At 70.9% G+C, this 461373-nt stretch carries 376 protein-coding genes, 1 tRNA gene, 11 pseudogenes and 1 riboswitch (2 of these 389 cut by a window edge); of the genes and pseudogenes, 200 read left to right on the forward strand and 188 right to left on the reverse strand.

Annotated features, from left to right (window positions below; genetic code table 11):
• The 7 genes from WMF45_RS05270 to WMF45_RS05300 form a co-directional block, all read left to right on the forward strand.
• Positions 1 to 834, forward strand: partial view of a sensor histidine kinase gene (locus WMF45_RS05270; protein ID WP_437715865.1) — the 3' end only. 1767 nt of this gene lie to the left of the window's left edge; only the last 834 of its 2601 coding nucleotides appear in the window; its start codon lies off the left edge, out of view; it ends in the stop codon at positions 832 to 834.
• A 118-nt stretch (positions 835 to 952) separates the two neighbouring features.
• Complete coding sequence (locus WMF45_RS05275; protein WP_437715866.1) at positions 953 to 2704, forward strand: protein kinase domain-containing protein; 1752 nt, start codon at positions 953 to 955, stop codon at positions 2702 to 2704.
• 474 nt (positions 2705 to 3178) lie between these two features.
• Positions 3179 to 5629 (forward strand): sodium-translocating pyrophosphatase, encoded by a 2451-nt coding sequence (locus tag WMF45_RS05280; RefSeq protein WP_437715867.1) that lies wholly within the window; start codon positions 3179 to 3181, stop codon positions 5627 to 5629.
• A gap of 153 nt (positions 5630 to 5782) precedes the next feature.
• Positions 5783 to 5986, forward strand: a complete 204-nt coding sequence (locus WMF45_RS05285) for a hypothetical protein (protein WP_437297996.1) — start codon at positions 5783 to 5785, stop codon at positions 5984 to 5986.
• Between the two features lie 223 nt (positions 5987 to 6209).
• Positions 6210 to 8696 (forward strand): alkaline phosphatase PhoX, encoded by a 2487-nt coding sequence (locus WMF45_RS05290; RefSeq protein ID WP_437715868.1) that lies wholly within the window; start codon positions 6210 to 6212, stop codon positions 8694 to 8696.
• An 8-nt stretch (positions 8697 to 8704) separates the two neighbouring features.
• Positions 8705 to 10357: a hypothetical protein gene (locus WMF45_RS05295; RefSeq protein WP_437715869.1), complete on the forward strand. Its 1653-nt coding sequence runs from the start codon at positions 8705 to 8707 to the stop codon at positions 10355 to 10357.
• A 380-nt stretch (positions 10358 to 10737) separates the two neighbouring features.
• Positions 10738 to 12123, forward strand: a complete 1386-nt coding sequence (locus tag WMF45_RS05300) for an MATE family efflux transporter (RefSeq protein WP_437715870.1) — start codon at positions 10738 to 10740, stop codon at positions 12121 to 12123.
• 84 nt (positions 12124 to 12207) lie between these two features.
• On the opposite strand, the gene panD is transcribed toward WMF45_RS05300, so the two are convergent.
• From panD to WMF45_RS05365, 13 genes are all read right to left on the reverse strand, one after another.
• Positions 12208 to 12597, reverse strand: a complete 390-nt coding sequence (gene panD, locus WMF45_RS05305; RefSeq protein ID WP_437297999.1) for an aspartate 1-decarboxylase — start codon at positions 12595 to 12597, stop codon at positions 12208 to 12210.
• 133 nt (positions 12598 to 12730) lie between these two features.
• Complete coding sequence (locus tag WMF45_RS05310) at positions 12731 to 13867, reverse strand: hypothetical protein (RefSeq protein WP_437715871.1); 1137 nt, start codon at positions 13865 to 13867, stop codon at positions 12731 to 12733.
• Positions 13867 to 14043 carry a hypothetical protein gene (locus WMF45_RS05315; protein WP_437715872.1) on the reverse strand — a complete coding sequence of 59 codons (177 nt, stop codon included), beginning with the start codon at positions 14041 to 14043 and terminating at the stop codon, positions 13867 to 13869. The genes WMF45_RS05310 and WMF45_RS05315 overlap by 1 nt, the downstream gene beginning before the upstream one ends.
• 202 nt (positions 14044 to 14245) lie before the next feature.
• The gene (locus WMF45_RS05320) at positions 14246 to 15346 is read right to left on the reverse strand and encodes a metallophosphoesterase (protein WP_437715873.1); all 1101 of its coding nucleotides are present in this window, start codon (positions 15344 to 15346) and stop codon (positions 14246 to 14248) included.
• Between the two features lie 82 nt (positions 15347 to 15428).
• Positions 15429 to 15974: a DUF1232 domain-containing protein gene (locus tag WMF45_RS05325; protein WP_437715874.1), complete on the reverse strand. Its 546-nt coding sequence runs from the start codon at positions 15972 to 15974 to the stop codon at positions 15429 to 15431.
• 216 nt (positions 15975 to 16190) lie between these two features.
• Positions 16191 to 17033, reverse strand: coding sequence for a hypothetical protein (locus WMF45_RS05330; protein ID WP_437715875.1), 843 nt, complete (start codon positions 17031 to 17033; stop codon positions 16191 to 16193).
• Positions 16993 to 18072: a dipeptidase gene (locus tag WMF45_RS05335; protein WP_437715876.1), complete on the reverse strand. Its 1080-nt coding sequence runs from the start codon at positions 18070 to 18072 to the stop codon at positions 16993 to 16995. The genes WMF45_RS05330 and WMF45_RS05335 overlap by 41 nt, the downstream gene beginning before the upstream one ends.
• Before the next feature lie 4 nt (positions 18073 to 18076).
• Positions 18077 to 19414, reverse strand: a complete 1338-nt coding sequence (locus tag WMF45_RS05340; RefSeq protein ID WP_437715877.1) for a protein kinase domain-containing protein — start codon at positions 19412 to 19414, stop codon at positions 18077 to 18079.
• A 106-nt stretch (positions 19415 to 19520) separates the two neighbouring features.
• A complete protein-coding gene (locus WMF45_RS05345) occupies positions 19521 to 22100 on the reverse strand; it encodes a transglycosylase SLT domain-containing protein (RefSeq protein WP_437715878.1) in 2580 nt (859 codons plus the stop codon).
• 140 nt (positions 22101 to 22240) lie between these two features.
• Entirely contained in the window at positions 22241 to 22642 is a 402-nt protein-coding gene (locus WMF45_RS05350) for a c-type cytochrome (RefSeq protein WP_437715879.1), read from the reverse strand.
• Positions 22643 to 23056: 414 nt separating this feature from the next.
• Entirely contained in the window at positions 23057 to 24463 is a 1407-nt protein-coding gene (locus WMF45_RS05355) for a sensor histidine kinase (protein ID WP_437715880.1), read from the reverse strand.
• Between the two features lie 451 nt (positions 24464 to 24914).
• Complete coding sequence (locus WMF45_RS05360; protein WP_437549809.1) at positions 24915 to 25379, reverse strand: SRPBCC family protein; 465 nt, start codon at positions 25377 to 25379, stop codon at positions 24915 to 24917.
• 182 nt (positions 25380 to 25561) lie between these two features.
• Positions 25562 to 26878 (reverse strand): SprT-like domain-containing protein, encoded by a 1317-nt coding sequence (locus tag WMF45_RS05365; protein ID WP_437715881.1) that lies wholly within the window; start codon positions 26876 to 26878, stop codon positions 25562 to 25564.
• A 153-nt stretch (positions 26879 to 27031) separates the two neighbouring features.
• Here WMF45_RS05365 and WMF45_RS05370 point away from each other — a divergent pair, with 153 nt between their 5' ends.
• Together WMF45_RS05370 and WMF45_RS05375 are read left to right on the forward strand one after the other, a co-directional pair.
• The gene (locus tag WMF45_RS05370) at positions 27032 to 29080 is read left to right on the forward strand and encodes a sulfatase-like hydrolase/transferase (RefSeq protein ID WP_437715882.1); all 2049 of its coding nucleotides are present in this window, start codon (positions 27032 to 27034) and stop codon (positions 29078 to 29080) included.
• Positions 29081 to 29085: 5 nt separating this feature from the next.
• Positions 29086 to 31104 (forward strand): sulfatase-like hydrolase/transferase, encoded by a 2019-nt coding sequence (locus WMF45_RS05375; protein WP_437715883.1) that lies wholly within the window; start codon positions 29086 to 29088, stop codon positions 31102 to 31104.
• A 14-nt stretch (positions 31105 to 31118) separates the two neighbouring features.
• Here the strand turns inward: WMF45_RS05375 and WMF45_RS05380 are convergent, their stop codons facing one another.
• From WMF45_RS05380 to WMF45_RS05390, 3 genes are all read right to left on the reverse strand, one after another.
• Entirely contained in the window at positions 31119 to 31688 is a 570-nt protein-coding gene (locus WMF45_RS05380; RefSeq protein ID WP_437715884.1) for a hypothetical protein, read from the reverse strand.
• Entirely contained in the window at positions 31685 to 32923 is a 1239-nt protein-coding gene (locus WMF45_RS05385; RefSeq protein ID WP_437715885.1) for an AAA family ATPase, read from the reverse strand. The genes WMF45_RS05380 and WMF45_RS05385 overlap by 4 nt, the downstream gene beginning before the upstream one ends.
• Before the next feature lie 160 nt (positions 32924 to 33083).
• Positions 33084 to 33554: a substrate-binding domain-containing protein gene (locus WMF45_RS05390; protein ID WP_437719490.1), complete on the reverse strand. Its 471-nt coding sequence runs from the start codon at positions 33552 to 33554 to the stop codon at positions 33084 to 33086.
• 583 nt (positions 33555 to 34137) lie between these two features.
• On the opposite strand from WMF45_RS05390, the gene WMF45_RS05395 reads away from it, so the two are divergent.
• Complete coding sequence (locus tag WMF45_RS05395) at positions 34138 to 34695, forward strand: Uma2 family endonuclease (RefSeq protein WP_437719491.1); 558 nt, start codon at positions 34138 to 34140, stop codon at positions 34693 to 34695.
• A 39-nt stretch (positions 34696 to 34734) separates the two neighbouring features.
• On the opposite strand, the gene WMF45_RS05400 is transcribed toward WMF45_RS05395, so the two are convergent.
• On the reverse strand, positions 34735 to 35247 hold the full coding sequence (locus WMF45_RS05400; protein ID WP_437715886.1) for a DUF1993 domain-containing protein: 513 nt from the start codon (positions 35245 to 35247) through the stop codon (positions 34735 to 34737).
• Positions 35248 to 35483: 236 nt separating this feature from the next.
• The gene (locus WMF45_RS05405) at positions 35484 to 38561 is read right to left on the reverse strand and encodes a PEP/pyruvate-binding domain-containing protein (protein ID WP_437715887.1); all 3078 of its coding nucleotides are present in this window, start codon (positions 38559 to 38561) and stop codon (positions 35484 to 35486) included.
• Positions 38562 to 38680: 119 nt separating this feature from the next.
• On the opposite strand from WMF45_RS05405, the gene WMF45_RS05410 reads away from it, so the two are divergent.
• The 5 genes from WMF45_RS05410 (at position 38681) to WMF45_RS05430 (ending at position 45902) form a co-directional block, all read left to right on the forward strand.
• Positions 38681 to 39742 carry a YegS/Rv2252/BmrU family lipid kinase gene (locus WMF45_RS05410; RefSeq protein WP_437715888.1) on the forward strand — a complete coding sequence of 354 codons (1062 nt, stop codon included), beginning with the start codon at positions 38681 to 38683 and terminating at the stop codon, positions 39740 to 39742.
• 196 nt (positions 39743 to 39938) lie between these two features.
• Positions 39939 to 40577, forward strand: coding sequence for a hypothetical protein (locus tag WMF45_RS05415; RefSeq protein ID WP_437715889.1), 639 nt, complete (start codon positions 39939 to 39941; stop codon positions 40575 to 40577).
• A gap of 162 nt (positions 40578 to 40739) precedes the next feature.
• Positions 40740 to 41873 (forward strand): formimidoylglutamate deiminase, encoded by a 1134-nt coding sequence (locus WMF45_RS05420; RefSeq protein ID WP_437715890.1) that lies wholly within the window; start codon positions 40740 to 40742, stop codon positions 41871 to 41873.
• A 193-nt stretch (positions 41874 to 42066) separates the two neighbouring features.
• Positions 42067 to 43797 (forward strand): tetratricopeptide repeat protein, encoded by a 1731-nt coding sequence (locus WMF45_RS05425; protein ID WP_437715891.1) that lies wholly within the window; start codon positions 42067 to 42069, stop codon positions 43795 to 43797.
• Positions 43798 to 43943: 146 nt separating this feature from the next.
• A complete protein-coding gene (locus WMF45_RS05430) occupies positions 43944 to 45902 on the forward strand; it encodes a sensor histidine kinase (RefSeq protein ID WP_437715892.1) in 1959 nt (652 codons plus the stop codon).
• Between the two features lie 24 nt (positions 45903 to 45926).
• On the opposite strand, the gene WMF45_RS05435 is transcribed toward WMF45_RS05430, so the two are convergent.
• From WMF45_RS05435 to WMF45_RS05450, 4 genes are all read right to left on the reverse strand, one after another.
• The gene (locus WMF45_RS05435) at positions 45927 to 46757 is read right to left on the reverse strand and encodes a hypothetical protein (RefSeq protein WP_437715893.1); all 831 of its coding nucleotides are present in this window, start codon (positions 46755 to 46757) and stop codon (positions 45927 to 45929) included.
• Positions 46754 to 48307, reverse strand: coding sequence for a DUF5924 family protein (locus tag WMF45_RS05440; protein ID WP_437715894.1), 1554 nt, complete (start codon positions 48305 to 48307; stop codon positions 46754 to 46756). The genes WMF45_RS05435 and WMF45_RS05440 overlap by 4 nt, the downstream gene beginning before the upstream one ends.
• The gene (locus WMF45_RS05445; protein WP_437715895.1) at positions 48279 to 48458 is read right to left on the reverse strand and encodes a hypothetical protein; all 180 of its coding nucleotides are present in this window, start codon (positions 48456 to 48458) and stop codon (positions 48279 to 48281) included. Before WMF45_RS05445 ends, WMF45_RS05440 begins: the two co-directional genes overlap by 29 nt.
• Before the next feature lie 182 nt (positions 48459 to 48640).
• A complete protein-coding gene (locus WMF45_RS05450) occupies positions 48641 to 49639 on the reverse strand; it encodes a glycoside hydrolase family 11 protein (protein WP_437715896.1) in 999 nt (332 codons plus the stop codon).
• A 582-nt stretch (positions 49640 to 50221) separates the two neighbouring features.
• Here WMF45_RS05450 and WMF45_RS05455 point away from each other — a divergent pair.
• Positions 50222 to 51856 carry a glycoside hydrolase family 30 protein gene (locus WMF45_RS05455; protein WP_437715897.1) on the forward strand — a complete coding sequence of 545 codons (1635 nt, stop codon included), beginning with the start codon at positions 50222 to 50224 and terminating at the stop codon, positions 51854 to 51856.
• A 111-nt stretch (positions 51857 to 51967) separates the two neighbouring features.
• On the opposite strand, the gene WMF45_RS05460 is transcribed toward WMF45_RS05455, so the two are convergent.
• From WMF45_RS05460 to WMF45_RS05510, 11 genes are all read right to left on the reverse strand, one after another.
• A complete protein-coding gene (locus tag WMF45_RS05460) occupies positions 51968 to 53167 on the reverse strand; it encodes an alpha/beta hydrolase (RefSeq protein WP_437715898.1) in 1200 nt (399 codons plus the stop codon).
• A gap of 155 nt (positions 53168 to 53322) precedes the next feature.
• The gene (locus WMF45_RS05465) at positions 53323 to 54570 is read right to left on the reverse strand and encodes an aldose epimerase family protein (RefSeq protein ID WP_437715899.1); all 1248 of its coding nucleotides are present in this window, start codon (positions 54568 to 54570) and stop codon (positions 53323 to 53325) included.
• Positions 54571 to 55035: 465 nt separating this feature from the next.
• The gene (locus WMF45_RS05470) at positions 55036 to 55167 is read right to left on the reverse strand and encodes a hypothetical protein (RefSeq protein WP_437715900.1); all 132 of its coding nucleotides are present in this window, start codon (positions 55165 to 55167) and stop codon (positions 55036 to 55038) included.
• A gap of 17 nt (positions 55168 to 55184) precedes the next feature.
• Positions 55185 to 56888: a DNRLRE domain-containing protein gene (locus WMF45_RS05475; protein WP_437715901.1), complete on the reverse strand. Its 1704-nt coding sequence runs from the start codon at positions 56886 to 56888 to the stop codon at positions 55185 to 55187.
• A gap of 74 nt (positions 56889 to 56962) precedes the next feature.
• A complete protein-coding gene (locus WMF45_RS05480) occupies positions 56963 to 57601 on the reverse strand; it encodes a hypothetical protein (RefSeq protein ID WP_437715902.1) in 639 nt (212 codons plus the stop codon).
• A gap of 210 nt (positions 57602 to 57811) precedes the next feature.
• Positions 57812 to 58567, reverse strand: coding sequence for a sterol desaturase family protein (locus WMF45_RS05485; protein WP_437715903.1), 756 nt, complete (start codon positions 58565 to 58567; stop codon positions 57812 to 57814).
• Entirely contained in the window at positions 58564 to 59130 is a 567-nt protein-coding gene (locus WMF45_RS05490) for a sterol desaturase family protein (RefSeq protein WP_437715904.1), read from the reverse strand. The genes WMF45_RS05485 and WMF45_RS05490 overlap by 4 nt, the downstream gene beginning before the upstream one ends.
• Positions 59131 to 59142: 12 nt before the next feature.
• A complete protein-coding gene (locus tag WMF45_RS05495; protein WP_437715905.1) occupies positions 59143 to 59739 on the reverse strand; it encodes a hypothetical protein in 597 nt (198 codons plus the stop codon).
• A 159-nt stretch (positions 59740 to 59898) separates the two neighbouring features.
• The gene (locus WMF45_RS05500) at positions 59899 to 61428 is read right to left on the reverse strand and encodes a hypothetical protein (RefSeq protein ID WP_437715906.1); all 1530 of its coding nucleotides are present in this window, start codon (positions 61426 to 61428) and stop codon (positions 59899 to 59901) included.
• A 37-nt stretch (positions 61429 to 61465) separates the two neighbouring features.
• On the reverse strand, positions 61466 to 63085 hold the full coding sequence (locus WMF45_RS05505; protein WP_437715907.1) for a hypothetical protein: 1620 nt from the start codon (positions 63083 to 63085) through the stop codon (positions 61466 to 61468).
• 14 nt (positions 63086 to 63099) lie between these two features.
• Positions 63100 to 64212 carry a hypothetical protein gene (locus tag WMF45_RS05510; RefSeq protein WP_437715908.1) on the reverse strand — a complete coding sequence of 371 codons (1113 nt, stop codon included), beginning with the start codon at positions 64210 to 64212 and terminating at the stop codon, positions 63100 to 63102.
• Positions 64213 to 64438: 226 nt separating this feature from the next.
• Here WMF45_RS05510 and WMF45_RS05515 point away from each other — a divergent pair, with 226 nt between their 5' ends.
• Positions 64439 to 65527, forward strand: a complete 1089-nt coding sequence (locus tag WMF45_RS05515; RefSeq protein WP_437715909.1) for an RNA polymerase sigma factor — start codon at positions 64439 to 64441, stop codon at positions 65525 to 65527.
• A gap of 613 nt (positions 65528 to 66140) precedes the next feature.
• On the opposite strand, the gene WMF45_RS05520 is transcribed toward WMF45_RS05515, so the two are convergent.
• Positions 66141 to 66269, reverse strand: a complete 129-nt coding sequence (locus WMF45_RS05520) for a hypothetical protein (RefSeq protein ID WP_437715910.1) — start codon at positions 66267 to 66269, stop codon at positions 66141 to 66143.
• Positions 66270 to 66550: 281 nt separating this feature from the next.
• Between WMF45_RS05520 and WMF45_RS05525 the strand changes: the two genes are divergently transcribed.
• Positions 66551 to 67183, forward strand: a complete 633-nt coding sequence (locus WMF45_RS05525; RefSeq protein ID WP_437715911.1) for an RNA polymerase sigma factor — start codon at positions 66551 to 66553, stop codon at positions 67181 to 67183.
• A 180-nt stretch (positions 67184 to 67363) separates the two neighbouring features.
• On the opposite strand, the gene WMF45_RS05530 is transcribed toward WMF45_RS05525, so the two are convergent.
• Together WMF45_RS05530 and WMF45_RS05535 are read right to left on the reverse strand one after the other, a co-directional pair.
• Complete coding sequence (locus WMF45_RS05530; protein WP_437715912.1) at positions 67364 to 68278, reverse strand: hypothetical protein; 915 nt, start codon at positions 68276 to 68278, stop codon at positions 67364 to 67366.
• Positions 68251 to 69228: a ferritin-like domain-containing protein gene (locus WMF45_RS05535; protein WP_437715913.1), complete on the reverse strand. Its 978-nt coding sequence runs from the start codon at positions 69226 to 69228 to the stop codon at positions 68251 to 68253. Before WMF45_RS05535 ends, WMF45_RS05530 begins: the two co-directional genes overlap by 28 nt.
• A gap of 510 nt (positions 69229 to 69738) precedes the next feature.
• Between WMF45_RS05535 and WMF45_RS05540 the strand changes: the two genes are divergently transcribed.
• On the forward strand, positions 69739 to 70098 hold the full coding sequence (locus tag WMF45_RS05540) for a DUF2325 domain-containing protein (RefSeq protein WP_437715914.1): 360 nt from the start codon (positions 69739 to 69741) through the stop codon (positions 70096 to 70098).
• Positions 70099 to 70160: 62 nt separating this feature from the next.
• On the opposite strand, the gene WMF45_RS05545 is transcribed toward WMF45_RS05540, so the two are convergent.
• From WMF45_RS05545 to WMF45_RS05580, 8 genes are all read right to left on the reverse strand, one after another.
• Entirely contained in the window at positions 70161 to 72329 is a 2169-nt protein-coding gene (locus WMF45_RS05545; RefSeq protein WP_437715915.1) for a caspase family protein, read from the reverse strand.
• 59 nt (positions 72330 to 72388) lie between these two features.
• Complete coding sequence (locus WMF45_RS05550) at positions 72389 to 73171, reverse strand: M12 family metallopeptidase (protein WP_437715916.1); 783 nt, start codon at positions 73169 to 73171, stop codon at positions 72389 to 72391.
• A gap of 183 nt (positions 73172 to 73354) precedes the next feature.
• Positions 73355 to 76870, reverse strand: a complete 3516-nt coding sequence (locus tag WMF45_RS05555; RefSeq protein ID WP_437715917.1) for a caspase family protein — start codon at positions 76868 to 76870, stop codon at positions 73355 to 73357.
• 356 nt (positions 76871 to 77226) lie between these two features.
• Positions 77227 to 77445, reverse strand: a complete 219-nt coding sequence (locus tag WMF45_RS05560; protein ID WP_012233609.1) for a hypothetical protein — start codon at positions 77443 to 77445, stop codon at positions 77227 to 77229.
• Between the two features lie 36 nt (positions 77446 to 77481).
• On the reverse strand, positions 77482 to 78096 hold the full coding sequence (locus WMF45_RS05565) for a PH domain-containing protein (RefSeq protein WP_437715918.1): 615 nt from the start codon (positions 78094 to 78096) through the stop codon (positions 77482 to 77484).
• Positions 78097 to 78182: 86 nt separating this feature from the next.
• Positions 78183 to 78446: a GIY-YIG nuclease family protein gene (locus WMF45_RS05570; RefSeq protein ID WP_437715919.1), complete on the reverse strand. Its 264-nt coding sequence runs from the start codon at positions 78444 to 78446 to the stop codon at positions 78183 to 78185.
• Positions 78443 to 80830 (reverse strand): tetratricopeptide repeat protein, encoded by a 2388-nt coding sequence (locus tag WMF45_RS05575; protein WP_437715920.1) that lies wholly within the window; start codon positions 80828 to 80830, stop codon positions 78443 to 78445. The genes WMF45_RS05570 and WMF45_RS05575 overlap by 4 nt, the downstream gene beginning before the upstream one ends.
• Before the next feature lie 11 nt (positions 80831 to 80841).
• Entirely contained in the window at positions 80842 to 81690 is an 849-nt protein-coding gene (locus WMF45_RS05580; RefSeq protein WP_437715921.1) for an SDR family oxidoreductase, read from the reverse strand.
• A gap of 386 nt (positions 81691 to 82076) precedes the next feature.
• Between WMF45_RS05580 and WMF45_RS05585 the strand changes: the two genes are divergently transcribed.
• From WMF45_RS05585 to WMF45_RS05595, 3 genes and pseudogenes are all read left to right on the forward strand, one after another.
• The gene (locus WMF45_RS05585; RefSeq protein ID WP_437719492.1) at positions 82077 to 82271 is read left to right on the forward strand and encodes a hypothetical protein; all 195 of its coding nucleotides are present in this window, start codon (positions 82077 to 82079) and stop codon (positions 82269 to 82271) included.
• Positions 82229 to 83482, forward strand: a pseudogene (locus tag WMF45_RS05590) (WD40 repeat domain-containing protein); the annotation flags it as partial. The gene WMF45_RS05585 and the pseudogene WMF45_RS05590, both read left to right, overlap by 43 nt.
• Before the next feature lie 439 nt (positions 83483 to 83921).
• The gene (locus tag WMF45_RS05595; RefSeq protein ID WP_437715922.1) at positions 83922 to 89474 is read left to right on the forward strand and encodes an AAA family ATPase; all 5553 of its coding nucleotides are present in this window, start codon (positions 83922 to 83924) and stop codon (positions 89472 to 89474) included.
• 365 nt (positions 89475 to 89839) lie between these two features.
• On the opposite strand, the pseudogene WMF45_RS05600 reads toward WMF45_RS05595, so the two are convergent.
• Positions 89840 to 90046 (reverse strand): annotated as a pseudogene (locus tag WMF45_RS05600) (dihydrofolate reductase family protein); the annotation flags it as partial.
• Positions 90047 to 90257: 211 nt separating this feature from the next.
• Here WMF45_RS05600 and WMF45_RS05605 point away from each other — a divergent pair.
• On the forward strand, positions 90258 to 90617 hold the full coding sequence (locus tag WMF45_RS05605; protein WP_437719493.1) for an ArsR/SmtB family transcription factor: 360 nt from the start codon (positions 90258 to 90260) through the stop codon (positions 90615 to 90617).
• A gap of 65 nt (positions 90618 to 90682) precedes the next feature.
• Positions 90683 to 91192: an SRPBCC domain-containing protein gene (locus WMF45_RS05610; RefSeq protein ID WP_437715923.1), complete on the forward strand. Its 510-nt coding sequence runs from the start codon at positions 90683 to 90685 to the stop codon at positions 91190 to 91192.
• A 331-nt stretch (positions 91193 to 91523) separates the two neighbouring features.
• Here the strand turns inward: WMF45_RS05610 and WMF45_RS05615 are convergent, their stop codons facing one another.
• Positions 91524 to 92483 carry a TetR/AcrR family transcriptional regulator C-terminal domain-containing protein gene (locus WMF45_RS05615; protein WP_437715924.1) on the reverse strand — a complete coding sequence of 320 codons (960 nt, stop codon included), beginning with the start codon at positions 92481 to 92483 and terminating at the stop codon, positions 91524 to 91526.
• A gap of 205 nt (positions 92484 to 92688) precedes the next feature.
• On the opposite strand from WMF45_RS05615, the gene WMF45_RS05620 reads away from it, so the two are divergent.
• Positions 92689 to 93870 carry an FAD-dependent monooxygenase gene (locus tag WMF45_RS05620; protein ID WP_437715925.1) on the forward strand — a complete coding sequence of 394 codons (1182 nt, stop codon included), beginning with the start codon at positions 92689 to 92691 and terminating at the stop codon, positions 93868 to 93870.
• A gap of 143 nt (positions 93871 to 94013) precedes the next feature.
• A pseudogene (locus tag WMF45_RS05625) lies at positions 94014 to 94112 on the forward strand (TetR family transcriptional regulator); the annotation flags it as partial.
• Between the two features lie 3 nt (positions 94113 to 94115).
• On the opposite strand, the gene WMF45_RS05630 reads toward WMF45_RS05625, so the two are convergent.
• The 3 genes from WMF45_RS05630 to WMF45_RS05640 form a co-directional block, all read right to left on the reverse strand.
• Complete coding sequence (locus WMF45_RS05630; RefSeq protein ID WP_437715926.1) at positions 94116 to 94448, reverse strand: hypothetical protein; 333 nt, start codon at positions 94446 to 94448, stop codon at positions 94116 to 94118.
• A gap of 133 nt (positions 94449 to 94581) precedes the next feature.
• Positions 94582 to 95436, reverse strand: a complete 855-nt coding sequence (locus WMF45_RS05635) for a hypothetical protein (RefSeq protein ID WP_437715927.1) — start codon at positions 95434 to 95436, stop codon at positions 94582 to 94584.
• A gap of 169 nt (positions 95437 to 95605) precedes the next feature.
• The gene (locus WMF45_RS05640) at positions 95606 to 96613 is read right to left on the reverse strand and encodes a hypothetical protein (protein ID WP_437715928.1); all 1008 of its coding nucleotides are present in this window, start codon (positions 96611 to 96613) and stop codon (positions 95606 to 95608) included.
• A gap of 47 nt (positions 96614 to 96660) precedes the next feature.
• Between WMF45_RS05640 and WMF45_RS05645 the strand changes: the two genes are divergently transcribed.
• Positions 96661 to 97236, forward strand: a complete 576-nt coding sequence (locus tag WMF45_RS05645; protein ID WP_437715929.1) for an exonuclease domain-containing protein — start codon at positions 96661 to 96663, stop codon at positions 97234 to 97236.
• A gap of 157 nt (positions 97237 to 97393) precedes the next feature.
• On the opposite strand, the gene WMF45_RS05650 is transcribed toward WMF45_RS05645, so the two are convergent.
• Both WMF45_RS05650 and WMF45_RS05655 read right to left on the reverse strand, forming a co-directional pair.
• A complete protein-coding gene (locus WMF45_RS05650; protein WP_437715930.1) occupies positions 97394 to 97852 on the reverse strand; it encodes a hypothetical protein in 459 nt (152 codons plus the stop codon).
• A gap of 107 nt (positions 97853 to 97959) precedes the next feature.
• Entirely contained in the window at positions 97960 to 98097 is a 138-nt protein-coding gene (locus WMF45_RS05655) for a hypothetical protein (protein ID WP_437715931.1), read from the reverse strand.
• Between the two features lie 837 nt (positions 98098 to 98934).
• Between WMF45_RS05655 and WMF45_RS05660 the strand changes: the two genes are divergently transcribed.
• From WMF45_RS05660 to WMF45_RS05675, 4 genes are all read left to right on the forward strand, one after another.
• Positions 98935 to 101196 (forward strand): SdrD B-like domain-containing protein, encoded by a 2262-nt coding sequence (locus tag WMF45_RS05660; RefSeq protein WP_437715932.1) that lies wholly within the window; start codon positions 98935 to 98937, stop codon positions 101194 to 101196.
• 415 nt (positions 101197 to 101611) lie between these two features.
• A complete protein-coding gene (locus tag WMF45_RS05665) occupies positions 101612 to 101815 on the forward strand; it encodes a hypothetical protein (RefSeq protein ID WP_437715933.1) in 204 nt (67 codons plus the stop codon).
• Positions 101816 to 101871: 56 nt separating this feature from the next.
• Complete coding sequence (locus WMF45_RS05670) at positions 101872 to 102846, forward strand: IS701 family transposase (RefSeq protein WP_437719494.1); 975 nt, start codon at positions 101872 to 101874, stop codon at positions 102844 to 102846.
• Between the two features lie 1061 nt (positions 102847 to 103907).
• Positions 103908 to 104147 (forward strand): hypothetical protein, encoded by a 240-nt coding sequence (locus WMF45_RS05675; protein ID WP_437715934.1) that lies wholly within the window; start codon positions 103908 to 103910, stop codon positions 104145 to 104147.
• A 131-nt stretch (positions 104148 to 104278) separates the two neighbouring features.
• Here the strand turns inward: WMF45_RS05675 and WMF45_RS05680 are convergent, their stop codons facing one another.
• The gene (locus WMF45_RS05680; protein WP_437715935.1) at positions 104279 to 104401 is read right to left on the reverse strand and encodes a hypothetical protein; all 123 of its coding nucleotides are present in this window, start codon (positions 104399 to 104401) and stop codon (positions 104279 to 104281) included.
• Positions 104402 to 104450: 49 nt separating this feature from the next.
• Between WMF45_RS05680 and WMF45_RS05685 the strand changes: the two genes are divergently transcribed.
• The 4 genes from WMF45_RS05685 to tnpB (WMF45_RS05700) all read left to right on the forward strand — a co-directional run bounded on the left by WMF45_RS05685 (position 104451) and on the right by tnpB (WMF45_RS05700) (position 107873).
• On the forward strand, positions 104451 to 105902 hold the full coding sequence (locus tag WMF45_RS05685; RefSeq protein ID WP_437715936.1) for a hypothetical protein: 1452 nt from the start codon (positions 104451 to 104453) through the stop codon (positions 105900 to 105902).
• Between the two features lie 54 nt (positions 105903 to 105956).
• Positions 105957 to 106865 carry a hypothetical protein gene (locus WMF45_RS05690; RefSeq protein WP_437715937.1) on the forward strand — a complete coding sequence of 303 codons (909 nt, stop codon included), beginning with the start codon at positions 105957 to 105959 and terminating at the stop codon, positions 106863 to 106865.
• 493 nt (positions 106866 to 107358) lie between these two features.
• Positions 107359 to 107700 carry an IS66 family insertion sequence element accessory protein TnpA gene (gene tnpA / locus WMF45_RS05695; protein ID WP_437709629.1) on the forward strand — a complete coding sequence of 114 codons (342 nt, stop codon included), beginning with the start codon at positions 107359 to 107361 and terminating at the stop codon, positions 107698 to 107700.
• Positions 107697 to 107873 carry an IS66 family insertion sequence element accessory protein TnpB gene (tnpB, locus tag WMF45_RS05700; protein WP_437715938.1) on the forward strand — a complete coding sequence of 59 codons (177 nt, stop codon included), beginning with the start codon at positions 107697 to 107699 and terminating at the stop codon, positions 107871 to 107873. The genes tnpA (WMF45_RS05695) and tnpB (WMF45_RS05700) overlap by 4 nt, the downstream gene beginning before the upstream one ends.
• Before the next feature lie 459 nt (positions 107874 to 108332).
• On the opposite strand, the gene tnpC (WMF45_RS05705) is transcribed toward tnpB (WMF45_RS05700), so the two are convergent.
• From tnpC (WMF45_RS05705) to WMF45_RS05715, 3 genes are all read right to left on the reverse strand, one after another.
• Positions 108333 to 110375, reverse strand: coding sequence for an IS66 family transposase (gene tnpC / locus WMF45_RS05705; protein WP_437709634.1), 2043 nt, complete (start codon positions 110373 to 110375; stop codon positions 108333 to 108335).
• Between the two features lie 256 nt (positions 110376 to 110631).
• Entirely contained in the window at positions 110632 to 110976 is a 345-nt protein-coding gene (gene tnpB, locus WMF45_RS05710; RefSeq protein ID WP_165373740.1) for an IS66 family insertion sequence element accessory protein TnpB, read from the reverse strand.
• Complete coding sequence (locus WMF45_RS05715; protein WP_129572567.1) at positions 110973 to 111386, reverse strand: helix-turn-helix domain-containing protein; 414 nt, start codon at positions 111384 to 111386, stop codon at positions 110973 to 110975. Before WMF45_RS05715 ends, tnpB (WMF45_RS05710) begins: the two co-directional genes overlap by 4 nt.
• 107 nt (positions 111387 to 111493) lie before the next feature.
• Between WMF45_RS05715 and tnpB (WMF45_RS05720) the strand changes: the two are divergent.
• The 3 genes and pseudogenes from tnpB (WMF45_RS05720) to WMF45_RS05730 form a co-directional block, all read left to right on the forward strand.
• Positions 111494 to 111751 (forward strand): annotated as a pseudogene (gene tnpB / locus WMF45_RS05720) (IS66 family insertion sequence element accessory protein TnpB); the annotation flags it as partial.
• Between the two features lie 42 nt (positions 111752 to 111793).
• Positions 111794 to 113476 carry an IS66 family transposase gene (tnpC, locus tag WMF45_RS05725; protein WP_437709625.1) on the forward strand — a complete coding sequence of 561 codons (1683 nt, stop codon included), beginning with the start codon at positions 111794 to 111796 and terminating at the stop codon, positions 113474 to 113476.
• Between the two features lie 337 nt (positions 113477 to 113813).
• A complete protein-coding gene (locus tag WMF45_RS05730) occupies positions 113814 to 114428 on the forward strand; it encodes an IS66 family transposase (protein WP_437715939.1) in 615 nt (204 codons plus the stop codon).
• A 309-nt stretch (positions 114429 to 114737) separates the two neighbouring features.
• On the opposite strand, the gene WMF45_RS05735 is transcribed toward WMF45_RS05730, so the two are convergent.
• Positions 114738 to 114953 (reverse strand): hypothetical protein, encoded by a 216-nt coding sequence (locus WMF45_RS05735; protein WP_437715940.1) that lies wholly within the window; start codon positions 114951 to 114953, stop codon positions 114738 to 114740.
• Between the two features lie 78 nt (positions 114954 to 115031).
• On the opposite strand from WMF45_RS05735, the gene WMF45_RS05740 reads away from it, so the two are divergent.
• Positions 115032 to 115247 (forward strand): hypothetical protein, encoded by a 216-nt coding sequence (locus WMF45_RS05740; protein ID WP_437715941.1) that lies wholly within the window; start codon positions 115032 to 115034, stop codon positions 115245 to 115247.
• 514 nt (positions 115248 to 115761) lie between these two features.
• Here the strand turns inward: WMF45_RS05740 and tnpC (WMF45_RS05745) are convergent.
• From tnpC (WMF45_RS05745) to WMF45_RS05770, 6 genes are all read right to left on the reverse strand, one after another.
• Entirely contained in the window at positions 115762 to 117804 is a 2043-nt protein-coding gene (tnpC, locus tag WMF45_RS05745; protein ID WP_437715942.1) for an IS66 family transposase, read from the reverse strand.
• Between the two features lie 255 nt (positions 117805 to 118059).
• Positions 118060 to 118404 (reverse strand): IS66 family insertion sequence element accessory protein TnpB, encoded by a 345-nt coding sequence (gene tnpB / locus WMF45_RS05750; protein ID WP_437715943.1) that lies wholly within the window; start codon positions 118402 to 118404, stop codon positions 118060 to 118062.
• Positions 118401 to 118853, reverse strand: a complete 453-nt coding sequence (locus WMF45_RS05755) for a helix-turn-helix domain-containing protein (RefSeq protein WP_437715944.1) — start codon at positions 118851 to 118853, stop codon at positions 118401 to 118403. The genes tnpB (WMF45_RS05750) and WMF45_RS05755 overlap by 4 nt, the downstream gene beginning before the upstream one ends.
• 321 nt (positions 118854 to 119174) lie before the next feature.
• Positions 119175 to 119921, reverse strand: a complete 747-nt coding sequence (locus tag WMF45_RS05760) for an outer membrane lipoprotein-sorting protein (protein ID WP_437715945.1) — start codon at positions 119919 to 119921, stop codon at positions 119175 to 119177.
• Between the two features lie 145 nt (positions 119922 to 120066).
• On the reverse strand, positions 120067 to 120453 hold the full coding sequence (locus tag WMF45_RS05765) for a hypothetical protein (RefSeq protein WP_437715946.1): 387 nt from the start codon (positions 120451 to 120453) through the stop codon (positions 120067 to 120069).
• A 333-nt stretch (positions 120454 to 120786) separates the two neighbouring features.
• Positions 120787 to 121596 (reverse strand): SDR family NAD(P)-dependent oxidoreductase, encoded by an 810-nt coding sequence (locus WMF45_RS05770; protein WP_437715947.1) that lies wholly within the window; start codon positions 121594 to 121596, stop codon positions 120787 to 120789.
• 352 nt (positions 121597 to 121948) lie between these two features.
• On the opposite strand from WMF45_RS05770, the gene WMF45_RS05775 reads away from it, so the two are divergent.
• Positions 121949 to 122425: a hypothetical protein gene (locus tag WMF45_RS05775; RefSeq protein WP_437715948.1), complete on the forward strand. Its 477-nt coding sequence runs from the start codon at positions 121949 to 121951 to the stop codon at positions 122423 to 122425.
• A 132-nt stretch (positions 122426 to 122557) separates the two neighbouring features.
• Here the strand turns inward: WMF45_RS05775 and WMF45_RS05780 are convergent, their stop codons facing one another.
• A complete protein-coding gene (locus WMF45_RS05780; protein WP_437715949.1) occupies positions 122558 to 122875 on the reverse strand; it encodes a DUF1330 domain-containing protein in 318 nt (105 codons plus the stop codon).
• Entirely contained in the window at positions 122865 to 123596 is a 732-nt protein-coding gene (locus WMF45_RS05785; RefSeq protein WP_437715950.1) for an SDR family NAD(P)-dependent oxidoreductase, read from the reverse strand. Before WMF45_RS05785 ends, WMF45_RS05780 begins: the two co-directional genes overlap by 11 nt.
• Before the next feature lie 109 nt (positions 123597 to 123705).
• On the opposite strand from WMF45_RS05785, the gene WMF45_RS05790 reads away from it, so the two are divergent.
• On the forward strand, positions 123706 to 124641 hold the full coding sequence (locus tag WMF45_RS05790) for a LysR family transcriptional regulator (RefSeq protein WP_437715951.1): 936 nt from the start codon (positions 123706 to 123708) through the stop codon (positions 124639 to 124641).
• Positions 124642 to 124914: 273 nt separating this feature from the next.
• Here WMF45_RS05790 and WMF45_RS05795 read toward each other — a convergent pair whose 3' ends face one another.
• Positions 124915 to 125823, reverse strand: coding sequence for a LysR family transcriptional regulator (locus tag WMF45_RS05795; RefSeq protein ID WP_437715952.1), 909 nt, complete (start codon positions 125821 to 125823; stop codon positions 124915 to 124917).
• 168 nt (positions 125824 to 125991) lie between these two features.
• Between WMF45_RS05795 and WMF45_RS05800 the strand changes: the two genes are divergently transcribed.
• The 14 genes and pseudogenes from WMF45_RS05800 (at position 125992) to WMF45_RS05865 (ending at position 139940) form a co-directional block, all read left to right on the forward strand.
• Complete coding sequence (locus WMF45_RS05800; protein ID WP_437719495.1) at positions 125992 to 126825, forward strand: inositol monophosphatase family protein; 834 nt, start codon at positions 125992 to 125994, stop codon at positions 126823 to 126825.
• Positions 126826 to 126853: 28 nt separating this feature from the next.
• Positions 126854 to 127492: an NADPH-dependent F420 reductase gene (locus WMF45_RS05805; protein WP_437715953.1), complete on the forward strand. Its 639-nt coding sequence runs from the start codon at positions 126854 to 126856 to the stop codon at positions 127490 to 127492.
• A gap of 137 nt (positions 127493 to 127629) precedes the next feature.
• Positions 127630 to 128247, forward strand: a pseudogene (locus WMF45_RS05810) (DUF1552 domain-containing protein); the annotation flags it as partial.
• Positions 128248 to 128826: 579 nt separating this feature from the next.
• Entirely contained in the window at positions 128827 to 130068 is a 1242-nt protein-coding gene (locus WMF45_RS05815; RefSeq protein WP_437715954.1) for a Na+/H+ antiporter NhaA, read from the forward strand.
• Positions 130065 to 130832, forward strand: coding sequence for a hypothetical protein (locus tag WMF45_RS05820; RefSeq protein ID WP_437715955.1), 768 nt, complete (start codon positions 130065 to 130067; stop codon positions 130830 to 130832). Before WMF45_RS05815 ends, WMF45_RS05820 begins: the two co-directional genes overlap by 4 nt.
• Positions 130829 to 131635, forward strand: a complete 807-nt coding sequence (locus tag WMF45_RS05825) for a hypothetical protein (RefSeq protein ID WP_437715956.1) — start codon at positions 130829 to 130831, stop codon at positions 131633 to 131635. Before WMF45_RS05820 ends, WMF45_RS05825 begins: the two co-directional genes overlap by 4 nt.
• A gap of 699 nt (positions 131636 to 132334) precedes the next feature.
• Positions 132335 to 132556 carry a hypothetical protein gene (locus WMF45_RS05830; protein WP_437715957.1) on the forward strand — a complete coding sequence of 74 codons (222 nt, stop codon included), beginning with the start codon at positions 132335 to 132337 and terminating at the stop codon, positions 132554 to 132556.
• Between the two features lie 305 nt (positions 132557 to 132861).
• The gene (locus WMF45_RS05835) at positions 132862 to 133353 is read left to right on the forward strand and encodes a hypothetical protein (RefSeq protein WP_437715958.1); all 492 of its coding nucleotides are present in this window, start codon (positions 132862 to 132864) and stop codon (positions 133351 to 133353) included.
• A gap of 1827 nt (positions 133354 to 135180) precedes the next feature.
• Complete coding sequence (gene tnpA, locus WMF45_RS05840; RefSeq protein WP_437709629.1) at positions 135181 to 135522, forward strand: IS66 family insertion sequence element accessory protein TnpA; 342 nt, start codon at positions 135181 to 135183, stop codon at positions 135520 to 135522.
• Complete coding sequence (gene tnpB / locus WMF45_RS05845) at positions 135519 to 135890, forward strand: IS66 family insertion sequence element accessory protein TnpB (protein ID WP_437709627.1); 372 nt, start codon at positions 135519 to 135521, stop codon at positions 135888 to 135890. Before tnpA (WMF45_RS05840) ends, tnpB (WMF45_RS05845) begins: the two co-directional genes overlap by 4 nt.
• Before the next feature lie 42 nt (positions 135891 to 135932).
• Positions 135933 to 137615, forward strand: a complete 1683-nt coding sequence (gene tnpC / locus WMF45_RS05850; protein WP_437709625.1) for an IS66 family transposase — start codon at positions 135933 to 135935, stop codon at positions 137613 to 137615.
• A gap of 479 nt (positions 137616 to 138094) precedes the next feature.
• Positions 138095 to 138634, forward strand: a complete 540-nt coding sequence (locus tag WMF45_RS05855) for a hypothetical protein (protein WP_437715959.1) — start codon at positions 138095 to 138097, stop codon at positions 138632 to 138634.
• Complete coding sequence (locus WMF45_RS05860; RefSeq protein ID WP_437715960.1) at positions 138631 to 139404, forward strand: hypothetical protein; 774 nt, start codon at positions 138631 to 138633, stop codon at positions 139402 to 139404. Before WMF45_RS05855 ends, WMF45_RS05860 begins: the two co-directional genes overlap by 4 nt.
• A complete protein-coding gene (locus WMF45_RS05865) occupies positions 139401 to 139940 on the forward strand; it encodes a hypothetical protein (protein ID WP_437715961.1) in 540 nt (179 codons plus the stop codon). The genes WMF45_RS05860 and WMF45_RS05865 overlap by 4 nt, the downstream gene beginning before the upstream one ends.
• Here WMF45_RS05865 and WMF45_RS05870 read toward each other — a convergent pair.
• Positions 139895 to 143272: a hypothetical protein gene (locus tag WMF45_RS05870; protein ID WP_437715962.1), complete on the reverse strand. Its 3378-nt coding sequence runs from the start codon at positions 143270 to 143272 to the stop codon at positions 139895 to 139897. The genes WMF45_RS05865 and WMF45_RS05870 overlap by 46 nt on opposite strands.
• Before the next feature lie 264 nt (positions 143273 to 143536).
• Positions 143537 to 145981: an alpha-glucuronidase family glycosyl hydrolase gene (locus WMF45_RS05875; RefSeq protein WP_437715963.1), complete on the reverse strand. Its 2445-nt coding sequence runs from the start codon at positions 145979 to 145981 to the stop codon at positions 143537 to 143539.
• A 479-nt stretch (positions 145982 to 146460) separates the two neighbouring features.
• Between WMF45_RS05875 and WMF45_RS05880 the strand changes: the two genes are divergently transcribed.
• Together WMF45_RS05880 and WMF45_RS05885 are read left to right on the forward strand one after the other, a co-directional pair.
• Positions 146461 to 147426: a class I SAM-dependent methyltransferase gene (locus WMF45_RS05880; protein WP_437715964.1), complete on the forward strand. Its 966-nt coding sequence runs from the start codon at positions 146461 to 146463 to the stop codon at positions 147424 to 147426.
• 526 nt (positions 147427 to 147952) lie between these two features.
• A pseudogene (locus WMF45_RS05885) lies at positions 147953 to 148177 on the forward strand (cellulose binding domain-containing protein); the annotation flags it as partial.
• On the opposite strand, the gene WMF45_RS05890 reads toward WMF45_RS05885, so the two are convergent.
• Positions 148165 to 148557, reverse strand: coding sequence for a hypothetical protein (locus WMF45_RS05890; protein WP_437719694.1), 393 nt, complete (start codon positions 148555 to 148557; stop codon positions 148165 to 148167). The pseudogene WMF45_RS05885 and the gene WMF45_RS05890 overlap by 13 nt on opposite strands.
• Positions 148558 to 148579: 22 nt before the next feature.
• Between WMF45_RS05890 and WMF45_RS05895 the strand changes: the two genes are divergently transcribed.
• Together WMF45_RS05895 and WMF45_RS05900 are read left to right on the forward strand one after the other, a co-directional pair.
• Positions 148580 to 149638 (forward strand): glucuronyl esterase domain-containing protein, encoded by a 1059-nt coding sequence (locus tag WMF45_RS05895; RefSeq protein ID WP_437719496.1) that lies wholly within the window; start codon positions 148580 to 148582, stop codon positions 149636 to 149638.
• 82 nt (positions 149639 to 149720) lie between these two features.
• Positions 149721 to 152378 (forward strand): hypothetical protein, encoded by a 2658-nt coding sequence (locus WMF45_RS05900; RefSeq protein ID WP_437715965.1) that lies wholly within the window; start codon positions 149721 to 149723, stop codon positions 152376 to 152378.
• A gap of 207 nt (positions 152379 to 152585) precedes the next feature.
• On the opposite strand, the gene WMF45_RS05905 is transcribed toward WMF45_RS05900, so the two are convergent.
• On the reverse strand, positions 152586 to 152903 hold the full coding sequence (locus tag WMF45_RS05905) for a hypothetical protein (protein WP_437715966.1): 318 nt from the start codon (positions 152901 to 152903) through the stop codon (positions 152586 to 152588).
• Positions 152904 to 153438: 535 nt separating this feature from the next.
• On the opposite strand from WMF45_RS05905, the gene WMF45_RS05910 reads away from it, so the two are divergent.
• From WMF45_RS05910 to WMF45_RS05935, 6 genes are all read left to right on the forward strand, one after another.
• A complete protein-coding gene (locus tag WMF45_RS05910) occupies positions 153439 to 155691 on the forward strand; it encodes a heparinase II/III domain-containing protein (protein WP_437715967.1) in 2253 nt (750 codons plus the stop codon).
• Position 155692: 1 nt separating this feature from the next.
• Complete coding sequence (locus WMF45_RS05915; RefSeq protein ID WP_437715968.1) at positions 155693 to 156919, forward strand: glycoside hydrolase family 88/105 protein; 1227 nt, start codon at positions 155693 to 155695, stop codon at positions 156917 to 156919.
• A 236-nt stretch (positions 156920 to 157155) separates the two neighbouring features.
• On the forward strand, positions 157156 to 157950 hold the full coding sequence (locus tag WMF45_RS05920) for an ABC transporter ATP-binding protein (RefSeq protein WP_437715969.1): 795 nt from the start codon (positions 157156 to 157158) through the stop codon (positions 157948 to 157950).
• Positions 157947 to 159068, forward strand: coding sequence for an efflux RND transporter periplasmic adaptor subunit (locus tag WMF45_RS05925; RefSeq protein ID WP_437715970.1), 1122 nt, complete (start codon positions 157947 to 157949; stop codon positions 159066 to 159068). Before WMF45_RS05920 ends, WMF45_RS05925 begins: the two co-directional genes overlap by 4 nt.
• Positions 159065 to 160291, forward strand: a complete 1227-nt coding sequence (locus WMF45_RS05930) for an ABC transporter permease (protein ID WP_437715971.1) — start codon at positions 159065 to 159067, stop codon at positions 160289 to 160291. The genes WMF45_RS05925 and WMF45_RS05930 overlap by 4 nt, the downstream gene beginning before the upstream one ends.
• On the forward strand, positions 160288 to 161535 hold the full coding sequence (locus WMF45_RS05935) for an ABC transporter permease (protein ID WP_437715972.1): 1248 nt from the start codon (positions 160288 to 160290) through the stop codon (positions 161533 to 161535). Before WMF45_RS05930 ends, WMF45_RS05935 begins: the two co-directional genes overlap by 4 nt.
• A 58-nt stretch (positions 161536 to 161593) precedes the next feature.
• Here WMF45_RS05935 and WMF45_RS05940 read toward each other — a convergent pair whose 3' ends face one another.
• Positions 161594 to 162202: an RICIN domain-containing protein gene (locus WMF45_RS05940; protein ID WP_437715973.1), complete on the reverse strand. Its 609-nt coding sequence runs from the start codon at positions 162200 to 162202 to the stop codon at positions 161594 to 161596.
• Positions 162203 to 162549: 347 nt separating this feature from the next.
• Here WMF45_RS05940 and WMF45_RS05945 point away from each other — a divergent pair.
• Positions 162550 to 162648 (forward strand): annotated as a pseudogene (locus WMF45_RS05945) (FtsX-like permease family protein); the annotation flags it as partial.
• Positions 162649 to 162683: 35 nt separating this feature from the next.
• On the opposite strand, the gene WMF45_RS05950 reads toward WMF45_RS05945, so the two are convergent.
• Positions 162684 to 163079, reverse strand: a complete 396-nt coding sequence (locus WMF45_RS05950) for a PAS domain-containing protein (protein ID WP_437715974.1) — start codon at positions 163077 to 163079, stop codon at positions 162684 to 162686.
• A gap of 448 nt (positions 163080 to 163527) precedes the next feature.
• Here WMF45_RS05950 and WMF45_RS05955 point away from each other — a divergent pair, with 448 nt between their 5' ends.
• Positions 163528 to 165360 (forward strand): phosphoenolpyruvate carboxykinase (GTP), encoded by a 1833-nt coding sequence (locus tag WMF45_RS05955; RefSeq protein WP_437715975.1) that lies wholly within the window; start codon positions 163528 to 163530, stop codon positions 165358 to 165360.
• A gap of 9 nt (positions 165361 to 165369) precedes the next feature.
• Positions 165370 to 166989, forward strand: coding sequence for an aspartate:alanine exchanger family transporter (locus WMF45_RS05960; protein ID WP_437715976.1), 1620 nt, complete (start codon positions 165370 to 165372; stop codon positions 166987 to 166989).
• A 166-nt stretch (positions 166990 to 167155) separates the two neighbouring features.
• Here WMF45_RS05960 and WMF45_RS05965 read toward each other — a convergent pair whose 3' ends face one another.
• Positions 167156 to 168442 (reverse strand): MFS transporter, encoded by a 1287-nt coding sequence (locus WMF45_RS05965; RefSeq protein WP_437719497.1) that lies wholly within the window; start codon positions 168440 to 168442, stop codon positions 167156 to 167158.
• Positions 168443 to 168757: 315 nt separating this feature from the next.
• On the reverse strand, positions 168758 to 169228 hold the full coding sequence (locus tag WMF45_RS05970; protein ID WP_437715977.1) for an N-acetyltransferase family protein: 471 nt from the start codon (positions 169226 to 169228) through the stop codon (positions 168758 to 168760).
• A gap of 65 nt (positions 169229 to 169293) precedes the next feature.
• Here WMF45_RS05970 and WMF45_RS05975 point away from each other — a divergent pair, with 65 nt between their 5' ends.
• Together WMF45_RS05975 and WMF45_RS05980 are read left to right on the forward strand one after the other, a co-directional pair.
• Positions 169294 to 169980, forward strand: coding sequence for a YqiA/YcfP family alpha/beta fold hydrolase (locus tag WMF45_RS05975; RefSeq protein ID WP_437715978.1), 687 nt, complete (start codon positions 169294 to 169296; stop codon positions 169978 to 169980).
• Positions 169981 to 170207: 227 nt separating this feature from the next.
• Positions 170208 to 171002: an alpha/beta fold hydrolase gene (locus WMF45_RS05980; protein ID WP_437715979.1), complete on the forward strand. Its 795-nt coding sequence runs from the start codon at positions 170208 to 170210 to the stop codon at positions 171000 to 171002.
• A gap of 25 nt (positions 171003 to 171027) precedes the next feature.
• On the opposite strand, the gene WMF45_RS05985 is transcribed toward WMF45_RS05980, so the two are convergent.
• A complete protein-coding gene (locus tag WMF45_RS05985) occupies positions 171028 to 172827 on the reverse strand; it encodes a serine/threonine protein kinase (RefSeq protein ID WP_437715980.1) in 1800 nt (599 codons plus the stop codon).
• A 315-nt stretch (positions 172828 to 173142) separates the two neighbouring features.
• Between WMF45_RS05985 and WMF45_RS05990 the strand changes: the two genes are divergently transcribed.
• The gene (locus tag WMF45_RS05990; protein ID WP_437715981.1) at positions 173143 to 173826 is read left to right on the forward strand and encodes a type IV pili methyl-accepting chemotaxis transducer N-terminal domain-containing protein; all 684 of its coding nucleotides are present in this window, start codon (positions 173143 to 173145) and stop codon (positions 173824 to 173826) included.
• A gap of 75 nt (positions 173827 to 173901) precedes the next feature.
• Here WMF45_RS05990 and WMF45_RS05995 read toward each other — a convergent pair whose 3' ends face one another.
• Entirely contained in the window at positions 173902 to 175461 is a 1560-nt protein-coding gene (locus tag WMF45_RS05995) for a hypothetical protein (protein WP_437715982.1), read from the reverse strand.
• A gap of 23 nt (positions 175462 to 175484) precedes the next feature.
• Complete coding sequence (locus WMF45_RS06000) at positions 175485 to 177248, reverse strand: hypothetical protein (RefSeq protein WP_437715983.1); 1764 nt, start codon at positions 177246 to 177248, stop codon at positions 175485 to 175487.
• Between the two features lie 238 nt (positions 177249 to 177486).
• On the opposite strand from WMF45_RS06000, the gene WMF45_RS06005 reads away from it, so the two are divergent.
• Entirely contained in the window at positions 177487 to 178020 is a 534-nt protein-coding gene (locus tag WMF45_RS06005) for a hypothetical protein (RefSeq protein WP_437715984.1), read from the forward strand.
• 77 nt (positions 178021 to 178097) lie between these two features.
• Here the strand turns inward: WMF45_RS06005 and WMF45_RS06010 are convergent, their stop codons facing one another.
• Positions 178098 to 178739: a hypothetical protein gene (locus WMF45_RS06010; protein WP_437715985.1), complete on the reverse strand. Its 642-nt coding sequence runs from the start codon at positions 178737 to 178739 to the stop codon at positions 178098 to 178100.
• A gap of 176 nt (positions 178740 to 178915) precedes the next feature.
• Here WMF45_RS06010 and WMF45_RS06015 point away from each other — a divergent pair, with 176 nt between their 5' ends.
• Both WMF45_RS06015 and WMF45_RS06020 read left to right on the forward strand, forming a co-directional pair.
• Positions 178916 to 180376, forward strand: a complete 1461-nt coding sequence (locus WMF45_RS06015) for a protein kinase domain-containing protein (protein WP_437715986.1) — start codon at positions 178916 to 178918, stop codon at positions 180374 to 180376.
• Positions 180373 to 181566: a PEGA domain-containing protein gene (locus WMF45_RS06020; protein WP_437715987.1), complete on the forward strand. Its 1194-nt coding sequence runs from the start codon at positions 180373 to 180375 to the stop codon at positions 181564 to 181566. The genes WMF45_RS06015 and WMF45_RS06020 overlap by 4 nt, the downstream gene beginning before the upstream one ends.
• A 78-nt stretch (positions 181567 to 181644) precedes the next feature.
• Here the strand turns inward: WMF45_RS06020 and WMF45_RS06025 are convergent, their stop codons facing one another.
• Together WMF45_RS06025 and WMF45_RS06030 are read right to left on the reverse strand one after the other, a co-directional pair.
• Positions 181645 to 183027 (reverse strand): DUF1552 domain-containing protein, encoded by a 1383-nt coding sequence (locus WMF45_RS06025; protein WP_437715988.1) that lies wholly within the window; start codon positions 183025 to 183027, stop codon positions 181645 to 181647.
• On the reverse strand, positions 183027 to 184760 hold the full coding sequence (locus WMF45_RS06030) for a DUF1592 domain-containing protein (RefSeq protein WP_437715989.1): 1734 nt from the start codon (positions 184758 to 184760) through the stop codon (positions 183027 to 183029). Before WMF45_RS06030 ends, WMF45_RS06025 begins: the two co-directional genes overlap by 1 nt.
• 278 nt (positions 184761 to 185038) lie before the next feature.
• On the opposite strand from WMF45_RS06030, the gene WMF45_RS06035 reads away from it, so the two are divergent.
• From WMF45_RS06035 to WMF45_RS06045, 3 genes are all read left to right on the forward strand, one after another.
• Positions 185039 to 185974, forward strand: a complete 936-nt coding sequence (locus WMF45_RS06035; protein WP_437715990.1) for a hypothetical protein — start codon at positions 185039 to 185041, stop codon at positions 185972 to 185974.
• A 28-nt stretch (positions 185975 to 186002) separates the two neighbouring features.
• A complete protein-coding gene (locus WMF45_RS06040) occupies positions 186003 to 187994 on the forward strand; it encodes an SBBP repeat-containing protein (protein WP_437715991.1) in 1992 nt (663 codons plus the stop codon).
• Positions 187995 to 188279: 285 nt separating this feature from the next.
• Positions 188280 to 189596, forward strand: a complete 1317-nt coding sequence (locus tag WMF45_RS06045; RefSeq protein ID WP_437715992.1) for a glycosyltransferase family 4 protein — start codon at positions 188280 to 188282, stop codon at positions 189594 to 189596.
• Positions 189597 to 189624: 28 nt separating this feature from the next.
• On the opposite strand, the gene WMF45_RS06050 is transcribed toward WMF45_RS06045, so the two are convergent.
• Complete coding sequence (locus tag WMF45_RS06050; protein WP_437715993.1) at positions 189625 to 191211, reverse strand: serine/threonine-protein kinase; 1587 nt, start codon at positions 191209 to 191211, stop codon at positions 189625 to 189627.
• Between the two features lie 319 nt (positions 191212 to 191530).
• Here WMF45_RS06050 and WMF45_RS06055 point away from each other — a divergent pair, with 319 nt between their 5' ends.
• From WMF45_RS06055 to WMF45_RS06090, 8 genes are all read left to right on the forward strand, one after another.
• Positions 191531 to 191680 (forward strand): hypothetical protein, encoded by a 150-nt coding sequence (locus WMF45_RS06055; RefSeq protein ID WP_437715994.1) that lies wholly within the window; start codon positions 191531 to 191533, stop codon positions 191678 to 191680.
• 6 nt (positions 191681 to 191686) lie between these two features.
• Positions 191687 to 192682: a glycosyltransferase family protein gene (locus WMF45_RS06060; RefSeq protein ID WP_437715995.1), complete on the forward strand. Its 996-nt coding sequence runs from the start codon at positions 191687 to 191689 to the stop codon at positions 192680 to 192682.
• 259 nt (positions 192683 to 192941) lie between these two features.
• Positions 192942 to 194531, forward strand: a complete 1590-nt coding sequence (locus tag WMF45_RS06065) for a glycosyltransferase family 4 protein (RefSeq protein ID WP_437715996.1) — start codon at positions 192942 to 192944, stop codon at positions 194529 to 194531.
• Positions 194532 to 194607: 76 nt separating this feature from the next.
• Positions 194608 to 197244 carry an MMPL family transporter gene (locus WMF45_RS06070; RefSeq protein ID WP_437715997.1) on the forward strand — a complete coding sequence of 879 codons (2637 nt, stop codon included), beginning with the start codon at positions 194608 to 194610 and terminating at the stop codon, positions 197242 to 197244.
• Complete coding sequence (locus WMF45_RS06075; RefSeq protein WP_437715998.1) at positions 197241 to 198419, forward strand: glycosyltransferase family 4 protein; 1179 nt, start codon at positions 197241 to 197243, stop codon at positions 198417 to 198419. The genes WMF45_RS06070 and WMF45_RS06075 overlap by 4 nt, the downstream gene beginning before the upstream one ends.
• Positions 198420 to 198456: 37 nt before the next feature.
• Positions 198457 to 199773 (forward strand): glycosyltransferase, encoded by a 1317-nt coding sequence (locus WMF45_RS06080; protein ID WP_437715999.1) that lies wholly within the window; start codon positions 198457 to 198459, stop codon positions 199771 to 199773.
• A 232-nt stretch (positions 199774 to 200005) separates the two neighbouring features.
• Entirely contained in the window at positions 200006 to 201454 is a 1449-nt protein-coding gene (locus WMF45_RS06085) for a GuaB1 family IMP dehydrogenase-related protein (protein WP_437716000.1), read from the forward strand.
• 132 nt (positions 201455 to 201586) lie between these two features.
• Positions 201587 to 202225 carry a lysophospholipid acyltransferase family protein gene (locus WMF45_RS06090; RefSeq protein WP_437716001.1) on the forward strand — a complete coding sequence of 213 codons (639 nt, stop codon included), beginning with the start codon at positions 201587 to 201589 and terminating at the stop codon, positions 202223 to 202225.
• Positions 202226 to 202276: 51 nt separating this feature from the next.
• Here the strand turns inward: WMF45_RS06090 and WMF45_RS06095 are convergent, their stop codons facing one another.
• The gene (locus tag WMF45_RS06095; RefSeq protein ID WP_437716002.1) at positions 202277 to 202744 is read right to left on the reverse strand and encodes a hypothetical protein; all 468 of its coding nucleotides are present in this window, start codon (positions 202742 to 202744) and stop codon (positions 202277 to 202279) included.
• Between the two features lie 307 nt (positions 202745 to 203051).
• On the opposite strand from WMF45_RS06095, the gene WMF45_RS06100 reads away from it, so the two are divergent.
• From WMF45_RS06100 to WMF45_RS06135, 8 genes are all read left to right on the forward strand, one after another.
• Positions 203052 to 203486 carry a hypothetical protein gene (locus WMF45_RS06100; protein WP_437716003.1) on the forward strand — a complete coding sequence of 145 codons (435 nt, stop codon included), beginning with the start codon at positions 203052 to 203054 and terminating at the stop codon, positions 203484 to 203486.
• Between the two features lie 263 nt (positions 203487 to 203749).
• Positions 203750 to 204979, forward strand: a complete 1230-nt coding sequence (locus WMF45_RS06105) for a glycosyltransferase family 4 protein (protein ID WP_437716004.1) — start codon at positions 203750 to 203752, stop codon at positions 204977 to 204979.
• 99 nt (positions 204980 to 205078) lie between these two features.
• Complete coding sequence (locus WMF45_RS06110; RefSeq protein WP_437716005.1) at positions 205079 to 206107, forward strand: NAD-dependent epimerase/dehydratase family protein; 1029 nt, start codon at positions 205079 to 205081, stop codon at positions 206105 to 206107.
• Positions 206108 to 206111: 4 nt separating this feature from the next.
• Positions 206112 to 207221 carry a glycosyltransferase family 4 protein gene (locus tag WMF45_RS06115; RefSeq protein WP_437716006.1) on the forward strand — a complete coding sequence of 370 codons (1110 nt, stop codon included), beginning with the start codon at positions 206112 to 206114 and terminating at the stop codon, positions 207219 to 207221.
• Between the two features lie 146 nt (positions 207222 to 207367).
• Positions 207368 to 209470, forward strand: coding sequence for a DUF4215 domain-containing protein (locus WMF45_RS06120; protein WP_437716007.1), 2103 nt, complete (start codon positions 207368 to 207370; stop codon positions 209468 to 209470).
• 167 nt (positions 209471 to 209637) lie between these two features.
• Entirely contained in the window at positions 209638 to 210390 is a 753-nt protein-coding gene (locus WMF45_RS06125; RefSeq protein WP_437716008.1) for a ribonuclease HI, read from the forward strand.
• Between the two features lie 73 nt (positions 210391 to 210463).
• The gene (locus WMF45_RS06130) at positions 210464 to 211480 is read left to right on the forward strand and encodes a peptidylprolyl isomerase (protein ID WP_437716009.1); all 1017 of its coding nucleotides are present in this window, start codon (positions 210464 to 210466) and stop codon (positions 211478 to 211480) included.
• A complete protein-coding gene (locus WMF45_RS06135; protein WP_437716010.1) occupies positions 211432 to 211947 on the forward strand; it encodes a YkgJ family cysteine cluster protein in 516 nt (171 codons plus the stop codon). Before WMF45_RS06130 ends, WMF45_RS06135 begins: the two co-directional genes overlap by 49 nt.
• A 48-nt stretch (positions 211948 to 211995) precedes the next feature.
• On the opposite strand, the gene WMF45_RS06140 is transcribed toward WMF45_RS06135, so the two are convergent.
• Positions 211996 to 213489, reverse strand: a complete 1494-nt coding sequence (locus WMF45_RS06140) for a serine/threonine protein kinase (RefSeq protein WP_437716011.1) — start codon at positions 213487 to 213489, stop codon at positions 211996 to 211998.
• Positions 213490 to 215121, reverse strand: coding sequence for a 2,3-bisphosphoglycerate-independent phosphoglycerate mutase (gene gpmI / locus WMF45_RS06145; protein WP_437716012.1), 1632 nt, complete (start codon positions 215119 to 215121; stop codon positions 213490 to 213492).
• Positions 215122 to 215223: 102 nt separating this feature from the next.
• Between gpmI and WMF45_RS06150 the strand changes: the two genes are divergently transcribed.
• The 5 genes from WMF45_RS06150 to WMF45_RS06170 all read left to right on the forward strand — a co-directional run bounded on the left by WMF45_RS06150 (position 215224) and on the right by WMF45_RS06170 (position 218407).
• The gene (locus WMF45_RS06150; RefSeq protein ID WP_437716013.1) at positions 215224 to 215790 is read left to right on the forward strand and encodes a Uma2 family endonuclease; all 567 of its coding nucleotides are present in this window, start codon (positions 215224 to 215226) and stop codon (positions 215788 to 215790) included.
• 215 nt (positions 215791 to 216005) lie between these two features.
• Positions 216006 to 216323 (forward strand): hypothetical protein, encoded by a 318-nt coding sequence (locus WMF45_RS06155; protein WP_437716014.1) that lies wholly within the window; start codon positions 216006 to 216008, stop codon positions 216321 to 216323.
• Between the two features lie 46 nt (positions 216324 to 216369).
• On the forward strand, positions 216370 to 216918 hold the full coding sequence (locus tag WMF45_RS06160) for a hypothetical protein (protein WP_437716015.1): 549 nt from the start codon (positions 216370 to 216372) through the stop codon (positions 216916 to 216918).
• Positions 216915 to 217877, forward strand: coding sequence for an HTTM domain-containing protein (locus WMF45_RS06165; RefSeq protein ID WP_437716016.1), 963 nt, complete (start codon positions 216915 to 216917; stop codon positions 217875 to 217877). Before WMF45_RS06160 ends, WMF45_RS06165 begins: the two co-directional genes overlap by 4 nt.
• 59 nt (positions 217878 to 217936) lie before the next feature.
• Positions 217937 to 218407 carry an NUDIX domain-containing protein gene (locus tag WMF45_RS06170; protein ID WP_437716017.1) on the forward strand — a complete coding sequence of 157 codons (471 nt, stop codon included), beginning with the start codon at positions 217937 to 217939 and terminating at the stop codon, positions 218405 to 218407.
• Positions 218408 to 218459: 52 nt separating this feature from the next.
• Here WMF45_RS06170 and WMF45_RS06175 read toward each other — a convergent pair whose 3' ends face one another.
• A complete protein-coding gene (locus tag WMF45_RS06175) occupies positions 218460 to 218933 on the reverse strand; it encodes an N-acetyltransferase family protein (protein WP_437716018.1) in 474 nt (157 codons plus the stop codon).
• A gap of 302 nt (positions 218934 to 219235) precedes the next feature.
• Here WMF45_RS06175 and WMF45_RS06180 point away from each other — a divergent pair, with 302 nt between their 5' ends.
• Positions 219236 to 220411, forward strand: coding sequence for a hypothetical protein (locus tag WMF45_RS06180; protein WP_437716019.1), 1176 nt, complete (start codon positions 219236 to 219238; stop codon positions 220409 to 220411).
• 130 nt (positions 220412 to 220541) lie between these two features.
• Here WMF45_RS06180 and mdh read toward each other — a convergent pair whose 3' ends face one another.
• Positions 220542 to 221483 carry a malate dehydrogenase gene (gene mdh, locus WMF45_RS06185; RefSeq protein ID WP_437716020.1) on the reverse strand — a complete coding sequence of 314 codons (942 nt, stop codon included), beginning with the start codon at positions 221481 to 221483 and terminating at the stop codon, positions 220542 to 220544.
• Positions 221484 to 221611: 128 nt separating this feature from the next.
• Between mdh and WMF45_RS06190 the strand changes: the two genes are divergently transcribed.
• The gene (locus WMF45_RS06190; RefSeq protein ID WP_437716021.1) at positions 221612 to 222574 is read left to right on the forward strand and encodes a phosphoribosylaminoimidazolesuccinocarboxamide synthase; all 963 of its coding nucleotides are present in this window, start codon (positions 221612 to 221614) and stop codon (positions 222572 to 222574) included.
• A 112-nt stretch (positions 222575 to 222686) separates the two neighbouring features.
• Here WMF45_RS06190 and WMF45_RS06195 read toward each other — a convergent pair whose 3' ends face one another.
• Both WMF45_RS06195 and WMF45_RS06200 read right to left on the reverse strand, forming a co-directional pair.
• Positions 222687 to 223610, reverse strand: a complete 924-nt coding sequence (locus tag WMF45_RS06195) for a hypothetical protein (protein WP_437716022.1) — start codon at positions 223608 to 223610, stop codon at positions 222687 to 222689.
• A gap of 140 nt (positions 223611 to 223750) precedes the next feature.
• On the reverse strand, positions 223751 to 224665 hold the full coding sequence (locus WMF45_RS06200) for a hypothetical protein (RefSeq protein WP_437716023.1): 915 nt from the start codon (positions 224663 to 224665) through the stop codon (positions 223751 to 223753).
• Positions 224666 to 224973: 308 nt separating this feature from the next.
• Here WMF45_RS06200 and WMF45_RS06205 point away from each other — a divergent pair, with 308 nt between their 5' ends.
• Positions 224974 to 226074 (forward strand): hypothetical protein, encoded by a 1101-nt coding sequence (locus WMF45_RS06205; RefSeq protein ID WP_437716024.1) that lies wholly within the window; start codon positions 224974 to 224976, stop codon positions 226072 to 226074.
• A 151-nt stretch (positions 226075 to 226225) separates the two neighbouring features.
• Positions 226226 to 228895 (forward strand): HEAT repeat domain-containing protein, encoded by a 2670-nt coding sequence (locus tag WMF45_RS06210; RefSeq protein WP_437716025.1) that lies wholly within the window; start codon positions 226226 to 226228, stop codon positions 228893 to 228895.
• 603 nt (positions 228896 to 229498) lie between these two features.
• On the opposite strand, the gene WMF45_RS06215 is transcribed toward WMF45_RS06210, so the two are convergent.
• Together WMF45_RS06215 and WMF45_RS06220 are read right to left on the reverse strand one after the other, a co-directional pair.
• Positions 229499 to 230131, reverse strand: coding sequence for a hypothetical protein (locus tag WMF45_RS06215; RefSeq protein ID WP_437716026.1), 633 nt, complete (start codon positions 230129 to 230131; stop codon positions 229499 to 229501).
• The gene (locus WMF45_RS06220; RefSeq protein ID WP_437716027.1) at positions 230131 to 231207 is read right to left on the reverse strand and encodes an AAA family ATPase; all 1077 of its coding nucleotides are present in this window, start codon (positions 231205 to 231207) and stop codon (positions 230131 to 230133) included. The genes WMF45_RS06215 and WMF45_RS06220 overlap by 1 nt, the downstream gene beginning before the upstream one ends.
• Before the next feature lie 79 nt (positions 231208 to 231286).
• On the opposite strand from WMF45_RS06220, the gene WMF45_RS06225 reads away from it, so the two are divergent.
• On the forward strand, positions 231287 to 231748 hold the full coding sequence (locus WMF45_RS06225) for a hypothetical protein (RefSeq protein WP_437716028.1): 462 nt from the start codon (positions 231287 to 231289) through the stop codon (positions 231746 to 231748).
• Here WMF45_RS06225 and boxB read toward each other — a convergent pair.
• Both boxB and boxC read right to left on the reverse strand, forming a co-directional pair.
• A complete protein-coding gene (gene boxB, locus WMF45_RS06230; RefSeq protein ID WP_437716029.1) occupies positions 231745 to 233187 on the reverse strand; it encodes a benzoyl-CoA 2,3-epoxidase subunit BoxB in 1443 nt (480 codons plus the stop codon). The genes WMF45_RS06225 and boxB overlap by 4 nt on opposite strands.
• A complete protein-coding gene (boxC, locus tag WMF45_RS06235; RefSeq protein WP_437716030.1) occupies positions 233184 to 234935 on the reverse strand; it encodes a 2,3-epoxybenzoyl-CoA dihydrolase in 1752 nt (583 codons plus the stop codon). The genes boxB and boxC overlap by 4 nt, the downstream gene beginning before the upstream one ends.
• Positions 234936 to 235024: 89 nt before the next feature.
• On the opposite strand from boxC, the gene WMF45_RS06240 reads away from it, so the two are divergent.
• Complete coding sequence (locus WMF45_RS06240; RefSeq protein ID WP_437716031.1) at positions 235025 to 235924, forward strand: shikimate kinase; 900 nt, start codon at positions 235025 to 235027, stop codon at positions 235922 to 235924.
• Between the two features lie 32 nt (positions 235925 to 235956).
• A complete protein-coding gene (locus tag WMF45_RS06245; protein WP_437719498.1) occupies positions 235957 to 237669 on the forward strand; it encodes a glycogen synthase in 1713 nt (570 codons plus the stop codon).
• Positions 237670 to 237760: 91 nt separating this feature from the next.
• On the opposite strand, the gene WMF45_RS06250 is transcribed toward WMF45_RS06245, so the two are convergent.
• On the reverse strand, positions 237761 to 239008 hold the full coding sequence (locus WMF45_RS06250; protein ID WP_437716032.1) for a DUF3829 domain-containing protein: 1248 nt from the start codon (positions 239006 to 239008) through the stop codon (positions 237761 to 237763).
• 223 nt (positions 239009 to 239231) lie between these two features.
• Here WMF45_RS06250 and WMF45_RS06255 point away from each other — a divergent pair, with 223 nt between their 5' ends.
• The 3 genes from WMF45_RS06255 to recN all read left to right on the forward strand — a co-directional run bounded on the left by WMF45_RS06255 (position 239232) and on the right by recN (position 244431).
• Positions 239232 to 240050: a hypothetical protein gene (locus WMF45_RS06255; RefSeq protein WP_437716033.1), complete on the forward strand. Its 819-nt coding sequence runs from the start codon at positions 239232 to 239234 to the stop codon at positions 240048 to 240050.
• Between the two features lie 387 nt (positions 240051 to 240437).
• A complete protein-coding gene (locus tag WMF45_RS06260; RefSeq protein ID WP_437716034.1) occupies positions 240438 to 242699 on the forward strand; it encodes a hypothetical protein in 2262 nt (753 codons plus the stop codon).
• A gap of 34 nt (positions 242700 to 242733) precedes the next feature.
• Positions 242734 to 244431 (forward strand): DNA repair protein RecN, encoded by a 1698-nt coding sequence (gene recN, locus WMF45_RS06265; RefSeq protein WP_437716035.1) that lies wholly within the window; start codon positions 242734 to 242736, stop codon positions 244429 to 244431.
• A 33-nt stretch (positions 244432 to 244464) separates the two neighbouring features.
• Here recN and WMF45_RS06270 read toward each other — a convergent pair whose 3' ends face one another.
• The 3 genes from WMF45_RS06270 to WMF45_RS06280 all read right to left on the reverse strand — a co-directional run bounded on the left by WMF45_RS06270 (position 244465) and on the right by WMF45_RS06280 (position 247578).
• Positions 244465 to 245997, reverse strand: coding sequence for an FAD-dependent thymidylate synthase (locus WMF45_RS06270; RefSeq protein ID WP_437716036.1), 1533 nt, complete (start codon positions 245995 to 245997; stop codon positions 244465 to 244467).
• Positions 245998 to 246196: 199 nt separating this feature from the next.
• Positions 246197 to 247015: a type I methionyl aminopeptidase gene (map, locus tag WMF45_RS06275; RefSeq protein ID WP_012233703.1), complete on the reverse strand. Its 819-nt coding sequence runs from the start codon at positions 247013 to 247015 to the stop codon at positions 246197 to 246199.
• Positions 247012 to 247578, reverse strand: coding sequence for a cobalamin ABC transporter substrate-binding protein (locus WMF45_RS06280; protein WP_437716037.1), 567 nt, complete (start codon positions 247576 to 247578; stop codon positions 247012 to 247014). The genes map and WMF45_RS06280 overlap by 4 nt, the downstream gene beginning before the upstream one ends.
• A gap of 318 nt (positions 247579 to 247896) precedes the next feature.
• Between WMF45_RS06280 and WMF45_RS06285 the strand changes: the two genes are divergently transcribed.
• The gene (locus WMF45_RS06285; RefSeq protein WP_437716038.1) at positions 247897 to 248751 is read left to right on the forward strand and encodes a hypothetical protein; all 855 of its coding nucleotides are present in this window, start codon (positions 247897 to 247899) and stop codon (positions 248749 to 248751) included.
• A 210-nt stretch (positions 248752 to 248961) separates the two neighbouring features.
• On the opposite strand, the gene WMF45_RS06290 is transcribed toward WMF45_RS06285, so the two are convergent.
• The 10 genes from WMF45_RS06290 to WMF45_RS06335 all read right to left on the reverse strand — a co-directional run bounded on the left by WMF45_RS06290 (position 248962) and on the right by WMF45_RS06335 (position 256252).
• The gene (locus WMF45_RS06290) at positions 248962 to 249225 is read right to left on the reverse strand and encodes a NifU family protein (RefSeq protein ID WP_012233706.1); all 264 of its coding nucleotides are present in this window, start codon (positions 249223 to 249225) and stop codon (positions 248962 to 248964) included.
• A 137-nt stretch (positions 249226 to 249362) separates the two neighbouring features.
• Positions 249363 to 250244, reverse strand: a complete 882-nt coding sequence (locus WMF45_RS06295; RefSeq protein ID WP_437716039.1) for a hypothetical protein — start codon at positions 250242 to 250244, stop codon at positions 249363 to 249365.
• A gap of 53 nt (positions 250245 to 250297) precedes the next feature.
• A complete protein-coding gene (locus WMF45_RS06300; protein ID WP_437716040.1) occupies positions 250298 to 251581 on the reverse strand; it encodes a hypothetical protein in 1284 nt (427 codons plus the stop codon).
• The gene (locus tag WMF45_RS06305; RefSeq protein WP_437716041.1) at positions 251578 to 252399 is read right to left on the reverse strand and encodes a hypothetical protein; all 822 of its coding nucleotides are present in this window, start codon (positions 252397 to 252399) and stop codon (positions 251578 to 251580) included. Before WMF45_RS06305 ends, WMF45_RS06300 begins: the two co-directional genes overlap by 4 nt.
• A gap of 91 nt (positions 252400 to 252490) precedes the next feature.
• The gene (locus WMF45_RS06310) at positions 252491 to 252973 is read right to left on the reverse strand and encodes a serine/threonine protein kinase (protein WP_437716042.1); all 483 of its coding nucleotides are present in this window, start codon (positions 252971 to 252973) and stop codon (positions 252491 to 252493) included.
• A 14-nt stretch (positions 252974 to 252987) separates the two neighbouring features.
• A complete protein-coding gene (locus WMF45_RS06315; RefSeq protein WP_437716043.1) occupies positions 252988 to 253911 on the reverse strand; it encodes a DUF4349 domain-containing protein in 924 nt (307 codons plus the stop codon).
• A gap of 84 nt (positions 253912 to 253995) precedes the next feature.
• On the reverse strand, positions 253996 to 254547 hold the full coding sequence (locus tag WMF45_RS06320) for a CDP-alcohol phosphatidyltransferase family protein (RefSeq protein WP_437716044.1): 552 nt from the start codon (positions 254545 to 254547) through the stop codon (positions 253996 to 253998).
• A gap of 157 nt (positions 254548 to 254704) precedes the next feature.
• Entirely contained in the window at positions 254705 to 255139 is a 435-nt protein-coding gene (locus WMF45_RS06325; protein ID WP_437716045.1) for a universal stress protein, read from the reverse strand.
• 299 nt (positions 255140 to 255438) lie between these two features.
• On the reverse strand, positions 255439 to 255888 hold the full coding sequence (locus tag WMF45_RS06330; RefSeq protein WP_437716046.1) for a hypothetical protein: 450 nt from the start codon (positions 255886 to 255888) through the stop codon (positions 255439 to 255441).
• A gap of 7 nt (positions 255889 to 255895) precedes the next feature.
• Positions 255896 to 256252 (reverse strand): DUF4398 domain-containing protein, encoded by a 357-nt coding sequence (locus WMF45_RS06335; protein WP_437716047.1) that lies wholly within the window; start codon positions 256250 to 256252, stop codon positions 255896 to 255898.
• 559 nt (positions 256253 to 256811) lie between these two features.
• Here WMF45_RS06335 and WMF45_RS06340 point away from each other — a divergent pair.
• The 7 genes from WMF45_RS06340 (at position 256812) to WMF45_RS06370 (ending at position 263981) form a co-directional block, all read left to right on the forward strand.
• Complete coding sequence (locus WMF45_RS06340) at positions 256812 to 257117, forward strand: hypothetical protein (RefSeq protein WP_437716048.1); 306 nt, start codon at positions 256812 to 256814, stop codon at positions 257115 to 257117.
• 37 nt (positions 257118 to 257154) lie between these two features.
• Positions 257155 to 257391: a hypothetical protein gene (locus WMF45_RS06345; RefSeq protein WP_437716049.1), complete on the forward strand. Its 237-nt coding sequence runs from the start codon at positions 257155 to 257157 to the stop codon at positions 257389 to 257391.
• Positions 257388 to 257705, forward strand: coding sequence for a type II toxin-antitoxin system RelE/ParE family toxin (locus tag WMF45_RS06350; protein ID WP_437716050.1), 318 nt, complete (start codon positions 257388 to 257390; stop codon positions 257703 to 257705). The genes WMF45_RS06345 and WMF45_RS06350 overlap by 4 nt, the downstream gene beginning before the upstream one ends.
• 249 nt (positions 257706 to 257954) lie before the next feature.
• Positions 257955 to 259757 (forward strand): serine/threonine-protein kinase, encoded by a 1803-nt coding sequence (locus WMF45_RS06355; RefSeq protein WP_437716051.1) that lies wholly within the window; start codon positions 257955 to 257957, stop codon positions 259755 to 259757.
• A gap of 111 nt (positions 259758 to 259868) precedes the next feature.
• Positions 259869 to 260861 (forward strand): DUF362 domain-containing protein, encoded by a 993-nt coding sequence (locus WMF45_RS06360; RefSeq protein WP_437716052.1) that lies wholly within the window; start codon positions 259869 to 259871, stop codon positions 260859 to 260861.
• A gap of 5 nt (positions 260862 to 260866) precedes the next feature.
• Positions 260867 to 262783: a 4Fe-4S binding protein gene (locus tag WMF45_RS06365; RefSeq protein WP_437716053.1), complete on the forward strand. Its 1917-nt coding sequence runs from the start codon at positions 260867 to 260869 to the stop codon at positions 262781 to 262783.
• Positions 262784 to 262832: 49 nt separating this feature from the next.
• Complete coding sequence (locus WMF45_RS06370) at positions 262833 to 263981, forward strand: hypothetical protein (protein ID WP_437716054.1); 1149 nt, start codon at positions 262833 to 262835, stop codon at positions 263979 to 263981.
• 55 nt (positions 263982 to 264036) lie between these two features.
• On the opposite strand, the gene WMF45_RS06375 is transcribed toward WMF45_RS06370, so the two are convergent.
• Entirely contained in the window at positions 264037 to 265674 is a 1638-nt protein-coding gene (locus WMF45_RS06375) for an ABC transporter permease (RefSeq protein WP_437716055.1), read from the reverse strand.
• 215 nt (positions 265675 to 265889) lie between these two features.
• On the opposite strand from WMF45_RS06375, the gene WMF45_RS06380 reads away from it, so the two are divergent.
• The 4 genes from WMF45_RS06380 (at position 265890) to WMF45_RS06395 (ending at position 271346) form a co-directional block, all read left to right on the forward strand.
• Positions 265890 to 267788 carry a protein kinase domain-containing protein gene (locus tag WMF45_RS06380; RefSeq protein WP_437716056.1) on the forward strand — a complete coding sequence of 633 codons (1899 nt, stop codon included), beginning with the start codon at positions 265890 to 265892 and terminating at the stop codon, positions 267786 to 267788.
• 52 nt (positions 267789 to 267840) lie between these two features.
• Positions 267841 to 269223, forward strand: coding sequence for a CCA tRNA nucleotidyltransferase (locus WMF45_RS06385; protein WP_437550139.1), 1383 nt, complete (start codon positions 267841 to 267843; stop codon positions 269221 to 269223).
• A 358-nt stretch (positions 269224 to 269581) separates the two neighbouring features.
• A complete protein-coding gene (locus tag WMF45_RS06390) occupies positions 269582 to 270967 on the forward strand; it encodes a hypothetical protein (protein ID WP_437716057.1) in 1386 nt (461 codons plus the stop codon).
• Between the two features lie 130 nt (positions 270968 to 271097).
• The gene (locus WMF45_RS06395) at positions 271098 to 271346 is read left to right on the forward strand and encodes a hypothetical protein (protein ID WP_044964103.1); all 249 of its coding nucleotides are present in this window, start codon (positions 271098 to 271100) and stop codon (positions 271344 to 271346) included.
• On the opposite strand, the gene WMF45_RS06400 is transcribed toward WMF45_RS06395, so the two are convergent.
• The 5 genes from WMF45_RS06400 to WMF45_RS06420 form a co-directional block, all read right to left on the reverse strand.
• Positions 271337 to 272614, reverse strand: coding sequence for a guanine deaminase (locus WMF45_RS06400; protein ID WP_437716058.1), 1278 nt, complete (start codon positions 272612 to 272614; stop codon positions 271337 to 271339). The genes WMF45_RS06395 and WMF45_RS06400 overlap by 10 nt on opposite strands.
• Complete coding sequence (locus tag WMF45_RS06405) at positions 272611 to 273219, reverse strand: SH3 domain-containing protein (protein ID WP_437716059.1); 609 nt, start codon at positions 273217 to 273219, stop codon at positions 272611 to 272613. Before WMF45_RS06405 ends, WMF45_RS06400 begins: the two co-directional genes overlap by 4 nt.
• Positions 273220 to 273319: 100 nt before the next feature.
• Positions 273320 to 274411 (reverse strand): formylglycine-generating enzyme family protein, encoded by a 1092-nt coding sequence (locus WMF45_RS06410; RefSeq protein WP_437716060.1) that lies wholly within the window; start codon positions 274409 to 274411, stop codon positions 273320 to 273322.
• 18 nt (positions 274412 to 274429) lie between these two features.
• Positions 274430 to 276913: a sulfatase-like hydrolase/transferase gene (locus tag WMF45_RS06415; protein WP_437716061.1), complete on the reverse strand. Its 2484-nt coding sequence runs from the start codon at positions 276911 to 276913 to the stop codon at positions 274430 to 274432.
• Positions 276914 to 277102: 189 nt separating this feature from the next.
• Positions 277103 to 278311 carry an FAD-dependent monooxygenase gene (locus WMF45_RS06420; protein ID WP_437716062.1) on the reverse strand — a complete coding sequence of 403 codons (1209 nt, stop codon included), beginning with the start codon at positions 278309 to 278311 and terminating at the stop codon, positions 277103 to 277105.
• Between the two features lie 369 nt (positions 278312 to 278680).
• On the opposite strand from WMF45_RS06420, the gene WMF45_RS06425 reads away from it, so the two are divergent.
• The 7 genes from WMF45_RS06425 (at position 278681) to trpA (ending at position 286712) form a co-directional block, all read left to right on the forward strand.
• Positions 278681 to 280708 (forward strand): redoxin domain-containing protein, encoded by a 2028-nt coding sequence (locus WMF45_RS06425; RefSeq protein WP_437716063.1) that lies wholly within the window; start codon positions 278681 to 278683, stop codon positions 280706 to 280708.
• On the forward strand, positions 280705 to 281607 hold the full coding sequence (locus tag WMF45_RS06430) for a hypothetical protein (RefSeq protein WP_437716064.1): 903 nt from the start codon (positions 280705 to 280707) through the stop codon (positions 281605 to 281607). Before WMF45_RS06425 ends, WMF45_RS06430 begins: the two co-directional genes overlap by 4 nt.
• A 3-nt stretch (positions 281608 to 281610) precedes the next feature.
• Complete coding sequence (locus WMF45_RS06435; RefSeq protein ID WP_437716065.1) at positions 281611 to 281763, forward strand: hypothetical protein; 153 nt, start codon at positions 281611 to 281613, stop codon at positions 281761 to 281763.
• 357 nt (positions 281764 to 282120) lie between these two features.
• A complete protein-coding gene (trpD, locus tag WMF45_RS06440; protein WP_437719499.1) occupies positions 282121 to 283164 on the forward strand; it encodes an anthranilate phosphoribosyltransferase in 1044 nt (347 codons plus the stop codon).
• Complete coding sequence (gene trpCF / locus WMF45_RS06445; protein ID WP_437716066.1) at positions 283157 to 284641, forward strand: bifunctional indole-3-glycerol-phosphate synthase TrpC/phosphoribosylanthranilate isomerase TrpF; 1485 nt, start codon at positions 283157 to 283159, stop codon at positions 284639 to 284641. The genes trpD and trpCF overlap by 8 nt, the downstream gene beginning before the upstream one ends.
• Positions 284642 to 284697: 56 nt before the next feature.
• Positions 284698 to 285891, forward strand: a complete 1194-nt coding sequence (gene trpB / locus WMF45_RS06450; RefSeq protein ID WP_044964109.1) for a tryptophan synthase subunit beta — start codon at positions 284698 to 284700, stop codon at positions 285889 to 285891.
• Positions 285888 to 286712: a tryptophan synthase subunit alpha gene (gene trpA, locus WMF45_RS06455; RefSeq protein WP_437716067.1), complete on the forward strand. Its 825-nt coding sequence runs from the start codon at positions 285888 to 285890 to the stop codon at positions 286710 to 286712. The genes trpB and trpA overlap by 4 nt, the downstream gene beginning before the upstream one ends.
• Positions 286713 to 286934: 222 nt before the next feature.
• Here trpA and WMF45_RS06460 read toward each other — a convergent pair whose 3' ends face one another.
• Positions 286935 to 287999, reverse strand: coding sequence for a hypothetical protein (locus tag WMF45_RS06460; RefSeq protein WP_437716068.1), 1065 nt, complete (start codon positions 287997 to 287999; stop codon positions 286935 to 286937).
• A gap of 66 nt (positions 288000 to 288065) precedes the next feature.
• Positions 288066 to 291575 (reverse strand): POTRA domain-containing protein, encoded by a 3510-nt coding sequence (locus tag WMF45_RS06465; RefSeq protein WP_437716069.1) that lies wholly within the window; start codon positions 291573 to 291575, stop codon positions 288066 to 288068.
• A 182-nt stretch (positions 291576 to 291757) separates the two neighbouring features.
• Here WMF45_RS06465 and WMF45_RS06470 point away from each other — a divergent pair, with 182 nt between their 5' ends.
• Positions 291758 to 292561, forward strand: a complete 804-nt coding sequence (locus WMF45_RS06470; protein WP_437550174.1) for a phosphate/phosphite/phosphonate ABC transporter substrate-binding protein — start codon at positions 291758 to 291760, stop codon at positions 292559 to 292561.
• Positions 292562 to 292618: 57 nt separating this feature from the next.
• On the opposite strand, the gene WMF45_RS06475 is transcribed toward WMF45_RS06470, so the two are convergent.
• From WMF45_RS06475 to WMF45_RS06485, 3 genes are all read right to left on the reverse strand, one after another.
• Positions 292619 to 297106 (reverse strand): translocation/assembly module TamB domain-containing protein, encoded by a 4488-nt coding sequence (locus WMF45_RS06475; protein ID WP_437716070.1) that lies wholly within the window; start codon positions 297104 to 297106, stop codon positions 292619 to 292621.
• Between the two features lie 154 nt (positions 297107 to 297260).
• Positions 297261 to 298934 (reverse strand): energy-dependent translational throttle protein EttA, encoded by a 1674-nt coding sequence (gene ettA, locus WMF45_RS06480; RefSeq protein ID WP_437716071.1) that lies wholly within the window; start codon positions 298932 to 298934, stop codon positions 297261 to 297263.
• A gap of 333 nt (positions 298935 to 299267) precedes the next feature.
• Entirely contained in the window at positions 299268 to 300896 is a 1629-nt protein-coding gene (locus WMF45_RS06485; RefSeq protein WP_437716072.1) for a lipopolysaccharide biosynthesis protein, read from the reverse strand.
• A 191-nt stretch (positions 300897 to 301087) separates the two neighbouring features.
• Between WMF45_RS06485 and WMF45_RS06490 the strand changes: the two genes are divergently transcribed.
• From WMF45_RS06490 to WMF45_RS06505, 4 genes are all read left to right on the forward strand, one after another.
• Positions 301088 to 301163, forward strand: a tRNA-Asn gene (locus tag WMF45_RS06490).
• 149 nt (positions 301164 to 301312) lie between these two features.
• Positions 301313 to 302521, forward strand: coding sequence for an efflux RND transporter periplasmic adaptor subunit (locus WMF45_RS06495; RefSeq protein WP_437716073.1), 1209 nt, complete (start codon positions 301313 to 301315; stop codon positions 302519 to 302521).
• Position 302522: 1 nt separating this feature from the next.
• Positions 302523 to 303743 carry an ABC transporter permease gene (locus WMF45_RS06500; protein ID WP_437716074.1) on the forward strand — a complete coding sequence of 407 codons (1221 nt, stop codon included), beginning with the start codon at positions 302523 to 302525 and terminating at the stop codon, positions 303741 to 303743.
• Positions 303736 to 304422 (forward strand): ABC transporter ATP-binding protein, encoded by a 687-nt coding sequence (locus tag WMF45_RS06505; RefSeq protein ID WP_437716075.1) that lies wholly within the window; start codon positions 303736 to 303738, stop codon positions 304420 to 304422. Before WMF45_RS06500 ends, WMF45_RS06505 begins: the two co-directional genes overlap by 8 nt.
• A 39-nt stretch (positions 304423 to 304461) precedes the next feature.
• Here WMF45_RS06505 and WMF45_RS06510 read toward each other — a convergent pair whose 3' ends face one another.
• Positions 304462 to 305085 carry a DUF1016 N-terminal domain-containing protein gene (locus WMF45_RS06510; protein ID WP_437716076.1) on the reverse strand — a complete coding sequence of 208 codons (624 nt, stop codon included), beginning with the start codon at positions 305083 to 305085 and terminating at the stop codon, positions 304462 to 304464.
• A gap of 395 nt (positions 305086 to 305480) precedes the next feature.
• On the opposite strand from WMF45_RS06510, the gene WMF45_RS06515 reads away from it, so the two are divergent.
• The 4 genes from WMF45_RS06515 to WMF45_RS06530 all read left to right on the forward strand — a co-directional run bounded on the left by WMF45_RS06515 (position 305481) and on the right by WMF45_RS06530 (position 308303).
• Complete coding sequence (locus WMF45_RS06515; RefSeq protein ID WP_437716077.1) at positions 305481 to 305915, forward strand: YciI family protein; 435 nt, start codon at positions 305481 to 305483, stop codon at positions 305913 to 305915.
• A gap of 395 nt (positions 305916 to 306310) precedes the next feature.
• The gene (locus WMF45_RS06520) at positions 306311 to 307207 is read left to right on the forward strand and encodes a hypothetical protein (RefSeq protein WP_437716078.1); all 897 of its coding nucleotides are present in this window, start codon (positions 306311 to 306313) and stop codon (positions 307205 to 307207) included.
• 204 nt (positions 307208 to 307411) lie between these two features.
• Positions 307412 to 307576: a hypothetical protein gene (locus tag WMF45_RS06525; RefSeq protein WP_437719500.1), complete on the forward strand. Its 165-nt coding sequence runs from the start codon at positions 307412 to 307414 to the stop codon at positions 307574 to 307576.
• Between the two features lie 232 nt (positions 307577 to 307808).
• Positions 307809 to 308303: an SRPBCC family protein gene (locus tag WMF45_RS06530; RefSeq protein ID WP_437716079.1), complete on the forward strand. Its 495-nt coding sequence runs from the start codon at positions 307809 to 307811 to the stop codon at positions 308301 to 308303.
• A gap of 148 nt (positions 308304 to 308451) precedes the next feature.
• On the opposite strand, the gene WMF45_RS06535 is transcribed toward WMF45_RS06530, so the two are convergent.
• From WMF45_RS06535 to WMF45_RS06555, 5 genes are all read right to left on the reverse strand, one after another.
• Complete coding sequence (locus WMF45_RS06535) at positions 308452 to 309576, reverse strand: hypothetical protein (protein ID WP_437716080.1); 1125 nt, start codon at positions 309574 to 309576, stop codon at positions 308452 to 308454.
• Positions 309577 to 309733: 157 nt separating this feature from the next.
• Positions 309734 to 310900, reverse strand: a complete 1167-nt coding sequence (locus WMF45_RS06540; protein WP_437716081.1) for a hypothetical protein — start codon at positions 310898 to 310900, stop codon at positions 309734 to 309736.
• Positions 310897 to 312342 (reverse strand): RNA polymerase sigma factor, encoded by a 1446-nt coding sequence (locus WMF45_RS06545; protein ID WP_437716082.1) that lies wholly within the window; start codon positions 312340 to 312342, stop codon positions 310897 to 310899. Before WMF45_RS06545 ends, WMF45_RS06540 begins: the two co-directional genes overlap by 4 nt.
• Before the next feature lie 275 nt (positions 312343 to 312617).
• Positions 312618 to 313598, reverse strand: coding sequence for an SWIM zinc finger family protein (locus tag WMF45_RS06550; RefSeq protein WP_437716083.1), 981 nt, complete (start codon positions 313596 to 313598; stop codon positions 312618 to 312620).
• On the reverse strand, positions 313595 to 316600 hold the full coding sequence (locus tag WMF45_RS06555; protein WP_437716084.1) for a DEAD/DEAH box helicase: 3006 nt from the start codon (positions 316598 to 316600) through the stop codon (positions 313595 to 313597). The genes WMF45_RS06550 and WMF45_RS06555 overlap by 4 nt, the downstream gene beginning before the upstream one ends.
• Positions 316601 to 316895: 295 nt before the next feature.
• Here WMF45_RS06555 and WMF45_RS06560 point away from each other — a divergent pair, with 295 nt between their 5' ends.
• A complete protein-coding gene (locus WMF45_RS06560; RefSeq protein ID WP_437719501.1) occupies positions 316896 to 317960 on the forward strand; it encodes an NAD(P)-dependent alcohol dehydrogenase in 1065 nt (354 codons plus the stop codon).
• A gap of 178 nt (positions 317961 to 318138) precedes the next feature.
• On the opposite strand, the gene WMF45_RS06565 is transcribed toward WMF45_RS06560, so the two are convergent.
• A complete protein-coding gene (locus WMF45_RS06565; protein WP_437716085.1) occupies positions 318139 to 319098 on the reverse strand; it encodes a LysR family transcriptional regulator in 960 nt (319 codons plus the stop codon).
• A 149-nt stretch (positions 319099 to 319247) separates the two neighbouring features.
• Here WMF45_RS06565 and WMF45_RS06570 point away from each other — a divergent pair, with 149 nt between their 5' ends.
• The 5 genes from WMF45_RS06570 (at position 319248) to WMF45_RS06590 (ending at position 324730) form a co-directional block, all read left to right on the forward strand.
• Complete coding sequence (locus WMF45_RS06570) at positions 319248 to 319787, forward strand: hypothetical protein (protein ID WP_437716086.1); 540 nt, start codon at positions 319248 to 319250, stop codon at positions 319785 to 319787.
• Entirely contained in the window at positions 319784 to 321190 is a 1407-nt protein-coding gene (locus WMF45_RS06575; protein ID WP_437716087.1) for an MFS transporter, read from the forward strand. Before WMF45_RS06570 ends, WMF45_RS06575 begins: the two co-directional genes overlap by 4 nt.
• 147 nt (positions 321191 to 321337) lie before the next feature.
• Positions 321338 to 321679 carry a hypothetical protein gene (locus WMF45_RS06580; protein ID WP_437716088.1) on the forward strand — a complete coding sequence of 114 codons (342 nt, stop codon included), beginning with the start codon at positions 321338 to 321340 and terminating at the stop codon, positions 321677 to 321679.
• The gene (locus WMF45_RS06585) at positions 321676 to 322251 is read left to right on the forward strand and encodes a GNAT family N-acetyltransferase (protein ID WP_437716089.1); all 576 of its coding nucleotides are present in this window, start codon (positions 321676 to 321678) and stop codon (positions 322249 to 322251) included. The genes WMF45_RS06580 and WMF45_RS06585 overlap by 4 nt, the downstream gene beginning before the upstream one ends.
• 16 nt (positions 322252 to 322267) lie before the next feature.
• Positions 322268 to 324730 (forward strand): hypothetical protein, encoded by a 2463-nt coding sequence (locus WMF45_RS06590; RefSeq protein WP_437716090.1) that lies wholly within the window; start codon positions 322268 to 322270, stop codon positions 324728 to 324730.
• A 56-nt stretch (positions 324731 to 324786) separates the two neighbouring features.
• On the opposite strand, the gene WMF45_RS06595 is transcribed toward WMF45_RS06590, so the two are convergent.
• From WMF45_RS06595 to WMF45_RS06620, 6 genes and pseudogenes are all read right to left on the reverse strand, one after another.
• Positions 324787 to 325401, reverse strand: a complete 615-nt coding sequence (locus WMF45_RS06595) for a DNA-3-methyladenine glycosylase I (protein WP_437716091.1) — start codon at positions 325399 to 325401, stop codon at positions 324787 to 324789.
• On the reverse strand, positions 325398 to 325694 hold the full coding sequence (locus tag WMF45_RS06600) for a YciI family protein (RefSeq protein ID WP_437716092.1): 297 nt from the start codon (positions 325692 to 325694) through the stop codon (positions 325398 to 325400). Before WMF45_RS06600 ends, WMF45_RS06595 begins: the two co-directional genes overlap by 4 nt.
• Positions 325695 to 325822: 128 nt before the next feature.
• A pseudogene (locus WMF45_RS06605) lies at positions 325823 to 326377 on the reverse strand (TetR/AcrR family transcriptional regulator); the annotation flags it as partial.
• A gap of 220 nt (positions 326378 to 326597) precedes the next feature.
• Positions 326598 to 327266 (reverse strand): glutathione S-transferase family protein, encoded by a 669-nt coding sequence (locus WMF45_RS06610; RefSeq protein ID WP_437716093.1) that lies wholly within the window; start codon positions 327264 to 327266, stop codon positions 326598 to 326600.
• 122 nt (positions 327267 to 327388) lie between these two features.
• A complete protein-coding gene (locus WMF45_RS06615; RefSeq protein WP_437716094.1) occupies positions 327389 to 327898 on the reverse strand; it encodes an SRPBCC family protein in 510 nt (169 codons plus the stop codon).
• Positions 327899 to 327908: 10 nt separating this feature from the next.
• Positions 327909 to 328238: an ArsR/SmtB family transcription factor gene (locus tag WMF45_RS06620; RefSeq protein WP_437719502.1), complete on the reverse strand. Its 330-nt coding sequence runs from the start codon at positions 328236 to 328238 to the stop codon at positions 327909 to 327911.
• A 108-nt stretch (positions 328239 to 328346) separates the two neighbouring features.
• On the opposite strand from WMF45_RS06620, the gene WMF45_RS06625 reads away from it, so the two are divergent.
• The 3 genes from WMF45_RS06625 (at position 328347) to WMF45_RS06635 (ending at position 329792) form a co-directional block, all read left to right on the forward strand.
• The gene (locus WMF45_RS06625; RefSeq protein ID WP_437716095.1) at positions 328347 to 328865 is read left to right on the forward strand and encodes an SRPBCC family protein; all 519 of its coding nucleotides are present in this window, start codon (positions 328347 to 328349) and stop codon (positions 328863 to 328865) included.
• Positions 328849 to 329208 (forward strand): ArsR/SmtB family transcription factor, encoded by a 360-nt coding sequence (locus WMF45_RS06630; RefSeq protein ID WP_437716096.1) that lies wholly within the window; start codon positions 328849 to 328851, stop codon positions 329206 to 329208. The genes WMF45_RS06625 and WMF45_RS06630 overlap by 17 nt, the downstream gene beginning before the upstream one ends.
• Positions 329209 to 329300: 92 nt before the next feature.
• On the forward strand, positions 329301 to 329792 hold the full coding sequence (locus WMF45_RS06635) for a Fur family transcriptional regulator (RefSeq protein ID WP_437716097.1): 492 nt from the start codon (positions 329301 to 329303) through the stop codon (positions 329790 to 329792).
• A gap of 311 nt (positions 329793 to 330103) precedes the next feature.
• Here the strand turns inward: WMF45_RS06635 and WMF45_RS06640 are convergent, their stop codons facing one another.
• From WMF45_RS06640 to WMF45_RS06660, 5 genes are all read right to left on the reverse strand, one after another.
• Positions 330104 to 330334, reverse strand: coding sequence for a hypothetical protein (locus tag WMF45_RS06640; protein ID WP_437716098.1), 231 nt, complete (start codon positions 330332 to 330334; stop codon positions 330104 to 330106).
• 136 nt (positions 330335 to 330470) lie between these two features.
• Positions 330471 to 331247 carry an ABC transporter ATP-binding protein gene (locus WMF45_RS06645; protein ID WP_437716099.1) on the reverse strand — a complete coding sequence of 259 codons (777 nt, stop codon included), beginning with the start codon at positions 331245 to 331247 and terminating at the stop codon, positions 330471 to 330473.
• Entirely contained in the window at positions 331247 to 332062 is an 816-nt protein-coding gene (locus WMF45_RS06650; protein ID WP_437716100.1) for an ABC transporter permease, read from the reverse strand. Before WMF45_RS06650 ends, WMF45_RS06645 begins: the two co-directional genes overlap by 1 nt.
• Complete coding sequence (gene modA / locus WMF45_RS06655; protein ID WP_437716101.1) at positions 332059 to 332889, reverse strand: molybdate ABC transporter substrate-binding protein; 831 nt, start codon at positions 332887 to 332889, stop codon at positions 332059 to 332061. The genes WMF45_RS06650 and modA overlap by 4 nt, the downstream gene beginning before the upstream one ends.
• A gap of 62 nt (positions 332890 to 332951) precedes the next feature.
• Positions 332952 to 334058 (reverse strand): substrate-binding domain-containing protein, encoded by a 1107-nt coding sequence (locus WMF45_RS06660; protein WP_437716102.1) that lies wholly within the window; start codon positions 334056 to 334058, stop codon positions 332952 to 332954.
• Between the two features lie 295 nt (positions 334059 to 334353).
• Between WMF45_RS06660 and WMF45_RS06665 the strand changes: the two genes are divergently transcribed.
• Positions 334354 to 335754, forward strand: a complete 1401-nt coding sequence (locus tag WMF45_RS06665; protein WP_437716103.1) for a sensor histidine kinase — start codon at positions 334354 to 334356, stop codon at positions 335752 to 335754.
• A gap of 51 nt (positions 335755 to 335805) precedes the next feature.
• Here the strand turns inward: WMF45_RS06665 and WMF45_RS06670 are convergent, their stop codons facing one another.
• Both WMF45_RS06670 and WMF45_RS06675 read right to left on the reverse strand, forming a co-directional pair.
• Positions 335806 to 336348, reverse strand: coding sequence for a GNAT family N-acetyltransferase (locus tag WMF45_RS06670; RefSeq protein ID WP_437716104.1), 543 nt, complete (start codon positions 336346 to 336348; stop codon positions 335806 to 335808).
• Positions 336345 to 337628: a hypothetical protein gene (locus tag WMF45_RS06675; protein ID WP_437716105.1), complete on the reverse strand. Its 1284-nt coding sequence runs from the start codon at positions 337626 to 337628 to the stop codon at positions 336345 to 336347. Before WMF45_RS06675 ends, WMF45_RS06670 begins: the two co-directional genes overlap by 4 nt.
• A gap of 68 nt (positions 337629 to 337696) precedes the next feature.
• On the opposite strand from WMF45_RS06675, the gene WMF45_RS06680 reads away from it, so the two are divergent.
• Together WMF45_RS06680 and WMF45_RS06685 are read left to right on the forward strand one after the other, a co-directional pair.
• Positions 337697 to 339262: a PLP-dependent aminotransferase family protein gene (locus WMF45_RS06680; protein WP_437716106.1), complete on the forward strand. Its 1566-nt coding sequence runs from the start codon at positions 337697 to 337699 to the stop codon at positions 339260 to 339262.
• A gap of 318 nt (positions 339263 to 339580) precedes the next feature.
• Positions 339581 to 340114 carry a hypothetical protein gene (locus tag WMF45_RS06685; protein ID WP_437716107.1) on the forward strand — a complete coding sequence of 178 codons (534 nt, stop codon included), beginning with the start codon at positions 339581 to 339583 and terminating at the stop codon, positions 340112 to 340114.
• A gap of 88 nt (positions 340115 to 340202) precedes the next feature.
• Here WMF45_RS06685 and WMF45_RS06690 read toward each other — a convergent pair whose 3' ends face one another.
• Positions 340203 to 340949, reverse strand: coding sequence for an SDR family oxidoreductase (locus WMF45_RS06690; protein WP_437716108.1), 747 nt, complete (start codon positions 340947 to 340949; stop codon positions 340203 to 340205).
• A 337-nt stretch (positions 340950 to 341286) separates the two neighbouring features.
• Between WMF45_RS06690 and WMF45_RS06695 the strand changes: the two genes are divergently transcribed.
• On the forward strand, positions 341287 to 341997 hold the full coding sequence (locus WMF45_RS06695) for a DUF3943 domain-containing protein (protein ID WP_437716109.1): 711 nt from the start codon (positions 341287 to 341289) through the stop codon (positions 341995 to 341997).
• Between the two features lie 50 nt (positions 341998 to 342047).
• On the opposite strand, the gene WMF45_RS06700 is transcribed toward WMF45_RS06695, so the two are convergent.
• The 3 genes from WMF45_RS06700 to WMF45_RS06710 form a co-directional block, all read right to left on the reverse strand.
• Positions 342048 to 342458 (reverse strand): hypothetical protein, encoded by a 411-nt coding sequence (locus WMF45_RS06700; RefSeq protein WP_437716110.1) that lies wholly within the window; start codon positions 342456 to 342458, stop codon positions 342048 to 342050.
• Between the two features lie 497 nt (positions 342459 to 342955).
• The gene (locus WMF45_RS06705; protein WP_437716111.1) at positions 342956 to 343522 is read right to left on the reverse strand and encodes a hypothetical protein; all 567 of its coding nucleotides are present in this window, start codon (positions 343520 to 343522) and stop codon (positions 342956 to 342958) included.
• A gap of 421 nt (positions 343523 to 343943) precedes the next feature.
• On the reverse strand, positions 343944 to 344738 hold the full coding sequence (locus WMF45_RS06710; protein WP_437716112.1) for a hypothetical protein: 795 nt from the start codon (positions 344736 to 344738) through the stop codon (positions 343944 to 343946).
• 256 nt (positions 344739 to 344994) lie between these two features.
• Here WMF45_RS06710 and WMF45_RS06715 point away from each other — a divergent pair, with 256 nt between their 5' ends.
• From WMF45_RS06715 to WMF45_RS06740, 6 genes are all read left to right on the forward strand, one after another.
• Positions 344995 to 345519 carry a hypothetical protein gene (locus WMF45_RS06715; RefSeq protein WP_437716113.1) on the forward strand — a complete coding sequence of 175 codons (525 nt, stop codon included), beginning with the start codon at positions 344995 to 344997 and terminating at the stop codon, positions 345517 to 345519.
• Between the two features lie 69 nt (positions 345520 to 345588).
• Entirely contained in the window at positions 345589 to 347298 is a 1710-nt protein-coding gene (locus WMF45_RS06720; RefSeq protein WP_437716114.1) for a WD40/YVTN/BNR-like repeat-containing protein, read from the forward strand.
• Between the two features lie 99 nt (positions 347299 to 347397).
• Positions 347398 to 349530 (forward strand): molybdopterin oxidoreductase family protein, encoded by a 2133-nt coding sequence (locus WMF45_RS06725; RefSeq protein WP_437716115.1) that lies wholly within the window; start codon positions 347398 to 347400, stop codon positions 349528 to 349530.
• Positions 349530 to 350981 (forward strand): FAD-dependent oxidoreductase, encoded by a 1452-nt coding sequence (locus WMF45_RS06730; protein ID WP_437716116.1) that lies wholly within the window; start codon positions 349530 to 349532, stop codon positions 350979 to 350981. The genes WMF45_RS06725 and WMF45_RS06730 overlap by 1 nt, the downstream gene beginning before the upstream one ends.
• A gap of 83 nt (positions 350982 to 351064) precedes the next feature.
• Positions 351065 to 351607: a YkgJ family cysteine cluster protein gene (locus tag WMF45_RS06735; RefSeq protein ID WP_437716117.1), complete on the forward strand. Its 543-nt coding sequence runs from the start codon at positions 351065 to 351067 to the stop codon at positions 351605 to 351607.
• 317 nt (positions 351608 to 351924) lie between these two features.
• Positions 351925 to 352581: a hypothetical protein gene (locus WMF45_RS06740; protein WP_437716118.1), complete on the forward strand. Its 657-nt coding sequence runs from the start codon at positions 351925 to 351927 to the stop codon at positions 352579 to 352581.
• 44 nt (positions 352582 to 352625) lie between these two features.
• On the opposite strand, the gene WMF45_RS06745 is transcribed toward WMF45_RS06740, so the two are convergent.
• From WMF45_RS06745 to WMF45_RS06760, 4 genes are all read right to left on the reverse strand, one after another.
• Complete coding sequence (locus tag WMF45_RS06745) at positions 352626 to 353210, reverse strand: hypothetical protein (RefSeq protein ID WP_437716119.1); 585 nt, start codon at positions 353208 to 353210, stop codon at positions 352626 to 352628.
• 356 nt (positions 353211 to 353566) lie between these two features.
• Positions 353567 to 353941 (reverse strand): hypothetical protein, encoded by a 375-nt coding sequence (locus WMF45_RS06750; protein ID WP_437716120.1) that lies wholly within the window; start codon positions 353939 to 353941, stop codon positions 353567 to 353569.
• Positions 353938 to 355110, reverse strand: coding sequence for a hypothetical protein (locus WMF45_RS06755; RefSeq protein WP_437716121.1), 1173 nt, complete (start codon positions 355108 to 355110; stop codon positions 353938 to 353940). The genes WMF45_RS06750 and WMF45_RS06755 overlap by 4 nt, the downstream gene beginning before the upstream one ends.
• A gap of 14 nt (positions 355111 to 355124) precedes the next feature.
• Positions 355125 to 355556, reverse strand: coding sequence for a hypothetical protein (locus WMF45_RS06760; RefSeq protein WP_437716122.1), 432 nt, complete (start codon positions 355554 to 355556; stop codon positions 355125 to 355127).
• A gap of 224 nt (positions 355557 to 355780) precedes the next feature.
• Here WMF45_RS06760 and WMF45_RS06765 point away from each other — a divergent pair, with 224 nt between their 5' ends.
• Positions 355781 to 357076: an MATE family efflux transporter gene (locus tag WMF45_RS06765; RefSeq protein ID WP_437716123.1), complete on the forward strand. Its 1296-nt coding sequence runs from the start codon at positions 355781 to 355783 to the stop codon at positions 357074 to 357076.
• A 43-nt stretch (positions 357077 to 357119) separates the two neighbouring features.
• Here the strand turns inward: WMF45_RS06765 and WMF45_RS06770 are convergent, their stop codons facing one another.
• Positions 357120 to 357944, reverse strand: a complete 825-nt coding sequence (locus WMF45_RS06770; RefSeq protein ID WP_437716124.1) for an SDR family NAD(P)-dependent oxidoreductase — start codon at positions 357942 to 357944, stop codon at positions 357120 to 357122.
• A 66-nt stretch (positions 357945 to 358010) separates the two neighbouring features.
• On the opposite strand from WMF45_RS06770, the gene WMF45_RS06775 reads away from it, so the two are divergent.
• On the forward strand, positions 358011 to 358916 hold the full coding sequence (locus WMF45_RS06775; RefSeq protein WP_437550278.1) for a LysR family transcriptional regulator: 906 nt from the start codon (positions 358011 to 358013) through the stop codon (positions 358914 to 358916).
• 264 nt (positions 358917 to 359180) lie between these two features.
• Here the strand turns inward: WMF45_RS06775 and WMF45_RS06780 are convergent, their stop codons facing one another.
• Positions 359181 to 361130: a hypothetical protein gene (locus tag WMF45_RS06780; RefSeq protein ID WP_437716125.1), complete on the reverse strand. Its 1950-nt coding sequence runs from the start codon at positions 361128 to 361130 to the stop codon at positions 359181 to 359183.
• A 301-nt stretch (positions 361131 to 361431) separates the two neighbouring features.
• Between WMF45_RS06780 and WMF45_RS06785 the strand changes: the two genes are divergently transcribed.
• From WMF45_RS06785 to WMF45_RS06800, 4 genes are all read left to right on the forward strand, one after another.
• A complete protein-coding gene (locus WMF45_RS06785) occupies positions 361432 to 361782 on the forward strand; it encodes a polyhydroxyalkanoic acid system family protein (protein WP_437716126.1) in 351 nt (116 codons plus the stop codon).
• Positions 361783 to 361794: 12 nt separating this feature from the next.
• Positions 361795 to 363132, forward strand: coding sequence for a DNA topoisomerase IB (locus WMF45_RS06790; RefSeq protein WP_437716127.1), 1338 nt, complete (start codon positions 361795 to 361797; stop codon positions 363130 to 363132).
• A gap of 258 nt (positions 363133 to 363390) precedes the next feature.
• A complete protein-coding gene (locus WMF45_RS06795; RefSeq protein WP_437716128.1) occupies positions 363391 to 363897 on the forward strand; it encodes a hypothetical protein in 507 nt (168 codons plus the stop codon).
• A 307-nt stretch (positions 363898 to 364204) separates the two neighbouring features.
• Complete coding sequence (locus tag WMF45_RS06800) at positions 364205 to 364684, forward strand: DUF2383 domain-containing protein (RefSeq protein ID WP_437550287.1); 480 nt, start codon at positions 364205 to 364207, stop codon at positions 364682 to 364684.
• A 137-nt stretch (positions 364685 to 364821) separates the two neighbouring features.
• Here WMF45_RS06800 and WMF45_RS06805 read toward each other — a convergent pair whose 3' ends face one another.
• From WMF45_RS06805 to WMF45_RS06825, 5 genes are all read right to left on the reverse strand, one after another.
• Positions 364822 to 365988, reverse strand: coding sequence for an acyl-CoA dehydrogenase (locus tag WMF45_RS06805; RefSeq protein ID WP_437716129.1), 1167 nt, complete (start codon positions 365986 to 365988; stop codon positions 364822 to 364824).
• A 251-nt stretch (positions 365989 to 366239) separates the two neighbouring features.
• Positions 366240 to 367382 carry a class I SAM-dependent methyltransferase gene (locus WMF45_RS06810; RefSeq protein WP_437719503.1) on the reverse strand — a complete coding sequence of 381 codons (1143 nt, stop codon included), beginning with the start codon at positions 367380 to 367382 and terminating at the stop codon, positions 366240 to 366242.
• Between the two features lie 43 nt (positions 367383 to 367425).
• Positions 367426 to 367626 (reverse strand): hypothetical protein, encoded by a 201-nt coding sequence (locus tag WMF45_RS06815; RefSeq protein WP_437716130.1) that lies wholly within the window; start codon positions 367624 to 367626, stop codon positions 367426 to 367428.
• A 27-nt stretch (positions 367627 to 367653) separates the two neighbouring features.
• Complete coding sequence (locus tag WMF45_RS06820) at positions 367654 to 368832, reverse strand: iron-containing alcohol dehydrogenase (protein ID WP_437716131.1); 1179 nt, start codon at positions 368830 to 368832, stop codon at positions 367654 to 367656.
• A 1-nt stretch (position 368833) separates the two neighbouring features.
• A complete protein-coding gene (locus WMF45_RS06825; RefSeq protein WP_437298262.1) occupies positions 368834 to 369151 on the reverse strand; it encodes a putative quinol monooxygenase in 318 nt (105 codons plus the stop codon).
• A gap of 292 nt (positions 369152 to 369443) precedes the next feature.
• On the opposite strand from WMF45_RS06825, the gene WMF45_RS06830 reads away from it, so the two are divergent.
• The 4 genes from WMF45_RS06830 (at position 369444) to WMF45_RS06845 (ending at position 373983) form a co-directional block, all read left to right on the forward strand.
• Positions 369444 to 370628: a hypothetical protein gene (locus WMF45_RS06830; RefSeq protein WP_437716132.1), complete on the forward strand. Its 1185-nt coding sequence runs from the start codon at positions 369444 to 369446 to the stop codon at positions 370626 to 370628.
• Entirely contained in the window at positions 370625 to 371302 is a 678-nt protein-coding gene (locus WMF45_RS06835) for a hypothetical protein (protein ID WP_437716133.1), read from the forward strand. The genes WMF45_RS06830 and WMF45_RS06835 overlap by 4 nt, the downstream gene beginning before the upstream one ends.
• Before the next feature lie 132 nt (positions 371303 to 371434).
• Positions 371435 to 373369 carry an ATP-binding protein gene (locus tag WMF45_RS06840; protein ID WP_437716134.1) on the forward strand — a complete coding sequence of 645 codons (1935 nt, stop codon included), beginning with the start codon at positions 371435 to 371437 and terminating at the stop codon, positions 373367 to 373369.
• A 230-nt stretch (positions 373370 to 373599) separates the two neighbouring features.
• Positions 373600 to 373983 (forward strand): response regulator, encoded by a 384-nt coding sequence (locus WMF45_RS06845; protein WP_437716135.1) that lies wholly within the window; start codon positions 373600 to 373602, stop codon positions 373981 to 373983.
• 13 nt (positions 373984 to 373996) lie between these two features.
• Here the strand turns inward: WMF45_RS06845 and WMF45_RS06850 are convergent, their stop codons facing one another.
• The 3 genes from WMF45_RS06850 to WMF45_RS06860 all read right to left on the reverse strand — a co-directional run bounded on the left by WMF45_RS06850 (position 373997) and on the right by WMF45_RS06860 (position 378661).
• On the reverse strand, positions 373997 to 375649 hold the full coding sequence (locus WMF45_RS06850; RefSeq protein ID WP_437719504.1) for a glycerol-3-phosphate dehydrogenase/oxidase: 1653 nt from the start codon (positions 375647 to 375649) through the stop codon (positions 373997 to 373999).
• A gap of 96 nt (positions 375650 to 375745) precedes the next feature.
• Positions 375746 to 377725, reverse strand: coding sequence for an ABC transporter ATP-binding protein (locus WMF45_RS06855; RefSeq protein ID WP_437716136.1), 1980 nt, complete (start codon positions 377723 to 377725; stop codon positions 375746 to 375748).
• 321 nt (positions 377726 to 378046) lie between these two features.
• Positions 378047 to 378661 (reverse strand): NAD(P)H-dependent oxidoreductase, encoded by a 615-nt coding sequence (locus WMF45_RS06860; RefSeq protein WP_437716137.1) that lies wholly within the window; start codon positions 378659 to 378661, stop codon positions 378047 to 378049.
• A gap of 194 nt (positions 378662 to 378855) precedes the next feature.
• Here WMF45_RS06860 and WMF45_RS06865 point away from each other — a divergent pair, with 194 nt between their 5' ends.
• The 4 genes from WMF45_RS06865 (at position 378856) to WMF45_RS06880 (ending at position 383914) form a co-directional block, all read left to right on the forward strand.
• Positions 378856 to 379359, forward strand: a complete 504-nt coding sequence (locus WMF45_RS06865; protein ID WP_437716138.1) for a response regulator — start codon at positions 378856 to 378858, stop codon at positions 379357 to 379359.
• A gap of 179 nt (positions 379360 to 379538) precedes the next feature.
• Positions 379539 to 381116: an alkaline phosphatase D family protein gene (locus tag WMF45_RS06870; RefSeq protein ID WP_437716139.1), complete on the forward strand. Its 1578-nt coding sequence runs from the start codon at positions 379539 to 379541 to the stop codon at positions 381114 to 381116.
• Positions 381117 to 381202: 86 nt separating this feature from the next.
• Complete coding sequence (locus tag WMF45_RS06875) at positions 381203 to 382624, forward strand: multicopper oxidase family protein (protein WP_437716140.1); 1422 nt, start codon at positions 381203 to 381205, stop codon at positions 382622 to 382624.
• A 222-nt stretch (positions 382625 to 382846) separates the two neighbouring features.
• Positions 382847 to 383914 carry a hypothetical protein gene (locus tag WMF45_RS06880; RefSeq protein ID WP_437716141.1) on the forward strand — a complete coding sequence of 356 codons (1068 nt, stop codon included), beginning with the start codon at positions 382847 to 382849 and terminating at the stop codon, positions 383912 to 383914.
• Positions 383915 to 383924: 10 nt separating this feature from the next.
• Here the strand turns inward: WMF45_RS06880 and WMF45_RS06885 are convergent, their stop codons facing one another.
• From WMF45_RS06885 to WMF45_RS06905, 5 genes are all read right to left on the reverse strand, one after another.
• The gene (locus tag WMF45_RS06885; RefSeq protein WP_437716142.1) at positions 383925 to 384410 is read right to left on the reverse strand and encodes a hypothetical protein; all 486 of its coding nucleotides are present in this window, start codon (positions 384408 to 384410) and stop codon (positions 383925 to 383927) included.
• Position 384411: 1 nt separating this feature from the next.
• The gene (locus WMF45_RS06890) at positions 384412 to 385590 is read right to left on the reverse strand and encodes a hypothetical protein (protein ID WP_437716143.1); all 1179 of its coding nucleotides are present in this window, start codon (positions 385588 to 385590) and stop codon (positions 384412 to 384414) included.
• A gap of 362 nt (positions 385591 to 385952) precedes the next feature.
• Positions 385953 to 386204 carry a hypothetical protein gene (locus WMF45_RS06895; protein ID WP_437716144.1) on the reverse strand — a complete coding sequence of 84 codons (252 nt, stop codon included), beginning with the start codon at positions 386202 to 386204 and terminating at the stop codon, positions 385953 to 385955.
• Between the two features lie 998 nt (positions 386205 to 387202).
• Positions 387203 to 388462: a hypothetical protein gene (locus tag WMF45_RS06900; RefSeq protein ID WP_437716145.1), complete on the reverse strand. Its 1260-nt coding sequence runs from the start codon at positions 388460 to 388462 to the stop codon at positions 387203 to 387205.
• Between the two features lie 96 nt (positions 388463 to 388558).
• A complete protein-coding gene (locus WMF45_RS06905) occupies positions 388559 to 390334 on the reverse strand; it encodes a hypothetical protein (RefSeq protein ID WP_437716146.1) in 1776 nt (591 codons plus the stop codon).
• 327 nt (positions 390335 to 390661) lie between these two features.
• Between WMF45_RS06905 and WMF45_RS06910 the strand changes: the two genes are divergently transcribed.
• From WMF45_RS06910 to WMF45_RS06920, 3 genes are all read left to right on the forward strand, one after another.
• Positions 390662 to 392155, forward strand: a complete 1494-nt coding sequence (locus WMF45_RS06910) for a hypothetical protein (RefSeq protein WP_437716147.1) — start codon at positions 390662 to 390664, stop codon at positions 392153 to 392155.
• 487 nt (positions 392156 to 392642) lie between these two features.
• Positions 392643 to 394652 carry a sensor histidine kinase gene (locus tag WMF45_RS06915; RefSeq protein ID WP_437716148.1) on the forward strand — a complete coding sequence of 670 codons (2010 nt, stop codon included), beginning with the start codon at positions 392643 to 392645 and terminating at the stop codon, positions 394650 to 394652.
• Positions 394636 to 395013 carry a response regulator gene (locus WMF45_RS06920; protein WP_437716149.1) on the forward strand — a complete coding sequence of 126 codons (378 nt, stop codon included), beginning with the start codon at positions 394636 to 394638 and terminating at the stop codon, positions 395011 to 395013. The genes WMF45_RS06915 and WMF45_RS06920 overlap by 17 nt, the downstream gene beginning before the upstream one ends.
• A 53-nt stretch (positions 395014 to 395066) precedes the next feature.
• Here WMF45_RS06920 and WMF45_RS06925 read toward each other — a convergent pair.
• A pseudogene (locus WMF45_RS06925) lies at positions 395067 to 395588 on the reverse strand (glutathione S-transferase family protein); the annotation flags it as partial.
• Positions 395589 to 395659: 71 nt separating this feature from the next.
• Positions 395660 to 396667 carry an aldo/keto reductase gene (locus tag WMF45_RS06930; protein WP_437716150.1) on the reverse strand — a complete coding sequence of 336 codons (1008 nt, stop codon included), beginning with the start codon at positions 396665 to 396667 and terminating at the stop codon, positions 395660 to 395662.
• A 57-nt stretch (positions 396668 to 396724) separates the two neighbouring features.
• Here WMF45_RS06930 and WMF45_RS06935 point away from each other — a divergent pair, with 57 nt between their 5' ends.
• Together WMF45_RS06935 and WMF45_RS06940 are read left to right on the forward strand one after the other, a co-directional pair.
• The gene (locus WMF45_RS06935; protein WP_437716151.1) at positions 396725 to 397636 is read left to right on the forward strand and encodes a LysR family transcriptional regulator; all 912 of its coding nucleotides are present in this window, start codon (positions 396725 to 396727) and stop codon (positions 397634 to 397636) included.
• 222 nt (positions 397637 to 397858) lie between these two features.
• A complete protein-coding gene (locus tag WMF45_RS06940) occupies positions 397859 to 398626 on the forward strand; it encodes a TIGR02996 domain-containing protein (protein WP_437716152.1) in 768 nt (255 codons plus the stop codon).
• Positions 398627 to 398690: 64 nt separating this feature from the next.
• On the opposite strand, the gene WMF45_RS06945 is transcribed toward WMF45_RS06940, so the two are convergent.
• From WMF45_RS06945 to WMF45_RS06975, 7 genes are all read right to left on the reverse strand, one after another.
• A complete protein-coding gene (locus WMF45_RS06945) occupies positions 398691 to 400490 on the reverse strand; it encodes a hypothetical protein (protein WP_437716153.1) in 1800 nt (599 codons plus the stop codon).
• 2 nt (positions 400491 to 400492) lie between these two features.
• Positions 400493 to 401272, reverse strand: coding sequence for a hypothetical protein (locus tag WMF45_RS06950; protein ID WP_437716154.1), 780 nt, complete (start codon positions 401270 to 401272; stop codon positions 400493 to 400495).
• A 73-nt stretch (positions 401273 to 401345) separates the two neighbouring features.
• A complete protein-coding gene (locus tag WMF45_RS06955; protein ID WP_437716155.1) occupies positions 401346 to 401993 on the reverse strand; it encodes a peptidoglycan-binding domain-containing protein in 648 nt (215 codons plus the stop codon).
• 107 nt (positions 401994 to 402100) lie between these two features.
• A complete protein-coding gene (locus WMF45_RS06960) occupies positions 402101 to 402835 on the reverse strand; it encodes a hypothetical protein (protein ID WP_437716156.1) in 735 nt (244 codons plus the stop codon).
• Between the two features lie 3 nt (positions 402836 to 402838).
• Positions 402839 to 404164 carry a PAAR-like domain-containing protein gene (locus tag WMF45_RS06965; RefSeq protein WP_437716157.1) on the reverse strand — a complete coding sequence of 442 codons (1326 nt, stop codon included), beginning with the start codon at positions 404162 to 404164 and terminating at the stop codon, positions 402839 to 402841.
• The gene (locus tag WMF45_RS06970) at positions 404161 to 405258 is read right to left on the reverse strand and encodes a 3-oxoacyl-ACP synthase (protein WP_437719505.1); all 1098 of its coding nucleotides are present in this window, start codon (positions 405256 to 405258) and stop codon (positions 404161 to 404163) included. The genes WMF45_RS06965 and WMF45_RS06970 overlap by 4 nt, the downstream gene beginning before the upstream one ends.
• The gene (locus WMF45_RS06975) at positions 405255 to 406277 is read right to left on the reverse strand and encodes a DUF2169 family type VI secretion system accessory protein (RefSeq protein ID WP_437716158.1); all 1023 of its coding nucleotides are present in this window, start codon (positions 406275 to 406277) and stop codon (positions 405255 to 405257) included. Before WMF45_RS06975 ends, WMF45_RS06970 begins: the two co-directional genes overlap by 4 nt.
• A gap of 139 nt (positions 406278 to 406416) precedes the next feature.
• On the opposite strand from WMF45_RS06975, the gene WMF45_RS06980 reads away from it, so the two are divergent.
• From WMF45_RS06980 to WMF45_RS06995, 4 genes are all read left to right on the forward strand, one after another.
• Entirely contained in the window at positions 406417 to 408579 is a 2163-nt protein-coding gene (locus WMF45_RS06980) for a type VI secretion system Vgr family protein (RefSeq protein ID WP_437716159.1), read from the forward strand.
• Between the two features lie 91 nt (positions 408580 to 408670).
• A complete protein-coding gene (locus WMF45_RS06985) occupies positions 408671 to 409918 on the forward strand; it encodes a TIGR02270 family protein (RefSeq protein ID WP_437716160.1) in 1248 nt (415 codons plus the stop codon).
• A 78-nt stretch (positions 409919 to 409996) separates the two neighbouring features.
• Entirely contained in the window at positions 409997 to 411376 is a 1380-nt protein-coding gene (locus WMF45_RS06990) for a DUF2169 domain-containing protein (protein WP_437716161.1), read from the forward strand.
• Positions 411377 to 411475: 99 nt separating this feature from the next.
• Complete coding sequence (locus tag WMF45_RS06995) at positions 411476 to 412039, forward strand: hypothetical protein (RefSeq protein ID WP_437716162.1); 564 nt, start codon at positions 411476 to 411478, stop codon at positions 412037 to 412039.
• Positions 412040 to 412088: 49 nt separating this feature from the next.
• Here the strand turns inward: WMF45_RS06995 and WMF45_RS07000 are convergent, their stop codons facing one another.
• A complete protein-coding gene (locus tag WMF45_RS07000; protein ID WP_437716163.1) occupies positions 412089 to 413033 on the reverse strand; it encodes a serine/threonine-protein kinase in 945 nt (314 codons plus the stop codon).
• Positions 413034 to 413174: 141 nt separating this feature from the next.
• The gene (locus WMF45_RS07005) at positions 413175 to 415016 is read right to left on the reverse strand and encodes a vWA domain-containing protein (RefSeq protein ID WP_437716164.1); all 1842 of its coding nucleotides are present in this window, start codon (positions 415014 to 415016) and stop codon (positions 413175 to 413177) included.
• 304 nt (positions 415017 to 415320) lie between these two features.
• Between WMF45_RS07005 and WMF45_RS07010 the strand changes: the two genes are divergently transcribed.
• Positions 415321 to 416355 (forward strand): lipoyl protein ligase domain-containing protein, encoded by a 1035-nt coding sequence (locus tag WMF45_RS07010; RefSeq protein ID WP_437716165.1) that lies wholly within the window; start codon positions 415321 to 415323, stop codon positions 416353 to 416355.
• Positions 416356 to 416370: 15 nt separating this feature from the next.
• On the opposite strand, the gene WMF45_RS07015 is transcribed toward WMF45_RS07010, so the two are convergent.
• A complete protein-coding gene (locus WMF45_RS07015) occupies positions 416371 to 417834 on the reverse strand; it encodes an aminotransferase class V-fold PLP-dependent enzyme (RefSeq protein ID WP_437716166.1) in 1464 nt (487 codons plus the stop codon).
• A gap of 36 nt (positions 417835 to 417870) precedes the next feature.
• Positions 417871 to 417985: riboswitch (SAM riboswitch) on the reverse strand.
• A gap of 788 nt (positions 417986 to 418773) precedes the next feature.
• Here WMF45_RS07015 and WMF45_RS07020 point away from each other — a divergent pair.
• The 6 genes from WMF45_RS07020 to WMF45_RS07045 are packed head-to-tail and all read left to right on the forward strand — an operon-like array spanning position 418774 to position 424706.
• Positions 418774 to 419142 (forward strand): response regulator, encoded by a 369-nt coding sequence (locus tag WMF45_RS07020; protein WP_437716167.1) that lies wholly within the window; start codon positions 418774 to 418776, stop codon positions 419140 to 419142.
• Entirely contained in the window at positions 419132 to 419755 is a 624-nt protein-coding gene (locus WMF45_RS07025) for a chemotaxis protein CheD (RefSeq protein WP_437716168.1), read from the forward strand. Before WMF45_RS07020 ends, WMF45_RS07025 begins: the two co-directional genes overlap by 11 nt.
• 5 nt (positions 419756 to 419760) lie before the next feature.
• Positions 419761 to 421449 (forward strand): chemotaxis protein CheA, encoded by a 1689-nt coding sequence (locus tag WMF45_RS07030; RefSeq protein WP_437716169.1) that lies wholly within the window; start codon positions 419761 to 419763, stop codon positions 421447 to 421449.
• A gap of 55 nt (positions 421450 to 421504) precedes the next feature.
• The gene (locus WMF45_RS07035; protein ID WP_437716170.1) at positions 421505 to 422059 is read left to right on the forward strand and encodes a chemotaxis protein CheW; all 555 of its coding nucleotides are present in this window, start codon (positions 421505 to 421507) and stop codon (positions 422057 to 422059) included.
• Entirely contained in the window at positions 422056 to 423051 is a 996-nt protein-coding gene (locus tag WMF45_RS07040; RefSeq protein ID WP_437716171.1) for a CheR family methyltransferase, read from the forward strand. Before WMF45_RS07035 ends, WMF45_RS07040 begins: the two co-directional genes overlap by 4 nt.
• The gene (locus WMF45_RS07045) at positions 423030 to 424706 is read left to right on the forward strand and encodes a methyl-accepting chemotaxis protein (protein WP_437716172.1); all 1677 of its coding nucleotides are present in this window, start codon (positions 423030 to 423032) and stop codon (positions 424704 to 424706) included. The genes WMF45_RS07040 and WMF45_RS07045 overlap by 22 nt, the downstream gene beginning before the upstream one ends.
• A 115-nt stretch (positions 424707 to 424821) precedes the next feature.
• Here the strand turns inward: WMF45_RS07045 and WMF45_RS07050 are convergent, their stop codons facing one another.
• Positions 424822 to 425883 (reverse strand): endonuclease/exonuclease/phosphatase family protein, encoded by a 1062-nt coding sequence (locus WMF45_RS07050; RefSeq protein WP_437716173.1) that lies wholly within the window; start codon positions 425881 to 425883, stop codon positions 424822 to 424824.
• A gap of 257 nt (positions 425884 to 426140) precedes the next feature.
• On the opposite strand from WMF45_RS07050, the pseudogene WMF45_RS07055 reads away from it, so the two are divergent.
• Positions 426141 to 426815: pseudogene (locus WMF45_RS07055) on the forward strand (FAD-dependent monooxygenase); the annotation flags it as partial.
• 150 nt (positions 426816 to 426965) lie between these two features.
• Here the strand turns inward: WMF45_RS07055 and WMF45_RS07060 are convergent.
• The 4 genes from WMF45_RS07060 to WMF45_RS07075 form a co-directional block, all read right to left on the reverse strand.
• Positions 426966 to 427535, reverse strand: coding sequence for a hypothetical protein (locus tag WMF45_RS07060; RefSeq protein WP_437716174.1), 570 nt, complete (start codon positions 427533 to 427535; stop codon positions 426966 to 426968).
• 21 nt (positions 427536 to 427556) lie between these two features.
• The gene (locus WMF45_RS07065; RefSeq protein WP_437716175.1) at positions 427557 to 427802 is read right to left on the reverse strand and encodes a hypothetical protein; all 246 of its coding nucleotides are present in this window, start codon (positions 427800 to 427802) and stop codon (positions 427557 to 427559) included.
• Entirely contained in the window at positions 427799 to 429580 is a 1782-nt protein-coding gene (locus WMF45_RS07070; RefSeq protein ID WP_437716176.1) for a hypothetical protein, read from the reverse strand. Before WMF45_RS07070 ends, WMF45_RS07065 begins: the two co-directional genes overlap by 4 nt.
• Positions 429581 to 429941: 361 nt before the next feature.
• A complete protein-coding gene (locus tag WMF45_RS07075) occupies positions 429942 to 430568 on the reverse strand; it encodes a TetR/AcrR family transcriptional regulator (protein WP_437716177.1) in 627 nt (208 codons plus the stop codon).
• Positions 430569 to 430636: 68 nt separating this feature from the next.
• Here WMF45_RS07075 and WMF45_RS07080 point away from each other — a divergent pair, with 68 nt between their 5' ends.
• The 8 genes from WMF45_RS07080 (at position 430637) to WMF45_RS07115 (ending at position 438332) form a co-directional block, all read left to right on the forward strand.
• Entirely contained in the window at positions 430637 to 432073 is a 1437-nt protein-coding gene (locus WMF45_RS07080; protein WP_437716178.1) for an FAD-dependent monooxygenase, read from the forward strand.
• A gap of 497 nt (positions 432074 to 432570) precedes the next feature.
• Positions 432571 to 432846 carry a hypothetical protein gene (locus tag WMF45_RS07085; RefSeq protein ID WP_437716179.1) on the forward strand — a complete coding sequence of 92 codons (276 nt, stop codon included), beginning with the start codon at positions 432571 to 432573 and terminating at the stop codon, positions 432844 to 432846.
• 241 nt (positions 432847 to 433087) lie between these two features.
• Positions 433088 to 434353 (forward strand): MFS transporter, encoded by a 1266-nt coding sequence (locus tag WMF45_RS07090; protein ID WP_437716180.1) that lies wholly within the window; start codon positions 433088 to 433090, stop codon positions 434351 to 434353.
• Entirely contained in the window at positions 434334 to 434855 is a 522-nt protein-coding gene (locus tag WMF45_RS07095; protein ID WP_437716181.1) for a GNAT family N-acetyltransferase, read from the forward strand. Before WMF45_RS07090 ends, WMF45_RS07095 begins: the two co-directional genes overlap by 20 nt.
• Positions 434827 to 435936 (forward strand): TOMM precursor leader peptide-binding protein, encoded by a 1110-nt coding sequence (locus tag WMF45_RS07100; RefSeq protein ID WP_437716182.1) that lies wholly within the window; start codon positions 434827 to 434829, stop codon positions 435934 to 435936. The genes WMF45_RS07095 and WMF45_RS07100 overlap by 29 nt, the downstream gene beginning before the upstream one ends.
• Positions 435933 to 437039: a hypothetical protein gene (locus WMF45_RS07105; RefSeq protein ID WP_437716183.1), complete on the forward strand. Its 1107-nt coding sequence runs from the start codon at positions 435933 to 435935 to the stop codon at positions 437037 to 437039. Before WMF45_RS07100 ends, WMF45_RS07105 begins: the two co-directional genes overlap by 4 nt.
• Positions 437029 to 437466 carry a hypothetical protein gene (locus WMF45_RS07110; protein ID WP_437716184.1) on the forward strand — a complete coding sequence of 146 codons (438 nt, stop codon included), beginning with the start codon at positions 437029 to 437031 and terminating at the stop codon, positions 437464 to 437466. Before WMF45_RS07105 ends, WMF45_RS07110 begins: the two co-directional genes overlap by 11 nt.
• Entirely contained in the window at positions 437439 to 438332 is an 894-nt protein-coding gene (locus WMF45_RS07115; protein ID WP_437716185.1) for a hypothetical protein, read from the forward strand. The genes WMF45_RS07110 and WMF45_RS07115 overlap by 28 nt, the downstream gene beginning before the upstream one ends.
• Before the next feature lie 178 nt (positions 438333 to 438510).
• On the opposite strand, the gene WMF45_RS07120 is transcribed toward WMF45_RS07115, so the two are convergent.
• From WMF45_RS07120 to WMF45_RS07130, 3 genes are all read right to left on the reverse strand, one after another.
• The gene (locus WMF45_RS07120) at positions 438511 to 439167 is read right to left on the reverse strand and encodes a DUF3455 domain-containing protein (RefSeq protein ID WP_437716186.1); all 657 of its coding nucleotides are present in this window, start codon (positions 439165 to 439167) and stop codon (positions 438511 to 438513) included.
• Between the two features lie 844 nt (positions 439168 to 440011).
• Complete coding sequence (locus tag WMF45_RS07125) at positions 440012 to 440683, reverse strand: bifunctional 4-hydroxy-2-oxoglutarate aldolase/2-dehydro-3-deoxy-phosphogluconate aldolase (RefSeq protein WP_437716187.1); 672 nt, start codon at positions 440681 to 440683, stop codon at positions 440012 to 440014.
• Positions 440680 to 441768 carry a PfkB family carbohydrate kinase gene (locus WMF45_RS07130; RefSeq protein WP_437716188.1) on the reverse strand — a complete coding sequence of 363 codons (1089 nt, stop codon included), beginning with the start codon at positions 441766 to 441768 and terminating at the stop codon, positions 440680 to 440682. Before WMF45_RS07130 ends, WMF45_RS07125 begins: the two co-directional genes overlap by 4 nt.
• A 783-nt stretch (positions 441769 to 442551) precedes the next feature.
• Here WMF45_RS07130 and WMF45_RS07135 point away from each other — a divergent pair.
• From WMF45_RS07135 to WMF45_RS07150, 4 genes are all read left to right on the forward strand, one after another.
• The gene (locus WMF45_RS07135) at positions 442552 to 443583 is read left to right on the forward strand and encodes an amidohydrolase family protein (protein WP_437716189.1); all 1032 of its coding nucleotides are present in this window, start codon (positions 442552 to 442554) and stop codon (positions 443581 to 443583) included.
• 195 nt (positions 443584 to 443778) lie between these two features.
• On the forward strand, positions 443779 to 444792 hold the full coding sequence (locus tag WMF45_RS07140) for a zinc-binding alcohol dehydrogenase family protein (RefSeq protein ID WP_437716190.1): 1014 nt from the start codon (positions 443779 to 443781) through the stop codon (positions 444790 to 444792).
• 52 nt (positions 444793 to 444844) lie between these two features.
• A complete protein-coding gene (locus WMF45_RS07145) occupies positions 444845 to 445975 on the forward strand; it encodes a mannitol dehydrogenase family protein (RefSeq protein WP_437716191.1) in 1131 nt (376 codons plus the stop codon).
• A gap of 31 nt (positions 445976 to 446006) precedes the next feature.
• Positions 446007 to 447320, forward strand: a complete 1314-nt coding sequence (locus WMF45_RS07150; protein ID WP_437716192.1) for an MFS transporter — start codon at positions 446007 to 446009, stop codon at positions 447318 to 447320.
• A 96-nt stretch (positions 447321 to 447416) separates the two neighbouring features.
• On the opposite strand, the gene WMF45_RS07155 is transcribed toward WMF45_RS07150, so the two are convergent.
• From WMF45_RS07155 to WMF45_RS07165, 3 genes are read right to left on the reverse strand one after another with little or no spacing between them, the layout of a single operon-like run.
• Complete coding sequence (locus WMF45_RS07155; protein ID WP_437716193.1) at positions 447417 to 448904, reverse strand: UxaA family hydrolase; 1488 nt, start codon at positions 448902 to 448904, stop codon at positions 447417 to 447419.
• Complete coding sequence (locus tag WMF45_RS07160; RefSeq protein WP_437716194.1) at positions 448901 to 451216, reverse strand: family 43 glycosylhydrolase; 2316 nt, start codon at positions 451214 to 451216, stop codon at positions 448901 to 448903. The genes WMF45_RS07155 and WMF45_RS07160 overlap by 4 nt, the downstream gene beginning before the upstream one ends.
• A 42-nt stretch (positions 451217 to 451258) precedes the next feature.
• Complete coding sequence (locus WMF45_RS07165) at positions 451259 to 452776, reverse strand: hypothetical protein (RefSeq protein ID WP_437716195.1); 1518 nt, start codon at positions 452774 to 452776, stop codon at positions 451259 to 451261.
• 747 nt (positions 452777 to 453523) lie between these two features.
• Here WMF45_RS07165 and WMF45_RS07170 point away from each other — a divergent pair.
• Positions 453524 to 454858, forward strand: a complete 1335-nt coding sequence (locus tag WMF45_RS07170) for an extracellular catalytic domain type 1 short-chain-length polyhydroxyalkanoate depolymerase (protein ID WP_437716196.1) — start codon at positions 453524 to 453526, stop codon at positions 454856 to 454858.
• A 111-nt stretch (positions 454859 to 454969) separates the two neighbouring features.
• On the opposite strand, the pseudogene WMF45_RS07175 reads toward WMF45_RS07170, so the two are convergent.
• Positions 454970 to 457111: pseudogene (locus tag WMF45_RS07175) on the reverse strand (right-handed parallel beta-helix repeat-containing protein); the annotation flags it as partial.
• Between the two features lie 696 nt (positions 457112 to 457807).
• Here WMF45_RS07175 and WMF45_RS07180 point away from each other — a divergent pair.
• Positions 457808 to 457963 (forward strand): hypothetical protein, encoded by a 156-nt coding sequence (locus WMF45_RS07180; protein WP_437716197.1) that lies wholly within the window; start codon positions 457808 to 457810, stop codon positions 457961 to 457963.
• A gap of 197 nt (positions 457964 to 458160) precedes the next feature.
• On the opposite strand, the gene WMF45_RS07185 is transcribed toward WMF45_RS07180, so the two are convergent.
• From WMF45_RS07185 to WMF45_RS07205, 5 genes are all read right to left on the reverse strand, one after another.
• On the reverse strand, positions 458161 to 458580 hold the full coding sequence (locus WMF45_RS07185) for a hypothetical protein (RefSeq protein WP_437716198.1): 420 nt from the start codon (positions 458578 to 458580) through the stop codon (positions 458161 to 458163).
• A 195-nt stretch (positions 458581 to 458775) separates the two neighbouring features.
• The gene (locus tag WMF45_RS07190) at positions 458776 to 459207 is read right to left on the reverse strand and encodes a GNAT family N-acetyltransferase (RefSeq protein WP_437716199.1); all 432 of its coding nucleotides are present in this window, start codon (positions 459205 to 459207) and stop codon (positions 458776 to 458778) included.
• 313 nt (positions 459208 to 459520) lie between these two features.
• Positions 459521 to 460153: a glutathione S-transferase family protein gene (locus WMF45_RS07195; RefSeq protein WP_437716200.1), complete on the reverse strand. Its 633-nt coding sequence runs from the start codon at positions 460151 to 460153 to the stop codon at positions 459521 to 459523.
• On the reverse strand, positions 460150 to 460533 hold the full coding sequence (locus WMF45_RS07200) for a hypothetical protein (protein WP_437716201.1): 384 nt from the start codon (positions 460531 to 460533) through the stop codon (positions 460150 to 460152). The genes WMF45_RS07195 and WMF45_RS07200 overlap by 4 nt, the downstream gene beginning before the upstream one ends.
• A gap of 468 nt (positions 460534 to 461001) precedes the next feature.
• Positions 461002 to 461373, reverse strand: the end of a protein-coding gene (locus WMF45_RS07205; protein WP_437716202.1) for a hypothetical protein. Its footprint extends 579 nt past the window's final position; only the last 372 of its 951 coding nucleotides appear in the window; its start codon lies beyond the right edge, outside the window — the gene reads right to left on this strand; its stop codon occupies positions 461002 to 461004.

Here is a 461373-nt window from a genome sequence, read left to right on the forward strand (position 1 = left end):
ACCAACCTGAAGAGCTTCTCGCGCGTCTCGGGCGAGCCGCTGCCCGCCGATCTGCACGCGGGGCTCGAGGAGACGCTGCTCCTGCTCGGCCCGCGGCTCCGGCAGGGGCGCATCGAGGTGATCCGGCGCTACGGCGAGCTGCCGCCCGTCACCTGCCGGGGCGGCGAGATCAACCAGGTGTTCATGAACCTCCTCGTCAACGCCATCCAGGCGCTCGAGGCGCCGCCGGCGCCCGCCGCGCCGGCAGAGGAGGGGACCTCCGGCGGCGGCGCGGCGCCGCGCGCGCCCGGCGAGCCGGTGATCTGCATCGAGACCTGGGTCGACGACGACATGGCGGCCGTCGCGATCTCGGACAGCGGGCCCGGCGTTCCGCCGGATCTCGCCCAGCGCATCTTCGATCCGTTCTTCACAACGAAGCCGCGAGGGCAGGGGACCGGCCTCGGGCTGTCGATCTCGACCGAGATCGTCCGGCGGCACGGCGGCACGCTCGCCCTCGCGCCAGAACCGGAACCAGAAGGAGAAGACGGGGACGGCGGCCGCGGCGGACACCCGTGCCGCGGAGCGCCGGCCTCGGTCCACGGCGCGCGCTTCGTCTGTCGCCTGCCCCTCGATCCTCGCCCGGCGAGCGCCCGTCCGCAAGGCGATACCCCTCCTCCCGCGCGGCCGCCCGCGGAGGCGAGCCCGCCCGAACGGCCGTCCGCGGAGGCGAGCCCGCCCGCGCGGCTTGGCTTGGCTTGGCTCGACGAGACGAGCGCGTCATCGGCGCCGGTCTCCCACCCCACCTCCACACGGAGCTCGCACGATATTCATCGCAACCCGACCGCGGGCCCGTAGACCAGCTGTTTCAAACCGGATACGTTCAGCGAGCGATCCGACTCACCGCACAGCGCAATAGGGCCCTGAGAGACGAGAACGGCTCTTCTGGGGAGCGCTGAGGAGAAACGAAGGCACCATGGAGCGCGCGATTCAGCGACCGGCAGGTCCCAAGGCTTCGAGCACCGATCCGTTGATCGGGAAGGTCGTGGCCGGCAGGTACCGGCTCGAGGCACGGCTTGGCGAAGGCGGCATGGGCGTCGTTTATCGCGCTCGCCACGTGCTGATCGACCGGGTCGTCGCCCTGAAGCTCATCCGGCCCGATCTCCGCGGAGAGACCCATCTCCGCGCGTGGATGCTGCGCGAGGCGCGCGCCGCAAACCGCGTTGATCATGCCCACATCATCGATATCCACGACATCGGCGAGACCGAGGAGGGCGAGCTCTATCTCGTCATGGAGTACCTCGTCGGCACGCCGCTCTCGGCGGAGCTCGCGCGCGGCCCGATGCCGATCGCGCGCTCGGTGGACATCCTCGAGCAGATGTGCGCGGCTCTCGCGCGCGCCCACGACCTCGGCGTCGTGCACCGCGATCTGAAGAGCGACAACATCCTGCTCACCCACCGCGGCGGCCGGAAGGATTTCGTCAAGATCCTCGACTTCGGCCTCGCCGCCATCGCGCGCGACCCGCGCCTCGCCCCGAAGGGCGCGGTCTTCGGGACGCCCGAGTACATGTCGCCCGAGCAGGCGCGCGGCGAGGAGGCGACGGCGCAGTCCGACCTCTACGCGCTCGGCGTGCTCTTCTTCGAGATGCTGACCGGGCAGCTCCCCTTCCGCGCGAACGACCGCGACACGCTCCTCGAGATGCAGCGGACCCACGCGCCGCCGCGGCCCCGCTCGATCCGCCCCGACGCGCACGCGCAGGGCGAGGCGATCGTGCTGCGCCTGCTCGAGAAGGACATCCGCAAGCGCTACCGCGACGCCCACCACCTCCAGGAGGAGCTGAAGGCGCTCCAGCGCGGGCTCCCGGCCCACGCGTGGGAGGTCGAGGGGAGCGACGGCGTGCCGGTGCCGCCGCCGCCGCCGCCGCCGCAGAGCGCGGGCGTCATCGAGTGGGCGAGCCGGGCGGCCCTGTTCTCGCGCATGGTCTCCCGCGCCTATCCGTCCGGGCAGGTTCCGCAGGAGGTCCAGAACGGCCTTGCGCAGGCCTGGGACCTCGCCGCGCGTGCCAACAAGCTCGAGGGCGAGGTCGCGAGCCTCACCCGCAAGCTCGAGGCGCTCGAGCGCCGCGGCCGCGCGCTGCGCGCCGAGATCGGCCGCAAGGTCGAGGAGCTCGCGCACGAGGAGTCGCGCGTGATGCGCGAGGCGATGGCCGACGGCGAGGACGTCGAGAAGGTCCGCGTCGAGCTCGCCGCCGCCGAGAAGCTCGCGCTGTCCGCCCGCCAGCTGGCGGACGGGGCGGTCCGCCAGGGCAACCACGATCCGCTCGTCTACGAGCGCGCGGGCGCGGCCGGCGCGACCGCGCAGGCGAAGCGCGAGCAGCTCGGGCGTTACGAGCACAAGAAGAACACGCGCGAGGCGAACGCGCGCGACCTGCGCCGCCAGATCGACGAGCTCCGCGCCCAGCTCGCCCGCTACGCCGAGGCCCTGGAGGAGGACCTGGCGCAGGGGCGCGAGCGCGTCGCGGCGCGCACGCGCGAGGGGCTCGCCTACGAGAAGTCGTTCAGCGAGGCCTCCAACCTGCTGCTGAGCCACCTCCGCAACAAGCCGGAGTGTCGGGATCTCGTGGCGGAGCTCCTCACGTCCCACGCCAGCCCTGGCGCGGACTCGGGCTCGGATCAGCGGCTCTCCGGCTCGGATCGGCGGCTGAACACCGCGACCGAGCGCAACTGAACACGGACGAGGACAGCTGAACACGATCGAGCGCAGCTGAAAGCGTCCGGGCGCAGCTGAATACGGCCGGACGCGACAGCGTGTGACAGCGTTCGGTCGTGCGCGCTTCTTTCTTTCACCATCGTACGTAATCTCCCTAAGTTATCTCCTGACGTCGCGCCGCTGACAGGCCCTCTCGTCGGGGGCGCGCATCGCGCCCTCTCGACGGCGTCTCGGGTGCATGGTAGCTAGCGCGCGCCTCGGGGGTCCGGTCACGGTGGAGGCATGCCTGGCAGCACTGGGCACTCCGTCACCCTCCGGTCGTCGAGGGACGAGGCTGTGCTGAAGCGTCGGCGTTAGAGCAAGAGCCCCTCCGGCAGCGCGCCGGTCCCCTTCCCCTTTACGCAGGCGGCCAACCCCTCGGAACCACGAAGCAGCAGGCGGCGATGGCGCCGTCCTCCCTGCCTCGGTTTTTGCGATGGAGGCACACCGTCCATGAACGTTCTCCGGTCCCAAAAGGCCTGGCTCGCACCGATGCTGGCCGGGCTCGCCGCGCTTGCCCTGCTGCTCAGCGGCGGGCTCGCCAGCGCCAGTGAATCCGATCTCGTCCTTCCCGACCTAAGCACCCAGTCCTTCGGTGGCATCGACGGCCGCACGCTCCTCATGGCCGGCATCGGCGTCTGCGCGCTCGGGTTCGTGTTCGGGCTCGTCACCTTCTCGCAGCTGAACAAGCTGCCGGTCCACCGCGCGATGCGGGAGATCTCGGAGCTCATCTACGAGACCTGCAAGACGTACCTGGTCACGCAGTTCAAGTTCATCCTGGTCCTCGAGATCCTGATCGGCGCGGTCATGGTTCTCTACTTCGGCGTGCTGCGTCACATGGAGGCCACGAAGGTCGTGGTCATCCTGCTGGCCAGCCTGGTCGGCATCGCCGGCAGCTGCGGCGTTGCCTGGTTCGGCATGCGCATCAACACGTTCGCGAACTCACGCGCCGCGTTCGCGAGCCTCAAGGGCAAGCCGTTCCCGACGTACGCGATCCCGCTCAAGGCCGGGATGAGCATCGGCGCCGTCCTCATCAGCACCGAGCTCATGCTCATGCTGATGATCCTGCTCTTCATCCCTGCCGACTACGCCGGCCCGTGCTTCATCGGCTTCGCCATCGGCGAGTCGCTCGGCGCCTCCGCGCTCCGCATCGCGGGCGGCATCTTCACGAAGATCGCCGACATCGGCTCGGACCTCATGAAGATCGTCTTCAACATCAAGGAAGACGACGCGCGCAACCCGGGCGTCATCGCCGACTGCACCGGCGACAACGCCGGCGACTCGGTCGGCCCGAGCGCCGACGGCTTCGAGACCTACGGCGTGACCGGCGTCGCGCTCATCTCGTTCATCCTCCTCGCCGTCCCCGACACGGCCGTCCAGGTCCAGCTGCTCGTCTGGATCTTCGTGATGCGCATCGTGATGGTCCTCGCGAGCATCGGCTCGTACCTCCTCAACGAGGCGATCGCGAAGGCGTCCTACGCCGACGCCGACAAGATGAACTTCGAGGCCCCCCTGACGCGCCTCGTCTGGCTGACTTCGATCGTGTCGGTCGCGCTCACCTACGCCGTGTCGGCGTTCATGATCCCGAACCTCGGGGGCGACACGACGCTCTGGTGGAAGCTCTCGTCGATCATCACCTGCGGCACCCTGGCGGGCGCCATCATCCCGGAGATGATCAAGATCTTCACCTCGACCGAGTCGGGCCACGTCCGCGAGGTCGTGACCGCGTCGCGCGAGGGCGGCGCCTCGCTGAACGTGCTCGCGGGCCTGACGGCCGGCAACTTCAGCGCGTACTGGATGGGCCTCGTCCTGGTCGTGCTGATGGGCATCTCGTACTACTTCTCCTCCCTGGGCCTCGGGCAGCTCATGATCGCCGAGAGCGTCTTCGCCTTCGGCCTCGTGGCGTTCGGCTTCCTCGGCATGGGCCCGGTGACCATCGCGGTCGACTCCTACGGCCCGGTGACCGACAACGCGCAGTCGGTCTACGAGCTCTCGCTCATCGAGAACGTCCCGAACGTCGAGGCCGAGCTGAAGAAGGACTTCGGCTTCACCCCGAACTTCGACAAGGCGAAGCACTACCTCGAGGAGAACGACGGCGCGGGCAACACCTTCAAGGCGACGGCCAAGCCGGTGCTCATCGGGACGGCGGTCGTCGGCGCGACGACGCTCATCTTCTCGATCATCGTCGTGCTCACGAACAAGCTGACGACGAACGTGGACAAGCTCTCGCTGCTCCACCCGCCGTTCCTGCTCGGCCTCGTGACGGGCGGCGCGATCATCTACTGGTTCACCGGCGCGTCGACCCAGGCGGTCTCGACAGGCGCCTACCGCGCTGTCGAGTTCATCAAGGCGAACATCCGCCTCGAGGGCGTGGAGAAGGCCTCGATCACCGACAGCAAGAAGGTGGTCGAGATCTGCACGCAGTACGCGCAGCGGGGGATGTTCAACATCTTCCTCGGCGTCTTCTTCTCGACGCTCGCCTTCGCCTGCCTCGAGCCGTTCTTCTTCATCGGCTACCTCATCAGCATCGCGCTCTTCGGGCTCTATCAGGCGATCTTCATGGCGAACGCCGGCGGCGCCTGGGACAACGCGAAGAAGCTCGTCGAGGTGGAGCTGAAGGAGAAGGGCACGCCGCTTCACGCGGCGACGGTCGTCGGCGACACCGTGGGCGACCCCTTCAAGGACACCTCGTCCGTCGCGATGAACCCCATCATCAAGTTCACGACGCTGTTCGGCCTCCTCGCGGTCGAGCTGGCGATCGAGATCGACCGCGGGACGAGCCTCGTTCTCGCGGGCATCTTCTTCGTGCTCTCGACGGTGTTCGTGTACCGCTCCTTCTACGGGATGCGGATCAAGTCGGACGAGAAGGCGACCGCCGCTGCCGGCGCCCGCGCCACGGCCTGAGCCGGGCGTCTCCTCTCGCGCTCGGCGCTCCCCGCGCCCTTTCGCTCCCCTCTCGCACGCGCTGACCTCCCCCGCCGCCCGACGCCGCTCCGCGGCCTTCGGCGCGCAGGGGAGGGCCTTGCGCCCAGCGCGCCCGCACTATAGGGAGCCTTCATGCGAGCGCTCTGCCCCACCTGCGGCCTCCATCACGAGGTAGTCCGGGTCCTCGAAGACGGACACGGCGAGCAGCGCAAGGACGTCTATCAGGTAGAGCCGCTCCTCGGCTGCGAGCGCACCTGGATCTCGGACAGGGAGCTGCTGGAGGCGCGCGCGCGCTTCGGTCAAGACGTCGTCGTGCCCGACGAGGACGACGAGTAGCGCGGCGACGACGGCCGCGCGGTCATGACGAGCAACGCAGCTCCGCTGTTCCTCTGAGGGATCTTCGCCGTGGCCCCGTTGCATGGCCGCCGGTCGGGCGGTGCTCCTGACACGCCCGATCGAGGGTCAGGGGATCTCTGACAACAACTCGTCGCGTGAGGGGCATTGGGGCGCCACCGTCGCCAGGCATCGTCTGCGGCCATTACCCGGCGGAGACGAGGACATGATGACGAGGCGGACCCTGAGGACGGCGTTGCTCCTGGTGCTCGCAGGCGGTCTTGCCGCGATCGGGAGCGGTTGCGGCGAGGATGGCGCGAAGGGCGCGCCCGGGGCGCCCGGTGAACAGGGCGCACCGGGCAAGGACGGCGCGAACGGTGAGCAGGGGGAGCCTGGGGCGCCCGGTGAGCCTGGGGCGCCCGGTGAGCCTGGGGCGCCTGGTGAGCCTGGGGCGCCCGGAGCGCCTGGTGAGCCTGGGGCGCCCGGTGAGCCCGGGGCGCCCGGCGAGCCTGGGGCGCCCGGTGAGCCCGGAGCGCCCGGTGAGCCCGGGGCGCCTGGTGAGCCCGGGGCGCCTGGTGAACCTGGAGCGCCAGGGGAGCCCGGTGAGCCCGGCGAGGACGCGCCGGTGTGGAGCAGCGCCGCGAACCTCGCGCACTACGTGAGAGAGCGCGTCGCGCTGTTCGCCACAGGCAACTTGCCCGAGGGCGAGCAGTTCCCGCTCCGCGCGGCCGCGACCGATACCATCCGGGCGCTCGCCGGCGTGCGCTCCGACATCGTGGTGACCTGGCTCGATCCGCTGACCTTCAGCACCGCGCCGGAAGCGCCCCGCTTCGGCGCCAACAACGATTACACCGCGTTCTTCGGCGAAGGGTGGGCCGCCACCGCGGGCGACGCGCCGCAGTGGAACGGCTCCGCCAACGCCGGGTGGCTCTGGGTCAACCACGAGTACGTCTCCGGGCGGAGCCCGACGGTCAGCTCCGCGCCGACCGGGCAGCACCTCACGCTGGCCCGGCACCTGCGCAAGCTCGGCGTCCTCACGAATGATGTCGAGTCGAACGTCTGGTCGCAGGCGGACGTCGACACCTATATCCGCTGGGAAAAGAAGGAGGTCGGCGGCTCCTGGCTCCGGACCGTGCAGGACCCGGCGACGGGCGCATGGTCGGTCGACCGGAGCGCGACCGCCGTCCGCTACGACGCGACGAGCAAGACGCTGAGCCGCCTCGCGGGGCACGAGCTCTCGAGTCCGGGCCACGACGACACGACAGGCGCGGCGCTCGCGGGCGGGCTCGTGGCCGGCATCATGGGCGACTGCGCCGGCGGGCAGACGCCGTGGGGCACGGTGATCACCGCCGAGGAGAACGTGCAGGACTACTACGGTGATCTCGAGGCGAGCTGGTCGGGCGATCAGAGGTTCCTCACCGGCCGGGGCTTCGACCCGGGCGCGCCGGTGAGCCCGGTCTTCGAGGCGAGCACCAGCGCGGAGTTCGGGCGCATCTCCGATCCGAACGGCCGTCAGCCGCGCGACCATTACGGTTATCTCACCGAGATCGACCCGGGGCAGCCCGCGGGCGAGTACGACGGCAAGACGCAGCCGGGCACGGGCCACAAGAAGTTCGGCTTCATGGGCCGCGCCCGCTGGGAGGCCGCGACGTTCGCTGTCGACGACGCCTGGAGGCTCGTGCCCGGCCGGCCGATCGTCGTCTACGGGACCGACGATCGCCGCGGCGGCCGCATCTACAAGTACGTGACCAGCGGCGCGTACACGGCCGGGATGACGCGGGCGGCGATCCGCGCGCTGCTCGATGAGGGCAAGCTCTACGCGGCGCACATGGCCGGGCTCGACAACACGACTGGCAACACCCTTGTCGCGACCCACGCGGCCCCGACCGAGGCGGCCCCGGGCACGGGGCAGTGGATCGAGCTCTCCGTCGACAGCGCCGCCATCGCGCCGAACGCGGCCGCGCTCGGCGACCCGGCCAGGACCGTCGGCGACGCGCTGCGCGACGTGAGCTGGAACCGGATCGGCGGCTTCCAGACGGATTACGACGTCTGGCGCGCGCTGTTCACCGTGAGCAACAAGGTCGGGATCATGGAGCTGAACCGGCCCGAGGACATCGAGTGGAACCCGCGCGACCCGAGCGGCACGCCGCGCCTCTACGTGGCGTTCACCAACCACACGGGGCAGACGTCGCTCGATCAGGACGGCGCGGTCTTCGATCCGGCGACCCACCCCACCCAGTCCCCGAAGCGCGCGGACGCCGTGGGCTCGATCTTCGCTCTGGAGGAGTCCGACCCCGCGAACCCGGGCGCGTCGACCGAGTTCCTGTACTTCGAGGTCTGGCACGGCGCGAAGGGGAAGGGCGACTTCGACGCCTCCTGCCCGGACAACCTGCTCCTCGACCGCGATGGCGGCGTGTGGTTCGGCACCGACGGCAACTTCGGCGTGGCCTCGCACGCGGACGCCTTCTACTACCTCGATCTCGACCCCGCCCACCGCGCGGGCCAGCCGGGCGTGACCCAGCCGAGCTTCGGCAAGGCGTTCCGCGTCGTGGGGCTGCCGAGCGACGCGGAGGCGACAGGCCCGTCCTTCACGCCCGACATGGGCACGATCTTCATGTCGGTGCAGCACCCCGGCGAGAACGCCTACAGCACCTGGCCGAAGGGCGACGCCTCCCTGTCGAGCGTGATCGCGGTCACCTTCCTGCCCGAGTGATCCCCGCGATGCCCGCCCGCCGTGCGCGCCTGCTGTCCGCGCCCCTGGCCTTCGCGGCGGTGTCCGCCGTCCTCGCCGCGGGCGCGCGCTGCGGCGGGGGCGGCTACGACCCGCTCGCCACCGCGGCCGCGCGCGCCGGGCGCGCGGGCAACCCCGAGGCGTCGATCCCGCCGATGTGTTACGCGACGACGGCCAGCGGCGCGAACGGCTGCTGGACGTGCCACACGATCGGGATCGGCCCGAACACGCTCGCCGATCACGAGCTCCAGCGCGAGACCAGCTTCTCGGACGCGGCCCGGAAGAACCCCTGGACGAACCTGCTCGAGGACCTCTCGGCCGCCGCCGCCCGGACGAGCGACGCGGAGATCCTCGAGTACATCCGGGAGGACAACTACGCGCCGCTGCGCGAGGCGCTCGCCGCGCGCCGGGATTACCCGGGCTACGTGCCGGATCTCGACCTCGGCGCCGGGCTCGACGAGGAGGGCTTCGCGCGCGACGGGAGCGGCTTCCGCGCGGTCCGCTACAAGCCGTTCCCCGGCAGCTTCTGGCCCACGAACGGCAGCGCCGGCGACGTCTTCCTCCGGCTGCCGGCCGCGTTCCGCGAGGACGCCTCGGGCGCGCCGTCGCGCGAGGTGTACAAGCTGAACCTCGCGCTGCTCGAGGCGGCGATCGCGTCGCCGTCGCCCCTGCCGAGGGAGGGCGCGGCCGGGCCCGCCGGCGCGGCCGCCGGGCGGGAGGTGGAGCCGGTGAGCGAGCTCCTCGCCGGCTTCGATCTCGACGGCGACGGCGCGCTCGAGCCCGCTGTGACGCGCGTCGTCCGCCTGCCCGCGCGGTACGCCGGCGGGGCGGCCGGCGTCCCGGTGCGGGCGTGGCTCTACCCGCGCGGGGCGGAGCTGCTGCACTCGGTGCGGTACCTCGACCCGGAACGCCCGGCGCTGCTCGCCGCGCGGATGAAGGAGCTGCGCTACGCGCGCAAGGTCGACGAGCCGGACGACTGGGCGATCGCGCGCGCGTACGAGCGCGAGGCGGAAGAGAAGGCGGAGGGGCAGCCGCCGTTCCACCCGGGCGGGCCCGAGGTCGGCCTGCGCAACGCGTTCGGCTGGCAGATCCAGGCGTTCATCGAGGACGAGCAGGGCCGGCTGCGGCTGCAGACCGCGGAGGAGCACCGGGCGTGCATGGGCTGCCACGGCGCGGTGGGGGTCACGGTGGACCACACCTTCTCGCTGGCGCGCAAGGTGCCCGGCGCGGCCGGCTGGCGGCACCAGGACCTGCGCGGCATGCCCGACGTGCCGCAGGCCGGCCACGCGGAGCCGGAGGTGCTGACCTACCTGCGCCGCGCGCGCGGGGCCGACGACTACCGCGGGAACGCGGAGATGCTCGCCCGCTTCTTCCCGGGCGGCGCGCTCGACGAGGCCGAGGTGCGGCGCGGCGCGCCAGGCGGCGACCGCGATCTCGCGTACCTCGTCGCGCCGTCGCGCGAGCGGGCCCTGCTGCTCGACAAGGCCTACCGGGCCCTGGTCCGGATGCAGCGCTTCGAGGCGGGGCGGGATGTGACGCTCGGGCCCGCGACGGGGATCCTGCGCGTCGTGGAGGGCGAGTCGACGGGCCTCGGCGAGGCGCAGCGCGTGTACCTCGACGGGCGGGCGCACCTCGCCTGGTGACGGCTGGGGCGCGGGCGCGACGAGGGCGGGGCGACGCGCGGGGGGAAGAAGAAAAAACGCAAAGACGCAAAGACGCAAAGTCGCAAAAAAGAGAGAGAATTGATTGAGCGCTGCTGGGCGCAGAGCGATGGCCGAAGCACGGAAATGGGCTGTCGTCCAAGCCCACGCCCGGAGCTGAGAGAGGTCCTATCTCTCTCCCTTGCGTCTTTGCGCCTTTGCGCCTTTGCGTTTTCTTCTCGTTCTTCTCCTCTCGAGCCGGCTCGTTCGATTTCTCGATAAGCTTTCGTAACTGTTGATCTTTTAGATCTTTACCCCACCTCCGGCGAGCGCGCCCACCCCGGCGCGCTATGGTGGCGCCCCTTCGTCGAGCCGGTGAACCCTTGAACCTTGCTTCCGCCCCTCTCGCCGCGGACAGCGCGCGGTCCGAGCTGCGCGCCCTCGCGCGCCTCGCGCTGCCGATCGCGGTGGCGCAGGCGGGGCTCGTCGCGATGGCGCTCGTCGACGTCGCGATCGTGGGGCGTGTCTCGGTGAACGAGCTCGCCTCCTGCGCGATGGGGAGGACGATCGTCCACACGAGCAACGCGCTCGGGATGGGCGTCTCGGCCGCGGTCGATCCGCTCGCGTCGCAGGCGATCGGCGCCGGTCGCCCGGGGCTGGCGTGGGCGGCGCTGCGCGCGACCCTGCGCGCGAGCCTGCTCGTCAGCGTCGTCGCGTTCGGGGCCGCGCTCGCGGCGACCTTCGCGCTCGCGCCCATGGGCGTCGATCCGGCGCTCGTCCCCGGCGTGCGCCGGTACATCCTCGGCCACGCGCTGTGGATCTTCCTCTGGCCGGTGTTCCTCGCCGGGAAGAACTTCCTCCAGGCCCACGGCGCGACGCGGCCCGCGCTCGTCGCCGTCGTCGCGGCGAACGCGGTCAACGTCGTGGCCTGCAACCTGATGGTCCGCGGCGACGAGGCGCTGCGCTGGGTGGGCCTGCCGCCGCTCGGCCTGCCGCAGCTCGGCGCGCTCGGCGCGGGGCTCGCCGCGAGCCTCGCCAGCGCGGTGCTGTCGTCGATCGTGCTCTTCGCGGCGGGGCGACGGCGCGGGGCGCCCCGCGAGGAGGAGGGCGCGGTGCCGGTGGCGGTGATCTACCGGCTCGGCGTGCCGATAGGGCTGCAGCTCCTCGCCGAGGTCGGCGTGTTCGGGATGACGGCGCTGCTCGCCGGGCGGCTCGGCGCGACCGTGGTCTCGGCGCACCAGATCGCCATCGGGCTCGCGTCCTTCACGTTCATGGGCGCCATCGGCGTCGGCGGCGCCACAGCCGTCCGCGTGGGGCACGCGGTCGGCGCGGGCCGGTCGCCGCTGCGCCCCGGCGTGCTCGGCCTCCTGCTCGGCGCCGGCCTCATGTGCGTGAGCGCCTCGATGTACGCCGCGTTCCCTCGCGCCCTCATCGGCGCGTTCACCCCGGACGCCGACGTCCTCGCCATCGGCGTCCCGCTGCTCCGCATCGCCGCGCTCTTCCAGCTGTTCGACGGCGTCCAGGCGGTCGCCGCCGGCGCGCTGCGCGGGGCAGGCGACGTGCGGTTCCCCTTCTGGGCCAACCTCGGGGCCCACTGGGCCTTCGGCTTGCCGCTGTCGATCGGGCTCGCCTTCGGGCTCGGGCTGGGCGTCCGCGGGCTCTGGTTCGGGCTCACCGCGGGGCTCATCGCCGTCGCGGCGGGGCTCTCGGCGCGCTTCGTCCGGCTGGCCCGCGCGCCGCTCCCGCGGGCGCTGCCGCACGCCGGGTGACGCGCGCGCTCCGCCGGTTCGCCGGGCGCGCGGCGCGGGCGCGTCTCGGGCGAGGCGCGAGGCGCCCGGCTGGCCCGCGCGCGCTCAGTTGGGCGCGAGCGGGCCCGGCGTCTCGGGCGGCTGGTCGGCGAGCGGCCGGTTGCGCCCGTCGACGCGGAGCACGCGCGGCGTGTGCCGCCGCGCCTCGGCGTCGTCCATGTCCGCGAACGTCGCGATGATCACGAGGTCGCCGGGCTGATTGAGGTGCGCCGCCGCGCCGTTGATGCACACGACGCCCGAGCCGCGCGCCCCCGCGAGCGCATACGTGGTCAGCCGGGAGCCGCGCGTCACGTTCCAGATGTCGACCGCCTCGTACGGCAAGATGTCGGCGGCCTCCAGGAGGTCGGCGTCGATCGTGACGCTGCCCTCGTAGTGCAGATCCGCGTGGGTCACGGTCGCGCGGTGGATCTTGCTCTTGAACATCCGTCGGTTCATGCGTGATGCCCTCTGCCCTTCCCGGCCAGGGACGGCGGCGCGCGCCGGGTCGAGCGCGCCCCGCAGGCCCGCGGGCGAGGCGGGCCTCCCTCGCCGGGGGAAGGACGGGCTACCTCATGCGTGCAGGCGGCGGTCAGTCAAGGAACAATCGCTGCCGCAGGAGCCGGCCGCCCGCCAGGTGGATGGCGTCCTCGTCGGGCAGCGGGTCGTCCGGGCCCGGCATCGCGTCGGGGTGGCCGACCACCAGGACGACCTCGCAAAGACCCACCGCGACGTCCCGGAACAGCGCCTCGCGCGTGCCCGAGATGCTCGCGCCGCCGACGCCATCCAGCGCCAGCTCCACGGACCACGGGCGCGCGCTCCCGCCTTGCACCAGGAACGCCCTTACCGCGACCGGCGCTGGCACGCGCGTGCCGGGCGAGAGCGCGATCGTGAGCCTTTCGCCCCTGCCGACGTGGCGCGGGGCGCCTGGGCCGCGATCTCCCTGCTGTGCGCCGTCGCCGAGGGTCGTCGTCGCGAGCGTGTAGTCGGGGAGCGGGGCGGCGCCCGGCGCGAACGGCGCGGGCCGCAGCGCGAGCAGCGACACGAGCGCCGCCGACACGACCCAGCCGACCACGCCCACGGCTGCCCGGGCCCGCGCCGCCGGCGTCGTCCGCCGCGCGCTCCGCCGCTCGACGACCAGCTCGGGGTGAGGCAGGCCCTTGCGCGGCGGCCTGGCGAGCGCGTCCGCGCCGTCCTGCGCGCGCTGGGCAGGCTGCCCGGGCGCCGCGCTCGAGCGCGCATCACGCGGCGGCTCCGATGTCCCGGGCGGCACCGATTCGCCGTCGATCGCGCGACAGACCGGCGCGTCCGTGGTGGACGGCGCGCTCGTCCCGCTGAGCGAGTCGGCGTCCGCGCCGAGCGGCGCGGCATCGGCGACGTCGCTCGCCTCCTCCGCGTCGCAGTCCCACTCCTCGGGGCACCGGAAGCGGATCCCCGACTTCCGATCGACCGCTGGACGCGCCAGCGGAGACGGCGCGGGCGCACCGCCGCGCGGCTCCCGGAGCTGGGCGAGGAGCTGGTCGGAGAGCCGGGCGCGGGTCTCGTCGTCGAGGGGCGGCCGGACTTCGCGCTCCTCCCGCTCGGGGCTCGAGCGCGCCGCGGCGTCTCCCGGAGCGTTTTGCGCGTCCTCCGGGCGCGTCTCTTCGGCGAGCCTGCGCCAGCGCGGATCGGTCGTCGGATCCCGCTGTGCGATGCGCGTCAGGGCGCGCAGCAGCTCGTCGTCGTCCATCAGCCGCTCCCCGCGTCGAGCCACGCGGTACAGCGCTCGACCTGCCGGCACCGGCTCGGAAGCGCGGGCGCAGCACAGGGGACCGGAAGGGGGGGGCGCCGCTCGCCGAGCGTCAGGGTAGGCACCCCGTCGCTCAGATTCGCCTCGTGGATCAGCGCGAGCGGTCGCTCGGGCATCTGATTCCCTTCCCCTGGGGATCGAAGAACCCCAGTTTGCTATTCACGTTACCCGGTCTTCGCGGCGCGCGTCAATGCGCTGGTGGCCGCGCCCAGGGGCTTCTCGCGCTGGCGCGTGTCAGCGTGGCTGTGAACGTGCACATGGTCGTGGACGACACGCGATCGCATTGTGGACGGCGCTGAAGTTTTCTCACAATCACGTCTATTTTTTCGGTTTGGCCGCGCCGGCCGCGCTGGCCGCGTCAGTTGCGCCGGACGCGTCGGCCGCCTCGGTTGCCTTGGTTGTCTCGGCCGTCAAGACGCGCACGGTGTCACCGACAATCTCCAGCGCTGCTGGTTTTCCGCCGTAATGCGACGCCATGCCGACGTCGATCCGCCAGATCTTGTCGCCGCAGGCCGACGTGACGCCGTGCTTCTGGACCGTGTGGCCCACGACCATGCGCTTCGCGGACATCGCCGCGAGGGTCTGGTCGAGCGCTGCGCAGGGGGGCGACCCCGGGGCCGGCGGCGGCTCGCTCGAGTAGAGGCGCGCCCACACCGGGCTGTCCTCGGCCGCGATCACGGCCGGCGTGGAGGGGCTCTTCCCCTCCATCCACGCGCGCACCTCGCGGTTGATCCGCGCGATGCCGTAGCGCGCGTGGGCCGGGAGCACGCCGCCGTGCGCGAAGACGGTGTCGCCGACCGCGATGATCACGTCGCGCGCCGCGAGCTTCCTGGCGTAGAGACCGCCGGGGGCGAACGCGGCGGCGCGGGCTCGCGCGGGGGGCGGCACCGGCGCGAGGCGGGGGCCCGACGCGTCGAGCCCGGGCACGTCCTCGAAGTCCTTGAAGCCGCCCTCGGTGACGTAGCGGAAATCGAGCTGGACGTTCATGACCTCGTGGTTGCCGTTCAGCGCGTACACGGTGCCGCCGGCGGCGCGCGCCTCGACGGCGAGGCGATCGAAGAGGTCGACGATCTCCTGCTCACCGTCGCCGCGGTCGAGCTCGTCGCCCGTCTGTACGAGCACGAGCTTGCCGCCGATCCAGCGATCCGCGCCGTCGATCGCGCCCGCGATCCGCAGGGCCGCGCGCGTTGCCGCGAGGTCGCCGTGGACGTCGCCGATGGCGACCACGCGATCGGCGGCCGGGTAGGCGTAGGAGCGATCCGCGTCGGGCGGCGGCGCGGCCGGGGCCGCGGTGGAGCGCGAGGGCGGAGATGAGGCGGCGGCAGCCGGGCTGTGCGCCGTCGAGGCAGGTCGGTCGGCGTCGCAGCCCGCGGCGAGCAGTGCGGCGAGCAGCGCGGTGAGGCGGGGAGCGGCTGACATCGGACGCGATCCTCCGGGGGATGATCGGGGGTGTACCATGGCCGGCGGTGAACGCGCTGCGGCGGCGCCTCGACGCGCGCGATCAGGCCGGGAGCTTGGCGGAGAGGAAGGATTTCAGCTTGATCAGGTTCTTCGCGTCACGGCTGAAGCTCGGTGCCGTGTAGCTCGACGCCCAGCCGGTGATCTCGTGCATGAACGAGGTGCGGACCTGCTCGTCGCTCAGGATGTCGTCGACGGTGCGGCCGCGCGCGGCGCCCTTCTCCAGCGAGCGCACGTAGCCCTTGAGCCGGGCGTAGTCGCCGCCGAGCAGCTCGGCGATGAGCTCCGCGTCGCGGGCGAGCCGCGCGAGGGCCGGCGCCTGGTCGCGCAGCTCCGGGCTCTCCGCCGCGGCGAAGGACGCGGCGACGCGCAGCACGAAGGCGTCGTCGAGGAAGCCGAGATCCTCGATGCCGTCCGGGATGAGGTCGAGCGACTTGAAGAGGTAGTTGAGGCCCCCCGCGAGCGAGCGGCGCGTGGCCTCCGGGCTTTCCGGCGAGGCGAGCAGGCCCGCCAGATCCGTGGCGTCCGAGGCGAGGCTGCGCAGCCACTCGGGGAACGTGTCGAGACAGCGGTCGTCGAGATCGGTCATGGGATCCTCCCGGCGGGAGCCGGAGGGTAGTCCGAGGGGCGCGGCGCCGTCCATGCCATCCATGCAGGCGAAGGCGCTCGGCGCCGCTTCGGGCGCCGGCGCCGGACGCTGCGACCGGGACATCCTCGCCGGCGCGAGCGCGCATCGACGGATCGGGCCTCGCGACGGCGCGCCGCGCGGCACGGGCGCGGGCGCTGACCCGCGGCAGCCACGTTATTATCCGCCCGTCGCCCCGACGCGCCCCGTGACGCTCGCGCTCGCGCGCACGCTCACCTGGATGCGCACCGACGCGCTCGTCGAGGCCTCGGCCGCCCCGGCGACGCACGCGAGCGCGCGCGCTCCCGCGTCGCCCACGATCCGCGGGAGCGCGGCGCCGACCTGGACCACCGTCTGGGCGTCGCCGAGGAGCCGGCGGCCGAGCGCCACCTCGGCGTGCAGCAGCGCCGGCAGGTTGGCCTGCAGCGTCGCGGCGAGCCGCGCGGCCATCTCGGCGCCATGCGACGCGCGCACCTGGACCAGCGCCGGCGTGCAGGCCGCGTAGACGTCCGCGTGCGCGCGGCAGCTCGCCTCGCACTCGGCGTCGGCGCTCGGGGGCCGCACCATCCCGGAGCACTGCGGCGCCTGCCAGGTGCCTTCGCAGCGCGCGTGGCACGTGGCGTCGCAGCCGCCGTCGCACTCGCCGTTGCACTGCCCCACGCAGCGGCCCTGCGCGTCGTAGGCGGAGCACTGCCCCCGGCACTGCCCGGTGCAGCGCCCGTCGCACCGCCCCGCGCAGCGACCCTGGCAATAGCCGGAGAGCCGCGCGGGCTCGCACTGCGCCACGATCTGCCCCGGATCCAGCTGCACGTCGCACGAGCCGCTGCACCGCGCCCCGGCCTGGGCGTTCGCCTGGCAGGCCGGCGGCGTCACCGCGACCTGCACGGCGGCGCCCTGGCGCAGGATGGCGTCGATCGCCGCCGAGACCGCGCCGCAGGCGCCGCTGGCCTGGCCCCCCGCCTCGTCGCGCGGCGGCCCCCGGCTACGGGCGCGCGCCGCTGGCCGCGCTCGCGCTCTTCGCATCCATCGCCGGCCGCCAGCCGAGGATGCGCAGCGCGTTCTGCGCGAAGATCTTCACCACGTCCTCGCGCGACATGCCGCGCTGCCTGAGCCGCGCGGCGAGCGCCGGCAGCGCCGACGCGTCGCCGAGCCCCCTCGGCGGGACGATGCCGCCGTCGAAATCGGAGCCGATCGCGACGTGATCGACGCCGGCCACGCGGACCATGTGATCGACCTGCGCGACCACGTCGTCGACGTCCGCCTCGCTCGTGCCGTTCACGAAGGGGGCGTGGAAGTTGAGCCCCGCGACCCCGCCGCTCCGCGCGATGAGCCGCAGCTGCTCGTCGGTCAGGTTGCGCGGCCGGTTCGCCAGCGCGCGCGCGTTCGAGTGCGTCGCGACGATCGGCGCGCCGTGCGCCGCGGCGATCGGGACGAGATCCGCGAACGCGGCGTCCGAGATGTGCGAGACGTCGATCAGGGCGCCCTGGTCGTAGACGCGCTCGCAGAACCGCTTGCCGAGCTCGGTCAGCCCGTACGCCGCCGGCTCGCCGGTCGCGGACGACGAGAGCCGCGTGTTCTTCGCGTGGTTCGGGCTGATGAGCCGCACGCCGCGCGCGATGAAGCGGTCGATCTGCGCGATGTCCGCCGCGAACGCGCCGGCCCCCTCGATCGAGAGGAAGGTGCTGATCTTCCCCGGCTCGGCGCGCGCCGCGCCGAGCGGGAGGAGCACCGGGTTCGCGGCGATGATCGCCTCGATCGTCGCGAGGACCGCGCTGGCGTCCTCGATCTGCGGGCCCTCGGGGCGCGCCTGGTCGGGCAGGTAGATCGGCAGCACGATGCCGAGGTAGTGGCCCGCGACGAGCGTCTCCCTGCGGGCGTGGCCCTCGCCGAGGCGCCTGTCGCGCCCCTTGAAGTGGACCTGCCAGGGCACGTCGACGTGCAGATCGACGACCGGCACGGGGGGCTCCGCGGGCGGGTCGCCGAGCGTGGGCCGCGGCGCGCCCAGGGCGCCGGCGGCGCAGGTGACGGCGAGCAGGGCGCGGACGCGGGCGCTTCCGTTCATGCGCTCACCGGCTCACCAGCACGCCCAGCGCGAAGCCGACGCCGAGGCACACGAGCCCGATGAGCCCCACGAGCCACCAGGCAGCGCCCTCCGAGCCCCCGCCCTCGGCGACCAGGGGGACGTCCACGACCCGCACGTCGTAGTGGCCGCCCGTGAGCGTCGGCACGCCGGCGGGCTGCTGCGCGCTGATGTGGGTCGGCCTGGCCGAGAAGGTCGCCGTGGGGGCCACCGACGGGGACGCCTGGATGGGCGGCGCCGTCATGCGCGGCGGGGGCACCGTCGGGATCCTGGACGCGACCGGCGGCACGCTCTGCACCGGCTGCGTGACGTTCTGCGGCGGCTGCGCCATGTTCTGCGGCGGCTGCGTCGGGCTCTGAAGCGGCTGCGGCGGAGGCAGCGAGGGCAGCTGGTGCGTCAGCGCGGGCGACGCCGGCGCATCGGGCCGCGTGCTGGGCGTCGCGATGCCCGTGCGGTGCGCGATGGCGCCGAGCGTCTGCGCCATCTCCTCGGCCGTCTGGAAGCGCCCTGCCACGTCCTTGCAGAGGGCGCGCTGGAAGAAGAGGCCCCAGGCCGCGAGGTGGGGCGCGACCTGCTCGATCGGGCGCACCTCCTTGGCGAGCACGGCGGTGAGCCGCGCGAACTCGTTCTCGGCTGGGAACGGCTGCGTCGCCGTGAGCATCTCGTAGAAGATCACGCCGACGCTCCAGAGATCGGCGCGCGCGTCGACGCCCTGCGCGTTCTTGATCTGCTCGGGGCTCATGTAGCCGGGCGTCCCGAGGAGCGTGCCGGCGCGGGTCTTCAGGCCCATTCCGCCGGCCGCGTCCATCACCTTCGCGATGCCGAAGTCGAGCACCTTCACGCGGAAGCCCCCGCGCGGGTCGCGGATGAGGAACAGGTTCTCCGGCTTCAGATCGCGGTGGATCACCCTGTGGCTGTGCGCCGCCATGAGCGCCTGGAGCACCTCGTGGATGATCGGCACGGCCTGCTGCGGGGGGATCGGGTTGCCCGTGTCGATGTACGCGGCGAGCGGGACGCCCTGCAGGAGCTCCATGACGAGGTACGGCGTGCCGTCCTCGGCGCGGGTCGCCTCGAAGACCGAGGCGATGTTCTGGTGGACGAACCCCCTCGTCGCCTCCGCCTCGGCGAAGAAGCGGTGGAGGACCTGCTCCTCCTGCGTGAACTCGGGGTGGAGCACCTTGATCGCCCGCTTGCCCTCGCCGCGAAGGCCCTCGGCCTCGTAGACCGCGCCCATGCCCCCCTCGCCGAGGAGACGCAGGATCCGGAAGCGCCCGTTGAGCACGGCGCCCACGAGCTGATGGGAAGGGCTCGATGGGTCGATCACACGCGGACTCTACCAAAGCTTGAGCGCGGCCCGCTCGCCGAAACCTCGGCGGTATGCGGCTTCCGCCGGCGCTTCGGCGTTTGGCTTCCGGTTCCGCCGGCGCGGGTCAGGGCGCGGCGTTCGCCACGGCCGAGCGCGCGGCCGGGCTCGCGGGGAGCGGCGTCCGCAGGGCCTCGCCCGGCTGAGCGCCGGCGTAGAGGAGCTCGTAGACGGCGAGGCTCGTCATCACGCGCTTCGTGTAGAGCCGCGTCTCCTCGTACGGGATGCGCTCGACCCACAGGTCGAAGCTCTGCGAGGGGCGCTCCGCGATCCATCGCTTCGGCGCGCCGCCGCCCGCGTTGTAGGCGGGGATCGCCAGCAGGGGGTTGTCCGAGAACTGGCCGCGCAGCTGCGACAGATAGCGGCAGCCGAGCGCGATGTTCACCTCGGGGCGCTTCAGCGCGTCGGCGCTCCACGGCAGCCCGAGCGGCTTGGCCACGAGCTTCGCTGTCGGCACGATGAGCTGCATCAGCCCGAACGCCTGGGCCGGCGAGGCCACCCTCGGGTCGAAGGCCGACTCCTCGCGCATGATCGCGTAGGCGAGGGCCTCGGGGATCCCGCTCCGCTTGGCCTCCGCGGCGACGAGGCCGGAGAAGGGGCGCGGGAAGGCGAGCTCCCAGGCGCCGCGCCAGCGCCCGACCGGGTAGTGATCGACCCACTCGCCCGCGAGCTCGACGGCCGCGGGCGCCGCCATGGCGGTGCGCAGGATGCTGTACGACTGCGGCAGCGCGCCCGAGCGCGCGAGCAGGAACGCCGAGGCCCACATCACCTCGCGCGGCGCCGTCTTGCCCCCGACGCCCAGCAGGTCGAGCTCGCGCCGCGCGAGCTTCGCTTCCCCCTGGCGCGCGAGCTCGACCGCGCGCGTGAACGCGGGCTGCGCGAAGAGCGGGCTCCTGAGCTCGGTGTACGGCGCGCTCGCGTCGCGCTCCAGGGCCGCGGACAGGGCGCGCTGGGCGGCGGCGGGGTCCACGTCGGCGAGCCGCGCGTGGGAGAGCGCCATGTAGAAAGAGAGCGGGTAGTCGCGGATCACCTGCTCGAGCAGCGCCTTCCCCTTGTCGGGCGAGCCCGTCTCGATGTGGGCGCGCCCGAGGTAATAGGGGAGCCTGCCGGCGGCGTGGTACGCCCGTTCGTGCGGGAACCGCTCGAGCGCGCGCTCGAGCGGCCTGACCGCGCCCGCCCAGTCGCCGCGCTCCATCTCGAAGAGCGCGAGCTCGAACAGGCCGTCGGCGACCATGTCGCCCGACGGGTAGTCGTCGGGCATGGCGGTGAGCAGCTGCACGAACTGCGCCTGGTCCCCGAGCCCGAGCAGCGCGCGCGCGCCGAGGTAGCGCGCGTCGTCCGCGAGCCGGTGATCCGGGTATTCCTTCTCGAGCAGCGCGAAGCGCGCGGCCGCCTCGGCGTGCCGATCGACGCGGAGCGACGCGCGCCCGGCGTTGTAGAGGGCCTCGGGCCGCCGCGGGGCGGGCGCGCTGGCAACTGCAGCGGCGGGGACCGCGCTTGCGGCGGCGGGCGCGCTCGCACCTGCAGCGGGCGTCCCGCCTGCGGCGGCGGGCGCGGCCGGCCCGCAGCGCTCGATGGCCGTGCCGAAGAGGTCGGCGGCCTCGGCCCGCCGCCGGAGGCGCCCGAGCGCCTCGCCGCGCGCGGCGAACGCGTCGCAGGCGAAGGCCGAGGGCGCCTGGGCCTCGGGGAGGGCGATCAGCGCGTCGGTGACGGCGAGCGCTTCCTTGTCCTGGCGCGAGGCGAGCAGGGCACGCGCGCGGGCGAGCAGATCGGCGGGGCCCAGGTCGAGGAACGGCTTGCGCCGCGCGAACGGCAGCGTCGACAGGGCCTGGTCCTGGATCTCCTTCGCCTCCCCGGCGCCGGCGCCGCCCGGCGCCTCGTCGATGACGCGCCGGGTGACGCGGATCGCCTCCTCGGCGTGGTCTTCGCTCGGGTGGCGGAGCAGCGCGCGGGCGAAGCGGAGCGCCTCGGGCACCCACGTCGACGCCGGCCAGCTGCGGGCGAGGTAAGCGCGCCAGCGCGCGGCCGCGCCCTCGATGTCGCCCTTGTCGGCGAGCGCGCCGGCGACGATGCGATCGAGCTCGTCGGCGATCGCGACGTCCGACGCGACGGCGCGCGCGCGCTCGAGCGCCGCGTCGGGCTGCCCCGCCCTGGCGAGGAGATCGGCCGCCGCGAACCTCGCGTGATCCGCGAGCGGCCCGCCCGCCGCCGCCGCGGCGTCGTACTCCTTCGCCGCGCCCACGGGATCGCCCGCGAGGGCGCGCAGCCGCCCGAGCTGGTAGCGAAACGCCGCCGCGTCCGCGGGCGACAGGGGCGCCGAGAGCGCCTGGGCCATCGCCGTGGCCGCGCCTGCGTACGCCTCCTGCTCGACGAGCTTCTGCACCTGCGCGAGCCGCGGATCGTCCAGCACGAGGGTGAGGCGCTCGGGGTCGAACGCCGGCGCCTCGCCCGGCGTGCCCGGGACGACGGGCCCCGCCGGCGCTGCGCTCGGCGGGGGCGCCGGCTGCGGGCAGAGCGGCGGGCAGGCCGCCGCCCCGCGCTGCGCGGGGGGCGCGCCGGCGCACGAGGCGCCGAGCGACGCGGTCAGCGCGAGCGTGGCGGCCAGCGCGAGCGCGGCGGCCCCGGAGCGGGCATCCAGCCTGAACATGCCTGCACCATACTCCGGATCGCGCGATCGCACAGCGATCGAGGCGAGCGGCGCGCCTGCGAGCCGCCGGCGCGCCCTCTCGTGAGCTGGCGCGCCGGCGTTAGGACGTGGTGGGAAGCGGGCGGGGCAGAGACGCGGCGTTACTGTGCCGCGTCGCAGGCGAGGAAGACCCGGATGGCCTCGATCGTGTCGTCGGAGAGCTTCGAGCCGATGGGCATCCCGTCCCCGCCATTCGCCCCGCCGATCCGGATCTCCTCGAGGATCTCCTCCGCCTCGGCGGTGACGCTGGCGGGGTCATCGACGTTGACATCGTCCGGAGCGCCGATGCGCGACGCGCCCTCCGAGGTCGACAAATGACAGGGCGCGCACTGCGTCTGGAGCGCCTGGTAGCCCGTATCCGCCTGCGCGGCCGAGTCCGGCGGACAGTCACCGAGCGACGATCCCCCGGAGGTCTCGCCGCCACCGTCATCGCCGCCGCAACCGTGGAGAGCGCCAATGACGAAGGGCGCGAAGCAGAGCAAGAGCATCGTACGAACGGGCATCAAAGCACCTCAACAGCTTGTTAGGGAAGGGGAGCGAGCCGGAGTCGAGCCTCCGGCCATGCAGGCCGGCCGGCCGGCCGGGCGCTGCGCGCCGATGGTGCCTGGGGCCGCGCACCGGGTCAACAAAGACGGATCGGTGTGTACCGAAGGAAACCGGGATCGTCCGAGGGGGGCAACCTTGTACAGGTTCGAGGCGCCGTGGGTCGTCCGAGGGGGCAACCTTGTACAAGTTCGAGGCGCCGTGGGTCTCCTCGGCGGCAGCATCGTGCGAGGGGAGCGCCGCCGGCCCGTGTGGATGGGGCGGCTACCGCGGCGCGTCCGGGACCGGCGTGTCGAGCTCGAGCCCGGCGCCTATCGTTCGCAAACGCATCCTCATGTCGCTCGCGGAGCGACCGGGGCGCAGCCTCCCGGGTGTCATGCGTTGGTGCTCGAGCCGACGTCGAACGCGTGCGCTGACTCGGTGCTCGCTCTGGGCAGCTCGAACCAAAAGACGCTCCCCTCGCCCACGACCGTGCGGAGCCCCACGCGGCCGCCGTGCGCCTCGGTCAAGCGCTTGACGGTGGCGAGTCCCAGGCCCAGGCCCGGCACTCGAGCGCCTTGCGCTCGGACGTGAGGCTCGAACACCATGTGCTCGAGGGCCGGCGCGACGCCGGGCCCCGTGTCCTCCACCTCGATCCGCACAGCCTCTCTCGCGTCGAGCACCCGGATCACGACGTGACAGACCGCCGCGTCGCCGAGGTACTTGAGCGCGTTGCGGGTCAGGTTGGCGAGGATGCTTGTCAGCACGCCGGGGCTCGCGGCCACCGCGCACGGGGCGAAGGGCTCGACGCGGAGCTCCGCGCCGAGCTCCACCGCGACAGGAACGAGCTCGACCATGAGATCGTCGATGATGGGGTGCACCTCGGCGCGCGCGCCTGGCTCCGGCCTGGCGCCCGCGCGAGCAAACTCCAGCAGCCCGTCGGTCATGCGCTTGACGCGCAGGATGGCCTGCCGGCCCCGTTCGAGCCCCTTTCGTGCCGGATCTCCCTCGCCGCACCGCCGCAGGGCGAGGTCGAGCGCGAGCGCGACCGCGCCGAGGGGGCTGAGCACGTCGTGCGCGACCCGGCCGGCGAACTGCTCGAGCTCATCCGCTCGACGCTCCAGGACCACGCCCTGCTGCCAGAGCAGCCTCACATGGCGCCGGACCTGCACGGCGGCCGCCGCGCAGGCCAGCAGCGCGAACGTCACGCTCGCCGTGTTGAGCACGAGCGCGGTCCGGCGGGAGTGAACGCGGTTGGCTGCGATCTCGATCGCCAGGCGGCGTGCGTGCCGGGCGTTGAGCTCGATGCTGGCCATCACGGCGTCGTTCGTCGAGTTGAAGTCCGCTCGCAGCGCGCCGTCCACGAGCTTGTTGGCCTCGTCCGGATGGCCGTTCGCCACCAGCGAGAGGGCCCGATCGGTGTCCAGATCGAGCTTGCCGAGCGCCTGCGCGACGGTCTGCCACTGCTTGAGCTCGCCCGGATAGACGGGCATTCCGAGGTAGACGTCGATGCTCCGGGATAGACTGTCGCGCGCCTCGTCGAGCTCGTGGCGGTCGCGCGGGCGCCCCAGCGCGGCGTCGTTGACGAGGTCGCTCAGGAGCGCCTGGGTATGCCTCAACTCGGCGCGCGCGGCCGCCAGGTGCATGATGCTCGGCGTGGCGTTCTCCGCCAAGCTCATGGCCGCCGCGTCGATCTCGGCGGCTCGGTGTTCCGCGTAGCCAGCGGAGATCACGAAGCTCGCGATGGCGACGAAGAACGCCGCAAACAGCGACAGCAGGATAGACGGCAGCCGCTCGAGCATAACAGAAGACTTCGCTCTCACCGGGTCCTGTCGCCGTCGCGTCGCCATGCCGGGATGCTGTTCTGCCGTCCCCCCGAGCGCAATGCGGGAAGTACGCCGTGGCGGATCACCCTCGCTGCATCAGCGGATGTCCCCCAGCCCCGTGTCGAGGGATGATGAAATAACCACGATGACGCTGGTGCGCCCCGGGGCCCCCTTGGTTTCCCTGAGCGCCATCGAACGAGCCTGATGAACACCCATGAGGCCCCCGGAGAGGGTGTCCGTGGGGCGGCGTGGGGGACGGACCGCTGTCTGAGCCTGAGCGACGAGCCCTCTCCGGCGTGCGCAGCGCGCCGGAGAGGGCTCGTCGCTCAGGCGAGTTCGGTGGGGCCCCCACGCCGCCCCACGGACACCCTCTCCGGGGGCCGGGCGGCCGGAATCAGCGCCCTCTCCGGGCCCAAGCGGCGCAGCGCTAGCTCGCCCGCCGCCGCTCCAGGTGCGTCTTCATGGCCTTGAGATCCCCGTGCACCGCCTTCTTGAAGCTGCCGATGAACAGCCGCCCCAGCGTCTCCATGAACCAGCCCATCCCGGCGATCTCGCCCTCCATCTTGAGCAGCGTGCCGGCGCCCTCGGGCTCGAACACATACCGGAAGCGATAGGCCCCCCGCCCCGTGGTGCCCTTTTGCCCATCGACGAAGAGGTCCAGACGCCTGCCTGGCTCCGCCGCAGTGACCTCGAACAGCTCGGTCGATTCCTTGCCGAACATCTTGCGGGTCTCACGCCACATCGCGCCCTTGCCGACGACGGCGCCCGTGAGCCTCTCTACCCGCACGAAATTGGGCATCCAGTCGCCGAACGCGTCGATGTCGGTCGCGAGCCGGAAGACGTCCTCGGGCGATGCGTCGAAGCGCTCTTCAATGGTGAACAGGAGCGGCATCTCGTTCTTCTCCTAGGCTTTTCCGCGCGCCGTGCCATCGTGCCGGAATCGCTCCTTCTCCGTCAACGAGCGCGTCGAGCGCGCGCCGCGGCCGAGACGCCGGCGCCGCGCCATCTCGCATCTCTCGCATCGTCCAGCTTCCGTCCGAGCTCCTCGCGCGGCCCGGATCCGGAGTCGTGAGCTCAGCCCTTCTTGCCCGGCGGCAGCAGCATGCCCCGGTTGCCGGTCGCCCCCTGCATCGGGCGGTGCAGGACGATCTTTCGCCCCGCCTCGCGCCCGTGCGCGTGCGCCGCCGTCCGCTGGTTGCCCGTGTGGCGCAGGTGCTGCACGTGCGGGTGGCGCGTTCGATAGTAGCCGTCCAGATCGGCGTCCCTCACCCAGACGAGCCCCTGCTCCACGGACACCTTCCGCTCCGTGTTCAGCTTCTCGAGGAACCCGAGCATCACCCCGGCCTGGTAGGTCCGCCGGTCCTTGTTGCCCTTCACCCCGTGGGTCCGCTTGTGCGCGTTCCACAGCTGCTCGGCCGTATGGTGCAGGAACGCGTGCACGTAGGCCGCCATCTCCAGGTTCGCCGGCGTCCCGCAGATCTCGAGGACGCTGCCCCGCTTGCCCTCGAGCGGCACGTAGACAGGCACCCAGATCGCCTCGACGAAGAAGTGCTTCCCGAGGATGCCGCCGACGATCCGCTCGGTCTCGCCCACGCGCCCGCTCGGCGCGCCGAGGTGGCGGAAGCCGTACTGCCGCGCGGCGCGCGCCTTCGCGACGTCGAGGTTGTACTTCAGCATCAGCCGCTGGGCGGCGCTCATCGCCGCCTGCGCCTCGTTCGCGTTCGGGCTGTCGGCGAGCGCGAGCAGCCGCGCGATGCGATCGAGGATCCGGGCGTCGACGCTCGCCTCCGACGCGCCCGCGTCGTCGCCGCGCGCGACCCCGGCCGGGTCCGCCGGCGAGCGCCCCGCGGCCGGCATCCCGGCCGCCGTCCCGTCGATGCCGAGGCGCGTGCACACCTCGCGGAACGCCGGCCCGTGCGCCGCCTCGTCCGTGACGCCCAGCACCTCGTGCACGTACTGGTGCGCCATCTCGTGCTTCAGCACCTCGATCACGACGCCCCACGGCTGCGTCAGCACGAGCGGCCGCGAGATCTCGATCGCGCGCGCCTCCGAGACCCATCGCCCGAGCCGGCTCGCGGCGTCGGACAGCTCGATGGACGCAGACCGCAGCTTCCGGCGGAAATGCGTGTAGTTCAGGCTCTGGTAGGCCGCCATGAGCTCGCGCACGAGCGCGGCCTCCAGCTCGGCGCTGAGCCTGGCCGCCGTCTCGAGCGGCGGCTCGGGCGCCGGCGCGCCCGGCGACGCCCGCGGCTCGGGCGCCGGCGCGCCCGGCGACGGCCGCGGCTCAGGCGGCGCGGCGGCCTCGGTCGACGCGGGTTCGGCCGGCGGCGCCGCGGCCCCGGAGGCCTGCTGCGCGCCGCGCATCCCGTTCAGGAAGAGCTGCTCCGCCATGCGAACGCCTCCATGGCACGCCTCGCGCGGCGGTCGAAGGGTTTTCTCGTCCCCCGGGCGGGCAATCCCGGCCGGCGCCGTCACCTCGATGCCACCGGGCCGCCTCAGAAACGTTCCCGATACGCCACGTCCTCGGTAAACTCGCGCGCCTCCGTGCTCCGCTCCAAGGCGCTCAACGATCCTCGGCCGGTCGAGGCCGACGCCGCAAGCCGCTCGTCCCGCGGCTTCGCCCGCGATCTGGGCGCAGATCGCGCCGCGGCGCGCGTGCGGCTGCGCGCCGTCGCCCGCGTCCGTCGCCGCTACGGCCGCCTGTTCCTCGCGCTCCCGCTGCTCCTCATCGTGGCGGCGGACGTCCTCCTCCGCGGCGATCGCCTGCTCGACCTGGGCGGGAAGCACATCGCGAGCTACCTCGGCGCGATGGTCGAGAGCGCCGCGCTCTGGGGGCTCCTGCTCTTCGCCGCCTCGTCGCGGCGGGGCGCGTCGCGGTGGATCGCGGCGCTGCTCTTCGTGGCGCTCGCGACGCTGTCGCTCGGCGGCCAGCTCTACTTCCACCGCCAGTACGCGACGTACCTCAACCTCGACGCGACGCTCTTCGGGACCTCGCTCTCGGCCAGCCTCTTCGGCCAGCTCCGGGCCGACGGCGAGAACTTCTTCCGCTCGGTCCTCCCGCCGCTGCTGCTCGCGATCGCGCTCGTGTGGCTGGGCCGGCGGATCGTGCGGCCAGGCCGCACGGCGTGGGCCCGCGCCGCCCGCCTCGCCGCGCCCGCGGTCGTCGTGGCCGCGTTCGTCCTGCCGTGCTCCTACCGCACGGTGCAGGCCTCCACGCCCGACGTCATCTACTTCCACGCGATCGGCGGCCTGCTCAAGGAGCTCGCCGGCGTCCAGACCACGGCGCAGGTGCGCCCCGGGCTCCGCACGCCGCCCTCGCTGCCGCCTGTCACCCCGCGGCCGGGCCCGCGGCGCAACGTCCTCTTCATCCTGACCGAGAGCGTGCGCGCCGACGCGACGTGCTCGGCGCGCATGCCCGTGGCCGCCGGCGAGGCGCCCGCCGCGTGCCCCGGCACGCCGCGCATCGACGCGGCGGTCCCCGACCGGCTGCCGCTCACGCAGATGCGCTCGAACGCCTCGACGACGGCGATCGGGCTCGCGGTGCTCTGGTCCGGCCTCCAGCCGGTCGCGACCCGCGAGGCGCTCCACACGGCGCCGCTCGTCTTCGACTACGCGCACGCCGCCGGCTTCGACAGCGCCTACTGGACGAGCCACCACATGATGTTCGCCAACTCGCGCCTCTACGTGCAGGACTTGCCGGTCTCGCACCAGTGCGGCGCGACCGAGCTCGATCCGCTCGCCGACATCGATCTCGGGGCCGACGACCGGCTGCTGTCGGCGCACGTCCGGTCCGAGGTGCTCTCGCTGCGCGAGCCGTTCCTCGCGGTCGCTCACTTCGGGAACACCCACGTCCCCTACCTGGTCGACCCGGAGGACGCGCCGTTCCAGCCCGCCCTCGAGAGCAAGGCGCCGGACGACAACGAGGCGTACCGCAACTTCTACAGGAACGCGGTCTACCGTCAGGACGCGGCCATCGCGGACCTCATCCGCTTCGTCCGCAGCTCTCCGGTCGGCGAGCGCACGGTCATCGTCTTCACGTCGGATCACGGCGAGGCGTTCCGGGAGCACGGTCAGCTCGGCCACACGGGCTCGATCCTCGACGAGGAGATCCGGGTGCCCGGATGGGTCGACGCTCCGCCGGGCACCCTGACGGCCGCGGAGGAGGGCGCGCTGCGCGCGGCCCGGGATGAGCCGGTCTTCCACACCGACGTGGCGCCGACCCTGCTCGACCTGATGGGCCTCTGGGAGGAGCCTGCGCTCGCGGGGTACCGGGCGGCGATGGTCGGGCACAGCCTGCTCCGGCCGTCGCCGGGGCCGGCGGCGCTGGCGCTCACGAACTGCACCGGGATCTGGGGCTGCGCGTTCAAGAACTGGGGGATGATGCGCGGCAACATGAAGCTCGAATCCCGCGCCTGGGACACCGCCTGGCACTGCTACGACGTGCTCGCCGACCCCCGCGAGCAGCGCGACCTCGGGCCCGCCGCCTGCGGAGACCTGCCCCGGCTCGCGGACGCCCTCTACGGCGGTCCTGCCGGCAGCGTCGACGTCCCCGCCCACCTCCGCGACCTCGCGGTCGGGCCTCGCCACGACTGATCCGGATGACCCAGGACATCGACCGACAGGGCGGCGCGCTCGCCGAGCCGCCCGCGTCCCCCGCCATCAGCCTGCCCGCGCACGGGGACGATCGCGCCGCCCGTGACCGCGTCCGCCCGCGTGTCGCGCGGAGGGCCGCGCTCCGCCACGGCCGCCTGATCAGCGCTGCCCTCCTGGCCTCGCCGGCGCTCTGGATCCTCGTCGCCGACGTGCTGCGCCGGGCCCGCCACATGACCACGTTCGATCGGCCGCACGCCGCGGGGTACGCCGCGACCGTGGCGGCGTCGCTCGGGTTCTGGGGCCTCTTGCTCTACGTCGCCTCGGGCCGCCGCGGCGCGGCGCGCGGCGTCGTGGGCGCGCTGTTCGTCGCGCTCTTCACGCTCGCGTGCGGCGTCCAGGGGGGCTTCCACGCCCTCTACAACCTCTACTGTTCGCTCGACTCCCAGATCCACTCGCAGTCGATCCCCTGGTCGATCGTGGGCACGCTCCCGCTCGGGCACCCGCGCGTGATCGCCCACTTCGCAGTCGCGCTCGGGCTCGCCCTTGGGGCGCTCCGGCTCTCCCGGCGGCTCGTGCGCCCCCGGCGGCTCCGGCGGCGCCTCGCCGCCGCGGTCGTGCCGTTCGCGCTGGCCGGCGTGGCGGTGATCCCGGTGAGCTACCGGGTGATCCAGTCGTCGTCGGCCGACATGATCTACTTCCACGGCATCACCGCCGTGGTGAAGGAGCACCTCGGCATCACGAACGACTCGCCGGATCTGCGGGTGCAGCGCCGCGATCCGGAGCGCGTGCCGCGGCTCTCGGCGCGGCCTGCGCGGCCGCGGAACGTGGTGCTCCTCCTGCAGGAGAGCCAGCGGGCGGACGTGACGTGCGTCGCGCACGACCCGGCCTGCGACAAGGCGACGCCGTTCTCCAACGCCGCAGCGCCCCGCCGCATGCCGCTCCTGCAGATGCGGGCCCACGACTCGACGACGGCGATCTCCATCTCGAACATCTGGTCCGGCGTCCCTCCGACGGAGCGCCTCGCGGTGCTCGGCGCCGCGCCGCTGCTCTGGGATTACGCCCACGCGGCCGGGTGGGACACCGCGTACTGGACGAGCCAGAACCTCATGTTCGGGAACGCTCGGCTCTACGTGCAAGACATCCCGGTCTCGCACCGGGCTGTCGCGACCCAGCTCGATCCGGGCGCCGACCTCGATTACGGCGCTTATGATCGGCAGCTCACCGATCGGGTGATCGAGGAGTGGGACGAGCTCGTCGAGCCGTTCTTCGCGGTCGTCCATTACTCGAACGTCCATTTTCCTTACGTGAGTGATCCGCTCCACTCGCCGTTTCAACCGAGCGAGCTGACGAAGGCGCCCGAGAAGAACGAGCACTTCAAGAACTACTACAAGAACGTCGTTTACCTGTCGGACATGGCGGTTGGCCGGCTCATCGAGCACATCCGCGGGACGCCGAGCGGCGAGCGCACGGTCATCGTGTACACGTCGGATCATGGCGAGTCGTTCCGGGAGCACTGGCAGCTCGGCCACACGAGCTCGCTCTGGGACGAGGAGATCCTCGTCCCGACGTGGGTCGACGCGCCGGAGGGGACGCTCGCGCCGGAGGAGCGGGCGAGCATCGAGGGCGCGAAGGACACGTTCGTGTGGCACCTCGACCTGGCGCCGACGTTCCTCGATTTAATGGGCCTCTGGGACGAGCCAGGGCTCGAGCCGTTCCGCCGGCGGATGATCGGACATCCGTTGACGCGGCCGGAGCGCACGGTCGCGCCGGTGCCGCTCACGAACTGCACGTGGGTGTGGGGCTGCGCGTTCCGCAACTGGGGAATGATGCAGGGGCCGATGAAGATCGAGGCGCGCGAGTGGGACGGCGAGTACCACTGCTTCAACGTTCTCGACGACCCGCTGGAGCTGACCAACCTGGGAGAGCAGGCGTGCGCGCCGCTTCCCGACCTCGCGCGGGGGCTCTTCCACGAGATGCCGAACGTCACGCCGCCGGGGAGGCCGAAGGTCGACTGGGGCGGGTGAGCCTGTACGCGGCGCTACGCGCCGAGGCGTCGCTCAAGGTCCGCGACCTCCGGGCACAGGGAGCGAATGCGGCTGTACCGCGAGGCTGCTTCGCGGGCCAGGAGCCCGCGCCCCTCCGCCGGCTCCTGGAGGACGCCGCGTTTCTTGGCGAGGGGTTGATAGTAATGTTCCTTCGGGTTTTCGTGGGCGCGTACTGCCTTCCACGCCCACTCGGAGGGCAGATCGTGTCCGGCGAGGAGCCACACCTCGACCTCTTGCCAGGCGTTCTCGGCCAGGAATCGTTTTCCCTGTGGAAGTGCGGTGCTGGCCAGCGACTCCAGTCTATCGAGGGCCTCGCGCCGCCCCGGTTTGCCGTCACGATCGACGAGGAGCAGGAAGCACTCGATCATCGCCTGGTAGCGCAGAAGTATCTCCTGGAGGCGCTCCCACGGGAGCGCCTGGTCGACGCCGCCGAGGAGCGGATCGCGGCACACGAGCACCTTGGCCTTGCGGCCGATGGCCTCGAACATCTTCGCGACGATGGGCTCGAGGACGTACTGATCCTTCCGAAAGTCCTCGGGGATGACGAGCACGCGATAGCTCACTGGGCGGCCTCGCCCGCGTCGTCTGCCATGAGCTCCACCATGTCTTCCAGCCACCCCGAGGCGTGAAGGCGAGCGAGGTCCTGCGTCTCGAGGACCCGGTTCAGGTCAGGAAGGTCGACCACCTTGCGCACGCTGGACTCGTCGGCACCGCGGAGCCGGTAGATGAGGAGCGCGCTCTCTCGGAACTCAGGGCTGAGGAATCCGAGGAGCTGTGGCGAGTGGGTCGTCGCGAGGACCTGGACACCCCTGGTGCGACACTGCTGCTCGATGAGCTGCACGAGCAGGTGAAGGCGCGTCGGGTGGATGCCGTTCTCGATCTCCTCGAAGAAATAAAAGGGAGTGGTGTCGGTATCGAGCAGCGCGGCGAGAAGCGCGAGGAAGCGCAAAGTGCCATCCGATGCGCTGTAGGCCGAGATCTTGCGTCCACCCTGCTCCACGAGGTGGACGAGGACGCGTCCCGTGAAATCCTGGGGAAATTCGAGATCCACGACGTCGAGTGGCGTGAGGGCACGGATCCACTCGAGGAGCGTGCCTCGCCTTTTGGGATCCTGGGAGATCGTCAGCAGCACGGACGAGAGGTTCTCGCCGCGATCGCCGAGCACCTGGCGGCCTGGCAGCGAGGGCAGCCGCGCGGCGTCCGGTGAGAGGTCCAGGAAGCGCATCGAGCGAAGCGTTTTTAATGTGCGGTTGATTCCCCTCCGAAGGTAACCGGATCTCTGGACCTGCGTGATCGCCGGTAAATCAGATGAAACAGATTCGCTGGATCGCTTCAGACGTACGATGAGTTGCTCTTTATTTTCGTGTTGGAGTGTGTAGTCAGGGGGATGTGAGTCGAAGCATATCTCCCTGTCCCAGTACAGTGATTCGCGTATGGTCCTGGGAGCAGCGCTCAGGCTCCCTGTTGCGACGGTAATTCGGTAATTCATTCGCGAGGTTGTCGGCGAATCGACCGGTATAAACTCTGCTCCGATTGAGAACTCCGGTCCTCCTCCGAAGGCGACCTCCTTCGTGCCACCTCGAAGTCCCTTCCACTGAAGCTCGCCGCCCTCGCCGTACTTCTCGCTCAGGATCTCCGCCAGCGAGTAGCCGCGACCGATGCCATGCAGGAAGCGGAATGCGTCGCGAAGGTTGCTCTTGCCAGACGCGTTCGTCCCGACGAGCAAGGTGAACGGGCCCAGCGGAATCGTCGCTTTCCGGAAGCTCTTGAAGTTCTCGAGCGTGATCGAGGTCAGCATGGGCTCTCCACGTCGAGTGTAGCCGCCGCGCGGCCCGGCGTTCCGCCCAATCGTTCGCGCGCGCCCGCGGTCCGGTCGCGCGTGCGAGCTCTGGCCGCGAAGCGCAAGCTTCCAGGCCCAGCGTGCCCGGTGAAACTGGGCGGGCGAACCCGCGCGGCGCTCAGCCCGCCTCCAGCAGCGCCGCCTGCATGGCCCGGAAGCGCGCGCTCTGCGCCGCGCCCTTGCGCCAGGCGAGGTGGATCGTGTTCCGGACGCCCCGGCGCCCCTTGCCCGGCCTCGGCCCCAGCACGACGACCTGCTTCGCCGCGATCGCCTCGGCGATGAAGTAGTTGGTCAGGATCGCGATCCCGACGCCCGCGATCACGAGCGCCAGCATCTCGTCGAGGCTCGTGATGCGGCAGGCGATCTTCGGCGGCAGCGGGGCCTTCTTGCGGAACAAGGCCCGCCACCACGCGGCGTGCATCGCGAGATCCGCGTCGAAGACCACGAACCTGTGCTCCGCGAGCTCCGGGCGGCCGCGCGGGGGCAAGCCGCCGGCCGACCCGAAGAGCGCCGAGGATCCGTCCGACGCCGTGCGGGCGTTCCTCGAGGACGAGCGGGCGAAGGCGAAGCTCTCGTCCACGCTCCGCATCGACGGGATCGCCGGTGACCACGACGCGTACTTCGTCGTCGGTTGCCACGGCGTGATGTGGGACCTCGCCGAAGACGCCGCCACGGCGAGGCTCCTCGGCTGCGCGTTCGATCAGGGCAAGGTGGTCGCCGCCGTGTGCCACGGCCTCGGCGCGCTTGTGAACGTCCGGCTCGCGAGCGGCGAGCCGCTCGTGAAGGGGCGGCGTGTGAGCGCCTTCTCGAACGAGGAGGAGCAGGCCGTGGGCCTCGCGGCCGTTGTCCCGTTCGCCCTGGAGTCGCGGCTGCGCTCCCTGGCGCGCGCTACGAGCGAGGGCCGGTGTGGAAGCCGTTTGCCCTCCGAGATGGCCGGCTCGTCACCGGGCAGAACCCGGCGTCCTCGTCGCTGGTCGCGCGGGAGACGCTCGTTGCGCTCGCCGACCGGCAGGGGAGCGCGCGCTGCGGGGGCGCCACGCGGGGCCAAGGCCCTCCGCCGGCGCGGCGGGAGAGCGCACCGCGGTCCCATGTCGACAGTGTCGCGACACTATCGTCAGCGGCGCTATGCTCGACGCGTGCCGACCGCCGCACAGAAGCCACACCCAGCCACCGTGGCGGATCTCCTGGCCATCCCCGAGGAGCAGCGCTTTCACGAGATCCTCGACGGCGAGCTCGTGCAGAAGGCCGCCCCTTCGTTCGAGCACGGCGACGCGCAGTCCGCCATCGTCGCGCACGTGAAGATTCCCTTCCAGCGGCGCCCCGGGGGCCGCTGGCCCGGAGGATGGTGGTTCGCCACGGAGATCGAGGTCGAGTTCATGCCGGACCAGGTGTACCGGCCTGACGTGGTCGGCTGGCGTCGCGAGCGCGCGCCGGAGCGGCCCAGCGGGTGCCCTGTCCGGATCCGGCCCGACTGGGTCTGCGAGGTGCTCTCCCCGAGCAACGCGCGGAACGACACGGTCAAGAAGATGCGCGTCTACCAGCGCTGTGAGCTCCCCCATTACTGGATCGTCGATCCCCGGGAGGAGACGCTGACCGTGCACCGGTGGACCCCGGAGGGGTACCTCGTGGCGCTCCGCGCGGAGCGGGGCGAGCGCATCAGGGCCGAGCCGTTCGATGCGCTCGAGCTTCAGGTCGGCGTGCTCTTCGGGGACGAGCGCGAGGACGACTGACGGCCCCCCGCCGCCTCCCGCGGGGGAGGGCGGCCGCGGTCACAGGTCGCGGAGGTCGAGCGCCCCGATGAAGTCGGACTTGCCGACGTCGAGCCCGTTGTGCCGCAGGATCGAGTACGCCGTGGTGGCGTGGAAGTAGAAGTTGGGGAGCGCGAACCCGAACACGAAATCCGGGGCCTTCATGCCCTTGCCCGGCAGGAAGAAGAGCGGAATCGTGCGGTCTTCCGCGCCCTTCAGCTGCTCCGGCTTCACCGCGTTCAGCTGCTCGATCGCCTTGCCGATGCGCGCGCGCAGCTCCGCGACCGTCTCGTCGCCCGTCTCGAGCTGCGGCAGCTCCGCGCCGGTGAGCAGCGCGCTCAGCCTCAGGGGCCAGGCGATGACGTTCTGGATCTGACGCCTGAGGTTCCACTGATCGGGCGCGAGGCGCGCCGTGAGGAGCACCTCCGGATCGAACTTCTTCTGCTGTGCGTAGGCCTCCGCCTTGTCGAGCCAGACCAGCACCTGGCCGAGCATGCGAGTCATCTGGGGGAACGAGCTGTCGTAAAGGCTCATGATCTTCTCCTCGTCAGCAGGAACAGCCGGCGCCTCTGGTCCACCCGCGGCCTCCGCGCGTCAACTCCGCGCGCGCGCGCCGGCCATGGTCCACGTCGCGCGGTCGGCGCGGTCGGCGTGGTCGACTGGAGCGGCGGTCGAGCCCGGTGGTGCGCTTCGAGGAGAGGTCACGAGCCCGGCGGAGCCTCAGGCGACGGCGGGGCTCGCCGGGGCTCCGCAGGCCTCTCGGGGGACGCTCAGTCGACCTGGTGGAACACGCCCGCTGGATCGAGGGTCCAGAGCTTCGGGCCTTGCTCGCCGCCGTCCGGCGCCCGGACGTGGATCAGCCGGATGCCCTTCTCCTCCAGCTCGGCGAGGATCGCGGGATCCAGGCCGGGCTCGAGGCGGGGCTCGAAGATGAAGTCCTCCGAGAAATTGTGGTGCTCCGGGCGGTACGTCTGCGCGTAGTAGCCCTTGAGCACGATCGGAGCGCTCGTCAGCCCCTCGATGCGCGTCCCCACCCACTTGTGGAGCGGCGCCGTGTACCCCGCCGTGGGGCCCGTGGGGGCCGGCGGCCAGTAAAACGCGGTCTCCACGGTGACGCCGGACGTCCATGAGAGCGAGCGCTCCTGGAGCAGCGCGCCCGCCACCGGGGGGCCGTCCGCGGGACAAGCGTCGAGCTGCACCACCTCCGAGGACACAGCGAGCGGCGTCCCGTCCCACTCGAGCGCCGGCACGGGCGTGGCGTAGGCGGCGCTCAGCATCATCCCGACGTCGCGCAGCGCGACCAACGGGCCCAGCGACGGCGGCAAGAGCTCGGGCACGGGAGAGGCGGCGAGCGCATAGGTGATCTCCGAGGCCCCGGCGCCGTCCACGAAGGAGTCCGTGGCCGTCTCGCTGGCATACACGTGGGACGCGGCCGGCCACGCCGCGGGGCTGCCCGAGAGCGTCTTCACCGATCCACCGGAGAGGTAGTCGAGCCCCGTGTCCTCGCTGAAGAGCGTGCTGGCGAGCGCCGCCGGCGTGAGGAACCCGCTCTTCGCCGAGAGCCTCGCGCGCACCTTGAGCCGGTGGTTCGCGAACACATTGCCGAACTCGCCCTGGAAGGTGCAGACCTCCCGGGGCTCGTCGAGCAGGAACGGCGTGAGGCTCGGCGTCGTGTCCGGGAGCGCGACCTCGCGCACCTGCTTCACGACGAGATCTCCGGGCTTCATCTTCTTGAACTCGTAATCGAGCAGGAACGACTTCCTGCCGGGGTTCAGCTCGCTGAACCGCGCCTCGACGCGGCCGAGCAGCCCGGCGAGCGCGAGGTAATCGTCCTCCCATTGCATCACGTGGCCGCCGAGCGGGACGAGCGTCGAGCCGGACAGCAGGTAAACCGAGGTCTCCTGGTCGAAGAGGCTCGCTGTCACGACCTCCGGCTGCGCTCCGCCTTCCGGGTTGGTGACGGACGTCGCCCCGAGCTGCGTGACGATCTTGATCTGGTCATTGACCAGCTCGCGCCGCTCGAGCGTCGCGACGCCGTTCGCCATCTCGTCCTCGTCAGGATAGGAGTGATGGACGAGGACGCCCATCCCGACCTCGGCCTCGTCCACGCCATGGAGGAGCCGGGCGAGGAAGGCGTTGTCGTTGTAGAAGCTCGCGTACACCTTGCGGATCGCGCGGAACACGCCGCGCTCGCCGGCCTCGCCGGGGTCGCACAGGCTCGGCCCCTCCTGGTCGGCGTCCCGATCGTCGGCCAGGCAGCCGCTGTAGCTGTCGTAGAGGCCCGCGCCCGTGAAGACGGCGCTGTCCTCCACGTTGGTCGAGCTCCGGAACCGGATCTTCTTCGTGGGCGTGAAGCCCTCGAGCGCCGCCTCGATCGCCTGCCGCTGACCCGCCGAGAAGGCGGTCTCCCCGGTGATCCGCGCGCGGATGGCCGCGAGATCGGCCTTGAGCGCCAGCATGTCGGGCGGGTAGCTATGGGCCGCGAGGCGCTCCGCGATCTCGGCGCGCAGCGTGCGGCCGCCGGGCATGACCTGATCGAGGAAATCGTCCCAGAGATCGAACGACAGCGCGACAGCGACATCGGAGTTCTCCGGGATGGCGTCCCGCAGCAGGCCATAGTTCGCGGCCTTGCCCCCGAAATGGACGATATCCGCGGGGCCGAGATCCTCGGTGGACCCGGCGTAGGCGCCGAGGGGCTCCTTGGGCCGGATCCCGAGCTCGCCGGGCTGCTTCAGCGCGAGCAGCTGCTCCCTGTCCGCCGGCGCGATCCCTGCGGCCTCGAAGAGCACGGCGCGGCAGATGGACCCGTACTGGAGCGAGGCCCGCAGCGCGACCTCCTCGCCGTCGAGCGCCTTTGCCGCGTCCGCGGCGGCCGGATCGCCGAGGTAGACGAACGGGATGCCGAACGAGGTCGCGAGGAGGGCGGTGTGCGCGTTCGGCGTCGCGGGCGACAGCGAGACGATTCCCGCCACATAAGGCACCTCCGCAGGGATGGAGTCGGTGAGCAGGATGTCCTCGGCCCGGAGCTCGCCGCTCGCGTAGGCGGCGTCGATCGCGTCCGGCGGGACATAGCGGAGCCGGCCCACGGCCCAGCCCGTCGCATAACACGCGTCGCCGTCCAGCCACCGCTCGACCGAGCTCACCGGGAACCCGCTCGCCTCGAAGAACGCGCTGTTCTCCGCGGCCGACGCCGCTTGCTCGTACGTCGGGAAATAGAAGGGCCGCGTCCCCCCGGGCGCGATGACGCTGTCCTTCACGAGCTCCAGGACGACGCGCGCCACCTCGGGATCGTAAGCGTCCTGGCGGACGAGCTGGATGCCGTACTCCGGCACGCTCTCCGGGGTCGGCGGGAAGATCACGGCGCCGAGGATGGCCTTCTGTCCCTCCTCGTGCAGCGAGACCTGGTCGAACTCGTCCCGCGACATCTCGAAGAACGGGTCGAGCCGCGCCGTGGCGAACTCGCCGTGGAACGCGAACTTGTTGCTGTCCTGGTAATAGACCTTGGTGGGGTCGTGCATCAGCACGGTGAACTTCACCCAGCCCGGCGTCTGGAAGGCCGGGGGCCAGGCGGTGAAGGGCTCGAAGGGGAAGCTGATCTGGTTCTTCCAGTCCTCCGATGGAGTGATGTCGATCGGGTAGGTGTCGACGGGCCATGACGCGCCGCCTCCGGCGCTCCCGCCGTCTCCCCCGCCTTCGCCGCCCGCGCCGCCTTCGCCGCCGGTGGCGCCTCCGCTGCTCGTGGCGCCGTTGCCACCCGTGCCCGAGTCCTCTCCGCAGGCGGCGAGCGTCCCCGCGCCGAGGAGCGCGAGCGCAAGACAAGCCGGTCGACCGATTCGATGAAGTCTCATGAACAACATCGCGGTACAACTGCCGTGCCATCGTGCGACGAGCGGCGTCTCCGGGCTGCGCGGCGGGGCGCCGCTGTCGCGCGGGTGGCGCACGCAGGCACAGCCGTACGGGTGCAACGATGGCCGCTCGCGCGGGGCCGCTTGCGGCCACCCTGCCGATTTTTCTTGGGGTTTCAACCGGTTCGGCGTTCTACGATGCCGCCATGACCGAGCGGAGAGCGGCGCTGATCGTGAACCCTGCTGCCGGCCACGCGGGCGATTCGGTCGAGTCGCTGCCTGCCCGGCTCCAGCGCGAGTTTGCGCTGAGCGTCCACGAGACGAGCGCGGAGCGCTCTGCCGCCGCCTGCGCCGACGCGGCGCGCCGCGAAGGGGCCTCCCTGGTGATCGCGGCGGGGGGCGACGGGACGATCTCCAGCGTGGCGTCGGCGCTCCTCGGGACCGATGCGTGCCTGGGGGTCCTGCCGCTGGGAACGGCGAACTCGATCGCGCACTCCCTGGGGATCCCGGCCGACCTGGAGGGGGCGATCGACGTGCTCGTCCACGGCGAGCCGACGCGCATCGACGCCGCCCGCGCCAACGGGAAGACCATGATCCTGCTGTCGGCGGTCGGGCTGCACGCCGACACGGTCGGCGAGACCCCGCAGGACGAGAAGCAGCGCTGGGGGGTGCTCGCGTACATCCGCACCGGGCTGAAGAAGCTGATGAGCCTCGAGCCGTTCGTTGTCGAGATCGAGACCGAGGACCAGCGGATCCACTGCCGTGCGGTCGCGGTGACCGTCGCGAACATGGCGCCTCCGCGCACGGTGCTGGCGCAGGGGCCGCCTGTCCTTTCCCCCGACGACGGGCGGCTCGACCTCACCATCGTGTCGGCCACGACGCTGGTGGAGGCGGTCGCGACCGGGCTGCACCTCCTGAGGACCGCGATCGACGGCGAGCCGGCCGAGCGCGACAACGTCGGTTTCCTCGCCGCCCGGCGGGTCTGCATCACGACCGATCCGCCCCAGAACGTGCTCATCGACGGCGAGGAGGCCGGGACGACGCCGCTCGTGGTGGAGTGCCTCCCGCGCGCCCTGAGGGTCATGGCGCCCCGCCGCGAGGAGGCCCGTGAAGCGCCGCCCGCCGCGGAGGTCGAGGTGAAGCTCGCGGGATTGCCGGAGCTCGAGGTCGAGCCGAAGCGCTGAGGCGCGCTCGGGCGGCGAAGGCCCGAGGAAAATCCAGACGACCACGACCACGTTGACGACCCGGCTTCGCGGCGCGCGGCGAGCAGCATCGTGACGGCCTCCCGAGGGAGGAACCTCACCCGCCCGGCGTAAGGAAACGTGGTTCTGCCGCCGCGGCAGGGCTCGATTCTTGACCTTTCATCGGGAGTGCAGAGGAATGCGAACGACGTTCTGGGCTGGGGTTGTGGGGGTGTGCCTGGCTTGCGGCCTCTCGGGGCTGGGCTGCGGGGGCGACGACGACGGGGCGAAGCCCGGCGACTCGACGGGTTCGGCGGGGGGCGGCGGCTCCGGGACCGCGTCCTGCTCCGGACTCGACACGTCGGCGCTCGTCAGCGAGCTCTCGCCCGCGGAGGTCGAGCAGGCGTGCAAGGGGTATCGCCGCTGCAGCGCCGAGCAGGTGACCGTCGAGTCCGTCTGCCTCATGCAGGGCGTGCTCGGCGCGGCGTACGGGGACGACGCCGGGACCAGCGACGCCGAGCTGCAGGCGAAATGCTCCGAGCTGGTCCAGGGGTGCATGGCCGACCCGAGCCAGGCAGAGCAGCTTCTGGAGCAGGCCCTCATGGAGGTCGACGCAAAGCCCTGCGGCCAGCCGACGCAGTGCACGGCCACGATCGCGGAGATCGACGCCTGCGCCGCCGAGATGCGAGCGTATGCGCGCGAGGTGTTCCCCGAGTGCAGCGCGCTCACCATGGCTTTCTACGAGCAAACCGACAAGGGCGACGCCCTGCTCGAGGGGGCTTGCGGCAAGCTCGGCGCCGGCTGCTTCCCTCTCTTCACGACGCCAGGCGCAGAGTGAGCAGACCGCGCCGGACGCGGCGCGCCGCGGGCCGTGCGCTCCCTGCTACAGAGCGCGGAGGGCCCCGCTGGCTCGCGGCGCCGCCCCGGCAGAGCGGCCTGACCACGCCTTTTCCCGTCTGTCCCAACGTGATGGACGCGGTGGACGTGATAGACGTGCGCCATGAGGCTGACCGAGCGAGCCATCGAGCTGCCGGCGCTCGCGAGCGCCCACTCCCATGCTTTCCAGCGCGGGATGCGCGGTGAGGCGCAGCGGCCGGGGCCGTCGGGGGCGGACGACTTCTGGTCGTGGCGCAGCGCCATGTACGCGCTCGCCGAGTCGCTCACGCCGGAGTCCATTCATGCCATCTCGAAGGTGGCCTATCGCGAGCTCCGCGCCGCGGGCGTGCGCACGGTGGGCGAGTTTCATTATGTGCACCACCAGCCGGGCGGCGCGCCCTACGCGGATCGCACGGTCCTCGCGGACGCGGTGATCGAGGCCGCGCGCGAGGAGGGCCTCCGGATCGCGCTCCTCCGGGTCGTCTACGCGCGCGCCGGCGCGGGCAGGGCGCCCGAGGGGGCGCAGCGGCGGTTCTCGGACGCCTCGCTCGACGCGGCGCTCGCGGACGTCGAGGCGCTCCGGGCGCGCTACGCGGGCCGCGAGGACGTGCGCGTCGGCGTGGCGCCCCACAGCGTGCGCGCCGTGCCCCCGGCGTGGCTCGGCGAGATCGCGCGGTACGCCGCGGAGCGCGGGCTCATGGTGCACATGCACGTGGCCGAGCAGCCGGCCGAGATCGAGGCGTGCCTCGCCGAGACCGGCCGGCGGCCTGTGGAGCTCCTGGCCGAGCGCGGGGTCCTCGGCGAGCGCTTCGTGGCGGTGCACGCGACGCACCTCGCGCCGCACGAGCCGGCGCTGCTCGGCGCGGCGAGGGCGTTCGCGTGCCTGTGCCCGACGACCGAGCGCGACCTCGGCGACGGATTGCCCGACGTCGGCGCGCTGCGCGCGGCGGGCGCGCGGCTGTGCGTCGGGATCGACAGCCACGTGATCACCGACCCGTTCGAGGACATGCGCGGCGTCGAGCTGGGCGAGCGGCTGCGGACGGGCCGGCGCGTGACGCTGCGGGGCGAGGGCGGGGCGACGCCGGCCGAGGCGCTCTGGGAGATCGGCTCGCAGCGGGGGGCGGAGGCGTGCGGGTTCGCCGATCCTGGCGGCAGCATCTCGGTGCGCAGGGACGCGCCGGCGCTCGCGATGGTGCGGGAGGAGCGGCTGCTCGACGCGGTGGTGTACAGCGGGAGCCCTTCGATCGTGGAGGGGTGAGCGGCTCCGACTCGCGGTCGTCGACGTGACGCTGGCGCGCGGGCGCTAGAGGACGTCGAGCTGCCCGCCGGTGCGATCGCGCTCTCGCCGGAGTCTCCGGCCTGAGGCTCGACACGATGAGTGCCTGTTCGCGTCGGGCGTCCCAGGCACGCCGCATTGTCTTTTGATGCGCCCTCAGGTAATCCTTCGGGCCATGCGCCAGCCTGGCCTCGTGTTCTCATTGGCATCGACGCTCCTTGCCGCGTGCGGAGGCGCTGCCGGCGACGTCGTTCGACCGAACGACATCACCGGCACCGACGCCCTCGGCACGACCGTGCAGCCTTGCGGCGCCGAGCCGAAGTTCGCGCAGCCGCTGGTCGTGGATCTCGACGCGTCGTCGCGCGTCGATCTCGAAGCGTCGATGAAGAAGGGCGTCGTGGTCGTCGCCTACGACTGCAAGAGCCTGCGCGTCCTGCCCTCGTGCAAGCTCGAGAGCGGCGACTACGAATATGCAGGCGTCAGCCGCAAGGAGCAGGTCGTCCAGATGACGAACCAGGACGATCTCAACGTGAACCTCCCCCTGAGCGCCGGGAAGATCGGCGCCGACATGAAATCGGGCAACTCGATCGATCTCGCGCTCGTGTTCGTCGGGAGGCGCGCGACGACGGTCGAGCGCATCGACCGAGCCGAGCTGACGGGGGGCTGCGACGGCGCGACGCACTTTCTCCAGTCGGCTTCGGTCGGAGCGTTCTCGATGAAGACGGGCTCCGTCGGGAAGATCCTGGCCGTCGCCGATCTCTTCAAGGTCGGGGCGTCGGGATCGAGCGCCTCGTCGCGCAACGCTTCGAGCACCGACGGTTCGCTCGAGGCGTGTCGCAAGGCGGACCCGGACGCGCCGAGCCCCCCGGCGGAGTGCCGAGCACCGCTCAGCGTCCAGCTCGAGCCGCTGGGTGGCGCGAGCGCGGCCAAGAAGCCGCGCGGGAAGGAGGGCAGGGAGCCGACGCCGCAGGAGAGCCCGTGCCCCCGAGATTTCGTCTTCAGCGGCGGGATCTGCACGCGCGCGGTCGAGGCGGCGCACCTGTGCAAGCCCGAGAATGCGCCGGATTGCAAGGAGCAGTGCGATAAAGGCAGCGCCGAGTCGTGCTACAACTACGCGTCGAGAAAGACCATCGAGAACAGCGAGCGAGAGGCCTACTACAAGAAGGCCTGCGACGGCGGCGTCGCGGACGGCTGCGGATGGTACGGGCTCTACCGCTGGCAGGGGGGAGACAACTCGAAGAGCCCGGCGAACAAGGAGGCTATCGAGCTCGCGCGAAAGGGCTGCACCATGGGCGGGAGCGCGGCATGCACGATGCTCGGCGACTTCCTCTGGACCTTTGAATCGGCCGGCCCGTTCTCCGATCTGGCGGGCTCGGTCCGCGCGTACGAGCGCGCGTGTGCGCTCGGCGACGGCGAGGGCTGCTCCGCCAGCGCCTCGCAGTACCTGCTCGGGGAGGGGGTCGAGAAAGACGAGGTGAAGGCGGTCGCGCTCATGAACCGCGCCTGCTACGGCGGCTATCCATCCGATTGCGTCCGCCTCGGCGAGCACCTCGCCAAGTCCCGAAGCCATGCGGACCCGGTCCGCGCGCTCGGCCTCGCTCAATTCGGCTGCGCCCAGGAGGCCGATCTCTGCTCGTTGGCGTCGAAGGTCGCGCTCCGCATCGGCAAGGACGCGGACGCGTTCGCCCTCGCCAAATCCGGGTGTGACCGCAGGGCAGTCTGGTGCGAAGAGGTCGGGGACCTGCTCGCCGAGGGGAAGGGCGCTCCGAAGGACCTCGAAAAGGCGAAAGAGAACTGGCGAAGGTCGTGCGAGGCGATGCGCGCCGAAGGGCTCGACGGGTCCGACGTGTGCGCCAAGGCGAACGGCGCGCCGAAGCCGCCTTCGTCGTCTCCGAAGAAGAGATAGCGGTCGACCGAGGCGGGGCGCCGGCTAGCCGCGGCGCGGGGGATCGAGGCAGGCCCAGGCCGAGCGGGCGAGCGTGAAGCGCGCTCACACGTGGTGCGTGGCGTGGTTTGTGAGGAGCCGTTCCCTGCGTCTCGCCTGCGTCATGCATGGGAAACGAACGGCCAAGGAAAGAATGGCTCGACTGGATGCCCCTGGCGGCGCTGCTGCCGATCGGCGTCGTCTTGCTCCTGAGCCTCCACGAGATCCAGGACGTCCATCGCAGGAACATCGCGGCGACCCTGCAGGCGGTGCTCTCGACGACCCGCGAAGGGCTCTTGACGTGGGCGCGGCAGGCGAAGGGCGCCGCGGGGTTCTGGGCGAACGAGCCGAGGATACAGCGCGCGGTCGCCGCCCAGGTCGAGCTGCGCCGCAGCGAGGGCTCGCTCCGCGACAGCCCGTACCTCCAGGAGCTGCGGCTGGAGCTGGAGAACGTCGTCGAGCGGGAACAGTGCCTCGGCTTCGACGTCATCGCGCTGGATGGCACCCACGTCGCCTCGGATCGCGATGAGCTCCTCGCCACCAAGACGCTGAGCGCCCACGACCCGGACACCATCGCCGCGGCCCTGCGCGGCTCGACCGTCATGGGTACTCCTTTCGCCATGCGGTCTCCCGTCCTCGGCAGGGTCACCCCCGTCCTCGTCGTCGCGGCGCCGGTGCGCTCCGTCACCGGAGATGGGGAGATCATCGCGGCGCTCGCCTTCCGCATCGATCCCGGGAAGGAGCTGACGCAGATCGCCCATCGCGGACAGGTCGGCGCGGCAGGGGAGACCTACGCGTTCGACAGGCACGGCCGCGTCGTCACGGAGCTCAGATTCGCCCAGAACCTCCGCGACATGGGCCTCCTGGCGGCCGGCGAGCGCACGAGCCTCAACGTGGAGATCCGCGATCCCGGGGGCGAGGTGCCGGACGGCTCCGCGCGCCCCTTGCCTCGCATGGAGCAGCCGCTCACGCGCATGGCGACCAGCGCCGTCGCGGGGATCGCCGGGGTCGACGTCGAGGGATACCGCGATTATCGCGGCGTCGAGGTCGTCGGCTCGTGGCTGTGGGATCAGGAGCTCGACCTCGGCCTGGCGACCGAGATCGACAAATCCAGCGCGTATGGCGTGTATGTCGTGACGCGCCGTGTGGTCCTCACCGCCTGCGGCGTGATGCTGCTCGCCACGCTCGTCCTGACGATCCTCCTGCAGCGGCGCGCGAAGGATCTGGCCACCGGCGTGCAGCGCGAGCAGGAGCTGCGCAGGGAGCTCGAGGATCGTGTCCGCCGCCTGGAGTGCGCGGAGACGGAGCTGAAAGACGCCATCCGCGTCCGCGAGGAGTTCCTGCGGTTCGCCTCGCACGAGCTGCGCACGCCGCTGACGAGCCTGCGGCTCCTGTACGAGCACATGCTGCGATCGCGATCGCAGCCCCTCATGGTGACGCTGGGCTCGAAGGACATCAGCCGCTTCTTGAAGGTATCGTCGCGGGAGCTCGCCCGGATCACGCAGGTCATCAACAACATGTTCGTCGTCGCGAGCTTCGCGACAGGCCCGCCGGCGCTGAACCTGGAGAGGACGGAGCTCAACGAGATCGTGCGCAGGACCGCCCGGCAGGTGACAGAGCAGCTCGAGGCCGACGGGTGTTCCCTGGAGCTCCAGCTCGACCGATCCGTGTTTGGCAACTGGGACGACGCGCGCGTCGAGCAGGTCATCACGAACCTGCTGTCGAACGCGTCGCGGCACGGCGCTGGACAGCCGATCACGCTGTCGGTCGTCCGGCAGGCCGGCTTCGCGGTGATCTCCGTGCGCGATCGCGGCGTCGGCATCACACCGGAGCAGCGGGACAGGCTCTTCGAGCCGTTCCGGTGGACCCCGGAGGCGCACAGCGGGCTCGGCGTCGGGCTCTACGTCTGCAGGCTGATCGTGTGGGCGCACGGCGGAGAGATCCTTGTCGAGAGCGAGCCAGGTCAGGGCACGACGTTCCGCGTCCGGCTGCCGCTGCCTCCGGAGATCGAGGGAGGCGACGCCGCCCTGGCGCCCGGGAGCGACCGGAAGCCGGCGGAGGAGCGGAGCAACGGAGGGACGGAGTGACGGGAGCAGGCGAGCGGCGGCCGCTCACCCCAGCGCGCCCGCGACGAGCTGCGCCACCCTCAGGAGGACCGCCACGACCGCCCCGACGTTCCACGCGCGCGCGAGCCACCACTGCACCTCGGCGCCGTTGATCCACGGCGGCACCCACGCCGGCGGCGCCAGCAGATCGGCGACGGTGAGGACCCGCTCGCGCTCCTGCGCCGCGCGGTAGCCGCCCTCGCCCCCGCGGACGTGCTCCTCCGCCCGCACGAGGGCGAGGAGCCGCGCGCCGCGCCCCTCCGGGAGCAGCGCCGCGCCCGCGCGCAGCGCCTCCGGGGTCGCGGGCAGCTCGACGGCCCGGCCGCGCTGCGTGAGGCGGAGCGCGCCGCCCCCCGCGCGCTCGACCCGCGCGCGGACCCAGCCCTCGGAGCGCTCGCCGCGGAGCACCGACGAGAGCGGCGCGAGCTCGGGATCGGGGCCCAGCCGGGGCGCGCGCTCCCCCGGGAGCACGCGCGCGGCGAAGAACCAGAGGGCGATCGGGAGCACCGACAGGAACGGAGTCAGATCGAGCAGGCTGGTCACGCCCGCCACCCCGTCGAGCACCGGCAGGGCGATCACGCCCGCGCCGGCGAAGGCGCCCACGGCGATCGTCGCGCCGAACCCGCCGACCACGCCGACGGCGACGTTGCCGATCGCGACGACGCCGACGGCCACGTTGCCGATCGCGATGAAGCCGCGCGCGACGTTGCCGATCGCGATGAAGCCCGTGACGACGTTGCCGAACACGAGGAACCCGTTCGCGATGTTGCCCGCGTCGACCCAGCGCGCGCGCTCTGCCGCGCTCGCCTGCCCTGCGCCCCGGAGCGGCCAGCTCATTCCGTCACCTCGAACGAGGTGCGGCCGACGAGCTGGCCGTCCTCGGTCTCGACATCCACCGTCCAGCGCCCCGCCAGGCGGCGCGGCAGGCTCCCGCCCACGAGCTGCGACTTGAGCCGCACCGCGCCCTCGGGCCCGGGCACGCGCAGCGTCTCCTCGGGCGCGCGGAGGACCTCGCGCCCCTCGCGCCGCCAGACGTGGAGCAGGCGATCGCCGTCGCCGCCCGGCACCACCACGTCGGTCACCGCGCGGAGCTCGCGAATCACGGAAAAATGAAGCGATTTCACGGACATGGCGAGCCGTCCGTCCGGCAGCACCGAGGGGCCCACGGCCGCGGAGGACAGGTGCATCGGGACGGGCGGGATGAGCTCGCGCGTCCCGTAGGCGAGCCCGACCCCGGCGGCCATCGCGACGACGAGGAACACGGCGCCCATCCGGCTCCAGAGGGCCCCGAACGGCAGGTGCAGCGTGCAGAAGCCGAGCACGGACACGAGGGCGGCGGAGAGCAGCGTGTACAGCGTGCGGGTGTCGGGGAGGAGCGCGGGGATGACGAGGTTCAGGCACGCGAACAGCGTCACCCCGTAGAACACCGACGCGAGGGTCTTCCAGCGCATGAGCACGCGGTCGAAGACGAGATCGAGCGTCGAGAGCACCGCGCAGGCGCCGAGGAGGAGGACGAACCACCGGTTCGGCGCGTCCAGGCTGGCGCTCTTCCAGTAGAACGGGAGGAGGAAGAAGAGCATGCCCTGATAGAGGTTCTTCAGGACATAGGTCATCACGAGGAAGCGCAGCCGGGCGCCGCGCCACGCCGTCGCGAAGTCCTGTCGGGCGCCGGTGCCGAAGAGCCGGAAGAAGAGGAGCACGAGCAGCCAGGCGACGCTGACCGTGACCGCGAGGAAGCGCGCGTGCTGGAACCCCTTCTGCGCGAAGGTCACGACGAAGGCGCCGAGGCTGAGCGCGTACGCGGTGTGCAGCCACCAGAGCTTCTTGTGGTGGCGCTTGAGGAAGGCGCGGGCGGACGATCGGAGGTCCCCGGGCTTGCCCTCGTCCTCGGCGTTCAGGTCGACGTAGGACGCCTTGGGCTCGGCCTTGACGGTCGGTGCGTTGTCCTCGTCCGCTGCCCCGCCGCGCGCTTGCCGGTCGGGCATCTTGAGCGTGCGGTCGTCGTGCTCCCCGCCCGGGGTGCTGGCCCTGGGCGGCATGTGCAGGGTGGCCTCGTCCCCGGTCTGGGCGCCGGCCCTGGAGGGCATGCGCAGGGTGGCCTCGTCCCCGGTCTGGGCGCCGGCCCTGGGCGGCATGCGCAGGGTGGCCTCGTCGGTCGGCGGAGTTCGGGCCTGTCCGGCCGCGTGGGGCGGGGCGTGGCCCGGCGGGCGAGCGGGCTCGTCGCCCGGCATGTACATGATCGTGGGCGCCTCTCCGAAGGCCTCCGGGACGCGCGTCTTGTGGACCTGCGTCGTGGCGCTGGAAGGCGGCGTCGACGGCAGAGAGGGCGCGTTCGCGTGGGCCCCGGGGGCCGGGGCGTCAGGGGAGCGCGGCGCGTGCTGTTTCATGTCCGGCCCGCAGCGTACCCGACGGGCGGTCCACCTTCGAGCGCCGCACGAGCGGGCCGGCGCGGCCGGCGCTCGGGGCGCGCAGGGCGGCGAGCGCCTCGACGGGGCGCGTGTGGCGCGTGTCGTCGTCCTGACTGAACAACCCCCTCATGGGTCGGCATCGGTCGGCATCTCGCCGGGAAACGGAACAGGGAGACGGTGAGGTCGTCGGGAGGTTACTCCCCGTCTCCCCGTGAATCCTCCCCCCGAAAGATTCGAGGGGACGCTTCAGCTGCCCGTCGTTGCTCCGTTCAGGAACGGCTGTCGGTCGAAACGATGCTCAGGGCTCGGTGCTCACTCGATCGAGAGCTTCACATCGGCGCTGCCGCTGCTTTGATAGCCTTCCACGACCAGCGAGACCTCATAGAAGGTCCCCAGGGTCAGCCCCTGCTTCCCCCACGCGTCGAAGTGGTTGCCGACGGTGACGGTTCCGCTCGTGCGCTTTTGCTGCCGGACGCTCCAGAACTGATAGAAGGTCGCATTGCCGTCGATGGAGGGCTGGTTGACTCGCTGGGTCTTGTAGATGTCGTAGGTGCCTCCGTCGCTGCTGACGGTGCCCACGAACCCCTCTCCGCCCGGCGGACGCCAGTTGCCCCAGCTCTCGACGATGTAATACTCGATGAGCGGGTTCCTCGTCCACCCATAGACAGACAGGTAGGAGTTGCCGTTCGGCCGGTAGTCGGCCTCGTAGGTGACGATATTGTTCTTCCCGCCCGGCCTCAAGCCTTTACGGCCCAGCAGGTTGTTGATGTTGCTCCACTCTACGCTGAAGCCATCCGCCGTGTTGACGAGGCACCCGGTTCCTCGGTCCTTCCAGTACTCGAAGGTGAGCCCGCAATGCGTGCCTGTCCTGTCGCTGCAGACCTCCAGGTCGGCTTCCGTGCACCGGGTGGGTGTGCCGGTCCCGGTCGTGGACGTGGTGCTGCTCGCGGTCGTGGTGCTCGTTGTCGAGCTGCTCGTTGTCGAGCTGCTCGTTGTCGAGCTGCTCGTTGTCGTGGTGCTCCCGCCCCCGGACCCGTCGAAGCCCCCGGCCCCGCTCGTGGTCGACCCGCTCGTGGTGGTGCTGCCCCCGGCCCCGCTCGTGGTCGACCCGCTCGTGGTGGTGCTGCCCCCGGCCCCGCTCGTGGTCGACCCGCTCGTGGTGGTGCTGCCCCCGGCCCCGCTCGTGGTCGACCCGCTCGTGGTGGTGCTGCCCCCGGCCCCGCTCGTGGTCGACCCGCCCGGGCCCGTCGTGGTGCCTGTGGTGCCGGTGGTGCCGGTGGTGCCGGTGGTGCCGGTGCTGCCCGCGGTCACGCCGCCCGTCCCAGCAGACGAGCTGCCCCCCGCCCCGGTCTCAGCAGATGAATCGTCCGGCCCCGCGCACCCCACTGCGACGACTCCTAGGGAGATAGTAAAAAGTTTTAACAAAGTTAAACGCACAGCTCCTCCTTGGCTAGATGACTCAATTCCCCGCAGCCGATCTCGTGATCATGGCTAGCACCAGGGCTCGGTGGCGACAACGATCCATGGAGCCATTCCAGCCCCTGGTGCAAGGCCAGTCCTAAGGATGGACCTGGCCGAGTCGCGGACGAGGTTGCACAGCCGTCCCCGGTTCGGTGAGTCTGCGAACAGCCGCCAAGGAGAGCCCTTCCCACCGTCACCCTGGATCCCTGGCGCGCCTATCCGCGTGAAACAGCGGAGGAGAACTACATGAGCGCGGGAACATGGGAGCGGCTCGGGTCCCATCTTCCGCGCTCCGGGCCGCCATGCTCTACTGTTGCCGTTCTCGGGAAGACGCTGCCTGTCCGGCCGGACAGGTCATCGACCACCGGAGCGAGCTGTCGAGACCTCTCACCGTGGAGCGACCGGGAGGCACCGGAGCTCGGGGACGGCCCCATGATGACCAGGACGTCGAGAACCTCGTCCCTCCTTGCGATCACCGTGGTCCTCGTATCGGGCTGCGGCCGTGACTCGGCAGCTCCCTCGGACGAGGCCGGGTCGAACGGTGGAAGCGGCGGCGCGCCCTCGACCGGAGCAGGAGGAGCGGCGGGCTCGGGCGGGGCGCCGGCGGGCTCGGGCGGGGCGCCGGCGGGCTCCGGTGGGGCAGGGGAGGCGAGCGCGGCTTCGACCAGCGGCGGCTCGTCGGGCGCGAGCGGGGGCTCACCGAGCGAGCCTCGCCCCACGGTGACCGCCGCTCCGGGCACGGAGCTCGTCACGGTCGACACGAGCGTGATGCACCAATCCTTCGAGGGCTGGGGCACCAGCTTGTGCTGGTGGGCCGATCACGTGGGTGGATGGCAGGAAGCCAAGCGCAACGCCGTGGTCGAAGCGGTCGTCGATCCGGTGAATGGCCTCGGCTACAACGTCTTCCGCTACAACATCGGCGGCGGGGAGAACCCGTCCCACGAGCACATGAAGGAGCACCGCGAGATGCCTGGATTCCAGAGCGCCGACGGGACCTTCACGTGGGCGAACGACGAAAGGCAGCGCGCCATCCTCCTGCGCATCGCGGAGCGCGGAGCGGATCTGATCTTCGAGGCGTTCTCCAACTCTCCCCCCTACTGGATGACGAACAGCGGTTGCGCCTCGGGCAGCAGCAACGGCAAGGACAACCTCAAAGCGGACCATTACGACGACTTCGCCCACTACCTCACGGAGGTCGTCCGCCGCTACAGGGACGAGCACGGGATCACCTTTCGCACGCTCGAGCCGCTGAACGAGCCTTTCGCCGACTGGTGGAAATCGAACGGCTCCCAGGAAGGATGCCACTTCGACCGGGCGAGTCAGGAGAAGATCATCCAGGAGGTGGCCAAGCAGCTGACCAGCAAGGGCCTCGGCGAGACGGTCGTCAGCGCGTCGGACGAGAACAGCATGGATGACGCCGTCCGGAACATCGGCGCCTTCGGCGCGGGGACGCTCGCCGCTTTCCAGCAGCTCAACGTCCACTCCTATGCCGGCAGCCAGCGCAGCGAGCTCCGGCAGCTGGCGACCAGGCTCGGCAAGCGGCTGTGGCAATCGGAGTCGGGGCCGCTCGGGCAGAACATCAGCGACGACACGGACGCGGCGCTGTTCATGGCGGAGCGCATCATCGACGATCTGCGCGAGCTGAAGCCGGAGGCCTGGGTGGACTGGCAGTCGGGCGATCCGTCGCGCAGCTGGGCGAGCTTCACGCTGAACGACCGCGAGCAGTCCTTCGCTCCCATCAAGCGCTTCTACATGCATGCCGGCTTCAGCCGCTACATCCGGCCCGGCGCGCGCTTCGTCGACGTCGACAGCGAGGACATGGTGGCCGCGGTCAGCGCCGACGGGGGCTCTCTCTCGCTCGTGGTCCGCAACGGCGATCGCAACGCGAGCCGCGGCTACACGCTCGATCTCACCCGGCTGCCCGCGGTCGGTCCCGCCGCGGAGGTGCACCGCACCTCGCGCACGGAGGACCTCGAGCGGCTCGCCGACATGGCGATTGAAGGCTATCGCCTGGTGGTCACGGTCCCGGCCTTTTCCGTCACCACCTTCGTCATCCCGATGCGCTGATTTCGCCTGGCTCGACATCCATGATCGAGCGTCGGACCGTCCGCTTCACGACGCTGTGCGTCGGCGCGTCGTGCGGGGCGCTGCTGCCCCCGAGGCCACCGGCCCGCGTCGTCAATCGACCGGGTAGCCCCGCCACATCCAGCGCAGCGTGTCGGGGAGCGTCTGCTTGATCACCCTCCCGTCGCAGTGGCCGGCGCCCTTCGCGTAGACGAAGCGGTAATGATACCCCTTCTCCTTGAGGACCGCCGCCACGCGCTGGTTCGCCATCACCCAGTTGTGGTGGCTGGCTTCATCCCGGGTGCTGCCGAGGTCGTTCTCGCCGACCTGCAGGAAGACGCGCAGCGGCTTGGGCGGGCTGTCCCGGATGAGCCCCTCCGTGTACTCCCAGGCGCCGTCGGGATACTCGGCCTCGGTGGGCGCGACGGGGTTCTGCTGGTCGACGAACGTGCCGGCGTAGGTGACGATCTTGCGGTAGGTGTCGTGGCCGAACCAGCCCATGGTCAGCGCCGCTGCCCCGCCCGAGCTGCACCCGTACGAGGCGCGGCCATCCGGGTTGCTCGTGAACTTCAGGTTGGGGTACGCGGCGTGGACGGCTTTGTCGTTCTTGACCGCCTCGAGGAGCTCCGTATCGACGAACCTCTGATAAGCGTCCGACATGGTATCGTATTCGAGCCCCCGCTCGCTGCCGTACGAGTCGCCCCCTCCGCTCGCGGCGAAGATGGTGATGACGCTCGGGAAGCGGTTGTCCGGGTCCGCGACGAAGTTGTTGATCGTGTTGATGATCTCGTTCCTGTCGCGCGCGTCCTGCACGACCATGAACGGCGCCTCCGCGCCGTCGACGTACGTCGCGGGGATCGCGATCTCCACGCGGCGGTTGAAATCCCCCTTGGCGTTGTCGTTCAACGTCGGATCGTGGCCGGTGAAGATCTTGCTCTCCCGGGACGACAGGGTAAACGTGAACGTCCGCCCCTGGGGAACGCCGTCGATCCTCTTGATCTCGGGGGCGTCCCGGTAGTCAGGCCCGATCTCGAAATCGCCGTCGCCTTCGGTGCCGACCGGATCGACCGTCCCGCCCTGTCCTCCCCCGCCGCTCGGGTTCGGGTCGTCCGTGCCGCCCGCGCCCGAGGTGCTGCCGGCGCTGCTCGAAGAACTGCTGCTCGAAGAACTGCTGCTGCTGCTCGAAGAACTGCTGCTGCTGCTTCCTTTTCCTCCGCTGCCGCCCGAGCCGTCGGCGGCGTCGTTGTCGGACCCGCAAGCAGCGATTGAAAGCGCGACAAGGAGCGAGATACTGCACGGTATCGAGCGGGTCATGGATCCTCCTGGGATGAAGCTGCCGCCCGCCATGGGCGTGTGCGGCACCGACGTCGGGCCGTGGCGCTCGCGCGCCGACGGCGGACGTAAAGCCAATTGTGACGTTCGTGTGAGCGCGCAGGCGCCGCGAGGCAGCGCGGGTGACCGCCGACGAGCTACTCGGTGGTGAACCGGAAGACGGCCGTCTGCGCGTAGCGCTGGCCGGGCTTGAGGATGACCTCGTTCTTCCAGGCCGGGACGTTGATCGAGTTCGGGAACCTCTGCGGCTCGAGGCACAAGCCGCTGTACTGGTTGTACACCGCGCCGCCCTTGCCCTTGATCGACCCGTCGAGGTAGTTGCCGGTGTAGAACTGGATCCCCGGCTGATCGGCCTCGATCGTCAGCACCCGACCGGTCTTCGGATCCTTGACCCGAGCCGCCTCGCGGAGCTTGTGCGGGTCGCCGCTGACGACCATGTTGTGGTCGAATCCGACCGGCTTGCCGCCCACCGCTTCCAGGTCCTTGCCGATCGGCTTGGCGGTGGTGAAATCGAGCGGCGTCCCCTTCACCGGCTTGATCTGGCCCGAGGGGACGCCGGTGGCGTCCGGCGGGGTGTAGCTGTCGGCGTGCAGCGTCAGCTCCTGGTCGGCGACGGAGCCCGAGCCGTGCCCTCCCAGGTTGAAGTAGCCGTGGTGGGCCATGTTGACGATCGTGGTCTTGTCGGTCGTGGCCGACATCTCGACCCGGAGCTCGTTCTTGTTGGTGAGCGTGTAGGTCGTGGTCGCGTTGACCGTGCCGGGGTATCCTTCTTCCCCGTCCTTCGATACGTACGTGAGCTTGATGGACGGGCCGTCCGGCGTCTCGGTCGCTTCCGCGTCCCAGACGACCTTGTCCCAGCCTTTCTTGCCGCCGTGCAGCGTGTGGGCGCCGTTGTTCGCGGAGAGCTTGTAGGTCTTGCCATCGAGCTGGAACTGCGCGTTCTTGATGCGATTGGCCACGCGGCCGACCGTCGCCCCGAAGTACGGGCTGCTCTTCAGGTACCCGTCGAGGTTGTCGTGGCCGAGGACGATGTCGCCCATCTTCCCTGTCTTGTCGGGGACGTGGAGCTCGGTCACCGTCGCGCCGTAGGTCATCACCTTGGCGACCAGGCCGTTCGCGTTCGTGAGCGTGTAGAGGATCACCTCTTTGCCATCGGCGTTGCCGAAGGGCGCCTTGGAGACGGAAGCGGGCTTTGCATTCACGGCTTCACCACCAGGTGGCTCGGACTTGGCGGCCGGGGCCGCTGGAGGGGCTTCCGCCGTGGGGGCCGCCGCCGGCGCAGGCGGCGCTGCCGCAGGGGGCGTGTCGACGGCCTGCGCGCCGCCGCACGCGCCGGCGAGGCACGCCGTCATCGTCAATCCGAACCACGATCTCGTCCTACCCATCGCCATGCTGTTCCCTCCGCCAGGATTGTCTCACCTGGATCGGCTCCACCTGAGCGAGCCAGCGCGGGCGAGCCCCCGCGATCTCGCCATGTCTTGTTCACGACACCCGAGCGGAGCCGGTGCAGAGATCGATCCCCATACCGAGGACCAAGAGTCCGGTGCGCACGACGACTACCCGGGACAAAGCGGAAGGACGCCCTTGAGATGAAATTGTGAGCGTTCACATTCCCCGTGTCAACTCAAATGAACCGGCGCGAGGTGAGTCTCGATCCCGAAATTGGAATCCACATCGAACAATACCGTGGACCTGCGCCCGCCCTCTTGACGCGCCGCTCCGGAGGAGACTTGTCAGCCATCCGATGTCGAGCCTGGTCGGTCTCCACGCTGTGCCTCACGATGGCGCTCGCGCCGGTCCCGGCGTGCGCGTCGTCTTCCTCGACCACCGCGCCGTCGGCCGAGCATCACTCAAGCGAGCGGGCTCGCGAGCGGTGTCAGCGGGGTCTTGTTGCCCAGGTGCGTGCTCATGCGTGCGCCGGCGCGGATCGCGTCGCGAATGCAGCTGGCCGAAGCCGCGGTGTGGCCGGTGGCGACGACCACTCCCGCCTTCGCCCCGTTTACTGGACCTGGATCGTGAACTCGTCCGCGAGGCGGCCGTTCACGTCCTTGAAGTACGCCGTCGCGCGCTTCGGATCCCCGCCGACGTGGAAGCGGATGAACAGGGCGCCATAGGCGGCGGTGCCCGACATGACCACGTTGTTCTTCTTCCACTTGTTGCCGGCGTAGTACGACGCCCACCACGTGTCGTCGTCGTGGCTGGCCGCGTCATAGTCGCGGATGCCGACGCCGGCGAGGCCGGAGACGAACACGAAGTTGCGGCTCGGGCCGAGCTCCACGAGGTCGTAGGCGCCTGTCTTGCCGTGGCCGGTCGCGGCGTTGCCGACGTCGGTCAGGGTCAGCGTGCGCGAGTAGGAGTGCTCATGGCCGGTCGAGACGATCGCGCCGGCGTTCATGCACTCCTGGTACGCGCTCCAGCCGACCTCGTTGCCCTTGGTGCCGACCTGCATGTCGTTCTGGTTCTTGTGCCAGTTGCAGATGGACCAGATCGAGCTGTCGGCGGCGAGCGCGTCGCGGATGAAGTCCACCTGGTCGGCCGCGTTGGCGGCGCAGGTCGACCGGAGCTCGCTCGTGCCGACGCAGGACTGGATGATGTGCAGCCCGCGGAAGTTGCACGTCGACTTGACGCCGAGCTCGCCTGTGCAGTTCATCGACGGCACGGCCGCGTGGCGCGCCTGGATCTTGCTGGCGTAGCCGCTCGTGCCGCCCCAGGCCGCGGCGTCGTGGTTGCCGATGATCGCGAAATAAGGATAGTTCGCGCCGAGGATGCTGTTGATCCGGTTGTCCCACGCGGTCGGGTTGTTCGCGTAGTCGAAGTCACCGTTGTGGATGGTGGCCGCGGCGCCCTCGTCCTTGATCAGGTTGAGCACCGCGTCCGAGTTGCCGTTCGCGCCCTGGTCGCCGATGAAGGCGATCAGGAGATCGGGATCGGTCGGCGTGCCCGCGCCGCCGCCGGGCGCGCCATAGGTGATCGTGAGCTTGGGCCGCTGCGCCACGGTGGCGTGCTCCGAGGACGCGACGTCGATGCCATCGGTGTTCGACGCGCTCGCGATGAGGAGGCCGTCGTTGGAGGTCCCGTCGACCCACGCCTGGACGAGCGCCACGCCGGCCGCGTTCAGCGTGATCGTCCTGGCGCCGGCGCTGCCGGTGACGCTGCCCACGAGGCTTCCGCGATCGGTCGAGCCCATCGCGCCCGCGGTGGCCCACGCCGTCGAGGACGTCGCGTTGTTCCAGGTGACCTGCGACTCGTTCCACGAGCGCTTCATCTCGTGGACGCTGTACGTGTTCGCGGAGCCGTCCGTCACCTGGAGGGTGATCGACGCCGACTGGACGATGCTCCCCGCGGGGATGCCGGAGAGCGTCCATTTCAGCAGGCAAGATTTGTCCACGCCCGAGCCGTCGTCGCCGTCGGCCTCGCACGTGGTGGCTCCGCCGTAGTTCGTGGTGGCGGCGGCCTGCCGCACGGTCGCGTCCGTCGAGCCGGCGTACGACGAGCTCGGGAGCGACCCCTGCTGGAAGGAGACCGTGGTCAGCGTCTGCCGCGTCTCCAGGACCTCCTCGATGTACCCGTCATTGGCGCCGCAGGCGTGGATGACCGCGAGCGCCGGAAGGGCGGCGCAGAGGGCGCCCTTCGATCGTCTCGACCAGCTCGTCTCTCGGTGTTCGTGTGTGCCTGCGTCCTCTCGCGTGCGCGAATTCTGCATGAGTCTGTCTACCCTTTCTCCTGATCTCGAACGTAGGTGTGAGCGAGGCAGATCCCGCCGCTCGCGATGGCAGCTCAGTAGAGATCGCCGGCGCACCGGAGGGCGAAGTTGCCTGATGCGTCCTGCGTGCAGGTCGGTGCGGTGGTGCACTCCCTTTTGTCGCTGCTGCCAGCCGGCTTGACCACGTCGATCAGGCAGGCGCAGGAGGGCTCCGGCGCGCAGGCGACGGCGACCGCTTTGCAGGAGCTCTGCGGCGGCAGCCGGAACAGCTCGTCGTGTTGATCCTCGATGGTCTGGCAGTACTCGCCGTCCGATCGGCAGAAGTAGCTCCCGCAGGCGAACGTCCCCGGCGGCGCTGCGTCCGCGCACTCCTCGCCGTTGCCGACGCTCACGCCGGCCCGCGCGGCCTCACAGGCGTTGGCATAGGAGCGCCCGTCGCAGGCGCAGACGTCGCGCGGCGTGGCGGTGTCGCACGACGGGGGCCGCTCCTGGCAGACGCCGTAATTCCCCGGGACGACGCCGCCCTCTCCGCAGTCGCCTGGCGGGTAGTTGCAGTACTGATCCGCGGCGCAGAACACGCCGCCGCAGGGCCCTCGGGCCGCGCCCGCTCCGTCGTCGCCATCCCCGCACGCCGCGAAGAGCGGCAGGAGCGCGGCGAGCGCGGCGAGCGCGCCGAAGCCCACACTCGTCGTCGCGCTGGTTCTCCATTGCACTGCGCGATGCCTCACGGCACGTCGCACCTCTATGCACGTTGGAACATCCATGCCGCTCCCTCCTCTCACGTGGCCATCGGACGATGCTGGATGGCCCGTGTCGCTCGGCGGGCGGGAACGTAAAGGAGCTGGACGGGTCAGTGTGCAACAAATAGGTGTCGGCGAGCTGCGCGGCCGCCGGACCCGCCCGGTGGTTCCCGGGCGCTGACATCACCGTTCGAGACGCTCGAACGCTGATCTGGAGCGCTCATCCCGGGTCGTCGCGTCCGCGGCGCCGCCGCGGTGGTAGGTCCCGCGAACCAGATCCCAGAGCGGGAAGGTGACGTTGAAGTTCCACTGCCGCATCAACGACGGCCGGTGGTGCGCGCTGTGGTGGCGCCGGAGTCGTGCCACGACGCGGCTGCGGCCTATCCTGCTGTCCGGCGGGAGGTGGTACGAGAGATGGAGACACTCGTACAGCACCATGTACGCCATGCACGTCGCCACGAAGAGCGACGCGAGGTTCCTTTGACCGGCCGCGCTGAGCGCGAGCGCGAGCGGGAGCGTCAGCGCGAAGACACCCGCGATGCCGTAGGACGGGATCAGCACGAAGCCGAGCTCACGCGGTGTGCGGATCGCCATGTCGCGCTCGACGAACACGCGGTGGTGCACCGGCGTGTGCCGGTCGTAGAACGCCTCGAGGAAGCGCCGCCTCCGGTGAAGCAGACCCCGGTGCGCCCGCCACTCGACGGCATTGCAAAAGACGAAGAAAAGCGGAATCGCGGCGAGCTCCCAGGCCCGCAGGCCATGCAACCGCGTGAGCGAGAGCGCCGCGAGCCCACACCCGAGGCCGACCGTGCTCGCGAGGTGGAGCCAGGGAGAGTACCACCGCGGCATCGACATGACCCGGCGCCGCCGCAGCTCGGCCCGACCCGAGTCGTCGAGCGGGGCGGGGTCGGGCGAGCCATTCTGGTCAGACGCGCTCACTGGCCTGCCTCGCGCCCGGTGTCGAACGCCCTGTCCCAGAGCGCGGAGCTCACCCCGAAGCGCGCGCGCGGCGCGGCGTGGTGCCGGAGGTGATGGCGGCGCTGCGCCGGAAGAGGGTGATCCGCGTCGCTGAGCAGGTGCGCCGCGAGATGGGAGAGCTCATAAAGAAGATAGCCGGCGACGAGCCCGGCCCAGAGCGGCGCGGCGCGAGAGAGCCCCGCGGCCGCCGTGGTCGCGAAGAAGCCGGCGGAGAAGGCCCCGAGCGTGGCCGCGGGGGGTTTGACGATCGGCGCCTGGTCAGGGGCCTCGTGGTGCACCAGGTGGATTCGGGCGCCGAGGAAGGCGAGGGGGTGCTCCGCCGGCAGGTGGAAGAGGAAGCGGTGGAGCAGGTACTCGATCAAGGTCCATCCCGCGAGACCAGCCGCCCACAAGAGTGCTCCGGCGAGGGCGCCGCCTCCGCTCCACACGCCGATCCCGAGGAGGATCACCTCGGCTGCCGCGACGACGGCGAGCCGCCGCGCGTCGGCGGGGTCCCGGAACATGGCGCCACGCAGGGTCGACATGCGGTTTACCCCTCACATGAAGATGCCATCGACGAGGGTCCAGGGCTCGCGCGTCAGGACGCGCCGGGCGAAGTCGAGGAGCACCGCGTTGAAGTCGCCCCGCGGATAACGCGCGAAGCCGTCGCGCACCGAGGCGGCGTCGAGGTCGTAGCGGCGCACACCGAGGGAGTGGTCCATCCACACCGACTGCCGGAACGCCGTCGATTCAGCGCATAACGCCGGCGTCGGGCGGAGGCGATGGTTGTAGAGGAGGCACTCGTCGGCCACGCGCAGGTCGTGCGGGGAGAGCTCGAACGATTTCGCTGCGAAGGCGCGGTGGAACAGCGAGCGGCTGCGCTGCATGTAGTCTCCACCCCGCTCGTCCGGGCACAGCAGCCCGAGATCATGAATCATCGCCAGCGCGTGGAGCAGGTCGGGATCGGCCTGCTGACGGCGGCGCTCGAGGAGCAGCATCGTGAAGTGGAATACGCGAAGACAGTGGTTGCGCAGCCCGTCGCCGCGGTAGGGGGAGAGCTCCTCGAAGAGCTCCTGCGCGCGTACCCCGAGCGCTGGACGCGCTCCGAGGTGATGCGACAGCGCGGCGTCCGGCGTCGGCATGAGCTCGGCCATGATGAGATACTACCACGGAGCGCGCCGGAGCTGGCGCGCCGCTCGTCGCCCGTGTCAGGGACTCCAGCTTCGTGGCGAGTTGGCCCGTGGACTCGGAGCCCGAAGCTTCTTCGCAGCCGTCGTGGAGGTCCGTGCCGTTCTCCCAGGACGTGCGTTTGGCTATTCGGGGAAGCGAAGCGTCGGGTGGGCCTCACCGCTCGGGCCCATCGTCGTCGTGCCATCGTAATTCCAGCTGATGCCGCCTATGCCTGGCTGTCCGGTCTCGATGGTGACGTTCTCGAGCGTGAGCTGGTCCTCGTCGAGGTAGGCGACGCCGATCGAGTCGCCGCCGCGCCCCGGGCCGCCGTAGCCGCCGGGCCCCCCTTCGCCGCCAGGGCCGCCGAGACAGGAGTAGAATCCATTCCCCAGCGCTCCGCCCCGTACGCCTCTGCCGCCTCTGCCGCCTTCCTCGGGGGGCCCGCCGTCGCCGCCGTTGCCGGCATAGTCCGCCGTGATCTTGGTGTCGCGCACGGTCACCCGGGCGTGAAGCGCGAGGACGCCGATGGACGGCACTCCGTTCGCTCCGCCGCGGCCTCCTCGGCCTCCGCAACCGCCGGCCCCGCCCGAGCCTCCTCCTGGGCCTCCCTTGGAGGCCACGCCGCACAGGGCGAGCCCGCCCCGAGCACCGCCGCCGCCACCGCCGCCCTGGCCCGGCGTGCCCCAGGTCCCCTGGCCCCCCGCCTCGCCCTCCCATCCTGTCTCCGTGAGGTGCCCGATGCCCTTGCCGGGCACGCCCTGGGTCCCCGGAGCCCCCGGGCCGCCGGTGAATCCGAGCTCGCAACTGCGGTTGTCCTGCTCCCCGGTACCACCTCTTACGGGCGACGCAGGGTCGGCGGGTTCACCATCGCCTCCATCCTCCGCGCTGTCGGGCCGCCCGTCCCCTCCCTTGCCGCCAACGCTCGTGAGCCCGTTCTCGCATCGGTTCACGACCGCAGCGCCGCCGGCGACGACGGTCGCCGAGCACGCGTCCTTACCGAAGTTGCCATCCGGTCCGGCCGGTTGCTTGGTCGGCCACGTTTCGCCATCAACGCCTCCCCATCCTCCGCTGGCGGAGATCTCGCTCCGCAGGATCTCCACTGCCGTGCTCGACTGGACGAGCACGCCGATCGGTCCCCAGCTCGGGAGGTAGAGATCGGCGAGCGTCGACACCCCGTCCGCGGCCCCCCTGTCGTCTGGGGCGGCGGGCTCGACGATCACCAAGGGACCGCGGATCCCCTTGTGAGTAAACTGGCTCCACGGGAGCAGGGGGTCGCGCACCCATTTCCGGCAGTGGAAACCCCCGCGGAGATCCACGCCGGAGGGCACCCTGATCTGATCGACCACGAATCCCTCGTTGCAGACGAACACTCGCCCTCGTCCAGCGCGCGCGAGCTCGACGGCGCGCGCGACGGTGTACACCGGCTTCGCCTTCGTGCCAGGGTTCCTGTCGTCGCCGCCACCGTAGTTTCCGGCGAGGAACACGCCGCAGCCGTCGTCGAGGACGTCAGCGGCGACGTGCTCGATGCACACCGATTCCGGGGGCGATTCGTCCTCGCACGAGGTGCCTTCACAAGGTGTCACGCCAGGATCGTTCACGTCGGGCACAGTTCCGCAGCCGGTCGGCCACGGGGACAGCAGGAGGACCAAGGTCGCCGCGGTGCTTTTTTTCATGTGCGTCTCCTGACGTGCGCCGCCAGCACAGGGCGGTTCATCGAGGCGGTTCCGGGGTTGGCGCATCGAATCGGTACCAGAACGTTGTGATCCCGCCTTCCCCCTGGCCGGCGTCTACTTCCCCGACTGAATTGGCGCCGCTCCCTCCCTTGCCGGCTTGTCCGGGCAAAACCGTCGCCTTCTCCGAGAGGGCCACGGAGGCGCCCACGGAGCCGATGCCGAGCGAGTGCCCCCCGAGACCGCCGCCCGCATCGCCTCCGCGACCGCCATTGCCGCCGCCGCCACCGCGGCATGCGGGCGCCGTCTCGGTCAGACGAGCGTTTCCGCCAAGGCCTCCGGCGAAGCCGAAGCCTCCCCACTGGCCCGTTCCGCCGACCCCGCCATCGCCGCCCTTGCCCCCGAGGACCTTGCTGCCGGCCTCGACCGTGATGGCGCTCCCTTGCAACGCCACGATCGCGATGCTCGCGCCGCCGTAGTCGCCGCCCTTGCCCCCTTTGCCCCCGCAGCCGCCGCCTCCCCCCGATCCGCCGGCCGCACCGCCCTGGGGCCGACCGGGCGGACACGCGGTCATGTCGTCGCGCCCTTTGCCGCCGCCACCCCCGCCGCCGCCCTGACCGACGCCGCCCTTCTTTCCGTCCTCCCCGCGGACGCCGACCCATCCGTCGACGTCCAGGAGACCAGCGCCAGCCGCGCCAGCCGCGCGCTCTGCATCGGTGCCTTTTGCTCCCTTCTCTCCCGGCGTGCACGCCATGCTGGACGCGCCGGAGCCGCCCAGGCCACGCTCGGGCGGATTGCCGACCGGCTCAGGCAGCCCTGAAACACCATCGCCGCCCGTATCGAGACCGCCGTCGCCCCCGTAGCCACCCCTCGACTCGATGCCATCGTCGCACACGGTGACGACCGGAAGGGCGCCCGGCGCCGCGTCCGCGGTGCAGGCGTCCACGCCGTTGTTCCCCACCACGCCGGAGCTCGCGCGGAAGCTCGGCGCGTCCTCGCCCGGCTCTCCGTTCTTGCCATCGCCCGCGAGGATGTCGCTCTCCCGCACGATCGCCCTGGCCCCGGCGCTCAGGATCATCGCGATGGACGACTTGCCATCGTCCGCGGATGCATCCGCCGCCTTGACGTGCACGCCGAAGACCATCGACGTCGCGTCGCCTTCTTCTCCCGTGATCACCCGCAGCGGGATCCCCGCTGGCGGAGCGATGATCGTCGGGTGATCCGGCCCGCCGAACGACCCCTCGTACGACCAGTCGTCGCCGTCATCGCAGAGACGCCCGCCCCAGAGGTCGACCCCCGAGGGCAGCGCGACCTTCTCCTCGAACAACCCGCCGCACGCGTACACGCGCCGGGTCGGCGGCTCGCCGGGGCCTCGCCCGTGCGCGGCGAGGCCGATCGCATGTTGCAACGTCTTCACCGGCGCGCCCTTCGTACCGGTGCTGTCGTCGTCGCCCTGCTCGCTGACGAACACCCCGCATTCGTCGAGCGCCGTCGCCGTGGCAGGATCGCCCTCACAGAGAGCCTTCGGTGGTGTGAGGCAGAGGCGTTCGTCGTAGCAGCTATCGTCGTAAGTGCACCCGGAGAGGGTGCTCGCGCCGGCCGTGGAGAGGAGGCCTGCGGTGAGCAGCAGCCGCATTCGTCGCCGTTCGAGAAGAGGCATTTCGTAGCTCCTGATCACCACGCGCCGTACGCTACGAGGCCGGCGTGCGCCGGCGTGACTGTCGGCACCAGCACGAGTCGAGCTTTGGTCGGTTCAGCCTGTAGAAACGAGAAGTCCGTGAAGAACGAAGCCAGGGTCGCAGCGCCCACGACACCGCTCGTCACGACCATCGCGGTGCCGAGCCCGGCGAAGAGATCTCGCTCTTGTCGGAGACCCTTCAGCTCGGAGCACGCGGAGGGTCTCGTCGCTTCCCGACACACCCCTTGAGAGACGCCGGCAGCGTCGAGCTTCGCGTTCCGCTCGTCCAGATCTCCGTCGGCGGTCATCGCGCGAACCATGAAGACCGCACCGAGCGAGCCTGTCGCCACGGTCAACCCGATACCGGTGATGCGCAGGGGGCCAGGCCAGGATAGAGAGGTGCTGCGCGGGCGGCCCAGCACAGCGGGCGAAGAGCTCAGGGCCTGCGGTGCTTCCTTCGTTGATGCTGTCGCTGTCTCCTTGGCGCTGCTCGCCGCACTGCGGGGCAGCTGCATCGTGATCTCGTGCTCCGCGCCTGCCACGGCGAGGAACGAGTGGAGCGCGTCCTCACGGCCCGGTGCGCGGGCCCGCACCATGTGTTTGCCCGGCTCGAAGAAGCGCGTGTAGGTACGTGCAATCTCGCCGATGCGCTCGCCGTCGATGAACACCTCGGCGTCGGGCGGATCGACCCCGAGCACGAGCGTCGCGATGTGCTTCGCTGCCTCGCGCTGTCCTGCCTCGAATCGCCGCCGGAGCGCGTCCGGCAGCGTTTCGCGCTGTTCCAGGCTCCTGGAGAGGTGCTCGGCCGCGTCGCGATACCTGTGCAGCGCGACCTCGCAAAGGCCGAGCTCACCGGCGAGCTCCGCGCGCTCTCGCTCGGTGCTGGTCGCGGGGTCCGCGGCCTCGAAAGCAGCCTTGTAGGCAGCGTGCGCCTCGACCCACAGCCCGGCATAACGCGCTCTCTGACCGCGGCGAACATGGTCCTTCACCGAGGAGCTGCCGCTCGGTTTCGCCTTCGCTTGAATGTCTTCCGCGCTCGCCGAGCGCGTGAGGCCTGTCGTGATCCCGAGCGCAAGAAAGATCGAGAGCGAATGCGCGATGCAACGCATCCAGTCACGGTAGTGATGCGGTCCGCTTGGCGTCAACCGACAGAAATCGCCAGATTTTGGTCCGTTTTGGTGAGAATTTTCGGTCGGTTGATTGAATGCGTCCAACCGACCGCCAGGTCTGACTGAATGTGGTCTAATATGCTACGTTGCTCACATTGTCCGACCAAAGTTGCTCGTCGGATCATTTTTTTGAAGCCTTTCGACCCGCTCAAGTGTGCTGCATACCGTGGACAAGCCAGCGACCGTCTCCCCCGGCTTCGAGCTCTTCCGGCGCCTCGCGCGGCGCCACGGGGTGCCGGCGCGAAACGCCGAGGATGTCGCCCAGGAAGCGCTGCTGCGGGGGCTGGAGGCTGACAAGCGGCTCGACCCGGGGGGAGACCCGGCCCCGTACCGCGTCACGATCGCCGTCAACCAGGCGCGCAACCACGTCCGTGACGCCCGCTGCCGCGGCGAGGTGCTGACGTCGTTCGATGAGTGCGAGATCCGAGACGAGTGCCCCACCCCGGAAGAGCTGCTCCGGAGACGGCAGCAGGAAGAGTTCACGCGGCAGCTGATAGACCAGCTCGATCCGAAGTACCGGGAGCTCGTGATCAAGCACGATCTCCAGGAGGTCCCGCTCGCCGAGATCGCCGCCGAGCAGGGACTCCCGCTCGCAACGGTGAAGACGCGACACTGGCGGGCGCACAAGGAGCTCCGGGTGCAGCGGGAGCGGTGGCAGGCGCAGGAGCACTCGCAGGGAAGGGACGATCGCGCCTTCCTGTCGCTCGCGCTGGGGTTCCGCCGCAACGCGTCGTGGGTGACCTCGCTGCGCCATCTGGGCGTGAGGATCTTCGTTCAGTGCGCGCTCGTCCTGCTGACCGGCGCGATCGTCTCCGCTGTGCCGCCGTTGGCCGACCTGGAATCGTGGCTCGAGGCGGCGGCGGTGCGCGTCCCTGTCCCCCCGCCCGCAGCGCAGGACGCCGCGACGTCCCCCGCGCGAGGCGGCGCGCACGGCGCCGCGGCGCCCGCCGCGCCGATCGCGGACGAGATCTCATCGCTCAGGGATCAAGGAAGCGCACGCGCGCAGGCGGCGGCGAGCAGCTCGCCCGCTCCCTCAACCAGGACCAAAGTCCGGCCCGCGCCTCCGGCGAGGGCCGTTCGACCGACCGTCAGCGAGCACGAGAGGAGCCTGATCGACCAGGCCCGGAGGGCTGTCGAGGCCGGCAACGCCATGGCCGACGTCGAGGCGCTCCAGCTGCTGAACGCCCACGCGCGGGAGTTCCCCGATGGGCTGCTCGCCGCCGAGCGCGAGGCGCTTCTCCGACAGCTGCGCTGAGCCCTCGGCAGTCCTCTGACAGCAAGCAGGCGGTGACGCTCGTGATGTCTTCGGACAGCACAGGGCTTCGATCTGCCTTGTTCCCGACAAGAACGGTCACGTCCAGGAAACGAGACGCGATGACTACGATGGAGGATGTGCTCAGTGCGATGTGGCTCATTTCGCCGCTCGGGCTCGCGATGATAGCCTGCGTCGCGATCGGCTTCGCGGTCACCGCGCGTGAAGCGCTGGGACGCGAGCGTGGGCTCCGCGAGGCGCGCGAGCACGCGCATGATGACGAAGAGGCAGCCCTCGCCGATGCGAGGGATCAGGCTGCAGGGGAGCGGGACCGATTCCGGCGCCTGCTGGACTGCCACGTCGATGCGGCGCTCGCAGAGCTGACAAACGTCCGCGCACGCCCCATTCCCGGGCCAGGCAGGGTCCTCGAGTCGTTCTGCGCGACGAATCCTTCGTGGAGGAGAAAGCTGGCCGAGAGCACGGGGCTATCGCCGAGGGAGGTGGAGCAGTTGCTGAGGAACGAGCTTCCTATGACCCCTGGCCTTGCCCGGCAGCTGGAGACCTTCACAGGCACGCCCGCTCGGTACTGGGAGCGCCTGTGGCGGCTGCACGACGACTACCGGACGGACGCAGAGGAGACCGTGGTGATCCAGGTCGGCGAGCCCATCACCAGGCGCGAGAGCTCGGCGCGTCCCGCGTCGGCATCGTCACCGGCGCCGACCTCGGTGCCGCCGCCTCCGCCCACGACGCCTCCTCGCGCGCTCGACGTTCCTCCGGCCGTCGTTCCGTCTCCCGAGCTCGCGGCCAGGAGCCCGCGGGCGAAGCTCCCACCGCCACCGCTGCCGCGGCTCCGGTCGCCACTCCCTGTCCGCGCAGCCACAGGGGCGGAGCTGGCCGGTCGCGCTGGGACGTTAACGAGCTCTCCGCTACAGCGTGATGAAGGGGGCGCGAGCTCCTCCGACGCGTCGGATTGGGAGGAAGCAGAGCGCTCTCCGCTGAACACGACACTTCCGGGAGTAGGGAGCCATGGGTGAGCGCCGCCGTGCCTCGGATGCGGTGGACGTGGCCATGCGCCCCGAGGTGCGCGTTGCATTCGATGCCATCGTGCAGCAAAGTTCGATGATCAGGGACCGGCTGCGCCGGCTCCAGGTTCCAGAGTGCGATCGCGACGATGTGATGCAGGATATCCTGCTCTCCGTATGGAGGACAGTTGAGGCAGGAAGGGTCCCTGCGCGCGAGCACCTGTCGATGAAGCGGGCGACAAGACGCTGGCTGGATGTGGTCGTGTGGCACCATACGACGCACTACAGGGAGTTCCAGAATCGGTGGGAGAAAGGCCGCAATTCGTATGCGCATTCGGCGATCGATGACCCTATGCCGTCGCCGTCCGGGCGCGTGGAGGCGCGGCTCAGCCTCCGCAACCTGGAGCGGATCGATCGCGCGCTGCGCGACGTCGTGGTGGACTTCGCTCTGGGGCTCACCGCGGAGGAGATTGCGGCCGACCTTGGTCAGAACCCCAGCACGATCCAGGAGCATCTGGCGCGCGGAAGAGAGCAACTCCGGAGGGCGCTGCGCATGAACGATGCCCCGACGCTGCCCGCCATCAGGAGCATGTTGGCGAGCATGCCGCCGCTTCGGGAGCCGAGCCGTGAGGGCTGACGTCTTGCTTTGGTAGCGGACGCCTTGTTGCCGAGCCGACTACGTGAGGGCCCGAAGATCCGGCTCTGTGGTGGTCGTCGTCGACCTGGATCTCGGCGCGCGGCGAGGCGACGGTTCACCTCGGCGATCGCAGGGCGCCGCTGCCGCAGTCGCGCTCGCCGCCCGATCGGACGGCCTCGGTCACTCCAGATCTGGCCGCGCGCTGCCCATGCCGATGGCCCACGCCATCGTGTAGCGCGCGTTGATCTCGCACCGCGGGTTCCAGCGCAGCGCGCCGCGCTCGTCCTCCCAGCGGAAGGCGTCGATCCCGAACGGCCCGAAATAGCCCGCGCCGGCGAGCGCCTGCCCCGCCTCGAGCGCGGCCTCGACGAGCCCCCGGCGCTCGCCGTCGCCGAGGTCGCCCTCGCCGGCCAGGGCGGCCCCGAGGTACGCCCCGTTCGCGTCGCAGCGCTGGACACACGGGTCGCCGAGGCGCACCGCGCCGCCGCGGGCGACGTGCCCGTGCAGCGAGAAGTCACCGCGGCGCTCGACCCACGGTTCGACCTGCAGGCCGCTGTCCGGCGACGCGGGATCGAGCGACGCGGCGGCCCAGGGCCGCGCGTCGGGCGGCAGCGCCCCTCGGGCGACCCGGCGCCGGCCGCGCCCGGCGAACCCGAACGGCCGCTTGAGCAGCCAGTGGCCCGTCGGCGTGGGCTCCGCGATCGCGGCCTCGAGCTCGGCCAGGGAGGCGACGTAGCGCGCGCCGGGCAGCGTCTGGCCGAGGTCCGCGCAGAACCTCCGGTGGTTGACGCGCCGGAGCACCTCGAGCGGCGGCGCCTCCGCGAGCGCGACGCCGGCGCGGCCGAGGAGGCGAAGGGCGCGGGGCGTGGGGCACCACGCGCGGCCGACGAGCGGCGTTCCGGGCGGCGCCGGCGGCACGAGGGGCGAGGGGAGCTCGGGGCTGAGCACGACGTCGCCGGGGCGCAGCAGGGCCGAGACGCGGCCGGCGAGCTCGGGAGCCCGGCCGGCGACCGCGGCGCGAGGGGTGTACCCCGCGGGGCGCGCCAGCTCCTCGTCGGCGTCGAAGTTCAGGATCCAGGCGCTCGCTCGGTCCATGAGGCCAGCGCGTCGAGGAACGGCTCGGAGAGGCCGGTGCGGCTGCGGTCGCGGCGGTTCATCGGCTCGCCCCGCATCAGCAGCGGCGAGAGGGGCGGCGGGATGTGGCGCACCCAGGCCTCGAAATCGCTCGCACCGGGCGGCGGCGCGACGTCGTCCGGCCCGCGCGGCGCAGCTTCACCCGCGGCGGCCGGATTGCCTGCGGCAGACGTGGAAGGCGCCGCCTGGCCAGCGCTCCCGCTCGCCTGCGTGAAGCGGCGGAACCAGCGGACCCCGAAGCGCACGTGCGGGATCTCCTCCGCGCAGACCCGCTCCGTGAGCGCGGCGCCCTCGACGTCGCCGATGGCGCGGAAGCGCTCGGCGAAGCGCGCCGTGTGGTCGAGGTTGCCCCCCTCGAGGCCCATGCCCATCACGGCCACGAACTGCGCGGGCGACGCGGCGGCGGGCACCCGCGTCCAGAACCAGTCGCGCACCGGGAAGTCACCGAAGCGGTGGCCGATCGCGGCAAGGTACGCGGCGTAGAGCCGCATGTGGCGCGCCTCGTCGAGCGCGATCCGGACGAGGCCGCCGCGGAAGGCGCGCGGCGTCTCGGGGAAGGCGAGCAGCGCCCAGGCCATGAGCTCCGCCGCCTGGAGCTCGTGGTGCAGGAACGCGTGGAAGAGCTGCGCGCGGCGCGCCGGGTTGCGCAGCGCCTCGGGCCCCGGGCTCTTCTGCGCGCGCTCCGAGATGCGCAGCGCGGCGGGCCGCCCAGGTCGCTCGAGGCGCCGCGGCGGGGCCTGCGCGGCGCCCGACATCGACAGCGTGGCATCCGACTCCCAGAGGGAGGGCACGGGCGGCGGAGACAGCTTGTGCTCGAGGTCGGTCGAGAGGACGTAATCCCAGGCCCAGCGCTCGACGGTGCCGGGCGGCGGCGGAGGCGGGTCGCTGGGCGGCGTGGCGGGAGACATCATGGCACGGCGGGGCAGGGGGGACGCCGCTCCCTACCACAGCTCGACGTCGCCGGCGGAACGCCGTGGCATCCGCCGGGAGAGCGCCCCCATGGAGGCGTCAAATAGGGACTATCGTTGAATTTTATTCCGGCCTTCCCGCCTTCGTGGCCGCATCCGGCACGCCCTTACCGGGCGCACCCCTGCCGCGGGCGGCGGGGACGGCGTGTCGGGCTATCTCGGTGCCGGTGGGTTTGGCTTCCGCACCGAGGGGTCGTCGTCGCGGCGCTCTCGGGGCTTTGGCGGGACGCTCGCGGTAGCGCCTGCGATCCGCATCCTCGCCCGGGCCGCGCGCGCCGGCGGGAACTGCCGCGAGGGGGAGAATATTCCCCGATCCTCGCGGCTACCGCCCCGCAGCGTCGGGTCCTCGCGCTCGCGATGTCACGATGACAGAGGCCTCGGTGACTCGACGACATTTTGCCGGGGAATAGGCCGGATCCGCGACATTTGCGCGGAAATGGCCGCTGGAGCAGCGTGGCTTACGCCTTGCTCCAGGGAGATCGCATGAAGGCGGAGCGGCGTTCCCAGGCGGTCGACAGGAAGCGCGAGGAGCAGACGGTGCTGGTCATCGGGGGCAGCGGCGGCATGTCGAGCCGCTACCGCGATGTGGTCGAGAAGCACGGCTGGTCGCTGCGCCATTACGAGAACCGCGTGCCGCCGGGCGCGCGCCACGGCGTGGGGAGGATCGCGCTCATCGTGATCATGGTGACGATGGTCTCACACGCGCTGCGCGATCAGATGCAGAGCCTCGCGGCGGACGGCGCCCCCGTCGTGTACCTGCGCAGCGCCTCCGTCTCGGCGCTTCGGGCCGCGATCGAGCAGCGCGCTGCCTGAGGAGAGGAGCCGCGCGTCGCCGCAGCGCGTCGCGTGGCACGTCGGATACGCCCCGTCGAGGCTCACGTCCGTCGCGTCTCGACGCGGAACTGCCTTGTGGTCCATCCGTCACCCGGCGCGGATCTGGGGCGCACGGCGCGCTGCGTGTTCTCCTCCGCGTCGAGCGCCTCGCGCAGCCGGAAGAGCGCGTCGTTCGCGGCTGCGTCCCTCGTGGTCAGCGAACGGGTCACGGGGTTGTCGAGCGCCGTGTGCAGGAGCCACCAGAAATCGGTATCGCCGAGGGTCGCGAAGATCTTGAGGACGTCGAGCGACGAGCCACGTCCCTGGGAAAGGAAGAACTGCAACGCGAAGCGGGCCTCCGTCCTCGCATCCACGGTGGAATACCGCCGCGTGGGGATCATGCGCCCCTCCGGCGGCGGTGGTTCGAGGGCGCGGATCCCCCAGTCATCGCCGAGATCGATGACGGCAATGTTGACCGGGCTGTTGCTCTCGTTCACGACGTGGACGAACACCCAGGCATCGGGCCTGATGACGTACGCATCGCCGTCGGGCCTTATCACGGTCCCACCCTCGGCTGGCGTGCGCTCCGACCACCCCGGCGGCGGGGCGAGGAGCTCGACGCGGAGATCGTCCCTGAGCCCCGAGACCGGCTCGGCGACCTCCAGGATGGTCTGGTACCGGAGGAGATGGAGCAGCCGATCGACGACGATCGTGGCGGCGCCCGGTGCGCCGATCGCCACCGTCCCCACGTTGGGAATGGGCTTTCCCGACGGGTCCCAGAGCTCGTAGCGACGATCCTTGGTGAGAGCGACCTGGTAGTGCGGTGTCCCGCCGGCGAGGAGCTCGAGGAACCCTCGCCCTCTCGCCTTGATCTCCGCTCCCACGGCGCCGAGCGCCTGATCCTGGTCGATCTCGGGCGGCAGGTCGTCCCGGTGAAAGAGATTGACCGCGCGCCGCAGCTCGATGGATCCCGCGTCCTCGAGAAGCGCGGGGGCGCCCAGCGCGACGGAATCGATCGCGGCGCCCTCCTCCAGCGACGCCCAGCTCTCCACGGCCATCATCCTGTCGACGATGGCCGCGCCCACGCGCAGGTTGGGCTGCGTGAAGTCCGTCGTCCCCGGGGAGAAAATCCCGAACTTCGCGCCCGCGTGGGTCCCCGTCGCCAGACCTGCGCTCAGCTTCACCCTCCGGTTCGGAGCGTCGATATCATTGACCATCACGGTGCTCACGACCGGCCGCAGCTCGGCCCCGAAGACCTGGCGCTCCCCTTGACCCAGGAGCTGAGGGGTCTGCGACGAATACTTGCTGTGCACGCTCGCAAGCACGCGCTCGTAGAGCGCCTTCCATGTCTGGTCTTTGCCGAGCCCTTCCAGCGCATCGAGGAAGGCCGCGGTCATCACGCCAGTCGACCCGCCGCCGTCCAACCGCACCTCCAGCGCGGTTTCCACGTCGCGGCACGCCGCAAGGAGCACGTAGTCCCTGGCCTCGGGGAGCCAGGTGGTGGCGGTCGCGGCGCGCCGGCCGGCGCCCGTCGCTTCGAGCCGCTTCCACGCGGCGTACAGCTCATCGTCGGAGACCACGCCGTCCGCCGGGCGCTCCGCGGTGTCGAGCGTGGGATCGGTGCCTTCGCGGGCGCCTGTCGCGCACCGCGGCGCGATGTTGACCCCACGCGTCGCGCCACCGGAGTGGCAGCTGTCGAGCACGACGGTCACGGTCGCCTGCCTGTTCCTCGTGAGCGCGTCGAGGTAATAGGCGATGTCGAGATCGCGCACGTAACGCGAGCCGTCACCGATGTCCGTCGGCACGAGCGTCTCGTCGAACCCATCGGGCTTCAGGCTGGTGAACTTCGTGGGCACGCGGCCGCCATGGCCGGAGTAGTGGAGGTACACGTGGTCGCCCGGCTGGGTACGGGCGAGCAGCCCATCCAGCGCAGCCTTCATGTTCTTGTACGTAGGCCAGACGCTCTCCGGCCCACCGGGCGCCTCGTCCCCGACGTTCGGCGCCAGGAGCGTCGTGATATCGTGCGGCAGGGTGATCCGGGCGCGCAGGGCCTTCTCGATGCGATCGACGTCGCTCACGCAACCACGGAGCGGCACGTACGTCGCGCCATTCGGGAGCGAGTTCGGGAAATAGAAGTCGATGCCGACGAGCAGCGCCCGGAACGTCGGCATCACCCCCCGCGGTCCGCTGAAGCCCTTGTCGTCGGATTCGGAGCTGGGTCGGTCGTTCATGAGGCTCCTCGAATGGATGGGCCGTCAGGGCCGGGCCCCCGCGCAGGCGCGGCCGCGGGTCAGCTGGGGTAAGCGGCCTTGATGAATTCGATGTCCCGTCTCGATAGCTTGTTGTTCGACTTGGTCCCTACTCCGTTCCGCGTGAGCGCCGCGGGGAAGCCGTAGAGCATGATCGAGTCCGGGTCGAACTGTGTCCCGATCAGGATATCCGCCGAATATTTCGCGATGACGTTGCGGTAGGTCCTCTCCCGGGGCCAGTTGTTCGGCGGGCCGGAGAAGTATCTGTAGACCGCTTCCTCGTTCCACTGGATGCCGCCCTGCGGGTTCTGGTGCTCGTGGATGGCGCCGAGCGCGTGGCCGAACTCGTGGATCGTGACGCGCGAGTACTCCGCGTCGTCGGTGTCGTCGCGCAGCCACCCGAAGTTCATCGTGGGCTGGTGGAGCGGAAAATACTGCTGTACCAGCGCGTCCGTGCCGAGCGCCGACCACGAGCCCGGGTCGGCGTAAAATGAGATCCGGATCTCCGAGTATTCCGAATCGTCGAAGTCGAAGGTGATGTTGGCGTAGCGCGTCCACTCCCGGGCATAGTGAGCGACCTTCTGCCGCATCGTGGCCGATCCGTCGAGGAAGCGGATCCTCAGGCGCTTGCCGGGGCGCCACCGCTTCTGCGCGATGAGCGCGATACGCTCTGTCGGCGTGAGCTTCGGATCGTTCGGATCGAGGTTCGGGTCCACCTCGTTCGCCGGATTCTCCTGCACGGCGATCCGCCTCGCCGTCTCCTCCAGCGCGAGCGGCAGCGTCCGATCGAAGCAGAGATGGATGGATTCTTCTGTCGTATCCATGGGCGTTCTTCTGTCCTTCTCGGAGGGCGGGCGCATGGCGGCCGTACGGCGCGATGCCCTCCGGCTCATCACGCCGCACCGCGTACACCATAGTTCGATGGAGCCTCGCTGCAATCTGTTGTCGCCGCCGAACGTCGATGAATGAAATGGTCGAACTTCGGCTCGCCACATCTGGGAATGTTGCTATTGGTTCGCTGTCAAGAAGCTCCAGGCCTCGTTCTCATAGCCGGGAGGAGCGCCGGAGTAGAGGTACCTGGTGTAGGCCATCGCCGCCTCCCCCCGGATGTCGCTCTCGGCGCGGGCGCGGAGCGCCCTGCCCAGATAAAGGAACGCAGCGGAGTGCGCGGGATCGCGCTGCGTTACCCAGCGCAGCTCGCTCACGGCGCGGTCCAGATCACGCCGGCTCTTGAAGAGCACGCGGCCAAGGTGATAGTGCGCCGCTGTCGACTGCGCCCCCTCATTTTCCCGGATGAACGCCTCGAGCGCCTCGATGCTCTCCTTGTGGTTTTCAAGCGCGGCGTACGCGATCCCACGCCATAGCAGGTTGTTGGGGATGTCAGCGCGCTCGAGCACGGCGAGCGCGCGGCGGGCAGGCTCGCGATCGAGGTTCACGAGGCACGCGCGGGCGCTGTCCAGGAGCCTGTCGTCGAACGCGAGCTCGTCCATCCCCTCCCCGGTGACGTGCACGTTCATCGTCGTCGGAATCGCCCCGAACAACCCCCGCCACGTCAGCGCGACCGGCTGGGCCGTCTTGAGCGCCTTGACGATCTCATTCGTCAATAGACCGTGCACCGCATCGCCGGAGCCGGGCGACGACAGCGCCATCGCCTCCTCGACCTTCGGCCGCTCCTCGCTGACTGTTTCCATGTTGATGGATCCGTTGAGCGCGGTCAACCTGCCGACCCGAGGAGGGGAGTCGAAGTACCGGCGAGCGCTCTGGGCGCGTCCGAGCGGGACCGGCGGCGGATCCGCCTCGACGTACCTCGCCCCTTCCGGGGACGCCCTGCTGGTCCAGCCGGCGTCCACGAGGGTGACGAGGCGTGTCGAGCGCCGACCGGCGAGCTCGTCGAGCTCGCGAAGCGCGATGTCGACCACGCCGTCGCTCCGCCCGTCCGCGCTCACGATCGTGGGATGACCGCTCGCGTTGAAGGAGCCGTTGCCGGCGAAATAGAAGAGCGTGGCCGACTCCTCTGGCTTCGCGGCGAGCTCCTTGAACGCCGCGAGGATCGCGGCGCGGCTCGCGGCGCCGTCGAGGAGCAAGCGCACGTTCTCCGGCAGAAACCCGTACCCATCGATGAGCACCTGGAACAGCGCGCGCGCGTCGTTGACCGCGCCCCGCGGACGGGGTACCCCCGGATGGCCGTACGCGTCGATCCCGACGAGGAGAGCGAAGCGATTGCCGCGCTCGAGCCGCGCGACCAGCGATGTCACGTCGCCCGCCAGCCGCGCGTGTGCTGGTGGGGCAAAGGCGCTGAGATACCCATGGAGCGAGCCCGCCGCGGCCTCCCGCTGTCCAGCGCCGATCTGGGCGACGGCGACCGCCATGAACGCCTCCGGCGCGGACGGCGCGCGCGCGCGCGCGGACAAGGCCAGCGCCTCGGCGGCCCGGAGGTACGCTCCTTGTTCGAGGAAGGCGCGCCCGGCCGCGTAGTGCAGGTCGGGCGGCGCCGCGGGGAACGCGCGGAGGATCGCGTCGTAGCGCGCCTCGAGATCCTGGCGCGTGAACCCGTCGAAGCGCCGCCGCCGGCTCAGCTCGAAGAGCGTGAGGTGCCCGATGCTCACCGGCTCGAGGCGCTCGGACATCGATCCTGTCCCGCTCAGGTGCGGCGCTTGCTCCCGCGCGTCCAGGTGGGTCTGCATGCGCCTCGCGATCTCGTCCCTGAGCTCTTCGAGCGTGGTGCTCGGCGTCGCCGTCTTGAGCTGTTCGACCAGCGCCCATGAGAAGAGCCCGCGGCGGCCGTAACGCTCATCGATGTGCACCGTCGAAGCCTGCCGTCCGGCGCAGGCCCCGAACAGGGCCGCGTAGGATGCATCGCGGGCGAGGTCGAACAGCTTCGGCGGCGCGTCGGTGTCCATGATGAGCGTCTTGCGCCGTGAGCGGATGCGCTGGAGCGCCCTGTGAATCTCGTCCGGCGTGATCGACGGTTCGGCGTCCCCGGCGCCCGCTGCCGGGTCGAGGCTGCCGACGCGGTAGGAAGGGATCGCGTCGTCTCGAAGGGGCGAGGAGCCTCGGCAGCCGCTGTAGAAGACGACCACCGCGTCGTCCCCGGTCGCGGAATGGACGAGCTTTTCCAGCGCGCCCAGGATGCCGTCTCGGGTGGCATCGGGCCCGCAGAGCAAGGTCACGTCGTCGTCGGTGAAGCGCCATCGGTCGAGCAAGACCTCGCGAAGCGAGCGCGCGTCGTTCGCCTCCACCGCGTCGTCGTCCGTTCCCTGGCCAGCGTGGCCGACGCCGATCAACAGCGCGCGACGGGTCCCCGCGGTCGTGCGGCGCGCCGGGGCCTCCAGGAGATCGCGCGCGAAGGCCGCTCGCGGATCGCCGGGGTTCTTCGCAAGGAAGGACTCGATAGATTGCTTCGCGGCGCTCGCGCCGTGAGCCTTCGCGAGCGCGACGCCCAGGTAGTACGCCGACTCGACCGCTCCGGCTTCGCCCCGGCTCACCACGGCCTGAAACGCCGGGATGGCGCGGTCGCAGTCCCCGGCATCGAGGCGCGCGAGACCCAGGTCCACCGTGTTGTCGACGAAGAGCTCGCTGGCCACGTCCAGGCTGACTCGATCGCCCAGGAACCGCGCGATGTCAGCGAGATCGCGGCCGAGCGCCTGCCGTTCCTCGTTGTCGAGCGTCGCCCTCCAGGCGAGGGGCAGGTCGTTGTCGAAGCCGTTTCCGCTGATCCATGGGTGTTGCGGCGTGGGCTCCGTGGCGGCTATCACATTCTTGCTCACATAATCGTAGAGGCTGCTCACCGTCACCTTACCGGTGTCCTCCTCCGCGGCATCGCCGCCGAGCCCTTTGAGCAGGAAGTGCGTGAAGACGCCGTGGCCGCCGTCCCACTGTGCACCTTCTTGCGCCGCCTCGTTCGCCCGCGTGGACGAGATCGTCGCGATCCCGGCCTGTGCCCTGCTGAGCGCCTCGGCTTGCTGGTTCATCACCTCGCCCGCGCTGAGGCTCCGCGCTCGTGTCGAATCACCGATCGGCGAACCGTGGCAGACATCGACCAGGATGACCCCTCGTTCGGCCAGCACATAGTCGTTCAGGGCGTTCTGCACCTCTCGCATCGGCAGGGCTGTGGACCCGATGTCTTTGGGGTCGGTGTCCCATGTGATCAGATAGAAGATGTTGCCCCGAGCTCCCACGTCCGGCTGGCCGTGGCACGCGAAGTAGAGGAGGATGATATCGTCCCTGGCAGCTTTTTTAAGGAAGCTCCGGAGCGCCCAGGTGATCTTGGCTGTCGTCGCTTGCTCGTTGAGCAAGAGCTGGACGTTGTCCCTCTTGAAGCCGCAGCTCATCGTTAGGGTCTTGTCCAGGTCTTCGGCGTCGCGAGCTGCGTAGTTCAGGTTGAGGCTCGCGTCCTTGTACCTGGAGATCCCCACGACCACCGCCCACTTCTCCGCATAGGTGCCATAGATGGAAGGGCTGACCGGCCGCACGTTCCGGTCGAACGCAGGCTCGATTGCGATGCTCCTCTCTCGAGCTGCCATTGGGTCGCTCGTCACCCTCGAACCGTCGCAGGTTGACTCGTCTTCTCGTGCGCTCGCGTGTCCGCCGCTGCGAGGAGCAGCCCCGGGAGGACGTGGCAACGGCCGCTCGGGGCTGCTCGCCGCGTGCTCGGATCGTGCGTGGCCATGCAGCCTCCGATGACCCAGCGCCGCTGCGCGTCGCCCTCCGCCTCGGGTGGGGCGGGCGGCGCGGAGCAGCCTGGCTCTGAAGGCGTCGCGAGCTTTCCCGCGGGTCGCCGGCGACGCCGTGGGGCCACGAGACCCTGCGGATGCACGCGAAGCCCGACGAGACGAGGGCGTTCGCGAGGCGCAGGGAGGAGCCGCGCGCCGGAGCGCCTTCAGCGCACGCCGACGAGGCGCTGCATCAGGCGCTGGAACTCGGGGACCGAGAGGTCGATGTGCTCGACGACGCGGCCGTAGAGCGTGGCCGTGGGCACGTTGCGGCCGTTGAACTCCTTCTCGAGCTCGGAGAGCTTCCACAGGATGATGCGCTCGGCGCGGGTCAGGCCGTCGCGCACGTCCGGGAGCTCGTCGAGCGGGGATCGCCTAGGGGGCATGGTCGGGCTCCGAGATCTGGCCTTCGTGGGCCGCGCTCACTGCACGACGCCGAGCACGCGCTGCTGGCGCGCGAGCTCCGCCGCGTTCTTGAGGGCCTCGAACAGGTCGCGCGACGCCGGCAGCCCCCGGATGACGAGCTCGGGATCGCTCGCGTCCTTCGTGAACACGCGGATCTCCGCGACGTCGAGCAGCCGCTGCATGAACGTCTGGCGGAGGTCGATGTCGAGGACCCGCCAGAGCTGCAGGGTCTCGATCCGGCGCGTGAGCAGGCCGGCCTCGTAGTCGATCGTGCGATCGGTGATCTTGTAGCGGAGGCTCTTGCGCTTCCAGTGCAGGATGCCGAGCCAGATGAGGCCCACCAGCACGAGCGAGAGCACGCCCGCCGCCACGTAGGACCAGAACCACGCCTTCCAGCTCGGAGTCCCCTCGAACAGGACGCGCGCCGCGCCCGGCGCGGGGGCGAGCGCGCCGCCGGCGGGGGCGAGCGCGCCGGGAGCGGGGACGGCGGGGGCGAGCGGCGCGGCGGGGGCCGTGGCCACCGGCGCTCGCTCGTCGAGCATGCTGCCGCAGAAGCGGCACTTGATCGCGGCGTCCTGAATCTGCTCCGCGCAGAAGGGGCAGGGCTTCACCCCGACGATTCTAGTCGACATCCCGGGCGTGAGATCCACGGCAACCACCAAGCTTCGCGCCGCGTTGTCCTACATCCGAACATTTACGTGGTCGTTCACGTTTACGTTTACGTTGCCCCCCGGCCCCCGGCGGCGAGCGCCTCCTTGCCTGCGCGTCCCAGCCTCCGGATCGCGGCCTCCCTCCGCAGGGCCTCCCCCCTGTCGGCCGCCGCCTCGACGTGGACCACCGCGAGCGGCCCCCGTCCGCGCGTGTACCTCGCCCCGCGCCCCGCCGCGTGCTGCGCGAAGCGCGCCTCCACGTCGCGGGCGATCCCCGTGTAGAACGACCCGTCTCCGCAGCGCAGGATGTAGACGTGCCAGCCCGCGGTCACTCCTTCGGCCCCTCGTTGTAGCCCCGCGGCCGGTACTTCGGGTCCACTCCGCCGTGCGTCGCGCCGTTGTCGAGCGTGTCGGTCGCGAGGTACGCGAGCCACGTCCCGGGGTGCTCCTCCGCGAGCCGCCTGAGCTCCGCGTCGTGCGCCGTGAGGCGCTGCTCGTCGTGCAGGCACTGCAGCGCGAGCGCGATCAGGCTCAGCTCGTTCGGGCCGAGCTCCATGCCGCGCTGGTAGTGCGGGAAGGCCTCGTCGGGGCGGTGCATCCGGCAGAGCGTGTCGCCCGTGTACACGTGCGCCATCGGCCACGTCGGGGCGAGATCCATGGCGATTTTGCTCTCGGCCAGGCGGGTCTCGAGGTCGCCGCGGGCGCCCTTCATCACCGAGTAGTTGAGGTGCGCCTTGGCGCTGTTCGGGACCGCCTCCTTCGTCGCCGCCCAGAAATCGAGGTCGTTGCGGTAGTCCATCGCGTGCCGGTAGGCCTGCGCGCACTGGAAGCCGAAGAAGAGGACGAACAGCGCCGGCGTCACCCACGCCCTCCACGACCAGCGCGCGCGCGGCGTGAGGGTCGAGCCCGCGAGCGCCTCGTGGAGCCACGAGAAGGCGACGGCGAGCACGAGCGACGAGCCGATGGCCGGGAAGTACCAGAAGCGCTCGGCGCGCACCGTCGGCAGGACGACAGGGATGTTCGAGTGCGGGAAGTAGCTCACCACGACCCAGGTCAGCCCGATCGCCGCGATGCACAGCCCCGCGTAGCCGCGGCGCAGCGGCACCCAGGCGCTCCGGTCCGCCGTCGCCGGGCAGGGCAGGGGGCGCGCGCCCTCGACAAGCAGCCCGAGCCCGAGCAGGAACGCGGGCAGGAACGGCAGCGGCCAGAGCACGAGCGGCAGCGCCCGGAGCAGCGCCGCGCGCCCCGCCGGGCGGAGCACGTGCCAGTCGTACGCCGCGAGCGCCGCCGCCGCGATCGCGAGGAGCGCCCCCGCGAGGAGCAGCGGCCACCTCCGCGACGTCGCCTGGCCGCCGTCCACCAGGAAGGCGGCGCGCACCGAGCGCCGCTCGCGCCGCTCCAGGTGCTCGCGGCGGAGGGCCGCGATCCAGAGCGCGAGCGAGCCGAGCGGGGGCAGCACCATCATCGCGGCGCCGGCGACGCTGCCGAAGAAGACGAGCCTGTCCGGCACCGGCTCCTGCGGGTACGAGTAGTCGCCGCTCAGCGTCCACGGGAACACGATCTGGGTGAGACCCCGCCAGTAGACGCGCAGCGCGCCGGCGATCCGGTGCGGCATGTCCGCGGCGCCGAGCGGATTGTTGAGCGGATCGCGCGGCAGGGGCGCCTGGTGGAACCAGACGAGCGCCTCGTGGAGCGCGCGCTTCACGAGCGGCGCGCCCTCGGGGAGCGGCGCGGCGAGCTCGGCCGGCATGGGCGCGGGGAACCAGCGCCGCCGGAGCTCGACGTAGAGCACGAACGCCGCGCCCGCGGCGAGCAGCGCGAGCAGCGCCCGGACGAACCGCGCCGGCCGCGTGGGGTGGGTGAGCGGCGCGGCGATCAGCGCGGCGAACGGGACCAGCGGCACGCAGACGAGCGCGCTCTCCTTGGAGAAGAGGCCGAAGAGCACGGCCGCGAACACGCCGAACGGCATCGCCCACGCGGGCAGCGCGAGGGCGGCGAGGGCGGCGATCGCCCCCATGCCCCCGAGCACGTCGGCGATGCCCACGATGCCGCTCACCGCCTCGGTGAGCACCGCGCAGCCGACGAAGAGCAGCCCGGTGAGGTACGCGAGCCCGCGCCGCCGCGTGAGCCAGAACGTGACGCACGTGAGCAGCGCGGCGTTCACCGCGTGGAAGAGGACGTTGTAGAAGTGGTGGAAGAACGGCTGCTTCGTGACAGCCCAGATCGTGCGCCAGAGGAAGTTCGGCAGCGGGCGGTAGGAGCCGACGCTCCGGTCGGGCGGCAGCCCCCAGAAATCGCGGTGGATCGCGTCGAGGAAGCCGATCCCGCCCTTCGCGTTCACGTACGGGTTGGCGAGGAGCGCCTCCTGCTCGTCGAAGATGTAGTTCGTCGACGGGGCGCGCGTGAAGAGGATGACGGCGACAAGCGCGAGCGGCGCGATCGCGGACAGGAAGGTCGGGTCGAGCTCGAGGAAGTAGTCGCGCACGCGCCGCGCGGCGTCCCCGAGGAAGGACGGCGCGGCGGGCGGCCCTGCCGACGGCGGCAGCCCGGAGGACGGTGGCAGCCCGGAGGACGGCGGCGGCCCGAAGGACGGGGGCGGCCCGAAGGACGGGGGCGGCCCGGAGGACGGCGGCCCGTACGGCGTCGTCGTGTCGTCGTCGAGCGCGCTGGACATGGGGTCGCGCGCGGCGGCAGGGGGCGGGGGCCGATAGGTCACGCCGCGCCCTCTCAGCCCTTCACGTCCGGCGGAGCGCCCGGCGCGCCGTCCGGCTCGGGGATGGACCAGATGTCGCCCCAGAGCGGCTGGCCGCCGTCGACCCCGTAGACCGCGCCCGTGATGAAGTCGTTCTGGTCGCTCGCGAGGAAGACGATGAGCCGCGAGACCTCCTCGGGGGTGGCGAGGCGCTTGAGCGGCGTGGCGCGCCGCGCGAGCTCGAGCAGCTCGTCGCCGTACTGCGATGTGCCGCTCGACCGGATGTTGCTGCCGGGCGCGACCGCGTTGACCCGGATGCCGAGCGCGGCCCACTCGACGGCGAGCGAGCGGGTCAGGTTCTCCACGCCGGCGCGCGCGGCGCCCGTGTGCGCCATGCCCGGGAAGCCGCGGCTCACCGACGCGGTGACGTTCACGATCCGGCCGCGGCGCGCCGGGAGCATCGCGCGCCTCGCGACCTCGCGCGTCATGAAGAAGGTGCCATTCAGGTTGTTGCGGACGACCGCCTCCCAGCCCTTCGGCGTCATCTCGCTGGCCGGACTCGGGAACTGGCCGCCGGCATTGTTCACGAGGACGTCGACGCGGCCGAATTTCTCGAGGACCTGGCCCACGAAGGCGGCGATCTGCTCCGGCTCGCGGATATCACACGGCGCGGCGAGCACGTCGTCGCCGGGGACGCCGTCGCCCGCGAGCGTGCTCGCCGCGGCCTCGAGCTTGTCGGCCCGGCGTCCGCAGAGGGCGACCTTCGCACCGAGGTAAGCGAACTCACGCGCGGACGCGAGGCCGATCCCGCTGCCCCCGCCGGTGACGATCGCCACCTGCTGTCGGAAGAGTCCTGGGGCGAAGATCGAGCGCACCTGGGTCACGCCCCGCGTTTACAACGGCTCAGCGGGCGCCGCCACACGCTGGGCGATCCGGGGGGTATCCGGCGTCCCAGGCAGAAAGGCCCCGGCGTTCGGGGGCGCTTGCCCGTCCGGCTCCGGCGCCTGGCGCGGAGCGCGCCGCGGCTCGGGGATCGCCCGGCGCGCCTGCGAGACGCCTCGCGGCCAGCGCGCGGTCGGACCGCCGATCCCGCTGCGCGACGTCGGCGCTGCTGGCGTGAGCGACTGCCCCTCTTGAGCCAGGCATTGTTGAACGAATTGGGTCATTTGCGTGAACTCACGACGTCCCCGGGCCCCGGAGCCGCCTTCGCCTCGGGGCACGATTCCGGCGCTCCGGCGGAGCGGACCGCGCGGAGGGCAGCGCATTCCGCATGGACTCGACGGTGCGCCTCTGGGACGTCGACTCCGGCGCGCCGCTGAAGACGCTCGACGCCAGCGCCGGGGTCATCACCGATCTCGCGCTGTCTGCCGACGGCGGTCGGGTCGCCGTCTCGAGCATGGATGGGACGGGCACTCCGACGAGGTCTGGTCGCTCGCGCTCTCACCGAACGGCGACACCCTGGTGAGCGGCGGCAAGGACGACATGATCCGGGTCTGGGACGTTTACTCGGGCAAGGTCAGAAGAGAGCTGCGCGCCGGCCTGAACGGCGTGATCGCGCTCGCCTTCCACCCGGGCGGCGCGCAGTTCGCCGCGGGCGGCGGGAACAACCAGATCCGCATCTGGGCGGCGCCGGGCAAGGTGTGGAGGCCGCCGGTGCCGCCCGCCGACTACACGCCAGCGCCCGTCGCCCCCGAGCCGTCGCCCTCTGTCGAGGCGTCGCTCGTCCGCGACGCCAACGCGCTGCTCGATGAGGCCAGATCGCAGAGTGTCCGCCAGCAGGCGCGCGCGCTCCTCGATCAGGCGATCCGCGCGAACCCCGCCTACGCGCCGGCCCACGCGGCGCTCGGCCGCCTCGCCTACAAGAGCGGTTATCTCCGTGGCAACGAGTACGAGCCCGACAGCCTTGTGCGCGCCCACGAGCACACGGACAAGGCGCTGGAGCTCGATCCCGGATGTCTGGACGCCCATGTGGTCAAGGGCTGGGCCTACATGTTCCAGAAGAACCACGGCGAGGCGCGCAGGATGGTCGAGGCCGCGGAGGCGCTCCGCCCCGACGCCGACGATGTGATCCTCCTGTCGGCCACCCTCGCCGAGCGCGAGGGGAAGACGGAGGAGGCCCTCGCGGGCGCGAAGCGGATCATCGAGACCAGCAAGAACCCGCAGGTGCTGGCGCGCGCTTACGACATCCTCACCGACGTCTACAAGGCCATGCGTGAGTGGGACGCGGTGGAGGACACCTACCTGGCGATCGTTCGCCTCGATCCGAAGTCCGCCTGGGCCAAGGGCAACTACGCCAACTTTCTCACGTGGAGAGAGGAGCACGATCGGGCGGTGGACATGGCGCGAGCCGCCCTCGCCACGAGCGATTACCCGATAGGGCGCACGATCCTGGCCAGCGCGCTGTGCGGCAAGGGCCGGCAGCTGCTCGCAAGGCAGGACCTCGATGGCGCGCGGGCGCAGTTCCTCGCCGCGAAGGAAGCGTATCCCGGGAGCGCCGAGGCGCCGCACGGCATGGCGCTGTATTTTCGGGCGCTGGCGGACAAGGAGCAGGAGCAGCAGAGACGCGCCGAGCTCCTCGCCGAGGCGAAGAAGCACCTCGAGGAGGCGCTGCGGCTCGATCCCGAACACCGGGGCGCGCAGGAGGCGCTCGCAGCGCTCGACCGGCCCGCGCGCTGAGCGCGCCGGGATCGCGGGGCAGAAATCCCGGCAGAAAACCCGGTCGATGACGAGCGGTCGCCCGAAACGTTCTGCGATCCCAGCGCCGCGTGGGCGACGAGGACCTCCTTTTCATGGCCGAAGAAGTGGCTGGTGCGGCTGACGGTGGCATCGGCGGAGCCCACCCGTGGCAATCGTGAACGACGGAGATTGGGTTCTCCTGCGAGTGGCGCGATGTCCTACGCCTGTCGGCGCGGTCCACTCGGACTTCAGGGTGCCCCAAGCGTCCGGACTCCAGGGGGCGTTCGGAGTTTCCTGACGACCTCACGCGCCTGCACACCCGAGAGCCGCACGAGCTGGGCGTGGGCCAAACTCCGCCGGTGCCAGGTCACACCCTTTGGAATATATAAGTAACTGGTCGTAGTGCGTCGCGTTGACGAGCGAGCGAGCAAGGTTTTCGATGATCGTCGAGAGAGGCTACGCGCTCCGCGAGAAAATCGAGGAAACTGCCGATTTTGCCTTGTACCGCGCATACCACGAGGGCGACGGCGCCCCGGTTTTGCTGAAGATCCTGCGCGCGGAAAGATCGACCGGCGCCGAGGTCGTGCGCTTCAAGGACCAGTACGAGCGCATCGCGCGCCTCGCCTCGCCCCGCCTCGTCGCCCTGCGCGGCGTCGAGGCGCTCGCCGGCTCCTTGATCGTCGTCCTCGAGGACTTCCCGGGCCGCGATCTCGCGCGGATCCTCGCCGCGCGCCCGTCACGCAGGATGCCGGTCGGCGAGGCGCTCGACCTCGCGGCCGCGCTCGCCGAAGGTCTCGCCGCGGTGCACGTGGCCGGGCTCGTCCACCGCGATCTGCGCCCGCAGAACGTGCTCGTCGGCGCGCGCGGCGCGGTCAAGATCAACGGCTTCGGCGTCGACGCCGAGATCACCCACGCGCACGAACGGCTCTACGCGCCGGCGGTCATCGCCGACGTGCTGCCCTACGTCTCCCCCGAGCAGACAGGCCGCATGAACCGCGGCGTCGACTACCGGACCGACCTCTACGCGCTCGGCGTCATTCTGTACCAGATGCTCACGGGTCGGCGCCCCTTCGAGGCCCTGGACCCGATGGAGCTCATTCACGCGCACCTCGCCCTCGCGCCGACGCCGCCGTCCTGCGTCGATCCGACCATCCCCGAGGCCGTTTCCGACATCGTGCTCAAGCTGCTCGCGAAGAACGCCGAGGAGCGTTACCAGAGCGCCGAGGGCCTGCTCGCCGACCTCGAGCACTGCCGCGAGGCCCTGCGCGGCACGGGGACGATCGAGCCCTTCGTCGCGGGCCAGCGCGATCGTCAGGACCTCTTCCGGATCCACCAGAAGCTCTACGGCCGCGAGCATGACGTCGAGGCGCTCACCGCCGCGTTCGAGCGGGCGCTCGAGGGGGGCCGTGAGATCGTCCTCGTCTCCGGCTACTCGGGGATCGGGAAGTCCTCGCTCGTACACGAGATCTTGAAGCCGCTCGCGCGGCAGAAGGGCTATTTCACGAGCGGCAAGTACGACCAATACAACCGCGGCGCGCCCTACAGCGCGGTGATCCAGGCGTTCGACGGCCTCGTGCGGCAGATCCTCACCGAGAGCGACGCGCGCATCCTCCGCTTTCGGAGCGCGCTCCTCGAGGCGCTCGGGCCGAACGCGCAGGTCGTCTGCGACGTCATCCCGTCGCTCTCCCACGTGATCGGCCTGCAGCCGCCCGTCCCGGCGCTCGGCCCGGTCGAGGCGCAAAACCGCCTGAACCGGTGCTTCTTGCTGTTCGTCTCGGTGTTCGCGCGGCGCACGCACCCGCTCGTCCTGTTCCTCGACGATCTTCAGTGGATCGACCCCGCGAGCCTCGGGCTGCTCCGCGCGCTCCTCGCCGACGACTCGCTCGATGCCCTCTTTTTCTGCGGCGCTTACCGCGACAACGAGGTATCGCCGGGGCACCCGTTCATCCTGGCGATCGAGGAACTCAAGCAAGCCGGGCTCGTCGTGCGCGACATCGTCCTTGCCCCGCTCGCGCGCCCGCACCTGATCGAGATGCTCTCGGATAGCCTCAAGCGCAGCGACTGTGGGCCGCTCGCCGATGCGGTGCAGAAGAAGACCGGCGGCAACCCGTTCTTCGTCAAGCAGTTCGTCCGGCCGCTGCACGACCACGGCGTCCTCGCGTACGCAGCCGGATCAGGCTGGCGCTGGGACCTCGCCGCGATCGACGCGCTCGGGTACACGGACAACGTCGCAGACCTCATGGTGCGCACCATCGCGCGCCTGCCGCCGGCGACGGTGAAGGCGCTCAACCTCGCCGCGGCGATCGGCAACCGGTTCGACCTCGACGTGCTCGCCGCGGTGAACGAGTGCTCGCCGGAAGACGCGTACGCCCGCCTCGATCCCGCCGTGAGCGAGGGGCTCGTGATCGCCGGGCGCGGCGGCTACCGCTTCGCCCATGACAAGGTCCAGGAGGGCGCCTACGCGATGATCCCGGAGGCGGACCGACCCGCCTTCCACCTCCGGATCGGCCGGCTGCTCGCGGGCAAGCTGGACCTCTCGGAGAGCCAGAGCCTCTTCGACGTCGTCGGCCACCTGAACAGCGCAGGCGACCTCGTGTCGGACCCCGCGGAGCGCCTGCACCTCGCCCGCATGAGCCTCGAGGCCGCATGCCGCGCCGAGGACTCGGCCGCCTTCGGCGCCGCGCTGCGCTACCTGCAGCTCGGCCTCCTGCACCTTCCGGAGGACGCCTGGGCGTCCCAGTACCCGCTCCGCCTCGACTACGCGAAGAGAGCCGCCCTGATGCTCTCGCTCTCGGGCCAGCATGACGACGCCCTCGCGATCCTCTCCGAAGGCCTGGAGCGGGCCGCGAGCCGGCTCGATCGCACCGAGGTGCTGCGGCTCAAGATGAACGTGCAGGTGCTCAAGAACGACCTGCCAGCCGCGCTCGCGGAGGGGCTCGAGGCCCTGCGCCCGTTCGGGATCGACCTGCCTCTCTTCCCGGACGACGCCATGCTCGACGCCCAGGTGCGGGCGACGATGGATCTCGTCCGGGAAAGGACGATCGAGGCGCTGCCAGGCCTGCCGCCGCTCGCGGACCCGGAGATCCTCGCCATGCAGGACGTGCTCCAGGAGCTCTTTCTCCCCTGCTACTTCCTGGCCACGAACGACCTCGGCATCACGGTCGCGAAGATCCTCGAGAACACGCTGCGCCACGGGCTCTCGAAGAACTCGATCTTCGGCTGCATGAACTTCGGGATGCTCCTCTGCGCCCGCGGCGACATCGCGCTCGGCTACCGCTTCGGCCGCGCCGCCATCGACCTCGCGGACCGCTACACGGACAAGAAGTCCGAGGCGATGCTCCGCAATATGTGGGGCGCCTTCGTGCAGCACTGGCGAGAGGGCTACGCCGCCTGCAAGGCGTCGCTGGTCGCCGGGATGCACGCCGGGCTCGAAACGGGCCAGTACATCTGGTCGTTCTACAACACGACCAATGGCATCACGAACAGCCTCCTGCGCGGCCTCCCGCTCTCCGACCTCCTCGCCGAGGCGCGGAGCTACCAGCCGACGCGCAAGCTCGACGAGTTCAACGCCATCACCTGGGCGGTCGGCGCGGTCGGACAGATCGCGCACCAGCTCTCGGTCGAGACCGAGCGCCCCGCCACGCTCGAGGGGGCGTGGGTCGATATCGACCAGGTGATCGAGGAGTCCCGCCGCATCGACAACCAGGCCTCGTTCTTCTTCGCCCACTTCTACATCGTCATCCTCTGCGTCTTCCAGGGGGCGTTCGAGGAAGCGGCGCGCGCCGCGCTCTTGCCGAACGTCGAAATCCCGGCCGTGGCGGCCTGGCATGGCAACCCCGCGTTCCATTGCTACGCAGGCATCGCGTTCACGCAGGCGGCGGACGTCGTCTCCCCGGCGGAGCGCGCGCTCTTCCTCGCCCGCGCCGAGGTCTCCGCCGAAAAACTCTCGCGCTGGGCGGACCTCTGCCCGGAGAACCTGGCGCACCGCCGCGCCCTCCTCCTCGCCGAGCTCGAGCGCGTCCGCGGCGACGCGCGCGCCGCCGGGGACCGCTACGACGAGGCGATCGCGCTCGCGCAGCGCGGCGGCTATCTCCACGACGAGGCGCTCGGCAACGAGCTCGCGGGCCTCTGCTTCCGCGCGCTCGGCAAGGAGACCATCGCCGGCGCCTACCTGACCAAGGCGCACAGGGCGTACGGCCGCTGGGGCGCGACGGAGGCGATGCGGCGCCTCGAGAACGCGTACCCCGACCTCGTCCCGGGCGAGAGCCTCCGCGGCGAGAGGAGCCCGCGGGCCGGCGCCGCGCTCGACGTCGGCTCGGTGCTCAAGGCCTCTCAGGCCATCTCGGGCGAGATCGTCCTCGACCGCCTGCTCGACGCGCTCATGCGCATCATGGTCGAGAACGCCGGCGCGCGGCGCGGCGTCCTCCTGCTCCTGCGTGACGGACGGCTCGTCGTCATGGCCGAGCACCACATCCGGGATGCGTCGGTCCACGTGCTCGGCGCGGCGCCCCTCGAGGGCCGCAAGGACCTGCCGGCCAGCGTCGTCACGTACGTGGCGCGGACGCGCGAGGCCGTCCTGCTCGACGACCTCGCGATCGACGGGCCGTTCGGGCGTGATCCCTGCTTCGCCGGCGGTGCGCCGCGCTCCTCGCTCGCCGCGCCCATCGTCTACAAGGGCCGCCTCGCCGGCGTGATCTATCTCGAAAACGACCTCACCCGCTCGGCCTTCACGCCCGATCGCGTCGAGGTGATCCGGCTGCTCTCCGCCCAGGCGGCCAATTCCATCGAAAATGCGCGCCTCTATGCGGATCTGCAGCAGGAGAACGCGGAGCGACGGCGCGCCGAGGAGGTGCTCCGCCATTCCCTCTCGCTCCTCGAGGCCACGCTCGAATCGACGGCGGACGGCATCCTCGTCGTCGACGACGAGCAGCGCGTCCTGTGTCAGAATCACAGGTTCACGGCGATGTGGCGCATTTCGGACGAGATCCTCTCCACCGGGTCGGACGAGACGTTCCGTACGTTCGTCTGCGACCAGGTCCTCGATCCCGAGGCGTTTCTGCAAAGGATCCGCGCTCTCTATGCCTCGCCCGAGGAGTCCAGCTTCGATGCCATCCCGTTCGTGGACGGGCGCGTCTTCGAGCGTTATTCGCAGCCCCAGCGCCTCGGCGGGCGCGTGGTCGGGCGGGTCTGGAGCTTCCGCGACATCACCGCGCGCGTGCGCGCCGAGCAGCAGCGCGATCAGCTCCTCCTGGACGAGCGGCGGGCGCGCACGGCAGCGGAGGAGGCCGTGCACCTGCGGGACGAGTTCCTTTCTATCGCCTCGCACGAGCTCCGCACCCCGCTCACCAGCCTGCAGCTCGCCATTCAATCGCTGGGGCGAAGGCTCGCGCGGGGCATGGACGTCGAGCGCGTGCGATCCGCGGTCGCCCTCTCTGGCCGCCAGGTCAAGCGCCTCACCGACCTCATCGATATGCTGCTCGACGTCTCCCGGATCCAGGCGGGGAGGCTCGAGCTGTATACGGCGCCCGTCGAGCTGCGCGCGCTCGTCGACGAGCTCGTCGCCCACCTCGGCGATCAGATCGCGCAGTCAGGCAGCGTGGTCGCCGTGCGCGCGGAGCAGCCGGTCATCGGCCGGTGGGACCCGCACCGCCTGGAGCAGGTCGTGACCAACCTCCTCACCAATGCGATCAAATTCGGGGAACGCCGGCCGATCGACATCACCATCACCCGGGAAGATCGGGTCGCGCGGCTCTCGGTGACCGACCGTGGGATCGGGATCTCGGCCGAAGTGCAGGCGCAGCTCTTCGAACGATTTCGCCGCGGCGTCTCGTCGAAGCATTACGGGGGGCTCGGGCTCGGCCTCTACATCACACGCACCATCGTCGAGGCGCACGGCGGCCGAATTCGCGTGTCGAGCGAGGTCGGCCGGGGCTCGACCTTCTGCGTCGAGCTGCCGCTCTCGACCGAGCGCGCGGGGGATCTGTCGTCGTAGCGGTTGCCTCGAGCGGCTTCGTGAGTTCGGCTTGGTCCCACGCCTTCCCTCACGGATCTGATGGGCGCGATGGCGGCGGCCCAGGCCGCGCAGGAGCCGTTCTTCCTGGGCCGCCTCCGCGGGCACTTCGGCGCCGACCCCCGCACCCTCGCTGTCGTCGCCGAGGAGTTCCCGGCCTCGGACCACCCGAACTTCCAGCTCGCAATCGATACCCACCTCCGCGACGGCGGGTTCACCTCCGAGCTGCTCGGAGTCTCCGGCGGCGACATGTTCCGGGGGGGTGAGCCTTCTCGCGGTGCTGCGCGGCGAGAAGGCTCCCGACGGCGCGCTGGCCCGCGAGCTGGGCGCGATGGGGCTCCTCTGAGTCAGCGCGCGCGCCGGTAGTGCATCGCCACCGCGCCGCAGCGGAGCGGCTTGGCCGAGACCAGATCGAGCCGCCGCGCGGCGGGCAGCCCGCCCTGGTACAGGGTCGGGCCGTGGCCGGCGAGCCTGGGGTGGACGAGGAACCTGTACTCGTCGATGAGATCCAGCCGATCCAGCTCGGTCGCGAGCTTGCCGCTGCCGAGGAGCACGCGTGATGCGCACCGCGAAGCTCTCGGCTTTGTCATCGCGCAAGACTCTCGAGTCCGTGGTGTCGCAAAGCACAGGCCCACTCTGAGCGCGTAGGCGCACCGTCGGCGTCTGGAACCGCAGGGCAAGCTGCTCGACGCTCACCTCCGCGGAATTTTCGGCGAGTAGATCTTCGCGGTTGATCTCGTGAAACCAGTTGGTATAGTAAACCTCATGGTTTTGGATCGTTCGCCCCGGCTGGACCTCGTGTTTCACGCCCTGGCCCACCCGGCCCGACGGGCGATCATCCGGCAGCTCTCTGGCGGGGAGCGCAATCTGAGCGAGCTGGCTGCGCCCCTCAAGATGACCTTCCCGGCCGCCACCAAGCACGTGCGCGTGCTGGAGCACGCCAAGCTCGTCCGTCGCCGCGTCGACGGGCGGCAGCACCTCTGCCGGCTGGAGGCCGCCCCACTCAAAGAGGCGACGCTCTGGACCGAGTCGTTCCGCCAGCACTGGGAGGCCCGGTTCGAAGCGCTGGATTCGCTGCTCGACGAGATGAAATCCGAGGAGCAATCGCGCGCTCGCCGCACCTGAGCCTTCGGCCGTTATTCGACGCCGCCAGCTCGCACTTCCCGTTCGTCAGTCACGAGGACCCCATCATGAACGCTACCGGCACCACCTCACCCCGAGGCCTGCAAATCTCGACCCCCACGGACACCACCATCGTCCTTACCCGCACGTTCGACGCGCCCCGACGGCTGGTGTGGGAGGCCATGTTCACGCCGGACAAGATGCGGCGTTGGATGCTGCCTCCGCCGGGCTGGACCGTCACCTCCTGTGAGTGTGACGCTCGCGTCGGTGGCAAGCTCTCGGTGGCGTGGAAGAGCGACGAAGCCGATCAGGTCATGACGCTCCGGGGCGAATTCACGGCGGTGGCCCCGCACGAGCACGCCGTTCACACGGAGACGATGGCGCTGGGGTCGGGTCAGATGATCGGCTCGCTGGTGGAGAGGCACGAGTTCGCCGACAAGGGCGAGGCCACCGCAATGAGCATCACGCAGACCTACAACTCGAAAGAGGACCGCGACGGCGCGCTCGCCTCCGGCATGGATCAAGGCATGGAAGCCTGCTACCAGATGCTGGAGGCTCTGCTCCGCGAGCGCGCGTAGGGCGGTCTCTTCGCCCATTGGGGGCGTCCGGCGCCTGCGTCGGTCGGCGCCATGGCGGAGCGGCGGGCCGCGAAGCTCGCGGCCGCGGCGGCGGAGGCGCTCGAGCGACCCACCCGTCTGTGCGCCGAAGAGGCCGAACGGCGCGACATGCACCACGGGCGACCAATGCGCGGTGAGTCGATCGAAATGTCATATGCGCACGCCGACACGGGGGTGGTGATCTGCCCCCCTCGCCCTGGTGAACGCCTCGGCTGCCGGGTCGAGGCCTCGGCGCTACGCCTTCACGGCGGGGGCCCGCTCGCTCATCGCGCGCTTTGCGCTGCGGGCCCGTTCATTCGCGCGGCCGCAACGTCCTCATGAGGCCGTCGATCATCGGCTGGAGGCCGAACTCGAACACGCGATCGAGGTTGAAATCGTACCCGCCCGAGAGCTCGTCCAGCAGCCTGGCGAAGCTCGGATACGGCCCCGACGTCGCGATCGCCAGGAACGCGGCCCCCTGCGATTCGTTCCACTGCGCTTCGGTCATCCCCGTGGTGGCCTCGGCCTCGCGCTCCGACTCGAGGTTCACGGCGACGCCGCGAACGTAGCTGTAGAGCGTCATGTGCGCCTCGAGCCGGGTCGCCGCGTCGATCCCGGGGGCCTCCATGGCGCGCAGGATCCACTCGGCGTGCGCGATCACGTTGCGCAGCGCCACCGGCCGCGCGAGCGGCAGCACGTGCGCGAGCCATCCGTGCCGCCGGTACAGCGCCCACTGCGCGCGGGCCGCGCGGATCAGGGCCTCGCGCAGATCGCAAGGAGGCGACCCCGGCAGCGGGTGCTCGCCGAACACCGCGTCGATCATGAGGAGCACGAGCGCGTCTTTCCCCTCCACGTACCGGTAGAGCGACATCGTCGGCACGCCGAGCTTCGCGGCGACACCGCGCATGGAGAGGGCGTCGAGCCCCTCGTCGTCGGCGAGCCGGATGGCGGCCTGCACGATCCGCTCGCGCGTCAAGGCGCCGCCTCGCTCTGACGGCTCGCGTGCCGCGCGATCGCCCTCGGCCACCACGTGGCCCGAGCGCGGGACCGATCGGATGAGCCCCTCGTGGCGCAGGGTCGACAGCGCCTTGGTGGCGGTGGCGAGCGCGACGCCGAAGGAGCGAACGATCTGGCGCGTCGAAGGGACGCGATCGCCCGCGCGGAGGCGCCCGGACGCGATGCGCGCGCGCAGGTCGTTCGCGATCTGCAGGTAGGGCGGTCCGTCGGCCGACCTGCGGCGGTTCGTCGACGCGCCGCGCTTCACCGGAGGCATGGTGACTGTACTAGCACAGATGGTCGGTTGAAGGCGCGCGGGATGGTTGCCGGGGCGCGGTCCGCGACCGCAGCTGTTCTAGCCTAGAATCTTGGCCATGGCGCCGTTCGTGGGGTGCCGGGCGCCGCCGTCGTCGCCATGCTCGTGCGTACGTCGTACGCGCTCGGACGTGTACGGCGTACGCAACCTTCCTCCCGAGGTCCCCATGTCGAACGGCACCGTCCTCGTCTCCGGCGCAGGCATCGCAGGCCCCGCCCTCGCTTACTGGCTCTCGCGTCGCGGGTTCACCCCCACCGTGGTCGAGCGCGCCCCCGCCCTGCGCGCAGGAGGCAACGCCGTGGACTTCCGCGGGCCGACGCACCTGCGCGTCCTCGGCGAGATGGGGGTGCTCGACGCGATTCGACAGCATCAGACCCACATGCGGGATCTCGCGATGGTGGACGAGGCCGGCCGGCGCCTCGTCACGCTCCCCGCGGCGTTCGCGAGCGGCGACGTGGAGATCGAGCGCGGCGATCTCAGCCGCATCCTCCACGAGGCCGCGAAGGACGGGGCCGAGTTCGTGTTCGGCGACAGCATCGCCTCGCTCACCGACACGCCCGACGGCGTCGACGTCACGTTTGAACGCGGCCGGCCGAGGCGCTTCGACCTTGTCGTGGGCGCCGACGGGCTGCACTCCCGCGTGCGCGCGCTCGCGTTCGGCGACGAGTCGAGGTTCCTGCGCTTCCACGGCCATTACGTGGCGACGTTCGCCGCGCCGAACCACCTCGGCCTCGATCACCAGGGCCTCATCTTCAGCGAGCCGGGGCGGGCCGCCAGCATCGCGAGCGCCCGCCGCCCCGAGGAGGCAACGGCGCTCCTGATGTTCGCCTCCAGGCCGCTCGACCACGACCCGCGCGACGTGGCGCAGCACAAGGCGATCCTCGCCGAGCGGTTTGCGGGGATGGGGTGGGAGGTGCCGCGTCTGCTCGAGGCGATGAGGCAGAGTCCGAGTCTGTATTTCGACGCCGTGGGGCGGATCGACATGGATCGCACGTCGCGCGGCCGCGTCGTGCTCCTGGGCGACGCCGGCTACGGCGGCACCATCGGCGGACAGGGGACCGGCCTCGCCGTGGTCTGCGCGTACGTGCTCGCGGGTGAGCTCGCCGTCGCGAAGGGAGACCACCGCGCCGCGTTCCAGCGCTACGAAGCGCGGATCCGTCGATATGCCCGGCGCTGCCAGCAGGGGGCGAAGCACGTCGGCTCGTTCTACGCACCGCCGACCCGCGTGCAGCTCGCGCTGCGCAACACGATGTATCGGGCGCTCACCTCGCGTCCGCTCTCCCGCTGGTTCGAGAAGATGGTCACGAGCGCCGCCAGCGACCTCGTGCTCCCCGCGTACCCGGCGTGACGTCCTCGCAGTGTCTCGATCGCGTGGGCTCGTTTCCGCGGCGCAATCCAGCGGTGTTTGCGAGCAGCAAGTCGAGCACCTGCGTCAAGCGCTCCGCGGCCTCGAACGCCCGGACCTCGTCTCGGTCGAACAGCACGAGACCTTTGTTCCGCCGCGCGGCAATAACGAACAAGACCGCGCTCGCGGCGGGCGTCAGCATCGGCTCGCTCTACCAGTACTTCCCCGGCAAGGAGGCGCTGGTGCCACTAACGGTATGAGCGAAATCGCACCTGCGACCCGTAGATGATCTCGCCCTTGTTGATTCGATGCTCCAGGTCGTCAAGCTGGCGCATGAGGGCCTTGTAGTGCCGCGCCCAATGAACGAACTGAAACAGGAAGACAACGACAATTACGCCAGTACAGAGACATACAATGGCTATGCGCTCGGGCCCATACAGGACATAAGTAAGCCCTGCCGCCACAGCGGCGACAAGAAGCCCGGACAATGCGACTGTCGCGAGAACGCGCCGGGCGGTGCGGACCGTGATGCTTCGCACCCGGTCCAAGTTTTGGAGCTCGATGATGTCGCTGTCTTCCATAGCGGTCCAACCATCCGTCGATCGGGCAACCGACGCCGGTCCGAGGTGCGGCTGAAGGCATCAAACTCGTCGAAAACTTCCAGTCCGTTCGCCCGTCTGCAGCCGCAGATGGGCCGCAGGCACGGCTGTAGTGCTAGCGCGGGATCTCGGGGATGAACTCGGCGCCCAGGCGGAAGATCAAGAAGTCCTTGGTGACGTTGCCGCTGCTGCTGCCAGGCCACATGAAGGGGCTGCCGCCGCTGCGGTCCGGATCCCACTCGTACCACATCCAGCGCGCCTCCTCGTCGATGTCACAGACGATGGAGAACTCATTGCCGGGCTCCGGGACCGAGCGCTCCGTGTCGTTCGTCTCTCCGAATGCCACATGGCCGTGCGCAGACGCCTCGGTGGTCACCCAGCCGGCGCTTGTCGTCTGCGGGTCGAGATCACCGCTGTTGCAGCGCGCGATATACTGGTTGATGGTCTCCAGCGTCGGCCCGTTCGAGCCGAGGTCGTAGTCCTCGCCCGTCGCGCAGACCTCCCACGCGCCGTCGCCGGTGAAGACGGGCTCGGCCCCCTCGCGGAAGAACTGGCCGATCACGCCCTGTGTCGTGGACTTGTCGGCGTACGTGATGATGTAAAGATAATTTCCCGCGTTCGCGGACGCCGCGGGCACGGTGTACGACTCCGGCCCGTTGCCGATGGGACAGGAGAAGATCTTCCCGGCGAGGGTGTTCTCGATGCCCCCGAAATAGTTCAGGAGCCCGTCGCCGGTCCCGTAGCCGAAGCCGTACGCATTGTCGGCCGTGATGATCACGCTCACCGCGTTCGAGAGCCCGGTCCCTCCGCCGCCGCCGGCGATCTCACCGAGACCGTTCTCGTCCTCCCCGCCCGCGCCCCCGTTACCGCCGCCGGCGCCGGAATCGCCAGGATCGGTGCCGGCGTCCGAACACCCGGATGCATGAAGCGCGACAGCAAAAGCCAAAGCCGAGACAAGACGTAAATTCATTCCACCAGGATCGGCGAAGTCGCGCCCTGCGTAAAGGCCTCTCGGAGAGCACGAGCATGCTGTCCCGGCGTCGCGGGCCATCTGGCACGATTCCGACGCTTCCCTCGCCGGGGTGCGGCCCGTCTCCCGGAAGGAAGAGGAGAAGGTCGAGCAGGCGGCTTGATCCGCCTCAGCGCTTGTTACGCGCTTCCGCTCGCCGCTCGAACCGCAGCCTGAGCACCTCGTCCTCGAGCTCGTTCGCGATCGCCATCGCCCGCCGCCTCGCCTCCGCGCCCTCGTCGCCGCCCACGATCCGCGCCAGCATGTTCAGCGCCATCGCGCGCATCCGCAGGTGCCCGCCGTCCCCCGCGTGCCGGCACGCCTCGCGCGCGAGCGCCGCGCCTTCCTCGGGAAACCCCTGCTTCCACCGCGCATACGCCAGCCCGTTCGCCCGCCGCGACCGCGCGAAGGCCGGACCGTCCTCCGGGATGCGCCGGTAAAGCGCCTCCGCGGCCGCCGGATCCGGCTGCTTGCCGCCCCAGGAGCGGTTCCGCTCGAAGGCGCGTTGATCGATCCACCGGGCGAACAGGCAGGCTCGGTCGCAGGCGGGCATCGGCAGCTCGAAGAGCGGCTCGATCTCGTCGAGCAGGCCAGGCACGCGCGCGACGTCATCGCGGCTCGCCACGAAGGCCTCTGTGAGCAGGGCCTCCACCCGCGCCTCGGGCGGGGCCTTTCCGAGCAGCGGCCGGATGCGGGCGAGGTGCGTCTTTCCGGCCTCGCGGTCGTCGCCGCGCAGCACGCAGGTGGCGTGGGCGAGGGCGAGGAAGACGTGGGAGGTCAAATCCTCGCTCACCGGCGGTCGATCCCAGAGGCGCAAGAGGTCCTGGGCGAGGGGCAGGGGCAGATCGGTGAACCGCGAGTGATAGGCGCCCATCCAGCGTGCGCGCTCGGTGAGCGCGTCCGGCAAGCCGAAGGCCGCGAGCGCGCGCGTCCCCCACGTCCCGCCGTCCCGCTGGCCGCGCGTCCGCAGGCGGCGCAGGGCGCGCTCGATCGAGGTCACGTCGTCCTCGTAGCCACGCAGGGAGGAGAGCCGCTCGGCGACCGCGGTCAAGGAGCCGTGCTGCGCGACGAGCCAGGCGACGTAATCCTCCCAGGAAAAGCCTGCGGGAGCGGCCTGTCCGGTTTCGTGTCCGGGCATTGTCTTCGCGTCGATCCTATCAAGGTCCAGCAGAGAGGAGGACGGACATGGGAAAGGAACCTGCGTTTTTCCTGGTGATCGATCTGGAGGCGACGTGCGACGAGGGGGGCCGCATCCCCGAGCGCATCATGGAGATCATCGAGATCGGCGCGGTCCTCGTGGACGGCGCGACGCTCGAGCCCGTGGGCGAGCTCGCCACCTTCGTGTGCCCGGTCATCCGGCCGAAGCTCACGGAGTTCTGCACGAAGCTCACCACGATCACGCAAGCAGAGGTCGACGCCGCGCCCACGTTCCCCGAAGCCATCGCGGCGCTCGGGCGCTTCGTCGGCCAGCGGGAGGCGCTCTTCTGCTCGTGGGGCGATTACGACCGCAAGCAGTTCGAGATCGACGCGGCCCGCTGGGGCGTGCCCCTGCCGCTGCAGGGGCACATGAACATCAAGAAGCGCTTCTCCTCGGCGCTCGGGGTGACCCAGCGCTACGGCATGGCGAGCGCGCTCGAGCGGCTCGGACTCCCGCTCCACGGGACACATCACCGCGGGATCGACGACGCGCGCAACATCGCGCGTATCCTTCCTTACGCAATTGGCCGCGTGCCGATCCCGGAGGCAGGGCCCGAGGGGTGAGCGCCTCGCTGGGGCTTCGCTCCAGACCCGACCAGGGCTGTCCGTCCGTGGACCCGGACCCGCCAGGGGCTGAGCCGGGGTTGCCGGTCGAGCGGGACCCAACCATGGGAGAGGACGTGGCGCGCGAGGCCGGAGAACCGCCCGCGCGCGGGCTGGCTCAACCCTCGCGCGCCACGCGGATCGCCTCCGCGAGGCCGGCGGAGGTGACCTCGGGGTCCTTCAGGAGCGCCGCCGCCCAGGTCGCGAGCTCGCCGGTCGACCGGAAGACGTTCGGCGCCCGCCCCGTCTGCAGCAGCATCATGACGGAGCGGACCGAGGCGGCGATGAACCCCTCCGACTCGACGAGCGTGGCCGTGCCCCTGAGGCTCCGGCCAGGGGAGCTCGCCGCCCGCCGCATCGCGGCCCGGCTCGCCTCGTCCGGTGGCAGGGTGTGCTGAAGGGGGAGGACGACGACGAAGACCGCGCCGCCCGGCTGGCCCGCCGACCAGCGAGCGAAGAGATCTCGCGAGCGATCGATCCCGACCGCGGTGGCCTCGCCCCGCCAGATCAGCAGCATGAGCCGCCGCCACACCGCGACCACGTACCTGTCCGTGCGCTCGAGTAGCTCGGCCGTCATCGGAGGAGGACGGACCGTTATCATTGTGGCGTATTGTCGTTCCGCCTGGGGGATGGTCGTCAAGCCCATGCCGATGATTCGGCGCTCGCCGGACCCGGCGGATGCGGTCACGCCAGGAGCCCGGCCCGCTCCAGCCGCTCGATGGCCGCCCAGGCGTCGCGCCAATCGGCCGCCAGCAGCGCCCGCTCGGCCGCGGTCCCGCTCAGCGTCTCGAGCCGCCGGAAGCGTGTGGCCGGGCCCACCATTTCAAGTTCGCCCCACAGCAGCGGCAGCGCGTAGTGGCAGTGGCCCAGCTTGCGGGCATGTGATGAACGGCATGTGATGAACAGTGCGCGATGAGCTGCGCCCGGCGCCTGACACCCACCCGCACGGGACGCACGTGAGGGCGCACGCGAGGCGCACGCGAGGCGCACGCGAGACAAGCGCCACATAAAAAGCTCACGCGGCAAAAAAGGATCTAGACAGGCGAAGCGAAGACTCGTTATCTTGAAAAATGGTCCCGTGCGCATTCTGCATCAAATCTCGTCAGACACTCCCGCGTACCTGATCCGATCCTGTTCGTCCCTCGGCCTCCGCGAAGCGTCGGCGAGGGCTGCTGATCCGGCTCAGCGTGCTGAGCGTGAAAGCCTGCCGCCGCCGCACGCGCCGCGCGGGGCACGCCGCGACCCGCGGACCGCGAGCTGCGCACTGGCCATTGATGCCGCCGAGACATCGATGCGACCGACATCGCTCGTCTCTGCGTTCCTCCCCACAGATCACGAGACGAAGCGAGACGCCGAAAAGCGTCACCGCACGACCCAAAATTGTCACTGCGCAACTCGATGTATTTTTCTGATCTGTCTTCAAAAAGATCTGGACAGCTTCGTAGTCGAGTTGCTATCTTGAACACTGTCACCTCGCGCATCCGCCCTCTGATCGAAGCCAGAGCACCCGCGTACTTGATCCGAACCTGATCAGCCCGCGGGGGCTCATTCCGACCGGAGCCCGCGAAACCGACCTCGCCTGACCCGTGAGTCATGGCGCCTGCTATCCGGATGACGCTCCAGCAATGGTTCACCCGTGAGGACCTCGAGGAGCTACCAATGAAGCAGATCACAATCGCATCTTCTGCCGCGCTCGCCACGCTGTTCATCACCGCCACCAGCCTCGCCAACACGACCGCTCCGTCTCCCACGTGCACCGTGATCAAGCGGGGTGTCCTGGGCGACATCTACAACGCCGAGATCTGGAGCCTCGCCCCGAGCTACCATGTCCCGTCCCCGTTCGAGGTCAACACCGGGTACTCCAGCTCGGTCGGAGAGAAGCGCGCCCTGTTCCGCTTCGATCTCAGCCCCATCCCCGCCGGCTCTCTCGTCACGTCGGCCAAGTTCTACGCCCTGACGTACACGAGCACCGCGAAGACCGTGTACGTCCACCAGGTGCTCGCCCCCTGGAGCGAGTCGCTCGTCACGTGGAACAACTTCGGCGGCATGGACCCCGCCGCGTTCACCACGTTCGTGCCCAACGTCACCGGGTGGAGCTCGGTCGACCTCACCGGGATCGTGCAGAGCTGGGTGAACGGGACGGCGCCGAGCTACGGGATCCTCCTCGAGGAGGGCGCCAGCGGGAAGACGTCCTACAAGGGCAGCGCCCACACCGACATGGGTTATCGCCCCATCCTCGAGGTCTGTTACACCGCGCCGAAGGGCTCGATCGGCGACAAGGTGTGGTTCGACGCGAACGCGGACGGCATCGAGGACGCCTCCGAGCTCGGCATCTCCGACGTCGTCGTCGACCTCTTCGGCGACGCGAACTGCGACGGCGTCGCCGACGGCGCCGCGCTCCAGAGCACCGTGACCGGCGCGAACGGCGTCTACCGGTTCACCGAGCTCGAGGCGGGCTGTTACGTCGTCGATGTCGACGACGCGACGCTCCCGCTCGGCCACATCCTGACCAGCGATGACGAGCCGCTCGGCGTGTCCCTCGACGCGGGTGAGAACGTGGCCAACGCCGACTTCGGCTATGTGACCTACTCGTCGATCGGCGACACGGTCTGGCTCGACAGCGACGCCGACGGGCTCTACGAGCCGGAGACCGGCGAGCTCGGCGTCAACGGCGTCCGTGTCGAGCTGTTCCAGGGGGCCCAGCTGATCGACTTCACCATCACCGGTACGAGTCCCTACACCGGCCAGCCCGGCTTCTACCTCTTCGACACGCTCCCGGCGGGCACCTACTCGGTGGTCATCACGCCCGACAACTTCATGGCGAGCGGTCCGCTCGCCGGACAGGAGCCGACGGCCGACCCCGATGGCGGGCTCGACAACGTGGGTGTTGTCTCGCTCGGCTGGGCACAAGACCTGCTCGACGCGGACTTCGGCTACCAGCTCTCCTGCGGCAACGGCGTCTGCGGCGGCGACGAGAGCTGTTCCACCTGCGCCGTCGACTGCGGCGTCTGCCCGCCCCAGTGCGGCAACGGCACCTGCGAGGCCGGCGAGGACTGCGGCAGCTGCAGCGCCGACTGCGACGTGTGCCCGCCCGCCTGCGGCGACGGCACCTGCAACGGCAGCGAGAGCTGCGGCACCTGCGCGGACGACTGCGGCACCTGCCCGCCGGTCTGCGGCAACGGCACCTGCGAGGCCGGCGAGGACTGCGGCAGCTGCTCCGACGACTGCGGCGCCTGCCCCGCGGTCTGCGGCAACAACGTCTGCGAGAACGGCGAGGACTGCTCGACCTGCACCGGCGACTGCGGTGCTTGCCCCGCGGTCCCCGGCAACGGCGTCTGCGAGGCCGGCGAGAACTGCTTCGAGGTCCCGAGCGACTGCGGCATCTGCCCGCCGGTCTGCGGCAGCGGCGTCTGCGAGGCCGGTGAGACCTGCTCGAGCTGCGCGGCCGACTGCGGCGAGTGCCCGCCGGTCTGCGGCGACGGCGTCTGCAAGGCCGGCTCCGAGGACTGCTCGAGCTGCGCGGCCGACTGCGGTGCCTGCCAGTGCGCCTCTCCCGGCACCGGCACCCCCGGCTACTGGAAGAACCACGAGAGCGCCTGGAAGGTCTCGCAGCTGACCATCGGCGGCAAGACGTACACGAAGGCTCAGCTCCTCGACATCATCAGCCGTCCGACCAAGGGCGACGTCACGTACATCATCGCGAAGCACCTCATCGTCGCCAAGCTCAACGTCGGTATCGGCAACCAGTCGAGCTGCATCGAGGACACCATCGCCGCGGCCGACGCCTGGCTCAAGAAGTACCCGCTCGCCAGCAACGTGAAGGAGGGCGGCAAGAACTCGCCCTGGGCGACCGGCGAGCCGCTCGCCACGAAGCTCGACGACTACAACAACGGCCGCCTCTGCGCGCCGCACCGTGACTGACCGATGCTCTGTCGATAGCCGGTGATTGGCCGGCACGACGAGACCTCCCCAAGGCCAGCGCCCGCCCCGAGCGAACCGCCTCGAACGCGACCTGCGCTGGCCTCTCCCCCCTCCCTGGCTGCGCCGCTTCCCCTCCTGCGCCGCTTCCCCCCCTGCGCCGCTTCCCCCCTCCGAGTTCCTCCTCACCGAACGTCCTGGCCCGCGATCGGCAACCTCACTGCTCGGATGATCTGGCGATCTTGAACGGCAGCGGGGGCATTCCCACGCATCGAGGAGGCCGCGTTCACGCCACAGCCTTGCGGGCGTCGTAACGGGGCATGTGGCCCAGGGGTGACCTGCTCGACGCGCTCGGTGAGCCGTCGCTAGTACTACAGCCGCACCTCGACATCGATCAGTTTGGACTCAGGATCCGCCCATGGATCCGGGGGCGAGCGAGCTGCCAGCAGCGTTGGCGTGGGACGCGATGGCAGCAGATTTTGAGGCATTTCACGCGCTGTTCGCGGCGCTGTTCGCGGCGCTGTTCGCGGCGCTGTTCGCGGCGCTGTTCGCGGCGCTGTTCGCGGCGCTGTTCGCGGCGCTGTTCGCGCGCAGCGAGCCGCGCGAGCAGGCGATCAAGTAGGTGCGTTCGCTGATGGGCCGGCGGCGCGGCAGAACGGTTGGCAGCTGGCCGAGGCCATCGGGGATCGCACGCCCGATCGCGTGCAGCGGCTGCTGTACAGTGCGGACTGGAGCGCGGATGCGGCGCGCGATCTCCTGCTGGACTTCACGATCGAGCAGTTCGGGGCTCCGCAGGGCATCTGCGTACTGGATGAAACGGGCTTCCTCAAGAAAGGCACGAAATCCGTCGGTGTGCAGCGGCAATACAGCGCGACGGCAGGCAAGATCGAGAACTGCCAGATCGGTGTGCTCCTCAGCTACACCAGCCCACGTGGGCGTGTGATCCTTGATCGTCGTCTTTACTTGCCAGAATCGTGGTGCAGCGATCCGGAGCGGAGGCAGGACGCTCATGTTCCGGAGGATGTCGCGTTCCAGACCAAGCCGCAGCTGGCGATGCAGATGCTCCATGGCGCCTGGCAGCGTGGTGTACCGATGGCGTGGGTCACCGGCGATGAAGTCTACGGGGACGATCCCGTGCTTCGCGACGGCATCGCCGCGCAGGGCCATCGGTATGTTCTCGCCGTCATCTCGAGCACGCCGGTATGGCCCCAGCGACCCGCGGTCGCGGAGCCCCCTACCGAACGCGAACACCCTCGTGGTCCGCTCCGCACGCGCACTCGTCTTGCGCCGGGCGCGCCGCCCGCCCCCAGGGTGGCAAAGGTGGCGGCGCAGTGGTCGCCGAAGCAATGGCATCGCCTTGCCGTCCATCAAGGCGAGAAGGGACCCATCGAGTACGAATGGGCTCGGGCGCGCGTCGTCGACAGCCGTCGGCGCTTGCCGGCCGACGATCTCTGGCTCCTGGCCCGCCGCTCTGTCTCGAAGCCGTCGGAAGTGGCCTACTACCTGTCCAACGCCGGAGCCAACACACCGCTGACAACGCTCGCGCACGTCGCTTCCACGCGCTGCACGATCGAGCAGTGCTTCGAGGAGGCGAAAGACGACGTCGGCCTCGACCACTACGAGGTCCGCTCGTGGCCGATCTGGCATCGGTAGATCACGCTCGGGATGATGGCCCTGGCGTGGTTGGCTGTCGTGCGTGCGAAGCTTCCCGCGGAGGGCGCCTTCCCGTACGCCCCGGCGATGAACCCCAACCTCGTGCCCAAAGCGGCGCGCCCGGGGCAGGGGAAGAACGCCAAGCGCGTGCAGCAGACGGCGCTTGACTCGTCGAGGAAAAAAAGCCCGCGGCGCCCGAAGAAAGCGACGGTCCGCCGACGCTGGCGCCCTGGAGCATTCCCGAAGTCCGCCGCCTGATGGATCTGGTGCTTCCGCCGCCCGCCCATTCGCCCGAGTTCCGCTGGGCATGGTCGAGGTGGCGACGCCGAAAGCGCGCGCAGGCTCGCGCCTGTTGCTACCGGCGTCGCCGCGATCGGCCGCTCGCCCGCGCCCGGGCTCCCTAACCGCGGCTGTAGTACTAGAGGCGCGCGAGAACGGTGCCACCCCCGCCAGGCGACGGCGGAGCTCCTCCGACGTGTCCGGTTGCGCGGCCTCGATCAGCAGGTGCGGGAACTAGCGGGATTGACCTTGCGGACGCCATGTTTCTATAATGCTCAGCCTCAACGCGACCGCGCGCAGCGGCAGAGAGGACAAGCCCGGCAGCGCCCGCAGCCGCTCCGTCATGACGTCGAGGAAGATTGGGAGCTGCTCGTCGCGCACCCACGCCGTCGCGGCGGGGCACGCTGCTGATGCGCGCGATCTCCTTGTCGACGAGGACCACGGGCGCCGAGCGAAGGATCGAAGCGGTAGACGCCGTTGGGCCAGTGTCTAACGAACCGCGGCGCGCCCTCGGCCGCCGGCACGGCCACGAGCGCCGCCCAGCAGCTCGAGGCAGAGCGCGTTCTCGTGGCGCGCAGCGCCGCTGCGCGCCACGAGAACGCCCCGACCGCCGAGCAGCGCCGTCGTGGCGCCGGGGAGCTCCGGTCCGACAACGCTCGCGCCACGCACGTCGAGCCAGTGCACGGGCGCAGAGCCGACAGGGGCAGGGTCGACGCGCGACCACGGGCCGTGGAGCGAGGGAGAGGGTGAGACGTACTTCGCCGCGTGCGCGTGCGCCGGTCGTGCGACGAGAGCTTGCCGATTACGACCGCGCGATCGTCGAACAGATGGTCAAGCACGTCGACGGCATGCCTCTCGCCATGAAACTCGCCTTGGCCGGCCTCCGGGTCCTGAGCCCGTCAGAGATCCTGGCCAGCGCGAGCCGTCGCTTCGAACTCCTGAACGGTGGCGAAGGGGCGTGCTCCGGCGGCGCTCGACTGTTTCTGGGACCTGCTCGATGTAGGAGAGCGGCGCGCCGTTGACGCGGGCCCCAAATCGAGGCATTGTGGAAGCTCTGCGCTCTAAGGCGCTTTAGCCCGAGAGCACCGCCATACAACATACCTGTTGGCTTCCTCCTGAGCGCTCACTCAACATAGCGGTCGGTTATGTGCCATCAAAACTTGCCCTTGCTGTTGATTGTTACGTCCATCGGGCTACTGGCTTGCGATCCAAGTCCAAAGGATTCAACGCCTTTGACAAACTCAGCCGCCCACAGGGCAAGCAGCGCGCCGGCCATCTCGAGCGTTCCGTTGCGAGCGTCGGTACAGTCGGAGCTCAGAGGTCCCATGGGTGCAACGGAGACCAGAGAGGGGGATCAAAGGAGCAGAGCAGGCGGCTGCCCGAAAGAGACGGATAGCAATATCCAAGAAGCTCTGCGGTATCATCCCGAGGTCGGGGCCCTCCTGCACTGCTCGATCCGGCAAAGCAAGGAAAAATTTTCACAGAGCTCCTGCGATGTCAGCTGCACAGCGACAGTCTTCAAAGAATACAACGTAATCTTGACGGCCTCTCATTGCTTTGATGCATGGGACGGATCCAAAGACCACATTTACCTATTCCATAGCGGGGAAAACATTGGCGGGGACATCCGACACGTTGTCGACCTGGAGCAGTTAAGTTCTCAAATCAAGGGACTTACAACACGCGCACTCAAATACAAGAGCCCAGCATCCATTTGCAACAGCAAGCCCGCACGCTGCGCAGAGTGGGACATTGCCGTGGCTCGGCTCAATGCCCCTCTTCTGCATGTAAAGCCCGCTGAGCTTGCGTCTGACCTGCCAAAAGAGGGCAAGTACATTTTGTTCGGATTCGGCGTCCCTCGCGACTGTTCTGCTATAGGCGCTTTTGGTGCACCACAGTATGATCAGTTTGATTTTGGCATCAAGTGGGAAGGGAATACTCTGGTCAGAAAACCGATTGTGCTGCAGCAGTTCGACTCAGGCGGTCCCGTCGTCACGAATCGAATCATCAATGATACGCCTCTGCGAATCTACGCCATTAATGCCGCGTTCAACGAAGACGTCGACGAAAGCTATTTTGCCAACGCAAAAAAAGCAAGCAAAAGGATCGCTCAGGCGATAGATGCTCTAAATTCGCGCTCGCGCAAGAAGTCTGAAAATCAGCCGCATCCATGCGAGCTGCCGCCTCGGCTCAATGATTTCATTAAAGGAGCCAATTTGAAAGAAGTTGCGAACGCGATCGTGCAAGAGGAACAGGACGCTGAAGCCGTAACGGATGCATGGCCAGACCTTGCGAAGCGCATCTATCAACGCAGCCAAGCAAGACGCAAGCGGCACAGTAGCGAATGGGAACTCCTCATTAAGGAATGGACATCGTGGCAAGATGGACACGTCGCGTGCAAAGAACAGATCATTGGAGCCAATCGGACGCTCGAATCCAATAGAAAGTGCGCACAGAAAATTTCAAGCGGCCATCCGGCAAATTGCGGCGGAATCATACTCGAACCATTCTCGAAGTACAAGCCACCGCCTTGCGAATGCGAAGCCCCTCCCGTGTGCTCGTGCCCAGAGGCCGGACCGGCGCAGAACTGCAACCCTGTTGGAAGCAACGCAACGGATACGGCGCCCGCAGCGGCAACGGTGCTTGACGCACCTGCGCCAGCCGGTGACTCTGCGCATTTGTCACCTGCTGATGCTTCGGCGGACGCTCCGGCAGACGCTTCGGCGGACGCTCCGGCGGACGCTCCGGCGGATGCGCCGGCAGATGCACCTCAGTAATTGGCACGTTACCAACATCACGTGTTTCCGACACAACAAGGAATCAGCGTCGCCATGATGAAGACTGCTATTTCTGCCTTCTTGATGTGTTCTGCATTGCTCTCCATGACTGCGCCGGTCTGCGCTCAGCATGTCGTGTCGATTCCCCCGGCTCGCCGCACATCAGGCGTGAGCGCTGCCAGTGGTGAATCGATACGATGCGAGGCTGACGCTGAATGCAATCGCGGCGAATCATGCGAAAAAGGCGCGTGTGTCAAGACGAGCCTGGGAGAGACAATGGATGCGGTACGTCTGTCGGCTGATATCGTCTTCCGCCCCGAGGACATCAAGGAGGGCGGCTACGTCCTTCCAGCTGTGACCGGTGCGTACAGGAAGTCAATAATAGGGAGCGATATATACCAGCTTGATTTTGCCGTCGCTATCGCTCTTCAGCCACCGGCGCTGAACTCGCTGGAGGCATCCGCAGCGGCACGCCGCGTTCTTTTGTCCGGTGGCGACGGCACGCTCGATCTTGCATTTAAAGCATCGCTTGGCAGCTTTGAATCCAAGTTTTTTGTGATCGTTGATATCAGGCCACACATAGGATGGGCGGCGCCGAAGTCGGTATCCACAGACGAGAGCGACACTCGAAACACAATGGGCATATTCTCTGGGCAAGCAAGCCTTAGCGCTCTGCTCGGAGTGATCTACCTCGGAGCTCAATACCAAATCACGTATCCGTTTGCTGCCCCGGCAGATGACATTGTCGCAAAGAACATGACAGGAAGCAGCTCTATAACGATTCTAGGCGCATTGAAAGTGAATTTCGCTGCAAAGGATGATGCGAGCGGTAAAGGAACTGACTATTTTTTGCAGGGGCGCTTTCTAAAGTCGTTTGGTGAAATGGAGAATGCACTCGGCCCGGACACTTCTCCAGGGGTAGCTTTCGATCTCCGGCTCGTCGGTTCCTTTGCGCCGCTCTAGTACTACAGCCGCGGTTAGGGAGCCCGGGCGCGGGCGAGCGGCCGGTCGCGGCGACGCCGGTAGCAACAGGCGCGAGCCTGCGCGCGCTTTCGGCGTCGCCACCTCGACCATGCCCAGCGGAACTCGGGCGAATGGGCGAGCGGCGGAAGCACCAGATCCATCAGGCGGCGGACTTCGGGAATGCTCCAGGGCGCCAGCGTCGGCGGACCGTCGCTTTCTTCGGGCGCCGCGGGCTTTTTTTCCTCGACGAGTCAAGCGCCGTCTGCTGCACGCGCTCGGCGTTCTTACCCTGCCCCGGGCGCGCCGCTTTGGGCACGAGGTTGGGGTTCATCGCCGGGGCGTACGGGAAGGCGCCCTCCGCGGGAAGCTTCGCACGCACAAAAGCCAACCACGCCAGGGCCATCATTCCCAACGTGATGTACGTATCCGTTCGGCGACCTGCATGCTGTCCTGAGGCCCAAACGCTGCGTAAAACCCTGCGCCGGAGGTGTCGATGGACGAAAGCAGAAGCACCTGGCGCGATCGAGTGACGCGCTGGCACAAGAGCGGGCACTCAGCCCGCGTGTTCGCGGAGCAGGAGGGCGTCAACGCCGGGACGCTCTACTCCTGGAGCCGCCGACTGGGGATGAAGCGGAGCGAGTGCCGGCAGCGCCCAGACGCGGCGAAGCTGCCTTCATTCCTCCCGGTGGTGGTAGCCTCCCCGGAGGCGACGGCGCTCTCCTCGGGCGCACCGCTTGAGGTCGTCCTGCCCGACGGCGCGGTCGTCCGCGTCCCGCCGTCGTTCGACGAGGTTACGCTGGCGCGCGTTGTTCGTGCGCTCGGGGGGGCGCGATGATCCCTGGCCGCGTCTCGATCTACGTTGCCACCGAGCCGCTCGATCTGCGGCGCTCGTTCGATGGTCTCGCTGCCGTCGTGCGCGAGGTGCTGCGACAGGACCCGCTCTCCGGAGGTAGCCGCTCCGCAGAGCGCGTTCCGAAGCGTGCTTGTGGAAGGCGGCCCCGTGCGTAGAGTCGCGGTGCGATGACGGAGCGACGGAGCGGGGACGCAGGCGTCGAAGTGCCGAGCCTGACGACGGCGGTGCTGAAGCTGTCTGCGCCGCACGTCGCGTGGCCAGGCCGCGAGGACGCCCCCGGCCGCGCGACCGGGCGCCCGCGTCGCGCGGCCGGGCAGCAGGAGCGCTCGGGAGCGACGGAGGCCGCCGGCGTGCGGCGCCGCAAGAGCGCCGCCCAGCCGTCCGCAGAGGAGGTGAGCGGACGGCGGCCGACGCGAGACGCGGACAAGCAGCGCCGAAGCGATGCGACCCGAAGGGGCCCCGCCAGGACGAGCTCGACGGCGGCCGGGCGAAGCGACGACAGCACCGGCTCGACGAGCCGACGCACCTCGGCGCGGAAAGGACGCGCGCCGGTCTCGGCCGCTCCGGACGCGACGAGCGCTGTGGGCGCGACGGAAGCGGGCGACGCGGCGCGATCAGCGGTCGCGGAAGGCGAGCCGCGAGCCGGTGATCCGAGCCAGGTCCAGGTACTTGAGCCGCCCCTCGGCGATGAGGCGTTGTCGCGTCGCGACCCAGTTCTTGGGACTCAGGTCGAGGATGCGACTGAGCGGATAGCTCGGAGCCACGGTCAGGATCTCCTGCAAGTAGAGCTCGGGGTCGAGCCCGTGCATCTGGCAGGTCGCGATGAGCGACGAGATGGCACAAGACCGGACAGCGTGCTCGTCGCTGCCGTGGAAGAGCCAGTTGCGCCGTCCCTTGACGACGCGGCGCAGTGCCCTCTCGGAGGCATTGTTGTGGATGGGGATCTCCCCGTTGGAGAGGAACTCGCAGAGCGCCTCCCTCTGGTTGTGCAGATAGACCAGCCCTTCGCGCAACGGCGAATGCTCCGGGACGACCTGCCGCTGCGCCTCGACCCAGGCGAAGAGCTTCTCAATCAGCGGTGCGGACTTGCGCTGCCGGATCTCGAGGCGCTCGTCCGGGCTGCACAGGGCGCATTCCTCCTCGACGCGGAAGAGCGCCTGGAGGGTCTGGAGCGCGAACGCCGCCTCCTTGCCCGCCCCGGCCTTGAACGCCTTGAAGAAGCGCCTTCGTGCATGGCTCCAGCAGCCGGCCTCACGCGCCTTGCCCGGCCCGAACAGCACGTTGTGGTTGGCCGAGGCATCGGCGACGAGCGTCCCCTGGTAGCCGCCGAAGAGCTTCGCGACGGTGGGCCCGTCGTACGTCGGCGTATAGCGGAACAGCACCCCATCGCCCGGCGCGACCAGGACGAAGACATGCCCATAGCGGTGCTTGTCCTTGGCCCGGATGGCGGTGCCCGTCGCATCCATGGCGAACCACGACCTCGAGAGCGCGTCGCTCCAGATAGCATCGGCGATGCGCATCGCGATGCCACCACAATCGTACTGCCAGCGGGTCATGTTGCCGCGGCCGATGCGGAAGCCGTGGCGATCCGACTCCACCTCTTGCCGGTAGTAGGGCGTGTGGTAGTCGAGCTTGTGGACGAACAGGTGGGCCAAGAGGCTCGGATCGGCAAGGCACCTGTCGATCGGGCGCTCCGGCAGCGACGCGATCTTCACCGGTCCGCTGTCCTCCGCAGCGTCCGACTCGGGCGTGTAGCGTACAAGGACGCCGTCGACGAAGGGGCTTTGCTTGAAGGACGTGTCCGCGGGGATCCCCAGGAGCTCGTGCTCCCGCACGACGAGCGGCTCGCCGCGCTCGTGATTCAAGGCCGGCCCGGCGGCTGGCGAAGGAGCCGGCGCCTCTTCAGCTGCGCTGCTCGCCGCCGGCGCCTCCGCCTTGGCCACGTACTTGAGGCGACGCGTGACGAGCTCGAGGAGGCCGCCACGCCGGTAGCCGATGCTCGAGCTGTCTTCGGCGCCCACACGCTCGAAGCGCTCGAGGCCTTTGAGCAGCACCTCCTGCGGCAGCGACTCGATGATCACCCTCGGAATGACACCGATGCGGCGGCGCCCGTGCTCGTGGCGCTTGACTGGCTTGCCACCTCCGGGATCGGAGCCGGAGGAGGATTCTGCCGTCCCCGAGTGCTCCGGTGGGCTCGCAGAGCCCGGCGGCGGGCCGCTGGCCTCGCCCGGGTCCACTTCGGGCGCGGCGTCGACGCTCTCGGCCTGCGACGAAGTCGGAGCCGGACAGGCATCTGGCTCTCCGGCCAGCGAAAGCCGCAGCTGGTCAGGCGAGACCTGCTCGGAGACGTGGCGCCGGAATCCGATCTCCAGGGTCCGAATCGTCTCCTGCAGCTGTTGATTGTACGCCTTGAGCGACGCGACGGTGCGAGCGAGCTCTTGGGCCTGCTGCTCCGCCGTCGAGAGCTCGGCCAGCCTCGCCTCGAGCTCCTGCACCCGCCGGAGCAGCGCGTCGACCACCGACGCGGGGCCGGCGGGGCTCCCCTGTCCTTGTCCCCTGGCCTGGAGATAGCCGAGCACGAGCGCCGCGCCGTCAAGGCGCTCTGCCTCCGTCGACTGCGGCAGCGCGGTCTCACCGGGGCGTGTCGTCGAGGTCAAGGCGCGCCATGGATGCCCCCTGCGCTTGCTCTTGACAAGTACCTTATGCAGAGAAAATTCGCTGTTTTCGATGAGAATTTCTCGTCGAAGGCGGGAATGCAGGACCGCCATGGTGCGCCATCGGCGGCGCGCGCTCGCGAGGTCTTCGGGCGCGATGCAGCGCGCGCCCTGCTCCATCTCCGCATCCGGCTGCGCCGGCCGCCATCGGGCCGCGCTGGCGCCGGCAGCGCGGTGAACGAGCGCCGGCGCAGACGCCTCAGTGGACCAGCCGGCGGCGGCTTGCCAGCTCTTCTACAGGCAGACCGGCGAGCAGCTGCGCGAAGTCCTGTGCTGACAGCTCGATACACCTGCCGTCGGCCTCGGTGAACGAAGGCAGAGCAAATGCACCCTTCGAGAGACGCTTATACAAGATCGTGTATCCATTGCGATCCCACCAAAGGGCTTTGAGCCGGTTACGCCTCCTGTTGAGGAACAAGAACAGCGCGCCGCTGGCCGGGTCCAGGCACAGCACTTGCCGGGTGATCGCGGCGAGCCGGTCGAACGCACCACGCAAGTCCACTGGACCGACCGCCAGATAGACGGCTATCGTCGCGGGGGTCACCGTCCCCTCCGCAACGCTTCGAGCGCTTCCACGAGCTCGCGCGCGCCTATCCCACATACCTGCATCCGCGTCCCGTCGGCAAACGCGACGTTGAGCCGCAAAGGCGGCGCCTCGCGGCGCTCGGGGCGCACCACGACGGGTAGGAACGGAATCTGCTGAGCCGCCTTGGGGGCTCTTGGCGACGCCCCCTCGTCTGCGCGCTCACCGTCAGCCACCCATCGGTCGGCAGTCATCTTGTGGACACCGAGCTCCGTGGCGATCTCGGTCGGTGTTGCCCCCGAGCGGGAGCGCGCCTTGGCGTAGGCCTCGGCTCGCTCCCGCAGCTCGCTCGGGAATTTCCCACGGCTCTTCTGCTCTCGATACCTCGACAGCTCTGCACGCAGCTGTACCAGCTCCCTGCTTCCTGGCATCGCTCGCTCCTCTTCGCTCGGCGAGGGCACGGCCCTCATCTGGCGTCGCGTAGCGTGTAACCGAATCTGGCCAGGGGAAAGACGCGGTCTGCGGAGCGGCTACCTCCGGAGCCCTGTTCCTCTTTTTCAACCGGGCGGCCGACCGCTGCAAGGCCCTTTGGTGGGACCGCAGCGGGTACTGTCTACTTTACAAAAGGCTTGAGCGCGGGGCATTCCGAGCCCCGCGTGCCGTCACTCCGGGAGCCACGAGCGTCATCATCGACGCCGCCGAGCTCGCGAAGATCCTTGAAGGCATCGCCCTTGCGCCTTCGAAGTTGCGGAGAGCGGTCCCGTTCGCCGAGACCGCATCGCCTCCGGCGCTCTGATCCCACCTGACAGCTTCGCACGCTCCCGGGTAGCACCCACGGTTGCATTGCATCGAGCGGCGGAAATTTTCCTCAACAAGCCCCTTCAAAAAGCAGGAGCTCACGAGTACTTACAGCGCCGTGAGCAAGCCGGTCGAAGAGCAGATTCGCGAGCTCAAGGACAAGCTCGCACGCGCTGCCCACGAGCGGGACGAGTACCGCAAGCTCTACGAGCTCGCCAGCATCGAGCTGGAGCGGTTTCGCCGGCACATCTTCGGCCAGAAGGCCGAGCACGTCGACCCAGCGCAGATGCAGCTCGCCTTCGACGCGATCTTGCAGATGCTCGCGGGCGCCGGTGCGCAGCCGGACGCGGGCGCGACCGGCTCGCCAGACGGGCGCGATGGCGCGGCGCCGAACGGCTCCTCCGGAAGCGGGGACAAGGGGCGTCAAGCCCGCCCGCACGGGCGGCAACGCCTGCCCGAGCATCTGCCGGTCGAGCGGATCGAGCTGTTGCCGCCGGAGGCGCAGGACGAGCGCGCAACCGCGCTTGTCCGCATCGGCGAGGAGGTATCGGAGACGCTCGAGTGGCGGCCCGCGAGCTTCGTGCGGCTGCAGATCGTGAGGCCGAAGTTCGCGGTCAAAGGTGAGCCCGAGCAAGGCATCACGATCGCCGACGTCCCCGACAGCCCTGTTCCGCGCAGCCTCGCCGGTCCGGGTTTGCTCGCGCACGTGCTGGTGAGCAAGTACGCGGATCACTTGCCGCTTCACCGGCTGGAGAAGATGTTCGAGCGCTGGGGCCTTCACCTCTCGCGCTCGACGCTGTGCGGCTGGGTCGAATCGTGCGCCAACAAGCTCGCGATCCTTGTCGGGGCGATGGCCAAGGACGCCCTGAACGCGCACTGTATCGCCATCGATGCCACCGGCGTGCTCGTGCAAGCAAAGGACAAGTGCCGGCGGGGCCACTTCTGGGTCTTGGTGGCGGACCGAGAGCACGTCCTGTTCCGATTCACGCCGCACCACAACCAGGATGGCCCGAAGGAGTTCCTTCGCGGCTACAAGGGCTATGTCCAGGCCGACGCCTCGAATGTCTACGAGCAGCTCTTCCGCACCGAGCAGGTGACCGAGGTCGGTTGCTGGGCGCATTGCCGGCGGAAGTTCTTCGAGGCGATGACCTCCGACCGGGAGCGCGCGACGGTAGCCATCGGCTTCATTCGCAAGCTCTACGCGATCGACAAGGCGACGAAGGAGCTGCCTCCGAGCCGTCGAACCGAGCAGCGCCGAACGGATGCCGAGCCCGTGCTCGTGGCCTTCCGCGTGTGGCTTGAGACAGAGGACCTGCTCGTCCTGCCGAGGAGCCCCATCGCTGGCGCCATCGGCTATGCGCTCAACCAATGGACCGCGCTCAATCGCTTCCTCGAGGATGGTCGGCTCCGCCTGGACAACAACCGGAGCGAGCTTGAGCTCCGCCGTGAGGCCGTGGGCAGGAAGAACTGGATCTTCGTGGGCAGCAAGGACGGTGCCGAGTGGAACGCCACCATCGTGTCGCTCATCGCCTCCTGTGCGCTGCACGGTATCGAGCCCTGGGCCTACTTGCGCGACGTGCTGATCCTGCTGCCCACCTGGCCGCCTGAGCGGATCATCGAGCTCGCTCCCAAGTCCTGGAAGCAGACCCTCGAGAACGCCGACGCTCGGCAGCGGCTCGCGGCCAGTCCGTGGCCCCGGGCGCCGGCCGCGGCGCCCAGCTGATCGCAGCTCAGCGTCGCCGTCCGATGTGGCGGGCACGGACGCCACCTTGCCGCCCGCCGGGCGCGCCGCTCGCCGGCTTTGGCGCGCTGGCGACGCCTCGTCGATGCTCGCGCGGTCGACGCGTGGCTTCCGGCGCCTTGTCGACGACTCGGCCGAGGCATCGGTGGCACGTGGCTTCGCCGCGGCGCGCTTGCGGGCGACGTGCACGCGGGCGGCGACCTCGGCGTCGACCGCCGCTTCCTCCGCTCGCTGCTGGGTCCAGCCACCCTTCCTCGCAGGCCGCTCTTGCTCTCGCATCGCGCCGCGAATCTACGGCGACGGCGCGCACCACGCGAGGATGGGGTCTACAGAACGCATACAGTTCTTCGAGGCGATGACCTCCGACCGGGAGCGCGCGACGGTAGCCATCGGCTTCATTCGCAAGCTCTACGCGATCGACAAGGCGACGAAGGAGCTGCCTCCGAGCCGTCGAACCGAGCAGCGCCGAACGGATGCCGAGCCCGTGCTCGTGGCCTTCCGCGTGTGGCTTGAGACAGAGGACCTGCTCGTCCTGCCGAGGAGCCCCATCGCTGGCGCCATCGGCTATGCGCTCAACCAATGGACCGCGCTCAATCGCTTCCTCGAGGATGGTCGGCTCCGCCTGGACAACAACCGGAGCGAGCTTGAGCTCCGCCGTGAGGCCGTGGGCAGGAAGAACTGGATCTTCGTGGGCAGCAAGGACGGTGCCGAGTGGAACGCCACCATCGTGTCGCTCATCGCCTCCTGTGCGCTGCACGGTATCGAGCCCTGGGCCTACTTGCGCGACGTGCTGATCCTGCTGCCCACCTGGCCGCCTGAGCGGATCATCGAGCTCGCTCCCAAGTCCTGGAAGCAGACCCTCGAGAACGCCGACGCTCGGCAGCGGCTCGCGGCCAGTCCGTGGCCCCGGGCGCCGGCCGCGGCGCCCAGCTGATCGCAGCTCAGCGTCGCCGTCCGATGTGGCGGGCACGGACGCCACCTTGCCGCCCGCCGGGCGCGCCGCTCGCCGGCTTTGGCGCGCTGGCGACGCCTCGTCGATGCTCGCGCGGTCGACGCGTGGCTTCCGGCGCCTTGTCGACGACTCGGCCGAGGCATCGGTGGCACGTGGCTTCGCCGCGGCGCGCTTGCGGGCGACGTGCACGCGGGCGGCGACCTCGGCGTCGACCGCCGCTTCCTCCGCTCGCTGCTGGGTCCAGCCACCCTTCCTCGCAGGCCGCTCTTGCTCTCGCATCGCGCCGCGAATCTACGGCGACGGCGCGCACCACGCGAGGATGGGGTCTACAGAACGCATACTGATGTACCGATGCCAGCTCGGCCACGAGCGGACCTCGTAATGGTCGAGGCCCACGTTATCCTTCGCCTCCTCGAAGCACAGCTCGATCGTGTAGCGCGTGGAAGCGTCGTGCGCGAGCGTTGTCAGCGGTGTGTTGGCTCCGGCGTTGGACAGGTAGTAGGCCACTTCCGACGTAGCCGCTCCGCAGAGCGCGTTCCGAAGCGTGCTTGTGGAAGGCGGCCCCGTGCGTAGAGTCGCGGTGCGATGACGGAGCGACGGAGCGGGGACGCAGGCGTCGAAGTGCCGAGCCTGACGACGGCGGTGCTGAAGCTGTCTGCGCCGCACGTCCCGTGGCCAGGCCGCGAGGACGCCCCCGGCCGCGCGACCGGGCGCCCGCGTCGCGCGGCCGGGCAGCAGGAGCGCTCGGGAGCGACGGAGGCCGCCGGCGTGCGGCGCCGCAAGAGCGCCGCCCAGCCGTAGCCGCTCCGCAGAGCGCGTTCCGAAGCGTGCTTGTGGAAGGCGGCCCCGTGCGTAGAGTCGCGGTGCGATGACGGAGCGACGGAGCGGGGACGCAGGCGTCGAAGTGCCGAGCCTGACGACGGCGGTGCTGAAGCTGTCTGCGCCGCACGTCCCGTGGCCAGGCCGCGAGGACGCCCCCGGCCGCGCGACCGGGCGCCCGCGTCGCGCGGCCGGGCAGCAGGAGCGCTCGGGAGCGACGGAGGCCGCCGGCGTGCGGCGCCGCAAGAGCGCCGCCCAGCCGTCCGCAGAGGAGGTGAGCGGACGGCGGCCGACGCGAGACGCGGACAAGCAGCGCCGAAGCGATGCGACCCGAAGGGGCCCCGCCAGGACGAGCTCGACGGCGGCCGGGCGAAGCGACGACAGCACCGGCTCGACGAGCCGACGCACCTCGGCGCGGAAAGGACGCGCGCCGGTCTCGGCCGCTCCGGACGCGACGAGCGCTGTGGGCGCGACGGAAGCGGGCGACGCGGCGCGATCAGCGGTCGCGGAAGGCGAGCCGCGAGCCGGTGATCCGAGCCAGGTCCAGGTACTTGAGCCGCCCTTCGGCGATGAGGCGTTGTCGCGTCGCGACCCAGTTCTTGGGACTCAGGTCGAGGATGCGACTGAGCGGATAGCTCGGAGCCACGGTCAGGATCTCCTGCAAGTAGAGCTCGGGGTCGAACCCGTGCATCTGGCAAGTCGCGATGAGCGACGTGATGGCACAAGACCGGACAGCGTGCTCGTCGCTGCCGTGGAAGAGCCAGTTGCGCCGTCCCTTGACGACGCGGCGCAGTGCCCTCTCGGAGGCATTGTTGTGGATGGGGATCTCCCCGTTGGAGAGGAACTCGCAGAGCGCCTCCCTCTGGTTGTGCAGATAGACCAGCCCTTCGCGCAACGGCGAATGCTCCGGGACGACCTGCCGCTGCGCCTCGACCCAGGCGAAGAGCTTCTCAATCAGCGGTGCGGACTTGCGCTGCCGGATCTCGAGGCGCTCGTCCGGGCTGCACAGGGCGCATTCCTCCTCGACGCGGAAGAGCGCCTGGAGGGTCTGGAGCGCGAACGCCGCCTCCTTGCCCGCCCCGGCCTTGAACGCCTTGAAGAAGCGCCTTCGTGCATGGCTCCAGCAGCCGGCCTCGCGCGCCTTGCCCGGACCGAACAGCACGTTGTGGTTGGCCGAGGCATCGGCGACGAGCGTCCCCTGGTAGCCGCCGAAGAGCTTCGCGACGGTGGGGCCGTCGTACGTCGGTGTATAGCGGAACAGCACCCCATCGCCGGGCGCGACCAGGACGAAGACATGCCCATAGCGGTGCTTGTCCTTGGCCCGGATGGCGGTGCCCGTCGCATCCATGGCGAACCACGACCGCGAGAGGGCGTCGCTCCAGATGGCATCGGCGATGCGCATCGCGATGCCGCCACACTCGTACTGCCAGCGGGTCATGTTGCCGCGGCCGATGCGGAAGCCGTGGCGATCCGACTCCACCTCTTGCCGATAGTACGGCGTGTGGTAGTCGAGCTTGTGGACGAACAGATGGGCCAAGAGGCTCGGATCGGCAAGACACCTGTCGATCGGGCGCTCCGGCAGCGACGCGATCTTCACCGGTCCGCTGTCCTCCGCAGCGTCCGACTCGGGCGTGTAGCGTACAAGGACGCCGTCGACGAAGGGGCTTTGCTTGAAGGACGTGTCCGCGGGGATCCCCAGGAGCTCGTGCTCCTGCACGACGAGCGGCTCGCCGCGCTTGTGATTCAAGACCGGCCCGGCGGCTGGCGAAGGAGCTGGCTCCTCTTCAGCTGCGCTGCTCGCCGCCGGTGCCTCCGCCTTGGCCACGTACTTGAGGCGACGCGTGACGAGCTCGAGGAGGCCGCCTCGCCGGTAGCCGATGCTCGAGCTGTCTTCGGCGCCCACACGCTCGAAGCGCTCGAGGCCTTTGAGCAGCACCTCCTGCGGCAGCGACTCGATGATCACCCTCGGAATGACACCGATGCGGCGGCGCCCGTGCTCGTGGCGCTTGACTGGCTTGCCACCTCCGGGATCGGAGCCGGAGGAGGATTCTGCCGTCCCCGCGTGCTCCGGTGGGCTCGCGGAGCCCGGCGGCGGGCTGCTGGCCTCGCCCGGGTCCGCTTCGGGCGCGGCGTCGATGCTCTCGGCCTGCGACGAAGTCGGAGCCGGACAGGCACCTGGCTCCCCGGCCAGCGAAAGCCGCAGCTGGTCAGGCGAGACCTGCTCGGAGACGTGGCGCCGGAATCCGATCTCCAGGGTCCGAATCGTCTCCTGCAGCTGTTGATTGTACGCCTTGAGCGACGCGACGCTGCGAGCGAGCTCTTGGGCCTGCTGCTCCGCCGTCGAGAGCTCGGCCAGCCTCGCCTCGAGCTCCTGCACCCGCCGGAGCAGCGCGTCGACCACCGACGCGGGGCCAGCGGGGCTCCCCTGTCCTTGTCCCCTGGCCTGGAGATAGCCGAGCACGAGCGCCGCGCCGTCAAGGCGCTCTGTCTCCGCCGACTGCGGCAGCGCGGTCTCACCGGAGCGTGTCGTCGAGGTCAAGGCGCGCCATGGATGCCCCCTGCGCTTGCTCTTGACAAGTACCTTGTGCAGAGAAAATTCGCTGGTTTTGATGAGAATTTCTCGTCGAAGACGGGAATGCAGGACCGCCATGGTGCGCCATCGGCGGCGCGCTCTCGCGAGGTCTTCGGGCGCGATGCAGCGCGCGCCCTGATCCATCTCCGCATCGGGCTGCGCCGGCCGCCATCGGGCCGCGCTGGCGCCGGCAGCGCGGTGACGAGCGCCGGCGCAGACGCCTCAGTGGACCAGCCGGCGGCGGCTTGCCAGCTCTTCTACAGGCAGACCGGCGAGCAGCTGCGCGAAGTCCTGTGCTGACAGCTCGATACACCTGCCGTCGGCCTCGGTGAACGAAGGCAGAGCAAATGCACCCTTCGAGAGACGTTTATACAAGATCGTGTATCCATTGCGATCCCACCAAAGGGCTTTGAGCCGGTTGCGCCTCTTGTTGAGGAACAAGAACAGCGCGCCGCTGGCCGGGTCCAGGCAAAGCACCTGCCGGGTGATCGCGGCGAGCCGGTCGAACGCGCCACGCAAGTCCACTGGACCGACCGCCAGATAGACGGCAATCGTCGCGGGGGTCACCGTCCCCTCCGCAACGCTTCGATCGCTTCCACGAGCTCGCGCGCGCCTATCCCACATACCTGCATCCGCGTCCCATCGGCAAACGCGACGTTGAGCCGCAAAGGGGGCGCCTCGCGGCGCTCCGGGCGCACCACGACGGGTAGGAACGGAACCTGCTGAGCCGCCTTGGGGGCTCTTGGCGACGCACCCTCGTCTGCGCGCTCACCGTCAGCCACCCATCGGTCGGCAGTCATCTTGTGGACACCGAGCTCCGTGGCGATCTCGGTCGGTGTTGCCCCCGAGCGGGAGCGCGCCTTGGCGTAGGCCTCGGCTCGCTCCCGCAGCTCGCTCGGGAATTTCCCACGGCTCTTCTGCTCTCGATACCTCGACAGCTCTGCACGCAGCTGTACCAGCTCCCTGCTTCCTGGCATCGCTCGCTCCTCTTCGCTCGGCGAGGGCACGGCCCTCATCTGGCGTCGCGTAGCGTGTAACCGAATCTGGCCAGGGGAAAGACGCGGTCTGCGGAGCGGCTACCTTCCGACGGCTTCGAGACAGAGCGGCGGGCCAGGAGCCAGAGATCGTCGGCCGGCAAGCGCCGACGGCTGCCGACGACGCGTGCTCGGGCCCAGTCGTACTCGATGGGTCCCGTCTCGCCTTGATGGACGGCAATGCGATGCCATTGCTTCGGCGACCACTACGCCGCCACTTCAGGGGGGGGCAAAACACGGGAATAGGTCTTTTGAAGCCGAGAGGCGGGTGGGGGAGAGGGTGGCCGTCGACGGCCGTGTCGCTCACTTCTCCAGGTTGCGCTTGGAGAAGGTGTCGTCGGTGATGGCCTCGTTCACCTTCACCTTCTTGCGCGTGAGCGTTGTGGTGAGGTTCTTCGTGTGGTCCACCATCTTGAGGGTGCCGGGGGTGCAGACGTCGCCGTCGCAGGAGTAGCCGGTGCGGGTCTCGGTCTTCACCAGCTTGCCCTCGGTGTTGTAATACTTGAGCTCGCCGGGGACGTTCTTGTCCTTCGTGATCGTCATCTCGATCTTGGCGTAGGAGGTCGTCTGGCCGCTCCTCGGGGCGAGCGTGAGCTTGACCTCCTTGGCGCTGGAGGAGCTGACGGCCGGCGTGTAGGTGCCGTACTTCTGGGTGGCCAGGTCTTCCTGGCTGAAGGCCATGCCGAAGGCGCTCTGATCGCTTGTGTGGCTGGCGATGCGGCGGACTTTGCCGAAGGACGGCAGATAGACGTACATCTCGGTAGGGGAGAGGATGAGGACCTTGGTGCCTTTGAGGTCCGCCGGAGCGGTGAACTCGGCGAGGCGCTTCTCACCCTTCATCCACACGTTGATGCCGACGGTCTTCTCTGGTTTGCCGCTCTCCGTCGTCTTGGCCTCGTATTCGAAGTAGAGCGTCTTGGCCTTGTTCATGGCCGCTTCGGTCGCCGCCAGGGCCTTGTCGGCGGCGTCGTCGGCCAGCGCCGCGGGGGCGTGCGAGAGACCGAGCGCGACCGTGGTGGCGAGGATGGAAACGAAGCGCGAAAACCTCATCGGGACCTCGGAGAGCTGGGGGGCCCGCCGCTTGCCGGGGCAGAGCCGCCGTCGTTGATCAGGGCAGTGGAGCCTGGGGCGTTGGCTCCGAGTTCGAACAGAGTGGAGGCGCCCCCGGCATCATAAAAACATGGCGTCCGCAAGGTCAATCCTGCTGTTCCCGCGCCTGCCGGCCGTGGCCGCGCCACCGGACACGTCGGAGGAGGTGGGAGAGGACGCCTCCGCGAAAGACGAGCACGGCCGCCGAACGGGAGGGATCCGTCTTGACACTGCGTTTCATGGAACGCGTCTCCAACGCCATCTCGCACGGCGTTCGTAACCAGGGGTTGCCCGACTGCGCCACATCCATGCAGCCGAGTATGTCGGCCACGGTGCTCGTGCGACTGGGAAAGCTCGCCGTGCATTCGGGCCAGCGCTGGAGCCGGGCGTCGCGAGGCGGCGAGCCCTGCGGTTCGAATCGCATCGGTTCATAGCCGAACATCCGCCCGTCGTGCTGCACGTTCCAGGCACAGAGAAGGCGCTTCTCCGCCACAGACAGTCCGGAAATAGGCTCGCGCGACCGAGCCTCGGGCAAGGGCGCGGCAAGCGAGGATCCGACGGATCTCAACGGTTCGTCCTCGCGGAATCGTCCTGCCAGGGATCTGTCCCGCGAGCGAGGGGAGATTTCAACGCAAAGGCGCAAAGACGCAAAGACGCAAAAAGGAACAGATTTTATGCAGGTTTGCGCCTTTGCGTCTTTGCGCCTTTGCGTTGAAATATCTCTCCGACTCCCTGGCCGACTCCCGGGGGCAACTCGGTCCCAGCTGCCGGCGCCGGCCGCGGCTTGGCCCCGGCGCTGGGGGGCCGAACGGCGCGGCGTCGTCGGTCAGAGCACCCTGCGCATCACCTGCGGCAGGAGGACGTCGTGGAGCAGCTCGGGGACAGCGCGCTTCAGCCGCCAGACCCAGCGGCCGTCGCGGTGAGGCACGGCGTAGAGGCTGCCGGCGTCGACCGATTCGAGCGCGCGCCGCGCCACGTAGGCGGCCTGGAGCCCCTCGCGCCCCATGAGCTTGAGGGCGGCGTCCCTGGCGGCCGCGTCGAGGCCGCGCCCGCTCTCGACGATCTGCGTCCTGAAGAAGGTCGGGCACAGGACCGTGACCCCGACGCCGTGCGGGGCGAGCTCGACCCGCAGCGCCTCGGAGAGGGCGACGACAGCGGCCTTGGTGACGCAGTAGGGGGCGAGCCCGGGCACCGAGATGAAGCCGGCGGCGGACGCGACGTTGAGGAAGTGTCCGCTCCGCTGCTCCTTGAAGCGCGGCGTGAACGCGTGGCAGCCGTGAATGACGCCCCAGAGGTTGACGCCCAGGATCCACCCCCAGTCCGAGAGGGGGATCTCGCCGACCTGCCCGCCGGCGCATACGCCCGCGTTGTTCACGACGAGATCGACCCCGCCGAGGGCGCGATCGGCCTCGCCCACGAGCTCCGCCACGTCGTCGCTCCGGCTCACGTCGCAGCGGACCGTGTGCGCCTCACCTCCGGCGCTGGCGACGAGGCGCGCGGTCTCCTGGGATCCTTCGTCGTTGAGGTCGGCGAGGAGCAGCTTCGCGCGACGGCTCGCGAGCTCGAGGGCGAGCGCGCGGCCGAGGCCCGAGGCCGCGCCCGTGATGACGACGCGGGGGTGCTTGGGAAGGGGCATGGTGAACTCGCATATCACAGATGCTCGCCGCTCCGCGAGGAGCACCGCTGTGCGTGTAGCGAGAACATCATGAAGCCTGCCTGTCAGAGCGAAGCCTGCTTGTGACGCCCTCTCACCAAGGCACGACGGCTCGCGCGCTCCCGGTGGTGCCGCGAGCCACCACCAGACATGGAGGCGCGCCCCTCCAGCCCCGCGTCCCCCGCGCCGCGCCGCCGCCAGGATCCCGGCTGAAACCGCCTCTCTCCCTCACCCCGCTCCCCTCGTTGGCCCTGGTACGGCCCATGCGAGTGTCCGGCTGATATCGGCACGAAAGACGCCGCGCGAGGCTCGCTGAAACGGCCAAGGAGAACCGATGCTGCCCACGAACACGACCCACAAGACCCGCTCCCTCGTCATGTCGCTCACGATGGCCGCCGGCCTGGCCGTCACCGCGTTCTCGTCCCCTGCGGCGGCCGGGCCGCTGCCGACGCTCTCCGGATGGGGCGTGCGCGGCCATGCCAGCTTCATGGGCTCGGTGAGCCAGCAGGTCGACGGCTCGCTCAGGGGGCATTTCACGATCATCATCCACAATCCCGGCGAAGCCCCCGTCACCTGCCGCTACCTGCGCTTCCGTCCCCATACCGTGAGCGGCGGAAGCTGGAGCTTCGATGGCCATGGCACGTGCTGGACCTCGGGCGGCGCGTTCGCCGCGGCGAACCGCTTCACCTTCTCTGACCTGGGCAGCCCGGGCGCGGGCGTCGACGCCGTCGACGTGAACTACTACGGCGCGGTCGGCGTCTCGATCCCCGGCGGCTCCTTCGATGACGGCGACATCGTCTACACCCCTTGATGCCATCCGCGATCCAGCGGGCGTGTCACGCCGCGCCGGCGCTGGCGCCGCGCGATCGGTCGACCGGGCGACCGGTGGATAGCCCGGCGCCGGTGGTGCGACGCGCTGCTCCCTCGCCGCGCGGCGCGCGGCTCACTCCGCCGTCGCTTCGAACTCGCCGAGGATGAAGGTCGCCGCGACCGCGGGCTCGAAGAACTCGGCGCGCACGGCGCGGTACTGCGGGTCGGCGAAGAACCGCTCCCGCGCCGCGCGGTCGGGGAACAGGAGGGTGAAGACGCGGTTGATCCGCTCATCCCCCTTCAGCACCCGCGCCACGACGAAATCGTGGCCGAACGCGCCGCCATAGGAGAAGAGGATCGGCATCATCCCGGCGCGGTAGCGGGCATAGGACGCCTCGTCCGCCAGCTGGAGCCCCACCAGGAGCACGTGCTGTCGGCCCTCAGCGCCCATGGGAGTAACCTCCATCCACGTCGAGCGTCGTGCCGGTCACGAAGCCGGCCCTGGCCAGGAACAGCGCCGCTTCCGTCGTGTCCCGCACCTCGCCGACGCGCCCCAGCGGGTGGATCGAGGCCATCGAATCGGCCCCTTCGCCGATGAGCGGCGTGCGGATGATGCCGGGCGCCAGCGTGTTCACGCGGATGTTGTGGGCGGCGAGCTCGGCGGCCAGCGAGACGGTGAGCGCGTGGACGCCGCCCTTGCTGGCCATGGCGGCCGAGGCCGGCATCCGCGCCATGGCCTGCTGGACGAGCACCGTGCCGATATTGATGATCGAACCCCCGCCGCCCTCGATCATCAGCGGCACCACCGCCTGCGTCATCAGGAACGTCCCCTTCACGTTGGTGGTGAAGAACCGCTCCAGGTCCTCCTCCGTGCTCTCGAGGAACGGCTTCACGCCGAAGATCCCGGCGTTGTTGATCAGCACGTCGACGCCGCCGAAGCGCTCGCGCGCGGCCGCGGCGACGGCCCGCGCCGTGGCCCGGTCACCCACGTGGCCCGGCACGGCGACGACGCGCGCCCCGCCGTCGAGGCTCCGCCGCGCCTGCTCGAGCTTCTCCGGGTCGCGGCCGTTCATGACGACGCTCGACCCCTCGGCAAGGAAGCTCCTGGCGAGGTCGAGGCCGATACCGCTGCTGGCGCCTGTGATGATGACGCGATCGATCCTGGTGGACATGGAGTGTCGTTCCTTTCGCGCCGACAACCTAGGACCGCCCCTCGAACCGAGAAAGTGGTATGTTTCTATCAACTTCATAACTCCAGGTTTTGATCCCGCGGGCCCCGCCATGACCTACGATCAGCTCGTCGCCTTCCTCGCCGTCGCGGGCGAGGGCACGTTCAGCGCCGCGTCCGCGCGGCTGCACAAGTCCCAGCCGGCCGTGAGCAAGCTGGTGCGCAACCTCGAGCGCGAGCTGGGGATCGAGCTGTTCGATCGCCGGGAGTACCGCGCCACGCTCACCGACGCCGGCCGCCTGTTCCACGAGCGCGCCGCGGCCGTCATCGAGGGCACCGAGGCGCTGCGCGGCTTCGGCATGCGCCTCTCGGGGAAGGTCGAGCCGATCGTGCGGCTCGCCGTCGACGCGGTGACGCCGCTCGGCCCCATCATGGACATCTTCCGGGGGCTCCTGGCGCGTTATCCCCTTGTGCGCATCGAGCTCGGCACCGAGCGGCTGGCGGGCACCGCCGACGCCCTGCGCGAGGACCGCGCCGATCTCGCCGTCGCCACGAAGCTCGGGATCGACGGCTCGGCGGTGGAGACGGCGCGCTTCTGCGACGTGCGGGTGATCCCGGTGGCGCGCTTCGATCACCCCCTGGCGACCTGCGGCGCGCCGATCCCGCCCGCGCTGCTGCGGGCGCACGCGCAGATCATCCTGCGCGACAGCGCGAGGGGGAGCGCCTCGCCGTCCCTGAACGTGCTGGAGGGCGGCCTGCGCTGGACGGTCACCGACGTCGCGGCGAAGAAGGAGGTCCTCCTCGCGGGCATGGGCTGGGGCGGGCTGCCCGAGCACGTGGCCGCCGGCGCGCTGGCGGCGGGCGAGCTCGTGGCGCTTCAGGTCCCCGAGTTCGTGGCCGACACCATGGAGCTGTTCGTGATCCGCCGCCGCGACCGCCCGCACGGCGTCGTCGCGCAGGCGCTCTGGGAGGCGCTGCTGCGCTGCGGCCACGGCGCCGGGGCGCCCGCGGCGGCAGCGAAGGCCCCGCGCCGCCCGAGGAGAGGTTGAGGGCCGCGCCGGCCCGACCTCCGGCGGCGGAGCGCGCTCGCCAGGCGGGTAGCACTACTGCGGGAAGTTGCCCCGGATCGGCAGAAAAACCGCCAAGGCGCCGAGGCCGCCAAGGAGAGAGAGGACGTGCCGTCCCGGCATTTTCCCCTTCCATTTCCCAGGTTTCTTGGCGCCCTCGGCGCCTTGGCGGTTCACTTCCCCGTCCAACTTCCCGCAGTAGTGGTAGGCGTCATGCCCGTGAGCGCCGGCCGCGGCTGGCAGGTTGCCGCTGGGTCACGCCTCTCCACGGCAGATCGCTCGGAGGATCTCGCGCGTGTGCCCGCGCAGCCATGCGTGCGCCTTGTCGCCCTCGCAGCGCTGGTGCCACAGCTGGACGATCCTGAGCTCCGGCGCGTCGAGCGGCAGCGGGCGGGTGATGAGGCCCAGCGCCCGCACGATGGGGCCGCAGACGCGCGCCGGCAGCGCGACGACGAGATCGCTCTCGTGGGCGAAATGGATGGCCGCCGCGCACGTGGGCGCCGCCGCGACGACGCGCCGCCGCAGCCCCAGCGCCTCGAGCGCCTCGTCAATCGGATCGCGCAGGCGGCCACGGCGTGAGACGATGACGTGCAGCGCCTCGGCGTAGCGCCTGGCGGTGAGCCGGCCGCGCGCGAGCGGGTGGGCCCGGCGGAGGGCGACGACGACGCGATCTTCGCCGACCAGCTCCCCCCGGATCTCGGGGAGCGCGGGCTCCGTCGAGCCGATCTCGAGATCCACGCGCCCGTGGCGCAGGTCGTCCGTATCTCCCGCGGGCTCGGCCAGGAGCCGGACCTTCGCGAGAGGGGCCTGCTCCTGCACCGCTCGCAAGAGCCGTGTGCCGAGCGCCGTCGTCAGGGCGTCGTGGCAGCGGACGGTGAAGGTCCGATCGAGCCTCGCCAGGTCGAGCTCCCGCTCGGGCGCGAACACCGCGTGCGCTCGCTGGACGATGGCCTGGACCTCCTCTCGCAGGGCCAGCGCGCGGGGCGTGAGCGCCATCGTCCGGCCGGCGCGCACGAGGATCGGGTCCCCCGTGGCGTCCCGGATGCGCCCCAGCGTCCGGCTCATCGCGGGCTGGGACAGGCGCAAGCGGGCCGCCGCGGCGCTGACGCTCCTCTCCTCGAGCAACGCGTCCAGCGCCGGCAACAGGTTCAGGTCCACATGCATGGCGGTAATTCTTCCTCATACCAACTATGCATTGGACGGCATGTGTCGTCCAGGGTTTATTCCTCCGCGCGCTGGTTCAGCGTTCAGCGGTTTGCGAACACGCGCGCGCCGCTCGTCCGAGGAGGATTCATGTCGATTCATTCCGATCACTCCGAGCATTCCGAGCAGATGAACAACGATGTGAGGTGGCGAGACCGGAGCCCGGGCCGCGCGGAGGACGAGCTCCTGCTGCCCGCGGTCGTCGCGGCGCTCTCCACGGCGGGCGAGCGGCTCGTCGGTCGCTTCTCGACAGAGCCGCGCCCGAGGAGCCGAGAGGACATCTTCGCCGCGCTGGGCGCCAACGATGCGGTTTCCCTCGAGGCGCTCCGCGAGCCCTTGTCGCGCGCTCGCCCGGAGGCCCGGTGGGTCGAGGACGAGCTCGAGTGCGGGCCCCTCCCGCCGGGGGAGTGGTGGGTCACCGACACCGTCGAGGGGAACATCAACCACGTTCACGGGATGGCGGACTGGTGCGTCACGGCGACCCTCGTCCGCGACAACGAGCCGGTCCTGACGGCTGTGCACCTGCCCTTGACCGGCGACACGTACACCGCCCGGAAGGGCGCCGGCGCGTACGTCGGGACGAGGAGGATCCGAGCGTCGGCGAAGACGGAGCTCGGCGCCGCCTTCGTCGGGACCGGCCAGGCGAAGCCGGGTGAGGACGCGGAGACCTACCGGCGGATTGGCATGTCCGTCACCGCGATGCTCGGGAGCGCGCTCGTCCTGCGCGTCTCGGTCCCGGCCACTCTCCAGCTCATCCAGGTCGCGGCCGGCCGGATGGACGTCTTCTGGCAGTACAGCCAGATCCGCTCCGAGCTCGTCGCCGGGGCGCTGCTCGTCGCGGAGGCCGGGGGCGCGGTCACGGACACACGCGGGGAGCGCTGGAGCCTCGCCAGCGAGGACTTCCTGGCGGCCGCGCCCGGGCTCCACGCCGGCGCGGTAGGCGTCCTGTCGACCATCCGATGAGAGGAGGAGGCTGAACATGGATCAACTCATGGGAAACATTGGAATCCTCGGCTCGGGCCGTGTCGCCACGGTCCTCGCCAACAAGCTCGCGGGCGCCGGGCGCGCCGTCACGATCGGCACCAGGGACCCGGCGCAGGCGGCGCTGAAATGGTCGGGAGGGCGCGTCGACTTCAGGGATCACGCGGAGACCGCGCGCCTGGCCGCGATCGTCATCAACGCCACCCCCGGAGACACGAGCGTGGAGCGGCTCGGCGCCCTCGGCGACGCGCTGAAGGGGAAGATCCTTGTCGACGTCTCCAACGCGACGCTGCGCGGCCGCGACGGCCTTCCCGGCAGCCTGCTTTGCCCGAACGGCAGCGTCGCCGAGCGCCTGCAGGCTGCGCTGCCCGAGACGGCCGTGGTCAAGACGCTGAACACCATGCTGTTCACCGTCATGGCCGATCCCACGAGCCTGCGCGCCGCCCCGACCGCGTTCCTCTCCGGCAACGACGAGGGCGCGAAGGCGGTCGTCGGGCGGTTGCTCGGCGATCTGGGCTGGCCGGCCGACTGGATCGAAGATCTCGGAGGCATCGAGACCGCTCGCGGCCCCGAGGCGGTCGCCTTGCTCGTCCCGTCCGTGCTGCGAAGGCGAGGGCTCGCGCCGTTCGCCGTCGCGCTCGCCCGGTAAACGCGATGAAGCACATCACGGATCTGGAGTCCAATCCAATCCCGTGACCGTGGCTTCGCGAAGCTACCCATTCAATGTGAACGCTCACCGCGAGAAAAATTGCGGCCGACAGGAAGCGCCTCAGCAAGGCGTCGACCGCGATGGGCGCCTGCCAGGCGCCGGCGAAGGTCGACACGTCCGACTACAACCCGCGCACGGGGCGCAACTCCGCCGACAACGGCTCGATCAAGGACACGTCGACCGACGCGGCGATCCCCAAGGTCGGCAAGCTCATGACGGACATGCTGGTGATGGCGCTCGCCTGCGACATCACGGCGGTCGGCACCCTTCAGTGGAGCGACACCGAGGCGAAGCACACCTTCCCCTGGCTGAACCTGAGCGAGCACCACCATTACTACCAGCACGACGGCGGCTTCAGGGCGGCCGAGTGCGAGATGATCTGTACCTGCTATTCGAAGCAACACCTCTATCTCCTGCAGGAGATGGAGAAGGTCGACATGGGCGGACACTCGCTGCTCGACGAGAGCGTCGTCTTCTTCGGCTCCGAGATCTCGGATCCGCCGAGCCACAAGAAGACGAACATGCCGTTCCTCCTGGCCGGCGGCGGCGGAGGTCTGCGCACGGGGCGCTGGCTCCGGCACAAGAACCTCCCGCACAGCAACCTGCTCGTGTCGATCTTGAACCTGTTCGGCGACACCCGGACCACGTTCGGCACCCCGGAGCACTGCACCGGGCCGCTCACGAACCTCACATAGCAGCGAGAACGAGGCGCGTCATGCGCTCGGGGCTGCGGTCGTTCACCGCCCCGCAGCCGCAGCTCAACGAGGAGGAACTCGGCGCGCGCAGTGACTAGCGCGACGGCAGCGCAGAGCCCGCCTTCGAGGGGACGTATTTCGACGTCCGAGTCGCTGAGCGCAGGGCCGTGCCGTGCGACGAGAAAAGCAGTCACCGCAGCGCGATCGACGGCGTCTGGCATCCTTGATGACCTCTCCGACCCGACGATGTGCCACAGCCAGCTCACAATCCACACTGCTCCTCAAGTCGAGCCACCAAGCCGGAGAAGGCACGGGGGCCAGGTCGATCCAGGCACCGGGCTCGGCGAGTCAGTTAGGGCTGGCTTCGGTAGCATGGATGCGTATTCTTCCGTGCGGGTGCCGCGGCAGCAGGACGCTGCGGCAGGTCTTCTAGGGATGGTCGGGCCGCCTTCCCCCTACGCGTGACGTCGTTCACCGCTTGGGGGTCCGTTGAGTCCATCGCCTTCTCCGCTCGCTCCTGGAACCCGGGCTCCCGCGCGCCAGCTCGCCGAACGCGTCCTCGGCCCGCTCGAGCGCTTCATGCATGTCGAGGCGGCCAGCGGGGTCGTCCTGCTGATCGCATCCGTCGCCGCCCTCAGGTGGGCGAACTCGCCGTGGGGCCATGCCTACGAGCACCTCTGGGACGTCCCGAGCACGCACGGCGCCGGCTCGCTGGTGTTCACGCAGCCCGTCCACTTCTGGATCAACGAGGGGCTGATGACGATCTTCTTCTTCGTCGTCGGTCTGGAGATCCGGCGAGAGAGCCATGCGGGGGAGCTCTCGGATCTCAAGCGCGAAACGCTGCCCGTCGCCGCGGCGCTGGGCGGCATGATCGCGCCCGCGCCTCTGTACCTGTCCCTCAATTCATCGCTTACGTCGCGGCATGGCTGGGGCGTCCCGGTGGCAACCGACATCGCGTTCGCGGTGGGCGTGCTGGCCCTGCTGGGCAAGCGCGTGCCCCCTGCCTTGCGCGTGCTTCTAGCGCTCAGCTCAGCGCGGCCGCTGCGTGGTGCAGCAGATCCTCAAACAGGAAATGGAGAAACAATGAACCATGCGATCGAGGTGTATGCGCTCAGCAAGAGCTTCGGGGAGGTCACCGCCGTCGACGGCGTGAGCTTCACGGTCGCGGTCGGCGAGATCTTCGGCTTCATGGGGCATAACGGCGCCGGCAAGACCACGACGTTGCGCATGCTCCTCGGCCTGACCCGGCCGACCGCAGGCTCCGCGCGCGTGCTCGGGCGCGACGTCGTTCACGAGACGCTCGAGGTCCGACGGCACGCCGGTTACCTGCCCGCGTCGTACGCGCTGCCCCCCGACATGACCGCGCGCGGCTTTCTCCACTACATCGCCGCGATGTTCGCGCTGCCCCGCGGCGTCGCGGCCGCGCGCGTCGACGCCCTCCTGCGCCAGTTCGGGCTCGAGCGCGAGGCCGACCGCCCTCTGCGCGGCTTCTCCACCGGCATGGCCCAGAAGGTCGGCATCGCCCAGGCGCTGATCAATGAGCCCGCGGTGCTCCTGCTCGACGAGCCGACCTCGGGCCTCGATCCCCTCGGCCGCCACGAGCTCCTCGAGACGCTCCGCGCACTCGCGCGCGAGCGCGGCGTCACCATCGTGTTCTCGTCGCACATTCTGTCCGACGTCGAGGCCCTCTGCGAGCGGGTCGCGGTGATACACCGCTCGCGCCTCGTCGCCTGCGACGAGATCGAGCGCCTCAAGGAGGCGCACGGCGCGCGCACCATGGACGATCTCTACCTCGCGCTCGTGCGCCGAGAGGCCGCGTGACCCGCCTCCTCTGGCTCGACTACCTCACGACGCTCCGCGAGCGGAAGACCTGGCTCTGTGTCGCGATGCTCGCCTACGCCCTGATCGCGATCCCCGTCGTGCTCGCGCGGCCGCCCGAACACGTGCGCGCCGCGATCGCCGCCTGGTTCGGCGACGCCGCGCCGTTCCAGATCTTCATGTACGTGTGGATCGACCTGACGATGAACAAGGTGATTGCGTTCCTTCCCGTGGTGCTTGCCAGCGGCGTCGTGCTCCGCGAGCGCGACACCGGCGTGCTGCCGCTCCTCGCCAGCAAGCCGCTCTCGATCCCTCGTTACTTCGTGCTCCGCGCGCTGAGCGCGTGCGCGGTGATGGTGACCCTGCACGTCGCGACCCAGCTCGCCGGCGCCGTCTACTTCACGGCGCGCGTCCCCGGCTTCCGCCCCGGCCCCTTCCTCGGCGCGATGTCGCTCCACGCCTTCGCGGCGCTCTTCGCGACCGCGCTCTGCGCCGCCATCGCCGCGTGGGTGAGGCACCGGGGCGCCTCGGCGCTGATCGGGTTCGCCACGCTCGGGGGCCTCGTGGGCCTCTCGCTCATCGGCTTCTATCAGCCCGCCTGGCGAGGCCTCACCCTCGCGAACCCGATCACCCTCGGCGCGCTCGGCCTCGGGAGCCTCGACGACCTCGGCCCCGCCGTGCTGGGCCCCCCGATGCTCGCGCTCACCGCGCTCACGGCCCTCACCATCGCGGTGGGCGCCGCGGGCGTCCGGAGGATGGAAGCATGACCTCGACGACCGCCCCCGCCGCGGGCTCGCTCCGCGGCTACTTCGCGCTCGAAGCGCGCCACGCCCCGCGCCGCACCGCGCTCGTCGCGGCGATCGCCGGCGTGCTCGTGGTGCTCGGCAGCCACGCGCTGCTCGTCCGCGTGCCGGCGCAGGTCATCCGCTTCCTCGAGCAGGCCTTCCACATCGAGGGGATGGCCTCCGTGCTTCTCATCAACGATCTCCTCGCCACCTATTTCGTCGCGTACTTCGTCGCCCTGGCGGGCCTCGTCGACACGACCGTCACGGCGCGAGAGGAGCATCGACTCGAACTGCTGCTCGTCAAGCCGATCCGCGCCCGCGTTCTGCTCGCCGCGCGTACAGCGCCCTCGCTGCTCGCCGGTGCCGGGGCGGGCGTGGTGGTCGCGGCCGGCACCGCGCTCGCCGTCGCGCCGTACATCGAGGCGAGCGACATGATCAGCGTGGCGGGCGCGCTCGGCGGCGGCCTCTTCCTCGTCGCGCTCGCCATCGCGCTGCTCTCGGCGCTCCTGCCGCTCTTCGTGCGGATGCGAGACGGCTTCCACGCGCTCCTGGTCGCGTCGGGCGCGTGGATCGCGCTGCTGATGCCGACGGCAGCGCTCATTTACCGGCCTGACGCGTTCGAGGCGCGCGAGGGGCTCAGGGACGCGATCGTGCTCGCGTCGCTGCTCTGGAACGACGCCATCTCGGCATGGCTCGGCCCGGCCGCGCTGATGATCGCGATACCGGTCGCTGTGATCGCCATCGTCGCCGCGGGCGTGCTCCTCGAGCGCACCGACATGCTCTGACCCCGAGTAGCTCGCCGCTGGCTCCGCCCCGGCGTCGCCCACGCATGGCGATACGCCGCGGGGAGCAGGGGTGCGCTTCCGCCGCGCTCTCGCTGTAGCTCGCGCGTCTCTGCTCCCCGCCTGCTCCTTCCCGCCCTCCTCTGGCTGACATCGATGCCAACGCGATCCCGAGCTCGTCCATGTCGACCTCGACGCTGACCGTGCCAAGCTCGTCCTTACCTAGAGCAACAGCGCTCTGTTTACTGAGCGCGCAATGCCTGATTGCCTCCTGTAGCGGGAACCGTCCCCACTCGGCCTCAAGCGGGTCTGCCATGTGCAGCCTCGTGGCCGGAGCGGTGATGACGAGCTCGGGCGAGCTCTCTCCACGCAACCAGTGAAACAACGCGCAGGCTCTCGGCGGCGGCGCGGCGTCGAGCTCCAGGAGCGCGAGCGTGGCGCGATCGGCGTTGAGGACGCTGGCGTCGAGCCCCAGAGGGCGGCGCGGCCCCTGGGCGCGAGCGCGGCGCTGTCATCAGCGCTCCGTACATGGCGCCCGAGCAGGTACCGCCGTCGCGGCGTCGAGGAACACAGCGGCGGGTTGAGGTGGACGCCGACGAGCGCGGGGCCGTCGCCGGCGTCGCGTCCCAGCAGCAGACGCGCCATCGAGCGCGGCCGCGGGGTTGAGGAAGAGCTCGGCTGCCGCTGGCGTCCTGGTCCCGGATGGAGCGGCCGCGGGTGGTCGAGGAGGGCGCCGGCGAACGCGGGGCCATCGCCAGCGTCGTGCCCGAGCAAGCAGACGAGGCCATCGAGCAACGGAAAGAAGTCTTTCCGTCACCTTATCCGGTAGGCGTCGCGTTCGAGCAGCAGACGAGGGCATCGAGCGTGGCCGCGGCGTCGAACTCCTCAAGCACGAGCTCGACCGCTGACGTCTACCTGATCTAGGGCAGAGCGGGCGCGGGGTCGAGGATGGCGTCGGCGAGCACGGGGCTGTCGTCGGCGTCGCGCTACATGGCCCCGGAGCAGACCTCTCCGGCCCGCCCGAGGGGCCGCGGTCATAGAGGTTTCCGCTTTGTCAGCCGCGGCACTTCGGTACGCTGGCCCCGATGGGGATGCGTCATCTTGGGGCGATCGCGTTGGCGATTGCGGTCGCGCTGGGCTGTTCCCATAGTCGCCCGCGCCGGCCACGGGTCCGCTTTCCACCGCCACAGCCGTTGCCCGCCTTCGTACAGGTCATCATCAGGGACGCCGTGATCTCCCCAAGCAAGAGCGATGGGCGGGTCTGGGACGGCGTGGGCTCGGTTCCGCAGGAACAGCTCAGCAAGCTCGGGTCGATGATGCGCAGCGGCCACCCTGTCGCCATCGCGACGAACGTGGCGATGTTCGTTGGACGGCTCGCGAACTCCGGCGTGGAGGCCCCGGAGCCCTACGGCGTCGCCGATCTCTTCGTCGGCGGGCAGCCGTGGGGTCAGCGGCCGCTCGATCGGCAAGGGCAGCGCGACACCTGCACCCCCATGTGGGACGGTGCGGTGTGGGACCGAGTCCCGCTCTCGCCGGCGGTCCACATCAGCGGGCAGATCCTCGATCGGGACCTCGCGTATCCCGATGCGATCGGCAACTTCGTGATCAACTACGGCCACCTGGTCGAGGCGCTGCACGCTCGCCGCGTCTACCCGGTGAAGGTCGACGATCAGGCGATGGGCCAGGTCCTCTTCGTCGGCATCGAGGTCTGGCCGCAGTAGGGCGCCGTGACCTGGGCATCGAGGTCCACCTGGTCAATCGCGGCGCGCGCTCGGCGCGTCGAGGAGGCGGAGCGGGCGCGGCGTCGAGATCCGCGCGCGGAGCGTCACAGGGCCGAGGCGGACGCTGGCGAGCTTGGGGTCGTCACCGACGTCACTTGGGAGCGGCAGCGGTGATGGCTTCGCGCGCAGCTCGGCGCTTTGCGCCGGGCCGGCGTGGCGCCCGTCGCCTGCGCGGCGTGCATGGCGCCCGAGCCAGGTTGGGCGGCCGCGGCGTCGAGGCCCTCGAGGCAGAGCGCCGCGGGTCGACGTTGGACGCTGGCGCGCGTTCTAGGAGCGTTCGGCAAAGTCAAGAACTAACGTGTGAGGAGCACAGGAATTCTAGGCGAGTGCTGTTCGCCAACCGGTTGGTCGACGAACACTCCCGCCGCGTAACCGCCTGCGCAACGGCGCTGCCAGGGATGGGTCGACCGCCTTCCATCCCGGTTCCACCGGAGCGACGCTCTTGTTACCGAAACGGCGGCAGGGGCCCGAAACGGCGGCGGTGGTCGCGAGCGGTCGCGACCACCGCGCGAAACGCCCGGATTTTCCCCTTCTTGCGACGTGTTGAGCGCCCTCGCTTGTTCTCCAGGTAGAAGCGCCGCGTGAGCTCGTGGCCGTCGCCGCCGAGCTCCTCGAGTGCGTGCTCGGCGCTGCGGCCCCTGGTTGACCGCGGAGCGGCCGCGGGCGTCGAGGAGGACGCCGGCGAGCGCGCGCGATCGCGCTGGCGTCGTACATGGCGCCGGAGCAGACAGGAAGGCTGCGTTTCTCGCTCCGGAGCGGCCGCAGGTGCGCGGGGCCGCCGACGGCGCGCTGCATGGCGCTCGAGCAGACAGGCCGCAGGGTCGAGGTCCGCGACCGCTCCGCGCGCGGGGATCGAGGTGGACGCCGGCGAGTTTGAGGCCATCGATGTCCGCGTGGTCAAGCGCTTCGGGCCGGGCCGTCGCTCGCTGAACGCGGGCGTCCAAGCCGCGCGTGGTCGCGGCACTGCAGATCGTGAGGCGCGCGGCGCGGCCCGCCCTTGTCGCGCGGGCGCCGTCGACCGAAGACCGCGGCTGCGCAGCGGTATGGTCGAGCTCTTGATCCGTCCGTTCTCCGGCCCCGCTCGCCGGTGTACCGCGTGCGGTGTGATGGAGGTGATGGCGCTCTTGGGCGATCTGCATCGCCTGCGCGAGGTGATCGGCGTAGTCGCGGCTCGGCAACTCGACGACGCCGAGAGACCCGCCGGCCGGGGCAACAGCGGCGACGCCCTCGAGCCGTGGCGAGGGCTGCGGGACCATCCAGGCTGCGGTGCCTGCGGAGCCCCATCGGGCCATCCGTAGCCGGTCTCGTGGCTCCCCGCCAATGCCGCCGCGATGCGTGGCGCTCGCGGGCGGCGCAGACGCGCGAGCAACGTGGTGCGGCTCCAGGCGCGTGAGCGCTAGCGCGTCGTCATCGTTGACAGTGCAGGCCATCGCCAGGCGCCGCGCTCGCGGGCAGCGTGGCCGCGCGACCGACGTCGCGTGGTGCCACGCGTGTGGCCGTCACGGCGCGCGGTCACCGCTGCCTGGGCACGGTGCCGCGCTGGGTCGGGCTTGCAGCCGACATCGTGCAGCGCGGGGCGCGTGGCCGGTCGCGCGCACCCGCGGTGGCGCGGCCAGGCAGCTGGCGCCAGCACGTCGACACGCGCTGGCGCCGCACGGGTAGCTGCTCGCTGGCGCGCGCTCTGGACGGTACGACCGTATCCGTTCGGCGACCTGCATGCTGTCCTGAGGCCCAAACGCTGCGTAAAACCCTGCGCCGGAGGTGTCGATGGACGAAAGCAGAAGCACCTGGCGCGATCGAGTGACGCGCTGGCACAAGAGCGGGCACTCAGCCCGCGTGTTCGCGGAGCAGGAGGGCGTCAACGCCGGGACGCTCTACTCCTGGAGCCGCCGACTGGGGATGAAGCGGAGCGAGTGCCGGCAGCGCCCAGACGCGGCGAAGCTGCCTTCATTCCTCCCGGTGGTGGTAGCCTCCCCGGAGGCGACGGCGCTCTCCTCGGGCGCACCGCTTGAGGTCGTCCTGCCCGACGGCGCGGTCGTCCGCGTCCCGCCGTCGTTCGACGAGGTTACGCTGGCGCGCGTTGTTCGTGCGCTCGGGGGGGCGCGATGATCCCTGGCCGCGTCTCGATCTACGTTGCCACCGAGCCGCTCGATCTGCGGCGCTCGTTCGATGGTCTCGCTGCCGTCGTGCGCGAGGTGCTGCGACAGGACCCGCTCTCCGGAGCCCTGTTCCTCTTTTTCAACCGGGCGGCCGACCGCTGCAAGGCCCTTTGGTGGGACCGCAGCGGGTACTGTCTACTTTACAAAAGGCTTGAGCGCGGGGCATTCCGAGCCCCGCGTGCCGTCACTCCGGGAGCCACGAGCGTCATCATCGACGCCGCCGAGCTCGCGAAGATCCTTGAAGGCATCGCCCTTGCGCCTTCGAAGTTGCGGAGAGCGGTCCCGTTCGCCGAGACCGCATCGCCTCCGGCGCTCTGATCCCACCTGACAGCTTCGCACGCTCCCGGGTAGCACCCACGGTTGCATTGCATCGAGCGGCGGAAATTTTCCTCAACAAGCCCCTTCAAAAAGCAGGAGCTCACGAGTACTTACAGCGCCGTGAGCAAGCCGGTCGAAGAGCAGATTCGCGAGCTCAAGGACAAGCTCGCACGCGCTGCCCACGAGCGGGACGAGTACCGCAAGCTCTACGAGCTCGCCAGCATCGAGCTGGAGCGGTTTCGCCGGCACATCTTCGGCCAGAAGGCCGAGCACGTCGACCCAGCGCAGATGCAGCTCGCCTTCGACGCGATCTTGCAGATGCTCGCGGGCGCCGGTGCGCAGCCGGACGCGGGCGCGACCGGCTCGCCAGACGGGCGCGATGGCGCGGCGCCGAACGGCTCCTCCGGAAGCGGGGACAAGGGGCGTCAAGCCCGCCCGCACGGGCGGCAACGCCTGCCCGAGCATCTGCCGGTCGAGCGGATCGAGCTGTTGCCGCCGGAGGCGCAGGACGAGCGCGCAACCGCGCTTGTCCGCATCGGCGAGGAGGTATCGGAGACGCTCGAGTGGCGGCCCGCGAGCTTCGTGCGGCTGCAGATCGTGAGGCCGAAGTTCGCGGTCAAAGGTGAGCCCGAGCAAGGCATCACGATCGCCGACGTCCCCGACAGCCCTGTTCCGCGCAGCCTCGCCGGTCCGGGTTTGCTCGCGCACGTGCTGGTGAGCAAGTACGCGGATCACTTGCCGCTTCACCGGCTGGAGAAGATGTTCGAGCGCTGGGGCCTTCACCTCTCGCGCTCGACGCTGTGCGGCTGGGTCGAATCGTGCGCCAACAAGCTCGCGATCCTTGTCGGGGCGATGGCCAAGGACGCCCTGAACGCGCACTGTATCGCCATCGATGCCACCGGCGTGCTCGTGCAAGCAAAGGACAAGTGCCGGCGGGGCCACTTCTGGGTCTTGGTGGCGGACCGAGAGCACGTCCTGTTCCGATTCACGCCGCACCACAACCAGGATGGCCCGAAGGAGTTCCTTCGCGGCTACAAGGGCTATGTCCAGGCCGACGCCTCGAATGTCTACGAGCAGCTCTTCCGCACCGAGCAGGTGACCGAGGTCGGTTGCTGGGCGCATTGCCGGCGGAAGTTCTTCGAGGCGATGACCTCCGACCGGGAGCGCGCGACGGTAGCCATCGGCTTCATTCGCAAGCTCTACGCGATCGACAAGGCGACGAAGGAGCTGCCTCCGAGCCGTCGAACCGAGCAGCGCCGAACGGATGCCGAGCCCGTGCTCGTGGCCTTCCGCGTGTGGCTTGAGACAGAGGACCTGCTCGTCCTGCCGAGGAGCCCCATCGCTGGCGCCATCGGCTATGCGCTCAACCAATGGACCGCGCTCAATCGCTTCCTCGAGGATGGTCGGCTCCGCCTGGACAACAACCGGAGCGAGCTTGAGCTCCGCCGTGAGGCCGTGGGCAGGAAGAACTGGATCTTCGTGGGCAGCAAGGACGGTGCCGAGTGGAACGCCACCATCGTGTCGCTCATCGCCTCCTGTGCGCTGCACGGTATCGAGCCCTGGGCCTACTTGCGCGACGTGCTGATCCTGCTGCCCACCTGGCCGCCTGAGCGGATCATCGAGCTCGCTCCCAAGTCCTGGAAGCAGACCCTCGAGAACGCCGACGCTCGGCAGCGGCTCGCGGCCAGTCCGTGGCCCCGGGCGCCGGCCGCGGCGCCCAGCTGATCGCAGCTCAGCGTCGCCGTCCGATGTGGCGGGCACGGACGCCACCTTGCCGCCCGCCGGGCGCGCCGCTCGCCGGCTTTGGCGCGCTGGCGACGCCTCGTCGATGCTCGCGCGGTCGACGCGTGGCTTCCGGCGCCTTGTCGACGACTCGGCCGAGGCATCGGTGGCACGTGGCTTCGCCGCGGCGCGCTTGCGGGCGACGTGCACGCGGGCGGCGACCTCGGCGTCGACCGCCGCTTCCTCCGCTCGCTGCTGGGTCCAGCCACCCTTCCTCGCAGGCCGCTCTTGCTCTCGCATCGCGCCGCGAATCTACGGCGACGGCGCGCACCACGCGAGGATGGGGTCTACAGAACGCATACGTACGACCCCTGGCCAGTGCAGTGTGCTCGCCTAGATTCCGTTTGACGCCGATCCTGTGATCAGAAGAATGCCCCGCGTCGGCACGTTGCTCACGAGTTGCGGAAGACGGGAAGGGGACGATGGGCACAAGGAGGCGGCGGATCCCATGGGCGATCCTGGTCATTCCGCTGCTCGTCGTCGTACCGACGCAAGGAGAGGCCTCCGAGCTGAGCGCTGGTGTGAGCCTCGGGTGGCTCCAGGCCGGTACCGTTCCGCGCCTCGCGGTGGGGCCGCACGCGGGCATATCTTGGCCCATCCAGCGAGACATCCTGTTCACGGTGCACGACCTCTGCACGATCCTACCCCCGATCCAGGAGGACGGGCTCGGGATCTACAACCAGACCTCGGTGGACGTCGGGTACGCGTGGAAGGACGGCAACGTCAGCGCGGGGCGGTCTGTCGCATTTTACCTCATGCCGGCGTGCGGTGTCACCTTGTGCGGCCGCGTCGGTGGCTTGGCCGTAGGCGGCCACGCGCAGACCAACGCGTACGTCGCTGGACCGCTGGGGGTGTCGGCGAGCGTCAATGTGGATTGGGTCGGTCGGGGCAGCCTGGTGCTCCCGGGCTATGTGTCCGTCGTCGTTGTTGCTGGTCCTGTGCTTCGATGGAGTGAGAAATGAATGCGAGAAAAGTTCTCTTATTGATCTTGGCCATCGCGGTTTGGGCGCTGACGGCGTGCAACTGGACGTTCGGCGACTGCTATCCTGTGGGGGAAAGAACTTCGGGTGCAGGTGCCGGTCCAGGCTCGGAGCCCCGCCCAGTCTTCACCTCCGCCGCATCCGGTGACTTCGGGGCCGACCCGCAGGGCGGCGGCGAGCGCAAGATCGCGTGCAACGAGTCGGACCTTGAAGACGAAGAGGAGAGGACGAGCGACAGCGACAGCGCGGAGAGCCCGACAGCTGGCCCGACGAGCCCGCCAGACCCGTGCCCCGGATTCGGCGACATAGCGGGAGACGGAGCGACCTTCTTGAGCTGTAGCGATGCGTGCAGTTCGAAGTGTCCGCCGCCTGGAATGGCCCCATGGGTATACGTAGATTTCGATCCATCGGACTTTCCGTTTGTTACCATCGTCACGGACGATGGCACGGGGAAAGGCGGAGGGTGGCAAGAATCCAGGATTAACCTGACTTTCCGGAGACTCACTATCCCGCATGAGATCAAGCAGTGGTCCTGCCCTCTTACCATCGGCATGCCGATCCGGACTGAGATTTATGGACCAATCGATCCAGATCGTGCGTCCAGTCTCAGCGAGGAGATCATGGAGGAGGTCGCAAACGGCATGGACTACCACCTGCCGCAAGGTATCTTTTGCAAAAGTTTTGCTGACAAGGCGGACGCTGCGTTCAAGTCCAAGTACAAGCGACTCGGCGCCAAGGTGACCAGTCCATGATGATAACTCGCTCCGAGCTCCTCGACGTTGTTTACCGCTTCTACCCGCGCGGTGTGCATAAAATCACGCGCATCCATGTGCCCCCCGACGAGATCGTCTACGAGGACACGGAGGAGCGCCGCCGCCTGGTGGAAGCCGCAAGACGAGGGCAAGCGGAGTACCCAAGGTGGAAGGTCATGATCGACAGGCTGGGGGAGCGATGCAGCCTTCAGAACGAGTCGCTCAGCCTGTTGGCGGGGTGGGTCGAACCGGCGTACTCGGCCCGCATCTGGCTCACCGATGATGCGGCGCTCAGCTTCCACGTGTCCCTGCTCGGGCCATACTACGGGATCCACCTCCCCGGCATCCCCCAGGAGGAGCCGGTGGCGCGCGAGATCGCTGGGGAGATCGAGGCCACGTACCCCGGCTACCAGCCGATCCCGCCGGAGCTCGGGAACGAGGTGGTGCCGGATGTGGACATGGACGGGGTGTCGATGGGCCAGGCGACAATCTACGTGTGCCTCTTCTCGGTCGTGTGGACTTGGGTGGATCCGTAGCTGTCCCCCTGGGTGGATGCCGCCCGTCGTGCAATGAGGGCGAGACCGAACAGGGCAACGGTGAGCCCGATGTATGCGGACCTGCTGCCAGCGCCGTGAGCGCTGCATCGTGCGTCGTTGCTGGTGTCGTCGGTTCCGTCATTTCTGCTGCTGCCGGCGGCAACGCCGGAGGTGCCGCCGCCCCCGCCATTCCCTGCTTGGCCGCCCGCGCCCGGCTCCGCACCGCCGCTCCCGCCCCCGCCCGGCTCCGTACCGCCATTTCCGCCCGCGCCGGGCTCCACGCTGCCGCCTCCATCCGTACCAGGCCCTGCGCCGCCGCTTCCACCCGCGCCGCCGCCTGCGGCCAGCCCGGGTGAGGGCTCCCAGCTGAGCAGCCGCGAGACGACGCGCCGCGTGCGCGCAGCAGGGCCGAGCTTGTCATAGCTCAGCAGGAACCGGCCATCCTCGCCGCGGGCCAGCATCGGCGCATTGCACGCGTCATCCACCAGCAGCGCCTCCATGCCCGGCGTTCCATCGGGGGCCACCGCGCGGATCCGGAGCCGGTGCGTCTCCGCCTCTTCCCACACAACCTGGTAGCTCGCGCCCTCCCAGGCCACGGCCGCCGCATGACCAGCGCTCCTCGGCGAGATCAGGAATGCTTCGCCCCGCCAGCCGCCCGTGCCGTAGATTCGACCGTGCACCGGCCCCTCACTGCCCTCCGGCCAGCTACCTGCGGACTCCGTCCAGACAACGAGCGTGTCCGTGCCGTCCGTCGCCCCGGCGATGGCGGCCGATGCGCTCGACAGCAGGAAGCCCTCCCCGACGCCTCCCGTGCGGCTCACGGGGACGAGATGCAGGCCCGCCTTCACGTAGGCCACCAGGTAGTCCCGCCCGGCGCGGAGCGGCATCGCGTGCGACTCCGGCCCGACCGAGGGCACGATGGGGAACACCGGGCCAGCGCTCCCCGAAGCGCCGAGCAGGCGGCCCGACGCGGTGTACACGAAGGGCTCCTCCGCGGTCCTCTCCACGAAGGTCACGAGATATCCGTCGCCGTTGCTCGCGACCGACGGCGTCGCCGACAGGTGGAGCGACGAGACGGCGACGCTCTCCCCGAGCGCGCCGTCGCCCGACACCCGCCGCAGGTGATCTCCGCCGGCGCCGAGCGCGCTCCAGGTGAGCACCGACGCGCCGCCGCCGTTCGAGGCCAGATCGATCGCGAAGGCGCTGCTCGCGAGCTCGATCCCGACCGGATCGACGACCTCGCCGGCCGCGCTCACGCGCACCGCGCGCGCGGTCATCCGCTCCCCTTCCGGGTCCGGCTCGTCGGTCCAGGCGACGAGGTAGCTCTCGCCGGTCCAGGCCACGCGCGGGGCGCCCTGCCTGTTCGGCAGGGGGCTGAGCCCGAGCCGGCCCGCGGCCAGCGCGAGATCGGGGCCGATCAGGCTGCCCTCGATGCCCTGGCCCTGGAACGCGAGCAGGAAGCGCGAGCCGTTCCACGCGAGCGAGCTCCGATCCGAATCCAAGATGGAGCGAGGCGACCCGTCCGCGAGCCTCACGTCATCTCCCAGCACGACGCCTTCCGCCGAGACGCGGGCCCCGTACATCGAGCGACCGTCCCGCTCGTCGGCCCAGGCCACGAGATAGCTGCTGCCGTCGAACGCCGCGGCGGGGACCCCGGTGCCGGGGCTCGGCCGCGAGATCGGGAAGTCCCTTGCCGCGATCGTGCCGTCCGCGCGCAGCACCGCGCCCCGGATCGCGCTCGTGGGATCGTCCCGTACCCACGTGGCCAGGAAGCTCGCCCCGCCGGACGCGAGCGCGACCAGCTGCGCATTGCCCCGGTCCTCCGAGATCGGAACGCCGCCGGCGTCGAGCGCTGTCCCATCGCTGGCCACCCGCGTCGCACGGATGGCCCGCGCGCCGCCGCCGGTGACGTCCTCGTCCCAGGCCACGACGGAGACGTCCGCCCCGGCGCCGACCGCCGGGCGCGACGCGCGGCCGCTCGTGGAGAGGGCGCGCTCGGCGCCGGGAACGGCGCTTCCGCTCGGGTCGACGAGGGTCGCGCGGACGTCGTCGGCCCCATCGTCGGCGAGGCTGAGCCAGGCGGTCACGAAGCGCTCCCCGTTCCACTCGACCGAGGGATACACGCCCTCGTCCGACGTCGAGATAGCGAAGCTCCCCGGCCCTTCGAGCGTGCCGTCGGGTCGCATCACGCGGCCGCGGATGGTGATCCGGGCGTCGTCGCCGTACTGGCTCCAGGTGACGAGGTAGCGGCCTCCGCCGTATGCCACGCTGGGCAGGTACTGACCGGCGGACTCCTCGCCCAGATCCAGCCAGTCGAGATCGAGCACGTCCCCGCGCGCGCCGACGCGGACGGCGCGGATGCGCGACAGATCCTCGAAGACAACGACGTAGCTCGTCCCGTCGGTCGCTATCTCCGGATCGAACCCGACGTCTTGCTGGACGGGCACGGGCGGCTCCGTCCCGATCTCCGGGCCCACCTCCGGATCGAGCAGCGCCGGATAGCCGCTCTCCTCGACGACCGAGGCGGGCACGCGCAGCTCGATGTGGCCGTCCGCCCAGCGGGCGGGCACCGGCACGCGGCGGCCCGACGCGTCGATCCACGTGCCGTGGCCGTACACGAACCGCTGCCCCGGCGCGGCGCCGAGGACGAGGCCGCGGGCGTCGCTCGCGACCGAAGGCGCAGTGTCCGCGGCGCCGAGCCGGGCGCTCACGCGCACGACGAGATCGCCGCGCCCCCCGGGCCGCTCGGGGAACCGGAACGCCTGCTCGGCGTTCGCCTCGTGGTTCTTCCACAGCTCGCTGCAGGTCTCGAACGCGCGCTCCGCGCCGCCGTCCGCCGCCATGCGCACGCGGCCCTCGCCGTTCACGCACTCGTGGCCGGCGCGGGCGATCGATCGCGTCGTCAGCGTGAGCGCGCTCCCTGCCTGGAGCTCCCCGGGCGCGCCCTCGACGAGAGGCCCGCGGAGCGCGCGGCGGCGCGCCGTCAGCTCGGCGGCGGTGCGCGCCCCGGCGAGGGCCTGGAGCTGCCTCGCCCGCCCCCTGCGTGCCGCCCTCGCCGAGGGCTTCGCGCGGATCCGCGCCGCGCCGCCCACGACGTCGATCCGGTGGCCGGCGCCCTCGGCGGAGAGCCCTTGTCGCGTGGATCGAAAGCTCGCCCGCGCCCTGCTCACGATCCGCCCGAGCTCGACCGGCGCGGCGCCGCTCGGCCGGAGCGCGCGCTCCGCAGGGCGCCCGGCAGGACCATTGCCCGCCGCCTGCGGTCCAGGCGCGCCGCACGCCGAGGCGCACCCGGCCATCAACAGCAACAATGCTCGACCCGATGCCAGCGTCATGACGCACCTCCCGACGGCCTTGGCAGCCGACGCGCACCCCGCCGTCCTCCGATGGATGAGCCAGCAGGACGGTAACAGCGTGTGAGCGTTCACGTCGATCGCGGACCACGACGAGGTCATGCGACGACTCCGGTGTTGTGACCTGGCCAGATCGCCGAGTCGGCGAGATCCAGAGGATGCTGTGCGCTTGGCAGGGGCAGGGGCGTGACGATCGCCGCCAGGCCGCGGGCCAGACCGAGCTGGCCCGCCGCTCTCACGGCGCTCTCACTGGAGGATGGCCGGGGACGGATTCCCCGTATAGACCTGCGAGCAGCGGGGCTTCTTCGCGTCGGACGGGCAGCGGAGCCCCTGGTAGAAGCTCAGCGTGTTCGCCAGGGGGGCATAGCCGCTCGGGACCTGGAGCTTCGACACCGAGCCGAAGTAGGCGAGGCACGCGTCGCGCCACCAGCGCGCCTCGTAGTGCTGGATCTCCAGGAAGTCGCTCACGTCACTGAAGCGCTTGCCATCGATACGGCCCTCGACGGACTTCCATGTCTCTCGCATCGTCCCCACCTCATCGACGCCCTGGCTGTAACGATGGACGAGCTCCTCCCAGACCGTCCTCCCCGACTTCAGCTTGTCTTGCCAGCCGACGCGGTGGAAGAAGAGCACGAGATCATCCGACACCGTGTCCCGGCTCCCGAACTTCTGTCCCACCTGCGCGGCGTACTGGCCAACAGCGTTGCTGCCCGCCGAGGTGCGGTTGAAGCCGATGCCGTTCGCGTCCGCCTTGTGATAGTAGACCGGGTTCCACTCGACGCGGCTCAGGCTGTTCAGCCATGGCCCTGGCCCGTAGTGATGGTCGTTGCCCATGATGTGGACAAGGCCGAGGGGCGTCATGTAGTCGACGAGCGCCTCGCGTGACTCCATCATGATTTGAACGACCGGCTCGACGACGACGGGGTCGTTCGAGAAGGTCTGCCGGACCCACTCCTCTGCGATGGTCTTCGAGGAGAGGTCCGGGTTCCACGCCAGGCGTCCGAACACGTACCAGTTCGCCTGGTTCATCTGCGATCCGGTCCAGTTCGTGTCGTCACCCACGTTGGCGACGCCCGAGATCGCGGTGGTCGTGTACTTGTGGAGGGTGCCGTCGATGACCCGCGCCACGGTCGAGCCCTCGCCGCCCGCGTAGGTGTCCGCCTTGAGGACCTCCTCGTAGAGCGGGCCGAGGTAAGCGAGGTGCGTGTCCTCGCCGAGGTACTCCTTCGTGATCTGGAGCTCGAGGGCGAGGGGCGTCTTCGGCATGGCCCCGAACAGCGGATGGAACGGCTCCCGGGGCTGGAAATCGAGCGGGCCGTTCTTGGCCTGCACGAGGACGTTGCCCTTGAATTTGCCGTCAAGAGGCTTGAACTCCTCGTAGGCCTGCTTGATGCGGTCCGGCGGGCTGGTGTCGGAGTAGACGAAGGCGCGCCATATCACGATGCCGCCATGCGGCGCGAGGGCGTCGGCGAGCATGTTGGCGCCGTCGGCGTGGGTCCGCCCGTAGTCTTGCGGCCCCGGCTGCCCCTCGGAGTTCGCCTTCACGAGGAAACCACCGAAGTCGGGGATCTGCTGGTAGATCTCGTTGACCTTGTTCGTCCACCATTGCTTGACGCTGGCGTTGGTCGGATCCGCCGTGCTCAGGTTGCCGATCTCGACCGGCGCGCTGAACCGCGCCGTGAGGTAGACCTTGATGCCATAAGGGCGGAAGACGTCGGCGAGCGCCTTGACCTTCGTAAGGTACGACGGCGTCAGGACCTGCGCGTTGGCGTTCACGTTGGTCAGCACCGTCCCGTTGATGCCGATGGAGGCGTTGGCCCTCGCGTAGTCCTTGTAGCGGGGCGAGAGCGTGCCGGGCAGCGCGCTCCAGTCCCAGATGGAGCGGCCCGCGTAGCCGCGCTCCACGCTGCGATCGAGGTTGTCCCAGTGGTTCAGGATGCGATGGCCGATCTTCGGAGAGCCGGTGAGCGACAGCTTGTCGAGGGCGCTGTGGCTCTGGACGTGCCGGAGGAGCGCGAAGGTGCCATAGAGCACGCCCACCTCGGTGTTGCCGGCCACGGCGATCACCGGCTGGCCTCCGACGTCGGCGGTCTCGACGAGGTAGCCCTCGGGGCCCAGGGCGCCGAGGCGCGCCGCGAGCGGCAGGCCCTTGATGGCGTCCGCGGTGGCCGTCCCGATCACCACGGCGCCCGGTCCGTCGACGGCCGCGCCGGTCGCGACGGTTCCGCCCGTCAACCCGCTCAGCCCTTTGACGAGCTCGGCCTCGGCGATGTCGAGGCTCGCGCCGGTCCCCGACTTGACAACGCGCTTGAAGGCCGCCTGATACTGCGCGAGGCGCCCCGGAATCGGCACCTTCGGGTACCTGAGCCAGAGCTCTGCGCCCGTCTCGTCCGGCAGGGCGCCCGGCGCGGGGTACTCCTCGTCGGAGCCCGGCATCCCGCCCGTGCTCCCTGTCGATGCTGTCGTGTCCATGCCGCCCTGACCGACCGATGCGCCGCCGCCTGTGCCGGTGTTCGCGCCGCTGCTCGCGCCGCCGCCCGTGCCGGTGGCCCCGCTGGGGCTCCCCGCCGCGCTGGAGCCGCCGCTGCCGGTGGCCTCGTTCGGCTCATCGGTGCCGCTCGAGGAGCAGGCGCCCGCGAGCGCCGCGCTCAAGAGCCCGACAACGAGGAGCGGTACCCTCAGGATCTTCATCGAATGAGGCCGTCGGGGGGGCGGTCGGCCCGCGCGACGTGGCATCTTGTTTTCCGAAGGAGGCGCCATCTGAATCAGCCTTTCCATGGAGGGTGGCTTGGGAAAGAGGGTGAACAAACCGACTCGTGGATCTCGAGGGTGAATCTCGACGCCCGTCAAGGGCTAAACGCGCCGTGCAAGACTGCAACGCACCGCGGCTCCGCCATGCCTTGACCCGCTCGTCAGAGGTCGCTTCTTGTGCGGTCGTGTGCGAAGTGTTCAGCGTTCCTGCATTTCTGGCGGGGTCGGACCAAAAACGTCAGGAATGCGGACTGAAGCTGCCAATCACCGTGATCGAGGTGCCTTGCGTGCGCGGTGAGGAGCGGCGACGACTCGACAGGCGGAGGAGGCGGCGGACCCGATGCGCAGCCGCGAGCTCAGCCGGTGTCATCACCTCTGTAGCTCAGGGCACAGGGGGCCGGCCGTGGTATGCCATCGCGGTGTCCAGCGCCGCTGATCCCTCGGCTCCTCCGCCGCCGCCCGCCTTCGAGGCCAGCGACTACAGCTGGCTCGTCGGCTTCGAGGGCGACTGGCGCGACACCTGGTGGAACCGTGATTTCGTCGAGCTCATCGCCCGCCGGCTCCGGCTCGACGAGGTGCGCGCGGCGGTCGATGTCGGCTGCGGCGTCGGGCACTGGGGTCGCACCCTCCTGCCCGTGCTCCATGGCGACGCCACCCTTGTCGGCGTCGATCGTGAACCGTCGTTCGTCGCGCGCGCCGCCGCCGAGGCCGAGGCGTGCGGGGTGGCGGCGCGCACGTCGTACCGGGAGGGCCTTGCCGAGGCGCTCCCGCTGCCCGACGCCAGCGTCGACCTCGCCACGTGCCAGACGGTCCTGATGCACGTCGCCGACCCGCTGCGGGTGCTGCGCGAGATGCGCCGTGTCCTGCGCCCCGGCGGCCTCCTGCTGGCGGTCGAGCCGAACAACTTCGCCGAGAAGGCCACCGCCCTGGTCACCGCGCCCGGCCTGTCGCGCGCCGACCGGCTCGCGCTGCTCGAGCTCGAGGCAACCTGCCAGGACGGCAAGCGCGCGCTGGGACAGGGGGACAGCTCCGTGGGCGAGCGGCTGCCGGGGCTCTTCCGCGAGGCAGGGCTCGGCGATCTCCACGTGTGCCAGTCGGACAAGTGCGCCGCGCTGATCCCGCCGTACGAGACGCCCGCGGAGCGCGCGGAGCTGCGCCAGGTGCTGGCGTGGATCGACGGCGGCATCTGGCTCGGAACGGGCGGCACCCGCGACCAGGCCCACGCCTGGTATCTGGCCGGCGGCGGCGATCCGGCGCAGTTCGAGCGGCTGTGGGCGATCGCCATGCAGGAGGCCCGCGCGTGGAAGCAGGCCGCGCTCGCGCGCACGCTCGGCGGGGCGTGCGGGGTGACGTTCTATCTGGTGTCGGGGCGCAAGCCGGCGTGACGCCCGGCCTCGGAGCGGCGTAACTCGACGAGGGCGACGATGGCGCACGCCCAGGCGGCCTGAGCGACGGCGACACGATCCGGAGGACCGACTCGGGGGGAGATCGCTGCCAGGAGCACTCGCTCGTTGGAGCTGCGTTTCCGGGTTGCTCTTGCTCTCTCATGGTGCCCCGCCCCACCGTGGGGTATCCACATGTGAGTGGCTGTCCGACGAACACCGTGGTTGCCAGGCAGGGGATCGGCAAGGTCCGCGCGGTGTTCATGATCAGACGCACGCTGGCCGGGAATATTGAGCTCTACCAATTGAACGAGAGGGTTCGCAGGCGTCTCGCTGGTGCACGTATCCACCTTGAGCAGAAGCCCGCGACTCAGTCGTTCCGATCCTGGAGCATCTTATGCGTATGACTGGCTTGCTTGGCTGCATCTCCGCTGCGTTCGCGTTCGGTCTGCTTGCGTGTGCCGTGGCGCCCATCGAGGAAGAGGATCTCGACACGCTGGACGGCGCCCTGGACAGCGCTGACGGCTCGATGTCGGCGGATGTCGCGATTCAGTCGGACTGGGGGAACGGCTACTGCGCGAACGTCAGGGTGACGAACAAGTCCCGCTCCCCGGCCACCACCGGCTGGAGCGTGGTCGTCCGGCTCAACGGCTCGACGCTGGCCAATGCGTGGAACGTGACCTCCGTGTCCTCGAGCGGGCAGTTCACCGCCACGAACGTGAGCCACAACGGAGCGATCAATCAGAAAGGTTGGGTGGAGTGGGGGTTCTGCGCAAACGGCAGCGGGCGGCCCGCGGTCGCGTCGGTCACCGGCAGCGGAGGCACGATCGTCGGCACGGGCGCGTCCTCCTCGTCGAGCAGCAGCGCGAGCTCGTCGTCGAGCAGCAGCTCCTCGTCGAGCAGCAGCTCGTCGTCGAGCAGCAGCGCGAGCTCGTCGTCGAGCAGCAGCTCGGGGGCGGGCGGGGCAGGCGGCTCTGGCGGTGCGGGCGGCTCCGGTGCGGGCGGCTCCGGCGGATCCGGTGGCTCTGGGGGCTCCGGCGGGTCGGGCGGGAGCACGGGCGCGGTCGAGGACAGCGGCGCGAGCTGCCCCAAGCCGACGTTGCCCGCCGCCTCGTCTCTCCCGGTGTTCGACACGCATCACGATCCGTTCCTGAGCTTGAGCGGTTCACGCATCACGAAGAAGTCGGAGTGGGCGTGCCGGCGCGCGGAGATCAAGTCGCAGGTCGAGACGTATGAGTCCGGATCGAAGCCCGTGGTGTCCAAGGACAATGTCACGGGGCAGTTCTCGGCGAACAGGCTGACGGTCAACGTCAACGATGCAGGGAAGAGCGCGTCCTTCTCCATCAACATCAGCCGGCCTTCCGGCGCGCCTGCTGGCCCGATCCCGCTCGTCATCGGCATCGGTGGTAACAACCTCGACACCAGCGTGTTCACGCAGAACGGCGTCGCGATGGCGACCTTCGACAACAACGCGATGGGCGCCCAGAGCGGCGCCGGCTCGCGCGGGACGGGCACGTTCTACAACCTCTACGGCAGCAACCACTCGGCCAGCTCGATGATCGCGTGGGCCTGGGGCGTGAGCCGGATCATCGACGCCCTGGAGAAGACCCCGGGCGCCAACATCGACCCGAAGCGCATCGCGGTGACGGGTTGCTCGCGCAACGGCAAGGGCGCGCTCACGGTGGGCGCGTTCGACGAGCGCATCGTGCTGACGATCCCCCAGGAGTCGGGCGCCGGGGGCTCGGCGAGCTGGCGCGTCTCGCAGGCGGGCGCCAGCGCCGGGGAGAACGTGCAGACGCTGTCGAACGCGGCCAACGAGCAGCCGTGGTTCCGCGCGAACTTCGGCTCGACCTTCGGCAACCGGGTGACGTCCTTGCCGTTCGATCATCACATGGTCATGGGCCTCGTCGCGCCGCGCGCGCTGCTCGTCATCGACAACAGGATCGACTGGCTCGGCATCAACAGCACCTTCACGGCGGGGTCCATCGCCCAGCAGATCTGGAAGGGGCTGGGGGTGCAGGACAAGATGGGCTACTGGCAGACCACCGGCCATTCCCACTGCGCGTTCCCGTCCTCGCAGAGGGCGGCCCTCGAGGCGTACGTCAAGAAGTTCCTTGTCGGCGGCGGCACCGCGGACACCAACCTGCTCAAAGGCGATGGGGCGACGGCCGATCTGGCCAGGTGGATGAAGTGGACGGCGCCGACCCTCCAGTAACCCCCTGCGCCCGACCGCGCCTGCCCATGGCCGAGATGCGTCTCGGGGCCGTTACCAAAACGCGATAAAGAAGGTGTCTCAGATGCGAACACACGGTAAGAACAGAACAGCGCTGCATTGGGTGATCGTGATGGGAGGCGCGCTGCTCGGCGTGCTCGAGAGCGGCGCGACCGCGATGGCGCAAGCCGAGGGCTACTTCACGAGCTGGCAGGCGTTCGAGCCGACCAACCCCGAGATTGTGCAGAACGGGGGAGACATCGCCGCGGTGGGGTGGGCAGAGCGGGGCGACTACGACGACGTGATCATCAGCAACACCCTGGCCGGGGTCCCCACGGGGCTCGAGACCAGGGGGTGGGGCCTGGCGAAGCTGGACCCTGCGCTCGATTGGATCAGCAGCAACGGCTATGCGCTCGATTACCTGTTGATGGACATCGAGGGGGACACCCAGACGCACTACGATCTGCTCCTCGACAACGTCGACCGCGTTCGAACCGACCCAGACGCGGACATCTCAGGGGCCTATGTCGGCAACTATGGCTACTACCCTGGGATGAGCGTCGATACGTCCGGCGCGTGGCCCTGGAATGTCGGTGAGCAGTACAAGATTGATCGAGAGAACGTCTATTATACGTCAGGCATCAATGTCGCGATGCCGGTGGCGTACAACTCGAGCCAGTCGGCGTTGCATATCGCCTCCTCGATCAGTGGCGTGCCTTATGTCGGCGGAACGGCGCCCACCCAGATCTCCGCGATCTTCTGGCAGGGGCTCGAGACGGTGAGCGTGGCAGCGCGCCACCTTCCAGCTGGTGATTTGTTGATCCCCTACATCGCGGACTTCGTCAACAAGCCCAACTATGGTGTGCCTCAGTCGCAGGTCCTCCTGCCGGCGGACAACGTCGCGCAAGTCCAGCACTACCGGCTCCGCGGAGCGGACGGGTTCAGGACGTGGGAGGTCAACGTCAACCAGTCGGGGGCGACCACCTACTACTATCAGACGTATGGCAACGTCGTCTCCGCGACGCTCGCGTTCACCGCCGACATGGCCGACGCGTGGCAGGCGCTGGACGGCGTGTTCGCGCGGGACGGCGAGCTGCGCACCCTCAACCTGGCGACCAACAAGAACGCCGGCATCGAGTGGTCCGGCGTACAGAGAGGCGGCCGCGTCGATGTGCTGGTGAGCAACATGAACACCACCACGCAGCACGCCGACTGGTCTCCTGTGGCGGCGCTGCCCTCCCAGTCGCCGGACGTCGCTTACCATGACCATGTGCACCTCCAGTATGAGGCCTGCACCATGGACCGCGAGGACTACGAGCAGCACGTCTTTGGCAACGCGATGAACAACCAGGGCGCGAACAGCTGGACTGGGGCGAACCCGGACAAGTTCGCGATCGGCTCGCCGCCGGGAAGCGGGAATGTCTCCGAGCAGAGCATCGTCTCCACGGGCGGCTACAACGGCAAGGTCGCCTGGTCCGCGTTCGATGGTCCGAGCTTCAACAGCACGGACAAGGTCGTCTACTCGGGTCTCCTCTACAATGCCATCTCGGGCGTCACGTTCGAGCCGATCAACGTGGCCGGCGGGAGCCCGACGGGCTACGCCCTCCCTGCCTACCAGGGGCCGACCGTCTCCATGGCCTGGGGGGCGCTCCGCCTTCGCTCTGGCTATGACGGCGGCGATCTCTATCAAGCCGTGAACATCCCCGCCACGATGGGCAAATGGCTGGAGGTGAAGATGGTCGTCAACCCCACCGTGGGCACCGGCCTTGGCTCGCTGTACGTTCGCAACGTGACGGACGGGCAGAAGGGCTTCACGCGCGTCGTCTTCGACAATCTCAATACGACCGGCGTGACCGAGCGGGTGCTTTATGTGCCGCTCGTCCTGGGCGTGAACAGGAACCCCTCCAATTTCAACGGGTTCATCGTGGCGGCCTACGGTGACAGCAACGCCGTGGATGACCTCTCGATGGGGTACTACGTGCCGCAGATGAATGACAATTTCGATCATTATCAGTCTGGCGTCGCCATGGACAGTCAGATCGTTCCGCAGCTCGTGTGGAAGGGGCCGGCCTCCGGCGGGCCGGCGCAGCTCACGGCCTCTGCGCCGTACGGTACGGGCAACACCTCGCCGCTCGCGGTTCGTCCGACGGGGGCGAGCGCGGCCAGCGCCTGGTGGGAGACCGAGCTGACCGACCACGACGCGAGCGACCTGACGGTCTATTCCGGGCAGCTGTACGGCACCACAGGGGTTTACTTTGCTCCTGTCAACACGGCCACCAGCGCGAGCAATGGCCTTACCCCGAACAACTACGTCGGGTTCCTTGTGCAGTTCGAGCAGGGGCAGCTGCGCCTCCGAGGGTCGCGGGACAGCGGTGAGCTGTACAAGGCGACGAACTTCGCGCCGGCTTCGGGTAAGTGGTACGAACTCCAGGTGCAGGTCGACCCGAACCGCGACATCGACGGCGTCGCGGGCGGTGATTTCGGCGCCGCGCGTGTCTGGGTGAAGAACCTGACGGACAATACCGCTCCGGTCCTCGTCGATTTCGACAAGGTGTCCACGACCGGCGTCGTGGAGTCATTGCTGGAGGTGCCGCTGTTCCTGAACGCGACGACCCGGAACCCGTCCAGGTGGAACGGCTGGGAGATCGGCGGTGTCAACTCCGGTGTTCAGGTGGATAACCTGCGCTCGGCGTTGTATCCGTATCTCGATTTCGTTGGCCGAAATCAGTATATCGCCGATTGATGGTCCGTCAGGGCGGCCCGGAGCCCCGTGGGCTCTACCACTACTGCGGGAGGTCGCCCTGAGAAGCGAACCGCCAAGGCGCCGAGGGCGCCAAGAAACCAGGGAAATAGGAGGGGGAATGCCGGGACGGCCCTCCCCCTCTTCTCTTGGCGGCCTCGGCGCCTTGGCGGTATTTTTGCTGATCCGGGGCAACTTCCCGCAGTAGAGCTACGCGCTCCCTCGGGCCCCTCCCTGGCCCGGGCGCCCTCCGCTCAGCCGCTGTCCGAGGAGCTGCTTCGCGCGCTCCGCGCGCTGCAGCTCCTCCTGCCGGACCTCGCTGAAGAAGGAGGCGAGCTCTTGATCACCCTGCTGCTTCGCGTCCTGGATGTACTGGGAGTGGGTCTGCGCGCCCTTGAGCGTATGGTAGAGCACGCTGACCAGGTTGTAGTCCTTGTCCGCGATCACGCTGCTCTCGCTGCGGCCCTCCTGTAGGCCGGAGCCCTGCTGCCCCTGCGCGCCCATTCCCTGCTTCTGCTCGGTCGCCATATCAAACCTCCTCGACTCCCCCCACCGGGGCCGGGCAATGCAAGCGGGAGACCGCGCGGCGGGGAGCCCCTGTGTCGAGGGGTCTGCGCGAGCGGCGCGGTCGCTCCACCCCGCTCGTCGCCTGCTGCAAGAGCAGGCAGACGCCCGCGCAGGATCGCGCCACCCTGCGCGATCGCGCCCCCTCACGCGGAGAAGGCCGCGAGCGCGCTCGACGCAGCCCGCGCCAGGCCATCGCGACAGGCACGGCTCAGCCCGCTGGATACGCCCCTCGGGGCGCCTGCCGGGCTGATCCTGGCGGGCTCACAGGAGGCTCCTCCTCTCCCGCATTCCCCTCGCGACCGCGCGTCGCCAGCGTTGTTCTCTCCGCTCTGTTCGGATCTTCCGGTGTGTCAGCGGCTGCCGAGATTGCCCATCGAGGACACGTGGTGATCGCCCCCACGGCAGCGAGAACTCGGGCGGCTCCAGGCCGGGACGAGCTGATACGCTGCGCCTCACGCACCAGCTCGTCCCTCTGAGCCCCTCACCCCATCCTTCCATGAAATCACGGTCTCACGGCTTTCCTCTCTCCCTTCCCACTCTCGCTCCGGCGCTCGCGTGCGCCGCGCTCGCGGCCGCGGCGTGCGGCACCGACGCCCCCGGGCCGAGCGAGCCGCGGGACACCGGCGTCCATCCGCGGCTCCTCGCGCGCCCGGAGCACCGAGACCTCCTGCGCTCGCGCGTCGATCGCGAGCCCTACGCCTCGATCCTCGCCACCCTGAAGCGCCGCGCCGACCGCCCCTACGATGAGGAGCCCGACCCCGCTTCCTGGGACCACAAGACGAACGGCTACAACGCCTCGACGGCGCAGGCGAATGCCCTCCTCGCCTGGGCCTTCGAGGACCGGGCGGCGGCCGACAAGGCGCGCGAGTTCCTGCGCCGCCTCCAGACCAACTGGGACACGAACACGGTCCTCGACATGAACATCCGGATGGCGAAGATCCTCATGGGGTACACGAACACGTGGGACCTCCTGAGCGCCACGCCGTGGTTCCCCGACGAGGAGTCCGCCGAGGCCGAGAGCAAGATCACCGACATCACCGGTCAGTTTTTCGCCAAGTACCTCGATCACGATTTCTATCGAGATCTCCTGCTGCGCCCCGCGCAGAACAACCACCCGATCCGGACCGCCGACGCGATCGGCTATGTGGCGCTCGCGTTCCCCGAGCACCCGGCGGCCGCGACCTGGTGGAACTGGTCGATCTCGGAGCTCGACTACCTCTGGGGCCCGGGCGGTCAATACGTGCAGCCCGACGGCGGGGCGTCCGAGGGCCCGTATTACTCCGGCTTCGCCTGGGGCCCCACGGCGGCGTTCTTCATCGCCCTCGACAACGCGCTCGAGGGCGAAGTGGCCTTCACCCGCGACTGCCGTACCCGCTCCGACGAGGACCCGTGGGCCGGGCACGGCTGCGTCGACGGCGAGCAGGGCGCGCTGGAGGTCCCGCTGCGCGGCGGGCTCTTCACGAAGGCCGTCGACTGGTCGCTCTCGCTGCGCCTCCCCTGGGGCAGCCGGCCCCCGGTCGACGACGGCGTCTTCACCCCGTTCAACGGGAGCCCGCTGCTCACTTCTTTCGGTGGAGGCGGGGAGTACCTGTGGGACTGGGAGCAGAACCGCGACCCCCAGGCCATGGAGTTCGGAGCCGACCTCATCGCCCATCACCTGCTCTACGTCGACGACGCAGTGGCCCCCGAGGCGCCGCGCTTCCTCACGCGCTTCTTCCCCGACACCGGCCACGCGGTGTTCCGCTCGGACTGGGGCGACGACGCGCGCTGGCTCCTGCTCCTCGCGGAGCACGGCTCGGCGCGCAAGGCGATCCACGACCACGTGGACGGCACGTCGTTCTCGCTCGCGGCCTACGGAGAGTACCTGTTGATCGACGCCGGCTACTACAAGCCCGATGCGCTCGACAACGCCAAGACCAGCCAGTCGCCGTCGCACAACGTGATCCTCATCGACGGCCGATCCGCGCCCGACAAGGGGCTCTTCAACGATTTCGGCGACGCGGACGCCTTCCTCCGGAACACCCACGACGGTGACGCCGTCGACTACGCGGAGGCGCACCAGGACTACCAGGACACTCACGTCGAGCGGTCCGTGGCCTTCATCGACGGCCGCTACTTCGTTGTCGGCGACCGCCTCTCGACGTCGCACGCGGCGGCCCGCGCGCACGCGTGGCGGCTGCACGGCTACGCGGGGCTCACCTCCGGCGGCACCTTCGAGCTGCTTCCCGACGGCGGCCGATGGGAGCGGGCGCGGGCGGGCGTCGAGGCGCGCGTGCAGTCGACGTCGCCGGGGCTCGCCGTCGTGGAGCCGCCGTACACCCCGCTCACGGTGCCCCACGTCCACGAGTTCGAGGAGGACCGCAAGGCCGCCGACCACGCGGTCATCGACGCCACGGTGAAGGCCGAGGCGCCGGGGTTCCTGGCGGTGCTCCTGCCCTACAAGGTCGGCGTGGACGCGGGCCCCGACGCGCCGCTCCAGGCGGCGCCGATCGCGGCGGAGCCCGGGGTCGTCGCGTGGCAGATCGAGAGTGAAGGAGGGACCGACGTCGCGGTGCTGCGGAGCAAGGGAGCCCCGGAGGCGCTGGCGCTGCCCGGGGGGCAGGTCCTCGAGACCGACGCCGAGCTCGTCGTGCTGCGGATCGAGGGCGAGCGGCCGTTCGCGCTGATGGCGAGGGGGACCAGGGTGCTCCTCGACGGGAAACTCCGCGTCACCGCGCCCGACGCCACCGGCCTCGCCGTGGAGGAGTGAGATGCCGCCGAGAGCTCGCCCTCACCTGTCGCGCCGGTCGTCGCGCCTCCGCGCGCTGCTCGTCGCTGCCGCCGCGTGCGCCGCCACGGCCGGCGGGTGCGCGGGGGACCCGGGCGCCGGGCAGCCGGGCAGCTCCGGGGCGGGGTGCATCCCGACGTCGCCGTCGGCCGAGGACGCGTTCGCGCGCGAGCGCGAACCCGACTCCGAGAGCATCACGCTGGCGCGCGCCATCGCCGACCGCTGGATCGCCGAGCACCCGGCGGAGTCGCTGCCGTGGGACTGGGGCGAGGGCACGGTCATGCTCTCGCTTGTCGAGCTGTACCGCGTCACGCAGCACTCCCCGTACCGGGACTACTACCGGCGCTATATCGACCGCCACCTCGAGTACGGCTACGAGATCACGACAAGCGACCGCTGCCCGCCGGCCATGGCCGCGCTCGCGCTCCACGAGGAATCGTGCGCGGCCCCCTATGCGAAGGTCATCGACGACGTGCTCCGCTACCTCTACGAGGAAGCCCGCCGGACGGAGCAGGGCGGCATCAACCACCTCGGCGTGTCGCCGCTGTTCGAGCCCACCCTCTGGGTCGACTCGCTGTTCATGTTCGGCAACGTGCTCGTCCGCGCCGGCGAGCGCTCGGGCGAGGCGCGTCCGCTCGACGAATTCTCGAATCAATTCCAGATCTTCGTGTCGCTCCTCCAGGACGGGCCTGGGCTCTTCCGGCACGCGTACAACTGGGCGGCGCCGCAGGATCCGGACGTGTACTGGGCGCGCGGCAACGCCTGGATCACGGCGGCCGGCTACGAGTACCTCCGCGTGCGCGCGGCGCGCGGCGAGCGCGACGATGCCGTCGGCGGGGCGCTCGAGCGGCAGGTCGCGGCGGTCCTGGGCGCGCAGGACCAGGACAGCGGCCTGTGGTGGACGATCATGAACCGCCCGGGCGAGATCTACCTGGAGACGAGCGCGACGGCCCTCTTCGCCGTCGGGCTCGCGCGCGGGTTGCGCCACGGCTTCCTCGACACCTCGGTGCGCCCCGCGATCGACCGCGCCATGGCCGGCGTGCGCTCCCGCATCGAGGAGGACGGCTCCGGGCGGCCGGTGGTGACCGGCATCTCGGGGCCCACGACGGTGGGAAAGCTCGAGGAGTACGCGGCCGTCGAGCTCCGCGACGACCTCTCGTACGGCGTCGGGGCCGTGGTCCTGGCGCTCGTCGAAACGTCCGGGCTGTAGCGCCGCCGGCGCCACGCTCGCCGTGGCCCCGGCGCGCGACCGCCGCGCTCCTGCGCCGCGGTTGCCTTGCTGCTGCGCTTCGCCTACGCCTCAGCGCGTCCGCCGGCCTTCGCGACGCGATGGCCGGAGCGACGAGAGCGGCGCACCCTGGTGCGTCACGCGCGGGTCAGGCGAACCGGGCTCGCGCGGGCCGCGGCCGTCCCTCTGGATGGCGCAGGCCACCGCCGAGGACCCTCATGTCTGCACTCGTGAAGCTCGACGCGATCACCAAGGTCTACTGGATGGGCGAGGTGGAGGTGCAGGCGCTCCGCGGGGTCTCCCTGGAGCTCTCGCGGGGCGAGATGGTCGCCATCATGGGCGCCTCGGGGTCGGGCAAATCGACGACCCTGAACGTCATCGGCACGCTCGACCGCCCCACCGGCGGCCGTTACCTCCTCGACGACGAGCCGGTCGAGGAGCTCGACGAGGTCGAGCTGGCGCAGCTCCGCAACCGCAAGATCGGGTTCGTCTTCCAGTCGTTCAACCTCCTCCCGCGCGACACCGCCCTCGCGAACGTCGAGCTGCCCATGGTCTACGCCGGCGTCCGGCCGGCCGACCGGCGGGAGCGGGCCGCGCGGGCGCTCGCGCGCGTCGGCCTCGAGGACCGGGCGCACCACCTGCCGAACCAGCTGTCCGGCGGCCAGCAGCAGCGCGTGGCGATCGCCCGCGCGATCGTCAACGAGCCGCCGCTCCTCCTCGCGGACGAGCCGACCGGCGCGCTCGACTCCGCCACCACCGGGCAGGTCATGGAGCTCTTCTGCGCGCTGCACGCGCAGGGGATGACCGTCGTCGTCGTGACCCACGACCGCTCGATCGCCGACTACGCCACCCGCGTCGTCACCTTCAGGGACGGCGCCATCGTCGAGGACACCGGCCATCGCGGCCGGCGCGTGGATGTCCCGCCGCCGGTTCCTGGACCGTCGTCATCGCCTCCTGGACCGTCGTCATCGCCTCCTGGACCGTCGTCGTCCCCTCCCGGAGGCCTCTCGTGAGCGCCCGGCGTAAGCGGCGCCTCTGGCCGTGGCTCGTCGGGGCGCTGGCGCTCGCCGGGGGCGGCGCCGTCGTCCTCGCGAAGGCCGGCGGGGGCCCAGCGCCCATCGACCCCGCGCTCGTCGTGACCGCGAAGCGCGGCGACCTCGCCGTCGAGATCCTCGAGACCGGGCGCATCGAGGCCCGCGAGCAGGTCGAGCTCAAGTCCAAGGTCGCGGGCCAGGTCGCCGAGGTGCTCGCGGACGAGGGCGCCCGGGTCCGGAAGGACCAGCTGCTGCTCGTGCTCGACCCGACCGACTACGAGCGCGAGGTCGCCCGCGCCGAGGCCGAGCTCGCCCGGGCCAGGGCCGCCGCGGGCTTCGCCAAGCGCGTGGTCGCGCAGCGGACCGCCGGCGTCGAGGCCAGCGTCGTCCCCGCGCAGGAGCTCGACGTGGCCAAGCACGACCTCACCGAGAAGACCGTCGCCATCCGGCTCGCCGAGGTCGCGCTCAGCGCCGCCAGGGACCAGCTCCGGTACACGAAGATCGCCTCGCCCCTCGACGGCACCGTCATCCAGCGCAACATCGAGCCCGGCGAGGTCGTCACGCCGGGCGTGCAGTCGACCTTCAACGGCAAGGCCCTGCTCACCGTGGCCGATCTCTCGACGCTCGTGGTCAAGGTGGACCTCAACCAGATCGACGTGGCCAAGGTCGCGCTCGGCCAGACGGCGACCCTGACGCTCGACGCCCTGCCCGGCAAGACGTACGCGGCCAGGGTCACCAAGATCGCGCCCGCCTCGGTGAAGCTCGAGGGCCGCGAGGTCGACGTCTTCCCGGTCGAGGCCGAGCTCACCCAGATCGACGGCCTCATCAAGCCCGGCATGACCGCCGACGTGCGCATCCGGCTCGACAGCAGGCCGGGCGTTGTCTCCCTGCCCATCGAGGCCGTCGCCGACGAGGGCGGCAAGCAGCTCGTCACGCGCGTCGTCGACGGCCCCGACGGCAAGCAGACGACCGAGAAGGTCGAGGTCGCGCTCGGCGCGCGCAACGATCGCGACGTCGAGATCGTGAACGGCGTCCCGGAGGGGGCCCGCGTGCTCATCAACCCGCCCTCGGCGGCCGCGAACGAGACGAAGATGTGAGGTGGTCCGCCTACCTCGCGATCGCCGCGAAGGCCCTCTCGGCGCACAAGCTGCGGTCGCTCCTGACCGTCCTCAGCATCACGCTCGGCGCCTTCGCCATCGTGCTCATGACCTCGCTCGCGGAGGGCGGCCTGCTCACGCTGGGCCGCGGCATCGAGCAGCTCGGCGGGGCGCGGCTCATCCTCGTCGCCCCGAAGGCGCCGGAGCGCGCCGAGCGGAAGAAGTCGATGTACGTCACCGGCTTCACCCGCCGGGATCGCGATCGGCTCGCGCGCGGCGTCCCCCACGTCGCCGAGCACACGATGTACGCCATGCTCGGCTCGCGCGACGTCACCTCCGACGAGGGCAAGGAGGATCGCACCGACTTCATCGCGGCCGACAGCGGCTTCCTCGCCGCCTTCCGGATGCCCGTCGCGCGCGGCCGCACGTTCTCCGACGAGGAGGACCGCCGCCGCGCCCGGGTCTGCGTCGCCGGCCCGAAGCTCGCGGCGCGGCTCTGGCGCGGCGACCCGATCGGCCGGTGGGTGACGGTCGGGGCCCTGCGCTGCCGCGTGATCGGCGTGCTGGCCGACGCCGATCGGATGGGCGTCAACTTCGGCTTCAGCTGGGTCGACCTGCTCGTCGCCCCGCTCGACACGGCGGCGGACGTCGAGAAGGCGGTGAGCACCTCGGCGCTGCTCGTCATCAAGACCGATGACGTCCGCAACAACGACCCTGTGAAGCGCATCGTCAACGCGCTCCTCGTCGACCGCCACCACGGCGTCGACGACTTCACCCTGCTCGATTTCAGCAGCATCATGCAGAAATTCGAGGCCGTGTTCACAGCGATGAAGGCGATCGTCGGCCTCATCGCGGGCGTCGCGCTGCTCATCGGCGGCGTGGGCGTCATGAACATGATGCTCGTGAGCGTGTCCGAGCGCGTGCGCGAGATCGGCATCCGCAAGGCGCTCGGGGCGTCGCCGCGCGACATCAGCGCGCAGTTCCTGGCCGAGGCGGCGCTGCTCTCGGGCTTCGGCGGCCTGCTCGGGGTCGCCGGCGGCGCCGCCGCGGCCGAGCTCGCCTCGGCGGTCATCCGCCGCTTCACGCCGAGCTGGGTCGGCGCGGTCTCGACGCCGGCCGTCGTCGCGGCGCTCCTCGTCTCCTCCGGCGTGGGCGTTGTCTTCGGGTGGCTGCCGGCCCAGCGCGCGGGCCGGCTCGACCCCGTGGCGGCGATGCGGCGATGAGGCTCGACGATCTCCTCCACTCGACGCGCGCCGTGGTCGCCGACCGGACCCGCGCCGCGCTCACGCTGCTCGGCATCATCATCGGCACCGGCTCGATCGTGCTGCTCGCCTCGCTCCTCGCGGGCGGCGAGGAGGCGCTCCTCCGGGCAGGCCAGCAGGCCGTGGAGGCCGACCTCATCCAGGTCCACCCCGCGGAGGTGAGCGTCGACGACCGGCGCCGCACCCGGCGCGATCTCTCGCGGGACGACGCCCGCGCGCTCGCCGCGTCGCGCGCCCTCGGCGGCGCCTCGGCCCTGAGCGAGTCGGTGCGCCCGACCGAGGCCCGCGCCGGCGGCAAGAAGAAGCGGATCTCCCTCGTCAGCGCCGTGCCGGAGGCGCCGGCCCTCTACGACCTGGAGCTCGCGGCGGGCCGGTTCCTCGCCGAGGCGGATCTCGCGGCGCGGCGGCGCGTGTGCGTCGTCGGCCACGAGGTCTGGGCCGAGCTCTTCGGCGGCCCTCCGGCGCGGGCAGCGCAGGCCGAGCCCCTCCACATGACGGCCGACGGCCACGTGTGGACGGTGGTCGGCGTGCTCCAGGACCGGCCGATCCTCGGCTCCACGGACGACACGAACATCTGGAACCGCAAGGTCCTCGTCCCGGAGACCACCTACGACGCGCTCTACGCGCCGTCGCACAGGACCGATCGCCTGTACGTCCGGCAGGATCCGCTCGTCACCGTCCGGACCCCGCTCGCCGCGCTCCGCGGCGTCATCGACGCGACGCTCAAGCGCCGCCACCACGGGGTCAAGAACTTCAGGATCGAGGACAAGGACAGCCACGGCCAGGAGCAGCTCGTCATCGACATCATCAAGATGCTGCTGCTCAGCACCGGCGTTGTCGCGCTGATCGTGGGGGGCATCAACATCATGAACATCATGCTGGTGACCGTCACCGAGCGGACCCGGGAGATCGGCGTCCGCCGCGCGGTCGGCGCCTCGCCGCGCGCGATCCTGCTGCAGTTCCTGTGCGAGGCGGCGGCCGTCTCGCTGCTCGGCGGCGTGCTCGGCGTGCTCTCGGGGCTGGCCCTCTCCTGGCTCGCCAGCGCGCTGCTCGCGCAGATGGTCGGCCGCTGGGCGTTCCAGGTCGAGCCCTGGTCGCTCTTCCTCGGCCTCGGCCTCTCGGTCACGATCGGCGTGGTCTTCGGCTTCTACCCGGCCTGGCGCGCCGCGCGGCTCGACCCGATCGAGGCGCTCCGCTCGGAGTAGCGCTCTCTCTTGGCTCCCTTGCGTCTTGGTGCCGATGCTCCGCGTCCCACCGAGGGGATCAATTAGGCCAGTTGTAATCGTCTACGTACAACGATTGGTAGATGGGATCGCCCGTGGTGACGCATGGCTTGAGGACCACGTTGGTCGGGGTAGCGCTCCCGTTGACGTCGAGGCATTGACCATTGGTCGCGTTCTGCAGTTTGAACGTGCTCGAGCCGGTGGCGGCGCCGACGAGGGTCCACATGAATTCGTTGCCGGTCCCGCAGGCCTTGACCCGCACGTTGGAGGTCGTACCGTCGCGGTAGGCGCATTCCGTGCCCCCATCGGGGTTCCCGTTCCGCAGCCGGAAGGTGCCCGTGCCGAAGGCTTCGAGGTGCCAGCGGGTCGCCGGTTGATCGGCGGGGGAATAGGCGGCTTGCAACTGGGGGTCCGTTCCGGCGGGGCGGCTCAGGATGGCGGGATTCCCGCCGCGCGAGAAGAACACCGCATTGGATGTATACCCGCCGTAGATATGGCCGAACACCAAGGTGGAGCCGATGGTTTGCCCCGATTCCCCCGTGCCGTCACCCCTGCTGCGCACGGTGAACCCTTTCGCGGTTCCGTTGAAGGGGATGAGATCGGCGAGGAAGCGCGCGCCCGAGCTCGTGGTGGGGGCATAGCCGCCCACGCTCGAGCCCACCCAGGAGGGGCTGATGGTGTAGGTCGCGGTGCCGTAGCCGGAGGTCGCCGCCGCGGTCGTCGTCCGGAGGCCCGATGCCCGATGCCTCGCGGTCGTCGTGAACGACGGTCCTCCTCGGCCGCTGCCCGGAGGTTATCGCACGCCTCGTGCCAGGTTCGGCAATGGCCTGGGTCGTCCGGCCATCACGCTCCGTGCGGGAAAGGCACGGCCGAGCTGGAAATGCGGACCGATGCGCCGCTACCTGTCACGCGTTGTACCGTGACAAGTCACGCGTTGCACCGTGACAAGTCACGGACCGCAGCGTGAGGAGCTGAGGCGGCGCGGTCTGCTCGTGGGGCATCAGCATCATGCACATCATGCTGGTGACCGTGACCGAGCGGACCCGGGAGATCGGCGTCCGCCGCGCGGTCGGCGCCTCGCCGCGCGCGATCCTGCCCGGTCCACGCCGGTCAACGCCGGTCAACGCCGGTCAACCGCGGATGAACACCCAGACCGCATCGTCCTGCTGTCGCGCGGCCGCTTTGTAGAACAGCGAGACGTCGACGTGCCGTGTCTTGTGAGGGAAGTGGAACACGAAGCCGAAGGTGGCCTTGAGCTCGCGGTGCTCGACCCCGGCCAGGAAGCGGCCGTGGAACTCTTTCACCCGGCTGCAGGGCGCGATGTCGGTGAAGAAGTTCTTCCCTATCACGTCCTGACGATTCCGGCGCGCCTGACGTTCCTCGTAGAGGTTGTAGGAGAGCACCGTGCCCTCGCGATCCAGCCGGATGATCCCGAAGGGCTGCGCGTCCAGGCCGCGCTCATCCAGGTTGAACACCCCGATATCGAACTCGAACTCACCGCCTGTGGCCTGCTCCTCCGAACCCATCCAAGAACCTCCCGACGTGCGCTGCCCCCCGATAGACGCTCGCCAGGGTAGGGGAAGCCGCGGAGCGAGACAATCCGGCGCGACCGCATCGGGCCGTCGGGCAGGGGAGGGGGGCCACCCGGGGTCGAGCGGTCCTTCCAGCCAACGCGCTCGCCGCGAGCTCGGCTGCGCCTCGCGCGCGGCGCGGCCGAGATCGCGGCGAGCGCTGCATGGATCGAATGAACCGGCGCGGATTCTGCGCGCTCGGCGCAGCAGAAGCGCTGCCCGCGCGAGCGCGGGGGGAGGCGACGCGGGGCACGGCGACGTCGAACGCCTCGATCGCCCCCCGCGAGCTGACGGTACGCGTCATGCATCTGGCCGGAGCGTGACGCCTCGCATGTCGAGCCTGGCGGCGTTGAGTTCTTGAGAACTGGTCTGTCGTGAGTCAGGTCGCAGAGGGAGTTCGATCATGTCCAGCATTCCGACCCGTCATCCGCAGCTCCTCGCCTGGGTCAGCGAGATGGTCGCCTTGTGCAAGCCGGAGTCTGTCCGTACCTGCGACGGCAGCGAGGCAGAGAACACGGAGCTGATCGCGGCCATGCTGAAGAGCGGCACGCTGCTCCGCCTGAATCCGGAGAAGCGGCCCAACAGCTACCTGAGCCGCTCGGACCCGCGGGACGTCGCGCGCGTCGAGTCCCGCACCTTCATCTGCTCGCTGAACCCGAATGACGCCGGGCCCACGAACAACTGGATGGCGCCGGCCGAGATGAAGGCCAAGCTGAACGGGCTGTTCGACGGCTGCATGCGAGGCAGGACCATGTACGTGGTGCCGTTCAGCATGGGGCCCCTCGGCTCGGAGATCGCCCACATCGGCGTGCAGATCACCGATTCGCCCTATGTCGTGGTCAGCATGCGTATCATGACGCGCATGGGGAAGGGGGCCCTCGACGTGCTCGGCGACAGCGGGCGCTTCGTCAAGTGCTTGCATTCGGTCGGCGTGCCCCTGCAGCCCGGGCAGAAGGACGTCGCGTGGCCGTGCAACCCCGAGAACACCTACGTCACGCACTTCCCCGAGGAGCGCACCATCATCTCCTTCGGGAGCGGCTACGGCGGCAACGCGCTGCTCGGGAAGAAGTGTTTTGCTCTGCGCATCGCCTCGGTCATGGGGCGCGACGGGGGGTGGCTCGCCGAGCACATGTTGATCATGGGAGTCGAGGAGCCGAGCGGCGCCAAGACGTACGTTTGCGCGGCGTTCCCGAGCGCGTGCGGCAAGACGAACTTCGCCATGATGGTCCCTCCCGAGGCGCTCTCGGGGTACAAGATCTCGACTGTCGGCGACGACATCGCGTGGCTGAAGCCGGGCCCGGACGGCAAGGTGTACGCCATCAACCCCGAGGCGGGCTTCTTCGGCGTGGCCCCCGGGACGAACGAGGTGACGAACCCCAACGCGATGGCGGCGATCAGCCGTAACACGATCTTCACCAACGTGGCGTTGACGGACGAGGGCGACGTGTGGTGGGAGGGCATGACCAAGACCCCGCCGGCACACCTGATCGACTGGCGCGGGCAGGACTGGACGCCCGACGCGGGGCGCCCCGCTGCCCACCCGAACGCCCGCTTCACCGCGCCGCTCGTGCAGTGCCCGTCGGTGGACCCGCGCTGGGACGACCCCAAGGGGGTGCCGGTGAGCGCGTTCATCTTCGGCGGTCGCATGAGCAAGGAGATGCCGCTCGTGTTCCAGGCGTTCAACTGGAGCCACGGCGTGTACCTCGCGGCCACGATGGGCTCCGAGGCGACCGCCGCCTCCGTGGGTCAGGCGGCGATGCGCCGCGATCCGATGGCGATGCTGCCCTTCTGTGGTTACAACATGGCGGACTACTTCTCGCACTGGCTCAACTTCGGCCGCAAGCTGCCGAACCCGCCGCGCATCTTCCGCGTGAACTGGTTCCGCAAGGACGATCAGGGCCGCTTCGTCTGGCCCGGGTTCGGCCAGAACACGCGCGTGCTGTCGTGGATCCTGGCGCGGGTGCACGGGCAAGGATACGGCGTGGAGAGCCCCCTGGGCTGGATGCCTCGCCACGACGATCTGCCGTGGGAGGGGTTGAGCTTCTCGGAGGATACGTTCTACGATCTGATGGGCATCTCGCGCGACGCGGCGGCGGCGGAGGTCCGTCTGCATGAGGAGCTGTTCGACATGTTCCTGGATCGACTGCCGAAGGAGTTCGTGTTCGAGCGAGAGCTGCTCAAGTCGCGGCTGTGGCGGAGCCCGGCGCGGTGGGAGCTCGCGCACGATCCGACGTGAAGCAACACGATGATCGGGTTGTATGAGGTGCTTGCGAGAGAAGAGCTGCTCCTGCTCTTCACCGTCATCCTGCTCGGGCTGGCGCTTGGCCGGCTGGAGTACCGCGGCTTGCGGCTCGGGATGGCCGGCGTCCTGTTCGCGGGCCTGGGGCTCAGCGCCTGGCTGCACCCTCTGGGAGAGCTGGTGCTGGCGCCGCAGATCAAGGAGCTCGGGCTGCTGCTGTTCGTGTACTGTGTCGGCCTCACCAGCGGTCCCGGCTTCTTCGCCGCGTGGCGCAGCCGCGGTCTGGGGATGAACCTGGCGTGCGCCGCGGCGCTCGCCTGGGGGGCGCTGCTCGCGTGTGTCGCGGGCTGGCTCTTCGGGTTGAACCGCGCGCAGATCGCCGGCCTGTTCTGCGGGGCCCTGACCAATACACCGGCGCTCGGCGCCGTCAGCAGCCGGCTCTCCGGCACCGCGCTCGAGGCGATCCCCGCGCTCGCCTACTCGCTGACCTACCCGGCGGGCGTGCTGGGGGCGCTCCTGCTCGGACGTGGCTTCGCGAAGCGGCGCCGCGACGAGCTCGCCGGCGAGGTCGCGCGGCAAGCCGCGTCGCGCGTCGCGATCGAGTCGAGGAGCGTCGAGGTCACGAACCCCCGCGCGCTGGGACATTCGATCGGGGAGCTGCGCGTGCGCGACGAGTTCGGGGTCGTGGTCTCCCGCCTTCGGCGTGGTGAGGTCGACTCGGTCCCGAACAAGTACACGGTGCTTCACGCGGGGGACGTGATCACGGTGGTCGGCACCCTGGCGTCGATTCAATCCGCCATCGAGTTCTTCGGGAGGGTCGCGAGCGAGCGTCTGGAGCTGCGCCGCGACAGGGTCGACATGCGCCGGGTCCTGGTCTCGAAGCGCGAGTTCGTCGGGCTCACGCTGGGGGAGCTCGACCTCGCGCGTCGTTTCAACGCCCAGGTGACGCGCCTGCGCCGGGCCGACCTCGACCTGATCCCCTCCGACGAGCTCCGCCTGGAGCTGGGGGACCGCCTTCGCGTCGTGGCGCCCGTCGAGCGCCTGGGCGAGCTCAGCCGTTTCCTCGGCGACTCGGAGCGCGAGATCGATGTCGATTACGTCGCGCTGGCGGTGGGCCTCTGCGTCGGCCTGCTGCTGGCGCGGGTGCCCATCCACCTCTTCGGTACGTCCATCACGCTGGGGACCGCCGGAGGGCCGCTCGTGGCCGCGCTCATCTTCGGTCGCCTGGGGCGGACCGGCAAGCTGATGTGGGCGCTGCCGTACGAGGCGAACCTGAGCCTGCGAGAGATCGGACTGCTCCTGTTCCTGGCGGGGGTCGGCGTGAACGCGGGGGGAAAGCTCGCGGGGTTGATGAACCGGGAGGGCCTGGCCATCATCGCGATCGGCGCCTGCGTCACCGTGACGACCAGCGCGCTGGCGTTGGTCCTCATGCGGCGCTGGGGCGGGGCGGGCGTGGTGGCGGCGCTCGGAGGCGCGAGCGGCATGCAGACCCAGCCGGCCACGCTGGCAGCGGCCTTCGAGCTGTCCCAGCGCTCCGAGGAGACGTATGTCGCGTACGCGCTTGTGTATCCGCTGGCGATGATCGGCAAGATCCTCATTGCGCAGCTGCTCGCCGTGCTGGCCTGAGGTCGTCCCTCGACGAGGCGGCGTCAGCGCGCGGCGGACCGGGGCGCGACGTAGGAAGATTCACAGGGAGACGGGGAGTTGAATCCCATTCATCTCCCCGCCTCCCCGCCTCCCTGTTCAATTGTTCTTCTCTAAAAATGCCAACGATCGAGGGGATCTGTCAGCCTCACGTCGTCGCGGCGGCCTCGGCCGTCCCGCCGCCGTCCGCGCTCTCCTCGGGATCTCGCTTCGCGTGGGGGAAGCGGTCCATGCGGCTGAGCACGGGGAAGCCGAGGGCCCACAGCGCGGCGACCACGAGGGTGGCGCTGCCGCCGAGGAGGATGGCGGGCAGCAGGCCGAGCCAGCTGGCGGTGAGGCCGGACTCGAACTCGCCGAGCTCGTTGGAGGCGCCGATGAACACGGCGTTGACCGCGCTCACCCGCCCTCGGATGGAGTCCGGCGTCTCGAACTGCACGAGGATGTGACGGATATAGACGCTCACCATGTCGCCCGCGCCGACGAGGAACAGCGCGATGAGCGCGACGGTGAAGCTCCGGGTCTGCCCGAGGGCGATGGTGGCGAGCCCGAAGACGGCGACGCCGCCGAACATCCAGCGGCCCACCTGGCGCGTGATCGGCCGGAAGGCGAGGACGCCGGCGGTGATCGCGGCGCCTGCGGCCGGCGCCGTGCGGAGCAGGCCGAGGCCGGTCGGGCCGGCGTGGAGCACGTCGCGCGCATACGCGGGCAAAAGCGCGACCGCCCCGCCGAACAGCACAGCGAACAGGTCGAGCGAGATGGCGCCGAGCACCGCCGGCTTCGACCAGACGAAGCGCAGCCCCTCCAGCACCGCGCTCCACGACGTCGGCTCGGCGCGCCTCGCCTGCCGGGTCGCGTGCACGAGGCTCATGAGCACGAGAGAGACGAGGAGCAGCGCCCCGACGATCGAGTACACGATCGTCGACCCGGCCAGGTAAAGGAGCCCGCCGAGCGTCGGCCCGACGATGACCGCGACATGGAAGCTCGATGAGCTGAGCGCGACCGCCTTGCTGAAGCTGTCCTGCGGCACCAGGTTCATCAGGATCGCCTGCTGCGCCGGCATCATGAAGGCGCGCGCGCTGCCGAACAGCACGAGCACCGCGAACACGGGCCACACCACCGTCAGGCCCGACACCGTGAACGCGAGCAGCAGGAGGGAGCAGAGCAGCTCCACGGCGAGGCCGACCGTGATGATGCGGCGCCGGTCGAACCGATCCGCCGCCTGGCCGGCGAAGAGGATCAGCGCGAAGAAGGGCGCGAACTGGGCGAGGCCGATGAGGCCCAGATCGAAGACATCGCCGGTCAGCGCGTAGACCTGCCAGCCGATCGCGACGCTCTGCATCTGCACCGCGACCGCGGAGAGCAGCCTGGCCGCGAGGTAGAACGCGAAGCTCCGGTGGCGCAGCACGCCGAGCCCGGTGAGGTTGTTGGAAGACATCTCGGCGCCTGCGGCGGCCCTGGTGGGGCGTTGTGGACTCTCGCTCATGCACGATGAGCACTAGGGCATGTCGCGACCGAGTCCAGGAGTCGCGCCGCCGTTATCGGCACACGCGGCGTGTGCGATGGGCGATCCGCAATTCGCCATGAACCGCAACATCCGTACCAAGAGCCCCGCGCTCGCGGTGGTCGTCTGGACAGCGCGCCTCGGGCGCGATCGGGCCGGGAGCGCGCCGAGGGTCGTGGCCGCTGCTGCTCCAGCAGCAGCCGGTGGTGCTCGGCTGCGCCGCCACGAGCAATGCCCGTGGCGAGCGCGTCAGCCCTGCGCGAGCCGGGCGAGCGCCTCGCCGGTGAGGCGGTGGACGGTCCACTCGTCCATGGGCTTGGCGCCGAGCTTCCGGTAAAAGCCGAGCGCCGGCTCGTTCCAGTCGAGCACGGACCACTCGAAGCGCCCGCAACCGCGCTCCATCGCGAGCTTCGCGAGGTGCACGAGCAGGGCCTTGCCGTGGCCTCCTCCGCGGTGCTCCGGGAGCACGAAGAGGTCTTCGAGGTAGATCCCCGGTTTGCCGAGGAAGGTGGAGAAGCTCTGGAAGAAGAGGGCGAATCCCACCGGGATCCCCTCCGCTTCGGCCAGGACGACCTCGGCCGCCGGCCTCGGGCCGAAGAGGTGCGCCTCGAGGTCTCGCTCGTCGAAGGTGACCTCGTGCGCGAGCCGCTCGTAGTCCGCGAGCATCCGGATGAGGCGGGCGATGGTGGGGATGTCGGCGGCGGTGGCGGGGCGGATCATGGCGTCTCTCCGGCGGGTCATACCGCATCGTCGCGCCGCGGTGGAGGGAGTAGGCTCCCGCCTGCATGACCACGACGACGCCGCCCTCAGCCGCCGGCCCGCGCTGGCTGTACCTGCACGGCTTCGCCTCGGGCCCGAGCTCGACCAAGGGCGTCCGGATCGCCGCGCACTTCGAGCAGCGCGGGGTGGCCCTCGAGCGGCTCAACCTGCGGGTGCCCTCGTTCGAGCGCTTGCGCCTCGGCGCGATGATCGGCGCCGTGAAGCAGGCGATCGGCGGAGAGCGCGACCGGGCGGTGGTGATGGGATCGAGCCTCGGCGGCCTCACAGCGTGCCGCGTCGCCGAGGAGGACGCGCGGGTGTGCGCGCTGGTGCTGCTCGCGCCTGCGTTCCGGATCATGGAGCGATGGAGGCTTCGCCTGGGCGAGGAGGGCTTCCGGGCGTGGGAGGAGCGCGGGTGGCTCGAGGTCGACGACTACGCGGAGAAGAAGCGCGCCCGGGTGGACTTCGGCTTCGCCGCCGACGCGGCCGAGGTGGATGAGCGCTCCGGGGGCTGGCCGGACGTGCGTGTACCCACGCTGATCGTCCACGGCCGGAGCGACGAGGTGGTGGACATCGAGCTCTCGCGGACGTTCGCCGCAGGGAAGCGGCATGTCCGGCTCATCGAGGTGGACGACGGCCACGAGCTCGTCGCCTCGATCCCGCGCATCCTCCGCGAGGCGGACGAGTTCCTGCGTCACTTCCTCGCCGGCTGACGAACACGCGTTGTCGACAGGACCGCGAATGCTGAGCGTCTGTTCAGCGTATCCAGCGCGATCCGCGAGCTGCGTGAGCCCTGCGTGAACCGCCGGCTGACCGTCCCCTCAACAGCCGACTGGCATTCTATGCGAAAAGAGCACAGCTATCAAGAGCGAAGCGCGCCGCTTACAGATCGTGTGCGACCGGCCGCGGATCGGCCGCGGTCGAGCGATCGGAGGAGCGAATGGCGACAGCGACGGCCACCGGGTGCACCGCGCCCGTCAACGACATCGAGATGTACTACGAGCTCCGCGGCGAAGGGCCGCCGCTCGTGCTGCTCCACGGCTTCACCGGGGCAGGCGGGGACTGGGCTCACGTGTTCGACCTCGCGGAGCTCGGGTGTGGACACACGGTCATCACCCCGGATCTGCGCGGCCACGGCCGCTCGACCAACCCGGCGGGCTCCCTGACGATCCGTCAGTGCGCCTCCGACGTGTTCGCCCTCCTCGACCACCTGGGGGTGAAGGCGTTCCGGGCCATCGGCCTCAGCTTCGGCGCCAAGTGCCTCCTGCACCTGGCCACGCAGCAGCCGGACCGCGTCGCGTCGATGGTCCTCGTGTCCGCGACACCGTACTTCCCCGAGCAGGCCAGGGCGATCATGCGCCTCGTCTCCGACGAGGGCCGCTCGGAGGAGGAGTGGCGGGACATGAGGAGCCGCCACGCGCTCGGCGACGCGCAGATCCGAGCGCTGTGGAATCAGCCGCGCCGCTTCGCGGCCAGCCACGACGACATGAGCTTCACGCCCCCCCACCTGTCGACAATCACGGCGCGCACGATGATCGTGAGCGGCGACCGCGATCCCCTCTACCCGGCCGAGCTCGCCCTGGAGCTGTACCGCGCCATCCCGCGCTCCTGCCTGTGGACCCTGCCGAACGCCGGACACGGCCCCATCTTCGGCGAGTGGAAGGAGCCGTTCGCCCGCGCCGCGCTGGCGTTCCTGCGCGATGATCCGGGCGAACTGCAAATGACCCGGCCATAACGAGGGAGACGCGCGGCGCGAGGCGTCACTGCGCGCCCTCGGCGCGCTCCTCCACCGGCGCTTGCGCGCCGAGCTTCGGAAGCCGGACGCTCAGCGTCTTCATCTCTCCCGGCTCCACGTTGACCATCAGCGTCCTGGAGGCATGCCCGGGGGCGGACAGCACGAGGCGGTGTCCCTCGCCCACCGTGAGCCCCTCGATCCTGGTGCGATTGCCCTTCCAGAGCTTCCCGTCGACGACGACGTTGGCCGGCGGATCGACCCAGAGCACCACCGTCGCCGTGAGCCTGTCCAGCTCGGCCACGATCTCCTTGAAGCGCGCCTCGTCGCTCAGCTTCACGGCCGTGCGGTACGGCTTGTATCCGTCTCTCGTGAGCTTGACGTGGAGCTCACGCCCGAGCGGAAGCCCGTTGAGCTTGGCCGGCGTGGCGACCGGGTGACGCTCGCCGTTCACCCAGAGGGTGCAGCCCTCGGGCTTGCTCGTGATCTCCAGCGATCCCTTCGCCTCGACCGGCGCGGGCGGCTCCTGACGGCTCGCCTGGGCGTCGTGGACCATCGTCATGAACTCGGCGTGCCGCTCCGAGAGCTGGCCCTGCATGTAGAGGAACCCAGGCACGAGCGCGAGCGCGCTGGCGGCCGGGATGAACGCCGCAACACCTCCCTTGCCCGCGAGCGGCGGCGGGCTGCTCAAGGTCGCCGGGCTCGTGCTCGTCGGGACGCCGCTCTGGGAGACGGTCGCGCCGCCGCTCATCTCCAGGGACCAGCGCTGCTGCTGCGCCGCGATCACGTCGATGAGCTGCCTGACGCCGAGGAGCGCCTCCTTGTGGCGAGCGAGCTTGTCCCGGAAGAGCGACTCCATCCATGCCGTGAGCCCCATCGGCGAGGCGGGGATGCGCTCGTCGCGGATGAGCTCCTCGATCGCGGCGTGCATCTCGCGGGCAGACTGGTAGCGATCCTCGCGCCGCTTCTCGAGCGCGCGCAGGACGATCTTCTCCAGCCCCTTCGGGTAGCCAGGCTTGATCGCGCTCGGGAGGGGATACTCCGAGCCGTGGATCTGGAGGAGCGTCCGCATCTGGGTGCCGCCCTTGAACAGGCGTCTACCGGTCGTCATCTCGAACAGGACGACGCCGGCGGCGAAGATGTCCGCGCGATGGTCGATGCGATCGCCCGCCACGTGCTCCGGGGCCATGTAGGCGAACTTGCCCATCAGCACGTTCTCTTTCTGCTCTTCGACGTCGCCGAGCTCGCTCCGCGCGATGCCGAAGTCGACGATCTTCACGTCGCCCGTGTAGCTCACGACCACATTGCGGGGCGAGATGTCCCTGTGGACGATGCCGAGCGGCGTACCGTCGAGACCGCGCTTGTCGTGGACGTACGCGAGCCCCGCGCAGACACCGAGGATGATGCTGAGCGCGTGCTCGAGCGGGATCCCTCCCGGGTCGCGCTCCGCCGCCTCGCGCACGATCGAGCCGACATCCTCACCGTGGATGTGCTCCATCGCGATGAAATACGTCCTGTCCACCTGCCCGGCGTCGAACGTCTGGACGACGTTGGGATGCGAGAGCGTCGCCGCGATGCGCGCCTCGTGGAGCAGCATGTCGATGAGCGACGGATCCTGGTTCATCGAGGGCAGGATGCGCTTGATGACCACGAGCTTCTCGAAGCCGAAGGACGAGCGATGCAGCGCGAGGAAGATCTCCGCCATGCCCCCCGTCGAGAGCTTCGACAGGAGCGTGTATTTGCCGAACTGTTTCGGCAAGAGCTCAGGTGCGTTTCCGGTCGCGCTCGGCGGCGCGCCGCCCGCGGCCAACGCGGTACGCTCTTGCATGAGACATTCTCCTGGTTCCAGTGGACGCTGCTGCAAGGCCAGCGCAAAGGGGCCTCGCAAGGAGCGCTCTCAGGCGAGTCTTACCATGGAGCGGTCATGAGATGTCAGCTTATTTGAGCGCGTCCGCCTGAAACCGTGGAGCGCTGGGCAGCGCGCAAAGCACTCTGCGGAAACATGAGCGATACACGTTCGTTCCGATGCTCGGGTAATGTCTCCCTCCTCGCCCATGGAGAGAGAACAATGGCCCAGGTTTCCTCTGAGCTCCTGGCACCGACCCGCCGGTTGACGCGCCTGTACGTCAGCGCGTTAGGCGCCGTGGCGCTCTTGTCGGTCGTGGCGCAGCTCCTCGTGCAGCACGCGTTGAACCAGCAGACGAGCGACGCGCACGTCGTCAACGTGGCCGGGCGCCAGCGAATGCTCAGCCAGCGGCTCAGCAAGGCCGCGCTCACGTTCCAGGTGACGACCGACCCCGCCGAGCGCAAGGGCCGCGCCGACGAGCTGGCGCAGGTGATGGCGCTCTGGGAGCGGTCGCATCGCGCGCTCCAGAACGGCGATCCGGCGATGGGCTTGCCGGGGAAGAACACGCCGGAGGTGACCCGCATGTTCCAGGCGATCGAGCCGCTGCACCAGAGCATGCTCCGGGACGGGAAGGATCTGCTCGCCGCGGTCGGCGCCGGCGGGGAAAAGCCGGTGGAGGCGGCCGCCATCCAGCCGATCGTCGCTGCGATCCTCGCCGCGGAGCCGGGCTTCCTGAGCGGGATGGACCGTGTCGTCTCTCGGTATGCTCACGAGGCGACCGCGCGGATCGAGCGGCTCCGCCTCGTCGAGCTGATCCTGCTGTGTGTGACCCTGGGGGTCCTCTTCCTCGAAGGGCTCTACATCTTCCGCCCGGCGGTGCGCGAGATCCGGAGGACGATCAGCCACCTGGTCCAGGCCAGGGGGCACCTCGACAACACGGTTCAAGCGCTCCGGGCGATCGCTGGTATCGGACAGCCGTGATGCACATCGGCTCTCCGTGACCGTCTGTCCGACCCCCGGCGCCGCCGAGCGGCGATCAGAGGGTGAAGGTGGCGGTCACAGCCAGCCGCAGCCGCCATCGAAGTCGAGGGGGGGCGTGGGCTCCGTGGACGACTGCGATGCACGACAGGCATCCTCGATGTTCTGTCGCAACATCAACATCAGGTTGTTGTCGTCCTGGATGTCGGTGTCCGGGTACTTCCCGAGCCACGCCCCGATCGGCGGCTTCATCATCTCGATGACCCCGAGCGAGCGCCGGCAGTCGCCCGCCTGGTAGAAGTCGAGCGCGCCGCGCAGCGCCAGGTACATGTTCAGCATCATGTACGGCTTGCCCGAGCCGCCGTCGGAGATGTTCCACCACCTCGAGTCGGGGTTCTGCCCGGGAGGCAGCGCGTTGAGCAGCGTGGTGTCGACGTCCTGCCCGGCTCCGTCCTTCGCCGAGGTCCAGCCTGCCGTCACCTGGAAGGCCGCCTTGTCCGGCCCGATGTCGTCGGCGAGGGACGCGTCGGCGAGGAGCTCCACGAACAGACCACCACCGCCCCCGCGGCGGCTGCCGCCCACGTCGGTCGCGCCGTCGCGCTGGCCGATGAACAGCGCCGGCATCTCCAGGGCCGCCCCCGCGGCGCTGGCGGTCGCCCGCTTCGTCCCGTAGATGCGCCCCACCTTGTAGCCGGGGGACGGGATCACCTCCAGGCTGAAGTCCGTTGCCAGCGGGAAGAGCGTGGTCTTCCCCTCCTCCGAGAGCAAACCGCCGAGGTCGCCCGGGCTCAGCGCGTAGGCGTACGTGCCCGCGCCCATCGAGCCCAGCGCCGACGGGATCTTCACAAGGAAGCTCTCACCCACGCCGATCACGCCGAACGCCGTGCCCTTCTCCACAAGCGCCTCGCCCAGACCGAGGATGCGGTCGGGGTCGGTGATACCGCTTGTCGCGTGCCCGCTCGTGAGCAGGAGCACGCGGTGCGCGCCCTCGAAGCCGGCCGCGTCGCCCTCCTCGAACGCGTTCTCGGCGGCGGCGATCCCCTCGTAGAGGCCGACGAGCTCGCCGGCGCCGGCGCCGAGGCGCTCGTCGGCGACGAGGCGCGTGAGCTCCGCCGACCCCGGCGCTGCGAGGAAGGCGCGGCGCTCGACCCTCTCGCCATAGCGGATGACGCTGACGCGGTCCTCGGGACGGAGGCTTTCGAGCAGCCCTCCCATCCCCGCGTCCAGCGCGCTCTCATCGATCTCGGCGAAGCGGCTGTTCTCGACGGCGATCGCCAGGTGAACCGGAGGCCTGTCCAGCGTCGAAGGGGCGACCCCGGTGTTCATCGCGACGAAGGCCATTGTCCAGTTCCCCCCGTTGAAGCGCGGCGCCACGGCGAGGAACGGGTGAACGCAGACGTCCTTGCCGCAGTCGGCGTCGGGCAGGTCGATCGCGTGCTCGGCGAAGAACCCGACCGGATCCAGCGTGTCGAGCGTGGGCACCTTCCCCGCCTTCACGATCGCGCGGAACTGGGAGATGTCCTGCGCCCCGCCCTGGGCCACGTTGACCGAGCCTGCGGGGACGCCGCTGCCCTCGCCGACGTTGTCGGTGGAGCAACCGACGGCGGCGGCGCAGAGACCGAGTGAGACAAGCTTCATTTTCGACGACATAGGGCTTCTCCTTATTCGTAAGCGATCAACAGGTCCGCGGACGCGTTGGGCGTCTGGTAGCCCGCGTCGCACTCGTCACGCCCGACGAGCACGCGCTCGGCGCGGCCGACCCGCACGCGGAAGTTGGGCCCTTCGAGGGCGTCTCCGGGGCTCAGCAGGGTCTTCTCGCCGCCGCTCTGCACCGCCACAACCGCGTCGGTGACGTAGGCGCCACAGCCCAGCCGGTCGCCCTCGCACCCGGTCGCCTCGATCGAGGCAGCGAGGCCCCCGAGCTGGAGCTCGACGACGTTGGGATAGACCTCGAGCCGCTTCGCCGAGTCGACGGCCGAGACCTCGAGGTGATCGCCCTCGTCGGACCATTGCACCGTCTCGCCCGCCGAGAACGGGAAGTCTTCGATCGGAATGCACAGGTAGTGAGTCAGCGGGGTGAAGCTCGGGTCCGGCTCGCCGCCGTCCTCGCCGCCGGTGCCCATTCCACCTTCGCCGCCGGCTCCGCCGGCGCCCGCGCCGCCGGCGCCACCGACGCCGGCTCCGCCCGCACTCGCGCCACCGGCGCCACTGCCGCCGGCTCCGCCGGCACCCGCGCCGCCAGCGCCTTCAACGTCGGCTCCGCCGGCACCGGCGCCGCCTGTGCCCACGCCGCCTGCGCCGCCCGAGCCATCGCCGGGGCCGAGCCGCCGGTAGTTCATCGTCAATTCGATGCAGCCGTCCGACAGTGCATCGATGTTCGCGATCTCGCCGACCACCTGCTTCGACCAGGGGCCGGCCCACTGGAAGGACGATTGAGGCGCGCCAGCGCACGCCGAGGGTGCGACGCTCGTCTGCAGCGCGCCCGTCTTCACCTGTCCGGGCGCCACCATCGTGTCCGGCTTGAGCGCGACGCGCCCCGCCACCGTCTCCGTGTCCTTCCAGAAATCGCTGTCGTCGTTGACCTTCTGCGGAATCATGACGGTTTGCAGATCGGACCACCATGCCATCACAGGCCGCAGTCCATCGGTCTCGAGCAGCACCACCTCGCAGCGCCCATCCGAGGTCGGCGCCGTCTCCTCGAAATTGCCTGCGGCGAGGTGGGCCTCGGTCCGGTTGAGCGGGAGTGTGTCCTGCGGGTCCAGCCGGTACGTGATCCCGAGGTTGAACGCGCTCGGCCCGAACATGCGTGTCGGATCGCCGGAGGTGACGGCGGCGCAATCGAGCGACGCGTCCACCCAGCGCACGCGAACGTCCACGGTCCCGGACGTGGCATTGATGAGATAGGCGTCCGTGGAGTAGCCCTCGGGTGCGGGGGTGCCGGTCGCGACGCAGGCGAAGGCGGACACCCCCAGGATCGCGCGCTCGAGCATCCAGGCGGTGCGCGAGCCTTCCTCGGCGCTCCGGGCCGAGAACTCCCGGCTGGAAGCCGCGCGCGCCGGGAGGCGCCATGCCGGGACGAGGACCACGAGCGCGGCCAGGTCCGTCGGATCTTGCCAGATACGCCACGTGATCCCCGCGAGCCCCACGAGCCCCACGAGGAGCTGCGCGGCGGCGGCCGAGAGCTTGATCGCCGCGAACGGCGCGACCACGGCCGCGAACGCCAGCGCCCGCCCGCGCGAGGTGCGCGCGTCCACGAGCGCCGCTGCGAGGACGGGGGCGACCACGAGGCCGGCGAGGTCGCTGAGCTTGCCGGTGAGGGCACCTGGCAAGAGCCCGGCGCCTTTCAGGAGGTGGTCGTTGACCACCAGGAGCGCCAGGGCGCCAAGGAAGAGGGGGTGGCGGAGGACCGCGAAGCGAGACGACACAGATTGTCGTGACCGCGACACCAACGTCAGAGCCTCTGCGGGGCCGCCGGCGTTTCGCCGTGATGAGTTCAGCATCGCCGCGGGCCGATAGCAGCGCGCGTGCCACTCGGACGCGCTTTGCTCGCCGAGGTTGCTCCGGACCCGGCGTGCTACAGCTCGCCCTCGCCCTCGCGCCTTCGCGAGCCGGCGTCTCCCCTGTCCCGCTCGTCCCGGCTTTTTTCGGAGCTCTGCGCGCGCAATGCGATCCTGCCTGTTACCGTCCGCTTTCTCTTTTCTCGCGTCCCTCTCCGGGTGTGGCCCTGTCGACAGTGAGCCGTCGATCCCCGTAGAAGCCAGCGATTGTCCCACGCTGTTTGGCGAGGACTTCACCGAGACCCGCGCCGTCGACATCGGCGACGCGTCGTCCGGGACGTTCGTGCCCTACGCCGACGGCGCCGGCGTGCGACTGATCCTCGGCAATCAGGGCTCGATGATGATCACGCCCTGGGTCCGGGTGGAGGCTCTGCCCGGCGACGCAGAGGAGACGTGCCATGTGGTGCGCCTCGCGAACGAGTTCGAGGGCCCGCTCGCCAGCGATCCCGAGGGGATCGCCGCCGCGCAGTTCAACATCCAGTTCATCAAGACCGGCTCTTTCCTGGTCTCGGACGGCGCGCTCTACCACCCTTTCGCGTGGGACCGCGAGACCCTCGAAGGTCAGAAGCTGGAGCTCACGGTGGCCGTGCGCGGCGACGGATACGAGGGCACGAAGAGCGTGAGTATCGCGCTGGAGTGAAGAACCCGGTCCATCGAGCCGTTGCTCGCATCGAGCATGCGATGGCAGGTCCGGTCCAGCGCGACAGGTGAGCGGCGCTACCGCGCGGCGCACCGGGGCGCGACGTAGCGGCCGTTCGGGTCCTCGTCGACGAACACGGGACCCACGTCGGAGAGCTCGAAGCTGACCGATCTTGCGTCGATCGCCGTGATGGTGAGCCTGCCGAATCCCGCGTCGCCGCCGCCGGTGACCGCCCCCGTGCTGCTGCAGTCCGCGCGAGAGGACGTCCCGAAGATCGTGAGATCTCCGCTCGCCGTGTCCACCTCGCCCACGGCGAGCATCGACGCCGGCATGCTGAGCTCGAGGTTCCACCAGTCGCTGCAGGGCTCGAACGTGGGGTTCGCGTCGGGATCGCTGCAGGACAGGGCCAGGGTGGCGATACGGAAGGTCACGGTCGAGTCGCCGAAGACGATCGCGCTCACCGCGCGCCCACCGCCGCCCGAGGTCGTCGGCGACGGCGCGACCGAGCTCGTCGTCGAGATCGGGCCATCCGGGCCGCCCGGGCCGCTCGTGCTGCCCTGGCCGCTCGTGCTGCCCTGGCCGCTCGTGCTGCCCTGGCCGCTCGTGCTGCCCTGGCCGCTCGTGCTGCCCGCGCCGCCGGCCCCGTCTCCTCCGCCGTCCATGATCACCGCGCCGCCGCACGCGCTCTGGACGAGCAGCGCGAGCGAGCCTACCGCCATTGAGATACATCGAGGTGAGCGCTTCATCGTCGCATCGTATCGCCCTCCGGCCCGCGATCGCAGACGAGGGCACGCCTCCGTCGATGGACCGGCCGGGGGCCACCTGTGCTACCGTCGACCACAGCAGGCTCGGATGGCGGCGCGCCCCGTGGCCGGGCGTGAAGCACGGAGCTCCCATGAAGCCACCTGTCGTCGAAGGAGACGTCATCGCCGGCAAGTACCGGGTCGATCGCGTCGTGGGCCGAGGCGGCATGGGCATCGTTGTCGCGGCGAGCCACCTGTTCCTCCCGCAGCGCGTCGCGATCAAGCTCCTTCTCAGCACGGAGAGCCCGGCGCTCGTGCAGCGGTTTCTCCGCGAGGCGCGCGCGGTGGTCCGCCTCAAGGGCGAGCACGTCGTGCGGGTGTTCGACGTCGGTGAGCTCGGCTCGGGCATCCCGTACATCGTGATGGAGTACCTGGAGGGCGAAGATCTCTCCGATGTGCTCCGCGCCCGCGGCACGCTCAGCGTCGTGGACGCGGCCGACTACGTCCTGCAGGCCTGCCTGGCGATGGCCGAGGCGCACGCCGCGGGCATCGTGCACCGCGATCTCAAGCCGGCGAACCTCTTCCTCACGACGACGCCCGGCGGGGCGACGCTCATCAAGGTCCTCGACTTCGGGATCTCGAAGGAGGTGCCGGGCAGCACCGAGGGCGTCGGCGCGTCGTTGACGCAGACGCGGGAGATGCTCGGCTCGCCCAATTACATGTCCCCGGAGCAGATGCGGTCGTCGCGCTCGGTCGACGCCCGCTCCGACGTCTGGGCGCTCGGCGCGCTGCTCTACCGCCTCCTGGTCGGGCAGCCGCCGTTCGATGCCCCGGCGCTCGCCGAGCTCGTGCTGCAGGTCGCGAGCGCCGAGCCGACCCGGCCCACCGCGCTCAGGAGCGACATCCCACCGGGGCTCGAGGCCGTGATCCTCCATTGCCTCCAGAAGGATCCGGCCCGGCGGCCGCAGACCGTGGCCGACCTGGCGCGCGCGCTGGTGCCCTTCGCGACGGCGGGCGGGCACGAGCGGGCGGAGCGCGCCGCGCGGATCCTCGGAGCGGCGGCGCAGGCGACCGGTTCCGTGCCGCCGACCGGTTCGGTGCCGCCGCCGCGGCTCGTGACGGCCAGCGGCCCTCCGAGCGCCCCGTCCGGCGCGATGGCGAGCCTCCTTCCCACGACGCAGGGGCTCACGCGAACGTCCGCGCGGCCCGGGTCGCGCAGGATCCTCGGGGCGGCGCTCGGGGCGGTCGTGATCGCCGTGCTCGCGCTCGCCCTCTGGGGCGCGGTCGCGTTGCCCGGCAGAGCGCCGGAGGCGGCGGCGCTGCAGGCCGCGGCGGCCTCGCGGGACGACACGGCGCCGCGGCGCGCGCGGCAGGACACCGCGGCGCGCGGCGCGGACCCGCTGATCGCGCCCGAGCCGCCGCAGGCGGTCCGTGACGCCTTGCCGCCGCAGCAGCCGCCGGTCTCCTCGGTCGTCGCCCCGGCCAACGACGCGGCGCCCTCCGGGGCGGCGCTCGAGGGCCGGCGCGCGCCCCCGGCCACGAGCGCGTCGGCGACGCCGAAGGCGCCGTCGGCGCCCGGAGGGACGAATCCCTTGGAACCACCGCTCAGATGAGACAGGAACCACCCGCCTCCGACCCGTTGCACCCCGCATTCCAGCCGGACGCAGGCGAGGCGCCGGTGCGTTCGCGCCGCCCGGCGACGGGGCTCGCGCCAGCGGTCGCCATCGTGGTGTTGACCACGGCCGGCGGCGCGGCCGCGCAGCGACCCCAGCCCGCCCCTGCGGCGGCTCCTGTGCCGGCGGCTCCCGCGCCGGCCGCCCCCGCGCCGGCGGCTCCCGCGCCGGCCGCCCCCGCGCCGGCGGCTCCTGCCCCCGCCGCTCTCGCGCCGGTCCCTTCGGCGCCGGGCGAGGCTCCTTCTGCGCCCGCCCGCGAGCGGCTGAGCGGTGAGGCCAGGGCCGATTACGAGTCCGGCAAGGCGCTCTTTCGCAACGGCGACTTCGCCAGCGCCTTCCTCAAGTTCCAGAGCGCCTACGAGAGCTCGAAGGACGCGCGCCTCCTCTGGAACATGATCGCCTGCACGTCCAAGATGCACCGGTACACCCAGCTGCTTGCGCTGGTGGGCAGGTTGAAGCAGGAGGACCGCGGCGTCCTGCTCCCGGAGGACTGGGCGACGATCGCCGAGGTCGAGCGGGACGCCAGCGCCCTCGTCGGTCACCTGGACATCGCGGTGAGCGAGCGGGACGCGGAGGTGACGATCGACGGCGAGCCGATCGGGAAGACGCCGCTCCCGGGCAAGGTGATCGTCGACGCCGGCACGAGGCGAATCCGTGTCTTCAAGCCGGGGTTCAAGGAGCACCTCCGCGTGGAGAGCGTGGCCCCTGGCGCGCAGCTGGCGCTCGACGTCCGGCTGGCGCGGCCGATGAACGGCGGCAGGCTCTCCATCGTTGCCTCTCCGGGCGATCGCCTCGCGCTCGACGGCGAGTTCCTGGGCGAAGGGCAGTGGGAGGGCATCGTGCCGAGCGGCCGTCACGTGGTGAGGGTGACGGCGCCGGGAAAGGTGCCCTACCAGGCCCAGATACGGATTCAGGACGAGGCGCTGAGCAGCGTCCGCGTCGGCCTGGTGCCGGCCGAGAAGCGCGGCGGGACGCCGTCGTGGGTATGGATCGCCGGCGCCGGGGCGGTCGTCGCGGCGGCCCTGTCGGCCGGCCTCCTCCTCCTGCACGAGCCCAATCCCGCGCAGGTGGGGGCGGGCCAGGGAGCCGCCGGCGAGGGCCGCCCGACCGGATTCGGTGGCCGGTTTTGAGGGGGCCGCCGCGGTCCACGGCGGCGCTCGCACACGAACCTGCGCCTCGCTCCGGCGAGCGCGGCCGGCAGGCCGCCGTCAGATCATCCCTGTCAGCGGTCCTGTGCAGAAGTCCGGGTCGCCGAACGTGTCGGCCTCGATGCCCATCGCGTGGAGCAGCGACAGGAGCAGGTTGTTGTGCGCGACCTCCTTCTGCTGGACGACGTATCGGCCCGTCTTGAAATAACCTCCTGCGCTCCCGGCGACGACATAAGGGATGTTCTTGCGCAGGTGATTGCCGTCCGCGTGCTCGTTGGTCCAGAAGATCACCGTGTTGTCGAAGACCGTGCCGTCGCCCTCCGGCATGCTCTTCAGCCTGGCGATCAGGTACGCGAGCTGCTCGGCGTAGAAGCGGCTGATCCTGGTGAGCCGCTCGCGGTTCACCTGATCGGCGTAGCCGTTGTGCGCCATCGGGTGGTGGCCCTCGGTGATGTCCGGCCCGAGGAAGCTCAGCACCTTGGTCGTCGCGGAGTTCGTGAAGTGCAGGCTCGCGACCCGCGTCAGATCGCAGGCGAGGGACATCGCGATGAGATCCAGCTGGAGCCGGCAGAGCTCCGGCATGCTGGCGACCTTGTCGACGTCGAGATCCGGCGTCAGCGCCGGCGCGGCGCACGCCGGCGAGGTCGGCGCCGAGCCGCGATCGAGGCGCGACGCGATGTCCTCCACCGACGCGAGGTGCCCGTCGAGCTTCTGCCGATCCGCGGCGCCCAGCCGCTTGCGCAGCCGGTCGTAGTCCGAGGCCACCTTGCCGAGCACCGCCCTGCGCTGCTCGGTCTTCCGCGTCGCGTCGGCGGGCGCGACCGACAGGTCGGAGAAGAGCCTGTCGAACGCGGCGTACGGGCTGTTCTCCGGCGGCAGCGGCTGCGCCGGCCCGCGGTACGCGAGGCGCGCGCCCACGGTCGCCCCGTACACGAGCACGCCGAGCTCGAGCGAGAGGAACTTGGTCTTCGTGCCGATGTGGTTCGCGATCTCCTGGTCGAGCGAGATGCCGTCGGCCCAGCCGCACGACAGCCCGGCGTCGCCGGGGAAGTCGCCCTCCTGCATCGCGCGCGCGGTCAGGCACTGCCCCGTGCCCTTCTGGTGCGCGTCGCCCGGCCCCGTCAGCGCCGACAGCGCGCTCACGTTGCCGAGGACCAGCAGATCCCTGTTGTGGTCCTTGAGCGGCGCGAGGATGGGCGACAGCTCCTCGCCGTCCCGGAACGTCGAGGACGACGGCCAGAAGTCCGGCGGGACGGTCCCGTTCGGCGTGTAGAGCACGATGAACCGCTTCGGGAACTCGAGCCCGAACGCGGCCCGCCCCGTCTGCTCCGACGCCGGCGCGAGCCGCTTCGAGCAGCCCATCGCCTCGAGGAACGGCAGCGCGAGCGCCGCGCCGCCGAGGCCTTTGAGCACGGCGCGGCGGCTGAGTCGGAAAGGCTTCATCACGGCTCTCCTCCCGGGGCGCTCTCCGAGGCGCCCCTTGCGTCGTCTCCCACGTCGCCCACGTTGATCTCGCGCCGGTAGCGGAACGCGTCGGTCTGGGTGAGCGCCACGAGCAGCGCCCTGACGTTGTACCGGGACGCCTCGAACGCCTCCGTCGCCTGCGAGAGGCTGCAGGCGTCCTCGCGCTGCTCGGCGCGGCCGTAGCCGAAGCGGAACCACTGCTTCACGACGCACGCGCGCACCTGTTCGCTCTCCGCGAGCCGGTGCGCGAGCTCGACCGCTCCGTCGAACGGCCCGTCGATGTCCGTCTGCGTGAGCTCGCCGCTGGCGTCGACCGGGATGCCGTTCTCGGCGTCCCGCCAGCGGCCGAGCGCGTCGTAGTGCTCGAAGCCGAACCCGATGGGGTCGAGCAGCGTGTGGCAGCTCCTGCAGCCCGGGTCGGACACGTGCTGCGAGAACTGCTCGCGCGTCGTCTTCGTCCGGTCGACCATCGGCGGCTCCGGGACCACGTCCGGCGGCGGCGGCGGGATCTGGCAGAGCAGGCTCTGGCGCACGAACCGGCCGCGGTGCACCGGCGAGGACCGGTTCGGCTTCGCGTAGAGCGAGAGCAGCCCGGCGTGCGTCAGGAAGCCGGCGCGCTGCGACGGATCGAGCTCCACCCGCTCGAACGCCTCGCCCTTCGGGCCCCCCTCGACGCCGTAGAGCTCGGCGAGCTCCCGGTTCATCATCGAATAGGACGCCGTGAACAGCGTGCTCACGCTCGCGTCCTCCTCGAAGATCGCGTGATCCAGGAACGCCTCGGTCTCGGCCTGGAACAGCGGCAGGAGCTCGTCCCGGTACTCGGGGTAGAGCTCCGGATCCCTCCCGCCCGCGGCGATCTCGTCGATCTTCGAGAGCCCGAGCCACTGGCGGTGGAAGTTCTTCACGGCCTCGCGCGCCCGCGGATCGTCCAGCATGCGCCGCGCCTGCGCCGCGATCTCCGCGGCGGTGCCGAGCGCCCCTCTCTCGGCGGCCGCGAAGAGCGCGTCGTCGGGCATCGTGCCCCAGAGCAGGTACGAGAGCCGCGAGGCGAGCTCGTACGAGGTGAGCGGCACGACGTCGCCCTCCACCGGATCCGGCATGCCGAGCTCGACGCGGTAGAGGAAGTGCGGCGACTGGAGCATCGCCTGGACGACGAGCGAGAGTCCGGTCGACGCGTCGTCGGGCGTTTCCCCGAGGCCGAGCCCGCGGTCGAAGAGCGCGGCGAGCTCGGCGACCTCGTCCTCGGCGAGGGGCCGGCGGAACGCCCGCTTGCCGAGCGACGCGATGAGCGCCGCGATCTCGCCGCGGCACGCGGCGCCCGCCGCGGCCCCGCGGCACGAGGGCGCCTCGCCGAGCAGCTTGCCCGCCGCGCGCGCCGCGATGCCCTCGGCGGCGGTCATGTACTGCTCCGCGAGCAGCGGGCTCACCACGAGCGCCGCCGCCTGGTTGTTGAAGCCGAGCGACTCCTCCTCGGGCACGAAGCCCCTCGCAGGGCGGCTGTCGTCGCCGAGGAGATCGAGTATCGTATTGTCGTACTCCACCCGTGTCATGCGGCGGAGCGGCGACTCGCCTGGCTCGATGGAGTCGCAGAGCGGCGCCGTCGCCTCGCCGTCGTCGTTGTCGTCGCTCGCGGGGAGATCGCCGAACTGCCCTGAGCAGGAGGCGAGGAGGAGCAGGCCGATGGGCCAGCGGAGAGCTCTTGGTTCAGCCATGGTGCCTCGTCGGCGAGCGCGGGCAGGGCACGGCGCGTTCCCCTCCGTGCAGCGTGCGCGGCGCGGCCGTGTGCGTGGCGCGCCATCTCGCCATCTTCAAGGAGCGTATGGCAAACCGTCGCTCCCGGATAGGAGCCGCGCTCGGAGCCGCCGAATCAAGTGGGAGCACGGGGCCGATGTGATCATCCCGTGCGCGCGTGTCTTACGGCGTTGCCGCGGACTCCGGCCTTCGAAGGCGGCTCGACCTGCGGTGTACGGAGCGACTATGCTCGCGCCCAATGCAAAGGCGAACGCTCGCCTGTCCTGTCTCTCCTCGTTCGCCGATCGCGCCGCGGCGCCGCGCGCGCCGCTCTTCTGCGGCCGCGCCGCTCGGCGCGGCGCTCTCGGCGCTGTCGATGCTCCTGGCGCTCCTGGCGCCGGGCTCGGCGCTCGCCGATCCCAGCGCGGCGTCCAGCGCCGATCGCGCCGAGCGCGATGAAGGCGCCCGCTCCCCCGCCGCGGGGACGGCGCTCTTCAGCGCGGGTGTCGATCTCGAGATCGCGGGTCGTACGCTGTCCTATAGCGATCTGCTCTCCGACAACCTCCGCACCTACGAGGTGCTGGGCGTGCCCATGCCGTCCCTCCGGGGCGAGCTGTACCCGTTCGCGCGAAGCGCCGTCCCGGTGCTCCGCGACCTCGGCGTCGAGCTCTCGTACGCTCGCGCGCTCGGCCTCGACTCGGAGGGCGCCGGCGGAGCGAGCGTGTCGACCTCGTGGAGCCGGCTCCACGCGGGCCTCCGGGGCCGTTACCGCCTCGCCGGACAGGACGGGCCGGTCCTGTTCGCGGGCGGCGGACTCCGCTGGACCGACTTCGATATCGAGTCGACGGGCGATGCGTCGCGCGACGCCGCGTCGGTGTCTTACGTCGCCTTGCGCGTGGGCGTGGACGGGCGATTGCCGGTCGGCCCGGTCGCGCTGGAGGCCGGGGGAGGGGTTCAGGCGCCGCTCTCGATGGGAGCCCTCGCCTCACATTTCCGCGCGCCGAGCGCCGGAGGCGTCGATTTCCGCGTCGCGGTCGCCGCCCCGTTCGCGCCGGGGATCGAGGCGCGCGCCGGCGCGTCGTACGCGCGGTTCTTCTACGATTTCGACTCCGAGCCAGAGGACACGTACATCGCTGGCGGGGCGCTCGACCAGCTCTTCAGCGTTCACCTGGGGGTGGCTTATTATGGGGAGTGAGGTGCGCTCGGCGCGCGCGGCGCGCGCCGTGTCTGCCCGTCGCGGCGGGCGCTTCACGGCGGCGGCGACGGCGGCGGCGCTCGTCGCGCCGGCCTTGCCGCTGCTCGCGGGGTGTCCGGGGACGATCGACGATCAGGAGCGGTTCGACCGGCGGCACGGCGGCGGCGGTCCGCAGGCCGCGTGCGCCGACGTGCCCGCGGTGTTCGCCGAGCGGTGCGGCGGCGCGAGCTGCCACGGACCGGGCGAGCCCGCGGCGGGCCTCGACCTCGTCACGCTCGGCGTCGGCGATCGCGTCGCCGGCCGCCCGGCCACGAGCTGCGCCGGCGTGCTCGCCGACCCCGATCGGCCGGAGGAGAGCGCGCTCTACGTGCGGCTCACCGACGCGCCCTCGTGCGGCGCGCGCATGCCGCTCGGCGGGGCCCCCTACTCGTCCGAGGAGATCGCGTGTGTCGCCGCCTGGATCGCGGAGCTCACGCCGGCCGCGTGCAGCGGCCTCGACTGCGGCTGTCCCGGCTGCGTGTGTACGCCCGGCGCGCAGGAGGCGTGTTACACGGGCCCGGGGGGGACGGACGGCGTCGGGCGCTGCGTGGCCGGCACGCGCGTCTGCAACGCGGAGGGCACGTCGTGGGGCCCGTGCATGGGGGAGGTCCTGCCCGCGTTCGACGCGTGCGACACGCCCGACGACGAGGACTGCGACGGCGCGACGCCCGCCTGCGAGGACGTGTGGAGCCGCGGCTTCGGCGACGCGAACGGCCAGTACGCCCGCTCCGTCGCGTTCGACGCGGACGGCAACGTGATCGTGGCCGGCCAGCTGGAGGGGACCGTCGATCTCGGCGGCGGCCCGCTCACGGCCACCGGCACGGACGCCTTCGTGGCGAAGTTCGACAGGTTCGGTACGCACCTCTGGAGCAAGCTGTTCCCGGGCGACGGCAACCAGTTCGCGATGGCGCTCGCCGTCGACGCGGCGGGCAGCGTCCTCGTGGCGGGCCGCGCCTTCGGCCGCGTCGATCTCGGCGGCGGCGAGCTCGCGTCGCACGGGAGCGACGACGTCTTCGTCGTCAAGCTGGGCGGTGGCGGCGAGCACATCTGGAGCAGGATCTTCGGCGGATCCGGCGCGGATCGCTGCGACCGCATCGCCGTCGACGCGGCGGGCAACGTCCTCGTGGCGGGCGGCTACCACGGCGCCGTCGACTTCGGCGCCGGCGAGCTCACGAGCGCGGGCATGCGCGACGCCTTCGTGCTGCGCCTCGCCTCGGACGACGGCCGGACCCTCCTCGCCCTGCGCGCCGGCGGCGAAGGCGACGACTACGCCCACGGGATCGCGGCCGACGCCGACGGCAACCTGCTCGTCGCGGGGTATTTCGAGGGATCCATCGATCTCGGCGGCGCGCCGCTCGAGAGCGCCGGCCTCTCCGACATCTTCCTCGCCAAGCTCCGTCCTTCCGGCGAGCACGTCTGGAGCGCCCGGTTCGGCGGCGCCGAGGCGGACGAGGCCCACGACGTCGCGGTCCACCCGGCGACGGGCGACGTGGCGCTCACGGGCACGTTCGCGTCGACCATCGACCTCGGCGGCGATCCGCTGGTGAGCGCCGGCGGGCGAGATCTGTTCGTCGCCAGGCTCTCCGGGGCCGGAGCGCACCTGATGAGCCGGCGCTTCGGCGACGACGAGGACCAGCTGCTCACCGATTTCGAGACCGGGGCGCGCGCGAGCGTCGCGGTGGACTCCGCCGGCAATCTCCTGCTCGCGGGGCCGCTGTTCGGCTCGGCGGACTTCGGCGGAGGGCCGCTGACGAGCCGAGGAAAGACCGATGTCTACCTGGTCAAGCTCGGCGCCTCCGGCGATCACGTCTTCAGCAAGCTGTTCGGTGACGTCCAGACGCAGGTCGGCCTCGACGTGGCGGCGGGCTCAGGCGCGAGCGTGCTGATCGCCGGCCGTTTCTACGGTGCCATCAACTTCGGTCAAGGGGCGCTCGCGAGCGCGGGCCAGGGCGACGCGTTCGTCGCGAAGCTCTCTTTATAAATACCGTTCTCACTGCAACTGTCGCGCTCGCTCGCCAGCGCTGCGCGCTGTTTGCCCACCTCTTCTGCCAAGGCCATCTACGGCGCGTGGCAATTTGCCTCGCTGGGGCGGCATGGATGTTCGTTCATCGCTCGTGCGGGCACGTCGCTCCCATTCCTTGCCTCGTTTCCAGCTTTCTCGGAGTGGCATGTTCTCTGCTCGACACCGCTCGACCGCGCGACGAGATGCTCCGCTGATCGGAGGATTTCCGTCGAGCCGAGCGAGTGAGTCCGAAGGAGCCGAGGTATGCGCGTCCTGCTTATCACCAAGATCTTCCCGAACGCGACGAACCCGGGACAGGCGCCGTTCAACCGGCGACAGTTCGCCGCGCTCTCGAGGTATTGCGACATCGACGTCTTCGCGACGATCCCCTGGTTTCCGGGGGCTTCCAGGTTCTCTCGGTGGTCCATGTCGAGCGACGCGCCTCGCGAGGACGTGATCGAGGGATTGCCGGTACGCCACCCGCGTTTCCTCTATGTGCCCAAGGTGGCGCCCTATCTCAATGGCCCGCTCTATGCGGCTTCCATGCTCTTCGAGCTGGCGCGCCACCGCCCGGCGCCGGACGTCATCGTGGGCTCCTTCGCCTATCCGGACGGATTCGCCGCTGTGTGCCTCGCGGAGTTGCTCGGCGTCCCGGCGGTCGTCAAGGTGCATGGCTCGGACGTCGACGTGCTCTCGCAACAACCGGCGGTCAGGCCCTCGCTCGGGTGGGGTCTCCAGCGCGCGACCCGCGTCGTCGCCGTGAGCAAGCAGCTGGCCGAGGGGGTGCACGCGCTCGGCGTCCCGCGCGATCGCATCGATGTCGTCATGAACGGCGTCGATCGAGGCATGTTCTACCCGCGCGACCGGCGCGAGGCCCGCGCCGCCCTGGGCCGCCCCGCGGAGCGCCGGCTGCTGCTCTACGTCGGCCACCTGCTCCGCGACAAGGGCGCGCTCGACGCGATCGCCGCGTTCGAGCGCATCGCCGCCGCGCACCCCGACGTCGACCTCGCGCTGGTCGGGAGCGGCGCGGACGAGCAGGCCTGCAGGTCGGCGGCGGAGCGGCTCGGCGGGCGCGTCCTGATGACCGGTCGCCTGCCGCACCAAGAAGTGGCGCGCTGGGTCGCCGCCTGCGATGCGCTCGTCCTGCCGAGCCATCACGAGGGCACACCCAACGTCGTGATCGAGTCGCTCGCGTCGGGCCGACGGGTGGTCGCGACGCGGGTCGGGGGCATCCCCGACGTGATCAGCCGCCCCGAGCTCGGCGAGCTCGTCGCGCCCGGCGATCTCCCCGCCCTGGCCGGCGCCATGGAGCGCGCCGCGCACGCGCCCTACGATCCCGAGCGGATCTCGGCGCTCGCCGGGTGCAAGGGGTGGGACGAGAGCGCTCGCGCGCTCCACGACACGCTCGTCCTGGCGCGGAGCGAGCGGCGCTCGCCAGCGCCCGCGCCGCTGCGTATGCCCGTGATCGACAAGGGCCCCGCGCTCCAGGCGGACGCGCAACCCCCTGCGTCCGTGCGACGGGCGCCGCCCCCCTCGAGGCGGTTCCCCGACGGCGCTCAGCTCGTGGCGGGCCAGGCCTGAAGGGCTGCGCGCTCGCCCTGGCTCCGCCTCAGGCCACGGGCACGGCTTTTTCGGGCCGCAGGCGCACGGTGGGGCCGGGATCCGGGGGCGGCGGCTCGGCGCGCGGCATCGCGGCGCGCGCCGTCCAGAAGCTCCTTGCGTCGTCCGGCGTCCACGCCGGTGCCGGCTCGCACGCGTCGAGCGCGGCGAGCAGCTCGCGCGCGCTCTGGTAACGGTCGCCTGGCCGCTTGGCGAGGCACCGCATCACCACCTCTTCCAGCTCCGACGACAGCGGCCAGGGCGCGCGCAGCGACGGCGGGATCGGCGGCATCGTCAGGTGCGAGTAGACGAGCTTGCCGAAGCTCCGGCCGTCGAAGGGGGCCACGCCCGTCAGCAGGTAATAGAGCGTGACCCCGAGCGAGTAGATGTCGCTCCGGGCGTCCACGGCGCCGGCCGAGATCATCTCCGGGGACATGTACGTCGGCGTTCCCTTGATCACGCCGACGTCCGTCATGCTCGCGTCTCCCTCCAGGCTCACCTGCTTCGCGATCCCGAAGTCGAGCACCTTGAGCACGTCCTGCTCGTCGCCCACACGCGTGATGTAGAGGTTGTGGGGCTTGATATCGCGGTGGATGACGCCCGCGTCGTGCGCCTCCGCCAGCGAGAGGCAGGCCTGCCGCGCGAAGTGGACGACCCGGGAGGGCGGCATCGGGCCGTGATCGCGCACCAGGGTGGCCAGGTCGGCGCCGGCCAGGTGCTCCATCGCGATGTAGAAGATGCCGTCGCTGCTCGCGCCGAAATCGAAGATCCGGATCGTGTGCGGCGACGTGAGCCGGCTCGTCGCGCGCGCCTCGCGCTCGAAGCTGCGCACGTCGCCCTCGGACTTGCTCTCGCTGCGGAGCAGCTTCAGCGCCACGTCGCGTCGCAGCGACTCGTCCCAGGCGAGCCACACCTCGTTCTGCCCGCCCCGACCGACCGGCGCCACGAGCCGGTAACGGCCGAGCTTGCGGGCCTCGTAGACCTGCTGGCGCGCCGACCAGAGGCCGTGGCTCGCCGCCGACACCAGGATCGCGGTGGCGAGCACGAAGATGTAATTGCAGGCGAAGATCACGAGCAACCGCGGCGACGTCCACTGCGCCGCGAGCGCCGGGTCGAGGGACGCCCCCGCGCCCATGATGATGGGGAAGCTGAGCGCCACCGGGATCGTCATCCGGAGCGATCGCGAGAAGTGCGTGGGCAGGATCGTCGCGTCGACGAGCATCACGATCGACAGCCCGTGCATGTAGTTCCAGGTCAGATCCCCGAACTCCAGCGCCATCACGGAGATGAGCCCCCCCGTGCTCCAGACCGCGAAGACGTGCGCCGCGTCGAGGAGCTCGGCCGAGGTCTGCTCGCGCCGGGCGAGGAGGTACAGCCAGAGCAGGATGACCTCGCCGAGCAGCCGGTAGAGCAGCAGCCGGGTCACCGAGGCGCTCGGAAACACGGCGAGCACCACGAACACGTCGAGCGCCGCGAACGTGGGCCAGGTCACGAGCGCCGTGGGGAGCCCCCGCGCCATCGCGCGGCGCTCGTCCGCCGAGCTGATGCCTCGAGGTCCCTGGGATCCCGTCGAATGGAAGCTGCTCGAGGCGGTCATGGTGCGGCGCGGGCCGTATCGCAGGCCATTGGAGCCCCGCGCTGGCGCGGAGTCAAAGCGCACGTAGCCCGTCTGGAGGAGCGAGAAATGACGCATCGCACGTGTCGCACGCAACGTACGTGTGGCGCGCATCGCACGCATCACAGACGTCGTACGCGCTGCCCACGTCGTACGCGCCACGCGAGCGCCGCCCGGGCGCGGCGCGGCGAGCGCGCCTCCGGGGTTCCGCCGGCGGGGCGTCCGTTGTAGAGGCGCTCCGCGCTCGCTCCGAGACCCCCGCCACGGCGGCGATCTCGGCGGCGATCCGCGGGGAAATGGGATGAAGCAGAGACGTGCGCTCGTGATCATCGCGGTCCGCAATGGCGTGCTCGCCGGCGCGGCCCCCGCGCGGGCGGCCATGGGCCCGCGCGTGATCCAGGGACCGGCCCTCTCTCGCGCGCGCGGCTGCTGCGGCGCGCCGGTGCGCTGACGGCCCGTGGCGAAGATCGGCTACTACGTCCACGGGCGCGGGCGCGGGCACGCGAGCCGCGCGCTCCCGATCGTCGGAGCCCTCCGCGAGCGCGGCCACGAGCTCCGGATCTACGGCGGCGGCCAGGCGGCTGACCTGCTCGGCGCGCTCCCGGAGCACCGCCCCGTGCGGCCGATCCACCGCGGGCTCGCGGGCGTGATCGAGCTCCCGCGCCGCCTGGCGAAGGAGATCGTCGAGCAGGCGGGCTTCCGGCCCGACGCCATCGTGAGCGACGGCGACGTCCCGTCGCTGCTCGCCGCGCGCGCGCTCGGGATCCCCGCCGTCGCGCTCGGCCACGATCTCGTCTTCTCGCGCTGCCGCCTGCCCGAGGGGCTGCCGAGGCTGCGGGTGCTCGCGTGCCGGCGCACGACCTGGGCCTCCAGCCGGGCGCGCCGCGCGGTCGCCGTCCACTTCCTGCCGATCGAGCCGGAGACGCCGGGCACCCTCGTCGCGCGGCCCGAGCGCCGGCTCGCCCCCGCGCGCGCCGGCGAGCCCGGGGCCGTCGTCTGCTACTTCAGCGAGTGCGACGCGCGCCGCGTGCTCGCGCTCGTCGCGCGCGACGGCCGGCGCGTCATCGCGTTCGGCGACCGGGGCCTCGACGTGCCCGGCGTCGAGGCGCGCGCCTTCGATCCGGGCGCGTTCCTCGGTCACCTCGAGGGCGCGTCGGCGGTCGTGACCACCGCCGGCAGCAACGTCCTCGCCGAGTGCGTGCTCGCCGGCAAGCCCGTGCTCGCGCTCCACGACGACCGCCACAACGAGCAGACGCTCAACGCGCTCCTCGCCGAGCGGGCCGGCGTCGCCGTCGCGAGCTCGCTCGCGGCGCTCTCGCCGGCCGTCGTGGCGCGCTTCTTCGATCGCTGCCGCGCCGCCGACTTCGCTCGCATCGACCTGGCGCGCGCGCTGCCGAGCGCCCCTTCTGCCGTGCTCACCCTGCTGGAGGAGGCGTGCGCGGGCGCCTCGTGACGAGGTGCATCGCGACGTTCGCACCTCGCACCGTGGCCGAAGTCGACACAAGCGGCATGACGTTTGCTAATTACGCCCACTGCCGACAGGCCGATCGGCCGACGAGGAATGGCTGCTGTGCCGAGCAGCAGGCAGCGCTCGCGGCCGCAGCGCGACACGGCTGTCGCGGGCGCGACACCAGCGCCCTACCGCCCGTCACGCTGCGCGCCTCGGTCGGTCATCGACCACGGTTCGCGCCGCTTCTCCAGGAGCAACGAAGATGACGATGGATGCAATTCTGCCGCTCAGCGACCACCGGAGCGATCGCGCGCCGCACGAGGCGATCGCGCCGGCGCGCCACACGCCGTCGACGGGACCCGCGCGGGGAGGGCTCTCCTCCGTCAGGGCGCAAGCGGCGATTCCAGAGAATCCCTTCGCTGCCCTCTCCGGCGCCAACGGGCGGCCGCTCAAGGTCGCCATCCTCAGCGATTTCACGCGCATTCCTTACGCGAATGGCGCGGTCTTCCAGACGCGGGCCCTGTATCGCGCGCTCAACACCTGTGGTCACCAGGCAACACTGATCGGACCTCGGGATCCGGATGCCTCGGCCGACGAGATCCCTCCCGGCACCGTCGCCTTGCCCAGCCTGCCGCTGCGCACCTACCCGGGGGTGCACCTGCCGATCCCCGTGGGATCCTCGGTGCTCGATCCGATGCGGTGGGATTTTGACATCTGCTTTGCGCAGACCACGACCCTGCTCGTCGAGTTCGGCATCTGGCTGCGCAAGATGCGCGGCGTCCCGCTGCTCTGCGTGAACACGACGCACCTCGCGGCCGCGTACGACGTGCTCCTGCCGGAGCGGGTCTCCCGGATCGGCGCGGTCCACACGGTGCTCCACAAGACGCTCCGCGCGCCGATGGAGCGGCTCTTCGTGGACCTGTACAACCAGGGAGACGGCCTCGTCGTGCTGAGCGAGGGCCTGCGCGATTACTGGCGCGAACGGGGCGTGACGGTGCCCATCCACGTCATCCCGCGGATGGTCCCCGAGGACGTGTTCGAGCGCCCGCTCGGCCCCGACCCGTACGTGCAGCTGCTCGAGGAGCGCGGGCTCGACACGCGCGGCCCGCGCCTCGTCTGCGCGGGCCGCCACACCCGGGAGAAGTCGCAGCACCGGCTGATCCGCATCTTCGCCGAGCACATCGCCCCGCACGAGCCGCAGGCGACGCTCACGCTCGTCGGCGACGGGCCGGACAGCGCGGCGTACGCGGCGCTCGCGCGCGAGCTGGGCGTCGCGCGTCGGGTCATCTTCACGGGCGAGGTGCCGTACAGCCAGATCTCGGACTACTACCGGCACGCGAACCTCTTCCTGCACTCCTCGCTGAGCGAGACGTTCGGAAACGTGCTGAGCGAGGCGCTCTGGTGCGGCTCCCCGACGGTCGCGTTCGCCGACGGCATGGGCGTGAGCTCGCAGATCCAGAGCGGCCACAACGGCCTGCTGATCGACCCGGGCCGCGGGCCGATCGCCGAGGAGAGCGCGAACGCCGCGTTCGGCAAGGCCGTGCTCGCGCTCACGCGCGACCCGCTCGCCGCCGCGCGGCTCGGGAGCGCGGCCGAGCAGCGGGCGCGCGAGCGGTCCTCGCCCCTCGTCGTGCAGCGGATGCTCGCGAACGCGTTCGCGCACGCGCGCGAGCACGCGAGGCAATCCAACCTGCGCCCGCTCGTCGACGGGCCGAAGGCGCTCCAGTGGCTGGAGACTTTCCGGCACTTCCGCACCTGGATGGGCTTCACCGGCGGCCTCTTCGCGTTCGGCCACCTGCGCCCCGCGGCGGCGCCGCGGCCGAAGGGTATCCAGCCGTCGTTCTGCGCCTAGCGCGTGGTAAGACCGGCCCGAAGCCGGCCCGCACGCGGCCGCTTCGAGGTGTTCCCGGTTTCGAGGTGTCCTTCGAATGCTCCTCAGGATGATCGGTGCGCTCGTCGATTTCAGCGGGCGCCGTCCCTGGCTCGTCATCGCGCTCGCCCTCCTCTCGATGGGGGGGCTATGGGGGTACGCGTCGCGGCTCGAGCTGCGCACGGAGCTCCGGGAGCTCTTGCCGCGCGACAGCCCGGCGTTCCAGGCCTACGAGCGTCAGGCCCAGCGCGTGGACGGCGGAGCGCAGCTCATCGTCATCGCCGAGTCGCCGGATCGGGGCGCGAACGAGCGGTTCATCGACGCGCTCGCGGAGCAGCTGAACGAGCCGCTCCGGAAGCGCGCGGCCTGCGCCGCCGCGTGCGCCGACGACGCCTGCAGGGCGGCGTGCGGGCCGCCGGCGCTCATCCGCTACGTGGAGTCCGGCACGAAGGAGGTCCGCAGCTTCTTCGACGCGAACAAGTGGCTCTACGCGAGCGTCCGCGAGCTCGAGGCGGCGGACGAGGCGATCGAGCTGGAGCTCGCGCTGCGGAGCGGCCTTATCGAGGATCTGGAGGCTCCCGGGGCGCCCGGAGGTGACGCGGGCGCGGCGGGCGCGGCGGCGGCGCCGGCGCCGGCCAAAAAGGGGCTGTCGCTCGACGAGACCTGGCAGGAGCTCCAGCGGCGCCTGAAGAAGATCGACGAGTTCCCGAGCGGTTACTTCGCCACGCCCGACGGGCGCATGGTCGCGCTCCGCATCGTCTCGCGCAGCGCCGGGATGGGCGATCGCCGCGCGGCGGAGCTCCTCGACCAGGTGACCGCGCTCGTCTCGCGCCTCGACCCTGCGGCGTTCCACCCGGCCATGCAGGTCGGGTACGCGGGCGACATCCCGAACGCCATCGCCGAGCAGAAGTCGCTCGTGAGCGAGGCGGTGTGGGCCACCGTCATCGCGCTCGTGCTGATCGTCGGCGGCGTGATGATCTACTACCGCTCGCCCTGGTCGCTCCTGGTGATCCTGCTCCCCACGGCCTTCGGCGCCAGCGCGGGGTACGCGTTCGCGACCCTGACCTACGGCTACGTCAACACGGTCGGCGCCTTCCTTGGGGCGATCATCGTCGGCAACGGGGTCAACTACCCGATCGTGCTCCTGTCGAGGTACCGCGACTTCCGCGCGCGCGGCATGCCCGCGGACGAGGCGCGGCGCGAGGCGGTCATCAACGCGTTCCGCGCCGAGCTCGTCGGGGCGAGCGTGGCGGCGATCGCGTACGGATCGCTGACGATCACGCACTTCCGCGGGTTCAGCCAGTTCGGCACGATCGGCTTCGTCGGGATGATCATGGTGTGGGCGTCCATCGTGCCGCTCGTGCCCGCGACGCTCGTCGCGATCGAGCGCATCCAGGCGAGGCTCCCGCCCTGGATGCGCGATCCGGCGCCGCGCGTCTCGGACGAGGGCACCGCGGGGCCCGGCGCGCGGGCGCTCGCGCGCGTGACGTCGCGGTGGCCGTTCGCGTTCCTCGCTGTCGCGCCGGTCATCGTCGCGCTCGCCGCGTGGAAGCTCCCCGCGTACATCCGGGATCCCTGGGAGTACAACTTCGCGCGCCTCGGCTCGAAGAGCTCGCGGGAGAAGGGCGCGGGGAGCTGGTCGCTCAAGGCGTCCGAGGTCTTCGGGGGGAAGATGAACGTCGCCGGCGCGATGATGCTCGCGGACACCCCCGAGCAGGTGCCGGCCATCAAGGCGCAGATCCTGGCGAACGACGCGAAGGATCCGCAGGGCCAGCTCGTGGCCGACGTCGCGACGATCGCCGACGCCCTCCCCGGCACGGCCGAGGAGCAGCAGCGGAAGATCGAGGTCCTGGAGCGCATCCGGGACCGGCTGACCCCGCGGGTGCTGAAGGCCCTGAGCCCCGAGGAGCGGGAGCGCGTCCTCAGCATGAAGCCGCCGGAGTCGCTGCGCGTCATCGGCCCCAAGGACCTGCCCGACCTCATCCGCCGCAGGTTCGAGGAGAACAACGGCGTCGTGGGGACGGTGTTCTACGTGAAGTACAAGAACAACGTCTCGTTCTCGAACGGCAGGAACCTCCTGCGGATGGCCGACACGACAGGCAACGTGGTCCTCCCTGACGGGACCCACGTCGTCACGGCGAGCAGGCCGACGGTCTTCGCCGAGATGATCCGGTCGATGGAGCGCGACGGCCCGCTGGCGACGGCGGCCTCGCTCCTCGCGGTCACGATCGTCGTGGTGCTCGCGACGGGCAGCATGGCGGGCGCGCTCGCGGTCCTCCTGTCCCTCGTGCTCGGCGTGCTCGCGACGGCCACCGCCATGGCGGCGCTCGACGTCAAGATCAACTTCCTGAACTTCATCGCCCTCCCGATCACGTTCGGCATCGGCTGCGAGTACCCCTTCAACGTCTTCGATCGCGCGCGGCTGCTCGGCGGCGACGTGTCGCTCGGGCTCAAGCGCTCTGCCGGCCCCGTGGCCCTCTGCAGCTACACGACCGTGCTGGGCTACGGGTCGCTCATCTTCGCCGACAACCAGGCGCTGAACTCGTTCGGCTGGGTCGCGGTCAGCGGCGAGGTGGCGTGCGTCGCGTGCGCGCTCCTCTTCCTCCCGGCGCTGCTCCACGTCATGAACCGATCGGCGCGGATGCGGCGCTCGTGGAAGGGCGGCCTCCTCCTGCGCGGGAGCAACCACTCGTGAAGATCCTCGACGTCGCGGAGTTCTTCTCGTCCCGCGGGGGCGGCGTGCGGTCCTACCTGGAGGAGCTCGTGCGCCAGGGGAGCCGGCGCGGCCACGAGATCGTCGTCGTGGCGCCCGGGCCGCGCGACGAGGTCGTGCCGCTCGATCGGGGCCGCATCGTGCGGGTGGCCGGCCCGCCGATGCCGTACGATCCGACCTACCACGCGCTGCTCCGGCTCGGCGCGGCGCGGGCGATCATCCGCCGCGAGGCGCCGGACGTTGTGCAGGCGAGCGCGCCGTACACGGCCGCGCTCGTCGCGGCGAGCGCCCGAGAGGTCCCGCTCCGCGCGTTCGTGTACCACTCGGATCAGATCAGCACCTACGCGGCGCCGCTGCTCGACCGGGTGCGCCCGCGCGCGGTCGCCCGGGCGCTCGAGGGCGCGCTGTTCGCCTGGCCGCGCGCGCTGTCGCGGCGGTTCGACGCGACGATCGCCCCCGGGACGTTCATCGCGGAGCAGCTCCGCAGCCACGGCTGCGAGCGCGTCCACCGCGTCACCTTCGGCGTGAAGCGCGGCGACTTCGACCCTTCCCGCGCGGACGCGGCGCTGCGCCGCAGCCTGCTCGGCCGGTTCGCGGACGAGCCGTCGGCCGCGCTGCTCCTCGTCGCGTGCCGGCTCGCCGTCGAGAAGCGGGTCGCGCTCGTGATCGACGCCGTGCGGGAGCTCGCCGCGCGGCGCCCGGTCGCCCTCGCGGTGCTGGGCGACGGGCCCGAGCGGGCGCGGCTCGAGCGCCGCGCGGCCGCCCTTCCGCAGGTGACCTTCCTCGGCTTCGCCAAGGACCGCGCCACCTACGCCGCGCTGCACGCCAGCGCCGACGTCTTTGTCCACGGGGGCGCCGCCGAGACGTTCGGCTTCGTGCTGGGCGAGGCGCTGTGCTCGGGCCTGCCGCTCGTCGTCCCTGCCGCCGGCGCCGCGCTGGATTTCGTGCAGCCCGGCGCCGCCGAGGTGTACGCGCCGCGCGCCTCGCCCGGCGAGGTGGCCGCCGCGATCGAGCGGGTGCTCGCGCGCCCGCGGGAGGAGCGCGTCGCGGCGGCGCGGGCCGCGGGGGAGCGGCTGCCCACGAGCGACGAGCACTTCGAAGCGCTGTTCGCGCTCTACGCGGACCTGCTCGAGCGCGGGGGGCGCGGCGAGGGCTGACGTCGTGGACGCCAGCTTGCCCGCGAGAGGACCGAACGTGCGCCCCTTCCTGCTGATCTCCCCCGCCTTCGCGCCCCAGACGAGCGTCGGCGCCTTCCGCTGGGTGAAGCTCGCGCGGCACCTGCCGCGCCACGGCTTCCGCGTCGCCGTCCTGTCGGGGACCTTCCCCGAGGATCCGCGCGACGACGGGCTGCTCGCCGCGCTGCCGCCCGAGGTCGAGGTCTTCGACGAGTACCTCGATCCGGCCGTCCTCGCCGCGGGCGCCGCGCTGCGCGCCCTCCGCGCGCGGGCGCCGCTCCCCGCGGGGCGCGCGGGGCCGCTCGTCGGGCTCCGCCCGTTCCAGGCGCTCACCGATCGCTGGATCGCGCACGCGCCGCGCGGGGCGCGCGCGGCGGTGGCCCTGGCCCGCCGCACCGGCGCGCAGGCCGTCGTGGTGAGCGCCGGGCCGTACTCTGCCTGCCCGGTCGGCCTCCACGTGAAGCGGGCGCTCGGCGTGCCGCTCGTCCTCGACATGCGCGACCCGTACTCGCTGCACGAGACGGGGAACGGGCCGCCGTCCGGCCTGGCCGAGCGGGCCCGGCGCGCCATCGTGCCGCGCCTGGAGCGCCGCTGGCTCGAGGGCGCCGACCACGTGATCTTCAACACCCGGGCCGCGCTCGAGGCCTACCGCGCGCGCTTCCCCGAGCTCTCGTCGAAGTCCTCGTTCGTACGCAACCACTTCGATCTCGCGCTGTACTCACAGGCGCCCGAGCCGGAGCCGCCCCGCCGCTTCGTCGTGCTCCACCTGGGCACGATCCGCGAGGAGGTCTCCGCCGACCAGATAGGCGCCGTGCTGCGACGGTTCATCGACCGCGAGCGGCTCGCGCCCGGCGACGTCGTGTTCCGGCAGATCGGCCGGATGTCCGATCACGACCGCGGCTGGTTCGAGCGCATGGGGCTCACGCCGTACGTCGAGGCGCTCCCCCTGGTCCCGCACCGCGGCGTGCTCGGCGAGCTCAGGCGAGCGCACGTGCTGTTCGCGATGTTCAGCCCCCATGTCGTGCTGCGCATCTCGGCCAAGACCTACGACTACATCGCGTCGGGGATGCCCGTCGTCAGCGTGACGGCGAACCGGGAGGTCGACGAGCTCCTCTCGTACCGGGGCGACAACGCGCGCGTCGCGCCGGACGACATCGACGGCATCGCCGCCGCGCTCGCGCGCCACCTCGCGCGCTTCCGGGAGACGGGCGCGCTGCCGGTCCCGGCGCCTCCGCCCGCGGCGCTGTCGTCCGAGGCGGCCGCGGCCAGCGTGGCCGCGATCCTGGACCGCGTCATCGCCGACGCGGCCGCCCGGCGCGCCCGCCAGCCTGCTTGAAGACGTTCGCCAGGGATCTGGCTCGCGAGCGAAGAGAGGTTTGAACGCAGAGACGCCACGAGCGCAACGGCGCAAAGTGCTTGAATTGTATTGCTTTTTTGCGCCTTGGCGCCGTTGCGCCTTCGCGTTGAAATCTCTCTCCGGATCGCTGGCAGAGCCCCTGGTGGGTGGAACTAGACTGGCGCGCGCCGCGCCGCCTTCGCGGCGCCATCCCCCTTCCTCGGAGCTGTGCATGCGCTTTCTCCACCCCGAGCATGACGAGAGCCTGGAGCTCGCCCTCGAAGACGTGTTCCTGACCCCCGGGTACTTCGCCGGCGGCTCCCGCCTCGAGACCGACCTGCGCCCGGCGGACTTCCCTGGCGGCTCGCACCCGATCGTCTCGGCGAACATGAACGCGGTCACCGGCAAGCGGATGGCGGAGACGATGGCCCGCTTCGGCGGCCTCGGCGTGCTCCCGCAGGACATGGATCTCGACACGGTCGAGCGCATCGTCGGCCACATCAAGCGCGCCGACCCGCGCTACGACACGCCCCTCTCGGTCTCCCCGCGGGCGACGCTCCGCGACGTGCACGGCATCATCCGCAAGCGATCGCACGACATGGTGGTCGTGGTCGACGACGAGCGGCGGCCGATCGGCATCGTCACCCACGCCGACCTGCGCGACCGGGACCAGTACACGCCCGCGTCCGCGCTCATGTCGTCGCGCCTCATCACCATCCCGGCCGGCACGCCGAACCGGACGGCCTTCCTGCTGATGGAGGACGCCCGCGTGAAGGCCGTCCCCGTGCTCGACGGGGACGGGCGGCTCCACGGCGTGCTGACCCGCGACGACGCCGTGCGGCTCGAGCTGCTCAAGCCGACGCTCGACGGCGGCGGCGAGCTCATGGTCGCGGCGGCGATCGGGATCTCCGCGCAGGCGGCCCAGAGCGCCGCGCGCCTGCTCGAGATCGGCGTGTCCGCGATCGTGCTCGACACCGCGCACGGCCACCAGCGCCGGATGATCGAGGCGATCCGCGCCGTGCGGGGCGCCGTCGGCGACGCCGTCCCGCTCGTGGCCGGCAACGTCTGCACGGCGGAGGGCACGCGGGCCCTCATCGAGGCGGGCGCCGGCATCGTGAAGGTGAACGTCGGCCCCGGCGCGATGTGCACGACGCGCATGCAGACCGGCGCCGGCCGCCCGACGTTCTCCTCGGTGCTCGCGTGCGCCCGCGAGGCGCGCCGCCACGGCAAGCGCGTCTGGGCTGACGGCGGCGTCCGTCACCCGCGCGACGTGGCGCTCTACCTCGCCGCCGGCGCCTCGCGCGTCATGGTCGGGACGACGCTCGCCGGCACGTACGAGAGCCCGGGCGACGTCATGGAGGACCGCGACGGGCTGCTCTACAAGGAGAACTACGGCATGGCGAGCGCCCGCGCGGTCAGCGAGCGCACCGCGGATCTCGACGCGTTCGAGCGCGCCAAGAAGGCCTTCTTCCGCGAGGGCATCTCGACGTCCCGCATCTACATCCACGACGGGCGCGAGAGCGTCGGCGCCATCCTGATCGAGATGATCACCGGCGTGCAGTCGGCGTGCACCTACGCCGGCGCGGCGAACCTCGACGAGCTCCACGACAAGGCCGTCATCGGGGTGCAGACGCTGGCGGGCTACGGCGAGGGCAAGCCGCACGGAATCGAACGGCGTTGATCGAGCGGCGTTGATCGAGCGGCGTTGAGCGAGCGGCGTTGGTTGGTTGAGCGAGCGCGGGATGACGGAAAGGTGACGTGACTTCCACCCGGGCAGCGACGAACCTCCGGCTGCTTACCGTCGAGGTCCTCCATGCCGAACGCACCCGCTCCACGTTTTTCCGCCGCGCGCCGCGCCATCCGCCGGTTCGTCGGTCGCACCTGGTTGTCCGTGTTCGGCTGGCGTGTGGAGGGCATGACGGAGCTCCCGTCGAAGGCGGTGATCATCGCGGCGCCCCACACCTCGAACTGGGATTTCCCGTTCACGCTCGCGGTCAGCTACGTGCTCGACCTCGAGTTCTCCTGGCTCGGCAAGCACACCCTCTTCGAGCCGCCGTTCGGCTTCTTTTTCAAGTGGCTCGGCGGCGTCCCCGTCGACCGCCGCGACCGGAACAACCTCGTCGCGGCCGTGGTCGACGTGCTGAAGGAGCGCGACGAGCTCATCCTGGTCATCGCGCCCGAGGGCACGCGCTCGCGCACGAAGCGCTGGAAGACGGGCTTCTACTACGTCGCGCTCGGCGCAGGCGTCCCGATCCTCCTCGGATACCTCGACTTCCCCCGGAAGCGGGGCGGGATCCTCCACGTGTTCCACCCGACGGGCGACATCGAGGCCGACATGGCGGCGATCCGCCATCACTACGAGGGCATCGAAGGGAAGCACCCGGAGCGGATGAGCGAGATCACGCTCGGCGCCAGGGCCGCTCCGGCGAACGGGGCCGTGCAGCACCCCTGAGCTCGGGTCGAGGGCGCGCGAGCCGCCTACCCGCGCGGCCGGGGGCGCTCGTCAGCGCGGGGACGGCGCGCGCACCGACGAGGCGGGCCCCGACGTGATCCTCGACGTCAGCACGCCCGCGAGCGCCCACTCGAACGCAGAGCGGTCGGTGTACACGTTGAAGCGGCCGCCCGTGGCGAGGTTGGCGACCGTGACGCCCATGGCGACGAGCCCCGGCCGCACGAGGATATGGACCTCCTTCAGCTTGCCGGGGTTCCGCAGGTGCCACGCCGTGAGCCTGGCCCGGACGTCGCTGTCATAGCCGGTGCCGAGCTCGAAATCGTCGAACAAGACCGGGTGCACGCCCGCCTCGACGAGGGTCTCCAGGTGCCTGATCGCCGGCTCGATGAGATCGAGCGACGCGTACCCCTCGAGGCGCCTCGTCACGACGTCGGACGCCGGCGTTCGGACATCGAGGACTCCCCGCCCGGTCGACCAGCGATCGCCCCGAGCTCCGAGCCGTGTGTGTGCCAAATCCATCTCGATTTCGAGACTTTAGTCGATGGACGGCGCTCCGCCACGCGATCCGTCCGATCCGCGCCGTTCCCCGACGCCGGGGGCGTGCGCTGCGCTCGCGGACGGCGCCTCGCCGGCCGGGGGCGCGAGGCGGCGGGGTTTTCGGCGCGTCGAGCACGTCCGGCGGGCCATGCCGCCTGCTGCTGCGTCGAGCGCCGTCGGCGCGGCCGAAAGCGGCTATGATGCCGCGGCTGTTTCGGCCGCCGGCCGGTGCTGGCGGCTCGCGAGGCGTCTTCGCCCGCAGCAGAGGGACGAAGGAGGAGCTACCGAGATGAGAGGACATGTTTCCAGGGTGCTGCGGCTCGCTGTCGTGGCGTTTGCGTGCGCGCTGATGGCGGGCTGCGGCGGCCCGCTGCGCTACACGCCGCAGGGCATGGGGAAGGCGCTGGGCGCGGACGCCGTGATCATCGCCGACGTCAATTTCGACGCGGCCATGACCCGCCTCGACATCAACGCGAAGGACCTGGCGCCGCCCGACCGCCTCGACTCGAGCGGCACCGCCTACGTCGTCTGGGCGCGCCCGGACCGCGACTCGCCCTGGCAGCGGATCGGCGCGCTCACCTTCGACCCCGATGCCCGCACCGGCAAGCTCAAGGACGTGAGCGTGCCGCTCACCCGGTTCGAGCTCGTCATCAGCCTCGAGAAGGCCGCCAATCCCGGGTCGCCGTCCTCGGAGATCATCTTCAAGCAGGACGTCGAGTACTGACGAGACGGCGGCTCCGCCGGGGGTGCATCTTTGCAGCGCTGCTCGAGCCGCTCCCGGCGGGCGAGTCGCAGCCGCCTGGCGCGATCCGGGGCGCCGGCGGCATCACCGTGACGCCCCCCGCCCCTCGTGATGCTGTCGAGGCGTGATCGTCGCCCGTCCGATGGAGGCGAGCGCCGCCCGTCGGACCCGGCGGCGACAGCTCGGCGCCGTCCACCGTGCATCGCGTGAATGTCCGCGAGCGCCGGTGCATCAAAGCGCGGTGAGTGAAGATTCTCCTCCTGTCGCAATGGTATCACCCCGAGCCGGTCGCGCGCCCCCATCTGCTCGCAGAGGCGCTGGCCGAGCGCGGGCATCAGGTGACGGTGGTGACCGCGTTCCCGAACTACCCGCATGGCCGCACGTATCCAGGGTACCGACAGCGCCTCTGGGACGTGGAGCACGCGAGCGGCGCCAGGGTGATACGCCTCCCGAGCTACCCTGATCACAGCCGATCGCGGGCGCGGCGGACGCTCAACTACGCGAGCTTCGCCGCCTCGACAGCGCTGCTCGGGGCTGCCCTCTCCGGGCCGGCGGACGTCGCCTGGGTCCATAACCCCCCACCGAGCCACGCCATCGCCGCCTCCTGGCTCGCCGCGCTCCGCCGGATACCGTGGGTCTATGAGGTCCAGGACCTGTGGCCCGAGACCGCGGCGGCCTCGGGCATGCTCGACAACAGGCTCGTGTTCGCTGGCATCGATCGCGTGAACCGCGCCCTCTTCCGGCGCGCGGCGGCGATCACCGTCATCAGCCCGGGGCTCGAGCGCGAGCTCTCCCGCAAAGGCGTCTCCACGGACAAGGTGCACCTGATCCCGAACTGGGCCGACGATCGGATCTACAGGCCCGTGGAGCCCGACCCGCAGCTCGCAGCGGAGCACGGGTTGTCAGGGCGGTTCGTCGTGCTCTTCGCCGGCAACATGGGCCCTGCCCAGGCCCTCTCCAGCGTGCTCGACGCGGCCGATCGGCTGCGCGACCTCACCGACGTGCGGTTCGTCATGGTCGGGGACGGGAACGACGCCCTCAGGCTCCGGCGCGAAGCTGAGGCGCGGGCCCTCTCGAACGTCGTCTTCATCGGCCAGCAACCGCACGAGCGCATGCCGCATTTCTTCGCGCTGGCCGATGTGGCGCTCTCGCACCTCCGGCGCGATCCGCGCTTCGAGATCACGATCCCCTCGAAGATCCCGGCCTACATGGCCGCGGCCAGGCCGGTGCTCGTCGCGGCGGGCGGGGATCCAGCCGATCTGGTGCGGAGCAGCGGGGCGGGGCTCGCCTGCGAGCCCGAGGACCCGGCGGCGCTCGCGGACGCCGTGCGGCGGTTTCACGGCATGACGCCGGAGGCGCGGCGCGCGATGGGGGAGGCCGGCCGGCTCTATTTCCTTCGCTGGTTCACGCGCGAGCCGCTCGTGCGTCGTTATGAGGAGATCTTCGCGCGCGCAGCGGGTGAAGCACCGTCGTGAAGAAGCCGGCGCGCCTTTTTTCGTGAGCTGGCGCGCCGGCGTGGGCTGAGGGGTACCGAAGGACGCAATGCACCGGCGCATTGCGGTGGGCATCGTTCCATGGGCGAGACGACAGGCACAGCGGTGGGCATCATGCAGAATTACAAGGACCGGCGGATCCTCGTGACCGGGGGTGCGGGCGCGATCGGCGGCTCGCTCACGGCGGCGCTGGCCGACGCGGGCGCGGAGGTGATCGTGGTGGACGACCTCTCCTCCTCTTCCCGCTGGGGCGTCCCGGCGCGGCGCAACGTGCGCTTCGTGGAGGGGAGCGTCGTTGATGACGGCGTGCTCGCGGCGGTGTTCCGGGAGCGGCCGTCGCATGTCTTCCACCTCGCCGCGCTGTTCGCGAACCAGAACTCGGTGGACAACCCGGAGCGCGATCTCGAGGTCAACGGCCTCGGCACATTGCGGGTGCTGCAGCACGCGCGGCGCAGCGGGGCGCAGCGCGTCGTCTTCGCCTCGTCCGGGTGCGCGCCCTACGGCAGCGACCCCCCGCGGCCCGTCCACGAGGATCACCTCGCGCTCGATGTCCACACGCCTTATCAGGCCACCAAGCTGCTCGGCGAGCTCTATTGCAATTATTTTTGCGCTCATCCGGCCGGCCACGACGGGCTGAGCACCGTGCGGATCCGCCCCTTCAACTCGTATGGTCCGGGCGAGGTCCCTGGCCGATACCGCAATGTGATCCCCAACTTCGTCTACTGGGCCCTGCGCGGCGAGCCGCTGCCGATCACCGGGACGGGAGAGGAGACCCGCTCGTTCACCTACGTGGGTGACATCGTCGATGGATTTCTCCGGGCGGGCACCGCGGCGGCCGCGTCGGGCGAGGCGTTCAACCTGGCGTCGGGCGAGGAGATCGCCATCCTCGACGTCGCGAAAGCCATCAACGAAATGACGGGCAACCGCGCCGGCGTCCGGTTCGTCGGGCGCCGGGCGTGGGATACGCAGCGCCGTCGTGTCGCGTCCACCGACAAGGCCCGTCGCGTCCTCGGCTTCGAGGCGCAGACGGGCCTGCGCGAGGGGCTCGCGCGCACCGTGGCGTGGTTCCGCGAGCGCTGGGCCCAGATCGAGGCCGAGGCGCGCTTCTAGGGACATGCGCGTCGCGCTCTGGGGCCCCCTCCCACCGCCCGCCGGCGGAATCACGCGGTGGATGCGGAACTACCTCGACGCCGCGGCAGCGGCGGGCATCGAGGCGGACGTCATCGACACCTCGCCCCGAGGCGCCTCGATCGATCCGACGAGCAGGCTTCGCCCCGCGCGCGTGGTCCGCGCGGGCGAAGCGCTGGCTGCGCTTCACCGGCTGCTCGCGCGACGCCGGCCGGATGTCGTTCATCTGTGCACCACGCTGTTCTGGGCGACCGCGCGCGACGGCCTCGCGGTGGAGCTGTGTCGTCGCGCGGGGGTGCCGGCCGTGCTCCACCTGCGCCTGTCGCCGCAGATCATCGCCTGGCATCGGGCCCTGCCGCGGCCGGCTCGGCAGGCCGTGCGCGCCGTGCTGGGCCGCGCCGCGGCCGTCATCACGCTCTCGGAGGAGCTGCGGTGTTACGTGCAGGCCTTGGTTCCAGGGGGCCGCGTCCTCCGGATCGCCAACCCGGTCGACGCCGATGTCTTCCACCCCGACGCCGCGCCGCGCTCGCCCGGCCAGCCGCTGCGGGTGCTCTTCGCCGGGCTCATCACGCCGCAGAAGGGGGTCCTGGAGCTCGCGCGGGCCGTGCTGGCGGTCGAGGGCCTGACCCTCGCGCTGGCGGGGCCTCGCGACGCAGGCGGCGCTGCCGGCCCGTCCCGCCGCCTCGACGAGGCGCTCGCGGAGCTCGATCGGCAAGGCCGCCTGAGCTTGCTCGGCGAGGTGCCCGAAGACGCGATGCCCGCTGTCTACCGCGACGCCGACGTCTTCTGCCTACCGAGCCATGGCGAGGGGCTGCCCAACGCGTTGCTGGAGGCGATGGCCAGCGGCCTGCCCTGCGTCGTCACGCCGGTCGGCGCGGTGCCGGAGGTGATCCAGGGCGAGGGCGGTCGGGTGGCGCTCCTGGTGGCGCCGAGAGACGAGGACGCGCTGCGGGGCGCGCTCCGCTCCCTGCGCGACGACCCTTTCCTGCGGGCGCAGCTCGGCGAGGCCGCGCGCCGGCGCGCCGTGCGCCGCTATGCGAGCAGGGCGATCATGGCGGAGTACGCCGCGCTGTATGCGCAGCTCGCGTGGCAATAGGGGCTCTCCCGATCCGTTTGGCTGCTGGCGTCCTCTCGATTCCATATCAGTCTAGTGCGCCGGTGATCGACCGCCTGCGCGTCCGTCAGGCTCGGATCGAGCCTTGAAGGGACGCCGCCGTTCCCGCCAGAAGCCGAGGAATCGAGGTGTCAGTGCGAGCGGACCTCTTCAGAAGCGCTCCGTTCACGAAGGTTCTGTCGCCGCTCGTCATCGCTGCTGTTTTGACCGCGGTCGACTGCGCTCGTCCCCGGCAGGCGCCGGAGCCGGAGGCCGGCGACGGCGGGAGCGGCGGGAGCGGCGAGGACGGCGGGAGCGGCGAGGACGGCGGGGGCGGCGGGGACGGAGCGCCTTGCGTCACGGCCGCGGACTGCCCCGGGGTCGACGGCGCCTGTCAGCTGCGCACCTGCGAAGGCGGCCGGTGCGCTCTCGACGCCGCGCCGCGGGGAAAGCCCGTGGGCGAGCAGGTCCTGGGCGACTGCAAGGCGCGCGTTTGCGATGGGCATGGCGCCGTGATCGAGCTCGACGACGACCAGGACGCCTTCTCCGACGGAGACCCGTGCTCGGCCGACGTGTGCGTCGCCGGGGCGCCGAAGAACCTTCCTGCGCCGGCGACCACGGAGTGCGGGGGACCCGACGCGATCGGAGCGCGCTATTGCGATGGGAACGGCGCTTGTGTCGAGTGTCTCGTCGCCGGCGATTGCCTGAGCAACATCTGCGTCGAGAACAGCTGTGTCGCGCCCGATTGCGGCGATGGCGCGAGGAACGGCGCCGAGACCGGCGTCGACTGCGGCGGCTCGGAGTGCGTGCCGTGCGCGGATCTCGAGAATTGCCTCACCGGCGCGGACTGCCGGAGCGGGATCTGCGCGGACGGCAGCTGCCGCGCGTCGTCGTGCGCCGACGGCGCGACGAACGGGGCGGAGACCGACGTCGACTGCGGCGGACCGGCGTGCTCGCCTTGCGCCACCGGCAAGGCGTGCGCCGCGGACGGCGACTGCCTGGGCGGCCGCTGTTCGGGGACGACGTGCCTCCCGTCGTGCACCGACATCGCCCGGAACGGGGCAGAGACCGATATCGACTGCGGCGGCCCCGCGTGCGTCGGGTGCGCCGCCGGCATGCGCTGCGCCGCCGGGCGCGATTGCCTGAGCCACGTGTGCAGCTCGGCAGGCACCTGCGCCGCGCCGGTCTGCGGCGACGGCGTGGTCAACGCCGCCGCCGAGGCGTGTGATGACGGCAATACGAGCACCACGGACGCCTGCCTCACCACGTGCGTCGCCGCCTCGTGCGGGGACGGGTTCGTCCGCGCCGGCGTCGAGGCGTGCGACGACGGAAACGCGAACAACACCGACGCCTGCCCGACGAGCTGCGCGCGCGCCGTGTGCGGGGACGGGTTCGTCCGCGCCGGCGTCGAGGCGTGTGACGACGGCAACCGGAACGCGGGCGACGGGTGCAGCCCAGGGTGCCTGCTCGACGGCTGCGGCGACGGCGCGATCCAGGCCGGCGAGGAGTGCGACGACGGCGACGCCGACAGCGCCGACGGCTGTCCTATCACCTGTCGCCTCGCGAGGTGCGGCGACGGCTTCGTGCGGGACGGCGTCGAGGGCTGCGACGACGCCAACACGTCGAGCGGCGACGGCTGCAGCGCCGGCTGCGTCGTGGAAGCGCGGTACACCTGCCGGGGCACGCCGAGCGTGTGCACGTACTCCAAGGAGCGCAACTGCGGCGACGCGGCGGACGATGACCTCGACGGCGAGACGGACTGCGCCGACCCGGACTGCGCGCTCGGCTGCGAAGATGCCGTCGGCGCGTGCTCGCCCGGGCAGGTGCTGTGGGTGCAGTCGTCGACGGACATCCCCAAGACCGTCACGGATCGCGCGGTTGCTGCCAGCGTCCTCCCTGTCGTCTCGCGGGGAGCGATCCGGCGCGTGACGCTCGAGGTCGACATCGCGCATTCGTTCGACGGAGATCTCGATATCTCGCTCTCCTCTCCGGCTGGCGCGACGGTCGATGTGTCGAGCGACAACGGCGGCTCGGGCGACAACTACCGGAGGACCGTCTTCGACATGGGCTGCGCGACCACGGTGACGGGCGCGATGGCGCCGTTCCGCGGCTGCTTCCGCCCGGAGTCGTCGTTCGCGGCCTTCCTCTCGGGGCCGGCGAACGGCACGTGGACGCTCCGGGTCGGGGACGACGCCGGGTCCGACTCCGGTACGCTGACCGCGTGGTCCCTCGCGCTCTGCATCGACCCGTGATCGCAGGGCGGCGCGGCCGCGCGCGCCGCCAGCCACGCTGTCCGCCCTGCGCGCCGCGAGGGCTGCGACGAGGGCAGGCGCGGCCGCGCCCGGCCGGCCCGATCGGCCGGGCTCGCCTGGCGTGGTCTCCCGTACCGGCGGCCTTCGATCCATGCCAGGGTGCGCTCGTGCCCTGGGTCCGCGCATCGCTTCGAGGTCAAACCGTCTACGCCCGCGCCGACGCCGCCGGCGCCCTGGTCGCGGAGGAGGGCGGCGGCGTCGAGATCCGCTACAAGCCGCACGACGGCCGCAGGTACAAGGCGCGCGCCGACAACCTGACCGTCGTCGACCCGAAGGTGTTGCCCGACGACACCTGTGGGCCTGCGGAGGCGGTCGTGAAGGCGCGCGCCGGCGAGCAGCCCGAGGGCGGCGCGGCCGCCCCGGCGCCGGCCGGGCGCGCGCAGCGCAAGGCGCCGGCGCGGGGGGAGTCCGGCGCGGCGCCCGTCCCGGAAGGCGCTGTCATCGTCTACGCGGACGGCGCGTGCTCGGGGAACCCGGGGCCCGCGGGGCTCGGCGTGGTGATCATCGACGGCGGCCGGCGGATCGAGCGCAGCGAGTTCCTCGGCACCGCGACCAACAACATCGCCGAGCTGACGGCCATCCTCCGCTCGCTCGAGGAGGTGGACGAGCCGGGGCGGCCCATCGTCATCCACACGGACAGCCAGTACTCGATCGGCGTGCTCCAGAAGGGGTGGAAGGCGAAGGCGAACGCCGAGCTCATCGCCTCGCTGCGCGGCGCGCTCGCCGCGCGGCCGCGCGCGCGCCTCGTGTATGTGCCGGGGCACGCCGGCGTGCTGCTCAACGAGCGCGCCGACGCGCTCGCGCGCGAGGCCGTCCGCGAGCGCGCCTCCCGTCGGACGGTGTACCCCGGCTCCAGCTGAGTCCGGGGCAACCCGGGCCGCGCGGGGCCGGAAACGCGTGGAACCGCCTGGGGCCCAGTGGTAGAGGCGCGCGATGCGTGTCCCGCTCCGCCTCGCCCTCGCCGGGCTCGTCGCCGCCGCCGCCTTCGCCTCGCCGCTCGCCCATGCGGTCGTGAGCGAGCGGATCGTCGCCGTCGTCGGCGATCGCGCCATCCTGCTCTCGGATCTGCGGCAGCGGGCTCGCCCCTTCCTGCTGCAGATCCAGGCCAGGGTCCCGCCGGGCGCGCAGCAGGCGGCGGCCGAGTCGCAGGTCTTCCGCGATCTCCTCCAGAAGATGGTGGACGAGGAGCTCGAGGGCCAGGCCGCCGAGAAGGCCAATGTCCGCGTGACCTCCGAGGAGATCGAGAACGCGTTCCGGAACATCGCGGCCGCGGAGCAGATGACGGTCGAGGAGCTGTTCCGGACGGCGCGGGCGAGCTCGGGGCTCACCGAGCAGGAGTACCGCGACGAGATCCGCCGGCAGATCCTCGAGGGCAAGATGCTGCAGCTCCGGGTGAAGGGCCGCGTGCGCATCACCGAGCAGGACGTGCGATCGGCCTTCGATCGGCTGGTGCGCGAGGAGCGCCGGCGGCGCGACTACCACCCGGCGTGGATCGTCCTTCGCGTCCTGCCCGGATCGAGCGCCGAGGCGGTCGAGGAGCGCCGCGCGCTCGCCGCGGCGCTCGCGGAGCGCGCGCGCGGCGGCGAGGATTTCGCGGCGCTCGCGCGGCAGTTCTCGGACGACACCGCGACCCGCGAGGAGGGCGGCGACCTCGGGGTCCGCGCGCCGCAGGGGACGCAGGCCGCGGCGACCGGCCAGCGCGAGGTGATGGCCCCGGAGCTCGAGGCCGCGCTGATGGCGGTCGAGCCGGGCGGCGTGGCCGGGCCGATGCGCGCGGGTGACGCGTTCGTGGTCATGAAGCTCCTGAGCCGCCAGCCGTCCCGCTTCACGACGCTCGAGGCGGCTCGCCCGGAGGTCCTCCAGCGGCTGCAGGCGGAGATCATGACGAAGGCCAAGCAGAAGTGGCTCGACGACCTGAAGCGCGGGACACACGTGGAGGTCCGGCTCTGACGCGCAAGGGCGAGCGGGGCGCGGCGCGGGGGCGCAGCGCGAGCGGCGGGGGAGATGCGGTCGTCCCCGAGTGCACCGCGTGCGGCACCTGCTGCTTCTCGGCCCTGCCGGAGTACGTCCGGGTCTTCGGCTGCGACCACGATCGCATGGATGATCGCGCGCGGGGGCTCACGCGCTTCATCGGCAACCGCTGCTACATGCGCATCGAGGACGGCCGCTGCGCCGCGCTCACGCTGGACGCGGAGCACGGCCGCTTCCTGTGCTCGATCTACGAGATGCGCCCCGACTGCTGCCGCGCGCTCGAGCGCGGCAGCGGCCAGTGCCTCGGCGAGCTGCACGAGAAGCGGGAGCGGCCGCTCCTCGCGCTCGAGGCGCTCCGCCGCCGCGCGGGCGGCGCGAGCGGCGAGGGAGACGCGGGGGGCACCTGCGGCGCAAACGGCGCGGGGGAAGCCGGCGGCGCCGTGTAGGCGCGGCCGGCGCCGCCGTCAGGGCGACGCGCGCGGCCGGCGCCGCCGTCAGGGCGACGCGTCCCTGTCCGGAACCGGCGGCGCGCCCGCGTCGATCGCGCTGCGATCGATCCGCATGCTCACGTCGAGCGTGACCGTCTGCCCCTCGGAGACGGTGATCGTGCGCTTCTCCTCGGGCGCGTTCGGGTGCCGGAACGTGACGTAGTGCCGCCCGGCCTGGAGCGGGATCGCCCGCGCCATCGGCGTCACGTCGATGAGCTCCCCATCGATGACGACCTCCGCCCACGGCCTGGCGAGGACCTTCAGGTAGCCGCGCTCCTCCGAGCGCCCGCCGGGCTGCCTGACCTCGGCGCTGGGCGGCTCCGCGGCGTCGTGCTGGCGGAGGCTGAGCTCGATGAGCGCGCCGCCCGCGACGATCAGGGCGAAGATGCCGACGAGCCGCCCCACGTCGGGCGCGAGCGACGGCGCGCTGCGCTGCTCGGCGGCGGGGCGCGCGGAGGGCGCCTGCGCGGGCGGCAGCTCGTCGCCGCCGAGCTTGGCCGCCGCGAGGGCCCTCGTGATGAGCGCGCGCGGCTGCGGATGGCCGCGCTCCGCGAGCTCCTCGGCCAGGGCGTCCGCGACGGCGCGGCCGCTGTCGTAGCGCTGCTCCGGCTCTTTCTCGAGGCACCGGAGCACCACGCGCTCCAGGCCGCGCGACACGTCGGGCACGAGCTCCCGCAGCGGCTGCGGCGGCGCGTTGCGGATCCGGTGCGCGACGGCCCTGCCCTCGGCCCACCGGTCCTCGTCGCGCTCGCGCGGCGCGCCGGGCGCGCCCGACGCGCGGTTCGACGCGCGGTTCGACGCGCGGTTCGACGCGTGGTTCGACGTACGATTTACATCCTCCGGCCCCGCCTTCGGCTCGTCGAACGGGCGCACGCCGGTGAGCATCTCGAACAGCACCACGCCGAGCGTGAACACGTCCGCCTGAGGCCCGGGCTCCGCCCCGAGGATCTGCTCCGGCGCCATGTAGTCGGGCCGCGCGAACGTGTCGCTGCCCTCGAACGGCTCTGGCAGCGAGGGCTGCCGGCCGTCGGACGCCGCCGCGAACTCCAGGATCTTCACGCCGCCCGCGGGCGTGACGATGACGCGCTCGGGGCGCAGCTCGCGGTGCACGACGCCCCGCTCGTGCGCATGCCCGAGGCCGCGCGCGATCTCCAGCGCGATGGCCGCCGCCGAGCCCTCCTCGAGGCGGCCAGCGCGCGCGCACAGGGCCGCGAGCGTCGGCCCCGAGAGCGGCTCCAGCACGAGCCATATCCGGTCCTCGTCGCGCTGGAAGTCGTGGATATCGATGATGTTGGGGTGCCGGATGCGCGCGAGGATCTTCGCCTCGCGCTCGAGGCCGGCCGCGAACGCGCTCGCGGCCGACACCGTGGGCTTGAGCGTCTTGATCAGCGCCGCCCGGCCGAGCCCCGCGTGCTCGGCCCGGTACGTCACGGTGAGCGCCCGCGACGAGACGGCCTCGCGCAGGATGTACGGGCCGAGCTGCCTCTGGTCGGCGCCCACTTACCGCTGTCGGACGCGGAGCGTGCGCCCCGTCATCGCCGCGGGCTGCGGGAGGCCGAGGATCTCGAGCATCGTCGGCGCCACGTCGCAGATGCGGCCGCCGGACCGGAGCACGATGCCGGGGTCGTTCTTGTTCAGGTAGTAGAGCGGCACCGGGTTGAGCGTGTGGGCGGTGTGCGGGTTGCCGTGCTCGTCCTTCATCTGCTCGCAGTTGCCGTGGTCCGCGGTGATGATCAGCGCGCCGCCGGCCTCTCGCACGGCGTCCCCGATGGCGCCGAGCCCCTTGTCGACCGCCTCGTTGGCATGGATGGCGGCCTCGAGGATGCCGGTGTGCCCGACCATGTCCGGGTTCGCGAAGTTCACAAGGATGAAGTCGTATTTGCCGCTCTTGATCGCGGCCACGACCTCGTTCGCGACGCCCGCCGCGCTCATCTCCGGCTTCTTGTCGTAGGTGGCGACGTCGCGCGGCGAGGGCACGAGCTTCCTGTCCTCGCCCGGGAACGTCTCCTCGCGGCCGCCGTTGAAGAAGTACGTCACGTGCGCGTACTTCTCGGTCTCCGCGCACCGGAGCTGCGTGAGCCCGGCGCGGGCGATCATCTCGGGGAACGACTCGGTCACCTCGTCCTTCGGGAACGCGACCGGCAGCTTCAGCGCCGCGTCGTACTCGGTCATGCCGCTGTAACAGTGCTCCTGGAAGGCGAAGACCGGCTTGCCCCGGTCCGAGAGGAGCTCCAGCACCTCGTCCGGCAGGTTCCGCCGCGTGAGCATCGCCGAGATCTCGCGCATCCGGTCGGGCCTGAAGTTGACGGAGAGGCCGACCTCCTCGCCCTGCCACTCCCAGCGGGCCTCCTGCGAGGCGAAGTCGGCCACGAAGTCGCCCTTGATGCCGCTGTAGTCGCCGATGCGGATGGGCTCGACGAACTCGTCCGTCTTCCCGGCCGCGTACGACTGCTGGATCGCGTCGAACGCCGTGTCGGCCCGCGGCGCGTCGCCGCGCACGATGGCGGTGTAGGCCTTCATGACGCGGTCCCAGCGCTTGTCGCGGTCCATGGCGTAGTACCGGCCCGAGATGGTGCCGATGACGCCGATGCCCTGGAGCGCCTCCTCGATCTTCTCGACGTAGCCCCACGCGCTCTTCGGCGGCGTGTCGCGGCCGTCGAGGAACGCGTGCAGGACGAGGGGCACCTCGTGGAACTTCGCGAGCTTGATCAGCGCGAGGAAGTGGTCGAGCGACGAGTGGACGCCGCCGTCGGAGACGAGCCCGAAGAGGTGCACCCGGCACTTGCGGTCCTGCGCGATCCGGAACGTCCGGTCGATGATCTCGTTCGAGCCGAGCTTGTTCTCGGCGATCGCGACGTCGATGCGCGAGATGTCCATCAGCGCGATCCTCCCCGCGCCGAAGTTCAGGTGGCCGACCTCGCTGTTGCCCATCTGCCCCACCGGGAGCCCGACGTCCGGGCCGCTCGTCCCGATCAGCGTCTTCTCGGAGTCGCGCTTGATCGCGTCGAGGTTCGGCATCGCGGCGAGGGCGATCGCGTTCTGGTCCTTTTCTTCGCGCTCGCCGAATCCATCGAGGATGCAGAGGACGAGCGGACGGGGGCGTTGCGTGGGGGAGGGGGCTGCTTCGCTCATGGCGGCGGAATCTACAACGAACCTGCGGCGATCGGAGGGGGGCTGCTCACGGATTTTCGCCGGGCGAGCCGCCGCGCGCGGCGTGCATGCTAACATCCGACCATGTCTGACTGCGCCCGTCGCGCCACGTACCAGGATGTGCTTGACACGCCGCCGAATCAGGTGGCGGAGGTCCTGAACGGCGTCCTCCACGCGACGCCGCGGCCCTCCGTGTCCTCCCGCAACGTGACGTCGGTGCTCGCGGGCGAGCTGTACCTGCCATTTCGTCGGGGCATCAAGGGGCCTGGCCGGTGGGCGCTGCTGGTCGAGCCCGAGCTGCACCTCGGCACCGATCCGGACATCGTGATCCCTGACATCGCGGCGTGGCGCCGCGACCGGATGCCGCAGATCCCGATGCGGAACGCGGCGATCTTCCTCGCGCCCGACTGGGTGTGCGAGGTGATCTCGCCGTCCACCGAGGCGCTCGATCGCCGCGACAAGATGGAGATCTACGCGCGCGAGCTCGTGGCGCATTACTGGCTGATCGACCCGCGGCTCCGGCTCCTGGAGGTCTTCCGCATCGACGGCGGGCGGTTCGTGCGCGCGGGCGCGTGGGAGGGTGACGTCACCGTGCGCGCGGCGCCGTTCGACGCCGTGGAGATCGAGCTCGGCGTTCTCTGGCAGGAATAGGCAGGAATAGCGCAGGATCTGCCGTCGCCGGTCGGCGTCGAGCCGCGCGCCGGGCGAGGTGCGTGAGCTCCGCTTTATCGTGATTGTCACCCCGAGATCGGGGAAGCGACGACCATCCGCCGGATGCACCCAGGGCGTGCGGCTTGCATGGGTGTTGAGGACACTCGTCCATGTTCGGCGCTCGTCATGAGCAGCCGCCGCACGGGGGGATGAACATGAAGCGCATCAACATCATCATCGGCATGCTGGCCGCGCCGCTCGCATGCCTCGGGGGAGCGCAGCTCGCCTCGGCCGCACCCACGACGCCCGTCGAGGAGCTCGTCCTCATCGCGGAGACACGAGCTCCCATCGCCGCCGATGCACCCAGCGCTCGTCCTGCACGCCAGCGGCCCTGGTACGCGTCCTGGCATGGTCACTGGTACAGGCCCTGGCATGGGTACTGGCATGGTCACTGGTACAGGCCCTGGCATGGGTACTGGCATGGTCATTGGCACGGTCACTGGCATGGTCTCTGGTACGGGCACTGGCGGTGACGTGACTCGCGGGCGCTCGCAGGCGGGCACACCCGGAGGGAGCTGCATGGAGGGAAAGCGGAACAGCCGGAGTCACGCCGCAGCCCTGGTCGCCGTCGCGGGCCATCTGGGCCTCGTCGTCATGGGGGCTCTCCAGATCCATCCCGAGGGAGACGGCTGGCCTGCGCGGGCGCTCGCGGTTTACGGCGCGCTCTCCGGGGCCGAGAGCGGCTATGCCTTCTTCGCGGACAGCATCACCCCGCTGCCCAGGGCCAGCTTTCACGTCTCGGGTGCCGGCGGCGCGACCCTCACCGACGCCCTCGAGTCGGGCGCCAGCCGCGAGACGGAGATCCGGATCCTGAACCTCATCACGCCTTTCTTGAGCGTGGAGGATCCGACGATCCAGCGCTCGATCGCCGCCTCGTGGGCGGGCAAGGTGCTGGCGAGACACCCCGCGGCCCAGAGCATCCTCGTCCGACTGGAGACGTGCGATCTGCCGACGATGCGGGAGTACCGGGAGGGGAAGCGGTCCAGCTGGAACATGCAGTACGAGGCGAAGTTCATGACCCGCTCGAAGCTCCGGGCCTCTCCGGAGGCGAGCGGGGGTGCGCGGTGAAGGACCCTTCGATCGGCGTCCGCGGGGCGGCCGCAGGCGGCGAGCCCGCGCGCGTCCTCGGCGCGATCGAGCGCTTCGCGCTGGCGCCGGCCTCGGCGGCGCCGCTCGCGGCCCTCCGCATCGGGCTCGCGGCCGTGCTCTTGCTCCAAGCGGCGCTCGTCGCGCCCGCGCTCTTCGAGCTCTACGGCCGGTCCGGGATCCTCCAGGGGCCTCTGCGCGATCTGTTCGCGAGGACCGATCTTCCGCGCATCGGCTGGGCGGTGGAGCTCCTTGCACCGCTCGGGATCGGGGAGGATCCGGTCATCCTGGGCACGGGGGTGATCTACGTTGTTGCCCTCGCCGCGCTCCTGGTCGGTTGGTGCACGAGGGCCGCGGCCTTCCTGGCGTGGCTCACCCACCTGATGCTGGTGACGACCGCGAGCTCCACCGTCTATGGCGTGGACAGCTTCGCCAGCATCTTTCTCTTCTATCTCCTCTGGATGCCCTCGCAGGCCGCCTTCTCCATGGATCGCCGGCTCGGGCGCGCGCGGGGAGGGCCCACGCCGGCAGCCCGGCTCGGGTTGCGCGTTGTGCAGCTGCACCTCTCGTTCGCCTACCTCGTCAGCGGGCTGGGAAAGGCAGCGGGCGAGTCGTGGTGGGACGGCGAGGCGATCTGGCGTTCTGTCATGTTGCCCGAATACCGGCAGTTCGACCTCTCGTGGCTCGCCGACGCCCCCTGGCTCGCGGCGGTCGCCGGGTGGACGGTGCTGCTCGTGGAGATCGGCTATGGCTTCCTGATCTGGCCGCGCCGCACGCGGCTGCCCTGGGTCGTCGCCACCGTGGCGCTGCACGCCGGGATCGCCTTGTTCATGGGGCTCGTCGTGTTCGGCGCCCTCATGGCGGCGCTCACCATCGCCGCGTTCGCGGTGCCGAGCGAGCCCCCCGGGCCTGCGGCTCCGGCTGGCGCGGCGCCGGGGTGATCCTCGCGTCCCCCCTTCTGGCGAACCGCGCCCCCGGATAAGCTGTCGCAGGTTCGATCATGTCGCGCACGGCCATCCCGACCTGGTGCATCGCTGTGGTGCTGGTGAGGCAACGGAACCGCTTCCTCCTCGTGCACGAGCGCAAGCACGACCAGCGCTGGTATCTGCCGGCAGGCCGCGTCGAGCCCGGGGAGACGTTCGCGGAGGGGGCGCGGCGCGAGGCGCTGGAGGAGACGGGCGTCCCGGTGGAGCTGGAGGGCATCCTGCGCATCGAGCACAGCCCGAGCCCCTGGCAGGCGCGCTTCCGGGTGATCTTCCTCGCGCGCCCTCGGGACGCCACGCCCCCGAAGAGCCAGCCGGACGAGCACTCGCTCGAGGCGCGCTGGGTCACGCTGGACGAGCTCGCGGCCTTGCCGCTGCGCGGCCCCGACGTGGAGCTCTATTGCCGCGACGTGCTGGCCGGAGCGCAGGTCTTCCCGCTGTCGCTGCTCGGGGCCGAGGGGGAGCCGCTCCTCGTGAGCGGCCGCTGAGGCGGCGCCTCCCGCGCCGCGGCGATCCCGCTGGCCGCGCGGCTGCTCGTGTCTACAGCTTCAGCTTCATCCCCTCGTGGCTCGCCACGAAGCCGAGCCGCTCGTAGAAGCGGTGCGCGCGCAGCCGCGCCTTGTTCGAGGTGAGCTGCACCCGGAAACACCCCCGCCGCCGCGCCTCGTCGATGGCCCATCGCATCATCGCCTCGCCGACCCCGCGGCCCCGCAGGCTCGGGTCCACGATGACGTTCTCGATCTGCGCCACCCGTGCTCCCCGGTTCGCCACGTACTGGATGATGGTCAGGTGGAACGCGCCGGCGACGCGCCCCTCGACCTCCGCCACGAGCAGCGCGTTGTTCGGATCTTCCGCGATGGCGTCGAGCGCCTCGCGGTAGCGCGGATCGAGCGGCGGGCCGGGGTGGTCCGTCTTCGCGTTGCCCTCGTCCGGGATCGAGAAGAGATGGACGATCGCCGGCAGGTCCGCCTCGGCGGCGCGGCGGATGGCGGGTACGAGCTGCGGCTGGCTCATGCACGCATCCTGCCACAACCCATGGCGGTCTCGCACGGAATCACGGAATCACGGAACGGAATCACGGAATCACGGCAGGAGCGGGGCAGGGGAGCAGAGGGGCAGATAAACAGACGAGCAGAAAAATAGAGATGCTGAGAAGCAGCGGCGCAGGGAGCGGGAAGCGTGAATGAAAAGAACCGCGGGAGTCCTTCCTTTTTAGGTCCGTGCGATTCGCCTTCATGCCCGAGTGTGATCTAGACACAGGCGATCAAGCCGTGCAGAGTCGACGCACCATCATGTCGACCCGGAGGACCGTGTAGATGCGCGTAGTCAACACAGCCGACATCCTCGCGATCGAGTCTCTCAAGGCGGATGAGCGCACCCTGCTGGGGCTGTTCAAGGAACTCCGGAAATATTCGGAGCTCTCGGCTTACCTGCCCGAAGTCTGCCACCTGTCCTTGAGATGGGTACACCTCCTCGAAGGTCAGCCGCTCAGGCCTCGTGCGCTCCTCGGCAAAGGCATGATCGTCGTCACCGACGGCTCGGGCGAGGTCATCGGGGACTCGCCCTGCCGCGTCCAGGCGGGAGACGTCGTGATGGTCCCTCCCGGCGGGCTGCAGGGGCTCGTGGGCGGCGCGCCGGACGGGCTCTCCGCGATATCCATCCATCTCGAGGAGCTCGACGAGAGCGAGCCTCGCTGGGACACGCCGTGTCTGTGCGCGGCGCTCGGGCGGGAGGACAGCGCGGACGAGGCGTCCCCGGATCGGGCCGTGTCCCCAGTGGATCTCCTCGTCGAGGAGAACGAGGTCCACGCGCGGGAGTTCGCGGGCAGCCCCTTGATGCAGCTCATCCGGTCCGAGCGCGCCCTCCGGGACGACGTGAAGCGGCGGATGCTCGGGGCGCTCCAGATCTGGTCGAACGCGTTCCAGAAGGTCCTGTGCGCCAGGGTCGTCTTCGAGTCGCACCCCGGGGCCATCGCGATCGCCGAGCGCCACCTCGCCGACGAGGTCGGGCACAACCGGAGGCTCTCCAGGATGCACGACCCGCGGAGCTCGCCGTCCTGGGACCGCGGCATCGCCGCGGCGTCGTCCTGGTTCATCGAGCGGATGGGCTCGGCGTCCACCGAGGAGCGGACGGTCCTCGTCCACTTCGTCATCGAGCGCTGCGCCGACATCCTCCTCACGGCGGCCCAGCAGATCTTCCCCGACTCGGACTACTTCGCGACGCACGCCGAGGTGGACGCCGAGCACTTCAAGCTCGGGCACAGCCTTCTGAAGGGCTTCCCCGGCCTGGACCTCGGCCCGCTGCGGGGCGCGCTCACCGAGGGCTGGCAGATGATGAACCTGATCTGCCAGCGCATCAGCGACATCGCTGCAGGGGACGGCGACGTGGCCACCGAGATGCCGGCGGGGGGCGCGAGCGCAGGCGAGCTCGCCCGCGATTCCCGGCGCGAGCTGACGGCCGTGCTGGATGGCCTCTACGGCGGCGCGATGTGAACCGCTGAAGCGCCGAGGGAGAGGGAGAGCCCTTCGCCCTCTCCTCTCCCTCCCGCTCCTGGAGCGCGTTTCGCTCCTGACGCGCGGCGCGCGTGCTCTTCGTGACGCGCGGCGCGCCGCGCGACCGGCGCTAGCTCGCGGCCTTCACCACGTCGGTGATGCCCTGCACGCTCTTCGCGCTCTTCGCGAGCATCTCCTTCTCTTCTGCGCTCAGCGGCAGCTCGACGATCTTCTCGATGCCCTTGCCGCCGAGGATGACCGGCACGCCCATGAAGATGTCCTTGTAGCCGTACTCGCCGTCCAGGTAGGCCGCGACGGGGAGCAGCCGCTTCTGGTCGAGCAGGTAGCTCTCGGCCATCGCGACGGCGCTCGAGGCGGGCGCGTAGTAGGCGCTCGTCCCCATGAGCTGGACGATCTCGCCGCCGCCCTTGCGGGTCCTCGCGATGAGCGCGTCGAGCTTCTCCTTGCTGATGAGCTCGGTCGCGCGCACGCCGTTGATCGTGCACGCCGACGGGATGGGCACCATGTCATCGCCGTGGCCGCCGAGGACCATCGCGCGCACGTCCTTCACGGACACGTTCGCCTCGCGCGCCAGGAACAGCTGGAAGCGCGCGCTGTCGAGCACGCCCGCCATGCCGAGCACGCGCTCGCGCGGGAAGCCGGTGCGGCGCTTGAACTCGTAGACCATGGCGTCGATCGGGTTCGAGATGACGATCACCAGCGCGTTCGGGCAGTGCTCCTTCGCGCCGTCCGCCACGCTGCGGATGATCGGCAGGTTCGTCGCGACAAGGTCGTCACGGCTCTGGCCCGGCTTGCGCGGGATGCCGGCCGTGACGATGAGGACGTCGGCCCCTGCACAGTCGGCCCAGCTCGAGGTGCCCTTGATCGAGGCGTCGTAGCCCAGCACGGCGCCGTTCTGCTCGAGGTCGAGCGCCTTGCCTTTCGCGAAGTCCGTCTTCTGGGGGATGTCGAACAGCACGACGTCCCCGAGCTCCTTGCGCGCGATGAGGGCCGCGAGCTCCCCGCCGATGTTGCCGGCGCCGATTAGGGCGATCTTTCTTCGGTTTGCCATGGGCGGCCCTATTACCACCCCCCCGGCCGGAGACCAACGGGGCTCCAGGGCGGGCGCGGGGGAGGGAACTCGGCCGGCGCCTTCGAAACCTGTCGACTCGGCCCGCGAGCCCGGGTAAGCCGCGCCCCATGGTCACCGAGGACGATCTGCGCACCGCGCTCGGCAGGGTGCTCGAACGCACCTCGCTCGCGGGCCCCTTCGCCCGCTACGAGGGCAAGGTGCGGGACTGCTACACGACGCCGGACGGCCGCCGCCTGCTCGTCGTCACCGACCGCATCAGCGCCTTCGATCGCGTGCTCGGCACGCTCCCGCTGAAGGGCCAGGTGCTGAACCGCCTGTCCGCCTTCTGGTTCGAGCGCACGCGGAGCGTCGCGCCGAACCACATGATCTCCCAGCCCGACCCGAACGTCCTCGAGGCGATCGAGTGCACGCCCCTGCCGGTCGAGATGGTCGTGCGCGCCTACGTGACGGGCGTGACCTCGACCAGCATCTGGACGCACTACGCGCGCGGCGAGCGCGTCTTCTGCGGCCACCGGCTCCCCGAGGGCCTCCGCAAGAACGAGCGCCTGCCGCGGCCCATCCTGACGCCGAGCACCAAGGCGCCGAAGGGCGGGCACGATCTCTCCGCCTCGCGCGAGGAGATCCTCGCCCTCGGCACGATCGACGCGCGCGACTTCGACGCCGCCGCCGAGATGGCCCTCGCGCTCTTCGAGCACGGCGCCCGCGCGTGCGCGGAGCAGGGGCTCATCCTCGTCGACACCAAGTACGAGTTCGGCAAGGACCGGGACGGCAACATCGTCGTCATCGACGAGATCCACACCCCCGACTCGTCCCGCTTCTGGTTCGCCTCGTCCTACGGCGAGCGCTTCGCGGCCGGCGAGGACCCGGAGTCGTTCGACAAGGAGTACGTGCGCCGCTGGCTCGCCGCGCGCGGCTTCCAGGGCGACGGGCCGATCCCCTCGATCCCGGACGAGGTCCGGATCGAGGCGTCCCGCCGCTACATCGAGGCGTTCGAGCGGATCACCGGGGCGGCGTTCGTCCCCGACCTCGAGGACCCGGCGGTGCGCATCCCGCGCAACCTGGGGGTGTGAGGCGGGCGCGGCCGCGCCCATGAATCGCCGCGGGGCGCAGGTGCGCACCGCCGTTGCGCCGTTGCAGAAGAACGCGCCGTAACCCTCGCCCCGGCCCTCGCGGGCCGGCGGCTCAGTCCTCGGGCGCGACGAGCTTCTTCGCCCAGAGGATGGCGTCCTTGCGGGCGCGGCCGACGACGAGGTGCCGCGCCAGCACGGCCGAGCGGCGGAAGCCGTTCGCGAGGAGGGCGGCGCAGAGCTCCTGGTCGTCCGCGGGGGCGAAGGTGAACGTGCTCACGGCCCTCTCCTCGACGAGGCGGTCGCAGAGCGCGCCGATGGCGGCCGTCGTGGCGAGCCGCTCCGCCTCATGGCGCGGCGGGCACAGGAGCTCCAGGAACGAGTTGCCGAAGCACGACTGCATCTCCCACGCGGCGTGCAGCGTGAAGCCGCCCCGCGCGGACAGCACGTAGCCCGTCCGCACCGCGTCGCGCCCGAACGGCTCGAAGCCTGTCAGCGCCCGCCCCGCCCGCTGCGCGGCCGCGACCGCGCGCCGCAGCTCGACGCCGCTCGCGGGCGCGATCTTGATCGCGGGCAGCGGCCGCCCCTCGGCCTCCCGGAGCAGCCGCCTCGCGCGGGCGATCGTGCGCTCCGCGAGCAGGACCGCCGGAGAGGCCGCGACGTCGTCTGCCTCGCCGCCCTCCTCGCCGTCGCCGCCCGCGCGCAGTCGCGACGTCATCTCGGAGACGACCGCCCCGAGGATCCAGGCGTCGCTGCGCTTGTAGAAGCCGGGGATCGACCCCTCCCGCGTGAACCCGAGGCGGGTCCACGTCGGCACCTCGTCGCGCTCGACCAGCGTGAAGACCTTCTCGACCCCCTCGCGCTTGGCGGTCGACAGGACGAAGCTCCGCTTGGACGGCGTGGGTCCCGCGCGGAAGTCGACGATGCGGAGAGTCCGATGCCGTCGATTGACCAGGAGACAGAGCGAGACGGAGTCGTTCCGGAACAGGAGCTCGTCGACACCGCTGCTCGCCGTCGAAGACAAGTTTGTCGCTGCCATACCCCCTCACGCTCGACGCAGGCGTGACGCCTCGGATCAGGTGTCCATTGCAGAATTGCAAATTGCAGATCTGCAATGCCCCCCTAGCAGTCGAGGCCCACAGCGTCAACGATGTCGGCGGGATCGCGGTGAGGAGGGGCTCAGGGGGTCGCGGCGAGCCGGCTTGCGTCGGTCGCCTTGACCCCGAGGGCCACGAGCGCCTCCTGGAGCCGGGAGCGCTGGAGGGAGATGCGGGTCGGCATCCCTCCGGAGATCTTGAACGTCTCGAGGAAGTTCACCCCGCTGTCGAACCGGGCGGCGAAGGTGATGCTGTCGTTGTCGACGACGACGGAGATGGGCGCGCGCTCCTGCCCGATGAGGAGGAGCAGGGTCTTGTCGTAGGCCCCGCCCCGCTGGGAGGCGTCGACGAGGACGAGGCCCGGCTCGACGCGCTCGTAGCGGAGCGCGATCCGGCGGGTCTCGGCTTCCATGGTGGCGAGCTCGGCGCCGGCCTGGTCGATGGGAGTCCAGAGCGACGGGTCGGAGAGGCCTGACGCGAGGTGCCGGACGATGAGGCCGAAGAGGGCCTGATCACGGGGGCGGGCGCGGAGCGCGCGGTCCATGCGGGTGGCGGCCGGGCCCGGGACGCCGATGCGGGTGTCGATGGCGCGGGCGTCGTCGTCGCAGCCGGGGTAGGGCTCGACGCCGCCGCGCATCCACTTCGCGCCGCTGGCGAGGCCGTCGAAGTCGACGTGGCAGACGAGGGTGTCGACGCGCCCGGCGCGGGCGACGAGCTCCGGCGTGATCATCTCGGGGCAGGCGCCGTGCTCGGCCTTGGTCGACAGGACGAAGCGGGGGTCGCCGGCGAAGCGCGCGTGGTGGGCGCTGTCGTGGTGGTCGACCCAGGCGGCGAGCCGTGGCCCGAGCTCCTGGATGAGGGGGAGCGTGACGGTCTCGAAGCTCTTGCCCCCCGCCTCCGAGGCGAAGGCGATGTCGAGAACGGCGACGTTGCCGCGCAGATCGCGGGCGCGGGGGAGCTTGCGGGGGGAGGCGAAGGCGAGATCGAATCCGTGCATGGCGTGGCTTCCCGGAGAGGCAGGTACCGTCCAGCCGGGCGACCCGGCGCGTGCCGCGGCGGGCGCCCTGCTCCATACACCCGAAACGGTCGAAGCGCTGCGGTGGAGGACCTTTCTCGGGCGAGGCCTGAATGTTCCGCTAGGATGATCCGACCAACGGCAGGGGCGGCTCGGCGTGCCGGGCGGCCCCGCAGTGAGTGCGCCGCCGTGCAGAGCAGGCCGGCGGTTCCAGGGAGAACTCGACAGCTGGGGACCGCGCTCGGGCTCGCCGCGCGAGCGGGGCTGCCGGCCTGTGTCGGAGGAAGTGGATGAGAAGCGACGTTCTGGGACTCGGTCTTCTGGCTCTTGGGGGGGTGCTCTGCGCGGGGCTCCCGGGCACGCCGGCCGTCTCCGAGGCGAAGGCAGAGCCCGCCCAGGTGGTGGTGTCGGCCGCGCAGGTGACGGGGGCGGCCGCGCAGGCGACCGCGACGGTCGGCCAGGCGGTGTCGGGGCCGGCGTGCAAGCTGAAGGGGACGGCGCCGGTGCCCAAGGGCGCCCGGCTGCATGACGCGCCGAGCGGCGGCAGGACGGTCGCGAGCTTCACCGGCGCGCTGGTCCCGATGACGCTGAGCGCGATCCCGGCGGATCCGGCGGCGGGCCGAGCGCGGCTGAGCACGTCGGACAGCTCGCCTGCGCTGCGGATCGACGGCTACATCGCGCCCTCGGACGTCGCGGTGTTCACGACGCGCGACATCCCGGTCATCGCCGGGCACGTGTGGATCTCGAGCGCGCAGAAGGTGAAGCTCGTCGCGGCCACGGGCGACTCGCTGCGCGCGGAGCTCTCGATCTCCGGGACCGAGAGGCAGACGGCGAAGGCCTCGGCCCCGTGCGACGCTTTCGCGCTGCAGCGCGGCGTCTCCACCAAGATGGAGATCCCCGGCAGCGCCCGCGGGTACCTGATGAAGACGTCGACGATCGAGCTCCTCGATCGTCCGGACGGCGACGTGATCTTCACGCTGAGGATGCTGGAGGGGACGGCCCAGCTCTTCTGGAGCACCGAGGCGAAGTCCGCCTTCGTCCACCTGATGTCGCGGGGCGACCTCACGATCGACGCCTGGGCGCGCCTCAAGGATCTCGAGCCGCTGAAGAAGGGCGAGATGATGGACCAGTACATCCCGCCGACGACCGCGGTGGCCGGCGCGCAGCTGGCGCTCGACAAGGCGCCGCCGATCGTGAAGGCGACGAGGGCCATCCCGGTCCGCGCGCGGCGCGACGAGAAGGAGAAGCCGATCGGCGAGATCGAGGCCGGCGCGGAGATCTACCTGCTCGAGACGGTGGCGGGCTGGACCAACGTGCTCCCGAAGGCGCTCGGGATGACGCCGCCGGACGAGGGCGGCTTCTGGATCCCCGCCACGGAGACGCCGAAGTAGCGAGGGCGCCGCGGACCCGCTGTGCGCGGCGAGCCCGCCTGGACGACGCGCCGCAGCGCCGGTCCGGGGGGGAGCGGCGCTGTGATCGAGGCGTCGACTCTCGATCAACTATCGAGCGGTTTCGCCGCGCCGGGCGACTAGGATGGCGCGCATGTCCAGATCGCCGTTTCGTTTCCGGCGGCCTCGCCTTGGCGCCGCGGCCGGGGTGATCGCAGCCTCCGCGGCCGTCGGTGGCAGCGCCGCCGCGCAGGCCGCGCCCGTGGTGCTCCCCCACGCGGCGGGCCAGCAGGCGCTCGCTGTCCGCATCGATCCGGGCGGGGTCGCTGCCCGCGCCTGTCCCGCTGCGGCGGCGTGCGCGCCCGAAGGCGGCAAGGTCCTCGCCGTGCCGTCCGAGGTGGCGCCGCTGCTCGGCGGCGCGCGCGTCGTGCCGGTCACCCTGGCCGACGGCAAGCACCTCGCCAAGATCGAGGCGCCGGCCGCGGGAAAGCCGGCGGGCGGTGACGCCCCGGAGGGCGCGAGCGGCAGCTGGGTGATGCTGCTCGCGGCGCCGCTCGCGGGGAAGGGGACGGAGCCGCTCGTGCTCTGGAGCGGCTGGACCGGCGTCGCCACAGGGGAGCACGGCGAGGGCCGGAGCGACGCCGTGGTCGTGGAGCCGCTCGGCGGCACCGGCAGCCGTGTGCTCGTCGGGCAGCTGCGAGACGACGTGACCCTCTGCGGGCGTCCGGCGCTGGTCGGCGCGAGCGAGGTCGATCCCCGGACCATGACGCTCCTGAAGGGGGCCAGCTTCCAGAACCTCTCGGCGGAGGAGCGGCGCGCCGCAGGCAAGGTGGTCGCCGAGCGCCGTGACGCCGACCCGGCGGCGCCTGCGTTCCGGCTGCTGCGCCCGACCGCCGCGTCGAGCGCGGTCGGCAAGCGCTTCGCGGAGATCGCCGACGGCGACCCGAAGACCGCGTGGTCCGAGGGCAAGGCGGGCGCGGGCCGGGGCGAGTTCGTGTCGTTCTCGTCGGCGGACGAGGTCGGGATCACGGGCCTGGGTCTGCGCATCAAGCCACCCGACGGCGTCGAGGGCGGCGCCGCGCCGCGCACGCTCTTCGTGGCGATGCCCGACCGGCTCTTCCAGGTGAGCCTGCCCGAGGACGCGTGGCTCAAGGAGTCCGCCGGCTACGAGGTGAAGCTTCCCGAGGAGATCAAGGCCTCGTGCATCGCCGTCGTGCTCGACGACGCGTACGCGCCGGCGGGGGCCGGGGGTCGCGGCGCGCCCGCGGCGCCGGAGGTGCGGGTCACGATCGCCGAGGTCACCGCGCGCACGGCGTTCGACGGGCAGGGCCCGGCGGCGCTCGTGGGCGCGCTCGCGGGCGGCGGCGAGCGATCCAGGGCGGCGGCGGCGCTGCTCGCGCGCGGGGGACCAGAGGCGGTCGAGGCGGCGATCGCCGGCTATGACGGGCTCGACCCCGCGGGCAGGCAGCTCGCCCGGGGCGTGATCGACACGGCGCCCTGCGCTGTGCAGATCCCGTTCCTCACCGCGCGACTGGCGTCCGGCGCGGCGTCGGCGGCTCCTCTCGCGCCCGGCGCGGCGTCCGCGGGGCGCGCGTCCGGGTCGGCGTCGGCCGCGCCGGGGCGCGCCGCTCGCGCCGCGCCGCCCGAGCCCGATCCGGAGCTCCACCACGCGCGCGATCGCATCCGCCGTTGCGGGCGCGCGGCCGCGCCGGCGCTCGCGGAGATCGTGAAGGCGGGCGCGGCCGCGGCCAGGGTGGCGGCGGCCCGGGAGCTCGCGCTCGTCGCGCCGGCCGAGGCGATCCCGGCGCTGCTCGACGCCCTCGCCGGGGCGCGCGGCGCGGCGCGGAGGGAGCTCCGGGCCGCGCTCGCGCTGGCGGCGCGGAGCGAGCGGGCCGCTTCCGTGGTCGAGGAAGAGGCGCAGATCGAGCGGCTCCGCGCCCGGCCGGAGGACGCGCAGCTCGATCTGCTGCGCGCGCTCGGGCCGGCGCTCGGGCGGGTGAAGGGCGGCGGGGCGGCGTTCCAGGCGCTCGCTTCGGCGGGTAGCGCGCCCTTCGAGCGGCGTTACCTGCTGCAAGCGCCGGCCGCGGCGCTCGCGTGCGCGGGCGAGGCGCCGGCGGAGGCGTACCTCCGGGCGTCGCTCCGGAAGGACGCGGACGCGCACGTGCGCCTCCGCGCGGCCGAGGTCGCGGCGGACGTGCCGTCGCTCGCACAGGACCTGCTCGCGGCGGCCTCCGATCCGGACGCGCGCGTGCGCGAGGCGGCGATCGTGGCGCTCGCGCGCGCGGCCTCTGCCGGCGCGAAGCTGCCCGCCGGCGCGGCCGAGGCGCTCGCGGCGCGGCTCGCCTCGGACCCGTGGACGTTCATCCGGGGCGGCGCTGCGCTCGCGATCGGCGCGATGCCGGCGACGGCGGCGGGCGACCGGGCGCTCGTCGGGGCGCTCGCCGACAGCTCGCCCGAGGTGCGCCGGCAAGCGCTCGACGGCCTCGGCGCGCACCGCGCGACCGCGCACATCGAGGCCGTGCGCGACCGGGCGGAGGACAAGGAGGAGGACCTCGAGGTGCGCGCGCGGGCGATCCTCTCGCTCGGGGCGATGTGCGACGCGAGCTCGGTCGACCTGTGGACGCGGCTCGCGCTCCGGGCGAAGGCGCCGATCGGCGAGCACGATCAGCGGCTCGGCTCGGCGGCGCTCGCGGCGCTCGGGTCGGTGCACCCGGCGGATCTGCCCGCGCGCCTCAGGCCGCTGCTCGACAAGGACACGCCCCACGGCCTGCGCGAGGCGGCGAGGGCCGCGCTCTCCGCGGCGCCGCAGTGCCGCCGCCGCTGACCGAGAATTGAAGGCAGGGGGCAGCAGGCCGCCAGCGATGCCCCGCGCTCTCCGCTCTCCTTCCTTGGCCAACGAAACGCATGCTCAACCTTCACAAGCTGGTTCGGGACGCGCTTGTGGACGACGCCACGCACTCCCGGACCCTGCGGGGTTGCCTCGAGCGGGACGGGGCGCGCGCCTTTCGCTACTTCGACCGGATCCTGCGCAGTCGTGAAGCCTACGCCAGGGTCGGTCTCAACCTCACTGAGTTCTCTTCGCTGCTCCCTCTCGATATCTCCAGTCTGTCCACTCCGCTCCTGGTTTGTCTCGCCATGCAACGCCAATGTACGCTTCTACGCTCGGCGCTACCTCCGCAAGCTCCACAGGAGCGTCGACCACCGCGACCGCGCGCTCTCGATTCTCACGAGCTCCGCCGGCCAGACCGCGCAGCTCATCGGCGCCCTCGCGGTCCTGTCAGAGCTCGGCCGCGAACAGGATCGACCTCTCATCGAGACGTTGGTGAAGGACAAACGCGCAAGGGTCGCCGCCGAAGCAGCTCGCACGCTCCGACTTCTGGGATAGCCCCTTCCGACCATGGCTGTTCCCTCGTGAGGGCGTCAGCGCTCACCTCACGCCGCGTCCTGCCCGCCGCGGCAGCACCGCGCGCGCGCGCGCGAGCCACTCGACGAGCGACGTGGCGTCCGGGGGGACCGCGTCGAGGTCGGCGTCCTCCGCCACGCGCACCATGGCGGCGCCGTCGCCGGGCATCATGCCCTTCGCAGCGAGCATCGCCTGCGCCCTGAGGGGCGACATCTCCTCGGTCGCCTTCTCGCCGAGCAGCGCGAGGATCCAGCCTCCGAGCGCCGGCACGGCCACGCCGCCGATCACGTCGGGCGGCGACGACAGGGCCGACGAGACGCGCCGGATGCCCTCCGCGATCGCCTCGCGGCGCGCCGGATCGCGGTCGATGTCGCGGGCGAACGCGAGGATCTCGCACCCGGCCTCCTGCGCGTCGAGCGCCGCGCCCAGCACGTGGTGCGTGTCCTCGTGGGCCGCGCCGCGCGCCTGGTACTTCCGGATGCTCTTCCACTCGCGGGCGCCGCCGACGACCCATCCGCTCGGCTGGACGCGGGAGAGCAGCGTGACGAGCACGCCGGGGTGCTTGTCCGACTGGTAGGCGGGCGCCCCGGCGCGGCTGCCCAGCTCGCCCTCGCCCTCGCCGACAAGGAAGACCCGGATCCGATCGGGCGCCTTCATCACGGCCGCGGCCCTCCTCCCAGGAGCGGCGCCTCGTCGCCGCCGTTGGCGTAGCTCAGCCAGAGCTCCCCCAGCGCGTACACCCTCGCCCGATCCTCGAACCCCGGCGTCTCAAGGATGCGCGTTGCCCTCATCCCCCGCTCGCCCGCGCGGGTGACGACCGTGACCTCCTCCGGCTGCAGCTCGTTCACCACGAGCGGGCTGTGCGTCGCGAGGAGGACCTGGGTCTTCTCGGAGACGAGGCGCAGCGCGCGCATCACATCGGCGATGCGCGCGGGGTGCAGCCCGTGCTCGGGCTCCTCCACGAGGAGCAGGGGCGTCGGATCGAGGTGCGGCAGCGCCGCGAAGGCGAGGTAGTAGAGCATGCCCTCGCTCATCAGCGACGCCGGCACCACGGCGCCGCCCTCGAGCTTCACGCCGATGGCCTTCGTCGTGGAGCTCGGGTTGGCGAGGTGGAGGCTCTTCACGCTGGGGAACAGGCGGGTGAGCTCCTCGTTCAGATCGACGTACGCCGACAGGTCGCGGCTGATGACGGCGTCGTAGACGGCCGGCAGGCCCGTGCCGCGCTCGTCGGCGAAGCAGAGCGGATGCCCGTCGGGGATGAGCGGGTGCGGGGCCCTCAGCGCGTCGGGATCGAGGCGGAGCATCTGGGCCCCGCGCAGCGCCTGGACGATGTCCAGCGCAGGGCGCTCCGGGCTGGGCGCGCCGCCCGCGTCGTCGTCCCCGTCTGCGTCGTCGAGCAGGGAAGGGGGCTCGAGATCCCGGGGGAACGACATGGACCGGACTCGCCCCCCGGCGTCGAGCTCCACGCGCCACGTCGTGCTCGCCGCCGACACCTCGAAGACGGCGCCGTCCGGGGCCTTGCTCGTGGGGCCGGCGCGCCCGAGCGTGTCCAGCGACGGCGCCCCGAGCGCCCGCTCGAGGACGGAGGAGAGCGTGCGGAGCGCCCGCAGCACCGTGCTCTTGCCGCTGTCGTTGGGCCCGATGAGCGCATGCAGCGGCGTCAGCTCCAGGGTCGCGTCCTGAACGCAGCCGTAGCCCTGGATGCGGAGCTGCTCGACGTAGGGTCGGTCCATCGAGATCGACCCCAGCATAGCCGCCCGCTCCGTAGCAAGGAACTTGGCCCGTCCTCGCCAGCCCCTCTACGCTGCGGTCATGCGCCGCCTCCCGTCGATCGCGCTCGTCGTCCTCATCGCGCTCGCCGTCCCCGTGGCGAGCGGACTCGGCGAGCGGGACGCCAGCGCCAGCGTCGCCTATGAGTCGCCTTACACCTTCGAGCAGACCTTCGGCACGGCGCTGCGCCTCGTGCGCGTCGATCTCGGCTTCAAGATCGTCGAGAAGGACGTCTCCAATGGTTACCTGCTCTTCGAGTACCGGAGCCCGGAGAGCGGCGGCAGGGTGACGCAGGGGGCGATCGAGGTCGTGGACGGCCGCGCCGGGGTGCACGTCGCCGTGCAGCTCCCGGCGATGCCGCAGTACCACGAGCAGGTGCTCCTCGACGGGCTCGTGAAGAAGCTCACCGACGAGCACGGCGACCCGCCGAAGAAGGCGCCCGCGGGCGGGGGCGCACCTCCCCCTGACGCGGGCGCGCCCTCGCCCGACGCCGGCGCGCCCTAGCCGCGCCGCACGTACTCGAAGTCGACGGGCTTGCCCTTGAGCCCCTTCGTCGGGGCAGCGATCCAGTTCGCCATCTGCTTCGGATCGAACACCGGCTTCTCCATCAGGCTCCGCACGTAGGCCTCGTCGCTCGCGGTCGGCAGCCACGCGTCGCGCCGGCGCTCCCACGCCTCCTTCGAGAGCGGGTTGCCGTCGACGTCGAAGTGGAGCCCCGCGTAGATCCCCGAGCTCCGGTGGAAGCGCCGGCTCGGCAGGCTCAGCTTGAACGACACGCCGGACGCCTCGATCACCCGGTTCATCTTGTCGATCCCGCGCTGCGAGTCGGCCACGTACTCGTCGCGCAGCACCTCGTTCATCGCGTTCCTGAGCGGCACCTCCTCGCGCCGCCAGCCGGTCACCGCGCCGCCCCCGGCGGCGGGCACGTGCGGTACGTCGATCGCATACACGCCGTCGAGTGCCCGGTGGTCGTCGTACGACGCCTCCTTCGCGCGGCCCTTCACGCTCGAGGCGAAGAACGACGCCGCGTTCGACGAGATCTCCCCGCCGAAGAGGTCCAGCGACAGCGAGTACCAGAGGTTCAGGTACCTCTGCATCGTCGGCAGATCGATGCCGCCCTCGGCGCGCGCGTCCTCGTTCGCGTTGCGCTTCATCAGCTCGCACGTGCGCTCGACGATGCGGAGCAGGCCCGTCTCGCCGACGAACATGTGGTGCGCCTCCTCGGTCAGCATGAACCGCGTCGTGCGCGACAGCGGATCGAAGCCGCTCTCCGCGAGCGCGAGCAGCTGGTACTTGCCGTCGCGATCCGTGAAGTAGGTGAACATGAAGAACGAGAGCCAGTTCGTGCACGGCTCGTTGAAGGCGCCCAGGATCCGCGGCTTGTCCGGGTCGCCGCTCCGCCGCTCCAGGAGCGCCTCCGCCTCTTCCCGGCCGTCGCGGCCGAAGTGGCTGTGCAGGAGGTACACCATCGCCCAGAGGTGCCGCCCCTCCTCGACGTTCACCTGGAACAGGTTCCGCAGGTCGTAGACGCTCGGGCAGCTCTGGCCGAGCAGCCGCTGCTGCTCCACGCTCGCGGGCTCCGTGTCTCCCTGCGTCACCACAAGCCGCCGCAGCATGTTCCGGAGCTCCCCCGGCACCTCTTGCCACGCCGGCTCGCCCAGGTGGTCGCCGAAGCCGATCGTCCGGTCCGCCACCCGATCCGCGAGGAAGATGCCCCAGCGGTACTCCGGCATCTTCACGTAGTCGAAATGCGCCCACCCCTCGTGATCGACGCTGATCGCCGTGCGCAGGTAGATGTCGTCCGCCTGGAAGCCCTCGGGCCCCGTCTCCCGCCACCAGTCCAGGAACTTCGGCTGCCACGCCTCGAGGGCGCGCTGCAGCTTCCTGTCCGACGCGAGGTCGACGTTGTTCGGGATCCTCTCCGAGTTGACGACCGCGCTCATGTCCGCCTCCAGTCGAATTCGGGGCGCTCCGGCCGCCCGTACACCGTCAGCGCGCCCCGCTGGCCCACCGCGTTGGGGCGCTGGAAGATCCAGTTCTGCCAGGCCGACAGCCGCGAAAAGATCTTCGTCTCCATCGTCTCCGGCCCGCAGAAGCGCAGGCTCGCCTCCATCCCCGTGAGCGCGTCGGGCGACAGGCTCACCCGCTCCTCGATCGCGAGCCGCACCTCGTCGTCCCAGTCCATCGCGTCCGGCGCGAAGGTGCAGAGGCCCTCCTCCAGCGCCTCCTCGGCGGACAGGAGGCCGGTCTTCTCCTTCAGCGCGGCCACGCGCTCCGGCGCGCCGAGGAAGCGCGACGCGAGCCGCGTCAGGCCGTTCGACATGACGAGCGGACCGAAGTTCAGCGAGCTCAGCGCGATCGACGCGGGCGACGCGGGCGCCCCTGCCTGCCCCTCGTCCCCTCCGCCGTCCAGCATGTAGGAGCGGTCCGCCGCGAGGGCGAGCTCGAACAGGCTCCCCGCGAAGCAGGAGCCCGGCTCGATCAGCGCGAACACGCTGCGCGCCGTGAGGTCGAGCCGCTTGAGCACGCGCCGCATGTGGAGCAGCACCTCCTTCACGAACCAGTCGTCGCGGCTCGCCCACAGCGCCTCGTCCGCGGCCCGCACCGCGGCGGGAGAGCCGGACGTCCGCAGGAGCACGAGGCCCACCGTCGGGTGGTTGAAGCGGAGGTCGAGCAGCGCGTCGTCCAGCTCGCGGAACGCGCGGAGCGCCCACAGGTCCGCGCCCGCCCGGCGCATCCCGGCGGCGTCGGTCAACACCTCGCCGTCCGGCCCGAGCACGCGGATCTCCGCGGTCCTCGCGGCGCGGTCCACCTTCATCGACACGTGGCGGTAGTCGCAGGTGGACACGTCGCCCGCCGTGGCGCGCCGCGCCTCGAGCGGCGAGAGCCTCACCCCGGGCCCCGCCCTGTCCGGCGTCGCCGCCGCGAGCTCGGCGGCGCGCTGGGCCACCGCCTGCTCGAAGCGGCTCTTCGGGATCGATCGATCGACGAGGCCCCACTGCTCCGCGCGCTTGCCGCGCACCCCCTCGGCCAGCGTCGAGAACACGTCCGCGAGATCGCGCCGCACCTTGCGCTTGTCCACGAGCCGCGTGAGCCCCCCGGTCCCCGGGAGCACGGCGAGCAGCGGCGTCTCCGGGAACGAGACGGCGCTGCTCCCGTCGTCGGCGAGGAGGATCTCCTCGCACGCGAGCGCGAGCTCGTAGCCGCCGCCCGAGGCGACGCCGTTCAGCGCCGCGAGGTAGCGCTGCCCGCTCTCGGAGCACGCCTCCTCGAGCGCGAGGCGCGTCTCGTTCGTGAACTTGCAGAAGTTGACCTTGAACGCGTGCGTCGACGACCCGAGCATGTAGATGTTCGCGCCGGCGCAGAAGATCCGCGGCTGCGCGCTCGTCACGACGACCGCCTTCACCTCGGGGTGCTCGAAGCGCAGCCGCTGCACGATGTCGGCGAGCTCGATGTCGACCGCGATGTCGTAGCTGTTGAGCTTCAGCTGGTAGCCGGGCCGCGCCGCCGCGTCCTCGTCGACGTCCATCGCCACGCGCGCGATCGCCCCCTCGAACGAGAGCTTCCAGTGCCTGTAGCGGCCCGGCTCCGTCTCGAAGCGGAGGGGCGCGTCCTCGCCGGACGCGCCGTCTTCCCGGGCCCTGGTCTGCGGCGCCGGCGCCGCGGAAGGAGGAGAGGTGGTCGCTTCCATACCCGACGAGCCCACCACCGCGCCGGGGTTCAGTCAAGCAGTATAGTTCTTGTTGGGCCGGCTTTCATGAAATATAGTGCATCGACGAGATGGCGTCCCGTCAGACATCGCGCAGGGCGCGCGCAGGCCAGGGCCCGGAGGCCGGCGCTGCGGGCGCGGGGGGCGTCGCGGACGGCGCGCCGCCGATCCTCGCGCACCTCGGCGGTCGGCTCCGGCAGCGGCGGACGGAGCTCGCGCTCACCTTGCGCGAGCTCGCCGAGCTCGCCGGCGTGAGCGAGCGCTTCCTGGTGCTGCTCGAGAGCGGGCGGGCGAACGTCTCCGTCGTGCGGCTCGAGGACATCGGCCGCGCGCTGGGCACCTCGGCCGCCGCGCTGCTCTCGGCGGGCGAGCTCGGCGAGGAGGCGCCGCCGCGCGGCCGGTCGGCCGGCGAGGAGGGGGGAGGGGCGGGCGAGCCCCTCGTCGCGCTGCTCGGCCTGCGCGGGGCCGGCAAGACCACGATCGGCGGCCGCGCCGCGGCGCGGCTCGGCGTGCCCTTCCTCGAGCTCGACGCCCTCGTGGCCGCGCGCGCGGGGATGAGCCTCGCCGCCCTGTTCGAGATCCATGGCAATGCCTACTACCGGCGGCTGGAGCGCGAGGAGCTCGCGCGGCTCGAAGGCGCGCGCGCCCACGGGATCGTGGCCACGGGCGGCGGCCTGGTGACCGATCCAGCGACCTTCGAGCGGCTGAGGCGCTGCGCGGTGACTGTGTGGCTCCGGGCGACGCCCGAGGACCACTGGCGCCGCGTGGTCGAGCAGGGGGACGCGCGGCCCATGGCCAACCGGGCCGACGCCATGAAGGAGCTCAGGGCGCTCTTCCAGGCGCGGCGCGCGCTCTATGAGCAGGCCGACTTCGCGGTGGACACGTCGGCGCTCGGTCTCGCGCGCTCTGTCGATCGCGTGGTCAAGATCGCGCGTGAAGCTGGTAGAAGGAACGCGACGCGCTCGCCTTGAGTCGGGGGCGCGCTCCCCCCCTCCCCATGTCCATGCCGCGCCTCAAAATTCTCTTCGTGGTGTCCGAGTGCGTCCCCTTCAGCAAGACGGGTGGTCTAGCCGACGTGGCAGGCGCGCTGCCGATCGCGCTCGCCGCGGCCGGTCACGACGTGCGCGTCGTGATGCCGGCGTACCGTGCCGCCAAGCGCTACCTCGCCCGCCAGATCGCGCTCGCCGAGCAGCAGCCCGCGGGCAGCGAGGCCGTCGCCGCGCCGGCCGTCGCCGCGGCGGCCGCCGGCAATGGGCTCGCGGCCTCAGCGCTTGACGCCGCCCCGGCGGCCGACGTGGCCCCGGCGGGCGGCGCGGCCCCGGCGGCCGATGCTGCCCCGGCGGCCGATGCCGCCCCGGCGGCCGGCGCGGCCCAAGGCGGAGACGGCGAGCCCCCGGCGGAGCGCTTCGTGCCGCACCGGCTGCCGATCTCGCTCGGCGTACCCCTCGGCGGCGGCGAGGCGTGGACCGCCGTCTGGGAGACGCGCCTCGAGCCCGGGGCGCCCGGCGCGCCTGCGCCCCGCGTGTACCTGCTCGAGCACGACGTGCTCTACGATCGCGACGGCATCTACGGCGACGCGCACGGCGAGTTCGGCGACAACCTCGCCCGCTACGCGCTCCTGTCTCGCGGCGCGCTGCAGCTCTGCCACGCGCTCGAGTTCTGGCCGGACATCGTCCACGTCCACGACTGGCAGTCGGCGCTCGTCCCGCTCTACCTCAACGTCCTCGAGCACCGGTCGCCGCTCGCCCGCGCCGCGTCCGTGCTGACGATCCACAACCTCGGCTACCAGGGCTGGTTCAACAAGGGGCAGCTCCCCACGACCGGGCTCGGGTGGGATCAGTTCCACAGGTTCTGCCTGGAGGCGTACGACAGCATCAACCTGCTCAAGGGCGGCATCTACAACGCCACGCTCGTCTCCACGGTCTCCCCCAGGTACGCGCAGGAGATCCAGACGTGGGAGGGCGGCGAGGGGCTCGACGGCGTGCTGCGGGATCGCGGCACCGACGTGATCGGGATCCTCAACGGCATCGACGATTCCATCTGGAACCCCGCGACCGATCCCCACATCGCGGCGCCGTTCTCCGCCGAGGATCTCGGCGGCAAGCGCCTCTGCAAGGCGGCGCTCCAGCGAGAGATGGGGCTCGAGGAGCGCCCCGACGTCCCGCTCCTCGGGCTCATCAGCCGCCTGGCGACCCAGAAGGGGATCGACATCCTCGCGGGCGCGCTCGACCACATCCTCTCGCTCGACGTCCAGCTCATCGTCCTGGGCTCCGGGGAGCGCTGGGCCGAGGACCTCTTCTCGCGGATCTCCGGCGCGAGCGACCGCTTCCGCGTCTACGTCGGCATGAACGAGGGGCTCGCCCACCGCATCGAGGCGGGCGCCGACCTCTTCCTGATGCCGTCGCGCTACGAGCCCTGCGGGCTGAACCAGATGTACAGCCAGCGCTACGGGACGCTGCCGGTCGTGCGCGCCGTCGGCGGCCTCGACGACACGGTCGAGAACAACGTCACGGGCTTCAAGTTCGAGGAGATGTCGTCGAGCGCGCTCGGGAACACCGTCGCGTGGGCGGTGCACCTCTACCGCGCCGACCCGGCCTACTTCCGGTCGATGCAGCTGCGGGCGATGAAGAAGAACTTCGGCTGGGCGCAAGCCGCGCGGCAGTACGAGGCCCTCTACCGCCTCGCGATCTCCCGCCGGACGGGCCGCCCGTTCTGACCGCGCCCCCCGGCGGAGGCGCGGCGCGAGCGGCGCGTGCCTCCCTCGCGGGGAGCGCGCGCCTCCCTCGCGGGGAGCGCGCCCGGGCGCGTTACTCCTTCTCGGGCTCGGGGGCGGCCGGGGCGGCCGGGGCGGCCGGCTGCGCGGTCCCGGCGGCCTCGCGCGTCGCCGCCTGGCTCTTCGCCATGAGCGAGCGGGAGAGCGCGCGGTGCTTCCCCTCGATCACCGACACGAAGCTCGTGACGACCGGCAGGAACAGGGCAGGGGAGGTGATCCCCTTGTCCGTCAGCTTGGGCTCGGCCGCCTTCACGTCGCGGATGAAGCCGGCGAGCGCGGGCTCCATGATCTTGGCCCACGGGTCGGTCTGGTGGGTCGAGCCGTACGTCTTGAGCGCGGCCGCGGACGTCTCCAGCTTCTGGAGCGCGGCCTTCTCCGCCGCGGGATCGACGTTCTTGCTGGCGAGGATCAGCATGAGCGCCCGCGCGTCCTCGAGGGCCGTGATCGCCTCCTTCTGACCCTCTTCCGCCTTCGCGAGGTCGGGCAGGTGCGACGCGTGCCACGCGGACACCGCGAGGCCGAGCTTGTCGGAGTGCGCGTCGAGCTTCTGGAAGTCGGCGAGGAGCTTCGCGTGGAGCTCCTTGCCCTTCGCGAGGCTGTCCTTCTTGTACTCCTCGCGCTGGTAGTAGTTGGCCGCCGCGGCGATGTTCTTCGCCAGCTCGGTCGCGAACGGCGCGTACTCGGCGAGCGCGGCGTCGACGTCCGCCATGGCCGGCTCCTTGAGGCTGAGGGCGACGGTGCAGGCGCGCGCGTTGCGCTCGTGCGGCGCGCGCGCGCTGAAGTTGATCGGCCGGCGCTCGTCCGGCTTGCCAGGCGGGGTCGGCGCGCCCTTGGCGGCGGGGGCGCTGGTGCCGCCCGGCGCGGCGGCGGCGCCGGGCAGGCCGGTCGTCTTCGGCGCGGCGGCGCCGGGCGCGGGCGGCTTCCCGGGGAGCGCGCCCTTCGCGGCGTCTCCGGCCTTCGCCTGATCGTCGTTGCCGAAGCTCGGGATCTTCTTCTCGCTGGGCTCATCCTTGCCGAGGCTCGCCAGGTACGCGTCGCGGGCCTGCTTCAGCGAGAGCGTCCCGAAGTAGCAGACGTCGACGCGGTACTCCTTCATCGACTGCGGGTCGACCTTCGCCATCGGCGACACGGGCGTCCGCAGGCTCGCCTTTCCCTTGTTCGTGTTCGCCGCCGCGGAGGATGCCGGCTCCGGCTGGGGAGGGGGCGGGTCCTCCTTGCAGCCGGCGGCACCGCTGGCGACGAGCACGAGCGCGATAGAACAGAGAGACCTGACGGAAATCATTCGGTGTGCCTCCTCGGCTGGCGCAGGAACGGGCGCATCATGCCTAAGCCGGCGGCGCTTGCAACACCCGGCCAGGGGCGAGAACTTGCGGCCCTGGTCGGGAAAACCCCGCCCGCAGCCCAAAACACGCGACGCCGCCCGGTTCTTCCAGGCCTCCGCCGGGGCTGTCCTTCCCCGGCCTCCGCTGTGGCTGACGAAACGTTCCGGGTCTAATGTCCGCCGCGTGAAGCTGCGAACCTTGACCCTGGACGAGCTGACCATCGACGACGAGCGCTCCTTCCGGCACGTCGCGCTCTACGACGATCTGAAGCAGGCACTCCGGCGCGACGGGTACCGCTTTCGCGTGCCCGAGGGCGAGGCGAGCTGGGATCGCGTCGTCTTCTTGAACCTGACGTTCTGGAGCCAGAGCGAGCAAGGCGACCTGATCGCCGGCGACCACCTCGCCGCCGACGTCGTCGCGCACGTCGCGTGGCACCACCTCGCTCACCGCGCGCTCACGGCCGCGGGCGCCGGCGCCGGCGCTCCGCCCAGCGCCGAGTCGCTCCTGCTCGCCGAGGCCATCGCCAGCGCGTTCGATCTGTACCTCGTCGGGCGTCTCCTTGGGCACTCCCCCAGCTCCGACTTCCTGGCCACGCAGGTGCCCGCGATGGCCGAGGCGGCCGACGCGGCCGGCCTCTCCGACGCCGGGTTCGAGGCGCTCCTGGAGAGCGTCGCCGCGAACCCGGAGCGCGCCTTCGAGGACCTCCGCGCCCTGCTCTTCGACGTCACGACGGCGCTCGTGCGCTGCGATCGCCTGAGCCGCGCCGCAGAGACCCTCGCCGGCTTCGACGCCCACCGGTTCGCGCCGCTCCTCCACCACTACGAGCTGTCGAACTGGATCCTGTCGACCCGCGCTTCCGGGTCAGCCCCCGCCCCCGATCCGGTCGCGCGCGCCGTCGACACGGCGCTGCGGAGCGCGCCGGTCTCGCTGGACTGGTTGGAGCAACGCTGGGTGCGCCCGCCCGCGCCCCTGCCGGCGCCCGCCGGCGAGCCCTCCGCCTAGGCGAATCCAGCGGGATCCGGCGGAATCCCGCGGTCCGGAGCCGGGCGGAGCGGGCGAGCCCGAGGACGACCGCCCTGGTCACCTGTGAAGAAGATTGCGCGTGCTGGCGAGCTGCGCGATTCTCTTCTCAAGGTGCAACTCGCCTGCTCTCTCTGCAGGACCTACGTGGAGATCGGTGTAGGACGCGAGATGCGTCCGTCCTTGCCGTTTGTCTGCAAGACGTGTCGCACGAAGAGCAAGCAGTCCGCGTCCGAGAGGGGTGAGCCACGCTCTTCCCCCTCGGGCGTTCCGAGCTCCGCGAGCGGACGTGACGGGCGGGAGCCGTCGAGCGAGCCGGAGCGGGCGAAGCCTTCCTCCGGGCGCCGCTCGGAGAGGGGGGCCGGGCTGTTGAGCGATGTGCTGGACGCCGAGACGACGCTCCCGGGCGCTGGCATCCAGCGCCGGCTGGAGCCCGCGGGCGAGACGGAGCGGCGCGCGTCGCCGGCGGCGGCCGGGGGCCGGCGAGGGCTCACGCTCGCGGAGCGGATCGCGCAGCAGGAGCTGGACGCCGCGCCTGAGTCCAGCCCGCGGGCGCTGGATGCGTTCTACGCGGCGGCCGAGGCCTCGCTCGAGCACGCCGTCGTGACGCCGGACGGAGGGCTGGGGCGGCGCGAGGTCCCGGCGCGGCATCGCACGTTCGCCGGCCTCTCCTGGGACGACGCGCCCCGCGGCGGCGCGGCGCCGGCCGCTCGGAGCCCGTCCGCGCTCCCTCCCGCCGATTCGGATCCCGTCTCGATCCAGGACCTCGCGCAGATGCTCTCCCCGGGGGTCGAGCCGCCGTCGCTCTCGTTCGGCTCGCACGCTCCCGAGGAGGAGCGCGCGAGCCAGCCCGCGCCCGCGCTCGAACCCGCCGCCGTGCCCCGCGCGGCCCCGCGCACGCCGGTCCCGGCGCGACCGCCGGCGCGGCGCGAGCAGCGCACCACGTCGCCCGCGGCGCGGCCGCGGACCGCTGCTGTCCCGCGCGCCGGCGGCTCCGCGCGGCCTGTCGCGCCGCCGTCGGAGATGCCGCCGGCGCCGCTCTCCGAGATACCGTCGGCGCCGCTGTCCATCGACGAGGGCCGGCCGTCGTCGCACCGCTCGTCGCCCGAGCTCCGGCTCCAGGACGTGCAGGCGATGGCGGCGCTCGCCCCGCAGCCCATGCCGTCCGCGCGGCGCGCCCGGTCCGGCCCGAGCGCCGCGCAGCCCGCCGACGCCTCTCCGGCGGACCTCGCCTTGCTGGGCTCGCTCGCCCCGTCGCCGGCCGCGGGCCCGCCGCGCGCCGCCGAGGAGCAGCGGCGAGACCGCGCCAGGTCCAAGGCGGCCGAGGCGCAGGGCGCCGCGGGAGGGCCGCGGGATGAGGGGAGCGACGAGCGGCCGTCGCACGAGCCGCTCGCGCTCACGAACCTCTCCCCGCGCTCGACCGCCCACGCGGCGGGCGACTGGCCCGGTCAGACCGAGCCCCGCGGGCGCGCCGAGCGCAAGGAGACCTCGGGCCTGATCGACCTGCGCAGCATGGCGCCGCCGCCCGGCGAGGAGGGCGAGGCGCGCCGCAACGAGGACCGGGCCGATCGCGAGATCCTGAGCATCAACAGCGGGCTGTTCGATGACGCCGCCGCTGGGCGGAGCTCGGACTCCTCGTTCCCCTCGCAGCCCGTCGAGCCCGAGCTCCTCGCCGTCGAGGGACACACGTCCTCCGGGGAAGAGACGCCGGTGCGCACCTCGATCACGGCCGGCTCCGTCGTGTCCGAGAAGCTTCGCGCACTCTCGACGCCGGCATCGCGGCAGAACATGGCGCTCGCCGGCTGGGTGACCGTCGTCTTCATCGTGTTCGGCGCTGCGCTCTACCTCGCGCAGGCTCACGGCCACTCGTCCAGCGCCGTGGCGACCCAGAGCGCGCACGCAGGCAGCGGCGAGCTCGTTGCGGCGCCGCCCGAGGTGCCGCCTCCGTCGCCCGCCGGGGCGGCGCCCGCTGGCCAGACCGCCGACCGGGAGCCGTCCCTGGACGACGAGCCGGTCGCGGAGCCGCCGGCCGCCGCTCCCGGCCCTGCGGAGCAGGGGCTGGCCGCCTCCGAGCCAGCTGCACCGCCGCAGCCCGTGCAGACAGGGGCTGCTCCTGGGGCCGCACCCGAGCCGACCGCCGCGCCGGCGGCGAGCGCCGCGCCAGCAGCGACCGCCGCGCCGGCGGTGAGCCCCGCGGCAGCGGCGACCGCCGCGCCGGCGGCGACCGCCGCACCGCAAGCCAGCGAGAAGCCTGATGTACCCGAGCGCCCTGCCCGGGCCGCGGCGCCGAGCGAGCCCGAGCGCGCCAAGCCAGCGGGCAAGCAGCCGCCGCCGGCGCCCCTCCTTCCGGCGAAGGACGAGCCAGCGCGCTTCGATCAGAGCGCGGCGTCCGCCGTCCTCGCGTCCGCGGCGGCGGCCGCCGCCGGGTGCACCGGCGAGGGCCTCACCGGCACGGCCCGCGTGGCCGTCACCTTCGCCCCCACGGGGAAGGCCATGTCGGCACGCGTGGAGGGGGGCGACCTGGTCGGGACCGCCACCGCCGGGTGCATCGCCGGTGCATTCCGCGACGTCGCGGTGCCTCCTTTCGAGGGAATTCCGGTCACCGTCATGAAGCAGGTGAAGATCCGCTGACGACGGGTCGAAAGCTTTCTATCCTCCCGCCGCTGTGCTGGTCGCGCTTCGGGTCAAGAACTTCATCCTGATGGACGCCCTCGAGCTCCGGCTCGAGCCCGGGTTCAACGTGCTCACCGGCGAGACGGGCGCGGGCAAGTCCATCGTCGTGGGCGCGCTCTCGCTGGTCCTCGGCGGCCGCGCGAGCGCCGAGCAGGTCCGCCCCGGCGCGGACGAGGCCGAGATCGAGGCGCTCTTCGACGTGCGCGGCTCCGATCGCGCGATGGCGATGCTCGACGCCGCCGGCATCGCGAGCGAGGGCGAGCTCGTGGTCCGCCGCGTGGTCCAGGCGACCGGCCGCTCGCGCGCCTACCTGAACGGCCGTCTCTGCACCGCGGGCGAGCTCCAGGCGCTCGCCCCGGAGCTCGCCGACGTCGCCTCGCAGCACGAGAGCGTCGCGCTGACCGATCCGTCGACGCACCTCGGCTACCTCGATCGCTTCGGCCGCCTCGTGCCTGCGCGCAGCGAGCTCGCGGCGGACGTCAGCGCGCTCGAGGCGCTCACCGCCGAGCTCAGGGCCGCCCGCGAGCTCGAGCGCGGCCGCGGCGAGCGCGAGGCGTTCCTCTCCTTCCAGCTCCAGGCCATCGACGCGCTGTCGCCGCGCCCCGGCGAGCTCGCCGATCTCGCGGCCGAGCGCAACCGGCTCCGCCACGCGGGCCGCCTGCACGACATCACGCGGCGCGCCGCGTCCCGCCTCGATCAAGGGGACGACGCGATGTGCGACGAGCTCGCGCGCCTCGCCTCGGAGCTCCGGGCGGCGGCGGAGATCGATCCCGCGCTCGACGATGTAGCCCGCGCGGTCGACGGCTGCTGGACGGAGCTCAGCGAGGCGGCCCGCCAGATCGCCCGTTACGCCGAGCGCGCGGAGGCCGACCCGGATCGCCTCTCCGAGATCGAGGATCGCATGTACCGCCTCGAGGGCCTGCTCCGGCAGCACGGCCCCACGCTCGACGACGTGCTCGCCGCGCGGGCGCGCCTCGCGGCCGAGCTGGAGCGCCTCTCGGGGGTCGAGAGCCACGTCGCGGAGCTCGAGCGGCGGCGCGACGCCTTGCTCGTCGTCGCCGCCGAGCGCGCCCGCAAGCTCTCGGCGAAGCGGCGGAAGGCCGGCGAGAAGCTCGGCGCCGCGATCTCCACGGAGCTCGGCGATCTCGGCATGGGCGGGGCGCGGGTCGTCGTGGACATCGAGCCGCACGGCGGCGATCGCGCCGAGCTGGTCGTCGACGGCGCCCGCCTCGGTCAGGACGGGATCGACCGCGTCGAGTTCCTCATCTCGCCCAACAAGGGGATCGAGCCTCGCCCCCTGCGCCGCATCGCCTCGGGCGGCGAGCTCTCGCGCGCCCTGCTCGCCCTGAAGCGGGTGCTCGCGGAGTGCGGGCCCGCCGGGCTGTACGTCTTCGACGAGGTCGACAGCGGCGTCGGCGGCGCCGTCGCCGACAAGATCGGGCGCGCGATCGGCGACGTGGCGCGCCACCACCAGGTGCTTTGCATCACCCACCTCGCGCCCATCGCGGCGTTCGCCGGCGCTCACTTCGTCGTCGCCAAGGAGAACGCGGGCGGCATCGCCAAGAGCTCGGTCACGCGCGTCGACAAGAAGGACCGCATCGCCGAGGTGGCGCGGATGCTGTCGGGGGCGAAGGTCACCGGCGCGTCGCTCCGGGCCGCAACAGAGCTCATCGAGGCGGCGCGCCTCTGACGCGGACGCCGGCGGGCGCCGGCGTCCCGGACGTCAGCTCCGCGCGAGCGCGTAGTCGTTCAGGTCGACGCGGATCAGGTCCTTCAGCCAGGGGTGCACCGTGATCGCGGTGCGGTAGAGCCCCTGGGCCATGCGCCGGTAGCTCGTGTGCCCCTGCTTCGCCGAGCGGAGCTCGATGACGTGGAAGAGCTCGCGCAGGTTCAGCGTCCAGAGGGTCCTCACGCGGAAGCCGAGCGGCACCGCGTACTGCGCCTCGAGGGGGTAGCGCTCCTCCATCGCGTTCCACACGTCGCGCGCGGCGAGCATCGCGTCCTGATACGTCTCGGCGTGGCCGAGATCCGAGAGGGCCTGCGGCGTCTCGAAGCCGAGCCGGCAGGTGAGCCGCTGCGTCGCCGGCGTCAGCATCCTGTGGCGCTGCAGGTCGCGGTAGGCGCCATAGTCGAGCATCAGCTCGAAGGTCATCGTCGACGCCTCGAACGCGCGCGGCGGCGCGTCGTACGGGCCGCGCTTCTCGCACGCGGCCTTCGCGATCCCGATGAGCTCCGGCAGCGTCGCGCGGTGGAGCGCGTCGCCCAGGTTGTAGGCGTGCACGCCCGGATCGCTGCCGTCGTACGCGAGCGCGAGCGCGACGCGCTCCAGCGCGTCCTTGTCGTAGCGCACCAGCCGGACAGGCTGGTTGATCACCATCGTCGCGCTCACGCCTTCCTCCGGCGGCGTGTAGACCCGCTTCATCGCCGCGGCGACGGTGGCCTGCAGCGTCTGCCGGAGCTCGTTCGGCGCGGCGTACTTCACGAGCGTCGGGGTCACGGCCAGCGCCGCCGTGTGCATGTCGCGGGCGACCCTGCGCACCTCCTCGAGCGGGTGCGACAGCATCTTCGTGAGCAGGACCTCGAGCGCCCTCGCGTTCGCGGTGAGGCCGATGTTCGTCCGCGTCCCCGCCGGCAGGAGGCCTCGCAGGAGATCGCACGCCTGCGCGCGCAGCGCCCCCTTGTAGGCAGCGTCCGACATCTTCTCGGGCTTCGGCGAGCGCGCGCCGAGCTGCTCGGTCACCCTGGGGACGAGGTCGAGGTAGGTCGTGAAGAGCCGCTCGCTCGAGGCCTTGTATTTCGCGGCGTGCTCGGCGTCGAGCTCCGGCAGGTCGACGAACGAGTGCTGATCGAAGACCACGTAGCGCGTGCTCTTCTCGGTGTACGAGCCGAGCCGCAGATCCTCGATCACCTTGGACGCGACGATGCTGACGTTCTCGATCGCGAGGTGCACCACGGCGTGCTCGGCGACCGACGCGTGGCCGTAGCCCACGACCCATTTCTCGTGGAAGCTCCGAGCCTTGTCCGACGCGAACGCGAGGCCCCGGCGCGGCCGGCCGTCGGCCTCCGGGGCGACGTCGAGCTCCTCGTCGCCGAGCAGGCGCGCCAGGTTGGTGCGCAGATCGTCACGGCTGCGCGAGTAGTACGCGAACAGGACGGCGATGACTTCTTCCGGCAGACCCGACAGCGAGAAGACGTCGGCCGTCGGGCTCGACACATACGGCGCGATTCGGGCACGCGACGCTTCGTCCAAGGCCATGCCCCTGCTTCTACTCCCAATCGCAGGCCGGACGGTCGACAAAACTCGGTTTCCGATCGACGGATCCGGGCCACGTCGGCGCACCGCCGCGTCGGCCCTCGCGGCCGGGGCTGTCCGGGCGCGGCGTGTGTTGGGCGCGGCGCGTGCTCGGCGTTGTTGGCGTCGTGCGCGTCGTGCGCGTCGTCGAGCGCGCTCTGCGTCAGAGCGCTCGCGCCGCGGAGACGACGAAGGGATCGGGGAAGATCTCGCTGTTCGCGAGCGGCCGGTTGCGACGGGTCAGCACCTCGCAGCCGTTCCTCGTCACGACGATGGTGTGCTCGAACTGCGCCGACAGCGAGCGATCGGCCGTCAGCGCGGTCCACTTGTCTTCCTGGATCTCGACCTCGTAGGTGCCGAGGTTGATCATCGGCTCGATCGTGAAGCACATGCCGGCGCGGAGGCGGGCGCCGCTGCCGTACTTGCCCACGTGCGAGACCTGCGGCGCCTCGTGGAAGCGCCGTCCGATGCCGTGCCCGACGAAGGCCCGCACCACCGAGCAGCCCTCGCCCTCGGCGAACTCTTGAATGGCGGCCCCGATGTCGCCAAGGCGCGCCCCGTCCCGGACCTGGGCGATGCCGAGCTGCAGGCTGCGCCGGGACACCTCGGTCACGTGCTTCGCCTCGGCCGAGGGCTTGCCGATGTAAAAGGTCGCGGACGTGTCGCCGTAGAAGCCGTTGTAGATCGTGGTGACGTCCACGTTGATGATGTCGCCCGGAACGAGCACGCGGTCGCACGGGATGCCGTGGCAGACCACCTCGTTGATCGAGGTGCAGACGCTCTTCGGGAACCCGTGGTAGTTCAGCGGCGCGGGGTAGCCGCCGCGGCGGATCGTGTCCTCGTGGACGAAGGTGTTGATGTCCTCGGTGGTGATGCCGGCGCGGATCATCTCGCCGACGCCGAGGAGCGTCTCCGCAGCCATCTGTGAGGCCGTGCGGAGGGCGTCGACTTCTTTGACCGTCTTGATGCTCACGTTGCTCACGGCGCAGACAGCTCCCCGAGGACGACGGCCTCTTTGACGGCCGCGGCGACCTCCGCTGTATCAGGTGAAAGGTGCCAGTGGATCTCCGGCTCGCCGGCCTCGCCGGCGAAGCGCCGGATGAAGGCGATGAAGGTGAGCCCGCGGAGCCGCGCGTCGATCGCCTTTGCGACGCCGAACGCGCGGCTCTGCGGCCGGATGTGGAGCTCGAACGCCCGGTCCGGCGCCCGGGGTGTGGCCAGCGGAGGGTAGCCGACCTGGATCCCGAGGTGGTAGGTGCTCTGTTCGCCGATCGAGTCGACGGTCACCGTGTTGACGCGGACCCGCGCGACCACGTCTCCCGTCTGCGCTCGCTCGCGGAGGAACGGATCGGATCTGGGCGAGGGGCCGTCCAGCGAGAAGCCCACGGCGGCAGGCTCGATGTTGTCGTCGAAGACCTCGCGCGCGCGCCCCTCCCAGGGGGGCAGGCCGGCCTGTGCATCGGCGGACGCCGCGGGGCGCTCGTGATCGGCGACGCAGCCGCCGGCGGGGCCAACGGTCGCCAGCGCGGCGAGCGCAAGGCGCAAAGGTGCAGCACCGGCGGCAGGCATCATCCTTGGGGCCAGAGCTCGTAGCACGTCGGCCGGTCCCTGTCAGGACCCGGCACACACCGGCTACATGCGCTGTCGAGGCTGTTTTGCCCTCGTCGCGATCCGCCTCGCGCTCGCTCTCCATCGATCCGGCCGAGCGATCGTCCAACGGCGGTCGACCCCGCTCGGTGCGGAGAACCTATTCTCCTGTCCTACCGCAGGTGCTAGCGTTCTCCGGCTTGCCGGGCTGGGTTTCCTGGCTTTTGCGATTGCACAGAGCGCAGGGACAGGGCCTGCGCCGGCTGGAGGAGGAACATGAAAGCGAAGAGGCTCCTGGGAGCGGCGCTGGCTCTGGGGCTGGGCCTTGCGGCGATCACGAGTGCGACCGTGGCGGCTGCCCAGCAGAAGCGGGGGACGAGCGGGGCGCCTGCTGCGGCTCCTGCCAAGCCTGCCGATACGCCGGTGACGAAGAAGACGATCGCGCTGACGCCTCCGGGCATCGCCTGGGGGATGACCACCAAGCAGGTGGCGGCGGTCATCGACAAGATGCTCGATGAGGCGTACGTGCCGCGTTACAAGGCGATCTCGCCCGGCGTGAAGATGAGGGCGCTCGACGCGGAGCTCGCCGAGGAGAAGAGCGCGTTCCGCCGCAGCCGCATCGACTTCGGCGGGTTGCCGACCGGCATCGACGCGACGCCGCTCAAGGGCGAGTACACCTACCTCAACAAGGAATCGATGATGACGCTGACCCGCGAGAGCGGGAAGCGGTACTTCTTCTTCATCCAGGACAAGCTCTGGAAGATCATCGACGAGCACCCGCTGGGCGAGAAGGCCGCCCGCGGGAAGGACTATGCGTCCGCCGTGGTCAAGCTCGCGACGGCGTTCGGGGTGCCTGGCCGCGTGACGCCCCCTGCTCCGGACAAGGGCCGCTACGTCAACGAGGTCGACTGGAAGGACGCCGCCACGCACTTCCGTGCCATCGAGCGGAACGACTCCGAGATCGCGTTCGCCTACGAGGACCTGGTCACGCTGGGCAGCCTCGATTCGCTCCGTCCCAACAAGCCGGTCGACGCGAACGCCATCGACCCCGCCGTCGCCTCCGCCGTCCGCAAGGAAGAGCCCCCTCCCGCCCCGCCCCCCTCCGCCGACAAGCCCGGCAAAAAGAAGTAGCCCTTCTCCCGCCCCCGTCCCGGCAGCCCAGCTGACGCGGTCACCCGGTAACCCAGCGGAGGCGGCCCCTCCCCGTCCCGGTAGCCCCGCTGAGGCGGTCACCCGCACAGGAGACGGGTCCAGATCGGCGTTTTCGGCGCGGAAGCGTACTCTCGTACGCTGAGCACCGAAAACGTCGAGATGGGCCCGTCTCCGCAGCGGGTGCCCGCCTCACGCTAGCGATGCGCCGTCGGGGACACGCATGCCGTTGGTCACGATGACCCGCGCGGACGGGGCGACGGCGAGCACCGCTGGCTCGATCACCGCGCGCGCGGTGAGCATGGCCCCGGGGCAGCCCGAGCACGCGCCGGCCAGGTGGAGCGTCAGGTGATCGGGCTCGACGGCCACGATGTAGAGCTCACCGCCGTCGGCTCGGACGAGCGGCGCGATCACCTCGCGGCAAACCTTGAGAAGCTGATCGATGGAAGCCGGCATGGGGGGTGAGCTCGGCAGCGCGAGCCAGTCGCCACAGCCTAGCACGGTAGCGCTCGATAAGGAGATCTCCCCCAGGCCCGCCGCGCGCCGTCACAGCACCCGGGCCGTAGCCAGGGGGACCGCCCCGGAGGGCGCGCTCAGAGCGTCGAGACGAGCGCGGCGACGCCGGCGTCCGCGGCGAGCTCCGGAACGCGCTGCGCCGCAGCGCCGAAGGTGCGGCCGGCGATCTCCACCGTACCGCTCCAGGGGCCCGAGGCCGTCTTCGCCGGCAGGTCCAGCTTCTCGAGCGCCTCGGTATTGACGTCGGGCGTCACCGGTCCGCCGTACGCCTTCGCGCCCTTCCACGCGAACACGTAGAGCAGCGGCGTCGACTTCAGCCCGTCCCGCTTGGCGAGCTCGGCGATGTCGCGCTTGGCCGCCTCCTGCAGCCGGTACGCGTAGGCGCGGAACGACCAGCCCGTGACGAAGAGGCCCTGGAGCTCGCCGCCGCTCCGTGTGACCGGGTGCACGGCGACCCACTGGAGATCAGGGCCGTTCCTGACCCCGCGCATCTCCTGCATCTCCCCGAACGCCTCGACGACGCCGCTGCCCGGGGCCAGCACCTTCCTGAGCTCGGGGAACGAGGCCAGGACGGACCTGTTGGCGAGCATGTCCGGATCGGCCTCGCTGCGAAGCACCGTGCCGCTCGGATCGGCGAAAGAGAAGAAGGTGCTCTTCGCGAACTCGAGGTCCTTCACCGAGGCGCGCGCTCCCGCGATCGCCTTCTGGAGCCCGAGCAGGTTCGCGCCCGGGTCGGTGTCCACCAGCGCCGCGAGCTTCTGCGAGCCCGCGGGGAGGCCCGTCCGCACCTGGCCGACGTCCTCCGCGACGACCGGCGCGAGCTTGGCGCAGAGCTCCGCGGCGTGCTTCTGGGACGTCTTGCCGTCCTCCTGACACGCGCTCCCGAGGGCGGCGACCAGCGCACAGGCGAGCACTGCAGGCTTGCTTTCGCTTCGGGCGAAGGTGGAAGAGCGCATCATCGAGAACGACTCTCCGAGGCGAGCGGAGTTCCGGCGGCCGGGACCATCACGCCTCACAGGGTTTCCGGGGTTACAAAGATGATCTCGACCCGGGCGTTGCGGGCGCGCTCGCTGCCCCTCGGATCGACGACCGGGGACGCGGATCCCGCGAGGAACGGCGCGATGGACGGGCCCGCGGGCGCCCCTGCGGCGGCCGCGCCTTGCGCAGGACCGAGGGCGCGGACGACGGCATCGGCCCGCGCCGCCCATGCGGGCTCTTCCCTGGCGCTGATCTCCCGGTCCGTGTGCACGACAACGGCCACGGGAAAGGAGGGGTGCGCCGTGGCGACCAGCGCGAGGTCGCGGAGGCGCGCCTCGCCGGCCTTCGTGAGGGCGTTGCCGGCGAACAGCCCGCGAAGCGTGACAACGATGCCGCGATCGTCGCGGACGGGCGACCAGGTGCCTGCGGCCGAGAGCTCTGCGAGGAGCGCGTCACCAGCGCCAGGCGCGCGGGTCACCGGCGTGGCGGCGCGGCGCGCGGCCGTCAGCGCGGCGAGGCAGCCTGCCCGGGCGCGGGAAGCCTGGTCGATGGGCGCCGGGATGGCGCGGGTGGAGCCGCTCGCCTCGGCGAGCTCTGCGTCGAGCTTCTTGATCGCGGCGGTCGCCCCCTCGAGCTGCGTCGCGAGCTCGGCGCTGCTGGGCTGCGCACCGGCGGGGCTTGCGGCCGTGGGCTGCGCACCGGCGGGGCTTGCGCCTGCGGGCTGGGGTCCGGCGGGGCTTGCGCTTGCGGCCTGCGAGCTGTCCTGCGGCGCCGGTGCGATCAGGAGGCGCGCCGCGCCGCACAGCAAGCGGGCCTGGAGCGCGAGCGAGCGCGCGGCGGCGAGGCGCGCCTTCTCGCGATCCGCATCGGCCTTGCCCGACGGGACCACGGGCTGCGCGTCCCGGGCGACCTTGGTCCGCATGTCGAGCGCGTCGACCTCGGCCGCGACGCGCGACTGCTCGGCCTCGAGGCCAGCGAGCGACGCCTCGCCCGCGGAGCGCTGCGCCTTCGCCTCGGTCTCGGCTGCCTCGGCCCGAGCCACCCGCGAGAGCGCGTGCGCATGTGCGTGCGCCGCGATGGCCTGCTCGCCCAGGATCTGCGCCCCGGATCGATCCTCTTTTCCGAGCGCGGCGAGCGCATCGCCGCGGAGCTTCTCCGCCCGCGCGAACGCGCCCGGCGCGTGCCGCTTCGACTCGGCGGCGGCCGCCCCCGCGCGGACATCATCGAGCTCATCGAGCACCGCTGGCCGCGGGATCGGCGCGCACGCGCCGAGGAGCACCCCCGCGACGGCGACCCCTGCGAGGCGACGCGCGCTCAAGGCGTGCCCTCCTGGCCGACCGGAGCCGTCGCCTTGCCGGCGCCCTTGGGCCCGGCGCCGCCCTTGGGCCCGGCGCCTGGCGCCGCGGTGGGCGCTTGTTCGGCCCCTCGCGCTCCCCGCGTCGCCGGCGTCGCCTCCTTGGGCGCCGCCCCTCTCTTGCTCGCCTCGATCCGCTGCGCTTCGACGTTCGCCGCTGCCCTGGTCGCCTCGCGCGCCTCGGCCTCGATCCGCTCGAGCTCCGCCGCGGCGCGGCCTCGCCGCGCCTGCGTCTCTTCGAGCAACGCGCGCGCCCGCTCGAGCTTCGTCTCGACCTCGCGCGCGCGCTTCGCGGCCCCCACGGCCGCCGCCTCCGCCGCGGCGGCGCGCAGCAGCGTCCTCGCCGCCTCCGCCCACTCGAGGGCCACCGCGTCGAGCCGCCGCGCGTTCGTCGCGTCGCCCGCCGCGCGCGCGCCGTGAGCGCGCTGGAGCGCGTGCTTCGCGTGCGCCACCGGCTCGGCCACGACCTTCGCGGCGCTCGGCGAAGGCCCGCTCGCCGCGCTCGCCGCGCTCGGCGCCCCGACAGCGGTCTCCTCGCCGCCGGCGGCCTTCTCGCCGGCGACGGCTGCGGGCGGGGGCGCGACGCGGCCCTCGATCTCGCGGAGGATCTGCGCCGCCGTGGCGCCGTCGCCGGGGGGCGGCGCGGGCACCGTGGCGAGCGGCTTCTCTCCTCCACCGTGCGCCAGGGCGTCGGCGCTGCCGAGCGTGGCCGCGAGGGCGAGGAGCAGCGCCAGGCTCGACCGGCGCTGCCGCGCGTCACAGGGCATGGGGCGGGAACGCACGTCCGCCAGGTAGCAAACAGGGCTTCCGCGAGCAAGCGCAGCGGCGCAGCGGCTGTAGGGGCGCGCGCGCGGCCGACGCGGGCAGCGCGCGTCACTCCGGCAGGAAGTTGCGGATGGCCCAGTCGATCTGCTGCTGATGCCGCTCGACCAGCGCCTTCGCGCCGCCCGCCTCGTGGAGGAAGACGCGATCGTCGTTGACGAAGACGGTGAGGTAATAAAGGTGCGCTTCCTTCCCCTCGTCGTGCCCGAAGCGCAGCTGGACGCCCGGCAGGCCGTTCCGGGCCTTCACGTCGGCCTTGCCGAGCAGCGCGTAGCCGCCGCCCTCGCGCAGCCGCTTCTCGATCACGCGGGACCAGAAGGCGAGGTCGCCCTTCGGATCGTTCTCGAACGCGCGGATCCCGATCACCAGCCCCTCGGCGGTGGTCGCGCGGTACTCGTCCTCGCCATAGCGGTCTTCGAGATCGACGAACCCCGGCGGGGTCGCGGGGGTGAAGGGCCGGCCGCAGGCGAGCAGCGCCGCCGCGCCGGTGAGCGTGGCGACGAGGGCGAAGGTGTGGCGAAGGGAGTGGTTCATCGGAGGCGCCCGGTTCACAGGTTGAGGAGCCGCGAGAGGCCGAGCTCGTTGAGCCAGTCGATGGGGAGCCGCGGTCCCGACGGGGCGAGGGTCTCCGTCGAGCGCGGCTGGAAGGACACGGTGAGGGTCGAGAACGCGATCCGATCGCGCAGGAACTTGAGCCGTCCCTCGAGGCGCTCGAGCTCGCTGGACACGCGCGCGAGCTCGCGCTCCAGCTGGATCGACTCCTCGACCTTCGCGGCCTTCTCGAGCAGCTTCTCCAGGCGATCCCGGACCGCCCGCGCGTTCCGGATGCGGATCGCGAGGTCGAAGAACTCCTCGGTGACGTCCTGGGCGACCACGTTGCGCTGGAGGATGTCGCCGAGCTCCGCCAGGCGCTTCAGCGCCTCGTCGAACCGGGCGGCGGGGACGCGGATGGTGATCGTCCGATCGTCGCGGCGGGCGAGGAAGCCGCCGAGCTCCCGCGCGAGCGCCTCGACCTTGCCGAGCGACGCGCCCACCTCGAACACCGCCATCCCGATCTCCGCCGTGTAGACGAGGAGGGGCGCGCGCGCCGCGCTCACCTCGCCGGCGGCCTGGGGCGCGGCCTGCGCTGCGGCGCCGGAGGAGGTCGGCGCCGGCTGTGGCGTGGCGGCGGTCGGCGCCGGCCTCGCCGTCGGGGGCTGAGCGCCGCCGCCGGGGGACGGCGGCGGCGCAGCCTTGGCGAAATCGGCCGCCACCGACACCTCGGCGTCGTACGACTCCTCGCGCACCGACCCCGAGCGCGTCGACTCGCCGGCCGTCTGCATGACTCCAGGAGGCATCCCTGCCATCGGGGCCGGCGCCGCTCCGTACGCCGGCGATCTGGAGGCGTCGCGCGCGGCCGACGGGGCGGAGCTGCAGGCGGCAGGGCCAGCGAGCGAGGCAAGGAGAGCCCAGACGGGCAGCGTTCTTCGCATGGTTCCTCGGAGCATGGAGCCGGTGGCAGGCGCTCAACGCGCCGCCCGGGCCGACCTTACACCAGGAGCGCCCCCAGGCGGCACCTACGCCGCCCCGGGCGCGCGGCGGAGCTGGCGCGCCCAGTACGAGACGCCCGCCGCCGCGCCCGCGATCGCCGACGCGGCGAGCATCGCGGGCAGCGCCGAGGGGAGCGCGATCGCGGTGAAGACCGCCGCGAACTGCACCACCGTCGCGAGCTTGCCGGGGATGTTGGCGCTCGCCGCCGACAGGCGCGCGCCCTGGAAGCGGCGGCTCACCGCGATCCAGAGCGCGAGCGGCAGCTCGAGGAGCTCGCGGGCCAGCAGCGCCGGGATGCCCCAGAGGGGGAGCGCGCCGCTCTCGAGGAGCGTGCCCACCACCGCGAGCGCGAACACCTTGTCCGCGATCGGGTCGACGATCGCCCCGGTGGGCGTCACCTGACTGGAGCGGCGGGCCAGCCAGCCGTCGAGCACGTCCGTCAGGCCTGCGCAGCAGAGGACGGCGAGGGCGAGCGCAGGCCGCGTGGCGACGATCGGGAACAGGGCCGCCAGCGGCAGCCGGGCCAGGCTCACGAGGTTCGGCGGAAGCGCGAGATCGCGCGGACACAGGGGCGACATGCGAGGAACTCCACGCGCCGCATGCGACGCAGAAGCCGGGGCCCTGACCCACGTCGAGCGCGGCCGAGCCCGCCCTAACCCAGTCGAGCGCGGCCCTGCCCGCCGCGCCCCGGCCGGCAGCCGCGCCGGCCCGCCCACCGCGAGGCGCCGCGGAGGATCAGCTGGCCACGCGCACCGTGAGCACAGGGACGTTGCTCTTCCGGATCACCTGCTCGGCGACGCTCCCGAGGAAGAGGTGCGTGAGCCCCCGGCGGCCGTGCGTGCCCATGATGATCATCGCCGCCCCCTGCTCGTCGGCGGCGGCGAGGATCTCGGTCGCAGGGTCGCCCTCGCGCAGCGCCGTCGAGAGCCCCCCTGTCTGCGCCGAGAGCTGCTGGACCGCGCGCGACGCGGCGGCGCTCACCTCGGCGTGGAACCCGGGCATCAGCGCCGGCTCGAGCCCGGGGTACGTGTAGACCGGGAGCTGGTAGACGTGCAGCAGCACGACCCGGTGCCCGAGCCTCGCGCCGAGATCCTTCGCGAGCTCGATCGCCTTCATCGAGGCCGCCTCGAAGTCGACGGGCACCAGTATCACGTTCGCGCCTTCCTTCATCGCGCTCTCCTCGCACGCGGGACCGGGTGTCCCGTCGAACTTCGAACTTTGACCGACGCTGACCTCCGGGACGCTTTCGATGCCGGCGGAGGCGCGTCGCGCGCATCTTGGACCCAAAAATCGGCCACTCCCAGGAGAAACTGTTCCATGGAAGCCGCGCCGACGCCCTGGGCGGTACGCGGTACGCGGCGCGCGGGGGCGCTCGGGCCGATCCGCCCGGATCCCGGCGGGAAAACAGGCGTCGCGCGGGCGCGCAGCGGCGAGCGCGACGGCGCGGCAGCGCAGGAGCGCGGCCGCGATCACCTGGCGGGCTGCTGGGGCCGCGTGCGCGCGCCGTCGAGCGCGATGCCGCGATCGACATCGACGGCAGGGTCCGGCGCCGCGGGCGCAGGCTCGCCGCCGGGGCGGGCGCGCTGCGCCGCGGCGCGCTGGCTCTGCCGCGCGCGCACGAGCGCGCTCTGGTTCGCGCGCACGAGCGAGGACAGCAGCGAGCACTGCGCCCTCCGCCGCGCGACGTAGGCCGCGTCGCGCGCGAGCGTCGAGCGCGGGCGCTCGCGCTCCACGCGCTCGGCGATCGCGAGCGCCTCCTCCGCCTGCCTCAGCTCGGCGATCGCGAGCGGCGAGAGCGGGTTGTCCTGCGCCTGCACGACGGCGGCGCGCGCCGTCAGCAGCTCGGGCGGCGGCGCGGCCGCGCGCGTCGCGCAGCCCGCGAGCGCGAGCGCCATGGCGAGCGGGGCTCCGGCGCGCACGAGGGCCCTACTCCTTCCCCTCGGCGAGCGTGCTCGCCTCGTCCAGCGTGCGGCCCGCGGCGTCGCGCAGCCCCGCTTCCCTCACGAGGAGCGCCGCGAGCTCCGCGTCGACCTCGGCCCGCCGCAGCAGCCAGCGCGCGCCCTCCACGTCGCCCACCGAGATCCTCCGCCGCGCCCCCGCGAGCTCGCTCCTCGCGAGCGCGAGGTGCATGGCCGCGCGCCGGTCGGCGCTCGCGCCCTCCCGCTCGGCCGCGCGGATCGCCGCCCGGGAGCGGGCGAGCTCGGGCGGCGACGCCGGCGGCCGGAACGCGGCGCACCCGGCGAGCTCCAGACAGGCGATCACGAGCGCGGCTCTGGCGAGCATTTGCGTGGATTCCCGATCTCGCGGCGCCGGTGGCACCGTCGCTCCCGGCGGCGCGCCTGGGATCGCGCTGTGCATCGGGCAGGCCAGCCTGGCCGACGCGATCCGTGCGCGCGAGCTGCTCGCTGCCCGCGGACGAGCCGGGCTGACCTGGACCAAACCCCGAGCGCCGTGCTCCTCGCCGATGGCAGGGGCCCGGTCGTCCGCTGCTGGTCCGATGCTCGGTGCGATGCCTCTGCCGTTCAGCTCCACGAGCCGGGGAGCGATACGTGGTCGCTGGTGCCGTCCCTCGAGGAGGAGCCCGGAGTCTCCGGCGGCTGCGCCGCCGGAGCATCGCCAGCTTCTTGCTCTTCCGGGGCACGCGACCGCTGCGACGACCCCTCCTGTCGCCTCTGCCCATTGCGCAATGGATTGCGCTGTTGCGCATCCGATGACGGCGCCTGAGCCCCCCGCGTGTGACCTCTTGTCGCGAGCGACGCCCCGAGATCGGCAGGCCTCGTTGCAATGATCCACAAGGACCATCCGAGCGAGCCGGCAGCGATGGGATTGCGTCGATGCCCAGATGCGGGTGACCCGCCTGGGCCTCGAGTCGGCGGTCCCGAAGGACGGCAAGAAGGGGGGACGCCGCGCGCTTCGGGCCGAGGACGGCAGAAGAGATCCTCTCGCTGCAGCGCGCCACGCAGGGGCACAGACGCGGTATCTGCTGACCGCCGAGAAGAACGAGAGCCCCAGCGACGCGCTCGACGGGCTCGGCGGCTTCTACGCGGCCCACCTCGACGAGGCGCGCGCCGTGGCGGCCGAGCTGCGCTTCGTGTTCCTTGGCCAGCCGGAGATCGTGCGCGCTGCCCTACATCAGCGCTTCTGCTGAGCTTCCCTGGGTGGACCCCCGATGGTACGCTGCGGCCATGAGCGCGCTGCGAGCCAAAGTGCACGGCGGCCGGCTGATCCTCGACGAGCCGACGAGCTTTGCCGAGGGGACCGTGATCGATCTCGTGGTGGCCGACAACGACGATCTGGATGGAGAAGAGCGGGCTCGTCTCGACGAGGCGCTCGAGGTGTCGCTGGCGAGCGCGCGCGAAGGCACGATCGACGCGGACGAGTTTCTGGCGGAGATCGCGCGCCTCGAGCCGGCGCGCGGATGAAGCGAGCCCGCATCCGGCTCACCAAGGAGGCCGTCCGCCAGGCGAGGGAAGCGGCCGCATGGTGGATCGAGAACCGATCTGCCGCTCCTTCCCTGTTCCGCGAGGAGCTCGCGGCCCTGCTCAGCCTGCTCAGAATGGCGCCCAAGGCCGGAGCGCCGTACGCGCACCGGCGGATCAAAGGCGTTCGCCGCGCTCCGCTCCCGACGTCGCGTTACCTGGTCTACTACGTCGTTGACCGCGAGGGCGGAGAGGCACTTGTGCTGGCCGTCTGGAGCGCCCTGCGCGGGCGGCCACCGCAGCTCTCGCCGGAGTGAGCCGTATCGGGTGCACCCCACGCACGTCGGCGCGACGCTCGACGTCCGTTTTCTCCCGGCGCTCCGGCGCCGTAGCGCCCCGCTAGCCACGGTGGCGCACCTCCGCGTCAACGCGACGCTCCGAGCGCGAGAACGTTAGCCCCCCGGCGCCTCCGCCAGTCCCCCGCGAATAAACGCCCCACGCCGGCCGTCTTCCGTCCGCCGGCTTCTTTCTCCGCGCTCGCTGCTTCCGCTACTCTGGCAATCGCTGTGCCGCCCGTCGACCCCAACCTCCGCACCACGATCGTCCACGCGTTCGCCGTCACGGTGGCGGATCCGTCCAGCCTGGTGCGCACCACGTCGCGCGGCGGGAGCGACGACCCCGCGAGGAGCAGCAGCCGCGGGCCCTCGATCCTCCCCGAGGTCGGCCAGATCGTCGGCGGGCTCTACCGCCTGGGGCGCCTGCTTGGGCAGGGCATGTTCGGCAAGGTGTACGTCGCCCAGCGGATCGACGTCCCCGAGCACCAGGTCGCCCTCAAGCTCATGCCCCGCTCGCTGTACGCGATGCGGAACGTCGAGCGAGAGCTCGTCATGCTCGCGACCGTCGGGCACCCGCACGTCGTCCAGCTGAAGGACCACGGCATGAACGCCGACTACGTGTGGCTCACCATGCCGGTCTACGAGGGCGAGACCCTCGCCCAGCGCCTCGAGCGCAGCCCCCTCGCCATGCGCGAGGCGCACGACATCTTCCTCGCCGTCGCGCGCGGGCTCGAGGCGCTCCACGCCGCCGGGCTCCGGCACCAGGACGTCAAGCCCGACAACATCTTCCTCGCCAGGTTCGCCGGCCGCGTTCACCCCATCCTGCTCGACCTGGGCGTGGCCGCGGAGCGAGAGGCCTCCTTCTGCGCCGGCACCGCGCTCTATGCCTCGCCCGAGCAGCTCCGGGCGCTGAACGGGTTCCCCGGCGCCGTGCCGCTCTCCGAGAAGATGGACACGTACGGGCTCGCCACGACCCTGCTCTACTCGCTCGTGAACCCCAGGGACTTCCCGGGCGAGTCCGCGCAGAGCCGCACCGAGCTCGCCGAGTCGCACGACGTCCGCGCCGACAAGCCGCTCGCCGACAACGCGCTGCCAGACCTCACCGGGCGCCCGCGCGAGATGTTCCAGGCCGCGCTCAGGCGATGGCTCGCGATCGATCCGAACGAGCGCCCGACGATGACCCAGCTCGCCGAGGAGCTCGACGTGCTGCTCGAGCCGGAGCGCGAGGCGGAGCGCGAGGCGGAGCGGCTGCGGATCAAGCAGAAGACGTCCTACCTGCGCGCGCGGATCGCGGCCGGCGCGATGACCCTCGTGGGCTGCGCGGTCGTGCTGCTCGGCTTCTCGAAGCGCGAGACCCTGCGGCTCGCGAACGAGCTCGAGCAGGCCCGCCAGCGGGGCGCCGAGTCGTTCGACAAGCTCGACACCTGCGTCGCCAGCCACCAGATCGCCCAGTCCGAGGCGATCGCGTGCCGCGGCGCCCGCGAGCAGGATCGCGCGGATTTCAACGCGACGCTGGCCACCCTCCAGAAGAGCGGCTCCACGTCGGAGGCCGAGCACGCCCGCGAGATCCAGGTACTGCACGCGACCCAGGCGGCGCGCCTCAAGACCTGCGAGGACAGCGCAGCGGCCGCGCAGAAGGCGGCCATGGACGAGCGCGCGCGGCTCGCCGAGGTCGAGAAGGCGCGCGCCGCCGTCACCGCCGAGCGCGACGAGGCCAGGGCGCTCGCCGACCAGCGCTCCGCGGACCTCGCCAGCGCGGCGCAGGCGCGGGCCGCGTGCGACGCGGAGCGCGCCAGCTGTTTTGCAGAGCGCGATCGCCTGAAGGCCGACCCGTACGAGCCGGACGAGCCCGCCGCCCCGCCGCCCTCGCCGCCGGCGCACGCGCCGCCCGCCGCGAGCGGCGCGCCGCCGCAAGCGCCGCAAGCGCCGCAGGCGCCGCAACCGGCGAGCACGGGCGCCTCCCCCGCCGCAGGCGCTCCGGCGACGCCGGTGGCCCCGGCGGCCCCGGCGACGTCCACCGCGGCTCCTCCTTGATCGCCGTTGCTGGAAGCGCCGGGAGGCGGCGCACGTCGCTGCCGCCAGGCCACCTCTGCTTGTGGCGACCGCCCGGGGAGGCTATCCGTAGGTCCAGGGAAGGCGAGGGCCATGGGTGACATTTCTCGACGTGAAATGCTGCGTCGGCTGAGTGCGGCGGGCCTCGTCCTCGGGGGCGCGGGCGGGCTCGCGGCGGCCCGGTGGGACCGCGGCGGCAGCGCCGCCGCCGCCGCCGAGCGCCAGCAGACGCGGGACTACCGGCTCCGGGACGCTCCTGCCGACGTGCCGCAGCTCGTCGTCGCCCGCGCCGGCGCCGAGGCGCTCGCCGCGGGCGCCCCGGACCCGGCCGCCCTGGTCCGGAAGGCGGTCGACGCGCTCGGCGGGATGCGCCGCTTCATCTCGCGCGGCGACGTCGTGGTCGTGAAGCCGAACATCGGCTGGGATCGCACGCCGATCCACGCGGCCAACACGAACCCCAAGGTCGTGGCCGAGGTGGTGCGCCTCGCCTACGACGCCGGCGCCAAGACCGTCATCGTGACGGACGCCTCGTGCAACGAGCCGAACCGCTGCTTCCAGCGCTCCGGCATCTGGAAGGCCGCGTACGACGTCGGCGGGGAGGTCGTCATCCCCGCGGCGCACCGATTCCGCGGCATGCGCCTGAAGGGCGAGGTGCTCGACGACTGGCCCGTCTACACGCCGCTCGTCAACGCGGACAAGGTCATCAACGTCCCCATCGCGAAGCACCACAACCTGTCCAAGTACACCGGCGCGATGAAGAACTGGTACGGGGCGCTCGGCGGCCGGCGCAACCGCCTCCACCAGAACATCGACGTGTCGATCGCCGATCTCGCGACGTTCATCCAGCCCACGCTCACGATCGTGGACGCCGTCCGCGTCCTCATGCGCAACGGGCCGCAGGGCGGGAACGTCGCCGACGCGAAGGACATGCACACCGTGATCGCGACGACCGACCAGGTCGCCGCCGACGCGTACGGCTGCCAGCTCATCGGCCGCAAGCCGGAGGAGATCCCGTACCTGAAGATGGGCCACGACCGGGGCCTGGGCACGATGCACTGGCAGAACCTGCGGCTCGCCGAGGTGTAGTACTCATGGCAAACCTCGATCCGATGCCGGCCGCGCCGGCGCACCCTGAACCGGCGGCAGGAGCGGCCGTGGCGCCCGCGAAGGCGAGCGCGACGCCGCCCACCGCGCCGAGCGCGACGCCGCCCGCCGCATCCGCGAAGGAGGCCCCCGGGGGCGCGCTGTTGCGCACGTTGCGCAAGGCCGGCGCGATCGTCCGGCCCGCCCCGAAGCGCCGGCCCGGCTCGGGGCTGCCGGCGCGCAAGGTGATCCAGGTGCTCGTCTGGGTGCGCCGCGCCGTGCAGGCCGGCTGCCTCGGGCTGTTCCTCTACTTCCTGTTCCAGACGGGCTTCCGCGGCTCGTTCGCCTCCGCCGAGGCGCGCGTGCGCTTGCCGCTCCCCGTCGAGGGCTTCCTCCTCGCCGACCCGTTCGTCGGCGCGATGACCCTGCTCTCGACGCACACCGTCTACCGCGGCCTGCTCTGGTCGCTCGGGATCCTCGCGCTGACGCTCGTCTTCGGGCGCGTGTTCTGCGGCTGGATCTGCCCCTTCGGCACCCTCCACCATTTCTTCGGGTGGATCTTCCCGTCGCGCTACGGCAAGGGCGGCAAGCGCGTCGAGGCGAACAAGACGTATACGCGGCAGCGGGTGAAGTATTACCTGATGTACGCCTTCCTCGCGGCGAGCGCGACCGGCAGCGTGATCGGCGGGCTGTTCGATCCGATCTGCGTGGCGGTCCGGGCCATCGGCCTCGCCGTCATCCCGGCCGCGCAGTACGTCGCCGCCGTGGTGACCGGCTCCGCGGCCACGACCGGGAGCCGGCCGGTGCAGCTCGCCGCGGATCACGCGCAGGATTTCCTGGCCGCGAGCGTGTGGCAGACGAAGCAGTTCTACTTCCACCACACGTGGTTCGTCGGGATCCTGTTCGTCGCGATCCTCTTCATGAACCGGTTCATCCCGCGGTTCTGGTGCCGCGTGCTCTGCCCGCTCGGCGCGTTCCTCGGCGTGTTCGCGCGCTTCGCGCTCTTCGGGATGCAGAAGGATCACGCGAAGTGCACCGACTGCAACCTGTGCCTCGTGCACTGCCAGGGCGCCGACTCGCCCCAGGGCGGGGTGAAGTGGCGACAGGACGAGTGCCACATGTGCCTCAACTGCGAGAGCGCCTGCCCCGAGGACGTCATCAAGTTCCGCTTCCTGCCGAACCGGAAGAGCGCCCTCGTGACCCCCGACACGGGCCGCCGCACCGCCCTCGCGACCGCCGCCGCCGGCGCGGTGATCATCCCGACGGCGCGCATCGCCGACGTGCTCGACGCGAACTATGACCACCGCGTGATCCGGCCGCCGGGCTCGGTCGAGGAGCGCGAGTTCCTGGAGCGCTGCATCCGGTGCGCGGAGTGCATGAAGGTCTGCCCCAACAACGCGATCCACCCCGCGTTCTTCGAGGCGGGCATCGAGGGGCTCTGGACGCCGATCGTCATCCCGCGCATCGGGTACTGCGAGCACTCCTGCGTCCTCTGCGGCGACGTCTGCCCGACCGGAGCGATCCAGAAGATCACCGAGGAGCAGAAGATGGGCATCGGCCAGAAGCCGATCTCGATCGGCACCGCGTTCTACGATCAAGGGCGCTGCCTGCCGTGGTCGATGAGCGTGCCGTGCATCGTCTGCGAGGAGTTCTGCCCGACGTCGCCCAAGGCGATCTGGGTCGAGGAGGTCGACATCCCGAAGCGCGAGCCGGTGGCGGCCGAGCACGGCAAGGAGCCGCCGATGAAGATGGTCCACGTGCAGCGTCCGCACGTCGATCCGTCGCTGTGCATCGGCTGCGGCGCGTGCGAGAAGGTGTGTCCGGTGCAGGACAAGCCCGCGGTCTACGTGACCAGCGTCGGCGAGACCCGCTCGAAGACGAACGTCATCCTTCTCGAGGACACGGACTACAACAAGGCGTCTTGACCGCGCACGCCGGCTCCGCGCGGCGGGACCATGACAGGAGGCAGCTCGGGTGCGCACGCTTCGCTTCTACGGAACCTTCTCGCTCGCCGCGCAGCTGGCGCTCGCGGCGCTCGCCGGCTGCGGCGAGCGGTTCACGGCGGCCGGCGCGAGCGCCACGTCCACGTCATCGAGCGGCGGCGAGGGCGGCGCCGGCGGCGACGGGGGCGGGGGCAGCGGGGGAGGCGGGGGCTCGGCCACGTCGTCCGCCGCGTCGGGCGGGGGCGGCGAGGGCGGCTGCGGCGCGTGCAAGGACGGGGAGTTCTGCACGGCCAGCGAGACGTGCGTCGCCTGCGCGGCCCGCGGCCGCGTGCTGTCGTTCGGCGCGCTCTCGGAGGTCGAGGTGGCGGGGGCGATGCCCGCGTTCCCGCGCGTGCGCGCGGAGACCGGAGAGGGCGGGGCGACGCTCCGGCTCGTCTACACGGCGAAGTTCGGATCGGACGACACGAAGATCGCCACGGCCACCGGGCGGCCCTGGACGGCCGGCGAGGTCGTCTCCAGCTTCCTCATCGACGCCGAAGGCCAGGAGTCGGGCCCGCTCCTCCTGCCCCTGGATGCGCCCTCACCGCATGACGGCTTCCGTGCGGGCTCGCTGCTCTTCGACCGCCTCCCCCCCGCGCCGGGCAGCCTCCCGCTGCTGCACGTCGCGGATGGGCTGGACGCGACCCAGGCGGACACGCTCTCCGCGCTCAACCCGGACGGGGGGAGCCGCTCGGTGGCGGTCGCCCATGGGCAGCGGCCCTCCTACCGGTACTGGTTCATGGACACGCACCAGGACGGCGGCGGGAACACGAGCCGGCTCGTCACGAAGCGCGCAGAGGACGCGGAGGCGCAGGTGCTCGACATCCACCTGCCAGGCGACTGCCCGGCGCAGGGAGACGACCTCGCCCCGTGGGCGACGCCCGACGGCCGCCTGCTCTTCTTCCAGGCGCCCTACAGCGCGCGCGGCGAGTGCGCGGAGGCGTCGGTGCTGCGGAGCTTCTACGTGGCGCTCGGGGACGACGGGCTGCCCGTGGACGATCAGCCGGCGAGGATGCTGCTGCCCAACCTGGACCCGAGCGTCGCCGTCATGACGCCGTCGCTGTCCCCGGACGAGTGCACGCTCTACCTGGCGTCCGACAAGGACGGGCAGCAGAAGCTCTACGCCGCCTCTCGGCGGTAGGCGGCGCGGCGAGCAGGCCCACCTCGGGCCTGCAGCCGCGCGGGTAGGCAGGGGCTCACTGCGCGCGGAAGCCCTCGGCGGGGCGGAGGCGCGCGGCGTAGAGGCTGGGGACGATCGTGGCGGCGAGGCAGATGAGGATGGCGATGCAGCCCGTGATGAGGAACTCCTGCGGGCGCGCCTGGACGGGGAGGCGGGAGATGAAATACACCTTCGGGTCGAGAGGGAAGCCGTACACCAGGAGCCCCTTGCACACCGCCACGCCGAGCAAGAGGCCCAGCGTGGTGCCCGCGACGCCGATGATCCCGCCCTGGTAGAGGAAGATGCGCAGGACGGCGCCGTCCGTCGCGCCCATCGCCTTGAGGACCGCGATCTCCTTCTTCTTGTCGAGCACCACCATGATCAGCGTCGCGATCACCGTGAACGCGGCGACCACGATGATGAGCGCCAGCACCGCGCTCATGCCGATCTGCTGGATGCGCAGCGCCGTGAAGAGCCCGTGGTTCAGCTCCTCCCAGTCCATCGTGTAATAGAGCCCGCTGCCGAGGAGCTTGCTGATCTCGCGCGCGATGCCGCTCGCGTTGTCGATGTCGTCGACCTTCATCTCGACGCCGGTCACCGTGTCGCCCTGGTCGTAGAACGCCTGCGTCTCGTAGAGATCGGCGTACGCCAGCTTGGTGTCGTACTGCTCGAAGCCGGCCTCGAAGATCGCGATGACCCGGAATCGCTTGGCGACGGGCGGCTTGATGGCGCCGTTCGCGAACGAGAAGCCGATCGTGGGCGAGGTGACAGTGACGCACTGGCCTAGGTCGAGCGACAGGTTCTTCGCCAGCGCGGCGCCGATCACGATGCCCGGCATCCTGGCGATCTGCTCCTTGTCGGCGCAGGGGTCCGGATCGACCTCCGGCGGCAGCTCGTCGTCGTCCGGGAGAACGCTGCCATAGCCGCCCTGCGGCTCGATCGCGCCCCGCGGGGCGCCCTCGGCGATCGCGACCTCCGCCTCGTCGGCCCCGGCGTCCGGCGCGCCTTCCGCCTCGGCCGCGCGCGACGCCGGAGGCGCGAGCGCGGCGTCGCGCGCGGCCGCGGCGCGCTCGTCCTCGAGGATCCGGGCCTCGTAGGCCTTCAGCAGATCGATCTCGGCGCCCGCGTCCGGCGCGAGCGCGCCCCGCGCGCCGGCGTCCGGCTCCAGGAGGGGGACCTCGGGCAACGACGGCACGGCGCGCTCGGCGGGCTTCGAGCCAGGGCGCCGCAGCCCGGCGAGATCGCCGCCCGGGAGGATGTGACGGGGCAGGTCGAGCACGGCCGTGGAGGCGCCCTCGGCCCCCACGCCGAGGCTCCTGGCCGGGTCGACCCCCTTGACCAGGACGCCGGTCGCCGTCGCGTCGCCGTGCGTCAGCATCATGGGGTTGATGCTGAACGGCGCGACGCCGACGACGCCGGGAACCTTGGAGACCTGCTCCATGATCGAGCGGTACTCACGGAAGTCCGTCGAGTACTTGATCACCAGGACGTGCGCGTTGACGCCCAGGACCTTCTCGCGGAACTCCGCCTGAAAGCCCCCGGTCACGCTCATCACGGTCGCGAGCGCCGCGACCCCGAGCGCGACCCCGAGGATCGCGAACGTGGTGCCGACCGAGATGAACGCCCGCTTCTTGGAGCCGAGATATCGCAGCGCGACCTCGATAGGGTAGCTCATCGCGGTGCCCTCCTAGCAGAACGCGGCGCGCGCGGCACGCTGGGCCGCCATCGTCGGCGGCGGGCCGACACGCCATCGACGCACGCACGCGCGCTCGCCGCGCCCTTTCGCGCGCGAGGTCCGCATGATCTCGCTTCCCGGACCGAACGCCTGCTAGAATCCAACCCTGTCGCAGCTGCCGGCATGTGGCGTGCACTTCTGCCCGCGAGCCTTTCATGAGCGCCACCAAAAACGAGCACCACACCGCGCGCAGCAGGGTCTTCAACGCCGAGGAAGGCGCGCTCGAGGAGCCGCCCCCGTCGCGCCCCAAGAGCGCGGCGGGCGGTCCCCGCTCGTCCGGTGTCGCGGCCGCGTTCGCGCCGTCCTCCATGGAGCCGAGCGGCGCCGACGACGACGTGCCGGTGGAGGTCGAGCTCCGCCCTTCGTCGAGGCCCTCCAGGGCAGGGTGGGTCGAGGGGCCCGCGAGCGAGGTGCCGCCGAGCTTCCGGGCGCCGCCGCCGCTGCGCCAGATGGCCCCGCGGTTCGGGCGGCAGAGCGAGCCCGACAATGACGAGATCGGCGGGCGAACGAGCCCGGTGCCGATCAGCGAAGGGGAGCCCTCCCTGGAGATCCCGCCGCCGGACGAGGTCGAGCCGCGCGAGCGGCGGCCGCCGGGCGCCAAGGACCCTTACATCGGGACGACCTTCGATCACCGGTACAAGATCGAGCGGCTGCTCGGCGAGGGCGGGATGGGGTTCGTCTACCTCGCCCGCCACAAGGTGATCGACAAGCGCGTCGCCGTGAAGGTGCTCCGCGCGGAGCTCGCCAGGGACCGCGAGATCTTCGAGCGCTTCGTGCAGGAGGCCCGCTCCGCGTCGAGCATCGGCAACCCGCACATCGTGGACATCTCCGATTTCGGCGACCTGCCGGACGGCTCCACGTACTTCGTCATGGAGTACCTGGAAGGCGTGAGCCTGGCGCAGCTCATCGACTCGCCGAACGAGCTGCCGATGGAGCGCATCTGTCACATCGCGCTGCAGCTGTCCGCGGGGCTCGCCGCCGCGCACGACGCCGGCATCATCCACCGCGATCTCAAGCCGGACAACGTCTTCGTCGTCCCCCGCGGCAGCGATCCGAACTTCGTGAAGATCCTCGACTTCGGGATCGCGAAGGTGTCGACGAGCACGACGACCAAGCTGACGCGCGCAGGCGCGGTGTTCGGGACGCCGCACTACATGTCTCCGGAGCAGGCCGCGGGGGCGCCCATCGATCACCGGACCGACATCTACTCGCTCGGCGTGATGCTCTACGAGCTCGTGAGCCGCCAGCTCCCGTTCAACGCCGACAACTTCATGGGGATCCTGACGCAGCACATGTACAAGGCGCCGGTCCCCATCCGCGCGCTCGTCGGCGGCCCGGACTGCCCGCCCGGGCTCGAGGCGGTGATCCTGAAGTGCCTCTCCAAGAAGCCGGAGTCGCGCTACCAGACCATGGGCGATCTCCACGCCGACCTCGAGCAAGTGAAGTGCGGGGGCGTGCCGGGCGCGGTCGCGGAGATGATGGCGCGCTCGGGCGGCTTCAACGTGCCGCACGATTACTTCAAGACCTCGAAGGTGATCGTCCCAGCGACGCCGCCGTCGCCCCCGCGCTCGCCTTGGCCCCGCTACGTGTGGGTCGCCGGGGCGGCGGCCGCGGTGGGGATCGTGACGGCGATCTTCGTCATCGGCGCGAGCGGGTCGGCCAGGGACAACGCCCAGAAGGCGCAGAAGCCGCCGGTCGAGGCGCCCGCCAGGCCGGCGCCCCCCGAGCCGCCGCCGGTCCAGAAGGCGGTGGTGGCGCTGGCCGCGGTGCCGGAGACGGCGGTCGGCTACCGCAACGGCGTGGAGCTGAAGCTGCCGGCGAGCATCGACGTGGAGCGGGGGCAGACGGTCACGATCGACATCCGGGCCGAGGGGTACCAGCCCAGCACGGTGGTGCTCGACGGCACCGAGCCGAGCAAGCTCGTGAAGCTCGAGGCCGACGAGAAGAGCGGTCCGAAGGTGAGGCCCGGAACGGGACGGCCGCCGGCGGTGCCGACGACCCGGACCCCCAAGAACCCGGATGTCCGGGACCCCTGGGCTCACCCGAAGAAGTGAGCGTGCGCGCGGCGGGGGCCCTGCTCGCCGTGCCCCGTGATAAGCCGCAGGGGTGACCCGGATCGATCACCTCATCGAGGCCGTCCCCGAGGACGTGCTCGGCATCTGTCGCCGCCTCCGCGAGCGCGGCAAGCGCGGCTGGATCGTGGGCGGCTGCGTGCGCGACCTGCTCCGCGGGCAGGACGCCAAGGACTGGGACGTCGCGACCGACGCGCGGCCGGAGGAGGTCGTGGCCGCGTTCCGGAAGGTGATCCCGACCGGGATCCAGCACGGGACGGTGACCGTCCTCGTGCGCGGCGTGCCGTACGAGGTCACGACCCTGCGCGGCGACGGGACCTACAGCGACGGCAGGCGGCCGGACCGGGTCGAGTTCGTGGACGACATCACCGCCGATCTCGCGCGGCGGGACTTCACCATGAACGCCATCGCGATCGATCCGGTGGACGGGCACCTCATCGATCCGTTCGGCGGGCGGAGCGATCTCGAGGCGAAGGTCATCCGCGCGGTCGGGGATCCGGGCGAGCGGTTCGCCGAGGACGGGCTGCGGGTTCTGCGCGCGGCGCGCTTCGCCGCGACGCTGGAGGGCACGCTGGACCCAGAGACCGAGCGCGCGATGGGCACCGCGCGGTCGCACCAGACGTTCCGCTGCGTGAGCGCGGAGCGGGTGCGCGACGAGTGGCTGAAGGCGATGCGCGCGCGCCGCCCGAGCGTGGCGTTCGAGATCATGCGCCGGACGGAGCTGCTGGCCATCACCTGCCCGGAGATGATCGAGTCGGTCGGGTGCGAGCAGAACCGATGGCACGCCTACGACGTGTGGGGGCACGCGATGGCCTGCCTCGACGCGTGCAAGCCCGAGCCGATCCTCCGCGTCGCGGCGCTGATGCACGACATCGGGAAGCCGAGGACGCGCGAGTTCTCCGACAAGACGAAGGACTACACGTTCTACGAGCACGAGCGGGTCGGGGCCGAGATGGCCGACCCGATCCTCACGCGGCTCCGCTTCTCGAACGACGAGCGCGCGCGGATCGTGGCCCTCATCCGACACCACCTGATCTGCTACGACGACACCTGGACGGACGCGGCGGTGCGCCGCTGGCTCCGCCGCGTGACCCCGGCGCTGGCGCCGGATCTCTATGAGATCGGCTTCGCCGACGCGCTCGGCAAGGGGCGCGAGGCGACCGAGGACATCGCCACGATCGGGCGGCTCCGGGAGCGCGTGGACGCGCTGCTCGCCGCGGGCGCGGCGCTCTCCGCCAAGGATCTCGCCGTGAACGGCAATCGATTGATGAAGGAGCTCGGCATTCCGCCGAGCCGGCTCGTCGGCGAGCTCCTGGAGCGCCTCGTCGAGCTCGTCACCGAAGAGCCCGAGGCGAACACGCCCGAGCGCCTGCTCGCGGCGGCGCGCGAGCTCGTCGCATCGAAGAGCGCAGTCTAGCCCTTCCCCGCCGCAAAGTTGCGACTCGCATCGCCGAGCGGCCGAGGAGAGCCGTCAGGATGGCTGTGCGCCGCGCTCGCTGCGTGTACCCGAGGGTGGTCTCGCCGCGCTGCCCCGGGGCCGCTTCGTCGCGCGGCGCTCCGGTTCACCCGCCATCGGCCATGTCCTCGCTCCTTTGGTGAGCCTGTCCCAGAGGGCGAGTCGAACGGTCGTGGACAAGGTACCTGGACCGACAACGGTGGTCGGTTGTCTACCTCATGTCGGTCTGGATTATTTCATGCCGATCGCGTTCACTGGGACGTGAGTCTGGTAACATCCGTCGCTGCGCATTGTCGCGTTCCCCAATTTGGAGGTCATTTTGAAGCTCTCGACGAAGACGCTTGTTGGGCTGGTTGGTCTGGGTTTGCTTGCGGCGGCGGCAGCCATCGGTGGCTGCTCCGGCGGGGGTGGTGAGGCGAACCCCGGCAACAGCGGCTCTGGAAGCGGCAGCGGCGGCAGCGGCAGCAGCGGCGAGACGTCCGGGAGCGGGCTGGGGGACGGCGGTGAGTTCGATGTCGACGCAGGGCCCGGGGACAAGGACGCGGCGCTCAACGGCGATACGGCGTGCGTCGCGACCCGATTGCAGGCCGATTACCAGCAGCGCCCGGCCGACATCATCTTCATCATCGACAACTCGGAGAGCATGAAGGACGAGATCAACAGCGTCCAGCGGAACATCAACCAGAACTTCGCCTCGATCATCGCGGCGAGCAAGATCGATTTCCGCGTCATCATGCTATCGAGGCACGGCAGCTCGGACCTGGAGCAGTCGGTCTGCATCGAGGCGCCGCTCGGCAGCGGGAGCTGCTCGCCGGTCCCGTCGATCCCGAACACCAATCCGCCGCACTTCTACCAGTACAACCTGGATATCAGCAGCATCGACTCGCTCTGCATGGCGATCGACACGCTGAAGGGCGCGATCCAGCCCAGGGGAGAGACCACGTCACCCGGGTGGTCGCAGTGGCTGCGGGAGGACTCGCTCAAGGTGTTCGTCGAGATCACCGATGACGGCGTCGACTGCACGACGAAGTCGCTCGGCGCGAGCAAGACGGCCGTCGACGAGGGGGCTGACATCAAACTTTACGATCTCGACGACGATCTGCCCGAGAACGAGAACGTCGCCGGCGGCACCCTCTCGGCAGAGACCTTCGACGCGGCCCTCATGGCGGTCGCGCCGGAGTTCTTCGGCTCGAAGGACGCGCGCAACTACAAGTTCTTCAGCTTCGTGGGCATCAAGGAGAACGACCCAATCACCGCCCCCTGGCCGCCGGAGGCGCCAGCCACCTGGGAGCAGTGCAGGCCAGACTCGGTCGATCCCGGGACGACCTATCAGGTCCTCAGCGTCATGACCGGCGGGCTGAGATACCCGATCCAGCAGCACGCCACGTATGATGCGGTGTTCCAGGCCATCGCAGACAGCGTGATCTCGGGCGCCAAGCTGTCGTGCGAGATCGCGGTGCCCACGGCGCCGGACGGGCACTCGATCGACCTGAAGACGGTGCAGATCGAGTTCACGCCGAGCGACGGCGGGCAGAAGAAGACCTTCTCCCAGGTGAAGAGCCTCGAGGAGTGCGCCGGGGCGACCTCGTCCTTCTACATCGAGGAGGGGCAGATCAAGCTGTGCGAGGACACGTGCGCCATGGCGGCGCAGGACAACACCGCGGGCATGGAGCTGCTCTACGGCTGTTCGGTCAACCCGAACTGAGCGAGGAGGCGCTCCCGGGCGCGACACCCCGGGAGCGCCGCCATTGCGGGGCGTCCGGCCGAGCGAGCCCTCTCCCTGGAGGGATCGCGGGAGCCAGGCGCCCGCGCCTGCTACCCTGCGCGAGAGGCAGATGCGGGTCGATGTGGCGTGCCGTGCCGGCCACGGCGGGAGCGAAGAGCCCGAGACGGTCACCCTGGGGGAGCGCCGCGTGCGGGTGACGGAGATCCTCGACCGGTGGCCCGGAGGCGATCACCTCTACTTCAAGGTGCGCGGGGACGACGGCGCACGGTACATCCTGCGGCGAGATTTCGAGATCCTCGTCTGGGAGCTCGAGGTCTATGAGGCCGCCGAGGACGAGAGGGGGACCGGTCAGGGGTAGACTGGCCGGCCGCGCACGAACGCGCGCTGGACGGTCGCGACGGTCGCGTCGGACGCGAAGACGAGGTGGTTCAGCGTCTCGGCCTCGCCGAGCACGTGCTCGGGGAAACGCACGGCGATGAAGTCCGCCTCCTTGCCGGCGTCGAGGCTGCCGACGACGCGGCCCAGGCCAACGGCGTCGGCGGTGCCCTGCGTGGCCATGACGAAGAGATCCGCCGGGGTCAGGCGGTCGCCGAGACAGAGGGCGTTGTCGAAGGCGCTCGACATGCTGCGGCGCATGTCGAAGCTGCGGCCCGCGCCGACGTCGCTGCCCAGCCCGACCGGGACCCCGCGCGCGCGCGGGTCGGAGAGGCGCATGCGGCCGCTGCCCAGGAAGAAGTTCGAGTCGGGGCAGTGGACGACCGAGGAGCCCGTCTCCGCGAGGCGGTCCCACTCGCGCGGCGAGAGGTGAATGGCGTGCGCGAGCAGGGCGCGCCCGGTGAGCAGGCCGACGCGGTCGTAGACGTCGACGTAGTCGCGCGCCCAGGGGTGCGCGCGCAGCGTGGCCTCGCCCTCGGCCGGGTTCTCGGCGACGTGCGTTTGCACGAGGAGGCCGTGATCGCGGGCGAGCCGCGCGGCGGCTTCCATCAAGGGACGGGAGCAGCTCGGGGCAAAGCGGGGGGTGATCGCGAACTCGAGGAGGCCGCCGCCCTCGCCGTGCCAGCGCTGCACGAGATCGCGGGCGGCCGGGATGGCCTCGTCGCGAGGGACGCGGAGCGCCTCCGGGCAGCTCTGGTCCATGAGCGTGAGGCCGGCGATGCCGCGCAGGCCGGCGGCCAAGAGGGCGCGGAACAGCCGGTCGGTCGCGCCGGCGCACGAGCTGGAGAAGACGACGCAGGTGGTCGTGCCCGACGCGAGCAGCCGGCCTGTGAACTCGCCCGCGACGAGCGTGGCATAGGCCTCGTCGCGGAAGCGGGCCTCCTCGGGGAAGACCGACCGATCGAGCCAGTCGAGCAGCGGGCCGCTGGCGCTGCCGATGATGCGCGTCTGCGGGAAATGGACGTGCGCGTCGATGAAGCCCGGCATCAACACCGCAGGCCGCAGGTCCAGCACCGGCCCGCGGAACGCGCCCGGGGCGAACGGCGCTGCCTGGGCGATCCGACCGTCGCCGCCGACCACGAGCAGCGCGTCGTCGATGAATCGGACCCGAGCGCCGTCCGGCGACGCGGGGATCGGGGTGAGCAGACGACCGCGGTAGGCGCGCGGCGACTCCGGCGAGCGCGCGCTCATCGGATGGCGATCTCGCTCCGGCGGGCCCAGCCCATGAGCAGCTCGCCCCCGCCGTTCTTCATGACGAGGGCCCACGCGCCCGACTCGCGCACGATCATCACGATCTCGCCCGCGGCGATGGCGCCGACCCGGGTGCCGTCCGCCCGCGGCTCGTCGAGCAGCGTGATGCCGCGCGAGGCGATGCCCGCCTGGAGGCGCGCAGGCCCGCCCGGGTCCTCCTCGTCGTCGAAGGCAGGGCCGTCGTCGTGAGGGGATGGCCGCTCGTCGGAGCCTGGATCGTCGTCGAACGGGAAACGAGGGTGGACCTGCGCGCGCCGGTCCGCCGGGGAACGCCCGTCGAGGAGGTGCGCGAACCGGCCAGCGCTCTGCGCCGGCGAGCGATCACCGGCGACCGCCCGCAACACGACGGGCGCCGCCGGGAGCAGCACGACGGCGGCGGCGGCGAGGAGCACGAGCCCGGTCAGCCGATCGAGCTGGCGCGCGCGCGGCGGGGCCGGCGCGGCGCCCGGCGGCTCCGCCCGGGCAGCGAGGCGCGTGCCGGCGTGCTCGGCGCGCACGTCGCGGGGGCCAGGCGAGGCGCCCTGTCCGGCGGGGGGGTGGTCCATCAGCGCAGAGGATACGCGCTGCCGCGAGCGCGGTCGACTGCGCGGCGGCGCGAGCTCCGACGACGCGCGCCGCGCGCTTGTCTGCACGCCAGCGAGCGCGTCAGCGGAGCTCGCGCGGCAGCGGGGCGGCGGCAGGATCGCCGGAGACGGCGCGCTCCGCGGGGACGCCGATCGTGGCGCCGTGGTCCGCGCAGCAGCGGAAGCCCTGCTGGTAGAACATGTGGTTCTCGTCGTGCGAGCGGGTCGAGGGACGGCAGCGCGTGCGGACAGGGCCCCAGTAGCCGCCCTTCAGGATAGAGGGGCGCTCGCCTTCGCGGACGGAACGGGTCCACTCATCGATGTTGCCGGTCATGTCGTAGACGCCGAAGGGGCTCCGGCAGCGGGGCTGGACGCCCGACGCCATGCCTTGCCAGAGCCGGTCCATCTCGGCCATGGCCGCGGGGCCGCCCCGGGGGCGCAGCGCGGTCTCGATGTACGGGCGCCAACCCTGATCGACGACGCACGCTTCAGGCTCGCGGACGTAACCGTACGGGTAGGGGCGCGCCTCCTCGCCCTCGCAGGCGAAGGTCCACTCGGCCTCGTCGCAGAGGCGCTTGCCCTCCTCGGCGCAGAGCTCGTTCGCCTCGTAGAACGAGACGAGGATGAACGGATAGACGCCCTTCTGGTTGGGGTACTCGTAGCGATCCATGCAGAAGTGCATCGGCTTCGTGTCGAGATCCTTCGACATCGAGAGCCACTTCTCGCGATCGAACTCCGCGCACCGCTCGGGGTAGTCCCTGCTGATCCAGTGCTTGCAGGTGGTCCGCTGCATCTCGTCGATGGAGCGCAGGTCGCCCTGGGCCTTCGGGGCGGGGTCGAGCTTCATGAGGCCGGCGACCTCGACCATGCCTGTCGGGCAGGTGCCGCGGGTGCCCTCGATCTGGTCGGTGGCCTCGCGCGACTCGGCGGGCGACGAGGCGATCTGCCAGTGACGATCGCGCACGAGGCGCCACTCGAACCGGAGGCGCCGCGGCAGCGAGCCCGTGATGGCGCCCGCGCCGAGCGTCAGCGGCACGGACGGCGCCTCCGCGAGGCGCACGACGAGCAGCGCGAGCGAGGCGAGGCCCAGCGCGAAGCCGACGGCGACGGCGGCGCGCAGCGCCCTCTCGCGGGGGGGCGCGGGCTTCCGCGTCGAAGGGGCGATTCGGTGCATGATCCCTCGCAGTAAACTCTACTGCGAGGGAGACTCGAAGGCAGACAACTTTTCGCGGAGCCGCCCGAGGTCGGCCTCGAAGCGCCGCTCGCCGGACAGGTCACGGGTCTCCCGGGGATCGCTCCCGAGATCGAACAGGAGCAGCCGGTCTTGTTTCGCCCGCTTCTTCCGCTCGATCACGAGGAGCTTGAGTTGCCCGTCGACGACCGCGGCGCGGCGGGCGGTGCGGGCGAACACCGGTCCTCGGGGCGCGCGCTCGGCGCCGGCGGCGATCGCGGCCAGGGAGGCGCCTTCGACGGCCGTGGCCTCGGCGCCGCCGACGTCGAGGACGGTGGGCGCGATGTCGACCGTGCTCACGGGGTGCGGGTAGCGGCCCGGCGCGGCGCCGGGGAGGGCGATGACGAGGGGGACGCGGATCGCCTCCTCGTAGAGCTCGACGCCGTGCCCGACGGGGCCGTGCTCGCCGAGCCCCTCGCCCTGCGAGCCGTGGACGATGACCGCCGTGCGGCCGGCGCGGGGGCCCCTCGCCACGGCGTCGAGCAGGGCCCCGAGCTGCCGGTCGACGTAGGCGATCTCGCCGTCGTAGGCGGCGGTCCTGCCGGCGCCGAAGCGGATGCCGGGGTGGGCGACGTAGCGCTCGTGGGCGTCGAAGAGGTGGAGCCAGAGGAAGATCGGCTGGGTGCGCTGGGCAACCCCCTCAAGGAGCTCGATGGCCTTCTCGACCGCGAGGTGGCCTGTCGCCTCGCGCTCCGGGTGGGCGTCGCCGTAGACGGTCTCGAAGCGGTCGAACCCTTGATCGAAGCCGCGCTCCTGGCTGATCCACGTGAACGAGCTGACCGCGGCGGTGAGGTAGCCGGCGCGCTTCATGCGCTCCGCGAGGGTGTCGTTCTCGGGCAGCAGCGTGGGCCACTCGCGGCGGTCGCGCGCCGCTCGGTTGAGGCGGCGGCCGGTGACGAGCGGCGAGATGGCCCGCTGCGTCTCGCTCGAGGCGGCGTAGGCGCGCTCGAACAGCACGCCGCGGGCCGCGAGCTCGGCGAGCCGCGGGCTGGTGTCGCGGCGGTAGCCGTAGGCCGACGTGTGGTCGGCGCGGACCGTGTCGAGCGTGACGAGGAGGACGTCGGGGCGCGTCGGCGCGGCGGCGGGCGCGGGCGTGGTCCCGGCGGGGGAGATGGTCTTCGTCAGGACGGCCGGGATGACGGCGCCGCCCTCGTCGCGCGCGGCGGGCGTGGAGGCGGCGCGCACGTGCGCGGCCGTCGTGGCGCCGGCAGGAGGGGCCGGCGTGGCGCCGGCGGGAGCGGTCGGCAGGCCGCCGGCAGGAGCGGCCGACGGGGCGCCGGAAGCGGCGGCCGGCGGGGCGACGGCGGCCGCGGTCGTCAGCGCGCCGGTCGGCGAGCCCGCGACGGCCCTGGCGGGCAGGGAGGCGGCGCGCTCGTGGGCCCCGTCGCTGCAGTCCTGATCGATGCCGTCGCCCGGCGTTTCCGGCGCGCCGTGATACCGGGTGGGATCGCCCTCGTCGCAGTCGAGGCCTCCGAAGTGCGAGCCCATCCCGTCGCCGTCGCGGTCGGTCCACTGCTCGAGCGCGCTGAAGAGGGTGGCCGCGAGCCCGCCGCCGGCGCGCACGGCCTGGCCGAGCGGAGGGAACGACTCGATCCGGGCGGTCGCGGTCATGAGGACCAGGGCGGCGAGCGGGACGCCCGCGATTCCGGCGATGCGGCCGACGGCCGCGCTGAGGTCGACGCTCGACACGAGCGCGGTCGCCACGAGCGCGATGGCGCCGTCGACGATGGCGGCGCGCACGGCGGCCCCGGCGTCGCCTGTCGTGCTGGTCGCGTGGGCGGCGAGCGGAGCGAACGCGGCGACGAGCGGCACGACCCCGATGGCCGTGCCGGCGACGGCGAGGAGCCACGGCTTCACGCCGCGGGCGGCGAGGCGATCGCCGAGCGCGACGAGGCGCTGGGTGACGAGCGCCGCCGCCGCGACGCCGGCGAGGCCGAGGACGCCGAAGGTCGCGCCGGCGAGGCCTCGGTGGTGGGTCGTCGCCTTGAGGAGGGCGGCGAGCGCGGCGAGCACAGGGAAGGCGACGCCGATCCAGAGCGCGACGCGGAGGACGGCGAGCCGCTCGCCGCCCGCGCCGACGATGCCGCGGAAGCCGCGGCCGGCGGCGCGCGAGAGGATGAGCGCGAGCGTGACGAGCGGGAGCAGGACGGCGGTGCCGACGAGGAGCCCGTCGAGGAAGGACGCGCCGGCGCGGGCGGTGCGCAGGGCGGTCGGTACGGCGGAGAGCGCAGCGACGCCGAGGCCGAGGACGCAGGCCTCGCCGAGGCGGGTCGTCCAGGCGCTGCGGCGCGGCGGCGGAGGGGCCGACCGCCCGGGCGGGGGGACGGACCGCCCCGGCGGCGCGCTCTGCCGGGCGGGCGGGCCGCTCGGCGATCGCGGCGGGACGCTGTCATGAGAGCCGGCGGCGCTCGGCGGCGGCGGGGGACCTGGTTCGGCGGTGATCATGGGCACGCAGGGGGGAGGGCCGCGGGGGGCGCCTCGCGAGGGCCTGTCGCGCCTGGCCGCGAGGTCGTGCGCCCTGGAGAACGGGGCCTACCATCGGTCTACCGGGCCGCAAAGTATCCTGCGGGAGCGGACGAGCCGGGGGCGCCGGCGGCCGGCAATCCGAGCGCGCCGGCACCCCTCCCGGGCTGGTCACGCCTGAAGCTGAGCCGACGGGGCGCCCGGACGCCCGCTCATCGGCAGTCCGCTGGACCAGCCCCTCGCCATGCCCTGCACCATGGCCTCGTAGTCGGTCGCGTTGCTCCTGCGATCCCTCGCCTCGCAAAGCGCAGGATCGGTCGCGAACAGCGAGCGCGCCAGGTCGCGGGCGCCCGCGTTGATCGCGGCGTTCTTGGCGTGGCGGCGCTTCGTGAAGGCGGTGAACGCCTCCTCGAGGGAGGCCGCGCCGCCCAGGCAGTCGGCCAGGTGCCACGCGTCTTCGAGGGCCTGACTGGCGCCTTGGCCCGACGTGGGCAGCGCCGCGTGCGCGGCGTCGCCGATCAGCAAGACGTTATCTCGATGCCACGTATCGATGGGATCGTGATCGTGGACGTAGATCTTGTTCATGCGCTCGATGGGCGTCTCCTCTATCAATTCCGGTATCGGGCTCGGCCACCCGCGGAAGAGGGCGCGGAGCTCGGCCCGGTGATCTGCTGGCCCCTTGCCCCGAGCTTCAGGGCAGGCCGCGGCGCCGGCCCAGTACGCCTTCGATCGAGATACGGGCACGACGCCGAAGCGCACGCCGACACCCCAGCAGTCCATCACCTCGATCTGCGATTCCGAGAACACCGCGCGATCGCTCTCGAACGTGCCAAGCCAGTTGACGAAGCCCTGATATCTCGGGCGATTGTCGCCGTGCACGAACGCCCTCGCGACCGATCGCATCCGCCCGTCCGCTCCGAGGATCACGTCCGCCGCGACGGTCGCTCCGTTCGCGAAGTGAACGCTCGCCGGGCCGGCCGCCGAGGGCTCGATGCGATCGGCGGCGTGCCCGTACCGCACGCGGACACCCAGCTCGGTGACGCGCGACAGCAGCGCCGCCTGGAGCTCTCTCCTCAGCACCGAGAGGCTCGGGGACCCCATGAGCTGGTCCAGCTTCCGGATGTCCAGCGCGCCGAGCTCCTCACCGGTACACGAGACCCTTCGCATCCGGGTCGGGCGTCCCGCCAGCCCGGCGATCGATTCCAGGAGCCCGAGCTCCTGGAGCACGAATGTGGCGTTTGGCCAGCAGACGATCCCCGCGCCGATGTCCGTCGGCGCAGCGTGTCGCTCGAAGACCTCGACCTCGAACCCCCGTCCGGCGAGGGCGATCGCTGCGCTCAACCCGGCGATCCCGCCTCCAAGAACCGCACTTCTCAACATGAACCTTCCCGTGCTCTCTCGTGGCCTCCTGCGACCACGACCCTTCCAACGACGTTGCGGCGGTTCACTACCACATGCCCCGCGCGCTGCACGCGGGGCCGTTCCGAGGCCTGCGTCCTCGGTGATGCGTCATGTTCGGTCCCCCAGGCCCTCGAGCCGCGGAGGCCGCCCCCATCCGAATCGCCGCCTCCGACCTGGACCCCACCTGGTCCGGACGGCGCAACGGGGGACACCGTCGGAGATGTGCGCCGGCGCCGCCGCGACCCCGGTTCTCCTTGCTCAGGCCCCCCCGGCGACTTGTATCGTCACAAAGACGCTGCCCTTGCTTCATCAGCCGCCCTGTCCTTCATCCCCTTCAAGGAGCTCTTCATGACGCTGCTGCGACGTCGCGCTTCCGTCTTCGCGCTGATCTTGCTCGCCTTGTCCGCCTGCGGAGACGACGACTCGGTGCGCGAGACCGGGCTGTCGTGCGGTCCAGGCACGAAGGCCGCCGAGGGCGTGTGTGTGCCTTCGGCGACGAGCCCCGATGTCGTCTGCGGCGAGGGCACCGAGGACGTCGACGGCGTGTGTGTGCCTTCGGCGACGAGCCCCGGTGTCGCCTGCGGCGAGGGCACCGAGGCCGTCGACGGGGAATGCGTTCCGACCGCCCTCCAGCCCGGGCATTTCCTGAGCCCGCTGGTGCAGCTCCAGAGCTTGCACGAAGTCGGGAGCCACACGGATGAGGTCCGCGTCCGCGACGATGACTTGCTCCTCAATTGCAGCTACACATTCAACGTCATCGATGCGGAGGACCCCGCCGACATGGAGGTGCTCGCGGGGGGGCTCAAGCACACAATCCCCGGCGATACCCGCACGCCCGGCTGCAAGCACCTCGCGTGGGACGATGATCTCGTCTTCACCACGCACCTCGGCAACATCCGGAACCCGGCGTTCCTGAGCGGCTGGGACATCAGCGATCCCGAGGCCCCGGTGCAGCTCCCCGTCCTGCAGGAGCAGGGGATCAGCTACGAGGGAGTCGACGTCGCGAACCACAACATCTTCGTGGGGCTGCACGGAGATGGCCTCGGCGTCTACCGCTACGACAGCGCGGTCGGGTTCACGCGGGTCGGCAGCCTGGGTGGATTCACCAATGCGTGGGGGGTCGCGGCGCGCGACAACCATGTCTTCGTCGCCGACGGCGTGGACGGGCTCGTCACGGTCGACGCGACGGACCCGACGGCGCCGGTGGAGCGCGGGCGCGTGGCGACCGGCGGCCAGGCGAAGGGCGTCGTCGTGGACGGCGACTTCGCTTATGTGGCGGCGGGCTCTGCGGGCGTCGCCGTTGTCGACATCTCCGACCTCGCGCGCCCTGTCGTTGTCGGTCGCGCCGAGATGCCCGGGACCCCGCTCCGCCTGGCCTACTCCGAGCGCCGCCTCTTCGTCGCCGCGTGGAACGACGTGCGCGTGTACGACGTGTCCACGCCCGCCGCCCCGACCTTCATCGCGGCCGTGCGCATCCCGAGGGCGTTCGAGTACGACGATCCGGATCGCGAGCTCCCCACGATGCGCACCTTCGGCGTCGCCGCCCGGGGTCAGGACGTGTTCATCGGCACCTGGGAGAACCCGTATTCCTACCGCCTCGATCCGGACCGCCTCGCCCCCAACATCCGTCTCCCGGAGTCCGCCGCGCGGATCGATTTCGGCCCGGTCGCGGCCGGGGAGAGGAAGACGCTCCCGCTCGAGGTCACGAACCAGGGCACGGCGCCGCTCACGCTGGTGGACAACTGGGTCAGCGGATCGGCGTTCAGCGTCGAGCCACGCCAGGCCCGGGTCGCGCCCGGCGAGACGATCGCGCTCAACGTGACCTACCTCGCCTCGGCGACGGATCAGGAGATCGGCTATCTTCACATCGCCTCGGACGACCCTGCGGCCCCGGTGCGGAAGAGCTACCTCGTCGGCAACGCGCCCGGCGTGAGCGTCGGGGCGCCCCTGCCCGCGACCACGGGCACGATGCTGGACGGCACGACATGGACCTCGGAGGAGTCGGCAGGGGGCGTGCTTCTGCTCACCTACTTTGCCACCTTCTGTCCGGTCTGCGCCAACCACCTGCCGGACACCGAGGAGCGGTTCTGGCTGAAGTACAAGGACCAGGGCCTGCAGATCGTCGCCCTCAACCCGAGGGAGCCGGTCGATCAGATCGGCCAGGTGCAGACGTATTGCGACAACATCAAGGTCAGCTTTCCGGTCGGGCTCGAGGAGACCGCGAGCACCTACGCCGCCGTGACGTCCAATTTCCCCGGCCCCAACCCGTTTCCGGTCGACGTGATCGTCGGGAAGGACGGCATCGTCCGGTATGTCACGCATGAGTACGATCCGGATGCGATGACGGCTGTCATCGAGCAGGCGCTGGCCGAATGATGAAGCGCGCCCTGCTCCTGGTGGCCACGCTGATTGCGTCCGGTTGCGACGGAGGCGGCGGCTCGACCAGCGGGGCGGGGGACGCCGGAGGCGGCGCGGCGACCGGCGGCGGCGCCGGAGGCGGCGGCAGCGCAGCGGTCAGCGGAGGCGGCGGCGCCGGCGCCGGCGGCGGCGCAGCGACGGGCGGCTCCGGCGCAGGCGGCGCGCCGGCGGGTCCAGGCGTGACCGGCGTGCTCGCGGACGAGGCGGGACAGCCCATCGGCGGAGCCACCGTGCTGTTCTGCAATACCGCGGTCTGCTACTCGGACCGATCGAGGGCGGATGGGCGCTTCACCTTCCTCTGCGACGCGGAGCCGCCGGTCGACTTCGTTGTGAAGTCGATGGAGGACGCGGGGACGACGCCGCGCCGGGGAACGACCATGTTCCCGCTGCGCTTCACCGACGCGATCACCGTCGATGCGGGATCGCTCTTCGTGCCGCACCTGCCCGCGGGCGCCGCCCTTGGTCCGAACAGCGATGATCCGCAGGTCCTGGAGGTCGGCGATGGCCTCCAGCTCACCGTGAACCGCGCCGCGCTCGCGACGCCGCTCGGCGAGGCCCTCCACGACATCGCGGCCCGGAGGATCCCGCCGGAGCGCGTGCCGCCGTTCCCCGATCTCGGCGGGGAGGAGATCGTGGCGGTCTACGCGCTCTACCCGTTCGCGACGACCAGCGACTCGCCCATCGGGGTCCAGGCCCCCTCGGACCTGGCGTCAGGGACGCCCGTGAGGTTCCGGAGCATGAGCGAGTACGACGGCAAGCTCTCGGCGCCGGTTGCCGGTGAGGCAGACGGCTCGGTCATCAGGACGTCGCCTGGCTCCGGGATCGACGAGCTGACCTGGCTCGTGATCTCCAGGTAATGCGTGTGCGCTCTCCCGGGCTTCTCCTCGAGCCAGGCGCCCAACGATCTCTTTTATGCGATCTTCCGCGCCTTCTATCTCGTCGGCCGCATGACCGACATGACCGACATGACCGATGGGATGCGGCGGCTCAAGGCGCGCGCGGAACCCGCTTGACGCTCGTCGCGCCCGCAAGCTATGTTCCCCGCATGTCCCGCGCGCTCGCCGCGTCCTGCGCTCGCAGCTGTTCCGAGGCCTTCGTCCTCGGCGGCGCGTCGTGCTCGGCCGTCGAGGTGGGTTCGTGCGTGGCAGGGCTGCGCTGGTGGCGCTGGTGCTCTACCAAGGCGGGCCCTTACCACGGGTAACGCGCCTCCCTGCGGGGAGGACGACCTGAAGGAAAGAAGAAAGAGGGCCCGCCGGAACAACGGTGGGCCTTTTCGCTTTTGTCCGCTATGCAGTGCGCCGCAGCGCGACGCCCGAGTCCCGAGGATCCGTGTCTGCCAGAACAGCCGTGAACATGAGGAGAGAACCATGATGCATGCAGTCATCGATGCGCTCTGCGCCGGCGTCGACCTCTCCGCCGAGCAGACCGAGGCGCTGTTCCGCGACCTGATCGCCGGGGCGCTGACGGAGATCGAGCTCTCCGCGCTGTTCGTGGCGCTCAAGGCGAAGGGCGAGACCCCCGCCGAGATCGCGGGCGCGGCGCGCGCGCTCCGGGGGACGTCGGTGCCGTTCGCGCGGCCGGCTTATGTCTATGCCGACTGCTGCGGCACCGGCGGAGACGGGCAGTCCACCGTGAACGTGTCGACGGCCGTCGCCTTCGTCGCGGCCGAAGCAGGCCTGCCGGTCGCCAAGCACGGCAACCGCTCGGTCTCCTCCCAGTGCGGCTCCGCCGACGCGCTCGAGGCGCTCGGCGCCCGGCTCGACCCGCCGGCCGAGGTCTCGCGCCGCGCCCTCGACGAGGTCGGCTTCTGCTTCCTCTTCGCGCCGCAGTACCACGCCGGGCTCCGCCACGCGATGCCCGTGCGCCGCGCCCTCAAGGTGCGCACGATCATGAACCTGCTCGGCCCCCTCGTGAACCCGAGCGCGCCGCCCATCCAGGTGATGGGCATCTACGATCCGGAGCTCGTCACCCACGCCGCGCGCACGCTCGGCATGCTCGGGTGCCAGGCCGCGCTCGTCGTCCACGGCGGGGGGCTCGACGAGGTCGCCCTGCACGCCCCGACGCGCGCGGCCCGGCTCCGCGATGGGGTCGTCGAGGAGCTCTTGATCGACCCGGCCGACGCGGGGGTCGCGCCGGCGCCGATCGAGGCGCTCCGGGGCGCCGGCCCGGCGGCGAACGCGGCGTGGCTCCGCGACCTGCTCGCCGGGCGCGGCGCGCCCGCGCACCGCGACGCCGTCGCGATCAACGCCGGCGCGCTGCTCTGGATCGCCGGGCGCGCCGAGGGGCTGCGGGAGGGGACGGCCCTGGCGCTCGACGCGCTGGGCTCCGGGCGCGCGGCGGAGCGGCTCACGCGCTTCGTGGCGCTGAGCCGGGACGGGGCCCAGGAAGCGCGGAAGGAGGCGAAACATGGCTGAGCAGGGGAATGTGCTCGCGCGCATCGTGGAGCGGAAGCGGGCGGACGTGGCGGAGCGCGAGCGGCGGACCCCGCTCGCCAGCCTTCGGGCGAGCGCGCCGCCCACCTCGCGGAGCCTCCGGCGCGCGCTCTCCGCGCCGGGCGCGCGGTTCGTCCTGGAGTGCAAGAAGGCCTCTCCGTCCGAGGGCCTCATCCGGCCGGATTTCGACCCGCACACCGTCGCCGCCGCGTACTACGGCGTCGCCGACGCGGTGAGCGTGCTGACCGACGAGCCCTTCTTCCAGGGCAGCTTCGAGATCCTCCAGGCCGTGCGCGCGGTCGTGGACGTCCCGATCCTCTGCAAGGACTTCGTCGTTTCGCCCTACCAGGTGATCGAGGCGCGGGCGAACGGCGCGGACGCGATCCTGCTCATGCTGTCGGTGCTGGACGACGCGACCGCGCTCCTCTGCCTGGGCGCCGCCCAGGCGCTCGGCATGGACTGTCTCGTCGAGGTCCACGACGACGCGGAGCTCGAGCGGGCGCTCGCGCTGCCCGCGCCCGTGATCGGCATCAACAACCGCGATCTCAAGACGCTCAAGGTCGATCTCGCCGTCTCGGAGCGGCTCGCCCCGCGCGTGCCGCGCGATCGGATCGTCATCGCGGAGTCGGGCGTCGAGTCGCGCGCCCACGTGGAGCGGCTCGCGCCCTCGGTGGACGGGTTCCTCGTCGGCACGTCGCTCATGCGCAGCCCCGACATCGCGGACGCCGCGCGCGCGCTGGTGACCGGCAGGGTGAAGATCTGCGGCCTGACCCGGCCCGGGGACGCGCGCGAGGCGGAGCGGCTCGGGGCCCGCTTCGGCGGCCTCGTCTTCGCCGAGACCTCGCCGCGGCGGGTGACGCGCGAGCAGGCCGAGATCGTGGCCGCCACGGCCGCGGGGCTGCCCTTCGTCGGCGTTTTCCTCAATCAACCCGTGGACTTCGTCGCGGATACGGCGCGGGCGATCGGGCTGCGCGCCGTGCAGCTCCACGGCGACGAGGACGCCGCGTTCATCGAGGCGCTGCGGCGCGCGCTCCCCGAGGGGTGCGAGGTCTGGAAGGCGGTCCCGATGGCGCCGTCCGGGGAGGCGGCCAGCGCGGCGGGCGCCGCGGGCGCGGCCAGCGCCGACGGCGCGGGCGCGGAGGTCGAGCGCAGCGCCGATCGGCTGGTCTTCGACACGCGCACGGCGGAGGCGCGGGGAGGCACGGGGCGGACGTTCGCCTGGAGCGCGATCGACGGCCACCCGGCGCGCGCCAGGAGCCTGCTCGCCGGCGGGCTGAACCCGGACAACATCGCCGCGGCGCGCCGGGTCGGGACGTGGGGGCTCGACGTGGCGTCGGGCGTCGAGCGCGCGCCCGGCGAGAAGTGCGCCGACCTGCTCGTGCGCCTGTTCGACAGCGCGCGCGGCCCGTCGCGCCATGACCATGACCCCGGGGCCCCGGCGGACCGCGCCTCCCCCTGACGGCAGCTCTCACGACCCACAACGCACAACGCACCACCGACGATCGAGGCAATCACATGCAGCAAAGCGGCCGCTTCGGCGCCTTTGGCGGCGCCTATGTCCCGGAGATCCTCGTGCCCGCGCTCGAGCAGCTCGAGCGCGCGTACCTGGAGGCGCGCGGCGATCCGTCGTTCGCGGCGGAGTTCGACGCCTTGCTGACGACCTACGCGGGGCGACCGACGCCGCTCACCCTGTGCCGCAACCTGACCGGCGATCCGCGCGTGAAGCTGTACCTCAAGCGCGAGGACCTGCTCCACGGCGGCGCGCACAAGACGAACCAGGCGCTCGGCCAGGGGCTGCTCGCGCGGCGCATGGGCAAGCGGCGGCTCATCGCCGAGACCGGGGCCGGCCAGCACGGCGTCGCGACCGCCATGATCGGGGCCCTGCTCGGCATGCCCACGCGCATCTACATGGGCGCGAAGGACGTCGAGCGGCAGCGGCTCAACGTCTTCCGGATGCGCCTCATGGGGGCCGAGGTGGTGCCCGTGACCTCGGGCTCGCAGACGCTGAAGGACGCCCTCAACGAGGCGCTGCGCTACTGGACCGAGAGCTACGAGGACACGCATTACCTGATCGGGACGGTCGCCGGGCCTCACCCGTTCCCCACGATCGTGCGCGATTTCCAGTGGGTGATCGGCCGCGAGGCGCGCGCCCAGATCCTGGAGGCCGAGGGGCGCTTGCCCGACGCGGTGGTCGCGTGCGTGGGCGGCGGCAGCAACGCCATGGGGATCTTCTCCGAGTTCATCCCGGACAAGGACGTGGCGCTCGTCGGCGTGGAGCCCGCCGGCCACGGCCTGTCGACCGCCATGCACGGGGCGACGCTCCTCAAGGGCCGCCCGGGGGTGCTGCACGGGTCGGAGACCTACATCCTCCAGGACGAGCACGGGCAGGTCGCAGAGACGCACTCGGTCTCGGCGGGGCTCGACTACCCCGGCGTCGGGCCGGAGCACGCGCACCTCATGACGTCGGGCCGGGCGACGTACGTCGCGGCGACCGACGACGAGGCGCTCGACGCGTTCCAGCGGCTCGCGCGCAGCGAGGGCATCATCCCGGCGTTCGAGTCGGCGCACGCGATCGCGCACGCGCTGAAGATGGTGGCGGAGGCGGCGCAGGCAGGGCGCGAGACGGTGCTCGTCGTGAACCTGTCGGGCCGCGGAGACAAGGACATGGAGCAGGCGCAGAGGCTGCTCGATCCCGGGAGGTCGACATGAGTCGGGAGACGGTGACGACGCGCTACGATCGCGCATTCGAGCGGCTGCGGCAGCGCGGCGAGGGGGCGTTCATCCCCTTCCTGATGCTGGGGGATCCGGACCTCGCCACGAGCGCGCGGCTGCTGCGCGCGGCCGTGGAGGGCGGCGCGGACGCGATCGAGGTCGGGATCCCGTTCTCGGATCCGATCGCGGACGGCCCGACGATCCAGGCCGCCGCCGTGCGGGCGCTCGAGGCCGGCGTGAGGCCGGGCGACTGCATCGAGCTCCTGGCGCGGTTCCGGGCGGAGGCGCCGGAGGTGCCGATCGGCATCCTGACGTACGCGAACCTCGTGAAGCACCGCGATCTGGCGGGCTTCTACGCGTCGGCGGCCGCGGCCGGGGTCGACAGCGTGCTCGTCGCCGACGTGCCGGTGAGGGAGTCGGATCCGTACGTGGCGGCGGCGCGCGCCGTGGGGGTGGCGCCGGTGCTGATCGCGCCGCTGAACGCCTCGGAGGCCACGCTGCAGCAGCTCGCGGAGCGGTGCAGCGCGTACACGTACTGCGTGACGCGCAAGGGCGTGACGGGTGCGGACGAGCAGCTGCGCCTGGGCCACGGGGCGCTCTTCGAGACGCTGCGCCGGTTCGGCGCGCCGCCCGCGATCCTGGGGTTCGGCATCTCGAAGCCCGAGCACGTGCGCGACGCCCTCGCCGCGGGGGCGTTCGGCGTGGTCAGCGGGTCCGCGGTCGTCCAGCGGGTCTCGGCGAACGTCGGTGATCCCGAGGCGGCCGCGCGCGCCGTCGCGAGCTTCGTGCGCGAGATGAAGGCGGCGACGGCGCGCTGAGCGCGGGGCCGGCCGCGGTCCGGGGGCGCGACGCCGGCCGGCCGCCGTCCGACGGGGGCAACCGGGGGCTCGCCAGGGGCGCCGACGCCGATCTTCTGGCGCCGGCGCACGGCCCGGCGGCATGGGACGATGTCGTTCCACCCGCCGAGCCGGCCAGGTTCACGGCGGAGCGCCGTCGCTACCGCGCCCTGCGTGGTTCGCCTTTCGGGCGGCGAGCCGAGCTCACCGGCACGTGACGCCGCACAGCCTCCCCGAGAGCGCGATGCAGCTCTCGTCCCACCCGATCGTGCAGCAGAAGCTGTCTCCGTCCTCTCCGCACACGGTCTCGACGCAGCTGTTGCAGGTCGGGTCAAGGGGCGCACCTTCCTCGCAGAGGTCGTGGTCGCACCCGCAGGCCCGCCCGCAGGCCGCGGTGAGGCCAGCGACGCAGTGGGTATCCCAGTTGCTCATGCAGCACGCCGGGTCCTCCGCGCACAGCGCGGTCACGCACGGGTCGCAGCCCATGAGGAGGGGCGCTCCTTCCTCGCAGATGTCGTGGCTGCACTCGGCCGGCGGGCACACGCCGCAGTCGGTGGCGCACGCCTGGCAGTTTTCCCTGTCGGGCTCGCATGTGCCGTCACCGCAGACCGGCGGGCACACGCCGCAGTCGTCGGCGCACGAATCGCACGTCTCGCCGGTGTCACATCGCAGATCGCCGCACGCCGACGCCCCACCCTCTCCACCGCCGCCGGTGGCGTCGCCGCCGCCCGTCGAAGCGCTGCTCGCCGAGGCGCTGCTCACCGAGCCGCCGCCGGCGGCGTCGCCGCCGCCCGCCGAAGCGCTGCTCGCCGAGCCGCCGCCGGCGGCGTCGCCTCCGCCCGCCGAAGCGCTGCTCGTCGAGGCGCTGCTCGTCGAAGCGCTGCTCGTCGAGGCGCTGCTCGTCGAGCCGCCTTGCCCGCCCGCTCCACCGCCGCCCGTGGCATCTCCGCCAGCCGAGGCGCTGCTCGTCGAGCCGCCTTGCCCGCCCTCTCCGCCGCCGCCCGTGGCATCTCCGCCAGCCGAGGCGCTGCTCGTCGAGCCGCCTTGCCCGCCCTCTCCGCCGCTGCTCGTCGAGCCGCCTTGCCCGCCCTCTCCGCCGCTGCCCGCCGATCCGCCGGCCCCACCTTGCCCGCCGGACCCGCCGGACCCGCCGGACCCGGACGTGCTCGCCGCGCTGCTCGGCGCGGCGCTCTCGTCGTCGCCGCAGCCCGCGATTGTGAGGGTCGATGTCAGGGCGAGCAAAGCACACATGCGGAGTGAACGGTTCATCAGGAGAGCCTCGTTATCATCATGCGTTGGGAGCCGCCTCGCGCGCGTCGCGCGCGAGGCCGCCTGTCAAAAGAGCCCCACGGAGAAGTGGAGTGCACCGTCGATCTCATCCAGCTCGTCGCGCGGATCCAGGTTGAAGCCGTAGTCGAAGGCGAGGGGTCCGATGGGCGTGTTCACCCGCAGGCCGGCGCCGAGCCCGTAACGCAGGAGCCGCGGATCGAGGTTGACGTTCCTCGCCCTGATCCAGAGGTTGCCCGCGTCGAGGAAGAGCCCGAGCTGGAGCAGATCCGTCAGCGGAATGCGCAGCTCGGCCCGGGGGTTCACCATCACCGTCCCGCCGCGCGGGATATCGTCGGTCGATACGGCGTCCCTGCCCAGCGCCTTTCTCGCCTCCGCGAGCCCGTCCTCAGGATACAGCGACTCGGCCAGATGGGAACGGAGCGAGTCGACGCCGCCGAGGAAGAACAGGCGATCCGGGTACGTCCCGCTCTCGGCCACGAGCGGCTGAATATACCCTCCGGACAGGCTCAGGGCGAGGGTGAGCCGCGACCGCGGCGCGAGGGGGATATAGCCCGACACGCGGCCCGTGAATCGCAGGAAGTGGCTCTCGGGGAAGCTCGATTGGGCCCGGACCGAGGCGAAGGCGTCGAAGGCGTCGACGTGCTCGACGCCGCCGGAGAGGAGGAAGCCCCGGGTCGCGGCGAAGGGGGTGTCCCGCGTGTCCCAGGACGCGTCGATCCGCTGCGCCAGGGCGATCGTCTCGCCCTCGGGCATGCGCAGCTGGTCGAGGATATCCCGCTTGTCGGTGCCGACGGCGCCCGGGAAGAATCCGACTTTGTTCAGCTCCGTCGACAGGGCGAGCTGCGTCGTCACGGCGCGCCGCGGGCGGTAGGTGATCGCGGGGATGATCGCCGTCTTCGTGACGCCGAAATCCAGCTGGTTGTCGCGCACGTGGATGCCCGCGAGCGACATGCCGACGAGCGGGCCGAGGCCGATGTCCGGGAGCGCGACCGAGACCGCGACGCGGCGCTCCAGCTGGTCGTCGACCTGGAGCTCCTCGTAGTGGCGGCTCGCCGCCTTGTCCACGATCATGAACTCGAACAGGTAGCTGAGCTGGACGCCCATCGTGAGGCCGATGGCGAGGCCGGCGATGTTGCGGTGTCCGTACTCGAAGGCGAGGCGCGCGCCCTCGCCGGTCGAGAACCCGATCTGCGGGTTGAGGTACTGCGGCAGCTGCTCGACGACGTGGATGACGACCCGCTTGTTCTTCTGCGGGACCTCGGGATCCTCGAGCGATATCGACACGCTGGAGAAGGGGCCGAGCGTGGCGATGCGCTCCTCGCTCAGGCGGGCCTGCGACTGGCGGAACGGCGCGCCCTCGCGGAGCAGCACGCGGCGGAGGATCAGCTGCTCGTCGGTCCGGACGGCGCCCTTGACGACGATGCCGGTGACGAACACCCGATCTCGCTCCGAGACGATGAACCGCGCGCGGGCGCGCGTGCGGTCGGGCGAGGGCTCGATGGCCGTGCGGACCTCGGCGAACGCGTAGCCGAGGTCGCGGTAAGCATCCATGATGCGCAGCCGCGCGGCGTCGAGCGCGAGCGTCGAGAGGGGCTGTCCGACCTTCAGATCGGCGAGGTCGCTGAGCCAGCGCTCGCTGAACGGCCGCGCCTCGGCGCAGAGGGCGCGGTCGCGCTCGCTCAGGCCGGCCTGGCGGCAGAAGCCCTTGTTCCCCTCGAAGGCGAGATCGTAGAGCTGGGTCTGCGGGCCGGGATGGACCGGAATGCGGAGCGTCACCTCGGGGGAGCACGCGATGTGCCGGGCGGCGTCGGGGCGGCACGTGAGGGCGGCGGGGACGGGCGGCTCGGGGAGGGGCAGCCCTTGCGCGTCGGTGAGGCACTGGGCCGTGACGCGCTCGGCGACCGGCTCGGGGATGCAGGCGCCCGGCGGGGAGCGGCGCGAGCAGGTGGCGCGGAGCACGGAGACCGGGCCGACGACGGCGTTCAGGTAGCCCTTGCTGAAGTAGAGATCGCGAAGGTGCTTGAGGGCGCGCTCGTAGGTCTCCTGCGCGTACGTCATCGAGGGGATGAGCTCGACGGGCCTGGCCCGGCCGCCGGCGCCGCGGGTCGGGCCGAAGAGGTCCGAGATGCCTCGCGGGTCGGGCATCGAGAAGGCGTCGGCGCCGGGCAGGTCCTCCTCGAGGAAGCTCTCGATCTCGCGGCCGAGGTCGTCCGGGCTGAGATCGCCCGTGAGGCAGGGGAAGACGCGCTTCGTGACGCGCACCTGGTCGTGCTCGCGGACGGTGAAGGTCAGGTAACGGACCGCATCGTCGGGCTTGCCGCCCAGCGAGGGGGTGATCTCGGCGTCGAGGAAGCCGCGCTCGACGTAGAACGCGCGGAGCCGATCGGTGAGATCGTTCGTCTTCGTCTCGGTCGTCTCGCCGAGATCGAGCGCGGCCTCGAGGGCGTCGTCGTCGAAGGCGCGGTTGCCGTCGAAGACGGGGACGATGCGCGCGCCGGGCTCGAGGTAGACGTAGAGGTAGTTGTGCGGGCCGACCGCGAGCACGCGGTGGGACACCTCGGCGTCGTGAAAGCCGCTCCTGCGGAGCAGCTCGGCCATCTCGCGGTCGGCCTCGGCGAGGGCGGGCTCGTCGACGCGGGCGCCGACGCCGAGGCCGTAGCTCTGCTTGAGCGAGCCGAGCTCCCGGTCCGCGCCCGGCGCCACGACGAAGACGCGCTCGGAGACCACGCGTGGAGCGCCGGCCTCGATCTCGAGGGCGAGCACGACCTGGGAGGGCTCGTCGGTGTCGACGGCGCGGACCGTGACGGCGGCCGCGGGGTAGCCGTGAAGCGCGTAGAACGCGCGGATGCGGGGGCTGATCTCGGCCAGCGTGGCCGCGGTGATCTCGCCGCCCTCGGCGATGCCGGCGGCCTCGAGGGTGTCCTGCCGGTCGAGCGCGCCGCCGGTGATCTGGACGGTGGCGATGCTCCGGCGGGGGACGACGAAGATCCGGAGCGCGGCGCCGTCCGGCACGAGGTACGCCTCGGCCGACGCGCGGGCGAAGTTGCCGGAGGCGAGCAGCTCGCGCATGGCGCGGCGCGCGGCGTCGGGGCTGAGCGGCTCGCCGAGGTCGACGCTCGTGACCGGCGACACGATCTGCCATCGGTCGCCCTGCGCCGTGACATCGATGCGGACGATCGGCTTGCCGACGAGCTCTCCCAGGGCCAGCGGCTGGCCGAGCGACGGCACGTCGGTGGCCTGGGTGCCGGCCTCGCCCGAGGGCACGGCCCGTGCCGGAGGGTTGACAGGGTCGAGGTTGGCCTGACCGGGGTTGAGGCTGGCCTGACCGGGGTTGAGGTTGGCCTGACCGGGGTTGAGGCTGGCCTGACCGGGGTTGGGGCTGGCTTGACCGGGGTTGGGGCTGGCTTGACCGGGGTTGAGGTTGGCCTGACCGGGGTTGAGGCTGGCCTGAGCCGGACGTGCGGGGGTCGGGTCGGCGTGCGCCGGGAAGGCGATCGCGCCGAGCGGCAAAAAGCCGAGCAGAAAGGGAATGAGGGTGGAACGGAAGCGAGCCATCAGGCGCGGAGCGCCGGGGGACGAAACGGAAATGAACCGGCGCCGGCGTGCACGACGGACGCAGCGTAGCCCGGTTGGGCGCTGGATGGGCAAGAGGCCACCCGCGAGGGCCCGATGTGCGAGACGCGGGGCTCTCGGCGGGCAGAGCTCGTGCTAGCGTCGCCGCCCGTGCGAGGCACCGGATGAAGGACCTGGCGATGCTCGTCGGCGCCGTGGCGCATGACGCCAAGGTGGTGACGCTGTGGGAGAGCCTGCGCGAGCACTTCCGCGAACATGGAATCCTGATTGATTTCGCGCTGTTCTCTACGTACGAGCGCCAGGTCGAGTCGCTGATCCGCGGGCACATCGACGTCGCCTGGAACAGCGCCGTCGCTCACGTGCGGGTGAAGCGGCAGACCGAGGGCCGGTCCCGCTCGCTCGCGATGCGCGAGATCGATCGCGACTTCCACAGCAAGCTGCTCGTCCGCCGCGACGCCGCCGTCGGTGCGCTCAGCGATCTGGAGGGCAAGGCGCTCGCTGTCGGGAGCGTCGACTCGGCGCACGCGCGCATCCTGCCGCTCCACTTTCTCCGGCAGGCGGGCGTGGCCGTGGAGAAGATCCAGCTCATGCCGTTCGAGGTGGACGTCGGCAAGCACGGGGACACCGCGACGAGCGAGGTCCAGGCGCTCGCGGCGCTGCACGAGGGCAAGGCGCAGGCGGCGGCGGTCGGGGACGCGGTGTGGCTCGCCGAGCAGGCGAACGGCCACATCGACCTCCGCCGGGTCGACGTCCTCTGGACCACGCCGGCCTACGACTTCGCGATGTTCGACGCGCTGCCGGCGCTGCCCGAGGCGAAGGCCGAGGCGTTCCAGCGCGCGCTGCTCGGCATGACCTGGAAGAACCCGAAGCACCGGCGCATCTTCGAGCTCATGGGCCACAGGCAGTGGGTCTCCGGCCGCGACGACCGGTACGGCGCCCTCGACGCGGCGCTCGCCGCGGCCACCTGACGGCCGCGGATCGAGCGCCGCGCGAGCGTCACTCGAGCGTCATCCGCGGATCGACCGTCACTCGAACTCGAGCCGCCACCTCAGGTCGGCGCCCACGTTGCCGAGCGGAGAGCTCGAGGCGTCGCTCGAGTTGTCGTACGACCCCTGGAGGCTCATCCGGTCGCTGAGCTTCACCTCGACGCCCGCGCGCACCTGGCTGCCCTGCGAGAGCCCCGTCGTCACGTTGGCGCGCACCGCGTCCGTGATGCGCTTGCCGATCGTCACCGTCGGCTCCGGGGCGCCGTTCTTGGACGAGTAGCCGGTGCCGAAGCGGAACTCGTCGATGAGGGGGACCATCGTCTTCACCGCCTTGTCGGCGCCCGTCAGCGACGAGAGCGCCTCGAGGCCCATGGTCTCGCCGAGCGACGACACGACGCCCTGGTTGAGCTCGGCGCGCGTCATGCCGAGCGTCAGCAGCAGGACGATGTCCTCCTGGCTGAGCGGCGGATCGCTCGTCAGGTTGAGCTGGAGGTTGTCGGCGTCGCCCTGGGCGTGCAGCTTGATGCGCCAGAGCCCGCTGGAGTTCGCGCTGCCGCCCGCGGCCGCGGCCGTCGGCGCCGCGGGCTCCGCGCCCGACGTCGCGTCCGCCGCGGCGGTGCTCGTCGACGTGTAGCGGCGGTACTCGCTCTCGGCGCGCACGTCGACCTTGGGCGCGATGCGGAACGGATCGTCGAAGCGGACGTAGCCGTCCCGGACCTCGAACTCGGTGCTGCGCAGCATGAGCTTCGAGTCGGGCAGGATGCGCAGCGTGCCGCGCGCGCCGAAGCGCTGGTTCGTGCCCGAGAGCGCGAGCCCGGGCTGCGAGACCTCGAGCCGCATGTCGGCCAGATCGTTCGAGAAGCGGAGCGGGTTCGGCGAGGCGACGGTGACGTCGAACCGGACCACGTCGGCGGCGGGGTCGTAGGTCTGCACCGTCGTCCGCTGGCGCCCCGTGAGATCGCCGAGGTCCATGCTCATCAGGATGGGCCGCGTGTAGCTGAACGACGTGAGCGTGATCTTCCCCTCGACCCGCGGCAGGTTCTTCTCCCCCGACGCGTCGTCCTCGACGCCGGGCCGGAAGCTCGCCGTCAGGTTGGCGTTCGCGGTGAGGTTCACCCCGTCGGCGACCGGCAGCTTCACGCCGTTCGCCACGATGGATGCCTGCGCCGTGCCGAGGGTCAGGCCGCGCACCGGCATGTGCCCCACCGCGGTCACCGTGCCCGTGCCGACCCGCGCGCTCGCCTTCGTGAGGCGCACCTGGTCGCCGCCGATCGCGAACTCCACGTCGATGTCGTCGAGCGAGACCGGCAGGCCGACCACGTCGAGCTCGCCCTCCTTGAGCGTCGCCGAGCCCGTGTAGCGCAGCCCCTGGAGCGGCCCGGCCACCTGGACCTCGGCCTGCACCGTGCCCCGCGCGTGCCGGATCTGCGGGATGTCGGCGCTGAGCCGCGAGAGGCTCGTCGGGCTCACCCGGATCGCCACGTCGAGGTCCGGCGCCGTGAACACCCGCTTGACCTCGCCGGACGCCGTGAACGCGGCGGACAGGCGCGAGGCGGTGTGCGCCTCGAGGTGGAGCTCCGGGACCTTCAGCGTGTTGCCCGCGAGGCGGATCGGGCCGCTCGGGCGCGTGAGGTGGACCCCCTGGCCCTCCCGATCGAGCTTGAGCGCGTCGACCGTGAGCGTGAGCGCGGACTGCCGGAAATCCGTGAGGGGGAGCCGCTCGATGTCGAGCGACCCGGTCATCGTGCCCTTCGGCGCCGCCGCGAGCGCGGCGCCCGGGATCAGGTTCGCGAGCGTGCCCAGGTCGAGCGCGTCCATGCGCACGTCCCCGTCGACGATCTTGCGCCGCTGGCGCGTGACGCGGAGCCCCTTCAGCGCGACCTGCCCGCCGAACAGCGAGCCGTTCGCGACGAAGGAGCCGTCGGGGAGGTCGCGCTCGTACTCCGCCGGATCGAACGGCGCGCCCTGGGGGTTGCCGCAGATCGGCGTCCTGCCGATGATCTTCGGCGCCTTGTCGTTCGGCACGATCGTGAGCTCGACCCGCGAGGGCGGCAGGCTCGCGTGCGCGCGGCGGATGCCGACGCGCGAGACGTGCACGTCCGCGAAGCCGGCGAGCCTGCTCACGGTGCCGCCCAGGCTGGCGACGACCGACACCGAGCCGTCGAACTGCGAGGCCGCCGCCCCGAGCCCGTCGATCCGCGAGAGCGGGAGGCCGCTCGCGATGACGCTCCCCTTCAGCGCGCCGCCGTGCGCGATGGAGGCGCTCGCCAGCACGGAGCCCGTGCCCTTGCGCAGCGACGCCGAGCGGACGTCGAGCCGCATGCCGTCGGCGCCGGCGGCCTGGTCGTCCCAGATCATGTCGAGGTCGACCTCGCCCTCGTCGAAGCGCTCGTCGAGCAGCTCGACACCGGTGAGCCGCATGCCCGCGTTCACGGCGAGGTAGCCGCCGCCGCAGCGGTCCTCGGGGCCGCCGAGCGCGAAGTGGGCGCGGGCCGTCCCGCTCGCGGTCGCCTTGTAGTCGGCGAACCGCGGATCCTTGTCGAGGCGGAGCACCTCGAGCAGGTCGCGCGCGGCGAGGTGCGGCGCCTCGCGCGTGTCGACGGTCGCGTCCACGACGACGATCCCCGTCGAGCTGTCGAGCGGGCGGCCCTTGGGCAGGTTGCCGGCCGGGTCGAAATCGATCTTGATCGACGGGACCCGGACGCGGCTCGCCCCGTGCCGGACCCGCGCGTTCTCGAGCGTCAGGGCGAGCGGCTCGAACGCGACCGGCGAGGGCTCGAGGTCGCCGATGGGGAAGCCGCCGAACACGAACTTCTCGACGCCGATCTCGCCGGTGAGCTTCGGGTGCTCGTAGGAGCCGTGCATCGCCGCCTTCATCGTGGCGACGCCGGCGAGCTCGAGCGCGGCGAGCGGCGAGACCTCCGCGAGGTCCACGCGCGAGCCCGGGTGGACCTCGACCCCGAGCTGGTCGTTGAAGCCGAGCGAGACGGTGGTCCTGAGGTGCGAGCTCGGCGTGTCGACCGAGAAGCCCGAGAGCACGACGGCGTTCGGGCGCACCTGGAACGAGCCGCGGACCGTGGCCTCCTTGACGCCCATCAGGCGCTTGCGGGCAGGGTCCTTCGTCGGGTGATCGAAGATCTCGAAGCCGTGCGTCTGCACGGCGAGCGGGCCCTCGAGGGAGAGCGGGGACAGCGTGCCGCCGAAGCGATCGAACCTCCCGTCGCGCAGCGTCCACGCGACGTGCGCCCGCGGGTGGACCGCGAGGTCGCGGAGCAGGCCGGGCAGCTCGACGTTGGCGAGGTCGATCGGCCCGGCCTGGAGCGGCACGCCCTTCTCGAACGGCTTGATCTCCGCGCTCGAGATCTTCAGCGTGCCGTCGGCCCAGGCGACGTCGGCGTCGGAGAGCTGCACGGCGTCCGGGGTCGTCGAGACCTTGCCCGCGAGGCGCGTGACGAAGACCCTGCCGTCGAGGCCCGGCCGGTCGAGCAGGAGCGTGCCCTTGAGGCGGGGGAGCGAAAGGCCGAGCGGCGCGGACGCCGCGTCGTACTCCGCGTCGACGTCGAGCGAGACCGAGCCGGACGCGGGCGGCAGGGCCAGGAAGCGGTGCACGATCGGCACGGGGAGGCGCGCCCGCACGCGGCCCTCGATCCGGTGGGGCATGCCGCCGCCGAGGCCGACGGCGCGGAGGGCGCCGAGCTCGAGCTCCACCCGGCGCCAGTCGCCGTCCTGGAGCGCGCAGGGCGGCGCGGTGCCGGGATCCGGGTCGAAGTCGGCGGCGCCCTCGAGGATCAGCCGGCGGACGAGCGCGCGGCCCGGCTCGACGCGGACGCGCGTGTCGAAGCGGCAGACGACGTCCTCGTCGACGCTGTCCTCCTCGGCCTCGTGGCCGGGCGCGGGGTGCGTGTGGACGACGGAGACGAGGCCGGAGCGCATCGCGATCTCGAACGCGTCCGACGGCTCGGCGGAGACGTCGACGTCGACCTCGGTGGCCTGGACGCGGACGTTGTCGATCGTCAGGTCGACCCGCGCGTCGGTGATGGCCACCGAGGAGAGCGGCGCGCGGCCGAGCCCGCCCCCGCCGCTTTCGCCGGTGCTCGGGAGGGTGAGGTTGCGGAGCTCCCCGTCCTTCAGCACCGCGCGGACGCGGGGGCCGATGATCTCGACGTCCCCGGCGTCGATGTGCCCCGCGAGCAGCGAGAACAGGCGCGGGCGGATGGCCACGCGCTCGAGCTCGAGGAACGGCGCGCCGCCGTCCGAGGAGTCGACGACGAGCCGGTTCAGGCCGACCATGAGGGGCCAGGCCTGGACGCGCACGTCGTAGCGGGCCGCGATGCCGAGCTCGCGCTGGAGCAGCGCCGCCGTCTCGTGCGCCGCCCAGGCCCGCACCGTCTCGGTGCGCACGAGGAAGCCGAGCGCGAGCGGGATCGCGCCGATCACCGCGAACAAGACGCACAAAACGCGCACGGCGAGGCGCCCCCAGTCCCTGCGGGCGCTCGGCGGGGAGCCCTTTCTCCTCGTGCCGTGCATCGGGGCGCAGCTTAGCTGATGCGCGGTCGGACGCTTACGTGGGCAGGGTGATCCTGTGCCAGGAAAATACCGGTGCGTGCGCGTCGCACCCGACCGGAAACGTGCTCCGGGGTGGAACGCCGCGGGGGCGCCGTGCGAGGCGCGCCGGGCCGGGTCAGCCCGCGGTGAGCTTGCGGTAGCGGAGCTTGCGGGGCTCGGCCGCGTCGGCGCCGAGGCGGCGCTTCAGGTCGGCCTCGTAGTCGGCGTAGTTGCCCTCGAACCAGACGACCTTGCTGTCGCCCTCGAAGGCGAGGATGTGGGTCGCGATCCGGTCGAGGAACCAGCGATCGTGGCTGATGACCACGGCGCAGCCGGCGAAGTTGAGGAGCGCCTCCTCGAGCGAGCGGAGCGTGTCGACGTCGAGGTCGTTGGTGGGCTCGTCGAGCAGGAGGACGTTGCCGCCGCGGCGGAGCAGCTTGGCGAGGTGGAGGCGGTTGCGCTCGCCGCCGGAGAGATCGCGGACCTTCTTCTGCTGGTCGCTGCCGGCGAAGTTGAAGCTGGCGACGTACGCGCGCGAGTTGACCTCGCGCTTGCCGACGAGGAGGCGGTCCTCTCCGCCGGAGATCTCCTGCCAGACGTTGTTGTTCGGGTTGAGCGCGTCGCGCGACTGGTCGACGTACGCGAGCTCCACCGTCTCGCCGAGCTTGAGCGCGCCGCCGTCGGGCTGCTCGAGGCCCATGATCATGCGGAAGAGCGTGGTCTTGCCGGCGCCGTTCGGCCCGATGATGCCGACGATGCCGCCGCGCGGGAGCGAGAAGCTGAGGTCGTCGATGAGGACGCGGTCGCCGAAGCCCTTGCGGAGGTGCTCGGCCTCGACGACCACGTTCCCGAGCCGCTGGCCGGCGGGGATGTGGATCTCGTTCTCCTCGACCTTCTTCGACCTGTCCTCGGCGAGCAGCGTCTCGTAGGCGGCGAGGCGGGCCTTGCTCTTGGCCTGGCGGGCGCGCGGGGCCAGGCGCACCCACTCGAGCTCGCGCTCCAGGGTGCGCTTGCGCGCGCTCTCCTGCTTCTGCTCGAGCTCGAGGCGCTTCTTCTTCTGCTCGAGCCAGCCGGTGTAGTTGCCCTCGTACGGGATGCCGGCGCCGCGGTCGAGCTCGAGGATCCAGCCGGCGACGTTGTCGAGGAAGTACCGGTCGTGGGTGACCGCGACGACGGTGCCGGGGTAGTCGTGGAGGAAGCGCTCGAGCCACGCGACGCTCTCGGCGTCGAGGTGGTTGGTCGGCTCGTCGAGCAGCAGGATGTCCGGCTTCTCGAGGAGGAGCCTGCAGAGGGCGACGCGGCGGCGCTCGCCGCCGGAGAGCTTGGTGACGTCGGCGTCGGGCGGCGGCAGCCGGAGGGCGTCCATGGCGCGCTCGACGACGCGGTCGATCTCCCAGCCGTTCGCGGCCTCGATCTTGTCCTGGAGCGCGGCGTACTCCTCGAGGAGCGCCTCCATGTCGGGGGGCGACTCGCCGAGCTTCGCGCCGATCTCCTCGAAGCGCTGGACGAGGGAGCGGACGTCGTGGACCGCCATCTCGACGTGCTCCTGCACGGTCTTGCCCGCCTCGAGCTGCGGCTCCTGGGCGAGGTAGCCGATGCGGATGCCGTCGGCGGGCTTCGCTTCGCCGAGGTACTCCTTGTCGACGCCCGCCATGATGCGGAGCAGGGTGCTCTTGCCGGCGCCGTTCGAGCCGAGGACGCCGATCTTCGCGCCCGGGTAGAAGGAGAGCCACAGGCCCTTCAGCACCTCCTTGTTCGGGGGGTGCACCTTCCGGACATCCTGCATCGTGAAGATGAATTGAGGGGCCACGTCTTCGCCTGTCTGTGCGTGCCCGGCGCGCCGTGGGGCTCCGCTCGGCCTTCGAGCGGGCGCGGCGCTGGCCGGGCTGGGGGGAGAGGCCGTATGCGAGATCGCCGGCTGACGGTCAAGAGGGCGTCGAGGCGGCTGTAGGCGGGCGCGCAGGGCGCGCGCCGGGACGGACGCGGGCGTCGTATGTATGAAGGGGGATTTCAACGCAAAGACGCAAAGGCGCAAAGACGCAAAAAAGAACAGATTTCATGCAGGTTTGCGCCTTTGCGCCTTTGCGCCTTTGCGTTGAAATCTCTTTCCGGCTCCTGGGCCGGACTTGTGAGGGGCGAGCGGCTAGGCGCGCCGCGCGCCGCGCCCGAACGCCTGCTTGAGGGCGGCGAGGTCCTCGCGGCCGACCTCGCGCGTGGCGACGAGGACGGCGAGGTACACGAGGGCGACAAGGATCGCCTTGCCGAGCACGGCGATCTTGCCGAGCCACGGGAGCTGCGTGCCCACGGCGATCGCGGCGAGCAGCGCGGCGCCGACGCGGAGCGCCGTCCGGGCGGGGACGAAGCCGCCGGCGGCGCGGTGGAGCAGGACGCCGCCGGCGACCGCGGCGGTGGCCAGCGCGAGCGAGGTGGCGACGGCGGAGCGCACCAGCATGTCGGGGCCGAACGCGGCGCGCGGGACGGCGATCGAGCAGCCGGTGGCGACGAGCAGGACGGTGGTGGCGGTGAGGGCGGCGGCCGCGCGCTCCCGGTGCAGGCTGGTGAGCGCGGCCGAGGCGACGCCGAGGACGGCGAACGCGCCCATGCCGAGGGAGAGGACGCGGAGCGTGTCGCCGCCGCGGCTGTAGATCTCGACAGGGAAGGCGAAGCGCAGGACGTGCGGGGCGAGGCCCGAGATCGGGGCGCAGAGGAGCCCGGTGAGCAGGAACGAGAGGCGGACGCCGGTCATGGCGTAGCGGCGGACCGCGGCGCGGTCGTTCTCGGCGTGCGCGCGGGCGAGCATCGGAAAGAGGATGAACGTGACCGAGAGCAGCAGCTGGTACGGCAGGAACGCGAAGAGCTGCGCGCCGCGGTAGACGCCGATGAGGTCGTCCGCAGCTTTCGCGCCGAGTGCGAGGCCGCTCGTGGCCTGCCCGAGGAAGCGGCGGAGGAGGAAGAAGTCGGTCTGGAGCAGGAGGTTCAGGAACGTCTGCGAGACGGCGAGCGGCAGGAGGAAGGCGGCGTGCTCGCGGATCGAGGGGCCGGCGCTGCCGCGGCGGCCAAGGCCGGTCCTGGTGAGCGCGAGCGGCACGATGACGGCGGCCGCGGCGACGAAGCCGGCGATCGCGCCGAGGACGCCGCTCTGGCCGGCGCGGAGGAAGAGCAGGGCGAAGGCGGCGATGCTCGCGGTGCGGAGCGCGCCGTAGCCGACGTCGAAGGCGGCCTGCGTGACGAAGCGCCGCTGGCCGTTGAGCGCGCCGACGAGCGGGGCGTAGAGGCCGTAGAGGAGCACGACGGCGGCGGCGAGCCGCAGCGGGCCGGCGACGTGCGGGGCCTCGGAGAAGTCGGCGATGGCGCCGGCGAGGAGCGCGAAGCCGGCGGAGACGACCACGGCGAGGAGGGCGTGCAGGGCGAGCGTGCGGCGGAAGGCGGCGGCGACGTCCTCTTCCGCGACGCTGGAGACGGCGCGCGAGACGCCCTGGATGCCGGTCGCGACGATGACGTTGTTGACGACGCCCACGCCCGCGAGGACGACGGAGACCGCGCCGTAGCCGTCGGTGCCGAGCAGCCGCGGGAGGATGAGCTGCTGGACGAAGCCGAAGAGGATGAAGGAGACCTTGGCCCCGGCGATGGCGAGGCCGCCGCGGCCGGCGGAGCGGGCGGCGGAGGGGGAGGGGGCGGCAGGGGCGGGAGAGGGGGCGGCAGGCGCCGGCGCCGCCTGCGAGGGGGCGGAGGCTTCGGGCGGCGGCGGGAGGGGCTCGGCGGCGCGCGACACGGCGCGGTTGTCGCAGAAGCACGCCAGGCGGGCAATCTCGCGGGAGGGCGAAGGGGAAGGGGAAGAAGAAGCGCGGGCGGGGGAGGAGGGGAGCGGGCGAGCTCACGTGCGCGTCACCAAAGTGAAGCGCCGCGCGGATTCGCTTGACGGGAAGGACTGCGCGACTATTCTCGCGCCCGTCTCCGACGCATTCCAGCTTAGCTCAGTTGGTAGAGCAGGCGGCTGTTAACCGCCGGGTCGCTGGTTCGAGTCCAGCAGCTGGAGCCACTCTTCTCTCCTTGCGAACTTCGCCGCGAGGCGCAGCTCACGGAGCGCACCGAGGTACATGCCTCGGGGGTTTTGTCTCTCCTCCCGCGCCCACGTTCCGCGTGACGGCCTCGCAGGCCGCGCCGGTTCGGTGGTAGACGGTTCGGCCAATGAGGACGCTCCTTCGGCGCCCTGGCCTCTGGCTCCTGATCGCGTTGCTCGCGGCCATCACGATCGTGATGGCGGTGCGCGCGCGTGGACCCAAGGTGAAGGTCGCCGTGGCCGCTCGAAGGGATCTCGAGCAGCGCGTCGTCGCGAGCGGACGGGTAAGGGTGCCGACGCGCGTTCAGGTAGCGGCGCAGGTCCCGGGCCTCGTCGTCGCGGTCGGCGCGATCGAAGGGCAACGCGTGAAGGCGGGCGATCTCCTCGTGCAGATCGACGACGCCGAGGCGCGCGCGGCGGTGTCGCAGGCGAAGGCCGCCGTCGACCAGGCGAGCGCGCGCGTCGAGCAGCTCCGCCGTGTCGGCGCGATCGTCGCGACGGAGGCGCTCCGTCAGGCGGAGACGAACCTCGAGCGCGCCGAGGTCGAGCTCGCGCGGGTGCGAGAGCTCTCGGCATCGGGGGCGGTCGCTCAAGCCGAGCTCGACAACGCCCAGCACAGCGTCGAGCTCGCGCGCGCGCAAAAGGTCGCGGCGGAGGCGCAACGCATCGCGTCCACCCCGGTGGGCGCGGACTCCCGCGTCGCGCTGACCGCGCTCCTCCAGGCGCAGGCGCAGCACGTCGGCGCGAACGTTCGCCTCGCGCAGACGCGGATCGTGGCGCATCAGGACGGTGTCGTGCTCACGCGCTCCGTGGAGCCCGGCGACGTCGTGCAGCCGGCGCGAACGTTGATTGTGCTCGCCGCGGACGGGAGCCCGCAGCTCGTCTTCCAGCCCGATGAGCGGAACCTCGCGTGGATCGCGCTGGGGCAGAAGGCGCGCGCGTCCGCGGACGCCTATCCGCAACAGGTGTTCGACGCCGAGGTGAGCTACATCGCGCCTTCCATCGATCCGCAGAGAGGCAGTGTCGAGGTGCGCCTCGCGGTGCCGAGCGCGCCTGCCTTTCTCTTGCCCGACATGACCGTATCCATCGATCTCTCGGTCGCTCGGCGCGAGAATGCGCTCGTCGTTCCGAGCGACGCCGTGCGCGACGCGGCGACGCCCGCGCCCTGGCTGTTCGCGGTCGAGGACAATCGCCTCGTACGCAAGGACGTGAAGCTGGGCATTCGCGGAGAGGGCGCCGTCGAGGTCGTCGAGGGCCTCGGCGACGGGAGCGTCGTTGTGTTGCCCGACGGACGGGTCCATGCGCCGGGCCAGCGCGTGCGCACGGAGCTCGATTGAGATGCCGTTCGAATGGTTCGTGGCGCTCCGTTACCTGCGCGACGCGAAGGGGCAGACCGCGCTGATCCTCGCGGCGGTGTCGGTGGGCGTGAGCGTCATCGTCTTCCTCTCCGCGCTCATCAACGGCCTCCAGGTGTCGCTCATCGACAAGACGCTCGGCTCGCAGCCGCACATCACGTTGCAGGTGCAGCGCGAAGCGGCGCGCCCGCTCGTCGAGCCCTCGAGCGATCGCGCCGTCGCGCGCTCCGTGCAGCCCGCGCCGCAGCGCCTTCGCTCCATCGACCAGTGGCCGCTCGTCATGGCCGACGCGGAGCGCACCGCCGGCGTCGTCGCCGCGTCGCCGGCGATCGTGGGCGCCGGCTTCGCCGTCCGCGCCGAGGCGAAGAACGCCGTCGTCGTGCGCGGCGTCGATCCCGAGCGCTTCCTCGCGATCATCGACGTCCGGAGGCGCATGCGCGCGGGCCGGTTCGACGTCGCCGGGGGCGATGCGGTCATCGGGGCCGTGCTCGCGAGCGAGCTCGGCGTCGGGGTCGGCGACAAGATCCGGATCACGACCACCGAAGGGATCGACGATCTCGTCGCGATCACGGGCGTCTTCTCGCTCGGCAACGAGGCTGTCGACAGGACGTGGGTGATCACGTCGCTCCGCAGGGCGCAGACGCTCTACGCGCTCGCTGGCGGCGCGACCTCGATCGAGCTCAAGGTCGCCGACGTGTTCGCCGCCGAGGCCGTCGCGGGCGAGCTGCGCGGGAGGACGGGGCTGAAGGCGGACAGCTGGATGAAGATCAACGCCGAGCTGCTCACCGGCCTCTCGGCGCAGAGCAGCTCGAAGAGCATGATCCAGTTCTTCGTCGTCCTCGCGGTCGCGCTGGGAATCGCGAGTGTGCTCATCGTGTCGGTCGTCCAGAAGTCGCGCGAGATTGGCATCCTCCGCGCGGTCGGCACGTCGCGGGGCCGCGTCCTGCGCGTCTTCCTGATCCAGGGCGCGGTCCTCGGGCTCCTCGGGTCGTTCGTCGGATCGGCGCTCGGGGCGCTCCTGTCGAAGCTCTTCGAGGGCCTCGTGCGCGGGCCCGACGGCGCCCCGAAGTTCCCCGTGCAGCTCGATCTCGAGCTCTTCGTGCTCGCGACCGCCCTCGCGGTCGGCGTGGGGCTCCTCGCCGCCGTGCTCCCCGCGCGGCGCGCCTCCAGGCTCGATCCGGCGTCGGCGATCCGCAATGGCTGATCCGCTGCTCGTCGTCGAAGGCGCGGTGAAGGAATACGGTGAGGCCGTCGTCACGCGCGCTCTCGATGGGGTCGATCTCCGTATCGAGAAGGGCGAGTTCGCCGCGCTGATCGGCCCGTCCGGCTCCGGCAAGAGCACCCTGCTCAACATCATTGGCCTGCTCGACCGGCCGACGCGCGGGCGCGTGGTCGTCGACGGCAAGGACACGACGGGGCTCGACGAGGCGAGCCTCACCAGGCTTCGCGCGCGGACGCTCGGCTTCGTCTTCCAGTTCCATCACCTCTTGCCGATGTTCACCGCGCTCGAGAACGTGATGCTGCCCGCCTGGGGCGACGAGGGATTCCCTTCGTCGGCCATGAAGGCGCGCGCGGCCGAGCTGCTCGGAGCGGTGGGGCTCGCCGACCGGATGAACTTCAGGGCGACCGCGCTCTCGGGCGGCCAGCAGCAACGCGTGGCCATCGCGCGCGCGCTGTCGCGAAGGCCGCCGCTCGTCCTCGCCGACGAGCCGACAGGGAACCTCGACACGGAGTCGTCGGCGGAGGTGTTCGCGTTGATGCGGCGGTTCAACCGCGAGCTCGGCACGACGTTCCTCGTCGTCACGCACGATCCGCGCATCGCGGAGCAGTGCGACCGGGTGATCGAGATCGTCGATGGGCGCATCGCCAGCGACCGCGCGTGAGGGGCATCCAGGCGTCGCGCCGGGACGCAGCCGGGCGCCTTACGAGCAGCTCCTGGGGCCTCCGTGGTCTTTGGCAGCGCGGCGACCTGCTTCACGAACGTGTGAAGGAGCTCGTTCGAGTGTGCTGGCGAAGACGAGCCTGTGGCCCTCGCGTTCGAGCTCTTGGTCGAAGCCGTTGTACGTGGCTGCCTTCTCGAGGCGCGAGACGATGATGGGCGACAGAGCTGTCGTCACTTCTTCCGCCCCTTGCGCTTGACCGTCGCGGTGCGCGTCGGGGAGGAGGAAGCGCTCGATCTCGCGGAGGGTCGCCGACTCGAGGTCCTTCTCGCTGTACGTGTCCGCAAGCTCGAGGAAGTCGAGCATATACGGGTCGCGGAACACGAGCGCAGGTGAGAGCTCGCCTCTCTCGTGTAGCGCGGCCAGTTCCTTGCGGATCAGCGCCTCCGGCTTCTTGGAGAGCGCTGTGCGCTCGAAGAGCATGCCGTCGATACGCTCGGCGAGGACGCGCGTCGACCACCCTTTCACCCGGCACATCTCGGCGTAGAAGGTGCGCTTCAGCTCGTCCTCCATGTAGATGAGCTGCCTGAAGTGGCTCGACGACAACTGTCTCTGCAGTGCGGAGACAATCTCCGCGCCGGGGAACGCGCGCGCGAACCGAATCATGTGCCCAGGCTCTTCTCGCCGAAGCCGCGCCCGTAGCGCGCCTCCAAGTGTCTCCCTGCTGCGGAGACAATCTGGGCCCCGCACGCCGCGCGGCGCCCTTCGAGCACCTCCATGTACCGCGGGGTTGTGAGCGACCGGACGGCAGCGACGTAAAAGCTTCGGACTGCGCTCAGGGTAGCTTGGCCTCCGCTCTCCAGCGGGCCGTGACGATCGCCACGTTTACGGCGTGTGGAACAATCGACCCATGTAACCTATTGTTTTCACTTGTTATTGGCTAGCGTGGCGCTGCCGGCTGAGAAAACTTCCTCGACCATGTCGATCTCGCCCAGCGTCGTTCGTCGCCTGTACGAGCAACCCCGCCGGCGCCCGAGGTGCCGCTGCGAAAGGACACGACGATGAAGGTCATGGTGATCGTGAAGGCGACGAAGAACAGCGAAGCAGGCCTCATGCCGAGCGAGAAGCTCCTGACCGACATGGGCAAGTACAACGAGGAGCTCGTCAACGCCGGCCTCATGCTCGCGGGCGACGGCCTGCACCCGAGCGCGAAGGGCAAGCGCATCAGGTTCGCCGGGAACCAGCGCACCGTCGTCGACGGTCCGTTCTCCGAGACGAAGGAGCTCATTGCCGGCTTCTGGATCTGGCAGGTCCGGTCGATGGAGGAGGCCGTCGAGTGGGCACGTCGTTGCCCCGATCCGATGCCGGGTGAGGAGGCCGAGCTCGAGATTCGCCCGATCTTCGAGGCGGACGACTTCGGCAAGGAGTTCACCCCGGAGCTCCGTGCTCGGGAGGAGCGCCTCCGCGCAGAGATCGAGCGGCAGCAGAAGGCGTAGGTAACGGCCGCGCGCGAGCCGAGCACGCACGCGAAAGGCTGTCGACGCCGTGTGGCGTATTGACGTCGCCCCCGCCGTGAGCGCGCCCCTCCGTTCGGACGTCCTCCCCGTCCATCTGGACATCCCCCGGCTTATCTGGACATCCCGCTCGCCCATCTGGACAAGGGGTGGGGTCATCTGGACATCCAGCCCGCCCATCTGGACAGGGAGCGGGGTCATCTGGACACCCGGCCCCCCATCTGGACATCCCACCCCGTCGCCTCGCCTCCCGGCTCCCCCCACCCCCGTCCAGACCCTGCTCCGCGCTGGACGTCCTTCCGACCGAGCTCATCCTTGCCGCTTTGCGTCGTGCCCCGAGGGGCGCGGGTCGCAGGAGGAGGGGTCAGGCAATCATCATGGCAAAGCAAGGACAGGACTTCGAGCGCTGGGTCAAGGTCGCCGCCGGGTCGGAGCGGACCGACAACCCGCTGAACATTCCGTACGACGTCGCCGTGCGTGAGGCGGTCGCCGCCGCGGCGTTCGTGAGGAAGTACTGGGAGCCCGACGGCGATCGTCCGGGCCTCAAGCGGGTCAAGAGCCGCCTTCCCGCCTCGAGCAGCGACGAGCTACTCTCCATCGTCCACGCCGTGCAGGAGGCGCAGACGCGGCTGCTCCTCATCGTCGATCCGGCCGTGGCCGATCTCGGCGAGCGGGCCCGGTTCGTCGTTGATGAGCTCGAGTCGGCGCTCGAGTTCCTGCTCGACGACGACATCGACGAGCCCGCCGACGCGCAGCTCGCGCGCATCAAGGAGTTCCACGCGCAGGACGGCCAGCGATCGAGCGCCCTCTCCCAGGCGCTCCGCGATTACGCGGGGCTCGCGGAGCCGCTCAAGGACCGCCTGGTCGAGGCGGACGAGGCGTTCGACGTGCGCCTCGTCGCCGAGGCCAGGAAGCTCGCGGAGGACCTGCAACGGCGGGCGCTGGAAGCGGCCCCCGAAGCCGGCGCCACGGCCGCCGCGACCACGATCCGCAACCAGCTCCTGCACCTCATGGTCGGGCGCGTCGGCGCCATCCGGAAGATCGCGGCCCACGTCTTCCGGCGCCACCCCGAGATCGCCCGCGAGGTGACGAGCGCCTACGAGCGGCGCCGGCGCGCGTCGGCGCGGCGCGAGAAGGCCCGCAAGGCCGCCGAGGCCGGACAGGCCAACGGCAAGCCGGAGGCGGCGCCCGCGCCCGCGACCCCCTGGCAGGAGCCGATGTTGACGATCGCCCCGCGCCCCGCCGCACCGAGACGAGCACCATCGCCTCGATAGGTCCGAGGACGAGAGGGCGCGCGGCTCGATCGAGCCGGATGCGACCGGCTTCGCCTTCTCGTGCCCGGAGAACCGGAAGCTCACGGACCACTCGCGGTATGAAGCTCACGGACCACTCGCGGTATAGCGAGCGGGCCATCTCGTCGAGGAGGTCGACTCGAGGCCGCCGTCTATCACCGGCGCCAGGTTCCACACACCTGGATCATCGACCCCGAGGAAGAGACCCTGGCCGTCTACCGCTGGACGCAGGAAGGTTACGTCGAGATCCTCGCCGCCGAGCGCGGCGAGCAGGTTCGGGCCGAGCCGTTCGAGGCGACTCCGCTGCAGGTCGGCGTGCTCTTCGGCGACGACGAAGACGACGAGCCCTGAGCTGGGTGACCGTGCGGCGCTGGTCGCTCGCCATCGACCAGGGGCGCCTCTTCGATGCATGCCTACAAGCCGTTGCGATCGTTCGGCATCGTCGTTTGCCTCGTGCTAATCGTCCTGCCCTCCTGGCTTTGCCTCCGTGGTCCGCATCCTCAGATAAGCAAGTAGAACCGGTGAGGCTGCCAATCGCTTCTTCGCTGTACCCAGAGGACCGGTGGTGTGATGGCTTGTGTGGGTGCGAGATCCAGCAGCCACAGGTCGAACGGATACCGCGTCGCTCGTCGTCGCAGCCCGACCCGACGCGGTCTACCGTGCCTTCGCCGATCCCGACGCGCTGATGGCGTGGCTCCCGCCCGAGAGCATGACCGGTCGCGTCCTCGACTACGACTTCCGCGAGGGCGGTCGCTACCGCATCGAGCTGACTTACGATGATGCAGCGCCCGTCGGCGTCGGAAAGACCACCGGGCGGACCGATGTCAGCACCGGGCGCTTCCTCTCGCTGGAGCCGGGCAAGCGCATCGTCCAGTCGGTCGCATTCGAGTCGTCGGACGCTTCGTTCGCGGGCGAGATGGTGATGACGTGGTCGTTCGAATCGCTGCCCGCAGGGACCCGCATCACCATCACCGCGGAGAACGTCCCGCCCGGCATCAGCCAGGCCGACCACGAGGCCGGCCTTCGAGCGTCCCTGGAAAATCTCGCGCGCTACCTGTCGCCGCCGCGGCGTTTGTGAAGCGGAAACCGCGCTCCGCGGCGCGTCCGCTCCCATCCATCATTGCCGTTCGCAGTCTTGGGAGACGACGCTGGAGGTTCAGAGTGCGCCGGCAGGCGGTCGTTGCGCCAGGCGGCGGCTCCGGCGGGCGACGGAGGCTCCGGCGAGCTCAGGCCATACAGCAGAACGTGGACGGCTCGGCTGGCTGAAGCTCGCCGACGGGCTCGCCGCCCTGCGGCGCGCACGCGCCCGGCTCCGCCGCCACGACCGCGGCCGACTTGCTGCCCATGCCGACGCCAGGCGGCGTCACCGCACAGAACGGGACGCTCGAGCTGACGAGGTTCGACGCGATCAGGTCGGTGCATGCCGCGTCGCGGTACACGGACGCCATGACCATGCACGAGGCGCCGGTCGGCTCGCCGCAGCTGCATGGAGTGCAGTCGCGGCCGTCGAGCGCGCCTCTATAGAAGGCATGCCTCTGGGCATAGCCCTCCGGACAGGCGACGTCGCCCTCGTGGTAGACGCAGGTCAGGAACCCGGGCGGCGCTGCCGGCGCGCACGTCGTCGCGTCCGCGCACGCGGTGTGCGCCCCCGCGACGCAGGCCATTGCGCGCGTCGCCCACCAGGGCGCGCTCTGAGGGATCGGCTGGGGGACTTCGATGCGCGGCGTACACGCACCGGCCGTGATCGAGGGCGCCGCGATCGCCAGCGACTGCACGCAGGGCTCGCCGTTGCAGTCCTGATCGGCGGGGATCGCGCTCTCGGCGGTGCAGGCGCCGTCCCATGCGTCGGGCGCGGCGAACGGCGTCGCGACGGCGTCGGGCTCGTCGCCGGCGCACGACGGGGACGACGACGCGGCCCATGCGGTGGGGAGCGCGCACGAGACCTCGGGCGGGTCGCACGCGCAGGTCGGGCAGGTCTTCGGCACCTGCTGGAGATCGGCGAAGCCCTCGTACCCGATCGTCGGTGCGTCGGCGGGGCAATCGGGGGTGGCCTCCGCCGGGCCGAACCAGAGGAGCGCCGGGCCGGACCAGCCGAGCGGTGCGGGGGGGACGCACTGACCGGAGCACAGCGCGCTGTGCTCCTCGCCGCCAGCGCCGCCCTGTCCGCCAGCGCCGCCCTGACCGCCGTCGCCGCCCTGACCACCGTCGCCGCCCTGACCGAGGTCTTCCGAGCACCACTCAGGATAGTGGAGGAGCTCTTCGGGCGAACATGGGCCATCAATGATGATGGGCTCCTGGCTGCAGCCAGCGCTCAACAGCGCTCCAGCAAGGGCAAGGCTCGGCACGCGCATGCGTGGTACCCTACCCGAACGAGGGTCCTTGGCACAAGGCGGCGTTTTCCCAGCAAGCCGCGAGTGCGTCCAGCGCGTCGAGCATTGCGTGAATCGAAGAAAATTTCTCATCGTTCTCACCTCGGGGAGGGCGAACATTTCTGCCACCGGATCCGCCTCATAGGTTCATTTGTAGACCGATCCCGAATGCCACCCCGGTCGCGGGAGCGCTCCATACCGGGCGTTGTGATTCGGTGATGCCTTTACGACGGAGTATTGACGAGTCGACCAAGCGCTGAACCGCCTCGACAGTTCCGCACCCGGAGAGGCTCTCTGAAAACGGCCACGTGACGCCGACTCGCGCGCCGACTCCGACACGAGCATTCAGCAGCGATCCTGTGAGGTTTTCAAGCTCGGGCACGGCACGGAGCATGCCGATCTCGCCGACCCCGCACGCGAAGAGCGAATGCCGGTGAAGGCACAGAGCAACGTTCGCGGTGAACGCCGATGTCGCCACACGCGCCTCGTCCACGCTGGTCGACAGCGACGAGAGCCCGCGGGCTTCCAGCGCGATCGACCATGCCGGCCAGCGTCCCGCGACCGCCAACGTTGGACCCACGGCAACGCCGGGCGTCAGCCCCAGCGCCATGGTGGCGCCGGCGCCAACGGTCCAGCGGAAGCGCTCCGCCGCAGCCTGGCCCGCGCTGCTCGGAGGCGGCGCCCGCACCCGTGACAGATCGCGCGCGGGCGCCGCCTTGCCCGGCGACCGGGCGGGCGGCGCCTCGCTCGGCGGCGGCGCCGGCGGTCCCGCGCACGGGCGCTCGGGGGAGCATGGCGCCTCCGCCGGCGTCGCGGGCTCTTCGTGCGGGGCCGGCGCTGCCTGCGGCGGTGGGAGCTCGCCCGTGTCGTCGAGCTGCACGGCGATCGACAGGGCCACCGTCGAGACCAGCGCCTTGCAGTCGCCGTGGGTCGTGTAGCGATCGGCCCAGAGCACCACGCCGCGGCGATCGCGGAGATAGGCGGACGCGATGAGCTCGCCCTGCGCCTGTTCAATCGACGCCGCCATCGTGAGCGAAGCCTCCGCGTCGAAGGGGTCGAAGCCCATGCGCCGGGCGATCGCTGCGCGCAGGAACCGCTCGTCGGGGCAGCGCTCGGCGCCTGGCCCGCGCGTGAGCTCGATCCGCACGCTGGCCCGGCGCGGTCCGGAATCGGCACGGACCGGCGCGGCCGCGAGCTGCGCGACGAGGGCGGGGACCATCGACGCGAACGCTGCGCGCCACGCCTGCTTTCCCCATCGCGGGGCGCGCGACCCGACGCACGCAGGAGGCGGCGGCTCTGCGCTCACGGCCGCTCGTGCCCCGCCGCGCCGCCGGGCGTCGTGACCGGCAGCGCCTCCGCCCTCGGCCGGAGCCGCTCGCGCAGCAACGTCAGCCGGCCCTGTGGAAACCGCTGCGCGTGCGCCTCGACGTGCTCAATGGCGGCCGCGCGCTCGCCGCGCGACAGCGCCGCCTTGGCCGCGTCGAGCAGCGCGAGCTCCTCGTCGAGCCGATCCTGGATCGACTCTGCGGGCGCCGGGGCACCTCGCGAGGCGGCGGGCTTGCGCTGGCCTGGCCCATCGGCCGCCCGTGCAGCGGGCGCTCGGGGGCCCTGCTCGTCGTCGGAGGGCGTGACGTCGCCGGAGCGCCGCGCTTCACCGAGAACTCCCTGGCGTCGCGCCTCCGGCGCCAGGCCCGGAGCTGTGCTCCGCGCGACGAAGAGGGGTATCGCGACCGGGCCGAGGTGGCGAGCCCAGGTCACCGGCGCCGGAGCGAGCGCCGTGGCCAGGAGCACGCCGCTGGCGACGCCTGCCGCACCCCACCCGAGCGCCGGGCGAAAGACCCGGGCGACCGGGCGCGCAAGGCCCGCGAGGCGTGCTCGCCACCGCGTCCTGTCGAGGCGTGCCCGGGAGCTCAGCGCGGCCGGGTCGCTCGAAGGCAGGAGCGTCTCGCGGAGCGAACGCAACGAGGTCGCGGAGAACAGCGGGAGCACGAGGACGCTGGACCGGAGCGCCCGCCTCTCTTCGGGGCGCAGCCGCTTCTCGGCGGCACGGTAGTCCCGGCGCGCGAGCCGCAGCCGGCTCGCGGCGGTGTGCTCGTTGAGCGACAGCGCGCGCGCGATCTCGCGCACCGGGACATCGTACGCGTCGGCCAGGAGGAGGATGGCGCGGCGCTCGGGCGCGACCTCCGACAGGAGGCGGATCGCCAGCGCGAAACGCTCCTCCTCGGCGATGCGCTGCTCGCCGCTCGCCGCGGCGTCGGCCCGCTGGAAGCACGCAGCGTCCGTGAGCCCTACCGACACCTCGCGGCGCCGGTAGGCGCGCTCCAGGTGATGGCGGACTTGCCGCCAGGCGATCCCGAAGAGCCACGAGGCCTCCGCCCTCCAGTGCTCGCCGAGGCGCTCCGGTCGAGATGGCTCAGGCATGCCCGTGGGTATGCCGCGCGGGCGAGGTGGTGTGTCGCTCGACTCGCTGTCTGCGGCAACGGCGGCCCGCGCAGCCGGCGCCGCGGATCCCAGGGTGTCTGCCGAGTCCGGCAGGGCCGCGTCGCGCGCGCTGCCGGAGCGCATGGGGTCGTACCGGGGGAAGCTGCGGTAGGCGCCCAGCAGGACGTCCTGGCACAGGTCGTCGAGGTCGCCCTCGGCGACGCCGAGGAAGCGGAGCATGCCTGGGAGGACGTGAACGGCGGTCGCGTGCATGGAGGTCCAGGCGCCGTGCTGGGCCGGGGCGGTCGGAGGACGAGAAGGGCTCATGCTCAGAATTACGGGGCGTTTCCCGCGGCCGTCACAGAATCGGGCCGGGCCGAGGCCCCTCCGATCCGATGCGGACCCCCTCCGACCCGGTGCGATGCCAGCTCGGACGAAGGGCGACCCCCTCGACCGGGTGAGACGCCCGAGGCGAGGGGAGCAGGTCCTTCAGCAGAGCTGGCGCAGCCGACCTCGGTTCATGTCGCTCCGCCGGCAGCGCGGCTTGCCTCGCGTTCCGGCGCGCGCCGCCATCTCATGAGCGACGCAGCATTTCGCGTTCTTTACCCGGCGCCCTGACGCCTGGCGGCGGCCTTGCGAGGCGCTCGAGCCTTCGTCGATGTCGGCGCCGGCACGTCGCCCGCGCCGCTCGGCTCGGCCATCGCGATGCGCCGCGCCGTCTCGGCGGCGGCGCGCACGAGCGGCGCGAGGACGTCGGCCGGGCTCGCGTCTCCCTCCCAGGCGACCGGAGCCCCGAGCTGGCGCAGCACGGCGCCGTGCGTGACGGGCTCGTCGAAGCCGAAGCGCAGCGCCGGCAGCGCCTCGCGCGGCTTGTCGTAGTCGGCCGCCTTCACCTTGCCGAGCCTCACCGTCGGCACCTCGTGACCCTCGGTCTCGCGCGCAGCCGCCGCTCTGCCACCCTTCTTCGCAGCCGCTTCGCTCTCCCCGCCGCGCGCGGCGCGCAGCGCGTCGAGCACTTGCCCCTTGGTCTTTCCGCGCAGCTCGAAGAGCAGGAACGGATCGCGGTCGAGCGCCTCGCCGAGCACGTAGTGGGTCGCGGCGACGTGCTTGCACGGATCGCCCCAGTCGGGACACGAGCAGCTCGTCGTGAGGTCGGCGCGCTGCGCCGGGAACAGGCTCACGCCCGCTTCCCGAAACACGTCGTCGATCGGCTGAGGCATCTGCCCCGCGAGGAGCTCGGCCGAGAACTGCGCCTTCCTGGCCATGCCGTCGATGGCCCTCTTCCACGCGGCCTCGCCGAGCTGCGCGAGGTCGATGGTGATCTTGTACGGCGTGGCCCGCGAGCCGGTGACCTTGGCCGTCACCTTGCCGCCCTTGACGACGAGGTCGTGCGTGCGGCCTGCTCGGGCGTAGGTCCTCCCGCGCGCCAGCCTCGCCGAGTCGCCGCGCAGCACGCCCTCGAGCGCCTCGATCCACCGCTGTCCCCACCAGGTGGTGCCTGCCTTCTTCACCCGAATGCCACGCTCGGGCGGCGGCTTCTTGGGCGCGGGTTTGTACCAGCCGTCGCTGCTCCAGCGGCTCATGGGCGCACCTCTCTGCGGCTTCGCGCGGCGCGCGCCTTCGCGCCTGGCCGCGACGACGTGACGGTATCCACATCGTCGTCATCGCCGTCCGCGACGGCGCCCTCCGAGAGCCCGAAGAGGTCGCGCAGCTCGCCGCCGTCGAGCTCGGTGATCCACTGCTCGCCGGCGCCCACGACCTTCGAGGCGAGCTCGCGCTTCTGCTCGAGCAGGCGATCGATCTTCTCCTCGACAGTGCCCGCGCAGACCAGCTTGTGGACCTGCACGGCGCGCCTCTGGCCGATGCGGTAGGCGCGATCCGTCGCCTGATCCTCGACGGCGGGGTTCCACCAGCGGTCGTAGTGGAAGACGTGGCTCGCGGCCGTCAGGTTGAGACCCGTGCCACCCGCCTTCAGCGAGAGGACGAAGACGCGCGGGCCGCGCGGCTCCTCCTGAAAGCGGCGCACCATCTCGTCGCGCGCCTTCTTCGGGGTGCCGCCGTGAAGGAACACCACCTCGCAGCCGAGGTTCGCGGTGAAGTGCTCCACGAGCCTGTCGCCCATCTCCCGGAACTGCGTGAAGACGAGCGCCTTGTCGCCGGCGGCCACGGCCTCCTCGAGCATCTCGGTGGTGCGGGCGAGCTTCCCGGAGCGCCTCGGCAAGGGGCCGGCCTCGCCGAGGTACTGCGCCGGGTGGTTGCAGATCTGCTTGGTGAACATGAGCAGCGCGAGCACGCGCCCCCGTCGCTCGATGCCGTCCGAGGCCTCGATGCGGCGAAGCTCCGCGTCGACGACCGCCTTGTAGAGCGTGGCCTGCTCGCGCGTCAGCGTGCAGACGACCTTCATCTCGTTCTTCGGCGGGAGGTCCTTCAGGATGGTCGGATCGCTCTTGAGCCGGCGCAGGATGAACGGGCCCACGATGCGCCGGAGGCGCGCGGCGGCCTGATCGTTGCCATAGCGCTCGATCGGGAGCGCGAAGTCCCGGCGGAACGTCTCCAGCGGCCCCAGGAGGCCAGGGTTCGCGAACTCCAGGATCGACCAGAGCTCGGCGAGGCGATTCTCGACCGGCGTGCCGGTGAGCGCGAAGCGGTGTGCAGCGCGCAGGCCGCGCGCGGCGCGCGCGGTCGCCGAGGCGGAGTTCTTGATGTTCTGCGCTTCGTCGAGCGCGGCGACGGACCAGTCGACGCTCGAGAGCAGCTCGGCGTCGCGGCGCAGGAGACCGTAGGTCGTGACGACGAGCGTGCCTGGCTCCTTCGGGAGGTCCTTCGCCGACCGCGCGCGCTCGGCGCCGTAGTGGCGCACGAGCTGGAGGGAGGGCGCGAAGCGCTCGACCTCACGCTCCCAGTTGCCGACCACCGAGGTCGGCGCGACGAGCAGGGCGGGCCGGCCGTCACGCGGAGCCTCCTCCTTGCGGCGCAGGAGGAGCGCGAGGAGCTGGATCGTCTTGCCGAGGCCCATGTCGTCGGCGAGGCAGGCGCCGAGCCCGAGCGAGCTCATCGTCGCCAGCCAGCCGAGGCCGCGCTCCTGATAGGGGCGCAGCGTCGCGCCGAGCGTCTCCGGGGCGCCCAGCTCCTTGCTGCCGCCGCTGCGCAGGCGCTCGACCAGCTCCGCGACGGCGCCCGAGGCGGCGACCGCGACCGACAGCCCGCCTTGCTGCGCCTCGCCCGCAAGGACGGCCTGGATGGCTTCGCGCGCCGTCATCTTCGATGCGCCGCCCGAGAGGCGCTTCTGGATGTCGCTCAGCTCGCGCGGATCCACGGCGACCCACGCCCCGCGGAACTGGACGAGGGGCGCTTTCTGCTTGGCCAGCGCCGCCAGCTCGCGCGCGGTCAGAGGCTCGTCCCCGATGACCGCCTCCCAGTCCACGTGGAGCAGCTCGTCGAGCGCGAGCCCCGCGGCGCCTGCGACGACACCGGCGACCTTCCTGGAGCTCCCGCCCACGCGCATGCGCAGGCGCAGGCGGCGCTGCCCTGCGGCGGTCAGCTCGCCGGGGACGATGACGCCGAAGCCCGCCTCCGCGAGCGCCGCCGCGCCCTCGCCGAGGAATGCCCACGCCGTCGCCGGGTCGAGCGGTACCGACTCGGGGCGGGCCTCCTCGAGGGATCGCGCGAGCGACGGGAAGAGGCGCGCCGCGCGACCGAGGGCTTCGAGGAGCGACTCCTGTGGATCCCGAAAGGCGCGCCCGAGCTTCTCGAGGCTGCGTCCCTTCGTCTTCCACGCCTCGGCGGCGGGCACGAGGAGGCTCGGATCGTCCGGCGACTGGAGGAGGAAGCGCAGGAGGAACGGCGCGCCGTCGGCCAGCGGCAGCTCGAGGCGGAAGCACGCGCGCAGGCGATCGCGCGCGCCGAGGGCAGGCTCGCTCCAGCGCTCGAGATCGTCGACCACCGATCGTTCGGCGAACCCCGCGGCCTCGAAGCTCCGCTGCGAGCCTGCGAGCGCCGTCCGCCAGCGATCGGCCCACGCGCCGCCGGACAAGCGCGCTCCCTTCGTTCGCGTCGTCGCGTGCGACGGGCCGCCATGGGCGGCGCGCACCAGCGCGTCGACGACAGCATCGACGTAGGCGCGAAGGAGGGCATCGGGCGCCCACACCGCGTCGGCGCCGTCGCGAGCGGCGGGCACGGCGTGCGCCGCCGGCGGCATGCTCCTGGCGAGGGCAGCGACCTTCGCCGCGTCCTCGCTCCCCGCGAGCGCCGCTGCCCAGCGGGCCTCGATGCGTCCGCCGCGTCGCGTTATGGTGGGCACCACGCGCTCGCGCGCCACGAGGTCCATGGCGAGCTTGCTGGCGAGCACCCAGGTCGCGACCGAGCCGGGCAGACTCTCCACCTCGGAGGCCGGGACGACGGCGAGCTGGGCCATCGTTTCGAAGAGCGGGAGCTTGAGGCCCAGCGCCTCACGGCGGCCCTCCGGCGCGACGAGCGCCGTCGACCAGGCTTCGCCGTCACGACCGAGCGAGGGCAGCACGCGGGGCGGCGGGTCGCCGCCCCAGAGGAACAGGGCATCCACGTCTGGCAAGTACACGAGCGGCATCGACCGCCCCTACATGCCACATGGACCCCGGATCGAGGGAGACGAAGGCGCGGGGGCTGCGCAAATCAGCCGGCCCGATGCGCTGCGAGCGGCCGCTCGATCGCCCGTCGTAGCATCGCCGTCCAGCGCTCGAGCCAGAGCCGCTCCCGCGCCTCGGGACCCATCCGTGTAACCGTTCACGACCCGCAGGCCCCCCTTTCATCTCGACGATGCCCACCTATGCCTTGTAGTGCTGCACATGGCCCGGCAGCCAATGAACGAGAAGGGCCGACCCTACCTCTTCCAGGAGTTCGAGATGACCGTGAAAGCCTTTGGTGCCCATGCCGCCGACAAGCCGCTGGAAGCGCTCGACATCTATCGCCGCGCCCCGGGCGACCACGATGTGCAGATCGACATCGTCTACTGCGGCGTCTGCCACTCGGACTTGCACACCGTCCGAGGTGAATGGGCCGGCACGCTCTATCCGTGCGTTCCTGGGCACGAGATCGTGGGGCGGGTGTCCGCTGTGGGGGGCCAGGTATCTCGCTTCAAGAAGGGCGAGCTGGTCGGCGTCGGCTGCATGGTCGACAGCTGCGGCCGCTGCGCGTCCTGCGCCGAACACCTCGAGCAGTACTGCGAGAGGGGCATGACGCTCACCTACAACTCTCCGACCCCGGACGCCCCCGGGCACACGCTGGGCGGCTACTCCCAGCGGATCGTCGTCAACGACAGGTACGTGGTGAAGATCACCCACCGCGAGGATCAGCTGGCGGCCGTGGCCCCGCTGCTCTGCGCCGGCATCACCACCTATTCGCCGCTTCGGCACTGGAACGCCGGGCCCGGCAAGAAGATCGGCATCGTGGGCATCGGCGGGCTCGGCCACATGGGCGTCAAGCTCGCCCACGCGATGGGCGCGCACACCGTCGCGTTCACGACGTCGGAGTCGAAGCGGCAAGACGCCAAGGCCCTCGGCGCGGACGAGGTCGTTGTGTCGCGCAACGCGAACGAGATGGACCGCCACGCCGAGAGCTTCGACATGATCTTGAACACGGTCGCGGTGAGCCATGACCTCGACGCCTTCACGAGGCTGCTCAGGCGGGACGGCGCCCTGGTGCTCGTGGGCGTGCCGAAGGACGCCCACCCGTCGCCCAACGTCTTCAACCTCGTGCTCAAGCGCAGGACGATCGCCGGGTCGACGATCGGCGGCATCGCCGAGACGCAGGAGATGCTCGATTTCTGCGCGGAGAAGGGGATCGTCGCCGACATCGAGGTGATTCCGATCCAGCAGATCGAACAGGCGTACGAGCGGATGCTCAAGGGCGACGTCAAGTATCGCTTCGTCATCGACACCGCCAGCTTGGCCGCCGGGCCACAGCGGTAAGGCCTAGAGCGACAAACGGGTTGAAACTGCCTGAAAAGTGCAGAATTTCGAACCGCCAAGTCGCCAAGGACGCCAAGAACGGAGAATTATCTTGGCGTCCTTGGTGTCTTGGCGGTTCATTTCTCGCTCGATCAACGTGATCGGTGTCCTAGGTCATCGTCAACGCCGAGGGGCGGCGCTAGCCCCTTCGCCTCTTCCGTGGCTCGCGGCGCTGCCCGGCACGCCCGCTCCGCGCCGCCGTCTCTTCCCCGCCTGCCACGACCTCCCGCACGCTGTCGCGCAACCAGCGGTGAGCGGGGTCCGCGTCCAGCCTCGGGTGCCACAGCAACGAGACGGTGATCTCCGGCGCGGCGAAGGGCAGCGCGAAGCTGAACAGGCCGTCGCGCAGGCTCCTTGTGTGGTGATCCGGAACGCTGGCGATCAGGTCGGTCGCGCGCGCCAGGGCGATCGCGGTCGCGAACCCGCCGACGATGGTCACCACCTCGCGCGCCAGACCGAGCGCGGCCAGGCTCTCGTCGATGCGCCCCTTGGCCACGCCGCGCCGTGAGAACACGACGTGGCGTCCGGCGGCGTAGCGCGCGGGCGTGATCTTCGCGCGGCCGAGGGGGTGATCGCTGCGCACGACGCCGATGAAGCGGTCGCGGAACAGCGCCTGGGTGCGCAGCTCGGGGCTGGTGTCCTCGTCGACGACGCCCGTCTCGAGGTCGACGGCGCCCGTGCGCAGCGGCGCGCTGTCCTTGTCGGGCTTGGCCACGAAGCGCAGCCGGACGCCTGGCGCCTCGGCGCCGGTGCGCTCGATCAGGGCTGGGCCGAAGCCCTCGACGAAGCCCTCGCTGGTGCGCAGCGTGAAGGTGCGCACAAGGCGATTCAGGTCGAGCTTCTCGGCCGGCCGCAGGACGGCCTCGGCGCCCTGCACAAGGTGGCCCACGCGCTCGCGCAGCTCGAGCGCGCGTGGGGTCGGCACCAGGCCGCGGCCAGCGCGCACCAACAGGGGGTCGCCCAGGGTCTCCCGCAGGCGCGCGAGCGCCCGGCTCATCGCCGACGGGCTCAGGCGCAGGCGCCGGGCCGCGCCGGTGACGCTGCCTTCCGTGAGCAGCACGTCGAGCGTCACGAGCAAGTTCAGGTCGGGCAGCGACATGCCAGCAGGCTACCAGAGGTCAGGGTGAACTATGGCGTCGCATGCACATATAGGTTGCGATCGTTGCGCGTTCCGCAATCCGTGCCGGCGCTCTAGCTTCGACGTCGAAGCGCGGATCACGTCGATTCGAGCCGAGCCGGAGGCCACCCATGACCGAGAACGCCCTTGACCTGTTCATCCATCGCACCCGCGCCAGCTGGGGACCGCTCAGCAGCGCCCTTGTCGCCAGCTGTCGCGATCACCTGGAACAGCTGGCGAAGGCGCACGCCTCCGAGCCCTGGCTCGCGGCGCTGCACGAGGAGGCGCCCGCGTCCAGGGAGCTCTACCGGGACGCGGAGCACGGCTTCGTGCTGCAGGCCCACACCGAGCAGGCCGGGATCTACCGCCCGCCGCATGACCACGGTCGCAGCTGGGTGATCTACGCCCTGCAGCGCGGAGAGATCGCGATGTCGACCTACGCTCGCGTCGAGACCGGAGCCGGCATCCAGCTGGTCAAGCGTGATGAGACGCTGTTGCGCGCCGGGCAGGCGCAGCTGTTCTTGCCGGGAGACATCCACGACACGCGCTGCGTCGCCGGCCCGGCGCTGCAGTTGCGTTTCACCGAGCGCGATCTCAGACAGGAAGATCAGGTCGCGCGGCGCGTGACCCGCTATGTCGAGCGCAACGGCGTCTGGACGGTGGGAACATGATGGCGCTGCGCACCTCGATGGCGGGCGCGCCCCTGCCGAGCGAGGCGCCCGATCAGGCGGCTTCCAGTGTGCAGGGCCCGGCGCGCGCGGAGGCGATCGCGTGCGTGCTCGCGGCCATGGTGCTGGTGGTGCTCTCCGCAGGCATCGCCAACGTGGCGCTGCCTGCGCTGGCGCACGCGCTCCAGGTGACGCCCGCCGCGTCGGTGCGCGTCGTCAGCGCCTACCAGCTCGCGCTGGTGATGGCGCTGTTGCCGTGCGCCGCGCTGGGCGAGAGCCTGGGCTATCGCGCCGTGTTCACGGCGGGCGTCGGGCTGTTCACGGGCGCGTCGGTGCTGTGTGCGCTGGCGCCATCGCTCCACTGGCTGGTCGCCGCGCGCTTTCTGCAGGGGCTCGGGGGAGCCGCCGTGATGGCGCTCGGGGTGGCGCTGCTGCGCTTCGTGGTTCCGCAGGCGCAGCTGGCAGCCGCCATCGGCTGGAACGCGCTCGCCGTGGCGCTGTCCTCGGCCGCGGCGCCCACCGTCGGCGCCGTGCTGCTCTCGAGCGCCAGCTGGCCCTGGCTGTTCGCCGTCAATCTTCCGCTCGGCGTGGCGGTGCTGCTCGCCTCGCGCGGCCTCCCCGAGGTCCCCGGCACGGCGCGGGCGCTGGACGCGACCAGCATGGCGCTGAACGCGGGGGCCTTCGGCGCGCTGATCGCAGGCGCGGAGCTGCTCCCGGCGGCGCCGGCGCTCGGGGCCGGCCTGCTCGCCGCGGCCGTCCTGAGCGCGACGCTGTTGCTCCGCCGCGAGCTGCCGAAGGAGGCGCCCCTGGTGCCGCTCGACCTGCTGCGCAGCCGCTCGTTTCGCGTCTCCGTGATCGCCTCGGTCGCGTGCTTCGCGGGACAGGCCTCGGCGCTGGTCGCGCTGCCCTTCTATCTGCGGCACAGCTTTGGCCAGGAGGCCCTGACCACCGGGCTGCTGATCACGCCCTGGCCGCTGAGCGTGGCCCTCCTGGCGCCCGTCGCGGGCCGCCTCGCCGACCGCATCTCGACGGCCTGGCTGTGCGCGGCGGGCGCGGGGTGTCTCGCGCTGGGGCTCGCCGCGCTCGCGATGTCGCCGGCGCACGGCAGCGCGCTTTCGCTGGTGCCGTTCGTGGCGCTGTGCGGCGCGGGCTTTGGCCTGTTCCAGGTGCCGAACAACCGCAACATGTTCCTCGCGGCGCCGCGCGCGCGGAGCGCCGCCGCGGGCGGCATGCAGGGCACCGCGCGGCTGGCGGGCCAGACGGCGGGCGCTGTCGTCATGACCTTGCTCTTCACGCTCCTGCCAGTCGATGCCGCGCCGCGCATCGGCCTCGGTATCGGCGCCGTGCTGACGCTGAGCGCCGGGATCGTCAGCGCGCTGCGCGCCGGCCCGCACCGCGAGCCATGACGGTGGGCGGATGGGCAGCTGAGAGCCGCTGTGTCCGAGCTCTTCGAGCAGAGAGCGCCGCGGGCGAGAAGGAAGGGCGCCGGCTGGCGCGGGGCGCCGGCTGGCGCCTTGACCCACCTCGGGCACGCGCGTATCCAATTTTGCGCAATGCTGAGGATCCGTCGGGCGCAATGGGTTGCTCTGGCGAGACCGGCGGACGATCGGCTCGCGGAGCAGCTGGCGGCGATCGCGGCGCGCCACTGGGCGGAGGCGGCGGCGCTCCCGGCGCCGGCGCGCCTCGAGCGCGTGCGCGCCGCCGTCGATCGCGCGCGCGCCCTCGGGATCGACGACGATCGCGACGTGGGCCGCTTCGTCATGATCGACCTCGCGCTCGGCGCGGGGTTCGAGGTCGAGCGGGCCTGGGCGCGGGCGATCCTCGCGGACGAGCGGCTGCCGATGGGGGATCGTGTTGCGCGGCTAGAGGCGCGGGCGCACGGGGAGCTCGGGTGAGCGCGGCCCTCCGCGCCGCGGCCGGGCTGCGGTCCGATGTCGGCCTCGAGCCGCTCGGGTTCGAGCATGCCGCCGCCATGCAGGAGCTGCTCGCCGGCCCGGCCGTGGCGGGCCCGCTGCGGCTGCCGCACCCGCTGCCGCCCCGGCACGTCGAGCGCGAGGTGGTGGCGCTGCGCCACCACGAGCGCGAGGGGACGCGGGCGAGCTTCGCCATCGTCGTCGCGCGGGGGGTCGCGCAGGCGGCTGGGCAGGCCGCGGCGCCCGGGGGCGCGCCCGTGGTCGCGGGAGGCTGCGATCTCTGCGCCATCGATCGCCTCGGGCGCACGGCGGAGATCCGCTACTGGCTGGGCGAGCCGTTCTGGGGCCGCGGGATCGGACGCGCCGCCGTCTCGGCGCTGCTCGGCGAGGCGCGGGCCCGCGGGCTCGGCTCGGTGACGACGTTCATCGCGCCCGGCAACCTGCGCTCGCGCCGCCTGGCCGAGGCGCTGGGCTTCGAGCGCATGTCACCGAGCGACGCGGAGGAGGCGCCCGGCGGCGCGCCGCCGCTGCTCGCCTACGGCCGGGCGCTCTGAGCGCGGGGGCACGAAGATGGAAGAGAGAGAACCGTCCCTCCCCGCCACGCGATACAAGTCAAAGAAGCGGGCAAGGAAGCAGGGGCGCTTCCGGCCGCCGACCGTCACCGAGCTCGGCCTCCTGGACCTCGAGCTCTTCCTGCAGTCGGCGCCTTCGAGCTGGCCCGACGCCGCCGCCGAGCTGAAGCTGCTCGACTTGCTCCGTCTGCGCACGCGCTACTACCGGTGGCGGTTCGTGACCGACGAGCAGTCCGCGCTCGAGACCTCGACCGACGAGGTGCTGCGCCTGGTCCCTAGCAAGAGGGGTCCGGAGACGACTTGTTCCGTCACCGATAAGGAGAAGGAGGTCGAGAACGACGACGCCGCGAACAAGGCGCAGCGGGAGTTCAACGATCTCGGACCGCCCGCCGCCGGCGACACGCTCCTCCTCCTGGCGGCCATCCAGACAGGCGACATCCAGGCTGTCGAGAATGCGATCGATGGCGCCGATCTCTATCTCCCCTGCGCTTATACCCCCTGGATGTTGGGGAACGAGGGCATCTGGGATTTCGCGTCCGCCATCGACTTCTACATGTCGCCACGGCAGGCCGCCTTCGTCGAGTACGCCTGCGCCCTGCTCGCGCGGGCCGACGGCCAGACGGTCTGCGCCGAGCTCGCCGGCTCGAAGATCACGAATGCGCGCAAGGAGATCCTCGATCTCCTGCTCGCGCACGACAGGACCGACGCATTTCCGAAGCCGCTCCTCGTGCACACCCTGAAATTCGATCTCGCGCACGCCGGGTGCCTGATCGATAGCCCGTGCTGGACCCACTTCGGAAAAGACCCGATGAGCCAGCCCTCGTCGAACGTCCGGGACTTCGTGCTGCTGCTGACCGGCTTGCTGGCGGGGCTCTGCCTCGAGCTCAACGAAGCGCACCTTCATCGGAGCTGCGGCGTCGAGGACCTGCTCGACCGCCTGCTGGCCATCGATTCGGTCTGCGAGCTCTGCATCGGCGTGGTCTACGGGCAACAGGCGCTGAGCAACATCGGGCAGTCGCCGCTGAAGGCGCCCACGGCGCTGTCGCCAGCGTTCGTGGACGAGATCTTCCGCCTGCAGGCCGACGCGGCCGGCCTGGCCCGCGCGCTGGATGCGGGGTTGAGAGAGGATCTCGGGCTGCCGCCGCCGATCCCGCCGGGGCGGCGGGAGGATCTCTGGGGAGCCGCGAAGCGCAACCTCTGGGGCTACCTGCCGCAGCTCGCGCCGCAGCTCAAGGGATCCGAGAAGATCTGGTCCGTCATCTTCACGCCGCAGGACCTCTCCGGCCACATCGGGAAGCTCGAGGCGCTGGAGCCTCCCAAGGATCCGTCGCTGGTGGAGACCCAGGAGCTCGCGAAGAAGATCGTGTCGAGTTGCCTGCTGAAGAGAGGCGCCATCGACCTCGCCACCCTCCTCGAGCTCCGGAGCAAGCTTCCGGCGAACCCCAAGGTCGAGCTGATCATCATGAACGTCCTCGGCCTTGGCCAGAGCCTGCAACAGACCATGGAGGAGGCGCTGGCGGCCGCGCACGCGGCCCGCACGCACCCCAAGGTGTTCGGCGCCCCCGCCGACATCAAGAACAAGTACGACCGTACCGTGTGCGGCGCGAACAGCGTGCCGCCCGACGTCGAGTACTACGGTCTTGACGGGCTGGCATGGGACGCCAAGCGGCTCGGCGGCAATCAGTTCGAATGGGGCGACACGCAGAAGAAGGGGTTCGCGAGCACCAGCAACGTGCCGTGCGCCCTCCTGCTCGACGCGACGTATGCCAACCAGCGGCGTTACCAGCGAGCCTGGGCCGCGATCTTCCGCGACGTCGCGCGCGGCAAGCTGCGGCTCTACCGGATGGTCAAGGGAGAGCGCCGGCCCGCGCTCCTCGAGATCTCGGTCGACATGATCTGCGAGGCCCGCGGCGCGCAGGTCCTCTCTCCCAGCCCGGTCGGCTTCCTTCACCATCCTTCATGCACCTTCGGGGCCTACGTCGTCGACGACTGGCTGAAGAGCGGCAAGCTCCAGGGAAACGCCGTCGACGTCGCAACGATCATCAAATCGAACCCCTGGGTGAAAGCCACGCTCGATCGTCTGCTGTCGGGGCAGCTCGTCTGGTACGACTTCTTCTCCGACCACACCCGCGAGCTCCCGCTCGGCGGCGGGCGGCACATCTGCCTCGAGGTCTCGCTCAGGTCGGTCCCCGAGATCGTGAACCTTTGCGACGAGAACGCCGCGCTCGCCGAGGAGGTGAGCTCCTTCTGGCGCATCATCTGGGTGGTCGACCAGCACCGCTTCTTCATCACGTTCACGCATTACGAGCGGTGGTGCCTGGGCCGCGGCCCGACGGCGCAGCCGCTGCCGATGCCCGCTTTTTTCGAGCTCGGGGGCCCGCCGCCTTCCGCGCTGCCCGCCGCCCCGACTGGCACGACCTTCGCGAACGCGCTCGGCGCTTTCGGCGCCGGCCTCACGTGATGCGGCGCTTGTCTCGCCGCCGGTGCCACGAAGCGCCGGAACCGCGCAGGCAGGTGTCAGCGCCGGGGACGCTCGAATCGCTCACGCGAGCGCTCGACGTCTCCTCGGATGACGCAGCCCTCGACGTGATCGTTCACCAGCCCCATCGCCTGCATGAACGCGTACACCGTCGTGGGGCCGACGAACTTCCAGCCGAGCTTCTTCAGGTCCTTCGAGAGGGCGACCGACTCCGGTGATGTCGATACGGTCTGCGGGGGCGCGAGCCGCTCCGCGGCGGGCTCGTAGCGCCAGACGAACGCCGCCAGCGAGCCCTCGCGCGCGACGAGCTCTCTGGCGCATCGCGCGTTGTGGATGACCGCCTCGATCTTGCCGCGGTGGCGGATGATCCGCGCATCTCCGAGGAGCCGCTCGACGTCTCGCCCGGTGAAGCGGGCGATCTCGTCGACGTCGAAGCCGTGGAACACCTCGCGGAAGCTCTCACGCTTGGCGAGGACGGTGCGCCAGCTCAACCCGGACTGGAAGCCCTCGAGGCACAGCTTCTCGAACAGCCGGCGGTCGTCGCTGACAGGAAACCCCCACTCGCGATCGTGATAGTCGATGAACTCCGGCGCCCCGCCGGACCAGCGGCAGCGCGCTCGACCGTCGGGCCCCACGATCGTCGCGGCGCTCATGGCGCGTCGCCTCGCAGGAACCCGAGCCGCTCGTCGACGCGAGACGGCGCGATCTCGACGATCTCGGCGCTGACGACGCCCGCGGCGACGAACGGATCGCCGTTCACCCTGTCGCGGAGCTCCTCCATCGTGGTCCGATGCGCGAGGATCCCGCCGCCGCCGTGGGGCTTCAGGCTCCCGACCAGCACGAACACGCCTTCGTCGAAGCCACGCCGGATCCAGGCGTTGTGTTGCTCCATGTGCAGGCTGGCTTGACCCTTGTTGTCGGAGAACTCGAGAAGGACAAGAAACACGGCGCATGCTCCTGGGGTTACGGCTCACGTCCGCCGCGGGGGCGGCCACGTGTCGTCTTGGGTTGCGTCGCCTGGCGCCCCCGCGCTGACCGAGCGCCGGGGCCAGGCGCGCCGGCGCTGGCCTTCAGCGACAGCAACCACGCGTGCATCTGCTCCACTTCCTGCGCGATGAAGGCCTCGTCGTGGAAGGCGCTCGCCAGCGTGGCCACCCCCTGGCTCCTGGCCAGGAGGTGCATCGCGAGCTCATCGGCGTCGTCCGCCCGGCCGAGCAGCACGAACTGCCGGCTCAGCCACGTCCGGAAGAGCGTGAACAGCCGGTTGGCTCCCGGCCGGGAAGGGTGGTCCAGCTTTGCGAGCTCGGCGCACAGGGTGCCGACGGGGCAACCGAATCGTTTGATGCTGGCGCGGTTCGCGATCAAGATCCCGATGAAGCTGCGTATCCGGTCCGCGGGGCTGTTCCCCTCGATCTCCCACCGATCGAGCATCTGCTGCGTGCTCGCGAGGCGCTCGTCGATCACGGCCTCCAGGATCTCGTCCTTGGTCTTGAAGTGGTAATAGAAGTTGCCACGTGAGATGCCGACGGCCTCCGCGATATCAGCGAAGGATGTGTGCTCGTAGCCCCGCCGATAGAAGAGACCATCAGCCGCTTGAACGATCTGATCGCGCGTCGTCGGGTTGCTCACAGCGTCGCCTCGCCGGACGGCCGCTGTCGCAGCCGCGGAGAGTCATCTAGTAGGACGATCGTCCTAGGCTGTCAAGCGTCCCTGCGTCCGCCCTGCCACGACCATTGTTCCGAGCGATGGCGCGCGGCACGAAATCTGTTCTTTCTTGCGGCTTTGCGACTTTGCGCCTTTGCGTTGAAATCTCTCCCCAGATCGCTGGCCGGACTTCTGGCGGGCGGAGCTAGTCGCGATCGGTCGGCGCGCCGCCCGGGAAATAGTGGCGGTAGGGTCGGCCGCCCTCCACGGCGCGATCGACGGACGGGCGCTCGCGCAGGCGGCGGTAGTAGGCGCGCAGGTTGGGGCGGTCGTCGAAGGGGTGGACCCAGTCGGCGTAGAACAGCGACGGGGCGGCGGCGCAGTCGGCGAGGGTGAAGGCGTCGCCTGTCGCCCAGGTCCGGCCGGCGAGCTCGCCGTCGAGCCAGGCGTAGACCTTGTCCAGGGCGGCGCGGGCCTGGACCTCCCCGTACTCATCGCGCGGGTTGGACTGCATCTCGCGGATGCGGTTGTTCACGATCACCTGCATCGTATTCATGACGTAGTTGTCGAAGATGCGGTCGAACATCCGCACCTCTAGCGCGGCGGCCGGATCGCGCGGGATCAGGCGGGCAGGACCTGGATGCGTCTGGTCGAGCCACTCGACAACGATGGTCGCCTCCCACAGGGCGAGGTCGTCGACCCTGAGCACGGGGAACTTGCCGAGCGGCCAGAGCGCCGCCAGCTCGGCGCCGGCCTGCGGGTTGGAAGGCTCCAGCACGCGCAGCTCGAAAGGGACGTCCTTTTCGTGGAAGGCGATGAAGGCCTTCTGGGAGTAGGACGAGAAGGGGTGGGCGTAGAGGATCGGTGTCGTCATGGTGGCCTTGCTGCTTCGCGTGTCGGCGAGCGGTTCGTGTCTGCAAGTGGTCATGGTCGGCGAGACCGTCGCGCGTTCCATCGGAGCGCCCGAGATCCTCGCAAAATCAGCCGGATCGATGTTCAGCCAGGCCTCCGCGCGCCCCTCGCCAGCTCCTCGCCGAGCGCGTCCAGCATCTGGAGCCAGCTCGGGTGCGCGCCGGTCCGGCGAGCGAGCGCCTCGCTCACGTTCTGCTCGAGCCTCACGAGCGTCCGCCCGTTTCGCTCGATGAAGGTGATCGACACGAGCGTCTCCTCGGGCCAGTCCCGATCGTGCCCCTGGCTCTCGGAGGAGACGGGATTCCCGCTCGCGTCAGCGATCCGCATGGTGAACGCGAGCCGCTCCGGCCGCACGACCTCGCGGTAGACACCGATGGTCCAGCAATCGCCGAACTGCGGGTTGTGGATGCACGAGTGGAAGCCTCCTCCCGGCCGGACGTCGATCCGCGCGAAGCGGATGGTGCACCCCCGCGGCGCGAACCAGCGCGCCAGCAGGTCGGGGTTCGTCCACGCATCGAACACCACGTCGCGCGGAAAATCGAACGTGCGCTCGATGAGGACCGTGGGCTCATGAGGGGTTTGAGAGAATTGCATCGTGACGTGATCACCCTTTCTTTGGCGGATGCAGCTCGTGCAGGAGCTCGTCCAGGCGGCCGAACGCCTCGTCCCAGTGCTGCCGGTACTGCTCGACCCAGCTCGCCACCTCCCGCATCGGCGCGGGATTGAGCTGGCAAACGTGCTGCCGCCCGTCGCGCCGCTTCTCGATCAGACCTGCTCGTTCCAGGGTTGCCAGGTGCTTGGAGATGGCCTGTTGCGAGATCTGAAACGGCTGCGCCAGCTCGTGCACCGACGCAGGCCCCGTCTTGAGCCGGACGAGGATCGCGCGCCGGGTGGCGTCGCTCAGGGCGGCCAGGGTCGTGCTCAGCGAATCCACAACCATATGGTTGTGGATCGATGCCTGGAAGTCAAGCGAAGGACGAGGTGCAATCATCTGGTTGCACTTCGTTGCGCGGCTCGTTATTGTGCATCCAGGAGGTTGCACATGGCATCGACGGACAGGATCGAGAAGCAGGTCACGCTGCGCGCGCCCGTGTCGCGCGTGTGGCGGGCGATCACCGACGCCCGGGAGTTCGGGCGCTGGTTCGGCGTCGAGCTCGAGGGCGAGTTCGTCGCGGGCAAGACGCTCACCGGCATCTTCGACGAGGCGCTCAACGAAGCCGCCATCATGGACTACCAGAAGAGCCGCGGTCTCCGGCCTTCGAAGGTGAAGCTCCCGGAGAAGAATGCGGTGTTCTGCACGGTGGAGCGCGTCGAGCCGGAGCGGTACTTCAGCTTTCGCTGGATCCCGTATGGCATCGACGCCGAGGCCGACCCGGACAACGAGCCGACGACGCTCGTCGAGTTTCGCCTCGAGGGGGTCGCTGAAGGCACCCTGCTCACCATCGTGGAGTCCGGCTTCGACCGAGTGCCAGCGCATCGACGCGAGCGCGCGTTTCGCATGAACGAGGGGGGATGGGCCGCTCAGGCCGAGAACATCGTCAAGTATGTCGAAAGCGTGTGAACAGGCGGTCGCCGACGTCTTTTTCGCCCTCGGCGACGGGACGCGGCTGTCGGTGGTGACCAGGCTCGGGGCCGGAGGGGCGCTGTCGGCGACCGCGCTCTCCGACGGAGCGAAGGTGACGCGACAGGCGATCGTGAAGCACCTCCGGGTGCTCGAGGGCGCGGGCCTCGTGACGCACGAGCGGCGCGGGCGCGAGGTCCTCTACGCGCTCGAGCCGCGGCGGATCGAGGAAGCCCGCGTGTTCCTCGACGGCATCTCCGCAGGCTGGGATCGCGCGCTCGAGCGGCTGCGCCGGATGGTCGAGGAGCCGTCGCCTCCGCCGCGGAAACGGGAAACGCGATAAGAGAGCGGCTTCTCGGCGACGTCCTGACCGAAGCTCCGCCGAGGTGCTGGGCCAGCGTTGACCATCTTGCGAACGGTTCGTATAGTTTCCGCGTGCGCCATGTGACCCAGCCGCCCGCGCTCGACGAGGCCGGCCTCGAGCGGGCGCTGGAGCGGCTGCGGCGCGCGGTGCGGCAGCGCGGCCTGAAGGGGTCGTCGGTCCGCGACTCCATCGCGCGCGCGGCGCTCCTCAGGCGAGGGCACTTCTCGGTCGACGACCTGATGAAGGAGCTCCGCGAGAGCGGCGTCGTCGATGCCCACCCCGCCACCGTCTACCGGGTCCTACCCCTCCTGGTGGAAGCGGGGCTCCTCCAGATGACGCTCGTGTCGAAGGGCGACGGCGCGCGGTACGAGCGAGCGTTCGAGCGTGAACATCACGACCACCTGATCTGCACACGCTGCGGCAAGGTCGTGGAGTTCGAGTTCGAGGCGATCGAGGTTCTTCAGCGCGATGTCGCGGAGAGATTCGGCTTCCGCTTGACGGGCCACGTCCACGAGCTGCTCGGGATCTGCAAGGACTGCAGCGCTGCCGGCGTCGAGGGCTGACGCGCGAGAGGCGCCCTGCCGGCGCCGCAGCGCGACCGGATCACCGGCGTGCCCGACCGCGAGGCAGGCGGCGTACATGAGCAGCGACCCGGACACCGCCGTCAGGTAGCCAGGCCACGCGATCCAGCCGGCGCTCAGGGCGACGAACGCGCCGACGAAGCCGAACATCGCCGCGCAGCCGGCCACGGCGACCCACCGGCCAAGGCGCCCCATGGCCGCGCACGCGAGCTCCCGGACCCGCGCCCCGAACGTCCCCCAGGGCCCGTCCAGCGGAAGAGCCGTCGAGGCCGCGCGCGCGAGCGCCCGGGCCCTCACGCGACACCTCGCCTCACGACGTTCATCACCTCGGTCGTCCTCCGCGCGTGGAGCTCCGCCGCGGCCTCTCCGAGCACGGCCCACAGCGCCTCCAGGCTGGAATCGTCGAGCCGGACGGAGACGGGGCCGAGGTGAATCGAGATACCCCCGCAGTCCAGGCACCGCTGGACGTGCGCGACACCGTTGTACGCGAGGGTTTCGTGACGACAGTCCTTCGTGTTTGACAAGTCGACCTCCCGAGCGAGACGGTAACGCGAATGATTCTCATTTTCAACATGATCGCGCTGGGGGGCGACTGGCGGATGGCCTCGCGACCGGAGATCCGGCCGTGACAGAGGGTTTCCGCTGCTCCTTGCTGAATTTTCAGGCTGAATCCGCGCTCCGGGAGGGCGGCGCGTCGCCGGCGCTGCGCGCCGAGGCGACGAACTCCTCCACGAAGGGCGACGCCGGTCGGGCGGAGAGCTCCTCCCAGGTGCCGGCCTGCGTCACGCGCCCTGCCTCGAGGACGGCGATGCGATCTCCCAGGAGCCGCGCTTCCGTGGCGTCGTGCGTGACCACGACGGTGGGGATGGCGAGCGTCCGCAGGTAGTCCGAGAGGAACGCCCGGACCTCGCGGCGCGAGTGGACGTCGAGCGCGGCGAGCGGCTCGTCGAGGAGCAGCGCCCGCGGGCTCACGGAGAGCGCGCGCGCGAGCGCCACGCGCTGCTTCTCGCCGCCGGAGAGCGCCTGCGTCCGCCGGTGGGCGTGCGCGGCGATGCCGAGGTCGTCGAGCATGGCGTCGACGACCTCGGCGCCGGCCGCGCGCGCCCGCCGCGCGGGGTCGCTCCGCACCGCGAACGCGACGTTCTCACGGACGCTGAGGTGCGGAAACAGCGCGTAGTCCTGGGGCACATAGCCGATCCCGCGCTGCTCGACGGGCACGTCGATCCCGGCCGCCGTGTCGAGGAGCACCGCCTCGCCGACCTCCACGCGCCCTCGCTCCACGGGGAAGATGCCCAGGAGGAGCGAGAGCAAGGTGGTCTTGCCGGCGCCGTTCGGCCCCACCAGGACGAGCGACCCGCCGCCGGTGTCGAGATCGGCCTCGATGCGCAGGCGCCCGACGCGCGCGGTCACGCGGGCGCGGAGGCGCTCCGCCCCCATCACGGCGCCGCCTCGAGGCGCTCGGCCTCGGTGGAGCGCCGCAGCACGGCCCGCACGAACAGGAGCAGCGTGAACGCCACGACGACGAGGACCATCGACAGCGCCTGCGCGGCGCGCAGCTCCGACTCGAGCGCCGTGTAGATGGCGAGCGGCAGCGTCTGCGTCCGCCCCTCCAGGTTGCCGGCGAACATGAGCGTCGCGCCGAACTCGCCGAGGGACCGGGCCCAGCTCATCGCGGCCCCGGCGGCGAGCCCGGGGGCCGAGAGCGGCAGCGCCACGCGGAAGAACACCCGGAGCGGCGACGCGCCGAAGGTCCGCGCCACCACGAGCAGCCGCGCGTCCACCCTCCGGAACGCGCTGGTCGCCGCCTGCACGAAGAACGGCGCCGAGACGAACACCTCGGCGACGACGACCGCCGCCGTCGTGAACGAGACGGACCACCCCGCGGGGTAGAGCCACCCGGAGAGGAGCCCGCGGCGGCCGAACGCGAGCAGCAGCGCGACGCCCGCGACCGCGGGCGGGATGACGATGGGCAGCTGCACCACCGCCTCGACCGCGCGCGAGAGCCGCCCGCGCGAGCGCGCCAGCGTCCAGGCGAGCGGCGTCCCGAGGACGACCACGACGACGAGGCTCGCGCAGGTCGTCAGGAGGCTCAGGCGCAGCGCGGGCCACACGAGGGGGTGGCGGAGCCCCTGCTCGACGTCCCCCGCCGTGGCCGTCGCGAACAAGGCCAGGATCGGGACGGCCAGGAAGGCCACGAGGACCGCGCCGACCGCGGCCAGGGCCACCCGCTCCGCGCGGAGGCGCCCGCTCACCGAGGCGCGCCGCCCCCGGAAGGCACAAGGAACCCGGCGCGCCACAGCGCCGTCCGGCCGGCCTCCGACGTCACGAGGTCGACCCACGCGCGCGCGAGCCCGGGGTGCGCGGCGCCGGAGACGACGGCGATCGGGTACTCGGCGACGACGTTGACCTCGGGCGGGATCGCCACGACGACCACGCCGTCCTGCGCCCCCTGCGCGTCCGTCCGGTAGACCACGCCCGCCTGCGCTTCCCCGAGGCGCACCTTGGCGAGCACCTGCCGCACGTTGGGCTCGCGCGAGGCGACCCTGGACTCCACGCGCGCGCGGAAATCCGCGCCCAGGGAGGCCGACGCGCGATCGAGGATCTGCAGCGTGTAGCGGCCGATCGGGACGTCGGGGGTGCCGATGACGATGCGGGTCGCGGCGGGGAGGTCGGCGAACCCCCGGATGGTCGCGGCGCTCTCGCTCGAGACGACGAGGACGGGCTCGTTGCGCGCGAAGGCGACGGGGCCCGCGGCGCGCTGGGATTTCACGAGTTCGTCCATGTGGCGCTGATCCGCCGAGGCGAACACGTCGGCGGCGGCGCCGTGCTCGAGCTGCGTGCGGAGCTCCTGCGTGCCGGCGAAGTTGAACGTGACCTCGACGCCCGGATAAGAGCGCTTGAAGTCCTCTCCCAGCGCGGTGAACACGTCCCGGAGGGAGGCGGCGGCGAAGACGACGAGCTTGTCCTCCCGCTGGGCGGACGCCGGCTCCGAGTGCTCGCAGCCGCCGAGGACGGCGAGGCACGCCGCGAGGATCAGGAGGGGGAGAGCGCGCAACAGCTGTCGTCGGGGGTACTTCATCGGGGAGACTCCTGGGTTCCGTCGTTCCTGGGTTCCGTCGTTCCGTGGCTCCGTTTGCGCCGTCATGCCGCTCGCACCTCGGCGACCTGCTCGCCCGCCTGCCGAGCGTCGTAGGCGAGCGCCGAGAGCTCACGTCGGAACTCCCCTGAGACGAGGACGTCGAGCAGGCGCTGCACCCTGCCGTCATCGAGCCCCTCGCGCGGGACCGCGAGGTCGTAGCGCTCCTCGGCCAGGGGCACGAAGCCGAGCCCGAGCGCCATCGCCGCGTCGCGCGTCGCGACGCCGGTGTCCGCCGCGCCCATCGCCACGGCGCGCGCGACGTCGAGGTGGCCGGCGACCCGCAGGTGCGGCTTGCGCGCGAGCTCGATCGGCAGCCCGTGGCCGCGGACCTCGCGCTCGAGGAGCCGCTGGGCGCCGGCGCCCGCCTCGCGGCCGGCGAGGCGCAGGCCGGGGAGATCGAGGTCGGCCGCGCCGCGGATGCGGCCGGCGTCCTCGCGGCGAACGAGGAGGCCCGCCTCCCAGCGCGCCAGCGTGATGAGGACGATCGGCTCGGCGTGCCCGAGCCGGCGGACGTCGGCCACGTTCGCCTCGCCGGTGCGCGCGTCGACGAGGTGCACGCCCGCGACGTGGGTCCGCTGCCGGGCCAGCGCCTGGAGGGCCGCGGTGCTCGAGCGCGGGAACCAGAGGAACCGCCCCGGCCCCGGCCTCGTGTTGAGCCGGTCGGCGAGCAGCCCGAGGCCGGCCGCGCAGCCCATCATGACGACGTTCTCCTCGACCTCGGCGAGCGCCCGGAGGGGCTCGACGACGGCCCTCCCGCGCCGCTCGCCGGTCACGATGCCGTCCGCGGCCATCCGCACAGCGTCCTGCTCGAGGGGGTAGGAGACCCAGCGGTCCGCGATGCGCGCGACCGCGGCGCGGCCCAGCGCCGCCGGAGCGTCGGTCTCGGTCGCGAGGTCCGCCGCCGCGCTCGGCTCCCCGAAGAGGTCCTCGACCGAGCAGTCGAGGGCGCTCGCGAGGCGCAGCGCGACGTCGACCGCCGGGGTCGCGCGGCCCGCCTCGATGGCGCCCACGCTCTGCCTCGTGAGGCGGGCGCGCTCGGCGAGCGCCACCTGGGATAGCCCGCGCGCCTCGCGCCGCTCGCGAACCCGGTTCGCCGCTCGGTCTGTCATGACGCACACTCTTTACACCGAGGAACGCTTGCTTGTCATCCATCGGCGGCCTTGAGATGCCCTCGGCCCCACGCGACAGGTCGAGTCGCCCCGCTCGTCGCGCGTCGTCCTGCCACGCTCCCGCTCGCCGCCGGAGCGCTTCTCGCCGTGCGGCGCGGCGCCGGGGCGCCTTGCTCTTCGCGCAACGCGGTCTAGCTTTCGCGGAGTGGCTCAGCCCCACGGATCCGCCGACGCCCGTCGAGAGGACGGAACTTCGGTCATTCCGACGCGGACGCGCTTCGAGGCCACGGCGAGGATGGGTTACGCCATCCTCACCCTGCTCCTGGCGCTCGGCATGGCGTTCTCGGTGCGGCGCTTCTCGTCCGTGGCCGAGGCTCAGATCGATCGGCTACGCGCCAAGGAGCACGAGATCACGCTCGTGGAGCGGCTCCGGTGGAGCAGCGAGCTCATCGTGTCTCACGGCAGGGGCTACCTCATCTCCGGTGATCCCGAGCTCCTCGAGCAGGCGAAGAGGGCCAGGGCGCGCTTCGACGAGCACGTCGGCGCGCTTCGCGACCACGCGCTCAGCCCGGTTGGTCTCGAGCGGGTGGCCGAGGTCGAGCAGGCGGCCAGGCACCTCGTCCGGATGCAGGAAGAGCTGCTCGCCGCCCGGCAGCGGACGCGGACTGGCGACGACGCGAGCGACCTCGTGCGCCGGTTCGATGAGGAGCTGAGGCCGCGTCACCGCGACCTCGAGGGCGCCCTCGCCCGCCTCGTCGAGCACAAGCAAGACGTCCTCAAGCAGCTGTACGACGACGCGAAGGCGGAGCGAGCCCGGCTGGAGCTGTGGCTCGAGGGCCTGCTGGGCTTGCTGGTGCTGGCCGGCCTGGGGATCGCCTGGTACTTCACGAAGCTCCTCGGCGGCCCGTACCACAAGGCGCGGGAGGCGCGTGACGCCGCGCGCCTGGCGCTGGCGGCCCGCGACGAGCTCATGGGCATCGTGGCCCACGATCTGCGCAACCCGCTCGGCGCCATCGCGCTGAAGGCCGCGTGGCTGCGGCGGGGCGCCGACTCCGAGCGAACACGGCAGCAAGCGGAGTCGATCGAGCACGTCTCGCTGCGGATGGAGCGCCTCATCAGGACGATGCTCGACGTGACGACGATGCAAGCCTCCAGGTTCTCGGTGACGCCGAAGCCGTGCGCGGTGGAGGACCTCCTGCACGAGACCATGGAGATGTTCGGGCCGCTCTCCGAGTCGAAGCAGGTCCGGTTCGAGCAATCCCTGAAGGAGCCCGGGCTCGTGATCCGCGCGGAGTGGGAGCGCGTGCTCCAGGTGCTGTCGAACCTCCTCGGCAACGCGCTGAAATTCACGCCCCAGAGCGGCCAGGTGACCCTGTCGGTGGACCGGGACGGGGCGATGGCCCGCTTCGCCGTCCTCGACTCGGGGCCGGGGATCCCCCCGCAGAACCTCACGAGCATCTTCGAGCGGTTCTGGAAGGACGAGACGCCCGGGAAGAAGGGCACCGGCCTCGGGCTCTACATCGCCAAGGGGATCGTCGACGCGCACGGCGGCCGCATCTGGGTGGAGAGCGAGGTCGGGCAGGGGGCCCGGTTCTACTTCACGCTCCCGATCGCCGAGGCGGCGGGACAGGAGGCGCCAGCGGCGGCAGAGGCGCCCGCGTCCTCGGCGGGAGGCGAGGGCCGCCCGCGCGGGTGAGGCGTCGATCAGCGTGGCACACAGCGCGCAGCGGCCGCGCCGCCCGGCGCTTCACGGCTGCCCGCCGGCCAGCGCGTCTTCCCGGACGCGCGCGTAGAGCAACATGTCGCCGAGCCGCCCGTCCTTCACGACGTGGCGGCGCATCCGCCCCTCGAGCGCGTAACCCGCCTTCTCGAGCACGCGGGCGGACGCCCCGTTCCAGTCGAAGACGCCGGCCTGGATGCGCTCGAGGCCCAGTTGCTCGAAGCCGTACCGCGTCAGCGCGATCACCGCCTCGGTCGCCAGCCCGCGGCCCCAGTAGGCCGCGCCGAGCCAGTAGCCGATCTCCGCGGTGCGCCGGTGCACGTCGTCGAGGCGCTCGAGGCCGATGCCGCCGGCCGCCTCGCCGGCGACCACGATCGCCAGGGCCTCGCCGGGCCGCGCGCGCGCCGCGCAGTGCGCGATCCAGCCCTCGGCGTCGTCGCGCGTGTACGGGTGCGGAAAGCGATCGCGGAGGTTCACCCAGACGCGGCGGTCGTTCGCGTTCTTCACGAGCGCGTCGACGTCGGCCGCCGCCCAGGGACGCAGGGTGAACGCGGGCATCTCGAGGATCATGGCGTCGTTCCCTCCGGTCGAGCCTCGCCGGCCCGAGCCTCCGATCGATCGAAGAGCTTCACGAGGATCTCGCTCCCGATGCCGGTCGCGACCATCCGCTCGCGGCGGTTCGAGAGCAGCTCGCCGAGCCACGGCAAGGCGCCGCCGTCCCCGAGCGGGAGCTCGAGGCCGTCGTCCCGGCGGACGACGAGCTGGATGAACGGCCCGGCGTAGTAGCCGAGCCCCTGCAGCCGCCCGAGATCGTAGGCGACCTCGACCTCCGGGCGCGCGCGCGCGAGCGGCTCGTTGACCTCGGCGACCCAGCGCTCGGCGCGCGCGAGGAGCTCGGGGCCGAGGCCGAGGGACCGCGCGGCCCCCACGAGATCCGCCGCGCGCCGCGGCAGATCGACGCCGGCCTCGCGCAGGGCCGCCTCCGTCGACCCCGGCTCGTGCGCCTTCGCCCGCCGCGCCATCGCGTCCGCGTCGACGCCGCGCGCGCCGAGGCTCGCGCGGACCAGCGACGTGTCGGAGAGCACGACGCGCAGCCCCGCGGCGCGGAAGCCCGCGTGAGGCAGGGCGCGGACGAGGTCCGCCCAGACGACGAGGTGCTCGAGCAGGGCGCGCCGCTCGCACGCGTCGTCCTCGCCGCGGGCCGGGGAGCGGGCCGCCGTCACGAGGGCGAAGAGGCGGAAGTGCGGCGTGAAGCCCGGCTGGGTCGTTGGCTGCATGCGCAGGACGCGCTGGCTCGCGCAGAACCGCAGCGGCTCGCCGCCCCGGGTCCCGCGCCGGCGCCGCGCGGCGTGCAGCGCGAGCCCCGTCGTGGGATCCGCCGCGACCTCGGCGAAGCGGACCGTCGCGAGCACGTTGTTCGGCTCGACGCCCGCGCACGCCGTGGCGCCGAGCGGCCCGATCGGGGCGAGATCCACCGCCTCGAAGCCCGCCGCCGCCGCGTACGCCGCCGCGTCGAGGGCGTGCAGCCGCCGGGCGTCGGCCGTCGAGGCGTGCGTCATGGGTGCGCGCTCCGCGTGGTCGAGGACGTCGGCGAAGCTCCGCCGCAGCGCCCGCCGGCGCAGGCAATGGAGCAGGAGCGTCGTCAGCTCGTTGCCGGGGAGGTCCTCGGCGAGGAGCCGATCGAGCGGCTGACCGGCGTGCGTCTCGGCCGCGCGGCGGGCGATGCGCGACGAGAGCTCGCCCGTCTTGTCGCCTTCGAGCGGCCGCCGCGGGGGAGCGGCGGGCTGCTCGCGGGCGGTGGGCTGCTCGCGGGCGGTCGACACCGTCGTGAGGTCGTCGGTGGTGGGCATGGCTGGCTCCTCGTCGACACGGTGCCCCGGATCTGGCACCCTGGAAAGGGCCAGCGAAGCCGATCTCGATGGTGCCAGCGCGCTCCACCTCCCACGCCGCCCACGCCTTCCTCCACCTGCAGCGCTGCGCGCCGGCGACGCTGGCCGCCCAGCTGATCGAGCAGCTGCGCCGCGCCGTGCTGGACGGCGTCCTCCAGCCGGATCACCCGCTCCCGTCGTCCCGCGAGCTCGCGCGGGAGCTCGGCGTGTCGCGCAACACCGCCGTGGCGGCGTACGAGGCGCTGGCCGCGGACGGCACCATCGTGGTGCGCCCTCGGCGGGCGCCGGTCGTCGCGCACGTGCCGGCGCGCGCGGGGTGGCAGGGCGCCGCCCGCGTCCAGCCGGCGGCGGCCGCGCCGCGCACGTCGAAGAGCGCGCGGCGGCTCTCGGCGGTGGTGCCCCCCGACAAGCTCGACGCGCTCCTCGGCAGCCGCGTGCGGTCGCGACCGTTCGGGGTCGGCCTGCCGGACCTCGAGCTGCTCCCGTGGCGCATCTTCGAGCGGTGCCTCGCGCGCCGCGTCCGCTCGATGTCGGCGGCCGACGCGCTCGATCACGATCCGCGGGGCGCGCCGCTGCTCCGGCGCGCCGTGCTCCACCACATCGCGGTGGCCCGCGGCGTGCGGGCGACGGTCGACCAGGTGTTCATCACGGAGGGATCCCAGGCCGCGGTGGACCTGTGCTGCCGCGCGCTGCTCGACCCGGGCGACGCCGCCTGGGTCGAGGACCCGGGGCCGCTGGCCCTCCGCGCGGCGGTGCGCATGGCGGGCGCGCGGCTGATCCCGATCCCGGTCGACGAGGACGGGCTCCAGGTGCACGCCGGCGCGCATCGACGTCGGGGCGCTCCGCGCGCGCGGGTCGCCTTCGTGTCGCCGGCCTACGCGTTCCCCTCGGGGGCGCGGCTCACGCTGCCGCGGCGCATCGAGCTCCTGTCCTGGGCCGCCAGGGCGCGCGCCGTGGTCGTCGAGATCGACTACGAGGGCGAGCTGCGGTTCGACGGCACCCCGCTGCCCTCGCTCCTCAGCCTCGACCTCGAGGGCGTGAAGGATCGCGTGATCCACGTGGGGACCTTCAGCCGCTCGCTGTTCCCGGGCCTGCGGCTCGGCTTCATGATCGTGCCGCCCGCGCTGGTGCGCGCCGTGGCCACGGTGCGCGCGGCGTCGACGCGCTCGCCGCCCTACCTGCTGCAGGCCGCGCTCGCCGACTTCATCGACGAGGGCCACTTCGCGCGCCACCTCCGGAAGCTGAAGCAGGCGACGCGGCGCCGGCGCGACCTCTTGCTCGCGGAGCTCGGGCTGCTCTTGCCGAGCGCCGTCCGGGCGCGGGCGCCCGCGGGGGGCTCGGTGCTGACGCTCGACCTGCCCGCGGGCGCGGACGACGTCGCCATCGTCCAGGCGCTCGCGGCGCGGGGCGTCGACGCGCTGCCGCTCTCGCGCAGCACCGCGGCGCGCGCGCCGCGCGCGCCCGGGCTCATCCTGGGGTTTGGCGCGCACTCGGAGGGCGCGCTCCGGGATGCGGCGCGGACGCTCGCGGCCGTCGTGACGCAGGCGATCGGCGCGGGCGAGGCCGGCGCGCCGCCGGGATCGCCGCCGCGATAGTGCCTATCCCCCCAGGGGTGCGGGTACCGCCCGTCGTGAGCGAGCGCCGCGCCCACCACCGCGCCGTACGAGCAGGGCTCGTCCGCGATCCGGCCCGCTGGTCCGGGCGCGTTCCGAAGAGCACGCCGATGCAGGCCATCGCCCTGTCACTCCTGCCACAGCTGACACCTGTCACACCCGGTCGGTGTGGCAGGCCCTCCGGCGTCGCAGGACGGGCGCGCGAGCGCCAAAAGCAGGAGCGGACCGCGCGCATGCGGAGATCGCGCGGGTCCTCGCCGCGAGGACGGGCTGGCATCGAAGTCGCAATCCGCGAGACCCGTGACCTCGTTGACGGAGGAGACGTTGATGCTGCTCAAGAAGATCGTGGGGATGTCCTTGCTCATGCTGTCGGTTGGCTCGGCTGGAGGCTGCGGCGGGCTCGAAGGTTCGCAGGGGACCGACGTGGAGGAGGTCGAGGCGCTCGCCAGCCCGATCGAGAACGAATATCAAGGGTTCGGTTGCGTCCCCGTGGCCACGTCGATGTTCGAGATGGAGGCGTACGGCGTCGGCTCGTCCTGTTCCCTCATCGGGCGGAAGAAGAACGCCGAGAGCCGCGCGATCGACGCGCTCGAGGCCCACGCGGAGAACGAGTGTGAGGCGATCCGGGACGACAACCCCGAGGTCTGGGACATCCTCTGTCAGGAGATCTGCGAGTTCAACGGGTACGACGAGACGACCGGCACGGGGATGTGCTCGTACGAGGTGACGGACACGGACACGTGGGAAGAATCCGGCTGTGCCCTCGGCTCGCGGCAATACAACCAGCAGGAGGCCACCGTCCAGTGCGGCTGCGACTGCCTGATGGACCTCTGAGGCCGAGCGCGCGAGCGCCCTGGCTTCGCCCCCGGCAGCGCGATGCAGCGACGTCGCGTGTCCCTGGCCGGACGGCTGGTGTGCGGCGCTAGCGGCCGCCGGCGACGTCCAGGAGGGAGCCGGTGCAGTAGGAGGACTCGCTGGAGGCGAGCCACAGGATGGCGTGCGCGACCTCCTCGGGGCTGCCGGCGCGGCCCAGCGGCAGGCTCGCCTGGAGCCGCTCGACGCGCCCTGGATCGCCTCCGCTCGCGTGGATGTCGGTCGCGATGATCCCCGGCCGCACGGCGTTGACCCGGATGCCCTCGGCGGCGACCTCCTTCGCGAGGCCGATCGTGAGCGTGTCGACGGCGGCCTTCGAGGCCGCGTAGTCGATGTACTCGCCCGGGGAGCCGAGCTGCGACGCCCGCGAGGAGACGTTCACGATGGCGCCTCCCCTGCCGCCGCGGAGCGTCGACATGCGCCGGACCGCCTCGCGCGCGCACAGGAAGCTGCCGACGACGTTGGTCGAGAGGATGCGCTCCACGCGCGCCGCGGTCATGTCCTCGAGTCGCGCCTGCCGGTCGAGCACGCCCGCGTTGTTGACGAGCGCCGCGATCGGGCCGAGGTCACGGTCGACGGTCTGGAACAGGCGCACGACGTCCTCTTCGCGGCTCACGTCGGCCGCGATCGCGAGGGCGACGCCGCCGTGCGCGCGGATCTCGTCGACGACGCTCGCCGCGGCGCCCTCGTCGCGCAGGTAGCTCACGGCGACCGCGTAGCCTCGGCTCCCGGCGAGCCGCGCGGTGGCGCCGCCGATCCCGCGGCTGCCGCCCGTGATGAGCATGATGTCGGCCATGGCGCGGGAGCCTACGCGAGCCCGCGGCGAGGCGGGGTGCTGTGAGGCTCGCGGTCGCGCTGGAACACTGAGCAGCTTGGAAACCAGAGAAATGAGCCGCCAAAGCGCCAAGGACGCCAAGCACGCGAAGAAGACATGAAGATGAGGCGCCGAGTCGCCAGGAAGACATGAAGATGAGCCGCCAGGTCGCCAGGGGCGCCAGGAAGACACCAAAATCTTGGCGTTCCTGGCGACCTGGCGGTTCAACTTCTTGCTGTTTGCATGCGGCTTCGACCCGCTGGTCGCTCTAGACTCGAGTCTGGTCGCCGCACCCACCTCGCGCCGCGGCTGCTCCCCGATGGCTCCGATCCGCCTGTGTACTGCCGCTTCGCTCGCCGTCCTCGTCTCCGCGTGCGCCGGCCGGACCACGGCGGTTCCTCCGGCCGAGTCCGCCTTTCCGCCAGGCCTCCCGATCCCCTTGCCGGAGCGCGCGCCTGCTGCGCGGGAGCCCCTGGCGTCACCGCCTGCCGCCGCGGCCGAGGCCGTGGAGCCCGCCTGGGCGCCGCCGATCGTGCACACGCTGGCCGTGCTCACGGTGACCCGCAGCGTGGAGGCGGTGCTGTGGCCCGAGCCCTTCGCCGACTTTCGCGCGGAGCGATGGGGATACCACTATGGCGAGGCGCTCACGAAGCCGCCGCTCTTCGACGCCGGTCAGCCCGCCTTCCGGTGGGATCACGACCCGTGGCCGATCAACGTGGTCGGCCACGGCCTGCTCGGGAGCGAGATGTACCTCAGGGCGCGGATATGCCGCTTCGGCGCCCCGGCCGCGCTCGCGTTCGCCATCGCCGGCACCCACCTCTGGGAGTACGGCTACGAGGCGAACGGCGTCCGGCCCTCGGCGCTCGATCTTGTCTACACGCCGCTCGCCGGGGTCCTCCTGGGTGAGCTCCGGTACGCGACCTGGCGCGCGGCGGGGGGCATCGAGAGCGCGCCGGCGCGCCTGATCCTGCGCGCCCTCATGGATCCGTTCGGCGAGATCGAGCGGGGCGCCGGGGTCTTCGACTGCTAGTCTCGAGGTGGGCCCGTATCTGAAGCAGGTGACCGTCGCTCCAGGACCTGTCAGCAGAGGTACGCGTAGAAGTTCCCCAGGGCGCGAAGCGGCTCGACCATTTCCTGCTTGCCGCCCGCCAGAGCCGATTGCCTCCAGCGAATCGCTCTGTCGAGCATGGCTGCAATCCTCGGCTCAAGCTCGGAATCCCTCACGAGCGGCGCCCAGAGGAGCATGCCTGCGCCGTCGACGCCTGCGCCACCGTATGCGACCCAGCTGGCGGGATTCTCCCGCCGGAACTGGAGCAGAAACCTGTGAGCCGATCCGTCAGAGAACTCCAGACTGTTGATGGTGCCTGAGCGCCACCTAACCAGGTCAGCCACGTCGAGCCCGTTCATCACCGTCGATCGCCAGGTTCCTCCCAGGTCACTCGAGCTCCTGACGGCCTCGGGTACGAGCCCGTCACCGACGTTGAGCTCCACCGACGGCAGCACTCCCACGAAAGCCCAGGTGCCGAACAATGCGCCGCGACGGTGTGAGCCGCGCAGGAGGTCCCCACAGTCGCAACGAATCGTCCACCGCCCACCGTCCAACCGCACCGGCTTACCGAGGAGCGATGCGAGCGGCAGGCCACAGGCGTCGCACGCCGTGGGAGGTCGCCAACCGGGAACACCCTTGCGCGCGCCGAAGGGAAGCCGGGAGAAACAATTGTCGCACAGGGAAATGCCTGTCAGCTGGATGCTTCCCGCGGTAAACGGGCATTCGATGTGCACATTGTGCAAGCCGGTCGCTGTCGCGCCTTCCAAGTGCCCACTCCTTGACGGAACTTGGGGCGAGGAAATCTAAACGCGACTCGAAAGTCAAGCTCCTCGTGGCGGCCGTCCCGCCGTACAGCTACGCTGCTCGCGCTGGCTGACATAGACGACCTACCCGATCCGCATCCCTCCGGATCGCGCGAGCTGCCTCTGCTTCGGGATGTTCACTCGCTTTCTACGCAGATGGCATCACCGAGCTCGCGAGAGTCGGTCGCGCGGATGCCGCAGCCGTAACCTGGGCCGTCGATGGAGCCCCCTCCACCGATCCTCGCAATCCCCCAGTACCCGACGTGAGTGCATATCTCATCCGAGTAGGCGGAGGCGGTGGCGAAATCCACGTGCTCGAACCCTTCCAGGCACTGATCTCCGCCTCTCACCACCGCAAAGGTGGTCCCGTCGATGTCAAATAGCTGGTAGTTGGGTTTGCAGAGGATGTAGCTCAGCTCGCGGGTGTCGTTGGCATGCTGCTGGCAGTTGTTCCACGGGCCATCTATCGAACTCCCGTCTGCGATACGAAAAACTCCTGAATAGGGGAGCTCATCGCAGCGGGCGAGAAACGTCCAGAAGGCGTCGACTGGCAACAGCGGTGTGTATCCTGCGGGGCAGGTCTCTCCTTCGTAAACTCCGTACGTCGCCGTCTGAGCTTGAGCCGATGCGCTCAGCGAGATGCCTCCCGCGACAAGTCCGCAGGCCAGGGCGCCCATGGACGTCGTATGATAGAAGTGTTTCATTTGTTTCCTAGTGTATTGTTATGATGCGTTATGTTTCCAAGCCAAGCGCGTGGTCGGGCGCAGGGATTCATGGGTGCATCTTGCTCACGCCGCAAGATGCGCTGTGGGCTCCGCAGTGGAGAGCCCGTTCCATGCTACCGGCGGTGCCACATGATGAGCCCGCTGCAGCCCGAGATGCCGAGGCAGGCGCATCCGACCCGCCCCGCAACCGCGCCGGGATCACGTCCAGAGTATGCGGCGACACCGTGGACGACGCCAGGCAGCGGGTTGGAACGGCGGCGTTCGAGAAGTGAAACAGTGCGATCGAGCGCAGGGCGCCGTCTCCACGCAGCATCGCGCCGTACCCTGCGTACCCATCGCCCCGCAGCTACCCGGTGAAGCCCTGCGGCTGCGGAGCTGGATGCTTCGCCCTCCGGTCCGATTACGGCTTCGAGCCCCTTGCGCGCTGATGTTGTGAGATCAGGGCAAGCGCCCGTTCCGTGTGGCTGGCCTCCAGCATGCTGATGATGGAGTGGACCGCCTGGATCATGTTGAGGAGCGCTCTCTTGGGCACGTCCCACGAGCACGCGAAGGGCTCCGAGCTCCCGGGAAGATCGATTCGTGTGACGACCGCCACGACGTCCCCGCGATCCTGCAACACCAGGTCCTGGAAAATCTGCTCGCGGTGGTCCCGCCGCAGGGATGCACGGACCTCTGCATCGAGCAGGGAGACGTCGACGTGTTCGCGTGGAATCATGTCGATTGTGACAGGGCGCAGCGCGCCGCGCCTCGGCTGCGCGAGGCCGTCGCATCGCTCCAGCGCCGCGATGAAGCCGCTCGGCGGGCCGTAGGCGTGCGCCGAGACGTAATGCACGATCTTGTCCGGGGCGGCGTAGACAACCCCGTCGCCCAGGAGACGGATCTCCTTCGACCCGAGGCCATCCGAGGCCTCACCGCAGATACCGCAGGGATGGAAACCTCGGGTGGCGTGATAGCGTGAGGCTCGGCACAGGCGATCGAGCCTCTCAACCAGCGGCGTGGTCAGCGCGCCACGGGGGTACTCGTGCGGCGGATCGAGCCATCCGACAGCGAGCTCCGGGAGAGCGAAGGCGCCGTCCTCTGGGTCCCACATCCACTTATAGAGCTCGATCGGCTCCAGCGATGGTGGACCGTTCTGGTCCCACGCTACAGGAGCGAAGCCGTAGCGGTAGGGAGCAAGATCCGGGAAGAACGTCATTGCAACTCATGCCTCACGCCAGGACCTCTGCCCGGCGTTCACATTCAGCCGCAGCGGGAGGCCGTCGGCTGGGGGGCGGGGTGGAAGGCTACTCGAGTGTGACTTTCACAAAGGTGGACAGACTGGCGATGTCGCGCAACCTTTGAACAAACTGTCCATCGCGGAGCCGATGCAATGACCGGAGATCAAAGATATGCATCCTGCCTTCGCCAACGTTCGATTCGGCCCCTTTGCGAGCGCCTACCACTCGGCAGCGATGACCCCGGAGCTCAAGGAGGCGCTCGGCGCATTTCTGGAGAGGGAATTGCTGCCACAGGTCGAACAGCCCTTCGAGTCGACGAGCGGAGCCCTGGTGGCGGCCTACGACGCCGAAAGGTACTGCGGTCCGAACAGCGCGGTCCGCGACATCTACAAGTTTGAGTTCGCGTTCCATCGTTCGTCGGGCGATGACACGATCCAGGTCGAGCTGGTGTTCCGTGCGCAGGCCAGGGTGTTCTCCGCAAGAAGGAACAAGCCGCTCTACCTCTGGACTCCCGCCCGCCGCGATCGATACCAGGCGGAGGGTCGACAGCTCCGGCACCTCTGCGGCTGCATCGCGAGGCACGAGGGCGTGGAGGCCGTTTGCCCCGTGTGTTCGGCGGTGCTGAGCGTCCACGATTCGCCAGACCTGTTCGATGTGGTTTGTCCCAACCGCTGCTTCAAGTACAACTTTCACCGAGATCCGGCGAACGGGCAGTTCCTGCACGGTCACTTTTTCCGGAAGGAGCCCGGTGATGTCTGACGCCGCTCCTGTCGCATGTCGGGCAGCTCGCGAGCGCCCCCGGTGCACCGGCCTGGTATCGTGCCCGGAATGAGCATCCGGCACAGCGCCGTCTGGGGACGAGGTCGCCTGATTGTCATCGTGGGATCCGAGGGGCACGTGCTCCGCTCGGAGGACGGCGGCCAGCGCTGGAAGCGGGTGCAGACGGCCACCCGCCAGGACCTGAGCGCGCTCGCAGGCACCGGCGCGGCGCTGATCGCCGCCGGACACTGCGGGACCCTGCTGTCCTCGCGTGATGACGGGCAGCGCTGGTCCGACGTGGGCTGCGGCGCGACGGCGGACCTGCGCGGGGTCGCCCTGCGGGACGACGGCGAGGCCATCGCGGTGGGGCTCGGCGGGACGGTGCTCCGCTCCGGCGACCACGGCCGGACCTGGGGAGCCGGGCCGAGCCCCGGAGACCTCTGCCTCGAGGCCGCCGCGGTCGACGCCGAGGGCCGCTTCCTCGCGCTGGCGCTCGAAGGACAGCTCGCCACCCTGCAAGGGGCCACATGGACGCGCCAGAAGATCCCGGGCCGGAATCACCGGGCGCTCTGCGCGCGAGGCGGGCTCGTGATCGTGGGTGACGGCGACGGCCATGCCCATGCGAGCCGGGACGGGGGCGCGTCGTGGGAGTCGCATTCCACCGGGACCGGGCGCTCGATCAAGGCGCTGTGGCTCGGCGCCGCTGGCCTCGTGATCGCGTCCGGCGAAAGCGGCATCCTGGCGGTCAGCGAGGACGAGGGCCGCACCTGGAGGCGCACCGCGCTCCGGTCGGATCAGCACCGCTTCGCGGCGTGGGGCGATGACGAGGGCGCGATCTGGTGCGTGGGCGACGGCCCCGCCGCCCGATCCCTCGATGGCGGGAAGAGCTTCACCAAGGTGCCAGTCCAGGCAGGGGACGCGCCGCTCGACGGGCCCTGGGAAAAGGTGCCTGTCCGAGGGAAGTTCCGGGGCCTCTGGGTGCAAGCCCAGGGGAGGGTCGTTCTGGTGGGCGACGGAGGTACCATCGCGCGAACCCACGACGGCGGCCAGACCTGGGAGAGGAGCGCCGTGGAGGACGCCGGCGCGCTGATCTCCGTGTGGGGCAGCGGCGAGACGATCCTTGCCGTCGGCGAGGGCGCCTCGCAGATCAGGACCGAGGACGGCGGGCGCTCCTGGATGGACGTGAAAGGCAAACCCGGCGGCGCCTCGGTCCACGGGGAGGACGAGACAAGGGTGTTCGCCGTCATCGAGGGTCGGGTCTGCCGCCTCGTCGCGGGCGGTTCACGATGGCTGGAGCTGGAGGTCCCGAGCGAGCCGCGCCTCCGCGCCGTCTGGGCAGGGCCGGAGCAGCGCGCCGTGGCGGTCGGCTCCGGCGGGACCATCGTCCGCACGATCGACGACGGCGCCACGTGGGAAGTTGCGGAGAGCGGCAGCTCCCGCGATCTGTGCGCGATCTGGGGCAGGGGCGACGAGCTCTTCGCGGCTGGCGGACCGGGCGTCAGCGACGTGCTGCGCTCTCGCGACGGCGGCGCGACCTGGGAGGTGCAGGCCCAGGTCTACGGCAGCCTCAGGAGCCTCTGGGGAGACGACGCCGGCACGCTGTGGGCGTGCGGCGCGCGCGGCGTGCTCCTGCGCTCCACCGACGGCGGCCACACCTGGCGAGGCGAGGCGTCCGGCACCTGGGGCACCCTGTTCGAGCTCCGCGGGGACGGCGCCGAGGTATGGGCGCTGGGGGAGAACCTCCTGCTGCGCCGGCGGCATCGGGCGTCGACAGATTAACTGCCCGCACATTCCTGAGAAATACGTTCGAAACAGAGCGATTGCTACACCAGGGAGAGCCTCCTCGACACGCTCGGTGAGGGTGGCCGACGCGACTCCATGGCACCGCGCTCTTCCCTCCGGCTCAAGATCGTCACCTCCGAGACGACCACGCACACCCACTGTCCTTACTGCGCCTTCCAGTGCGGCGTGGTCATGACGGATCGCGCGGACCACGCGGGGGCGATCGACGTCCGACCGGACGACGATTTCCCCGTCAACCGCGGGCAGATGTGCATCAAGGGGTTCACCTCCGCGGCGCTGCTCGATCACCCCGAGCGGCTGACGGTGCCGAAGATCCGCGGGCGCGCCGGCCGCCTCCTGCCGGCGCGCTGGGACACGGCGCTCGATTTCGTCGCGGAGCGGCTCCTCCGGCTGCGGGAGCTCCACGGCCCCGAGGCGCTGGCCGCGTTCGGGAGCGGCGCCCTGACGAACGAGAAGACCTACCTCCTCGGCAAGTTCGTCCGACTCGCCCTCCAGTCGCCGAACGTCGATTACAACGGCCGTTATTGCATGGCCTCGGCGGCCGCGGGGCACAACAAGGCGTTTGGCATCGACCGCGGCCTGCCGTTCCCCGTGTCCGATATCGCCCAGACCAAGGCGCTCCTCCTCTGGGGCGCGAACTGCGCGGAGACCCTGCCGCCGATCATGCAATGGATCTTCGCGCAGCGCGACAACGGCGGCGCGCTCATCGTCGTCGACCCGCGGCGCACCGACACGGCGCGCGCCGCGGCGCTCCACCTCCAGCCCACGCCCGGGTCCGACCTGGCGCTCGCGAACGGCCTGCTCTACCTCGCCCTCGAGGAGAAGCTCGTCGACACGGCGTACATCGCCGCGCGCACGGACGGGTTCGACGATCTCCGGCGCGCCATCCTCTCGTACCACCCGGCGCACGTCGAGCGGCTGACCGGGGTCTCCACGCACGATCAGCTCAAGGCCGTGCGGCTGCTCGCCGAGGCGCCGAGCAGCATGCTGCTCTCCGGCCGCGGGCCGGAGCAGCAGTCGAAGGGGTCAGACACCGTGCTCTCCTTCATCAACCTGATGCTCGCGCTCGGCAAGGTCGGCAAGCCGTACAGCGGCTATGGCTGCCTCACCGGACAGGGCAACGGCCAGGGGGGCCGCGAGCACGGCCAGAAGGCCGATCAGCTCCCCGGCTACCGGCATATCGAGGAGGCGGAGCACCGGGAGGCCATCGCCCGCGTCTGGGGCATCGACCCTGCCGAGCTGCCGGCCAAGGGGAAGAGCGCCTACGAGCTGCTCGACGCGCTCGGCCCCGAGGGCGGGATCCGCGCGCTCCTCGTGTTCGGATCCAACGTGGCTGTCGCGTCGCCGAACGCGCTCAACATCGAGCGGCGGCTCGCCTCGCTCGATCTGCTCGTGGTCTGTGACGCCTTCGTCAACGAGACGGCCCGGGACGCCCACGTCCTCCTTCCGGTCGCGCAGTTCGCGGAGGAGGAGGGGACGATGACGAACCTCGAAGGGCGGGTGATCCTGCGGCAGAAGGTCCGCCCCGCGCCCCCCGAGGTGAAGACCGATATCGAGATCTTCTGCGAGCTCGCGCGCCGCCTCGGCGCGGGCAGGCACTTCCAGTACACGTCCGCTGAGCAGGTGTTCGACGAGCTGCGCCGGGCGACCGCGGGCGCCAAGGCGGACTACAGCGGGATCACCTACGACAAGATACGCCGGAACCGAGGCGTCTTCTGGCCGTGCCCGTCGGTCGAGCACCCGGGGACTCCGCGCCTCTTCGCCGAGCGGTTCCACCACCCGAACGGCCGGGCGCGGTTCCACGCTGTCCATCACCGCCCCGCCGCCGAGCTCCCCGACGAGGCCTATCCGCTCTACTTCACGACGGGCCGCTACAAGGAACACTACAACTCCGGCGCCCAGACGCGCCGGGTCTCCACGCTCGAAGAGGCCAAGCCCGAGCCGAAGGTCGAGGTCCACCCCAGGCTGGCGGCGCGCCTCGGCGTCGTCGATGGCGACTTTCTGCTCGTCGAGAGCCGGCGCGGAGCGGTCAGTTTCCGGGTAGCGGTCGTCCCTTCGATCCGGCCGGACACGCTCTTTGCTCCGTTTCACTGGGGCGGCAAGAAGGCCGCCAACGTCCTCACCGTGCCGGCGCTGGACCCGACCAGCCGGATGCCGGAGTTCAAGGTGTGCGCCGTCAGGGCGCGCCGGGTCTCGGAGTCGAACTGATGCGAAGGAAGGACCTTGTCATCGTTGGCAACGGCATGGCGGCGTGCCGCCTGCTGGACGAGCTGATGTCGCGCGGCGCCAGGGACCGCTACGACATCACCGTCTTCGGCGAGGAGCGGGGCGGCGCCTACAACCGTGTCCTGCTCAGCAAGGTGCTCGCGGGGGAGGCGCCGGACTCCATCGTCACGAAGCCCCCCGCCTGGTACGAGCGGAACGGGGTGCGGCTCGTCAGCGGGACCTCCGTGGCGCGGATCGACACCGGGTCGAGGGCGGTCGTGGCGGCGGACGGCGCGCGCCATCGTTACGACGTCGCCGTGCTCGCGACAGGCAGCCAGCCGCTCGTCCCGCCGCTCGAGGGCATGACGACCTCGGAGGGCGATCTGCGCCCGGGCGTGTTCGTGTACAGGACGATGGACGATTGCGTCCGGATGCGCGGCAGCGCGCGGGCGGGAGACAACGCCATCGTGGTCGGCGGCGGGCTCCTCGGCCTGGAGGCGGCCAAGGTGCTGAGCGACATGGGCCTCCACGTGACCGTCATCCACGTGGCGAAGAGCCTCATGAACGCGCAGCTCGATCCGATGGGCGGCGACATGCTCGAGCAGCACATCGAGCGCTGCGGCATCTTCGTCCGCACCGGGCGCACCGTCGAGGCCATCTGCGGGGAAGAGGCGGTCGAGGGGTGTCGCCTCGACGACGGCAGCGTCCTGCCGGCCGACATGGTGGTCCTCGCGTGCGGCGTCCGGCCTCGCGTCGACGTCGCGCGCGCCTCCAACCTGCCCATCAACAAGGGCATCGTCGTCAACGACACGATGGCCACCCAGGTGCCCGGCATCTACGCGATCGGCGAGTGCGCGGAGCACCGGGGCAGGCTGTATGGCATCGTGACGCCCATCTGGGAGCAGGCCGCCGTCCTCGCCGACGTCCTGACGGGCGCGAACCCGCAGGCGCGTTACCGGGGTACGAAGCTGTATACCCGGCTGAAGGTGGCGGGCGTCGACGTGACCTCCATGGGCAGCACCGAGCCGGAGCTCGAGAGCGACGACGTGCTCCAGGTCGTCGAGACGCGGAAGAGCACGTACCGGAAGCTGATCCTCCGCGACGGGCGGCTGCTAGGCGCCCAGTTCGTCGGCAACACCGCGGCCGCGGCCACGCTGGTGCAGCTCTTCGATCGCAACGATCCGCTGCCCGCCGACCCTCTGGAGGCGCTCTGCGCCGGCGGCGGCGCGGGGCCGGCGGCGCAGGCCGAGCGCATCGTCTGCAACTGTCACAAGGTCAGCGAGGCGACCCTCCGGGAGGCCATCGAGGGCGGCGCCTGCTCGCTGGAGTCGGCGTGCGCCGCGACCAAGGCCGGCACGGGGTGCGGCTCCTGCCGTGGCGAGGTCGCCCAGCTCGTGGCCCGGCACGCGCCCTCGCCGGAGGTCGCCAGCGGCCGCGCCGTGGCCGTCGGATAACGTGGAAAACACGCCGCGGGGAGCCGAGCGGCGCGGTTGCGCGCTTGGCGCGCGAGGATCCGCCCCGCTATAGACGCCGGCGAATGCACCACACGCCGCGCGAGCGCCTCCACGAGCTCTTCACCAAGGTCGACGCGTTCTTCGCGAGCGCGAGCGCCCGCCACGGCGAGCGGATGGCCTGCCGCACCGGGTGCAGCGACTGCTGCCGGCGGCGGTTCTCGGTGACGTCGATCGAGGCCGACGCGATCCGCGAGGCGCTCGCGGCGCTCCCGGAGGCCGACCGCGCGGCGCTGGCGGAGCGCGCGCGGGCGGGCGATCCGGGCGTGTGCCCGGCGCTCGACGGGGAGGGGAGGTGCGCGATCTACGCGGCGCGGCCGCTCATCTGCCGCACGCACGGCCTGCCCATCCGGTTCGCGCCGGCCAGCGAGCGCGCACTGCCGGTCATCGACGCCTGCCCGAAGAACTTCGTGGGAGAGGACCTCCACGCCGTCGAGGCGTCGTCGGTCCTGGACCAGACGACGCTGTCGACGGTGCTGGCCGCCCTCGACATGGCCCACGCCGACGCGGCGGGGCAGCCGCGAGGGCAGCGCGTCGCGATCGCCGCGGTGCTCTCGGGCGAGGGGTAGCTGCCGCCGGGCCGTCGGCTTGATGACAAGCCGGTCCGGCTCAGCCGACCGACGGTCGTCGGCGCCATGAGGCTCCCGGCCTCGGCTTGCGCGCGCTCGCGGTGGCACAGATCAGGCGTTGGCACAGGCCAGCTATGGCCCAACTATTGGCTCATTGTGCGCCATGTGCTGAGCGGCTGCCCATGGGAACGCGCTGATTTACGGCAAATCCAGGTTGGCCCGTTGGTTGCTCTTAGGTGGTGGCCCACGCTGGACCGATGGCAGGTCACGGCACACGCCGTCATCGGTCCGGAGGGGCAGCTTATCCGGAGGATAGAATGACCAAGTCGATCAAGGGGTTTGGGTTGGTGGCGGCGGCTGGCGTGGTGTTCGCGGCCTTGCTCAGCGGTTGCGGCTCGCAGGGGGCTGATCGCGGGCCGGACGTCGGCTCGATCAGCTTGCCGCTCGCGGCCGATGCGCCGTCTGGAGCGCGATATCGGCTCCGCGACGCCACGTTCGAGATCTCGAACGGTTATTACTACTACGAAGACGAGAATACCTCAGCCATGGCTGTCGGTGGTAGCTACGGAACTGTGGTGACGGTCAGCAGCGAGGATCAGGATCCGAACGAGACCACCCTCCTCGTCGATCTGGAGCAGGGAGGGTACAGCGTCACGCTCCTTCCGGGCTGGCACTTCGAGAAGGTCGAGGACGGCACGGTGACGGATCCGAACGTGGAGGCCACGCTGCTCTCGTCGCAACGGCTCTACCTGTACGTCTCGCCGCGTTCGACGACCTGGGCCGAGTATGCGTTCGGTATCGGGAGCAGCGAGCTGTGGCTCAACGGCAAGTTGAACCTCGGTATCAACGTCTACGAAGATCCGGAGGACTACTACGGCGGAAACGTGACTGCGGGCGGCACCGGGGGCGCGGGCGGCGGCGACTACAGCTCTGGCTACAGCGCTGCGGGGGTCGGCGGCAGCGGCGGTTACTAGCGCTGGCGCGAGGAGCGGAGCGGAGCGAGCGACGTCATCGCCCGTCAGCGAGGGCTGCACTGCACGACGCAGAAGGCCGTGGCGCCCTTGGCGCGGGCGCTCGCCTCGCACGACCGCTTCGCTTGCTGCGACGCCATGAAGCGGTCGTTCGCCGAGCCATTGCCGAACACCATCTGATAGTTGCACGCGCCCGCGAAGCCGCAGACGCGCACGGACGCGCTCGCCGTACACCACCAGGACGTCCCGCCCGCCGCGCTTCCGTTGCTCGGGCTCCCATTCGAGGAGCCCTCGCTCGGTGTGGTGGGCGTCCGCGCCGCCGTCGACAGAGGCGCCGGCGCCTCGCCCGTCTCGTCGCCGGCAGCAGGCGACGGGGCGTCACCCGCGGCGCGGTCGCCGGTGGAGGGGTCTTCGCCCGCCGCCTCGTCGGCCTCCTCGTCGGGGCGAAGCGGGGTGCTCGTCGACCTGGGCACCACGGGCGAGACGCCGGCTGTCGACACGCTGGAAGGCGTGGTCTCGACGACGGTTTGCTCCGGCGATGCGCTCGCCACCAGGTACACCGCGCCGCCGATCACGAAGATGGCGCCCACGCCCAGCGCGAACAACCCGCCGAGGACGATGAGCACGATCACGAGCGGCGACAGGCCTGACTTCGGGCGCTGCGGCGGCGGTGGAGGGGAGTAAGGCGGCGGCTGCGGAGGGTAGTGATGCGGCGGTTGCGGAGGGTACTGAGGCGGCTGCTGCGGAGGGTACTGAGGGCGCCCTGGACCAAACATCTCGCAGTCATAGCGCAGCGGAGCCGTCCGCGCTGCGTGAGACGAACACCCACGCTGTCGGCGAACGAGCGATGTCGCGTCTTGCTCGCGTCTCGCTCGCGTCTCGCTCGCGTCTCGCTCGCGTCTCGCTCGCGTCGGACGAGCCCGCCCGCAGGGGCGCTGTCCGCGGCGGTGTCGCTCCGGAGCCGGCGGAGCGGCGCTCCGCGGCCCGCTCACACCCAGCCGGTCGTGGCGCGCAGGAGCAGCCCGAGCCCGAGCGACGCGCCGTTCGCGAGCGCCGAGGCCGCGATGGCCTGCGTGGCAGGCAGCTCGCGCAGCGCGAGCCGGTAGACGCCGAGCTCGAGCAGCACCGCCCAGAGCTCCGAGAGGGCCAGTCGCGCCGTGGCGCCGATCGCGAGGGCGGGGAAGATGAACCACACCGCCGGGTGACTCGCGAGGTTGGCGACGACGACGAGCGCGGCGCGGCGGCCTCGTGACCGCTCCGCCGCGCCGAGCAGCGGTGAGGCGACGGCGAGCTCGATGAGCAGCGTGAACGCGAACGCGCGCGCCCAGGCGGCCACCAGCGGATCGGTGAAGACGCGGCTCATGGCGCGGCCGGCTGCGCGGCGATCTCGGGCCCGCCGCCGTCCACCCCGCGCGCGCGCCCGGACCGCTCCTGGCGCGCCTCCGCGGCGCGCCGGCCGACGTCGCCGCGGACATAGAAGTACGCGAGCAGCGCGAGCTCCAGGTAGCCGTGGAAGGAGGCGAGCGAGAGCACCAGGTTGCGCGTGCCGAGCGCGCTGCGCAGGGCGCCGAGCAGCACCAGGACGGCGACGACCGCCACGGCGGCGAGCCCTGCGTCCCCGAAGTCGCGCCGGAGCGAGCGCGCGGACATGCGGAAGGTGGTTGTCCGCTGGCCCGGGTGATCTTCCTGGGGAATGAGCAGCAGCCAGACCGCGTAATGGACGGACTGCAGGAACGCGTAACATGCGGTGAGCGCGACCGCGGAGCGGGTCGGCAGCCCGGGAGCGAGCCAGTCGCTCGCCAGGAGAAGGTGCAGCCCGAAGGCGTCCAGCCACCCGGCGCGCAGGGTGAGCGAGGTCATTGCCCCGCTCGCGAGGAGCGCGGTACCGGCCAGCACGAGGCCGAGCGGCCACGCGACCGCGCGCACCCGGCGGCGGAAGAGCGCGAGCCACAGCGCGAGCGCGACCAGGTTGTGCGCGTGCGCGAGCACGAGCCGGAAGCCGCGCGGCGCGGCGAGCGCCGCCGCCGACAGCGCCACGACGGCGGCGGCGGCCAGCGCGACGCGCCGCCACGCGCGCGACGCGAGCGCGCCGGCGACGACCGCGGCGCCGAGCCAGGCGGCGAGCAATACGTGCTCGGCGCGGAGCAGCGCCGCGGCCGAGCCAAAGAGCTCCTGGGCGCCGCGCAGCCCGACCAGCGCGGCGCAGGCCGCCCAGACGACGCCGCGCCACCATGTCGGCAACCCGCGCCGCAGCACGAGGTAGCGCACGTCGGCCGCGACGTGCAGGACGCCGAGCAGGATGGGCCCGAGCACGAGCAGCGCGCTCGGCGCAAAGACGGCCATGGTGAAGGCGCCGAGCGCGTTGGCCGCGGCGAGGGTGGCTATCCTGCGGTCGGGGCGCGCCACGACCGCGATCGCGAGCTCGCTCCGGCGGAGCAGGCCGAAGAGGCGCCGCCGCGCGCCGTCGAGCGGCGCGACGCCGCGCTCGAGCAGGCGGGCCACGCTCGCGGGCGGAGGACCGGGCGCGCGCACGGTCGAGGCCCGGTTCAGCGGCGCCGGCGGGCGGTCACGAGCGCCGCGGCGCCGCAGAGCAGCATCAGCCCCGCCATCGCGCCGCCCGAGGCGGCTCCGCTCATGGCGCAGCCGCCGTCGTCCGATGACGCCTTGTCCGCGCCCGCGCTGCCGGCCGACGTCGAGTCCCCGCCCGAGGCCGACGTCGCGTCCCCGCCCGACGCAATGCACAGATTGCAGTCGTATTCCATCGTGGTGAAGCCGCCGTCCTCGCCCGGCAGCGTTCGCTGGCACTTCTGCTGCGTGCACGTGCCAGGCTCGTTGTACGCGGGCCCCGCGTTGTTACAGCTCGACCCCGGCGTGTCGCAGCTCTCGGGCGGCGGGACGTCCGCCCGCGCTGAAGAAGAGGTGAGCAGCGGCGCTGCGAGCAAGGCGGCGATCGCCACAAAGCACGAGGGCTTCATCATCCCGCCACTCTGTGCTTTTCTCCGGAAAACTTCAAGAGCGGTGCCGCCGATCCACGCTCGTGCACCTGGCCCTTGCGAGGAAAATATACCTGGGTAACACCGAGACGATCAGATACTACCCGGTAAAAATATATGGACACCAACATCGAAGTCGAAGCGCCGTCCGCGCCGCGCGGCGTGCACGACATGACGCAGGGCAAGCCGCGCGCGCACGTCGTGGCGTCATGCTGTTCATCCTGGCCGGCATGGCGATCCAGACCCTGTATGGCCTGATCGACATCTACTGGGTGGGTCGCCTCGGGAAGGAAGCCGTCGCCGCCGTGGCGGTCTCCAGCAACCTGATGTTCGTCTCCCTGGCCGCGACGCAGATGCTCTCGGTCGGCTGCGTGGCGCTCGTCTCGCAGGCGGCCGGAAGAAAGGAGCTCGGCGAGGTGCAGCGCCTGTTCAACCAGGTGCAGAGCCTCGCCACGTGGGCGGGCGCCCTCTTCCTCGTGCTCGGCCTCGCGCTTCACCGCACGTACGCCGAGAGGCTCTCGGGAGACGCCATGACCGCCGAGCTCGCGCGCAGCTTTCTGCTCGCGTTCATTCCGGCGCTCGCGCTGCAGTTCACGATGGTGGGGCTCGGCTCGGCCCTGCGCGGCATCGGCGACATGAAGCCGGGGCTCGTGGCCCAGACCGCGAGCGTGCTGCTCAACATGGTCCTCGCGCCCTTCCTCGTCTTCGGCTGGGTATCGGGGCGCCCGCTCGGCGTGTTCGGCGCGGGCCTCGCCACGCTCCTCGCGACCGCGGCCGCCGTCGTGGGGCTCGCCGTCTATCTGCTGCGCGGCAAGACCTTCCTTCGCCTCCGCCTCGCCGACTGGCAGCCTGACCTCGCCACCTGGCGAAAGCTGGTGGCCATCGGCTTGCCCTCGGGCGCGGAGTTCTTGTTGCTGGCCGTCACCATGGGCGTGATCTACGTGGTCACGCGCCCCTTCGGCTCGGAGGCGCAGGCCGGGTTCGGCATCGGGCTGCGGCTGATGCAGGCCGGCTTCATGCCTGCCGTGGCGATCAGCTTCTCCGCTGCGGCGGTCGTCGGCCAGAACTATGGCTCCGGCGCCCACGCGCGCGTCCGAGAGACCGCGCTCGAGAGCGTGAAGCTCGTGCTCGGGTTCATGCTCTTATTCACCCTGATCTGCCAGGTCTTCCCCGCGCCGCTCGTCGCGCTCTTCTCGCCCGCGCCGGACGTCGTCGCGGCCGGCGTCGACTACCTCCAGGTGACCTCCTGGAGTTACTTCGCGAGCGGCATCGTGTTCGTCTGCGCCGGCGTCTTTCAAGGCCTCGGCAACACCTGGCCTTCGCTCGCCGCCTCGGGGGCGCGGGCGGTCGCGTTCGTCCTCCCCGTGCTCGTCCTGAGCGCGCGCCCCGGCTTCCGCATGCACACCATCTGGCTCGTCTCGGTCGGCGCCACGCTCGGCCAGTTCGGGCTCCAGCAGATCCTGCTGCGGCGCGAGCTCGCCCTCAAGGCGCCCGTGTCGCCCTGACGCGCCGCGGGGGGGGCGGCGCGGCGCCGGGCCGAGCGCAGCTTCAGGGACGTGCGCCCGCCGTCCTGGCGGGCAGGGCGCGCACCTGGTTCTTCCGCATGACGTCGGCCGTCAGGCGCGCCGCCAGGGCGCGCGGCACGAGGCGCCCGAGGTTCGCGAGGAGGTAGTTGCCGAGGCCGTGGATGGCGTGGGTTCGCCCCGTCGAGAGGGCGCTCAGGCCGAGCCGCACGACGTCGCTCGCCTTTGCCTTCGCGCCCACGGCCGCGGCTTCCCCGGCGATCTCGAAGAACGGCGTCTCGGTCGCGCCGGGGCAGAGCGCGACCACCTTCACGCCCCGCTCGCCGAGCTCGGCCCAGAGCGCCTCGCTGAACGAGAGCACGAAGGCCTTGGTCGCCCCGTACACCGCCATCGAGGCGATCGGGTAGAACGCCGCCGTGGAAGCGACGTTGAGGACCGCGCCGCGCGTCCTCACGAGGTCGGGCAGGAACGCGTGGGTCATCGCGACGAGCGCGCTCACGTTGAGCGTGATCTCCTCGAGCTGCCTCGCGATCGGCGTCTCCTCGAAGCGGCCGTGGGTCGCGAATCCGGCGTTGTTGACGAGGAGATTGACGGTCACGCCGCGGCGCGCGACCTCGGCGTGCACGCGCGCGATCGCCCCCTCGCTCGTGAGGTCGTCGGCGATCACCTCGACGCGGACGCCGTGCGCGGCGCGCAGCTCGGCGGCGAGCGCCTCGAGCTTGTCGCGCGAGCGGGCGACGAGGATCAGGTGGCATCGCTGCGCGGCGAGCTGGCGGGCGAATTCGGCGCCGATGCCGGTGGAGGCTCCAGTGACCAGGGCGTTCCGGTTCTCGAAGGGGTGTCGCGTCATGCCTCCATGTGTAAGCTCTGGGTGGATGCGCGAGAACGGGCATCTTCGGGCATCGGAGTTCCACGGATGAAAAACGACGCCTTCTCCTGGGACGACCTGCGCGTGCTGCTCGAGGTCGAAAGGCGCCGCAGCTTCCTCGGCGCGGGCAAGGCGCTCGGGCTCTCCACCTCGACGGTCGGGCGGCGCATCGACGCGCTCGAGCTCGCGCTCGGCCGGAAGCTCGTGCACAGGACGACCGCCGGAACCTCGATCGATCCGGCGGCGCGCGCGCTCGTCGCGCTCGCCGAGGGCATGGAGAGGGAGCTCCGCGTCGAGGGGAGGGACGCGCGCGGCGCCGAGTCGCTCGAGGGCGTTGTGCGCGTCTCGATCAAGGAGAGCTTCGCGCGCCCGATGGCGAAGGTCCTCTCCGCGTGGCGGCGCATCCACCCCGAGACGCTGATCGAGCTCGCGTCGGAGGCGCGCCTCGCGGACGTGGCGAAGCGTGAGGCCGACCTCGGCGTCCGGACGGTGCGCTCGTCGTCGAAGGCGCTCGTCGAGAAGCGCCTCGGCACGTTCTCGTACGGCCTCTGGGCCTCGAACGAGTATGTCGAGCGCCACCTGCGCGACGGCCACCTGCGCGAGGCGGACTTCCCGCGGCACGACTTCGTCGGCTACGACGGGCCAGGGCGGGAGTCCGAGCAGGAGCGGTGGCTCGTCGCCCGCGGCGCGCGCCGGTTCCCGTTCCGTTCGAGCTCGGACGACGCGATGCTCACGGCCGCGAGCGAGTCCCAGGGCATCTGCATCTTCGCGGACGCGCTCGCGCGTGACGTGCCCGGGCTGCGGCGGCTCGCCTGCGCGACGCCGCTCCCGACGGTGAGCGTGTACCTCGTGGTCCACCGGGATCTGCGGCGCGTTCCCCGGATCCGCGGCGTCGCGGGGGCCATCGAGGAGGCGATCAGGCAGATCGCCGTTCGTGAGAAGGCCCGCGGCTAGTTCCGCCCGCCAGGAGTCCGGAGGGAGAATTTAACGCAAAGGCGCAAAGACGCAAAGGCGCAAAAATACATGAGTTTTTTTCTCTCTCTCTCCCTTGCGCCTTTGCGTCTTTGCGCCTTTGCGTTGAACTCTCCCCCTCCTCTCTCCGTCTCTCCGGCCAGCGCCCGTTCGTTGATGAGCGCCCGCTGAAGCGTGAAGACAGTCGATGCGCGGGGCCGGGCCGCGCGGTGGTCGTCGCACGGCCCGCCGCCGTCTCTTGCGAGATCACCTGCCCAGCGCAATCATCTTCTCGTTTACCCAGTCGTCGCCGGCAAGGGGGTGCACGCCGGCCCCGTCCCGATCGAGCGCGATCCCCACCGAGAGCAGCCCGCTCTTCACGAGGAACGCTCCTCTGGGGGTCTGCCCGTCGGACTTCGTGAGCCGCCCGCGGATCGCGAGATCGCCCCCCGTTGCCTCAAGCAGCCTGAAATCGACGCCGGCGTTCGCGCGCCTCACCTTCGCGGATGCCTTGAGCCCCTCCATCGTGAGGAGCCCCGCGGCCCAGCCGGGAATGGCATCCTCGGCGTCGAGCAGCATCACGGCCGGCCGCGCGTCCTTGCACTCCAACCGGATCGCCGCCTCCATGAGCCCCTGCCTCACCTCGGCGTCCTCGATGTCGATGTGCGCCCACCAGCCAGGGAGCGCCTCGCCCTCGTGCTCGATCGCGAGATCCTCGATGTCGATGCGGCCCTTCCGCAGCTTGGCTGCCTGATTCAAGACGTTCGCCGCGTCGAGCGTCATGCGCGCCGCCACGTCGCCCTTCACCTTCGTCTTCTTCCACTGCAGGGCGCCGTGTTTCAACAGCAGGTTCAGCGAGCCCGTCCCCCGGCCCAGCGGGTCGACCTCCAGGCTGCTCCGCACGAAGGCTGCGCCGCCCGTGAACCGCGGCGCGTCCGGCGCGGCGCCCTCGGCGTTCAGCCAGCGCAGGTCCGGGATCGCCGCGGCGACGACATCCACCTTCGACGCGAACCCCGGCTGGAGCCGCAGGAGGTGGAGCTCCGGCGCGTCGAAGGTGGCGCTCGCCCTCTCCACGACGATGGGCGGCAGCCCGCTTCCCGGGCGCTCGAGCGTCGCGCGGGGCAGCGTCACGGCGAGGCGGGCCGCTCCGCGCTCGTCGACGCGGAGCGCCGCGCGCGCCTCGGCGGTCGCGCGGAGCGACGCGGTGGAGGCCACGAGGTGGCTCGTCTCGTAGGACGCGGTGCTGCCCGGCTCGACGCTCCCCCGGTTCACGACGAGGTTCGTCCGGAGCTCTCCGCTCCCATCCTCGAGCCGGGGTGCGGCGCCCTCGCCCGCGGGAAGGGGGATGAAATCGAGCCCCGGCAGCTGCGCGTCCAGGCGGACGCGCGCCCAGGCGGTTTCGAGGACGTCGAGCCCGTCGACGTCCCGCGGATCGAACGTGCTCATCGTCACGTCGGCGTCGGCGTCGAGACGCGCGACGACGCGATCGGCGACGTGGACCTCGCCCGACCGGAGCTCCAGCGCGACGGGCCCGACGCGAACGGCGCGGAGCGGCTTGTAATAGAACCCTCCCCGCACGTGACCGCCGCCGGCATACCGGACTTGCTGGATCCAGACCTCCTTGAGCGTCGTGTCGATGCCTTCCAGGTGCACCGTCCACAGGTTGTAGCCCTCGTCCGAGTTCTCGAGATCGTGCTTCGGCGGCAGCTCCGGCTTGAGCGGCGGGTTCGCGAACTCCGGGATGGGCGGCAGCGCCTGGATGTGCGGCGCCTCCAGATCGCGCTCGCTCGTCGGATCCACGAGCATCCGCATCCGGAACACGAAGCCCGTGGCGCGGATGTCCTCCGCGTAGAACTTCTTCCGGAGGAGATCGGTCAGGTGGATATCGACGTCCGCTTCGTCGAGCTCCACCGCCCACTGAAGCACGCTGTCGGAGCCGCTGAGCCGGAGCTCTTTGACGTGAACGACGCCGGGCCAGAGGCTCCACGCCGAGCCGTAATAGAGCGAGGCGTCGACGGGGTTGTAGCTGACGAGCCTCGCGATGAGCCCCGTGCTCAGCATGGCGTTCACGACGACGACGTAGCCGAGCCAGAGCGCGATAGGCAGGATCAACAGCGCCTTCAGCGCCCTCCTGGCCCGTGGCCCGAAACGCCCGCTGAGCGCAGGTGGAGACTTCAGCGCGGCAGCTTCGTGCAGGAGCGCGTGCATGAGCTCCATCGATCGCACGCGCCATGCCGCGAGCTGAGCCGCGGCGCGGGGGGGCGGGCTCAAGGCTGGCCGTGGCGATCTGCCCCGCTCGTGGCGAACCTCGACATGCGCGGACCGCGGGGGGGGCCCGATCTCGCGCGGACGCGCCCGGAAATGGCCCTGCCGCGAGCGCTCGGCCCCCGTCGGACCCGGCAGGCACCCGGCTTGCTAACCCAGCGAACGCCGGCGCTGGCGAGCCTGTCGCGCGTCGACGCCGCTGGAGGTCCGCTGATGTCGATCTTCCAGCTTCCAGCCATCACCCGAGGTCACCATGAACCACACTGTCCATCACGACCTGAACGACGAAGAAGCGAAGAGCGCGGTCCTGCGGGCGATGGCGAAGTATTGTGATCGATACGCGGAGTACGCTCCCTCCATTTTCTGGAGCGACGAGCGGCGCGCGGATGTCGGCATCTCCTTCAAGGGCTTCACGCTCTCCGGGCGGCTCGAGCTCCGGCCCAAGGCCGTCGACTTCGCGATCGACATGCCGCTGCCGCTGCGCATGTTCAACCGGATGGCGATCGCGGCGATCGACGCCGAGGTGAGGCGGTGCATCGATGACGCGCACCGCGATCGCGCGCGGCGGCGCGCTCCGAGCGCGGTTGCGCAGGAGGCGCTCTGAGCGGCCCGCGCCATGAAGAGCGGAAGCGCCACGACCACCCGTGAAAGGCGCCGCCCGCGGAGCGCCCCGCGCCGCGAGAGGCGCGGATCCGCGAGCGGCGTCCTCGTCCGCCGGCGCCGCGTCAGCGTGTCGGTCGAGTCCGTCGAGACGGTCGAGCTCGCCCGCACGGACGGCGAGCTCGCGGGGACAGGGCAGCTCACCCCGTCACCGGTCGAGTCCGCCGAGTCGGCCGGGCTCCGGTACGTGAATGACGGTGAGCCGGGGATCTCCAGGCGAGGGGCGGGCAAGGGCTTTCGTTACGTCGACGCCGACGGTCGCTCCGTCAAGGACGACGCGACGCTCGCGCGCATCCGCCGCCTCGCGATCCCGCCCGCGTGGACCGAGGTGTGGATCTGTCGGAGCGAGCGCGGGCACATCCAGGCGACAGGGCGGGACGCGCGCGGCCGGAAGCAGTACCGGTATCACCCGCGCTGGCGCGAGGTCCGCGACGAGACGAAGTACGACCGCATGCTCGCCTTCGGCGCGGCGCTCCCGGCGATTCGCGCGGCGAGCGAGCGGGATCTCGCGCTGCCTGGCCTGCCGCGCGAGAAGGTGCTGGCGGCGGTGGTGCGCCTGCTCGACGAGACGTCGATCCGCATAGGGAACGACGAGTACGCGCGCGACAACGACTCGTATGGCCTCACCACGCTCCACGACGAGCACGTCGAGATAGAGGGGAGTCTCATCAGGTTCCACTTCAGGGGCAAGGGCGGCAAGGAGCACGCGATGACGGTGCGGGATCGGCGGCTCGCCCGCATCGTGAAGCGCTGTCAGGACGTGCCTGGCCACGAGCTGTTCCAGTACATCGACGGCGAGGGCCGGCGGCAAAGGATCCATTCGGACGACGTGAACGAGTACCTGCGCTCGGTCGCGGGCCACGACTTCACGGCGAAGGACTTCCGCACCTGGACCGGCACCGTGCTGTGCGCGTCGTTCTTCTGCGAGATGGAGATCGCGAGCTCGGTCCGCCAGGTGAAGAAGCGCGTGGCGCAGGTGATCGACAGGGTGTCCGCCCGCCTGGGCAACACACGAGCGGTCTGTCAGCGTTGTTATGTCCACCCCGCCGTGATCCGCGCCTACACGGAGGGCGCCCTGCAGTCCCTGATCGACGCCGAGGAGGCCGTCGCGGACGGGGCGCTCGCGGCGCTCCGGCCGGAAGAGGCGAAGATGCTCCGGATCGTCCGCGGCTTCGGCGAGCGAGAGGCCGTGCCGCTCGTGACCCGCCTCAGCGAGAGCGTGCGCGCGGTGAGCGCACGGCGAGCCGGCAAGAGCGCGAAGCGTCTCTCCAGGGAACGACGCGCCGCGGCCTGAGCCGCGCTGCGGCGAGCGCAGCAGCAACCGCGCGGGGATGCGCCTCGCCGCGCTGTTCCCGACGAGTTTGCCGTGTCGTTGCGTCACAGCGTGATCGCCTCGCTGTGGCATCGTGCCGCGGACGCGACGGGTGCTGTTGCTGTGTTCGCGAGCGGCCCGCGATCTCACGCCGGATACGCGCGCGGTACGGTTCGTGTTGTGCATAGCTCCCTGGAAAACCAGCGCGCGCGGCGCGAACCCTCAGCCAAGGAGGTCTGCATGGCGAGCCAGCGGTTGATCACGGGGATGGTGCGAGCACGTGGGGAGGCCGAAGACGCCGTCCGGCGCATCCTGGACAGCGGGCACACGCGACGGGACGTCTGCGCCATCGTGAGCGAGGCGACGCGCCGCCAGCACATCTTGCGCTCGCGCGCATACGGCGCGGCATCGCACGGGAGCGCGCTGACCTCCGTCCTCGCCGCGGCGAGCGCGGGGCTCGTGGTCCCGGGGCTGCGGCTCGCGGTGGCCGGCCCCATCGCGGTGAGGCTCGCGGACGCGAGCTCGGCGAGCGAGACGGCCAGCCTGAGCAGCGTTCTCGTCGACGCCGGGATCCCCGAGCAGAGCGCGCCGGAAGTCGAGAGGCGCCTCAAGGAAGGCGCGATGCTCCTCGGCGCCCTCGCGCGCGACGAGAAGGACGCCGCGGCGCTGCGCGCGATCCTGCGAGACGCGGACAACGGCGATTTCTGCGGCACGGGCAAGGGAGCCCGCGTGTTCGCCGCGCTGTGAGCCGCCGGCGCTCAGCGCTCCGCGTCGTCGCTGGAGAGAGCCGCCTCTGGATCGATGAGCTCGCTTCATGACCGCGAAGTCCTGGACATTGGAACGGGACTTGAAGGGAATGAAAGAGTTCAGCCGAGACTGATGAAGAACGAGGCGAACATGTACCCCTGAGGCAACGGGGGGCGCGCGCCTTCCCGCGGCGGCGACGATCCCTGGCGATCGCGGCTCCTGCGTGGACGCATGGCGCGGCGGCCCACCTTGGGAGGTAAGGAGGAGAGGAATCGGGCGTTAACCAGACATCTCAGGAGAGTACCCCATGGAACCGGTCGCATTCGCAGACGAGAGCGTGGGCCTGGACGGACTCATCGACGACGACTCGATCGAGCAACTCAAATCGTTCTGCCGCGGCGAGATGTCCGCGGTCGAGACCTACCGTCAGGCCATCGCCGCGGCGCGCCAGGGCTGGGTTGCTCACCACCTCCGGCTGAACCTCGCGTCGCACGAGGCGCGGGTGAAGGTGCTGCGCCGGCGGATCGAGGAGCTCGGAGGCGACCCCCCGGCGAGCTCCGGGCCATGGGGCGCGTTCGCCAAGGCCGTCGAGGGGACCGCGCTGGCGCTCGGCCACAAGACGGCGCTCTCGGCGCTGGCCGAGGGGGAGGAGCACGGCCTGAAGGACTACCGGAACGACATCGAGGAGCTCGACACCGAGTCGCACGCCCTGGTGCGGGACGTGATCTTGCCGCAGCAGGTCTCGACGCGCCGCTGGCTCGCGGATCTCAAGCGGCAGCTGCCCTGACGCGCGAAGCCGTCGGCGGATTGTCTGATGGATGACGTCGTCTTCGTCGCGTGCTTTCACACGCGCCGAAGGCCCGAGTCATGGAAGCGGAGGCGCTGAGGGCAACGTCGGTGTTGGGACGGGGTGAACTCCCCCGCTCAGCCCTTCGCGTCGTATCCCGCCTGGAGCAGCTTCGCGATCGTGGAGAGCTGCATGTTCGACGTCCCCTCGTAGATCTTCCCGATCTTCGCGTCGCGGTAGAGCTTCTCGACAGGATAGTCCTTGGTGAAGCCGACGCCGCCCATGAACTCGATACAGAGCGACGCCGTCCGCTCGGCGACCTCGGACGCGAACAGCTTGGCCATCGCCGCCTCCTTCACGAACGGCTGGCCCGCGTCCTTGAGCCGCGCGGCGTTGTAGACGAGGAGGCGCGCGGCCTCGATCTCCATGGCGACGCGCGCAACCTGGAACTGCACGCCCTGGAAGCTCGCGATCGACTGGCCGAACTGCTTCCGCTCGCCCATGTAGCGCATCGCGTGGTCGAACGCCCCCGCGGCCAGGCCGAGCATCTGCGCGCCGATGCCGATACGGCCCTCGTTCAGCGTCTCGATGGCGATCTTGTAGCCCTTGCCGACCTCGCCGATCACGTTGCCCTCCGGCACCTCGCAGTCCTCGAGGACGAGCTCACACGTGCTGGAGGCGCGGATCCCGAGCTTGTTCTCCTTCTTGCCCACCGAGAAGCCGGGGAAGGAACGCTCGACAACGAAGGCCGTGATGCCCTTGTAGCCCTTCGTCGGATCGACGTTGGCGAACACAAGGAACACCGAGCTCTCGTTCGCGTTCGTGATCCAGAGCTTGCGGCCGTTCAGGATCCAGCGGTCGCCCCGGCGCTCGGCGCGGGTCGCGAGCGCGAACGCGTCCGAGCCCGAGCCCGCCTCGCTCAGCGCATACGAGCCGATCCAGTCGCGGGCGAGCCGCGGGAGGTACCTCTCCTTCTGCGCCTCGGTGCCCCAGCGGAGGAACGCATTGGCCACCAGGGTGTTCTGCACGTCGACGAGCACGCTCACGCTCGGGTCGACAACGGCGAGCGCCTCGATGGCGAGGATCGCGCTGAAGAAGCCCGCGCCAGAGCCCCCGTACGCCTCCGGGATCTCGATCCCCATGAGGCCGAGCTCGAACAGCGAAGGGAGCAGATCGTGGTCGAGCGCGCCCTCTTCGTCCATCGCCGCCGCGCGCGGCGCGACGCGCTTCCGGGCGAAATCAAGCACCGAGTCGCGGAAGAGGCGCTCCTCGTCGGAGAGCTGGGTGAGCGGGGGGTGGGACACGACGGTTTCTCCTTGTGGGCCCATGGCGCAGCGCGGCGCCGTGGCGGCGTCGCCCCACTATGCTACGCGAGGGCCACGAGCGAAAGCCGTTCGAGAGCGCCCCGCCCGGTCATCGCCGCGGCGCAACGCAGGCCACGCCGCGTCGGCGGCGGACGGGGCGCGCCGCCCCGAGCCGCCTCATCCGTTGTGTCGCCGCTCGCTCCGGGGTCGCGATCGTCCAGGCTGCCACGCGCGTCGCTTCACCTGGACGCTCACGCGCGCTTGCCCGCGGGCGCGTCGCGCCGGCGGCACCGGAGCAGCGTGTGGGCGAGGCCGAGGTGGTCGGTCTCCGCCTCGACGACGAGGCCCGCCTCGTCGATGCAACGCCGGATATCGGCGGCGCTGTACATGCGGCTGTTCCCGTTCGCGAGGCACGTGAAATACAGGGAAGAGCCGTGAAGACAGTGGACCGCCACCTCGTTCGTCTGCCGATCCCAGAACGTGTCGAGGATCCAGAGCACCGTCTCGTCCCCCATGGCCGACGCGGCCCGCCGGAGGATCTGGACGATGTCCGCCTCGGAGAAGCACACGAGGAACTGGCTCATCCAGATGGCATCGAAGCCCGTCGGGAACGCCTGGCCGTGATCCAGGAAATCGATGGGGGTGCCCATGATCCGGCCGAGCAGGCCGTGCCGCTCGACGTTGACGCGCGCGTCCTCCAGCTGGCCCGGCAGGTCGAGCACCGTGACGCGCACGTCGGGGTCGTGCGTGCAGCACTGGATCGCCCACCGCCCCGTGTTGCCTCCGATGTCGAGGAGCGTCCTCGGCCTCCGCTCGAACACGACGGGCAGCGCCTCGGGGAACGCGGAGTCGGAGTAGAGGTGATCGAACGCAAACCAGCTCTCCCTCACCTTCGGCGGGAGCGCCGGGAGCGCCTCATAGACCGTCGGCCACTCGCCAAAGACCTTCAGGCCAGCCGGCTTGCCGCCCTCGATGGCCTCGTCGAGAAAGCGCATGCCCTCGTAACAGACGTCATGGATGAAATCCATGTTGATGCGGGTCATCCTGTCATTCTCGACGATGAGCCCGACCCGCGTGATCGTGTAGCGCTCGCCACGCTCTCGCGGCTCTGCGTGGGCGTTTGTGCCGCTCGCGACGTTCGCGCCGCCTGCGCGCTCCACAAGGCCGAAGCTCAGGCTCGCCTCCAGCAAGGTCTTGGCGGCATAGGCGGAGAGGCCGGTGTCCTGGGCCACCTCCGCCGGTGTCCTGCCGCCTTTGCCAGCGCGCTGGAGCGCTTTGAGGACGCCGCGGTTTCGCATCACCCGCGCCACCTGGAACATGACGGGCGCAAACGCGATGCGCTGGGCGGCGAGCATGGCGTCGAGGGTGGGATTCGTGGCGGGATCGTTCTTCATCGAGCTCCGGTCGTCGGGGGTGAGGTCAAGGCTAGGGTGCACCCTAGCGCTGGAGGAGCAAGACGAAGCCGCAGACGCCCGTGAACAGCAGCGCGCACTCTGCCCGACCCTCGTCGGCGAGCGAGATCCCCGTCACGCCGCAGAGCATGCCGAACACGAGGCTCACCACGCTGATCCGCCGCCGCTGGTCGATCGACCGGACCCGCGGCGGAGTGGGCGGTCTCGTGCGGTACGGGCTTGCCACCCCGTGATGATACCACCAGCGCCGCGATCACAAGGACGCCGCCGCGATGTCGAACAGCTCCTCGTCGGTGAGCGGCAGCGGGTTCGCCTTCATGCTGCTCGCCGCCCGGGCCTTCGCGACGAGCGCCGGGAGGTCCGCCTCAGCCATGCCGTAGCGCCGGAGCCCCGGGATCGCGAGGTCACGGCAGAGCTCGCGGACCCAGGCGATCCCCTCCTCGGCGCTGGCGCCGGCGCGCCCCGTGACGAGCTCGGCCAGCTCGTCGAAGCGCGGCAGCGCGCGGTGAGCCGGGTCGCGCGCGCGCAGCGCCCGCAGGTTGACCTCCAGGACGGCGGGTAAGAGCGCCGCGCACACAGCGCCGTGCGGCGCGTCGAACATGCCCCCCGCGGGCCCCGCGAAGCCGTGGACGGCCCCGAGGCCGGCGTTCGCGAGGCAGAGGCCGCCGAGCAGGCTGGCGATCGCGAGGTCGTCCCGGGTCGGGGCGTCGGTGCCCTCCAGGACCGCGCGGCGCAGCGAGCGCGCCGAGCGGCGGATGCCCTCGCGCGCGAGGCCGTCCGTGAGCGGGTTGCTGCGGCTCGACAGGAACGGCTCGATGAGCTGCGAGAGCGCGTCGAGCCCGCTCGACGCGAGCACCCCGGGCGGGGCGCCCGCGAGCAGGTCGGGGTCGACCACCGCGAGGCGCGGCAGCATGTGCGGGCTGCGCAGGCTCGCCTTCACGCCGGCCTCCCGCGACGCGAGCACCGCGTTGCGCGTCACCTCCGCGCCGGTGCCCGCGGTCGTGGGGATCGCCACGAACGGCAGGGATGGCCTGGAGAGCGCTCCCCCCTTGCCGATGACCTCCAGGTAATCGAGCGGGTCGCCGCCGTTCGCGACGAGCGCGGCGATCGCCTTGCCGGCGTCGATCGCGCTGCCGCCGCCGAGCGCCACAACGACGTCGCACCGCTCGGCCGCGGCCCGCGACGTCCCCTCGCGGGCGGTGTCCACCGTGGGCTCGCCCGCGACGGCGAAGCGCACCGCGGCGACGCCCGCCGCGGCGAGCCCGGCGAGGAGCGGCGCGGCGCGGCCGGGATCCTGCCCGGTGACGACGAGCGCCCGCGTCCCGCCGAGGCCCCGCACGGCCGCGGGCACCTCGGCGATCTTGCCAGCGCCGAAGGCGATGCGCGTCGCGGTGGCGAACTCGAAGGCGGGTTCATTGCTGGGAGGCGCCATGTCAATACCCCGCGTCGTCAGGGAAGACATTGACGTATTTCCGGCTGGTCCGCGGCTCGGCCATCATCTCGGCGACGGTGTCCCGCCACCGCTGGTAATGCGCCGTTTCCTTGTGTGCGGCCGGCGCTTCCTTGGTCCTGTAGACCTCGACGAGCACGAACCGCGCGGGATCCTCGGTGTCCTGGACGACGTCGAACCGGGCGATCCCCGGCTCCTTGACGCTCTCGCGTGCGTTCTCGATCGTCGCGCTCCGGAAGGCGTCGACGAGCTCGGGTCTGACACGTACATGCACATGTACGACGAACAGGCTGTTGGACATGCGCGCAATCTAGCTCGGGCGCGCTGCCACAGGAACCCGGCTCGCGCCGCGGCCGGCCTTCCGGGAGAGAGCGCGGGCCGCGCGGGCTCGGCCGAGCGCGCTGCCTCCGGGCGGGGCGCGGCGGCGGGCGGCGGGGCGGGCGCGCGGGTGGCGGGGCGGCCGGCAGAGCGCCGTCGCCCCCTGCGTGGACTCCCGACTTGGCTCGGCCGGCTCGCGCACTACGATCGTCGTGACCCGGCGTGTGGCTCGGCAAGAGTCGAGTGCATGAGCGCCGCGAGCGAGGAAGGTCGATATGGCGGATCCGACCACGGAGAGCCCGCAGCCCGATGCCGCGGAGACCATCGCGCTGCATTCCATCGAGTTCAGGTCCGATCACGGTCTCCTGAAGGACTGCAATCAGGAGAGCGGCTGGAGGAACGAGGGGCCCCTGTGCCCACGGCCGGAGTGGACGCCGGGGGGCGCCGTCCCCCTCTCCATCTCGATGGGGCGGCACATCGTCGTCCGGCTCGCGCTGGCGCAGCGCGACGCCTACAGCGCGGCGGCGGCCGAGATCCGCGCCGTGGGGCCGGGGGGCATCGTCCTCGAGAGCCGCGGCGGCGGGGCCGTCGCCCGGCCGCTCGATCTCTTCTCCTCGCGGCAGATCGGGAGGAAGATCCAGAAGTTCAACCTCGCCCTGAGCTGGTCTGCGGGGGGGGAAGCTACCGTGTCGCCCGCCCGGACCTCGAATGTCGTCTATGTCACGATGGGCAGGCCCCAGACCGACAGACAGGATGTCTGGCAGGAAGATGGGGTGACCTTGAAGCGGATGGACAGGGCGGTCTCCTGGATCGCGCCGATGGATACCCTCCATCCCCACGAGATCGTGGAGGGGGTCATGGCCAGGTTCCCGACGTACACGCTCTTGCCGAGCCCCAGGGTGCCCCGGAAGTACCATCACCCGACGTACATGAACGACGAGGGCGGCGCCTGGCCGATGACCGATCACGTGGAGGAGAGCGGGGAGTGCCAGGCGATCGTCCGCCTCCTCCGCGGCATGCTGCGCCAGCTCGGGATCCCGGGGCGGACGCGCATGATCGTGGTCTGGGGCGACCCCAACGTGGGCGGCGGGCGCAGGACGCTGTCGGCCGACGTCGAGCAGAACCCGTGGGCGGGGCTCGACGTCACGAAGGTCGAGGGCGGCCGCGTGTGGCGCGCCGCGCTCGTCGACGGGCCGGTGGAGGTGGGGAGGACCTATCCGGCGTCCCATACGCGCATGCCCGACGGGACGCTCAGCCCGGGGCTCAACCGGTACGAGGCGTGCCTCGAGTTCTCCCACGGCGGCGTGACCAGGTATTACGCGGGGGGCGCCGGCGTGTTCGATTCCGTCGAGCCGATCCTGGGCGTCTTCTGGGGGCTCATCTGGTTCAGCTCGGCGCCGGACGACGGGTACCGCGTCGAGCAGATCGTGGCGACCTACAGAAACGGAGGCTGGGGATGAGCGCGGACGCATTTCACAAGCAGGACGTCGACGCGAAGATCGCGGGGTGGCTCGCGGCCGTGGCGCGCGTCTCGCCGGAGGGCTTCACGCCCGTCGAGCGCTTCGACGACGTGCCGGCCCAGGCGCGCGCGGAGTCGTTCTACTGGTGCGACTCCATCTTCCGGGGCGAGCTCAACCCGCACGGCGAGGCCGTGAAGGCGCGCCACGCGTTTCATGCCGCCACGGACGATACGCCCGACCTGCTCCGCCACGAGTACGCCGCGGGCGGGCTCGGGCTCACCGTCATCGAGGGGCGCAACTTCATTCTCGTCCAGGTCGATCGCGCGACCCTCGATATCCTCTCTCTCTGCGGTCCAGACCGCGCCGCCGCCGTGCGCCGGGTGGCCGAGGCGCTCTTCAACAGGGGCGTGGAATCGAGCGCGGTGGGCATTCCGGTGACCTCCGGCCCGGCGGCCTGCCTGGACGCCGCCGGGACACAGGAGCTCGACGAAGGGACGGTGGTTTCGAGCAATCCGGCCGTGGACCCGGATCTCCTCACCTGCTGGAAAGACCGCACGGAGTGCGGTGTTCAGGGCGGAAGGCTCTACTTCCTCTGTTACAAGAAATCGTCCCAGCGCGTGGGGTTCGCGAACGCGTGGCAATGGTTCGACGACCGGAGGGCCGGGGTCGGGTGAGGCGGGGGTAGGCGCGGAGCGCGGGAACGCGCGGGAACGTCCGGGAACGCGGATCACCGCTGCGCCGGTATTGCGTCTGCGCGCCGCGCGCGGGATGTTGCGCGCGTGGCGGGACCACAGGCACCCAGGATCTTGATCTTCCCAGGCGGCCCCTCGGGCGCTGCGCAGGCGCTCGCCGCGGCGCGCGGCTATGTCGCGGTCCCGGCGCGGGACGTCGAGGCCGGGCTGGATCTCCTGGCGACTCAGCCGTTCGACGTGGCCGTGCTGGCGGACGAGGGGCCGCTCGAGGACACGCTCGCGCTCTGCCGGCGGCTGCGCGCGGCGCCCGGGGGCGATCGCGTGGCCGTGGTCGCCGTCACCGGGAGCCCGGGCGCGACCGCGGCGCTGCTCGAGGCGGGCGCGACGGTCGTGGCGGCGGCGCTCGATCCGTCGATCGCCATCCAGCTCGACGCGGCGGTGTGGTGGGTGCGGCGGCCGTCGGCGCACGTGGCCGACCGGGCGCCCGCGGAGCGCGCGCTGCTCGAGCGCGCCGCGCGCTCCTTCCGCGACGCGTCCGCGGAGGTGATCGGCCTCCTCGTGTGGGACGCGGCGGGGGGCGTGCTCGACGCGAACGACGCGTTCCTCGGCATGGTGGGCTTCGCGCGCGAGGACGTCGAGGCGGGGCGCCTCAACTGGATGGCGATCACGCCGCCCGAGCACCGCGCCGCGGACCAGCGCGCCCTCTCGGAGGTCCTGAAGAACGGCGTCTGTCCGCCGTTCGAGAAGGAGTTCCTGGCCCGCGACGGGCGGCGCGTGCCCGTCCTCATCGCGCCTGCCCTGGTCGAGGGGGCGCGCGATCGCGGCGTCTGCTTCGCCTTCGACATGAAGGCGCGCAAGGCCGCGGAGGACGCGCTCCGGACGAGCGAGGAGCGCCTGCGGCTCGTCGTGCGCGCCACGAGCGACGCCTTCTGGGACTGGGACCTCTCGTCCGGGCGCGTCACCGGCAGCGAGCGCATGCGGAGCTTCTATGGCACGGGCGGCGCCGACATCGAGGAGGACGCTGTCTGGTGGTTCGAGCGGGTCCACCCCGAGGATCGCGATCGCGTGATGAACGGGCTGCGGCGCGCGATGGAAGGGGACGAGGGCACGTTCGAGCTCTGGTACCGGTGCCTGCTCGCGGACGGCAGCTACGCCGACGTCCACGACCGGGGCATCGTGCTGCGCGACGCGACCGGCAGGGCGTACCGGATGCTCGGGGCCGTGTCCGACGTCACGGAGCGCCGGCAGATGGAGACGCGGCTCCAGCTCGCCGATCGCATGGCCTCGCTCGGCACGCTCGCGGCCGGGGTGGCGCACGAGATCAACAACCCCCTCGCGTACATGGTCGCGAACGTCGATTTCGCGCGCAAGGAGCTCCGCGCGAAGGGGGCCGGCGCGCGCCTCGACGCGCTCCTCTCGGCGCTCGACGAGGCCGCGGAGGGCGGCTCGCGGGTACGGCACATCGTGGGCGGCCTGAAGACGTTCTCGCGGGCTGACCACGGCGAGCTCGGCCCTGTCGACGTCGACCCGGTGATCCAGCTGGTCCTGCGGATGGCGCAGCAGCAGATACAGAGCAAGGCGCGGCTCGTCCTGGAGCTCAGCCCGGTGCCGGCCGTCCACGCGAACGAGGCGCAGCTCGGCCAGGTGATCCTGAACCTGCTCGTGAACGCCGCTCAGGCGCTGCCGGAGGGGAAGGTGTCGGAGAACGAGATCCGGATCTCCACCGCCCCCGCGCCGCCCGGCCGCGTGTGCATCGAGGTGTGCGACACCGGGCCTGGGATCGCGCCGGAGCTGCAGAGCCGCATCTTCGATCCGTTCTTCACGACGAAGCCCATCGGGGAAGGGACGGGGCTCGGGCTCGCGATCTGCCACGGCATCGTGACGAGCTTTCAAGGCGAGATCGGCGTGGAGAGCGAGGTCGGCAAGGGCGCGTGTTTCCGCGTGCTCTTGCCTGTCCATGACCATCGCGCGGGGACAGGAACAGGAGAGGAGCGCAACGCCGGCTCGGGCGGGGCCTCGGACGATCTTCCCGAGGAGGCCGCTCAGTAGGCGCTCCGCCGTCCTTGGCGGACGGGCTCCGACGGGCGGCGCGCCGGTCCGTGCTCCGGCGCGCCGCGGGGCCGCTCCGCGGGACCGACCGCTTGCCAGGGCCGCGGCGTTCGCTCAAGTTGCGTCACCGGCCCCATGAACACTCGATCGGTCAGGGCCGCAACTGGGCTGCTCGGCGGGGCGGCAGGGGAAGCGCGCCGCGCGGCGCAGTCCGGTCGTGAGGTTCGGTCATGATCGAGAAAACTGGCCGCATCCTGGTCGTCGAGGACGATCTGGATATCAGGAGCATTCTTACGCAGCTCCTCGTGTTCGAGGGGTACGACGTCGAGGAGGCGGCGGACGGCGCCGAGGCGCTCGCGCTGCTGCGGCGGGACGCGCCGCCCGCGCTGATCCTGCTCGATCTGATGATGCCGGTCATGGATGGGTGGCAGCTCCGCGCCGAGCTCCAGCGCGACCCGGCGCTCGCGTCGATCCCGGTGGTGATCGTGTCCGCCGACGTGCGGGTCGAGCAGGAGGCGTCGCGGCTGCGCGTCGCGGGCCTGCTGAAGAAGCCGCTCCAGATCGAGCCGCTGCTCGAGCTGGTCCACCGCATCTGCGGCGCGCCGGCCCGGTGAGCCGGGCGCGGCGCTACCTGACCGGCTGCGCCGCGGCGGGCGCCTTCCCCTCCGCGAGGCGGCCGGCGCCGTGCTCGTGGAAGTACTCCGTGAGCCGCCTGTCGGCCTCGTCCCCGAAGAGGAGCTCGCACGCCTCGCGGAGGCCGGGCGACCTCGCGAGCGCCTCGCGGCGGAGCAAGAGCGAGATCTTCGTGCGCCGCCGCAGGAAATCATCGAGCTTCGCGATCATCTCGTGCTTCGCGGCGTGGGCGACCTCGCAGCGCAGGTCGTCCGCTCCTTCGAACAGCGGCTCGGCCATCCTCGGATCGCGCTGGATGTCCTCGAGCAGCCCGAGCGCCTGCGCGCCATAGCGGCGCCATAGCCGCGTGCTGAGCGCCTCCGAGGCGCGCGGCGGCGTCAGCGCGTCGAGATCGAGGGCGCGCGCCCTGTGAAAGAACTCTTTACGAACCGCCTCGCCCGGCTCGCCATACCAGCGCTGCGCAGGGCGGGGCAGCGCGACGCCGAGCCCCTGCACGGCGGCGCAGACCTCGTCGCCCACGTTGATGCAATCGGTGAGCTTGCCGCCGAAGATGCTCACGTGGGCCTGCGCCCGGTCCGCCTCGAGGGCGTGCTTGCGCGAGAGCTGCAGCCAGTCCTCGCCGTCCCCGCCGCCCTCGACGGCCAGGGGGCGCACCCCGCAGCGCTCCGCGATGACGTCGGCCTCGGTCAGCGGGCGGGGCAGGTCGAGGCGCTTGTTGATGTTGGAGAGCACGAAGCGCCGGTCCTCGGGCGTCACCGCCGCGCGCGGGCCCTCGACGCGGGTGTCTGTCGTGCCGATGCACGTCCTCGAGCCCATCGGGATCACGAAGAACAGCCGGCCGTCGTCCGCGAAGAACGTGAGCACCCGCCGGCTCGAGGTGAGCCGATCCACGATGAGGTGGATGCCCTTCGAGAAGATGTGGCGGTGCCTCGTCCGCTGGCCCGTCAGCGCGTTGTGCGCGTCCACGAACGGCCCGCAGGCGTTGACGAGCACCCGCGACCGGATGTCAAGATCCCTGCCCGACAGGACGTCGCGGGCGCGCGTGACCCAGGCGCCCCCCTCGCGCCGCGCGCCGAGCGACTCGACGTAGTTGGCCGCCCGCGCGCCGTGATCGAGCGCCGCGCGCACGAAGCCCCAGACGAACCGCGCGTCGTTGTCGACGAGGTACGCGTCGGAGTACTCGAATCCTCCGTCGCAGCCGTCCAGGTTGACGATCGGCTCCTCCCGCGCGATCGCCCGGCGGGAGAGCAGGCGAGGGATGCGCGTGAAGAAGCTGCCGATGATCCAGTAGAGCCAGGTGCCCAGGAAGAGCTTGAAGAGCCCGTGGCGGAAGCCCCGCTCGTGCGCGGCGTAGAACCGGATCTCCTGCACCGACGACGGGTAGCTCCTGAGGAGGAGGTTCCTCGACGTGCAGAGCTTCCGCACGAGCGGAAACTCGAAGCTCTCCATGTACTTGATGCCGCCCCAGGCGAGGTTCGACGACTCCTGGCTGGTGAATCCGGCGAAGTCGCCCCGATCGATCAGCGCGACCTTCGCCCCCCGCGCGGCGAGGGCCGCGGCCGCGACGGCGCCGTTGATCCCGGCGCCGAGGACGAGGACGTCGAACGTGTCGCGGCTCAAGCTGTCGATGTTCGTGGCCCGCAGCATCGATGGCGATCCGGCGAAGGCGCGGCCGGCGCGCCCCATGTGCTCTATCACGTCCCCGTCGCCTCGGGGCGGCCGACGGCGCTCGCGACGTCTCGTTCAGCCCATCATCCCGTCGGCCCAGCTGCCCTCCTCGCCGCGGTAGGCGTCGGGCGACGGCGCCGGCTGGACGCGGCGCGGGCTGCTCTTCGCCGCGGCGGCGTGGCCGGTGTGGAGGTGCTGCCAGCGCGCCATCTTGGTGTAGACGCCGCCCCGCCGCAGGAGCTCTCCGTGCCCGCCGTGCTCGACGATGCGGCCGCGCTCCATCACGAAGATCTGGTCGCAGTCGACGACCGTGCTCAGGCGGTGGCTCATCAGGACGATCGTCCGCTTCCCCTTCAGGGCCCGCAGCGCCTCGCTGATGGTCCGCTCGTGCTCGGCGTCGAGCCCGTCGGTCGGCTCGTCGATCACAAGGATGGGCGCGTCCGTCAGCAGCGCGCGCGCGATCGCGATGCGCTGCCGCTGGCCGGCCGACAGGTTGAGCCCGCCGTCGGCGATCGCCGTCCGGTAGCCGTCCGGCAGCGCCTCGATGAAGCCGGCCGCCCCCGCCATCTCGGCCGCCCTCCGGATCTCCGGGTCGGTCGCTGAGGGGCGCCCGTAGGCGATGTTCTCCGCGATGGTCGCCGGCAGGAGGATGCTGTCCTGGAGGACGAGCGCGATGTGCCGGCGCAGGTCGGCCACGCGGACCGCGCGCGTGTCGATGCCGTCGAGCCGCAGCGCGCCGCAGGTCGGGTTGTGGAAGCGCGGCAGCAGGCCGAGCAGCGTCGTCTTGCCGGCGCCGACCGAGCCCACGAACGCGACCATCTCGCCCGGCCGGATCGTCGCGTCGAGCCCGCGCAGCACCGGGTGGCCCGGGCGGTACTCGAACCCGACGCCATCGAGCGAGAGCGCGCGCGGCTGGGGCGGGAGGGTGGCCGCGTCGTGCCTGTCGACGACCGCCTGGTCGCGGTCCAGCACCTCGAAGACGCGCTGCGCGCCCGCGACGCCGCCCTGCACCGCGGCGCCGGCGCCGGTCAGCTTGCAGAGCGGGTCGTAGAGCATGCCCAGGTACCCGAGGAACGCCGTCAGCGCGCCGAGCGTCATGCCGGCCTCGCCCCCGCCCGCCCGGGCCTGGACGATGAGGTAGCCGCCGTAGCCGAGCACCAGCGCGCCGCCGAGCCCGAGGATCGAGCCCATCGCGAGCGTGTGGCGGAGCTCGTCGTGGTGGAGCCGGAGCCACGCCTTCACGCTGTTGCGCAGCGTCGTGTGGAAGCGCGCCTCCTCGTCCGCCTCGCGGCCGAACGCCTGGACGAGGCCGATCGACGCCATCGAGCGCTGGACGGACGTCGCGAACTCGCTCTCGACCTCCTTCGCCTCGGTGCACTTCTTGTGCAGCACGCGCCCGAACCTGGCGTTCGTGAGGAGGAGCGGCGGGACGACCGCGAGCGCGAGGAGCGTGAGCTCCAGGCTCCGCGAGGCCATGATGCAGATCATCACGGCGAGCGTCAGCGCGCTCCCCATCACCGCGACCGCCACGTTGAGGATGCCGTGGAACCCGGAGGCGTCCTGGTTGAGCCGGTAGAGGGCGTCCCCCTGCGGCTGCGCCCGGTGATAGCCCATATGGAGCGCCTGGAGCTTCCGGTACACGTCGCGCCGCACGCGCGTGAGCCCGCCATAGCCGATGCGGAACGTGAGCAAGGCGCGGCCCATGCCCACGAACTCCTGCGCCACGCGCAGGACGAGCGTGATCGCCGCGAGCCCGAGGACGCGGCCGAGCAGGCTGTCCGGGAGCGGCGCGAGCAGCATGCGATGGACGAAGTCCCCCGCGCGCGGGCCGGTCGAGATGAGATCCACGATCACGGCGACGGGCCACACCTGGAGCAGGCTGATCGCGATCGAGGCGCAGACCAGCACGGCGAGCGCCCCGAGGCGCGCCCACTCGGCCTTGAAATAGGCGCCCACCCGGAGGAAGAAGCGGACCCGCTCCGCGCCGGCCGGCTGGCTGGGCGCGGCGCGCGCAGGGGTCAGCTGCGCGGTCGTCCGAGGAGAATGCCTCGACAACCTGACCCTGCCTTCGCGCCGAGGCGAAGGATGATAGTGCTTGCGGTGAGCCGGTGCGCTCATGGTTCGCTGAGCTCTCTCCTGTCTACGGCTGAGGTGGTCGTCGGCGGCCCATCTCGGGCCCGGCCTGACGATCCATCGGTTACGACCAGTAGCGAGGTATCGCCGCTGGTGTAACAGCCCAACGCGGACGCGCTCGACGCGAATGCCGGAGAACAGGTAGGCGCTCGCTGATTTGCTGCGCGGTTGTCCGGGACTCCAGGGCCGGCGACGCCGGCGCTGCCAACGGCACAGGCCGACGGCGCGGCCGGCTCTCCGCGCCTACCCGCGAGTCCGGCTCTCGAGCCGCGCGAGCCTCTGGCCGAGGGCGCGCGCCGGCGCGAGGTCGAGCTCCGCCGGCGCGTGATACGCGCTCGCCTGAGGCGGGCCGGCGCGCTGCGCGGCCCTGCTCGTCGGATCCATCTCCGCGCGGGCGGGGGCCTGGACGAGGACTCCATGGCCGGCGAGGGAGGCGAGCGTCGCCTGGAGCGTCGCGCGCTGCGCTCCCTCTACCGCGGACGGCGAGCAGAACACCGAGGCCACCTTGCCGGCGAGATCGCCAGAGGGCTGCCGCGATCCGTCGAGGAAGCGGCGGATCTCAGCGGACATCGCGCCATAGCGCGCAGGCGAGCCGATGGCGATGCCGTCCGCCCAGAAGAGGTCGTCTTGCTGCGCCAGCGGGACGGAGGCGAGGTGTTCCCGCGCGGCACGGATCCGCTCATTCGCCGCGCTCCACCGGCCCTCGACCGCCGTCAGATCGGCGACGCGCCGGAGCCGCACGGTCGCTCCGGCCTGCCTGGCGCCCTGCGCGACGGCGGCCGCGAGCGCGGCCGTGCCGCCATAGCGGGAATAGAAGATCACGGCCACGTTCATGCCGGGCGCGCATGCAGCCCTCATACCGCCGTCATCCCATGGGCCGGAGCGCTCCATGCCAACCCCGATGAGCTCGCCGCGCGCCCCGTCATGGCATCGTCGAGAACGGCATGATGGGGGCCGGCTGGCAGGCCCTGCGGCCGTGGATGACGCATGGCGCAGAGCGCGCGGCGCAATTCAAATTGCGCGTCGCGGCTCCACGTCTTATGGGTCCTTGGATGGTCCGGAGCGGATTGCGCAGGGGCGGCGGCGTCGATGTCCCGTGCGCCCCCGGAAGGGGGTGCGGCGCGGAGCGGGGCGATCCGCCGGCCGCGCCGCCGTGCCCCCCGGGCGCGATGGGGCGGAGGCTCGCCGAGCAGGGCCCCTCTCGACGGAAGACGATCTTGATCATCGAGGACGACCCAGGCGTCTGCGATGCTCTCGTGACCGTCCTGTGCGATGAGGGATACGATGTGATGACGGCCGGGGACGGCGCGGACGCGCTGGCCAGGCTCCGCGAGGCGCCGACGCCGGCGCTCATCGTGCTCGATCTGATGATGCCGGGGATGGACGGATATGCGTTCCGCGCGGAGCAGCTGCGCACGCCCGCGATCTCCGACGTCCCCGTGGTCGTGCTGACGGCGGGGGCGGCGCCGCGGGCCGCGGAGCTCGGATCGGTCGACATCCTGAAGAAGCCTGTCGATCTCGTCGCGTTGCTCGACGTGGTCGGTCGCAACACCTGAGTCGGCGCCGGGACGCCCGAAACAAACATCGCTGAGAGCGCGGCGCGACGGGCGCGTCACAGCGCTCGTTTCTGCTTGCCGGGGCGGCGGTGCGTGCGTCATACGCAGCTCACCGCACGCGGTCGACGAGGGGCGTGATCATGTTGATGGCCCGGCGAAGCCTCCTTTGCAGCGTATCCATGTTCAGCCTCGCCGCGCTCCCCGGACTGTCGGGCGGCTGGGGCGCCGCGCCGGACGGCGACGCGCCTTTGCCGGTATCGGGGGACGCTCCGTCGCCGGCCAGCGAGCTGTCGAAGGCGGTATTCCAGCACGGCGTGGCGAGCGGGGATCCGCTGCCCGATGCCGTCATCCTCTGGACGCGCGTGACGCCGGGCAAGGCGGGCCCGGTGGCGGTGACATGGCAGATCGCGCTCGACGCCGGCTTCAGCCGGATCGTGGGCTCGGGGGCGCTCCTGACGGACGAGGAGCGCGATCACACGGTCAAGCTCGACGCCGGCGGGCTCGACCCGGGGAAGACCTATTATTACCGGTTCATCGCCCTCGGCGGATCGTCGCCCGTCGGGCGCACGAGGACGGCGCCGCGCGGCCGCGCCGGGCGGCTGCGCTTCGCCGTCGCGTCGTGCGCGAGCTATGCGCACGGGCTGTTCCACGGGTACCGGCGCATCGCCGCGCGCCTCGACCTCGACGCGGTGATCCACCTCGGCGATTACATCTACGAATTCGGCGACGGCCAGTACGGGAGCGCGCGGCATTACGAGCCCGCGCACGAGCTCGTGACGCTCGCCGACTACCGCGCGCGTTATGCCCAGTACCGGCGCGACAGGGACCTCCAGGCGGCGCACCAGCAGCACCCGTTCATCACGGTCTGGGACGACCATGAGCTGGCGAACAACACATGGAAGGGCGGCGCGGCGAACCACACGTGGCCTGCCGAGGGGTCGTGGGACGAGCGCAGGGCGGTCGCGCAGCGCGTCTACGCGGAGTGGATGCCGATCCGGGAGCACCCTGGCGATGCCGGCCGGATCTGGCGCGCGCTTCGCTACGGCGATCTCGTCGACCTCTTCCTGCTCGACACGCGCTCCTGGGGGCGCGACCGGCAGGCCGACCTGGGCGACCGGGCGGCGATCGAGGCGCCGGCGCGGACGATGCTCGGGCGCGATCAGGAAGCGTGGCTGCGCGCGGAGCTCGCGGGCTCGACGGCGGCGTGGAAGGTCATCGGCCAGCAGGTGCTGATGGGCCAGATCCCGCAGGACCTGAACACGGACGCGTGGGACGGGTATCCGGCGGCGCGCCAGCGCTTCTTCGAGCTCCTCGACGAGGAGCGCGTGCGCGACGTCGTCGTGCTGAGCGGCGACACCCACGCGTCGTGGGCGATCGATCTCGCGCCGGCGCCGCTCGATCCGGCGCGCTACGACGCCGCGACGGGCCGTGGCGCGATGGCGGTCGAGATCGCGGTGCCGGGGATCACCTCCCCGTGGCTCACCGAGGAGCAGGCCCGGGCGCTCGAACCGCTGGTCCTCGCGAACCCGCACGTCAAGTACGCCGACCTGTGGCGCCGCGGGTACGCGGTCCTCGACGTGACGCCGGATCGCGTGCAGGGCGCGTATTTCCTGTACGATGCGCCCGAGCGCCCGGAGGTCGACGAGGTGTTCGCTGCGGCGTTCGCCGCGCGCCGCGGCGAGAGCCACCTGGTCCGGGAGGAGGCGGCGGCGCCCGCCATCGACGACCCGCCGGAGGCCGCGCCTCGAGTGAGCTGATCGGGAGCCGACGCGCGGCGGGCACGCGAAGCCCGCGAAACCACGCGGGTTCTCCGCCGGGTGGTGGTAAGATCCGTCCCAGCGATATGCTGTGCAGGCGTCCTGCTGGTCCTTTCGCGAGCCTCTGGCTCGCCGTCGCCGCGATCGGGTGTGCGGGCGAGCGTCCGTCGCAGCCCGAGGGGTGGGACAGCGCGGTGGCGCTGCGACCGGCGCGCGATCTCGACGCGAGCCCGGGGGTGCTCGAGGTCGATCTGACGGCGCGGGTCGAGGACGTGGAGATCGTGGCCGGCAAGAAGACGCCGACGTGGACCTACAACGGCGGGCTCCCCGGCCCGCTGCTGCGCGCCCGGGTGGGCGATCGCGTGATCGTGCACCTCCGCAACGAGCTGCCGGCGCCCACGACGGTCCACTGGCACGGCGTGCGTTTGCCGGCGGAGATGGATGGCGCGCCCGGGCACAGCCAGCCCGAGACGCCGCCGGGCGGCGGCTTCACGTACGACTTCGTGGTGCCGGACGCGGGGCTCTACTGGTACCACCCGCACGTCGACTCCGCGGTGCAGGCGGGCAACGGCCTCTACGGCCCGCTGCTCGTCGAGGATCCGGACGAGCCCGCGGCGCTCGGCGACGAGCTCGTGCTCGTGCTCAGCGACATCAGCGTGCGCGAGGACGGCTCGCTCGAGGACCCGGAGGCGGGCGGCAACCTCGGCACGCTGTTCGGGCGCGAGGGCGACCTCCTGCTCGTCAACGGGCGCGTCAACCCGGTGATCGGCGCGCGCGCCGGGCTCAGGCAGCGGTGGCGCATCGTCAACGCGGCCAAGTCCCGCTATTACCAGCTCCTGATCACGGATCACCGCTTCACCCGCATCGGCGGCGACGGCGGGCTCCTGGAGCACCCGGTCGAGGAGGACAGGATCCTGCTCACCCCCGGAGAGCGCGCCGACGTGCTTGTGACGCCGCGCGGGGCGCCGGGCGCGACGCTCTCGGTGCGCTGGGTGCCCTACGATCGCGGCTACGGCGCGACCTTCCACAGGCCCGAGGTCGAGGCGTTCCGGCTGCGCCTCGCGGACGAGCCCCTGGCCGAGGACGATCCGCTCCCCGCGATCGCGCGGGGCATCGAGGCGCTCGACACGGCGGGGGCGAGGCGCGTCGATCTGCAGCTGACGCGGGAGGAGGGCCCGGGCGACCTCGTGATGGGCATCAACGGCGTGCCCTCCTGGGAGGCGGAGCCGCTCGTGGCGGCGGTGGGGGAGACCGCTGTGTGGACCGTCGAGAACACGATGGAGTTCGATCACCCGTTTCACCTGCACGGCTTCTTCTTCCAGGTGCTCGGCGCCGATGGCCAGCCGGTGAGGCCGCTCGCGTGGAAGGACACGGTGAACGTGCCTGTCGACGGCGCGGCGCGCTTTGCGGTGCGTTACGACAACCGGCCTGGCATGTGGATGTTCCACTGCCACATCCTCGATCACGCCGACGCGGGCATGATGGGGATGCTGCACGTCGTGCGATGAGCGCGGTGAGAGGCGGCGGCGGGGGGAGGCGGCGAAGCGCGCGGAGCAGGACGCGCGGGGCGAGCGGTGCGCGGGTTGGGTTGATAACAGCGCTGTAGAAAAACAGGGACTCTGTCGGTATCTCGCACAACACAGCACCTCCGCCGCGGCGGGAGGGCGTTGCGAGGCGCGGAGAGGCATGATCCCGAGACGAAGTCGCCCTGGATCGGGTAGGATGGGAGCGTGGTGGATCTCGATGCGATCTCGGACCGAACCTACGTGGCTGCGGGGGCGGACTTCGCGTTCGTGATCACCCGGCGGGGGCGGGTCATCACCAAACGCGTGCCGCGCGACATGCCCAGGGAGGGCCGCAGCCAGATCGTCGAGGCGGCGCTGAGCCTCGGAGAGCTGGGCCGGCTCGGGTGCGTCGAGCTGCGGCGCGAGGATCTGGTGCCGTACGGGGGCGCGGCGCCCGTCGACGTGTACTTCGGGGTGGCCGCCGAGGCGATCCTCTGCGTGGTGATGCCCACGTGGGCGGACCGGCGGGACGTGGCGTCTGCGATCGAGCGCGGCCTGCGTGCCATCGACGAGGGGACCCCGGCGGCGCCGCAGCCGATCCGGAGCGCGCCGCGGCGCACCCGGTCGCGGCCGCGGGGGGAGGCGGTGCCTCCCTCGGCGCGCCGGCCGGTCGCCGAGGTGCGCGAGGTGCCGCCGGCCATCTGCGGGGCCGCGGTCGTGTGCGAGGCGCCGGCCCCGGCCTCGAGGCGCCCGCCGCCGCCGTCGCCGCCGGCCCGTAAGCGGAGCGCGGTCGCGGGGCTGGCCCTCCTCGCCAACGGGGGGCCGCCGCGGTCGCTGGCGCGCCCGGTGGCGCTGCGCGAGGCGCCGCCGTCGCCCGGCGCCCCGGCGCGGCCGGCCGGGTCGCTGCCGGACATCCGGATTGGCGAGGCGGCGCTCGGGCGCGAGAGCCTCGACGCGATCGGGCGAGAGCTCGGCGGGGCGTGGCCGTCGGCGCCCGAGATCCGGGTCGACGCGGCGTCAGCGGGGGAGGGAGCCCTGCCGTCGATCGAAGCGGAGATGCCCGAGCCGGCGCGGGCGGGATCGATTCCGGAGGCGGTGCGCCTCGAGCTGGTGAGCATCAGCCGCGAGAGCCTGATGGAGATCGCGGCCGAGGAGGGGCGCATGGCCGCTGCGGGGCCGAGGCCCTGGGTGCCGCTGGTGCGGCCCGCGCTGGTCACGCGGCCGTGGGAAGAGCCGCCCGAGGAGGCGGCGCGCACGGGCGAGGCCGAGTGCGGGGCCGGGGAGGCGGGATGAAATCCCTGCGCTAGAGGCGATACCCCGGATCGCGGGGTAGCTTGCCGTCGACGCGAAGCACCTTGACGTCATTTCCCGCTGCAGACGCGCGAACGAAGCCGATTGCTCCGTCCACCCTGCTCACGAGCCAGATGACCGTGGCCGCGTTCGACACGCCTTTCGGCGGGCCGGATTGGCCACGAATCTTGCGATCGATCCAGTAGAGACCCACCTCCTCGGGGGACATGCCGAGGACCGCCTCGTCGAAGGCGATGCGCTCCGGAGCAGCCCTGGGATAGGTGACGGGCACCAGCAGCTTCCCGTTCACCATGACCTGGTTGCCCATGTACGCGCGCTTCAGATCTCCAAACGAGATCCCCTCCGCGGGGAAGCTCTTCGAAACGACGATCGCCAGAGGTCCCAGGTCGCCCGCGCCGTACGTCTCCTCCGGCGCTGCCGTGACCACCGCCGCGAACACCAACGCGCACGACGTCAAGAGGGTTCTTCGAGCGATCATGCTAGAAACTCCACGCGGCCTGCATGGCGAACTGATCGAAATCGATGCTCTTCTCTTTCAGGTAGGGCATCCAGACATGCACCCCGACGAGCTTCAACACGACGTTCTCCGTGGGGCGTATGTTCAAGCCGCCGACGATATCGCACGCCTCGTACACGAAGGCGGTTTTGCCCGTGCGGTCGTATTCGAAGCCGAACCAGGGCATGATGCCGTACCAGGGCAATCGATAACCCGTCTGAAAGTAGAAGCCCCAGCCACGGTTGTCAGGGGTCCACGTCCCTGGGGCCAAGCCAGCAGGCCGGTGGTCGTCGTCGTAGCGTACATCATGCATGATGTACTCGGTCTGGAACAGGAACCCGCCCCAGGTGTACTTGAGATCTGCGGCCAGGCCGAGCTCGTCGTAGCTCGTGGTGACCGGGAAGCTGGTAACGAACGCGCCGTCCTCCAGCGTGGTGACCTGCCCGGCGTCGGTGTAGCGGCCCTTGTAGCCCGATGTGCCGACAGCGAAGTCGCCGAACGGAGTGTCTTGCCGTAGCCAGAGACGCCAGCCAACTGCCTTGTTCTTGTCCAGGTCCATATAACTGTCGACCGGGCCACGGCCATTGGACAGCGTCAGGTGGTATCCTACCTGCGTGTCATTGATGCCATGGCTTCCATACGCTTCGATGCCGGTTTGTCGCTGGGGCAGCCACTCGGCGCCAACGATATAGGGTCGCGTGACGCTCAGGATGACAGGTGTCCCGTGGTCCACGTTCCAGATCCCATACGGGGTGAGCCACTGTCCGAGCCGGACGTTGAAGAGGGGATGGGCAGCGTATTCAAGCCACGCGCGCTCGATGATCACCCCGCCCACCTTCTTCGCCCGAGAGAAGTCGGTGTAGTCTGGAAAGGCAGCGCTGATACGGGTGCTCTGGAACGTCGCCGGGTCGGTCACGACCGCCCCGTCGGGCAGGTAAGTGAAGCGGAGCTCGATCAAGGAGCGGAACTTCTTGCCCAGGTTCGAGTCGAGGTAGACGTTGAGATTGCCGACGTAGAACGTCGGGTTCGGGCCCACTCCGCTCAAGGACCCGGAGGTCTTCTCGTCGCTGAGCAACGTGGCGAAGGTGAAATCAGCGAAGCCGTAGACGCTGAGCTTGGTTTCGTCGGAGGTAAGCTCCTCCGCGACCTCCTCGCCGGCCAACGCCTGAGCGACGGACTCTCCGCCGGCTCCCGGCGCCGCGCCCGCGTCGACCGTGCCGGTAGCCCCTGCCTGGGGTCGAGGCGCCGCGGCGCTCGAAGCCGGGCTGGCCGCCGGCGAAGGCGTGTTTGCTGCGCCCGGCTCTGCGCTCGTGGCAGGTTGAGCCGGAGGCGCCGGCTCCGGAGATCCAACGGCACCCGAGGCGTCCGGCGCCGGAGCTGGTCCGGAGGGGGCCGCTGGACCCGTGGCCTCCGCGGGCGTCGGAGCTGCTTGTGCCGCCGCGAACGACGACCCGAGCGACAGCGCGGAGGATACGGCGAAGGCAAGGTGAATGGACACGCCGCGGGGTGCAACGGATCGCGTTCTCAATTGGGGCAGCTCCCTTCCGCGACGCACTGGTATTGCTCGACTCCGTAGGCGGTAAAGTCGCAGCACACGGTGCCGGTGAAGCAATTGTTCGGCGAGAGCGCGCAGCCTTGAACCTGGCACTTCTGCGTCAGCTGGATATTGCAGTACGTGGCCTCGGTCCCTGCGCAATCTGCGTCGCCGGTGCAGGGTTTCCCCGCGCCGATCGGCGGCCGGCGACAGTAGGATGGGGTGACCGTGAGGTCGCACATGGTTCCACCCGCGCAGTCGGCAGGGCCCTCGCACCCCTGGCTGGTGCAGTAGCCGCTGGTCCCCGAGACGGCGTGACAGTAACTGTACTCGGCTTCCGGGCAAGGCGTCGTTGCGGTGTCGCACGCCGCAGCCAGGCCAGCCGGGGTCGCGGTGCATGGCGCCTCGGCGGACGCCCTGCTGAACCCGGGCGCGCATTCGCACGCCCCTGTCGCTCCGGTCACCTCATTGTCGCCACATGCCGTGCAGGACGCCGCGGCGTCAGCGCGGCCATATCCGGCTTTGCAGACACAGCCGCTTGGCCCGATCTCCTCGTTCTCGCCGCAGCGCACGCAGCCCGCCGTCGTTGCAGCATAACCCTCGGCGCAGACGCAGACCTCCGAGTACTCCGACACCGACCTTACGGTCTGGCCAGGTCCACAGGGCTGTTCGCTGTCGTAGACGCAACCAAGGAACGAAAAAGCAACGGCATTGGCCATCAGAAAGACTAGACCCCATCGGCGTGACGCCGAGGGGGGAGGTCCATGCAGCAGTCTCGCAGACATCACGCTCATTCCTTGCTGTTGGGTTCCTTACACAACCTTCGAACGCAGAGTTTGCAAGAGGAGTGAACCTCTCTGTTGTCGAGCCCACCGGAGGGCAGCTCGGCACCTGCCGTCGTGGCTGGTCTGCCCAGATCCCATCGTGCACGTCCATTGCGGCCATGCCCCGAACTGCCCGCACATGGGTAATGCTACAGGGATCTGCAGCCAGTGGAAGGCCAATCTGCGCACCTGGGAGGGCGGCCCAGCGCAGCGCGACCCGAGCTCGCGCTGCGCTCCGCCGAGCTGGGTGGCCTCTCACGGGCCTTAAGCGGGACAGCCTGGGCGCCGGCGTGAGCGATTGCGCTACACGTGGGGCCGCCTGGTCGTCGCCGCCTCGATCTCGGGCGCATGACGTGACGCGAGGCCCGTCGAGGTGACGGGGCGCGGCGGACGCGCCGGCGCCGCCGCCGGGGCGCTCAGGGGCTCATGGTGGCGACGAAGACATCGGCGCCGGCCGCGTGGGGGATCGGCCCGGTCCCGAAGTCCGTCGGTCCCTCGGCAGCGCCGGTGATGGCGATCGTGCCGTTCGGAGAGACGGCGATGTCGTTCGCGCTCGCGTCGAAGCTGCTCGTCCAGAGCGCCGTCCCGCCCGCGTCGAGCCTGGAGAGCCCGTCGCCGGCGATGACGATGCCGCCGGAGCCATCCACGGCGATCGCATGGCCGAACGGGATCGAGCGGCTGAAGACATGCTCGCCCGCGGCGTCCAGCTTGACGAGCACCGGGCCCTCGGGGAGCACCCCGCCGCCGACGTCGACGGTCCCGTCGGTGTAGGCCGTCAGGAGGATCTCGTCGTCGGCGGTGATCGCCAGCGCGAGGGCCGACACTCCGAGCTCCGCCTCGGAGGGAGCCGAGGGACCGATCTGGCGGCTCCAGACCACGCCGCCGGCCGGGGTGCGCTTCTGGACGGTGAACCCGTGAGGGCAGGGGCAGGACGGCTGACCGGAGATGGACGCGCTCGTCGTGATCACGTCGCCAGCGCTGTCGACCGCGAGAAGAACGTCGTCGCTCTGGTGCTGGTAGTCGTTGTGGGACGGGATCGCCGTCGCGAGCGGTTGAGTCCAGAGGATGTTTCCTGCGGGATCCAGCTTCGCCAGGGAGGGGGTCGACGGGGCCAAGAGCGGGGCAAACGCCACATAGGCGCTCCCGAGGGCGTCGACGGCGAGCCGCCCGAAGAGCTTGTAACCGAACCAGTCCGACGCGACGGCTCTCTGGCTCCAGATGTGCTTCCCCTCGGGGTCGAGCTTGGCGACGAAGATCGCCTCTTCCCAGCCCGACGCCTGGAGCGCGCAGCCGCCGAAGCTCACGGCCGACATCCCTTGCCTGTATATGCCGGCTAGCAACACATTGCCGCTTCCATCGACGGCGAGGGCGCGGCCGGTCTCCGCCAGGTCGCTGCCGAAGCGCTTGCTCCAGAGCAACGCGCCGGCGGGATCGAGCTTGAGGAGAAACACGTCCGTCTCGCCTGCGCTGGTCAGCGGGCCGGCGCCGAAGTCGACGGTACCTTCGAAGGTGCCGATGACGTAGTAGTTGCCTGCGGCGTCGCTCCCGATGGACCAGCCCACGTCGGCGCCGGCGCCGCCATATCCCCGCGACCATGGTGGCTGAGGAGGGCAATGGGGCTCGCCGTCGCAGCTCTCGTCCTCCGGTGTCACGCAGACCTCTGCGGCGGGCGTCACCTCGCCGATGCAGGGCCCATACCCGGCACCATCGGGGAGGCATGTCTGCGTTCCAGGAGCGCAGCGCCCGACGCCCCGGGTCCCGGCGGGGCCGGTTTAACATGCGACGACCGAGCCTGGGACGCACGTCGCCGGCGCGTCGCCGCCGGTCGAGCCGCCGCCGTCACCGCTCGATCCTGCTCCGCCGCCGCCGCCGTCATCGTCGCCGCCGCTCGCCGGCGGGTTGAAGACGACGACGTAGGCGTCGTTGGACCCTACATAGGGAATCGGGCCGGTCCCGAAGTCCACGGGGCCACCCGCGAGACCGGTGACGGCGATCGCGCCGTTCGGGGACAAGGAGATATCCCGCGCATCTGCGTCGAAGTCGATCGACCAGAGCTCCGTCCCGCTCGCGTCGAGCTTCGCGAGGCCGCGTCCGGCGACGACGATGTCGCCGGCGGGATCCAGCGCGATCCTGTCGCCGAAGCGGACCGAGCGGCTGAAGATGGGCTCGCCCGCGGCATCCAGCTTGAGGAGGACGGAGCCGGCGGGGAGGGGCGCGCTGCCGAAGTCGATGGATCCATCCGTCGTGCCCGTCACGAGGATCTCGTCCGCCGCATCGATCGCCACGGCGTGCGCCGTCACGCCGCCGCCAAACACAGGGTCGCTGGATATGAAATTTTGCACCCAGAGGGGATCGCCGGCCGGAGAGTACTTGGAGACCACGAACCTGGTTGGAATGCCCTCGAAGCTCAAGCCGTGGGTCACCACCGCCACGACGTTGCCGGCGCTGTCGAGCGCGAGCCCCGCGCCGCGAGCATAGTATCCTGGCAACGTCTCCCACCAGAGGGTGGCCTTGCTCGCGGCGTCGATCTTGATGAGCTGGGCCTGCTCCCACTGGAGGTACACGACATAGATATCGCCGTGAGCATCGACGGCGATCTGCTCGACGGAGTGCACCGCTGGAGCAGCGTAGGGACCATTGCTCCAGATGGGATTGCCGTCGGGATCGAATTGGGCCACGAAGAAGGATACCAACGGGGCGATGTCTTGGAGGGGGAGGGGACACCCGCCCAGATCGATGCTCGGCATCCCGTACGCGTCCATGTACACGCCGGTGAGGAAGACGTTGCCGTTCTCGTCGACGGTCACGGCGCCCCCCCGCTCGTCGCGCTCGGTCCCGATGCGCTTGCTCCAGAGCACCGCGCCCGAGGGATCGAGCTTGATAAAGAGGATGTCCGCCTCTCCGGCGCTGGTCACGGGGCCGGTGCCGAAGTCGACGGTTCCTCGGAAGGTGCCCGAGACGTAGTAGTTGCCCGAGGCGTCGCTCGCGACGGAGAAGCCCTCGTCGACGCCAGGGCCGCCGAAGCCCAGCGCCCAGGCCGGCGGCTGAGCGCAGCGGGGCTCGCCGTCGCAGCTCTCGTCCGCCGGCGTGGCGCAGCGCTCTCGAGCGGGTGTCACCTCGCCCGCGCACGCGCCGTAGCCGAAGCCGTCGGGGCGGCAGGTCTGCGTCCCGGAAGCGCAGCGCCCGACGCCCTTCGTCCCGGCAGGGCCTGTGTAGCAGGCGACGACCGAGCCCGGCACACATGTGCCCGGCGAGCCGCAGCCACCACCGGTCGAGCTGCTGCCGCCGCCGGTGCCGGGGGCGCCGCCATCGCCGCCGGTGCAAGGCGCGCCGCCGTCGTTCGATCCGCCGGCACCCTCTGTGGCGCTGCTGCTGCTCGCCCCCGGAGCGCCGCCGCTGCCGCCTGTGCCTCCTGCACCGCCGCTACCTCCGCCGCGCGCGATGGGCTCGCACGCGGTGAGGCCAACCAGGGCCGTGATGGTCAGTGCGGATGCTGCCCGCAGGCAACCCTCGAGGCTCCAACCACGACGCGCAATGTGTTCGGCCATGGCAACGCTTCGTTGCTCGACATGAGCCGCATATTCATCAGGCCTCCAAATGAGCGAGGAGCCACTGGACGATTTTCTTTTGAATGATCCTGTGTACTCTTTCACCTCAAAACCTGCCTTCGCACCTCGAAAACGATGACCTGATCCCCTGCAAGCGGATCAGGACGGGCAATGACGCGTCTGATGCATAAGTATTTGACATGATTCACGAAATTTCCGTTTCGCGGGCGCGTTGGTGGCGAGGAGTAGTCCAGTGAAGCGCGAATTTTTCATGCGGAGACACGGCACATGAACCAACAAGCTCGAACCGCTTTCTCGGTATTGCTCGTGGCAGCTTCGATGGGCGCGGCCGGGCCGGCCTATGCCAGCGTGTCCGTCTCGGGGAATGTGACGCCCGCTGTCGCTGACCCGGGCGACCCGTGGGATCTCGGGGCGAATGCGCTGGTGGTCGGCAGCGCGCTCGACGCGGAGGAGCCGATGGGAGAGGTGATCGTCAGCCACCAGGGGACGTTGATCAGCGCCGGCGCCTCGGTGGCGGCGGTCGCCTACTCCAGCGGCAGGGTACAGGTCATCGGATACGGTTCACGGTGGATCAACCATGGGCAGCTCGCGCTCGGGCTTCGCGCCGGGGCGTCCGGCTCGCTCCTCGTCAAACGGGGCGCCCAGGTGACCACCGACGACCTCGTGCTCGGCGTGCGCGGCTATTCGGCCTTCGGATACGTGCTCGTCGAGGGGTACGACGCCTCCCTGACGAGCCAGACGAACGCGTACATCGGCCGCTCGGAGGAGCTCAGCGTCCTCGAGATCAAGCAGGGAGCGAGCTTCTTCTCGAACAACGTATTCATCGCGACGTGCCAGATCTGCCAGGGCGACGTGAACGTCACGGGCTCCGCGACGAGGTGGGTCAACACGGGCGAGTTCGTCGTGGGCGCGAACGGCGGCGCGAGGCTGCGCATCGAGCAGGGGGCCCAGGTCTTCACCGCGAACGCGCAGATCGAGACCCGTCCCGGCGGGCCCTACAACTTCGCGAGCTCGGCGATCGTGAGGGGCTGGGACGCCACCTGGACCAACGAGGGGCTGCTGCGCGTCGGGGCCGCCGGCCATGGCGAGCTCACGGTCGGCGCTTATGGAACCCTCGTGACGGAAGAGACGGAGATCCGCTCCACGTACGGCCACGGGTTCGTCTGGGTAAGCGAGCCCTACGCGTCATGGCGCAACAGCGGCGATGTGACGATCTACGCGACCTTCTCGATTTCCCCGTCGCTCCTCGTCGACGGGCGAGGCAAGGTCAGCATCGGCGGCCTCCTCCGGATCACGCCCTTGTTCGAAGGCGGAACGCCTGGCCCGGAGCCCATCGTGCGCCTCACGCGCGGGGAGCTCGCCGCGGGCGCGATCGAGATCCAGGCGCGCGACTTCGACTTCGCCGGCGGCCGCCTGAGCACTGGCAGCTTCCTCGGCGATCTCGCCAATACGCAGGCCGGCGCGCTCTCCGTGGGAGACGTCTACGCCTCGACGGACGTGGCGGGCGATTACAGCCAGGGCCCGAGCGCGACGCTGAGCGCCACCGTCGCGGGCCCGGGCGCCGCGCCGCTCCTGGTCGTGGACGGGGACGTGAGCCTCGATGGCGTGCTGGAGGTGGTCCCGGCAGGCGACACGGCGCCGTTCCAGGCCGGGGACACCGTCGCCCTGCTCGACTTGAGCGGAGAGCTCACAGGGACCTTCGCTGACGTGCACATCGCCCTGCCGCTCGCCCCCGGGCTCGCCTGGGATACCTCCGCGCTGTACACGACCGGAGAGATCACCGTCGTGCCTTCCGCCTGAGCGGAGGCGCGGCACGACGGGAGCTCCACGTCGGGCCGGGCGGATCGGCGCTGCCCGGGGACGGGGCCGGCGCGCCGGTCGCGGCGCGCCATGCCTCGATATCGTCGACATCCTCCGCGAGCTCGCGCAGGGGATCCGCGGCTTTCCCATGGTCTCGAGGAAGCGGCCGGGGTCGGGGGACGGTCAGTGGAAGCACACCGCGAGCGAGGGGTGGTCGCCGAGGATGTCGTGCTCGGCCTGGTCGGAGTTCGGCGTGGCCGCGCAGCTGTCGCAAGCGTCGCCCAGGCCGTCACGAGCAGGCGATCGCGGCGGCGCGGGACGGCGCCCGGGAGCCGCCGCGCTCGCCCGAGCGGCGACGGGCTGGCCGGCGTGACGTCACCAGGTCCGGGGCGCGTACGTCGCCGGATCGCTGGGGGGTCGGTGAGCGTCAGTATGGATTGCTTGACAACCCGATGGCCCTTCGCACGATTCCTCATCGTGGAGGAGCATGCGTACCGGACCCGACGATCACACGGAGCCAGGCGCGCTCGTCGTCGAGCACGCCCGCCACCCGGGGCCAGGCGGGCCCGCGGAGCGCGCTGAGCGCGCGGGCCCCGGGCCGAAGAAGGCCGCCTCGGGCTGCCCGCCGGAGCAACGTACGGACGATCTCGGGACGAAGAGCCCTCCGCCGGGGAGCGGCCGAACAACCCAGTCGAGCACGGTCGCGACCGACATCCCCACGGACATCGCTCGCAAGTGGCAGGAGATGACCGATCTCCTCGCGGAGATCCTGCGCGTCCCGGCCGCGCTGATCATGAGGATCGAGCCCCCGGAGATGGTCGTCTGCGTCTCCAGCGAGTCGAAGGGGAACCCCTTCGCGCCCAACGAACGAGCGCGCCTCGGCACCGGGCTCTACTGCGAGAGCGTGATGACGAGCCGAACGCCGCTGCTGATCCCTGACGCCCTGAAAGACGAGCAGTGGAAGTCCAATCCGGACGTCGAGCTCGGGTTGATATCCTATCTCGGCTTCCCGATCTCCTGGCCCACGGGGGATATCTTCGGGACCATCTGCGTGCTGGATGACCGCGCGAACCATTACAGCAAGGCCTACCAGGCGCTCATGGAGCAGTGTCGCGACGTGATCGAGATGGACTTGAAATCCATCTTCGCCCTCGATGCTCGCCTGACGGAAGAGGCCCGGGCGAAAGAGCGGCTGGAGCAGCAGGTCGCCGAGCGCACCGCCGACCTGCGCCATGCCAACGCCCAGCTCAGGCAGACGATCGCCGAGCACGAGCGGACGGAGGCGGCGCTGCGGAAGGTCGCGGAGGAGTGCAGGTGCGCGGAGGAGGCGTTGCGCACGAGCCAGGAGCTCCTGCGCGCCATCATCGACAGCTCGACGGCCATCGTCTCCGTCAAGGACATCAAGGGGCGCTACCTCCTCGTCAACCGCCGCTTCGAGGAGCTGTTCGGCGTCGCTCGCGAGGCCATCGTGGGCAAGAGGGACGATGACGTGTTCTCCCGGGAGCACGCCGAGGCGCTCCGCGCTTTCGACCGGCGGGCGCTCCTCGCCGGGACGGCGCTGAAAGACGAGGAGGTGATGCCCGAGGACGACGGCGCGCACACCTATCTCACCATCAAGTTCCCTCTGCGCGACGTCGCCGGCGTCCCGTACGCGGTGGGCGGCATCTCCACGGACATCACGGAGCGCAAGAAGATCGAGGCGGAGCGCGCCCTGGTCCTGGAGCACGAGCAGAGGGCTCGGACCGCCGCCGAGGCAGCGGTGCGGATGCGCGACGACTTCCTGTCGATCGCCTCCCATGAGCTCTATACCCCCATCGCGGGCCTGAAGCTCGCCGTGCAAGGCTTGATGCGCGAGGCGACGACGCTCCCCGCCGGCGCGACGAAGCTGGCCAGGATGGCCGAGCGGCAGTGCCAGCGGCTCGTGAGGCTCATCGACGATCTGCTCAACGTGGCTCGGATCCAGGCAGGCAAGCTCGAGCTGAAGCTGGGAGACGTCGATCTCCGGGCGCTCTCGCAGGAGGTCGTGGAGCACTTCGACGTGGAGCTGAAGCAGGCAGGAAGTACGGTGAGCTGGCGCGCAGACGCTCCCGTTGTGGGCACGTGGGACAGGGCCCGTCTGGAGCAGGTGGTGACGAACCTTGTGCTGAACGCCATCAAGTATGGGCGGGGCAAGCCGATCGAGATCAGCGTCGCGGCCGAGGGCGAGGTGGCCAGGCTGGTCGTCGCCGATCGCGGCATCGGGATCGACGCGAGCTGCGCGCCGTACATCTTCGAGCGCTTCGAGCGAGGCGTCTCGGCGCAGCACTACGGCGGCCTCGGCCTGGGGCTGTACATCAGCCGCCAGATCGTGAACGGCCATGATGGCTCGATCCGGGTCGAGAGCGAGCTCGGCGCGGGGGCTGCCTTCATCGTGGAGCTCCCCCTGCGCCGGCGCCGCGACGCTCTGCCGACCGAGGTGTCTCCGCCGGCCGGAGGTCCCGATGAGCCCGCAGGGTGATCCTCGCGACGGTGTCATGATCGTCGACGACGACATCGGATTTCGCGCCGTCGTGGAGGAGCTCTTGCAGGCATGCGGCTACGAGGTCGTCTGCGCGGAGAACGGCGCGGTGGCGCTGGAGCTGCTCCGCAGCGGCCTCCGCCCGAGCATCATCCTGCTCGACCTCATGATGCCGGAGATCAATGGCTGGGAGTTTCTCGCGCTCAAGCGACGGGAGCCCGCGCTGGCGGACATCCCGGTGGCGATCCTGTCGGGCGTCGACGCTCTGGAAGCCAAGGCAGCCACCCTGGACGTGTGTGCGCTGCTCAAGAAGCCGATCGATCTCGACACCCTTCTCGCCGTGGTCGCGAAGACACGATGAGCTCGCGTCGGGGAGCTCGTTCGGCGCTCGAGACATCCTCCAGCCATGGCGTCGACCCCGGCGAGATCCGCGAACGGAAGCACCGATGCCATCCGAAAGTCTGCATACGAAACCGCGCTCCCGACGAGCCAGTCCCTGCCGCTCAGGACCTGTTCGAGCAGCGCCGCCGCCTCGGCGAACCCCGAGAGCCCCTCCGCCACGAGGTCGTCGCGGATGGGACCGAGCCCGTAGCGCTGCTTCGTCACCCGCTCGAAATGGACCTTGTCGCACGCGGCGGCGAAGTTGTGCGTGCCCCAGCTCAACCACCGGATCATCTCCGGTTGCGCGGCGCCCGTGCGCCAGAAGTCCGAGCCCGTGAGCTGCGAGAGGCGGCACGCGATCGCGTCCGTTTCCCAGAGCGACTGGTCCCCCTCGACAAGGATGGGCACGCGCAGGTTCGGATTCAGCGCTCGAAACTTCTCCTGCTGTGACGGGTCGAGAGGAGCCGCGTGGACGTAGTCCACGGGTGCATCGAGGTGGCGCGCCACGGCGACGGCGACCCGTGGATTCAAGTTTCGGCTGAAGTACAGTTTCATAGATCCTTTCTTCTTCCTCTCCGCCAACCCGATCAATTCCTCGATGCATCGACGATGAGGCCGCCCTGAGGTCACCTCTCGCTGTCGAGCATCGCCATCATGGGCGCGGGGTAGCGGGCGCCGGCGATCTCTTCCGCGGGGACGGCGGCCTCGAGCTCGGTGAGGTCGGAGGGCGTCAGCGCGATCTCGAGGCCGGCGAGGGCATCCTCGAGCTGCTTCCGCGTGCGCGCGCCCATCGTCGGGATCACCGTGACGCCCTGCGCGGCGCCCTTGGCGCGGACCCAGGCGATCGCGAGCTGCACGGGGGTGACGCCGCGCCTCTCTGCGAGGCGAACGAAGGCGTCGACGAGGGCCTGGTTCTTCCGGGCGTTCTCGCCCGAGAAGCGCGGCAGGTGGGCCCGCATGTCGCCCGCGCCGGCCGGCTTGCTCCCGGCCAGCAGGCCGCGCGAGAGCACGCCGTACGCGGTGACCGCGACGCCGAGCTCGGCGAGCGCGGGGAAGATCGTCGCCTCGGGGCCGCGGCTCACGAGCGCATACTCGATCTGGAGGTCCACGATCGGGTGCACCTTCGCGGCGCGGCGGATCGTCTCCGCGCTCACCTCGGAGAGGGCGATATGGCGGACATAGCCCGCCTTCACCATGTCGGCGATGGCGCCGATCGTTTCCTCGATCGGGACCGCCGGGTCCAGGCGCGCGGGCCGGTAGATGTCGATGTAGTCGACGCCGAGGCGCGACAGGCTATGAGCGAGGAAGCTCTTCGTCGCGATCGGACGGGCGTCGAAACCCAGGAAGGTGCCGTCGGGCGCGCGCAGGCCGCCGTACTTCACGCTGAGCACGGCCTTGTCGCGCCGGTCCTTGATCGCCCGGCCGACGAGCATCTCGTTCTTGCCCATGCCGTAGAAGTCGCCGGTGTCGAGGAGGCTCACGCCCCGATCGAGCGCCGCGTGGAGGGTCGCGATGCTCTCCGCCTCGTCGCTGTCGCCGTACGGGCTGCCGCCGGCCATGCTCATGCAGCCGAGGGCGAGGGGGGAGACGGAGGGGCCAGTTTTGCCGAGCCTGGTGGTGTTCGTCGTCGTCATGCCGTCACCCTAGGCGCTCGCGTTTCATTGCTCCAATGAATAGGATGTATTCTCGACATGCCTGACGTTTATGGGAGAAACCTCGACCTGAACCTCCTCCGCGTCTTCGCCGTCGTCGCCGAGGCGGGCAGCGTCACGGAGGCGGCGAGCCGGCTGTACCTGACGCAGCCGGCGGTGAGCGCCGCGCTCCGGCGACTGACCGCGACGATCGGCGCGCCGCTCTTCGTGCGGAGCGGGCGCGGGGTCGCGCTGACGAGCCGCGGCGAACGGCTGCGCGCGTCGCTGAAGCCGCACCTCGGCGCCCTGATCGACGCCGCGCTGGCGCCGCCGAGCTTCGACCCGAAGACGTGCGAGCGCACCCTCCGCCTCGGGCTCTCCGACACGGCCGAGGTGTGGCTGCTCCCGCCGCTCCTGCGCGCGCTCGAGCGCGAGGCGCCGCGCATGCGCGTCGTCGCCGTGCCCGTGCAGTTCCGCACCGTGGGCGCGGCGCTCGCGGGCGGCGTCGACGCGGCGATCACGGTCGCCGACGATCTCCCATCGAACGTCCGCCGGCAGCGGCTCTTGAAGACCGGCTTCACCTGCCTGTACGACCCGCGCCACGCGCGCCTGCGCAAGCTGACGGAGGCCCAGTACTTCGCGCACGATCACGTCATCGTCTCGTACAACGGGGACCTGCGCGGCTTCGTGGAGGACCTGCTCGGCAAGACGCGGAGGATCCGGTGCTCCGTCGCGAGCTTCTCCAACCTCGGCGCGCTGATCGACGGGACAGCGATGCTGGCGACCGTGCCCGAGATCGTCGCCGACGACATCCGCGCCGTCAGGCCGCACCTCCGGACCAAGCCCCTGCCGTTCGAGGTCCAGCCCGGGTACATGGAGCTGCTCTGGCCCGCCGCCACGGACGACGACGAGGCGTGCAAGTTCGCGCGGGAGAAGATCGTCCAGATCGCGCGGCCGCTGAGCAAGAGATGACCTGGATGACCTGCCTGGCCGAGCGCACGGAGGAGCGCTCCGGGGGCGGCGAGCGCGGCGGCGCGAGCGGAGCTCGCCGGGGCCGCGCGGCCTGACCGCTGGGCCGTCCCGTGGGGGTCGGCTCTTGCCCTGTGAAGGCGCGAAGGGCATGCCGATGCTCGGCTCCTCGATCGCGGTTGGCGCGATGTGCGAGGCCGTGTAGGCTCGGCTGCGTCGAGCGCCATGACGGATGAAGCGACACTCTTGAAGGCGGTCCTGGACGCGCCCGACGATGACGCTCCCCGGCTCGCCTACGCCCAGTGGAGCAGCGGCCAGGGAGACGCCGCGTCCATCGCGCGGGGCGAGCTCATTCGTGCTCAGATCGACCTCATGCACACGGCCCCGGAGGTCATCAAGACCGGCCGCGCGTTCGGCCTCCAGCACCGGATCGGGGAGCTCATCGAGCGCCACGGCGCCTCGTGGGCAGGGGCGATCGCGGGGTCGGTCGACGCGTATCACTTCGTGCGGGGCTTCGTCGGCTGGATCAAGCTGAGCGCTCGGCGCTTCCTCGACAACGGCGAGGGCATCATGGCGCTGGCGCCCGTCCAGCACCTCGATCTGACGGACGTTCGCGACGTCGACGAGGCGCTCTTCGACTCGCCTCTCTGGTCCCACATCCGGTCATTGTCGATGGACGCGTGTGGCCTTCACGACCTGCACTTGCAGATGCTGGCCGCGTCGCCTCACGTCACCAACCTGCGCTGGCTCTCGGTGGCAGACAACCACTTGACCCTCGCCGCCGCGGAGGCCCTCGCCGCGTCTCCGTACCTCCGCGACCTCCGGTATGCCGAGCTTCGCGGTAACCCCACCGACCCCGTGGAGCAGCTGGGGTACGACAGCGGCGTCGTCGTCGCGAGCTGGATGCCCCCTGAGGGCAAGGACATCGAGGCGCGCTTCGGCCACCAGCCGTGGCTGCACCGGGACGTCATCCCCGGCCGATTCGAGGTGTAGGCGCGCTGCACGCGCGCGGGAGCCATCGAGGCGTTGGCCGCTTCGCGGCGGCCGCGCGCGAGGCCTACCCTGCTACCGGGTAAGCGAATTGCAGCTGGGCCAGCCTGGCATCCTGGTCGTTGTCGCAGGCGGCCCGGAGCTCCTGCAGGCTGCTATAGCCGTTTCTGGTGTTGCGCTCCGCGATGATGCGCGCCGCGAGATCGTCGCCCACGACCCCGGCGAGCTCGATAGGGGTCATCGTGTTGACGTTCCTGTTCGGGTGATCGTCGAAATAGTGGTTCGCCAGCGCGGTGTTGACACCACAGAGGATGAAGCCGTCGGGCACCGCCGACACGGGCAGCGTCGCGTGAAAGTTCCACATTCTATCCTTCGGCGTGTTGCCGTGGACGTTCCGCGTGCCGATGCCGTACCCGGGATAGTTGTTGCACGCGGCTCCGAGCAACCGCACGAGGTGGTCTGCCGTCTCGAGGGCGACCAGCCGGCCTGCCTCCTCCACGGCCTGAAAGGCGAGGTGATGAGCGAAGGAGCGGGGGTGCCCAACCTCGTTCGTCGCCTGCCCGTTCGGAATGACCAGGCGGCGGTACACGCGAGACTCCGCCACCCCCAGCCCACCGACTTCACCCGCGTAGTCTTGCGACAGCTCCCAGCGGCCCTCGCCGACGTTCAACTGGCTATGGTTGCCCCACCAATCACGGATGATGTGCTCGTTCCCCGCTGCCGCCAGCCGAACCTCGACGGCGACGTCGGTGTTCGCGACGGCGGCCAGCCTGGCGCCGCGCCCCATGCGCGCACGCCTGGAGGAGGCGATCAGGTCGTCTTCCCCGTTGATGCCGGCGTCGAGGCGTCGCGCCGGTGCACGGTGGTCGTTCGTGTTCGGCTCTCTCAGAAAGGTGATGTTCCTCGGGTTTTCGAAGATCGGCATGAGCTCGTCGCGACCGAACCAATCGAGGACGCACTGGTTATTTCGTGCCTTCTCCGCCGCGTTGAGGCCCACGCCGCCGCCGGCGGTGACGCAAACTCTATCGCCATTGTTCCACACGACCTCGTCGCGGATCGCGTCCACGCCGTTGAGCGTCCTGCGGTTGCGCCATACCGGTTGTTGCGACCAGCGCTCGGGGCTGAGCCACGGCGGGGTCCTCGCGGCGCGGGTCTCGTCGCTGTCCCCGTTCGCCGGCGCAAAGACGCTCGGCCGCCCTGGCCCGGTGCAGATGTCGATCTTCGCGGCGTAGACCAGGCGGGCCGTCCCGTTCACGGGGTTGTACAGGCACAGACGATACGGAGCCTCGCCGTCCTCGAAGGCCGGCCACGGGGCTTGAATCCGCAGGTTGATCGCATCGCGAACCGCGCCGCCGCCGATCTCGGCCGCGATCCGATCGTCGATCGCCTGCATCCCTGCTTGGGACTGGATCAGCCCAACCCACTCCTCTGCAACCTGGGCGTCGAGCGTGTCGAACTCTGCGCTGATCTGCCCGCCGAAGTGCTGGGAGTCGAGCCCGCCGTCAATCGCGCCCCCCCCGATGGAGGGTTGATTGGCGAACGCCGGGAAGCTCAGGAGGTGATTCGGCTGACCCAGGCCGTGTCGCAAGTATCTCGGCCAGGGGTTGGGGAAGCCCACGTGGAGGACCGGGAGCTCGCCGATGCGATCCCGCCCCCACGCGGACGCGCGCAGCGTGCGGTGGTTGACCACCGCCATCGGACCTCGGCCGACGATCACATAGTAGACGGTGGGCAACTGCACATTGACGACGTTGAGCCCCTCGAGGCCGGCGTCCACGTCTCGCGCGTCGTCGTCCGGCTCGTCCTGGACGAGCTGGCGCTGTTCCGCCTCGTCGTCGACGGCGCTGGTCCCGCAGCAGCACCCCATGGTCAACCTCCCGATGTGCGTGTTTGCATGAGCCTGTCGAGCCTCGTGTAGCGGCGGAGCGTCTCGATGGCCCTCGCGTGGAGCTCGCATCCCTGCGGCGCGGGACCCGAGGCGGCGGCGGTGGCGAGCGCCTCGCTGGCCCAGGGGTGAAACGGATCCCGGTCGAAGGCGCTGCCGAGCAGGAACATGAGCCCGAGGTACACGACGACGGCCGGCGCCGCGGTGAGGCCGTGCTGCTCGGCCGCGCTCCGCGCGCTCTGGATCAGTCGCCCCAGGGAGTCGTCGCCGAGGGCGTCGTACTTCCGGCGATAGAGCTGCCTCAGGAAGCTGCGCAGCCCGTCGTCGCTGCCGTCATGGGCCGCGGCGATCTCCTCGAAGCTGCGGGCATCCGACCAGGCCAAGGCGCGCCTGTAATACTCGCCGCTCCGGCCGACGATCGGCTCCATGCGCCGCGCCGTCTCGCCGAGCAAGCCGGTCATCGCGTCGGCGCGGCTTCCGCGGGCGCTCCGGCGGAGATGCTCGCCCGCCCAGGGGAGCTGTGGATCTTCGTCGAAATGGCTCCCGAGGAAGACCATGAGGCCCACGAAGGGGCGGATGTCCACGGCGTCTCGAAAGCCGTGGCGGGCGGCGCGAGCGATGCCGACGTCGATGGCGCGGCGGCTCCGGGGATCGGTCAGGACGACGCAGTGCTGCGGATAGCGCCGCCAGAGGTAGCTCAGGACGTCTTCGCGGAGCCTCGCATAGGCGGGGCTGCCGGGCGCGGGGAGCTTCGTCGAGCGCACGGCTCAGGCCCCGACCCGGGGTCCGGGGGGGCCCGGGCGGCGCTCGTGGTGGGAGGCAGCGGCGGGCATCGGCTCAGCTCGAGCTGGTGTGGCGCTCGGACAGCGCCGCTGCCGTGGCCTCGTCGGGCTTGCCCGTGGCCTCGAGGTCGTGGTCGCTCTGGAAGCGCTTCAGCGCGGCGATCGTGGCAGCGTCGAGCTCGCCATGGCGCGGACCGCTGTAATAGCCGAGGTTGGCCAGGCGTGCCTGGATTCCGTCGACGTCTCGGGAGGGGTTGAGCGTCCGTGGAGCGATGTTGTAGACGTGCACGTCGTCCCCCTCGCCCACCGTCAACCTCGCGCGCGGCATGTCCGGGGGGACGAAGGCCTCGACCAGCCCCTGGGCGCTCGTCGTTCCCTCGATCTTCCGGTCGCCGTACGTCAGGACGTAGGGGAGGTTCGCGAGCGGTTCATCCATCACGAGCAGCCGCAGGCGCAGCTTCGCGGGCACGCCCTTGCGACGGAAGGTGTGCTTGGCTCCCGTCGCGGCGCTGACCTCTCGCAACGTCAGCGCCGGGACGTGGACCACGTCGCCCGGTCGGAGCACGAAGGGGCTGTCGCGAGACTCCTTCAAGGCGGCGTTCTCGGGGTGCGACCACAGCGTGTCCCAGAAGAACCCGTTCTCGAAGGCGATGCTCGACATGCACTCCCCTTGCTTGACGATGTGCTTCTTCGCGGATCCCACCTGGACCTCCTGCCACGCGCCAGCGTCGATGGTAGACGCGCGCACCGGAGGACGTCCACGGCGGCGCGCGGTGGCGATGTCGTTCACGGCGAGGCGCGCGCGCGCCGTTAGAGCGCCGCGCCTCGCCACCGGGCCAGCCCGGCGGCGTCCTCGATGACGGCCTCGAAGCCTCGGAGCTTCGCCGGATCGAGGAACCCGACGCGCAGCGAGAAGCCCGGGTCGTCAGGGCGTCGGTAGAGCAGGATGCCCGCGTCGTGCCGCTCGAACAGGAGGCAGCGCCGCGGATACGGGAGCCGCGTGAACCCCAGCCGCTCGAGGATGACGGCCACGTCCTCGGCGCGCGGAGGCGCGCTCGCCGGCCCGCCGGTCGAGAGGTATTCGGCGCGGTGAGGGAAGGTCGGGAGGTGGACGTTCGTCATGGCCAGCACGAAGAGCATCTCCCGGAGGCTCACGAACCGCCGGGTGAGGCGCGTCGTCCACGTCTGCTCGCCGAAGGGGAAGCGGACGACGTGGCAGTCCTCGGCCTCGGACGGGGCGTCGAGATCGAGGAAGTAGTGCTGCCCGTCCGGGGACGCGTCGCCGAAGACGTAGAGAAAGCGGCGCGGCGGCATCCATGGAGCGAGGGCGTAGAGGTCTGCGATCTTGGAAGGGTGGTACTCGTGAAGGCCCTCGAGGAGCGGCCCGCCCTCGGCGCCCATCGCCAGCGCGAACGCTCGGTAGAAGCCCGGGCAAGGGCGGCCGAAGCGGTCCTCGAGCTCGTCGAGCCGCCAGCCGTGCACGCCCTGGACCCGGCCGCGGTACCCCGGCGCGTAGCGGTCGAGGAGCGAGAGGAGCTCTTCCATGGCTCAGGCGCACTCCTCTTGGTTGTCGCAGAGCATCTCCGGGATGAGCTCCTGGCAGGTCTCGCACGAAGGCACCGACTCTCCGTGCCGGAACTCCTGCGGGCTCCTCGACCTCTCTCCGTCTTTCGTCTTCGTGTACGTGACCTTGACGGTCGCGCCGAGCGGCGAGTACCACTTCTCCGACATGGTCTTGACCTTGTGTCCCCCCGCGCCTCCTGCCTCGAGGAGCTTGGGAGCGGCGCAGTCCCATGCGTTGCGGTTCAGCCTCTCGAGGGCGGCCTTCTGCCGGTCGCTCTGCGTGAAGCCGTCGACGAGCACGAACGTCCCGGTGGCCTCCACGGCGTCGCTGAAGCCGGGCGTGACCTTGCCGGAGGCGGCCGCGAGCATCTTGGGGGCCTGGCTGCACTTGCAGATGCACGCCCCGATCATATAGGGCTTGGTGTACGTGCCGGTCCTCTCGTCCTCGCCGAGGACAGGGGGCTTTTCCCCGAGCTCGTCGTTGATCTCGCGGAGCTCTTTCGTGAGGTCCTCGGTCGCGGCCTCGGCCTCGCGCCTGAGGGCCTTGATCTCGTTCCGCTTCGCCGTCACCTTCTTCTGGGCCTCGTTGTAGCTCTTGCCGAGCTCGGCCTTCTTCTCCTTGGGCGCATTGTCGAGGTCCGTCTTCGCGGATGCCGCAGCCGCCTCCAGCTGCTCCAAGAGCACGCTCTGCTCATCGATCTTGCGCTCGAACACGGCCCGCTTCTCCCGCCGTTGCTCCACGAGAGCGAGGTACTTGCGCAGGAGCTCCTCTTGCGCGCGGAACCTGTCCCGGAGCTCCGTGAAGAGGGCGAGCAGCGTCTCGACGACCGCGCTCGTCTCGTGAACGCGGTGGTTGTCCAGCGCCTGCCGGCACACCCCGCACGGCGCGTCGTCGCCGTAGGCCAGCCCCGTCTGCCCGTTCGAGATGAACGCGGTGTTGAACGTGTTGCCGTTGTGCATCGTCGGGTCGAGGAACCGGGCCACGCCCTTGCCCTCCACCTTCACGTCCGTGCTCGACCCGCTCCAGGTCAGCTTGCCCTTGATCTTCGACGAGATGAGGCCCCCGGCCGACCCCGGCTCATCGCCCGTGCTCGTGCTGAGCTCCGAGCTCGCGAGGGCCACGGGGTTGCCCGCGATCGCCGTCTGCTTGCTCCCCTTGGCGAGCATCGCGTCCTGCGCCGTGTTCACGAACGGCGTGGGGACCGGGCCGGCCGGCGTGGGCACCTTGCAGACGTCCGGCGGCGCCGCGATGTGCGTGAGCCCGTCGCCCTGGTGCAGGACCAGGCGGCCGTTCGCGAAGACGTTGCTCATCGCTCCTCCCTTCCTCGGGCCGCGACGGCCCCTTCCACCACGCAGGCCCCCACGCGCCCCCCGCGGCCCCGCGCGCCGTCCGCGCTGCCGTACACGAGCGCGCGCGGCGCCTGCCCCGGAGGGAGCGCGCGCCGCCGCCGCCTCTGGAGCGCCGCGGCCAGCATCACCGGCGCGGCGCCCGCGCCCGCGTCGCCCAGCCACTCGCCCGCGGCCGACAGCGCGAGCGGCTCCGGCATCAGCGCGGCGTTGCGCAGGTACGCGCGCGAGAGCTCCGTCGCCCAGAACGACTCGCCCGGCTGGCAGCTCATCACCTCGTCCACGCGCCGCGCCCCCGCCGCCGCGTCCCCCCGGAGCGCGCGGAAGACGCCCGTCAGCCCGTCGGCCGCGCTCGGCACCTGCGACGCGAACGGGACGGGCTCGGTCCCCAGCGCGACGCCCAGCACCACGCCCAGCGCGTCGAGGCCCATCGTCGAGGCCGCGCCGGGCCGCGCCAGCACGACGAACCCCGCCGCCTCCCCCGGGACGCGCCCGTCGCGGTTCTGCGCGCCGAGGTGCAGCCGCGCCGCCGAGAGCGCCGCCAGCGAGCCCGCGTCGCAGAGCGAGTCGACAGCGCCCACCACCGCCAGCGACCCCGCCCGGCCCGCGCGCAGGTCCTCGATCGCCGCGGAGAGCGCCTCGAAGAAGCCTGCGCGCCCCGCCTCGAAGGCCCCGGCGAGCTCGATCGCGCCGCGCGCCCCGCCGCGCGCCGCCGGATCGCGCCTCGCCAGCGCCGAGAGGAGCGGCTCCCGCGCGATCTCCGCCCCGAGCCCCGGCTCCGGCAGCCCGAGGTAGAGCGGCGCTCGCCCGGGGAGGGCCTCGAGCCGTTGCCGCAGGCCGTCGAGCGCGGCGCGGCCGAGCTCGATCATCCGCTCCGTGCGGGTGGACGTCGGATCGAGCGTCGAGAGCCGCGACGCGCGCACGGGCTGGCCGGCGCCGTCCCGCACCGAGGTCTCCGCGAAGCGGGCGAGCCCCGCCCGCATCGACGCGAGCGTCATCTCCGCGGTCGTCCCGACCGGCGTGCACAGCCCGAGGCCCACGACGCGCTCGCCGCTCACGGCGCGTTCTCCCACGGCTCCAGCAGGCGGACCGTGGTGGCCTCGTGCCCGGCGAGCTCGCCGTGGGCCACGAACGTCGCGCGGTAGACGAGCGAGACGCGCCGCTCGTCCGGCTCCAGGTAGACCGAGTCGAGGGTCATGAGCCGCCGCACCACGCGCCGCGCGAAGGCGCACTTCGCGACCACCCGGCACACGGGCAGCGAGAACGCGAGCGGGCCGTCGGGCGATACGCCGTCGAGCACGACGGGCTCGCCGCCCCGCAGGTGCGGCGAGGCAGAGAGGCCGCGCGGCGCCGCCTGGAAGAAGCGCTCGTCGAAGTCGGCAGGCCAGAGCGGGGCGCGCCGCTCGATCCACGCCGCGTCGTACGTGCCCCCGAGCGCGAGGCGCGGCTGCCAGCTCCGGGCCACCGGACCGAAGCCGCACGGCGGAGGCCGGTCCGACCAGCGCTCGATGGGCGCGGCGGGGTCCTCGATGAACGGCAAGGGGCGGTCCTGCGCCTCGCGCTCGCTCGCGTGGAGGCCCATGCCCACCGGGTTGCGCGCGTCGTATGCGCCGGCCGCCGCCCCGCCGAAGCTCTGCTCGTAGCGGAGCGGCACCGACCGGAAGGGCTCCGGGATCGAGGCGGAGAGCCCCGCCACACCGCGCTGCCAGACGCGCGCGCCGAACACCAGCGCCCGCTTCTCGAGCCGGCCCACGCGGATCGCGACCGAGGCCGTGGCCGCCCGCCGCCCGCCGGCGGTCCATGCATGGCCATGGAGCAGCACGTCCGTGAGCGGGCGCGTGTACGCGGCCTCCGATTCATAACGAAGGCTCGACGCCCCGGGCTCGCCCCAGTACTCGTCGGCCGCGCGCGGCGCGGGCTGCTCGTCGCAAAGGCGCAGCGGCCCCGCGGCGGGCCGCCCCGGCGCAGGCAGGACGAAGCTGCCGGCGGCGACGACGACGAGGCACTCCGCCCCGTCCCGGGTGAGCGACGGGAAATCGGCGGCCGCGAGCGGGGTGAGGTTGTCGAGGGCGGGCATCCAGCCAGTGCGCGGGGAGCATTTCATACCCGCCTGGGCAGCACAAGCAGCTCGACATCGCGCCGCGGGGAACATGTATCATCGGAGCGCTCGCGCGCGCGCGCTCCCGTGCGCTCGCCTCTCGGGAGGAGCGGGGCACGTGCACACATTGCAGATCGAAGGGCTCGGCGCAGATCTCCGGATCGTCCATTTCGAGGGACAGGAGGCGATCTCAGAGCTCTTCCGGTTCGATATCACGCTGGTGAGCCTCGATGGCGACATCGCCCTCGGCGATGTGGTCGGCAAGCGCGCGTCGCTCACGTTCCAGGCCAACGAGGACGTCCGCCACGTCCACGGGATCATCGCCCATTTCGAGCTGGGAGAAGAGGGGAGGCGGCTCACCGCCTACAGGGCCGTGCTGGTGCCCGACGTCTTTCGCCTGCTCCACCGGCGCGACAGCCGCATCTTCCAGGAGCTCTCGGTCCCCGACATCCTGAAGAAGGTCTTTGGCGCCGCCGGGGTCGCCGCCGACGGCTGCCGCTTCTCGCTCCGGAAGAGCTATGCGACCCGCGAGTATTGCGTGCAGTACCGCGAGAGCGACTGGGCCTTTGCCTGCCGGCTGATGGAGGAGGAAGGCATCTCCTACTGGTTCGATCACGACGCCAGCGCGCACGTGCTCGTGATCTGCGACGCGCCCTCGGCCCACCCCCCGATCGACGGCGAGGCGACGGTCGTTTTCCGCCCGCCGCTCGGCGCGCTCGTCAGCGGCGAGCACGTCTCCCGTTTCCGCTACGCCGAGCAGCTCCGGCCCGGCAAGGTCACGCTGCGTGATTACAACTTCAAGAAGCCGGATCTCTCGCTGGAGAGCTCCGAGCAGGGCGAGCGCGACGACGATCTCGAGATATACGACCACCCCGGCGACTACGACGCTCCGGGCGCGGGCCGGGAGCGCGCGCGCGTCCGGCTGGAGGAGCTCGCGGCGAGGCGCCGCACCGCCGAGGGCGAGGCCGTGTGCCCTCGCCTGCTCGCCGGCCGCACCTTCTCGCTCGCCGAGCACCCGAGCGACGACATCAACCAGTCTTATCTCCTCGTCCGCGTCGAGCACAGCGGCCACGAGCCTGCGATGGATGCCGTGACGAGCGAGGGCAGGTCGCCCTGTGAAACCCGGTTCCAGGCCATCCCCGCCGCCGTCCCGCTCCGCCCGCCGCTCATCACGCCGAAGCCCTCGATCCGGGGCGTCCAGACCGCGATCGTCACCGGCCCTGCGGGCGAGGAGATCTACACGGACGAGCACGGGCGCATCAAGGTGCAGTTCCACTGGGACCGGCAGGGCAAGCGGGACGAGCGCAGCTCGTGCTGGATCCGGGTGAGCCAGGCGTGGGCCGGCGGCGCGTGGGGAGCGGTCATCCTGCCGCGCATCGGCCACGAGGTCGTCGTCGACTTCATCGAGGGCGACCCGGATCGCCCGCTCGTCGTCGGCAGCGTCTACCATGGCGCCAACGTGCCGCCGTACCCGCTGCCCGCGGAGAAGACGAAGAGCACCCTCAAGTCGAACAGCTCGTCCGGCGGCGAGGGGTTCAACGAGCTCCGCTTCGAGGACCGGAAGGGCTCCGAGGAGATCTTCCTCCACGGCCAGAAGGACTGGAACACCGTCGTTCGCAACGACAAGACCCAGGAGATCGGCCGCGACGAGGCGCTCCACGTCGTCCGCGACCGGACGAAGCGCGTGGACAACGATCAGCGCGAGGCGGTCGGCGGCCACAAGACCATCGAGGTCAAGAAGACGCACACGGAGAGCATCGGGCAGGACGAGCGCCTCGACGTCGGCGGCGACCGGAGCGTCTCGGTGTCGGGCGGCCATACCGAGTCGGTCGGCAAGGACCAGTCGGTCGACGTGCGCGGCGGCCAGAGCGTCTCGATCGGCGAGTCGGCGTCGATCTCGGTCGCCAAGAGCAAGACCGAATCCGTCGGCGAGGCGAGCGACGAGACGGTCGGCAAGAGCAAGTCGGTGAGCGTGGACGAGGCCTACGCCATCACGGTGGGCAAGGACATGACCGTCACGGTCAGCAAGAGCGCGAAGGATGAGGTCGGCGAGAACAAGGCGATCATCGTGGGCAACGAGCTCACCATCCAGGTCGGCGACGCGCGGATCCTGATCAAGAAGAGCGGCGACATCGTCGTGCAGGGAAAGCAGCTCGTCGTGAAGGCCGACGGCCCGATCCAGGTGGAAGGGCAGAAGCTCGCGGTGAAGTCCGGCGGCGACGTGAGCGTGCAGGCCTCGGGCAACGTGAGCGTCAAGGGCGGCAAGATCGGGATGAACTGAAGGCGAGCCCGATCGAGGCCCGCGGGTCGAGCGGAGGAGCGCGCATGGAGAAGCGAGCGAGCGGTGGGGGAGGGGGGGCGGCGGTGGCTGGATGAGCTCGACCCTGGAGGCCTCGCTCTGCGAGGAGCACGCGGACCAGGCGGCGTTCCTGTGGCTCCTCCGGGACCGCGCCGCCCGGAGCGCGGCGTATGACCTCGATGACCTGGCCGAGCTCGACGACCGGCTGGAGGCGCACCTCGACGGGCTCAGGGGGGCGGGAGACGCGGGCTGGCAGGCGTGCCGCGCGCTGCTCGAGCGGGCCGAAGGGGGCGAGGTGTTCGGCGCGGCGGTCGTGGCCGTGCATCGCTGGGACCTGCGGGGGCTCGCGCGGGTCCTCGACGTGGGCGGCGGCGCGCCGGACCTGTCGCGGGGCATCGCGTCGGCGCTCGGGTGGACGCCGATCGGGCGCGTGCGGCGCCTCCTGCCGGGGCTCTTCTCCGGCCGGTGCCCGCCGGCGCTGCAATGGCTGGGGATCGCGGCGTGCGCGGCGCACGGGGAGGACCCGGGCGCGCCGCTCGGCTACGCGCTGCTCGCAGGCGACGCGCGGCTGCGGGCGCGGGCGCTGCGCGCGGCAGGGCAGCTCGGGCGGGTCGACCTGCTCCCGGAGGTGCGCGCTTCGCTCCGCTCCGACGACGAGGCGTGCCGCTTCTGGTCGGCGTGGGCAGCGGCGCTGCTCGGCGAGAGCGCGTCCGCGCAGGTGCTCTGGGAGCTCGCGGGCGGAGACGGGCGGTTCGCAGCGGCGTCCGCGAGCATGGCGATGCGGCGGATGGACCTGGCCGTCGCGTCCACCTGGCTGCGCGCGCTGGCGAGGTCCGCTCGGGACCCGCGGACGGCGGTGGCGGCGACGGCGGCGCTGGGCGACCCGGCGGGCGTGCCGTGGCTCCTGGAGGTCGCGGCAGATCCTGCCCTCGCGCGCCTTGCGGGTCAGGCCATCGCGCTGATCACCGGGCTCGATCTGGCGGCAGAGCACCTCGCGAGGAGGGCGCCCGACGGGCTCCGGGCGGGACCGACGGACGATCCGGACGACGAGCACGTGGCGGCGGATCCGGACGAGGACCTCGCATTTCCCGATGTCGCCGGCGTGGCCGCCTGGTGGCGCCGCCGCGCGGCGGAGTACAGGCCGGGGACGAGGTACCTGCTCGGGCGGGCGATGACGCGAGAGGGGCTGGAGAGGGCGCTGCGGGGAGGCAACCAGGTCGCGCGCGGGGCCGCGGCGGTGGAGCTGAGCTTGCGGGAGCGAGGGCGGAGGGTGTTCGAGGTGCGGGGGCCGGGCTTCGCGCAGCAGGAGGCGCTCGGGTAGCGAGCGCCGCGCGCGGTGGAGAGGGCGGCGAGCGGCGTCCTCGCGCCGCGATGACGCGGTGTGGTACTGGGATGGACCGTGCACCGCGCTCGATGGCCTGTCGCTATCACGTCGCTGGGCCGCGCCTCGGCGGCGACGCTGGTCTGGCAGCTGCGCGGGCAGCGGTTCGTCACCGCGGTCGTCAAGGCGACGTTCGGGCTCGTCGCCGAGGGCACCGTGACGCTCGGCGAGCCGGATCCGATCGTGCCCGGCGAGGTCCCGGATCCCTCGGGCGTTGGGCTGCGCGCGGCGGGGGATCTGGCGCCGTACCTGCGCGAGGCGGACGTGCTGCTGACGGGGCACGCCGAGGTCCCTCCGACGGTCGCCGGCGAGATCACGGTCCGGCTGGCCGTCGTGCAGGACGGGGCGCTGCAGCTCGACCGATGGCTGGCGCTCGACGGGCCCGCGCCGGGGAGCGAGGGGCAGCGGCGCGTGCGGGTGGACGGGATGGGGCCGCTGTCCCGCCGCTGGCCACGGCGCGAGGCGCTGCTCGGCGCGGCGGATCCCAGGCGGCTCGAGGGCGTGGAGCTGGAGGTGCCCGAGGGGCTCGACTGGGCGTACTTCCAGGCAGCGCCGGCCGAGCAGCGGATGGAGGGCCTGCGAGGGGACGAGTGGGTCGTGCTGGGAGGCATGTTCGCGCAGCGGCCGCGGCTGCGGACGCAGCTCGCGGGCGCGCGGGCCGTCGCGCGGCTGTTCCGGCGCGAGGAGCGGGCGCCGCGCGAGGGAGCGGCGCTGGCCATGCGCGCCGACACCCTGCTGATCGACGCGGATCGGCGGTGCTGTTCGGTGGTGTGGCGAGGCTACACGGCCGTGGCGGGCGAGGAGCTCGCGGCGCTCCGGATCGTGGCAGGCGTGGAGCTGCCAGGCGAGCCGCTGCGGTGGGTCGACCCCTTTGCGCAGGAGGCGGGGCGATCGGCCACGCCGCCGGTGGTGGCGCCATCGCGCGCGATGCTGCCGCTGCCCGTCGTGGCGGCGCCCGCGATGGAGCAGGTCGAGGACCACCCGCTCGAAGGGACGATGGCCCCGCTGAGCGCGCGCGCGCGCCGTCCAGCGACGCCGTTCGAGGCCCCGCCCGCGCTCCCTCCGGCCCCGCAGCCGGCCGGCCCGGCGGCGCAGCAGGCGCCCAGGATCCAGGACCACCTGCTCGAAGGGACGATGGATCCGCTGAGCATGCGTGTCCGCGGGCCGGTGACGCCGTTCGAGGCCCCGCGCGAGCTCCCTCCGGCCCCGCCGGCGCCGCTCCAGGCGCCCGCGCCCGCTGACCCCTCGCGGCCCGACGCCGCAGCCCCGCCGGGGCCGCTCCTGGGGCTCGCTGACGCCGCAGCCCCGCCGGGGCCGCTCCTGGGGCTCGCCGCCGAGCCTGAGGGCCTCGGCGACGTGTTCCTCACCGCCATGGCCGAGGCGGGCGCCTTTCCCTGACGAGGGCGCGCCAGGCGCCGGACGGCCCCTTTCAGCGGGGCTTTTCTCGCGGGGAGCCAGGCTGTACGCTCGAGCGAGCCCGGGAAGGAGCATGGTGGTTTGAAGCGGCTGCTATCGCTGGGTCCGCGGCGCTTCGCGATCGAGCCGTCCGACGGCCGCGAGGGCGGCGTGGACCTGCACCACGCTCGCGCGAGCGCGGCCGCCTGGCTGCGCCAGCTCTTCGCCGAGCCCCACAACCGCCCGGCGCTCCGGCGGCTGCTCGATGACGCCGCGCCGGCCAGCGTCGTCCATCGCCTGGCCGACGCCGACGTGCTCGACGCGCTGAGCCGGCTGTTGCTGAGCGGCCGGGTGCAGCTCCGCGAGGCGCCCCTGCCGTGGCTGCCGTCCTACGGCGGCGACGCGGCCGACGCCGAGGAGCAGGCGCCGGCCAGCGCCGTCCCGCGCGCGCCGAGGACCGAGCTCACCTGGATCGAGATCCGTCTCCTCGGCGAGGATGACCGGCCTATCCCGTACGAGCGCTACCGCGTGGAGCTGCCCGACGGCTCGATCCGGGAAGGATCGCTCGACGACGAGGGCCGCGCCCGCCTCGACGGCATCGAGGCGGGCGCGTGCCTCGTCACCTTCCCGGCGCTCGACCAGGAGGCCTGGGAGCGCGTGGGATGATGCTCTTCCCGCCTCCTGGTTCCACGTGGAGCGCTGCCTGCCCCGGTCCCTACGCCCCCCGCGCCTGCCGCGCCGCGGCCGTCGCATACGGCGGCTCATGGCCGGCGCGCACGGCGGCGAGATCGGCGCGCATCGTCCTCGCGTCGGGATAACGCTCCTGCTTGAGGAAGGCGAGGGCGCGGTCGACAACGGCGCACAGGCCGGGCGGCGCCGTGGGGGCGTGCATCGCGAGGGGCGGCGCCTTCTCCGTGGCGACCGCGATGAGCAGGCGCGCGTCCTCGAGGTTGCCGTGGATCGTGCGGCCCGCGAGCAGCCGGAACATCGTCGCTCCGAGGCCGAAGAGGTCCGTCCGGCCGTCGATCTCGCGGATGAGGCCCAGGGCCTGCTCGGGCGCCATGTAATCGTCGGTGCCGATCGACACGCCCGTCGCGGTCTTCGTCATCTCGGGCACCCCGGCGACGTCCTCGAGCAGCGGGTCGAGGACGCGCGCGAGGCCGAAATCGAGCACCCGCACGCGCCCGTCGTTGCCGATGTGGAGGTTCTCGGGCTTGAGATCGCGGTGAACGACGCCGTGCTCGTGCGCCACGATCAGCACGTCGAGGACCCGCTCGCCGAGCGCGAGCACCTGGCCGACAGGGAGCGTCCCGTGCCGCGCCATGCGGTCGAACACGGTCTCTCCCTCGAGCACCTCCATGGCCATGTAGACAAGGCCGTCGTCCGTGGCCCCGGACTCCAGCACCTGGGGGAGCCCGTCGCAGAGCGGCGCCACGGCGGCCAGCGCGCTCCCGATCGGCCCCTCGCGCAAGAACCGCTTTCGCACCGCCTCGATCTCGGCGAGCTCGGCGTGCAGGACCTTGAGCGCCGCCACGCACCCGTCAGCCCGGCGGCAAAAGAAGACGCTCGCCATGCCGCCGACCCCGAGGACGCTCTCCACCGCCCAGGGGCCGATCCGCGTGCCGACGCGCTGCTCCGCCAGCTCCTCTTCGGTCACCATGGAGCGATGCTACCACCGGTGGCTCCCCGCCGGGCCTCGTCCCGCAGGGGCTCGTCCGCGCCCCTCTTGCAGGGCCCCGGCCGCGTTCCTCGAGGCGAGGACTGCGCTCTTGCGGCGGAGCGGACAAGCAAATGCTGATGGTCAGCGCCCCGTCGACGTCCCCGACTGAGCGAGCGCCTGGACCGCTCGCCATAGCTGGGTCACCACGTCGCGATCCAGGCCGACGGTGGAGAGCTTCCCGAGGCACCCGGCGCAGACATGACCGGCCTGGAGCTTGGTCCCCACCTCGGACTTCTGCTGGCAGAGGTCGAAGAGGCAGGCGAGGGGCTCGGCGTGCAACAGCTTCGCGGGCTCATAATCGGCGGAGAGGGCGTGCAGCCCGTAGAGGAGCAGCTCGTAGGCCACGAAGGACGCGGGTGGCAAGGAGATGAGCTGATCCAGGCCGGCCAGCGAGATCACCGCCGTCCGGGATCTCGGATGCCAGTGCGAGAACCAGCGGTCCGGCAGGGGCTGCTCCACGAAGACCACCTTGAGGGCGCCTGGGTCCAGCAAGTCCGCGTCGGCGGCCAGCTCGTCCTCGTCGCGCTGCGAGAGCGGACCGGCGGGGATCGGGGACCCCTGGAGCGACTCGTCCACGTCGAAGGCCGGCGCCCCCTTCACACCGCCGAGCGCCTGGGATGCCGTCCGGAGCAGCGGCGCCAGCCGGGCAGCCGTGGGGACACCGAGGACGCGAGGGCCTGGCATGGCGCGGCCGCGGCCGCGGCCGCCCATCTTCATGGCCATCATCGCGTCGTAATAGTGGCTCTTCTTGCTCAGGGACGACATCGGCCTGGAATAGGCGTCCCGCTCGGCGTCGAGCCGGTCCGCCTCGGCCCGGATCTCGGGATCCCCGTCGGCGTAGCCTCGGAGCCGGTTGGCCGCGTCGGCCAGCGTGGACGCGGCTTCCTGCCACCGGCGAGCGTCGTTGAGCCCCAGGGCCACCCGGCGAGCGCGGGCGGCGTCGAGCGCAGCCGCGGCCCGGAGCACCTCCCGATCCGCCGGCTGGGCGCGGATCTGCTCCTCCGCGACCCGAGGCCATGCCAGCGTCCAGGGCTCCTTCGACAGCGCGCCGTCCCGGTCCGTGAGCGCGACGTTGACGGGGAGCGTCTCGCCGATCGCGCCGGCGGGGAAGCGCAGCCGGAACATCGGGGCCAGCACCATCCCGCCCGGGAGCGAGCCGAGCGAGAAAGAGCAGGTCCCGCCGTCGCGGGTGCAGGGGTAGTCATTGAGCGACTCCACCTCGACGCCCTCGGGCGCGCGGATCACGAGCGCGGCGTCGCGGGCGACCACGGAGAGCACCTCGCCGATTTCCCGGCCGACGAAGCCGGGGAGCTCGTCCGCGCGCGCGGCGAAATAGAAGTTGCCGCCGCCCTCCTCGGAGAGGCGGCCCAGGAGGAATTCATTGAAGCCCTCGCCCAGGCCAAGGGTGCTGGTGGTCACCCGGCGCAGCCGCTGGGAGCGGGCGCGGGAGGTCAGCTCGTCGGGCGAGGTGATCCCGTGGTTGGCCTGGCCGTCGGTGAGCAGGAGGACGCGGCCGATGGCATCCTCGGGCAGGTGCGCGCCCACCTCGGCGCAGCCGCGGAGCCAGCCGCCGCCCAGGTCGGTGTTGCCTCGCGCGGTCACCGTGTCGAGCGCGGCCTCGGCGCGGAGCCGCGCCCCGGGTGTGGCCTCGGTGGAGGGGATGGGCACCTCGACCTGGTGGTCGAAGGTGACCACGCTGAAGCGGTCGCCGGGCTGGAGGGTGCGGATGGCCTGGCGAGCAGCTTCCAGCGCGAGCCGGAGCTTCTCGCCGGACATGGAGCCGGAGCGGTCAATCACCAGCGAGAGGTGGACAGGCTTGCGGGCCTGGCTCCCCTCGGGCCGGGGTACCGTGATCTCCACCCGGAGCAGTCGCTCCGAGGGCTCGGCGGGGAGCAAGGAGCGATCGGGGCGGGCGTTGAACATGGCACCATGGCACACCCCGCCCCGGGCCGCCGTCAACGGGTCGATGGCTTCCGCAGGCCGGCAGATCGCCGCAACGTTTTGGCCCCAGTTAACAGTGTTGCCAGGGATCTGCCTCGCGAGCCGGGAGAGAGTTGAACGCAAAGACGCAAAGGCGCAAAGACGCAAAAATGCACGAGAATTTGTTCTTTTTGCGCCTTTGCGTCTTTGCGCCTTTGCGTTGAACTCTCGCTCCGGAGGCCTGGCAGGCGGTACTGCGGCCGCCGCCTCGCCGCGCGCCGAGCTTCACGCCAAGGAGACTCCCTCGATGCCCGCCATGCACTCGCTCCCGCCGGTTCATCGCCCTCTCGAGGACGCGCTCGCGCTCGGCCCCGCGCTGCTCGCACGCGCCCGCATGGCAGAGGCGGCGCCCTGGCTCGCCGCCAGCCTCGTCGAGGGCCCCGCCGTGGTGCTGGGCGCGGCCCAGCGCGCAGCGCGCGTGGTCGACCTCTCGGCCTGCGCCGCGCGCGGCGCCAAGGTCCTGCGGCGCGCCACGACGGGCACCGCGGCTTTCCTCGGCGGGCGCGGCGTCGTGTGGACCCTCGCGCTGCCGAACGCCGCCGCGCTCGCGCCCGACGCCACGGCCCGGACGCTCCTCAACCGCAACGTGCGAGGCTTTCTCAAGGGCTTCTCCCGCGCCGGCGCGCCCGCGCATTACTTCGGGCGCGAGTGGATCTCGCTGCAGCACCGCCCCGCCGCGCTGGTCGGCCTCGACACCACGCCGGACGGCGCGGTCCTCATCGAGGTCTTCGCGGGCCTCGACGCGCCGCCCGCGGTCCCCCCCGAGCTCGCGGCGCCGGACGAGCGCGTCATCGACCGCTGGCTGGGCAAGGCCCCGGCCGCGCTCTCCGACGTCCTCCCGGCGCGCCTCTCGCTCGAGGCGCTCGCGCGCGCCGTCGTCGAGGGGGTCGCCCTCCGCGCCGCGCTCCCGCTGATCGACGGCAACGAGGCGCCCGAGCTCGCGGCCGAGCGCTTCCAGCCCGTGACCGCGCCCGACGACCCGGTGCCGCCGGGCGCCTCCGCGGCGGTGCTGGCGCGCGTGCCGATCGGCTGGATCGAGGCCGCGGCGCTCTCCAGCGTTCCGCACGTCCCGCACGTTCCGCACGTTCAGCCGGCGCGCGCGTGGCTCGGCGGCGACGTGCTCACGGCGCGCTGGCTGCTCGACGCGCTCGGCCGGGGGGATGCGCCGGCGCGGGGCGAGGACATCGACGCCGACGCCTCGCCGCTGGAGGGGGCGACCCTCGCCGACCTGCGCGCGCTCGCGCGGCGCGCGCTCGCCCTGGGCCGCGCGCCCGGGGGCTGAGCCGCCTCAGAGGCCTCAGAGGGACGCCTGGCACGGCGCGAGCTGGCTCGCCAGGGGCCCGAGCGCCCCGCCGGCCGCGCCCCCGGCGAGCAGGCCCGCCAGCGCGGGGCGCGGGCGAGGATCCGGATCGGGGACATGCCGCCCTCCGTCGAGGCGATAACGCCAGCGGGGACCCCGGGCGACGAGATCGGCTATCGCGAGGAGGAACCGGTCGATGTCCGCCGCGCTGGTGCCGACGCCGAAGCTCGCCCGCACCGCGAGGGGCACCGCCGCGCTCCCGCTGGCCTCCGGCGCGCGATCCCCGGCGAGCGCCGTCATGAGCGGGTGCGCGCAGAACGACCCGTCCCGCACGCCGATGCCGTGCTCGGCGCTCAGGGCCGCGGCGACCGCGCCGGGATGGAGGCCCCGCACATTGAACGTCACGACGCCGATCCGCGGGCTCTCCGGGCCCCACATCGCGAGGCGCTCGACCCCGGGCACGGCGCACAGGCCGCGTGTCACGCGGTCGAGCAGGCGCGCCTCGTGCGCCGCCACGGCGGACATGCCCACCTCGGAGAGCGCGCGGCACGCCGCCGCCAGCGACACCGCGCCGACCACGTTGGGCGTGCCGGCCTCGTGGCGGGGCGCGCCGCTCGCCCATTCGACGCCGTCGTGCGTGACGCGCCGGACGGCGCCGCCGCCGGCGAGGTAAGGGCGCGCGGCGTCGAGCCAGTCGCCGCGGCCGACGAGCACCCCGCCGCCGAAGGGGGCATAGAGCTTGTGACCGGACAGCGCGACATAGTCGGCCCCGATCCCGGCGAGATCGATCGCGCGGTGCGGAGCGAGCTGGGCCGCGTCCACGGCGAGCCGCGCGCCGTGGCGATGGGCGACCGCGGCGAGCTCCGGGAGCGGCCACAGCTCGCCCGTGACGTTGCTCGCCCCCGTCACGGCGAGCAGCCGATGGCGCGAGGTCACGCCGCGCAGCGCGCCGTCGGCCCGCGCGATCGCCTCGTCCGCGCTCTTGGGCACCGGGAGGACGACGGACCGCCCGCGCCGCCACGGCAGCTGGTTCGCGTGGTGCTCCGAGGCGAACATCACCACCGTCGTGTCCTCGGGCAGCGCCGCGGCGAGCAGGTTGAGCGCGTCGGTGGTGTTCCTCGTGAACACCACCGTGTCCTCGTCGCGCGCTCCCACGAAGCCCGCCACCTCCTGGCGAGCGGCGGCATAGAGCTCCGTCGTCACGGTGGACGCGAACCCCGCCCCGCGGTGCACGCTGCTGTACCAGGGCAACAGCGCCGAGACCGCGTCGAGCACCGAGCGCAGGCACGGGGCGCTCGCCGCGTAATCGAGGTTCACGTAGCCCACCTGCTCGCCGGTGACGAGCGGCACGGCCAGATCCGCCCCGACGACGGGCAAAGGGAGCGAAGGGAGCGCGCCGAGGGCAGACGGCGCCGGAGCGCCCGTGGAAGGGCGCCAGTCCGCGATGGAAGCGATCGACATATCACCTCAGGAGTCCAGGGGACTCCGGGCGACCAGAGTCCGCGCTTGCCCGCCGCACATGCGGCCGGCCAGGTCGTCACCCGGGACACCCCACCGCGGATCGGAGGGTTGTCGGCCAGCGAGCCGGGGCTACGCGCTGGCGCTCATGACCTGCCGAACCCTTACCGCGATGGTCGCCTCGTGGCAAGGCCCGGCTCGATCGACCGGAGCGGTCTCCGTCTTCCTCGCTTCCTCGCGCGCGAGCTCCCCGGGCGCTTGACGGCCGTCGGGCGGAGCCCAACGGAGCGTTTCCCAAGCTCATGCCTGGCGCCGTGATGGGGAAGAATTCGAACACACACGATCTGAGCCATGGAGAGGACGCGGCGTTTCTTCGTCCTCTCCTCCGTGTTCACCGCCTCGGCGACGCGGACGGCCGTCGACCAGGTGGAGGATGAACCTGCCTGGGCTCGACATCCGAACGCACCCGCGCGTCGCTCCTTCAGGCTCGCTGTGCGTGGTTGCGGCGCACATCCTTTGCCTCCCTGCTACCTGTCTCCCTACCGCCTCCCTTCCAGCTGCCTTCGACCTCCATGAGCTCCCGGTCGCGGAGCTCGCGCGCCTGTTCCGCGCGCGATCGCCGCCGCCGCGGGGATGGCGTCTCCCCTCGAGGCCGCGCGTTCCGGCTGCAGGCCGACCAGCGCCTGCCCGCCCGTATGCCGCCAGCGTCGTGGCCTCGAACCTCATGGAGAGGACCCAGGCGAACCGGCAAATCATCGCGACCGACAGGGACCAGATGCGTGCCTGTTGCAAATTTCTATTGGAGATTCCGCCTGCCCTCGTGGTAGGGTGATCCTGCTCGGGGGAGACGCCCTGCACGTAGGTGGGAAGAGGGGGAGTCGTGCTCATGCGCGATGGCACGGCCGGGCCATGTCCGCTGAATCGGATCGAGGGGGGGCAACGATGCCTCGGAAGAAGATTCTGCTGGTCGACGATTCTCAGACCATCCTGCGTATCGAGCAGATGGCGCTGAGCAAGGACTACGACCTCATCACGGCGAACGACGGCGGCCAGGGGGTCGAAGTGGCCTTGGCGCAGCGGCCGGATCTCATCCTCCTTGATGTCGTCATGCCGCACATGAACGGGTTCGACGCCTGCCAGCAGCTGCGCGCGGAGGACGCGACGCGCGGCACGCCGATCCTGCTCGTCACCAGCCGGAGCGATGTCGCGCACATGGAACAGGGATTCCGGTGCGGCTGCTCCGATTTCGTCACGAAGCCTATCGACACGATGGAGCTCCTGGAAAAGGTCAGGAACTGCCTTGGCGACTGACACGGCGGCGAGGGCTTTCGAGGGCGCACGTCTCGCCCTGCCCAGCGGCGACGAGGGATCCGTAGCCCTGCCCGACGATGTCGGCGGAGAGGAGAGGATCAGTCCGTCCGGCCCGAGGGCGCTGTCGGCGTCGGCCGGACCGCCCAGCTGGCGCTCGCTGCCGGCGGAGGCCCAGCACGTCATGCCAGGCCAGCTGTTCGCTTCGCCCGAGCCGACCATGGTGACCACCATCGTTGGATCCTGCGTGGCGATCTGCCTCTGGGACGCCACCACCGGCGTCGGCGGGATGAACCATTACGTGCTTCCGGAATGCCCGAGCCCGGCGATGGCCTCGGTCCGCTTCGCCGAGTTCGCATGCCAGCGCCTCCTCGAGCGGCTCGTGGAGCTCGGGGCCTCCAGCCGGGCGCTGCAAGCGCACGTCGTCGGGGGCGCCTGCCTCATCTCCGCGTTCCGGGAGCGCGGCACCCACCTCGGCGCCCAGAACGTGGATGCCGGGCTCGCGTTCCTGCGCATGGAGCGGATACGGATCGCCCAGCTGGACACGGGCGGCAACCGGGGGCGCAAGATCGTCTTCCGGACGAGCGACGGCGCCATCTCGATCCAGCCTCTGTGAGCCGCATGGACAGCGATCGCGACGAGCTGCTCCAGACGTTCACGCCGGAGGCGCGCGAGATCCTCGACGAGATCGAGCGCGCGCTGCTGCAACTCGAGACCGGCCGCGACGCTCACGAGGTCCTCCAGCGCGTCTTCCGCGCCACCCATACGCTCAAGGGGAGCGCCGGCTCGGTAGGCCTCGGCGGCCTGAGCGATCTCGGGCACGCCGCCGAGGACATCATCGAGGCGCTGAGCCGCGGCGAGCTCCCGCTCTCGACGCCCGTGGTCTCGCTGCTGCTCGAGACGGTGGACGCAGCTCGCCGGCTCGTCGGCGAGGTCGAGCGGGGGCAGGCCGAGCGCAGCACCTCGCACAGAGAGGTCGTCGCGCGCCTGGAGGACGCGCGGCGCGGAGGGCTGAAGGCGACGGAGGACGCGGGGGCGACGAGCGCGCGCCGCGTGACCGAGGACGACGCGGAGGGGGCGACCGGCATCAAGAGCATCCGTGTCGCCGTCGACAAGCTGGATTGCATGGCGGATCTCATCGGAGAGCTCACCCTCGGCCGGAACAGGATCGCTCGGACGCTCCGCGCGGTGCGCGGCGACGCCGGCGCCGTGCTGCGCGACGAGATGGAGGAGCAAGATCGGCTCTGCAAGGAGCTGGAGGAGGCCGTGCGCGCCGCGCGCATGGTGCCGGTCGGCCCCTGGTTCCGGCACTACGAGCGCACGGTGCGCGATCTCGCCCACGCGCACGGCAGGCAGGCGCGCCTCCTCGTCGTGCACGGCGACGTCGAGGTGGACACGGCCGTCGTCGAGCGGTTCCGGGACGCCCTGACGCACATCCTGCGCAACGCGATCTGTCACGGCATCGAGCCGCCCGAGGCGCGGCGCGCCGCGGGCAAGGACCCCTGCGGCACGATCACCCTTCACGCCGCGCACGAGCGGGGCGGCATCGCGCTCCGGATCTCCGACGACGGCGCCGGGATGAGCCGCGAGCGCATCGCCGCCCGCGTCTGCGCGCTGGGGAGGCACCCGGCGCCCGAGGCGCTCCCCGATCATGAGCTCTTCAGCCTCGTGTTCGAGCCCGGGTTCTCCACGGCGGCGGAGTCGTCCCACCTGGCGGGGCGCGGCATGGGCATGGATGTCGTGCGGCGCAGCGTGGAGTCGATCCAGGGGACGATCCGGATCGAGAGCCGCGAAGGGCTCGGCACGTCGCTGTCGATCCAGCTCCCGCTCACCCTGGCCACCATCGAGGGGCTCTCCGTCGGGATCGGCGGCGAGCGGTACGTGATCCCGCTCCGCGCGGTGCTCGCCTGCTGTGATCTGCCCCGCGGCACGTTCGCGCACGGCGGCGCCCAGGGGCTCATGATCCGGCGCGGGCGCGCGCTGCCGTGCGTCCGCCTCCGGGCGCTCTTCGGGCTCGGCGGATCTCCCCCGCCGGAGGAGCGCGTCGTCATCGTCGCCTACGACGGCTCCGAGGCCGGCCTCGTCGTCGACCTCCTCGACGGCGAGGGGCGCACGGTGGTCAAGCCGCTCGGCCAGCTGTTTCGCCGCGTCCGGGGCATCTCCGGCTCGACCATCCTCGGCGACGGCAGCGTGGCGATGATCCTCGACGTCGACGCGTTGCTCGGCGGCGTCCTCGGGGACCTCGCCCCGGTCGACACCCCCGACGAGCGCAGGGCAGCGCCATCGGCCGCCGGAGGCAGCCCAGGATGAGCCGGCGCCCCGGCGCGCAGGGCGCCCGTTTGCCATCTCTCTCCATGGAGGCTTCATGATCTCCGACGCGTCGAGCCCCGTGTCGCAATACATCTCCTTCATCATCGCGGGGGACGAGTACGCGGTGAACATCCTCCGGGCGCGGGAGATCGTCGAGCACAGCGTCACATCGCGGGTCCCGATGATGCCGGCGTGCATCGTCGGCGTGATGAACCTCCGGGGCCGCGTCGTGCCGGTCATCGATCTCGCGGTCAAGCTCGGGCTGCCGCCGACGAGGGTGAGCCGGTGGACGTGTGTCCTCATCGTCGAGACAGTGCTCGACGGCGAGAACACCCGCCTCGGCCTGCTCATCGACGGTGTGGGCGATGTGCTCACGCTCTCCGAGGACGAGATCGAGCAGGCGCCGGCCTTCGGCGCGCAGGTGCGCGTGGATCAGCTGCTCGGGATGGCGAAGGTGGGCCAGAAGCTCGTGCTGCTGCTCAACATCGACCGCATCCTCTCGCCGGCGGAGCTCATGGCCTCGACGACGCCCGGCCCCTCGGCCCCCGGGGCCCCGCCGGCGCTCCCAGGCGGCCACGGTGCGCCGGCCGGCGAAGGGGACAGGCCATGATCTCGCTCGCCGAGCTGGGCCCGCGCGCCCTCAGCGACGAGGAGTTCGGGCTGTTCCAGAGGCTCGTCAAGCGCGCCTCGGGCATCGCGCTCGGCCCGCAGAAGAAGCCGCTCCTGATCTGCCGCCTCGGGCCCCGGCTCCGCGCGCTCGGGCTCCGCAGCTTCGGCGAGTACTACCGCCGCGTGACCGCGCCGGACGGCGAGGGCGAGCTCGTGCACATGCTCGACTGCATCTGCACGAACGAGACCCATTTCTTCCGGGAGCGCGATCAGTTCGAGATCCTCGAGCGCGAGATCCTCCCGGCGTGGCACGAGAGCGCGGGCCACGGAGCGCCCTTCGCGCGCGGCCGCCGCCCGCTGCGCGCCTGGAGCGCGGCCTGCTCGACCGGGGAAGAGCCCTACTCGATAGCGATGTCGTTGCTCGACAGCCTGCCAGCCCGGGATCGCGGCGACGCGGCGGGACAGGCGCCGTCATGGGCCGCCGCCGCGTCGACCGGCGCTCCGGGGATCTGCATCCTCGCGACGGACCTGTCGGTCCGCGCGCTCGACCAGGCGCAACGCGCGGTGTGGCCGATCGAGCGGGCCTCGGAGATCCCGGAGGAGCGCCTGCGCACGTACATGCTCCGCGGGACGGGCGCGAGCGCGGGCCTCATGAAGGCCCGGCCGGAGCTGCGCAGGCTCATCACCTTCCGGCGCTTCAACCTGCTCGACGCGGCACCCAAGCGATTCGGCCTGTTCGATCTGATCTTCTGCCGGAACGTCCTTATCTATTTCGACGCCGCGACGAAGGCGTCGATCGTGGCGAGGCTCATCGCCAGCCTCGCGCCTTCAGGGTACCTGTTCCTCGGACACGCCGAGGGCCTCCACGGGACGGACCACCGCGTGCGGTGCGTCGCGCCATCCGTTTATCGGCTCCCGCCCCCGGCGGGGCTCGCAGGAAGCCGCACCACATCTAGCCCGGAGCATGCATCATGCTTGCGCATATCGGAGTAGGCCGGAAGCTCTACCTCGGCTTCGCCGCCATGGTCGTCCTCGTCCTCGGACTGGCGGGCACGGCCTACATGAGGTTCGCGGAGCTCGACGAGGCCCGCTCGTGGGACCAGCACACCTACGAGGTGATGCTCACGACGAGAGAGATCATGGCGTCGCTGCTCGACACCGAGACAGGAGAGCGCGGGTTCGTCATCACCGGGGTGGAGTCGTTCCTGGAGCCCTACCGCAACGGGCGAGACCGGTTCGATCAAAGCCTGAGCCGTGCCCGGGAGCTCACCAGGGACAACCCGCGCCAGCAGACGCGCCTCGACAGGATCGACAAGCTCCACGACGAGTGGCTCTCCTCCGTGCTGGACCCGATCATCCAGTACCGCCGCAGCGCGGACGAGGCGAGGGCGCCGGCGGATCGCGCCGTCGAGGAGATCAGGCACGGGCGCGGGAAGGGCCTCATGGACCAGATGCGCTCGGCGCTCAAGGAGATCGACGACGAGGAGCGCTCCCTCCTCGGCCAGCGGCAGGCGGCGACGAACGCGCTCGTCAGGACGATGTACGTGACGCTGCAGATAGGAGGTCTGCTCGCGATCGTCGTCGCCGCCGTGCTCGCCGTCGTCTTCAGCAGGATGATCCTCTTGCCGCTCACCCAGGCGGTGTCGATCCACCAGCGCATCGCCGGGGGCGACTTCACGGGCCAGGTCACGGTGAAGAGCTCCGACGAGTTCGGCCAGATGCTCGGCGCCGTGAAGGCCATGTCGGAGCGCCTGGCGGGCCTCATCGGCGAGGTCCGGGGCGGCGCGGTCTCGGTCTCCTCGGTCTCGGTGCAGCTCTCGGCGACGGCGCAGAGCCTGTCGCAGGGCACCAGCGAGCAGGCGGCGTCGGTGGAGGAGACGATGACCAGCCTGCAGCAGCTGAGCGGCACGATCGCGAAGAACGCCGCCAACTGCAAGCAGGTCGAGGAGACGGCGCACCGGAGGACGAGGGACGCGGAGCAGAGCGGTCAGGCGGTCCGGGAGACGGTCGAGGCGATGAAGGCGATCACCCAGCGGATCGTGATCATCGAGGAGATCGCGTACCAGACCAACCTGCTCGCCTTGAACGCCGCGATCGAGGCGGCTCGCGCGGGCGAGCACGGCAAGGGCTTCGCCGTCGTCGCCACGGAGGTGCGGCGGCTGGCCGAGCGAAGCCGGGAAGCGGCGAAGGAGATCGGCTCGTTCGCCGCGTCGAGCATCGTCGTCGCGGAGCGTTCGGGGCAGCTCATCGCGGAGCTCGTCCCGTCGATCCGGGAGACCGCGGAGCTCGTTCAGGGCGTCGCCGTGGCGTCCAAGGAGCAGTCGAACGGCGTGGCCCAGATCAGCGGGGCGGTGGAGCTGATAGAGCAGTCCACGCAGCGCAACGCGGCGATCTCCGAGGAGCTGGCCAGCACGGCGGCCGAGCTCTCGGCGCAGGCGGAGCAGCTCCAGAACGTGATGGCGTCGTTCCGCCTCGCGCAGGAGAGCGAGGGCGACCCGGGCCAGAGGCCCGCGGCGCCGGCGCGTCTACCGGACCGCCGCGGCGGCAAGGCGCTGTGGAGGCCGCTGCCGAAGGGCCCCCCGAACGGCGCATCGAGCAACGGGCGCGTGCCGCACGCCCCCGGCGATCAGGACTTCATCCCCTTCTAGAGCGGCGGTCGCCCGCCGCTCTGCTCCTCGAAAAAGTGACGCTACAAGGAGGCAGCGTCCACTCCGCGGCCTGCGGGCGTCACGGCGCGCAACGCCGCGGGACGCGGGAGCGGGCTCAAGCCTCCTCTTTGATCACGTCCTCCGCTTCCTTCTTCATCGGCTTGTACTTGAAGGTCGCGCGAATGATGCCGTGATCGTTGGTGCCGTCGGCTTTGTGATCCTCGAAGTTCAAGTGATCGTTGTTCACCGTCATGCCGTTGAACATCCATAAGCGCTTGCGGCTGTTGTCGTAGAACTCCTGGCTCACCAGGATGTGATCGAGCGATTCGCGTATGTCCTGATGGACGTGCGTGTAGTAGACGTCCCTCGTGTCGCGGTACTCCTGCAAGGTCTGCGCGGTATAGAGCGCGGTGTCTCCACCGCCGGCCGAATCGCCTACCAGGTACTTCGGCTGGCCGGTCAGCACGTTGGCGGTGTTGCTCTGCTGCCCATCGTTGATGTCGCCGATCACGATGACGGGCGTATTGTTGCCCTTCATCTGTTCGGTCAAGAGGAAGCGAAGCGCCGCCGCCTCCGCCGTTCGACGGATCGTCGAGAGCGCCGACCCGAGCCCGGCCGAGTGCTTTGAATAGGTAGTCCTGTCTGCCTTGTACCAGGCCTCGTTGAACACCTTCGTCGGCGCCTTGGATTTGAAGTGGCACACGTAGACGTGAATCGCAGGGTCGTTCTCACGCGGTTTTATCGTGAAGTGGAGGACCGGCCTCGAGAAACCGCTGATGCTTACGTTGATGTCCGGCGTCTGCGGATCGTCGCCGCCGGATTGCAGGACGAACTTTCTGGGGAAGCGCTCTATCCAGTCCGGCTGGCCTTCCAGGAGCCCCTTGCGTACGATGGCGGCACAGACGATCTTCGTCCCCGTCGCCTCCGCCGGCGTCAGCACATCGTAATTCTCCGTCATGCCCGCGGTCTGCAAGCAGTTGTCCAGGGAGTCGCGGTGCCATAATTCCTGGAACCCGCAGACGTCGGGCTTCAGTATTTTCAGCTGCCGGGCGACCCATTGGAGCTTGAGATTGTATTGATCCTGGGTCCAGCCCTCCGGATCCGAGTACATCGGCAATCCGGGTTCGTTGAGGTTGAAGAGGTTGAATGTCGCAATGCTCAGCTCTCTCAAATTCATGGACGCTTCCTTCTCTGTGGGGATTGCCGCTCAGGTACGAACGATGAATGCGACGAATGCGACGAATGCGACGAATCGTGGATTCGCCGTCCTGCGACGCTTCCTCCGCGTCGCTGCTCCGATGCTCGATGCGCCGCAGGTGCAGCGTCGGTCGGTGTACCATTGCGCGCCATAGGGGCCAGGAGATCCAAATGCGATCCGGATGTCAATCTCCTCGTAATGGCCATCCCACCATACAGCCACGCTGTACGCGCTGGTGGTCGAAGATCCGGCCGCTCCTCTCCGACGCGAAGCCCGAATACGTCGGCACCACCTACATCGAGACGTACCTGCTCGACGCCGACGCGCGGCATTCCGCCAGCGCCAAGCTCGTCGGCGGGGGCGCGTTCTACGCGCTCACGCCCGGCAAAGGCATCGTCACGCACCGCGAAACGAACGGCGTCCTCCACACCTACGTCGCGCTCACGAGGCCAGAGGCGTGGATCGAGGGCATCGACTTCACCGACCCGAGGACGGCGCGGGCGCGCGTCGCCGCGGAGTTCGACGGCTGGGCCCCGGCCCTGACCGCGCTCATCACCGACGGCGAGACCGATCCGGTCCCGCGCATGATCCACAAGCTCCCCGCCGGGCATCGCTGGGATCGCGTGCCCGGCGTGACGCTCCTCGGCGACGCCGCGCACCTGAGCCCGCCCGACGGGGAAGGCGCAAACCTCGCGATGGTCGACGGCGCCGAGCTCGGCAAGGCCATCGCCGCGCGCCCGGACGACCTCGAAGCCGCGCTCGCCGAATACGAAGAAGCGATGTTCGTTCGTGGAGCGAAGGCCGCCCCCGAAGCCGCGGCGACCTTCGCGCTTTGCTTCGGTGAAACCGCCCCGCACGGCCTCATCGCATTGCTGTCGGGCGGGGCCTCCCCGGGCAGCTCGCCGTGCTGATGGCCTGACGCCGCGCGCGGCCGTCACCCAGTCCAGGAGCGGGCGGTCGGGCGTGTGGTATCCATGGTGGCAGCAGTGTCGTCGCTCCTGGGCGCGCCGGGGCTGCGGCTCCCTGCTTTGGGACTCCCAGTCTGATCCAGCCGGTTTCAGTCAAAACCGGCCGCCACCACCACCGGACTGGCCACCACCACCACCACCGGACTGGCCACCACCACCACCACCGGACTGGCCGCCACCACCACCCCCGGACTGGCCGCCACCGCCCCCGGACTGGCCGCCACCGCCCCCGGACTGGCTACCACCGCCCCCGGACTGGCCGCCACCGCTCCCGGACTGGCCGCCACCGCCCCCCGAGTGGCCAACACTGCCCTTGAACGGGCCACTGCCCCCGGCGCTGCCAGCGCTCGTCGTGGGGCAGCCGCGGGAGTAGTTCCTGGCGGTCACCTTGTAGCAGCACAATCCGTCTCGCTGCTTCGCGCTCTCCACCGACACAACCTGTTCGGAGCAACTTCGATTGATCATGTTGAGCTCCTCCACCGCCTGCTCGCGGTCCAGGCACGCCCCGAGCTCGTCGGGCCATTCGAAGCAGCGGATGTCGTCCCGGCCGAGCCAGTCGCTGCAGCCCGGCGCTGCGATGAGGAGCGCAGCTGTTGTCGACGGGCCGGCGCTCAGCAGGAGACCGGCAAGGAGCGTTCGTCGAAAGGATCGGTCGAGCAGCATGAGGTGCACCTCCAGCCATTGCTAGCGTGGCGGCTCGGGCACGAACTCGGCGCCCAGCCGGAAGATCAGGAAATCCTTGATCACGTTGTCGCTGGCGTTGGGCCAGATGAACGGGCTGCCGGCGGTCCGGCTCGGGTTCCACTCATACCACATCCACCGGGCCCCCGCGTGGATGCCGCAGACGATGGGGAACTCGTTGCCGGGCTGCGGGACGTCCGTGGCGGTGTCATTCTCGCGGCGTCGCGCGCCCGCCGCGTCCACCCTCACTTGGGCGCGTCGCGCTTTCTGAACCACTTGGAGAGGTAGCGCTCTTCGAGGTCGATGAAGGCTTCGCGCATCATGGCCTCGTAGACGACGGCCTCGAGGACCCCGGGGCGCGGGGCGGGGGTCTGCTGCTGGATGAGCCCGGCCGGGACCTTTCGCGAGATCTTGTAGCTCGTGAGCAGCGGCTCCGCCTCTCCGGGCAAGATGAACTCCGTTTTGAACAGGAACTTGAGCCCCATGATGATGATTTGCGGCTTCTTGCTGGCATGGGCGATGCCGGACGACTCGACGCGATAGCTCACCACGAGGGAGGGGGAAGTCACGGTGAGCTGCTCCTCGGCGGCGCCCTCGAAGGGCGGGCCCGGCTCGAAGGTGACGAACTCCGGCTCGAACCCCCGCGCGAACCCGTCCACCAGGGCCGACGCGGTCCGCTTCTCCTGGGGATCGAGGAGGGCCGCAGCCACGTAGCGGCTCGGCAGGGACGCGGCGCCGCTGAACATCGGGATCTTCCTGACGATATCGTCGGCGCGCTCCAGGTCCTGCGAAGGAAGCCGCCGGAAGCGGACCTGGACGGCCGGGCCCCGGAGGCCCTGCGGCGTGCTCCTGGGCCCCACGCGCTCCGCGTAGGCGAGGAGCCGCCTCACGAGATCCGCGTTCTGCTCGCCCCCTTCGGGCATCTCGCTCTTGTACCGATCGAGCGCGCGCGCATAGAGCGCGTGCCTGGCGTCGTTGAACGTCTTGTCCAGGCCGTGCTTCGGGTAGCGTTCCGCGAACGCCAGCAGCGCCGCGAGCGTACCCACCTCCCGCGCCCGATCGAGCTCCGCGGCGAGCGCGGCGCGGCGGGCCGCGTCGACCTCGGCCTGGATGCCCGTTTTGGGGTGGGCGCGGAGGAAGTCGTCGATGGCCTCGACCGAGCCTTTCGCCACCGCGAGGCGCAGCTCGGCCCGCGGCAGCAGCACCTGCGAGACGACCTCCGCGTGGCCGCGGCCGCGCGCGATGTAGCTCTGGTACGCGGCCACGTCGTCGCGCTCCCGCGCCGCGGCGTACATCCGCGCGTCGCTCATCCGGTTGCGGAGGAAGAAGAGCCCCAGGCCGAGGGCCACGCCGATCGCGGCCGCGAGGAGCCATGCATAGCTGTGCCACCCCGGGACCTCGCGCGAGAGCGGGATCGGCGACGCGAACGGGCTCTGGATGGCAGGCGGCTCGAAGGGATCGAGCCGGCGCAGCTCGGCGGCGTCGGGCTTCGCTCTCATGCGGCTGCACGCCGCTTCGACCTCCCGGATCACGTCGTCCGAGCGCGACGGGTCCTCGAGGGGAAAGGCGTGCTGCGTGCCGCCGAACGTGAGGACCACGGCGCCCCGGGGGCCCGCCGAGACACGCGAGAGCTCCGCGAGCGAGAAGACCCGGAGCCTGTGGTCGCGTGCGTCGACCAGGTTCGCGGGGAAGACGAACAGGCCGGGCGCGAACGGCAGCGTGACGAGGTCGGCGTTGTAGGCGAGCGCCCGGAGCACGCCGATGACGGTGATCGCGGCGAGCAGCACGTACGCGGCGGCCGCCGACCTCGGGTGGAGCGCGAGAACGCTGTTGACGTCGCCCAGGCCGGCCGCGCAGAGCCCCGCCAGCAGCAGGCCCGAAGCGGCGCTGACCGTGAGCCAAGCCACGATGGTGCGCCGAGTCCCGAACCGGCTGACGATCGGCACCGGCGCGAACCGCCCGCGGAACGCCTCGAGCACGCCGTCCTGGATGGTACGCGGAAGCTTGTAGAAATTGATCTCGTTCATCGCGCTGCTCCCACCCGGCGCCGGAGCTCGGCGCCCTTCCACGCCTCGACCTGCCGATCGACTCTAATGCATTTCGCCCCGAGCTCCGAGTCCGGAGATGGCAACTCCTTGCAGCAGGAGCGTGCGGCGATGCGCCGACTTCTGCTCCTCTGGCACTTATGCAGTCTCGTCGGCGCTGGCGCTGGCGCTGCGATGCGCTGCGGCGGCGACGAGCCCTGGGGGACGGCTCGAGCGCCCGGCCAAGGGCATGACGCGGATGCTTGGCGTAAGGTTTACAGGATCTCGAGTTCGCCGAAGCGGGGGAGGGGAGCGCCGCGAGGACCGGAGTGGTGAGGCAGGGGGCTCCCTCGGTCGGGAAGGGTCATCCGGTCGTCTGCCAGCACGAGCCCGCCGCCATTCCGTGAGCGGCCGCAAAGCCGCGATCGATCACCGCGATGAACGCAGCGTTCGCCTTCTTCGCCGAGCCTCCGCGCTCGAACACGCGGAGCGCTTCGCCGTACGCCGTGCGCCACGTCAGCACGACCACGCCGGCGACGAGCCGCGCGAGGCCATCGGGCTCCGGACCAGCCAGCTCGACCGCGAGCCCCTCGACCACCTCGTCCCCGATCTCGCGGAGGCGCGCCTTGAGCGACGGGCTCTCCGCGACGACGCGCCACCAGCCGACCGTCTGGCTGTCGATGCGAGCGAACGGATGCTTCTGCTCGCGCAGCCTGTCGACGAGGCGGCGGAGCGCGTCGATCGGCGGCTGCCCTTGCGGCCTCCCGCGGATCGCCTCGCGCAAGAGCAGCTTCACCTCCTCCTCGCGATCCAGGAGGAGGTCCTCCTTGCGCGCGAAGTAGTTGAACACCGTCATCTTGGAGACGTTCGCGGCGGCGGCGATCTCCTCGACCGTCACCGCGTCGAAGCCGCGCGCGAAGAACATCGTCGTCGCGATGTCGGAGATGCGCTGCCTGGTCTCGCGCTTCTTGCTTTCGCGGAGCTCGCCCATGGATCAAATAATATACCGAGATAAAAATTTTGTCTTGCTAAAAGTTTTACTGAATATAAGTTTTACGCATGATGCACGATGTGGTCATCGTAGGCGCTGGCCCGGTGGGGCTTTTCCTCTCGATCGAGCTCGCGACCGCGGGGGTGAGGCCGCTCGTGCTCGAGCGGCTCGCGGAGCCCGACCGCACGATCAAGGCCGCCGGGGTCGGCGCGGTGGCCGCCGAGGCGCTGGAGCGACGCGGGCTCGCGGAGGCCCTCGACGACGAGCGCCGTGCCACCATGGCGCTGATCATGCCGGCGCTGAGGGCGCGCCTCGGGCCTGGACCGATGAAGAGGCCGGGAGGTCATTTCTCTGGACTGTTCTTGATTGACCCGAGCCTCCAGCGCGACCCGGAGCGCCACATGCGCCTCGTGCCGCAGGAGGCGCTCGAGAAGATCCTGAGCGCGCGCGCGACGGAGCTCGGGATCGAGATCCGTCGCGGCGTCACGGTGGAAGGCTTCGAGCAGGACGACGACGGCGTGACGGTGCAGACGAGCGCGGGCCCGGTGAGCGCGAAGTACCTCGTCGGCTGCGACGGCGGCCGGAGCCGCGTCCGCAAGCTCGCCGGCTTCGAGTTCCCCGGCACGGATCCGACCATCACCGGTTATCAAGCCCTCGTCGAGCTCGATGCGCCCGAGAAGCTCGCGACGGGTTGGCACCGGACGTCGCGCGGCCTCGTCGCGTCCGGACCGGTGCCGGGGCGCGTCTTCACGGCGGAGTTCAACGGGCCGCCGCCCAACCGGGATGCGCCGATCACGCAAGCCGAGGTCGAGGCGGCGATCCAGCGCGTGAGCGGCACCGACGTCAAGATCCTGTCGATGAAGATGGCGACGCGCTGGACCGACAACGCGCGGCAAGCAACGACCTACCGGATGGGCCGCGTCCTCCTCGCCGGTGACGCCGCGCACGTCCACTCGCCCTTCGGCGGCCAGGGCTTGAACCTCGGCCTCGTCGACGCCGCGAATCTCGGCTTCAAGCTCGCCGCGGCGGTGAAGGGGCGCGAGCATCTCCTCGACTCGTACACCGCAGAGCGCCACCCCGTCGCCGCGCGCGTCCTCGAGAATACCCGCGCGCAGGTCGCGCTCATGCGTCCTGACCCGCTCACGAGCGCGCTGCGCGCCATCGTGAGCGACCTGATGATGCTTCCCGAAGGCAATCGCTACTTCGGCGAGATGCTCACGGGCGTCGGCGTTCGTTACGACCTCGGTGACGACGACCCGCTCGTCGGCACGCTCGCGAAGGACCAGCTCCTCTCGCTCGAAGGCGGCAGCGAAGAGCGGCTCTATGTGCTGATGGAGAGAGGCGGCGGCCTCTTCATCTCGCCTTCGGAGCGGTCACTCCCGCACGACGTGCATTGTGCGCATACCAAAGACGGCCCGTCGATGCTCGTCCGACCTGACGGCTGCATCGCGTGGACAGACGCGTCGTCCACGTCGCTCGACGACGCGCTCGCGCGCTGGTTCTGAACCAGAGCGACGGCGACGCTGCCGGCGAGGCCGCGGCGCCGACGCACACGGCCACACGGGCCCTCTTGCCCGTCGAAGCTCGGGCTTGCGTCGGCGATGCGAGGCCCGCAAGGGACGATGGCCGAGCCGGGCCATCCGACGCTCGCGTCCCCGACCCGCCGGCGCGTGGGGCTGCGACCCGGCATGCCGGCGTCCTCGCGTTCGATCAGGCGTATGACCGGATCAGCGCATGGGACGCGAGATATCGGCCGACCGACAGCACATTTTCGACGCTTCCAAACAAGGAATGAAGAGCTTAGCTTGAACGCTTAAGGTGAACGCTCCTAGCGAAGGAGGAAGAGCCGGAGCTTTCAACGTGTTCGTATGAGGCAAGGTGAACGCGCAGCGTGCGTTCACGACAAGAGACCACTTCAGTAGACCACGTATCACCGCGGCAAGACGCCGTTCTTTCTTTTACAGACCACACGCATAACGCGTAAATGGAGAGGTAACCCAGCATGAAGATCGTCATCAAGAGCGCGGGCTCGGTTCGTAACGCGGGCTCGGTTCGTAACGCGGGCTCGGTTCGCAACGCCGGCTCGGTGCGGAACGCCGGCTCGGTTCGCAACGCGGGCTCGGTGCGCAACGCGGGCTCGGTGCGCAACGCTGGCTCGGTGCGCAACGCGGGCTCGGTGCGCAACGCTGGCTCGGTGCGCAACGCTGGCTCGGTGCGCAACGCGGGCTCGGTGCGCAACGCCGGCTCGGTGCGCAACGCGGGCTCGGTCCGTAACTAGCCACCGCGACTACAGGGACATGGGTCGCGCCGCGGCGGCGATGAGCTCGCCTCCGCGGCGCGCCGCCGTCACCAGGACAATCACGACAAGGCGCGATGACGTCCCTCGCAGCGCAAACCATCATTGACCACCTGCCATCCATGGCGGATCGACGTGCACCGTGAGGGCGAGTTGCCGTCCATTTTGCGCTTGAATCGACCTCGATGGATCGATAGTATCGACACGTCCCAATAGGAACTCCATGCCCACCGTGTCAGAGCACATCGATGTTCCCCTCGCCCCTGCGCCGCCGCCGAGGATGGGCCGATTTCTCGCTCTCGACATGCTCTTCGAGGGCGGACGAATGTTCGTCGGCGCAACGTCGGTGCTCTACCTCCTGTCCAGGGGCTTCCAGCTGCAGGACATCGCGACGTTGAAGTCGGTCCAGGCGGCCGTGGTCCTCGTCGGTGAGTTTCCCACGGGTCTCGTGGCAGACGTGGTCGGGCGGCGGCTTAGCCTTGCGCTCGCGCTGCTGCTCGGCGGCGCAGGGTTCTTGCTCTTTTTCGCTTGCGATACCTGGGTGTGGTTCTGCATCGCTGAATGCCTGACGGCCCTGTCGCTCTGCTTCTGGTCCGGCTGCTACGAGGCCTACGCCATCGACTCGTCGGGGCTCGCGAGCTCACCGCAGCACCTCGATCGCTTCTTTTACCTCAACCAGACGTGCAACAGCGTTGCGGTCATGGCGTTCGGCTTCGCTGGCGGGCTCATCGCGGCCCACGGCGTGGGGCTGCCGTACCTGGGCGCGGCGCTCACGTTCGGTGCCGCGATGGCATGGCTCGTGTTCGTGCTCCCTCGCGACGTGCATGACTCTCGCGTCGCGGCCGAGCACACGCCGCTCCGAGTGCACCTGCGCAATGCCTTCGCCGACGGCATCCTGCGGCCGGCCGTGCTGCCGCTGTTCCTCGCGAGCCTGCTGGTGCAGCTCGTGATCCAGCCGATCCTCCACTACTGGCAGCCGCTCTTCCAGGAGCTCGATCCTTCCGTCGAGACCACTGCCCTGGGCACGACCTTCATCGCTTATGCCGGCGCCTCCGCCGTGTTCGGGTCCGTTTACGCTGCCATCGCCAAGAGAGCATGGGTACGCAGCGCGTCGTTCATGCTGACGCTCTTCATGAGCTTCTCCGTCCTTTACATGCTCGTCGGCCAGATGCGCGCCTGGCTCCCCGCGCTCGTCGTGTTCTGCTTGCTCCAGGGCAGCCTTGCCTCGGTGCGGAGCTTCCTGAGCGCCCGCATCAACGAGCGCATCACCTCCTCGTCGCGCGCATCGGTCCTGAGCTCGTTGAGCCTGTTCTCTCGCATCGGCATGATGGGCGCCCTCGCCATCATCCACTGGCAGCTCTCGGGCCGGGACGGCGAGCGTCTATCTGTCGTGAACCTCTACAACCTCTTCTCGACCGTATCCATCGGGTTGTGCTTGCTCATGGTGATCTTCCTGCTCGTGGTGAAGAATGACAAGAAGCGTACATGAACTGGATGTCTCACTGCGTCCGCTCTGCGCGGGGGATCTGGACGCATTCATGACGTGGGCGTCCGACCCCGAGGTGACTCGCTCCTTGTTCTGGGACAGCTACCAGGACCGTGAGCTTGCCCGCCGCTTCCTCGCAGACGTCGCTGAATCACACCCGTGGTTCATGGCCATCTGCCTGGACGCCACGCCGGTCGGCGCCATCACCCTCGACCGCCGGTCCGGAGCGGCGTCCTGCAGGGCGGAGCTGGGTTATGTCCTCGCCCGCAGACACTGGGGGCGGGGTATCACGACGAGGGCGGCCTCGCTCGCGCTCGATCGAGGCTTCGCCGAGCTGGGCGTGGCGCGCATCGAGGCCTATGTCGATCCGGACAACGTCGCCTCGATGCGTGTCCTCGAGAAGGCCGGCATGGTTCGGGAAGGGCACTTGCGATGTTATCTGATGCACCGGGGAGCGGTGCGCGATAGGTATCTCTATGCAAAATGCGACCAAAGCACGCAGTGAGCGCGCATCGAGGCTTCAGATCCCACGCTACCTCGGGCTGGAGCGCGCTGAAGCGACGCGAGACGGAGCTGTTCAGCTCACGCTGGGTCACACGGATCGGCTGCGAAAGGAGCTCACGCTGGACAGCGAGGGGCTCGACTTCCTGCTCGGCTTCCTGAAGCCCACAACGCTCTCCTCCGCGGCTCGGCGCGTGCGCGAGCGCCCCGCCAAGGCGCAGCGGCTCGGACGAGACCTGAAGTCCGCGGGCATCCTGCGCCCGGCCAGGTCCGTGCCAGAGCGCTTTCGCCGGTACGATCGCCATCTTCTGTTCTACGATCTCGCGGGCGCCGACCCGATCGCCGTGCAGGCCAGCCTCGCGCGGCGGCGCGTCGCGCTGGTGGGCATGGGCGGGATCGGCAACTGGGTCTCGATGGCGCTCATCGGAGCCGGCTTCGGCGAGCTGCGGCTCATCGATTTCGACGACATCGAGCTCAGCAACCTGACGCGTCAGGTGCTGTTCACGGAGAAGGACGTCGGGCGACCCAAGATCGACGTGGCAGCGGAGCGGCTGGCCGAGCGAAACCAGGGCACGCTCGTCCGTCCGGTCCCGCTCAAGGTGAGCAGCGCGCGAGAGCTGAGCGCCGCGCTGAAGGGCGTACACTTCGTCGTGCTCTCTGCGGACCAGCCAGCCACCATCCACGAGTGGGTCGATCTCGCCTGCGTGAAGCGACGCATCCCCTATGTGAACCTGGGATACCGCGACGCCACGGGGGTCATCGGGCCGATGACCGTGGCGGGGCGGACGTCGTGCTACCACTGCTTCAAGCCGCGCTCCGAGAAGCGCCGGGCCAAGGGCGGCGCGCGCGACATGGCGGAGCTGCACGAGGCGCTCAACCGTCGCTATCAGGCGCCGTCCTTCGGTCCCGTCAACGCGCTCGTGAGCTCGATCGGCGCGCTCGAGATCATCAAGTATCTGGGCGGCTTCGCCGAGTGTGCTTCGATGGGCACCGAGCTCACGGTGGATCCGTTCACGCTCGAGATCGACCGCCGCGCCTACCGCCGTGATCGCTCGTGCTGGAACTGTGGCCACATCGAAGCATGAAGCGTTCGGTCCATCGCATCCAGGCGCGGAGCGTGCGGGACTTCCGCTGGCAGCGCGGTCGTCTCATGTTGACGCGGGCGAGGTCGGAGGCGAACTTCTGGCAACGGACGGCTTCCGGGCACGTTCGCAGCGGGACCGCGGACGCCCCGTCTGCCGGCGGCGGGCTGAGGGCTCCTGCGCTGGTCGAGGTGGCGAGGGAGCTCGCCCGCTCCTTCGACGCCGTGCGCCTGGAGCTGCGTGACGAGGTGCGGGAGCTCCGCCGGCCCGCGCGAGCGCCGCTGCGGCGCAGGAGCGCGTACCTCGATGTCTCTCGCGACGGCGAGAGCTACTCGTTCCTGAGCGTGTGGGACCGCGGCAGCGCCCAGCGCGTGCGGCGCTGGGCGCAGGCCCTCGTGGAGCACCTGGACCTGCCCGCCGCGAACGCAGGCGAGCTCGACGCGGAGGTGCTGGAGCTGCGGCCTCCGGCGTTCGGCTACCTGCTGCATGAGGCGCTGGGCCACCGCCTCGAGGGGGACGACCATGTCGGGCCGATCGTCTGGCGCCGGTTCAAGGCGCTGAGCTTCGATGTCTGGGATACGCCAGGTCATCCGGAGTGGATCGGCTTCACGCCCTGGGATGACGAGGGCACGTCGGGCCGGCCCGTCCGGCTGCTCGCGGGTCGCGACGGGCGCCAGGAGCTCCTCCGTGCGGCGACTGGCAATCTGCGGGCGGTCGACGCCTCATGGCATCCCCTGGTCCGCCAGCGCTGCCTGGAGGTGCGGCCGCTCTGCCCTGGCAGGCCGCCGCCTCGGCGCTCGGCGCTCGTGATCGGCGACATCGCCGAGGGGTCTTTCCACGGCGATCACGTCGTGCTGCGCTCGAGCCGCCAGCTCTTGCGGCAGCGCGATGGCCGCGTCCTCCGCCTGCCGCCGCTGCGGCTCACCCTGCCGCTCGACATCGTGCTCGGTTTCTCCCACGACGGCGACGTCGAGGTGTGGCACCCCGGCGCGGGTTGCCACAAAGGGTTGCAGCGCGGGCTGCCGGTGACGTTCTGCTGTCCGGCCGCCTGGCGAGCGATCTCGGACGATCTTGAAATGCAAGTCGAGGTGCTCGGTGACACCTAGCCTTCGCGCGGCGTGTGGCTCGCTGCTGTTCCTGGGGATCCTGGCCTTGCAGACCGGGGCCAGCGCGACGCGCGAGCACCTTTACCCGCTCAACGCCTATCGCATGTTCGATCGACACTGGCCCGATGGGATTGTGATGGAGCGCGTCATCTACGTCGACGAGCACGGACGACGTCATCGGCCGTGGGACGTGGTGCACGTGCCGTTCTTCCAGGCAAACCACGCATCCTACGCCACGTTCCTGGATCCGGCCCCGCCGGAGCAGCGCGCAGATCTCTGCCGTTCGGTCCTGGAGGGCCGCTTCCGCCGGCTCTCGATCGTGGCCGAAGAGGTACAGTTTGTCCGGTCTCCGAGCGGCGCCATGACCGAGAGGGTCGTGCGCTCCGAGGAGAAGCACGTTTGCACCGTCGAGGGCTCGGCGCCGTGAGCGCCGCGGAGCACCTCTGGCGGCGGTGGCAGGAGTTCCTGCTCCAGGCCCCGGCGTCGCGGTTCCTGGACCGGTTCCGGTTCGTCCTTTATCCGTACGGCCTGTGGGAGGTCTGGCGGTGGGACTGGTCGTTCTACACCGCGATGAGCCCGCACCTCTATCGACCTATCGGTCTCGCTGCGGTTTTCGGCCTCCCGTTCCCCTCCCACGCGGCGCTGCTCGGCGTCAAGCTCATCGCGACGCTCTGCGCGGCCGCGGCGCTCTTCAATGTGGCGTTCCGGCTGGCTGCGTTCGGGTTCTTCGCCGGCATGCTCCTCCTGGATGCGTGGCATAACATGTTCGGGTTCGTCGACGCGCGCATCCATGTGGTGTGGCTCTGCGGGCTCATGGTGCTCCACCGGCCTGGCGCGCGGTCCGACGCGTGGGCGTCCAGCGCGTCGTTCCGCTGCATGGAGCTCGTCGTGGTCCTCGTGTACTTCCAGTCGGCTGTCGCGAAGCTCATGCGATCGGGCTGGGACTGGGCGCTCGAGGGGACCACCATGCAGATCGCCATGCTGAGACAGGGAGAGCCGCTCGGTCTCCTCCTGGCCCGGTCAGCGGAGATATCCCGCGTGTTCTCCTGCGCTGCCCTGCTGATGGAGCTCGCGTTCATCCTCTATTTCCCGGTACGCGGCGCGCGCAAGTACCTCCTCGGCGTGGCGCTGCTGTTCCACATGGGCACCCTCGCGACGCTGAGCATCGACTTCAGCCACCTCTGGCTGTTCCACGCCGCGGTCCTGATGCTTGGACGGGAGCTCATCACGGATGTCCGCTCGACCGCGGAGCCTGACGCTGGCGCCCCGACCGCACAGGTCTCGCGGGCGTGACGGCACTCCACAGCCTGCGTGCAGATGACGTCGTTCGGCGGCCGTTTCGACGGGGCGCCGTTCACGGCGGTGGACGCGCAGCGAACGGCCGAGCGAGCCGTTCAAATCTCGGCTTGGCGTCCGGGGCGGCGGCCAGGGCCGACGCGGCTGTCCGAGCGGGCTCGGAGAGCGAGCGAGCTCACGGGTTCGCGTAGAAGTAGTAGGCCGCGCTGTAGTCGATGCGCGCCTCGGCGCCATCGTGCGCCTTGTCGCAGCCGTCCGCCGGAGCTTTGCCGCCCACGGTCTCGACGCGCTGAATCCACGCGACGCGGCTGAGCGCGCCTTGCCCCTCGGTCGACTTGATCTCCAGGAGCAGCCAGGGGATCGCGGTGGCGTCGGGAGCATCGACCTTGGCCGCCATGGCACCGACGATCTTGCTGCCGTCTGCCGCTTCCCACGTCGGGCCGCCGTAATGCTTGCCCAGCGTCTTTCCTGCCTCGTCCGTCAGCGTCGCGTCCGGGGCTTTGAGCGTCCATTCGAATTTCGCCTTGGGCTCCTTCTTCTTGCCGCACACGTAGATCTGTGCGCCCTTGGCGTTCGCCTTCAAGACGAGGTTGGCCGTGCTCGGCGCCTTGATGGCATCGGGTGTCTCGGGGGGCGCCAGCTTGGGGACGCTCGCAGTCGCCGCGGGCTCGGCCGCGGGCGTCGTTGGCAAAGGCGCCGGTGCCGGCGGCGCGGGCGCGGGCGCTTCGGCGCTCGCGAGCGGTTCGCTCGGCGGCGGGCTCGAGGCGCTCGGCGTCGATCCCGCGCAACCACAACCAACGACGATGAGTCCAATCGCATAACGCGCATTCATGATGAATCTCTCCGATCGCGGCGGCACAGGGGCCAGGAAATCCAAACGCGATCCGAAAGTCAATCTCCTCGTGGTGACAGTCCGACCGTACAGCCGCGCTGCATGCGCTGGCGCAAATTTCTTGACAAGTTGAAGTGGGTTTGCGCGGACCATCTTCCCAATCGCGGCTCATTGCAAGGTGATATCCAGATGCGCACACACGGCGGCGTTCTGGCATCGGCATTCGTCATCTAGCGATGGCGGCCTCGTGCTCGAAGCTCAGGTACCCGGCGTGAGCCTGGCCTACCCATGGGCCGCGAACGGCTACGTCGTCGGGCAGCCGACCCCCGGCGTGAAGCCGCCGGAGGAATGATCGCGCCTTCGCGCCGGACCGTGCTGGCCCTGCGCGCCGCCGCGCGCTCGCTCCCGGGACCCTTCCCGCCGACCGAGCTGGGGTATGGCTCGGCGTCAGCGAGGCGAGGATCGCAGGAGGAGCAGGCGGCCGTCCGCCTTCCCAGCTCCGCCAGCGTCGTCGAACTCGGTGAGGAGCAGCGTCTCTCCGTATCGCATTGCAGCGTGCGGCGACCTCACGCCCTCGGGGGCGGCGAGGATCGCGCGGAGGGAAATCCGGTACGGCGATCTCAACGATCTGTACTGGGCCTGTCAGCTCTCTAGTGGCAATTGCGGCGTTCGCAACCAGCAACGTCGCAAGCGCGAGGACGAGCGCCACGCCGCGAGAGCTCTCGGGCACCCGGGCGCCGCGCTCTGGCACGACGGACGAGCTGCACGGCCACGCGGAGGGGCTGCACCACCGCCGGCGGGCGCCGCGTTTGCCCCGCCGAGCGCTGCCCGCCGGAGCCGTCCTCTACGCCCGCGCGCCGTTCTTGAGCTCTGCACGCGCGGCGCGGACCACGGACATGAACTCACGCGCGCGCTCCGCGAGGACCTCGTCCTTGCCCGCCGCGAGCGCCGCGGCGTCCACGAGCTCGCCGCCGACCCCGAGCGCCACGGCGCCGGCCTCGATGAAATCCCTGGCCGTCGTCAGGTTGACCCCGCCGGTCGGCATCATCTTCACCTCCGGGAGCGGCGCGCGCAGGGCGCGCAGGTACTTCGCGCCCCCCATCGCGGAGCACGGGAACACCTTCACCGTGTCGGCGCCGGCGTTCCACGCGGTGATCACCTCGGTCGGCGTGAGCGCCCCCGGGAAGACCGCCTTCCCGAGATCGTGCGCCGCGCGGATGACCTCCAGGTCGAGCCCCGGGCTCACGATGAACTCGGCGCCGGCCTCGATGCACGCGCGGGCCGCGTCCGCGGTGAGCACGGTGCCCGCGCCGACGAGGACGCGGTCCCCCATCCGCGAGGCGATCTCGCGCATGACGGACAGGGCGCCGGGGACGGTCATCGTGATCTCGACGACCTCGATGCCGCCCGCGCAGAGCGCGCGAGCGGCCCGCACGGCGAGCTCTCCGCTCGGCGCGCGCACGACGGGGACGACGCCGATCTCCTCGATGCGGCGGACGACTTGCTCCCTGTTCATCGCTCGATCCTCGCGCCGGCTCCGCTCATCGCCTTCCGCACCTCGTCGAGCGACGCCATCGAGGTGTCCCCCGGGGTCGACATCGCCAGCGCGCCGTGCGCGACGCCGCACTCGAGCGCCCACTGCGGGCTCTGCTCGGCCAGGAGGCCATAGATGATCCCCGAAGCGAACGAGTCGCCGCCGCCCACGCGGTCCAGGATCTCGATGTCTCGCTGCGGGACCTCGTGGAACTCCCCCTTGTAGTACAGGACGCCACCCCAGCCGTTCACGCTGGCGGTCCTGGCCGTCCGGAGGCTCGTGGCGACGACCGAGATGTTGGGGTACGCCGCGACGACCTCGGAGATCATCCGGCGGAAGCCGCGCGTGTCGAGCTGGCTGTAGCTGCTGTCCACGCCGGACACCTCGAAGCCGAGGCCGGCCACGAAGTCCTCCTCGTTGCCGAACACGCAGTCGACGTACGGCATGAGGGCGCGATTGACCTCGCGCGCCCGCCGCTGGCCGCCGAAGTTCTTCCACAGCGAGGGCCGGTAGTTGAGGTCGTAGGAGATCCGCACGTCATGCGCGCGCGCGACCTCCATGGCCTCGTGCGCCACGCCGGCCGTGGTGTCCGATAGAGCGCAGAAGATGCCGCCTGTGTGGAACCAGCGCGCGCCGCGCTCGCCGAAGATGGTCTTCCACGGCATGTCGCCGGGCCTGAGCTTGGACGTCGCGCTGTGGCCGCGGTCCGAGCAGCCGGCGGCCGCGCGGGGTCCGAAGCCGCGCTCGGTGAAGTTGAGGCCGTTGCGCACGTCCCGGCCCACGCCGTCGTAGTCGACCCAGCGCAGGAAGGACGTGTCGACCCCGCCCTGGAGCATCAGGTCCTCGATGAGGCGCCCGACGGCGTTGTCCGCGAGCGCCGTGACGACGGCGGTGCGGAGCCCGAAGCAGCGCCGGAGCCCCCGCGCCACGTTGTACTCGCCCCCGCCTTCCCAGACGTCGAACGTCCGCGCCGTGTGGACGCGGCGCTCACCCGGGTCGAGGCGCAGCATCACCTCGCCGAGGCTCACCTGGTCCCACTGGCAACCCTTTGCACTGCGAATCTGCATCTTCTTCTCCTCGACGGCTCATCCAGCCGCCGTCGATGGATAAGTTGTTGAACTGGTGGGCTGTTCGGCAAGGCTCTCACACAGCCTCCGATGCCCCACGCCGTGCGCGTGGGAAGCGAGCCGGCAGCCTGCAGCGCTGCGACGATGTTGGAGAACCTATCGAACAGTTCTCCAGCGTCGCTTCTCCAGGGTGGGTGATCGATCCCGATCCCACGGATGAAGGGCCGCCGCGCAGGACGGCCTGCTCAGGGGAGAGCGGAAGGAAACCCCAAGACCCAAGGTAAATTGTGAGCGTTCACATCCTGGGTGTCAACCAAAATGGATCGGCGCGACGCCATGCTCGATCCCGATGGGTGCACAGCGGCGGCCGGCCGCGACGCCCATGACCCGGGTCAAGGAGACGGCGGGTCGCCGCCGCGCCGTCGTGTTGGTCGACGGCGACCACCGGGACCGAATCGTCCAGCCCGCCCGCGACAGCGGCGATCCCAGATGCTCCTTACAGGGATAGGCCCTTGACCGGAGGCAAGCGGATTGGAAATTGGAATCTACATCGAACATCACCGCGGCCCGGTGTCTGCCTCTCTTGCCGCGGCGCTCCGGAGGACGCTTGCCCGCCACCCGAGTCCGAGCTCGGCCTCAGCAACGGATTGATGTTGACATCGTTCATGTGAACGTTCACATTAAAGGACTCCTTATTCCGCTTTGCCATGAGGGGGTCGTCATGCGCAGCGACACCTTCGCTATCGGGATCGCGTTCGGCACCGACTCGAAAAAGACTCCACCATGAAAATACTCACGAGTATTCCGACGACTTTCGCCAAGCTGTGCCTGATGATGACGCTCTCGCCGCTGGCGGCGTGTGCGTCGTCTTCCGCGACCACCGCGACGCCGGCCGAGACGGCGGGCGACACGAGCAAAGCGGCGGCCCCGCTGGCCGTGCCGGCGGAGCAGCGGGGTCCGATCCTCGACACGCACATCCATCTCTACCAGGTCACGCGTCCGGGCGGCGTCGTCTGGCCGGAAGCCAAGCAGAAGCCGATTTACCGCGACGTGTTGCCCCCGGAGTATGAAGCCGTCGCGAAGCAGAATGGCATCATCGGCACCGGCATCGTCGAAGCCAGCCCCGCCGTCGACGACAACTTCAAGGTCCTCGAATTGACCAAGGGCAACGACTTCTTCAAGTTCCTCGTCGCGCAGCTCGAGATCGGCTCGCCGAGCTTCAGCGCCGATCTGGCGCGCCTCGCCGCGGACCCGCGCGTGGTCGGCATTCGCGGCTTCCTCTGGAGCCCGAAGCTGACGCTCGACGCCAAGCAGCTCGCCTCGCTGGAGGAGCTCGCGGCCAAGGGCATGACCCTCGACATCATCAGCCGCGGCGCCCTCAACCCGAAGGACAAGGTCGAGGCGCTCGCGACCGCGGTGCCCAAGCTCCGTATCATCATCGACCACCTGGCGGGCGCGAAAGGGCCGACGCCGGATCCGGCATGGGTCGATGCGATGCAGCGGCTGGCCAAACACCCGAACATCTACATCAAGTTCTCGTCGTTCTTCGACATGTACAACCCGGCCGCCACCGAGGACGATCCCTGGAAGGCGCCGACCGATCTCGCGGCGTACAAGGCGCACTTCGACGTGCTGATGAAGGCCTTCGGCGAAGACCGGCTGATCTGGGGCAGCAACTGGCCCGTTGTCGACATGGGCGGCAGCCTCGCTTCGGAGATCGAGGTCGCCGAGCTCTACCTCAAGGAGTTTGGTCGGGAAGCACGTGACAAGGTCATGTACAAGAATGCGCAGAAATTCTACGCGCGTCACCCCTGAACAGCGGCGTCCCGAGCGCCACGGCGAAGGCGGCGCCTGCCGCCCCGCTCACGGATCGTGAAGCAACGCCACGTCGCTTCGGCTTCGGCCCTTCGACATGGCGCTCTTTTCTCTGGCAGAACGAAGCGGCCCCGGCTGCGGAGCGCGCCGTGAAAGCCGCGAGTGAACGAAGTCGCTCAGCGAGGCAATGACAGCATGAAAGCCCTGACGATCACGGGTCCGTCGGTTGCACAGGTGAGCCAGATCCGCGAGCCCAAACCGGCGCACGATGAGGTGTTGATCCGCGTGCAGCGGGTCGGCTTGTGCGGCTCCGACTTGAACACGTTCCTGGGCAAGAACCCGATGGTGACGTACCCTCGGGTGCTGGGGCACGAGGTGGCCGGCACGATCGTGGAGCTCGGCTCGGGCGTCGAGGCGGACTGGCGCGTCGGTACCGACGTCACGTTCACGCCGTACACGGCGTGCGGCGGGTGTCCCTCGTGCCGCGCGGGACGGCGCAACGCCTGCCGCGACAACAAGACCATGGGCGTGCAGCGCGACGGCGCGCTGACCGAGCTCGTGGCCGTGCCGTACCAGAAGCTCTTCACGTCACGGAAGTTGAGCCTCACGGAGCTCGCGCTCGTCGAGCCGTTCTCGGTAGGCTTTCACGCGGCGGCGCGAGGGCGCGTCGAGGCCGAGGAGACCGTGCTGGTGATGGGCTGCGGCGGCGTGGGGCTCGGGGCCATCGCCGGCGCGGTGAGCCGCGGCGCGCGCGTGATCGCGCTCGACACGCAGGAGGAAAAGTTCGCGCTCGCCAGGGCGCTCGGCGCGCGGGAGGCGGTGCTCGGGGACGCCGATGCACGCCAACGCGTGATGGACCTGACGAACGGAGACGGGCCGGATGTCGTGATCGAAGCCGTCGGCGCGACCGCGACGTACCGCAACGCGGTGGAGTGGGTGAAGTTCTGCGGTCGAGTCGTGTACATCGGGTACGGCAAAGAGCCGGTGAGCTACGAGACCAGGCTGTTCGTGATGAAGGAGCTCGACATCCTCGGCGCGCGCAACTGCCTGCACGAGTTCTCGGACGTGATCGCCTTCTTCGAGCGACGCACGTTCGACCCGAACATCCTGATCTCGAGATCGATCCCCATCGAAGGCGTGCCCGAGGCGCTCGCCGACTGGGCTGCCCACCCCGGTCGAACGTCCAAGATCATGGTGGGCATGTCGTGAGCGTGCGCGAGCGTCACTGAGTACGCGGCTGCTGAGCCGCCGGAGCACTGACATGGGCAATCCGATTCTTCAGTTCGGCACGAGCCGGTTCCTGCAGGCTCACGCGGATTTTTTCATCTCGGAGGCGCTGGGCGCCGGCCGCGCGCTCGGGACCATCACCGTGGTGCAGACCACGTCGAACCCCGAGAGCCGCGCGCGCATCGACGCGCTGCGCGCGCAGGGGCGTTACCCCGTGCGGATCCGCGGGCTGCGCCGCGAAGAGGTCGTCGACACGACGATCGAATGCGGCTCGATCACGGAGGCGCTCGACGCGAACACCGATTGGCCGCTCGTGCGCGAGCGCTTCGCGAAGGACGCGCGCGTCGTGATCTCGAACACGAGCGACAGCGGATACGTCTGCTCGCCCGAGGACACGGCGAGTTTGCTCGCGCCCGGCGCGGGCGTGCCGCGCGGGTTCGTCGCGAAGCTCGTCGTCCTGCTGCGCGCGCGCTTCGAGGCGGGCGCCGCGCCGCTCACGCTGCTGCCTTGCGAGCTCGTCTCGAACAACGGTGACACGCTGCGTGCGCTCGTCGCCGACGTCGCGCGCCAATGGGGCGCCGATGCCGACTTCCTGCGCTACATCGAGCACACGTGCATCTGGGTGAACTCGCTCGTCGACCGGATCGTCTCCGAGCCGATCCGCCCCGTCGGCGCGATCGCCGAGCCCTACGCGCTCTGGGCGATCGAGCAGCGCGAGGGAATGGTGCTGCCGTGCCAGCATGAAGCGATGATCGTGACGGACGACCTGCTCCATTACGAACGCTTGAAGCTGCTGCTCTTGAACCTCGGGCACACCTACCTGGCCGAGCGCTGGCAGCTCGACGGGCGCCCTGCGGACGAGAACACGCTGCACGCGATGCGCGATCCGGCCTTGCGGGCCGATCTCGAGGCGCTCTGGCGCGACGAGGTGGTGCCCGTCTTCGATGCGCTCGGCAAGGGCGCTGCCGCGCGCGCCTACCTCGACGAGGTGCGCCAGCGCTTCCAGAACCCATTCCTCGATCACCGGCTCTCCGACATCGCGCGCAACCATGGCGAGAAGATGCGTCGCCGCTTCGTGCCCGTGATCGAGCTCGCGCGCGAGCTCGGCCTGAACCTCGATCAGCCCCGGCTGCACGCGGCGCTCCTCACGACCGTGCCCGCATGAGCATGTGCGGCTGCCCAAAGGAGGCATGTAGATGAGAAAGATGCGTTGGGTCGTGCTTTTTCTGTGCTTTCTCGCCGTCGCCATCAACTACATCGATCGCGCCAATCTGGCGGTCGCGGCGCCCCAGATCGAGAAGGAGCTCGGCATCGGCCCCGCCCAGATGGGGTTCATCATGAGCGGCTTCTTCTGGACCTACGCGCTCATGCAGATGCCGTTCGGCTGGTTCGTCGACCGTGTGGGGGCGCGCATCGCGCTGCCGATCGCCGTCGGCTGGTGGTCGCTCTTCACCGCGGCGACCGCCGGCGTGTCGAGCGTCGCGGCCATGTTCGGCTGCCGGTTGCTGCTCGGCGTGGGCGAAGCCGGCGCCTACCCGGCCTGCGCCAAGCTCGTGAGCCAGTGGTTCAAGCCGCGCGAGCGCGCGCTCGCGACGGGCATCTTCGACAGCGGTGCGCGCGTCGGCTCGGCGCTGTCGATTCCCCTTGTCGCGCTCATCATCGACACGCTCGGATGGAAGGCGGCCTTCCTCGTCACGGGCCTGTTCGGCGCGGTGTGGATCCTCGGCTGGGTCGTCATCTACCGCAGCCCCGCGCATGCCGACATGACGGGCGAGAAGGACGTCGTCCACGCAGCGCCCGCAGAGGACGCGCAGAGCAACGTGACGTGGGCGTCGCTCTTCCGCCATCGCACGCTCTGGGGCATGATGCTCGGCTTCTTCTGCCTCAACTTCACCAACTACTTCTTCATCACGTGGTTCCCGAGCTACCTCGTGCAGACGCGCGGCTTCTCGCTCAAGTCGCTCGGCACGCTCGGCATGATCCCCGCGCTGATGGCGATCCCGGGCGGCTGGATCGGCGGCTTCGTCTCCGACGCGCTCTATCGCCGTGGCTGGAGCCTCACCGCCGCACGCAAGACCTGCATGGTCGGCGGCATGCTGGTGTCGTCGGCGATCACGTTGTCGGCATTGACCTCCAACATCTATCTGATGCTCGGCTTCTTCGGCATCTCCTACGCGAGCCTCGCGTTCGCCGGCGCCAGCGTCTGGTCCCTTCCCGGCGACGTGGCGCCCACGCCGCGCCATGTGGCTTCGATCAGCGGCATCCAGAACTTTGCGTCGAACCTGGCCGGCATCGTCATCACGACGTTCACCGGCGTGATGCTCTCGCTGACCAAGGGATCGTTCACGATCCCGCTCGTCGTGGCGGGCGGCTTCTGCCTGCTCGGCGCGTTCAGCTACCTCGTCATCGTCGGCAAGATCGAGCCGCTTCAGGTCAGGCCGGCACCGAACGCGGCGAGGTACCCCAGCCTGGATATTGACCGAGATAGTTCGCCTACCAGCGCAGGATGAGGTCGTCCTTCCGGCTCGGCCACCGGAGGGGGCCAGCCGGGCCGTTCGACGTGCGGCGGAACGAGGCAGAGCCTGGCGTCCGACAGCGTCGTAGGCTCAAAGGGTGACGCCTCGCTTCCAGAGTGCGATCTCGCGCTCGCCGTTCTCCTCGGCGCGGGTTGGACGGCCCGAGGCGGTGGCAAGCACCAGGTCCATCAGGGCGTCGGCGGTCGCGTCCATGGATTCGCCCGAAGCGATGCGGCCGGCGTCGAAGTCGATCCAGCGCTGCTTGCGCTGAGCCAGGCTGGAGTTGGTGGCGAGCTTGAGGGTCGGCGCGGGGAAGCCGAGGGGCGTGCCCCGGCCGGTGGTGAAGAGGATGACCGTCGCGCCGGCGGCCGTGAGCGCCGTGGACGAGACCGCGTCGTTGCCGGGGGCCTCCAGCAGAGCCACGCCCGGTGTGCCGCGGATCTGCCCGCCGTAGTGGACCACCTCGGTCACCGGGGCGCGGCCGGCCTTCTGCACCGCGCCAAGGGACTTCTCCTCCAGCGTTGTGATGCCGCCGGCGATGTTGCCGGGCGAGGGGTTCTCCGACACCGGCTCGCCGTGGGTGATGAAGTAGCTCTTGAAGTCGTTCACCACGCCGACGATGCCCTCGTAGACCACCTCGCTCTCGGCGCGGGTCATGAGCAGGCGCTCGGCGCCGAAGATCTCCGGGATCTCGGTCAGGATGGCCGAGCCACCGGCGGCGCAGACCTTGTCGGCGATGCGGCCCACCAGCGGGTTGGCGGTCAGCCCGGAGAAGCCGTCCGAGCCGCCGCACTTGAGGCCGATCACCAGATCGGAGACGGGGCAGGGCTCGCGGCGGTCCTGCTCGACGATCCTCACCAGCTCCTCGATGGCCTCGAGGCCCGCCTCGATCTCGTCCTCGGCCGTCTGGGCGGTGAAGGACCGCAGGCGATCGGGATCGATGTGCGCGGCGCTCTCGAGGAGCGGGCCGAGCTGGTTGTTCTCGCAGCCCAGGCCGATGATCAGCACTCCGCCCGCGTTCGGGTGGCCGGCCAGGGCCACGGTCATCCGGCGGGTGGCCTCGAGGTCGCCCCCCAGCTGGGAGCAGCCGAAGGGGTGGGTGAGGGCATAGACCCCGTCCACCCGGCCCTTGAAGCGCTTGTCCGCCTCGGCGGCCACCTTCTGGGCGGTGCGCGAGACGCAGCCCACCGTCGAGAGGATCCAGATCTCGTTGCGGGTGCCCACCCGCCCGTTCTTCCGACGGTAGCCCAGGAAGGTGCGGTTCTCGGTGGCGGGGAGGGGCTCAGGGTTCGTGGGCTCGTAGGCGTAGGTGTCGAGGCCGGAGAGCGCGGTGGCCAGGTTGTGCGTGTGCACATGGTCGCCCGGCTGGATGTCCACTGTCGCCCGCCCGATTGGCCAGCCGTACTTCCGCACCAGCTCGCCAGCGGCCATCGCGCGCAGCGCCACCTTGTGTCCGGCCGGGATGTCGGCGCGGGCGGTGATCGCGTCGGCCACCGAATCGCCGGCGGCCAGGCCGCGCACGGCGACGGCCACATCATCTCGAGGATCGATCTGCAACAGGGAGGCTGCCAAGCTCATAGTGAGTCACCAATCGTATTCGCGCCGTTCAGGAGCGGTACGCCGAAGTTCGGAGTTCCGTCTGCATTCCATTCCAGCCGCTGGACGCGCGTGTGACGGTTCGGGTCGTAGAGCGGGTCCCCCGTGATCTTCTCGTAGTTCCGCGCGTGGTACACGAGCACGTCGATCGATCCATCCGCCGAGGTCGTGAACGAGTTGTGGCCCGGGCCATACAGCCCGTTTGCGCTGACGAACACTGGATCCTCGTTCTTCGTCCACGAGCTGGCGCTCAGCAGGTCGTCCGTCGCGCTCGCCGTGAGCAGGCCGAGGCAGTAGCGGTCGTCCGTCGCGCTCGCCGAGTAGCTGATGAAGACCCGCCCATTCCGCTCGAGCACGGCAGCACCTTCGTTGACCGCGAACCCCGCCGTCTCCCAGGCGTGCTCGGGTCTGGCGATCCGCACGCTGGGCCTCGCCAGCGTCCACGGGTTCACCATGGCCGCGATGAACAAGCTGCTGTTGTCGCCCGCGACGCTCGGGTCCTCCTGCGCCCACACGAGATAGCGCTTGCCGTCGTGCTCGAACGTCGTCGCGTCGAGCGCGAAGGTGTCCGAGTCCGTCACGATCTGCCCTCGCTCGGTCCACGTGCCCTCCATCGGGTTGTCCGATGAGCTCTCGAGCGCGTACATGCGAATGGCCCAGATGTCGGTCGAGCTTCCGGCGGCGAAGTAGATGTACCACTTGCCGTCGATGAAATGGAGCTCGGGCGCCCAGATGTGCGCCGCCATCGGGCCGGTCGCGTGCTTCGTCCAGACGACCTTCGGGGTCGCGCTGGCCAGGCCTCGTATCGTGGTCGCGCGCCTGATCTCGATGTGATCGTACGTCGGCACGCTCGCGGTGAAGTAGTAGTAACCGTCCGTATGCCGCTTGATGTGGGGATCGGCGCGCTGCGAGATCAGATAGCCGAGCGGTTCGAGCGCGAACGACGCCTCCGCGTTCTCGACCGCCGTGCCGTCGAGCACGTGCGCATGGATCTGGTAGTTCAGGTGCCGGAGATAACGTGTCGCATCCGAGTACCACTGCAGCGAGACCATCGTCGGATCCCCGTTCAGCGCGGGCACGATCCGGAACGTGGCGTCCCTCCGGAACGCGGTGGACTCCGTGAACACGTCGATCCACAGAAGGTGACTCCTCTCTTCGGATGGGGTCTGCCAGAGCCCGCTGGCCCGGTTGGACGTCTCATCCTGCAGCGGGTACCGGGTCGAGTTCATGCTGTCGACGTGCAGGTAGCGACCGTTGAAACCCACAGGCTCGAACGACACCAGCGTCGGATCGTCCGGGTTCGCCAGGCCGGGCACCACTCTCCACTGGAAATCGGCAGGAAGCTGGTTGTTTGCCCTGTCGTCGAGGTCGGTGATCATCGCGTGATAGTAGGAGTGCGCGACGTAGAGCGGGGCGCCCTCCTTGTGCGTCGTGCGAAGCTGGTAACCCCCTCCGGCGTCGTCGTCGAGATTGGAGAGCTCGAGAACAGCGGGGGCGGCGAGGGCCGCATACGCGGGATCCTCGCTGGCCGGTGAGCCGAAGACGACGCGCACGGGCTGAGCGCCGTCGGCCTGCCAGTCATCGACGCTGCTCAAGGTCACGGTCTGCGCCGTGCTCCAGTTCGCCTCCGTGAACGTCAGGTCCGCATGGCTCAGCGTCGCCTCGGTCGTGTCGCTGACGCCGAGAGCGATCGTCACGGGCGCGCTCGGCTGCGACGCGAGGAGCACGGTGAATGTCACGGGCGCGCCGCGCTCGGCGAGGGTCCCCGACGGGTCGCTGACGACGATCGCCGCCATCCCTGGACCGTCGTCGTCCGTGTTCGTGATGTCGGCGGACTCCGCGACGAGGCCGTCGCACGCTGGGTCTGCAGAGACCGAGGGCCCGAAGCGGACGCGGAAAGTCTGATCCCCGTCGCTCTCCGCATCGTCCACCCCCGTGACCGTGATCTCCCGAGGGACGCTCCAATCCTCCACCGTGAAGGAGATGCTCGCCGGCGAGACGGTTCCTTCGGTCGCATCCGAGCTCGAGACCGGCACCGTGATCGGCGCGCTCGGCGCGCCGTCGAGCGCCACGCTCACGGTCACCCGCCCGCCGGACTCCGAGGTGCTGAGCGCTGTGCCCGCCGTCATGATCCGCAATGAATGGGTCGACGCGCCCGGCGCATCGGTCGAGGGCCCCTCCGAGCACCCGACCACCACGAGCAGCGCGGCGAAGGCGAACGCCGCCGCCGTGAGCGCGACGCGTGGCGCCGAGAGGGAAGTGCACTCTGGAGGGGAAGATCTCGGTGCGCGCATGATGAGGGGAAACTCCACCCGTCCGTGGGTCCGGAAGAAGGTTCAGTAGTGGGCGATGAGCGCGTCGAGCTCCGCCTGCGTGACCCGGACCGCGTTCGCGTGGCGCACGCCGGACGGAAAGCGGTACTGCGCGCTCGGGATCTCCGTCCAGGAGCCCGGATCCGCGTCGAGATCCGTCGTGCTCCAGCACCCGAACACACCGCCGTTCAGGTAGTAGTCGGCGAACAGGTACCATCGATTCTGCCGCGGATCCTTGATGACAAACGGCCCCTCCGTCGCTCGTCTGCTGCCCTGGGTCGACCCGCGCGTGATGTAGTCCGGACTCCATCGCGTGAACGTCGCCGGATCGAGCGCGAGCGTCGGGGAGCGCGCGATCTGGATGTCCTTGCCCGATCCGGTGAGCGCGCTCCCGCTTCTGTCCGTCTCGTCCTTGAAGAAGAGGTAGTTGCGGTCATTCCATTGCGTGATCGTCGCGTCGATGACGCTGTAGCCCGGATCGAAGAGCACGTCGGGTGTCGGGTTGACGATGGTGACGAAGTCCTCGGTGTAGCTGACGTAGATGCGGTTCGCGCCCGTGGTGTCGTTCCCGGACCAGATGATCGCATAGAGCCCGCGATCGGGGTCGTAGTAAGCCTCCGGGGCCCACGCGTGCATCGGGGTGTCCCCGGGGCCCGGGAGGTTCGTGAGCGTGATCAACCGGGGATTCGTGAAGGTGATGAGATCGGTCGAGTCCGCCACGAAGATCTTGGAGCTCGGATGGTTCCAGTAGTTCGAGTCGTTCTCCGAGAGCGTCCAGTCCGTGGCGATATAGATGTACGTTCCATCGTTCTTGCGGAACAGGAACGGATCGCGGATGTGATTCGTGCCCATCCCGGTGAGCTGGTACGCAGGCTGTCCATTGGCGAGGGTCGACCAGCGAAGCCCGTCGGTGCTGTAGGCGAGATGCAGCGAATCGCTCGCCACGTCCTGTTGCGGCCCGAAGTAGCTCAGCACCCAGGCGCCCGGGGAGCAGCTGGTTGCGTTCATCGTGGCCGTGTGCTCGCCGTTCGTGCACTTGACGCAGCTGCGGTCCGTGGTGCTGCTTCCCTCCGTGCCGACGAGCTCCCCTGGCACGCAGTCGGTCCACGCGACGCATGTCGTCACGGGATCGGCGTCGTCGTCCCAGGTGCCGTCCGCGCAATCGACAGGCGCGGCGGTCCCGCCTGCGCAGTACGTGCCCGGCGAGCAGCCGTCACACTGCGCGGGCGTGGTGCTCGTCCCCGGCGCGGTCTGCCTCGTCCCAGGCGCGCAGGGCGTGTGCATCCTGCAGCTCGGCGCGTTCATCGTGTCGCTGAAGGTGTCCTCCGGGCACGCCGTGCACCGCCGGTCCGCCGTGGGCGAGCCCTCGGCGCTCGCGAAGGTGCCTGCGGTGCAGCCTGTCCATGCGACGCAGCTCGTCGCGCTGTCGCCGTCGTGATCCCAGGTGCCCTCGGAGCACGCGGGGGGCTCGGCGTCGGGTCCTGCGTCTCCGCCGGGCGTCGTCGCCGGGTCGCTGCACCCGGAGGTCCACAAGAGCGCCACGAGGAATCGTGCTCTCGATCTGCTTCCCAAACGTGCCATCTCGCTCCTCGGTTTCGCGCGTAGTTGCTGCGCCGATGGACGCCGACGCCCGCCCGGTCCGATGCCCGGAGCTCGGGATCCCCGCGATGACCGAGCGGAGCCGTACCGGGATCGATCCCGAGGACGAGCGCCCTGCGCGCACGACGGCCCGTCCTGGATAAAGCGAAAGGATGGTTCGCGAGCGATTGTGAGCGCTCACATCATCGGCGTCAACCGAAATGGCCCGGCAACGAGCTCACGGCCGCCGCGGCGAGCTCCGGAGCTTGCGCCCGGATTCCCTCGACGACGAGCTCGGCGAACACCCTCGCCGAGAGAGGGCGAACGAGCGAGGATCACGTCCCGTGACGCCGCGCTCCAGAGGCGCCCCGCCAGCCTCTTCTCCCTCGGGCTGGAGGACACCGCGGGCCGGTCGATTGGAATTGACGTTGTTCATGTGAGCGTTCACAATCGGCCTGATCGAACTCCTTTTGCTTCGCCACGGATGGGTCGTCGTGAACACGGAGGCCTTCGTCATCCGATCGATCTCGGCGCCGACTCCGTCCGGATGGTCTGCTTCGCCATCGTCAGCAAGAGGAAGGCGGATCGCGTAAGGAACCTTCTGTCACCTGACGTGCGCGCGGCGATTCGCCATCGACATCGCCGGCGTCATGTCGTCGCAACCTTGCTTGGTTCGAGAGAGCCAATCCAAAATCAGGAGAGAACTCCATCATGAGCCGAAACTGGACTGCCTGGGGCGCCTTGCTGGCAGCCATGCTGGGGTCGGTGCCCTCCGCGGGAGCGGCGACGTTGCAGCAGGTCAAGGACTGGGGGGTGAGCGGTCTGCCTGGTGACGTGAGCATGCACGTCTATGTCCCGGACCACGTGGCGCCGAATCCTCCGATTCTGACTCTGGTGCACTACTGCGGCGGGACCGCCAGTGCAGTGTTTGGTCAGGCGCGGGGCGGGGGCATCGTCGACGCGGCGGACGACCATGGCTTCATCATGGTCGTCCCCAGCAGCGGAAGATGCTGGGACGTCGTCTCGGACAAGACGCGCAGGCGCGAAGGCGGCGGCGACAGTCACGCCATCAGGCAGATGGTGAAGTACGCGCTCGACACGTACGGAGGCAACGCGGATCGCGTCTATGCGACGGGAGATTCGTCCGGCGGCATGATGACCGAGCTCCTGCTCGCCCTCTACCCGGACGTCTTCAAAGCAGGCGCCGCGTTCGCGGGCATGCCGGCCGGGTGCCGCGGAGCCAACGAATCAGGCAACAGCGGCGGATATAGCGGAGCGTGCGCGGGCGGCTCGGTGACCCACAACGCGCAAGAATGGGGGGACATCGCCCGTACGCTGGCCCCGGGGTACGCGGGACATCGCCCGCGGCTGCAGCTTTTCCACGGCGACGCGGACACCATCATCAGGTACCCGAACCACACGGAGGCCATCAAGCAATGGACCAACGTCCTGGGCGTGGACGCGAGCCCGACGTCGACCGATAGGGGAGTCCGACTCGGCAATCACGATGCGACGCGGCAGCGCTGGGAGAATGAGTGCGGCTACGTGGTCCTCGACGCGTTCACCTCGATTGGCGGTGATCACGGCCCCTCCGACGCGTTGTTCCCCGCCGAGTACGTCATCCCCTTTCTGGGTCTCGACAAGACCGGGCCGGTCGATCCCGAGATAGAGAAGTGCAGCGGTGGGGCGGGCGGAAGCGGCGGCGCGGGTGGGACCGGCGGCGCGGGTGGGACCGGCGGAGAGGGTGGGGGTGGCGGACAGGGGCAGGGCGGCATGAGCGGCACGACCGCCGGGAGCACGGGGTCGAGCGGCACCGTAGGCGGAAGCGGCACTGCAGGCGGAAGCGATGCCGCAGGCGGAAGCGACGGGAGCAGTGGAACGGGTGGCGCCGGCACGGCTGGTAGCCCGGCCGGTGGCGCTGATTCTGGATCGTGCGCGGTCGGCAGGGCCGATTCAGGGGAGTCCGTCGGAACTTCCCTGGTTGCTCTGGCAGTTGCACTCTCGACCTTGATCCGTCGTCGTCGGAGGACAACGGCGGCCCGGTGACCTGCACGCACTGGCAGCCGGGCCAGCCGGACAACCCGCGAACGAGCGCTGGGTGAAGATGGTCGCCGACGGCAGCGCTACTGCTGCAGCGCCCACCGCGGCACGTCAGCGCACCCGCAGTTGCGCCGCCGATTCACCGAGCTTGTCGCCCTGCGCATCGACCACATGCAGCTTGTACGTTCCGGCGCTGGCCGGCACCGTGATGGACGTAGCGTCCCCCGCCGCCTTCGTCATCGTCGCGCCCTCCGTGAACGTGCCGGTGCCGGCCGGCGCGAGCCAGACGGCGTTGGCCGCCGCGCCGGTGCTCCTGATCTTGATCGTCTTGGTGCCGGATGCCACCGAGGCGCTCGCCGGGAACACGTAGTCTTGAACCGCGAGCAGGCTGCTGGGGATGATGCCCCGGTGCTCTTCCTGGATGCCGGAGCTCAGGCAAATTTCGTATTGGGCTGCCGGCCACATGTTGTCCGGAACCGCGACCGGCGGGTCGATCCTGCTATCGGGCGGGTTGATGCCCATCTTGTTCACGGTGGCGTACGTCCTCAGGATGGTGAGGTGGTGCTTGGCCCCGAAATCCTCGCAGTTGATCGTGTATTTTACGCCGGGGTCGATGTCGAGTACGTTGTCGTTCTGCGTGATGTACGCGCTGCCCTCGTCGTTGTGCAGGCCGTACGTGGGGCCGCTCGTCGCGGGCGGAATGCCCTTGACGTAGTTCTCGTTGATGGTCGTGCCCGGCATCTGACCTAGCGTGTAGACCGCGCCGCTGTCGTGTAGCCTGCTCAAGGTATCGATGAAGCGATTGTTGGTGATCGCATTGTCTTTGCAGGTGGTCGAGTCGGGGAAGTTCCGCCAGCCCCAGCCCAGGTTGATGCCGTTGTAGGCCGTCTTCTGGATGTGGTTGTAGGTTATCTTCAGGCCATCGACGAAGAACGCGGTGATGCCCGAATGGCCACCGAAACCCGGCAGTGAGCTCACGTCGTACAGCAGGTTGTTGCTGATGGTGTCGTTTTTACAGATGCCTTCGACACCCGAGCCGAACTTGTGGTGCGGGCCGGTGTCGCCCGCGTACAGGTGCTGCGGGTGGCCGACCGTGATGCCGCTGCCGGCGATGTCGGTGATGTAGTTGCCGACGATGCTGGAATTCACGACGTCGTTGATGAAGGAAATGCCCTCGTTGCCGCTGTGCTTCACCACGTTGCCGATGAAGTCGATCGAGTCGGCGTTGTTGACCGTGATCATCCCGGGCAGCGTGTCGATGATCTCGTATTTGCTGTTGTGCCAGTTGCCGTCGCCGTAAGCAACGTAGGTGGTGGCGCCCTGTACCGTCGCTTTGCCGCGCGACCCGTCCACGCTGTACAGGTTGTAGTCGGTGTTGGCGAAGGTGATGCCCTGGAAGGTGAGGTTCTTGACGCGGCTGGCGCTGGAGGCGCCGACGATGTCGATCAGCTTCTCTGCGATCGGCGCCTGCACGTCGGCTTGAGCCATGTCTTCGCCCTGTCGTGGGTAGTAGTAGAGGGTCCCGGTCGTCTTGTCGAAATAGAACTGACCGGGTGAGTCCAAGAACTCACGCGCGTTGTAGATCGTGTGGGAACCAGAAACACTGAAGCCTGAGTTCCAGCCGGGGGTCTGCGCAATGGCACCGTAGGGCTGTTGAAAGAGCAGCGCGCGGAGGTTGTCTGGCGTGGTGGTGACATCACGAACGCAGACGATATTCTCATTCCACGTGGTGCCGTTCACGATCTCGAGGTCGTCCTTGTTGCTGGCGATGGGAGGTACCGCGTTGAGGTCGTACTTGGCGCCGTCACTGCCGCTGCCGGTCGCCCAAGCCCAGCTGTGCTGCCCGGCCGTCACGCTGTACGTCCCGACCCCTCCGCGCGACGTGACCCGCTTGCTCGTCATCAGGGCACGAGCATCGTTCACGTACAGGTTGCGCAGCTTCGTCGTTCGGTCCAGCTTGGCCTTGTAGATGTTGCCTGCGTCCGGCGTCCATCCGGTTACCTTCGTCGCGCCGTTCACAACGGGCTTTTCCCCGGGGTAAGCCTGATAGTGGATGCGATGGCCATTCGTGCCCGAGTCCGACGGAGCGAAGGCGATGGCGTCGGTGAGGCTGTACGTGCCAGCTCGGAGGTAAACGTAGATGTCGCCGGTCATGTTGGCGTTGACGGTGCGGACGGCGTCGCGCGCCTTGGTGACCGTCTTGAACGGCGCGCCGGCGGTGCCTGGATTGTCGTCGCTACCGGAGGGCGACACGTAGTACGCCGCTTGCCGCGTCCCGGTCTCGTCTGGAACCTCGCCGCCGCCGCCGCCGCCGCCGCCGCCGCCGCCGCCCGTTCCGCCACCGGCCACCGCGCCGGCGCTGCCGCCGCCCCCGTCCGCTGCCGCTCCTCCGGCTCCTGCAGTGGCGTCGGCTCCGCCGGTCGCGCTGCCGCCAGCCGAGCTGTCGCCGCCGGCCAGGTTGGGGCTCGTCCCGTCCGATGAACAGGCGGCCAACCCAGCGAACGCCGTGAGGGATGCGGAGACCAGCAGCTTGACGTGACGAACGGTGGAATCGTGACTCTCACGCATGATGTTTGTTCCGAAAGTAAGGTGAGCCAGCCGCCCGCGCGGAGCACCGCGCCGCTTCCAGATCACGTCAACTCAGTGCTGCCGCGAGCGCTGCCAGAGCCTCGCGAAGCAGCGGTACGTCGCAAAGCAGAGATGCCGACCGAGCACGTGCGCCGGCACGCTCCTCCCCCTGCATGCGCCTCACCTGGAAGCCAGCAGCCCGACCGGCACGGTGAACGCGCACAATGGGAAAGGCCCGGTGCGCATGACGCACCTATCCAGGGCAACGTCAAAGACTACGTGGCGAAAATGTGAACGTTCACACGGCTGGCGTCAATCGAAATGAACCGGCGCGCGGATGTCCTCGATCCGGAGCGGTGCGCAGCGGCGGCCGGCCGACGCGCCCGCGTGAGCTGTCCCGCGAGCCCGGCTCGCGCGAGCTCGTGTTTGCCGGGGGACCTCGGCGGTGCTCGTGCACAGGACCGGCTCGGCCTCGACGGCGGCGCAGCCGTCGAGGCGCTGATCGGCTCCGAGCTCGTCGGGCGGGCCGGCGCGGCGGCGTGATGGGGGCGAGGGGTGGATCCGGCGGCTCATCCCCCGGTCAATCCGCGACGACGAGCTCCCAGCGCTGATCCTGTTCCTTGGCACGCCCTCCCGCGCTGCTCGATGGGAGGAGCACGAACACGGCTACAAGAAGGTTGCGCTTGGCCGAATCGTCCTTGATGAGCGCTCGAAGGAGCGCCAATGGCCGCGATCGTCCGTCAGAACGTGCCCGATACCGAAGGGCCCAGGTTGCCGTCGGGTCCCGAAGGCGCGACGCGCAGGCCGGCCCTCCGCAGGTCCTGCTGGTAGGACACCACCGGATGCTCGCGCCTGAACATGGAGGCGAGCGACCACACGGTGGTGAAGAGGCAGGTCGTCAAGCTCAGCGTCCGCGTGTCCTCCGGCAGATCGCGGTCCAGCGCGGGCACTGTAGCGACGAGCCCGCCGAGGGCGGCCGGGAGGCGGATGGCCCAGTGCGGGATCGCAGGCGGGCTGCCCAGCAGATCCCGCTCGATGCTCGCGATCTGCGCGCCCGACAGCCGCGCGCGCCGCTCGGGCGTCGCCACCAGCGCGTAGCCGGCGCGTAGCCTGGAGACCGGAGTGTACTCGGACAGCGCCACGTTCAGACCGGAGAGCAAGCCGGCCACGTAATAGGGCGCCTCTCTGGCGCCCGCTCATCGGCCGCAACCGCCATCACGCCGTCATAGCAGAGTTCGCGCCGGCGCGCGCGGCGGACGCGCGCGGCGACGCTCCACGGAGGGCGGCGGCGCGCTCCGCGTGCGCCGTCATGGACGCACCGAGCGCCAGGGATGCCCCGCCCGGGCAACGCGGGGCTACTCGCTCGTCCACCGCGGGCCGCCGTCCGCAGGGATGGAGAAGTGAAGGGCGAGCTCCTGGAGGCCATTGCGCCTGTAGAACCTGTGCGCATCCAGCCTGCTCACGCCCGAATCGAGCTCCAGGTACTTGCACTCGTGCCGCCTCGCCTCGGCCAGGAGCCAGCTCATGAGAGCCTCTCCGTACCCCCTCGATCGGACGCCAGCGTCCGTGACGAGATCGTCGACGTAAAGGATCTTCCCCGTGGAGAACATCTCCATGAATCGATATCCAGCCACGGCAGAGACGCTCCGGTCGCCGAGAAAGGCCAGCCGGAAGCCTTCCCGCTGCATCCTGCGGACATCCGCGACGAACCGTTCCTGCACGAGGCGCGGCCTCAGCTGGACCATGACGGGAAAGCAGGCTGCGATCTCTTGGTCTGTTTCAGCCATCTTCACCCTCATCGCGACACCCATCCATTCATGTCATGACGCCTGACGGCCCGGCGGCCCCTGCGGCGCGGCGCGCCGGCTGCCGCGGCGGCTCGTCGACGCCTGCGCCGCGATCCCCATCCTGCCACAGCGCCGGCTCCCGCAGGCTCTGGAGTGAAGGCGGCCCCTTCGCGCGGCGGCAAAGGGCGCCCCGTTGGGCCACACCGGAGCCGCCTTCGGCGGCGAAACAGGCGGAAGTTACGAAAATCGCACCTGTTCCCGGCCGCCGCTCGTCATCGACCGGTGTTTCTGGCGGGATTCCTGGCACGCGGCGTTACACGGCCACGTGGAGCGGCTGCACCACCGCCGTAAACACCGGGAGCGCCTCGCAGCGCGCCGCGTGCGCGGCCAGCGCCGGCCGCCTCGCGGCGTCGGCGAGGGCCGGGTGCGCCTCACCGATGAAGCGCAGCGCGCAGGCGACCGCGATGTCGGCGTGGCTGAAGGCGCCCAGCCACCAGGTTTCGCCGGGCCGGGCGGCGCGCTCCCGCTCCAGCAGGTCGAGCGTCTCGCCGATCTGCGCGGTGCAGCGCTCCACCCAGACAGCGCTCCGGCGCTCGCCCGTGCGCAGCACGTGCTCGTAGAGCAGGCTCACCGCCTTGTCCGCGAGCCCCGTGGCGAGCGCGGAGACCCGCAGCCCGGCGCGGCGCGCCTCGCCCGAGCGCGGCAGGAGCGCGCGATCGGGCCCCACCAGGTCGTCGAGGGCGTCGAGGATCGCCGCGCTCTCCACGAGCGGCTCCCCGCCGTCCGTCACGAGCACGGGGACGCGCCGGAGCGGGTTGTACTTCGCGATGGACTCCGCGTCGGCCCACACCGACCACGGGCGGTGCTCGTACGCGAGCCCGTAATGCTGGAGCGCCACGGCGACGCGGCGCACGAAGGGAGAGTCGTACTGGCCAATCAGGATCATGGAGGCTCGTTTAACCGAGCCCGCCGCGGGCGGCTACCAGACGGTGCACACCCTGGCCGGCCGCATCGAGGGCCCTGGCAATTCCATGTCGCGGCGGGCAGCTCCATCGAGGAGAGCTCCCGAGCACCGCCCGGGACCTCGTAGAACTCGCCCTTGGTGTACAGGATGCCCCCCCAGCCGTTCACGCCGGCGGTCCTGGCCGTCCGGAGGCTCGTGGCGACGACCGAGAGGTTGGGGTACATCGCGACGACCTCGGAGATCATCCGGCGGAAGCCGTTCGTGTCGAGCTGGCTGTAGCTGCTGTCCACGCCGGACACCTTGAAGCCGAGGCCCGCGACGAAGTCCTCCTCGTTGCCGAACACGTATTCGACGTACGGCAAGAGGGCGCGATTGACCTCGCGCGCCCGCCGCTGGCCGGCGCAACCGCCAAGGCGCCATCAGACTCCAGGGCCTTTATTCTTATGGCGTCTCGCGGCGCCTTGGCGACTGATTTCTCGCTTGAACAACGTGATCGGCGTTCTGGCGTCGCTTTTCCAGGGTTGGTGCCGGATCGCAGAGGGAACCTTCTGGCACCTGAGGTGAGCGTGGCGATTCGCCTTTGAACTCCTTGAATCGTTTGGCTTTCCGTTTCCCCACATGCTCTACTCGCCGGGTATCCCCTGGAGAGCCTGCCTGGGAGACAGGCAACCGCGGAAGAGCACGCAGCGAACCTGGAGGGCAACCTCAGGTCGCTGCTTGAACGCGCGAAGCCCGGCACGTACGCGCGCCGCCCGTGCGGCGGGTCCACATCCCGAAGGGGACCGACGGGGATCCAGCGCGGATCCTCGGCGCGATCTACGAGCAGGACTTCACTCCTCGCAGCCGATCCGCTCGTCGTCCAGCGCGACGTCGTCGATCCACGCCGTGAACCCCGGCGGCGCGCTCTGGTAGTTGTTCCACCCGACCCGGATCTCGCTGAACGCGTCCGGGATCTCCGAGCCCGAGTAGTTGCCCGGCCCGTTCGCGATGCTGATCTGGTCGAGGAGCTCGCCGTCCAGGTAGAAGTCGTAGCGCTGCGTTGGACCGTCGATGTGCCACTCGACGCAGTGCCACTGGTCCTCATAGTACCAGCTGTACGTGCTCCCCTTGCCGAACTCCGCCCCCGCGGGCTGCACGTTGTAGAGGTACTGGATGTGCGACCCGTTGCCGTCATTGTCCCAGCCGTCCTTGTCTTCCTTCAC

It is taken from the genome of Sorangium sp. So ce448 (assembly GCF_051520915.1).
Classification (GTDB): Bacteria; Myxococcota_A; Polyangia; order Polyangiales; family Polyangiaceae; genus Sorangium; species Sorangium cellulosum_B.

Bases quoted from the DNA above. Each gene is read 5' to 3' on its own strand.
- WMF45_RS05275 (WP_437715866.1), top strand. From the start codon at position 953: ATGGAGCGCGCGATTCAGCGACCGGCAGGTCCCAAGGCTTCGAGCACC.
- WMF45_RS05280 (WP_437715867.1), top strand. From the start codon at position 3,179: ATGAACGTTCTCCGGTCCCAAAAGGCCTGGCTCGCACCGATGCTGGCC.
- WMF45_RS05285 (WP_437297996.1), top strand. From the start codon at position 5,783: ATGCGAGCGCTCTGCCCCACCTGCGGCCTCCATCACGAGGTAGTCCGG.
- WMF45_RS05290 (WP_437715868.1), top strand. From the start codon at position 6,210: ATGATGACGAGGCGGACCCTGAGGACGGCGTTGCTCCTGGTGCTCGCA.
- WMF45_RS05295 (WP_437715869.1), top strand. From the start codon at position 8,705: ATGCCCGCCCGCCGTGCGCGCCTGCTGTCCGCGCCCCTGGCCTTCGCG.
- panD (WP_437297999.1), bottom strand. From the start codon at position 12,597: ATGAACCGACGGATGTTCAAGAGCAAGATCCACCGCGCGACCGTGACC.
- WMF45_RS05310 (WP_437715871.1), bottom strand. From the start codon at position 13,867: ATGGACGACGACGAGCTGCTGCGCGCCCTGACGCGCATCGCACAGCGG.
- WMF45_RS05315 (WP_437715872.1), bottom strand. From the start codon at position 14,043: ATGCCCGAGCGACCGCTCGCGCTGATCCACGAGGCGAATCTGAGCGAC.
- WMF45_RS05320 (WP_437715873.1), bottom strand. From the start codon at position 15,346: ATGTCAGCCGCTCCCCGCCTCACCGCGCTGCTCGCCGCACTGCTCGCC.
- WMF45_RS05325 (WP_437715874.1), bottom strand. From the start codon at position 15,974: ATGACCGATCTCGACGACCGCTGTCTCGACACGTTCCCCGAGTGGCTG.
- WMF45_RS05330 (WP_437715875.1), bottom strand. From the start codon at position 17,033: ATGCGAAGAGCGCGAGCGCGGCCAGCGGCGCGCGCCCGTAGCCGGGGG.
- WMF45_RS05335 (WP_437715876.1), bottom strand. From the start codon at position 18,072: ATGAACGGAAGCGCCCGCGTCCGCGCCCTGCTCGCCGTCACCTGCGCC.
- WMF45_RS05345 (WP_437715878.1), bottom strand. From the start codon at position 22,100: ATGTTCAGGCTGGATGCCCGCTCCGGGGCCGCCGCGCTCGCGCTGGCC.
- WMF45_RS05350 (WP_437715879.1), bottom strand. From the start codon at position 22,642: ATGCCCGTTCGTACGATGCTCTTGCTCTGCTTCGCGCCCTTCGTCATT.
- WMF45_RS05355 (WP_437715880.1), bottom strand. From the start codon at position 24,463: ATGCTCGAGCGGCTGCCGTCTATCCTGCTGTCGCTGTTTGCGGCGTTC.
- WMF45_RS05360 (WP_437549809.1), bottom strand. From the start codon at position 25,379: ATGCCGCTCCTGTTCACCATTGAAGAGCGCTTCGACGCATCGCCCGAG.
- WMF45_RS05365 (WP_437715881.1), bottom strand. From the start codon at position 26,878: ATGGCGGAGCAGCTCTTCCTGAACGGGATGCGCGGCGCGCAGCAGGCC.
- WMF45_RS05375 (WP_437715883.1), top strand. From the start codon at position 29,086: ATGACCCAGGACATCGACCGACAGGGCGGCGCGCTCGCCGAGCCGCCC.
- WMF45_RS05385 (WP_437715885.1), bottom strand. From the start codon at position 32,923: ATGCTGACCTCGATCACGCTCGAGAACTTCAAGAGCTTCCGGAAAGCG.
- WMF45_RS05390 (WP_437719490.1), bottom strand. From the start codon at position 33,554: ATGCGGAGCGTGGACGAGAGCTTCGCCTTCGCCCGCTCGTCCTCGAGG.
- WMF45_RS05400 (WP_437715886.1), bottom strand. From the start codon at position 35,247: ATGAGCCTTTACGACAGCTCGTTCCCCCAGATGACTCGCATGCTCGGC.
- WMF45_RS05405 (WP_437715887.1), bottom strand. From the start codon at position 38,561: ATGAGACTTCATCGAATCGGTCGACCGGCTTGTCTTGCGCTCGCGCTC.
- WMF45_RS05410 (WP_437715888.1), top strand. From the start codon at position 38,681: ATGGCCGCTCGCGCGGGGCCGCTTGCGGCCACCCTGCCGATTTTTCTT.
- WMF45_RS05415 (WP_437715889.1), top strand. From the start codon at position 39,939: ATGCGAACGACGTTCTGGGCTGGGGTTGTGGGGGTGTGCCTGGCTTGC.
- WMF45_RS05420 (WP_437715890.1), top strand. From the start codon at position 40,740: ATGAGGCTGACCGAGCGAGCCATCGAGCTGCCGGCGCTCGCGAGCGCC.
- WMF45_RS05425 (WP_437715891.1), top strand. From the start codon at position 42,067: ATGCGCCAGCCTGGCCTCGTGTTCTCATTGGCATCGACGCTCCTTGCC.
- WMF45_RS05430 (WP_437715892.1), top strand. From the start codon at position 43,944: ATGGGAAACGAACGGCCAAGGAAAGAATGGCTCGACTGGATGCCCCTG.
- WMF45_RS05435 (WP_437715893.1), bottom strand. From the start codon at position 46,757: ATGAGCTGGCCGCTCCGGGGCGCAGGGCAGGCGAGCGCGGCAGAGCGC.
- WMF45_RS05440 (WP_437715894.1), bottom strand. From the start codon at position 48,307: ATGAAACAGCACGCGCCGCGCTCCCCTGACGCCCCGGCCCCCGGGGCC.
- WMF45_RS05445 (WP_437715895.1), bottom strand. From the start codon at position 48,458: ATGAGGGGGTTGTTCAGTCAGGACGACGACACGCGCCACACGCGCCCC.
- WMF45_RS05455 (WP_437715897.1), top strand. From the start codon at position 50,222: ATGATGACCAGGACGTCGAGAACCTCGTCCCTCCTTGCGATCACCGTG.
- WMF45_RS05460 (WP_437715898.1), bottom strand. From the start codon at position 53,167: ATGACCCGCTCGATACCGTGCAGTATCTCGCTCCTTGTCGCGCTTTCA.
- WMF45_RS05465 (WP_437715899.1), bottom strand. From the start codon at position 54,570: ATGGGTAGGACGAGATCGTGGTTCGGATTGACGATGACGGCGTGCCTC.
- WMF45_RS05475 (WP_437715901.1), bottom strand. From the start codon at position 56,888: ATGCAGAATTCGCGCACGCGAGAGGACGCAGGCACACACGAACACCGA.
- WMF45_RS05490 (WP_437715904.1), bottom strand. From the start codon at position 59,130: ATGTCGACCCTGCGTGGCGCCATGTTCCGGGACCCCGCCGACGCGCGG.
- WMF45_RS05495 (WP_437715905.1), bottom strand. From the start codon at position 59,739: ATGGCCGAGCTCATGCCGACGCCGGACGCCGCGCTGTCGCATCACCTC.
- WMF45_RS05500 (WP_437715906.1), bottom strand. From the start codon at position 61,428: ATGAAAAAAAGCACCGCGGCGACCTTGGTCCTCCTGCTGTCCCCGTGG.
- WMF45_RS05505 (WP_437715907.1), bottom strand. From the start codon at position 63,085: ATGCCTCTTCTCGAACGGCGACGAATGCGGCTGCTGCTCACCGCAGGC.
- WMF45_RS05510 (WP_437715908.1), bottom strand. From the start codon at position 64,212: ATGCGTTGCATCGCGCATTCGCTCTCGATCTTTCTTGCGCTCGGGATC.
- WMF45_RS05525 (WP_437715911.1), top strand. From the start codon at position 66,551: ATGGGTGAGCGCCGCCGTGCCTCGGATGCGGTGGACGTGGCCATGCGC.
- WMF45_RS05530 (WP_437715912.1), bottom strand. From the start codon at position 68,278: ATGGACCGAGCGAGCGCCTGGATCCTGAACTTCGACGCCGACGAGGAG.
- WMF45_RS05535 (WP_437715913.1), bottom strand. From the start codon at position 69,228: ATGATGTCTCCCGCCACGCCGCCCAGCGACCCGCCTCCGCCGCCGCCC.
- WMF45_RS05545 (WP_437715915.1), bottom strand. From the start codon at position 72,329: ATGAACGACCGACCCAGCTCCGAATCCGACGACAAGGGCTTCAGCGGA.
- WMF45_RS05550 (WP_437715916.1), bottom strand. From the start codon at position 73,171: ATGGATACGACAGAAGAATCCATCCATCTCTGCTTCGATCGGACGCTG.
- WMF45_RS05555 (WP_437715917.1), bottom strand. From the start codon at position 76,870: ATGGCAGCTCGAGAGAGGAGCATCGCAATCGAGCCTGCGTTCGACCGG.
- WMF45_RS05560 (WP_012233609.1), bottom strand. From the start codon at position 77,445: ATGCCCCCTAGGCGATCCCCGCTCGACGAGCTCCCGGACGTGCGCGAC.
- WMF45_RS05565 (WP_437715918.1), bottom strand. From the start codon at position 78,096: ATGTCGACTAGAATCGTCGGGGTGAAGCCCTGCCCCTTCTGCGCGGAG.
- WMF45_RS05585 (WP_437719492.1), top strand. From the start codon at position 82,077: ATGGACTCGACGGTGCGCCTCTGGGACGTCGACTCCGGCGCGCCGCTG.
- WMF45_RS05595 (WP_437715922.1), top strand. From the start codon at position 83,922: ATGATCGTCGAGAGAGGCTACGCGCTCCGCGAGAAAATCGAGGAAACT.
- WMF45_RS05605 (WP_437719493.1), top strand. From the start codon at position 90,258: ATGGTTTTGGATCGTTCGCCCCGGCTGGACCTCGTGTTTCACGCCCTG.
- WMF45_RS05610 (WP_437715923.1), top strand. From the start codon at position 90,683: ATGAACGCTACCGGCACCACCTCACCCCGAGGCCTGCAAATCTCGACC.
- WMF45_RS05615 (WP_437715924.1), bottom strand. From the start codon at position 92,483: ATGCCTCCGGTGAAGCGCGGCGCGTCGACGAACCGCCGCAGGTCGGCC.
- WMF45_RS05620 (WP_437715925.1), top strand. From the start codon at position 92,689: ATGTCGAACGGCACCGTCCTCGTCTCCGGCGCAGGCATCGCAGGCCCC.
- WMF45_RS05630 (WP_437715926.1), bottom strand. From the start codon at position 94,448: ATGGAAGACAGCGACATCATCGAGCTCCAAAACTTGGACCGGGTGCGA.
- WMF45_RS05635 (WP_437715927.1), bottom strand. From the start codon at position 95,436: ATGAATTTACGTCTTGTCTCGGCTTTGGCTTTTGCTGTCGCGCTTCAT.
- WMF45_RS05640 (WP_437715928.1), bottom strand. From the start codon at position 96,613: ATGCCCGGACACGAAACCGGACAGGCCGCTCCCGCAGGCTTTTCCTGG.
- WMF45_RS05645 (WP_437715929.1), top strand. From the start codon at position 96,661: ATGGGAAAGGAACCTGCGTTTTTCCTGGTGATCGATCTGGAGGCGACG.
- WMF45_RS05650 (WP_437715930.1), bottom strand. From the start codon at position 97,852: ATGACGGCCGAGCTACTCGAGCGCACGGACAGGTACGTGGTCGCGGTG.
- WMF45_RS05655 (WP_437715931.1), bottom strand. From the start codon at position 98,097: ATGGTGGGCCCGGCCACACGCTTCCGGCGGCTCGAGACGCTGAGCGGG.
- WMF45_RS05660 (WP_437715932.1), top strand. From the start codon at position 98,935: ATGAAGCAGATCACAATCGCATCTTCTGCCGCGCTCGCCACGCTGTTC.
- WMF45_RS05665 (WP_437715933.1), top strand. From the start codon at position 101,612: ATGGATCCGGGGGCGAGCGAGCTGCCAGCAGCGTTGGCGTGGGACGCG.
- WMF45_RS05680 (WP_437715935.1), bottom strand. From the start codon at position 104,401: ATGGCCGGCGCGCTGCTTGCCCTGTGGGCGGCTGAGTTTGTCAAAGGC.
- WMF45_RS05685 (WP_437715936.1), top strand. From the start codon at position 104,451: ATGGGTGCAACGGAGACCAGAGAGGGGGATCAAAGGAGCAGAGCAGGC.
- WMF45_RS05690 (WP_437715937.1), top strand. From the start codon at position 105,957: ATGATGAAGACTGCTATTTCTGCCTTCTTGATGTGTTCTGCATTGCTC.
- tnpA (WP_437709629.1), top strand. From the start codon at position 107,359: ATGGACGAAAGCAGAAGCACCTGGCGCGATCGAGTGACGCGCTGGCAC.
- tnpB (WP_437715938.1), top strand. From the start codon at position 107,697: ATGATCCCTGGCCGCGTCTCGATCTACGTTGCCACCGAGCCGCTCGAT.
- WMF45_RS05715 (WP_129572567.1), bottom strand. From the start codon at position 111,386: ATGCCAGGAAGCAGGGAGCTGGTACAGCTGCGTGCAGAGCTGTCGAGG.
- WMF45_RS05730 (WP_437715939.1), top strand. From the start codon at position 113,814: ATGGGGTCTACAGAACGCATACAGTTCTTCGAGGCGATGACCTCCGAC.
- WMF45_RS05740 (WP_437715941.1), top strand. From the start codon at position 115,032: ATGACGGAGCGACGGAGCGGGGACGCAGGCGTCGAAGTGCCGAGCCTG.
- WMF45_RS05755 (WP_437715944.1), bottom strand. From the start codon at position 118,853: ATGAGGGCCGTGCCCTCGCCGAGCGAAGAGGAGCGAGCGATGCCAGGA.
- WMF45_RS05760 (WP_437715945.1), bottom strand. From the start codon at position 119,921: ATGAGGTTTTCGCGCTTCGTTTCCATCCTCGCCACCACGGTCGCGCTC.
- WMF45_RS05770 (WP_437715947.1), bottom strand. From the start codon at position 121,596: ATGCCCCTTCCCAAGCACCCCCGCGTCGTCATCACGGGCGCGGCCTCG.
- WMF45_RS05775 (WP_437715948.1), top strand. From the start codon at position 121,949: ATGCTGCCCACGAACACGACCCACAAGACCCGCTCCCTCGTCATGTCG.
- WMF45_RS05780 (WP_437715949.1), bottom strand. From the start codon at position 122,875: ATGGGCGCTGAGGGCCGACAGCACGTGCTCCTGGTGGGGCTCCAGCTG.
- WMF45_RS05785 (WP_437715950.1), bottom strand. From the start codon at position 123,596: ATGTCCACCAGGATCGATCGCGTCATCATCACAGGCGCCAGCAGCGGT.
- WMF45_RS05790 (WP_437715951.1), top strand. From the start codon at position 123,706: ATGACCTACGATCAGCTCGTCGCCTTCCTCGCCGTCGCGGGCGAGGGC.
- WMF45_RS05795 (WP_437715952.1), bottom strand. From the start codon at position 125,823: ATGCATGTGGACCTGAACCTGTTGCCGGCGCTGGACGCGTTGCTCGAG.
- WMF45_RS05800 (WP_437719495.1), top strand. From the start codon at position 125,992: ATGAACAACGATGTGAGGTGGCGAGACCGGAGCCCGGGCCGCGCGGAG.
- WMF45_RS05805 (WP_437715953.1), top strand. From the start codon at position 126,854: ATGGGAAACATTGGAATCCTCGGCTCGGGCCGTGTCGCCACGGTCCTC.
- WMF45_RS05815 (WP_437715954.1), top strand. From the start codon at position 128,827: ATGCATGTCGAGGCGGCCAGCGGGGTCGTCCTGCTGATCGCATCCGTC.
- WMF45_RS05825 (WP_437715956.1), top strand. From the start codon at position 130,829: ATGACCTCGACGACCGCCCCCGCCGCGGGCTCGCTCCGCGGCTACTTC.
- WMF45_RS05830 (WP_437715957.1), top strand. From the start codon at position 132,335: ATGGAGCGGCCGCGGGTGGTCGAGGAGGGCGCCGGCGAACGCGGGGCC.
- tnpA (WP_437709629.1), top strand. From the start codon at position 135,181: ATGGACGAAAGCAGAAGCACCTGGCGCGATCGAGTGACGCGCTGGCAC.
- tnpB (WP_437709627.1), top strand. From the start codon at position 135,519: ATGATCCCTGGCCGCGTCTCGATCTACGTTGCCACCGAGCCGCTCGAT.
- WMF45_RS05855 (WP_437715959.1), top strand. From the start codon at position 138,095: ATGGGCACAAGGAGGCGGCGGATCCCATGGGCGATCCTGGTCATTCCG.
- WMF45_RS05860 (WP_437715960.1), top strand. From the start codon at position 138,631: ATGAATGCGAGAAAAGTTCTCTTATTGATCTTGGCCATCGCGGTTTGG.
- WMF45_RS05865 (WP_437715961.1), top strand. From the start codon at position 139,401: ATGATGATAACTCGCTCCGAGCTCCTCGACGTTGTTTACCGCTTCTAC.
- WMF45_RS05870 (WP_437715962.1), bottom strand. From the start codon at position 143,272: ATGACGCTGGCATCGGGTCGAGCATTGTTGCTGTTGATGGCCGGGTGC.
- WMF45_RS05875 (WP_437715963.1), bottom strand. From the start codon at position 145,981: ATGAAGATCCTGAGGGTACCGCTCCTCGTTGTCGGGCTCTTGAGCGCG.
- WMF45_RS05900 (WP_437715965.1), top strand. From the start codon at position 149,721: ATGCGAACACACGGTAAGAACAGAACAGCGCTGCATTGGGTGATCGTG.
- WMF45_RS05905 (WP_437715966.1), bottom strand. From the start codon at position 152,903: ATGGCGACCGAGCAGAAGCAGGGAATGGGCGCGCAGGGGCAGCAGGGC.
- WMF45_RS05910 (WP_437715967.1), top strand. From the start codon at position 153,439: ATGAAATCACGGTCTCACGGCTTTCCTCTCTCCCTTCCCACTCTCGCT.
- WMF45_RS05915 (WP_437715968.1), top strand. From the start codon at position 155,693: ATGCCGCCGAGAGCTCGCCCTCACCTGTCGCGCCGGTCGTCGCGCCTC.
- WMF45_RS05920 (WP_437715969.1), top strand. From the start codon at position 157,156: ATGTCTGCACTCGTGAAGCTCGACGCGATCACCAAGGTCTACTGGATG.
- WMF45_RS05935 (WP_437715972.1), top strand. From the start codon at position 160,288: ATGAGGCTCGACGATCTCCTCCACTCGACGCGCGCCGTGGTCGCCGAC.
- WMF45_RS05950 (WP_437715974.1), bottom strand. From the start codon at position 163,079: ATGGGTTCGGAGGAGCAGGCCACAGGCGGTGAGTTCGAGTTCGATATC.
- WMF45_RS05955 (WP_437715975.1), top strand. From the start codon at position 163,528: ATGTCCAGCATTCCGACCCGTCATCCGCAGCTCCTCGCCTGGGTCAGC.
- WMF45_RS05960 (WP_437715976.1), top strand. From the start codon at position 165,370: ATGATCGGGTTGTATGAGGTGCTTGCGAGAGAAGAGCTGCTCCTGCTC.
- WMF45_RS05965 (WP_437719497.1), bottom strand. From the start codon at position 168,442: ATGTCTTCCAACAACCTCACCGGGCTCGGCGTGCTGCGCCACCGGAGC.
- WMF45_RS05970 (WP_437715977.1), bottom strand. From the start codon at position 169,228: ATGATCCGCCCCGCCACCGCCGCCGACATCCCCACCATCGCCCGCCTC.
- WMF45_RS05975 (WP_437715978.1), top strand. From the start codon at position 169,294: ATGACCACGACGACGCCGCCCTCAGCCGCCGGCCCGCGCTGGCTGTAC.
- WMF45_RS05980 (WP_437715979.1), top strand. From the start codon at position 170,208: ATGGCGACAGCGACGGCCACCGGGTGCACCGCGCCCGTCAACGACATC.
- WMF45_RS05985 (WP_437715980.1), bottom strand. From the start codon at position 172,827: ATGCAAGAGCGTACCGCGTTGGCCGCGGGCGGCGCGCCGCCGAGCGCG.
- WMF45_RS05995 (WP_437715982.1), bottom strand. From the start codon at position 175,461: ATGAAGCTTGTCTCACTCGGTCTCTGCGCCGCCGCCGTCGGTTGCTCC.
- WMF45_RS06005 (WP_437715984.1), top strand. From the start codon at position 177,487: ATGCGATCCTGCCTGTTACCGTCCGCTTTCTCTTTTCTCGCGTCCCTC.
- WMF45_RS06010 (WP_437715985.1), bottom strand. From the start codon at position 178,739: ATGGCGGTAGGCTCGCTCGCGCTGCTCGTCCAGAGCGCGTGCGGCGGC.
- WMF45_RS06015 (WP_437715986.1), top strand. From the start codon at position 178,916: ATGAAGCCACCTGTCGTCGAAGGAGACGTCATCGCCGGCAAGTACCGG.
- WMF45_RS06020 (WP_437715987.1), top strand. From the start codon at position 180,373: ATGAGACAGGAACCACCCGCCTCCGACCCGTTGCACCCCGCATTCCAG.
- WMF45_RS06025 (WP_437715988.1), bottom strand. From the start codon at position 183,027: ATGAAGCCTTTCCGACTCAGCCGCCGCGCCGTGCTCAAAGGCCTCGGC.
- WMF45_RS06030 (WP_437715989.1), bottom strand. From the start codon at position 184,760: ATGGCTGAACCAAGAGCTCTCCGCTGGCCCATCGGCCTGCTCCTCCTC.
- WMF45_RS06035 (WP_437715990.1), top strand. From the start codon at position 185,039: ATGCAAAGGCGAACGCTCGCCTGTCCTGTCTCTCCTCGTTCGCCGATC.
- WMF45_RS06045 (WP_437715992.1), top strand. From the start codon at position 188,280: ATGCGCGTCCTGCTTATCACCAAGATCTTCCCGAACGCGACGAACCCG.
- WMF45_RS06050 (WP_437715993.1), bottom strand. From the start codon at position 191,211: ATGACCGCCTCGAGCAGCTTCCATTCGACGGGATCCCAGGGACCTCGA.
- WMF45_RS06055 (WP_437715994.1), top strand. From the start codon at position 191,531: ATGAAGCAGAGACGTGCGCTCGTGATCATCGCGGTCCGCAATGGCGTG.
- WMF45_RS06065 (WP_437715996.1), top strand. From the start codon at position 192,942: ATGACGATGGATGCAATTCTGCCGCTCAGCGACCACCGGAGCGATCGC.
- WMF45_RS06070 (WP_437715997.1), top strand. From the start codon at position 194,608: ATGCTCCTCAGGATGATCGGTGCGCTCGTCGATTTCAGCGGGCGCCGT.
- WMF45_RS06085 (WP_437716000.1), top strand. From the start codon at position 200,006: ATGCGCTTTCTCCACCCCGAGCATGACGAGAGCCTGGAGCTCGCCCTC.
- WMF45_RS06090 (WP_437716001.1), top strand. From the start codon at position 201,587: ATGCCGAACGCACCCGCTCCACGTTTTTCCGCCGCGCGCCGCGCCATC.
- WMF45_RS06095 (WP_437716002.1), bottom strand. From the start codon at position 202,744: ATGGATTTGGCACACACACGGCTCGGAGCTCGGGGCGATCGCTGGTCG.
- WMF45_RS06100 (WP_437716003.1), top strand. From the start codon at position 203,052: ATGAGAGGACATGTTTCCAGGGTGCTGCGGCTCGCTGTCGTGGCGTTT.
- WMF45_RS06110 (WP_437716005.1), top strand. From the start codon at position 205,079: ATGGGCGAGACGACAGGCACAGCGGTGGGCATCATGCAGAATTACAAG.
- WMF45_RS06115 (WP_437716006.1), top strand. From the start codon at position 206,112: ATGCGCGTCGCGCTCTGGGGCCCCCTCCCACCGCCCGCCGGCGGAATC.
- WMF45_RS06130 (WP_437716009.1), top strand. From the start codon at position 210,464: ATGCGTGTCCCGCTCCGCCTCGCCCTCGCCGGGCTCGTCGCCGCCGCC.
- gpmI (WP_437716012.1), bottom strand. From the start codon at position 215,121: ATGAGCGAAGCAGCCCCCTCCCCCACGCAACGCCCCCGTCCGCTCGTC.
- WMF45_RS06150 (WP_437716013.1), top strand. From the start codon at position 215,224: ATGTCTGACTGCGCCCGTCGCGCCACGTACCAGGATGTGCTTGACACG.
- WMF45_RS06155 (WP_437716014.1), top strand. From the start codon at position 216,006: ATGAAGCGCATCAACATCATCATCGGCATGCTGGCCGCGCCGCTCGCA.
- WMF45_RS06160 (WP_437716015.1), top strand. From the start codon at position 216,370: ATGGAGGGAAAGCGGAACAGCCGGAGTCACGCCGCAGCCCTGGTCGCC.
- WMF45_RS06170 (WP_437716017.1), top strand. From the start codon at position 217,937: ATGTCGCGCACGGCCATCCCGACCTGGTGCATCGCTGTGGTGCTGGTG.
- WMF45_RS06175 (WP_437716018.1), bottom strand. From the start codon at position 218,933: ATGAGCCAGCCGCAGCTCGTACCCGCCATCCGCCGCGCCGCCGAGGCG.
- WMF45_RS06180 (WP_437716019.1), top strand. From the start codon at position 219,236: ATGCGCGTAGTCAACACAGCCGACATCCTCGCGATCGAGTCTCTCAAG.
- mdh (WP_437716020.1), bottom strand. From the start codon at position 221,483: ATGGCAAACCGAAGAAAGATCGCCCTAATCGGCGCCGGCAACATCGGC.
- WMF45_RS06190 (WP_437716021.1), top strand. From the start codon at position 221,612: ATGGTCACCGAGGACGATCTGCGCACCGCGCTCGGCAGGGTGCTCGAA.
- WMF45_RS06195 (WP_437716022.1), bottom strand. From the start codon at position 223,610: ATGGCAGCGACAAACTTGTCTTCGACGGCGAGCAGCGGTGTCGACGAG.
- WMF45_RS06200 (WP_437716023.1), bottom strand. From the start codon at position 224,665: ATGCACGGATTCGATCTCGCCTTCGCCTCCCCCCGCAAGCTCCCCCGC.
- WMF45_RS06205 (WP_437716024.1), top strand. From the start codon at position 224,974: ATGAGAAGCGACGTTCTGGGACTCGGTCTTCTGGCTCTTGGGGGGGTG.
- WMF45_RS06210 (WP_437716025.1), top strand. From the start codon at position 226,226: ATGTCCAGATCGCCGTTTCGTTTCCGGCGGCCTCGCCTTGGCGCCGCG.
- WMF45_RS06215 (WP_437716026.1), bottom strand. From the start codon at position 230,131: ATGAAGGCGCCCGATCGGATCCGGGTCTTCCTTGTCGGCGAGGGCGAG.
- WMF45_RS06220 (WP_437716027.1), bottom strand. From the start codon at position 231,207: ATGGACCGACCCTACGTCGAGCAGCTCCGCATCCAGGGCTACGGCTGC.
- WMF45_RS06225 (WP_437716028.1), top strand. From the start codon at position 231,287: ATGCGCCGCCTCCCGTCGATCGCGCTCGTCGTCCTCATCGCGCTCGCC.
- boxB (WP_437716029.1), bottom strand. From the start codon at position 233,187: ATGAGCGCGGTCGTCAACTCGGAGAGGATCCCGAACAACGTCGACCTC.
- boxC (WP_437716030.1), bottom strand. From the start codon at position 234,935: ATGGAAGCGACCACCTCTCCTCCTTCCGCGGCGCCGGCGCCGCAGACC.
- WMF45_RS06240 (WP_437716031.1), top strand. From the start codon at position 235,025: ATGGCGTCCCGTCAGACATCGCGCAGGGCGCGCGCAGGCCAGGGCCCG.
- WMF45_RS06245 (WP_437719498.1), top strand. From the start codon at position 235,957: ATGCCGCGCCTCAAAATTCTCTTCGTGGTGTCCGAGTGCGTCCCCTTC.
- WMF45_RS06250 (WP_437716032.1), bottom strand. From the start codon at position 239,008: ATGATTTCCGTCAGGTCTCTCTGTTCTATCGCGCTCGTGCTCGTCGCC.
- WMF45_RS06270 (WP_437716036.1), bottom strand. From the start codon at position 245,997: ATGGCCTTGGACGAAGCGTCGCGTGCCCGAATCGCGCCGTATGTGTCG.
- WMF45_RS06285 (WP_437716038.1), top strand. From the start codon at position 247,897: ATGAAAGCGAAGAGGCTCCTGGGAGCGGCGCTGGCTCTGGGGCTGGGC.
- WMF45_RS06290 (WP_012233706.1), bottom strand. From the start codon at position 249,225: ATGCCGGCTTCCATCGATCAGCTTCTCAAGGTTTGCCGCGAGGTGATC.
- WMF45_RS06295 (WP_437716039.1), bottom strand. From the start codon at position 250,244: ATGATGCGCTCTTCCACCTTCGCCCGAAGCGAAAGCAAGCCTGCAGTG.
- WMF45_RS06310 (WP_437716042.1), bottom strand. From the start codon at position 252,973: ATGAACCACTCCCTTCGCCACACCTTCGCCCTCGTCGCCACGCTCACC.
- WMF45_RS06315 (WP_437716043.1), bottom strand. From the start codon at position 253,911: ATGCGAAGAACGCTGCCCGTCTGGGCTCTCCTTGCCTCGCTCGCTGGC.
- WMF45_RS06320 (WP_437716044.1), bottom strand. From the start codon at position 254,547: ATGTCGCCCCTGTGTCCGCGCGATCTCGCGCTTCCGCCGAACCTCGTG.
- WMF45_RS06325 (WP_437716045.1), bottom strand. From the start codon at position 255,139: ATGAAGGAAGGCGCGAACGTGATACTGGTGCCCGTCGACTTCGAGGCG.
- WMF45_RS06335 (WP_437716047.1), bottom strand. From the start codon at position 256,252: ATGCTCGCCAGAGCCGCGCTCGTGATCGCCTGTCTGGAGCTCGCCGGG.
- WMF45_RS06340 (WP_437716048.1), top strand. From the start codon at position 256,812: ATGCGGGTGACCCGCCTGGGCCTCGAGTCGGCGGTCCCGAAGGACGGC.
- WMF45_RS06345 (WP_437716049.1), top strand. From the start codon at position 257,155: ATGAGCGCGCTGCGAGCCAAAGTGCACGGCGGCCGGCTGATCCTCGAC.
- WMF45_RS06350 (WP_437716050.1), top strand. From the start codon at position 257,388: ATGAAGCGAGCCCGCATCCGGCTCACCAAGGAGGCCGTCCGCCAGGCG.
- WMF45_RS06360 (WP_437716052.1), top strand. From the start codon at position 259,869: ATGGGTGACATTTCTCGACGTGAAATGCTGCGTCGGCTGAGTGCGGCG.
- WMF45_RS06365 (WP_437716053.1), top strand. From the start codon at position 260,867: ATGGCAAACCTCGATCCGATGCCGGCCGCGCCGGCGCACCCTGAACCG.
- WMF45_RS06375 (WP_437716055.1), bottom strand. From the start codon at position 265,674: ATGAGCTACCCTATCGAGGTCGCGCTGCGATATCTCGGCTCCAAGAAG.
- WMF45_RS06380 (WP_437716056.1), top strand. From the start codon at position 265,890: ATGAGCGCCACCAAAAACGAGCACCACACCGCGCGCAGCAGGGTCTTC.
- WMF45_RS06395 (WP_044964103.1), top strand. From the start codon at position 271,098: ATGCGGGTCGATGTGGCGTGCCGTGCCGGCCACGGCGGGAGCGAAGAG.
- WMF45_RS06400 (WP_437716058.1), bottom strand. From the start codon at position 272,614: ATGAGCGCGCGCTCGCCGGAGTCGCCGCGCGCCTACCGCGGTCGTCTG.
- WMF45_RS06405 (WP_437716059.1), bottom strand. From the start codon at position 273,219: ATGGACCACCCCCCCGCCGGACAGGGCGCCTCGCCTGGCCCCCGCGAC.
- WMF45_RS06410 (WP_437716060.1), bottom strand. From the start codon at position 274,411: ATGCACCGAATCGCCCCTTCGACGCGGAAGCCCGCGCCCCCCCGCGAG.
- WMF45_RS06415 (WP_437716061.1), bottom strand. From the start codon at position 276,913: ATGATCACCGCCGAACCAGGTCCCCCGCCGCCGCCGAGCGCCGCCGGC.
- WMF45_RS06420 (WP_437716062.1), bottom strand. From the start codon at position 278,311: ATGTTGAGAAGTGCGGTTCTTGGAGGCGGGATCGCCGGGTTGAGCGCA.
- WMF45_RS06425 (WP_437716063.1), top strand. From the start codon at position 278,681: ATGACGCTGCTGCGACGTCGCGCTTCCGTCTTCGCGCTGATCTTGCTC.
- WMF45_RS06430 (WP_437716064.1), top strand. From the start codon at position 280,705: ATGATGAAGCGCGCCCTGCTCCTGGTGGCCACGCTGATTGCGTCCGGT.
- trpD (WP_437719499.1), top strand. From the start codon at position 282,121: ATGCATGCAGTCATCGATGCGCTCTGCGCCGGCGTCGACCTCTCCGCC.
- trpCF (WP_437716066.1), top strand. From the start codon at position 283,157: ATGGCTGAGCAGGGGAATGTGCTCGCGCGCATCGTGGAGCGGAAGCGG.
- trpB (WP_044964109.1), top strand. From the start codon at position 284,698: ATGCAGCAAAGCGGCCGCTTCGGCGCCTTTGGCGGCGCCTATGTCCCG.
- trpA (WP_437716067.1), top strand. From the start codon at position 285,888: ATGAGTCGGGAGACGGTGACGACGCGCTACGATCGCGCATTCGAGCGG.
- WMF45_RS06460 (WP_437716068.1), bottom strand. From the start codon at position 287,999: ATGAACCGTTCACTCCGCATGTGTGCTTTGCTCGCCCTGACATCGACC.
- WMF45_RS06465 (WP_437716069.1), bottom strand. From the start codon at position 291,575: ATGGCTCGCTTCCGTTCCACCCTCATTCCCTTTCTGCTCGGCTTTTTG.
- WMF45_RS06470 (WP_437550174.1), top strand. From the start codon at position 291,758: ATGAAGGACCTGGCGATGCTCGTCGGCGCCGTGGCGCATGACGCCAAG.
- WMF45_RS06475 (WP_437716070.1), bottom strand. From the start codon at position 297,106: ATGCACGGCACGAGGAGAAAGGGCTCCCCGCCGAGCGCCCGCAGGGAC.
- WMF45_RS06495 (WP_437716073.1), top strand. From the start codon at position 301,313: ATGAGGACGCTCCTTCGGCGCCCTGGCCTCTGGCTCCTGATCGCGTTG.
- WMF45_RS06500 (WP_437716074.1), top strand. From the start codon at position 302,523: ATGCCGTTCGAATGGTTCGTGGCGCTCCGTTACCTGCGCGACGCGAAG.
- WMF45_RS06505 (WP_437716075.1), top strand. From the start codon at position 303,736: ATGGCTGATCCGCTGCTCGTCGTCGAAGGCGCGGTGAAGGAATACGGT.
- WMF45_RS06510 (WP_437716076.1), bottom strand. From the start codon at position 305,085: ATGATTCGGTTCGCGCGCGCGTTCCCCGGCGCGGAGATTGTCTCCGCA.
- WMF45_RS06515 (WP_437716077.1), top strand. From the start codon at position 305,481: ATGAAGGTCATGGTGATCGTGAAGGCGACGAAGAACAGCGAAGCAGGC.
- WMF45_RS06520 (WP_437716078.1), top strand. From the start codon at position 306,311: ATGGCAAAGCAAGGACAGGACTTCGAGCGCTGGGTCAAGGTCGCCGCC.
- WMF45_RS06535 (WP_437716080.1), bottom strand. From the start codon at position 309,576: ATGCGCGTGCCGAGCCTTGCCCTTGCTGGAGCGCTGTTGAGCGCTGGC.
- WMF45_RS06545 (WP_437716082.1), bottom strand. From the start codon at position 312,342: ATGAGCCCTTCTCGTCCTCCGACCGCCCCGGCCCAGCACGGCGCCTGG.
- WMF45_RS06550 (WP_437716083.1), bottom strand. From the start codon at position 313,598: ATGAGCCGCTGGAGCAGCGACGGCTGGTACAAACCCGCGCCCAAGAAG.
- WMF45_RS06555 (WP_437716084.1), bottom strand. From the start codon at position 316,600: ATGCCGCTCGTGTACTTGCCAGACGTGGATGCCCTGTTCCTCTGGGGC.
- WMF45_RS06560 (WP_437719501.1), top strand. From the start codon at position 316,896: ATGACCGTGAAAGCCTTTGGTGCCCATGCCGCCGACAAGCCGCTGGAA.
- WMF45_RS06565 (WP_437716085.1), bottom strand. From the start codon at position 319,098: ATGTCGCTGCCCGACCTGAACTTGCTCGTGACGCTCGACGTGCTGCTC.
- WMF45_RS06570 (WP_437716086.1), top strand. From the start codon at position 319,248: ATGACCGAGAACGCCCTTGACCTGTTCATCCATCGCACCCGCGCCAGC.
- WMF45_RS06575 (WP_437716087.1), top strand. From the start codon at position 319,784: ATGATGGCGCTGCGCACCTCGATGGCGGGCGCGCCCCTGCCGAGCGAG.
- WMF45_RS06580 (WP_437716088.1), top strand. From the start codon at position 321,338: ATGCTGAGGATCCGTCGGGCGCAATGGGTTGCTCTGGCGAGACCGGCG.
- WMF45_RS06590 (WP_437716090.1), top strand. From the start codon at position 322,268: ATGGAAGAGAGAGAACCGTCCCTCCCCGCCACGCGATACAAGTCAAAG.
- WMF45_RS06595 (WP_437716091.1), bottom strand. From the start codon at position 325,401: ATGAGCGCCGCGACGATCGTGGGGCCCGACGGTCGAGCGCGCTGCCGC.
- WMF45_RS06610 (WP_437716093.1), bottom strand. From the start codon at position 327,266: ATGACGACACCGATCCTCTACGCCCACCCCTTCTCGTCCTACTCCCAG.
- WMF45_RS06615 (WP_437716094.1), bottom strand. From the start codon at position 327,898: ATGCAATTCTCTCAAACCCCTCATGAGCCCACGGTCCTCATCGAGCGC.
- WMF45_RS06625 (WP_437716095.1), top strand. From the start codon at position 328,347: ATGGCATCGACGGACAGGATCGAGAAGCAGGTCACGCTGCGCGCGCCC.
- WMF45_RS06630 (WP_437716096.1), top strand. From the start codon at position 328,849: ATGTCGAAAGCGTGTGAACAGGCGGTCGCCGACGTCTTTTTCGCCCTC.
- WMF45_RS06645 (WP_437716099.1), bottom strand. From the start codon at position 331,247: ATGGGGGCGGAGCGCCTCCGCGCCCGCGTGACCGCGCGCGTCGGGCGC.
- modA (WP_437716101.1), bottom strand. From the start codon at position 332,889: ATGAAGTACCCCCGACGACAGCTGTTGCGCGCTCTCCCCCTCCTGATC.
- WMF45_RS06660 (WP_437716102.1), bottom strand. From the start codon at position 334,058: ATGACAGACCGAGCGGCGAACCGGGTTCGCGAGCGGCGCGAGGCGCGC.
- WMF45_RS06665 (WP_437716103.1), top strand. From the start codon at position 334,354: ATGGGTTACGCCATCCTCACCCTGCTCCTGGCGCTCGGCATGGCGTTC.
- WMF45_RS06670 (WP_437716104.1), bottom strand. From the start codon at position 336,348: ATGATCCTCGAGATGCCCGCGTTCACCCTGCGTCCCTGGGCGGCGGCC.
- WMF45_RS06675 (WP_437716105.1), bottom strand. From the start codon at position 337,628: ATGCCCACCACCGACGACCTCACGACGGTGTCGACCGCCCGCGAGCAG.
- WMF45_RS06680 (WP_437716106.1), top strand. From the start codon at position 337,697: ATGGTGCCAGCGCGCTCCACCTCCCACGCCGCCCACGCCTTCCTCCAC.
- WMF45_RS06690 (WP_437716108.1), bottom strand. From the start codon at position 340,949: ATGGCCGACATCATGCTCATCACGGGCGGCAGCCGCGGGATCGGCGGC.
- WMF45_RS06695 (WP_437716109.1), top strand. From the start codon at position 341,287: ATGGCTCCGATCCGCCTGTGTACTGCCGCTTCGCTCGCCGTCCTCGTC.
- WMF45_RS06705 (WP_437716111.1), bottom strand. From the start codon at position 343,522: ATGAAACACTTCTATCATACGACGTCCATGGGCGCCCTGGCCTGCGGA.
- WMF45_RS06710 (WP_437716112.1), bottom strand. From the start codon at position 344,738: ATGACGTTCTTCCCGGATCTTGCTCCCTACCGCTACGGCTTCGCTCCT.
- WMF45_RS06715 (WP_437716113.1), top strand. From the start codon at position 344,995: ATGACCCCGGAGCTCAAGGAGGCGCTCGGCGCATTTCTGGAGAGGGAA.
- WMF45_RS06720 (WP_437716114.1), top strand. From the start codon at position 345,589: ATGAGCATCCGGCACAGCGCCGTCTGGGGACGAGGTCGCCTGATTGTC.
- WMF45_RS06725 (WP_437716115.1), top strand. From the start codon at position 347,398: ATGGCACCGCGCTCTTCCCTCCGGCTCAAGATCGTCACCTCCGAGACG.
- WMF45_RS06730 (WP_437716116.1), top strand. From the start codon at position 349,530: ATGCGAAGGAAGGACCTTGTCATCGTTGGCAACGGCATGGCGGCGTGC.
- WMF45_RS06735 (WP_437716117.1), top strand. From the start codon at position 351,065: ATGCACCACACGCCGCGCGAGCGCCTCCACGAGCTCTTCACCAAGGTC.
- WMF45_RS06740 (WP_437716118.1), top strand. From the start codon at position 351,925: ATGACCAAGTCGATCAAGGGGTTTGGGTTGGTGGCGGCGGCTGGCGTG.
- WMF45_RS06750 (WP_437716120.1), bottom strand. From the start codon at position 353,941: ATGAGCCGCGTCTTCACCGATCCGCTGGTGGCCGCCTGGGCGCGCGCG.
- WMF45_RS06760 (WP_437716122.1), bottom strand. From the start codon at position 355,556: ATGATGAAGCCCTCGTGCTTTGTGGCGATCGCCGCCTTGCTCGCAGCG.
- WMF45_RS06765 (WP_437716123.1), top strand. From the start codon at position 355,781: ATGCTGTTCATCCTGGCCGGCATGGCGATCCAGACCCTGTATGGCCTG.
- WMF45_RS06770 (WP_437716124.1), bottom strand. From the start codon at position 357,944: ATGACGCGACACCCCTTCGAGAACCGGAACGCCCTGGTCACTGGAGCC.
- WMF45_RS06775 (WP_437550278.1), top strand. From the start codon at position 358,011: ATGAAAAACGACGCCTTCTCCTGGGACGACCTGCGCGTGCTGCTCGAG.
- WMF45_RS06780 (WP_437716125.1), bottom strand. From the start codon at position 361,130: ATGGAGCTCATGCACGCGCTCCTGCACGAAGCTGCCGCGCTGAAGTCT.
- WMF45_RS06785 (WP_437716126.1), top strand. From the start codon at position 361,432: ATGAACCACACTGTCCATCACGACCTGAACGACGAAGAAGCGAAGAGC.
- WMF45_RS06790 (WP_437716127.1), top strand. From the start codon at position 361,795: ATGAAGAGCGGAAGCGCCACGACCACCCGTGAAAGGCGCCGCCCGCGG.
- WMF45_RS06795 (WP_437716128.1), top strand. From the start codon at position 363,391: ATGGCGAGCCAGCGGTTGATCACGGGGATGGTGCGAGCACGTGGGGAG.
- WMF45_RS06800 (WP_437550287.1), top strand. From the start codon at position 364,205: ATGGAACCGGTCGCATTCGCAGACGAGAGCGTGGGCCTGGACGGACTC.
- WMF45_RS06810 (WP_437719503.1), bottom strand. From the start codon at position 367,382: ATGAAGAACGATCCCGCCACGAATCCCACCCTCGACGCCATGCTCGCC.
- WMF45_RS06820 (WP_437716131.1), bottom strand. From the start codon at position 368,832: ATGGCGCCTCCCAGCAATGAACCCGCCTTCGAGTTCGCCACCGCGACG.
- WMF45_RS06825 (WP_437298262.1), bottom strand. From the start codon at position 369,151: ATGTCCAACAGCCTGTTCGTCGTACATGTGCATGTACGTGTCAGACCC.
- WMF45_RS06830 (WP_437716132.1), top strand. From the start codon at position 369,444: ATGGCGGATCCGACCACGGAGAGCCCGCAGCCCGATGCCGCGGAGACC.
- WMF45_RS06835 (WP_437716133.1), top strand. From the start codon at position 370,625: ATGAGCGCGGACGCATTTCACAAGCAGGACGTCGACGCGAAGATCGCG.
- WMF45_RS06845 (WP_437716135.1), top strand. From the start codon at position 373,600: ATGATCGAGAAAACTGGCCGCATCCTGGTCGTCGAGGACGATCTGGAT.
- WMF45_RS06850 (WP_437719504.1), bottom strand. From the start codon at position 375,649: ATGCTGCGGGCCACGAACATCGACAGCTTGAGCCGCGACACGTTCGAC.
- WMF45_RS06860 (WP_437716137.1), bottom strand. From the start codon at position 378,661: ATGAGGGCTGCATGCGCGCCCGGCATGAACGTGGCCGTGATCTTCTAT.
- WMF45_RS06865 (WP_437716138.1), top strand. From the start codon at position 378,856: ATGGTCCGGAGCGGATTGCGCAGGGGCGGCGGCGTCGATGTCCCGTGC.
- WMF45_RS06870 (WP_437716139.1), top strand. From the start codon at position 379,539: ATGTTCAGCCTCGCCGCGCTCCCCGGACTGTCGGGCGGCTGGGGCGCC.
- WMF45_RS06875 (WP_437716140.1), top strand. From the start codon at position 381,203: ATGCTGTGCAGGCGTCCTGCTGGTCCTTTCGCGAGCCTCTGGCTCGCC.
- WMF45_RS06885 (WP_437716142.1), bottom strand. From the start codon at position 384,410: ATGATCGCTCGAAGAACCCTCTTGACGTCGTGCGCGTTGGTGTTCGCG.
- WMF45_RS06895 (WP_437716144.1), bottom strand. From the start codon at position 386,204: ATGTGCGACCTCACGGTCACCCCATCCTACTGTCGCCGGCCGCCGATC.
- WMF45_RS06905 (WP_437716146.1), bottom strand. From the start codon at position 390,334: ATGGCCGAACACATTGCGCGTCGTGGTTGGAGCCTCGAGGGTTGCCTG.
- WMF45_RS06915 (WP_437716148.1), top strand. From the start codon at position 392,643: ATGCGTACCGGACCCGACGATCACACGGAGCCAGGCGCGCTCGTCGTC.
- WMF45_RS06920 (WP_437716149.1), top strand. From the start codon at position 394,636: ATGAGCCCGCAGGGTGATCCTCGCGACGGTGTCATGATCGTCGACGAC.
- WMF45_RS06930 (WP_437716150.1), bottom strand. From the start codon at position 396,667: ATGACGACGACGAACACCACCAGGCTCGGCAAAACTGGCCCCTCCGTC.
- WMF45_RS06935 (WP_437716151.1), top strand. From the start codon at position 396,725: ATGCCTGACGTTTATGGGAGAAACCTCGACCTGAACCTCCTCCGCGTC.
- WMF45_RS06940 (WP_437716152.1), top strand. From the start codon at position 397,859: ATGACGGATGAAGCGACACTCTTGAAGGCGGTCCTGGACGCGCCCGAC.
- WMF45_RS06945 (WP_437716153.1), bottom strand. From the start codon at position 400,490: ATGGGGTGCTGCTGCGGGACCAGCGCCGTCGACGACGAGGCGGAACAG.
- WMF45_RS06960 (WP_437716156.1), bottom strand. From the start codon at position 402,835: ATGGAAGAGCTCCTCTCGCTCCTCGACCGCTACGCGCCGGGGTACCGC.
- WMF45_RS06965 (WP_437716157.1), bottom strand. From the start codon at position 404,164: ATGAGCAACGTCTTCGCGAACGGCCGCCTGGTCCTGCACCAGGGCGAC.
- WMF45_RS06975 (WP_437716158.1), bottom strand. From the start codon at position 406,277: ATGCCCGCCCTCGACAACCTCACCCCGCTCGCGGCCGCCGATTTCCCG.
- WMF45_RS06985 (WP_437716160.1), top strand. From the start codon at position 408,671: ATGAGCTCGACCCTGGAGGCCTCGCTCTGCGAGGAGCACGCGGACCAG.
- WMF45_RS07000 (WP_437716163.1), bottom strand. From the start codon at position 413,033: ATGGTGACCGAAGAGGAGCTGGCGGAGCAGCGCGTCGGCACGCGGATC.
- WMF45_RS07005 (WP_437716164.1), bottom strand. From the start codon at position 415,016: ATGTTCAACGCCCGCCCCGATCGCTCCTTGCTCCCCGCCGAGCCCTCG.
- WMF45_RS07010 (WP_437716165.1), top strand. From the start codon at position 415,321: ATGCCCGCCATGCACTCGCTCCCGCCGGTTCATCGCCCTCTCGAGGAC.
- WMF45_RS07015 (WP_437716166.1), bottom strand. From the start codon at position 417,834: ATGTCGATCGCTTCCATCGCGGACTGGCGCCCTTCCACGGGCGCTCCG.
- WMF45_RS07020 (WP_437716167.1), top strand. From the start codon at position 418,774: ATGCCTCGGAAGAAGATTCTGCTGGTCGACGATTCTCAGACCATCCTG.
- WMF45_RS07030 (WP_437716169.1), top strand. From the start codon at position 419,761: ATGGACAGCGATCGCGACGAGCTGCTCCAGACGTTCACGCCGGAGGCG.
- WMF45_RS07035 (WP_437716170.1), top strand. From the start codon at position 421,505: ATGATCTCCGACGCGTCGAGCCCCGTGTCGCAATACATCTCCTTCATC.
- WMF45_RS07040 (WP_437716171.1), top strand. From the start codon at position 422,056: ATGATCTCGCTCGCCGAGCTGGGCCCGCGCGCCCTCAGCGACGAGGAG.
- WMF45_RS07045 (WP_437716172.1), top strand. From the start codon at position 423,030: ATGCTTGCGCATATCGGAGTAGGCCGGAAGCTCTACCTCGGCTTCGCC.
- WMF45_RS07050 (WP_437716173.1), bottom strand. From the start codon at position 425,883: ATGAATTTGAGAGAGCTGAGCATTGCGACATTCAACCTCTTCAACCTC.
- WMF45_RS07060 (WP_437716174.1), bottom strand. From the start codon at position 427,535: ATGCTGCTCGACCGATCCTTTCGACGAACGCTCCTTGCCGGTCTCCTG.
- WMF45_RS07070 (WP_437716176.1), bottom strand. From the start codon at position 429,580: ATGAACGAGATCAATTTCTACAAGCTTCCGCGTACCATCCAGGACGGC.
- WMF45_RS07075 (WP_437716177.1), bottom strand. From the start codon at position 430,568: ATGGGCGAGCTCCGCGAAAGCAAGAAGCGCGAGACCAGGCAGCGCATC.
- WMF45_RS07080 (WP_437716178.1), top strand. From the start codon at position 430,637: ATGATGCACGATGTGGTCATCGTAGGCGCTGGCCCGGTGGGGCTTTTC.
- WMF45_RS07085 (WP_437716179.1), top strand. From the start codon at position 432,571: ATGAAGATCGTCATCAAGAGCGCGGGCTCGGTTCGTAACGCGGGCTCG.
- WMF45_RS07090 (WP_437716180.1), top strand. From the start codon at position 433,088: ATGCCCACCGTGTCAGAGCACATCGATGTTCCCCTCGCCCCTGCGCCG.
- WMF45_RS07095 (WP_437716181.1), top strand. From the start codon at position 434,334: ATGACAAGAAGCGTACATGAACTGGATGTCTCACTGCGTCCGCTCTGC.
- WMF45_RS07100 (WP_437716182.1), top strand. From the start codon at position 434,827: ATGCAAAATGCGACCAAAGCACGCAGTGAGCGCGCATCGAGGCTTCAG.
- WMF45_RS07105 (WP_437716183.1), top strand. From the start codon at position 435,933: ATGAAGCGTTCGGTCCATCGCATCCAGGCGCGGAGCGTGCGGGACTTC.
- WMF45_RS07120 (WP_437716186.1), bottom strand. From the start codon at position 439,167: ATGAATGCGCGTTATGCGATTGGACTCATCGTCGTTGGTTGTGGTTGC.
- WMF45_RS07125 (WP_437716187.1), bottom strand. From the start codon at position 440,683: ATGAACAGGGAGCAAGTCGTCCGCCGCATCGAGGAGATCGGCGTCGTC.
- WMF45_RS07130 (WP_437716188.1), bottom strand. From the start codon at position 441,768: ATGCAGATTCGCAGTGCAAAGGGTTGCCAGTGGGACCAGGTGAGCCTC.
- WMF45_RS07135 (WP_437716189.1), top strand. From the start codon at position 442,552: ATGAAAATACTCACGAGTATTCCGACGACTTTCGCCAAGCTGTGCCTG.
- WMF45_RS07140 (WP_437716190.1), top strand. From the start codon at position 443,779: ATGAAAGCCCTGACGATCACGGGTCCGTCGGTTGCACAGGTGAGCCAG.
- WMF45_RS07145 (WP_437716191.1), top strand. From the start codon at position 444,845: ATGGGCAATCCGATTCTTCAGTTCGGCACGAGCCGGTTCCTGCAGGCT.
- WMF45_RS07150 (WP_437716192.1), top strand. From the start codon at position 446,007: ATGAGAAAGATGCGTTGGGTCGTGCTTTTTCTGTGCTTTCTCGCCGTC.
- WMF45_RS07155 (WP_437716193.1), bottom strand. From the start codon at position 448,904: ATGAGCTTGGCAGCCTCCCTGTTGCAGATCGATCCTCGAGATGATGTG.
- WMF45_RS07160 (WP_437716194.1), bottom strand. From the start codon at position 451,216: ATGCGCGCACCGAGATCTTCCCCTCCAGAGTGCACTTCCCTCTCGGCG.
- WMF45_RS07170 (WP_437716196.1), top strand. From the start codon at position 453,524: ATGAGCCGAAACTGGACTGCCTGGGGCGCCTTGCTGGCAGCCATGCTG.
- WMF45_RS07190 (WP_437716199.1), bottom strand. From the start codon at position 459,207: ATGGCTGAAACAGACCAAGAGATCGCAGCCTGCTTTCCCGTCATGGTC.
- WMF45_RS07195 (WP_437716200.1), bottom strand. From the start codon at position 460,153: ATGATCCTGATTGGCCAGTACGACTCTCCCTTCGTGCGCCGCGTCGCC.